The organism is Lentzea sp. DG1S-22 (genome assembly GCF_036321065.1).
In the GTDB taxonomy this organism is placed as follows: Bacteria; Actinomycetota; Actinomycetes; order Mycobacteriales; family Pseudonocardiaceae; genus Lentzea; species Lentzea jiangxiensis.
Map to the genome: position 1 here is coordinate 2,501 of NZ_CP143276.1, position 452,321 is coordinate 454,821.

At 71.0% G+C, this 452,321-nt stretch carries 423 protein-coding genes, 2 rRNA genes, 6 pseudogenes and 1 riboswitch (2 of these 432 running past the window's edge); of the genes and pseudogenes, 234 read left to right on the top strand and 197 right to left on the bottom strand.

Going from position 1 to position 452,321, the window contains the following annotated elements:
• The 4 genes from V1227_RS00010 to V1227_RS00025 all read left to right on the top strand — a co-directional run.
• Window positions 1-2,579: ribosomal RNA gene (locus tag V1227_RS00010) — 23S ribosomal RNA — on the top strand (it extends 506 nt beyond the left edge of the window).
• A 94-nt stretch (window positions 2,580-2,673) separates the two neighbouring features.
• Window positions 2,674-2,790 (top strand): 5S ribosomal RNA (gene rrf, locus V1227_RS00015).
• Window positions 2,791-3,213: 423 nt separating this feature from the next.
• A complete protein-coding gene (locus tag V1227_RS00020) occupies window positions 3,214-4,755 on the top strand; it encodes a deoxyguanosinetriphosphate triphosphohydrolase family protein (protein ID WP_329790327.1) in 1,542 nt (513 codons plus the stop codon).
• Between the two features lie 146 nt (window positions 4,756-4,901).
• Window positions 4,902-7,694 carry a S8 family serine peptidase gene (locus tag V1227_RS00025; RefSeq protein WP_442916430.1) on the top strand — a complete coding sequence of 931 codons (2,793 nt, stop codon included), beginning with the start codon at window positions 4,902-4,904 and terminating at the stop codon, window positions 7,692-7,694.
• A 121-nt stretch (window positions 7,695-7,815) separates the two neighbouring features.
• Here the strand turns inward: V1227_RS00025 and V1227_RS00030 are convergent, their stop codons facing one another.
• Window positions 7,816-8,718: a hypothetical protein gene (locus V1227_RS00030; protein WP_236220139.1), complete on the bottom strand. Its 903-nt coding sequence runs from the start codon at window positions 8,716-8,718 to the stop codon at window positions 7,816-7,818.
• A gap of 334 nt (window positions 8,719-9,052) precedes the next feature.
• Here V1227_RS00030 and V1227_RS00035 point away from each other — a divergent pair, with 334 nt between their 5' ends.
• The 5 genes from V1227_RS00035 to V1227_RS00055 are packed head-to-tail and all read left to right on the top strand — an operon-like array spanning window position 9,053 to window position 11,646.
• Window positions 9,053-9,733, top strand: a complete 681-nt coding sequence (locus tag V1227_RS00035; protein WP_329790329.1) for an acVLRF1 family peptidyl-tRNA hydrolase — start codon at window positions 9,053-9,055, stop codon at window positions 9,731-9,733.
• Window positions 9,720-10,157: a hypothetical protein gene (locus V1227_RS00040; protein ID WP_329794224.1), complete on the top strand. Its 438-nt coding sequence runs from the start codon at window positions 9,720-9,722 to the stop codon at window positions 10,155-10,157. Before V1227_RS00035 ends, V1227_RS00040 begins: the two co-directional genes overlap by 14 nt.
• Before the next feature lie 10 nt (window positions 10,158-10,167).
• On the top strand, window positions 10,168-10,671 hold the full coding sequence (locus tag V1227_RS00045) for a SigE family RNA polymerase sigma factor (RefSeq protein WP_090105519.1): 504 nt from the start codon (window positions 10,168-10,170) through the stop codon (window positions 10,669-10,671).
• Window positions 10,671-11,141: a hypothetical protein gene (locus V1227_RS00050; protein WP_329790330.1), complete on the top strand. Its 471-nt coding sequence runs from the start codon at window positions 10,671-10,673 to the stop codon at window positions 11,139-11,141. Before V1227_RS00045 ends, V1227_RS00050 begins: the two co-directional genes overlap by 1 nt.
• 34 nt (window positions 11,142-11,175) lie before the next feature.
• Window positions 11,176-11,646 (top strand): GNAT family N-acetyltransferase, encoded by a 471-nt coding sequence (locus tag V1227_RS00055; RefSeq protein ID WP_329790331.1) that lies wholly within the window; start codon window positions 11,176-11,178, stop codon window positions 11,644-11,646.
• Here V1227_RS00055 and V1227_RS00060 read toward each other — a convergent pair.
• Window positions 11,618-12,235 (bottom strand): NAD(P)-dependent oxidoreductase, encoded by a 618-nt coding sequence (locus tag V1227_RS00060; protein WP_329790332.1) that lies wholly within the window; start codon window positions 12,233-12,235, stop codon window positions 11,618-11,620. The genes V1227_RS00055 and V1227_RS00060 overlap by 29 nt on opposite strands.
• Complete coding sequence (locus V1227_RS00065; RefSeq protein ID WP_329790333.1) at window positions 12,232-13,113, bottom strand: EamA family transporter; 882 nt, start codon at window positions 13,111-13,113, stop codon at window positions 12,232-12,234. The genes V1227_RS00060 and V1227_RS00065 overlap by 4 nt, the downstream gene beginning before the upstream one ends.
• An 80-nt stretch (window positions 13,114-13,193) precedes the next feature.
• Between V1227_RS00065 and V1227_RS00070 the strand changes: the two genes are divergently transcribed.
• Window positions 13,194-14,069, top strand: coding sequence for a LysR family transcriptional regulator (locus V1227_RS00070; protein WP_329793927.1), 876 nt, complete (start codon window positions 13,194-13,196; stop codon window positions 14,067-14,069).
• Here V1227_RS00070 and V1227_RS00075 read toward each other — a convergent pair.
• A complete protein-coding gene (locus V1227_RS00075; RefSeq protein WP_329790334.1) occupies window positions 14,066-14,830 on the bottom strand; it encodes an SDR family oxidoreductase in 765 nt (254 codons plus the stop codon). The genes V1227_RS00070 and V1227_RS00075 overlap by 4 nt on opposite strands.
• Before the next feature lie 172 nt (window positions 14,831-15,002).
• Between V1227_RS00075 and V1227_RS00080 the strand changes: the two genes are divergently transcribed.
• The 4 genes from V1227_RS00080 to V1227_RS00095 all read left to right on the top strand — a co-directional run bounded on the left by V1227_RS00080 (window position 15,003) and on the right by V1227_RS00095 (window position 19,876).
• Complete coding sequence (locus V1227_RS00080) at window positions 15,003-16,631, top strand: ABC-F family ATP-binding cassette domain-containing protein (RefSeq protein WP_329790335.1); 1,629 nt, start codon at window positions 15,003-15,005, stop codon at window positions 16,629-16,631.
• A gap of 174 nt (window positions 16,632-16,805) precedes the next feature.
• Entirely contained in the window at window positions 16,806-17,015 is a 210-nt protein-coding gene (locus V1227_RS00085; RefSeq protein WP_030473247.1) for a helix-turn-helix domain-containing protein, read from the top strand.
• Window positions 17,016-17,074: 59 nt separating this feature from the next.
• A complete protein-coding gene (locus V1227_RS00090) occupies window positions 17,075-17,887 on the top strand; it encodes an enoyl-CoA hydratase/isomerase family protein (RefSeq protein WP_329790336.1) in 813 nt (270 codons plus the stop codon).
• 90 nt (window positions 17,888-17,977) lie between these two features.
• Window positions 17,978-19,876 carry an ABC transporter ATP-binding protein gene (locus V1227_RS00095; RefSeq protein ID WP_329793928.1) on the top strand — a complete coding sequence of 633 codons (1,899 nt, stop codon included), beginning with the start codon at window positions 17,978-17,980 and terminating at the stop codon, window positions 19,874-19,876.
• Between the two features lie 617 nt (window positions 19,877-20,493).
• Here the strand turns inward: V1227_RS00095 and V1227_RS00100 are convergent.
• The 4 genes from V1227_RS00100 to V1227_RS00115 all read right to left on the bottom strand — a co-directional run bounded on the left by V1227_RS00100 (window position 20,494) and on the right by V1227_RS00115 (window position 24,553).
• Window positions 20,494-22,062, bottom strand: coding sequence for a penicillin-binding transpeptidase domain-containing protein (locus tag V1227_RS00100; RefSeq protein ID WP_329790337.1), 1,569 nt, complete (start codon window positions 22,060-22,062; stop codon window positions 20,494-20,496).
• Window positions 22,063-22,142: 80 nt separating this feature from the next.
• Window positions 22,143-22,883, bottom strand: a complete 741-nt coding sequence (locus tag V1227_RS00105) for an SIS domain-containing protein (RefSeq protein WP_329790339.1) — start codon at window positions 22,881-22,883, stop codon at window positions 22,143-22,145.
• A gap of 187 nt (window positions 22,884-23,070) precedes the next feature.
• Window positions 23,071-23,718 (bottom strand): nucleotidyltransferase family protein, encoded by a 648-nt coding sequence (locus tag V1227_RS00110; protein ID WP_329790340.1) that lies wholly within the window; start codon window positions 23,716-23,718, stop codon window positions 23,071-23,073.
• A gap of 10 nt (window positions 23,719-23,728) precedes the next feature.
• Entirely contained in the window at window positions 23,729-24,553 is an 825-nt protein-coding gene (locus V1227_RS00115; protein WP_236222509.1) for an alpha/beta fold hydrolase, read from the bottom strand.
• A gap of 155 nt (window positions 24,554-24,708) precedes the next feature.
• On the opposite strand from V1227_RS00115, the gene V1227_RS00120 reads away from it, so the two are divergent.
• From V1227_RS00120 to shbA, 3 genes are all read left to right on the top strand, one after another.
• Window positions 24,709-25,380, top strand: coding sequence for an alpha/beta hydrolase (locus V1227_RS00120; RefSeq protein ID WP_329790341.1), 672 nt, complete (start codon window positions 24,709-24,711; stop codon window positions 25,378-25,380).
• The gene (locus V1227_RS40485; RefSeq protein WP_442916431.1) at window positions 25,280-25,624 is read left to right on the top strand and encodes an FAD-dependent oxidoreductase; all 345 of its coding nucleotides are present in this window, start codon (window positions 25,280-25,282) and stop codon (window positions 25,622-25,624) included. Before V1227_RS00120 ends, V1227_RS40485 begins: the two co-directional genes overlap by 101 nt.
• 145 nt (window positions 25,625-25,769) lie before the next feature.
• Window positions 25,770-26,465, top strand: a complete 696-nt coding sequence (gene shbA / locus V1227_RS00130) for an RNA polymerase sigma factor ShbA (protein WP_329790342.1) — start codon at window positions 25,770-25,772, stop codon at window positions 26,463-26,465.
• 3 nt (window positions 26,466-26,468) lie between these two features.
• Here shbA and V1227_RS00135 read toward each other — a convergent pair whose 3' ends face one another.
• A complete protein-coding gene (locus V1227_RS00135; RefSeq protein ID WP_329790343.1) occupies window positions 26,469-27,659 on the bottom strand; it encodes an MFS transporter in 1,191 nt (396 codons plus the stop codon).
• A 51-nt stretch (window positions 27,660-27,710) separates the two neighbouring features.
• Between V1227_RS00135 and V1227_RS00140 the strand changes: the two genes are divergently transcribed.
• From V1227_RS00140 to V1227_RS00185, 10 genes are all read left to right on the top strand, one after another.
• Window positions 27,711-28,751 (top strand): carbohydrate kinase family protein, encoded by a 1,041-nt coding sequence (locus tag V1227_RS00140; RefSeq protein WP_329790344.1) that lies wholly within the window; start codon window positions 27,711-27,713, stop codon window positions 28,749-28,751.
• 232 nt (window positions 28,752-28,983) lie between these two features.
• Window positions 28,984-31,077, top strand: coding sequence for a transglycosylase domain-containing protein (locus V1227_RS00145; RefSeq protein ID WP_329790345.1), 2,094 nt, complete (start codon window positions 28,984-28,986; stop codon window positions 31,075-31,077).
• Window positions 31,078-31,842: 765 nt separating this feature from the next.
• Window positions 31,843-32,610 (top strand): M23 family metallopeptidase, encoded by a 768-nt coding sequence (locus tag V1227_RS00150; RefSeq protein ID WP_442916510.1) that lies wholly within the window; start codon window positions 31,843-31,845, stop codon window positions 32,608-32,610.
• 94 nt (window positions 32,611-32,704) lie between these two features.
• Entirely contained in the window at window positions 32,705-34,132 is a 1,428-nt protein-coding gene (locus V1227_RS00155) for an AMP-binding protein (protein WP_329790347.1), read from the top strand.
• A gap of 275 nt (window positions 34,133-34,407) precedes the next feature.
• A complete protein-coding gene (locus V1227_RS00160) occupies window positions 34,408-35,919 on the top strand; it encodes an HAL/PAL/TAL family ammonia-lyase (RefSeq protein ID WP_329790348.1) in 1,512 nt (503 codons plus the stop codon).
• 50 nt (window positions 35,920-35,969) lie between these two features.
• Entirely contained in the window at window positions 35,970-36,686 is a 717-nt protein-coding gene (locus V1227_RS00165) for an L-tyrosine 3-hydroxylase (RefSeq protein ID WP_329790349.1), read from the top strand.
• Between the two features lie 13 nt (window positions 36,687-36,699).
• On the top strand, window positions 36,700-37,356 hold the full coding sequence (locus V1227_RS00170) for an O-methyltransferase (protein ID WP_236219000.1): 657 nt from the start codon (window positions 36,700-36,702) through the stop codon (window positions 37,354-37,356).
• Window positions 37,357-37,444: 88 nt separating this feature from the next.
• Entirely contained in the window at window positions 37,445-38,395 is a 951-nt protein-coding gene (locus V1227_RS00175) for an LLM class F420-dependent oxidoreductase (protein WP_329790350.1), read from the top strand.
• 2 nt (window positions 38,396-38,397) lie between these two features.
• Window positions 38,398-38,967 (top strand): TetR/AcrR family transcriptional regulator, encoded by a 570-nt coding sequence (locus tag V1227_RS00180; RefSeq protein WP_329790351.1) that lies wholly within the window; start codon window positions 38,398-38,400, stop codon window positions 38,965-38,967.
• Window positions 38,968-39,010: 43 nt separating this feature from the next.
• Window positions 39,011-39,496 carry a hypothetical protein gene (locus V1227_RS00185; RefSeq protein WP_329790352.1) on the top strand — a complete coding sequence of 162 codons (486 nt, stop codon included), beginning with the start codon at window positions 39,011-39,013 and terminating at the stop codon, window positions 39,494-39,496.
• Here the strand turns inward: V1227_RS00185 and V1227_RS00190 are convergent.
• Entirely contained in the window at window positions 39,483-39,932 is a 450-nt protein-coding gene (locus V1227_RS00190; protein ID WP_329790353.1) for a peroxiredoxin, read from the bottom strand. The two genes, V1227_RS00185 and V1227_RS00190, sit on opposite strands and share 14 nt — an antisense overlap.
• Window positions 39,933-39,963: 31 nt before the next feature.
• On the opposite strand from V1227_RS00190, the gene V1227_RS00195 reads away from it, so the two are divergent.
• The 7 genes from V1227_RS00195 to treZ all read left to right on the top strand — a co-directional run bounded on the left by V1227_RS00195 (window position 39,964) and on the right by treZ (window position 50,215).
• Complete coding sequence (locus tag V1227_RS00195; protein ID WP_329793929.1) at window positions 39,964-40,875, top strand: LacI family DNA-binding transcriptional regulator; 912 nt, start codon at window positions 39,964-39,966, stop codon at window positions 40,873-40,875.
• 104 nt (window positions 40,876-40,979) lie between these two features.
• Window positions 40,980-41,405 carry a RidA family protein gene (locus V1227_RS00200; protein WP_329790354.1) on the top strand — a complete coding sequence of 142 codons (426 nt, stop codon included), beginning with the start codon at window positions 40,980-40,982 and terminating at the stop codon, window positions 41,403-41,405.
• A gap of 104 nt (window positions 41,406-41,509) precedes the next feature.
• The gene (locus tag V1227_RS00205; protein WP_329790355.1) at window positions 41,510-43,321 is read left to right on the top strand and encodes a 4-alpha-glucanotransferase; all 1,812 of its coding nucleotides are present in this window, start codon (window positions 41,510-41,512) and stop codon (window positions 43,319-43,321) included.
• Between the two features lie 93 nt (window positions 43,322-43,414).
• Window positions 43,415-43,717: a hypothetical protein gene (locus tag V1227_RS00210; protein WP_329790356.1), complete on the top strand. Its 303-nt coding sequence runs from the start codon at window positions 43,415-43,417 to the stop codon at window positions 43,715-43,717.
• Between the two features lie 635 nt (window positions 43,718-44,352).
• Window positions 44,353-46,458, top strand: a complete 2,106-nt coding sequence (gene glgX / locus V1227_RS00215) for a glycogen debranching protein GlgX (RefSeq protein WP_329790357.1) — start codon at window positions 44,353-44,355, stop codon at window positions 46,456-46,458.
• The gene (gene treY / locus V1227_RS00220; RefSeq protein ID WP_329790358.1) at window positions 46,458-48,536 is read left to right on the top strand and encodes a malto-oligosyltrehalose synthase; all 2,079 of its coding nucleotides are present in this window, start codon (window positions 46,458-46,460) and stop codon (window positions 48,534-48,536) included. Before glgX ends, treY begins: the two co-directional genes overlap by 1 nt.
• A complete protein-coding gene (treZ, locus tag V1227_RS00225; protein ID WP_329790359.1) occupies window positions 48,533-50,215 on the top strand; it encodes a malto-oligosyltrehalose trehalohydrolase in 1,683 nt (560 codons plus the stop codon). Before treY ends, treZ begins: the two co-directional genes overlap by 4 nt.
• Here treZ and V1227_RS00230 read toward each other — a convergent pair.
• Window positions 50,134-50,478 (bottom strand): ANTAR domain-containing protein, encoded by a 345-nt coding sequence (locus V1227_RS00230; protein WP_236218979.1) that lies wholly within the window; start codon window positions 50,476-50,478, stop codon window positions 50,134-50,136. The two genes, treZ and V1227_RS00230, sit on opposite strands and share 82 nt — an antisense overlap.
• 218 nt (window positions 50,479-50,696) lie before the next feature.
• Here V1227_RS00230 and V1227_RS00235 point away from each other — a divergent pair, with 218 nt between their 5' ends.
• The 5 genes from V1227_RS00235 to V1227_RS00255 all read left to right on the top strand — a co-directional run bounded on the left by V1227_RS00235 (window position 50,697) and on the right by V1227_RS00255 (window position 53,921).
• On the top strand, window positions 50,697-50,876 hold the full coding sequence (locus tag V1227_RS00235) for a CsbD family protein (protein WP_329790360.1): 180 nt from the start codon (window positions 50,697-50,699) through the stop codon (window positions 50,874-50,876).
• The gene (locus tag V1227_RS00240; protein WP_329790361.1) at window positions 50,854-51,483 is read left to right on the top strand and encodes a UdgX family uracil-DNA binding protein; all 630 of its coding nucleotides are present in this window, start codon (window positions 50,854-50,856) and stop codon (window positions 51,481-51,483) included. Before V1227_RS00235 ends, V1227_RS00240 begins: the two co-directional genes overlap by 23 nt.
• Before the next feature lie 265 nt (window positions 51,484-51,748).
• Window positions 51,749-52,006, top strand: a complete 258-nt coding sequence (locus tag V1227_RS00245) for a helix-turn-helix domain-containing protein (protein ID WP_090103836.1) — start codon at window positions 51,749-51,751, stop codon at window positions 52,004-52,006.
• A 192-nt stretch (window positions 52,007-52,198) separates the two neighbouring features.
• Window positions 52,199-52,726 carry a hypothetical protein gene (locus tag V1227_RS00250; RefSeq protein WP_329790362.1) on the top strand — a complete coding sequence of 176 codons (528 nt, stop codon included), beginning with the start codon at window positions 52,199-52,201 and terminating at the stop codon, window positions 52,724-52,726.
• Window positions 52,727-52,757: 31 nt separating this feature from the next.
• Window positions 52,758-53,921, top strand: a complete 1,164-nt coding sequence (locus tag V1227_RS00255; protein ID WP_329790363.1) for a glycoside hydrolase family 27 protein — start codon at window positions 52,758-52,760, stop codon at window positions 53,919-53,921.
• Here the strand turns inward: V1227_RS00255 and V1227_RS00260 are convergent.
• The gene (locus V1227_RS00260) at window positions 53,918-55,234 is read right to left on the bottom strand and encodes an amino acid permease (protein ID WP_329790364.1); all 1,317 of its coding nucleotides are present in this window, start codon (window positions 55,232-55,234) and stop codon (window positions 53,918-53,920) included. The genes V1227_RS00255 and V1227_RS00260 overlap by 4 nt on opposite strands.
• A 116-nt stretch (window positions 55,235-55,350) precedes the next feature.
• Between V1227_RS00260 and V1227_RS00265 the strand changes: the two genes are divergently transcribed.
• Entirely contained in the window at window positions 55,351-55,836 is a 486-nt protein-coding gene (locus V1227_RS00265; RefSeq protein ID WP_329790365.1) for a hypothetical protein, read from the top strand.
• Window positions 55,837-56,267: 431 nt separating this feature from the next.
• Here V1227_RS00265 and V1227_RS00270 read toward each other — a convergent pair whose 3' ends face one another.
• From V1227_RS00270 to gabT, 3 genes are read right to left on the bottom strand one after another with little or no spacing between them, the layout of a single operon-like run.
• A complete protein-coding gene (locus tag V1227_RS00270; protein ID WP_329790366.1) occupies window positions 56,268-57,221 on the bottom strand; it encodes a LacI family DNA-binding transcriptional regulator in 954 nt (317 codons plus the stop codon).
• Window positions 57,222-57,266: 45 nt separating this feature from the next.
• Complete coding sequence (locus V1227_RS00275) at window positions 57,267-58,679, bottom strand: aldehyde dehydrogenase family protein (RefSeq protein ID WP_442916432.1); 1,413 nt, start codon at window positions 58,677-58,679, stop codon at window positions 57,267-57,269.
• Window positions 58,574-59,908 carry a 4-aminobutyrate--2-oxoglutarate transaminase gene (gene gabT / locus V1227_RS00280; RefSeq protein WP_442916433.1) on the bottom strand — a complete coding sequence of 445 codons (1,335 nt, stop codon included), beginning with the start codon at window positions 59,906-59,908 and terminating at the stop codon, window positions 58,574-58,576. Before gabT ends, V1227_RS00275 begins: the two co-directional genes overlap by 106 nt.
• A 30-nt stretch (window positions 59,909-59,938) precedes the next feature.
• Between gabT and V1227_RS00285 the strand changes: the two genes are divergently transcribed.
• Window positions 59,939-61,210 (top strand): PucR family transcriptional regulator, encoded by a 1,272-nt coding sequence (locus V1227_RS00285; protein WP_329790368.1) that lies wholly within the window; start codon window positions 59,939-59,941, stop codon window positions 61,208-61,210.
• Here V1227_RS00285 and V1227_RS00290 read toward each other — a convergent pair.
• Window positions 61,184-61,993 (bottom strand): dioxygenase family protein, encoded by an 810-nt coding sequence (locus V1227_RS00290; RefSeq protein ID WP_329790369.1) that lies wholly within the window; start codon window positions 61,991-61,993, stop codon window positions 61,184-61,186. The two genes, V1227_RS00285 and V1227_RS00290, sit on opposite strands and share 27 nt — an antisense overlap.
• Window positions 61,994-62,137: 144 nt before the next feature.
• Entirely contained in the window at window positions 62,138-62,464 is a 327-nt protein-coding gene (locus V1227_RS00295) for a helix-turn-helix transcriptional regulator (protein WP_329790370.1), read from the bottom strand.
• A 253-nt stretch (window positions 62,465-62,717) separates the two neighbouring features.
• On the opposite strand from V1227_RS00295, the gene V1227_RS00300 reads away from it, so the two are divergent.
• The 3 genes from V1227_RS00300 to V1227_RS00310 all read left to right on the top strand — a co-directional run bounded on the left by V1227_RS00300 (window position 62,718) and on the right by V1227_RS00310 (window position 65,137).
• Window positions 62,718-63,125, top strand: coding sequence for a nuclear transport factor 2 family protein (locus V1227_RS00300; RefSeq protein WP_329790371.1), 408 nt, complete (start codon window positions 62,718-62,720; stop codon window positions 63,123-63,125).
• Window positions 63,125-63,742 carry a ScbR family autoregulator-binding transcription factor gene (locus tag V1227_RS00305; protein WP_236218950.1) on the top strand — a complete coding sequence of 206 codons (618 nt, stop codon included), beginning with the start codon at window positions 63,125-63,127 and terminating at the stop codon, window positions 63,740-63,742. Before V1227_RS00300 ends, V1227_RS00305 begins: the two co-directional genes overlap by 1 nt.
• 114 nt (window positions 63,743-63,856) lie before the next feature.
• A complete protein-coding gene (locus tag V1227_RS00310; protein WP_329790372.1) occupies window positions 63,857-65,137 on the top strand; it encodes a serine/threonine-protein kinase in 1,281 nt (426 codons plus the stop codon).
• Window positions 65,138-65,159: 22 nt separating this feature from the next.
• On the opposite strand, the gene V1227_RS00315 is transcribed toward V1227_RS00310, so the two are convergent.
• The 3 genes from V1227_RS00315 to V1227_RS00325 form a co-directional block, all read right to left on the bottom strand.
• Window positions 65,160-65,825: an HAD family hydrolase gene (locus V1227_RS00315; RefSeq protein ID WP_329790373.1), complete on the bottom strand. Its 666-nt coding sequence runs from the start codon at window positions 65,823-65,825 to the stop codon at window positions 65,160-65,162.
• 21 nt (window positions 65,826-65,846) lie between these two features.
• Window positions 65,847-67,145, bottom strand: coding sequence for a wax ester/triacylglycerol synthase family O-acyltransferase (locus V1227_RS00320; RefSeq protein WP_329790374.1), 1,299 nt, complete (start codon window positions 67,143-67,145; stop codon window positions 65,847-65,849).
• 61 nt (window positions 67,146-67,206) lie between these two features.
• The gene (locus V1227_RS00325; RefSeq protein ID WP_329790375.1) at window positions 67,207-68,103 is read right to left on the bottom strand and encodes an anti-sigma factor RsbA family regulatory protein; all 897 of its coding nucleotides are present in this window, start codon (window positions 68,101-68,103) and stop codon (window positions 67,207-67,209) included.
• 241 nt (window positions 68,104-68,344) lie between these two features.
• On the opposite strand from V1227_RS00325, the gene V1227_RS00330 reads away from it, so the two are divergent.
• On the top strand, window positions 68,345-69,133 hold the full coding sequence (locus V1227_RS00330; RefSeq protein WP_329790376.1) for an alpha/beta fold hydrolase: 789 nt from the start codon (window positions 68,345-68,347) through the stop codon (window positions 69,131-69,133).
• Here V1227_RS00330 and V1227_RS00335 read toward each other — a convergent pair.
• Window positions 69,130-69,669 (bottom strand): MOSC domain-containing protein, encoded by a 540-nt coding sequence (locus tag V1227_RS00335; protein ID WP_329790377.1) that lies wholly within the window; start codon window positions 69,667-69,669, stop codon window positions 69,130-69,132. The two genes, V1227_RS00330 and V1227_RS00335, sit on opposite strands and share 4 nt — an antisense overlap.
• Window positions 69,670-69,933: 264 nt before the next feature.
• Between V1227_RS00335 and V1227_RS00340 the strand changes: the two genes are divergently transcribed.
• The 9 genes from V1227_RS00340 to V1227_RS00385 all read left to right on the top strand — a co-directional run bounded on the left by V1227_RS00340 (window position 69,934) and on the right by V1227_RS00385 (window position 79,457).
• The gene (locus tag V1227_RS00340; RefSeq protein ID WP_090103800.1) at window positions 69,934-70,929 is read left to right on the top strand and encodes a LacI family DNA-binding transcriptional regulator; all 996 of its coding nucleotides are present in this window, start codon (window positions 69,934-69,936) and stop codon (window positions 70,927-70,929) included.
• A gap of 112 nt (window positions 70,930-71,041) precedes the next feature.
• Window positions 71,042-72,685: an ABC transporter substrate-binding protein gene (locus V1227_RS00345; protein WP_329790378.1), complete on the top strand. Its 1,644-nt coding sequence runs from the start codon at window positions 71,042-71,044 to the stop codon at window positions 72,683-72,685.
• A complete protein-coding gene (locus tag V1227_RS40490; RefSeq protein WP_442916434.1) occupies window positions 72,686-73,591 on the top strand; it encodes an ABC transporter ATP-binding protein in 906 nt (301 codons plus the stop codon).
• Window positions 73,588-74,568, top strand: a complete 981-nt coding sequence (locus V1227_RS00360; protein WP_329790379.1) for an ABC transporter permease — start codon at window positions 73,588-73,590, stop codon at window positions 74,566-74,568. Before V1227_RS40490 ends, V1227_RS00360 begins: the two co-directional genes overlap by 4 nt.
• A 7-nt stretch (window positions 74,569-74,575) precedes the next feature.
• On the top strand, window positions 74,576-75,394 hold the full coding sequence (locus tag V1227_RS00365; RefSeq protein WP_329790380.1) for an ABC transporter permease: 819 nt from the start codon (window positions 74,576-74,578) through the stop codon (window positions 75,392-75,394).
• Window positions 75,391-76,347, top strand: coding sequence for an ABC transporter ATP-binding protein (locus tag V1227_RS00370; protein WP_329790381.1), 957 nt, complete (start codon window positions 75,391-75,393; stop codon window positions 76,345-76,347). The genes V1227_RS00365 and V1227_RS00370 overlap by 4 nt, the downstream gene beginning before the upstream one ends.
• Window positions 76,340-77,674: a GH1 family beta-glucosidase gene (locus V1227_RS00375; RefSeq protein WP_329790382.1), complete on the top strand. Its 1,335-nt coding sequence runs from the start codon at window positions 76,340-76,342 to the stop codon at window positions 77,672-77,674. Before V1227_RS00370 ends, V1227_RS00375 begins: the two co-directional genes overlap by 8 nt.
• 310 nt (window positions 77,675-77,984) lie before the next feature.
• On the top strand, window positions 77,985-79,241 hold the full coding sequence (locus V1227_RS00380) for a lysine N(6)-hydroxylase/L-ornithine N(5)-oxygenase family protein (protein WP_329790383.1): 1,257 nt from the start codon (window positions 77,985-77,987) through the stop codon (window positions 79,239-79,241).
• 21 nt (window positions 79,242-79,262) lie between these two features.
• Window positions 79,263-79,457: an MbtH family protein gene (locus tag V1227_RS00385; protein WP_090103786.1), complete on the top strand. Its 195-nt coding sequence runs from the start codon at window positions 79,263-79,265 to the stop codon at window positions 79,455-79,457.
• A 54-nt stretch (window positions 79,458-79,511) separates the two neighbouring features.
• On the opposite strand, the gene V1227_RS00390 is transcribed toward V1227_RS00385, so the two are convergent.
• On the bottom strand, window positions 79,512-80,336 hold the full coding sequence (locus tag V1227_RS00390) for a DMT family transporter (protein WP_329790384.1): 825 nt from the start codon (window positions 80,334-80,336) through the stop codon (window positions 79,512-79,514).
• Window positions 80,337-80,400: 64 nt separating this feature from the next.
• Between V1227_RS00390 and V1227_RS00395 the strand changes: the two genes are divergently transcribed.
• Genes V1227_RS00395 through V1227_RS00405 form a run of 3 tightly spaced genes read left to right on the top strand, consistent with a single transcriptional unit; the run spans window position 80,401 to window position 82,300 of the window.
• Window positions 80,401-80,769 (top strand): GntR family transcriptional regulator, encoded by a 369-nt coding sequence (locus tag V1227_RS00395; RefSeq protein ID WP_090103781.1) that lies wholly within the window; start codon window positions 80,401-80,403, stop codon window positions 80,767-80,769.
• Entirely contained in the window at window positions 80,769-81,644 is an 876-nt protein-coding gene (locus tag V1227_RS00400; RefSeq protein WP_329790385.1) for an ABC transporter ATP-binding protein, read from the top strand. The genes V1227_RS00395 and V1227_RS00400 overlap by 1 nt, the downstream gene beginning before the upstream one ends.
• Window positions 81,641-82,300, top strand: coding sequence for a hypothetical protein (locus tag V1227_RS00405; protein ID WP_329790386.1), 660 nt, complete (start codon window positions 81,641-81,643; stop codon window positions 82,298-82,300). Before V1227_RS00400 ends, V1227_RS00405 begins: the two co-directional genes overlap by 4 nt.
• A 1-nt stretch (window position 82,301) precedes the next feature.
• Here V1227_RS00405 and V1227_RS00410 read toward each other — a convergent pair whose 3' ends face one another.
• Genes V1227_RS00410 through V1227_RS00420 form a run of 3 tightly spaced genes read right to left on the bottom strand, consistent with a single transcriptional unit; the run spans window position 82,302 to window position 84,588 of the window.
• Window positions 82,302-83,273, bottom strand: coding sequence for a LacI family DNA-binding transcriptional regulator (locus V1227_RS00410; RefSeq protein ID WP_329790387.1), 972 nt, complete (start codon window positions 83,271-83,273; stop codon window positions 82,302-82,304).
• Between the two features lie 5 nt (window positions 83,274-83,278).
• Window positions 83,279-83,755: a hypothetical protein gene (locus V1227_RS00415; protein WP_329790388.1), complete on the bottom strand. Its 477-nt coding sequence runs from the start codon at window positions 83,753-83,755 to the stop codon at window positions 83,279-83,281.
• The gene (locus V1227_RS00420) at window positions 83,752-84,588 is read right to left on the bottom strand and encodes a DUF1996 domain-containing protein (RefSeq protein ID WP_329790389.1); all 837 of its coding nucleotides are present in this window, start codon (window positions 84,586-84,588) and stop codon (window positions 83,752-83,754) included. The genes V1227_RS00415 and V1227_RS00420 overlap by 4 nt, the downstream gene beginning before the upstream one ends.
• Window positions 84,589-84,803: 215 nt before the next feature.
• On the opposite strand from V1227_RS00420, the gene V1227_RS00425 reads away from it, so the two are divergent.
• Complete coding sequence (locus V1227_RS00425; protein WP_329790390.1) at window positions 84,804-86,513, top strand: discoidin domain-containing protein; 1,710 nt, start codon at window positions 84,804-84,806, stop codon at window positions 86,511-86,513.
• On the opposite strand, the gene V1227_RS00430 is transcribed toward V1227_RS00425, so the two are convergent.
• Window positions 86,497-88,422, bottom strand: a complete 1,926-nt coding sequence (locus tag V1227_RS00430) for an endo-beta-N-acetylglucosaminidase (RefSeq protein ID WP_329790391.1) — start codon at window positions 88,420-88,422, stop codon at window positions 86,497-86,499. The genes V1227_RS00425 and V1227_RS00430 overlap by 17 nt on opposite strands.
• A 240-nt stretch (window positions 88,423-88,662) precedes the next feature.
• Between V1227_RS00430 and V1227_RS00435 the strand changes: the two genes are divergently transcribed.
• The gene (locus tag V1227_RS00435; protein WP_329790392.1) at window positions 88,663-89,502 is read left to right on the top strand and encodes a dienelactone hydrolase family protein; all 840 of its coding nucleotides are present in this window, start codon (window positions 88,663-88,665) and stop codon (window positions 89,500-89,502) included.
• Between the two features lie 55 nt (window positions 89,503-89,557).
• Here the strand turns inward: V1227_RS00435 and V1227_RS00440 are convergent, their stop codons facing one another.
• The 4 genes from V1227_RS00440 to V1227_RS00455 all read right to left on the bottom strand — a co-directional run bounded on the left by V1227_RS00440 (window position 89,558) and on the right by V1227_RS00455 (window position 94,560).
• Window positions 89,558-92,077 (bottom strand): ABC transporter permease, encoded by a 2,520-nt coding sequence (locus tag V1227_RS00440; RefSeq protein ID WP_329790393.1) that lies wholly within the window; start codon window positions 92,075-92,077, stop codon window positions 89,558-89,560.
• Complete coding sequence (locus V1227_RS00445) at window positions 92,070-92,825, bottom strand: ABC transporter ATP-binding protein (protein WP_236218914.1); 756 nt, start codon at window positions 92,823-92,825, stop codon at window positions 92,070-92,072. The genes V1227_RS00440 and V1227_RS00445 overlap by 8 nt, the downstream gene beginning before the upstream one ends.
• 216 nt (window positions 92,826-93,041) lie before the next feature.
• Window positions 93,042-93,527 (bottom strand): hypothetical protein, encoded by a 486-nt coding sequence (locus V1227_RS00450; protein WP_329790394.1) that lies wholly within the window; start codon window positions 93,525-93,527, stop codon window positions 93,042-93,044.
• A gap of 46 nt (window positions 93,528-93,573) precedes the next feature.
• Window positions 93,574-94,560 carry an LLM class flavin-dependent oxidoreductase gene (locus tag V1227_RS00455; RefSeq protein ID WP_329790395.1) on the bottom strand — a complete coding sequence of 329 codons (987 nt, stop codon included), beginning with the start codon at window positions 94,558-94,560 and terminating at the stop codon, window positions 93,574-93,576.
• A 30-nt stretch (window positions 94,561-94,590) separates the two neighbouring features.
• On the opposite strand from V1227_RS00455, the gene V1227_RS00460 reads away from it, so the two are divergent.
• The 5 genes from V1227_RS00460 (at window position 94,591) to V1227_RS00480 (ending at window position 97,267) form a co-directional block, all read left to right on the top strand.
• Window positions 94,591-94,860, top strand: coding sequence for a GNAT family N-acetyltransferase (locus V1227_RS00460; protein ID WP_442916435.1), 270 nt, complete (start codon window positions 94,591-94,593; stop codon window positions 94,858-94,860).
• 37 nt (window positions 94,861-94,897) lie between these two features.
• Entirely contained in the window at window positions 94,898-95,887 is a 990-nt protein-coding gene (locus tag V1227_RS00465) for an MBL fold metallo-hydrolase (RefSeq protein WP_329790397.1), read from the top strand.
• On the top strand, window positions 95,884-96,609 hold the full coding sequence (locus V1227_RS00470) for a lysophospholipid acyltransferase family protein (protein ID WP_329790398.1): 726 nt from the start codon (window positions 95,884-95,886) through the stop codon (window positions 96,607-96,609). The genes V1227_RS00465 and V1227_RS00470 overlap by 4 nt, the downstream gene beginning before the upstream one ends.
• On the top strand, window positions 96,606-96,755 hold the full coding sequence (locus V1227_RS00475) for a hypothetical protein (protein WP_176960101.1): 150 nt from the start codon (window positions 96,606-96,608) through the stop codon (window positions 96,753-96,755). Before V1227_RS00470 ends, V1227_RS00475 begins: the two co-directional genes overlap by 4 nt.
• 71 nt (window positions 96,756-96,826) lie before the next feature.
• Window positions 96,827-97,267 (top strand): ClpX C4-type zinc finger protein, encoded by a 441-nt coding sequence (locus V1227_RS00480; protein WP_329790399.1) that lies wholly within the window; start codon window positions 96,827-96,829, stop codon window positions 97,265-97,267.
• On the opposite strand, the gene V1227_RS00485 is transcribed toward V1227_RS00480, so the two are convergent.
• The 3 genes from V1227_RS00485 to V1227_RS00495 are packed head-to-tail and all read right to left on the bottom strand — an operon-like array spanning window position 97,242 to window position 100,334.
• Window positions 97,242-97,682 (bottom strand): response regulator, encoded by a 441-nt coding sequence (locus V1227_RS00485; protein ID WP_329790400.1) that lies wholly within the window; start codon window positions 97,680-97,682, stop codon window positions 97,242-97,244. The two genes, V1227_RS00480 and V1227_RS00485, sit on opposite strands and share 26 nt — an antisense overlap.
• Window positions 97,675-99,192 carry a sensor histidine kinase gene (locus V1227_RS00490; RefSeq protein ID WP_329790401.1) on the bottom strand — a complete coding sequence of 506 codons (1,518 nt, stop codon included), beginning with the start codon at window positions 99,190-99,192 and terminating at the stop codon, window positions 97,675-97,677. Before V1227_RS00490 ends, V1227_RS00485 begins: the two co-directional genes overlap by 8 nt.
• A complete protein-coding gene (locus V1227_RS00495; protein WP_329790402.1) occupies window positions 99,189-100,334 on the bottom strand; it encodes a PP2C family protein-serine/threonine phosphatase in 1,146 nt (381 codons plus the stop codon). Before V1227_RS00495 ends, V1227_RS00490 begins: the two co-directional genes overlap by 4 nt.
• 53 nt (window positions 100,335-100,387) lie before the next feature.
• Between V1227_RS00495 and V1227_RS00500 the strand changes: the two genes are divergently transcribed.
• A complete protein-coding gene (locus V1227_RS00500) occupies window positions 100,388-100,879 on the top strand; it encodes a GNAT family N-acetyltransferase (protein WP_329790403.1) in 492 nt (163 codons plus the stop codon).
• Here V1227_RS00500 and V1227_RS00505 read toward each other — a convergent pair.
• The 4 genes from V1227_RS00505 to V1227_RS00520 all read right to left on the bottom strand — a co-directional run bounded on the left by V1227_RS00505 (window position 100,820) and on the right by V1227_RS00520 (window position 103,098).
• A complete protein-coding gene (locus V1227_RS00505; protein WP_329790404.1) occupies window positions 100,820-101,290 on the bottom strand; it encodes a YkvA family protein in 471 nt (156 codons plus the stop codon). The two genes, V1227_RS00500 and V1227_RS00505, sit on opposite strands and share 60 nt — an antisense overlap.
• 14 nt (window positions 101,291-101,304) lie before the next feature.
• Window positions 101,305-101,712 carry a hypothetical protein gene (locus V1227_RS00510; RefSeq protein ID WP_329790405.1) on the bottom strand — a complete coding sequence of 136 codons (408 nt, stop codon included), beginning with the start codon at window positions 101,710-101,712 and terminating at the stop codon, window positions 101,305-101,307.
• 82 nt (window positions 101,713-101,794) lie between these two features.
• A complete protein-coding gene (locus V1227_RS00515) occupies window positions 101,795-102,532 on the bottom strand; it encodes an anti-sigma factor family protein (RefSeq protein WP_329790406.1) in 738 nt (245 codons plus the stop codon).
• Window positions 102,529-103,098 carry a sigma-70 family RNA polymerase sigma factor gene (locus tag V1227_RS00520; RefSeq protein ID WP_030468711.1) on the bottom strand — a complete coding sequence of 190 codons (570 nt, stop codon included), beginning with the start codon at window positions 103,096-103,098 and terminating at the stop codon, window positions 102,529-102,531. The genes V1227_RS00515 and V1227_RS00520 overlap by 4 nt, the downstream gene beginning before the upstream one ends.
• Window positions 103,099-103,212: 114 nt before the next feature.
• Here V1227_RS00520 and V1227_RS00525 point away from each other — a divergent pair, with 114 nt between their 5' ends.
• The 4 genes from V1227_RS00525 to V1227_RS00540 all read left to right on the top strand — a co-directional run bounded on the left by V1227_RS00525 (window position 103,213) and on the right by V1227_RS00540 (window position 106,953).
• Window positions 103,213-103,809 (top strand): hypothetical protein, encoded by a 597-nt coding sequence (locus tag V1227_RS00525; RefSeq protein ID WP_329790407.1) that lies wholly within the window; start codon window positions 103,213-103,215, stop codon window positions 103,807-103,809.
• A gap of 64 nt (window positions 103,810-103,873) precedes the next feature.
• A complete protein-coding gene (locus V1227_RS00530) occupies window positions 103,874-104,584 on the top strand; it encodes a DUF4142 domain-containing protein (RefSeq protein WP_329790408.1) in 711 nt (236 codons plus the stop codon).
• Between the two features lie 165 nt (window positions 104,585-104,749).
• Window positions 104,750-105,577: a 4Fe-4S domain-containing protein gene (locus tag V1227_RS00535; RefSeq protein WP_329790409.1), complete on the top strand. Its 828-nt coding sequence runs from the start codon at window positions 104,750-104,752 to the stop codon at window positions 105,575-105,577.
• Window positions 105,574-106,953, top strand: coding sequence for an NAD(P)/FAD-dependent oxidoreductase (locus V1227_RS00540; protein WP_329790410.1), 1,380 nt, complete (start codon window positions 105,574-105,576; stop codon window positions 106,951-106,953). The genes V1227_RS00535 and V1227_RS00540 overlap by 4 nt, the downstream gene beginning before the upstream one ends.
• A gap of 480 nt (window positions 106,954-107,433) precedes the next feature.
• On the opposite strand, the gene V1227_RS00545 is transcribed toward V1227_RS00540, so the two are convergent.
• Entirely contained in the window at window positions 107,434-108,378 is a 945-nt protein-coding gene (locus V1227_RS00545; protein ID WP_329790411.1) for a beta-ketoacyl-ACP synthase III, read from the bottom strand.
• A gap of 86 nt (window positions 108,379-108,464) precedes the next feature.
• Between V1227_RS00545 and V1227_RS00550 the strand changes: the two genes are divergently transcribed.
• A complete protein-coding gene (locus V1227_RS00550) occupies window positions 108,465-109,064 on the top strand; it encodes a TetR/AcrR family transcriptional regulator (protein WP_329790412.1) in 600 nt (199 codons plus the stop codon).
• Here the strand turns inward: V1227_RS00550 and V1227_RS00555 are convergent.
• Both V1227_RS00555 and V1227_RS00560 read right to left on the bottom strand, forming a co-directional pair.
• Window positions 109,034-109,756, bottom strand: a complete 723-nt coding sequence (locus tag V1227_RS00555; protein ID WP_329790413.1) for an alpha/beta fold hydrolase — start codon at window positions 109,754-109,756, stop codon at window positions 109,034-109,036. The genes V1227_RS00550 and V1227_RS00555 overlap by 31 nt on opposite strands.
• The gene (locus V1227_RS00560) at window positions 109,753-110,217 is read right to left on the bottom strand and encodes a hypothetical protein (RefSeq protein ID WP_329790414.1); all 465 of its coding nucleotides are present in this window, start codon (window positions 110,215-110,217) and stop codon (window positions 109,753-109,755) included. Before V1227_RS00560 ends, V1227_RS00555 begins: the two co-directional genes overlap by 4 nt.
• A 44-nt stretch (window positions 110,218-110,261) precedes the next feature.
• Here V1227_RS00560 and V1227_RS00565 point away from each other — a divergent pair, with 44 nt between their 5' ends.
• Both V1227_RS00565 and V1227_RS00570 read left to right on the top strand, forming a co-directional pair.
• Window positions 110,262-110,534, top strand: coding sequence for a tetratricopeptide repeat protein (locus V1227_RS00565; RefSeq protein ID WP_329790415.1), 273 nt, complete (start codon window positions 110,262-110,264; stop codon window positions 110,532-110,534).
• A 59-nt stretch (window positions 110,535-110,593) separates the two neighbouring features.
• The gene (locus V1227_RS00570; protein WP_329790416.1) at window positions 110,594-110,722 is read left to right on the top strand and encodes a hypothetical protein; all 129 of its coding nucleotides are present in this window, start codon (window positions 110,594-110,596) and stop codon (window positions 110,720-110,722) included.
• Between the two features lie 82 nt (window positions 110,723-110,804).
• Here the strand turns inward: V1227_RS00570 and V1227_RS00575 are convergent, their stop codons facing one another.
• Entirely contained in the window at window positions 110,805-111,770 is a 966-nt protein-coding gene (locus V1227_RS00575; RefSeq protein WP_236218877.1) for an aldo/keto reductase, read from the bottom strand.
• A 177-nt stretch (window positions 111,771-111,947) separates the two neighbouring features.
• Between V1227_RS00575 and V1227_RS00580 the strand changes: the two genes are divergently transcribed.
• The gene (locus V1227_RS00580; protein WP_329790417.1) at window positions 111,948-112,859 is read left to right on the top strand and encodes a polyprenyl synthetase family protein; all 912 of its coding nucleotides are present in this window, start codon (window positions 111,948-111,950) and stop codon (window positions 112,857-112,859) included.
• On the opposite strand, the gene V1227_RS00585 is transcribed toward V1227_RS00580, so the two are convergent.
• Window positions 112,799-113,704: an NADP-dependent oxidoreductase gene (locus V1227_RS00585; protein WP_329790418.1), complete on the bottom strand. Its 906-nt coding sequence runs from the start codon at window positions 113,702-113,704 to the stop codon at window positions 112,799-112,801. The two genes, V1227_RS00580 and V1227_RS00585, sit on opposite strands and share 61 nt — an antisense overlap.
• 139 nt (window positions 113,705-113,843) lie before the next feature.
• On the opposite strand from V1227_RS00585, the gene V1227_RS00590 reads away from it, so the two are divergent.
• Together V1227_RS00590 and icmF are read left to right on the top strand one after the other, a co-directional pair.
• Window positions 113,844-115,100: a helix-turn-helix transcriptional regulator gene (locus V1227_RS00590; RefSeq protein ID WP_329790419.1), complete on the top strand. Its 1,257-nt coding sequence runs from the start codon at window positions 113,844-113,846 to the stop codon at window positions 115,098-115,100.
• A gap of 209 nt (window positions 115,101-115,309) precedes the next feature.
• Window positions 115,310-118,537: a fused isobutyryl-CoA mutase/GTPase IcmF gene (icmF, locus tag V1227_RS00595; RefSeq protein WP_329790420.1), complete on the top strand. Its 3,228-nt coding sequence runs from the start codon at window positions 115,310-115,312 to the stop codon at window positions 118,535-118,537.
• Window positions 118,538-118,562: 25 nt separating this feature from the next.
• Here the strand turns inward: icmF and V1227_RS00600 are convergent, their stop codons facing one another.
• Together V1227_RS00600 and V1227_RS00605 are read right to left on the bottom strand one after the other, a co-directional pair.
• Window positions 118,563-119,333, bottom strand: coding sequence for an MOSC domain-containing protein (locus tag V1227_RS00600; protein ID WP_329790421.1), 771 nt, complete (start codon window positions 119,331-119,333; stop codon window positions 118,563-118,565).
• Between the two features lie 5 nt (window positions 119,334-119,338).
• Window positions 119,339-119,773: a nuclear transport factor 2 family protein gene (locus V1227_RS00605; protein ID WP_329790422.1), complete on the bottom strand. Its 435-nt coding sequence runs from the start codon at window positions 119,771-119,773 to the stop codon at window positions 119,339-119,341.
• Between the two features lie 118 nt (window positions 119,774-119,891).
• Between V1227_RS00605 and V1227_RS00610 the strand changes: the two genes are divergently transcribed.
• Both V1227_RS00610 and V1227_RS00615 read left to right on the top strand, forming a co-directional pair.
• Entirely contained in the window at window positions 119,892-120,419 is a 528-nt protein-coding gene (locus V1227_RS00610; RefSeq protein WP_329790423.1) for a CGNR zinc finger domain-containing protein, read from the top strand.
• Window positions 120,420-120,502: 83 nt separating this feature from the next.
• Window positions 120,503-121,660, top strand: a complete 1,158-nt coding sequence (locus V1227_RS00615; RefSeq protein WP_329790424.1) for a hypothetical protein — start codon at window positions 120,503-120,505, stop codon at window positions 121,658-121,660.
• A 21-nt stretch (window positions 121,661-121,681) separates the two neighbouring features.
• Here V1227_RS00615 and V1227_RS00620 read toward each other — a convergent pair whose 3' ends face one another.
• Window positions 121,682-122,332, bottom strand: a complete 651-nt coding sequence (locus V1227_RS00620; protein WP_329790425.1) for a hypothetical protein — start codon at window positions 122,330-122,332, stop codon at window positions 121,682-121,684.
• A gap of 155 nt (window positions 122,333-122,487) precedes the next feature.
• Between V1227_RS00620 and V1227_RS00625 the strand changes: the two genes are divergently transcribed.
• Complete coding sequence (locus V1227_RS00625; protein WP_329793931.1) at window positions 122,488-124,053, top strand: sensor histidine kinase; 1,566 nt, start codon at window positions 122,488-122,490, stop codon at window positions 124,051-124,053.
• On the opposite strand, the gene V1227_RS00630 is transcribed toward V1227_RS00625, so the two are convergent.
• On the bottom strand, window positions 124,050-124,700 hold the full coding sequence (locus V1227_RS00630; RefSeq protein ID WP_236222537.1) for a response regulator transcription factor: 651 nt from the start codon (window positions 124,698-124,700) through the stop codon (window positions 124,050-124,052). The two genes, V1227_RS00625 and V1227_RS00630, sit on opposite strands and share 4 nt — an antisense overlap.
• Before the next feature lie 150 nt (window positions 124,701-124,850).
• On the bottom strand, window positions 124,851-125,408 hold the full coding sequence (locus tag V1227_RS00635) for a YceI family protein (protein WP_329790426.1): 558 nt from the start codon (window positions 125,406-125,408) through the stop codon (window positions 124,851-124,853).
• A gap of 94 nt (window positions 125,409-125,502) precedes the next feature.
• Here V1227_RS00635 and V1227_RS00640 point away from each other — a divergent pair, with 94 nt between their 5' ends.
• Window positions 125,503-126,036 (top strand): MarR family winged helix-turn-helix transcriptional regulator, encoded by a 534-nt coding sequence (locus V1227_RS00640; protein ID WP_329790427.1) that lies wholly within the window; start codon window positions 125,503-125,505, stop codon window positions 126,034-126,036.
• Here V1227_RS00640 and V1227_RS00645 read toward each other — a convergent pair.
• The gene (locus V1227_RS00645) at window positions 125,941-126,885 is read right to left on the bottom strand and encodes a helix-turn-helix domain-containing protein (protein WP_329790428.1); all 945 of its coding nucleotides are present in this window, start codon (window positions 126,883-126,885) and stop codon (window positions 125,941-125,943) included. The genes V1227_RS00640 and V1227_RS00645 overlap by 96 nt on opposite strands.
• A gap of 71 nt (window positions 126,886-126,956) precedes the next feature.
• On the opposite strand from V1227_RS00645, the gene V1227_RS00650 reads away from it, so the two are divergent.
• A complete protein-coding gene (locus V1227_RS00650) occupies window positions 126,957-127,106 on the top strand; it encodes a hypothetical protein (RefSeq protein WP_329790429.1) in 150 nt (49 codons plus the stop codon).
• 147 nt (window positions 127,107-127,253) lie between these two features.
• Here V1227_RS00650 and V1227_RS00655 read toward each other — a convergent pair whose 3' ends face one another.
• On the bottom strand, window positions 127,254-128,375 hold the full coding sequence (locus tag V1227_RS00655) for a citrate/2-methylcitrate synthase (RefSeq protein WP_329790430.1): 1,122 nt from the start codon (window positions 128,373-128,375) through the stop codon (window positions 127,254-127,256).
• A 42-nt stretch (window positions 128,376-128,417) separates the two neighbouring features.
• Between V1227_RS00655 and V1227_RS00660 the strand changes: the two genes are divergently transcribed.
• Together V1227_RS00660 and V1227_RS00665 are read left to right on the top strand one after the other, a co-directional pair.
• The gene (locus V1227_RS00660; protein WP_329790431.1) at window positions 128,418-129,539 is read left to right on the top strand and encodes a citrate synthase; all 1,122 of its coding nucleotides are present in this window, start codon (window positions 128,418-128,420) and stop codon (window positions 129,537-129,539) included.
• A gap of 370 nt (window positions 129,540-129,909) precedes the next feature.
• Complete coding sequence (locus V1227_RS00665) at window positions 129,910-131,007, top strand: acyltransferase family protein (RefSeq protein WP_329790432.1); 1,098 nt, start codon at window positions 129,910-129,912, stop codon at window positions 131,005-131,007.
• Here V1227_RS00665 and V1227_RS00670 read toward each other — a convergent pair.
• The 9 genes and pseudogenes from V1227_RS00670 to V1227_RS00710 all read right to left on the bottom strand — a co-directional run bounded on the left by V1227_RS00670 (window position 130,970) and on the right by V1227_RS00710 (window position 141,475).
• Complete coding sequence (locus tag V1227_RS00670; RefSeq protein ID WP_329790433.1) at window positions 130,970-132,676, bottom strand: 1-deoxy-D-xylulose-5-phosphate synthase; 1,707 nt, start codon at window positions 132,674-132,676, stop codon at window positions 130,970-130,972. The two genes, V1227_RS00665 and V1227_RS00670, sit on opposite strands and share 38 nt — an antisense overlap.
• Window positions 132,666-133,607 (bottom strand): 4-hydroxy-3-methylbut-2-enyl diphosphate reductase, encoded by a 942-nt coding sequence (gene ispH / locus V1227_RS00675; protein WP_329790434.1) that lies wholly within the window; start codon window positions 133,605-133,607, stop codon window positions 132,666-132,668. The genes V1227_RS00670 and ispH overlap by 11 nt, the downstream gene beginning before the upstream one ends.
• A 21-nt stretch (window positions 133,608-133,628) precedes the next feature.
• Window positions 133,629-134,675, bottom strand: a complete 1,047-nt coding sequence (locus V1227_RS00680) for a family 2 encapsulin nanocompartment cargo protein polyprenyl transferase (RefSeq protein WP_329790435.1) — start codon at window positions 134,673-134,675, stop codon at window positions 133,629-133,631.
• A 2-nt stretch (window positions 134,676-134,677) separates the two neighbouring features.
• A complete protein-coding gene (locus V1227_RS00685; RefSeq protein WP_329790436.1) occupies window positions 134,678-136,078 on the bottom strand; it encodes a family 2B encapsulin nanocompartment shell protein in 1,401 nt (466 codons plus the stop codon).
• 22 nt (window positions 136,079-136,100) lie between these two features.
• Window positions 136,101-137,108 (bottom strand): terpene synthase family protein, encoded by a 1,008-nt coding sequence (locus tag V1227_RS00690; RefSeq protein ID WP_329790437.1) that lies wholly within the window; start codon window positions 137,106-137,108, stop codon window positions 136,101-136,103.
• Between the two features lie 22 nt (window positions 137,109-137,130).
• Window positions 137,131-138,183: pseudogene (locus V1227_RS00695) on the bottom strand (terpene synthase family protein); the annotation flags it as partial.
• A gap of 5 nt (window positions 138,184-138,188) precedes the next feature.
• Window positions 138,189-139,595 (bottom strand): family 2B encapsulin nanocompartment shell protein, encoded by a 1,407-nt coding sequence (locus V1227_RS00700; protein ID WP_329790439.1) that lies wholly within the window; start codon window positions 139,593-139,595, stop codon window positions 138,189-138,191.
• A 402-nt stretch (window positions 139,596-139,997) separates the two neighbouring features.
• Complete coding sequence (locus V1227_RS00705; protein ID WP_329790440.1) at window positions 139,998-140,471, bottom strand: heme-degrading domain-containing protein; 474 nt, start codon at window positions 140,469-140,471, stop codon at window positions 139,998-140,000.
• A complete protein-coding gene (locus V1227_RS00710; protein ID WP_329790441.1) occupies window positions 140,468-141,475 on the bottom strand; it encodes a Gfo/Idh/MocA family protein in 1,008 nt (335 codons plus the stop codon). Before V1227_RS00710 ends, V1227_RS00705 begins: the two co-directional genes overlap by 4 nt.
• 38 nt (window positions 141,476-141,513) lie before the next feature.
• Here V1227_RS00710 and V1227_RS00715 point away from each other — a divergent pair, with 38 nt between their 5' ends.
• The 9 genes from V1227_RS00715 to V1227_RS00755 all read left to right on the top strand — a co-directional run bounded on the left by V1227_RS00715 (window position 141,514) and on the right by V1227_RS00755 (window position 146,733).
• On the top strand, window positions 141,514-142,488 hold the full coding sequence (locus V1227_RS00715) for an ROK family transcriptional regulator (RefSeq protein WP_329790442.1): 975 nt from the start codon (window positions 141,514-141,516) through the stop codon (window positions 142,486-142,488).
• A gap of 10 nt (window positions 142,489-142,498) precedes the next feature.
• The gene (locus V1227_RS00720; protein ID WP_329790443.1) at window positions 142,499-143,299 is read left to right on the top strand and encodes a helix-turn-helix domain-containing protein; all 801 of its coding nucleotides are present in this window, start codon (window positions 142,499-142,501) and stop codon (window positions 143,297-143,299) included.
• On the top strand, window positions 143,296-143,694 hold the full coding sequence (locus V1227_RS00725) for a VOC family protein (RefSeq protein WP_329790444.1): 399 nt from the start codon (window positions 143,296-143,298) through the stop codon (window positions 143,692-143,694). The genes V1227_RS00720 and V1227_RS00725 overlap by 4 nt, the downstream gene beginning before the upstream one ends.
• A 63-nt stretch (window positions 143,695-143,757) precedes the next feature.
• The gene (locus V1227_RS00730) at window positions 143,758-143,937 is read left to right on the top strand and encodes a hypothetical protein (RefSeq protein WP_329790445.1); all 180 of its coding nucleotides are present in this window, start codon (window positions 143,758-143,760) and stop codon (window positions 143,935-143,937) included.
• An 83-nt stretch (window positions 143,938-144,020) separates the two neighbouring features.
• Complete coding sequence (locus V1227_RS00735; RefSeq protein ID WP_329790446.1) at window positions 144,021-144,203, top strand: hypothetical protein; 183 nt, start codon at window positions 144,021-144,023, stop codon at window positions 144,201-144,203.
• A gap of 55 nt (window positions 144,204-144,258) precedes the next feature.
• A complete protein-coding gene (locus V1227_RS00740; protein ID WP_329790447.1) occupies window positions 144,259-144,540 on the top strand; it encodes a hypothetical protein in 282 nt (93 codons plus the stop codon).
• A gap of 148 nt (window positions 144,541-144,688) precedes the next feature.
• Window positions 144,689-144,901, top strand: coding sequence for a hypothetical protein (locus V1227_RS00745; RefSeq protein WP_329790448.1), 213 nt, complete (start codon window positions 144,689-144,691; stop codon window positions 144,899-144,901).
• Entirely contained in the window at window positions 144,901-145,425 is a 525-nt protein-coding gene (locus V1227_RS00750) for a hypothetical protein (protein ID WP_329790449.1), read from the top strand. The genes V1227_RS00745 and V1227_RS00750 overlap by 1 nt, the downstream gene beginning before the upstream one ends.
• 171 nt (window positions 145,426-145,596) lie before the next feature.
• A complete protein-coding gene (locus V1227_RS00755) occupies window positions 145,597-146,733 on the top strand; it encodes an IS30 family transposase (RefSeq protein ID WP_442916379.1) in 1,137 nt (378 codons plus the stop codon).
• Between the two features lie 68 nt (window positions 146,734-146,801).
• Here the strand turns inward: V1227_RS00755 and V1227_RS00760 are convergent, their stop codons facing one another.
• The 4 genes from V1227_RS00760 to V1227_RS00775 form a co-directional block, all read right to left on the bottom strand.
• Complete coding sequence (locus V1227_RS00760) at window positions 146,802-148,463, bottom strand: DEAD/DEAH box helicase (protein ID WP_329790450.1); 1,662 nt, start codon at window positions 148,461-148,463, stop codon at window positions 146,802-146,804.
• Window positions 148,464-148,511: 48 nt separating this feature from the next.
• Window positions 148,512-151,628 (bottom strand): phosphodiester glycosidase family protein, encoded by a 3,117-nt coding sequence (locus tag V1227_RS00765; RefSeq protein WP_329790451.1) that lies wholly within the window; start codon window positions 151,626-151,628, stop codon window positions 148,512-148,514.
• Between the two features lie 174 nt (window positions 151,629-151,802).
• Complete coding sequence (locus V1227_RS00770) at window positions 151,803-152,051, bottom strand: hypothetical protein (RefSeq protein WP_329790452.1); 249 nt, start codon at window positions 152,049-152,051, stop codon at window positions 151,803-151,805.
• Window positions 152,033-152,245, bottom strand: coding sequence for a DUF3039 domain-containing protein (locus V1227_RS00775; RefSeq protein WP_329790453.1), 213 nt, complete (start codon window positions 152,243-152,245; stop codon window positions 152,033-152,035). The genes V1227_RS00770 and V1227_RS00775 overlap by 19 nt, the downstream gene beginning before the upstream one ends.
• A 103-nt stretch (window positions 152,246-152,348) precedes the next feature.
• Here V1227_RS00775 and V1227_RS00780 point away from each other — a divergent pair, with 103 nt between their 5' ends.
• The gene (locus V1227_RS00780; protein WP_329790454.1) at window positions 152,349-153,179 is read left to right on the top strand and encodes a DUF5753 domain-containing protein; all 831 of its coding nucleotides are present in this window, start codon (window positions 152,349-152,351) and stop codon (window positions 153,177-153,179) included.
• Window positions 153,180-153,189: 10 nt separating this feature from the next.
• Window positions 153,190-153,372, top strand: a complete 183-nt coding sequence (locus tag V1227_RS00785; protein WP_329790455.1) for a DUF397 domain-containing protein — start codon at window positions 153,190-153,192, stop codon at window positions 153,370-153,372.
• Here V1227_RS00785 and V1227_RS00790 read toward each other — a convergent pair.
• The 4 genes from V1227_RS00790 to V1227_RS00805 form a co-directional block, all read right to left on the bottom strand.
• Window positions 153,335-156,703 (bottom strand): hypothetical protein, encoded by a 3,369-nt coding sequence (locus V1227_RS00790; protein WP_329790456.1) that lies wholly within the window; start codon window positions 156,701-156,703, stop codon window positions 153,335-153,337. The genes V1227_RS00785 and V1227_RS00790 overlap by 38 nt on opposite strands.
• A 298-nt stretch (window positions 156,704-157,001) precedes the next feature.
• Complete coding sequence (locus V1227_RS00795; RefSeq protein WP_329790457.1) at window positions 157,002-157,934, bottom strand: hypothetical protein; 933 nt, start codon at window positions 157,932-157,934, stop codon at window positions 157,002-157,004.
• Window positions 157,934-158,848 carry an AAA family ATPase gene (locus V1227_RS00800; RefSeq protein ID WP_329790458.1) on the bottom strand — a complete coding sequence of 305 codons (915 nt, stop codon included), beginning with the start codon at window positions 158,846-158,848 and terminating at the stop codon, window positions 157,934-157,936. The genes V1227_RS00795 and V1227_RS00800 overlap by 1 nt, the downstream gene beginning before the upstream one ends.
• A gap of 15 nt (window positions 158,849-158,863) precedes the next feature.
• A complete protein-coding gene (locus V1227_RS00805; RefSeq protein ID WP_329790459.1) occupies window positions 158,864-160,090 on the bottom strand; it encodes a toll/interleukin-1 receptor domain-containing protein in 1,227 nt (408 codons plus the stop codon).
• 68 nt (window positions 160,091-160,158) lie between these two features.
• Here V1227_RS00805 and V1227_RS00810 point away from each other — a divergent pair, with 68 nt between their 5' ends.
• A complete protein-coding gene (locus tag V1227_RS00810; protein WP_329790460.1) occupies window positions 160,159-161,019 on the top strand; it encodes an ornithine cyclodeaminase family protein in 861 nt (286 codons plus the stop codon).
• A 98-nt stretch (window positions 161,020-161,117) separates the two neighbouring features.
• Here the strand turns inward: V1227_RS00810 and V1227_RS00815 are convergent, their stop codons facing one another.
• Complete coding sequence (locus tag V1227_RS00815; RefSeq protein ID WP_090103666.1) at window positions 161,118-162,338, bottom strand: glycoside hydrolase family 16 protein; 1,221 nt, start codon at window positions 162,336-162,338, stop codon at window positions 161,118-161,120.
• A 351-nt stretch (window positions 162,339-162,689) separates the two neighbouring features.
• Between V1227_RS00815 and V1227_RS00820 the strand changes: the two genes are divergently transcribed.
• Both V1227_RS00820 and V1227_RS00825 read left to right on the top strand, forming a co-directional pair.
• Complete coding sequence (locus V1227_RS00820) at window positions 162,690-163,874, top strand: MFS transporter (RefSeq protein ID WP_329790461.1); 1,185 nt, start codon at window positions 162,690-162,692, stop codon at window positions 163,872-163,874.
• Between the two features lie 10 nt (window positions 163,875-163,884).
• Window positions 163,885-164,448 (top strand): TetR/AcrR family transcriptional regulator, encoded by a 564-nt coding sequence (locus V1227_RS00825; protein ID WP_329790462.1) that lies wholly within the window; start codon window positions 163,885-163,887, stop codon window positions 164,446-164,448.
• 25 nt (window positions 164,449-164,473) lie between these two features.
• Here the strand turns inward: V1227_RS00825 and V1227_RS00830 are convergent, their stop codons facing one another.
• A complete protein-coding gene (locus V1227_RS00830) occupies window positions 164,474-164,896 on the bottom strand; it encodes a nitroreductase family deazaflavin-dependent oxidoreductase (RefSeq protein ID WP_329790463.1) in 423 nt (140 codons plus the stop codon).
• Complete coding sequence (locus V1227_RS00835; RefSeq protein ID WP_329790464.1) at window positions 164,897-165,658, bottom strand: LuxR C-terminal-related transcriptional regulator; 762 nt, start codon at window positions 165,656-165,658, stop codon at window positions 164,897-164,899.
• A gap of 115 nt (window positions 165,659-165,773) precedes the next feature.
• On the opposite strand from V1227_RS00835, the gene V1227_RS00840 reads away from it, so the two are divergent.
• Genes V1227_RS00840 through V1227_RS00850 form a run of 3 tightly spaced genes read left to right on the top strand, consistent with a single transcriptional unit; the run spans window position 165,774 to window position 169,466 of the window.
• Complete coding sequence (locus V1227_RS00840) at window positions 165,774-167,429, top strand: AMP-binding protein (RefSeq protein WP_329790465.1); 1,656 nt, start codon at window positions 165,774-165,776, stop codon at window positions 167,427-167,429.
• 36 nt (window positions 167,430-167,465) lie between these two features.
• On the top strand, window positions 167,466-168,281 hold the full coding sequence (locus V1227_RS00845) for an SDR family NAD(P)-dependent oxidoreductase (protein ID WP_329790466.1): 816 nt from the start codon (window positions 167,466-167,468) through the stop codon (window positions 168,279-168,281).
• Window positions 168,282-168,296: 15 nt separating this feature from the next.
• Window positions 168,297-169,466, top strand: coding sequence for a hypothetical protein (locus V1227_RS00850; RefSeq protein ID WP_329790467.1), 1,170 nt, complete (start codon window positions 168,297-168,299; stop codon window positions 169,464-169,466).
• On the opposite strand, the gene V1227_RS00855 is transcribed toward V1227_RS00850, so the two are convergent.
• Together V1227_RS00855 and V1227_RS00860 are read right to left on the bottom strand one after the other, a co-directional pair.
• Window positions 169,444-170,307 carry an AraC family transcriptional regulator gene (locus V1227_RS00855; RefSeq protein ID WP_329790468.1) on the bottom strand — a complete coding sequence of 288 codons (864 nt, stop codon included), beginning with the start codon at window positions 170,305-170,307 and terminating at the stop codon, window positions 169,444-169,446. The two genes, V1227_RS00850 and V1227_RS00855, sit on opposite strands and share 23 nt — an antisense overlap.
• A 29-nt stretch (window positions 170,308-170,336) precedes the next feature.
• Entirely contained in the window at window positions 170,337-171,005 is a 669-nt protein-coding gene (locus V1227_RS00860) for a nitroreductase family protein (RefSeq protein WP_329790469.1), read from the bottom strand.
• 72 nt (window positions 171,006-171,077) lie between these two features.
• Here V1227_RS00860 and V1227_RS00865 point away from each other — a divergent pair, with 72 nt between their 5' ends.
• The 6 genes from V1227_RS00865 (at window position 171,078) to V1227_RS00890 (ending at window position 176,426) form a co-directional block, all read left to right on the top strand.
• Window positions 171,078-171,980: a LysR family transcriptional regulator gene (locus tag V1227_RS00865; RefSeq protein ID WP_329790470.1), complete on the top strand. Its 903-nt coding sequence runs from the start codon at window positions 171,078-171,080 to the stop codon at window positions 171,978-171,980.
• Between the two features lie 206 nt (window positions 171,981-172,186).
• Window positions 172,187-173,500 (top strand): LuxR C-terminal-related transcriptional regulator, encoded by a 1,314-nt coding sequence (locus V1227_RS00870; protein WP_329790471.1) that lies wholly within the window; start codon window positions 172,187-172,189, stop codon window positions 173,498-173,500.
• Window positions 173,497-174,684: a response regulator transcription factor gene (locus V1227_RS00875; protein WP_329790472.1), complete on the top strand. Its 1,188-nt coding sequence runs from the start codon at window positions 173,497-173,499 to the stop codon at window positions 174,682-174,684. Before V1227_RS00870 ends, V1227_RS00875 begins: the two co-directional genes overlap by 4 nt.
• Window positions 174,685-174,769: 85 nt before the next feature.
• Entirely contained in the window at window positions 174,770-175,528 is a 759-nt protein-coding gene (locus tag V1227_RS00880; protein WP_329790473.1) for a thaumatin family protein, read from the top strand.
• 20 nt (window positions 175,529-175,548) lie between these two features.
• Window positions 175,549-175,926, top strand: coding sequence for a cysteine/serine endopeptidase inhibitor (locus tag V1227_RS00885; protein WP_329790474.1), 378 nt, complete (start codon window positions 175,549-175,551; stop codon window positions 175,924-175,926).
• Between the two features lie 35 nt (window positions 175,927-175,961).
• On the top strand, window positions 175,962-176,426 hold the full coding sequence (locus V1227_RS00890) for a CAP domain-containing protein (protein ID WP_329790475.1): 465 nt from the start codon (window positions 175,962-175,964) through the stop codon (window positions 176,424-176,426).
• Window positions 176,427-176,503: 77 nt separating this feature from the next.
• On the opposite strand, the gene V1227_RS00895 is transcribed toward V1227_RS00890, so the two are convergent.
• Window positions 176,504-177,976, bottom strand: coding sequence for an FAD-dependent oxidoreductase (locus tag V1227_RS00895; RefSeq protein ID WP_329790476.1), 1,473 nt, complete (start codon window positions 177,974-177,976; stop codon window positions 176,504-176,506).
• Between the two features lie 79 nt (window positions 177,977-178,055).
• Here V1227_RS00895 and V1227_RS00900 point away from each other — a divergent pair, with 79 nt between their 5' ends.
• The 3 genes from V1227_RS00900 to V1227_RS00910 all read left to right on the top strand — a co-directional run bounded on the left by V1227_RS00900 (window position 178,056) and on the right by V1227_RS00910 (window position 181,206).
• The gene (locus tag V1227_RS00900; protein WP_329790477.1) at window positions 178,056-179,318 is read left to right on the top strand and encodes an NAD(P)/FAD-dependent oxidoreductase; all 1,263 of its coding nucleotides are present in this window, start codon (window positions 178,056-178,058) and stop codon (window positions 179,316-179,318) included.
• Window positions 179,319-179,348: 30 nt separating this feature from the next.
• A complete protein-coding gene (locus tag V1227_RS00905; RefSeq protein ID WP_329790478.1) occupies window positions 179,349-180,251 on the top strand; it encodes an SRPBCC family protein in 903 nt (300 codons plus the stop codon).
• A gap of 130 nt (window positions 180,252-180,381) precedes the next feature.
• Window positions 180,382-181,206 (top strand): extensin family protein, encoded by an 825-nt coding sequence (locus V1227_RS00910; protein WP_090103641.1) that lies wholly within the window; start codon window positions 180,382-180,384, stop codon window positions 181,204-181,206.
• A 389-nt stretch (window positions 181,207-181,595) separates the two neighbouring features.
• On the opposite strand, the gene V1227_RS00915 is transcribed toward V1227_RS00910, so the two are convergent.
• The 3 genes from V1227_RS00915 to V1227_RS00925 form a co-directional block, all read right to left on the bottom strand.
• A complete protein-coding gene (locus V1227_RS00915) occupies window positions 181,596-182,108 on the bottom strand; it encodes an ATP-binding protein (protein WP_329790479.1) in 513 nt (170 codons plus the stop codon).
• A gap of 718 nt (window positions 182,109-182,826) precedes the next feature.
• On the bottom strand, window positions 182,827-184,107 hold the full coding sequence (locus V1227_RS00920) for a HAMP domain-containing sensor histidine kinase (protein ID WP_329790480.1): 1,281 nt from the start codon (window positions 184,105-184,107) through the stop codon (window positions 182,827-182,829).
• Entirely contained in the window at window positions 184,104-184,769 is a 666-nt protein-coding gene (locus V1227_RS00925) for a response regulator transcription factor (protein ID WP_329790481.1), read from the bottom strand. The genes V1227_RS00920 and V1227_RS00925 overlap by 4 nt, the downstream gene beginning before the upstream one ends.
• A 25-nt stretch (window positions 184,770-184,794) precedes the next feature.
• Between V1227_RS00925 and V1227_RS00930 the strand changes: the two genes are divergently transcribed.
• Window positions 184,795-185,346: a hypothetical protein gene (locus tag V1227_RS00930; RefSeq protein ID WP_329790482.1), complete on the top strand. Its 552-nt coding sequence runs from the start codon at window positions 184,795-184,797 to the stop codon at window positions 185,344-185,346.
• A gap of 103 nt (window positions 185,347-185,449) precedes the next feature.
• Here the strand turns inward: V1227_RS00930 and V1227_RS00935 are convergent, their stop codons facing one another.
• Both V1227_RS00935 and V1227_RS00940 read right to left on the bottom strand, forming a co-directional pair.
• Entirely contained in the window at window positions 185,450-186,655 is a 1,206-nt protein-coding gene (locus V1227_RS00935; RefSeq protein ID WP_329790483.1) for a glycoside hydrolase family 88 protein, read from the bottom strand.
• A gap of 297 nt (window positions 186,656-186,952) precedes the next feature.
• Entirely contained in the window at window positions 186,953-187,936 is a 984-nt protein-coding gene (locus V1227_RS00940; RefSeq protein WP_329790484.1) for an alkaline phosphatase family protein, read from the bottom strand.
• A 109-nt stretch (window positions 187,937-188,045) separates the two neighbouring features.
• Between V1227_RS00940 and V1227_RS00945 the strand changes: the two genes are divergently transcribed.
• Complete coding sequence (locus V1227_RS00945; protein ID WP_329790485.1) at window positions 188,046-188,930, top strand: Ppx/GppA phosphatase family protein; 885 nt, start codon at window positions 188,046-188,048, stop codon at window positions 188,928-188,930.
• Window positions 188,931-188,937: 7 nt separating this feature from the next.
• Here V1227_RS00945 and V1227_RS00950 read toward each other — a convergent pair whose 3' ends face one another.
• From V1227_RS00950 to V1227_RS00955, 3 genes and pseudogenes are all read right to left on the bottom strand, one after another.
• On the bottom strand, window positions 188,938-189,288 hold the full coding sequence (locus tag V1227_RS00950; RefSeq protein WP_329790486.1) for an STAS domain-containing protein: 351 nt from the start codon (window positions 189,286-189,288) through the stop codon (window positions 188,938-188,940).
• Window positions 189,289-189,621: 333 nt separating this feature from the next.
• Window positions 189,622-189,725: pseudogene (locus V1227_RS40495) on the bottom strand (DUF6480 family protein); the annotation flags it as partial.
• Window positions 189,726-189,746: 21 nt separating this feature from the next.
• The gene (locus V1227_RS00955) at window positions 189,747-190,133 is read right to left on the bottom strand and encodes an ATP-binding protein (RefSeq protein WP_442916436.1); all 387 of its coding nucleotides are present in this window, start codon (window positions 190,131-190,133) and stop codon (window positions 189,747-189,749) included.
• 126 nt (window positions 190,134-190,259) lie between these two features.
• On the opposite strand from V1227_RS00955, the gene V1227_RS00960 reads away from it, so the two are divergent.
• Entirely contained in the window at window positions 190,260-190,607 is a 348-nt protein-coding gene (locus V1227_RS00960; protein ID WP_329790488.1) for an STAS domain-containing protein, read from the top strand.
• A gap of 220 nt (window positions 190,608-190,827) precedes the next feature.
• On the opposite strand, the gene V1227_RS00965 is transcribed toward V1227_RS00960, so the two are convergent.
• Complete coding sequence (locus V1227_RS00965) at window positions 190,828-194,973, bottom strand: HAMP domain-containing protein (RefSeq protein WP_329790489.1); 4,146 nt, start codon at window positions 194,971-194,973, stop codon at window positions 190,828-190,830.
• 137 nt (window positions 194,974-195,110) lie between these two features.
• Between V1227_RS00965 and V1227_RS00970 the strand changes: the two genes are divergently transcribed.
• Both V1227_RS00970 and V1227_RS00975 read left to right on the top strand, forming a co-directional pair.
• Window positions 195,111-196,496, top strand: coding sequence for a PP2C family protein-serine/threonine phosphatase (locus tag V1227_RS00970; protein WP_329790490.1), 1,386 nt, complete (start codon window positions 195,111-195,113; stop codon window positions 196,494-196,496).
• Between the two features lie 85 nt (window positions 196,497-196,581).
• On the top strand, window positions 196,582-198,213 hold the full coding sequence (locus V1227_RS00975; protein ID WP_329790491.1) for a PHP domain-containing protein: 1,632 nt from the start codon (window positions 196,582-196,584) through the stop codon (window positions 198,211-198,213).
• Here V1227_RS00975 and V1227_RS00980 read toward each other — a convergent pair.
• Entirely contained in the window at window positions 198,180-199,040 is an 861-nt protein-coding gene (locus V1227_RS00980; protein ID WP_329790492.1) for a helix-turn-helix transcriptional regulator, read from the bottom strand. The genes V1227_RS00975 and V1227_RS00980 overlap by 34 nt on opposite strands.
• Before the next feature lie 134 nt (window positions 199,041-199,174).
• On the opposite strand from V1227_RS00980, the gene V1227_RS00985 reads away from it, so the two are divergent.
• Window positions 199,175-200,125: an SDR family oxidoreductase gene (locus tag V1227_RS00985; RefSeq protein WP_329790493.1), complete on the top strand. Its 951-nt coding sequence runs from the start codon at window positions 199,175-199,177 to the stop codon at window positions 200,123-200,125.
• On the opposite strand, the gene V1227_RS00990 is transcribed toward V1227_RS00985, so the two are convergent.
• Together V1227_RS00990 and V1227_RS00995 are read right to left on the bottom strand one after the other, a co-directional pair.
• Window positions 200,091-200,699, bottom strand: a complete 609-nt coding sequence (locus V1227_RS00990) for an alpha-ketoglutarate-dependent dioxygenase AlkB (RefSeq protein WP_329790494.1) — start codon at window positions 200,697-200,699, stop codon at window positions 200,091-200,093. The two genes, V1227_RS00985 and V1227_RS00990, sit on opposite strands and share 35 nt — an antisense overlap.
• Window positions 200,700-200,726: 27 nt before the next feature.
• A complete protein-coding gene (locus tag V1227_RS00995; RefSeq protein ID WP_329790495.1) occupies window positions 200,727-201,278 on the bottom strand; it encodes a TetR/AcrR family transcriptional regulator in 552 nt (183 codons plus the stop codon).
• 51 nt (window positions 201,279-201,329) lie between these two features.
• On the opposite strand from V1227_RS00995, the gene V1227_RS01000 reads away from it, so the two are divergent.
• Window positions 201,330-202,928: an AMP-dependent synthetase/ligase gene (locus V1227_RS01000; protein ID WP_329790496.1), complete on the top strand. Its 1,599-nt coding sequence runs from the start codon at window positions 201,330-201,332 to the stop codon at window positions 202,926-202,928.
• 49 nt (window positions 202,929-202,977) lie between these two features.
• Here the strand turns inward: V1227_RS01000 and V1227_RS01005 are convergent, their stop codons facing one another.
• Both V1227_RS01005 and V1227_RS01010 read right to left on the bottom strand, forming a co-directional pair.
• The gene (locus V1227_RS01005) at window positions 202,978-203,748 is read right to left on the bottom strand and encodes a PRC and DUF2382 domain-containing protein (RefSeq protein ID WP_329790497.1); all 771 of its coding nucleotides are present in this window, start codon (window positions 203,746-203,748) and stop codon (window positions 202,978-202,980) included.
• 130 nt (window positions 203,749-203,878) lie between these two features.
• Window positions 203,879-204,604 carry an SDR family oxidoreductase gene (locus tag V1227_RS01010; protein ID WP_329790498.1) on the bottom strand — a complete coding sequence of 242 codons (726 nt, stop codon included), beginning with the start codon at window positions 204,602-204,604 and terminating at the stop codon, window positions 203,879-203,881.
• A 77-nt stretch (window positions 204,605-204,681) separates the two neighbouring features.
• Between V1227_RS01010 and V1227_RS01015 the strand changes: the two genes are divergently transcribed.
• Entirely contained in the window at window positions 204,682-205,560 is an 879-nt protein-coding gene (locus tag V1227_RS01015; RefSeq protein ID WP_329790499.1) for a LysR family transcriptional regulator, read from the top strand.
• Here the strand turns inward: V1227_RS01015 and ilvD are convergent.
• The 4 genes from ilvD to V1227_RS01035 all read right to left on the bottom strand — a co-directional run bounded on the left by ilvD (window position 205,537) and on the right by V1227_RS01035 (window position 211,510).
• Window positions 205,537-207,225 (bottom strand): dihydroxy-acid dehydratase, encoded by a 1,689-nt coding sequence (ilvD, locus tag V1227_RS01020; protein ID WP_236224938.1) that lies wholly within the window; start codon window positions 207,223-207,225, stop codon window positions 205,537-205,539. The two genes, V1227_RS01015 and ilvD, sit on opposite strands and share 24 nt — an antisense overlap.
• 19 nt (window positions 207,226-207,244) lie before the next feature.
• The gene (locus V1227_RS01025; RefSeq protein WP_329790500.1) at window positions 207,245-208,414 is read right to left on the bottom strand and encodes an alginate lyase family protein; all 1,170 of its coding nucleotides are present in this window, start codon (window positions 208,412-208,414) and stop codon (window positions 207,245-207,247) included.
• A 628-nt stretch (window positions 208,415-209,042) separates the two neighbouring features.
• On the bottom strand, window positions 209,043-210,512 hold the full coding sequence (locus tag V1227_RS01030) for a DUF1996 domain-containing protein (protein WP_442916437.1): 1,470 nt from the start codon (window positions 210,510-210,512) through the stop codon (window positions 209,043-209,045).
• A gap of 92 nt (window positions 210,513-210,604) precedes the next feature.
• Window positions 210,605-211,510: a DUF4142 domain-containing protein gene (locus tag V1227_RS01035; RefSeq protein WP_329790501.1), complete on the bottom strand. Its 906-nt coding sequence runs from the start codon at window positions 211,508-211,510 to the stop codon at window positions 210,605-210,607.
• 137 nt (window positions 211,511-211,647) lie between these two features.
• Here V1227_RS01035 and V1227_RS01040 point away from each other — a divergent pair, with 137 nt between their 5' ends.
• The 3 genes from V1227_RS01040 (at window position 211,648) to V1227_RS01050 (ending at window position 215,365) form a co-directional block, all read left to right on the top strand.
• A complete protein-coding gene (locus tag V1227_RS01040) occupies window positions 211,648-212,409 on the top strand; it encodes an SGNH/GDSL hydrolase family protein (protein WP_329790502.1) in 762 nt (253 codons plus the stop codon).
• A 436-nt stretch (window positions 212,410-212,845) separates the two neighbouring features.
• Complete coding sequence (locus V1227_RS01045) at window positions 212,846-214,177, top strand: cellulose binding domain-containing protein (RefSeq protein ID WP_329790503.1); 1,332 nt, start codon at window positions 212,846-212,848, stop codon at window positions 214,175-214,177.
• 171 nt (window positions 214,178-214,348) lie between these two features.
• Window positions 214,349-215,365 carry an MFS transporter gene (locus tag V1227_RS01050; protein WP_329790504.1) on the top strand — a complete coding sequence of 339 codons (1,017 nt, stop codon included), beginning with the start codon at window positions 214,349-214,351 and terminating at the stop codon, window positions 215,363-215,365.
• Here V1227_RS01050 and V1227_RS01055 read toward each other — a convergent pair.
• The 3 genes and pseudogenes from V1227_RS01055 to V1227_RS01070 all read right to left on the bottom strand — a co-directional run bounded on the left by V1227_RS01055 (window position 215,359) and on the right by V1227_RS01070 (window position 216,936).
• Entirely contained in the window at window positions 215,359-215,487 is a 129-nt protein-coding gene (locus V1227_RS01055; protein WP_329790505.1) for a hypothetical protein, read from the bottom strand. The genes V1227_RS01050 and V1227_RS01055 overlap by 7 nt on opposite strands.
• Before the next feature lie 62 nt (window positions 215,488-215,549).
• Window positions 215,550-216,110: pseudogene (locus V1227_RS40500) on the bottom strand (DUF1152 domain-containing protein); the annotation flags it as partial.
• Between the two features lie 130 nt (window positions 216,111-216,240).
• Complete coding sequence (locus V1227_RS01070) at window positions 216,241-216,936, bottom strand: LLM class flavin-dependent oxidoreductase (RefSeq protein WP_329790508.1); 696 nt, start codon at window positions 216,934-216,936, stop codon at window positions 216,241-216,243.
• Window positions 216,937-217,071: 135 nt separating this feature from the next.
• On the opposite strand from V1227_RS01070, the gene V1227_RS01075 reads away from it, so the two are divergent.
• From V1227_RS01075 to V1227_RS01085, 3 genes are all read left to right on the top strand, one after another.
• Window positions 217,072-217,926 (top strand): bile acid:sodium symporter family protein, encoded by an 855-nt coding sequence (locus V1227_RS01075; RefSeq protein WP_329790509.1) that lies wholly within the window; start codon window positions 217,072-217,074, stop codon window positions 217,924-217,926.
• A 72-nt stretch (window positions 217,927-217,998) separates the two neighbouring features.
• Window positions 217,999-219,384, top strand: coding sequence for a carboxylesterase/lipase family protein (locus V1227_RS01080; RefSeq protein ID WP_329790510.1), 1,386 nt, complete (start codon window positions 217,999-218,001; stop codon window positions 219,382-219,384).
• 149 nt (window positions 219,385-219,533) lie between these two features.
• Window positions 219,534-220,289, top strand: a complete 756-nt coding sequence (locus V1227_RS01085) for a lipopolysaccharide kinase InaA family protein (RefSeq protein WP_329790511.1) — start codon at window positions 219,534-219,536, stop codon at window positions 220,287-220,289.
• Here the strand turns inward: V1227_RS01085 and V1227_RS01090 are convergent.
• A complete protein-coding gene (locus V1227_RS01090) occupies window positions 220,206-220,994 on the bottom strand; it encodes an ABC transporter permease (protein WP_236224928.1) in 789 nt (262 codons plus the stop codon). The two genes, V1227_RS01085 and V1227_RS01090, sit on opposite strands and share 84 nt — an antisense overlap.
• The gene (locus V1227_RS01095) at window positions 220,991-221,929 is read right to left on the bottom strand and encodes an ATP-binding cassette domain-containing protein (RefSeq protein ID WP_329790512.1); all 939 of its coding nucleotides are present in this window, start codon (window positions 221,927-221,929) and stop codon (window positions 220,991-220,993) included. Before V1227_RS01095 ends, V1227_RS01090 begins: the two co-directional genes overlap by 4 nt.
• Before the next feature lie 99 nt (window positions 221,930-222,028).
• On the opposite strand from V1227_RS01095, the gene V1227_RS01100 reads away from it, so the two are divergent.
• Both V1227_RS01100 and V1227_RS01105 read left to right on the top strand, forming a co-directional pair.
• On the top strand, window positions 222,029-222,778 hold the full coding sequence (locus tag V1227_RS01100) for a TetR/AcrR family transcriptional regulator (protein ID WP_329790513.1): 750 nt from the start codon (window positions 222,029-222,031) through the stop codon (window positions 222,776-222,778).
• Between the two features lie 206 nt (window positions 222,779-222,984).
• The gene (locus tag V1227_RS01105; protein ID WP_329790514.1) at window positions 222,985-223,740 is read left to right on the top strand and encodes an anti-sigma factor family protein; all 756 of its coding nucleotides are present in this window, start codon (window positions 222,985-222,987) and stop codon (window positions 223,738-223,740) included.
• Window positions 223,741-223,806: 66 nt separating this feature from the next.
• On the opposite strand, the gene V1227_RS01110 is transcribed toward V1227_RS01105, so the two are convergent.
• Genes V1227_RS01110 through V1227_RS01120 form a run of 3 tightly spaced genes read right to left on the bottom strand, consistent with a single transcriptional unit; the run spans window position 223,807 to window position 229,261 of the window.
• Complete coding sequence (locus V1227_RS01110; RefSeq protein ID WP_329790515.1) at window positions 223,807-225,186, bottom strand: nickel/cobalt transporter; 1,380 nt, start codon at window positions 225,184-225,186, stop codon at window positions 223,807-223,809.
• The gene (locus V1227_RS01115; protein WP_329790516.1) at window positions 225,183-226,475 is read right to left on the bottom strand and encodes a tetratricopeptide repeat protein; all 1,293 of its coding nucleotides are present in this window, start codon (window positions 226,473-226,475) and stop codon (window positions 225,183-225,185) included. The genes V1227_RS01110 and V1227_RS01115 overlap by 4 nt, the downstream gene beginning before the upstream one ends.
• Entirely contained in the window at window positions 226,472-229,261 is a 2,790-nt protein-coding gene (locus tag V1227_RS01120) for an aminotransferase class I/II-fold pyridoxal phosphate-dependent enzyme (RefSeq protein WP_329790517.1), read from the bottom strand. The genes V1227_RS01115 and V1227_RS01120 overlap by 4 nt, the downstream gene beginning before the upstream one ends.
• A 573-nt stretch (window positions 229,262-229,834) precedes the next feature.
• Between V1227_RS01120 and V1227_RS01125 the strand changes: the two genes are divergently transcribed.
• Both V1227_RS01125 and V1227_RS01130 read left to right on the top strand, forming a co-directional pair.
• Entirely contained in the window at window positions 229,835-231,886 is a 2,052-nt protein-coding gene (locus tag V1227_RS01125; RefSeq protein ID WP_329790518.1) for a DNA gyrase/topoisomerase IV subunit B, read from the top strand.
• A gap of 31 nt (window positions 231,887-231,917) precedes the next feature.
• Window positions 231,918-235,694, top strand: a complete 3,777-nt coding sequence (locus tag V1227_RS01130; protein WP_329790519.1) for a DNA topoisomerase (ATP-hydrolyzing) — start codon at window positions 231,918-231,920, stop codon at window positions 235,692-235,694.
• A gap of 45 nt (window positions 235,695-235,739) precedes the next feature.
• On the opposite strand, the gene V1227_RS01135 is transcribed toward V1227_RS01130, so the two are convergent.
• From V1227_RS01135 to V1227_RS01145, 3 genes are read right to left on the bottom strand one after another with little or no spacing between them, the layout of a single operon-like run.
• Complete coding sequence (locus tag V1227_RS01135) at window positions 235,740-236,849, bottom strand: alanine racemase (protein WP_329790520.1); 1,110 nt, start codon at window positions 236,847-236,849, stop codon at window positions 235,740-235,742.
• Window positions 236,846-237,778, bottom strand: coding sequence for an ornithine cyclodeaminase family protein (locus tag V1227_RS01140; protein ID WP_329790521.1), 933 nt, complete (start codon window positions 237,776-237,778; stop codon window positions 236,846-236,848). The genes V1227_RS01135 and V1227_RS01140 overlap by 4 nt, the downstream gene beginning before the upstream one ends.
• Window positions 237,775-238,440 (bottom strand): helix-turn-helix transcriptional regulator, encoded by a 666-nt coding sequence (locus V1227_RS01145; RefSeq protein WP_329790522.1) that lies wholly within the window; start codon window positions 238,438-238,440, stop codon window positions 237,775-237,777. Before V1227_RS01145 ends, V1227_RS01140 begins: the two co-directional genes overlap by 4 nt.
• Window positions 238,441-238,601: 161 nt before the next feature.
• Here V1227_RS01145 and V1227_RS01150 point away from each other — a divergent pair, with 161 nt between their 5' ends.
• Window positions 238,602-239,171, top strand: coding sequence for a TetR/AcrR family transcriptional regulator (locus V1227_RS01150; protein ID WP_329790523.1), 570 nt, complete (start codon window positions 238,602-238,604; stop codon window positions 239,169-239,171).
• 42 nt (window positions 239,172-239,213) lie between these two features.
• Here the strand turns inward: V1227_RS01150 and trpA are convergent, their stop codons facing one another.
• The 3 genes from trpA to trpM are packed head-to-tail and all read right to left on the bottom strand — an operon-like array spanning window position 239,214 to window position 241,642.
• Window positions 239,214-240,017 carry a tryptophan synthase subunit alpha gene (trpA, locus tag V1227_RS01155; protein ID WP_329790524.1) on the bottom strand — a complete coding sequence of 268 codons (804 nt, stop codon included), beginning with the start codon at window positions 240,015-240,017 and terminating at the stop codon, window positions 239,214-239,216.
• Window positions 240,014-241,240, bottom strand: a complete 1,227-nt coding sequence (gene trpB / locus V1227_RS01160; RefSeq protein ID WP_329790525.1) for a tryptophan synthase subunit beta — start codon at window positions 241,238-241,240, stop codon at window positions 240,014-240,016. Before trpB ends, trpA begins: the two co-directional genes overlap by 4 nt.
• A gap of 60 nt (window positions 241,241-241,300) precedes the next feature.
• Window positions 241,301-241,642, bottom strand: coding sequence for a tryptophan biosynthesis modulator TrpM (gene trpM, locus V1227_RS40505; protein ID WP_442916438.1), 342 nt, complete (start codon window positions 241,640-241,642; stop codon window positions 241,301-241,303).
• Between the two features lie 20 nt (window positions 241,643-241,662).
• Between trpM and V1227_RS01165 the strand changes: the two genes are divergently transcribed.
• The gene (locus V1227_RS01165; RefSeq protein ID WP_329790526.1) at window positions 241,663-242,226 is read left to right on the top strand and encodes a DUF308 domain-containing protein; all 564 of its coding nucleotides are present in this window, start codon (window positions 241,663-241,665) and stop codon (window positions 242,224-242,226) included.
• A 74-nt stretch (window positions 242,227-242,300) separates the two neighbouring features.
• Window positions 242,301-242,696 carry a MerR family transcriptional regulator gene (locus tag V1227_RS01170; protein WP_329790527.1) on the top strand — a complete coding sequence of 132 codons (396 nt, stop codon included), beginning with the start codon at window positions 242,301-242,303 and terminating at the stop codon, window positions 242,694-242,696.
• Between the two features lie 7 nt (window positions 242,697-242,703).
• On the opposite strand, the gene V1227_RS01175 is transcribed toward V1227_RS01170, so the two are convergent.
• The gene (locus V1227_RS01175) at window positions 242,704-243,621 is read right to left on the bottom strand and encodes an NADP-dependent oxidoreductase (protein ID WP_329790528.1); all 918 of its coding nucleotides are present in this window, start codon (window positions 243,619-243,621) and stop codon (window positions 242,704-242,706) included.
• Window positions 243,622-243,711: 90 nt separating this feature from the next.
• Window positions 243,712-244,149 (bottom strand): Lrp/AsnC family transcriptional regulator, encoded by a 438-nt coding sequence (locus tag V1227_RS01180; protein ID WP_090104294.1) that lies wholly within the window; start codon window positions 244,147-244,149, stop codon window positions 243,712-243,714.
• 160 nt (window positions 244,150-244,309) lie between these two features.
• On the opposite strand from V1227_RS01180, the gene pdhA reads away from it, so the two are divergent.
• The 5 genes from pdhA (at window position 244,310) to V1227_RS01205 (ending at window position 249,273) form a co-directional block, all read left to right on the top strand.
• Window positions 244,310-245,386 (top strand): pyruvate dehydrogenase (acetyl-transferring) E1 component subunit alpha, encoded by a 1,077-nt coding sequence (pdhA, locus tag V1227_RS01185; RefSeq protein WP_329793934.1) that lies wholly within the window; start codon window positions 244,310-244,312, stop codon window positions 245,384-245,386.
• The gene (locus V1227_RS01190) at window positions 245,386-246,375 is read left to right on the top strand and encodes an alpha-ketoacid dehydrogenase subunit beta (RefSeq protein ID WP_329790529.1); all 990 of its coding nucleotides are present in this window, start codon (window positions 245,386-245,388) and stop codon (window positions 246,373-246,375) included. Before pdhA ends, V1227_RS01190 begins: the two co-directional genes overlap by 1 nt.
• Window positions 246,372-247,634: a dihydrolipoamide acetyltransferase family protein gene (locus V1227_RS01195; RefSeq protein ID WP_329790530.1), complete on the top strand. Its 1,263-nt coding sequence runs from the start codon at window positions 246,372-246,374 to the stop codon at window positions 247,632-247,634. Before V1227_RS01190 ends, V1227_RS01195 begins: the two co-directional genes overlap by 4 nt.
• Window positions 247,635-247,726: 92 nt before the next feature.
• Window positions 247,727-249,025, top strand: coding sequence for a phenylacetate--CoA ligase PaaK (gene paaK / locus V1227_RS01200; protein WP_329790531.1), 1,299 nt, complete (start codon window positions 247,727-247,729; stop codon window positions 249,023-249,025).
• A gap of 77 nt (window positions 249,026-249,102) precedes the next feature.
• Window positions 249,103-249,273: a hypothetical protein gene (locus V1227_RS01205; protein ID WP_329790532.1), complete on the top strand. Its 171-nt coding sequence runs from the start codon at window positions 249,103-249,105 to the stop codon at window positions 249,271-249,273.
• A gap of 132 nt (window positions 249,274-249,405) precedes the next feature.
• Here V1227_RS01205 and paaZ read toward each other — a convergent pair whose 3' ends face one another.
• The gene (gene paaZ, locus V1227_RS01210) at window positions 249,406-251,433 is read right to left on the bottom strand and encodes a phenylacetic acid degradation bifunctional protein PaaZ (RefSeq protein ID WP_329790533.1); all 2,028 of its coding nucleotides are present in this window, start codon (window positions 251,431-251,433) and stop codon (window positions 249,406-249,408) included.
• 107 nt (window positions 251,434-251,540) lie between these two features.
• On the opposite strand from paaZ, the gene V1227_RS01215 reads away from it, so the two are divergent.
• Window positions 251,541-252,155, top strand: coding sequence for a TetR/AcrR family transcriptional regulator (locus V1227_RS01215; RefSeq protein WP_329790534.1), 615 nt, complete (start codon window positions 251,541-251,543; stop codon window positions 252,153-252,155).
• Here V1227_RS01215 and V1227_RS01220 read toward each other — a convergent pair.
• A complete protein-coding gene (locus tag V1227_RS01220) occupies window positions 252,135-253,013 on the bottom strand; it encodes a DMT family transporter (RefSeq protein ID WP_329790535.1) in 879 nt (292 codons plus the stop codon). The two genes, V1227_RS01215 and V1227_RS01220, sit on opposite strands and share 21 nt — an antisense overlap.
• A gap of 64 nt (window positions 253,014-253,077) precedes the next feature.
• Between V1227_RS01220 and V1227_RS01225 the strand changes: the two genes are divergently transcribed.
• The 3 genes from V1227_RS01225 to V1227_RS01235 all read left to right on the top strand — a co-directional run bounded on the left by V1227_RS01225 (window position 253,078) and on the right by V1227_RS01235 (window position 256,396).
• Window positions 253,078-253,668 (top strand): TetR/AcrR family transcriptional regulator, encoded by a 591-nt coding sequence (locus tag V1227_RS01225; RefSeq protein ID WP_329790536.1) that lies wholly within the window; start codon window positions 253,078-253,080, stop codon window positions 253,666-253,668.
• Between the two features lie 409 nt (window positions 253,669-254,077).
• Window positions 254,078-254,674: a transglycosylase family protein gene (locus V1227_RS01230; protein WP_329790537.1), complete on the top strand. Its 597-nt coding sequence runs from the start codon at window positions 254,078-254,080 to the stop codon at window positions 254,672-254,674.
• A gap of 231 nt (window positions 254,675-254,905) precedes the next feature.
• Window positions 254,906-256,396 (top strand): sensor histidine kinase, encoded by a 1,491-nt coding sequence (locus V1227_RS01235; RefSeq protein WP_329790538.1) that lies wholly within the window; start codon window positions 254,906-254,908, stop codon window positions 256,394-256,396.
• 44 nt (window positions 256,397-256,440) lie between these two features.
• Here V1227_RS01235 and V1227_RS01240 read toward each other — a convergent pair whose 3' ends face one another.
• Both V1227_RS01240 and V1227_RS01245 read right to left on the bottom strand, forming a co-directional pair.
• Window positions 256,441-257,190: an SDR family NAD(P)-dependent oxidoreductase gene (locus tag V1227_RS01240; protein WP_329790539.1), complete on the bottom strand. Its 750-nt coding sequence runs from the start codon at window positions 257,188-257,190 to the stop codon at window positions 256,441-256,443.
• 104 nt (window positions 257,191-257,294) lie between these two features.
• The gene (locus tag V1227_RS01245) at window positions 257,295-257,711 is read right to left on the bottom strand and encodes a MarR family winged helix-turn-helix transcriptional regulator (RefSeq protein ID WP_329790540.1); all 417 of its coding nucleotides are present in this window, start codon (window positions 257,709-257,711) and stop codon (window positions 257,295-257,297) included.
• A 69-nt stretch (window positions 257,712-257,780) separates the two neighbouring features.
• Here V1227_RS01245 and V1227_RS01250 point away from each other — a divergent pair, with 69 nt between their 5' ends.
• Window positions 257,781-258,620 carry an SDR family NAD(P)-dependent oxidoreductase gene (locus tag V1227_RS01250; RefSeq protein ID WP_329790541.1) on the top strand — a complete coding sequence of 280 codons (840 nt, stop codon included), beginning with the start codon at window positions 257,781-257,783 and terminating at the stop codon, window positions 258,618-258,620.
• Here the strand turns inward: V1227_RS01250 and V1227_RS01255 are convergent.
• Window positions 258,604-260,940, bottom strand: coding sequence for a transketolase-like TK C-terminal-containing protein (locus V1227_RS01255; protein WP_329790542.1), 2,337 nt, complete (start codon window positions 260,938-260,940; stop codon window positions 258,604-258,606). The genes V1227_RS01250 and V1227_RS01255 overlap by 17 nt on opposite strands.
• 130 nt (window positions 260,941-261,070) lie before the next feature.
• Here V1227_RS01255 and V1227_RS01260 point away from each other — a divergent pair, with 130 nt between their 5' ends.
• Window positions 261,071-261,535 (top strand): Lrp/AsnC family transcriptional regulator, encoded by a 465-nt coding sequence (locus tag V1227_RS01260; RefSeq protein ID WP_329790543.1) that lies wholly within the window; start codon window positions 261,071-261,073, stop codon window positions 261,533-261,535.
• Between the two features lie 412 nt (window positions 261,536-261,947).
• On the opposite strand, the gene V1227_RS01265 is transcribed toward V1227_RS01260, so the two are convergent.
• Window positions 261,948-262,499, bottom strand: coding sequence for a DivIVA domain-containing protein (locus V1227_RS01265; RefSeq protein WP_329790544.1), 552 nt, complete (start codon window positions 262,497-262,499; stop codon window positions 261,948-261,950).
• A 96-nt stretch (window positions 262,500-262,595) separates the two neighbouring features.
• On the opposite strand from V1227_RS01265, the gene V1227_RS01270 reads away from it, so the two are divergent.
• The 4 genes from V1227_RS01270 to V1227_RS01285 all read left to right on the top strand — a co-directional run bounded on the left by V1227_RS01270 (window position 262,596) and on the right by V1227_RS01285 (window position 267,033).
• Complete coding sequence (locus tag V1227_RS01270) at window positions 262,596-262,964, top strand: YchJ family protein (protein WP_329790545.1); 369 nt, start codon at window positions 262,596-262,598, stop codon at window positions 262,962-262,964.
• On the top strand, window positions 262,961-263,638 hold the full coding sequence (locus tag V1227_RS01275) for a hypothetical protein (RefSeq protein WP_329790546.1): 678 nt from the start codon (window positions 262,961-262,963) through the stop codon (window positions 263,636-263,638). Before V1227_RS01270 ends, V1227_RS01275 begins: the two co-directional genes overlap by 4 nt.
• A gap of 120 nt (window positions 263,639-263,758) precedes the next feature.
• Window positions 263,759-266,182, top strand: coding sequence for a hypothetical protein (locus tag V1227_RS01280; protein ID WP_329790547.1), 2,424 nt, complete (start codon window positions 263,759-263,761; stop codon window positions 266,180-266,182).
• A gap of 44 nt (window positions 266,183-266,226) precedes the next feature.
• The gene (locus V1227_RS01285) at window positions 266,227-267,033 is read left to right on the top strand and encodes a carboxylesterase family protein (RefSeq protein WP_329790548.1); all 807 of its coding nucleotides are present in this window, start codon (window positions 266,227-266,229) and stop codon (window positions 267,031-267,033) included.
• Here V1227_RS01285 and V1227_RS01290 read toward each other — a convergent pair.
• A complete protein-coding gene (locus V1227_RS01290; RefSeq protein WP_329790549.1) occupies window positions 267,030-268,034 on the bottom strand; it encodes a GDSL-type esterase/lipase family protein in 1,005 nt (334 codons plus the stop codon). The two genes, V1227_RS01285 and V1227_RS01290, sit on opposite strands and share 4 nt — an antisense overlap.
• A 163-nt stretch (window positions 268,035-268,197) precedes the next feature.
• Between V1227_RS01290 and V1227_RS01295 the strand changes: the two genes are divergently transcribed.
• Window positions 268,198-269,160 carry a GlxA family transcriptional regulator gene (locus tag V1227_RS01295; RefSeq protein ID WP_329790550.1) on the top strand — a complete coding sequence of 321 codons (963 nt, stop codon included), beginning with the start codon at window positions 268,198-268,200 and terminating at the stop codon, window positions 269,158-269,160.
• The gene (locus tag V1227_RS01300; protein ID WP_329790551.1) at window positions 269,160-269,780 is read left to right on the top strand and encodes a DJ-1/PfpI family protein; all 621 of its coding nucleotides are present in this window, start codon (window positions 269,160-269,162) and stop codon (window positions 269,778-269,780) included. Before V1227_RS01295 ends, V1227_RS01300 begins: the two co-directional genes overlap by 1 nt.
• Here V1227_RS01300 and V1227_RS01305 read toward each other — a convergent pair.
• A complete protein-coding gene (locus tag V1227_RS01305; RefSeq protein WP_236221211.1) occupies window positions 269,766-270,410 on the bottom strand; it encodes a response regulator in 645 nt (214 codons plus the stop codon). The two genes, V1227_RS01300 and V1227_RS01305, sit on opposite strands and share 15 nt — an antisense overlap.
• Window positions 270,407-271,456 carry a sensor histidine kinase gene (locus V1227_RS01310; RefSeq protein ID WP_329790552.1) on the bottom strand — a complete coding sequence of 350 codons (1,050 nt, stop codon included), beginning with the start codon at window positions 271,454-271,456 and terminating at the stop codon, window positions 270,407-270,409. Before V1227_RS01310 ends, V1227_RS01305 begins: the two co-directional genes overlap by 4 nt.
• Window positions 271,457-271,555: 99 nt before the next feature.
• Here V1227_RS01310 and V1227_RS01315 point away from each other — a divergent pair, with 99 nt between their 5' ends.
• Window positions 271,556-272,416: an ABC transporter ATP-binding protein gene (locus V1227_RS01315; protein ID WP_329790553.1), complete on the top strand. Its 861-nt coding sequence runs from the start codon at window positions 271,556-271,558 to the stop codon at window positions 272,414-272,416.
• Window positions 272,416-273,231, top strand: a complete 816-nt coding sequence (locus V1227_RS01320) for a hypothetical protein (RefSeq protein WP_329790554.1) — start codon at window positions 272,416-272,418, stop codon at window positions 273,229-273,231. Before V1227_RS01315 ends, V1227_RS01320 begins: the two co-directional genes overlap by 1 nt.
• A 61-nt stretch (window positions 273,232-273,292) precedes the next feature.
• Here the strand turns inward: V1227_RS01320 and V1227_RS01325 are convergent.
• From V1227_RS01325 to V1227_RS01340, 4 genes and pseudogenes are all read right to left on the bottom strand, one after another.
• Window positions 273,293-273,480: pseudogene (locus V1227_RS01325) on the bottom strand (NAD-dependent epimerase/dehydratase family protein); the annotation flags it as partial.
• 46 nt (window positions 273,481-273,526) lie between these two features.
• On the bottom strand, window positions 273,527-274,825 hold the full coding sequence (locus V1227_RS01330) for a HAMP domain-containing sensor histidine kinase (RefSeq protein ID WP_329790555.1): 1,299 nt from the start codon (window positions 274,823-274,825) through the stop codon (window positions 273,527-273,529).
• Window positions 274,822-275,493, bottom strand: a complete 672-nt coding sequence (locus V1227_RS01335) for a response regulator transcription factor (protein ID WP_329790556.1) — start codon at window positions 275,491-275,493, stop codon at window positions 274,822-274,824. Before V1227_RS01335 ends, V1227_RS01330 begins: the two co-directional genes overlap by 4 nt.
• Window positions 275,494-275,575: 82 nt before the next feature.
• The gene (locus V1227_RS01340) at window positions 275,576-276,742 is read right to left on the bottom strand and encodes a beta-1,3-glucanase family protein (protein WP_329790557.1); all 1,167 of its coding nucleotides are present in this window, start codon (window positions 276,740-276,742) and stop codon (window positions 275,576-275,578) included.
• Window positions 276,743-276,826: 84 nt separating this feature from the next.
• On the opposite strand from V1227_RS01340, the gene V1227_RS01345 reads away from it, so the two are divergent.
• The 4 genes and pseudogenes from V1227_RS01345 (at window position 276,827) to V1227_RS01360 (ending at window position 279,638) form a co-directional block, all read left to right on the top strand.
• The gene (locus V1227_RS01345; protein ID WP_329790558.1) at window positions 276,827-277,798 is read left to right on the top strand and encodes an alcohol dehydrogenase catalytic domain-containing protein; all 972 of its coding nucleotides are present in this window, start codon (window positions 276,827-276,829) and stop codon (window positions 277,796-277,798) included.
• Window positions 277,799-277,838: 40 nt separating this feature from the next.
• Window positions 277,839-278,771 (top strand): LysR family transcriptional regulator, encoded by a 933-nt coding sequence (locus V1227_RS01350; RefSeq protein WP_329790559.1) that lies wholly within the window; start codon window positions 277,839-277,841, stop codon window positions 278,769-278,771.
• A gap of 109 nt (window positions 278,772-278,880) precedes the next feature.
• Window positions 278,881-279,063, top strand: a pseudogene (locus V1227_RS01355) (SDR family NAD(P)-dependent oxidoreductase); the annotation flags it as partial.
• Between the two features lie 146 nt (window positions 279,064-279,209).
• The gene (locus V1227_RS01360; protein ID WP_329794225.1) at window positions 279,210-279,638 is read left to right on the top strand and encodes a YybH family protein; all 429 of its coding nucleotides are present in this window, start codon (window positions 279,210-279,212) and stop codon (window positions 279,636-279,638) included.
• Here V1227_RS01360 and V1227_RS01365 read toward each other — a convergent pair.
• From V1227_RS01365 to V1227_RS01380, 4 genes are read right to left on the bottom strand one after another with little or no spacing between them, the layout of a single operon-like run.
• Window positions 279,544-281,877 (bottom strand): glycoside hydrolase family 65 protein, encoded by a 2,334-nt coding sequence (locus tag V1227_RS01365; protein ID WP_329790560.1) that lies wholly within the window; start codon window positions 281,875-281,877, stop codon window positions 279,544-279,546. The two genes, V1227_RS01360 and V1227_RS01365, sit on opposite strands and share 95 nt — an antisense overlap.
• Complete coding sequence (locus tag V1227_RS01370; protein ID WP_329790561.1) at window positions 281,874-282,551, bottom strand: HAD family hydrolase; 678 nt, start codon at window positions 282,549-282,551, stop codon at window positions 281,874-281,876. The genes V1227_RS01365 and V1227_RS01370 overlap by 4 nt, the downstream gene beginning before the upstream one ends.
• Window positions 282,552-282,558: 7 nt before the next feature.
• A complete protein-coding gene (locus V1227_RS01375) occupies window positions 282,559-282,783 on the bottom strand; it encodes a hypothetical protein (protein WP_329790562.1) in 225 nt (74 codons plus the stop codon).
• 25 nt (window positions 282,784-282,808) lie between these two features.
• A complete protein-coding gene (locus V1227_RS01380; protein ID WP_329790563.1) occupies window positions 282,809-283,510 on the bottom strand; it encodes a VIT1/CCC1 transporter family protein in 702 nt (233 codons plus the stop codon).
• 188 nt (window positions 283,511-283,698) lie between these two features.
• On the opposite strand from V1227_RS01380, the gene V1227_RS01385 reads away from it, so the two are divergent.
• Window positions 283,699-284,343 (top strand): hypothetical protein, encoded by a 645-nt coding sequence (locus V1227_RS01385; protein ID WP_329790564.1) that lies wholly within the window; start codon window positions 283,699-283,701, stop codon window positions 284,341-284,343.
• A gap of 402 nt (window positions 284,344-284,745) precedes the next feature.
• The gene (locus V1227_RS01390; protein ID WP_329790565.1) at window positions 284,746-285,054 is read left to right on the top strand and encodes an iron-sulfur cluster biosynthesis protein; all 309 of its coding nucleotides are present in this window, start codon (window positions 284,746-284,748) and stop codon (window positions 285,052-285,054) included.
• Between the two features lie 102 nt (window positions 285,055-285,156).
• Here the strand turns inward: V1227_RS01390 and V1227_RS01395 are convergent, their stop codons facing one another.
• From V1227_RS01395 to V1227_RS01410, 4 genes are all read right to left on the bottom strand, one after another.
• On the bottom strand, window positions 285,157-285,540 hold the full coding sequence (locus tag V1227_RS01395) for a LysM peptidoglycan-binding domain-containing protein (RefSeq protein ID WP_329790566.1): 384 nt from the start codon (window positions 285,538-285,540) through the stop codon (window positions 285,157-285,159).
• A 168-nt stretch (window positions 285,541-285,708) separates the two neighbouring features.
• Window positions 285,709-286,656, bottom strand: coding sequence for a C40 family peptidase (locus V1227_RS01400; RefSeq protein ID WP_329790567.1), 948 nt, complete (start codon window positions 286,654-286,656; stop codon window positions 285,709-285,711).
• 263 nt (window positions 286,657-286,919) lie between these two features.
• Entirely contained in the window at window positions 286,920-287,888 is a 969-nt protein-coding gene (locus tag V1227_RS01405) for a C40 family peptidase (protein ID WP_329790568.1), read from the bottom strand.
• A 293-nt stretch (window positions 287,889-288,181) separates the two neighbouring features.
• Window positions 288,182-288,421, bottom strand: coding sequence for a hypothetical protein (locus tag V1227_RS01410; protein ID WP_329790569.1), 240 nt, complete (start codon window positions 288,419-288,421; stop codon window positions 288,182-288,184).
• A 181-nt stretch (window positions 288,422-288,602) separates the two neighbouring features.
• Between V1227_RS01410 and V1227_RS01415 the strand changes: the two genes are divergently transcribed.
• The 4 genes from V1227_RS01415 to V1227_RS01430 are packed head-to-tail and all read left to right on the top strand — an operon-like array spanning window position 288,603 to window position 292,162.
• Window positions 288,603-289,598 carry an ABC transporter substrate-binding protein gene (locus V1227_RS01415; RefSeq protein ID WP_329790570.1) on the top strand — a complete coding sequence of 332 codons (996 nt, stop codon included), beginning with the start codon at window positions 288,603-288,605 and terminating at the stop codon, window positions 289,596-289,598.
• Window positions 289,599-289,602: 4 nt separating this feature from the next.
• The gene (locus V1227_RS01420) at window positions 289,603-290,802 is read left to right on the top strand and encodes an MFS transporter (RefSeq protein WP_329790571.1); all 1,200 of its coding nucleotides are present in this window, start codon (window positions 289,603-289,605) and stop codon (window positions 290,800-290,802) included.
• Window positions 290,803-290,843: 41 nt separating this feature from the next.
• Window positions 290,844-291,758, top strand: coding sequence for a prolyl aminopeptidase (gene pip / locus V1227_RS01425; protein ID WP_329790572.1), 915 nt, complete (start codon window positions 290,844-290,846; stop codon window positions 291,756-291,758).
• Window positions 291,755-292,162, top strand: coding sequence for a J-domain-containing protein (locus tag V1227_RS01430; protein WP_329790573.1), 408 nt, complete (start codon window positions 291,755-291,757; stop codon window positions 292,160-292,162). Before pip ends, V1227_RS01430 begins: the two co-directional genes overlap by 4 nt.
• On the opposite strand, the gene V1227_RS01435 is transcribed toward V1227_RS01430, so the two are convergent.
• From V1227_RS01435 to V1227_RS01445, 3 genes are all read right to left on the bottom strand, one after another.
• Entirely contained in the window at window positions 292,163-292,681 is a 519-nt protein-coding gene (locus V1227_RS01435; protein WP_329790574.1) for a lytic polysaccharide monooxygenase auxiliary activity family 9 protein, read from the bottom strand.
• 207 nt (window positions 292,682-292,888) lie between these two features.
• Entirely contained in the window at window positions 292,889-293,158 is a 270-nt protein-coding gene (locus tag V1227_RS01440; protein WP_329790575.1) for a hypothetical protein, read from the bottom strand.
• Window positions 293,159-293,200: 42 nt separating this feature from the next.
• Window positions 293,201-293,737, bottom strand: coding sequence for a hypothetical protein (locus tag V1227_RS01445; RefSeq protein WP_329790576.1), 537 nt, complete (start codon window positions 293,735-293,737; stop codon window positions 293,201-293,203).
• A 365-nt stretch (window positions 293,738-294,102) separates the two neighbouring features.
• On the opposite strand from V1227_RS01445, the gene V1227_RS01450 reads away from it, so the two are divergent.
• The 3 genes from V1227_RS01450 to V1227_RS01460 all read left to right on the top strand — a co-directional run bounded on the left by V1227_RS01450 (window position 294,103) and on the right by V1227_RS01460 (window position 296,175).
• A complete protein-coding gene (locus V1227_RS01450) occupies window positions 294,103-294,393 on the top strand; it encodes an HPF/RaiA family ribosome-associated protein (RefSeq protein WP_236221246.1) in 291 nt (96 codons plus the stop codon).
• A 247-nt stretch (window positions 294,394-294,640) separates the two neighbouring features.
• On the top strand, window positions 294,641-294,988 hold the full coding sequence (locus tag V1227_RS01455; RefSeq protein ID WP_329790577.1) for a YciI family protein: 348 nt from the start codon (window positions 294,641-294,643) through the stop codon (window positions 294,986-294,988).
• Window positions 294,988-296,175 (top strand): RNA polymerase sigma factor, encoded by a 1,188-nt coding sequence (locus tag V1227_RS01460; RefSeq protein WP_329790578.1) that lies wholly within the window; start codon window positions 294,988-294,990, stop codon window positions 296,173-296,175. The genes V1227_RS01455 and V1227_RS01460 overlap by 1 nt, the downstream gene beginning before the upstream one ends.
• Here the strand turns inward: V1227_RS01460 and V1227_RS01465 are convergent.
• Both V1227_RS01465 and V1227_RS01470 read right to left on the bottom strand, forming a co-directional pair.
• A complete protein-coding gene (locus tag V1227_RS01465; RefSeq protein ID WP_329790579.1) occupies window positions 296,125-296,676 on the bottom strand; it encodes a copper resistance CopC family protein in 552 nt (183 codons plus the stop codon). The two genes, V1227_RS01460 and V1227_RS01465, sit on opposite strands and share 51 nt — an antisense overlap.
• 25 nt (window positions 296,677-296,701) lie before the next feature.
• The gene (locus tag V1227_RS01470) at window positions 296,702-297,868 is read right to left on the bottom strand and encodes an MFS transporter (protein WP_329790580.1); all 1,167 of its coding nucleotides are present in this window, start codon (window positions 297,866-297,868) and stop codon (window positions 296,702-296,704) included.
• A gap of 120 nt (window positions 297,869-297,988) precedes the next feature.
• On the opposite strand from V1227_RS01470, the gene V1227_RS01475 reads away from it, so the two are divergent.
• Together V1227_RS01475 and V1227_RS01480 are read left to right on the top strand one after the other, a co-directional pair.
• A complete protein-coding gene (locus tag V1227_RS01475; protein WP_329790581.1) occupies window positions 297,989-298,384 on the top strand; it encodes an ATP-binding protein in 396 nt (131 codons plus the stop codon).
• Window positions 298,385-298,466: 82 nt separating this feature from the next.
• A complete protein-coding gene (locus tag V1227_RS01480) occupies window positions 298,467-298,868 on the top strand; it encodes an ATP-binding protein (RefSeq protein ID WP_329790582.1) in 402 nt (133 codons plus the stop codon).
• Here the strand turns inward: V1227_RS01480 and bla are convergent.
• Genes bla through V1227_RS01495 form a run of 3 tightly spaced genes read right to left on the bottom strand, consistent with a single transcriptional unit; the run spans window position 298,861 to window position 303,963 of the window.
• Complete coding sequence (bla, locus tag V1227_RS01485) at window positions 298,861-299,769, bottom strand: class A beta-lactamase (RefSeq protein ID WP_329790583.1); 909 nt, start codon at window positions 299,767-299,769, stop codon at window positions 298,861-298,863. The two genes, V1227_RS01480 and bla, sit on opposite strands and share 8 nt — an antisense overlap.
• Window positions 299,766-300,419, bottom strand: coding sequence for a GntR family transcriptional regulator (locus V1227_RS01490; RefSeq protein ID WP_329790584.1), 654 nt, complete (start codon window positions 300,417-300,419; stop codon window positions 299,766-299,768). Before V1227_RS01490 ends, bla begins: the two co-directional genes overlap by 4 nt.
• A 34-nt stretch (window positions 300,420-300,453) precedes the next feature.
• Entirely contained in the window at window positions 300,454-303,963 is a 3,510-nt protein-coding gene (locus V1227_RS01495) for a BTAD domain-containing putative transcriptional regulator (RefSeq protein ID WP_329790585.1), read from the bottom strand.
• A gap of 132 nt (window positions 303,964-304,095) precedes the next feature.
• Between V1227_RS01495 and V1227_RS01500 the strand changes: the two genes are divergently transcribed.
• The 5 genes from V1227_RS01500 to V1227_RS01520 all read left to right on the top strand — a co-directional run bounded on the left by V1227_RS01500 (window position 304,096) and on the right by V1227_RS01520 (window position 308,827).
• Window positions 304,096-305,469, top strand: coding sequence for an extracellular solute-binding protein (locus tag V1227_RS01500; RefSeq protein ID WP_329790586.1), 1,374 nt, complete (start codon window positions 304,096-304,098; stop codon window positions 305,467-305,469).
• On the top strand, window positions 305,462-306,328 hold the full coding sequence (locus V1227_RS01505; protein ID WP_329790587.1) for a carbohydrate ABC transporter permease: 867 nt from the start codon (window positions 305,462-305,464) through the stop codon (window positions 306,326-306,328). Before V1227_RS01500 ends, V1227_RS01505 begins: the two co-directional genes overlap by 8 nt.
• Window positions 306,325-307,038 (top strand): ABC transporter permease subunit, encoded by a 714-nt coding sequence (locus V1227_RS01510; protein WP_329790588.1) that lies wholly within the window; start codon window positions 306,325-306,327, stop codon window positions 307,036-307,038. Before V1227_RS01505 ends, V1227_RS01510 begins: the two co-directional genes overlap by 4 nt.
• 106 nt (window positions 307,039-307,144) lie before the next feature.
• Complete coding sequence (locus tag V1227_RS01515; RefSeq protein WP_329790589.1) at window positions 307,145-308,128, top strand: ABC transporter ATP-binding protein; 984 nt, start codon at window positions 307,145-307,147, stop codon at window positions 308,126-308,128.
• Window positions 308,129-308,134: 6 nt separating this feature from the next.
• A complete protein-coding gene (locus V1227_RS01520) occupies window positions 308,135-308,827 on the top strand; it encodes a phytanoyl-CoA dioxygenase family protein (protein WP_329790590.1) in 693 nt (230 codons plus the stop codon).
• Window positions 308,828-308,886: 59 nt separating this feature from the next.
• On the opposite strand, the gene V1227_RS01525 is transcribed toward V1227_RS01520, so the two are convergent.
• Both V1227_RS01525 and V1227_RS01530 read right to left on the bottom strand, forming a co-directional pair.
• A complete protein-coding gene (locus V1227_RS01525) occupies window positions 308,887-309,441 on the bottom strand; it encodes a DUF4232 domain-containing protein (protein ID WP_329790591.1) in 555 nt (184 codons plus the stop codon).
• Between the two features lie 92 nt (window positions 309,442-309,533).
• A complete protein-coding gene (locus tag V1227_RS01530) occupies window positions 309,534-310,709 on the bottom strand; it encodes an SGNH/GDSL hydrolase family protein (RefSeq protein WP_329790592.1) in 1,176 nt (391 codons plus the stop codon).
• 67 nt (window positions 310,710-310,776) lie between these two features.
• Here V1227_RS01530 and V1227_RS01535 point away from each other — a divergent pair, with 67 nt between their 5' ends.
• On the top strand, window positions 310,777-311,322 hold the full coding sequence (locus V1227_RS01535; RefSeq protein WP_329790593.1) for a class I SAM-dependent DNA methyltransferase: 546 nt from the start codon (window positions 310,777-310,779) through the stop codon (window positions 311,320-311,322).
• Here the strand turns inward: V1227_RS01535 and V1227_RS01540 are convergent.
• Window positions 311,319-312,146 carry a LysR family transcriptional regulator gene (locus tag V1227_RS01540; protein ID WP_329790594.1) on the bottom strand — a complete coding sequence of 276 codons (828 nt, stop codon included), beginning with the start codon at window positions 312,144-312,146 and terminating at the stop codon, window positions 311,319-311,321. The genes V1227_RS01535 and V1227_RS01540 overlap by 4 nt on opposite strands.
• An 82-nt stretch (window positions 312,147-312,228) precedes the next feature.
• Here V1227_RS01540 and V1227_RS01545 point away from each other — a divergent pair, with 82 nt between their 5' ends.
• Entirely contained in the window at window positions 312,229-313,104 is an 876-nt protein-coding gene (locus V1227_RS01545) for an MBL fold metallo-hydrolase (RefSeq protein ID WP_329790595.1), read from the top strand.
• 15 nt (window positions 313,105-313,119) lie between these two features.
• Here V1227_RS01545 and V1227_RS01550 read toward each other — a convergent pair whose 3' ends face one another.
• Window positions 313,120-313,500, bottom strand: a complete 381-nt coding sequence (locus V1227_RS01550; protein ID WP_442916439.1) for an MmcQ/YjbR family DNA-binding protein — start codon at window positions 313,498-313,500, stop codon at window positions 313,120-313,122.
• A 311-nt stretch (window positions 313,501-313,811) separates the two neighbouring features.
• On the opposite strand from V1227_RS01550, the gene V1227_RS01555 reads away from it, so the two are divergent.
• The gene (locus V1227_RS01555) at window positions 313,812-314,546 is read left to right on the top strand and encodes a carbonic anhydrase family protein (protein WP_329790596.1); all 735 of its coding nucleotides are present in this window, start codon (window positions 313,812-313,814) and stop codon (window positions 314,544-314,546) included.
• A gap of 359 nt (window positions 314,547-314,905) precedes the next feature.
• Window positions 314,906-316,132: an MFS transporter gene (locus tag V1227_RS01560; RefSeq protein ID WP_329790597.1), complete on the top strand. Its 1,227-nt coding sequence runs from the start codon at window positions 314,906-314,908 to the stop codon at window positions 316,130-316,132.
• On the opposite strand, the gene V1227_RS01565 is transcribed toward V1227_RS01560, so the two are convergent.
• On the bottom strand, window positions 316,039-316,632 hold the full coding sequence (locus V1227_RS01565) for a DedA family protein (RefSeq protein ID WP_329790598.1): 594 nt from the start codon (window positions 316,630-316,632) through the stop codon (window positions 316,039-316,041). The genes V1227_RS01560 and V1227_RS01565 overlap by 94 nt on opposite strands.
• Window positions 316,633-316,762: 130 nt before the next feature.
• On the opposite strand from V1227_RS01565, the gene V1227_RS01570 reads away from it, so the two are divergent.
• Both V1227_RS01570 and V1227_RS01575 read left to right on the top strand, forming a co-directional pair.
• The gene (locus V1227_RS01570) at window positions 316,763-318,115 is read left to right on the top strand and encodes a gamma-glutamyltransferase (protein ID WP_329790599.1); all 1,353 of its coding nucleotides are present in this window, start codon (window positions 316,763-316,765) and stop codon (window positions 318,113-318,115) included.
• Between the two features lie 64 nt (window positions 318,116-318,179).
• Window positions 318,180-319,361 carry an MFS transporter gene (locus V1227_RS01575; RefSeq protein ID WP_329790600.1) on the top strand — a complete coding sequence of 394 codons (1,182 nt, stop codon included), beginning with the start codon at window positions 318,180-318,182 and terminating at the stop codon, window positions 319,359-319,361.
• Here the strand turns inward: V1227_RS01575 and V1227_RS01580 are convergent.
• Window positions 319,339-320,454 carry a hypothetical protein gene (locus V1227_RS01580; RefSeq protein ID WP_329790601.1) on the bottom strand — a complete coding sequence of 372 codons (1,116 nt, stop codon included), beginning with the start codon at window positions 320,452-320,454 and terminating at the stop codon, window positions 319,339-319,341. The genes V1227_RS01575 and V1227_RS01580 overlap by 23 nt on opposite strands.
• Window positions 320,455-320,704: 250 nt before the next feature.
• Between V1227_RS01580 and V1227_RS01585 the strand changes: the two genes are divergently transcribed.
• Both V1227_RS01585 and V1227_RS01590 read left to right on the top strand, forming a co-directional pair.
• The gene (locus V1227_RS01585; RefSeq protein WP_329790602.1) at window positions 320,705-321,586 is read left to right on the top strand and encodes a hypothetical protein; all 882 of its coding nucleotides are present in this window, start codon (window positions 320,705-320,707) and stop codon (window positions 321,584-321,586) included.
• Window positions 321,583-322,113 (top strand): histidine phosphatase family protein, encoded by a 531-nt coding sequence (locus tag V1227_RS01590; RefSeq protein WP_329790603.1) that lies wholly within the window; start codon window positions 321,583-321,585, stop codon window positions 322,111-322,113. Before V1227_RS01585 ends, V1227_RS01590 begins: the two co-directional genes overlap by 4 nt.
• Here V1227_RS01590 and V1227_RS01595 read toward each other — a convergent pair.
• The gene (locus V1227_RS01595; RefSeq protein ID WP_329790604.1) at window positions 322,100-323,254 is read right to left on the bottom strand and encodes a metallophosphoesterase; all 1,155 of its coding nucleotides are present in this window, start codon (window positions 323,252-323,254) and stop codon (window positions 322,100-322,102) included. The genes V1227_RS01590 and V1227_RS01595 overlap by 14 nt on opposite strands.
• Window positions 323,255-323,428: 174 nt before the next feature.
• Between V1227_RS01595 and V1227_RS01600 the strand changes: the two genes are divergently transcribed.
• From V1227_RS01600 to V1227_RS01610, 3 genes are all read left to right on the top strand, one after another.
• Window positions 323,429-323,818, top strand: coding sequence for a hypothetical protein (locus V1227_RS01600; RefSeq protein WP_329790605.1), 390 nt, complete (start codon window positions 323,429-323,431; stop codon window positions 323,816-323,818).
• A 139-nt stretch (window positions 323,819-323,957) separates the two neighbouring features.
• Complete coding sequence (locus tag V1227_RS01605) at window positions 323,958-326,963, top strand: amidohydrolase family protein (protein WP_329790606.1); 3,006 nt, start codon at window positions 323,958-323,960, stop codon at window positions 326,961-326,963.
• Window positions 326,964-327,100: 137 nt separating this feature from the next.
• The gene (locus V1227_RS01610) at window positions 327,101-328,036 is read left to right on the top strand and encodes a phosphotransferase (RefSeq protein WP_329790607.1); all 936 of its coding nucleotides are present in this window, start codon (window positions 327,101-327,103) and stop codon (window positions 328,034-328,036) included.
• On the opposite strand, the gene V1227_RS01615 is transcribed toward V1227_RS01610, so the two are convergent.
• From V1227_RS01615 to metH, 3 genes are all read right to left on the bottom strand, one after another.
• The gene (locus V1227_RS01615) at window positions 328,027-329,949 is read right to left on the bottom strand and encodes a putative bifunctional diguanylate cyclase/phosphodiesterase (protein WP_329790608.1); all 1,923 of its coding nucleotides are present in this window, start codon (window positions 329,947-329,949) and stop codon (window positions 328,027-328,029) included. The genes V1227_RS01610 and V1227_RS01615 overlap by 10 nt on opposite strands.
• Window positions 329,946-330,980, bottom strand: a complete 1,035-nt coding sequence (locus V1227_RS01620) for a sugar ABC transporter substrate-binding protein (protein WP_329790609.1) — start codon at window positions 330,978-330,980, stop codon at window positions 329,946-329,948. The genes V1227_RS01615 and V1227_RS01620 overlap by 4 nt, the downstream gene beginning before the upstream one ends.
• Window positions 330,981-331,104: 124 nt before the next feature.
• Window positions 331,105-334,677: a methionine synthase gene (metH, locus tag V1227_RS01625; protein WP_329790610.1), complete on the bottom strand. Its 3,573-nt coding sequence runs from the start codon at window positions 334,675-334,677 to the stop codon at window positions 331,105-331,107.
• A gap of 13 nt (window positions 334,678-334,690) precedes the next feature.
• Window positions 334,691-334,772: riboswitch (S-adenosyl-L-homocysteine riboswitch) on the bottom strand.
• A 64-nt stretch (window positions 334,773-334,836) separates the two neighbouring features.
• On the opposite strand from metH, the gene V1227_RS01630 reads away from it, so the two are divergent.
• The 3 genes from V1227_RS01630 to V1227_RS01640 all read left to right on the top strand — a co-directional run bounded on the left by V1227_RS01630 (window position 334,837) and on the right by V1227_RS01640 (window position 338,694).
• Window positions 334,837-335,670: a patatin-like phospholipase family protein gene (locus V1227_RS01630; RefSeq protein ID WP_329790611.1), complete on the top strand. Its 834-nt coding sequence runs from the start codon at window positions 334,837-334,839 to the stop codon at window positions 335,668-335,670.
• Window positions 335,671-335,762: 92 nt separating this feature from the next.
• Window positions 335,763-337,400 (top strand): glycosyl hydrolase family 8, encoded by a 1,638-nt coding sequence (locus tag V1227_RS01635; RefSeq protein ID WP_329790612.1) that lies wholly within the window; start codon window positions 335,763-335,765, stop codon window positions 337,398-337,400.
• A gap of 409 nt (window positions 337,401-337,809) precedes the next feature.
• Window positions 337,810-338,694, top strand: a complete 885-nt coding sequence (locus V1227_RS01640; protein WP_329790613.1) for a DUF5829 family protein — start codon at window positions 337,810-337,812, stop codon at window positions 338,692-338,694.
• A 49-nt stretch (window positions 338,695-338,743) separates the two neighbouring features.
• Here V1227_RS01640 and V1227_RS01645 read toward each other — a convergent pair whose 3' ends face one another.
• Window positions 338,744-340,168 carry an amidohydrolase family protein gene (locus tag V1227_RS01645; RefSeq protein ID WP_329790614.1) on the bottom strand — a complete coding sequence of 475 codons (1,425 nt, stop codon included), beginning with the start codon at window positions 340,166-340,168 and terminating at the stop codon, window positions 338,744-338,746.
• Window positions 340,169-340,255: 87 nt separating this feature from the next.
• Complete coding sequence (locus tag V1227_RS01650; RefSeq protein WP_329790615.1) at window positions 340,256-341,311, bottom strand: sugar ABC transporter substrate-binding protein; 1,056 nt, start codon at window positions 341,309-341,311, stop codon at window positions 340,256-340,258.
• 141 nt (window positions 341,312-341,452) lie between these two features.
• On the opposite strand from V1227_RS01650, the gene V1227_RS01655 reads away from it, so the two are divergent.
• Window positions 341,453-343,417 (top strand): putative bifunctional diguanylate cyclase/phosphodiesterase, encoded by a 1,965-nt coding sequence (locus V1227_RS01655; protein ID WP_329790616.1) that lies wholly within the window; start codon window positions 341,453-341,455, stop codon window positions 343,415-343,417.
• 36 nt (window positions 343,418-343,453) lie between these two features.
• Here V1227_RS01655 and V1227_RS01660 read toward each other — a convergent pair whose 3' ends face one another.
• From V1227_RS01660 to V1227_RS01675, 4 genes are all read right to left on the bottom strand, one after another.
• Complete coding sequence (locus V1227_RS01660; protein ID WP_329790617.1) at window positions 343,454-344,773, bottom strand: M28 family peptidase; 1,320 nt, start codon at window positions 344,771-344,773, stop codon at window positions 343,454-343,456.
• Window positions 344,774-344,837: 64 nt separating this feature from the next.
• Complete coding sequence (locus V1227_RS01665; RefSeq protein WP_329790618.1) at window positions 344,838-345,857, bottom strand: YbaB/EbfC family nucleoid-associated protein; 1,020 nt, start codon at window positions 345,855-345,857, stop codon at window positions 344,838-344,840.
• Between the two features lie 167 nt (window positions 345,858-346,024).
• Window positions 346,025-347,314 (bottom strand): PepSY-associated TM helix domain-containing protein, encoded by a 1,290-nt coding sequence (locus V1227_RS01670; protein ID WP_329790619.1) that lies wholly within the window; start codon window positions 347,312-347,314, stop codon window positions 346,025-346,027.
• A 64-nt stretch (window positions 347,315-347,378) separates the two neighbouring features.
• A complete protein-coding gene (locus V1227_RS01675; protein ID WP_329790620.1) occupies window positions 347,379-347,891 on the bottom strand; it encodes a hypothetical protein in 513 nt (170 codons plus the stop codon).
• 72 nt (window positions 347,892-347,963) lie between these two features.
• On the opposite strand from V1227_RS01675, the gene V1227_RS01680 reads away from it, so the two are divergent.
• Window positions 347,964-348,362: a GNAT family N-acetyltransferase gene (locus V1227_RS01680; protein ID WP_329790621.1), complete on the top strand. Its 399-nt coding sequence runs from the start codon at window positions 347,964-347,966 to the stop codon at window positions 348,360-348,362.
• Here the strand turns inward: V1227_RS01680 and V1227_RS01685 are convergent.
• Window positions 348,359-348,667: a hypothetical protein gene (locus V1227_RS01685; protein WP_329790622.1), complete on the bottom strand. Its 309-nt coding sequence runs from the start codon at window positions 348,665-348,667 to the stop codon at window positions 348,359-348,361. The two genes, V1227_RS01680 and V1227_RS01685, sit on opposite strands and share 4 nt — an antisense overlap.
• A gap of 15 nt (window positions 348,668-348,682) precedes the next feature.
• On the bottom strand, window positions 348,683-349,255 hold the full coding sequence (locus tag V1227_RS01690; protein ID WP_329790623.1) for a PadR family transcriptional regulator: 573 nt from the start codon (window positions 349,253-349,255) through the stop codon (window positions 348,683-348,685).
• Window positions 349,256-349,312: 57 nt separating this feature from the next.
• Here V1227_RS01690 and V1227_RS01695 point away from each other — a divergent pair, with 57 nt between their 5' ends.
• Entirely contained in the window at window positions 349,313-349,708 is a 396-nt protein-coding gene (locus V1227_RS01695) for a nuclear transport factor 2 family protein (protein ID WP_236221292.1), read from the top strand.
• A 78-nt stretch (window positions 349,709-349,786) separates the two neighbouring features.
• On the opposite strand, the gene V1227_RS01700 is transcribed toward V1227_RS01695, so the two are convergent.
• A complete protein-coding gene (locus tag V1227_RS01700) occupies window positions 349,787-350,509 on the bottom strand; it encodes a class I SAM-dependent DNA methyltransferase (protein WP_329790624.1) in 723 nt (240 codons plus the stop codon).
• The gene (locus V1227_RS01705) at window positions 350,506-351,012 is read right to left on the bottom strand and encodes a nucleotidyltransferase domain-containing protein (protein WP_329790625.1); all 507 of its coding nucleotides are present in this window, start codon (window positions 351,010-351,012) and stop codon (window positions 350,506-350,508) included. Before V1227_RS01705 ends, V1227_RS01700 begins: the two co-directional genes overlap by 4 nt.
• A gap of 183 nt (window positions 351,013-351,195) precedes the next feature.
• On the opposite strand from V1227_RS01705, the gene add reads away from it, so the two are divergent.
• The 5 genes from add (at window position 351,196) to V1227_RS01730 (ending at window position 355,519) form a co-directional block, all read left to right on the top strand.
• Window positions 351,196-352,203, top strand: coding sequence for an adenosine deaminase (gene add / locus V1227_RS01710; protein ID WP_329790626.1), 1,008 nt, complete (start codon window positions 351,196-351,198; stop codon window positions 352,201-352,203).
• A 126-nt stretch (window positions 352,204-352,329) separates the two neighbouring features.
• A complete protein-coding gene (locus V1227_RS01715; protein ID WP_329790627.1) occupies window positions 352,330-353,262 on the top strand; it encodes a helix-turn-helix transcriptional regulator in 933 nt (310 codons plus the stop codon).
• A gap of 100 nt (window positions 353,263-353,362) precedes the next feature.
• A complete protein-coding gene (locus V1227_RS01720) occupies window positions 353,363-353,731 on the top strand; it encodes an STAS domain-containing protein (RefSeq protein ID WP_329790628.1) in 369 nt (122 codons plus the stop codon).
• Window positions 353,732-353,742: 11 nt separating this feature from the next.
• Window positions 353,743-355,008 (top strand): tannase/feruloyl esterase family alpha/beta hydrolase, encoded by a 1,266-nt coding sequence (locus V1227_RS01725; protein WP_329790629.1) that lies wholly within the window; start codon window positions 353,743-353,745, stop codon window positions 355,006-355,008.
• 13 nt (window positions 355,009-355,021) lie between these two features.
• Entirely contained in the window at window positions 355,022-355,519 is a 498-nt protein-coding gene (locus V1227_RS01730; protein WP_442916441.1) for an O-acetyl-ADP-ribose deacetylase, read from the top strand.
• 19 nt (window positions 355,520-355,538) lie between these two features.
• On the opposite strand, the gene V1227_RS01735 is transcribed toward V1227_RS01730, so the two are convergent.
• Window positions 355,539-356,531, bottom strand: coding sequence for a LacI family DNA-binding transcriptional regulator (locus V1227_RS01735; RefSeq protein WP_329790630.1), 993 nt, complete (start codon window positions 356,529-356,531; stop codon window positions 355,539-355,541).
• Window positions 356,532-356,655: 124 nt separating this feature from the next.
• On the opposite strand from V1227_RS01735, the gene V1227_RS01740 reads away from it, so the two are divergent.
• From V1227_RS01740 to V1227_RS01760, 5 genes are read left to right on the top strand one after another with little or no spacing between them, the layout of a single operon-like run.
• On the top strand, window positions 356,656-357,696 hold the full coding sequence (locus V1227_RS01740; RefSeq protein WP_329790631.1) for an ABC transporter substrate-binding protein: 1,041 nt from the start codon (window positions 356,656-356,658) through the stop codon (window positions 357,694-357,696).
• Window positions 357,686-359,188: a sugar ABC transporter ATP-binding protein gene (locus V1227_RS01745; RefSeq protein WP_329790632.1), complete on the top strand. Its 1,503-nt coding sequence runs from the start codon at window positions 357,686-357,688 to the stop codon at window positions 359,186-359,188. The genes V1227_RS01740 and V1227_RS01745 overlap by 11 nt, the downstream gene beginning before the upstream one ends.
• On the top strand, window positions 359,169-360,113 hold the full coding sequence (locus tag V1227_RS01750; protein WP_329790633.1) for an ABC transporter permease: 945 nt from the start codon (window positions 359,169-359,171) through the stop codon (window positions 360,111-360,113). The genes V1227_RS01745 and V1227_RS01750 overlap by 20 nt, the downstream gene beginning before the upstream one ends.
• The gene (locus V1227_RS01755) at window positions 360,110-361,090 is read left to right on the top strand and encodes an ABC transporter permease (protein ID WP_329790634.1); all 981 of its coding nucleotides are present in this window, start codon (window positions 360,110-360,112) and stop codon (window positions 361,088-361,090) included. The genes V1227_RS01750 and V1227_RS01755 overlap by 4 nt, the downstream gene beginning before the upstream one ends.
• Before the next feature lie 7 nt (window positions 361,091-361,097).
• Window positions 361,098-363,812, top strand: coding sequence for an AbfB domain-containing protein (locus V1227_RS01760; RefSeq protein ID WP_329790635.1), 2,715 nt, complete (start codon window positions 361,098-361,100; stop codon window positions 363,810-363,812).
• A gap of 44 nt (window positions 363,813-363,856) precedes the next feature.
• Here V1227_RS01760 and V1227_RS01765 read toward each other — a convergent pair whose 3' ends face one another.
• Window positions 363,857-364,888, bottom strand: coding sequence for an NAD(P)/FAD-dependent oxidoreductase (locus V1227_RS01765; protein ID WP_329790636.1), 1,032 nt, complete (start codon window positions 364,886-364,888; stop codon window positions 363,857-363,859).
• Between the two features lie 149 nt (window positions 364,889-365,037).
• Here V1227_RS01765 and V1227_RS01770 point away from each other — a divergent pair, with 149 nt between their 5' ends.
• The 3 genes from V1227_RS01770 (at window position 365,038) to V1227_RS01780 (ending at window position 367,021) form a co-directional block, all read left to right on the top strand.
• Window positions 365,038-365,403: a hypothetical protein gene (locus tag V1227_RS01770; RefSeq protein WP_329790637.1), complete on the top strand. Its 366-nt coding sequence runs from the start codon at window positions 365,038-365,040 to the stop codon at window positions 365,401-365,403.
• A 226-nt stretch (window positions 365,404-365,629) separates the two neighbouring features.
• Complete coding sequence (locus V1227_RS01775) at window positions 365,630-366,568, top strand: hypothetical protein (RefSeq protein ID WP_329790638.1); 939 nt, start codon at window positions 365,630-365,632, stop codon at window positions 366,566-366,568.
• 324 nt (window positions 366,569-366,892) lie between these two features.
• Window positions 366,893-367,021, top strand: a complete 129-nt coding sequence (locus V1227_RS01780; RefSeq protein WP_329790639.1) for a hypothetical protein — start codon at window positions 366,893-366,895, stop codon at window positions 367,019-367,021.
• Here V1227_RS01780 and V1227_RS01785 read toward each other — a convergent pair.
• The 6 genes from V1227_RS01785 to V1227_RS01810 form a co-directional block, all read right to left on the bottom strand.
• Window positions 367,018-367,431 carry a MarR family winged helix-turn-helix transcriptional regulator gene (locus tag V1227_RS01785; RefSeq protein WP_329790640.1) on the bottom strand — a complete coding sequence of 138 codons (414 nt, stop codon included), beginning with the start codon at window positions 367,429-367,431 and terminating at the stop codon, window positions 367,018-367,020. The genes V1227_RS01780 and V1227_RS01785 overlap by 4 nt on opposite strands.
• 78 nt (window positions 367,432-367,509) lie before the next feature.
• Window positions 367,510-367,845, bottom strand: a complete 336-nt coding sequence (locus V1227_RS01790; protein ID WP_329790641.1) for a VOC family protein — start codon at window positions 367,843-367,845, stop codon at window positions 367,510-367,512.
• Window positions 367,846-367,912: 67 nt separating this feature from the next.
• Window positions 367,913-368,704 (bottom strand): hypothetical protein, encoded by a 792-nt coding sequence (locus V1227_RS01795; RefSeq protein WP_329790642.1) that lies wholly within the window; start codon window positions 368,702-368,704, stop codon window positions 367,913-367,915.
• Window positions 368,704-369,900 (bottom strand): RNA polymerase sigma factor, encoded by a 1,197-nt coding sequence (locus V1227_RS01800; protein ID WP_329790644.1) that lies wholly within the window; start codon window positions 369,898-369,900, stop codon window positions 368,704-368,706. Before V1227_RS01800 ends, V1227_RS01795 begins: the two co-directional genes overlap by 1 nt.
• Window positions 369,897-370,268, bottom strand: a complete 372-nt coding sequence (locus tag V1227_RS01805) for a YciI family protein (RefSeq protein WP_329790645.1) — start codon at window positions 370,266-370,268, stop codon at window positions 369,897-369,899. Before V1227_RS01805 ends, V1227_RS01800 begins: the two co-directional genes overlap by 4 nt.
• Window positions 370,269-370,362: 94 nt before the next feature.
• Entirely contained in the window at window positions 370,363-370,650 is a 288-nt protein-coding gene (locus V1227_RS01810; RefSeq protein WP_329790646.1) for a muconolactone Delta-isomerase, read from the bottom strand.
• Window positions 370,651-371,034: 384 nt separating this feature from the next.
• Between V1227_RS01810 and V1227_RS01815 the strand changes: the two genes are divergently transcribed.
• The 3 genes from V1227_RS01815 to V1227_RS01825 are packed head-to-tail and all read left to right on the top strand — an operon-like array spanning window position 371,035 to window position 373,144.
• The gene (locus V1227_RS01815; RefSeq protein WP_236223275.1) at window positions 371,035-371,469 is read left to right on the top strand and encodes an XRE family transcriptional regulator; all 435 of its coding nucleotides are present in this window, start codon (window positions 371,035-371,037) and stop codon (window positions 371,467-371,469) included.
• A complete protein-coding gene (locus V1227_RS01820) occupies window positions 371,466-371,975 on the top strand; it encodes a hypothetical protein (protein WP_329790647.1) in 510 nt (169 codons plus the stop codon). The genes V1227_RS01815 and V1227_RS01820 overlap by 4 nt, the downstream gene beginning before the upstream one ends.
• 17 nt (window positions 371,976-371,992) lie before the next feature.
• Entirely contained in the window at window positions 371,993-373,144 is a 1,152-nt protein-coding gene (locus V1227_RS01825; protein WP_329790648.1) for an MAB_1171c family putative transporter, read from the top strand.
• On the opposite strand, the gene V1227_RS01830 is transcribed toward V1227_RS01825, so the two are convergent.
• Entirely contained in the window at window positions 373,131-373,637 is a 507-nt protein-coding gene (locus tag V1227_RS01830) for a DinB family protein (protein ID WP_329790649.1), read from the bottom strand. The genes V1227_RS01825 and V1227_RS01830 overlap by 14 nt on opposite strands.
• Window positions 373,638-373,762: 125 nt before the next feature.
• On the opposite strand from V1227_RS01830, the gene V1227_RS01835 reads away from it, so the two are divergent.
• The 6 genes and pseudogenes from V1227_RS01835 (at window position 373,763) to V1227_RS01860 (ending at window position 379,271) form a co-directional block, all read left to right on the top strand.
• Window positions 373,763-374,629 carry an RNA polymerase sigma-70 factor gene (locus V1227_RS01835; protein WP_329790650.1) on the top strand — a complete coding sequence of 289 codons (867 nt, stop codon included), beginning with the start codon at window positions 373,763-373,765 and terminating at the stop codon, window positions 374,627-374,629.
• 78 nt (window positions 374,630-374,707) lie between these two features.
• The gene (locus V1227_RS01840) at window positions 374,708-375,454 is read left to right on the top strand and encodes an SDR family oxidoreductase (protein ID WP_329790651.1); all 747 of its coding nucleotides are present in this window, start codon (window positions 374,708-374,710) and stop codon (window positions 375,452-375,454) included.
• Between the two features lie 146 nt (window positions 375,455-375,600).
• Window positions 375,601-376,560 carry a hypothetical protein gene (locus V1227_RS01845; RefSeq protein ID WP_329790652.1) on the top strand — a complete coding sequence of 320 codons (960 nt, stop codon included), beginning with the start codon at window positions 375,601-375,603 and terminating at the stop codon, window positions 376,558-376,560.
• 241 nt (window positions 376,561-376,801) lie between these two features.
• Window positions 376,802-377,770 (top strand): NAD(P)-dependent alcohol dehydrogenase, encoded by a 969-nt coding sequence (locus tag V1227_RS01850; protein WP_329790653.1) that lies wholly within the window; start codon window positions 376,802-376,804, stop codon window positions 377,768-377,770.
• A 42-nt stretch (window positions 377,771-377,812) separates the two neighbouring features.
• Window positions 377,813-378,771, top strand: a pseudogene (locus V1227_RS01855) (carboxylesterase family protein).
• Window positions 378,772-378,824: 53 nt separating this feature from the next.
• On the top strand, window positions 378,825-379,271 hold the full coding sequence (locus V1227_RS01860) for a tetratricopeptide repeat protein (protein WP_329790654.1): 447 nt from the start codon (window positions 378,825-378,827) through the stop codon (window positions 379,269-379,271).
• A gap of 41 nt (window positions 379,272-379,312) precedes the next feature.
• On the opposite strand, the gene V1227_RS01865 is transcribed toward V1227_RS01860, so the two are convergent.
• Entirely contained in the window at window positions 379,313-380,932 is a 1,620-nt protein-coding gene (locus V1227_RS01865; RefSeq protein ID WP_329790655.1) for an SDR family oxidoreductase, read from the bottom strand.
• Window positions 380,933-381,192: 260 nt separating this feature from the next.
• On the opposite strand from V1227_RS01865, the gene V1227_RS01870 reads away from it, so the two are divergent.
• Window positions 381,193-381,804, top strand: a complete 612-nt coding sequence (locus V1227_RS01870) for a TetR/AcrR family transcriptional regulator (protein ID WP_329790656.1) — start codon at window positions 381,193-381,195, stop codon at window positions 381,802-381,804.
• A 6-nt stretch (window positions 381,805-381,810) separates the two neighbouring features.
• Here the strand turns inward: V1227_RS01870 and V1227_RS01875 are convergent, their stop codons facing one another.
• The 4 genes from V1227_RS01875 to V1227_RS01890 form a co-directional block, all read right to left on the bottom strand.
• Window positions 381,811-382,749 (bottom strand): class I SAM-dependent methyltransferase, encoded by a 939-nt coding sequence (locus V1227_RS01875; protein ID WP_329790657.1) that lies wholly within the window; start codon window positions 382,747-382,749, stop codon window positions 381,811-381,813.
• A 141-nt stretch (window positions 382,750-382,890) separates the two neighbouring features.
• Window positions 382,891-383,739 (bottom strand): SGNH/GDSL hydrolase family protein, encoded by an 849-nt coding sequence (locus V1227_RS01880; RefSeq protein WP_329790658.1) that lies wholly within the window; start codon window positions 383,737-383,739, stop codon window positions 382,891-382,893.
• Between the two features lie 62 nt (window positions 383,740-383,801).
• On the bottom strand, window positions 383,802-383,936 hold the full coding sequence (locus V1227_RS01885; protein WP_329790659.1) for a hypothetical protein: 135 nt from the start codon (window positions 383,934-383,936) through the stop codon (window positions 383,802-383,804).
• A gap of 67 nt (window positions 383,937-384,003) precedes the next feature.
• On the bottom strand, window positions 384,004-385,785 hold the full coding sequence (locus V1227_RS01890; protein WP_329790661.1) for an FAD-binding dehydrogenase: 1,782 nt from the start codon (window positions 385,783-385,785) through the stop codon (window positions 384,004-384,006).
• Between the two features lie 161 nt (window positions 385,786-385,946).
• On the opposite strand from V1227_RS01890, the gene V1227_RS01895 reads away from it, so the two are divergent.
• Window positions 385,947-387,077, top strand: coding sequence for a PucR family transcriptional regulator (locus V1227_RS01895; RefSeq protein WP_329790663.1), 1,131 nt, complete (start codon window positions 385,947-385,949; stop codon window positions 387,075-387,077).
• A 4-nt stretch (window positions 387,078-387,081) separates the two neighbouring features.
• Here the strand turns inward: V1227_RS01895 and V1227_RS01900 are convergent, their stop codons facing one another.
• Complete coding sequence (locus V1227_RS01900; RefSeq protein WP_329790664.1) at window positions 387,082-387,492, bottom strand: ribonuclease domain-containing protein; 411 nt, start codon at window positions 387,490-387,492, stop codon at window positions 387,082-387,084.
• Between the two features lie 212 nt (window positions 387,493-387,704).
• Between V1227_RS01900 and V1227_RS01905 the strand changes: the two genes are divergently transcribed.
• The 6 genes from V1227_RS01905 (at window position 387,705) to V1227_RS01930 (ending at window position 392,541) form a co-directional block, all read left to right on the top strand.
• On the top strand, window positions 387,705-388,508 hold the full coding sequence (locus V1227_RS01905; RefSeq protein ID WP_329790665.1) for a cellulose binding domain-containing protein: 804 nt from the start codon (window positions 387,705-387,707) through the stop codon (window positions 388,506-388,508).
• Window positions 388,509-388,683: 175 nt separating this feature from the next.
• Window positions 388,684-389,421 carry a protocatechuate 3,4-dioxygenase subunit beta gene (gene pcaH / locus V1227_RS01910; protein WP_442916442.1) on the top strand — a complete coding sequence of 246 codons (738 nt, stop codon included), beginning with the start codon at window positions 388,684-388,686 and terminating at the stop codon, window positions 389,419-389,421.
• Window positions 389,414-389,908 (top strand): dioxygenase family protein, encoded by a 495-nt coding sequence (locus V1227_RS01915; RefSeq protein WP_329790666.1) that lies wholly within the window; start codon window positions 389,414-389,416, stop codon window positions 389,906-389,908. The genes pcaH and V1227_RS01915 overlap by 8 nt, the downstream gene beginning before the upstream one ends.
• A gap of 2 nt (window positions 389,909-389,910) precedes the next feature.
• Window positions 389,911-391,008 carry a lyase family protein gene (locus V1227_RS01920; RefSeq protein ID WP_329790667.1) on the top strand — a complete coding sequence of 366 codons (1,098 nt, stop codon included), beginning with the start codon at window positions 389,911-389,913 and terminating at the stop codon, window positions 391,006-391,008.
• Between the two features lie 7 nt (window positions 391,009-391,015).
• Window positions 391,016-391,375 carry a 4-carboxymuconolactone decarboxylase gene (gene pcaC, locus V1227_RS01925; RefSeq protein ID WP_329790668.1) on the top strand — a complete coding sequence of 120 codons (360 nt, stop codon included), beginning with the start codon at window positions 391,016-391,018 and terminating at the stop codon, window positions 391,373-391,375.
• Window positions 391,372-392,541, top strand: a complete 1,170-nt coding sequence (locus tag V1227_RS01930) for a 4-hydroxybenzoate 3-monooxygenase (RefSeq protein WP_329790669.1) — start codon at window positions 391,372-391,374, stop codon at window positions 392,539-392,541. The genes pcaC and V1227_RS01930 overlap by 4 nt, the downstream gene beginning before the upstream one ends.
• Window positions 392,542-392,706: 165 nt before the next feature.
• Here V1227_RS01930 and V1227_RS01935 read toward each other — a convergent pair whose 3' ends face one another.
• Window positions 392,707-393,180 carry an NUDIX hydrolase gene (locus V1227_RS01935; protein ID WP_329790670.1) on the bottom strand — a complete coding sequence of 158 codons (474 nt, stop codon included), beginning with the start codon at window positions 393,178-393,180 and terminating at the stop codon, window positions 392,707-392,709.
• 89 nt (window positions 393,181-393,269) lie between these two features.
• On the opposite strand from V1227_RS01935, the gene V1227_RS01940 reads away from it, so the two are divergent.
• From V1227_RS01940 to V1227_RS01955, 4 genes are read left to right on the top strand one after another with little or no spacing between them, the layout of a single operon-like run.
• The gene (locus tag V1227_RS01940) at window positions 393,270-394,139 is read left to right on the top strand and encodes an ABC transporter ATP-binding protein (protein WP_236223237.1); all 870 of its coding nucleotides are present in this window, start codon (window positions 393,270-393,272) and stop codon (window positions 394,137-394,139) included.
• Between the two features lies 1 nt (window position 394,140).
• Window positions 394,141-395,208, top strand: a complete 1,068-nt coding sequence (locus tag V1227_RS01945) for an ABC transporter permease (RefSeq protein WP_329790671.1) — start codon at window positions 394,141-394,143, stop codon at window positions 395,206-395,208.
• Window positions 395,209-395,212: 4 nt separating this feature from the next.
• Window positions 395,213-396,124 carry a Gfo/Idh/MocA family protein gene (locus V1227_RS01950; protein WP_329790672.1) on the top strand — a complete coding sequence of 304 codons (912 nt, stop codon included), beginning with the start codon at window positions 395,213-395,215 and terminating at the stop codon, window positions 396,122-396,124.
• 31 nt (window positions 396,125-396,155) lie between these two features.
• Window positions 396,156-397,259: a macrolide family glycosyltransferase gene (locus tag V1227_RS01955; RefSeq protein WP_329790673.1), complete on the top strand. Its 1,104-nt coding sequence runs from the start codon at window positions 396,156-396,158 to the stop codon at window positions 397,257-397,259.
• Here V1227_RS01955 and V1227_RS01960 read toward each other — a convergent pair.
• The 10 genes from V1227_RS01960 to V1227_RS02005 form a co-directional block, all read right to left on the bottom strand.
• Window positions 397,234-398,073 (bottom strand): alpha/beta fold hydrolase, encoded by an 840-nt coding sequence (locus V1227_RS01960; RefSeq protein ID WP_329790675.1) that lies wholly within the window; start codon window positions 398,071-398,073, stop codon window positions 397,234-397,236. The genes V1227_RS01955 and V1227_RS01960 overlap by 26 nt on opposite strands.
• Before the next feature lie 175 nt (window positions 398,074-398,248).
• Complete coding sequence (locus tag V1227_RS01965; protein WP_329790676.1) at window positions 398,249-398,848, bottom strand: DedA family protein; 600 nt, start codon at window positions 398,846-398,848, stop codon at window positions 398,249-398,251.
• 332 nt (window positions 398,849-399,180) lie between these two features.
• Window positions 399,181-399,906: a GntR family transcriptional regulator gene (locus V1227_RS01970; RefSeq protein WP_329790677.1), complete on the bottom strand. Its 726-nt coding sequence runs from the start codon at window positions 399,904-399,906 to the stop codon at window positions 399,181-399,183.
• 159 nt (window positions 399,907-400,065) lie between these two features.
• Window positions 400,066-400,353, bottom strand: coding sequence for a hypothetical protein (locus V1227_RS01975; protein WP_329790678.1), 288 nt, complete (start codon window positions 400,351-400,353; stop codon window positions 400,066-400,068).
• Window positions 400,354-400,530: 177 nt separating this feature from the next.
• On the bottom strand, window positions 400,531-403,215 hold the full coding sequence (locus tag V1227_RS01980) for an AfsR/SARP family transcriptional regulator (RefSeq protein WP_329790679.1): 2,685 nt from the start codon (window positions 403,213-403,215) through the stop codon (window positions 400,531-400,533).
• Window positions 403,216-403,620: 405 nt separating this feature from the next.
• Window positions 403,621-405,948: a glycoside hydrolase family 3 protein gene (locus V1227_RS01985; protein WP_329790680.1), complete on the bottom strand. Its 2,328-nt coding sequence runs from the start codon at window positions 405,946-405,948 to the stop codon at window positions 403,621-403,623.
• Between the two features lie 131 nt (window positions 405,949-406,079).
• On the bottom strand, window positions 406,080-406,643 hold the full coding sequence (locus V1227_RS01990) for a hypothetical protein (RefSeq protein WP_329790681.1): 564 nt from the start codon (window positions 406,641-406,643) through the stop codon (window positions 406,080-406,082).
• Window positions 406,630-408,231 carry a vWA domain-containing protein gene (locus V1227_RS01995; protein WP_329790682.1) on the bottom strand — a complete coding sequence of 534 codons (1,602 nt, stop codon included), beginning with the start codon at window positions 408,229-408,231 and terminating at the stop codon, window positions 406,630-406,632. Before V1227_RS01995 ends, V1227_RS01990 begins: the two co-directional genes overlap by 14 nt.
• A complete protein-coding gene (locus tag V1227_RS02000; RefSeq protein ID WP_329790683.1) occupies window positions 408,228-409,364 on the bottom strand; it encodes a toxic anion resistance protein in 1,137 nt (378 codons plus the stop codon). Before V1227_RS02000 ends, V1227_RS01995 begins: the two co-directional genes overlap by 4 nt.
• Before the next feature lies 1 nt (window position 409,365).
• The gene (locus tag V1227_RS02005; RefSeq protein ID WP_329790684.1) at window positions 409,366-410,436 is read right to left on the bottom strand and encodes a hypothetical protein; all 1,071 of its coding nucleotides are present in this window, start codon (window positions 410,434-410,436) and stop codon (window positions 409,366-409,368) included.
• Between the two features lie 171 nt (window positions 410,437-410,607).
• Between V1227_RS02005 and V1227_RS02010 the strand changes: the two genes are divergently transcribed.
• Window positions 410,608-410,934, top strand: a complete 327-nt coding sequence (locus V1227_RS02010) for a YciI family protein (protein WP_329790685.1) — start codon at window positions 410,608-410,610, stop codon at window positions 410,932-410,934.
• A gap of 249 nt (window positions 410,935-411,183) precedes the next feature.
• On the opposite strand, the gene V1227_RS02015 is transcribed toward V1227_RS02010, so the two are convergent.
• The 9 genes from V1227_RS02015 to V1227_RS02055 form a co-directional block, all read right to left on the bottom strand.
• Window positions 411,184-412,143 carry an alpha/beta hydrolase-fold protein gene (locus tag V1227_RS02015; RefSeq protein WP_329790686.1) on the bottom strand — a complete coding sequence of 320 codons (960 nt, stop codon included), beginning with the start codon at window positions 412,141-412,143 and terminating at the stop codon, window positions 411,184-411,186.
• Entirely contained in the window at window positions 412,140-413,831 is a 1,692-nt protein-coding gene (locus V1227_RS02020; RefSeq protein ID WP_329790687.1) for an ABC transporter ATP-binding protein, read from the bottom strand. The genes V1227_RS02015 and V1227_RS02020 overlap by 4 nt, the downstream gene beginning before the upstream one ends.
• On the bottom strand, window positions 413,818-424,620 hold the full coding sequence (locus V1227_RS02025) for a non-ribosomal peptide synthetase (protein WP_329790688.1): 10,803 nt from the start codon (window positions 424,618-424,620) through the stop codon (window positions 413,818-413,820). The genes V1227_RS02020 and V1227_RS02025 overlap by 14 nt, the downstream gene beginning before the upstream one ends.
• Window positions 424,621-424,649: 29 nt before the next feature.
• On the bottom strand, window positions 424,650-426,446 hold the full coding sequence (locus V1227_RS02030) for an ABC transporter ATP-binding protein (RefSeq protein WP_329790689.1): 1,797 nt from the start codon (window positions 426,444-426,446) through the stop codon (window positions 424,650-424,652).
• 27 nt (window positions 426,447-426,473) lie between these two features.
• The gene (locus tag V1227_RS02035; RefSeq protein WP_236223202.1) at window positions 426,474-427,502 is read right to left on the bottom strand and encodes an iron-siderophore ABC transporter substrate-binding protein; all 1,029 of its coding nucleotides are present in this window, start codon (window positions 427,500-427,502) and stop codon (window positions 426,474-426,476) included.
• 93 nt (window positions 427,503-427,595) lie between these two features.
• Window positions 427,596-428,429 (bottom strand): ABC transporter ATP-binding protein, encoded by an 834-nt coding sequence (locus V1227_RS02040; protein ID WP_329790690.1) that lies wholly within the window; start codon window positions 428,427-428,429, stop codon window positions 427,596-427,598.
• 29 nt (window positions 428,430-428,458) lie between these two features.
• Window positions 428,459-429,508 (bottom strand): FecCD family ABC transporter permease, encoded by a 1,050-nt coding sequence (locus V1227_RS02045; protein WP_329790691.1) that lies wholly within the window; start codon window positions 429,506-429,508, stop codon window positions 428,459-428,461.
• Complete coding sequence (locus tag V1227_RS02050; RefSeq protein WP_329793938.1) at window positions 429,505-430,563, bottom strand: FecCD family ABC transporter permease; 1,059 nt, start codon at window positions 430,561-430,563, stop codon at window positions 429,505-429,507. The genes V1227_RS02045 and V1227_RS02050 overlap by 4 nt, the downstream gene beginning before the upstream one ends.
• 279 nt (window positions 430,564-430,842) lie before the next feature.
• Window positions 430,843-431,727 (bottom strand): alpha/beta hydrolase, encoded by an 885-nt coding sequence (locus V1227_RS02055; RefSeq protein ID WP_329790692.1) that lies wholly within the window; start codon window positions 431,725-431,727, stop codon window positions 430,843-430,845.
• A gap of 124 nt (window positions 431,728-431,851) precedes the next feature.
• Here V1227_RS02055 and V1227_RS02060 point away from each other — a divergent pair, with 124 nt between their 5' ends.
• Window positions 431,852-432,514, top strand: coding sequence for a lytic polysaccharide monooxygenase auxiliary activity family 9 protein (locus V1227_RS02060; RefSeq protein ID WP_442916512.1), 663 nt, complete (start codon window positions 431,852-431,854; stop codon window positions 432,512-432,514).
• Window positions 432,515-432,556: 42 nt separating this feature from the next.
• Here V1227_RS02060 and V1227_RS02065 read toward each other — a convergent pair whose 3' ends face one another.
• Together V1227_RS02065 and V1227_RS02070 are read right to left on the bottom strand one after the other, a co-directional pair.
• Complete coding sequence (locus V1227_RS02065) at window positions 432,557-433,117, bottom strand: TetR/AcrR family transcriptional regulator (protein WP_329790694.1); 561 nt, start codon at window positions 433,115-433,117, stop codon at window positions 432,557-432,559.
• Window positions 433,110-433,937, bottom strand: coding sequence for an alpha/beta fold hydrolase (locus tag V1227_RS02070; protein WP_329790695.1), 828 nt, complete (start codon window positions 433,935-433,937; stop codon window positions 433,110-433,112). Before V1227_RS02070 ends, V1227_RS02065 begins: the two co-directional genes overlap by 8 nt.
• A 164-nt stretch (window positions 433,938-434,101) precedes the next feature.
• Here V1227_RS02070 and V1227_RS02075 point away from each other — a divergent pair, with 164 nt between their 5' ends.
• Entirely contained in the window at window positions 434,102-436,612 is a 2,511-nt protein-coding gene (locus tag V1227_RS02075) for a glycosyltransferase (protein WP_329790696.1), read from the top strand.
• A complete protein-coding gene (locus tag V1227_RS02080; protein WP_329790697.1) occupies window positions 436,612-437,991 on the top strand; it encodes a radical SAM protein in 1,380 nt (459 codons plus the stop codon). Before V1227_RS02075 ends, V1227_RS02080 begins: the two co-directional genes overlap by 1 nt.
• 31 nt (window positions 437,992-438,022) lie before the next feature.
• On the opposite strand, the gene V1227_RS02085 is transcribed toward V1227_RS02080, so the two are convergent.
• Window positions 438,023-438,877: a catalase gene (locus V1227_RS02085; RefSeq protein ID WP_442916443.1), complete on the bottom strand. Its 855-nt coding sequence runs from the start codon at window positions 438,875-438,877 to the stop codon at window positions 438,023-438,025.
• Window positions 438,805-439,209 (bottom strand): catalase, encoded by a 405-nt coding sequence (locus V1227_RS40510; protein WP_442916444.1) that lies wholly within the window; start codon window positions 439,207-439,209, stop codon window positions 438,805-438,807. Before V1227_RS40510 ends, V1227_RS02085 begins: the two co-directional genes overlap by 73 nt.
• Before the next feature lie 44 nt (window positions 439,210-439,253).
• Here V1227_RS40510 and V1227_RS02090 point away from each other — a divergent pair, with 44 nt between their 5' ends.
• The 4 genes from V1227_RS02090 (at window position 439,254) to V1227_RS02105 (ending at window position 441,900) form a co-directional block, all read left to right on the top strand.
• On the top strand, window positions 439,254-439,538 hold the full coding sequence (locus V1227_RS02090; protein ID WP_329790698.1) for a carboxymuconolactone decarboxylase family protein: 285 nt from the start codon (window positions 439,254-439,256) through the stop codon (window positions 439,536-439,538).
• Between the two features lie 102 nt (window positions 439,539-439,640).
• Window positions 439,641-440,084: a hypothetical protein gene (locus tag V1227_RS02095; RefSeq protein WP_329790699.1), complete on the top strand. Its 444-nt coding sequence runs from the start codon at window positions 439,641-439,643 to the stop codon at window positions 440,082-440,084.
• 14 nt (window positions 440,085-440,098) lie between these two features.
• The gene (locus tag V1227_RS02100; RefSeq protein WP_329790700.1) at window positions 440,099-441,262 is read left to right on the top strand and encodes a sensor histidine kinase; all 1,164 of its coding nucleotides are present in this window, start codon (window positions 440,099-440,101) and stop codon (window positions 441,260-441,262) included.
• On the top strand, window positions 441,262-441,900 hold the full coding sequence (locus V1227_RS02105) for a response regulator transcription factor (RefSeq protein ID WP_329790701.1): 639 nt from the start codon (window positions 441,262-441,264) through the stop codon (window positions 441,898-441,900). Before V1227_RS02100 ends, V1227_RS02105 begins: the two co-directional genes overlap by 1 nt.
• Here the strand turns inward: V1227_RS02105 and V1227_RS02110 are convergent.
• Window positions 441,893-442,342 carry an RDD family protein gene (locus tag V1227_RS02110; RefSeq protein ID WP_329790702.1) on the bottom strand — a complete coding sequence of 150 codons (450 nt, stop codon included), beginning with the start codon at window positions 442,340-442,342 and terminating at the stop codon, window positions 441,893-441,895. The genes V1227_RS02105 and V1227_RS02110 overlap by 8 nt on opposite strands.
• A gap of 471 nt (window positions 442,343-442,813) precedes the next feature.
• On the opposite strand from V1227_RS02110, the gene V1227_RS02115 reads away from it, so the two are divergent.
• The 7 genes from V1227_RS02115 (at window position 442,814) to V1227_RS02145 (ending at window position 450,407) form a co-directional block, all read left to right on the top strand.
• The gene (locus V1227_RS02115; RefSeq protein WP_329790703.1) at window positions 442,814-443,737 is read left to right on the top strand and encodes a carbohydrate ABC transporter permease; all 924 of its coding nucleotides are present in this window, start codon (window positions 442,814-442,816) and stop codon (window positions 443,735-443,737) included.
• Window positions 443,727-444,569 carry a carbohydrate ABC transporter permease gene (locus tag V1227_RS02120; protein ID WP_329790704.1) on the top strand — a complete coding sequence of 281 codons (843 nt, stop codon included), beginning with the start codon at window positions 443,727-443,729 and terminating at the stop codon, window positions 444,567-444,569. The genes V1227_RS02115 and V1227_RS02120 overlap by 11 nt, the downstream gene beginning before the upstream one ends.
• Window positions 444,570-444,584: 15 nt before the next feature.
• Window positions 444,585-445,895, top strand: coding sequence for an ABC transporter substrate-binding protein (locus V1227_RS02125; protein ID WP_329790705.1), 1,311 nt, complete (start codon window positions 444,585-444,587; stop codon window positions 445,893-445,895).
• Window positions 445,892-446,974, top strand: coding sequence for a Gfo/Idh/MocA family protein (locus V1227_RS02130; protein ID WP_329790706.1), 1,083 nt, complete (start codon window positions 445,892-445,894; stop codon window positions 446,972-446,974). Before V1227_RS02125 ends, V1227_RS02130 begins: the two co-directional genes overlap by 4 nt.
• Window positions 446,956-447,837 (top strand): PmoA family protein, encoded by an 882-nt coding sequence (locus tag V1227_RS02135; protein WP_329790708.1) that lies wholly within the window; start codon window positions 446,956-446,958, stop codon window positions 447,835-447,837. The genes V1227_RS02130 and V1227_RS02135 overlap by 19 nt, the downstream gene beginning before the upstream one ends.
• Window positions 447,831-448,541 carry a cupin domain-containing protein gene (locus tag V1227_RS02140; RefSeq protein WP_329790709.1) on the top strand — a complete coding sequence of 237 codons (711 nt, stop codon included), beginning with the start codon at window positions 447,831-447,833 and terminating at the stop codon, window positions 448,539-448,541. Before V1227_RS02135 ends, V1227_RS02140 begins: the two co-directional genes overlap by 7 nt.
• Window positions 448,542-448,616: 75 nt before the next feature.
• The gene (locus V1227_RS02145; protein WP_329790710.1) at window positions 448,617-450,407 is read left to right on the top strand and encodes a rhamnogalacturonan lyase; all 1,791 of its coding nucleotides are present in this window, start codon (window positions 448,617-448,619) and stop codon (window positions 450,405-450,407) included.
• 61 nt (window positions 450,408-450,468) lie between these two features.
• Here the strand turns inward: V1227_RS02145 and V1227_RS02150 are convergent, their stop codons facing one another.
• Together V1227_RS02150 and V1227_RS02155 are read right to left on the bottom strand one after the other, a co-directional pair.
• On the bottom strand, window positions 450,469-451,434 hold the full coding sequence (locus V1227_RS02150) for an acetylxylan esterase (RefSeq protein WP_329790712.1): 966 nt from the start codon (window positions 451,432-451,434) through the stop codon (window positions 450,469-450,471).
• A gap of 43 nt (window positions 451,435-451,477) precedes the next feature.
• Window positions 451,478-452,321: the final stretch of a rhamnogalacturonan lyase gene (locus V1227_RS02155; protein WP_329790714.1), read on the bottom strand. Its footprint extends 1,442 nt past the window's final position; the window shows 844 of its 2,286 coding nt (coding positions 1,443-2,286); the start codon falls outside the window, past its right edge — the gene reads right to left on this strand; it ends in the stop codon at window positions 451,478-451,480.

A 452,321-nucleotide genomic window follows, 5' to 3' on the forward strand; every position in this document is an offset into this window, starting at 1 on the left:
CTAAGCCTAAATACTCCCTGGTGACCGATAGCGGACTAGTACCGTGAGGGAAAGATGAAAAGTACCCCGGGAGGGGAGTGAAATAGTACCTGAAACCGTGTGCCTACAATCCGTCGGAGCCTTTAGGGGTGACGGCGTGCCTTTTGAAGAATGAGCCTGCGAGTTAGTGCTACGTGGCGAGGTTAACCCGTGTGGGGTAGCCGTAGCGAAAGCGAGTCTGAATAGGGCGTTTAGTCGCGTGGTCTAGACCCGAAGCGGTGTGATCTAGCCATGGCCAGGGTGAAGCGCGGGTAAGACCGCGTGGAGGCCCGAACCCACCAGGGTTGAAAACCTGGGGGATGAGCTGTGGTTAGGGGTGAAAGGCCAATCAAACACCGTGATAGCTGGTTCTCCCCGAAATGCATTTAGGTGCAGCGTCGCATGTTTCACCGCGGGGGTAGAGCACTGGATGGTCTAGGGGGCCCACAAGCTTACCGAAATCAACCAAACTCCGAATACCGTGGTGTGAGAGTGCGGCAGTGAGACTGCGGGGGATAAGCTTCGTAGTCGAGAGGGAAACAGCCCAGAACGCCAGCTAAGGCCCCTAAGTGTGTGCTAAGTGGGAAAGGATGTGGGGTCGCACAGACAGCCAGGAGGTTGGCTTAGAAGCAGCCACCCTTTAAAGAGTGCGTAATAGCTCACTGGTCAAGTGGTCCTGCGCCGACAATGTAGCGGGGCTTAAGCACACCGCCGAAGCTGTGTCATTTCGAGCTTGACTCGGGATGGGTAGGGGAGCGTCGTGTAGCGGTTGAAGCGGCGGAGTAATCCAGCCGTGGACGCTATGCGAGTGAGAATGCAGGCATGAGTAGCGAAAGACGAGTGAGAAACTCGTCCGCCGGATGACCAAGGGTTCCTGGGCCAGGCTAATCCGCCCAGGGTAAGTCGGGACCTAAGGCGAGGCCGACAGGCGTAGTCGATGGACAACGGGTTGATATTCCCGTACCCGTGTGAACGCGCCCATGATGAACCTTGTGATACTAACCGCCCAAAGCACCTGCGAAAGTCCTTCGGGACCTAGTGGACTGTGGAGCGCGGGACCTGAACTTGTAGTAGTCAAGCGATGGGGTGACGCAGGAGGGTAGCTCCGCCAGTGAGTGGTAGTACTGGTGCAAGCGTGTAGGGCGAGTTGTAGGCAAATCCGCAACTCATCAAGCCTGAGACGTGATGCGTAGCCGATTGAGGCGAAGTAGAGTGATCCCATGCTGCCGAGAAAAGCCTCTAGCGAGCTTTCACGCGGCCCGTACCCCAAACCGACACAGGTGGTCAGGTAGAGAATACCGAGGCGATCGGGCGAACTGTGGTTAAGGAACTCGGCAAAATGCCCCCGTAACTTCGGGAGAAGGGGGGCCAGAGGACTTGAAGCCCTTCGCGGGCTAGGGTCAGCTGGCCGCAGAGACCAGCGAGAAGCGACTGTTTACTAAAAACACAGGTCCATGCGAAGTCGCAAGACGATGTATATGGACTGACGCCTGCCCGGTGCTGGAACGTTAAGGGGACCGGTTAGTCACTTTGTGGCGAAGCTGAGAACTTAAGCGCCAGTAAACGGCGGTGGTAACTATAACCATCCTAAGGTAGCGAAATTCCTTGTCGGGTAAGTTCCGACCTGCACGAATGGCGTAACGACTTCTCGACTGTCTCAACCGCAGGCCCGGCGAAATTGCATTACGAGTAAAGATGCTCGTTACGCGCGGCAGGACGGAAAGACCCCGGGACCTTTACTATAGCTTGGTATTGGTGTTCGATTCGGCTTGTGTAGGATAGGTGGGAGACTGTGAAGCGCTGACGCCAGTCAGTGTGGAGTCATCGTTGAAATACCACTCTGGTCGTATTGGATGTCTAACCTCGGTCCGTGATCCGGATCAGGGACAGTGCCTGGTGGGTAGTTTAACTGGGGCGGTTGCCTCCCAAAGAGTAACGGAGGCGCTCAAAGGTTCCCTCAGCCTGGTTGGCAATCAGGTGTCGAGTGCAAGTGCACAAGGGAGCTTGACTGTGAGACTGACGGGTCGAGCAGGGACGAAAGTCGGAACTAGTGATCCGGCCATGGCTTGTGGAAGCGTGGTCGCTCAACGGATAAAAGGTACCCCGGGGATAACAGGCTGATCTTCCCCAAGAGTCCATATCGACGGGATGGTTTGGCACCTCGATGTCGGCTCGTCGCATCCTGGGGCTGGAGTAGGTCCCAAGGGTTGGGCTGTTCGCCCATTAAAGCGGTACGCGAGCTGGGTTTAGAACGTCGTGAGACAGTTCGGTCCCTATCCGCCGCGCGCGTAGGATACTTGAGGAAGGCTGTCCCTAGTACGAGAGGACCGGGACGGACGGACCGCTGGTGTGCCAGTTGTTCTGCCAAGAGCATTGCTGGTTGGCTACGTTCGGAAGGGATAACCGCTGAAGGCATCTAAGCGGGAAGCTCGTTCCAAGATGAGGTATCCCACCCTTCGTGGGTTAAGGCCCCCAGCTAGACCACTGGGTTGATAGGCCAGAGGTGGAAGACCGGTAACGGTTGGAGCTGACTGGTACTAATAGGCCGAGGACTTGTTACGAAGACGCTACGCATCCACTGTGCGGTTCTGGAAGAACAACCAGAACCGATCGAGCCCCCGGCTTCGGGGTGCTGGTTGTATATTTCCATAGTGTTTCGGTGGTTATAGCGTTGGGGAAACACCCGGTCCCATTCCGAACCCGGTAGTTAAGCCCTTCTGCGCCGATGGTACTGCACTGGTTACGGTGTGGGAGAGTAGGTCGCCGCCGAACTTCTTTCGACAAAGCCCCTGCGGGTTGAGCGCCACAAGCGCTCCCCGCAGGGGCTTTGTCGTTTCCCAGACAGGTCCAGGACGCGGATCCCAAGCACTTCCCATGCATCACCACTCCACCCATCACCGCGCCGGCAGCGCCGCGCTGGCCGCACCGGCCGCGCCGCCCGCTACCGGGCCGGCCAGCTCTTCGAAGTGCAGCCGGCTCTCGGGAGTAGCGCCAGCGCACAGAACTGACGCCAGCGCTCGGCAAGGCAGCTCTTCCCTCGATCGGGTGAACACTGGCCGGATTCGCGTCCTTCCCCGTCTAGTAGTCATTTCCATCGGCCGGAGAGGTGTCCCAAAACCATGGTCATCTTCGTCGCGCAATGAGGAAGACGCGTGGGGCGCCGGCGGCTCGTGGCTGCCGGGTACCTTCTCTCCCATGCACAACGAGCAACGCGCCGCCCGCCGTTCGGCCGGAGTGGGCAGGACGGCAGACCTCGCCACGAACCCGTTCCGGGTCGACCGGGACAGGGTCGCGAGCTCCCCGTTCTTCGCGAGGCTCGGCGGGGTCACGCAGGTCGTCAGCTCTACCGGCTCCGGCCTGCTCGTGCACAACCGCCTCACCCACAGCCTCAAGGTGGCGCAGGCGGCACGCGCCATCGCCGAACGCCTCACCGCCCGCCCCGAGCTGACCGCGGTCCTGGAGAAGCTCGGCGGCTGCGACCCGGACGTGGTGGAGGCGGCGGCGCTCGCGCACGACCTCGGCCACCCGCCGTTCGGGCACCTCGGCGAGCAGGTGCTGGACCGGCTGGCGCGGCACCGGTTCGGGTTGCCGGACGGGTTCGAGGGCAACGCGCAGTCGTTCCGCATCATCACGACCACCGACGTGCGGGGGCCCAAGGCGCTCGGGCTCGACCTGACGGTCGCGGTGCGGGCGGCGATGTTGAAGTACCCGTGGACGCGACGGCAGTCGCTCGGGCTCGCGGTGGCGCCGCGTGGTGCGTCGGAGCCGGAGGACATGCCGGGCACCGGCAGCTCCAAGTTCTCCGCGTACGTCACGGAGATCAACGACCTGCGGCAGGCGCGCGAGCCCTTCGAGGGGCGGATCGAGTCGTGGCAGCAGACCGTCGAGGCCAGCGTCATGGACACCGCGGACGACATCGCCTACGCGATCCACGACCTTGAGGACTTCCACCGGGTCGGGGTGTTGCAGCACGCGACGGTCGCCGCGGAGCTCGGGACGTGGCAGGCGCAGGCGCTCGACCTCGCCGGGTTGAGCGACGCGGACCTGAGTGCGGAGATCCGGATGCCGGGGCGGTCGTTGGAGACGTTGCGGCGGCGCCTGCACTTCAAGGACTCCTGGGTGATGAGCGACGAGGCGTTCGCGTTGGCGGTGCGCAAGGTCAGCAAGGAGCTCGTCGACGGGTTGCTGGCGGTGCCGTTCGACGGCTCGGTCGAGGCCGAGCAGGCGGTTGCCGGGTTCAGCGCGCGGTGGACGCGCCGGCTCGTGGACGCGGTCGGGGTGATCGAGGAGCCGACGCCGCGGTCCGGGCACGTCGTGCTCGCGGTGCAGCAGTGGCACGAGGTGCAGGTGTTGAAGTTCGTCCACCGGCGGTTCGTGTTGCTGCGGCCCGACCTCGCTCTGCACCAACGTGGACAGGCGCGTTTGCTCTCATCCCTGGTGGACGCTTTGGAGCAGTGGGTGACCGATCGGGCGGAGGCGGACCGGTTGCCGCGCAGGCTGCACGACCTCGTGGAGCTGGCCGAAACGGAGTACGCGGCGCTGGCCCGGACGGAGCCGTCCACATTGGTCGGCGCGACGGGCGAGGTGCCCGCCGGGCCTGACGCGGTCAGGGGATTGGCTCGTGGGCGTGCTGTCGTGGACTTCATCGCGTCGCTCACGGACAACCAGGCGGCCGCTCTGCTGGAAGCCCTTTCCGGGCGAACCGGTCAGTTGTGGACTGACGCGTTTGTTCTGTGAAGTGTGATTGCGTCTGCTCAGTGGGAAGTAGCCCAATCGGATGCTGACTGTGATCAGCCGGGCACCATACGTTGGCGCCTCGACCGGGAATCACCGGTCGCAGGCTGCGTGCTCGGGGGCACGCCAACGTTCGGGGGAGAAGCCCTGTGCGCCGATCGCGAAGAGGCACTTCGTTAGTCACCGCAGGTACAGCAGTTCTTCTGGCCGCACTTACGTCAGTCACGCCCGCGTCCGCTGACCCGGTCAAGGCGTCGAAGTCCATCACCGACCGCACCGCCGCTCAGATCGCGGCGCTGCAGAGCATCAAGAAGTCGCTCACCCCGGCTGAGTCCAAAGTGGACAGCACGTTGGTGGTGGAGGCCCGCAAGCGCGCGTCGGCGGCGACGACGAGCGGCCTTCCGCAGGTGCAGACCGGCGTCGCCGTGACGCCGCAGTCCACGACGCTGGTCGACATCCGCGCCAAGCACTACTCCGAGGACCTGGTCGGCGCTGTCCGCGCGGCGGGCGGACAGATCCGGGCCGTGTCCCCCGAGCACCGCACCGTGCGTGCCGAGGTCCCGGTCGCGAAGATCGCCGAGATCGCCGGGCGTTCCGACGTCGCCCGCGTCGAGCCCGGCAGTGACGCGATGACGCAGGACCTGAAGAACAAGCGGGACGCCAAGGCCCGCAAGCAGGCTCCGTCCAAAGAGGACAAGGCTCGCGAGGTCGAGCGCCGGCTGTCCGAGAAGCAGCTGTCGGTGCAGGCGGCCAAGGTCGCCGAGAGCGACAAGGCGCACGCCGCCGAGGCCGCGCGCGGGACGTACCGCGTCACCGGTGTCGGCGTGAAGCTCTGCGCCCTGTCCGACGGCGTGAACTCGCTGGCCGTGTCGCAGGCCGCGGGTGAGCTGCCGGCCGTCGACATCGTGCCGGGTCAGGCGGGTTCCGGTGACGAGGGCACCGCGATGCTCGAGATCCTGCACGACCTCGCGCCCAACGCCGAGCTCGGCTTCGCCACGGCGTTCAACGGCGACGCGAGCTTCGCGGACAACATCAAGAAGCTGCGCTTCGACCTCGGCTGCGATGTCATCGTTGACGACGTCATCTACTTCAACGAGTCGCCGTTCCAGGACGGCATCATCGCGCGTGCCGTCGACGCGGTCGCCGCGGACGGCGCGGTGTTCTTCTCCAGCGCCGGCAACCAGGGCAACGTCGCGGACGGCACCGCCGGCCACTACGAGGGCCAGTTCGTCGACTCCGGTGCGGGCGTGGGCAAGTTCGCCGGCTCCGCGCACGACTTCAACCCGGACCCCAACGCGAAGCAGCTGTTCAACCCGCTGTCGAACTACTCCGGCGACAGCCCCGTGACGCTGCACTGGGCCGACCCGCTCGGCCAGTCGTTCAACGACTACGACCTGTACCTGGTCAACTCCCAGGGCAACGTTGTCACCTTCTCGCAGAACAACCAGGACGGCGCGCAGGACCCGTTCGAGCGCATCAACACCCCGAGCAGCTCGACGGGCACGCGCCTCGCGGTCGTGAAGTACCGCGGTGAAGACAAGTACTTCGCGTTGTCGTTGTTCGGTGGCCGCTTCGCCAACTCCAACGACGGGCTGAAGAAGTTCGTCACGCCCGGCATGACCCGCGGCCACTCGGCGGCCAAGGGCGCGATCTCCGTCGCGGCCGCTCCCGCCGCCGCGGCACTGCCGTTCGACCTGGAGCCCGGCGACCCCGCCAACCCGAAGGGCCCGTACCCCAACGCCTTCGACGGCACGCAGAAGCCGGAGCGCTTCACCTCCGACGGTCCGCGCAAGACCTTCTTCGCGCCCGACGGCACGCCGCTCGCCGAGACCCGCCAGAAGCCGGACATCACCGCGGCCGACGGTGTGACGACGTCCGTGCCGGGCTTCACGACGTTCTACGGCACGTCCGCCTCCGCGCCGAACGCCGCCGCGATCGCCGGCCTGATCCTGTCCGGCAACCCGACCCTGACGCCCGCCGAGGTCAAGGAAGCCCTTGTCACCACGGCGATCGACATCGTCGAGTCCGGTGTGGACAACCGCACCGGCGCCGGCGTCGTGATGGCCGACAGGGCACTGGAGTACACGGGCGCCTCGCCGCAGGCCCTGGCCCGTGCGCAGAAGCCGACGATCGTCAACGACGCCGACGGCAGCCAGTACCTGAAGCCGGGCACCACCGCCACGGTCACGGTCCCGGTCGCCAACGGCGGTGACGGCTCAGCCGCCTCGACCTCGGTCGTGCTGTCGACGACGACGCCGGGCGTCACCATCGCGCCGCGCTCCAAGTACTACGGCAACATCGACCCGGGCCAGACCGTCAGCAACACCTACAAGGTGTCCGTGCCGGCCTCGGCCGCGCTCGGCTCGGCGGTCAAGCTCGACGCGCGCGTGACCTACGCGGGCTCGACGTCACCGACGGCGGCTTCGTTCACGTTCCGCATCGGTGAGCCGTCGCGCGAGTTCAAGACGTTCGCCTACACCGGTGCGCCGGTGGCCATCCCGGACAACGACCAGACCGGTGTCTCGATCGCGGTGCCCGTCACGGGTGTCGGCGGGGCGTCGAACCTGAAGTTCTCCGTGGACGGCGCGACCTGCTCGTCCACCGAGGGCTCCACGACGGTGGGCATCGACCACACCTTCGTGGGTGACCTGGTGGGCACGCTGACCTCGCCGGCGGGCAAGTCCGTGACGCTGTTCTCGCGCTCCGGCGGCACCGGCAACAACATCTGCCAGGCCGTGTTCGACGACTCGGCCGCGCGCCCGTTCTCCTCGGTCCTGAGCGGCGAGGCGCCGTTCACCGGGTCGTGGCAGGCCGGTGGCCAGCTGTCCTCGCTGCTGGCGGACTCCGCCGACGGCAACTGGACGTTCAAGGTCGCCGACGTGGTGGGCTCGGACCGCGGTTCCGTCCGGTCCGTGACGCTGCACGTGGCCGGCTGGGTGTGACGAGCTAGCTGACCAGTGGGAGGCCCTCGGCTCACGAGCCGGGGGCCTTCCTGTCGTTCCACCGGGCGGAGAAGCGAAAAGGGCGCCTCCCGCGAACGGGAAGCGCCCCTGTCAGGCCTGGCTAGCGGTTCGGCCACTCCCAGCGGATGCCGAACACGCCCGGTCCGAACCCGAGCGCCACGGCGTGCACGCCGCCGCCCGAGTCCAGGGTGAGGTTGCGGCGCCGCGAGGGCGTCTCGTCGCCCGCGGGCACGCTGTACTGCTGCACGCGCGAGGGCAGGTTCGCCTCGTCGAAGCGGACCTCGATCACGTACTCCCGCACCGGCAGGCGGAACTTGCGCGCGAACGTGTTGTTGCCCTTGGGGGCGTGGCCCTCGGGGAACACCAGCTGGTATTCCATGATGAGGGTCTCGCCCCTGGCCAGGGGACGTTCGAACATCATCTCCGCGACCATGATGTTGGCCTCGTGGTCGCGGGCGATGCGGCCTAGGTGGCAGTTGCGCACGTTCACGATCTCGGGGAGCACGTCGGACTCCTCGGTCTCGAACACGAGCGCCCAGCGGTCCGGGCCGTCCTGCTCGGCGCGCAGGATCTGGCGCACCCACACGGACTTCTGCCCGCCGTCGGCAGAGATCTCGATGCGGTCGTGCTGGCTGATCCTGCCGAGCTTCAGGTCGGAGGACGTGTCGACCTTCGAGAGCAGGTTCGCGACCCGCTCACGACGCGCCCAGAGGGCGTCGATCGGCATCATCGTCGTCGGGCGGCAGCGGCGGCCTCGCGGACGAGGTGGGCCGAGCAGCGCCGACAGACCCGACTGGGGCACGCCCAGGACCGACTCGAGGTGCCGCAGCGCCTCCAGCGATTCGGGGCGTTCAGGCCTTCGGCGTCCTGACTGCCAGTAGCTGAGCGTCGCGACGCTGATGGTGACGCCGCGCAGTGCCAACCGGTGCTGGATGCGGTCGAGGCTGAGCCGGCTCGCCTTGATCGCCGCCCTCAACGCCTCCGGGAACGGTCCCGTCGTCAAGAGCTGCGTAAGGCTGCCGTGGCCCGTTGAGTCCGTGTCATCAACGGCCAGTGTTGGTCGACCGGCAGCAGTCGTCATGGTGACTCCCCGCTGTCATAAGATCACGCCCCAGTGACCCTACCCGTCCGTGAACATCGCTGGTCGGAGCCGGATGGAGTCAATGGTTAATCCATACGGTTCATGAGTTCACGCTTTCGAGTCTCATCTGTCAAGCATTACGAACCCATCGGTAACATCCGGATGCTGTTCACGCCCTGTGTCGAGGTGGTTCTACTGTGTGTGCGGTGACCGACCTCACGGCCTTCGACGACCCGCCGCACCTCCCGGTTCCCCGGTGAGCCGCGTCCGGCCGGTTCCCGGCGGGCGGGCGGTCGAAGTCGAGCCCGAGCGGGTGGCGGGGTGGATCCGGCGGTTCGCCGACCGGCACGGTGAGATCGACGTCCACGTGCGCGAGACCGAGGTGGAGATCGTCGCCGAAGACGGCGCGAGGGCCACCTTCACCACGCGCGGTGGAGCCTCTGCGGAAGAGGTGGTTGAAAGGTTGGCGGAACCCCGCCGGATCGGGCTCGTGCTCGTCCGGCTCGGCGGTCACAGCGTCGGCGTGGCGTTCGGTGCGAGGGTCGAGGTCTCCGCCACGGACCGCAAGCAGGTCCACGGGCGCATCAGGGCAGGCGGGTGGTCGCAGCAGCGGTTCGCGCGGCGCCGGGAGGGCCAGGCCCGCGTCGCGCTGCAGGCCGCCGCGGACGACGTGGCGCGCGTCCTCGTGCCGCGGCTCGCCGAACTCGACTCGGTCGTGCTCGGCGGTGACCGGCAGGCGCTGGACGTCCTGCGCGACGACCGCAGGCTCTCGGGCGTCTTCGCCAAAGCCGAGGACCGCGTCCTGGACGTGCCGGAACCCCGGCGCTCGGTGCTGGACGAGGCCGCCCGGCGCGCCCGCTGCGTCGAGATCGTGATCCAGGACACACGGGCAACCGGACCGGCGGCCGGCCGCATGGATACGGGTGAGGGTGCCTGAACCGGGCGCCACCGACCTGCTGGAGCTGCAAGTGCGCAAACGAATGGTGATCGTGGCCGGAGCGGTCGCGCTGGGTGCCGTCGGCATCGCGGTGCCCGCGCTGGCGTTGAGCGGTGGCGACGACGCGCCCCAGCCCACGACCTCGGCCCCGCCGGCGCCGTCGACCACGCCCGCCGTGCCGTCGACCTCGCCGGACGCGCTGCCGCCGTCCTCCTCCGTCCTGCCGACGCCGCTGCCGACCACCCCGCAGCACCCGCCGACGTCCCAGCCCCCGGCGCCGACCTCCTCGATCCTGCCGACGCCGCTGCCGACCACGTCGGCCCGGCCCGCGGTGCCCACCACGCCGTCCGCGACCCGGCCCGGGCCGACCACCTGGACCCCTCCCGCGACGACGCCCCCGGTGTCGTCGACCCCGGCCGGGTGAGGAGCACCCGCTGAACTGGGAGACCGAGTTCACCGACTGCTTCGACCGGTGCGCCGACTCGATGCGCTTCACGGCGTACCTGCTGTGCGGCAACTGGCACGAGGCGGAGGACGTCATGCAGTCGGCGTTCTTGAAGCTGTACCTGGCCGGTCCGAAGATGAGCGACCGGTCGGGGCTCGAACCGTACCTGCGCCAGATCGTCGTGCGGACGTTCCTCGCCGAACGCCGCAAAGTGCGGTGGCGCAGGGAGAAGCTGACTGACACACCTCCCGAGGGCCTGTCCTCCGTCGCGGGGGCGGAGGACAGGCTCGTGGTGTGGCAGGCGCTCACCGCCGTGCCCGCACGGCAGCGCGCTGTCCTCGTGCTGCGCTTTTGGCACGATCTCGGCGTCGAGGACACCGCCGCCGCGCTGAACTGCTCCACGGGCACGGTGAAGTCGCAGACCAGCAAGGGCCTGGAGACGCTGCGGCGCAAGCTCGGGCCGGAGTTCGACCACCTGAGGCTGGAGGTGTGATGGTTCGCGAAGACGACCTGAGGGCGACTTTCTCCGCTCTGCACCAGGACGCGGAGGCGCCGCCGCGTGCCGTCACGGCTGCCGACCTCATCCGGCGCGGCCAGGCCGTGCGCTCGCGCCGCCGCACCGTCGCCGTCGTGGGCACCGGGCTCGCCACCGCGGGCGTCGTGGCCGTGGCACTGGCCGTGCTGCCGGCCGCGAAGCCCTCCGAACCCGCGACGCCGCCGCTGCCGTCCACGACGTCCGCGCCGCCGACGCCCTCCCCGGTGTCGCCGACGCCGGCGCCGGGCTCGGTCGGGGCGACGCCGACGACGGTCCGGTCCCCGGACCCGACCGGCCCGCCGCGGTCGACGAGGGTGCCGGACCCGCCGTCCAGCCCGCAGGCGCCGCCCATGAGCAACCCGCAGACGTCCGTTCCGCCGGCCAACTCGTCGGGCCTGCTCTCCACGCGACCTTCGCCGACCGGCTGAGGAGCCGGCCGGCGGGGCGGCACAATCCGGCGCCATGAGCGCTCAGATCCGCCTGGTCGAGATCACCGACGCCAACCGCGACGCCGTGGTCGCCGTGCGCGTGCATCCGGCACAGGACCGCTTCGTCGCGTCCGTCGAGAAGTCGTTCCGCGACGCCGAGGAGAACCCCGACGCCAACCCGTGGTTCCGCGCCGTCTACGACGGCGAGGAGCCCGTCGGGTTCGTCATGCTCAGCTGGGACGTGACGCCGGGGCCGGGGCTCATCGGGCCGTACTACCTGTGGCGCCTGCTCGTGGGCGCCGGGCACCAGGGTCGCGGCTACGGCACCGCGATCCTGCGCGAGGTCGTGGCGCTGCTGCGGGCCGGGGACGTTCCCGAACTGCTGACCAGCTGCGTACCCGGGGAGGGCTCGCCCGAACCGTTCTACCGCGGCTTCGGTTTCGTGCCGACCGGGGAGACCGACGAGGACGGCGAGGTCATCCTGCGGCTGGACCTGCGACGGTGAAGTGCCGGTCGGTGCCGGGGGCCTCCAGCTCGTCGACGACCGCCACCGCCATGTCCTCCGCCGAGATCGACGACGGGCAGGTGAGCATCTCGGTCGTGCCGCGGCGGTAGGTGCCGGTGCGCGCACCGGGTTCCAGGAGCGCGGGCGGGCTCAGGTAGACCCAGTCGGCCCCGTGCGCCCGGCACGCTTCGAGCTGGCGCAGGCTCGCCTCCGCGATCGGGCGGATGTGCGGTGGCACGTAACGGTCGTCGTCGAGCACGAGACCCGTTCCGCCGGGCGTGCGCAGCGGAGCGGCGCCACCGACGACCAGCACCCGTGCGCCGGTCGTGCGTGCCGCGTCGAGGAGCGCCGTCGTGGTGGGCCCGGTCGTGGCCTCCTGTCCCGGCCGCGGTCTGGTCGCCAGCACCACACCGTCCACTCCGGACAGGATGCCGGCCATCAGTTCCCTGTCGGCGGCGTCGCCGCGGACGACGTGCGCGCCGGGAGCCGCGGTGCGGTGCACCGCTGTCACGTCGTGCCCGCGCCTGAGCGCCTCCGCGACGACCCGCGATCCGACCATGCCGGACGCGCCGACGACTGCGATCTTCACCGGAGAGCTCCTTCGACGAGAACGGGTGCCGGTCGCTGGCCGGCGACGATCGCGGCGAGGGCGAGGGCGAAACCGGTGAGCTGCACCGGGTCCAGGGTCTCGCCGAGGACGACGACGCCGAGCAGCGCGGCGGACATGGGGGAGAGCAGGCCGAGCATCGAGACGGACGTGACCGGCAGCGTGGTGACGGCGCGGAACCACAGCACGTAGGCGAGCAGCCCGCCGACGCCGCCGAGCCACAGGTAGCCGATCAGCGCCTGCGGGCCGATCGCGGGCGGCGGGCCCTCGAAGAGGAACGTCACCGGCAGCAGGAACACACCGCCCGCGGTGAGCTGCCAGCCCGCGAACGCCGTCGGTCCCACGCCGGCGGGCCTGCCCCACTTCTTCGTCAGCGTCACGCCGAGCGCCATCGTCGCGGCGCCGGCCAGCCCGGCCAGCACGCCGACGAGGTCCAACCCGGCCGCCGGCCCGAGCACCACGAGCCCGACGCCGACCAGCCCCACGACGCCCCAGGCGAACCGCCAGGCCGACGGGCTCTCCCTGAGCACCCCGACCGCCAGCAACGCCACCACGAGCGGCTGAGCGGCCCCCAGGGTGGCCGCGACGCCACCGGGCAGGCGTTCGGCCGCGACGAACAGGAACGGGAAGAACATCCCGATGTTGAGCACGCCCAGCGCCGCCGCCCGCGCCCACCACGCGCCGTGCGGCAGCGTCCGGGTCAGCGCCACGGCGATCAGCCCCGCCGGGAGCGCGCGGAGCAGGCCCGCGAACAACGGGTGTCCCGCCGGCAGCAGTTCGGTCGTGACCACGTAGGTCGAACCCCAGACCACCGGCGCGAACGCCGCCAGTGCGAGCCGGGGTAGGTCGGTGTTTCTCACGCTTTCCAGTGTTGTTTTCCTGCGTCGATGAGTCCAACACATGCTTTTCATCCGATCCATCGTGATTGAAGATGGATGTCGTGGAGCTCCAGCAGATGCGGTACGTGGTGGCGGTGGCCGAGACGGGCAGCTTCACGAAGGCGGCCCGGCGGTGCCTCGTCGTCCAGTCGGCCCTGAGCCACCAGATCGCGCGCCTCGAACGTTCGCTGGGCGCGCGGCTGTTCGAGCGCACCAGCCGCAGCGTCCGGCTGACCCCGGCCGGAGCGGCGTTCCTGCCGGCCGCGCGGCAGTGCCTCGACTTCGCCGAGCGGGCCGTCGCCGAGGTCGCCGCGGCGGTGGGGGAGGTGCGCGGCCGGGTCGTGGTGGGGGTGATCCCCACGGTCGCCGCGGTGGACCTGCCCGCCGCGCTGAAGGTGTTCCGCGAGCGCTATCCGCAGGTGCGGGTGGCGTTGCGGATGCTGCCCAGCCACGAGCTCGTCGAGCAGGTGCGGCAGGGGGCGCTGGACCTCGCGTTCCTCGGGCTGCCGCCCGGCGTGCGGCCGGAGGGGGTGCGGGGGCGGGAGCTGGCGCGCGACGAGCACGTGGCCGTGGTGGCGCCCGGTCACCCGTTCGCGTCCCGGGAGTCGGTGACGCTGGAGGTGATGGCGTCCGAGCTGTTCGCGGACTTCCCGGTGGCGTCTCCCGGGCGGTCGCAGTCGGACCAGGCCTTCGCTTCGGCCGGGGTGGACCGCGAGGTGGCGTTCGAGGTGACGACCGCGGAGCTGATGGCCGGGCTGATCCGGGAGGGGCTGGCGGTGGCGGTGCTGCCGTCGAAGTACGCGCCGCGGTTGAACGGGGTGGTGACCCTGCCGGTGGTGGACGGGCCGTCCCGGGTGGAGCACCTGGTGTGGAGCGCGGCCGGGCCGACCCCGGCCGCGGCCGCGTTCCTCGAGGTGCTGGGAGTGGAGCCGGGCTAGCCCGCGGTACCCGTCGACAGCAGGCCGCCGTCGACCCGCACGGTCTCCCCGGTGATCCAAGAAGCCGCGTCGGAGCACAGGAAAGCCACAAGAGAGGCGACGTCCTCAGGCGTTCCGAGACGCTTCATCGGGTACTGCTGCGCCGCCTCCTCCTCGCGGCCCACGTACAGCGCCTCGGCGAACTTCGTCTTCACGACGGCCGGCGCGACGGCGTTCACGCGCACCTTCGGGCCGAGCTGCCACGCCAGCTCCTCGGTGAGGCGGATCAGGGCGGCCTTCGAGGCGCCGTACGCGCCGATGACGCCCGTGGAGCGGATGCCGCCGATCGAGGCGACGTTCACGACCGCGCCGCCGTGCTCGCCCATCCACGCCTTCCACGCCAGCTGGATGAAGCCGAGCGTGGCCACGACGTTGACGTCGAAGATCTTCCGGACGGCGTTGAGGTCGGCCTCCATCAGGAAGCCGAACTGCGGGTTGATGCCCGTGTTGTTGACGAGCACGTCGAGGCGGCCGAACTCCTCGACGGTGCGCGTGACGGCCTCCTCGCGGGACGCGTCGTCACCGGCGTTGCCCTGGACCGCGAGGACGCGGCCGCCGGTGCCGGCCGCGAGCTGCCCGGCCGCCTCGGCGAGCTGGTCGGCCTTGCGGCCGGTGATGGTGACGGAGGCGCCGCGGGAGAGGAGCTCGCGTGCGATGCCGTAGCCGATGCCGCGGGACGCTCCGGTGACCAGCGCCGCCTTGCCCGAGAAGTCTTCGCTCATGCGCGGCAATCTATGCGTCCGGCCACAGGCGGGAAATTCGATGGTCGCGATCCCGTAGACTGGTTCGCGTGATCCTCCTGGAGTAGGCCGAACCGGACGTGCCATCCCTTTGCCGTGCCCGGCTGTGCCGATTTCCCAGACGCACAGAAACGTATGCCTCCCGGAGTTCCTCTTGATCACCGCAACCGACATGGAGTTGCGCGCGGGCTCACGCATTCTCGTGAGCGGCGCCAACCTGCGCGTCCAGCCCGGCGACCGCATCGGCCTCGTGGGCCGCAACGGCGCCGGCAAGACCACCTCGCTGCGCGTTCTCGCCGGTGAGGGCGAGCCGTACGCCGGCACCATCATGCGCAAGGGCGCGCTCGGCTACCTGCCGCAGGACCCGCGCGAGGGCGACCTGTCCGTCATCGCGAAGGACCGGGTGCTGTCCGCACGCGGTCTCGACCAGCTCCTGCGCGACATGGAGAAGGCCCAGACGAAGATGGCCGAGCTCGTCGACCCGGCCGAGCTCGACGTCGCCGTCACGAGGTACGGCAAGCTCGAGGAGCGCTTCGCCGCGCTCGGCGGGTACGCGGCCGAGTCCGAGGCCGCCCGCATCTGCTCGAACCTCGGCCTGCCCGACCGCGTTCTCGCCCAGCCGCTCAGCACGCTGTCCGGTGGTCAGCGCCGCCGCGTCGAGCTGGCGCGCATCCTGTTCGCCGCCTCCGAGGCCGGTGTCGGCGCGAAGTCGAGCACGATCCTGCTGATCGACGAGCCCACGAACCACCTCGACGCCGACTCGATCACGTGGCTGCGCGGCTTCCTGAAGTCCCACGACGGCGGTCTCGTCGTGATCTCGCACGACGTCGAACTGCTCGACGACGTCGTGAACAAGGTGTGGTTCCTCGACGCGATCCGCGGTGAGGTCGACATCTACAACCTCGGCTGGAAGAAGTACCTCGAAGCCCGTGCGACGGACGAGAAGCGCCGTCGCCGCGAGCGCGCCAACGCCGAGAAGAAGGCCGGCGCGCTGATGACGCAGGCCGCCAAGATGGGCGCGAAGGCCACGAAGGCCGTCGCGGCGCAGAACATGGCGAAGCGCGCGCAGAAGCTGCTCGACGGTCTCGACGACGTGCGCCAGAGCGACAAGGTCGCGAAGATCAGCTTCCCGGCGCCCGCGCCGTGCGGCAAGACCCCTTTGATGGCAGAGGGTCTGAGCAAGTCCTACGGGTCGCTGGAGATCTTCACCGGTGTCGACCTCGCGATCGACAAGGGCTCCCGCGTCGTCGTGCTCGGCTTCAACGGTGCCGGCAAGACGACGCTGCTGCGGTTGCTCGGCGGCAGCGAGAACATGGACGCGGGCAAGGTCGTCCCCGGCCACGGCCTGAAGATCGGCTACTTCGCCCAGGAGCACGAGACGCTCGACCACAACGCGTCGGTGTGGGAGAACATCCGCCACATGGCGCCGGATGAGCAGGAGCAGCGGCTGCGGTCGCTGCTCGGCACGTTCCTGTTCAGCGGTGAGCAGCTCGACCAGCCCGCGGGCACGCTGTCCGGTGGCGAGAAGACGCGACTGGCGCTCGCCGGCCTGGTGTCGTCGGCCGCGAACGTGCTGCTGCTCGACGAGCCCACGAACAACCTCGACCCGGCTTCGCGCGAGCAGGTGCTCGACGCGTTGCGGCGCTACGAGGGCGCGGTCGTCCTCGTGACGCACGACCCCGGAGCGGTCGAGGCGCTGGAACCCGAGCGGGTGATCCTGCTGCCCGACGGCACCGAGGACCACTGGTCCGAGGACTACCTCGAGCTCGTCCAGCTCGCGTGATCTCCACCCGTCAAAGGACTACCGAGCGCGTTCTGTGATCAACTGAGCGTGATCGATTCGACCGTTCGGCGATCTCTTTGCTTGATCACCTGGCGTTCTGCCGGTTCCTGTTCGATCATTGCGACGACAGGGGCCGTAGAACGGCCCACCTGCTCGTACGGAAGGCGGGACAAGGTGGCTGACCTGAAGAAGGGTGCCCGGATCACCGGCGCCACGCGGGACAAGCTGGCCGCTGACCTGAAGAAGAAGTACGAAAAGGGCGCGAGCATCCGGGCTTTGGCGGAGAGCACCGGGCGTTCCTACGGCTTCGTGCACCGGGTTCTGTCGGAATCCGGGGTCACGCTGCGCGGTCGCGGTGGCGCCACCCGGACGAAGAAGAAGTAGCGACGACCCAGACTGCTACTCTCCGGTAACTAGCTTCTAGTTCGCCGGAGGTAACCACCATGCCAGTGCCTTCCATCGACGCTGGTGTGCTCGAGCGCGGTGGCGTTCGGCTCGCGATCTCGGGGCCGCGCGCGACCATCACGCTCGATCGTCCCGACGTGCTCAACGCGCAGACGCCCGCCACGTGGCAGGCGTTGCGGCACATCGGCGAACAGCTGGACCCGGACGTCCGCGTCGTGGTCGTCCGGGGCTCCGGCCGCGCCTTCTCGGCGGGGTTGGACCGGCGCATGTTCACCGGTGAGCCCGTCGACGGCGAACCCGGTGGTCTCGGAGCGATCCTGGCGCTGTCTCCGGAGGAGGCCGACGCCCGCATCGCGTCGTACCAGGCCGGGTTCAGCTGGCTGCGCGACCCGGCACGCGTGACGATCGCCGCGGTGCACGGGCACGCCATCGGCGCGGGTTTCCAGCTGGCGCTGGCGTGCGACTTCCGCGTGCTCGCCGAGGACGCGCAGTTCTGCATGGCCGAGACCGGGCTGGGTCTGGTGCCCGACCTCGGCGGCACGCTGCCGTTGGTGCGACTCGTGGGGTACTCGCGCGCGGCCGAGATGTGCGTGACGTCCCGCCGGGTGCCGGCGGAGGAGTCGCTGCGCATCGGCCTCGCGAACTCCGTCGTGCCCGCCGGCGAGCTCGACGGCGCCGTCGACGCGCTCGTGACCGCCGTGCTGAAGTCGCCCGCGGGTGCCGTCGCGGAGACGCTCGGGCTGATCGCGTCCGCGGCGTCCGGTGTCGACGCCGAGGCGCAGCTCGCGCTGGAACGCGCCGCCCAGCTGCGCCGGCTGCGGTCGTTCGCGGCCCTGTCCGCTCAAAGCTGAAACTTTCCGGCGCTCTGGCAGCGCTCGACGGAATTGTCGGACCGCTGTGCTGTTCTAGTCAGCGTGGACGGCTACAGCTCCTGGCGATTCATGATGGGGGTCACCTCCGACGCACCCGCGAAGGTGCGCCGGGGAACCTTCCGGCGCGTGCTGGCCTTCGCCCGGCCCCACCGGGCGAAGCTGGTGGTGTTCCTCCTGCTGACGGTGGTGTCGGCGGCCCTCGCGGTGACGACGCCGCTGCTGGCGGGCCGCGTGGTCGACGCGATCGTGCGCGGGTCGAACCCCTCCGTCGTGGTGTGGCTCGCCGTGGTGATCGCGGTGATCGCCCTGACCGACGCCGGTCTGGGCGTCGTCGAGCGCTGGCAGTCGACCCGCATCGGTGAAGGCCTGATCTACGACCTGCGCCGAGCCGTGTTCGGCCACGTGCAGAAGATGCCCGTCGCGTTCTTCACCCGCACGCGCACCGGTGCGCTCGTGTCACGCCTGAACAACGACGTGATCGGCGCCCAGCGCGCGTTCACGTCCACGCTGTCCGGGTTCGTCACGAACATCATCCAGCTGGTACTGGCGCTGGGCGTCATGTTCGCGCTGTCGTGGCAGGTCACCGCCCTGGCGCTGGTGCTGCTGCCGGTGTTCGTGCTGCCCGCCAAGCGCATGGGCAAGCGGATGGCGGAGATGCAGCGCGAGGCGTCGAGCCTGAACGCTTCGATGGTCACGCAGTCGACGGAGCGCTTCTCCGCTCCCGGCGCGACCCTGGTGAAGCTGTTCGGCCGCCCCGACCGCGAGGAGCGGGAGTTCGGCGAGAAGGCGGCGAAGGTCCGCGACATCGGCATCCGGACCGCGATGGCCACCCGCTGGTTCATGACCGGTCTGACGCTGGTGTCGTCGCTGGCCCAAGCCCTGGTCTACGGCCTGGGCGGGTACCTGGCGCTGACCGGGCACCTCGCCGCCGGCGCCGTGGTGTCGCTGGCGCTGCTGCTCACGCGCCTGTACGCGCCGCTGACCGCGCTCGCGAACGCCCGCGTCGACCTGATGACGGCGCTGGTGTCGTTCGAACGCGTCTTCGAGGTGCTCGACCTCGACCCGATGATCAAGGAAAGCGAGAACCCGCGCACGGTGCCCGACGGCCCGGTGTCGGTCGAGTTCTCCGACGTCCGCTTCGCCTACCCGTCCGCGGACAAGGTGTCGCTCGCCTCGCTGGAGTCGGTGGCCACCCTGGACACCCGCGGCGGCGAGGAGGTGCTGCACGGCGTCAGCTTCGAGGCCCTCGCGGGCCAGCTCGTCGCCGTGGTCGGCTCGTCCGGCGCCGGCAAGTCGACGCTGGCGTCCCTCGTACCACGCCTGTACGACGTCGACTCCGGTGCCGTGCGGCTGTCCGGAGTGGACGTCCGCGACCTGTCGTTCGACTCGCTGCGCGCCACCGTCGGCGTGGTGACGCAGGACGGCCACCTGTTCCACGACACGATCCGCGCGAACCTCGAGTACGCCTCACCCGGCGCGTCCGACGAGGAGCTGTGGGACTCGCTGCGCCGCGCCCGCCTGCTCGGCCTGGTCGCCTCGCTGCCCGACCAGCTGGACACCGTCGTCGGCGAACGCGGCTACCGCCTCTCCGGCGGCGAACGCCAACGCCTGACCATCGCCCGCCTGCTCCTCGCCAAGCCGCGCGTCGTGATCCTCGACGAGGCCACCGCCCACCTCGACTCGGAGTCGGAGGCGGCGGTGCAGGAAGCGCTGACCGAGGCCCTGCACGGCCGCACCGCCCTGGTGATCGCGCACCGGCTGTCGACCATCCGTAACGCCGACCAGATCCTGGTGCTCGAGCACGGCGAGATCGTCGAGCGCGGCACGCACACCGAGCTGATGGCGGCCGAGGGCCGCTACGCGGACCTCTACAACACGCAGTTCGCGCAGCCGCCGGTGGTCGGGGTGTTCCCGACGCCGAAGTTCAGCGAGCGGGCCGGGGTGGCGGAGGTGGCGCAGAGGCCTTGACGGGGCGGACGCGCTGACGGCGCGGACGCCCTGACGGGGCGGACGCCTTGGCGGCGCGGACGCCTTGGCGGCGCGGACGCCTTGGCGGCGCGGACGGGCTGGCGGCGCGGACGGGCTGGCGGCGCGGACGCCCTGACGGGCGGGCGGCTCGCGTCGCGGGCCGGGCTGTGGGCTGGGCGGACTGTGGGACTGGCTGGGGACTGACCACAGGGGCGGCTCGGCGGGCTGGCCTGGCTGGCCGGGCTGCGCGGGGTGTGGAGCTGGGCTGGCTGGGACTGGCCGCGGGTGAGGCTCGGCGGGCACGGCCATGCGGCTGGCCCGGCTGCGCGGGCTGGCCGCGCTGTGGAGCTGGCCGCGCTGTGGAGCTGGCCGCGCTGTGGAGCTGGGCGGGCGCGAGCTGCGGGGCTGGCTGGTGCTGGCTGCGGCTGAAGCCCGGCGGGCACTGCCATGAGGGCTGGCAGAGGCTCTGCGCGCGTCAGGCGCGGTTGTCGGCGTGGTGAAGTGCGCCGCTGCCGCCTCCGTCGTCGCTGCCGCTGCGCCCGCCGCTCCGCCTCCGCCCCCTGCTCTGCCGACCCGTGCCCTGCCCGGCTTTCCGCCCCGGCCCTCTCCGCCGCCGGTCAGCCCTTGAGGAACGCCGCCGTCGCGGTCAGCGCGCTCTGCGACGAACCGGCGTTCTCGACGAAGACCGCGAACGCCACGTTGCCCTGGTAGCCGACGAACCAGCCGTGCTCGGTGCCGCCGCCCGCCTCCGCGGTGCCCGTTTTCCCCGCCAGGCCGGGAATTCCGGCCAGCTGCTTGGCCGTGCCGCCGGTGACGACCTCGCGCATCATCGCGCGCAACGGCTGCAGGACCGCCGGGGGAGGAGCGGCCGCCACGTCGTTCGGTGTCGAGGGCTTGCCGCGCATCAGCGTGGGCTTGGGCTGCTTGCCGGAGACGACGGTCGCGGCGACGAGCGCCATGCCGAACGGGCTCGCGACCACGTTGCCCTGGCCGAAGCTGTTCTCCACCTGCTGGTCGCCGGTCGCGGGCGGCACCTTGCCGGTGTTCGTGTCGGCGCCGGAGATCGTCCAGTCGGCTCCCAGTCCGAAGCGCTTCGCCATGTCCGGCAACGCGTTCGGCCCCAGTTTCAGGCCCAGCTCGCCGAAGGTCGTGTTGCAGGACAGCGCGAACGCCGTGTGGAACGGCAGGCTGTCGTGGCCGAAGCCCGCGTTGCTGATCGTGCGCGTGCCGACGGTGTCGGTGGCGGGGCAGGGGAGCGCGGTGTTCGCCTGGACCAGGCCCGCGTTCAGGGCCGCCGCCGCGGTGACGATCTTCAACGTCGATCCGGGGGCGTAGCGGCCGACGAACGGGTTGGTGCCGCTCAGAGCCTTGTTCTGCGCCACGGCGAGGATCTCGCTCGTCGAGGCCTCGATCGCCACGATCGCCGCGCCCTTCGGCAGGGCGTCGACGGCGGCCTGGGCGGCTGCCTGGCGGGCCGGGTCGAGGGTGACGGTGATCTTCTGGCCGCCCTCGGGCTTCTTGCCGTCCAGCGCGGTGAAGGTCGCGCCGGAGCTGATGCCGACCTCCCAGCCGTCGGTGCCCTGCACGTCGCCGACCGAGCCGGTGATCGACTTGTAGAGGCCGTCCGGGATCGCGTTCTGGACGAGCGGCTTGCCGTCACGGCCCAGCAGGGCGCCGTCGGCCAGCGCCTTGCGGAAGACGAGCGAGGCGCCCTCGGTCAGCTGCGGGTGGATCAGCGCCGGGGTCCAGTGGACCTTCCAGGTGCCGCCCGCACGCGTCATCGGGACCTTGACGTCGTACTTGAGCCGGCTGGAGTTCGGCATCGTCCACGTGACGGCCGCGGTGAGCTCGGTGGTGGTGGCGTCCGCCGCCGGCGGTTCGGCCGCGGCCAGCTGTGCCTGGTAGACGGAGGTGCTCATGCCGGCCTTCGTGGCCTCCAGGGCCGGTACCGCCGCGTCCGGCGCGTCGATGAACGGCGCGGCGCTGGCCGGACCGGAGAACGCCCTGGTCAAGAACGACTGGGCCACCTGCGACGGCGTCTCCGGGGTCTTCACCTGCGACCCCCCGCCCGGTGCGTCCGCGGCCGTCGTGCCGCCGGACCACAGCAGCGCGCCCCCCACGCCGACAATGGTCGCCGTGGCGAGCGCGCCGCCGATCAGGATCCATCTGCGCGTTCTCTGCTCCACCGGTGAAGTCCCCCCCATGTCAGTGCTTTCCCCGGTGGGAGACTAACGGCGGACCGTTCGGGAGAACCGCGTATTTCCACTCATCCGAGCTGCGGGATGCGGGTCTGGTAGTGCCTGAGCAGGTCGGCGTTGGCCGCGTCGCCGCCCTCCACGTTCGCGCTGCGCCACAGCGGCAGTTGCACACCGCTCGCGGTGGCCTTGTCGACGAGGCGCACCATCAGCAGGTTCCACAGGAACGTGGTGGCGAGGGTCGAGATGGCCGCGGTGACCGGCGCCTGCTCCGGGTAGGTGGAGTCCCCGGGCGGGACCAGGTTGTCGAGCACCACGGTCGCGACCTCGGCCAGCGTCACGCCCGCGCGGCGCGGGGCCTTGGCGCTCGACGCCACCGACGTGACGGCGACGACCGGGCAGCCCTTGCCGGCGGCCTCCTGGGCCAGCTCGACCGGGTAGGGGTTGACCCCCGAGGTGGAGAAGACGAACAGGACGTCGTGCGGCGCCAGACCCGACTCGCGCAGGACCTCGCCCGCGAGACCGGAACGGCGTTCGGCGGACGTGCTGCTGATCGCGCCGTGCATCGGGAGCAGCTCGGGGTGGTAGACCGGGCGGACGCAGGCCAGGCCGCCCGCGCGGTAGAAGGTCTCGGCGACCGCCGCCAGCGAGTGCCCCGCGCCCGCGGTGAGGAGGAGTCCGTCGGCCTGCACTGCGGCGAGCACGAGCTCGGCCACGTCGTCCAGTGCGGCCGCGTTGTGCTGTTCCACGCGCGTCAGGTGCGTGCGCACGAGGTTGCCGTAGTCGGAGCCGGTCACGGTGTCGGTCGTCATGCGGCCCAGTAGTACCTGATTGCGGAAGACCCCACCAGTAACCCGAGCACCACGAACCCCGATACGCGCGGCAACGGGACCGCTGCGGGCAGGAGGTGGGGTGGATCAGACGGCACTTCAGCTTCTGGGTGGTGCTCGCGGCGGTCTTCACGTCCGCCGGGGCCGCGCACCTCGCGCTGGCGGTCACCTACTCCGAGCTCTGGCCGGTGTGGGTGGCGCTGGCGTCGCTCGCCGTCGCCGGTGGGTGCGCGCGGGCGGCGGTGCGCGCACGCCCCTGACCCGGCAGGTCCTCCGGCCGGTCGACGTCCGCGCCGTCCGCGACGTCGGCGCACTCGACGAGACGCACGGTGCTCGCCCTGAGGTAGTCCCGCGCGCCCTGGTCGCCCGCCGCGGAGGCCACGACGCCCGCGAAGTGGTCCGAGCCGATCAGCACCGGGTGCCCGATCTCGCCGTCGTAGGTGGCGCGGGCCAGGGCTCCCGGTCCGGCCAGGCCGATCAGGCGGTGCAGGGCGTCCACCGTCACTCCCGGGGTGTCCACGGGGAGGACGACGACGGCGTCCGCGACACCGACGGCGCGCAGGCCGGTGCGCAACGACGAGCCCATGCCGGTGTCCCAGTGGGGGTTGTCGACGACGGTCACGCCGTCCAGCGCAGCACGTCGGCGCACTTCTGCGGCCTGCGCGCCGAGCACGACCACGACCGGGTCGCAGCCGGCGGACAGCAGCAGCTCCGCCGCCGACTCGACGAAGAGCTTGCCGTCCAGCGGGACGAGGGCCTTGGGAGAGCCGAACCGGCGGCCGGCTCCCGCGGCGAGCAGGAGACCGGCCACGCGCATGACGTCGAATCTAGTTCAGGTGCTCCAGGATCAGCGAGGACACGGCCTCCGGGATCTCCTCGGGGATCCAGTGGCTCACGTCCTCGACCATCTCGAACCGGTACGGCCCGGTGCACCACTTCTCGGTCTCGAACGCCGCCACCGACCCGAAGGCGACGTCCTCGGTGCTCCACACGTACATGGTCTTGACGCTGACCTTGTCCGCGGCACCGTGCGGCTTGCCGGCGCGGTACCAGTTCAACGCCGCCGTCAGCGCGCCCGGTTCCGACAGCCGCTGGACGTACTCGTCGACGTGCGAGGGGCGCACCCGCCACTCGAACATCGAGCGCAGCGCGTGGGCGTTGTTGTCGAGCATGCGCTTCTCGGTGCTGCGTTCGCGCCAGTCGAGCATGTACCGCGACCGCATCGCCTGCTCCTCGTCGGTCTGCAGCGCGGTCTTCAACGCACCGGGGTGCGGGGTGGAGAAGACGCTGAGCGTGCGGACGCGTCCGGGGTGCTCGATCGCGGTCCACCAGGCGACGGCGCCGCCCCAGTCGTGGCCGACCAGGTCGAACGTGTCCCAGCCCAGCGCGTCGGCCATCGCGATCACGTCACCGACGAGGTGCGTGACGGTGTACTCGGAGGCCTGCTCCGGGCGCACGCCGGGGGAGTAGCCGCGCTGGTCGGGCGCGACGGCGCGGAAGCCGTTCACGCCGAGCACCGCTACCTGGTGCTCCCACTCGATGGCGGCCTCGGGGAACCCGTGCAGGAGCAGCACCGGCCGGCCGTCCTCGGGGCCGGACGCGATGGCGTCGAAGGTGCCTGCGCCGGTGGGGATGCTGAGGTGGTCGATCACGGCTGCGAACCCTACTGCGTGGGCGCGGCGGAGGCGTCCCGCAGGCGACGCACCCCGGCGGCGTCGCAGCCCGCGCGTTCGGTGTGACCTGGCTCTCATTGTCCGAGCCGGAAGACGTGGCGTCCCGAACATCAACTGTGCAACCGCATGTAGACGTGGCGAGACCGCTCGCCGGTACGAAGGCCGTGGTGCTCGTGCTGCACGGCGGCCGCGAACACGGCCAGGAACCGGTCAGGCGGCACAACCTCGCCTACCTGAGGATGGTGCCGCTGGCCAGGGCCCTGCGCGCGCCCGGTGTCGAGGTCTGGACCCTGCGCTACCGGGTCCGCGGCTGGAACGCGCCGAGCCTCGACCCCGTCAAGGACGCTCGGTGGGCCCTCGACCGGATCAGCGAGCTGCACCCCGGCGCCCCGGTCGTGGTCGTCGGCCACTCGATGGGCGGCCGGGCGGCGTTGCGCGTCGCGGGACATCCGAACGTGATCGCGGTGTGCGCGCTCGCGCCGTGGATCGTGCCCGGTGAGCCGTACGAACAGCTGCGCGGCAAGTCGCTGTTGATCGCACACGGCGACCAGGAACGGATGACGGACCCCGCGAAGTCGTTGTGGTTCGCGCGGCAGGCCAAGACGGTCACCGACCGGGTCGCGCGGTTCAGCGTCGTCGGCGACGGCCACGCGATGCTCAAGAGGGCGAAGGACTGGACCCGGCTCGTCGTGTCGTTCGTCCACGGTGAACTCGGGCTCGAACCGGTGGCGCCCGACATCGCGAACGCGATGCGGGAGGCCTCGCCGCGAGGCCTCGACGTGCCGTTGGGAGGTTCGCGTGGCTGAGGTCGCCGTCATCGGAGCGGGGGTGGCCGGACTCACGGCCGCTCACGTGCTGCAGCGCAAGCACGAGGTCACGCTGTTCGAGGCCGACGACCGGCTGGGTGGGCACGCGCACACGCACGACCTGGGCTTCGACGACACGTTCCGCCGGATGTGTGAGTTCTACCTCGCCTACTCGGAGGCGGGCTTCCGCGTCGGCTACCTCGGGGTGCAGCAATTCGGCATGGCCGGAAGACTGGGCCATTAGGACCACGTTCTACCCCAGTCGGGTGCTGCTCACCCCACCCGACTGGACTTCGTGGTCCTCTTGGAAGCAGCCGGTATCAAACGCCACGCTGCGGACTCTTCTTCAGTGAAGCCCCAGTGTCGCTGTAGTGGAGGAGGTCGCCGGGATGGTCATTCCCACAGCCGTGCGTACCGGTGGCGGTGTCGCGGTCCTCGCGCCCTCGGAAGGTCCGGGGGCTTGGAACCAGCCCGCGGTGCCCACGCGCCGTCGGGTGCGCCCGGCGCCGGTCTCCACCCGGTGGCTCGCCGAAGCCGAGTTCACCGATCTCGTCGACGCCGCCCTCGACGGGGACAGACGGGCGGTCGAGCACCTGCTCGGCCGCATCCAGCCGCTGATCGTGCGCTACTGCCGCGCCCGCGTCGGCGGCCGTGAGCGCACGCTCGTCTCAGCCGAGGACATCGCGCAGGAGGTCTGCGTGGCGGTGCTCGGCGCCCTGTCCAAGTACCGCTACGAGCCCGGCTCGTTCCTCGCCTTCGTGTACGGCATCGCCGCGCACAAGGTCGCCGACGCCCGCCGCCGCGCCGTCCGCAACCGCGCCGAGGTCGTGCCGGAGCTGCCCGACTGCCCGTCCCTCGACGCGGGCCCGGAGCAGCACGCGGTCAACGGCGAGATGATGGCCCAGGTCACGCGCCTGCTGCACAAGCTGCCGCCGCGCCAGCGCGAGATCCTCGTGCTGCGGGTGGCCGTCGGGCTGTCCGCCGAGGAGGTCGCGCTGGCCGTCGAGTCGACGCCGGGCGCCGTGCGGGTGGCGCAGCACCGGGCGCTCGCCCGGATGCGGGAGATGATCGCCGAAGAGGGCTGACGCCTACCGCGGCACGGTGGTCCGGAGGTCGGTGAACGCCGCCACCACGGCGGTGACCAGGATCAGCGCGCCGAACAGCGCCAGCGCCACCCCGGCACCCGCGACCCCCGCGACGAACGCCCCGAGCACCGGGGCCGCGGGGGTGACCGCGCGGGTGAAGAAGGTCAGGACGGCGTCCATCCGCCCCATCAGCTCGTCGGGCACCATGGCGGTGAAGACGGAGTTCACCGAGACGTTGAGCAGCGGTGTGCCGATCGCGGTGAGCATGAGCGGCACGAACGGCCACCACGCGCCGAACGGCAGCACCATTGCGACGTTGCACGCGCCGAACAGGGTGAGCACGGCGACCAGGAGCCGGCCCGGTGCCGCGGTGACCCCGGGCGAGAGCACGGCGCCGAGCACACCGCCCACGCCGATGCCGGTGAGCACGAGGCCGACCAGCCAGTCGGCGCCGCCGCGTTCCTTGACGAGCGCCATCACCGGCAGCAGCCCGGCCGACCCGAGCAGGTTCAGAGCGAGGAAGACCGCCACGAGGTTGCGCAGCCCGCGCCGGCGCCACAGCCAGCGCCAGGCGTCGCGCAGGTCGTGGTGCATGCGCTGACGTGGCCGCTCGCCGGCCCGCGGCGGGATCTTCGCGCACCACGCGCAGACGGCCGCGACCAGGAACGACAGCGCGTCGGCGAGGAACGGCACCGCGCGGCCGAGGCCGAAGAGCAGGGCGCCGAGCGGCGGGCCGGCCAGCCACGCGACGTGACCCCGCGCCTCTTCCTGCGCGTACGCGGTCTTGAGCTGCTCGGGCGGCACGACCGCTTTGACCGCCGCGGTGCGCGCGGGGCCAGTGAACGCCGTGCAGGCGCCGTCCACGGCGGCCAGCACCACGAACACCAGGACCGAGTTCGCGCCGGTCACGACGTTGACCGCCATCGCGGCGACGGCGACGGCCTGAGTGGTCTGGCTGAGGACGAGGACCTTGCCGCGGTCCCAGCGGTCCACCCACACCCCGGCGGGCATCTGGGTGAGCACCAGCGCCGCCGTGCGCACACCGGCGACCACCCCGGCCCAGAAGATCGACCCGGTCACCGCGTAGAGCAGCAACGGCACGGCGACCGCCGTGAGCTGCGTGCCGAGCTGCGAGACGGCGCCACCGAACCAGAGCAGCTGGAACTGGACGTTTTTTCCGAGCGGAACCCCCATGTGCGCCGTTTCCAACGCATCGGTCCCGGCGACGGGTGGCAAGGTCTACCCATGGCTGATCCCGCGGCTGCCCCCGACTACGACGTGCTGCTGACCGGCACCGTGTTCCTCGACATCATCTTCACCGGCCTGCCCCGCCCGCCGGAGCCGGGCACCGAGGTGTGGTCCGAAGGGCTCGGGTCGTGCCCGGGCGGCATCGCGAACCTCGCGGTCGCCCTGCGCCGGCTCGAGCTGAAGACCGCGCTCGCCGCGGCGTTCGGAGAGGACGCGTACGGCGACTTCTGCTGGGACGTGCTCGCCGACCAGGAAGGCGTCGACCTCTCCTACTGCCGCCGTTTTTACGGGTGGCACTCGCCGGTGACCGTGAGCATGGCGATGGAGCGCGACCGTTCGATGGTCACGCACGGGCACAAGGCGCCCATCGTGGCCGACGACCTCTTCAACCCGCCGCCGCCCGCGCGTGCGTGCTTCGTGCACATCCAGGCCGAGGACGAGCAATGGGTCCGCACGGCGAAGGAGAACGGCGCGAAGCTCTTCGCCGACATCGGCTGGGACCGCACCGGCGCGTGGTCACCCGAACTGCTGCGGCGGCTCGACGGCTACGACGTCTTCCTGCCGAACCACGTCGAGGCCCAGGGCTACACCCGCACCGACACGCCCGAGGCCGCCGCCCGCGCGCTGGCCGAGCACGTGCCCGTGGTGGTCGTCACACGCGGTGGTGCCGGGGCGGTCGCCGTCGACAGCGCGACCGGTGAGTGCGTCGACGTGCCGGGCCTCAACGTCGCGCAGCTCGACGCGACAGGCGCGGGCGACGTGTTCGGCGCCGGGTTCGTGATGGGCACCCTGGCCGGGTGGCCGCTTGAACACCGGGTGCGGTTCGCGAACCTGTGCGCCGCGTTGTCCGTGCAGCACTTCGGCGGTTCGCTGTCGGCACCCGGCTGGGGGGACATCGCGGTGTGGTGGCGGACGGTGAGCCGGCGGCCCGACGAAGAGCTGTCGCGCTACGGGTTCCTCGACGACCTCCTGCCCGACCACGCGGGGGTCGAGGTGCGCAGGGCCAGCCCGACGATCGGCCTGCGGCTGCTGCGGTAGAGCCACCCGCCGGCCGCTCGTGCCGTGTCCCGGTGGCGTCGATCACCACCGGGCCTTTCGGTGTCAAGTCCCGGCCGGTGGGGAACCCTGCGACAATCACATCGAGTCATCCGGTTGAAACAGTCGATCAGCGGACGCAACCTCCTGGGCCTCTCGCGCGACTTAGTACACAGAGATCTCTGGGGTTTTGTTCGGAAGGAGTCGCGGGTTGTTCGCCGCACGCGCGTCAGGCTTGGTCAAGTTGCTGGGGTTGTGCCTGACGGCGGGTGTGCTCCTCGCCGCGATGGTGTTCCCGTTCGTCGGAGGTCTCGGTCTCGCGTCCAACCGCGCGGCCGACACCGTCGACCAGACGTCGGGGGATCTCGCGAAGGGTGAGCTGCCGCTCGTCACCACCATCCAGGACATGAACGGCGACCCGATCGCCTACCTGTACGACCAGTACCGCATCCCGCTGGAGTCCAAGGACATCGCGGACACCATGAAGGGCGCGATCCTCGCGATCGAGGACAAGCGCTTCTTCGACCACCAGGGCGTCGACTGGCAGGGCATCGCCCGTGCCGCCGCCAAGGCCGGTGTGGACGGTGGCGCGACGCAGGGCGCGTCGACGCTGACGCAGCAGTACGTGAAGAACTACATGGCGTTCGTGCTCGGCGCCGACAACGAGCAGGAGGCCTGGGAGAAGGCCACCGAGGCCACCATCGGCCGCAAGATGCGCGAGGCGCGCGTCGCGTTGCAGCTCGAGCAGCAGATGAGCAAGGAAGAGATCCTCACCGGCTACCTCAACATCGTGCCGCTGGGCAACCAGACCTACGGCGTGGGCGCGGCGGCCAAGGCGTACTTCAACACGACGGCCGACAAGCTGACCGTCCCGCAGGCCGCGCTGCTGGCCGCGATCGCGAACCGCCCGTCGTCGCTGAACCCCGGCGCGTCCCCGGACAAGGCGCTGGAGCGCCGCAACATCGTCATCGACAAGATGCGCGAGAACGGCGCGTTCGGCGCCGACGAGACCGAGGCGAAGAAGAAGGCCGACGAGTTCAAGGCCGCGCCGCTGGGCGTCGTCGAGGACCTGCAGATCCTGCCGAAGGGCTGCGTCGGTGCCGGTGACGGTCCGATCTACGGCTTCTTCTGCTCCTACCTGCTCGACTACCTGCGCGAAGCCGGCATCACGAACAAGGAGCTGCAGCGCGGCGGCCTCACCATCAAGACGACGATGGACCCGAAGGCCACCAAGGCCGCGAAGCAGTCGGCCGAGCAGCAGGTGCCGAAGACCCAGAACGGCATCGCGAACGTCATGTCCGTCGTGCAGCCGGGCACCGACAAGCACCGCGTGCGCGCCCTCGTCGCCTCCCGCGACTACGGCAACAAGGCCGAGCTGGGCCAGGTCGCCCGCCCCGTGCCCGCCGAGGTCCTGCCCTTCGGCCCCGGCTCGGTGAACAAGGTCTTCACCGCCGCCGCGGCCATGGAGCGCAACATCATCGGCATCGACAAGCAGATGGACGTGCCGAAGGTCTACTACTCGAAGGTCTACCCCAACGGCGGCGCGCCGTGGAAGGTCGAGAACGCGGGCAACTACGGCGAGAAGATGACGCTGACCCAGGCCCTCGCGCAGTCGCCGAACACCGGCTTCGTGATGCTGCAGGAGAAGGCGGGCCTGGGCAACGTCGTCGACATGGCCTACCGCCTCGGCATGCGCGAGACCCTCCAGGGCGCGAACCGCGCGGGCGAGCCCCTGAAGGAGGACAAGTCGAACGGCCCGTCCCAGGGCGACTGGACGAAGCAGAACAACGCGGGCTCCTACACCCTCGGCCCGGGCGCCACGAGCGTCCTGGAACTGGCGAACGTCGCCGCCACCATCGTCTCCGGCGGCACCTGGTGCCCGCCGAGCCCGGTGGAGCAGGTCCTCGACCGCTACGGCAAGCCGATGCCGCTCAAGGAACTGCCCTGCGAGCAGGCCGTGAACACCGAACTGGCCAACTCCCTGGCCCAGGGCATGTCCCAGGACACCGCGGCCGGTGGCACGGCCGCCGAGGCGGCCCGCAGCACCGGCTGGAACCGCCCGGTCATCGGCAAGACGGGCACCACCGAGGAGCACAAGTCGGTCGCCTTCATGGCCGCGACCCCGCAGTACGCGGGGGCCGTCATGACCTACGCCGACGGCAACCGCCCCGAGGTGATCTGCGCGAACCCGATCCGCCTCTGCGGCGGCAGCAACGCGGGCGTCTTCGGTGGCCAGGTGGCGGCACCCACGTGGTTCAACGCCATGAAGGCGATCCACGACGGTCTGCCGGTGGTCCCGCTGCCCCCGGCCGCCGACCGCTACAAGTAACCCGCCAGCCCGGCTCGGGGCCGTCGGACGCCAGGTGCGTCCGGCGGCCCTTTGCGTTGCGCGTGGGGGAGGGCTGGAGAAGACGGGGCGAGGGCGGTGGGTGGCCGCTTTGATCAGCGGTGATGACGCAACCACGACGGCCCCGATCGCGATCGTCGGGGAGCGACGATGACGCGAGCACGCGCGATGCGGTCACCCCGAACCGGCCCATCCGGCCGCCGAAGCCTCTTCAGCCGAGACCGACTCCCCGAACCACCCCGGACACGCTCCAAACCACCCCGAACGACTTTCTCGATAAAGCGACTGACCAGTACAAACACAGAAGACCGGCATTGGTCTACTGCGCGTTGGCCAACACCTGAACCACTCGGCTACGCAAAGTAATCGTCAGTGGGCCTAATCACGTGAATGCCCTAGACGCTTGCTTCCTGTGGTGACGCGAGGTTACGTTCTGCGCCGCATGTCACGGTTCGATAACCGCAAGGACACGGATCACCCCCGAAGCGGTCCAGTCCACCACCGGGCCCCCGAAGCCCGCAGCCAGGCCTCCCGAAGCCAGGCGAAGCGCGGTCAGACGAACTCCCCCCGAGTGCATGGAGGCAAGGTTTGGCACGGCATCGTGCGAAGGGCCCTCTGGAATCAGAGGCCCCGACGCGGCCGGAGACCGAGGAGCGGACTTCCCCGATCCGCACCAAGGTCCTGCGGCGTGCGAAGGCCCCGTTGGTGGACGTCATCGCCAAGGTGGACCTCGACCGCAAGAAGGCAGTGGCGGCCGTTGTGGCCGCGGGCGCTCTGGCCGGCGCCGGGTTCACCCAGGCGATGGCCACCGTCGGTCCCGCGAACGGCATCGTGCCCGTCGCGGCGACCAGGGACCTGGCCGCGGCCATGACCGGGCAGAAGCAGGCTCCGCAGGTCCTGGACGTCCAGACGATCCACTCGGTCGACACCGGCGCCGAGACGCGCAAGCTGTTGCAGGCCGAGCAGATCCAGGCGCAGTTCCACGTTCGTGAGGCGCTCAAGTCCGCCGAGGGCGCCTACGTGAAGCGCCAGGAGGCCGCCAAGGCCGAGGCCGAGCGCGTCGCGGCCGAGTCTGCGCGCGTCGCGGCCGAGACCGCGCGCGCCGCGGCCGCGGAGGAGGCGAAGCGGCCCCGGTGCGTCAGGCCGGCGCAGGGTTCGTTCACGTCCGGGTTCGGTGCCCGCTGGGGCACGAGCCACAACGGCATCGACATCGCGAACGCCATCGGCACGCCGATCGTCTCCGTCATGGACGGCACGGTGGTCGAGGCCGGGCCCGCGTCCGGGTTCGGGCTGTGGGTTCGCGTTCAGCACGAGGACGGCACCATCACCGTCTACGGGCACATGAACACCATCGACGTCCCGCAGGGTGCGAAGGTCAAGGCCGGGCAGCAGATCGCGACGATCGGCAACCGCGGTCAGTCGACCGGGCCGCACCTGCACTTCGAGGTGTGGGTCGAGGGTGGCCAGAAGGTCAACCCCGTGGGCTGGCTCGCCGCGCGTGGCGTGAGCATCTGAGCTGATTCACCCGCACGGCCGCGAAAAGTGCGGATAGTCTCCGGCCACGTCGCCGGGCAGCAGGCCCGGCGACGTGGAACCCGGAGCCGAGCCTGTGATCTACCGCAGCCCCCTGCCGGCGGTGGCCGTTCCCGAGCGCACGGTCCCCGAGCACGTCCTGCACCGCGGTCGCCACAACGACAAGATCGCGCTCGTCGACGCCGTCACGGACGAGTCGCTCACGTACGCCGAGCTCGCCGAGCAGGTCCAAGCGGTGGCGCGAGGCCTTGTGCGCACAGGGATTCGGCCCGGTGACACGGTCGCGATCACGAGCCCGAACCGGCCGCGGTTCGCCGTCGGGCTGCACGCGGTCATGGCGGCGGGTGCGACGGCCGCGCTGATCAACCCGATGCTCACGCCGCGGGAGATCGCGCGGCTGGGCAAGCTCGCGAACGTCAGCCGGACGCTCGACCTCGACGACCTCCCCTGGGGCGGCAACGATTCCCTGCCGCCGGGAAATCCGCGCGCGCGTGCCGTGGTCCTGTTCTCCAGCGGTACCACCGGAGTCGCGAAAGCCGTCGGCCTGAGCCACCGCGCGATCGTCGCGAACCTGGAGCAGCACCGCCCCGGCTGGCGCATCGGCGAGACCGACGTCCTCGCCGCGAACCTGCCGTTCTTCCACGTCTACGGCTTCACGATCATCCTCAACTCCGGCCTCCTCGGCGGCGCCACGCTCGTGACGATGCCCCGCGGCGACGCCGGCACCTACCTGCGGCGCCTGGCGGACCACCGCGTCACGCGGGCCTACCTGGTGCCCCCGCTCGCCGCCGCCATCGCGGACCACGCCGGGCCGGTGCCGCACCTGCGCCTCGAACACGTCCTCTGCGGTGCGGCCCCGCTCGACGACGCCGTCCGCCGGGAGGCCGAGCGCAAGCTCGGGGCGCCCGTGCGGCAGGGCTACGGGCTCACCGAAGCCGGTGGCACGCACCAGACCTTCGACGACGACGTGGACTCCGACCCCGCGAGCATCGGGGTGCTCTGCCCCGGAACGGAGGCGCGCGTCGTCGAGCCGGGCACCACGATCGACGCGCCCGAGGGCGAGATGCTCCTGCGCGGTCCCCAGCTCATGGACGGCTACGTCGGTGACGAGGAGGGCACCGCGCAGGCGTTCGCGGACGGCTGGCTGCGCACCGGAGACCTCGTGCGGGTGCGCGACGGGCGCTTCCACGTCGTCGACCGCGTCAAGGAAATGATCAAGTACAAGGGCTACCAGGTGGCGCCGGCCGAGCTGGAAGCGGTGCTGCGCCGACATCCCGCCGTGCGGGACGCCGCCGTCGTCGGTGCGCCCGATCGGGTCAACGGTGAGGTGCCGAAGGCCTTCGTGGTGACGCAAGGCGACGTCACGGCGGAGGAGCTCATGGCGTTCGTGGCCGCGGAGGTGGCGCCCTACAAGAAGGTGCGCCAAGTTGTCTTCGTGCGAGAGATACCGAGGTCCGTGTCGGGCAAGATCCTCCGCAGACCGCTGAAGGAAGCGGATCGGTGAAGTGCCCGAGGTGCAAGGGGTTCGGCCGGTCGGCGGCCGCGGACCCGGCGCCGTGGTCAACATCTCACGGCGCGCACCGCGGTTCACCCCGGTGGAGCAGTCCGGTGATCATTCGGCCCGAACCGTGCACGGAGCGTTCGGGCACCTCGGTATCGGCGTGAACGCGCCACGGCACAGTTGAGAATTGCTCCTCGTTCACCTACACAAGGCCCTTCCTCGCCGACTGGTCAACGGGGATCGTCGCGAGTGGCTCCCCACAGTCCTCAGGAGGCGTCGTGCCTGTCGGAACATCCCCTGCCGCCGTGAACCTGGCCTCGGCACTCGAACCCGCGCACCTCGAACTCGCCCGTTCCCCGCTGCACGTCGAACTTCCCGGCGACGTGCGCGAGCGGGTGGCGCGCTGCCGCGAGTTCGTGCTCGAGGTCAGCGGGTCCGGCCGCGCTGTCTACGGCGTCACAACGGGTTTCGGTCCGCTCGTCGAGTTCGAGGGCCGCGCGGACGGCGCCGGCCAGAGCGACAACACGATCCTGCACCACATCGTCGGGCACGGCGAGCTGCTGCCGCCGGCGGTCGCCAGAGCGGCGGTCCTCGCGCGCCTGTTCTCGTTGGCGCAGGGGCGGTCCGGCGTGTCCGAGCTGGTCGTGGACTCGCTGACCGCCATGCTGGACAGCGAGTTCGCCCCCGCGGTGCCACGGCTGGGCTCCGTCGGCGCGAGCGGCGACCTCCAGCCGCTCGCCTACGTGGCGCATGCGTTGCGCGGCAACGGCAACGCCTTCTTCCGAGGTCAGCTGCTCCCGGCGGGAGAAGCGCTGGCCCGTGCCGGCCTGGAGGAGCTGACCCTCGACGGCCGGGACGCGCTGGCGCTGGTGAACGGCATCTCGGTGACCGCCGCGGCACTCGGGCTCGCCGTGGCACAGGCGGTTCGCGCGCGCCGCACGGCGGAGCTGCTGTCCGCCCTGATGACCGACGTCCTGGGCTGCGGCACGGAGTTCACGTCGGTGCGGCTGCTGGCCGCGTTCGGGCACCCCGACGTGGCGGACACCGGCGCGGCGATCAGGACGTGGCTCGAGGGCAGCACGCCGTCCGGTGAGCGCCCGCTGCAGGAGGCCTACAGCATCCGGTGCACGCCACAGCTGATCGGCGCGGTCGCCACGAGCGTGCGGCACGCGGACGAGGTGGTGCGCCGCGACCTCAACGGCGTGAGCGACAACCCGCTGTTCTTCCCGGAGACCGGCGAGGTGGTGCACGGCGGCAACTTCTTCGGCCAGCCCAGCGCCTTCGCGGCCGACCAGCTCAACGTCGCGCTGGTGCAGCTGGGCAACCTGGCCGAGCGCCAGCTCGACCTCCTGGTGGATCCCCGGCGCACCGGCGGGTTGCCACCGATGCTCAGCCCGCTGCCCGGTCAGCACCACGCGCTGCAGGGCGTGCAGATCTCCGCGACGGCGACGGTGGCCGCGATGCGCCGCGCCGCCACACCCGCCTCGGTGCAGAGCCTGCCCACGAACCTGCACAACCAGGACGTCGTCCCCTTCGGCACCCAGGCCGCGTTCACCGCGCTCGACCAGACGCGGCTGCTGCGCCACCTGCACGCGGGCCTCGCGGTCGCGCTGCGCCAGGCGGTGCACGTCGGGGCGCGCCGTCCGCAGGCACCGCGGCTCGCCGAGGTCCTCGACCGGATCGCGGACGAGGTGCCGCCGGTCGTGGAGGACCGGCCGCTCGACACGGCGCTCGGCAGGGTCGCCGATCTCCTCGACACCGTTGCGTCCGAAGTGGAGGGTGCGCGATGAGTGCTCCTGTCCGCCTGTCCACCTGGGGCCACACCTGGGTCGACCTGCCCGTGCTGCGCCTGCCGATGCCGGGGGAGGAGCTGATCCCGTGCGCGAACGGCTGCTACCAGCTGCCCATCGCGATCACCGCGCCGGAGGACCCCGTCGACCGCGCGGTGCACCGGTGGTTCCTCGGTCACCACGGCGCCTTCCTGGTCTGGAGGTTTCTTTCGGCTTCACTCGATCGGCTGACACGCGAGCCTGATTCGCAGCTGGTCCGCCTCACTGCGCTTGGATACGACGCGTACTCGGCGATGCTCGCCTATTCGGGCAGTTGTTCCCGTGAGGTGTACGAGGACGTCATCAGGCCGATGATGGTGGCGTTCGACCCGGCGTTCAGCGGGCGGTGGGCGCGTGACCACGAACCACTGCCCGGCCTGCTGCGCCGGGCGCGCGCCGCACTGGGGCCCGTGGCGGCCGCACCGCTCACCTCCGCGAGCAAGGCGAACCTGTTGGCACATCAGGAGGTCATGCGCAAACTCGTGCCCGACGGCCATTCGCTGCTGCGCGAGTCGGGCCGTGCGCGCGTGCCCACCACCGACGCCGAGCGCGCCCGGTTCGACGAGTTCTTCCTCGTGAGCCGGGAAAACGTCTGCGTGAGCCGCTATCGCGCGCACCGCGCCGCCGTTCTGTCCGCTATCGGTCACGACCTCGCGAAACACCCGCTCGAGCCCGAGTGCGGAGCCACACTCGGGAGCAAGCTCAGGACTTTCGCCTCCCGACTATGAGAGAAGGCCGCGCGTGAACGACTTCAAGGCCGTGGTCATGACACCGCAGATCTACCGGTACGTGCGCGAACAGGCAGGTCAGCCGAGCGCGGTGCAGGAGAAGCTGATCGCCCGCACCGCCGAGCTCGGCGACTCGGCGGAGATGCAGATCCCGCACGAGCAGGCGGTCCTGCTGTCCCTGCTGGTCAAGCTCACCGGCGCGCAGACCGTGGTCGAGGTCGGCACCTACACCGGGTACTCCACGCTGGCGTTCGCGCAGGCGCTCCCGCCGCACGGCAGGGTCATCACGTGCGACCTCTCGGCCGAGTGGACGACGATCGCGGAGGAGGCGTGGCAGGCGGCGGGCGTGCGCGACCGGATCGACCTCCGGCTCGGCGCGGCCGCCAGGACGCTGGCGGAACTGCCGGAGGAACCGGTCATCGACCTGGTGTTCATCGACGCGGACAAGGTCGGGTACGTGCACTACTGGGACCTGCTGGTGCCGCGCGTGCGGCAGGGCGGGCTGCTGCTCGCGGACAACACGCTCTACTACGGCGACGCCGCGGCGGAGCAGCCGGAGGGCAACGCGGCCGCGATCGACGCGTTCAACCGGTTCGTGCGCAGGGACCCGCGGGTGGAGTCGGTGCTGGTGCCCATCGCGGACGGCCTGACGATGGCCAGGAAGAGGTAGGCCGTCGCGCTGTTGTGGGCATACCGACCGGTCGGTAGGGTGGTCTCGAAGTCAGAGACACTCCTAGAAGCTTGGGCTGGTGACGTTCATGGCTCGTTGGGGAATCACGCTGCCGCTGATCGGCGTGCCGGTGCTGGAGCACCGCGCGCTGGTGTCCGAGCTCGCCGGGCTCGGCTACACGGACGTGTGGTCGGCCGAGACGACCGGCACCGACGCGTTCACGCCGCTCGCGCTGGCCGCGCAGTGGTCCTCCGAGCTGCGCTTCGGCCCGGCGATCGCACCGGTCTACACGCGCGGCCCCGCGACACTGGCGATGACCGCCGCGACGCTCGCCGAGGTGACCGGCGGGCGGTTCGTGCTGGGCATCGGCTCGTCGTCGCCCGCGATCGTGCAGCGCTGGAACGCGATCCCGTTCGAGGAGCCGTTCAAGCGCACCCGCGACACCCTGCGCTTCCTCAAGGCCGCGCTGGCGGGGGAGAAGGTCAGCGCCGACTACGACACGTTCTCGGTGAAGGGCTTCAAGCTGGAGCGCCCGCCGGCCGGGAAGGTCCCGATCATGCTCGCCGCGCTGCGCCCGAACATGCTGCGCCTCGCCGGTCGCGAGGCCGACGGCGCGATCACCAACTGGCTCGCCGCCACCGACGTCGCGAAGGTGCGCGCGGAGCTGGGCGAGGCCGAGCTCGCCGCCCGGATCTTCGTCTGCCCGACCGAGGACGCCGACGCCGCGCGGGCGCTCGGGCGCATGCTCATCAGCACCTACCTGACCGTGCCCGCCTACGCGGCGTTCCACGACTGGCTGGGCCGCGGCGAGGCGCTGCGCCCGATGCACGAGGCGTGGGCGGCGGGCGACCGCAAGGCCGCGTCCAAGGCCATCCCGGACGAGGTCGTGGACGCGCTGGTCGTGCACGGCTCGACCGACGAGTGCCGCTCCCGCGTCGCCGAGTACCAGGCGGCCGGCGTCGACACCCCGATCATCGCGCTGCTCCCGACCGGCGGCGACCAGGTCGAGCAGGTGCGCGCGCTGGCACCGAAGGGGTAGCGGTGCCCAGCGCGACCGAGCAGAAGATCATCGACGCGGCCGTGCGCCTGTTCGCGTCGCAGGGCTACGACGCGACGTCGGTGCAGGAGATCGTCAACGCCGCCGGGATCACCAAGGGCGCGCTGTACCACTACTTCCGCTCGAAGGACGACCTGCTCTTCGAGATCTACCGGCTGCTGATCACGGCCCAGTCCGCCGACATGGACCGGATCATCGGCCTCGGCCTGCCCGCGGCCGAGACGGTGCGCGAGATCCTCGTGTCGCTCGTCGTCTCGACCGCCGGGCGGGTGGACGAGACCGCGGTGTTCGTCCGGGAGATGCCGCGGCTCGGCGAGGAGCGGATGGCCGACTTCCGCGCCGAACGCCGCCGCTACCACGAGACGTTCCTCGCGGTCGTGGAGAAGGGGCAGGCGGACGGCGAGTTCAGCTCCGCCGTCCCCGCGGACACGGTCGTGCGGATCGCGCTCGGCGTCGTGAACCAGTTGCCCGTGTGGTACCGGCCGGACGGGCCGAAGACACCCGGCCAGCTCGCCGGCGAGATCGCCGACTTCGTGCTGGCGGGCCTGCGGTGACGGCGGGTGGTGCATGATCGACCTCCCAGGTGAGGGGGGTCCCATGTCGAACACACCCGCGGAGTACGGCGTCGCGCCACCGCTGCACGAGGTTCCCCGGTCACCCAGGTGGCCGTGGGTGCTGATGCTCGTCGTCGCCCTTCTCGCCGTGGGCGGGGTGGTGTACGGACCCCAGGTCGTGGACTCGGTGCGCGCCGCCGTGCGGCCGGGCGGGGCGGAGCCACCGCCGCCGGTCGAGCCGCCGCCCGTTCCGGCGATGCGGTCCGTGGTGTTCGAGGTGACGGGGCTCGGCAAGGCCTTCAACGTCACCGCGACGGCGGGCACGTCCGTCAAGAACGAGGCGGGCGTGACGCTGCCGTGGAGGCATGTCGTCCAGGTGCCGGCCGACGCGCCGAAGACGGTGATGCTCGTCGTGGTCGCGGGCCCGGACGGCGCCGAGGTGCACGGCAGGTACACCGTCGACGGAGTGGTCGTCCGGACGGGCAGCGCGTCCGGGCCCTACGGCGTCCTGACGATCACCGACTCCTGAGCACCGCCAGCGCCTTGTCGGCGTGGGCGTTCATCGAGAACTCGCTCTTGACCACTTCGACGACCACGCGGTCCGTGCCGATGACGAACGTGTGCCGCTTGACCGGGATCGGCCCGAACCGGCGCTTGACGCCGAACTGCTCCGCGACCTCGCCGTCCACGTCGGCGAGCAGCGGGTAGTCGAAGCCGTTGAGCTCGGCGAACTCCTTCTGCGTCGCCACGTCGTCGCGCGAGATCCCGACGCGCTGGGCGCCCACCTCCGCGAACTCGGCGGCGAGGTCGCGGAAGTGGCAGCTCTGCGCCGTGCAGCCGGAGGTCATGGCGGCGGGGTAGAAGAACAGCACGACCGGGCCGTTCTCGAGCAGGGCGGACAGCTTGCGCTCGGTGCCGTCCTGGTCGGGCAGGGAGAAGTCGGGGGCGACGTCGCCGGGCTTCATGGATCTCCAATACGCTCGGGCCGTGACCAGCATGTCCGACGTGGCCAAGGCCGCAGGGGTGTCCGCTGCGACCGTATCGCGCGCCCTGCGGGGCGAACCGGGCGTGTCCGAGGCGACCAGGCAGCACGTGAGCGAGGTCGCGCGGCAGATGAAGTACGCCATCGCGCGGGACGCCTCGTCCTTGGCCGGCGGGCGCCGGTACGCGATCGCGGTGCTCACGTCCGAGGTCAGCCCGGTGCTCGCGGGCGCGGAGGGAGCGCTGCGGCAGGCCGGGTACGACGTGCTGCTCTACGTCCTCGGCGACACCGCCGCCCGCGCGAAGTTCTTCGGCGAGCTGCCGCTGGGCCGCCGCGTGGACGGCGTGCTGCTGCTGTCGATGTCGCTGTCCGCCGCCGAACAGGCCGCGCTGGAGTCGCTGGAGGTCCCGCACGTCGCGGTCGACGACGCGGACCTGCGGCACGCGCTGCGGACCGCCGTCGCGCACCTCGTGGCCCTCGGGCACCACGACGTCGCCCTGGTCCTGCCCGACGGCGTCGACGAGACCTACGACGAGATCCTGGTCGCGGCCGGGCTCACCGTCCGTCCGGAGTGGACGGTGTGGTGCTCGCCGACCGTCGACGGCGGCGAGCAGGTGGTCGACGTGCTGCTCGACGGCGAACGCCTGCCCACGGCGGTCATCAGCTCGAACGGCGCCGCGGCGGTGGGGATCTTCCTGCGCATGCAGCGCGACGGGCGCGCGGTGCCGGACGAGGTGTCGATCGTGTCGCTCGACGGGCAGGAGCTCACCCGCGTGGTCGGGCTGACCGCCGTCGAGGGGGCGGCGAAGGAGCAGGGGGAGCGGGCGGTCGCGGATCTGTTCACCCTGATCAGGGGTGGGGAGGTCGAGCCGGCCGAGCACCCGGTGCGACTGGTGGTGCGCAACTCCAGCGGGCCGGTGGGCTGACGGGGCTCCCGCCCGAGGGCGAGCCGTTCGCGCGGTGCGTGCCGGCGAGCCCGGCCGTTCGCGTTCCGCGACGCTCGCGCCGGTCCGGACCGTAGGGTGGCGCCATGCCCGCCGAAGAGCGCCTCACCGACGTGCCCGAGCTCCCCGCGACCCCCGGCTACGCCCACGCCGTGACGGTCTCCGGCACGCTCGCGTTCGTCTCCGGGCAGGTGGCCGTCGACGCCGCGGGCTGCGTGGTCGGGGTGGACGACCTGGCCGCCCAGACGCGGCAGGCGCTGAGCAATCTTCATCACGTCATTTCCAGGTTTGGAGCTGACTGGTCGGATGTCGTGAAGTTCACGTGGTACGTGCTCGACGCCTCGGAGGTTCAGACCATTCGGGACGTTCGCGACGAGATCCTGCGCCCCGCACTGGGAGACGTGCACAACCCGGCCAGCACGTTGGTTCAGGTTGCGGCGTTGTTCGGGCCCGACTTCCTCGTCGAGGTCGAGGCGGTCGTCGCTGTTCCCCGCCAAGCATCGGATGTTTGATGAGATACACCGGGAGTGTGCCTCCCGACCGGCCTGCACCCATCGGGTGACCAGGGACCATTTGCTCTGGTAATGCTCGCCGAGCTGTGACATAGCTTGTACTCGTGGAGCAGTTGGCGCGGCTGGCGGACGCTTGGGGCGTCGCCACTCGGTACGAGAATGCGGACCAGCAAGAGGTCGTCGTCGACACCGAGGTCGTCGTCAAGGTCTTGGCGCAGTTCGGCGTGGACGCGTCCACTGAGGACTCCATCGCCCGCGAGCTGGCTCGCGTGGACCGGCGTCGTGCCGAGCGCAAGCTGCCGCCGACGATCGTCGTCCGCGAGTACGAGACGTACGACCTCCACGGCCCCGCGACGATCGAGCTGGAGGACGGCACGTCGCTCGCCGTCGAGCGGCACCTGCCGGACAGCCTGCCGCTCGGGTGGCACCGCGTCGTCACCGCCGAGCAGACCGTCACGCTCGCCGTCGCGCCCAGGACGTTGCCGGAGGTGCCGCACACCTGGGGCTGGATGCTGCAGCTCTACGCCGCGCGCTCGAAGGACTCGTGGGGGATGGGCGACTTCGCCGACCTCGCCACGATCGCCCGCCGCAGCAGCCTCGAGCTCGACGCCGGCGTCGTGCTGGTCAACCCCGTGCAGGCGCCGAGCCCGACCCACCCGGTCGAGCGCTCGCCCTACTCGCCCGCGACCCGGCGGTTCGCGAACCCGCTCTACCTGCGCGTGACCGAGACGGCCGAGTTCCTGCAGGCCTGCCCGCGCACCCGGCAGCTCGTGCGGGACCTGCGGCCGCCGAACCAGGACCTGATCGACTACGACGCGATCTGGGACGCCAAGAAGCAGGCCCTCGAGCTGCTCTTCCCCGGCGGCGACGTCGAGATGGACGCCGAGCTGGAGAAGTTCGCGACCTACTGCGCGCTCGCCGAGGTCCACGGCGCGGACTGGCGCGAGTGGCCGCAAGACCGCGAGGAACCGTCACGCGAACGGGTGGCGTTCTACGCCTGGGTCCAGCACCTGTGCACCCGGCAGCTGCAGGACGTGCGGCTGGCCGCGCACGAGGCGGGCATGGCCGTCGGCGTCATCCACGACCTCCCGGTGGGCGTCGCCCCCGGCGGCGCGGACACCTTCGCCGACCCCGACGCGTTCGCCATCGACGTGACGGTCGGCGCGCCGCCCGACGCGTTCAGCGCGGACGGCCAGGGCTGGGGGCTGCCGCCGTGGCGCCCGGACCGGCTCGCCGAGACCGGCTACCGGCCGTTCCGGCAGGTGCTGCGCAGCGTCCTGCAGCACGCGGACGGCATCCGCATCGACCACGTCGCCGGGCTCTGGCGGCTCTGGTGGATCCCGCCGGGCGAGCCGCCGTCGCGCGGCACGTACGTCTACTACGACGCCGACGCGATGCTCGGCGTGCTCGCGCTCGAGGCCTACCGGGCCGGCGCCGTCGTCGTCGGCGAGGACCTCGGCACGGTCGAGCCCGTCGTCACGAAGACGTTGCAGGAGAACGGCATGCTCACGAGCGCCGTCCTCTACTTCCAGCGCGACTACTACGCGGAGGGGCACCCCCTGATCCCGCCGTCGCAGTGGAACCCGAACCAGATGGCCAGCATCTCCACGCACGACCTCCCGACCGCGGCGACGTTCTTCGCGGGCGAGGACGGTCCGGACTTCGACGAGCTGATGCGCCAGGAAGGCGTGAAGACCGCGGACAGGGTCGAGGGCGCCCACGAGCTGCTCGCGCAGGCACCCTGCGCGTTGGTCCTGACTTCACCTCAGGACGCTCTGCGGGAAACCCGGCAGCCGAACGTGCCGGGCACGATCGACGAGCACCCCAACTGGAGGATCCCGCTCCCGGTGCCCCTGGAAGAGTTCTTCCCGCGCGTCCGGGAGATCACCAGGCCCCTCCGCAACCGCGAAAGATGACACTTTCGCGTAACGGCAGGTCACACACCTGCGGAGTACTGTAGGGCCGTCACCCGACGGCGGACGACGAACGTTTTGGAGGTGGCGTACCAGATGAGCTCAGCCGTGGGCACGCGGACATCGACCGGCGTGCTCGAACTGGCCGTCGAGCAGGTCCTCGCTTCGGTGCGGCCGACCGCGCTCGGCGACCCGGTGGCCGGGGCACGGCGCGCGGAGGAGTCGCTGCGCGACGCACTGCGGGACGCCGGTCCCGTCGAGGACAACGTCGCCCTGCAGCACGCGCTGGCTTGCGCGGAAGCTGCTTGTGAACACCTGAAGTACGTGGAGATCCAGGAAGCCCGCACCCTCTTGACCGCCGCCCGCGGCCAACTGGTGCTGGCGCACGAAGGAGTGTGACTGCGCCCGGTAGTCGCCTGACGGTGAGGATCACACGATCGAATAAAGCCGCGCCCACTCCTGTGAGAACCCTCCTGTGGCGGGCCGAAAATGTCGGTGCCCGCTCGTAGGGTTCGAAGTGTGATCGTCCACCAGGCCTACCGGCGCGCACCGGACCCGGCACCGGCGCGGACCCCGTCCGCGCCCCGCGGTGCCGCGCGGTCCGCGACCACCCTCGCGCGGGCGTCGACCTGCCGGTCCGCCTCCCCGAGCGGTGAGCGCGCGGGACGGGGCCGTCCCGCGCACGGAAACCTCCCGGAGTTTCGTCACCCGCACGCGTACGAAGCGCCCCGGCTGGGTAGTCGTCTGGGCGTGGCCGACCGCTCGTTCCCGTCGTCGAAGTCCCGCCCCGTCCGCGGCCCGGCGAAAGCCGGCTTACCGCCGCACGTCCGGGTGCCCGGACGTGCGCACCGGGGGCCGGCGGGGGCAGCGCCCAGCCGCCGGGGAGGAACACCCGAACAGCACCACCAGGCCCGGTGAACCCCACCGGAACACCGGACCAGCAGAGGACCCGGACCCCCGGAATCGGCGTGGTGCAAGCACCTCACCGCCCGGATAAGGTCTGTCAGCAGCCGCAGTTTGTGACGAGGAGCATCGTGCGACCCTGGCCTGGAAGGCCCTACCCGCTTGGCGCCGGATACGACGGCGTGGGCACCAATTTCGCCCTGTTCTCCGAGGTCGCGGAGTACGTCGAGCTCTGCCTCTTCGACGAGGACGGCACGGAGACGCGTGTGAGGCTCCCGGAAGTGGACGGCTTCGTCCACCACGGCTACCTGCTGGGCGTCGGCCCCGGGCAGCTGTACGGGTACCGAGTGCACGGCCCGCACGACCCCGCGAGGGGCCTGCGGTGCAACCCCAACAAGCTCCTGATCGACCCGTACGCCAAGGCGATCTCCGGCGGCCTCACGTGGGACGAGGCGCTGTACGGGTACAAGTTCGGCTCGCCCGACGAGCGCAACGACGCCGACTCGGCGCCGCACGTGCCGAAGTCGGTCGTGGTGAACCCGTTCTTCGACTGGTCGAACGACAGGCAGCCGCGGACGCCGTACAACGAGAGCGTCATCTACGAGGCGCACGTCCGCGGCCTCACCATCGACCACCCGGAGATCCCGCCGCGCCTGCGGGGCACCTACGCGGGCCTCGCGCACCCGGTGATGATCGACCACCTGACGAAGCTCGGGGTCACCGCGGTCGAGCTGATGCCGGTGCACCAGTTCGTCAGCGACCACACCCTGATCGAGCGGCGCCTCAGCAACTACTGGGGCTACAACACGATCGGGTTCTTCGCTCCGCACGACGCCTACGCGGCGATGCCGCTCAACCAGGTGCAGGAGTTCAAGGGCATGGTCCGCGCCCTGCACCAGGCGAACATCGAGGTCATCCTCGACGTCGTCTACAACCACACGGCCGAGGGCAACCACCTGGGCCCGACGCTGTCCATGCGCGGCATCGACAACGAGGCGTACTACCGCCTGGTCGAGGACGACCCGAAGTTCTACATGGACTACACGGGCACCGGGAACTCGCTGAACGTGCGCACGCCGCACACGCTGCAGCTGATCATGGACTCGCTGCGGTACTGGGTCACCGAGATGCACGTCGACGGCTTCCGGTTCGACCTCGCCGCCACCCTGGCCCGCGAGTTCTACGACGTGGACCGGCTGGCGACGTTCTTCGAGGTGGTGCAGCAGGACCCGGTGGTGTCGCAGGTCAAGCTGATCGCGGAGCCGTGGGACGTCGGTCCCGGTGGCTACCAGGTCGGCAACTTCCCTCCACTGTGGACGGAGTGGAACGGCAAGTTCCGCGACACGGTCCGCGACTTCTGGCGCGGTGAGCCCGCCACGCTCGGTGAGTTCGCCTCGCGCATCACCGGCTCGTCCGACCTCTACCAGGACGACGGCCGCCGTCCCTACGCGTCGATCAACTTCGTCACGGCGCACGACGGCTTCACGATGAACGACCTGGTGTCGTACAACGAGAAGCACAACGAGGCCAACGGCGAGGACAACAAGGACGGCGAGAGCCACAACCGGTCCTGGAACTGCGGCGTCGAGGGCCCGACGGACGACCCGGAGGTCCTCGCACTGCGGCAGCGGCAGCGGCGCAACCTGATGGCGACGATGCTGCTCGCGCAGGGCGTGCCCATGATCGTGAACGGCGACGAGTTCGGCCGCACGCAGCACGGCAACAACAACGCGTACTGCCAGGACAACGAGGTCTCCTGGGTCGACTGGTCGCTGCTCGAGGCCAACTCCGAGCTGATGGAGTTCACCTCGGCGATCACGGCGTTCCGCAAGGCGCACCCGGTGTTCCGGCGCCGGCGCTTCTTCGCGGGCAGGCCCATCCGCAAGGGCGAGGAGCTGCGCGACATCGCGTGGTTCACGCCGTCGGGCGAGGAGATGACCGAGCAGAACTGGGAGGACGACTTCGGCAAGTGCATCGTCGTCTTCTTCAACGGCGAGGGCATCCCCGACCTCGACTCGCGCGGCATGCGGGTGGTCGACGACTCGTTCCTGATGGCGTTCAACGCGCACTACGAGGACATCGAGGTGACGCTGCCCGAGGCCGAGTACGGCCCCGAGTGGAGGGTCGTGGTCGACACGGCGACCGGGATGGTCGGCAACGGCGAGAAGCCGATCGCCGCGTCCGGTTCGCTGAACCTCACGGCGCGCTCGCTCGTCGTGCTGCAGAGGGTGGGCTGATGGCCGCGCCGACTTCCACGTACCGCGTTCAATTCACCCCGTCCTTCACGTTCGCCGACGCCGCCGGTGTCGCGGACTACCTGGCCCGCCTCGGCGTCGGCGCGCTCTACGCCTCACCGATGCTCGACGCGCGGGAGGGGTCGACGCACGGCTACGACGTCGTCGACCCGACCAGGGCGAGGCCCGAGCTCGGCGGCGACGCCGGGCGCGCGGCGCTGCAGGACGAGCTGAAGTCGCACGGGCTCGGCCTCGTGGTCGACATCGTGCCGAACCACATGGTCGTGCCGAACCCGTGGTGGGAGGACGTCCTCGAGCACGGGCAGGCCTCGCGCTACGCGCGGTACTTCGACATCGACTGGTCGTCGGGCAAGGTGCTGCTGCCGGTGCTCGCGGAGGACGCCGAGGACGAGGTCCACGAGCACTACCTCAAGGCGAACTGGCGGCGCGGCAACACCGAGCTCAACTACCGCCGCTTCTTCGACATCACCGAGCTCGCGGCCATCCGCGTCGAGGACCCGGAGGTGTTCGAGGCGACCCACCGCGAGGTGCTGTCGTGGGGCGTCACGGGACTGCGCATCGACCACCCGGACGGCCTCGCCGACCCCGGCGGCTACTTCCGGCGGCTGCGCGAGCACTTCGACGGCTGGCTGGTCGTCGAGAAGATCCTCGGCCCGGACGAGGCGCTGCCGCAGAGCTGGCCCGTCGACGGCACCACGGGCTACGACGCGCTGCGCGAGGTCTGCGGTGTCTTCATCGCGCTGACCGACTCGTTCTCGGGTGACTTCCACGAGGTCGAGCACGCCTCGCGGCAGCAGGTCGCCGACTCGATCCTGGTGGCGGAGGTGCGGAGGATCGCGCGGCTCGTGCAGGGCGTCGAGTTCGAGGACGCCTGCCGGGCGGTCGCCGAGGTCATGGTCAACTTCCCGGTGTACCGGTCGTACCTGCCGGAGGGCCGGCGGTACTGGGAGACCGCGGTCAGGCTGAGCAGGTCGCCCGCCGTGCAGGCGCTCGACGAGCAGGTCCGCGCCGACCCGCACGGCGAGCTGGCGACGAGGATCCAGCAGACCTCCGGGATGGTCGTCGCGAAGGGCACCGAGGACACCGCGTTCTACCGGTACACCAACTTCGTGGCGCTCAACGAGGTCGGCGGTTCCCCCGACCGCTTCGGGATGTCGGTCGACGAGTTCCACCAGCGGGCGGCCCGGCGCGAGTCCGCCGAGCCGGCCGCGATGACCGCGCTGTCGACGCACGACACCAAGCGGTCGGAGGACGTGCGGGCCAGGCTCGCGGTGCTGGCCGAGATCCCGGACGAGTACCTGGCGTTCGAGACCGCGATGACCGGCAGGTTCGGCCTGTCCGAGCCGACGCTGAACCGCCTGGCGTGGCAGTCGGTCGTCGGCGCGTGGCCGCTCACCGAGGAGCGCCTGGGCCAGTACCTGGAGAAGGCGTCGCGGGAAGCGAAGATCAAGACGTCGTGGGTCGACCGGGACGCCGAGTTCGACGCCGAGGTGGCCGCGTGGCCCGCCAAGGCGCTGAACTCGCCGGAGGTCGCCGCCTTCGCCGAGCGGATCAAGGTGCCCGGCTGGTCGAACTCGCTGGGGCAGAAGCTGGTCCAGCTCACGGCACCGGGCGTGCCGGACGTCTACCAGGGCACGGAGCTGTGGGACTTCTCGCTGGTCGACCCGGACAACCGCCGTCCGGTCGACTACGAGGTGCGCCGCCAGCTGCTCGACCGCATCGAGTCCGGCTGGCTGCCGGAGGTCGACGACTCGGGCGCGGCCAAGCTCCTCGTCGTGCAGAAGGCGTTGCACGTGCGCAAGCGCGGTCTGCGCGGCTACCGGCCGTTGCAGGCCGAGGGCCCGGCCGCCGAGCACGTGCTGGCGTTCGAGCGGTCCGGCGTGATCACGGTGGCGACCAGGCTGCCCGTCGGCCTGGAGCGCAAGGGCTGGCAGGGAACGGTTCTGCCGCTGCCGGCCGGCACGTGGACGGACGCGCTGACCGGGCGTCCGGCGACGGAGGACCTGGCGTCGTTGCTCGACACCTATCCGGTGGCACTGCTGGTGCGGGGGGATCTGTGAGCTTTTCCGTCTGGGCGCCGACGCCCGAGTCGGTGCAGGTGAGGGTCGGCGGCGTCGACCACGGGATGAAGCGCGAAGGCGACTGGTGGCACTCGGAGGCCGAGTCGCCGGCGGGCACGGACTACGCGTTCGTCATCGAGGGCGAGGCGTACCCGGACCCCCGGTCGCTGTGGCAGCCGAACGGCGTCCACGAGGCCTCGCGCGTCTACGCGCACGACTTCGAGTGGACCGACGCGGCGTGGACGGGCAGGGCGTTGCCGGGCGGGGTGATCTACGAGCTCCACATCGGCACGTTCACGCCCGAGGGCACGTTCGACGCGGCCATCGGCAAGCTCGACCACCTGGTCGAGCTCGGCATCACGTTCGTCGAGGTCATGCCGGTCAACAGCTTCGACGGTGTGGAGGGCTGGGGCTACGACGGCGTCCTGTGGGGTGCCGTGCACGAGCCCTACGGCGGGCCGGACGGGTTCAAGCGGTTCGTCGACGCCTGCCACGCGCGGGGCCTCGCCGTGCTGCTCGACGTCGTCTACAACCACCTCGGGCCCTCCGGCGCGTACCTCGACAAGTTCGGGCCGTACTTCGCGGGCCGCAACGACTGGGGTCCCGGCCTCAACCTCGACGGGCCGGGTTCCGACGAGGTGCGCCGGTACGTCATCGGCAACGCGCTGCAGTGGTTGCGCGACTTCCACGTCGACGGCCTGCGCCTGGACGCCGTGCACGCCCTGGCGGACTCGCGCGCGGTGCACGTCCTCGAGGAGATGGCCGTCGCGGTGGACGCGCTGTCCGCGTCGGTGGGCCGCCCGCTCACCCTGATCGCGGAGTCCGACCTCAACGACGCGAAGCTCGTGACCGCTCGTGAAGGTGGTGGGTACGGGCTGCACGCGCAGTGGTCGGACGACCTGCACCACTGCCTGCACGTGGCGCTGACGGGCGAGACCTTCGGCTACTACGAGGACTTCGCCGCGCCGGGAGCGTTGAAGACCACGCTGGAGAAGGTGTTCTTCCACGCCGGCACCTGGTCGTCGTTCCGGGGAAGGCACCACGGCAAGCCCGTCGACACCGCGCTGATCCCGGGGCACCGGTTCCTCGCGTACACGCAGAACCACGACCAGATCGGCAACCGCGCCGCGGGCGACCGCCTGACCGCGACCGTACCGACGTCGAAGTTGTTGTGCGCGGCGGCAATCGTGCTGTGCTCGCCGTACACGCCCATGATCTTCATGGGGGAGGAGTGGGCGGCGTCCACGCCCTGGCAGTTCTTCGCGTCCTTCCCGGACGAGGGGCTCGCGGAGGCGGTCAGGACGGGCCGCCGGCGTGAGTTCTCGCGGCACGGGTGGGGGGAGTCGGACGTCCCGGACCCGATGTCGCCGCAGACGGTCGAGAACTCGCGGCTGCGCTGGGACGAGCTGCGTGAAGGTGGTCACGCGGAGGTGTTCGAGACGTACCGCGCGCTGATCGCGTTGCGCCGCTCCCGCCCGGAGCTGGCCGATCCGCGGTTGGACAGGTTCGTGGTCGAGCAGGACGGGGAGTGCCTGGTGCTGCACCGCGGTACTACCCGCGTGGTGGTCAACCTCGGCACGACCCCCGTCCCGCTGCCTCAGGGAGACGTGCTGCTGACCTCCTCGGCGAACCCGTCGTCGCTCTCACCGGAGTCGTTCGCGGTGGTCGCGTCGACGTGATCCCACAGCATCTGGTCGGCCACCTTGACGGTCCGGCCGAGGTGCGCGTGCACGAACGCCGCCACCAACCGGTCGGCGGCGACGTGCAGCTTGATGTTGTGGTGCTGGGAGATGTGCACCAGCAGCTGGAACGCCTGCTGGGGTGTGCAGGGCTTGCGTGCGGCGATCAGGCCCGTGGCCTGCCCAATGACTGTCCGGGACACCAGAGCTTTGCGCAGCCCCGCCACCTCGGCCTCGAGGGCGGTGATTCTCGCGGACGACACCGCCTTCTCCTTTCGCGTCGTCATGGTCACAGCGGCATGCCGGTGTGACGACGACTGCTCTGGAGCGCAGTGCGAAGGGCGGGCACACCCAGGGCAAGCCGTCACATCGGCTTGCGGCTGGGTTCTCAACCGCGAGTGATCACCTTATCAACTGTTTCAGACCGTGCTCGCCGGGTAACCGATCGATGTAGCTGACCGCCGACGAAGGAGCCTGATCCATGGGTGCCGACGAGAAGTTCAGCAACAAGGCCGAGGAGCTCAAGGGCCGCGCCAAGGAGGCAGTCGGCGACGCCACGGGCAACGAGCAGTGGCAGGCCGAGGGCCACGCCGAGCGCGCCAAGGGCTCTCTCAAGCAGGCGGGCGAGAAGGTCAAAGATGCCTTCAAGTCCGACAGGTAGGACCAAGAACGCCGGCGCCGCCCAGTTCGTCCCCGAGGGGGAGGACTGGGCGGCGCTGCGTGCTGCCTCGGCCGGGTGCCGCGGGTGCGAGCTCTACCGGGACGCCACGCAGACCGTGTTCGGCGAGGGGCCGGTGCCGGCGCGGCTGATGCTCGTGGGGGAGTGCCCCGGTGATCGGGAGGACACCGAGGGGCACGTGTTCGTCGGACCCGCCGGGCGGCTGCTCGACAAGGCGCTCGCGGACGCGGGTGTCGAGCGCGACAAGACCTACCTCACCAACGCGGTCAAGCACTTCCGCTTCACCGCGCGGGGCAAGCGCCGGATCCACGAGACACCTCGGCGGGGCGAGGTCGTGGCGTGCTTCCCGTGGCTGCGCGAGGAAATCAGGGTCGTGCGGCCGGAACTGGTCATCGCCCTGGGGGCGGTGGCGGCGAAGGCCCTGCTGGGACCGTCGTTCAAGCTCACCGAGCACCGCGGTGAGGTGCTGGAGCACGACGGCCTGCGCGTCGGGGTGACGGTGCACCCGTCCTCGGTGGTGCGAGCGGAGAACTTCACCGAGGCCTACGAGAAGTTCGTGGCCGATCTGGTGGCGCTGAAGAAGTCCTGAAACGGGACAACCCCCGGACGACTCCTGCGCGAGCAGGCCGAGCGGGACCAGCGCTCGAAGTCCGGGGGTCGGGTGGCTGCCTTGGTTTGCGCTAGGCGTCACCAAAGGCGGTCCTAGCGGACAGCCACCTCACGAGTCCTGTAGCTATACAACTTCGGACCACCTCCTCTCTTGTGTACTTCGAACCTATGTCGCGATCGGCGCGCTTCGCAACGGACTTTTCTCACGTCACCCACCGCGCCCGGTTCGCGTAGAATCCGCAGGCATGGTGCGCATCCCACTGACGTCGCTGGAACGGGAGCGCGGCAGGCGGCTCGGTCAGTTGCTGAGGGACGCCCGCGGCGAGGAGAGCATGGTCGAGATCGCGGCCCGCGCCGGGTTGTCCGCGGAGACCGTGCGCAAGATCGAGACGGGCCGCGCGCCCACCCCGTCGTTCTTCACCATCGCCGCCCTCGCGGGTGCGCTGGGCATCTCGCTCGACACGATCAACGAGCTGCTGGCACCGCAGAGCCGGTCGGCCTAGGCGCCGACGAGCTCGGAGCCCCGGCCGCGACGCTCCCCGGACGGTGCCACGGCGATTCCCACTGTCGTGTGGATTCGCCGGCGGAACCGGACCGCCTACTACCCCGCGCTCGCCCGGACAAACTTTTGACTTCGTTTCCACCCCGTGTTCCCGTGAAGTCCGAAATAGGCTCTTCGCGGAACGGGTGGAATGATGAAACTCATTTCAGCGGTGGTCGCCGCATTCCTGGCGTTCGCACTCGTCGGCGTGCCCACGGCGGCCGCGGTGCAGGTGGAGCAGGTCACCAGGGCCGAGCTCCTGTCACGTGCCTCGACTTGGCTGACCGCGAACAACGGCGACCGTGTGCCGTACAGCATGGAGAAGTACTGGACCGACGGTTATCGGCAGGACTGCTCGGGTTTCGTCTCGATGGCCGCGGAACTGGGCAAGGAAGACCCCCGCGGCGGACCGAACACCGAACTCCTCGCCACCGACAGGTACACGACGCCGGTCGCGATCGCCGATCTGCTGCCCGGTGACCTGTTCATCGACCCGGTGGACGAGCCCGGCGAGGACTTCCGGCACGTCGTGATCTTCGAGCGGTGGACCAAGCCCGACAGGTCGGAGTACCTGGCCTTCGAGCAGCGCGGTGGTGTCGGCACCGACCACCGCCCGCTCACCTACGGCCTGGAGCCGAACAGCAAGTACCGGCCGGTGCGGCTGAAGAACGTCGTGGGCTGACCCCCGCCCACCGAACCTCCCGGGAGCTGAAGTGCGCTCACTGCTCACCACTCTCGCGCTCGTCGGGGCGTCCCTGGTCGCCCCCGCCGCGCCCGCCTCCGCCGCCGACCCCGCGCTGGCGCCGACGCCGCCGATGGGGTTCAACAACTGGAACTCCACGGCCTGCGACATCAACGAGCAGATGATCCGCGACATCGCGGACCTCTTCGTCGCCAAGAAGCTCAAGGACGTCGGCTACCAGTACGTCAACGTCGACGACTGCTGGGCCGACGCCACGCGCGACCCCGCCACCGGCCGCCTGCGCCACCACCCCGTGCGGTTCCCGAGCGGCATGAAGGCGCTCGCCGACCACGTCCACGCGCGCGGCCTCAAGTTCGGCATCTACTCCAGTGCCGGCACGCTGACGTGCACGGGAACGATGCCGGGGTCGCTGGACCACGAGGAGATCGACGCGCAGACGTTCGCCGACTGGGGCGTCGACTACCTCAAGTACGACAACTGCCACCACGCGGGCCGCCCCGCGCTGGAGCGGTACACGAAGATGCGCGACGCCCTGAAGAAGACCGGCCGCCCGATCGTCCACTCGATCTGCGAGTGGGGCCAGAACAAGCCGTGGGAGTGGGGCAAGGGCGTCGGACACCTGTGGCGGACCACCGGCGACATCGTCGACACCTGGGCCAGGACCGTCGAGATCGTCAAGGAGAACGCGCCGCTGCACGCCCACGCCGGACCGGGGCACTGGAACGACCCCGACATGCTGGAGGTCGGCAACGGCGGGCAGACCACGACCGAGTACCGCAGCCAGTTCGCGCTCTGGGCGGTCATGGCGGCGCCGCTGCTGATCGGCGCCGACCTGCGCAAGATCTCGCAGGAACACCTGGACGTCCTGCTGAACGAGGAGATCATCGACGTCAACCAGGACCGCCTGGGCGTCCAGGCCACCGCGGTGCGGCAGCAGAACGGGCACTGGGTCTTCGTCAAGGCGCTGTCCGGCGGGGACAGGGCGGTGGCGCTGTTCAACGAGTCCGAGGCGACCGCCACGATCTCCACGACGGCGCAGGAGGCGGGGTTGCCGCCGAGTGCCGGCTACACCGTGCGGGACCTGTGGGAGGGCAAGGACGCGCAGTCGAGCGGCGCGATCTCGGCCGCCGTGCCGCCGCACGGCACCGCGATCTTCCGCGTGAAGGCGGCCTAGGCCCGGGCTCGGCGGCGCAGCGCCGACCTGGCGAACGCCACCGCCGCGATGGCGGCGACGAGCGCTCCCGTCGACAGGATCTGGCCGCGTGCCCGGTCGTCGCTCAGCATCAGCACGACCACCGCGACGATCCCGGCCAGCGCCAGCCAGGACAGGTACGGGTAGCCCCACATCGGCACCGCCGGCTCGGCGATCGTGCGGCGCATCCGGATCTGCGACACGGCGACGAAGCCCCAGACGACCAGCAGTGCCGAACCGACGGCGTTGAGCAGGAGCAGGAAGACCGTGTCCGGCCACAGGTAGTTCAGCAGCACGGAGAAGAAGCCGAACGCCGTCGACGCCAGCACTGCCTTGCGCGGGACGCTGTTCTGCTTGCCCAGCAGCGCTTTCGGCGCTTCGCCGCGTTCGGCCAGCGAGCTGAGCATGCGCGCGGCGCCGTACAGGGTGGCGTTGATCGCGCTGAGCAGCGCCACGAAGATGACGGCGTTCATGATCTGCCCGGCCGCCGGGATGCCGAGCTTGCCGAGCACCGCCACGTACGGGCTGGCGCCGACCTCGGAGTCGTTCCACGGCAACAGGGTGACGACGACGGCCATCGAGCCGAGGTAGAAGACGAGCAGCCGCGTCATCGAGGTGCGGACGGCTTTCCTGACGGCGTGCCGCGGGTCTTCGGCGTCGGCCGCGGCGATCGTGACGACCTCCAGGCCGCCGAACGCGAACACGACCGCCATGAACCCGGCGACGACGCCCGCCCAGCCGTGCGGCAGGAAGTCGGTGAGGTTGCCGGTGCCGGGGGAGTCGACGCCGGGGACGAGTCCCGCGATGGCCGCGACGCCGAGGACGAGGAAGACGACGATCGCGGCGACCTTGAGGCCCGCGAACCAGAACTCGAACTCGCCGAAGTTGCGGACGTTGCCCAGGTTCACGGCCGTGAGCACCGTCATGAAGAGCAGCACCCACGCCCACTGCGGCACCGCGGGGACCCAGCCCGCCGCGATCCCGGCGGCTCCGGTGGCCTCGACGGCGAGCACGACGCCGACCGCCGCCCAGTAGGTCCAGCCGACCGTGAAACCCGCCCACGGGCCGATCGCCTTTTCCGCGTGCACCGAGAACGCGCCACCGCTCGGGTGTTCCGCGGCCATTTCCGCGAGCATGCGCATCACGAGCAGCGCGAGAACCCCCGCCAGTGCGAACGACAGGAGCACCGCCGGTCCGGCGAGCGCGATGCCGGCGCCCGTTCCGACGAACAGGCCCGCCCCGATCACCCCTCCCAGCGCGATCATGGTGACGTGCCGTTCCCGCAGGTGAGTCACTCTCTCCAGCCCCGTTCGAGTGTGCCGATGGCGGGCCGATAGTGAGTTCATGGCGGCGGGGAGTCAAATCGTGTGATCGGAGTTACACCGCACTGAGCGAAGTGAGGGTGAGATCGATGAACTCGCCTGAGGGAGTCCTGCCGTCCGGAGTTCTGCCGCAGCTCGACACGTTCGCCGCCGCCGTCGAGCGCTGTTCGAGCTGGGGCTGGCTCGTCCTGCGTTCGGAGAACCGGTTGCTGCTGACGACCGACCGGTCCGTGTCCGCCGTGGAGATGGCGGCCGGGATCGGCGAGGAGGTGCGGCACTACCTGTCCGTGCGGATGCTCGGCGGCCCGGTGGTGGTGCTGCCCGGCGCTCCGGGGCGGTGGCTCGTCCTCACCGGGTCGGCGGACGAGGCCTCCCAGGTCAACCTGATCCGGCTGCGGGCCCGCGGCGCCCTGACCCACCGGCTGGGCACCCTGGTGCCGCTGCCGCCGTCCCGCATCGGCGGGGGCGGGGTGCGCTGGCTCGGCGAAGTGCCGTCCGGGAAACCGTTCCTGCCGCCGTTCTCGGCGGTCGTGGCGGCGGTGCGCGCGGTGACGGAGACCGCCGGGTCGCGGTGATGGAGAACGCCGTCGTGATAGGCGCGTGATGGACCGTTGAATCGTCCTCAGCCGCAGGGCGATTACATTCGGAATCGATCTCGTGACTAGTTCAGCACTCGAACAGTGCATGGCTGACACGGTCAGGACACATCTCCGTCACGCCCTTCGCGTAGCGTCGACTACCCCGGTGGCGGTGCGAATTCACTCCACAGGACGCGCCCGACGCTCTACGGTTTGTGAGGTCGGACACCAACGAAAGGAGCGCGTGATGGACGGGTACGACATTCTCGCGGACGAGGACGGCCACGTCCGCGGGTACGACTAGAAGCCACTCGCCGGCCGCGCGAGGGAGTCGTCCGAAGAGATTCCCTCGCGGCCCGAGTGGGTCCGTCGTTTTTCGCGACGAGGAATGCGTTGCCGGGAGGCGTTCCCGGTTCCCGTGCCCGGCGTCAGATCGGTGCCGCGGTGCTCGCGCGGACCACGAGGTTCGTCGGAAGATCCCGACGTTCCGCGGGGCCGCCGTCGAGCAGGGCGGCGAGGAGGTCCACCGCCACCTCGCCCGCGTCCTCGGTCGGCATGTGGACGGTCGTCAGCGCCGGTGAGCACATCGCCGCGTACAGGATGTCGTCGAAGCCGGTCACGCTGATCTGCTCCGGCACCCGGACGCCGCGCGCCGCCAGACAGCTCAGCGCACCCAGCGCCATGAGGTCGTTGTAGGCGATGAACGCCGTCGCGCCGGTCTCGAGAGCCCGCCCGGCCGCCTCGTGGCCGCCGCCGAAGTTCGGGTCGGAGGAGCCGAGGACCTCGGCACGACCGGCCAGGCCCTGCAGCCTGCGGTCGTTCGACCACGCCGCCGCCGGGCCGCCGAGGTAGGCGAAGTGCCTGTGGCCCAACGACTCCAGATGTGCCACGACCTGGTCCGTGCCGGAGGCGCTGTCCATCAGCACCGACGAGACGCCGGGCACGATCCGGTTGATGAGCACCAGCGGCGTGAGAGCGGCGAGCTCGACGATCATCTCGTCGGACAGCAGCGACGCGCACAGCACCACGCCGTCGACCTGCGCCGCCATCGTCCGCACGAGCTCGGCCTCGGTCGCGGGGTCCTCCCTGCTGTCGCAGAAGAACACCGAGGCGTCCGCCTCGCCCGCCCGCGTCTGCACCCCTCGCAGCACCGAGGGGAAGAACGGGTTGGTGAGGTCGGGCACCACGATGCCGAGGTTGCCGGTGCGGCCGGTGATGAGGCTGCGCGCCGCCCGGTTCGGCTGGTAGCCGAGCCCGGCGACGACGTCCAGCACGCGTTGCCGGGTGGCGTCCTTGACCAAGCCCGGCGCGCTCAGCGCGCGCGAGACCGTCGAGACGGAGACCTGAGCCTGGCGAGCGACATCCCTGATCGTGACGGCCACCCGCAGATCATGGCAGCCGAGGTCTGCAGGACCCAGGTCCTCAGGTCACAGTTCCAGGCCGGTCAGCACCAGGACGCGGGGCTCGGTGAGGTCCTCCATCGCCGCGCGCAGGCCCTCGCGGCCGATGCCGGACTCCTTCACACCGCCGTAGGGCATCTGGTCCGCGCGGTAGCTCGGCACGTCGCCGACGACCACGCCACCGACCTGGAGTCGTTGCGCGGCGCGGAAAGCCAGCCGCACGTCCGTGGTGAACACGCCCGCCTGCAGGCCGTACCGGGAGGCGTTGACGCGGTCGAACGCCTCCTCGACGGTGTCCACCCTGGTCAGGGTCACCACCGGTCCGAACACCTCCTCGGCGTTGACCTTCGAGTCCTCGGGCACGTCGGTCAGCACGGTCGGCGCGTAGGTGCGACCGTCCCGCGTGCCGCCGGTCAGGACGGTCGCGCCGGCCTCGGAGACCCACGCCTCGACGCGGTCGGCGGCGGCGTCGTTGATCAGCGGGCCGACGTCGCCCGCCACGTCCAGCTTGCCCACGTGCCGCACCACGGCCTCCGAGACCGCGTCGTACACGTCGGTGTGCACGTAGACGCGCTGAACCGAGATGCACGACTGACCTGCCTGGTACATCGCGAAGGTGGCGATGCGCTGCGCCGCGAACTCGACGTCCTGCCAGTCCGGCGCGACGATCGCGGCCGCGTTGCCCCCGAGCTCCAGCGTCACGTGCTTGCGCGGCACGCGGTCCTTGATGCCCCAGCCGACCGGGCCGGAGCCGGTGAACGAGACCACCGGCAGGCGCGGGTCCTCGACCAGCGCGGCGGTGTCCTCGTTGGACAGGTGCAGGATCGAGAAGGCACCCCGCGGCAGGTCGGTCTCGGCCAGCAGGTCGCCGAGCAGGAACGCCACCTTCGGCGTGGCGGGCGCGGGCTTCAGCACGATCGGCGCACCGACGGCCAGCGCGGGGGCGACCTTGTGCGCCACCAGGTTCAGCGGGAAGTTGAACGGCGCGATGCCCAGCACCGGCCCGCGCGGCACGCGGCGGACCAGCGCGAGGCGGCCCTCGGCGGCCGGGTCGGTGTCGAGGCGCTGCAGCTCGCCGGAGAACCGGCGGGCCTCCTCGGCGGCCCAGCGGAACGTGGAGATCGCGCGCGTCACCTCGACGCGCGCCCACTTCATCGGCTTGCCGGAGTCGTCGTTGATGGCCAGGGCGAACTCCTCGGCGCGCTCGGCCAGGCGCCGGGAGACGTGGTCCAGCGCGGACGCGCGGCGGTGCGCGGGCAGTGCGGCCAGTTCGGGAGCGACGGCCGCCGCCGCGGCGACGGCGTCCTCGACGTCCGCGGGGGTGTGGAAAGCGATCATGCGAGCAGGGCTCCTTCGAGAACGTCCAGTCCTTCGGCGAGCAGGTCGTCCGGGATGACCAGCGGGGGCAGCAAGCGGATCACGTTGCCGTAGGTGCCGCACGTCAGCACGACGACACCCCGTTCATGGCACGCCTTCGCGACGCGAGCGGCGACGTCGGGCGTGCGTTCGGTGAACTCGACGGCGATCATCGCGCCACGGCCGCGGACCTCCGCGATCGCGTCCGTCTTCCCGGCGACGGCCCTGAGCCGGCCGAGCACGGTCTCCCCGATGCGGCGCGCGGCGGCGTTGAGGTCGCGCTCGCGCATCGTGCGGATCGCGCCGAGCGCCGCCGCGCACGCGACCGGGTTGCCGCCGTAGGTGCCGCCGAGTCCGCCGACGTGCACGGCGTCCATGATCTCGGCGCGACCCGTGACGGCGGCGAGCGGCAAGCCGCCCGCGATGCCCTTGGCGGTGGTGACCAGGTCCGGCACCACGCCCTCGTGGTCGAGCGCGAACCACGAGCCGGTGCGGCAGAAGCCGGTCTGGATCTCGTCGGCGACGAACAGGACGCCGTGCTCACGGCACCACTGCGCGAGGGCCGGCAGGAAACCCGGCGCCGGCTCGATGAACCCGCCCTCGCCCTGGACCGGCTCGATCACGACGGCGGCGGTGCTGCCCGCGCCGACCTGCTTCTCGATCGCGGAGATCGCCCGCCGGGCCGCCTCCGGGCCGGTCAGGCCGTCGTGCAGCGGGTAGGAGGCCGGAACCCGGTACACCTCGGGCGCGAACGGCCCGAACCGGTGCTTGTACGGCATGTTCTTGGCGGTCAATGCCATCGTGAGGTTCGTGCGGCCGTGGTAGCCGTGGTCGAACACGACGACGGCCTGCCTGCCGGTGACGTGCCGGGCGATCTTGACCGCGTTCTCCACCGCCTCGGCGCCGGAGTTGAACAGCACCGACCGCTTCTCGTGCCCGCCCGGCGTGAGCTCGTTGAGCGCCTCGCACACCTCGAGGTAGCTCTCGTACGGCGTGACCATGAAGCAGGTGTGGCTGAACCTGTCGATCTGCGCGTGCACCGCCTCGGCGACGGCGGGCGCCGGGTTGCCGGCGTTCGTGACGGCGATGCCGGAGCCGAGGTCGATGAGCTGGTTGCCGTCGACGTCGACCAGCAGGCCGTCGCCGGCGGAGTCGACGTAGACGGGCAGGGTCGAGCCCACCCCGGCGGCGACGGCACCCCTGCGCCGCGCCTGGAGCTCCAGCGACTTCGGGCCGGGGGTCGCGGTGCGCAGTCGGGTCATGTGCCCAGCATGGTCCTGGCCGACCGGCTGCGCAGTGTCTGAAATGGCCATCCGCGTACCTGAAGTTGTACAAACTGGCACATGCCCATCACGTTGCGGGACCTGGCACGAACGCTGGCGCTGCCGGTGCTGGCCGGGGACGTGTCGAAGCCCGTCGGGTGGGTGCACGGCACCGAGCTCGCCGACCCCACGCCGTTCCTGGAGGGCGGTGAGCTGCTGCTGACCACCGGACTCCCCGCCGTCGGCGACGACTACGTGCGGCGGCTCGTCGGCGCCGGCGTGGTGGGGCTGGGCTTCGGCACCGGGCTCGGGCACGACTCGGTGCCTCCCGCGCTGGTCGCCGCCGCCGACCACGCCGGGCTCGGGCTGGTCGAGGTGCCGCGCGAGGTGCCGTTCATCGCGATCAGCAAGGCGGTGTCGAAGGCGCTGGCCGCGGACGAGTACGCCGCGCTGACGAAGACGAGCGAGGCGCAGCGGGCGCTCACCCGTGCCGCGGTGAGGACGGGCGTGGCCGGGGTCGTGCGCCGGCTCGGCCAGCGGGTCGACGGCTGGGTCGTCCTGCTCGACGCGGCGGGACTGCCCGTGCACGAGCACGACTCGCGCCAGGTCCCCGACCTGTCGGCCGGGCTCGCCCGGCTCCGGACGGCGGGGGGCCTCGCCAGCGCCGCGTTCGAGACCGGCGGCCGGCACGTGTTCCTGCAAGCACTGGGGAGCAGGGCCGGGGGAGTGCTCGCGGTCGGCACGCGGGGCCCGCTCGACGCCGCCGGCCTGAGCGTCGTCAACACCGCCGCCTCGCTGCTGACCCTGGCCCTCGCCCGCAACGACGCCGTCGACGCCGCGCACCGGGAGCTGAGGTCGGGCCAGTTGCTGTTGCTGCTCAACGGGATCCCCGTCGAGGGACTGCCCGAGCGCTTCCGGGTGTTCCTCGCGGACGAACCACCCGGCAGCGGCTTCTGGGCCGAGCACGACGGCCGGATCGTCGTCCTGGCACAGGACTTCGACGGGGTCGCGTCGTCCGAAGTGGACGTCCGGAGCGTCGCCAGGGGCTACCGGGAGGCCCGGCAGGCGTGGAAGGCGGGGGTGCGGACGTTCGAGGACCTCGCCGGTCGCCTCCCGGTGCCGGAGGAGTTCGCGCGGGCGCTGCTGCGGCCGCTCGACGCCGAGACCCGCGAGACGGTGCGGGTCTGGCTGGCGCACCACGGTTCCTGGGACCCCGCGGCGGCGGAGCTGGGGATCCACCGCCACACGCTGCGCAACCGGATCCGCCGGGCCGAGCAGGCACTCGGCCGCTCGCTCGACTCGCCGGGCGTGCGCGCGGAGCTGTGGCTAGCCCTGCACCGCGAAGGTCAGTGAGGCGGTGTAGCCGGACGTGACGCCACCCGACATCGTCGCCATCTGGTGGTCGGTGCCGTCGCGGAACACCGTGTCCTGCCGCAACGACGTCCGCGCCATGTTCCGCACGCTCTGCGTGTACCCGGTCGTGCCGTAGACCTCCTTGCACGTGGTCTCGGGCAACGCGAGCTGCGACGTCGTGATCTTGCTGCCGGCCCGGGTCGCCTCGGCCAGGCTCGGGTAGACCTCGAAGTGGACGTGCGGCCAGCGCCCGGAGTACGCGCCGGGGAAGACGCTGACGAAGCGGAGCTTCCCGGACGCGTCGGCCTCCTGGACCCCGCGCAGGAAGTTCTCGTCCTTCACGCGGTCGGAGTACATCGAGTAGTCGCCGTTGATGTCGCAGTGCCACAGGTAGACGGCGGCGCCCTGGAACGGCTCGCCGCCGGGCTTCCGCACGGTCAGGTCGACGGTGAGCCGCACGCCCTCGGCCGTGCGGGTCGAGGAGCCGAAGCTCGACCTGATGTCCGAGCGCACGATGCCGCTCCGCGTCAGGGCGTTCGGGCCGTTGGACCCGTCGTCCGGGAACGGCCCGGCGGTCTCCTCGGGGATCGGCTGCAGAGGCGAGCCCGCCGCCGCGGACGACGTGGTGCCCGCCGAGGGGGTCGTGGCGGGGGAGGTCGTGGTGGTCGGCGGGGCGCAGGCCACGAGCGTGAGGCCTGCGCCGCCGAGCAGCGACAACGCCCGCCGCCGTCCGATCAGCGTGGCGAGGTCGTACTGGAGACCGCGGTCGTGGTTGTCCGTCATGCGGACCAGGTTGCGGCTGGTTCCTGTGAGGCGCCTGTGGAGGAGCTGTCCTCTGCCTGGCGGCGTCGCAAGCGCTCCCGCGCCGTGGTCCGCGACCGCGTTCCGCGCGATTCGGGGACATTTCTCACCGCGGCCCGCCGACTATCACCAAGTATTCACCCGGTCGTCGGTGCGGTCGCCCGACTTGGCGCGGCGGTATTCGCGCTCGACGACCGCGGCCCGGTCGACTTCGGCGTGCGGCACGTGCAGTGCCGCGCTGATCCAGGCTCGCCAGTAGGGGCCGGGAATGCGTTTTCCGCGTTCCCACCTCGACACTTCTTCACGGGTGACGCTGTCGTTCTGTGAGATCTCGCACAACAGGTCGGCGAGTTCGCGCTGCGTGAGCCCCTGTTCCCGCCTTGCCTGGGGAATCAAGGCGGTGATCGGTGGCGTGTCCTGGTGCTCGCGGGCTCGCTGGACTGCCTTGAGCACGGTTCTGCTCCGTTTCGCTGAGATGACGGGGTGTGGCTTCCACCCTGCACCAAACTCGCGGGCTTCGGTCCGTGCATTGCGGTGATACCGGCGGTCGTTGAAAGTTCAGATAACTATGGAAACACTTGATCGGATGTTCGGAGGAAAAACAACTGGTCCAATGGGGCGCTGGTGCTCGCTTTTCGGCAGTCTCGCTACTGTGATCATCCCGGGCTCGTTGCCGCAGCAATGCCCGGAGCGGAAGGTGAGGAAAATGTTTTCGACGGTCGAAGTCGTGCAGGTGTTCCTCGCGCGGCTCGCGGCGCAGGACGCACCCGGCATCGCGCGGTTGTGCGCCCCCTCGGTCGAGTGGGAGTCCCCGGAACCGGCGGGGACGCGGTGGACGGCGGGCACCCGCACCCGCCGGGAGGTCGAGGCCTGGTTCCTGACCCTGTTCTCCGCGTACTCCCTGGACCGGCTGTCGGCGCGCCAGGTGGTCGTGGACGGGGGAGACGCGGCGGTGATCGGCTCCGCGCGCTGGCGGCTGCGTTCCACCGGCGACCCGGTGGAGACGCGCTTCACCTCGGTGCTCTCGGTGCACCTCGGCGAGATCGAGCAGTACTGGCACCTGCCGGACACCCTGGCCGTGGCCGTGTCGACCGGTGTGGCGCGGGTGGGGTGATGAGCGCGAAACGGGAACGAGCCACGCACACGCGGACGCGACTGCTGCAGGCCGCGGCGGAGGTGTTCGACCGCGAAGGCTTCGCCGGTTCCAGCCTCACCGCTGTGTGCGCACGGGCCGACGTGTCGAAAGGCGCGCTGTATTGCCACTTCCGCTCGAAGGAGGCCCTCGGCGTCGCGATCATCGAGGAGCAGTCCCTGCTCTGGCACCGGTTGCGCGACGAGGTGCTCGAGGTCGAGGCGTCACCGGTGCAGGCGTTGATCACCATGTCGTTCGAGTTCGTCCGCAGGCTGGAGACCGACCTCACCGTGCGGGTGAGCGCGAAGCTGCTGCGGGAGGCGGTGTTCTTCGACGTCGTGGCGGCCGCGCAGGTGATCGGCTGGGTCACCGTGGTGCGGGACCTGCTCACGCTCGCCCGGGACCGCGGCGAGCTCCGGCCGGAGGTGAACCTGCGGCACGCCGCCGAGCAGATCGTGGCGGAGCTGCTCGGGCTGCAGTTCGTGGCGCAGGCGCTGAGCGGCGGCACCGACCTGCGCGTGCGGCTCGGCCGGGTGTGGCGGGCCACGTCCGGCTGCCTCGTGACCGACGCCGTCCGGGAGAAGCTGAGCTTCGGGTGACCGGCGTTCGCCCGGGAGGCCGAAGCCCTGTCCGGTCGTGGTGATCTTCGGACCGGGCCGGGTAGCCGGAGGTCCGCGCGACCGGTTAGGTTGCAGCGCGACGAGCGGAGGCCCATGAGCGCAGCCTGGGACGGCGACCTGACAGGCGCGGTGATCGACGACCGGTTCGTGGTCGGCACACTCCTCGGATCCGGTGGGATGGCCGAGGTCTACCGCGCGTACGACAGATCGACGACGTCCTCGGTGGCCATCAAGATCTTCACCGGTCCCGGCCTGCCCGACGACGAGCTGCGCCTGCAGCGCGAGGCCTCGATGCTGGCCTCGCTCGACTGCCCCGGCATCATCCCGGTGTACGCGTCCGGCAGCGTGTCGCGCCGCCCGTACTTCGTGATGCGCGAGATCACCGGCGGCACCCTGCGCCAGCGCATGCGCGAACCGCTGCCGCCCCGGTTCGTGGCGCGCATCGGCGGTCAGATCGCGTCGGTGCTCGACCACGTGCACGGCCTGGGCGTCGTGCACCGCGACATCAAGCCGTCCAACATCCTGATCGACGACGAGGAGAAGCAGGCCTACCTCGCGGACTTCGGCCTCGCGCTCGTGGCCGAGGTGACGCGGGTGACGACGTCCGGCATCCTCGTCGGCACCGCCGGCTACCTGTCGCCGGAGCAGGTGCGCGGGGGCGACGTGGGTCCGGCCGCGGACATCTACTCGCTCGGTCTGGTGCTGCTGGAGTGCCTGACCGGGCGGACCGAGTACCCCGGTGGCGACGCCGAGGCGGCCCTGGCCCGGCTGGCCCGCGCGCCGCGGATCCCCGTCGACCTGCCGCTGGCCTGGGTGTCGCTGCTGTCCGCGATGACGGACTCGGACCCGCAGCGCCGCCCGACGGCCGCCCAGTGCGAGCGGTCGCTGAGCGCCGCGCACGAGGCGAGCCGCGGACTGCCCGCGTTGCTGCCGGACGCGGAGGTCGCGCCCGCCCCGGAGGTGCCGAAGCCGCGCAGGGGCAAGCGCCTCGCGATCACCGCGGCGGCCGCGGTCGCGATGACGGCGGTGGCCGTGGCGGTCGCGAACCTCGGTGGCGGCGGCTCGGAGGCCCCGGCGGCGGACCGTCCGGTCGCGCCGGACACCCAGACCCGCGTGGTGACGGTGACGCCGTCGACGGTGACCGTCGTGCACTCGCCGGACGGGTCCTCCCCGGACGGGTCCTCCACCGCGCCCGGTGCGCCGCAGCCCGGCGCCGAGCTGACCACGACGGTGGTGCCGCCCGGCGCGGCCCCTCCGGAGAACACCCCCGCCGAGACGCCGCAGAACACGACGACCAAGACCAGCAGGGAGAAGGAGAGGAGCACGGGCAAGCCGTCGGAGCTGCCGCGCCCGTCGACCGGTCCTCGCACCTAGGAGCGGCTCGCCCTCGAACGGCTCAGGCGTTCGGTTCCTCGACGGTGGCGAAGGGCAGGTCGGACAGCTCGGCCCGCAGCGTGTCCAGGTCGGCGTACACCGCGGAGGCGCCGCGGTCGACCAGTTCGCTCTCGCCGAACCCGCCGGTCAGCAGCCCGATGGACGGCAGTCCCACCCGTGCGGCGGCCTCGCAGTCCCACACCGAGTCGCCGACGACGACGGCGCGCTCGCCCTTCACCTCGCGCAGCGCCACCTGGATCAGGTCGGGCGCCGGCTTGCTGTCCTCGACGTCGTCGGAGGTGGTCCAGGCGACGTCGCCGGGGTCGATCAGCTTCAGGTAGTGCTCGACGTGCTTGCGCTTGCCCGAGCTGGCGAGCACGACGGAGAGGCCCAGGTCGGCGGCCGCGCGGACCAGGCGGTGGGCGCCCTCGACCGGCTGGATCTCGTCGATCATCTCGTCGAAGTGCCGTTCCCACGCCTCGCGCAGGGTGTCGCCGTGGTCGCGTTCGACGTTGTCGCCCGCCACAGCCGCCACCAGCTTGTCGCCGCCCATGCCGATCGCGCGGTGCACCCGCCACGCGGGCACGGTGATGTCGACGCCGCGGAACGCCCGCAGCCACGCCACCGTGTGGTGGTAGTTGGTGTCGACCAGCGTGCCGTCCACGTCGAGGACCAGGGTGTTGCTCATGGGCCAGGTGTGCCCGGGGACCTACCTGGGCAAACCCACCAGCTCGCGGGTCTGGTGCAACGCCGCCAGCTCCCGGCGCAGCACGCCGTCGAGCCACTGCGCGTCCGACATCCACGACTGGTTGGTGTTCAGGCAGACGTGGACGGACGACCGGTAGACCGACAGCGCGACGCCCACGGCGTGACCGGGCGCGACGGGCGCCACCGGGTACATCTCGCACAGGTCCGCGCCGTCCAGGGCGAGCGGGACGGACGGCAGCGGCACCGACGTGACCAGCGTGTCGAACAGCAGGGGAGCGCAGCGGCCCATCACCGGCGCGGCCAGGCGGTGCACCAGGGCCGGCACCCTGTCGGCGAGCAGCGGCAGCGCGCCCGCGCCCCGGTCCGACCCGGCGGCCTTGGCCGACTCCATCTGCGCGCGGATGTCGCGCAGCCGTTCCACCGGGTCGGCGGTGCCGACGGGCAGGGACACGAGGAAGCCGGAGATCTGGTTGCCCGACGTGCCGTCGCCGGAACGTGAGCGCTGGTTGACCGGGATCAGCGCGCGCACGACCGAGTCCGGTCCGGCGCTGTCGTGCGCGGAAAGCCAGTGGCGCAACGCACCCGTGACGAGAGCGAGCAGCACGTCGTTCACCGTGCCGCCGTGCGCGCGCCGGATCCGGTGCACGTCCGAGAGGTCCAGACGCGACATCACGACGCGGCGTGGGCGGGTGGACGCGGTGAGCACCGGCGAGTTCAGCGTCGGCGGGCGGGTGCTCATCAGCACCGAGGACGCGATGTCGATCGTGTCCCTGATCCCGCGCAGCGACGGCAGCGAGGGGATGAGCGACTTCGCGGCCGGCACCGGAGTGTCCGGAATGGACAACCGGGAGGCGTCGAAGAGCCGCAGCCCCAGACCCACGGCCTTCATGCCGTCGCACAGCGAGTGGTGCAGCTTCGCGACGACGGCGAACCTGCCCGCCGCCAGCCCGGTGATGACGTGCAGCTCCCACGGCGGGCGCGCGAGGTCGAGCGGCTGCGCCATGAGGTGGGAGACCAAGGTGGCGAACCGTTCCCTGCCGCGCACGTGGTGCGTGAAGACGTGGTCCTCGGGCGCGAAACCGGGGTCCTCGACCCAGCGCGCGCCGCCCAGCAACGAGGTGCGGGCGCGGTGGCGCAGGCGGGGAACCTCCTGCGCGCGTTCGCACAGCACGGCGGCGATGCGGGCCGGGTGCACCGGAGTGGACGGTGCGAAGGTCGCGACCGCGCCGAGGTGCAACGGGTTGGCGTCACCCTCCATGGCGAGGAAGGCGATGTCGAGGGGGGAGAGGTGGTCTGCCATAGCTGTGCAAGGAAAACAGGTTCGCGTGACACGCGCATTGCGATGAGATGGCGGCGACCCGCTACCGCCCCAAGTGCACCCGAACGGTGGTACCGCTGTGACTCGTGTGGGTGCGAACCAGGTCACACAACAGGTTGACCATCACGATCCCGAAGCCGGACAGGCCGGTGAACGAGGGTGGGAAGCCCGTTCCGGAGTCGCTCACCTCGCAGACGACGGTGCCGTCCTCGCGCCACATCCGCAGCACCCCGCGGCCCGACGCGTGCAGGATGCTGTTCGTCGCCAGCTCGTTCACGGCGAGCACCAGGTCCTCGACCTGCTCGCGGCGCAGCGTGTGCGCGAACGCGGCGACGAGCTTGCGCACGTGGGCCAGCGTGCCGACGGTGAAGGGGTGCTCCTCGGCGCCCAGCGGTGGCGGCGGCAGCGGCACGTTGTAGAGGTCGGCGAGAGCGACCGGGTCGGTGTACCACTCGCTCGCGAAGCGCCGTTCGCCGTCGATCACCACCGGGTGCGTGCGCTTCGCGTCGTCCAGCACGTGGCCGGGCAACGCCCCCGCGTCGTACGGGCACAGGATGACGCCCCGCCGGCCCTCGAACGCCGTGTTGATCAACGCCTCGTGCTGCACGCACGCCGGGTACTCGAGCTCGGTGCGGCCGGGCCAGATCGGCTCGCCGACCATCCGGAAGCGCCGTTGCGTGCTCGCGCTGAACGCCATCAGCACACCCGGGATGATCCGGCCGGGGTTGCGCCCGGCCTCGGTCATGTCGATGAAGTGGACCTGGTCCGCCGCGCCGCCCAGCCGTGCGCGCAGGGGAGCGATGCTCACCTCCGGCACCGCCACGAGCACGGGCTCACCGGCCTCGACGCCGTCCGCCACGAATCTGGCCGTACCGGTGAGGAAGTCGTCCTCATCCCGGTAGAACAGGGCTTCGTGCGCGAACGGGGCAACGGGGTTCATCGGATTCCCGGCGGGCTCGGTGGCTGCGTCAGCCCTCCATTCTGCTACCCGTAACAGTGTTTCGGCGGGGGCCGGGCCGGTGGTTGTCGGCGGGCGTCCAGGTGTCACGCGGTGCCGTGGCGGGTACCTCACGCTCCCGGCCGAGCCCGTCGGAGTGCCGTCCGGGGAGAACTCGTCGTGCGGACGGGGAAAAGCCCAGGCAGACTGCCCTGGAGTCGGGGTCTTGCGAGGAGGTGACGCCGTGATCGCGCACCACACGCTGACCGGGCCGGAGGACGCGCCGGTGCTGGTGCTCGGCAACGCGCTCGGCACGACGACCGAACTGTGGAACGACTTCTCACTGCCGTTCCGCCTGCTGCGGTTCGACCACCGCGGCCACGGCGGCAGCGCGCCCGTGCCCGGTCCGTGCGAGATCGAAGACCTGGCCCGCGATGTCGTGGAACTGTTGGACCACCTGGGATTGCGCCAGGTCCACTACTGCGGTGTGTCCCTCGGGGGAATGGTCGGCATGTGGCTCGCCGCGCACACCGACCGCATCTCCCGGCTCGCACTGGTGTCCACGACCGCGTGGCTGCCGGACAAGAAGCGGCTGGACGACCGGATCGCACTGCTGCGCTCGCGGGGGATGGAGCCCGCCGCGGACGCGATCGTCGAGCGGTGGTTCACGCCGGGGTGCGCGCCGGACGTCGTCGCCCGCTTCCGCGCCGGCCTGCTGGAGGTCGACCTGCCGTCGTACCTAGCGTGCGCCGAGGCCGTGCGGCGCATGGACCTGCGGCCGGACCTGGCGAAGATCGACGTGCCGACGGTGGTGATCGCGGCGGCGCAGGACCGCGCCACACCGACGGAGCTCGTGCGGCACACCGCGGAGGAGCTGCCCGACTCGGAGCTCTACGTGGTCGGCGACGCGGCGCACCTGGCGGTCGTCGAGGCACCGCGGACGATCTCGGTGATCCTCGACGACCACTTCGGCAACGACCAGGCCTGGTGCCGCGCCACGAGCCGGGCACTCCCGCTCCCGGATCGGGGCTAGACCTTTTCGAGCGGCCGGTGCGGCTGCGCCGGGAGCTCGACCCGGATCTCGTCGCCCGGCCGCACGACGCCGCCGGCGAGCACGATCGACATGATCCCGGCGCGGCGCACCAGCTCGCCGTCCGGGCCCTTGAACACGACCTCCTTCAGCAGGCCGGAGGAGAACCGGTCGATCTGCACGCACGGGTTGCGCAGACCGGTCACCTCCACGACGGCTTCGGGGCCCAGGTGCAGGCGGGTTCCGGTGGGCAGGCCCAGCAGGTCGACGCCGCGCGTGGTGACGTTCTCACCGATCTGGCCCGGCTCGACGGCGAAGCCCTTGCCGCGCAGCTCGTCGAGGAGTTCCTCGTGCATCAGGTGCACCTGGCGCAGGTTCGGCTGGGTGGGGTCTTGGGCCACCCTCGACCGGTGCTTGACCGTGACGCCCTGGTGGACGTCGCCCTCGACACCGAGACCGGCGAGCAACGTGATGCTCTCGCGCACGGGCTTGGTGAACGTGTACTCCTCGCTGCGGCTGACCGCCGTCACAACCCCCATGACCACGATTGTGCACGATCGGCTGAGACGCGGAACGTGCTCCGTTCGGCCCAGTGGGCGAAGGGTCGCGAACCGGGCCCGGACATCCCGGTCCAAGGCGTCCGGCGGTGTCCTACCTGCGGTGATGGGGCGAGTTGTGGAAACGCTCTCACGAACTTCCGGCAAGAGTCTTGACTGGGGCTGAGGTCAGGCTGTTGACTCCGTCACACCTCGTCGGAACCGGTTACGGAACCGGTTCCAGGAGGCGGCGGAAGGAAGATCGGCATGCGTGTCACGATCGCAGAGGTCGCCCAACGCGCCCAGGTGTCCAAAGCGACCGTGTCACGTGTGCTGAACGGCAAGCCGGACGTGGACGCCTCGACCGCACAGCGCGTGCGCAAGGTCATCGACGAGATCGGGTACGTGCCCAGCGCCCGCGCCGTCGGCCTGGCGAGGGGACGCACCCGGACCGTCGCGATGCTCGCGCCGTCGCTCACCTGGCCGTGGATGGGCGAGGTGCTGCAGGGCATCGTCGACACGCTGGAGGCCGACGGGTACGGCCTGCTGCTCTACACGCTGAACCGCGGCCCCGACTCGCTCAACCAGTTCGCGAACCACGTGTCCGCCAACGCCTTCGACGGCCTGCTGGTCGTCGAGCCGCCGGACGCCCTGCACTACATCTCCACGCTCTACCGGGCGGGCCTGCCGGTCGTCATGATCGACGACCGCGGCTCGCACCCGGAGTTCCCCTCGGTGACGACGACGAACCGGCAGGGAGGCGCGGACGTCGCACGGCACCTCGTCGCGGCGGGCCGCCGCAGGTTCGCCGTCGTCACCGGACCTCCGCACTTCGGGTGCACCCAGGCGCGGCTGGACGGGTTCCGGCTCGCTCTGGCCGAAGCGGGCCTGACGCTGCACCCGGACCTCGTGGTCGACGGCGACTTCACCACGGAAGGTGGTGAAGTCGCCGTGGACAAGCTCGTCGCGAGCGGGATCCCGTTCGACGCCGTGTTCGCGCAGAACGACCTCTCTGCGGTCGGGGTGCTGCGGGCGCTGCGGGAGTCCGGCCGGAGCGTCCCCGACGACGTGTCCGTGGTCGGCTTCGACGACGTCCCGGTCGCGGGACACACCGAACCCCGGCTGACGACGATCCGCCAGCCGCTGCAGGAGATGGGTGCCGCCGCCGCGCGGATGCTGCTCTCCACGCTCGAGGGACAGCCCATGCCCGACCACCCGCTGGTGCTGCCGACCTCGTTGATCGTGCGCGAATCCGCGCCCTGACCCACCCGCCCCACCACAACTGAAGAACCCGCCGGGCCGGACCACGGCCCGGCTGGTTCGCCGTACGCATGAGAGAGCGCTCTCATGCTCCGTCGTATCGGGAGATTCCCCCATGCGCAGAACAATCATCGTCGCGTTGGCACTGGCGCTCGCGGCGACAGGTTGCTCCTCCGGCGGCGCCTCCAAGGCCTCCGGCGTGTTGACCGTGGGCATGCCCAACGGGCCCCTGACCGAGAACCACAACCCGTTCCTGCCCACGTCGGCGGCGGGGTCGCTCGGCTACCGCTACCAGATCTACGAGCCGCTGGCGTTCGTGAACAACACGCGCCCGGCCCAGGACCCGGTGCCGTGGCTCGCGACCAAGTGGGACTGGTCGGACAACTACAGGAAGGTCACCTTCACGATCCGGGAGAACGTGAAGTGGTCCGACGGCAAGCCGCTCACGGCCGCCGACGTCGCCTTCTCGTACGAGATCCTCAAGAAGTGGCCGGCGCTCAACAACCGCGACTCGCTCAAGGTGGAGACCGCGACGGCGACGCCCGACGGCAAGGTCGAGGTCACCTTCCCCTCGCCGCAGTTCGTGAACCGCAACAAGGTCATCAGCGCGATGGTGGTGCCCCAGCACATCTGGAGCACCGTCGGGGACCCCACGACCTACACGAACCCGAACCCGGTCGGCACGGGCCCGTTCCAGCTCAAGTCCTTCACGTCGCAGACCGTCACGATCGCGCGGCGCGCCGAGTACTGGCAGGAGCTGCCCAAGGTCCCGGAGATCCAGTACACCTCGTACAACGACAACACGGCGCAGACCACCGCGCTGGCGTCGGGCGCGAGCCAGTGGTCGTACGTCTTCATCCCGGACTACCAGAAGCTGTACGTGGACAAGGACCCGGCGCACCACAAGCTCTGGTTCCCGGCCGGCCTCGGCATCCACGGCCTGTGGCTGAACACGACGATCGCGCCCTTCGACAACCCCGCGCTGCGTGCGGCCATGAGCGACGTGATCGACCGCGAGGCGATCTTCGTCCGCGGTGAGGCCCGCCTGTTCCCGAAGCTCGAGTCGAAGACCGGCATGCCGCTGCCCGCCGGTGAGTCGTTCCTCGCGCCGGAGTACAGGGACGCGAAGTTCAAGATCGACGTCGACGGCGCCAAGCAGAGGCTGGCGGCGGCCGGGTTCAAGCTGGAGGGCGACGTGCTCAAGGCGCCCGACGGCAAGCCGGTCACGATCGAGCTCACCAACCCGTCCGGCTGGTCGGACTACCTGACGGTGCTCGACATCATCAAGAGCGACCTGAAGAAGATCGGCATCGAGGCGACCGTGCGCACGCAGACCGCGGACGCGTGGACCACCGACTTCGCGAACGGCGCGTTCCAGGGCTCGCTGCGCTGGACCAACACCGGTGCGACGCCGTACGAGATGTACCAGAACATCATGGACGCGGCGGAGATCAAGCCGATCGGGCAGACCGCGGCGGTGAACTTCGGCCGCTACAACAACCCGGAGGCCACCGCGGCGCTGGCGGAGTACGCGAACGCCGCCGACGACGCCTCGCGGGCCAAGAGCCTCGCGGTCCTGCAGAAGATCATGGTCGAGCAGGTGCCGATGATCCCGACGTCCGCGGGGCCGATCGGTGCGGAGTACAGCACGAAGAGCTGGGTGGGCTGGCCGACCGAGGAGGACCCGTACGGTCCGCCGCAGGCCACCCTGCCGAACGCCCTGCAGATCGTCATGAAGCTGAAGCCCGCGGGGTCTTAAATGAACGAAGTCGCGCTTGAAGCGAAAGGTCTGGTCAAGACCTACAAGCGCGTGCGCGCGGTGCAGGACGTCTCCATCGTCCTGCGCCGTGGGCGCGTGACCGCCCTCGTCGGCGAGTCCGGCTCCGGCAAGTCGACGGTGGCGAAGCTGCTCGCGCGGCTCGTGGAACCCACCTCCGGCGAGATCCTGCTGGACGGCGAGAAGGTGCGAGGGGTGCGGGCGTACCGGCGCAAGGTCCAGATGGTGTTCCAGGACCCCTTCGCCTCGCTCAACCCGGTCCACACGATCCGCTACCACCTGACCCGGCCGCTGAAGATCCACCAGCGGCCGGAGACGGTGGAGGAGCTGCTGCGGCGGGTGAACCTGCCCGCCGACTTCGCCTCGCGGTACCCGCACGAGCTCTCGGGCGGCCAGCGGCAGCGCGTCGCTATCGCCCGCGCGCTCGCCGCGCACCCCGAGGTGCTGCTCGCCGACGAGCCGGTGTCCATGCTGGACGTCTCCATCCGGCTCGGCGTGCTGAACCTGTTGCTGGACCTCAAGGAACGGCTCAAGCTCGCGGTCCTCTACATCACGCACGACATCGCGTCCGCGCGCTACTTCGCGGACGAGACGTTCGTGATGTACGGCGGGCAGATCGTCGAGGGCGGCGACAGCGAGACCGTGACGCAGAAGCCGGCCCACCCCTACACGCAGCTGCTGATCGAGTCCGCGCCCGACCCGGAGCGGTCGGTGGTCGCGCTGGACGCGCCACCGGAGGAGACCACCCAGGTCTCGACCGGCTGCCGGTTCGCGCCGCGCTGCCCGAAGGCGCAGTCGCGGTGCTGGACCGAGGCGCCCCCGCGCACGGAGGTCGACCCCTCCGGGCACTGGGCGGCCTGCTGGCTCTACGTGGAGGCGGCGGCATGACGTTCCTGCTGCGCCGTGCGCTGTTCTACCTGGTGACGCTGTGGGCGGCCATCACGGTGAACTTCCTGCTGCCGCGCCTGCTGCCGGGCGACCCGGTGCAGGCGATGATCACCAAGCTCGGCGGCCGCCTGAACAGCGACGCGATGGCCTCGCTGTACGTGCTGTTCGGGCTCGACGAGCAGAAGTCGATCTGGGAGCAGTACCTCGACTACTGGGGCGCGCTGTTCCAGGGCGACCTCGGGCTGTCGTTCACGTTCTTCCCGACGCCGGTCGCCGACGTGCTCTCGCAGTCGCTGCCGTGGACGCTCGGCCTGGTCGGCGTCACGACGGTCATCGCGTTCCTGCTGGGCACCCTGATGGGCGTCTACGCGGGGTGGAAGCGCGGGTCGTGGATGGACAACCTCATCCCGTTGACGACGTTCCTGTCGTCGATCCCGTACTTCTGGCTCGGGCTGATCGCGATCTCGCTGTTCTCGGTGACGTGGCCGCTGCTACCGGCGTCCGGCGGCTACGCGGCCGGGCTCGTGCCGGAGTTCTCCGGCGAGTTCATCGGCAGCGTCCTGGAGCACGCGGTGCTGCCGGGTGTCACGATCGTCGTGAGCTCGGTGGCCGGCTGGATCCTCGGCATGCGCAACATGATGGTGACCGTGACGGCCGAGGACTACGTGCTCGTGGCGCGGGCCAAGGGACTCACGCAGAAGCGGATCATGTTCGCCTACGCGGCCCGCAACGCCGTGCTGCCGTCGATCTCGGGTTTCGCGCTGTCGCTGGGTTTCATCGTCGGCGGCGCCCTGCTGGTCGAGATGGTGTTCTCCTACCCGGGCCTCGGCTACGTGCTGTTCCAGGGCATCGGAGCGAAGGACTACCCGTTGATGCAGGGCGTGTTCCTGGTGATCACACTGACCGTGCTGGTGGCGAACCTGCTCGCGGACATCGGCTACCTGCTGCTGGACCCGCGCACCCGGCGGGAGGGCTGAGACCGCGATGAACTCCAAGACCAAGCTGGGCCTGGGCATCCTGGCCTTCTTCACGCTGATCGCCGTGGTCGGCGAGTGGATCGCGCCGTACGACCCGTCCGCGATGGGCGACGACCTGCTGTCGCCGCCTTCCGCCGCGCACTGGTTCGGCACGACCATGACCGGGCAGGACATCTTCTCCCAGGTGCTCGTCGGCACCAGGGGCGTGATGGTCGTCGGGCTGGTCTGCGGTGTGCTCGCGACCTTCCTGTCGATCCTGGTCGGCGTGACCGCCGGGTTCGTCGGCGGCGCGGCCGACGAGGCCCTGTCCATGCTGTCCAACGTCTTCCTGGTCATCCCGGCGCTGCCGCTGATCATCATCGTGGCGTCGATGCTGCCGTCGGCGGACACCGTGCTGATCGCGGTGGTGATCTCGCTGACCGCGTGGGCGTGGGGCGCGCGGGTGCTGCGGGCGCAGACGATGTCGTTGCGGCGCAGGGACTTCGTGGAGGCCGCGCGGGCGTCCGGCGAGTCGACCTGGCGCATCATCGTGTTCGAGGTGCTGCCGAACCTGATGGCGGTGATCGCGTCCGGCTTCGTCGGAACGGTGATCTTCGCGGTCATGCTGCAGATCACGCTGTCGTTCGTCGGCGTCATCTCGCTGTCGACCTGGAACTGGGGAACGATCCTGTTCTGGGCGCAGAGCAACCAGGCGCTCGGCCTGGGCGCGTGGTGGTGGTTCGTCCCCGCCGGCGTGTGCATCGCGTTGCTGGGCACGGCGCTGGCACTGATCAACTTCGGGATCGACGAGTACGCGAATCCCCGGCTGCGGAAGGTGCGCGCATGAGCCCGGTGCTGGAGATCCGCGATCTCTCGGTGGACTACGGCAAGCTGCGCGCCGTGCACAACGTCTCGCTCTCGCTGAACAAGGGCGAGGTCCTCGGCCTCGCGGGGGAGAGCGGCAGCGGCAAGTCCACCCTGGCCTACGCCGCGACCCGGCTGCTGCAGCCGCCGGGCCACGTGCCGTCGGGCGAGGTGTTCTTCAAGGGCAGGGACCTGCTGTCGCTGAGCGAGAAGGAGCTGCAGGTCCTGCGCTGGAGCGAGATCTCCATCGTGTTCCAGGGCGCGATGAACGCCCTGAACCCGGTGATCTCGGTCGGCACGCAGATCGACGACGTGCTGCGCACCCACCGGCCGCGGATGAAGCGGCCGGAGCGCGCCGCCCGCGCCCGCGAGCTGCTGTCGTTGGTGGGCATCCCGACCGACCGGCTCGGCGCGTACCCGCACCAGCTCTCCGGCGGCATGCGGCAGCGCGTGATGATCGCGATGGCGCTCGCGCTGGAGCCCGAGATCGTCATCATGGACGAGCCCACCACCGCGCTCGACGTGGTGGTGCAGCGGCAGATCCTCGGCCAGATGATGAGGCTGCGCGAGACGCTCGGCTTCTCGATCGTCTTCATCACCCACGACATCTCGCTGCTGGTCGAGTTCTCCGACCGCATCGCGATCATGTACGGGGGCCGCGTGGTCGAGGAGGCGCCCGCCTCGGAGATCTACCGAGCCGCCAGGCACCCGTACAGCCAGGGCCTGCTGTCGTCGTTCCCGGCGCTGCGCGGGCCTCGCCGCGAGCTGAAGGGCATCCCGGGCTCGCCGCCGGACCTGCGCTCGATGCCGGCGGGCTGCCCGTTCCACCCGCGCTGCCCGTCCGCGATGGACGTCTGCGGCGAGCGGATGCCGTCCCTGGAGCCCGTCGAGGAACGCCGCCGCGTGGCCTGCTGGCTGGAGGACGTGCGTGTCTGACGTGACCACGGGCCTGCCGGCGGACTTCTTCTGGGGCGTCGCGACTTCGGCGTACCAGATCGAGGGCGCGCACGACGAGGACGGCAGGACACCGTCCATCTGGGACACGTTCTGCCGCCGTCCGGGTGCCGTCGCCAACGGTGAGAACGGTGACGTGGCCTGCGACCACTACCACCGCATGCCCGCCGACGTGGCGATGATCGCGGGTCTCGGCGTCGACAAGTACCGCTTCTCCGTGTCGTGGCCGCGCATCCAGCCCGGCGGCCGCGGCCCGGTGAACCCGAAGGGCGTGGACTTCTACTCCCGGCTCGTCGACGAGCTGCTGGCCAGGGGCGTCGACCCGTGGCTCACGCTCTACCACTGGGACCTGCCGCAGGAGCTGGAGGACGCGGGCGGCTGGCCGCACCGCGACACCGCGTACCGGTTCGCCGAGTTCGCGGGCCTGGTGCACGACGCCCTGGGTGATCGCGTGCCGACGTGGACGACGCTGAACGAGCCGTGGTGCTCGGCGGTGCTCGGCTACGACACCGGCCGCCACGCGCCGGGCCGCACCGACTTCGGCGACGCCGTGCGGGCCACGCACCACCTGCTCCTGGCGCACGGCCTCGCGGCGCGGGAGCTCCGCGGCCGCGGTGTGGAGTCCCTGGGCATCACGCTGAACATGGGCACGCACTCGGCGGCGTCGGACGACCCGCGGGACGTGGACGCGGCCCGCCGCGCCGACGGCCTCGGCACGCGCGTCTACATGGATCCACTGGTGCACGGGCGCTATCCGGAGGACGTGCTCGCCGACATCGCCGCGCGCGGTGCCGAGCTCCCGGTCCGCCCCGGCGACCTGGAGGTCATCTCGACGCCGCTGGACGTGTTCGGCGTCAACTACTACACCTCGCACGTCCACAGGGCGACCGCCGACCCGGCCGTGTCCGAGGTGGTGCCGCAGGGCCGTCCGGTCACCGCGATGGGCTGGGAGATCGTGCCGGAGGGCTTCACGTCGTTGCTCGTCCGGCTGCACGAGGACTACGGCGTGCCTATGGTGATCACCGAGAACGGCGCGGCCTTCGACGACCTCGACGTCGTGGACGGCCGGGTCGCCGACGCCGACCGCGTCGAGTACCTGCGGTCGCACATCGCGGCCGTGGCCGAGGCCGTGCGGGCCGGTGCGGACGTGCGCGGCTACCTGGCGTGGTCGTTGATGGACAACTTCGAGTGGGGCTACGGCTACGCCAAGCGGTTCGGCATCGTCCGCGTCGACTACGAGACCCAGCGGCGCACGCCGAAGCAGAGCGCGCTGTGGTTCCGCGACCTGGTCACCCGGCAGCGCGGGTAGGTCCCGATCCCCGGTCCGGTCGTCGTGGCACTTCCGCGCCCCCGCGACGACCGGACCGGTCCCACGTCACGGCGGACGGCGGCACGGCCGTGACCGCCTCCGCGTCGAAGCGGACCCGGCGGGGTGGGACCCCGGCGTCTGCGGGCTGACCGAGAGCACGCTGAGCGCGTGAAACGCCCGAATCGTCCTTGGCCTGGGGGTCGTGCGGCACTCCAGCGGCGTAGATCACGCCCAAATGCACTAGCTAAGGTATGCCTTAGTTAAGTTAGGGTCGCTTTACGCTGCGGTGGAGTGCCAGGAGAGGATCGCGATGGAACCGGTGTTAGACCTGGCCGGAATCGGCTTCGGGCCGTCCAACCTCGCTCTCGCGATCGCCGTGGAGGAACACGAGCTGCCCGTCCGGGCGCGGTTCTTCGAGCGGCAGCCCCGCTTCGGGTGGCACCGGGGCATGCTGCTCGAGGACGCCACGATGCAGGTGTCCTTCCTCAAGGACCTCGTGACGCTGCGCAACCCCACCAGCGGCTTCAGCTTCCTCTGCTACCTGCGCGACCGCGGGCGGCTGATCGACTTCGTCAACCACAAGAACCTCTTCCCGCTGCGCAAGGAGTTCCACGACTACTTCGAGTGGGCCGCCGAACGGGTCGGGCACCACGTGTCCTACGGCACGGAGGTCTCCGAGGTCCGCGCGCACGACGACGGCTTCGAGCTCACCGCGGGCGACCAGCGGGTCAGGACGCGCAACCTCGTGCTCGCGACCGGCCTCGAGGCCAACCTGCCGGACGGCATCGAGACCGGCGAGCGGATCTGGCACAACAAGGACCTGCTGACCCGCGTCGGCACGCTCACCGACCCGCGCCAGGTCGTCGTGGTCGGCGCCGGGCAGAGCGCCGCCGAGGCCGTGGCGTTCTTCCACGACCGGTTCCCCGGTGCCGAGGTGCACGGCGTCTTCGCGCGCTACGGCTACAGCCCCGCCGACGACAGCTCGTTCGCGAACCGGATCTTCGACCCCGCCGCGGTGGACGACTTCTACGCCGCGCCGGAGGAGGTCAAGCGCAAGCTGATGGGCTACCACGCCAACACGAACTACGGCGTGGTCGACGGTGACCTGATCGAGGAGCTCTACCGCCGGGTGTACCGCGAGAAGGTCCTCGGGCGGCAGAGGTTGTTGCTGCACAACACTTCCAAGCTCACCGACGTGACGCCCGACGGCAGGTGCGCCGTCGAGTCGCTGGCCGGTGGCGGCCGGCTGCCGATCGACGCCGACGTGATCGTCTACGCGACCGGCTACCGCCCGGCCAACCCGTCGCGGCTGCTCGGCGGCCTCGCCGACGAGTGCGAACGCGACGAGCAGGGCCGGTTGAAGGTGACGCGCGACTACCGCGTCGTCACCGGGGAAGGCATCCGCGGCGGCATCTACCTGCAGGGTGGCACCGAGCACACGCACGGCATCACGTCGTCGTTGTTGTCGAACACGGCCGTGCGTGTCGGCGAGATCCTCGACTCGGTCCTGCGGCGCGTGCAGCAGCAGGTCGCCGAGTCGGCCCCGAAGCTCCAGACAGTCAAGTAGCTCCATGAGGAAGGACCCGTCATGACCAACCCGTTCGAGGACCCGCAGGGCCGTTTCTTCGTGCTGGTCAACGAAGAAGAGCAGCACTCGCTGTGGCCGACCTTCGCGGAGGTGCCCGCCGGGTGGACCAAGGTGTTCGGCGAGGACAGCCGCGAGGCGTGCCTGGCCTACGTCGAGGAGAACTGGACGGACCTGCGCCCCGCGTCGATCCGCTAGTCCGCACGCCCGATCGCGCGGCGGGGATCCCGGTCCTGCCGCGCGCCAGTTCCTTCACGGCAGGGTGTCCTGCCTGACGTGGTGGTAGTGGGCCAGCGCCACGGTGCCGGCCACCGCGGCGACCGCGCTGACCACCAGGCCGGCCTGCGCCACGGCGCTCATGCCCGTCCCCTCGCCGAGCAGCTCGATCCCGATCCACGCCGCGACGATCGGGTTCACGACGGTCTGCCCGGCCACGACGAGGTCCGGCGGCCCGGCCGCGTACCCGAGCTGGATGAACCAGGCCCCGGACAGGAACGCCACCACCAGCCCGCCGAGCGAGACCCACTCGACCACCGGCAGCGCGGTCGTGACGTCCCGGACCAGCACGGCCACGAGCCCGTACGCGATTCCGGCACCCACGGCCAGCGCCAGCGCGCGCACCGCGCCCGCGGTGAAGGTCGCCGCGACGACGCACACCAGCACGCCCGCGACCACGAGCTGCGCGGCCTGCAGCGCCACCTTCGGCGAGACCTGGGTCGGCACCGCCGCGCCCGCCGTGATGGTCACGAACACCGCGATCCCCGCCGTCGCCACCAGCGCCGCGACCGCCGGCACGCCGGTGGGGCGCCGGGCGCGGGCCACCGCGATGATCGGGATGGCCAGCGCGTTCAGCGGCGCGACCACCGAGACCGGGGCCAGTGCCAGCGCGACGACCTGCAGCACCGCGCACGCGAACAGCACGAGGAACCCGTGGACCCAGCGGCGTGACCGCACGAGCCGCAACGCCGAGGTGAGCTTCAGGTCCGTCGTCTCGCGGACCCCGGCGTGCTGCCACATCGCGCCGAGCGCACCGCACCCGGCCGCGAGCACAGCGCACAGGATCGCGACCCCGACCACCTGGCCGATCGTACGCCGCCGGTGCTATGGTTCATTACATGAGTAACGAACCAGGGAAGTAGTCGTGTTCGACGACCGGAGCCCGATCTACCGGCAGATCGCAGACCGGATCAAGGCCGACGTGCTCAGCGGGGCGTTGAAGGCGGACGAGCAGGTCATGTCGACCAACCAGTACGCCGCCTACTACCGGATCAACCCGGCGACCGCCGCGAAGGCGTTCCAGCAGCTCGTGGACGAGCAGGTGCTCTACAAGAAGAGGGGGATCGGGATGTTCGTGAGCACGCAGGCTCGCGACATGCTGCGGGCACAGGGGAGGGAGACCTTCTTCGGCGAGGTGGTGGACCCGATGGTCGCGGAGGCGCGCGCCATCGGCATCCCGCTCTCCGAGGTCATCCGCCGGATCGAACAGCACGAGAAGAACGGGGGCGTGTGATGCGAGTCGACGTGCAGGGCTTAACGGTTCGCTACGGGGACGTGACGGCCGTGGACGACATGAGCTTCTCCTTGCAGGGCAACAAGATCTACGGACTTCTCGGCCGCAACGGCTCCGGCAAGACCAGCCTGATGTCGGCGCTGGCGGGCTACCGCAGGCCCGTGGGATCCGTTCGGCTCGACGGTGCGCCGGTCTTCGAGAACGCCGCCGCCATGCGCCAGGTCTGCCTCGTGAGGCACAGCGCGGACGCCGCGGACAGGGGCGACAAGGTCTCGCACGTCCTGGAGTACGGCGCCGCGTGGCGGGACACCTGGGACAACGGGTACGCGCTGGAGCTGGCGGAGCTCTTCGGGATCCCGCTCGGGACCAAGGTCGGCGAGCTGTCGCTGGGCCGGCGGTCCGCGCTCGGCGTCGTGATCGGGCTCGCCAGCCGCTCGCCGCTGACGATGCTCGACGAGTCGCACCTCGGCATGGACACGCCGACGAGGTACGCGTTCTACGACACGCTGCTGCACGACTTCATGGAGCACCCGCGCACGATCATCATCTCCACGCACCTCATCGAGGAGCTCGCCTCGCTGCTGGAGGAGGTGCTGATCATCGACGCCGGCCGCCTGGTGCTGCAGGAGGAGGCGGACGTGCTGCGCTCGCGCGGCACCGAGGTCACCGGCAACGCCCCGGACGTCGACGAGTTCACCGCCGGGCTGACCGTGCTCGGCAGCAGGTCGCTGGGGCGCACCAAGGCCGCGATGGTCTACGGCGCGCTCGACGACGACCAGCTGGTCCGCGCGCGGCAGCTGGGCCTGGAGCTCGGCCCGATCGCGTTGCAGGACCTGTTCGTCCACCTCACCGAACCTGTCGGGGGCAAGCGGTGAAGGTCTTCCGCCACCTGACCACGTCGCTCGTCGCGTTCTGCGCGCTGGTCGCGGGCGGCGCGTTCGCGTTCGCCGTGGCGCTGACGTTCGCCGTCTCGCTCTTCCGCGATGTCGAGATCAGCGCGTGGAACGTCGCCGCGTCCCAGATCGGCCCCTGGTTCCTGCTGTTCATCGGTGTCTACGCGATCCACAACATGTTGCCGATCGCCGTCGCGCACGGCCGCACACGTCGTGAGTTCCTCGTTGCGGCGTCGGTGTTCTCGGTCGTGCTGGCGGTTCTGATGACGGCGGTCGAGTGGCTCGGCTTCCTCGTCGAGGGCGGGATCTACTCGCTGATGGACTGGAGCGCGGACGAGCACGCCGCCCAGCCGGCGTACTTCCTGATGTACCTGGTGTGGTTCGCGGTCGGCATGCTCTGCGCGGCGGCGTTCGACAGGTACGGCCCGGGCGGGGTCTTCGTGCTGCCGGTGGCGTTCGCGCTCGTCGTCGTGACGCGGGTGCAGATGCCGGGGTCGGGCAACCTGCCGTTCGTGGAGGACATCCCCGTGCTGCTCGGCCCGGGGTGGACCGCGGCGCTGGCGGCGTCGTTCGTGGTCGCGCTGGCCGGGACGTGGGCGATCGCGCGGGACATGCCGATCCGGACCCGGTCGGTGTGACTCAGCCGCTGTCCCGGACCACCAGGGAGGGTTCGAAGACCACCGACGTGACGGGTGAGCGCGGCTCGGTGATCTGCCGCAGCAGCTGACGGGCCATCTCCGCGGCCATGTCGCTGATCGGCTGCCGGACGGTCGTGAGCTCGGGTTCGGACGTCAGCGCGGCGGTGCTGTCGTCGAACCCGACGACCGCCACGTCGTCCGGCACCTTGCGGCCACCGCGGTGCAGCACGGGGATGGCGCCGTTCGCCATGAGGTCCGAGGCGATGAAGACGCCGTCGACGTCCGGGCAGCAGCGCAGCAGCTGCTCCATCGCGGCGGCGCCGGACTGCCGGGTGAAGTCCCCGTGCACGACCACGGCGTCCGGCACCTCGGCGAGGAACCCGGTGAGCCGGTCCTGGCCCGCCGGGGTGTCCTGCGGTCCGGTGATCGTCGCGATCTTGCCGCACCGCGACGACTTCAGCCTTCGCGCGGCCAGGGCGGCACCGGCCGTCTGGTTCACGTCCACGTACGTGATCGGCATCGGGTCGAGCGGGCGGCCGGCCAGCACGACCGGCAGCCCTTCCGCGATCAGCTGCCGCGGCACCGGGTCGGACGGGTAGGTGTGCACGAGGATCACGCCGTCGAGCCGCCCGCACCGCAGGTCGCTCAGCGCCTGCTCGCGCGTGCCGGGCCCGGTCATCATCAGCACCAGGTGCACGCCCAGCGGCCGCACGACCCTGGTGACACCGCTGACGACACTCGCGAGGTGCGGGTCGCCGAGCATCCGGCGTTCGTCGGGCAGCAGGAGCCCGATCGCGTCGGCCCGGCGCGTGACCAGCGAGCGCGCCGCGATGTTCGGCAGGTAGCCGGTGCTGGAGATGGCTTTCTCGACCGCGTGCCGCAGCGTCTCGTCGACCGTCGAGGCGCCGTTGACGACCCTCGACGCCGTCGCGCGCGACACCCCGGCGACGCGGGCGACCTCCTCCAGCGTCACGCGCTTCACCCGGCCGCCAGTTCCGCCGTGCGGTGGCGTTCCATCAGGGCGACCACCTCGGCGGTCGGCGGGTGGGTGATGGCCTGCCTGGCCGACCGGATGACCTCGAGCGACTCGGTGAGGTGGGCGCGCACGAACTGCTCCCGCGCGTCCGGGTCGGTCGACGCGAGCCGGATCTCGGCGTCGGTCGGCATCCCGGGCATGTCGTGCCCGGCGTGGTGGTTCACGTACGGCGCGTCGAGCAGCTTGCGCAGCGCGGTGAGCTCGGTGTTCCGGTTCTCCCTGAGCTCCGCCCTGCCGGTGGGGCCGAGCAGCCTGAGCGCCTGCTCGTCGGTGGCGATGGCCAGCTCGACGAACGCCCGTTCCGTTGCGCCGTAACCGTTCTGCGTGCTCGACGGAGCTGGTGGCGGCGGAGGAGGAGCCGCCGGGGGCGGAGCCTGCCGGCAGGCCGCGAGAAGGCCTGCCAGCAGGAGCACTGTCATCCGTGGTTGCCGTTGTGGTCGCACTTGATCACCACGTTGATGCAGTTGCGGACGCGGCGTTCCATCTCGGCGCGCGGCCACACGTTGAAGAAGTCGCCGTGCATCGTCTGCCCCGTGCCCGAGGACAACCGGAGACCGGCGGTGGTGCCGTTGACCGGGTACCGCAGCACCATGCGGAGCTTCGGCACCGGCACCGGGTGGCTCGACGGGCAGCCGCCCGCGACCGGGTAGGACATGTGGGACTTGTGGTCGGACGAGTCGAGGTTGCGGCCGTCCCAGCACTGCGGGAAGTCCAGGTAGGTCTCGAGCATCGTGCCGGCCGGGCACTGCACGAAGTTCTTCGACGGGTTGACGTGCCCGGCGTGCAGGCAGGACCAGCGCGCGATGCTGTCGGCGTCGCCCGTGGCCTTCGCGTTGCCCGCCACGATCTTGAGCCCGTACGGCGTGGGCTGGATCGCCGCCGGGTTGTTCACGCCCTCACCGAGGTAGTAGAAGGTGACGCCGGTGGGGGCGATCGCGGTGTTGTCGCGGTACAGCGTCGGCACCCAGTACGACGAGATGTCGGAGACCGGGTTGCAGTTGCCCGTCGCGCCTTCGAGGGTCTGCTGGTTCGAGCGGGCGTTGGTCGAGCGGTTGCCGAAGAAGTCGTGCGAGTGCGACGCGCCCGGCAGGTTCGGCAGCACGATCGGGTCGTCCGGCAGGCGGTGGCTGATCGGGCATTCCGCGAGGAACTCGGCGACGCGCACCGGTTCCCCCTGCGCCGCAACGGGAACGCTGAGGGCCGTGGCCACCAGTCCGATGGCGGCGGCTATGTGGAACAGAGGCTTCCTCATTGAAGCTTTCCTCTCCGCAGCAGGATTGGGAGAGCGCTCTCACGCCCTTCGAGCATGGCGCAGCCCGCAATCGGGCGTCAATCCGCAAGAAACGTTCAGAAGTCCCGGTTTTCTTGACACGGCGTGGGCGGTGCCCCGACTCTCGGCTCTGAACTCCTGTCGCAAGAGAGCGCTCTCTCGCCTTCACCTCCCGTTCTCCGGCACCAGGAGCACCCATGTCAGGAAGGCTTCACCGCGGAAGACTCCCCCTGTTCGCCGCGGCGGTGGTCGCGGCGGCACTGGTCGTGCCCGTCCAGGCGTCCGCCGCCGGTCCGCTGATCTCCCAGAACCGCCCGGTCACCGCGTCGAGCAGCGAGAACGCCGCCTTCGCCGCGACCGCCGCGGTCGACGGCGACGCGGGCACCCGGTGGTCGAGCACGTTCAGCGACCCCCAGTGGATCCAGATCGACCTGGGCTCGTCCGCCCGTGTGGACCAGGTGGTCCTCGCCTGGGAGACGGCGAGCGCGCGGGCCTACACGCTCAGCATCTCGCCCGATGGCACGAACTGGCGGGAACTTCGTCGAACGACGACCGGTCCCGGCGGCACCGAGACGCTCGCGGTCACCGGCACCGGCCGGTACGTGCGCCTCGACCTCACCCAGCGCGCCACCCAGTGGGGGTACTCGCTGTGGGAGTTCCAGGTGTTCGGCACCCGTGACGGCGGCAGCGCGGAAACCCTGCTCTCGTACGGCAAAACCGGTGCCGCGTCGACGTTCCAGGACGACCCGAACTGCGGTCGGTGCACGCCCGCCAAGGCGTTCGACCGCGATCCCGCCACGCGCTGGGCGACGAGCCCGACGAACGGCTGGGTCGACCCCGGCTGGATCTCCGTCGACCTCGGCGCTCCCGCGCAGATCTCGAAGGTCGTGCTGCAGTGGGACCCGGCGTTCGCGACGGCGTACCGGCTGGAGGTCTCCGACGACAACGTCAACTGGCGGCAGATCTACTCGACCACCACCGGCCGCGGGTTCAAGGAGACGCTGACGGTCAGCGGCACCGGCCGGTACGTGCGGATGTACGGCACGGCCAGGTCGAACGGCTACGGCTACTCGTTGTGGGAGTTCCAGGTCCACGGCACGGGCGGCGCGCCGGTCACGCCGCCCCCGCTGCCGCCGAACCCGTCGTTCCCGGGCCGGCTGGTGTGGTCGGACGAGTTCAACGCCCCCGCGGGCACCGGGCCGGACGCCTCGAAGTGGCAGCCGGAGGTCGGGCCGGGCGTGAACAACGAGCTGCAGTACTACACGAACAACAACAACGCCCGGCACGACGGCAACGGCAACCTGGTGCTGCAGGCCCGCCGTGAGGTCACGCCCGGCAGCGCGTGCCCGGTGGACCCGGTGAGCGGCAGCACGACCTGCCAGTACACGTCGGCGCGGCTCAACACCTACGGCAAGTTCACCTTCACCTACGGCCGGGTCGAGGCGCGCATCAAGGTGTCGTCGACGCAGGGGCTCTGGCCCGCGTTCTGGATGCTCGGCGCGGACTTCTTCGACCAGCGCAGGCCGTGGCCCTACACCGGCGAGATCGACATCATGGAACACGTCGGCAAGGAGCCGAACCGGGTCTACTCGACGCTGCACGCCCCGCAGTACTTCGGCGCGGGCGGCTACGGCTCACCGCTCGACCTCGGCCAGCCCGCGTCGTCGGCGTTCCGGACCTTCGCGGTCGAGTGGGACTCCAGCCACATGACGTTCTCCGTGGACGGCACCAGGTTCTTCACCGTCGACCGGGACGTGCTGGAGACGACGCGCGGACCGTGGGTCTACGACCACCCGTTCTTCATCATCATCAACAACGCGGTGGGTGGGGACTGGCCCGGCCCGCCGGGGGCCGGGACGCAGCTGCCGCAGGACATGGTGCTGGACTACGTCAGGGTGTACCAGTGAGCGAGATCCGTGCCGGTGCCGAGACGTCGAACGCCTCGCTGACGGCTTCCACCTCGATCTGCGCGGTCTCGCCGTCCGCCAGCGGGATCGCGGGCACGAAGTACGCGTCGTTCGGCGTGCCGCCGAGGAAGACCCGGCCGGAGCCCGTCCCCCGGTAGACCCGGTACTGCCGGACCGTGCCGGGGGAGCGGGTCCAGGTGAGCCGTGCCGACACCGTGGTGGCGTCGACACGGCTCACCTGCTCGACCCGGACGTGCGACGGGGCAGCAGGTGGTGTCATGACCGGGTTCGTGACCCCGATCCGGCCGATGAGGGCGGTGACCGCGGCACCGGGCAGCACCCGCAGCGAGATCTCCGTCAGCGTCGAGCCGGAGTGCTCGCCGAGCGGGAACGCGCTGCGCCGCCACGCGCCGCCGGCCCCGCCGAGGTCGAGGACGCGCTCGGTCGTCCCGAACCGCAGGACCGCCTGCAGCCGGGACGGGCCGGCGCCGGTGCGGTGGACGACCTCGAACCAGGTGGAGCCGGTGATCCCGAGCGACGTCGCGAACAGGCGGACGTCGCCGGCGGACTGCGCGGTGCCCGTGATCTTCAGCGCGGTGCCGCCGTCGAAGGGGTCGTCCCAGTCGAGCGACGGCGTGACCGGCGTGGTGGTGCCGGTGACGCTCCACCGCCACGTCGGCAGGACGTCCTGCAGCGACAGGTTGTTCCACGCCTGCGTCGAGCGGACCGTCCCGTTCACGGCGAACTTCCTGCCGTGGCCGGTGTTGAAGTTCGTGACGAACGGCAGCGACGTGATCGGCGTCAGCTCGGTGACGTGGTGCGCGATGCCCTTCCAGTTCGCCGTCGTCGTGGTGTTCGACGGATCGCCGTTCTGGCCGACCCAGAACCTGTTGTCGCGGGCGTAGAAGTCCGCGGGGCTCGACGCGGACTTGAAAGTCCACTCGGGACGGTACAGGCCGAGCGACGTCACGTGCGGCTTCCCCTCGGGGAAGACCGAGGCCCAGCCGACGCTCGTGTTGTAGCCGTTCGCCTCCACGTCCACACCGGACGCCAGGTCGTACGGGCTGCGGCCCATCTGCCGCGCGAGCGCCGCCGAGTTCGCGAGGCCCTGCGCGCTCCACCAGAAGTTGAGGAACATCTCGTCGGACTGCTCGAAGAAGGTCCGGTTGCGCGCGGTCAGGGCGTTCTGCCAGCTGACGCCGCCGGTGTCGGTCATGGCGTCGTACCAGATGACCCGCAGGCCGGACTTCTTCAGGTAGACGATGAAGTCGCGCATGTCACCGGCCAGCTGGGCGTCGCCGCCGGCGGTCTCCTGGTTGAGGAACCAGCCGTCGAAGCCGTGGTGGCGCGCGACCTGGATCATCTTGTCCGCCACGGGGAACCTGTCGCCCTCGCGCCGCACGAGGTCGCGGACCCACTGGAGCTGACCGCCGTACGCGGTCGGCGGGAGGAACACGTTGCCGATCACCCGCACGCCGTTGCGGTGCGCGGCGTCGGTGACGGTCGGGTTCGGGGCGAGGATCAGGCCCTCGGAGGCGGACCCGCCCCAGAACACCAGCTCGTCGATGTACTGCCAGTAGTTCGTGGCGTAGTAGTTCATGTCGAGTGAGCCCTGCGCGGGGTTGCCGCTCGTCGGCGCGTACGCCACGAGCGCCTGCACCCTGGCTTCGCCCGGGCGGGCGTGCGCGTTGGCCGGTCTGGCCGGGACGACGCGCTTCGCGAGCGGCACCGTGCTGCGGTTGTACTTCGCGTCCCGGTCCGTCGACGGGTCCCAGTCCAGGATCGTCGAGGGGTGCCAACAGGACGCGTACGGCTGCGCGGTCTGCGCCGCGGACGCCGGAGTCTCGGACAGCAGACCGGTGAGTGCCGCCGTGGAGCTCAGGACGAGGAACTGTCTGCGGGTGGGCATAGGTCACCCTCGTGCTCCGTCCGAGCCGTCGCATACCGCTTCCACGGTGACCGGACAGGACGACAACGTCCCGGTCCGCTGCGCTGGGTGACGGAGGTCGATTTCGCGAACACCCGTCGAACACCGTCGAAATGTCCCGGTAACCATCCGAGTGGCCGAATCCGTTCCGGGCTACCGGGCGGTAGCGTGAGCCCCGCCGTCGCTTTTGGTTACCCTGCAACCAATAGAGGTGTCTTCGTCGTGCGCGTCAAAACTGTGCTTGCGGCGCTGGTCCTGGCGCTGATCCCAGCCACCGCCCCCGCCGTCGCCACCGCGGCGGCCAACCCCCACGAACGCGGCCCCGCACCCACGGCCGCCTCGGTCGAGGCCTCCCGGGGCACGTTCGCCGTGACGTCCGCGGCCGTCGCCCGCCAGTCGAACTTCGGCGGCGGCACCGTCTACACCCCGACCAGCGACCTCAAGTTCGGCGCGGTCGCCGTGTCCCCCGGCTTCACCGCCACCCAGTCGTCGGTCGCGCACTTCGGCCCGCGCCTCGCGTCCTACGGCTTCGTGGTGATCACCATCAACACCCTGTCGGGCTTCGACGACCCGGACAGCCGGGGCCGTCAGCTGCTCGCGGCGCTGGACTACGTCGTCCGCACCAACCCCCGCGTCGACGCCTCGCGGCTCGCCGTGATGGGCCACTCGATGGGCGGCGGGGGAGCGCTGCGCGCCTCCGCGACGCGCCCGGCGCTGCAGGCCTCGATCCCGATGGCCGGCTGGCACACGACCAAGAACTGGTCGACGGTCCAGGTCCCGACCCTGGTGCTCGGCGGTCAGAACGACCCCACGGCGCCCAACTCGCAGCACTCGACGCCGTTCTACAACTCGATCACGGCCGCACCGGACAAGGCGTTCCTCGAACTGCGCGGCGGTGACCACTCGGCACCGCGCAGCGACAACGTGACGGTGCGCAAGTACACGCTGTCGTGGCTCAAGCGGTTCGTCGACGACGACCTGCGGTACGACCAGTTCCTGTGCCCGGCCCCCGCGCCGAACACGCTCATCAGCGCCTACCGGGACACCTGCCCCCACGCGTGAGGAAAGGGGCTGTGCCGGACAGCGCGACGGCCCGGCACAGCCCCTCCCCACCGGCTCACTCGTAGGCGATCGCGTCCAGCACGTTGAGGCGCGCGGCCCGGATGGCCGGCAGGATCGCGGCGACCACGCCGACGAACGCCGCCACCACCAGGTACTGGACCATCGTCATCCACGGGAAGCCGATCTCCGAGATGCCCTGGTCCTTCAGCGCCTGCACGGTGCCGACGCCGAGCGCGAGACCGACCGCGAGGCCGAGCACCGCACCGAACACCGAGATCACCACCGACTCGACGGTGATCATCCGCATCACCTGCGCCCGCCGCATGCCGATGGCGCGCAGCAGGCCCAGCTCGCGGGTCCGCTCGATCACCGACAGCGCGAGCGTGTTGATGACGCCGAGGACGGCGATCAGGATCGCCAGCGCCAGCAGGATCTGGATCATCAGCAGGACCGTGTCGAACTGCGAGGTCGTCTGCTTCACGAACCCGCTGCGGTCCTGGACGGTGATCTCCGGGTTGTCCGCGAACAACGGCTCGACCCGCTTCTGCACGTCCGCCACGTCCGTCCCCGGCTGCACCCGGGCGAAGGCCTGGCTGATCTGGTCGGACCGGAACTCCCGGGCCGCCGACTCCGGCAGCACCAGCGCGCCCTGCAGCACCTGCGACTTGGCCCAGATGAACGCCACCGTGTACGTGCGGGGCTCGCCCTTGGCCAGTTGCAGCGTGACGGTGCTGCCGACCGCCCAGTTCTTCTCGGTCGCGAGGTCCTCCGGCAGGCCGATCTGGTCGTCCCGCAGCGGTGCGATGTCACCGGACTTCGGCTTGAGGGCGAACATCTCCTCCAGCGCGGTCACGTCGGTCACGGCGACCGCGAAGCGCTGGTCCTCGCCCTGCAGCACGCCGTCCTGCGACCAGCCGAACGCCGACTTCACGCCGTCGGTCTTCTCGACCTTCGCCAGCACGTCGCGCCGGAACGTCGCCGGCTGGCCCTCCACCTGGCCCTCGCCGGAGATGATCAGGTCGGTCTGCAGCTGCCCGGAGGCCAGCTTCTCGATCGACTTGGTCGCCGACGTCAGCACCACGCTCACGCCGGTGATCAGCGAGATGCCGACCATCAGCGCGGCCGCGGTGATCGCGGTGCGCCGCGGGTTGCGCGCGGAGTTGCGGCGACCCAGCAGCCCCGGCATCGACCACGACAGCAGTCGGCCGATCAGCGACACCATCGGCTTCGACAGGATCGGCGTCAGCAGTGCGACACCGACGAACGCCACCAGGATGCCGCCGAAGATCAACGGCAGCGAGGCCTGGTTGAAGCCGAACGCGAGCGACGTGCCACCCGCGGCGGCCACCAGCGCACCGGTGATCGTGATCTTGGTGAGCGGCCGGTCCGGCGTCGCCGCCTCGCGCATCGCCGCCACCGGCGCGATCCGCGACGCCCGCAGCGCCGGCATGACCGCGGCGACCACGGTGACGATCATGCCCACCGCGAACGACGAGATGATCGCCGACATCGGCACGCCGATCCCCGCGAGCTGCAGGCTGGTGCCACCCACCGAGCTGAAGATCTTCGCCAGCAACGCGCCGATGCCGACGCCCGCCGCGAGACCGACGACCGAGGCGATCAGGCCGATCACCAACGCCTCCAGCACCACGGACCCGATGACCTGGCCGCGCGAGGCGCCCATCGACCGCAGCAGCGCCAGCTCCCGCGTGCGCTGCGCGACGATGATGGAGAACGTGTTCAGGATGATGAAGATGCCGACGAACAACGCGATGCCGGCGAACCCGAGCAGCACGTAGTTGAAGAACTTCAGGCCCTCGTTGATCTGGTCGGCCTGCTCCTTCGCGAGCACCGCACCGGTCTTGACGTCGTAGCCGGAGCCGAGCTCGGCGGCGACGGCGTCCCGCAGCGCGTCGTCGGACGTGCCCTGCGCCGCCGTGACGGTGATGCCGGAGAACACGTCCTTCTTGCCCAGCAACAGCTGCTGCGCGACGGGCTCGGTGAACGCCACCGACAGCTCGCCGCCGAGCGAGTCGCGGCCGCCCGCGTACTCGTAGACGCCCGTGATCTTGAACGTCTTCTTGGGCTCCAGCGTCAGCAGCGCGATGTCGTCACCGACCCGGAAACCGCCGGTCGTCGCGAGGAACCCGCCGACGGCGACCTCGTTCTCGGCCTGCGGCGCCCTGCCGTCGCGGATCTTCTCCTGACCCGTGCCGGTCCAGTTGAAGCCGAACCGCGGCGAGCCCGACGTCGTGATGACCTTGCCGTCCTTGCCGATCGGCCGCGCGGACCCCTGCACGTCACCGACGGCCGACGCCACGCCCGGCACCGACTTCACGTCCGCGATCGCCTGCGGCGTCAGCGGTTCGGGCTGCTTGCCCTTCTCCTGCTTCGGCGACACCGACACGTCCACGCCTGCGAAGGCCGACGAGAACAGGTCGGTGAACGACCTCTGCAGCGTGTCCGTCAGGACGAACGAACCGGACACGAACATCACGCCCAGCACGACGGCGAGCGCGGACAGCACAAGTCTGAGCTTGCGCGACAGCAAGCTCTTGATGGTCGCCTTAAACATGCGGCACCACGACGCCGTCGAGGTGCTTCATGGTGTCGAGGACCTCTTCCGCGGACGGCGACAGCAGCTCTCGGACGATGTTGCCGTCCTTGAGGAAGATGACGCGGTCGGCGTACGAAGCGGCGTTCGGGTCGTGCGTGACCATCACGATCGTCTGCCCGAACTCACGGGCGGACCGCTGCAGGAACGCGAGCACCTCGGCGCCGGACTGCGAGTCCAGGTTGCCGGTCGGCTCGTCGGCGAACACGACCTCGGGCCGTGACACCAACGCGCGCGCACACGCCACGCGCTGCTGCTGACCGCCCGACAGCTGCGTCGGCCGGTGGGTCAGCCTGTCCCTCAGACCCACCGTGTCGACGACGACGTCGAACCAGTCCCTGTCGACCTTCCTGCCGCCGATCGCGAGCGGCAGCGTGATGTTCTCCTCCGCGGTCAGCGTCGGCAGCAGGTTGAACTGCTGGAAGATGAAACCGACCTTGTCGCGCCGCAGCTCCGTCAGCCCGCGGTCCTTCAAGCCGGTCACCTTCGTGCCACCGACCCACACCTCGCCCCGCGTCACGTCGTCCAGGCCTGCCAGGCAGTGCATCAGCGTGGACTTGCCCGACCCCGACGGGCCCATGATCGCGGTGAACCTGGACTTCTCCAGGTCGACGCTCACCCCCGCGAGCGCGGTCACGGCGGCATCGCCGGACCCGTAGGACTTCCAAACGTCGACGGCTCTGGCCGCGACTCCATCGGACGCGCTCACCCTTTGTTCCCCTCTGTGGGTCTCTTGTGCGCACCATCATCGGCGACGCCGTCGCACGCGGGATCGGGTTCTCCCCTGAGAAGAACCCTGAACCAGTGTGCCCCCACCCCGGGCAGAACACGCTGAGAGAACTCTCAGCTCCGGTGCGTACGCGTCGCGTGGCCGCGAGAGGAACGTTATTTCACCGGCGGTGCACTGTCTTCCGCCTTCGGATGACTAAGCCGTCAACTTCCGTCGCAAGGGGACGGTCGGTTCCATCCGCCATGAAACCAGTTCGACCCGGAGACCTTCCCTCAACGCGTTGGCGGCGAGCCAGTGGTCCACGTCGCCGTGGTAGGCGTTCGCCGGCCGGGGCCAGCGGTCCAGCCACTCGAGGAACGCCGCGTTGCACGCGATCGGCCCGCCGGGCGGACGCACCCCCAGCACGAGCACGGGGTCCTCCCCGGTGGTGAAGGAGGCGGCGGTGTCGTGCGCACCACCGAAGAGGACCCGATCCGCGCCCAGTTCACGTGCTTTGTCCGCCACCCCGAAGAACGCCGAACCACGTCCGAACGACCGCACCACCAGCTGGTGCGCACCGTGGTCCGCTTCGAGGAACTCGTCGGCGAACGTGCCGTCATCGGCCAGCACCAGCACGTTCGTGCCGCCGGGGAGCGCCCCGACCTGCCCTGGATGCGTGATGCCGATGACCGTGACGCCCACGACTCCCATACTGCCGAACCCGTGTTAACCCTTGGCACCGAGCGCGTTAAACAAGTTTCGGGAGCACCTCGGCGCCGAAGAGGCGGATCGTCTCGACGACCGACTCGTGCGGCATGCCACCGATGTCCACCATCACCAGGTGCGTGTCGATGGACAGCAGCTCCGCCAGCGCGTTGAGCCGCCGCGCCACCTCGTCCGGCGTCCCGCACACCGCCGCACCGTCCATGAGCGCGTCGACATCGATGTCGCCATCCCCGCGCCACGGGTCCGCGAACCGCGCGTACTCGGCGAGGTGCGGCCGCCACCGCTCCCGCGCGTCCTCGTTCGCCACGAACACGTGGCTGGGCACGCCCACCCGTCCACCGGGGAAGCGCTCGCGGTAGCGCTGCACCACCTCGCGGTAGATCGACGGGTCCCGCAACGTCGACGGCAGCATCAGCGGCATCCCGAGCTCCGCGCCCAGGTCCGCCGACACCGCCGACCCCGACCCGATCCACACCGCCGGCCGCGGCGTCTGCACCGGCCGCGGCGTCGTCGTCACCTCGCTGAGCTGCCCCCGGAACTTGCCGTCCCAGCTCACCTCCGGCTCCTCGAGGAGCTTGAGCAGCAACCGCAGGTGCTCCTCGAACCGCGCCCGCAGCTCACCGGGCTGCACGCCGAACGCCGCGTCGGTCTGCTGGTCCACCCCGCGCGCCACGATCAGCTCCGCACGGCCCCGCGACAGCACGTCGAGCGTCGCCAGCGCCTCCGCCACCAGCACCGGGTCGCGGTGGGCGAGCAGCGTCACCCCGGTCGAGAGCTTCAGCGTGGACGTCCGCGCCGCCACGGACGCCAGCAGCAGCTCCGGCGCCGACACGATGTAGCGCGTGAAGTGGTGCTCGCCGATCGCGACGCCCGCGAAGCCCGCCTCCTCGGCCACCACGGCCTGCTCGACCATCGCGCGCAGCCGGTCGGCCTGCGACACCTCCTCGCCCGTGCACGGGTTGGGCAGGTGGTCACCCAGGATCAGCAGGTAGACGTCCATGCTCGTCATTTTCCATCCGTCCGGTGCAAGATGGTTGACGTGGTCATCAAAAATGAAGCCGAGAGCCGCTACGAGGTCCACGTCGACGGCAAGCTCGCCGGTTTCCTGGAGTACCGAGACGTCGCCGGCGTCCTGGCGCTCGTGCACACCGAGGTCGACGACGCCTACGCCGGTCAGGGCCTCGGGGGACAGCTCGCGAAGTTCGCCCTGGACGACGTCCTGGCCCGTGGTGTCAAGATCTCCCCGCTGTGCCCGTTCGTGGCGAAGTACATCGACAAGCACCCCGAATACAGGGTTACCATCCGGTAAGAATTAGTTGCTGTCGCTAACGACGAGGTGGGCGAGCGTGTGGAGTGGGCCGGGCGCGTTCGAGGTGGCACCAGGTGTGCACCGCATTCCGCTGCCGCTGCCGAACGACGGGCTGCGCGCGGTCAACGTCTACGCGATCGAGGACGGCGACGGGCTCGTCATGATCGACTCGGGCTGGGCGCTCGACGAGGCGAGGGACCAGCTCGAAGCGGCGCTCGGCACGCTCGGCAAGGGCTTCGAGGACATCCGGCGGTTCCTCGTCACGCACGTCCACCGCGACCACTTCACGATGGCGGTGTCGCTGCGCCGCCTGTTCGGCAGCAGGATCGGGCTGGGCTTGGGCGAGCAGCCGTCGTTGCGGCACATGCTGCACGGCCAGGACGACCAGCACGTGTCGGACTTGCGCAAATGGGGTGCGGCGGAGCTGGCGGAGACGTGGGTGAAGATCATGCACCACGTCGACCGCGGTGAGGCGCTGCGCGACTACGAGGAGCCCGACGAGTGGCTCGTCCGCAGCACCGTCGGCCTCGAGCACCGCGAGCTGGAGGTCGTCCCGACGCCCGGTCACACGCGTGGCCACGTCGTGTTCGTCGACCACGCCGCGAAGGTGCTGTTCTCCGGCGACCACGTGCTGCCGCACATCACGCCGTCGATCGGCTTCGAGCCGTTGCGGCCGGAGCTGCCGCTCGGCGACTACATGACCTCGCTGCGCCTGACCCGTGAGCTGCCGGACCTGCGGCTGCTGCCCGCGCACGGCCCGGTGACCGACAGCTCGCACGCGCGCGTCGACGAGCTGCTGCGGTTCCACGAGCAGCGCCTGGAGGAGATCGGCAAGGCCGTGGCGGGCAGCGCGTTCGAGACCGCCCGCAAGATCGGCTGGACCCGCCGCCAGCGCCGGTTCGACGACCTCGACATGTTCAACCAGGTGCTGGCCGTCGGCGAGACGGCCGCTCACCTCGACGTTCTCGTCGAACGTGGCGAATTGACCCGAACCGAGAACGCCGGCGTGCTCGAATACACCGCGTGACACCGCTGCAGCTGGCCGCCTGGACCTGGAAGATCCCCCGCAGGGGCAGGGGGTTCTGGTTCTCGTTGGCGATCGACGTCCTGTGGCCCGTGGTCGTGCTGTTCGTGCGGCTGCGGGTGCGGGGCAGGCACCACGTCCCCGGCGACGGCGGCGTGGTGCTCGCGTTCAACCACCTGTCGAACGCGGACGCCGTCGCGGCCGTCGTGTTCGCGCTCCTGTCGAACCGGGTGCCGCGGGTGCTCGCCAAGGCCTCCCTGTGGCGCCTGCCGCTCGTCGGCCGGGTCATGCGGTCCGGTGGGCACATCCCCGTCGAACGCGGCACCGTGAAGGCCGCGGAGGCGCTCAAGCCCGCCGTGGAGGCGCTGCGTGAGGGCAGGTGCGTGATGGCGTTCCCGGAGGGCACCTTCACGAACGACCCGGACGGCTGGCCGATGAAGGGCAAGTCGGGGGTCGCGCGGATGGCCCTCGAGGCCCGCGTGCCGGTCGTGCCGGTCGCCGAGTGGGGCACGCAGGACCTGCTGCCCCGGGGCTCGGTCCTGCCGAGGCTGTTGCCCCGCAAGAGGATCGAGGTCGTCGCGGGCGCCCCTGTGGACCTGTCCGACCTCTACGACCGCGAGCTGACGGCGGAGGTGCTGGACGAGGCCACGTCGCGGGTCATGGACGCCATCACGACGATGCTGTCGGGCATACGTTCCGCTCGATCGGGTAGCCGAGGTGCATGACCACGCGAGAAGAGTTCGAGTTGCGCAAGGGACGCCGTCCCGGTGGCACGGGAATCTGGGCGCCGGTCTTCCCCGAACCCCGCGAACCCCAGGAATGGGTCGTGCAGGCCGATGACGAACCGGTGATCGTCCGGAGCGTCGACTGAACGTCCACGTCCGCCCAGTTCACCCGGACAGCGTCTAGGGGACATAGACGCGTCTAGCTACCGTAGACGCCATGACCCTCGATGAAGCGCTGCTGGCAACGGCACGGAAGGCGGGTACCGCCTCCTCCGCTGCCCAGGAGCAGGCCGACGTCGCGAAGGCCGTCTACCACCACACCGTGCTGCGGCTGCACCGCGCGGGCGGGTCCCTGCGCGAGATCGCCGAAGCGCTGGGCATGAGCCACCAGCGCGTGCACCAGATCGTGGAGCAGTCCAAGCGGACCGAACGCTGCTGGTTCTGCGGGCGCGTCGCCGCGGACGTGGACAAGATGATGGCGGGACCTGCCGCCGTGATCTGCGACGTCTGCGTCGCCGAGGCTCAGGTGGGGGAGCTCGGCGACTGCTCCTTCTGCAGCGGGACCGCAGCTGTCTTCTCCGGTGCGCAAGCGCGGATCTGCCGGTCGTGCCTGGACTTCAGCGCCGCCGTGATCAGCGGGGCAGCTTCACCACGGTGACGAAGAAGTCGTCGATCTGGCGGACGACCTCGATGAACCGGTCGAAGTCCACCGGCTTGGTGACGTAGGCGTTCGCGTACAGGCTGTAGCTGCGCAGGATGTCCTCCTCGGCCTCCGAGGTGGTCAGCACCACGACGGGGATGGAGCGCAGCTCGGCGTCCGCCTTGACCTCGCTCAGCACCTCGCGGCCGTCCTTGCGCGGCAGGTTCAGGTCCAGCAGGATCAGGCCCGGCCGCGGCGCGTTGGCGTACTGGCCCTCGCGGCGCAGGAACTCGAGCGCCTCCACGCCGTCCTTCACCACGTGCAGCGTGTTGCGGATCTTGTGGTGCTCGAACGCCTCCTGGGTCATGAGGGCGTCGCCGGGGTCGTCCTCGACGAGCAGGACGTCGATCACGTTCAGCGGTGAGTCAGACATGTACTTCCTCGGGTTGGGCGACGAGCTCGGGTACCACGGGCAGCGTGAACTCAAAAGTGGTTCCGGAGTCCACGTCGGTCTTCAGCCAGATGGTTCCGCCGTGGTACTCGACGATCTTCCGGCACATCGCCAGTCCGATGCCCGTGCCCGGGTAGGCGTCCTTGGGGTGCAGGCGCTGGAAGATGACGAAGATCCGGTCAGCGTACTCCGGCTCGATGCCGATGCCGTTGTCCCTGACCGTGAACTTCCACATCTCGTCGTCGCGTTCGACGCCGATCGTGATCACCGGCGCCTCGGCGCCCTTGAACTTCAGCGCGTTGCTGATGAGGTTCTGGAAGACCGCGCTGAGCAGGGACGCCTCACCGCGCACGGAGGGCAGGTCCGCGACCTCCACGCGGGCACCGGTCTCCTCGACGCGGTCGGAGTAGCTGTCCAGGACCTGCTGCACGAGGACGTTGAGGTCGACCAGGGTCTGCTCGCGGGTCATCCGGCCGACGCGGGAGAACGCCAGCAGGTCGTTGATCAGCACCTGCATGCGCTTGGCACCGTCCACCGCGAAGCCGATGTACTGGTCGGCCCGCTCGTCGAGCTGGCCGCCGTAGCGCCGTTGCAGCAGCTGGCAGAACGACGCCACCTTGCGCAACGGCTCCTGAAGGTCGTGCGAGGCGACGTAGGCGAACTGCTCCAGCTCGGAGTTGGACCGCTGCAGCTCGGTCTTCGCCGTTTCGAGCGTCGCGAGCTCCTGCACGATCCGCCGGCGCATGGCGTTGACGTCCTCGCCGAGCTGCACGGTCTCGCGCGGACCGTCCACGTCGATCTCGTGCTCGAAGTCGCCGGACGCCACCTGCCGGGTGTGGTCGGCGAGCTCCGCCAGGGGCGCGATCAGCAGCCGGTACAGCAGCAGCGAGAGCCCGCCGATCACCGCCACGAGCAGCACACCCATGCCGATGACCAGCCACAACACCACGCTCGCCGCGTGCTGGAGCTCGTCGCGGGTCTGCCGGCCCAGCTCCTGGATGTCGCCCCGCAGGCCGGTCAGCTCGGCGCGGATCCGGTCGAACAGGACCTTGCCGCGCTCGATGTCACCACCGGGACCGGGGGTGAGGCCTGGCCGGGCGGCGGTGACCGTGAGCGTCGCGTACTCCGCGCGCCACTGCCGGGCCAGGTCCTCGATGAGGGCCACCCGGCCCCCGGGGTCGCCGATCAGGGCGCGCACGTCCCTGGCGGCCTCCTCCTCGGCCTTCTGGCCCTCGAGGTACGGCGTCAGGAAGTCGTCCTGCGTGGTGAGGACGAAGCCCCGCACGCCGGTCTCCTGGTCGAGCAGTGCGCGGTTCAGGTCGTTCGCGCGCCGGGCGGCGGGTTCGATCCGGTCGACCTGCCGCGCCCTCGCGCCACCGAGCGAGTCGAGCGCGATGACGGTGGACGAGATCACCACCGCGGTCATCACCAGCAGGACCGCCACGATCCCGGCCAGCAGCCGGCTCGCCGGCACCGTTTGTGGCAGCTTCACTTTCCGTCCTTCAGCAGCAGGATGGCCACGTCGTCGTCGAGCGGCCCGCCGTTGAGCTCCGTCACCTCCGCGATGACGGGGTCCACCCAGGCGGGACCGTTGCGCAGATGTCTGGCGAGGATCTCGCAGAGGCGCTCGACGCCGAGCCGGTCGACGTCGTCGGGCACGCGGCCCTCGATCAGGCCGTCGGTGTAGCAGGCGAGCGACCAGCCGGCCGGCAGCGGCACGTCCACGCCGGTCCACGCGTAGTCGGGCAGCACGCCCAGCGGGACGCCGACCTTCGACCGGGGCAGTTCGACGATCTCCTCGCCGATGACCAGCAGCGGTTCGGGGTGCCCGGCGAGGAAGTAGCGCGCCGAACGCCGGTCCGGCGCCACCGAGACCATGCACGCCGTGGTGAAGATGCCGTCGCCGTGGCGTTCGGCGACGAGCACCTGGTCGAGCGTCTTGAGCACCTTCTCGGCCGGCTCACCGGCGAGCACGAGCGCGCGCCACGCGATCCGCAGGCAGACACCCAGCGCGGCCTCGTCCGGGCCGTGGCCGCAGACGTCGCCGATGATGGCGTGCACGGTGCCGTCCGGCATGCCGACCGCGTCGTAGAAGTCGCCGCCGAGCAGCATCCGCTGGCCACCGGGCTGGTAGCGCACTTCGAGGCCCACGTCCGAGTTCTGCAGCAGCGCGGGAGGGAGCAGGCCGCGTTCGAGGCGCGACCGCTCGGAGGCCAGCAGCTCGACCTCGCGCAGCTTGCGCTGGGCGTCCTCGGCGCGGCGGCGTTCGACCGCGTAGCGGACGCCGCGCAGCAGCAGCTCGCCGTCGACCTTGCCCTTGATGAGGTAGTCCTCGGCGCCCGCCGCGACCGCGTCGATGCCCTCGCGCTCGTCGTCGAGACCCGTCAGCACCAGGATCGCCGGTGCGTTCGGCTTGGCCAGCAGGCGGTGCAGTCCGGCGAGGCCCTGCGAGTCGGGCAGGCCGAGGTCGAGCAGCACGCACTCGGCGTCGGAGAGCATCCGCTCGGCCTCCGCCAGCGTTTCCGCGCGTGACAGCACGAACGGCGCGCTCGCCTCTTCGAGCAGCGCCTCGACGAGGACGGCGTCCCCGTCGTCGTCCTCGACCAGGAGGACCCGCACGGTCTTATTTCGCATCACGTCGGACTTTAACGTTATCGGGCTGCGGGGTCCGCGTCCGACCTACCAGGATGACGGGCGTGTTGATCCGTCTCGCCCAACCAGACGAACTGCCGTACGTCCGGCAGATCGAACAAGCCTCCGGTGAACCCTTCCGCGACGTGGGCATGCCCGACATCGCCGACAGCGCCCCGATGCCCCTGGAAGACCTGGCCGGACACGAGGTCTGGGTGGCCATCGGCGCCGAGGGCGTGCCTGTGGCGTTCATCGCGGTCGGCGACGTCGACGGTGCGACGCACATCCACCAGGTGAGCGTGCACCCCTCGCACGCGCGTCAGGGGATCGGTGCGGCGCTCATCGAACACGTCACCCGTCCCGGTCGCGCTGTGACGCTCACGACGTTCCGGGACGTGCCGTGGAACCAGCCCTACTACGAGCGCCTGGGGTTCCGGGTCGTGACGGAGGTCTCGCCGGGGCTCGCGGAGATCGTGCGCCGGGAGGCCTCAGCCGGCCTCGATCCCGCGAGCAGGGTCGTCATGGTTCTTCTCCCAGCGCAGGTATGACCCCGACGCCACCGAGAGGCTGCTGAGCAGCCACACGAGGACACCCGCGTCGTCGGTCACACCGATCAGGGGGAGGAACTCCGGCAGGACGTCGATCGGCGACACCAGGTAGACCAGCGCCACCGCCCACATCACGACCTGGCTGCGCGGCAGCTCCGGGTACTTCCCGCTCCGCCAGGTCCTCCACAGCCGCGGCAGCGCCTTGAGCCGCTGCACGGGGTTGCCGACCGGGCCGGGAGCCCCCTGCGCGCGCTTGCGGCGGTGGCGCAGGACGCCCAGCACGACGAACACCAGGCCGAGCGGGATCATCACCCAGCCGGCCACGGCGGGGCTCAGCCCGCCCAGCGGTGCGTCGCGCAGCAGCAGGATCAGCAGACCTGACAACGAGATGAGCGATCCGAAGACGACCATCTGGCTGGGCGCTCCTAACTGGGCTCCTGGAAGAGCATGGTCGGAATGGCCTTGTGGGGTTGCTTCTGCCGCGGCTCGGGCTCCCGCAGGTCGATCACCGGTTCGGGTTCCTCGGCGGGAGCTCGGTCAACCACCGGTTTGCGCGCGACCTTGACCGGGGCCGGAGTGGTCTGGTCCAAGGCGGCGCGCGCGTTGGAGATCCAGACCTTCTGCATGGCCTCGTCCTTGCTGCCGGCCGCCGTGGCCGCGAGTCCGGAGAGGACGCCGCGGATGCGGGGGACCAGTGCTGGATGACGCCGGATCGCCTGCCACACAGCGTGATCACCCGGTAGCCGGGCGGACACCAGCCGCGAGACCTGAGCGCGCAGCTCCTCTGTGGACAGATCGAGCCAGCGCTCGACCGCTGACGGGCCAATTGCCACGTAGACAGCCTTCCCCGAAAACGACAACTGCCCCCAGGATCTCACGGATCCGGCGGGGGCAGCGGTCTGGTGCCGGGATCGGTCAGGAGGCGACGGCTTCGAGCAGCGTCTTGCCGTTCTCGTCGACGATCCGGAAGGTCGCGATCTCGTGCCAGCGCATGGCGACGTTCGCCTGCAGCTTGATGGTCTTCGAGTCACCCGCCACCGGCTCGGGGGCGAACCACGACGTGACCTGCGCGACACGGCCCGTGCGCCCGACGGCGACGAGCGAGCCCCTCCCGGGGCCGGTCATCCCGCTCACCTCGATGTCCATCGCCGTCCCCGACGGCGTGTCCTCCGCGGCGATCTTGGTGAAGACACCGCTGTTGGGGTCCTGCTGCTGGACCTTCATCGAAGCTTCGTTGCGGTTGTTCGCCACCGGCGTCTGGGACGTCGGTGTGGTGTTCTTGGGCGCGGCCTGGTTCGAGCCGTCGCCGCCACCCACGACGAGCGTCGTCACGACAGCCGTCACCGCCACGATGCCGGCGGCGGCGGCCGCGACACCCTGGGCGACGAACCACCGCCGGCGCTTCCTGCGCGCCGCGACGGCGTCGAGCATCACCCGCACCGACTTGCCGTCGGGGCGTTCCGGAGCTGTCCCGCGCAGCATCCCGCCCGCGTCGGCCTCGTCGATGAGGTCCGGCACCACCGCGAAGTCGCGCAGGTCAAGAGCGCACCGCCGACATTCGGTCAGGTGGTTCTCGAACGCCTCCACCTCATCGGCATCGAGGATGCCGAGCACGTAGGCGGCTACGTCGAGGTGATCTGGTGCCGTTGTCACCGCGTCTCTCCCCGATCGTGCAACGCACGCCGCAACGCACGGAGCGCGTAGTACACCCTCGACTTGACCGTCCCCGGAGGCACACCCAGTGCCGCCGCGGCCTCACCGACGGTGCGGTCCCGCAGATATGTTTCGAGAATAGCCTCCCTGTGTTCCTCGGAGAGACCGTTCATCGCCTCCGCCACGACGATCGCCGCGAGGGTGCGGTCCTCTTCGCCGCCGGAGGGAGACTCGTCCGAAGGGGTCAGTTCGAACTCCTGCGGGCGGACGCTTCTCTTACGCCTGTCGTCAATGACCAACCGCCTTGCCACCGTGAACAACCACGACCGCAGGAGCACGGGGTCACGTTCGAGCTTCTCGGCGTTGCGCCATGCCCTGACCAGGGTTTCCTGCACGATGTCCTCGGCCCACTGTCGATCGTGGCCCGTCAACCTCATGCAGTGTCCCAGCAGGGCGCTGCCGAATTCCTCGTACAGCCGACGGATCAACTCTTCTTCGAGAGACCCCGGTCTTGGTGATTGTTCGTCTAACTCGCGTTGACGTCTATGCCGCGCCACGGGGGACATCCTTGCCCTACCAACCGTCTCAAGTCGAGAGGCAAATATTCCTCACGAAGTTCGTGAACCGTTGCCGGATCGTGTCCGTACTCCTCGGTACCCAAGCCGAGAAAGGACCTGCCGATGCGACGTGGTCAAGCCATCACCGCTCTCGCGGCACTGGCGGTGAGCCTCACGGCGTGCGGTAGCACCCAGACCCCTCCCGGAGGGGCCGCGACGGGCGGCTTGCAGGCGAAACCCGCTGATCTGGGCGGCATGAACATGTACTTCATCGCGAACACCGACCAGATGGGCTGGTTCGTCACCGACGCCGACGGACTGCCCCTGTACCGCTACGACAAGGACGTTCCCAAGCCGTCCAAGTCGAACTGCGAGGGCGAGTGCGCGAAGGCGTGGAAGCCGGTGCTCGCGGACAAGACGCCGATGGCGACCGGTGTGGACCCCATCTCCATGGGTGTTCTGACCAGGCCCGACGGCACCAAGCAGCTCACCATCCAGGGCTGGCCGCAGTACACCTACGCCGAGGACAGGACGGCCGGTGACATGAAGGGGCAGGGGAAGGGCGGCGTGTGGTGGGTCACCGCCCCGAACGGCGCCAAGATCACCGGCGGCAAGGCGCAGAACAACAGCAGGAGCAGCAGTCAGCCGAGCACGCCCCCCGGTTCGGGGACCGCGCGGACGCCGCAGTCCGCGCCACCTCCGTCGGCGCCCGGCTACTGAGCCCGCTGCTCAGGCGAACACGTCCCCCCATCGACCTCCTTTGAACGACGAGGACCACAAGACGATGACCAGAGCCCTCGCCACCGTCTTCGCGCTGCTGTTCCTCTTCTCCGGCCTGACCGCCACGGCTGCGGCGCAGCCCGCGGACACCGGGGGAGTGATGGACACCCCGTCAGGGCCGTTGACCGCGAACGACCGCGAACTGCTGAACAAGGTGCGTCAGGCGGGCCTGTGGGAAATGCCCATGGGCGAGCTCACCGCCACGAAGGCGTCCAACGCCAGGGTCAAGCAGATCGGCAAGATGATCATGCTCGACCACATGATGCTGGACACGCTGACGAAGAAGACGGCCGCCCAGTTCGGGCTCACCACCCCGGACGTGCCGAACCCGGCGCAGCAGTCGTGGATGGAGGAGATCAACGCGCTCGACGGGGACGCGTTCGACCAGGCGTTCGTCGCCCGGTTGCGCGCCGCCCACGGCCAGGTCTTTACCTTCATCGCGAAGGTCCGCTCGGCGACGCGCAACGACGTGATCCGCGGCTTCGCCCAGGCCGGCATCGACGTCGTGATGAAGCACATGACGTTGCTGGAGAGCACCGGCATCGCCGGTGACCCGGCCTTCGCCGAGCCCGTGCCCGCCGGCGGCATCGTCAACGCGACCCTGGCCTCGAACGAGGGGCCGAACATGTGGGTGATCCTCACGGTCACCGCGGCGGGAGCCGTGCTCACGGTCCTCCTGCTCCGAGTGCTCCGCCCGCGACGACCGGTGCGGTGATGTGCGCAACACCCCTGTGGACAACGGGAAACGGAGGTGGTGTCCCCAAGGTCAGAGGCACTCCAACGCGGACCTGTTCCCACCCGCCCGGCCCTGATGTGTCCACTCCTGCACCGCGGGGCCGGGCGGGTTCCCGCGAGGAAGTTCTTTCCGGAGGAAGAGTTGTTGTCGAGCCAGATTCCGCTCCTGGTGGCCCAGTCGTCGGAGTTCGACGCGGGCGTCAAGAAGATGGCGCAGCTGTCTGCCAGGCTGGCTTACGTCCTGATGTGCGCGACCTTGTCCTGGGGCGTGCTGATCGCGACCGGGTGGGCCGAGAAGCTCACCGGCCGTGAAGGGCTGAAGAACGGGCACATGGTGCTCGCCTCGCTGGCGATCGCGTTCGGCTGCATCCACGCGTTCGCCTTCACGCTGATCCAGACCGGTACCTTCGGCTTCGTCAAGCTCGTCCTGCCGTTCGTCGACGGCGGCCTGTTCCGGCACGCGCTGGGCATCCTCGGCCTGGAGGTCATGCTCGCGATCGCCGTGCTCGCCTCGATGAGGCACAAAGTCTTCTACCGCAAGTGGTTGCGGTTCCACCAAACCGCCTACATCGCGGTGACCATCACCGTGGTGCACTCCTGGTTCGGCGCCATCGCGAACGGCAACCTGTCCGTCCTCTGGCTCGCCGGCCTCACCGTGCTCGTCCCGACCGCCACCCTGGCCCTGGCCCGGTTCCTGCCGCCCGAGGTGCTCGTCCGCATCGGCATGCTCGACGCCGAGCGCGGCCAGGAGCCCGGTGTCGGCGAGGGCGACGCGATGGACGTGAGCGTCAACAACGAGAAATGCCACCGCTACGGCACCTGCCAGGCGGAGGCCCCGGACGTCTTCCAGCTGATCGAGGACAACCGCCTGACCTACAACCGCCGGCCGCCCGAGGAGCACTTCGCCCAGGCCCGTGCGGCACAGCGCGCGTGTCCCATGCGCGCGATCGAGATCAGGGAGCGAGTGAAGTGAGCGAACGGATCGTGGTCGTCGGCGGCGGACTCGGAGGAGTCCGTTCCGCGGAACGGCTGCGGGAGATGGGCTTCGACGGGCAGATCACGATCCTGTCCGCCGAGCGGCACCTCCCGTACCACCGCCCGTGCCTGTCGAAGCAGATCATCACCGGGGAGTGGACCCCGGACGACGCCTTGCTGTCGTTCTCGGGGGACCTCGACGCCGAGTGGCGCCTGAACTCCCCGGCCCTGCACCTGGACCCGAAGAAGCAGTCGGTCTGGGTGCCGGGCGGCGAGGAGATCAAGTACGACGGCATGATCATCGCCACCGGCGTCGACGCCAGGGCGATGGGCGGCGCTCCGCGCCACGACCCGCGGGTGCACGTGCTGCGGACCCTGGACGACGCGGTCGCGATCCGCAGGAACATCCGCCAGTCGCAGGGCCTCGTCGCCGTCATCGGCGGCGGGTTCATCGGCTGCGAGCTCGCCTGCTCGGTCCGCCACATGGGCCGCGACGTGGCGCTCATCGTGCGCTCGCCCGCGTTGCTGGGCGGCGTCGTCGGCGACGACATCGGCAAGAAGATCACCGAGGCGCACGTCGAGCACGGGGTGAGGCTCGCCACCGGCGTGGGCATCAAGCACTGGGTGCGCCAGCCGGGCGGCATCGGCATCCACCTGTCCGACGGCCAGGTCTTCTTCGCCTCTTGCGTCGTGCTGGCGGTCGGCGCGTCCCCGGCCGTCGACTGGCTGCGCGGCTCCGGCCTCGACATCTCCGACGGAGTCCTCTGCGACTCGACGAACCACGTCGTGGGTGCCGAGAACCTGGTCGCCTGCGGCGACGTGGCCCGCTGGCCGAACATGCGCTTCAACGGCGTCGTCCGCCGCGTCGAGCACTGGCTCAACGCCGTGGAGGGAGGCCGCGCCGCCGCCGAGAACCTGCTGGTGGGCCGCAAGCACGCCCGGACCTACACGCCGGTCCCGCGCTTCTGGACCGAGCAGTACGGCATGCGCGTGCAGGGCGCCGGCCTGCCCGTCCTCGGCACCGACACCACCGACGTCAACGGCCTCACCGGCTTCATCGCCAACGGCAAGCTCGTGGGCATCGTGGGCCTCGAGTCGCCCGGCAAGATCATCACCGAGACCCCGGAACTCTTCCGCCAGAACGAGGTCGAGACGAACGTTCCGGTGTGGACGCAGCCGGAGGAACCCGCTGCCGCCGCCGCGCCGGAAGTCCTCCCGACCACCATGATCCCGGTTCCCGAACCGGTCGCCGCCCACGCATCATCCGTTCCCCCGTCCGTCTCGTCGTCGATGTCCCCGCCTTTGCAGCGGCGGCGGCATTCGCGCTCGAGGCCGGAGATGGTGCGCTCGGGCGGAGGACGCGCGAGGCCCTGACCAGGTCGAGGAGGTACCGGTTGCCGGCACAGGGCAAGCGGGGACGGCGAACTCCGACGTCGCACGCGTGGCCAGGTGGCGGACCGATGACGTCACGCGGCGATGCGCTCGTTCCCGCGCCGGCAGTCCGGAACCTCCCTTTCGCGCGTCACCGGCGGTGTGGCGGCTCGGCGGGCTCCCGAGTCGCCACACCGGCCCCGGTTGTGAGGTTCGGGTGTGAAGGTCGCTTGGGTGTCGAGAGCGGCTCGCTTCGGCCGAAGCTGTCAGACCCTCTGAGTACGTTGGGTCGCGGGGGAGCCGAAATCGAAGGGGACCCCTGCGCGAGCCTGCCCCAGGGCCACTTCGCCCGGCCCGCCACGCTTGCCGTCATGCGTCATGCGTCGTGCTGCCTCGCTCGGTGCCGGTTCAGCTGGCGTGCCCTTGCGCCGGGCGCCACCCCGGACGGCCCGCCCCCGCCCTCGGTGCACCGAGCCCCAGGCCTCAAGGCGCCGTGACGACCTGCCCCGACCACGAAAGCCCGCCCCCGAAAGCGAAGAGGAGAACGGGCCGGCCGGACGGGAGCTCCCCGCGCTCGGCCATCTTCGAGAGGGCGAGCGGGACCGAGGCCGCGGAGGTGTTGCCGGACTCGACCACGTCGCGGCCGATCACGACGTCGGGCGGAAGGCCGAGGCGCAGGGTCATCGCCTCGACGATGCGCAGGTTGGCCTGGTGCGTCACGACGGCGCCCAGGTCGGTGACGGCGATGCCCGCTCGTTCGCAGGCCTGGGCGGCCACCGCGGGGAGTTCGCTGGTGGCCCAGCGGAACACGGCCTGGCCCTCCTGGGCGAAGCGCGGTTGCCAGGCGTCGACGAGGCGGACGGCGTTGCCCCGGGTCGGGTCGGAGCCCCAGACGACGGGGCCGATGAGAGCGTCCGGGGAGGTGCTCACGACGGCGGCGCCGGCTCCGTCGCCCAGCAGGATGCAGGAGGAGCGGTCGGTCCAGTCGACGAGGTCGGACATCTTCTCGGCGCCGATGACCAGGGCGTGCCGGGCCGCGCCCGCTCGGATGGTGTGGTCGGCGGTGGCGAGGGCCGTGCAGAAGCCGGCGCAGGCGTTGTTCAGGTCGAAGCAGACGGCGGACGGGATCGACAGGCGGGCCGCCACCTGGGCCGCGGTCGACGGGCTGCGGTCGATGGCCGAGCAGGTGGCGACGATGACCTGGCCGATGTCGGACGGGGACAGGCCCGAGGAGGCGAGGGCCTTCGCGCCCGCTTCGGAGGCCATGTCGGCGACGGTCTCGTCCGGGGCGGCGATGCGGCGGGTGGCGATGCCGGTGCGCTGCAGGATCCACTCGTCGCTGGTGTCGACCACCTTCTCCAGGTCGGCGTTGGTCAGCACCCGTTCCGGCTGGTAGTGGCCTAGCGCTGCGACACGGGATCCGGACACGGTGTGCTCCTTGGGCGGGGCCGGGCGACGACGCGGCGAATATAGCAACCGATCGGTCGGTAGCTGAAGAGACGTAAACTACAGGGGTGAGCCCGCGCAGATCTGTCGCCGACACCCTCGAGACGCGGCAGCGCATCCTCGACCGGAGTCTCGCCATCGCGTCGGCGGAGGGGCTGGAGGGGCTCACGATCGGGCGGCTGGCCGCGGAGCTCGGGATGAGCAAGGCCGGGCTGCTCGGGCACTTCGGCACCAAGGAGGCCCTGCAGCTCGCGGTGGTCGACCAGGCCGCCGAGGTCTTCCTGCGCGAGGTGCCCGGCAAGGTCGAGCAGATGCCGTCGGGGTTGCCGCGGCTGATCGACGTCTGCGAGGCGTGGGTGTCCTACCTCGAACGCGAGGTGCTGCCCGGCGGGTGCTTCTTCACGGCGGCGACGGCCGAGTTCGACGGGCGCAGCGGGCGGGTGCGGGATGCGCTGGCCGGCATGAACGCGTTGTGGCGCAGGGACTTGCGCATCCACATCCGGCGCGCGGTGAACGACGGCGACCTCGGGCCGGACACGGACGCCGACCAGCTGATCTACGAGATCCTCGGGGTCATGCTGGCGCTCAACCACTTCCTGCAGCTCGAACACGACAGCACGGCGCCGCGCCGGGCCCGTCAGGCGTTGAAGCGGTTGCTCACGAAGTGATCGACGACGGCCGCGACCTCCCGCGGTCGCTCGACCACCATGCCGTGCGTGGCGTCGAGTTCGTGCACCCGCACGTTCGGCGGCAGGTCGCGGCGCAGTCCGGCGCGGTGGGCGTCCATCAGCGGCACGAGCTCCGGCGGCACGGGCAGGTTCCGGGTGGCGAGCACGAGCAGGAACGGGCTCCTCACCGCCGCGAAGACCGGGAGCGCGTCCAGGAACTCCGGCGCCGTGCGCAGCGCCGAGGTGATCGAGCGCGACGGACGCGTGACCGTCTCCAATTGGGCGTCGAAAAGGGCGTTCAGCGTGGCCAGGCCCTTCTCCACCTCCTCGGGCGGCAGTCCCGCGTAGTTCGCCGGATGCGTTGCCGCGGAACGGTGTCCGTCCAGGCTCACGGCGGGACGCCCCGGGTGCCGCGACGCCCACATCCCGGCGAGGATGCCGCCCAGCGAGTGCCCGACGACCACGGGATCGTCGAGTCCGAAGTGGACAGCTGTGTCCTCGAGGTCGTCGAGCACGGCGTCCCAGTCCCATTCGCCGTCGGGCGACTCGCCGTGCCCGCGCAGGTCGACAGCCACCGCGCGCCCGTCCAGCCGTGGCGCAAAAGTTTCCCACACCGACCGGTCGCCGCCCAGTCCGTGCAGCAGCAGGAAGGGCGTGCCGGAGCCGCCGAAGTCCGTCGCCGCGAGCTTCACGCGTCTCTCCTCAGGCCGAGGCGGGCACGGATCGAGTCGACGGTCACGCCGCCGTCCGGGTGTCGCAGCAACTTGTTGCGGTTCACGAGGTCGTGCACGCCCTGGCGCGTGATGCCGAGCATCGCGCCGGCCACGCCGAGCGACACGTGGTCCTTGCTCGGGTGACCGGCGCGGCGTGCGGTGACGCGGCCCAGCGGCGTCGCCCACCAGCCCTCGGGCGGGTCGAACGGCGCGTCGCCGGGGTGGAGCACGGTCAGCAGCCTGATGGCCACTCGCCGGGCCACCGCGTCGTCCGGGCCGAGCAGCTGGGCCGCCCACATGTCGGCGTCGGCGCGGACGGAGGTCCGCAGGCCGGCCAGGTCGGCCTCCGGCAGCAGGATCTCCAGCGGGTCGAGCAGCCGGCTCGTCACGAGCCGGATCAGGTCGTTCCGCAGGTCCACGTGTTCCGAAAGGGTCGGCACTTGACAGACGGTATCAAGTACTTGACCTCTACTGTCAAGTAGAGATGTCGTTGGTGAACAGGGCCGACACCCACCGCCAGCTCGGGTCGCTCGACCGGGCGCTGGAGCTGGCGGAGGCGCTGCTGCTCGCGCGGTCGGTGGGGGACCGGCAGATCGAGGCGGGCGTGCTGCTCGACCGCGGCACCGTGCACGAGCTCGCCGGACGGGGGGAGCCCGCGCGGGCCTCCTACACCGAGGCCGCGGAGCTGGCGCGGCGCATCGGCTTCCGGTGGGGCGAGTCGGAGGCGGCGCGCAAGCTGGCCGGGCTGGACGGCTGATCCGAACGGCCTGGTCCGGACCGGGCCGCGCCGCCGCGCTGGGCCTGGCGAACAGGGTCGTGCCGAACGACGAGGCCGCCGCGGTCGCACAGCGGCCGGCCGAGCGGATCGCCGCGAACGCCCGGTTGATGACCACCGCGGACGTCGGCGAGGGCATGACCGCCTTCGCCGGAGGCCGTGCTCCATAATGGACAGGAAGTGACCATGCTCGGCATCACGCCGTGGAGGGGTCACACCGCGTTTCCCGCGGTGTGACCCCTCCCCACGTACTCAGGCGTGCCCGGCGATCCGGTGCGGCTCGTAGGAGCCTTCCAGCAGCAGCACCTCGGCGTCGGTCAGCTCGAAGTCCAGCGCCCCCACCGCGTCGTCGAGCTGCGCCGGCTTCGTGACGCCGACGATCGGCGCCGTGACGACGGGGTTGCGCAGCAACCACGCCAGCGCGACCTGGGCCCGGGACACGCCGCGCGCCTCGGCCACCGCCGCCACCTGCTCGACGGTCGCGCGGTCCGAGTCGGTGTAGAGCGTGGCGCCGAACTCGTCGGTCTCGGTGCGCGCGGTCGTGGCGTCCCAGTCGCGGACCAGGCGACCGCGCGCGAGAGGGCTCCACGGGATCACCGCGACGCCCTGGTCCGCGCACAACGGCAGCATCTCGCGCTCTTCCTCGCGGTAGATGAGGTTGTAGTGGTTCTGCATCGACACGAACCGCGTCCAGCCGTTCTGCCGTTGCGTGAACAACGCCTTCGCGAACTGCCACGCGTACATGGACGACGCACCGATGTAGCGCGCCTTGCCGGACTTCACGACGTCGTGCAGCGCCTCGAGCGTCTCCTCCAGCGGCACGGTCTTGTCGAAGCGGTGGATCTGGTAGAGGTCGACGTAGTCCGTGCCGAGGCGGCGAAGCGAGTTGTCGATCTCGGCGAAGATGGCCTTGCGGGACAGCCCGGCGCCGTTCCGGCCGTCGTGCATGCGCCCGTTGACCTTGGTGGCGAGGACGATCTCGTCGCGGCGCGCGAAGTCCCTCAGCGCGCGGCCGGTGATCTCCTCCGAAGAGCCCGCGGAGTAGACGTTCGCGGTGTCGAAGAAGTTGATGCCGGCCTCGATCGCCGCCTTGATGAACGGCCGGGACTCCTCCTCCGGCAGCGACCACGGGTGGCCGCCCCGAGCCGGGTCCCCGTAGCTCATCATGCCGAGGCAGATCTCGGACACGTCCATGCCGGCGAGCTTGGTGTAGCGCATGGTCAGCCCCTCAGGAAACGGTGATCACGGTCGGGTGATGGCAGCCACGATCCGTTCAACATCAACCTAGTCCGCCTCGCCGGATCGTGCCCGGATCAGACACGACGGTGGAAACCCGCCTCCAGCATCTGACCAGCGGGTTTAGCGTCGGGATTCCGGTGTCTGAGAGGAACGCGGATGACGAGCATCGAGGCGGTCGCGCCGCCGAGGACCGCGCTGGAGCGGGCGCGTGCCACCGTCGGGCCGCTGCTGGCGGCCGCGCTGGCGGAGCTCCCCGGCGAAACACGCGAAGTGGTCGAGTCCGGCCTGTCCCGGCAGGACTTCTCGACGGCGGCGCTCGTGCTGCTCTGCGCGGAGGCGTTCGGTGACGCGGACGTGGCGCCGGTCGCCCTCGCGATGGAGTTCGCGCACCTGCACGAGCAGCTGCACGCGGACCTGATGGCGCACACGGGTGCTCGGGTGGAGTTCGGTGCGGACAGGGTCGTCTCGGCGGCCGACGCGCTGCTGTCCCTCGCGTGCGGACGGCTCGGCAGCACCGGGGTGATGATCCTCAACATCGCGCTGATGTCCGTTGTGGACGGTTACGTCCAGGAGATCGGGATGGCCGAGGAGGACGAGGCCGACATGTCCCGGCACCTCGGCGTGGCGGCGGCGAAGCACAGCTCGCTCACGGCCGCCGCGTGCGAGCTCGGCGCGCTGGCCGCCGGGGCGAACGCGCGCCAGGCGGGCCACCTCAGGCAGTTCGGCGACGACCTCGGCCTCGCGCGCAAGCACGTGGACGACGTCCTCGCCGTCCGCGACGACCGCCGGACGCTCCCGGTCGTGGCGGCGATCAACGCGAAGATCACCGTCGAGGGCGGGCGCAGGTGGTGCGAGCAGCAGGCCGGGCTGCTGCTCGCCCGCGCGCTGGAGCACCTGGAGCGGTGCGGTCCCAGGGCGGGGGCGGCGGACGAGCTGGCGGGGCTCGCCAGGCAGGTCACGACCGGCAGGTGCGCGCCGGCCGTGCCCGCCCAGGCGAGCCGGGAACCTCACTCCGACGGGCGCAGCACGACCTTGCCCGCGGCGTGCCCGGTCGCGACCAGTTCCTGAGCCTCGGCCGCGTCGGCCAGCGGGAAGCTCCGCGCGACGCGCACCGCGAGCTCGCCGTCGGCCACGAGCTGGGCGTACTCGCGCAGCCGCGGGCCGAACGGGGCACCGCCGCCGGAGAACTCGACGCCCAGCCGGGCCGCGTCGCCGGGATCGACGATCGTGACGACGCGGTCCGTGGCGCCGCGCACCTCGACCAGCACGTCCAGGTCGTGACCGGCCGCGTCGAACACGGCGTCGACGCCTTGCGGTGCGGCGGCGCGGACCCGGTCGGCCAGCCCGCCCCCGTAGGCGACCGGCGTGGCGCCGAGCGACCGCAGGTAGTCGTGGTTGCCGGCCGAGGCGGTGCCGACGACGGTGGCGCCGCGGGCCACCGCGAGCTGTACCGCGACGGCGCCCACGACCCCCGCGGCGCCGTTGAGGAGCAGCGTGTCGCCCTCCGCGACCGCGAGGAGGTCGAGCACGCGGACCGCGGTCTCCACGGCCACGGGCAGCGCGGCGGCGACGTCCCAGTCGAGTCCGGCGGGCTTCGGCGCGTAGTCGGTGGCCAGCGCGTGCTCGGCGTAGGCGCCGGTGGTGGTGAAGCCGAGGACCTCGTCGCCCACCGAGACCCCGGTGACGCCCTCGCCGACCTCGTCCACCACACCGGCGGCCTCCAGGCCGGGCGTGACGGGGAACGGGGGAGTCATGGGCGGCATCCAGCCGTTGCGGATCTTGTGGTCGAGCGGGTTGACGGCCGCCGCCACGACCTTCAGCCGGATCTCACCCGGTCCCGCGTGCGGCTCCTCGACCTCGTCCAGGCCCAGGACCTCCGGGCCGCCGAACGTGGTGTAGGTGATCGCCTTCATCTCTGTCTCCGGTGTGGTCGCCGTGTGGTTGGTACACCAGCCTTGGGCCTGTGATCGTTCTCGCGCGCCGGTACTTCGGCTAGCACCACCTGTCCGAACGGCCAGTCGGCCACCTGACGGTGAGAGCTACGCTCGGTTCATGGACCTGGTGACGGCCGCTCGGGTGATCCAGGCACCGCAGAGCGAGACGCTGGTGCACCTGTCGGCGGCGGTGGAGCAGGCGATTCCCCACCGCGCGATCGCCGAGCTGTCGAACTGCTCGTTCGCGCCGTTCAAGTTCCGCGGCGAGTCGCCGGGGCCGTCCGTCACGATCGCCGACCTCGCCGCGCTGCGGTCGCCGGTCGGCGACGGGGGCGCCTGGCAGGGACGGGCGCTCCTGGCGGGCGCCGAGGTCCCGGTGGTGGTGCTCGTCAGCGCCTTCTCCGAGCCGAACGCGCTGCTGGTGCTCCTGCGCACGGAGGACTCCCCGGTTCCGCGGGAGGTCCTGGCTTCCGCCAACGCGCTGTGGGACGTCGTGACCGCGCACATGGAGGGCCTGCGCAACGAGGCCGTGCCCGCGACGATCGCCGTCTCACGGGCGGCCGCGGCGGCGCGTGCCGTGGCGATCTCCGACCTGGGCGACGCCTACGGGGCGTCGTTGACGGCGTTGCTGGGCGTGCTGCGCGACCGCGACGTCACGGACGCGACCGCCCGCTCGCGTGCCACCGACCTCGCGGTGAGCGCGCTCGTCGAACTCCGGGCGCGCGCGGACCTCGACCGGGCGCAGACGGAGGAACGCGCGGGCGACGCCTTCGAACGGCTCGCCGAGTCGCTGCGCCGCGCGCTGCGCGGCCGGGACGTCCGGCTGGACCTGGGCACGCCCGGTGCGGAGGAGGGCGCGGACCGCGTCCTGCCGAGCGACATCGCCGCCACGGCCGCCGCGGTGGTCCGCTCGAGCGTGCACGCGATGCTCGACGACCAGCGGGGCGTGCACCGCGTCCACCTCGGCTGGAAGATCGCCGGAGCCGTGCTGAGGGCGACCGTGCGCGACGACGGCCCCGGCACGTTGTCGTGCGGCAGCCTGGACCTGCGCCGGGTTCCGGAACGGCTCGGGCCGCTCGGCGGCGTGGTCGAGGTCGACGCCGTCCCCGGCTGGGGCACGACCGTGACGATCGAGGTGCCGCTCGGCCCGCCGGAGACTCCGCGCGAGGACCCGCTGACCGTGCTGGGCGCGCGGGAGCTCGAGGTGCTGGGGCAGCTCGCCCGCGGCCGGCGCAACCGCGAGATCGCCGGGAACCTGCACATCAGCGAGTCCACGGTGAAGTTCCACGTGGCGAAGATCCTGGAGAAGCTGGGTGTCGGGTCGCGCGGCGAGGCGGCCGCGCTCGCGCACGAGTGGGGTGCCGCGGCGCGTTAGGCCGTGCCTGTGCCGGGACCACGTCGTCCGGCGGGGAACGGCCGCCGATCGTGCCCGTCGAACCTCAGCGCGGTCGCCACCTGCGCGAAGTCTTCCGCGAGCGAACCTGTGGCCACCGGCGCGAAGATGGCGTCTCCTGCTCGATACAGAGACGTGGACCACCCCTGGTTGCACGTCCAATAGTAGGAAGTCAAACTATTCTCATGACGATGCCGTCTTCTGGGACGTCCCCCGCGCCCGCGTTGCACAAGCCGGTCAACCCGGTGCGCTTCGTGACCGCGTCGAGCCTCTTCGACGGCCACGACGCGGCGATCAACATCATGCGCCGCATCCTGCAGTCGCAGGGTGCGGAGGTCATCCACCTCGGCCACAACCGGTCGGTGGCGGAGGTCGTGAACGCGGCGATCCAGGAGGACGCGCAGGGCATCGCCATCAGCGCGTACCAGGGCGGGCACGTCGAGTACTTCTCGTACCTCGTCGAGCTGCTGGGCGAGCGCGGCGCCGGGCACATCCGGGTCTACGGCGGCGGTGGCGGCGTCATCGTTCCCGAGGAGATCGAGCTGCTGCACTCGCGGGGGGTCGCGCGGATCTTCTCGCCGCAGGACGGGCAGACGCTCGGCCTCGCGCGGATGATCAACCTGATGATCGAGGAGTGCGACCACGCGCTCACCGCGCCGTTCAGCCACGACGCGCTGCTGACGGGGGCCGACGAGGCCCTGGCGCGCGCGATCACGCACATCGAGGCCGGTACCGCGCAGCCGTTGGAGACCACGCGCAAGGTGCCGGTGCTGGGCATCACGGGCACCGGTGGCTCGGGCAAGTCGTCGCTCACCGACGAGCTGGTGCGCCGCTTCCGGCTCGACCAGCAGGACAAGCTGCGCATCGCCGTGCTCGCCGTCGACCCGACGCGTCGCCGTGGTGGTGGCGCGCTCCTCGGCGACCGCATCCGCATGAACTGCCTCGACGGCGACCGCGTGTTCTTCCGTTCGCTGGCCACTCGCCGTGCGGGCAGCGAGATCCCGGACGGCTTGGAGCAGGCCATCGTGGCGTGCAAGGCGTCCGGTGCGGACCTCGTCATCGTCGAGACGCCCGGTATCGGTCAGGGTGACGCGGCCATCGTGCCGTTCGTCGACTTCTCGCTGTACGTGATGACGCCGGAGTTCGGTGCCGCGTCGCAGCTCGAGAAGATCGACATGCTCGACTACGCGGACGCCGTGGCGATCAACAAGTTCGAGCGCCGCGGTGCCGAGGACGCACGGCGCGACGTGGCGCGGCAGATGGTGCGCAACCGCGAGGCGTTCGGCGCGAAGTGGGAGGACATGCCGGTCTTCGGCACGTCCGCCGCGACGTTCAACGACGACGGTGTGACCGCGCTGTACCAGTTCCTGCGCGACGGACTCGTGGAACACGGCCTGAGCGTGGAAGAAGGCGCGCTGGCCACCGTTTCCGGCAAGACGTCGACCTCGGCGTCCACCGTCGTGCCGGCTTCCCGTGCGCGGTACCTGTCCGACATCTCCGACACCGTGCGCAACTACCACCGCAAGACCGAGGAGCAGGTCGCCGCGATCCGCGCGCACACCCAGCTCACGGCGGCGCAGAAGGCGCTGGAGGCCGCGGGCAAGGGCGTCGCGGACATCGCGGACCTGGCCTCCGACGCGGAGCGCAGGGTCGACCGCGACACCACCGACCTGCTCCGGGCGTGGCCCGCGACGGTCGAGCAGTACTCCGGCGACGAGCTCGTGTTCAAGGTCCGCGACAAGGAGATCCGCACCCGGCTCACGCGGGAGACGTTGTCGGGCAACCAGGTCCGCCGGGTGAGCCTGCCCCGGTACGACGACGAGGGCTCGCTGCTGCGGTTCCTGCGCAAGGAGAACCTGCCGGGCTTCTTCCCGTTCACCGCGGGGGTCTTCCCGTTCAAGCGCGAGGGCGAGGACCCGGCGCGCATGTTCGCGGGCGAGGGCGACGCGTTCCGCACCAACCGCCGCTTCAAGTACCTGTCGCAGGGCAACCCGGCGACGCGCCTGTCGACCGCGTTCGACTCGGTGACGCTCTACGGCCGCGACCCCGACACCCCGCCGGACGTCTACGGCAAGATCGGCACCTCCGGCGTCTCCATCGCGTCGCTCGACGACATGAAGGCGCTCTACGACGGCTTCGACCTCGTGGCGCCGACGACGTCCGTGTCGATGACGATCAACGGCCCGGCGCCGACGATCCTCGCGTACTTCCTGAACACGGTGATCGACCAGCAGGTCGACAAGTTCAAGGCCTCCGAAGGCCGCGACCCCTCCGCCGAGGAGTACGAGGAGCTGCGCGCGTTCGCGCTGGCCAACGTCCGCGGCACCGTGCAGGCCGACATCCTCAAGGAGGACCAGGGCCAGAACACCTGCATCTTCTCCACGGAGTTCTCGCTGCGCATGATGGCGGACATCCAGGAGTGGTTCATCCAGCAGCAGGTGCGCAACTTCTACTCGGTGTCGATCTCGGGCTACCACATCGCCGAGGCCGGGGCGAACCCCATCAGCCAGCTCGCCTTCACGCTCGCCAACGGCTTCACCTACGTCGAGTCGTACCTGGCGCGCGGCATGAACATCGACGACTTCGCGCCGAACCTGTCGTTCTTCTTCTCCAACGGCATGGACGCCGAGTACAGCGTCATCGGCCGCGTGGCGCGCCGCATCTGGGCCGTGGCCATGCGCGACCGCTACGGCGCCGCGGAACGTTCGCAGAAGTTCAAGTACCACGTGCAGACGTCCGGCCGTTCGCTGCACGCGCAGGAGATGGACTTCAACGACATCCGCACCACGCTGCAGGCGCTCTGCGCGCTGTACGACAACTGCAACTCCCTGCACACCAACGCCTACGACGAGGCGATCACCACGCCCACGGAGTCGTCCGTCCGCCGCGCGATGGCCATCCAGATGATCATCAACAAGGAGTGGGGCCTCTCCGCGAACGAGAACCCGCTGCAGGGCTCGTTCGTCATCGACGAGCTGACCGACCTCGTCGAAGAGGCCGTGCTGATGGAGTTCGACCGCATCTCCGAACGCGGCGGCGTGCTCGGCGCGATGGAGACCGGCTACCAGCGCGGCCGCATCCAGGACGAGTCGATGCTCTACGAACAGCGCAAGCACGACGGCTCCCTGCCGCTGATCGGCGTCAACACCTTCCTGCCCGAGGGCGGCGAGCGCGAGGTCGTGAAGATCGAGCTCGCCCGCGCCACCGAGGAGGAGAAGGAGTCGCAGGTCCAGCGCACCCGCGCCTACCAGGCGGCGCACCGCGACGAGGCCCAGAAGGCGCTCGCCCGGCTGCGCGAGGTGGCGCACACGAACGAGAACGTGTTCGCGGTGCTGATGGACGCGGCTCGCGTGTGCACGCTGGGGCAGATCACGGAGGCGTTCTTCGAGGTGGGTGGGCAGTACCGCCGCAACATCTAGGCGGACCGAAGAGCAATGGCGCCCGTCAACAGCTGTTGACGGGCGCCATTGCTGTTGAACCTGCCGGCTGCGCGACCGAGCAGGTGGCTTCGGGGCACACGGCCGACGTCCACTTCCAAACCGCGTAGGGCCGGCCGACGATCCACCCGCCGACACGCTCGGGAAGCTCGTCGGTCGGCACCACCTCCACCGGGTCACCGACGTTCACCACGCCCGCCCGCACCACCCAGCTGTCCAGGCACAGCACCCCGCCGAACTCCCGCCGGATCCGCCGGTGCACGTCCAGGTCCTGTGCCCCGGTGTCCGGGTCGATCGTCGTCACGACGCACCGCGCCCGCTTCCGGTACATCCCGATCACCACGTCACCCACCACCAGGGCGTGCCCCGCCCACGAGTCCTCCTCGCCCGCCTCGACGCCGCCGATCAGGATGTTGGGTCGCAGCCTCCGCACGTCGACCCCCGCGGCCGCGACCTGGCCGTCCGTCGCCACCAGGACGTTGAGCACGTCGAAGCGCTCCGGGCCGGTGTAGCGGGTGAGCCTGCCGCCGAACGGCAGCACCCGCTCGTGGGCCTGCCGGCTGTCCCACGGGTGGCCGTCGACCAGAGGTCCGCCGGGGCCGGTGGAGGCCGGGATCGTGAGCAGGCCGTAACGGGTGCGGCCGGTCAGCACGCCGCGCGGGCCCTGCACGTGCACCAAGCGGTCGCCCGCCACGCCGTCGGGCGTGAACTCCGCCGACTCGAGCGGTTCGCCGCCCAGCGACTTCACGGGATAGCGCCACAGGGCTTCGACGTGCATCGCGGTCACTCCGCCGGGATCTCGTAGGTCGACGCGGGATCGATCCGCCTGTCCTCGAAGGCGATCCGCACGTCGTTGATGCTCGCCTCGCGCCGCGCCATCAGGCCGGAGGCGGCGAACTCCCAGTTCTCGTTGCCGTAGCTGCGCCACCAGCGGCCCTCGTCGTCGTGCCACTCGTACTGGAAGCGCACGGCGATGCGGTTGTCGTCGAACGCCCACAGCGACTTGCGCAGCACGTACTCGTGCTCGCGCTCCCACTTCCTCGTCAGGAACGCGACGATCTCGCCGGTGCCGCGGAGGAATTCGGACCTGTTGCGCCACGCGGAGTCCGGTGTGTAGGCGCCGGCGACGCGCACCGGGTCCCTCGTGTTCCAGGCGTCCTGGGCAGCCCGCACCTTCAGGCGGGCGGTCTCCGCGTCGAACGGGGGCAGAAGTGCCACGAGCGGTCCTTCCAACGGTTGAGCGACGTTCTGAACGTTAGAGCGAGCGGCTAACGGATGCAAGCCTGTGTTACCGTTAGGCGTGCTGACGCCCGACGAGCCCCGTCCGGTCCTGCTGATGAACACCATCTGGGCCAGCCGGTCGCAGGTGCACGACGACCTGACGACTGCCGGTGGGCTTCGCGACTTCCTGGGCGTGCCGGTGGACCGGGCCGACCTGGAGGCGTTCCGCGCGCTGCGGCAGGCGTTGCGGGACCTCGCGGGCGTGCTCACCGAGGACACGCGTGCGGTCGCGCAGGATCGTGACCTGGAGCGGGCCGTGGCCGAGGTCAACCGTGCGGCGCGGAGCGCGCGCAAGTGGCCGCAGCTCGCTGTGCGCGACGGAGAGTTGTTGCGCCACAACGAAAGTGAAGGCTCGCCCGCGGACAGGGAGCGCGCGTCGATCGCCGCGGAGGCCGTGGAGCTGTTCACCGGTGAGTCCCGGCTGCTGTTGCGCGCCTGTTATGCGCCGGGCTGCGTGCTGTACTTCGTGAAGGACCACCCGCGCCGGGAATGGTGCTCGCCCTCGTGCGGCAACCGGGTGCGCGCCGCGAGACACTACCGGCGCAATCGGAGTGAATCCCCTGGTCCGAACGGGTTTTCCTGATCGCCGGGCCTACACGTGAGCCGCGTTCGTTCCGATGAAACGGACAACAGTTGGGCGCGTTTTGTGTGTGGTGGTGATCCGCGATGTCCCGAGAATCCGTGCCAGGTCACGACATCGGCTATCACCTCGTCTGCTTCGACGAGACCGGCAACGAGCGGGGGCGCGACAGCGCGGACGTCCTGTACGACGCCCGCCGCGGTGTCACCGACGTCTTCTTCTTCATCCACGGGTGGAACGGCGACGTGCCGGCCGCCCGTCACCAGTACGGGCAGTGGGTCGCGACGATGGCCGGCTGCCGCGCCGAACGCGATGCGGCGCACCGGCTCCCGGGCGGCTTCAAGTCCCTGCTCGTCGGCCTGCACTGGCCGTCGAAGGCCTGGGGCGACGAGGACACCCGGTCCGACGAGTTCATCAAGGCGCAGGCGCAGCGGCTCGGCGGCGGTGCCGGGCGGACGGCCGCGGTGCGCACGATCGTGCAAGCGGCGCGGCAGCACCCGTGCCGGATGTCGGCCGCCGTCAAGCAGGCGTACGACTACCTGGAGAGCTCCGTGCCGGACCTGCCGGGCGAGGACGGGATGGCGTTCGACGCCGAGCAGCTCTACCGGGCGTGCCTGGAGGACCCGGCGCTGGGCGGGATCCTGTCACCGCTGCGGATCCTGACGTTCTGGAAGATGAAGCGGCGCGCCAAGGTGTTCGGTGAGAGCGGGGCCGCTCGGATCGCCCGCGAGGTCGCGCAGGCCGCCCCGGACGCGCGCATCCACCTGATGGGCCACAGCTTCGGCTGCATCACCGCCACGGCGATGGCGAACGTCGTGCCGGCCGCGACGCTCACCCTGGTGCAGGGGGCGATGTCGCTGTGGTCGTTCGCGGAACGGCTGCCCGGCGAACCCGGCTCCGGCTACTTCCGCGGCGTGCTCGGCCGCGTGCCCGGCCCGATCATCGTCACGACGTCCGCCCACGACCACGCCATCGGCCGGTTCTACCCGCTGGCCGCGCGTTCGGGCCGCCAGGTCGACCTCGACTCGTACCCGAAGTACGGCGCCATCGGCTCGCACGGCGTGCAGGGCACGTACGCGCACGGCCACACGATCGGTTCGCCCGGCGAGCTGGTCAGGGGCCAGGTGCACAACGTCGACTGCACGTCGGTGATCCGCCGCATCGACGGGATCGCGGGCGCGCACAACGACATCTGCCACCCGGAGCTCGCCCGGCTGCTGTGGAAGGCGGTGCTGTCGCGCTAGCCGCCGGTCCGATGTGGACGGCTAGCCCGCGCCCAGCCGCATGACCACCTGCGGCACCAGCGTGTTGCCGAGGCACGGGCGGAGGTCCGCGCGCAAGGCGGACGGGCTCGCGGGGTCGAGCGCGGGGGAGACGGCGAAACCGGCCGTCGCCGCGGTCAGCACGACGCGCTGCACCGCCTGGCCGGCGCGGATCTCCGCGGCGGCGCCCTGGTTGAACGTGCACAGGACCAGCTCGACGCCGGTGCGCACGTGCAGCCACGCCCGCTCCACCTCGGCCGCGCGCGACAGCAGGCCGCGCCAGGAGGCCGGCTCGGGGAACGTCGTCCACGTCCGACGGGCCGAGCGCAACGCGTGCAGCAGCGCCAGCACGTCCGGGCCGGGTTCCCGGTACCCGCCGAGCCGCACGGCCGCCGCCGCGTCACCGGCGCTCGGGCCCGGCAGCAGCGTCACCAGTGGCCGGATGCCGTGCGCCTGCAGCGCCAGCCGGACGTTGAGCAGCGCGACACCGCACGCGAGGCGCGCCTCCCGGTTGTGCGGTCCCGGGGTGTGGAGCTCGATCTGGTCGGGGCGCACCTCGAACCGCACCCCGGACACCGAGGCCCTCGCGAGCGCCAGGACGCCGCGCACGGCCTCACCGGCCAGTCCGAGCGAGCCGGGCAGGGCGATCGTCATGTGCCCACTGTCCGGCGGGGGCGACGAACCGGACACGGTCGAAGGTCCTTTCTTGCGAGGACCTGTTACACCGGAAGTGTGCGAATCTTGTCATCGTGTCCGACGCGCACAGCCGCCGAGACCTCGACGAGCTGCTCGCCGAGGTGCGGGACCGCATGGACGAGATCGTCACCACCCGCGACCACGTGCAGGAGCTCCTCGGCGCCGTGCTCGCCGTCGCGTCCGGCCTGGAGCTCCAGTCGACCCTGCTGCGCATCGTCCAGGCCGCCGTCGACCTGGTGGGCGCCCGCTACGGCGCCCTCGGCGTGCTCGGCACCCGCGACGACCTGTCCGAGTTCCTGCACGTCGGCGTGGACGAGGTCACGCGGAGCAGGATGGGGCACCTCCCGGAGGGCAAGGGCCTGCTCGGGCTGCTCATCAAGGACCCGACGCCGCTGCGGCTGCACGACCTGTCCCAGCACGAGATGTCGGTCGGCTTCCCACCGAACCACCCGCCGATGCACAGCTTCCTGGGCGTGCCCGTGCGCGTGCGCGACGAGGTGTTCGGCAACCTCTACATGACCGAGAAGATCGACGCCGCCGAGTTCACCGCCGACGACGAGGCGGTGCTGCAGGCCCTCGCGGCAGCCGCCGGCATCGCGATCGAGAACGCCCGCCTGTTCGAACGCTCCCGCATGCGCGAACGGTGGCTGGAGGCGATCGGCGAGATCAACTCGGAGCTGCTCGGGGGCGCATCCGGCGAGTACGCGCTGCGCTTGATCACCCAACGCACCGTCGAGCTGGCGGGCGCCGACTCCGCCCTGGTCGTGCTGGGCGACGGCGGGCACGTACCGCTGTCGGTGGCGGCGAGCGCGGGCGTGGAGGTCGACGACTTCGACGCCGCCGACCACGCCGTGGACGAGGTGGTCCGCTCCGGCGTCCCGCTGCTGGTCGACGACCTGGGCACGGCGTTCGGCCCGGCGCTGGCCGTCCCGCTGCGGTCGGGTCCGGTCGTCACGGGCGCGCTCGTGGTGCTGCGCCGCGGCGGTGAGTCGCGCTTCCTGCCCGACCAGGTGCCGGTGCTGGCGTCGTTCGCGGACCAGGCGGCGGTCGCGCTGGAGTTCGCCGAGCAGCAGCGCTCCCAGCGGTTGCTCGACGTGCTGGAGGACCGCGACCGCATCGCCCGAGACCTGCACGACCACGTCATCCAGCGGCTGTTCGTGACAGGCCTGACGCTGCAGGCGACCATGCGCCGCATCGCCGACCCGGACGTCGCCGCCCGGCTGCAGACCGCCGTCGAACAGCTCGACGAGACCGTGCGCGAGATCCGCACGTCCATCTTCGACCTGCACTCGGCGGACAACACCTCGCTGCGGCGCCGCCTGCTCGACCTCGTCGCCGGCCTGACCGAGGACACGCACCTCTCGCCCGCGGTGCGGATGTCCGGCACCGTCGACAACTCGGTGCCGCCCGAGCTCGCCGAGCACGTCGAGGCCGTCGTGCGCGAGGCCGTGACGAACTGCGTCCGGCACGCGTCCGCGACCGAGCTGACGGTGCTGATCGACGCCGGGGACGACGTCGTGATCACGGTGCAGGACAACGGGGTGGGCATCAAGGCCGACGCCGCGCGCAGCGGGCTGCGCAACCTGGCCCACCGCGCGTCGAAGTTCGGCGGATCGCTGCAGGTGCGCCCCGCCGACGGAGGCGGCGCCCGCGTGGTCTGGCGCGTCCCGCTGGGTTAGCGGGGCTTCTCGCCGTCCTTGCGGAACTGCGAGGCGAACACGGCCGCCTGCGTGCGGCGCTGCATGCCGAGCTTCGCCAGCAGGTGCGAGACGTAGTTCTTGACCGTCTTCTCCGCGAGGAACATGCGCTCGGCGATCTGGCGGTTCGTGAGACCCTCGCCGATCAGGTCGAGCACCGTGCGCTCCTGCTCGCTGAGCATGCGCAGCGGGTCGCCCTCCTCGCGTTCACGGCGAATGCGGTTGAGCAGCGCCGACGTCGTGCGGGCGTCCAGAAGGGACTGTCCCGCCGCTACGGTCCGGACGGCGTTGACCAGGTCGGCGCCCAGGATCTGCTTGAGCACGAACCCGGACGCGCCCGCCATGATCGCGTCGAACAGGGCCTCGTCGTCCGCGAAGCTCGTCAGCATCAGGCACTGCAGACCGGGGAGGCGGCTGCGCAGCTCGCGGCACAGCTCGATGCCGTTGCCGTCGGGCAGCCTGATGTCGAGCACGGCCACGTCGGCGCCGGCGCCCGGCAGCTTGGCCAGGGCCTCCGCGACCGAGGCCGCGTCACCGACCACGTCGAGATCGGACTCCTCACCGAGCAGGTCCGCGATGCCGCGGCGGACGATCTCGTGGTCGTCGACGAGGAACACACGCGTCGCCATGGAGGTCACGGTAGCCCAAGGACACGGGCGCGAGGGGCCTGACGGCACTCGCCGCACTAGCCCGATCGGGCGTCGTTCGGGACCGCTGGAAACGCGGAAGTCCGGGTCGCTGGGAAAGCGCCCGGACCTCCGCGGTGTGACCGGTTCCGGTCAGCCCTGCTTGATCGCCGAGATCTCGAACTCGAGGACGACCTTCTCGCTCACCAGCACGCCGCCGGTCTCGAGCGCCGCGTTCCACGTGACGCCGTAGTCCTTGCGGTTGATGGTGTGCGAGCCCTCGAAGCCCACGCGGGTGTTGCCGAACGGGTCGACGGCCACACCCTCGAAGGCGAAGGGGATGGTGATGCTCTTGGTGACGTCCTTGATGGTCAGGTCACCGGTGATCTCGAAGTTGTCGTCGTCGATCTGCTTCGCGGAGGTCGAGACGAACTTGATCTCCGGGTAGGTCTCGACGTCGAGGAAGTCGTTGGTGGTCAGGTGACCGTCGCGCTGGGCGTTGCGCGTGTCGATCGTGGCGACCTTGACGGTCACCTCGGCGGTGGTGTTCTCCGGCTTGTCACCGTCGATCTTGATCTTGCCGTCGAACTCGTTGAACGCACCACGAACCTTGGTGACCATCGCGTGGCGCGCGACGAAACCGATGCGGGAGTGCGAGGCGTCGATGACGTAGTCGCCGGTCAGTTCGGAGAGGTTGGTGGCGGTGGTCATGGTGGTCAGTCCTTCGGTAGTTCGATTTGGTTGAAGTGTCATCCACTTTGCACGAACCTGGATGATGTGTCAACTATTCCCGTATGCTGAACGAGTGACACGATGGTTGGAACCTGAGCAGCAGCGGGCGTGGCGTGCCTACGTCCGCATGCAGGGGGAGCTCAATGCGCACTTGAGCAGGCAGATGTCAGCCGACTCGGACATCTCGATGGCTGACTTCGCCGTGCTGGTGCAGCTCACCGACACGCCTGACGAACGTGTACGCGTGTTGGAGCTCGCACGGTCGTTGCACTGGGAGAAGAGCCGCATCTCGCATCACGTCGCAAGGATGGAGAAGCGCGGCCTGGTGCGCAGGGAGAGCTGTGGCAGCGACGGGCGCGGGTCGTTCGTCGTGCTGACGGACCTCGGCAGGTCCGCGATCGAGGCGGCGGCGCCCTCGCACGCCGAGATGGTGCAGAAACTGGTGTTCGACCAGATCACGCCCGCCGAGGTGGAGGCGTTGCGGGAGATCTCGGAGAAGATCTTCGCGCGCCTAACGACAGGCGAATGTGCGGCGGTAGTCGCTGGGTGCGACGCCGACGACGCGGTGGAAGTGGTGCCGCAGCAGGGCGGCTGTCCCGAAGCCTGACCGGGTCGCGACCAGGTCGACGTCCAGGTCGGTCTCCTCGAGCAGCCTGCGCGCGTGGAGCACCCGTTGCAGTGACAGCCACTTGTTCGGCGTCGTGCCGGTCTCCGCGACGAACCTGCGCGCGAACGTCCGCTCGGACATGACGGCGAGCTTCGCCATCGAGGCCACCGTGTGGTTGTCCGCGATCGTCTCCAGCACGTGCTCGAGCACCGGTTCGAGGCTGTCCGCGCTGCAGTCGGGGATCGGCAGCTCCACGAACTGCCGCTGACCGCCGTCGCGCTGCGGCGCCACGACCATCCGGCGCGCGATGGTGTTGGCGACCTTCGTCCCCAGCTCCCGCCGCACCAGGTGCAGGCAGGCGTCGATGCCGGCGGCCGTGCCGGCGCTCGTGATGATGTCGCCGTCGTCGACGAACAGCACGTCCGGGTCCATCTGGGCCTTCGGGAAGCGCTCCTGGAACTGCCGCGCCTCGTGCCAGTGCGTCGTGCAGCGCCGGTCGTCGAGCAGCCCGGCCGCGCCGAGGATGAACGCCCCGCTGCACACGCTGAGCAGCGTCGCACCGGTCTCCCGCAGCGCCTTCACCAGCTTCTCCGGGTACTCGTCCCGGACCCGCGCGGCGGGCAGCGCGACGAGGTCGACGCTCTGCAGCGCGTCGAACCCGTGCGCCGGCGTGATGCTCACGCCTCGGACGCTCGTGGCCACCGGCACGTTCGGGATCTCCCCGCACACCCGGAAGTCGACCAGCGGCACGCCCTCCTCGGTCCGGTCGACGCCGAACACCTCGCAGAGCAGGCCGAACTCGAACGGCGCGACGCCGTCGATGAGGGGAACCGCCACCGATCGCAGCATGGCAGGATATTAGCGCGGGGCGTCAGATCTGCCACTGTTGGCGGGATATTGCTGGTCGCAAAATTCTAGACATGACTCTTGCAGTGATCGTCCTCGCAGTGGCAGCCCTCTCCGTCTGGCTCGACCGGCACCGCGACCGCACCGCCGGCCTGGCGGGCTCGACCGACGTCCACGACCGCGACCGCGTCCGCGTTCGCGACGAACTGCGGTACCTCACCTGATCGGTGGGCGCTTGATGAGTGGCTCGCTGGCCGGGTGGTTGGCTGGCCGGGCGTTCGCTGGCCTTGCTGGCGTTTCGCCTGACGATGTCTTAGCTGCAAGGCGGATCGCTCGGTGGCGTGCCGCCCGGTCGACGCAGCGCCGTCGTGTCACCCGGTAGGCGACCCGATTCGGGGTGCCGGGCCGGTGTAGCGGGCGGCCGGGCGGATGATCTTCGTGTCCTCGCTCTGCTCGAGCGCGTTGGCGCACCACCCGATGACCCGGCTGCACGCGAACGTCGGCGTGAACATCTCGCGCGGGATGCCGCACTGCTCCATCACCACTCCGGCGTAGAACTCCACGTTCGCGTACAGCTGCCGTCCGGGCTTGAGCTCGGCCAGCAGTTCCGTGACCCTGCGCTCGACGGTGACGGCGAAGGTCGTGAGCGGGGTCGGCTCCTCCAGGGCGATCTCCCTCAGCAGGCGCGCCCGCGGGTCCTCCGTGCGGTAGACGGCGTGGCCGAAACCCATGATGCGGTCGCCCTGCTCGATGCGCTGCCGCACCCAGGCGTCGATGTTGTCCGGCGACCCGATGAGGTCGAGGGCCTCCAGCGCGCGGTCCGGCGCGCCGCCGTGCAGGGGACCGGAGAACGTGCCGATCGCCGCCGTCACCGCCGACACGACGTCCGCGCCCGCCGAGGCGACCACGCGTGCGGTGAAGGTGGACGCGTTGAAGCCGTGGTCGATCGTGGCGATCAAGTACTGCTCGACCGCACGGCTCGTCCACGTCGACGGCTCGTGTCCAGTCAACATGTAAAGCCAGTTGGACGAGGTGGACAAATCAACCCTGGGGCCGACGGGATCAAGTCCGTGCTGGAGGCGGTGCAGTGCGGCCAGGATCGTCGGCGTCATCGCGCTGACCTTGAGCGCGTCGGCCTTCCTGTCGCTCATCGGCGCGTCCCACATCGGCCGGCTCGGCAGCATCGACAACGCGGTCCTGAGCCCCGCCAGTGCCGTGCAGCCGGACTTCGCGACAGACGGCAGCACCTCGCGGATCGCGTCCGGTAGCTCGCGCAGCTCGGCGGTGCGGCGGGCGAACTCCGCCGCCTCGGTCTCGTCCGGCAGCCTGCCCTCGGCGAAGAGGAACCACACGTCCTCGAACGACCGCGTCCTGGCCAGCTCGATCGCGTCGTGCTCGCGGTAGTGGTAGTAGCCCGCGGCACCGTTCACGTCCCCGATCAGGGTCGTGGTGACGACGACGTCCTTCAACCCTTTGGGTGCATCAATCAACATGGACAACAGGCTCCGTCAAGCCGTGTTGTACAGTCAACGTTGATGGAATCAATGCTGACGACGACGCAAACCGCCCGCCGCCTGGGCGTGAAACCGGCGACGGTCTACTCGTACGTCAGCCGTGGCCTCCTGACCAGCACGAAGGTCAACCGCGCGAGCATGTTCGACGTCGCCCAGGTGGAGGCACTGGCGCGCCGCACCGGGGCCCGCGGAGCGGCGTCTTCTGTGACGGATTGCATCCGCACGCGCATCTCGTTGCTGGAGAACGACCAGCTCCACTACCGCGGCCGCTCCGTCCCCGGTCTGTCGAGCACCAAGCGCTTCGAGGACGTGGCGTACTGGCTGTGGACCGAGATCGACTCCGCAGGGGTGCAGTTCCCCGAGGGCCAGGAGATCTGGATGGCCCTCCCGGAGAGCGCCACCCTGACCGACCGCGTCCGCGTGGCCATCGCCCTCGCCAGCGTCGGCGACCCCCTCCGCTACGACCTGGACAGGGCCGTCACCACGGCCCAGTCCCTGATCGCCGACGTCGTGGAGTCGCTGCCGCTCGTCGGACGGCCTCAGGGCACCGACATCGCCGAACGCCTGTGGGCGCGCCTCTCACCCGAGCCCGCGAGGCCGGACCTGCTCAACGCCGCCCTGATCCTGCTGGCCGACCACGACCTGGCCATCTCGACCATGGCCGCCAGGGTCGCCGCCTCCGCCCACGCCAACCCCTACGCCGTCGTGTCCGCCGGAATGGGCGCCATGGAGGGCCAGAAGCACGGCGCCGCCACGACGATCGCGTACCGCTTCCTGCGGCAGGCGGAGTCCGACCCGATGGGCGCCGTCGCCGAACAGCTGCGCTCCGGCCAGCCCATCCCGGGCTTCGGCCACGCCGTCTACCGCTCCCGCGACCCGCGCGCCGACCACCTGCTCGCGTTGCTGCGCGGTGAGGGCGACCTGGTGGTGGACAAGGTGATCGCGACCCAGAGGGGGACGTTCCCGAACGTCGACCTGGCGCTCGCCCAGTTCGCGCTGATGTTCAAGATGCCGCCGGACGCGGGGGAGGCGATCTTCGCGATCGCGCGGATCGTGGGGTGGATCGCTCACGCGATGGAGGAGTACCGGGAGCCCGGTCTGAGGTTCCGGACGCTGGGTGTCTACACGGGGGACCGGCCGTAGGTCGCCGGGCGCGGCGGGGTGAGGCCGGCCGCGCGGGGACCGGCAGTGAGCGTGGACCGGCGCGGGGCGCGGGAGGAGGCTTCGGCGGCCGTCGCGCACGCCCGAACCGGCGGAGTGAGGCCGGGGACGGAAGTGAGCGTGGACCGGTCCGGGGTGCGGGAGGAGGCTTCGGCGCCCGTCGCGCACGCCCGAACCGGCGGGTTGCGCTGGGGTGAGGCCGGCCGCGCGGGGACTGGCAGTGAGCGTGGACCGGCCCGGGGCGCGGGAGCAGGCTTCGGCGGCCGTCGCGCACGCCCGAACCGCCGGGGAACAGCCCCCGACCACCCACGGGTGCTGGTGTGGACGCTCCCCGGAGCGGACCATCGAGAGCATGAGATTGTCCGCAGTGGACAACTTGAAGGTGGTCCTGGTGGCGTGGGTCATCGGCGGTCACGCGCTGCTGGGCTACGCCGCGATCGGTGGGTGGCCCTACGACGAGGTCAACGAGGTCACGTTCCACCCCGGTGTCGAAACGGCGCTGGCCGCGGTGATCGGGCCCTCCGGGTTGTTCTTCATGGGGACCTTCTACTTCATGGCCGGCATCTTCACGCCCGGCTCGATCGAGCGCAAAGGGCGGCAGCGGTTCATCGCCGACCGGCTGGTCAGGCTCGGTGTGCCGTGGGTGGTCAGCGCCCTGGTGGTGTGGCCGACGTTCGTGTGGATCGCCCACACCGGGGCCGGGCGGGACGTGTCGTGGTGGCAGGCGTTCACGAACCGCGATCCGTTCCTGGACAGCGGGTCGCTGTGGTTCGTGGGGGTCCTGGCTCTCTTCAGCACCGGGATCGCGTTGGCGCCGCCGATCAGGGAGCGCTCCATCACCGCGCGAACCGTGGTGGGCATGGCGGTGGTGGTGGCGGGGGCGACGTTCCTGACGCGGCTGGTGTTCCCGGCGCGCAGCGGGCAGGTCGGCGATCTGCACCTGTGGTGGTGGCCGCAGTGCCTGGGAATGGTGCTGCTCGGGGCGATCAGTGGGCGCAGGCTCGCCGAACGGGTGCCGGACGAGCTCTACCGGATGACGCGGAACGTCGTCGTCGGCACGATCGCCGTCCTCCCGGTCGCGGCGGCGTTCCTCGGGGTGCTGGACCTCGCGAGGAGCGCGGGGCCGTTCCTCGGCGGATTCACCTGGCAGGCCGCGACGCTCGCACTGGTCGAGGGGGTTCTCGTGGTGGCCGGGAGCTTGTGGCTCATCGGGCTCGCGCAGCGCAGGCTGGCGCGCCAGGGGCCCTTCGCCGAGGGGCTGGCGCGGTCCGCCTACGTCGCGTTCGTGGTGCAGGGACCGGTTCTGCTGACGCTGGCGACCGGTCTGCGTCCGCTGGACCTCCCCGCCGAGGTGAAGGCGCCGGTGGTGGGGGCGGGGGCGATCGCGTTGTCGTTCGCGATCGGCTGGTGCGTCACTTCACGCCGAGGCGCTTCAGCACGCTCGTCGTGATGCCGGCGGCGTCCAGGCCGTGGGCGCGCAGGATGCGGGCCCTGGAGTCGTGCGGCAGGAAGCGCGGCGGCAGGGCGAAAGTCGCCACGCACGCCGCGGACCCGGCCAGCGCCTGACCCAGGCGTGCGCCCAGGGCACCGGTCGACGTCGTGTCCTCCACGGCGAGCACCAGGCGGTGCTGGCCGCTGTACTTGACCAGGTGCGGGTCCAGGGGAGCGGTCCAGCGCGGGTCGACCACGCTCACGCGGACGTCGTGCGCCTCCAGCTCCTCCGCCGCCGCCAGGCACGGACCGGCCATCGGCCCCACGGCGACCAGCAGCACCTCGGCGTCGGGCACCTCGCGCAGCACGTCGAAGTGGCTCACCCGGCGCACCGCGGGGATGTCCGCACCCGCGGCCGCCTTGGGATAACGCACCACCGACGGCCCGTCCGACACCCGCACCGCCTCGCGCAGCAGGGACGCCAGCGACGCCGGGTCGCGCGGGGCGGCCAGCCTCAGACCCGGCACCACGGGCAGGACGGAGGCGTCCCACATGCCGTGGTGCGAGGCACCGTCCGGACCCGTCACGCCGGCGCGGTCCAGCACGAACGTCACCGGCAGCCGGTGCAGGGCCACGTCCATCAGCAGCTGGTCGAAGGCGCGGGACAGGAACGTCGCGTAGACGGCGACCACCGGGTGCAGGCCACCCATCGCCATGCCGGCGGCGGACGTCACGGCGTGCTGCTCGGCGATCCCGACGTCGAAGACCCGCTCGGGGAAGCGTTCCGAGAACGGCCGCAGCCCCACCGGTTCCAGCATCGCGGCGGTCAGGCAGACGACGTCCGGACGTTCGGCACCGATGGCGACGATCTCCTCGGAGAACGCGTCGGTCCACGTCCTGCCGCCCGCGGCGCCGGAGGCCCCGACGGCGTGCATGCGGTCGGCCTCGTCGGTCTCCGCGGCCTCGTAACCCTTGCCCTTCACGGTCTTGCAGTGCACGACGACGGGGCGGCCGAGCGCTTTGGCCTCCCACAACGCGTTCTCGACGGCGTGCACGTCGTGGCCGTCGACCTCGCCGATGTACGCGAGGCCGAGCGCCTCGAACAGCCCGCGCGCCGAGCCGTTCAGCAACGACGCCGCGAAACCACCGGCCGTCGGGTCGTACGAGCGGCCGTTGTCGTTCAGCAGCACCACGACCGGGCGAGTGGAACCGCCGATGTTGTTCAGCGCCTCCCAGCACATCCCGCCGGTCAGCGCTCCATCGCCGACGATCGCGACGACCCGGCGGTCGGCGCCGGCGAGCTCGAACGCCTTGGCCAGACCGTCCGCATAGGACAGTGCGGTGGAGGCGTGCGAGTTCTCGACGACGTCGTGCGCCGACTCGGCCGCGGACGGGTAACCGGACATGCCCCCGGCCTGCCGCAACGAGTCGAAGTCCGAACACCGGCCCGTCAGCATCTTGTGCACGTACGACTGGTGCCCGGTGTCGAACAGCACGACGTCGACGGGCGAGGAGAAGACGCGGTGCACGGCGATGGTCAGCTCGACGGCACCGAGGTTGGGCCCGAGGTGACCGCCGGTCCTGTGCACCTTCGAGATCAGGAACGAGCGGATCTCCGAAGCCAGGTCGAGCAGTTCGGAGGACGAAAGCGCCCGGACGTCCGCGGGCGAGGTGATGTCAGCCAGCACGGCGCACCGCCAGGGGCAGCGTGAAGGCGATCGTCTCGGTCGCCGTCGTGTGCGTCGACACCGTCACCGTTCCCAGCGCCTCCAGCGCCCGGACCACCTCGTCCACGAGCTCGGGAGGCGCCGACGCCCCCGCGGACAGGCCCACCGACGTCACGCCGGTCAGCCAGGCCGGGTCGATCTCCGAGGCGTCGTCGACCAGGTACGCCGGGGTGCCGCCGCGGGAGGCCAATTCGACCATCCGCACCGAGTTCGACGAGTTCTTCGACCCCACCACCAGCACCAGGTCGGACCGCGCCGCCACTTCCCGGACGGCGATCTGCCGGTTCGTGGTGGCGTAGCAGATGTCGTCGGAGCCCGGTCCGCGCAGCTGCGGGAACTTCCGCCGCAGCGCCTCGACCACCTCGGCCGTCTCGTCCACGGCCAGCGTCGTCTGCGTCAGGTACGACACCGGCCCGGTGATCTCCAGGGCCTCGACGTCGGCGACGGTCTCCACCAGCACCATCCGGTCGGCTGCCTCGCCGAGGGTGCCCTCGACCTCCTCGTGCCCCGCGTGCCCGATCAGCACGATGGTGTCGCCACGTTGAGCGAACCGCCGCGCCTCCGAGTGCACCTTCGCGACGAGCGGACACGTCGCGTCCAGCACCTCGAGATCCCGCAACCGGGCCTCCGCGCGCACGGCGGGAGCGACGCCGTGCGCGGAGAACACCGCCGTGGCACCGAAAGGCACCTCGGCCAGCTCTTCCACGAACACGGCGCCCCGCGCCTCCAGAGAGCGCACGACGTGGATGTTGTGCACGATCTGCTTGCGCACGTAGACGGGGCCGCCGCGCTGGTCGAGAAGTCGTTCCACGATCTCGATGGCCCGCTCCACCCCGGCGCAGAACGACCGGGGTGAGGCGAGCAGCACCGAACGCGGCGGGTGTTCCGTCATCGAGCGCCTCTCACGAAGGGTTCAGTGGTCTCGGTGGGTGACCAGCTGGGCGAGCGTGCCGAGCTCCACCGCCGCACGCGCGGTCGGCGACGCCTCGCCGAGGTGGACCAGTGCCCGCGTGTGCAGCTCGTCGGCCTGCGTCCGGCTCCACGCCCGGCCACCGGCCGCGTCGACCAGGGACGCCGCCCGCGCAAGCGTTTCCGGGTCCATCTCCTGCGAGCCGGCGTACAACGAGGCCAGCTCGGCGGAGGCGGCGGTACCGGCCGTCAGCGCGTGCACGACCGGCAGTGACTTCTTGCGGTTCGCCAGGTCCGAGTGCACGGCCTTGCCGGTCACCGCCGGGTCGCCCCAGATGCCGAGCAGGTCGTCCACGTGCTGGAACGCCAGGCCCAGCTCCGCGCCGAAGCCCCGCATCGCCTCGACCTGGAGGTCCGTGCCGTCGCCGTACAACGCGCCCAACGCCGTGGAAGCGCCGAGCAGAGCGCCGGTCTTGCCGCGCGCCATCCGCTCGACCTCGGCCACCGCGACGTCCGACCGCCTCTCGAAGTCCAGGTCGTACGCCTGCCCGTCGAGCAACGCCACGGTCGCGTCACCCAGCGTCCGGACCGCCTCCAGGGCACGCGGATGCCCCGATCCCGCGAGGACGTCCACGGCCAGTGCCTGCAGCGCGTCCCCGGCCAGGATCGCCCCGCTGACGCCGAACACGGTCCACGCCGTGGCGCGGTGGCGCCGGGTCGTGTCGCCGTCCATCACGTCGTCGTGCAGCAGTGAGAAGTTGTGGATCAGCTCCACCGCTACGGCCGCGGGCACGGCGTCATCGGTGGCACCGCCGACGGCCTCCGCTGCCAGCAGCACCAGCGCGGGGCGGATCGCCTTGCCGCCGTTCTCCAGCACCGGGTTGCCGTACTCGTCGCGCCACCCGTGGTGGTACTCCGCGATCGTGCGCATCGACGCCGGCAGCTGGTCCACGGCCTTGCGCAGAGCCGGCAGCACGAGGCCCCGGCTCCACGCGAGCACCTCGTCCGCGGGCCTGCCCGCGGCGAGTGGTTCGGTCCTCTCCGCTGTCATGACTAGAGACCGATCTCCACGTTCTCGAGCACGCCCAGCGCGTCCGGCACCAGCACGGCGGCCGAGTAGTACGTCGACACCAGGTACTTGAGCACCGCGTGCTCGTCGATGCCCATGAACCGGACGTTGAGGCCCGGCTCGTACTCGTCGGGGATGCCGGTCTGGCGCAGGCCGACGACGCCCTGCTTCTCCTCGCCGAGCCGCATCGCGATGATCGACGTGGTGCCGTTCTCGTTGACCGGGATCTTGTCGCACGGCGCGATCGGGATGCCGCGCCACGACTGCAGGTGCTTGCCCTCGACCTCGACGGTCGGCACGTACAGGCCGCGGTTGTTGAGCTGGCGGCCGAACGCCGCGATCGCCTTGGGGTGCGCGAGGATCAGCCTGGTGTTGCGCCGCCGAGAGATCAGCTCGTCCATGTCGTCCGGCGTCACCGGGCCCGAGCGGGTGCTGACCCGCTGCTTGAGGTCGGCGTTGGCGAGCAGGCCGAACTCCCTGTTGTTGACCAGCTCGAACTCCTGCCGCTCGCGCAGGGCCTCGATGGTGAGCCGCAGCTGGTGCTCGACCTGGTCCATCGGCTGGCTGTAGAGGTCCGCCACACGCGTGTGGACGCGCAGGATCGTCTGCGCCACCGAGAGCTCGTACTCGCGCGGCCTCAGCTCGTAGTCGACGAACGTGTGCGGCAGCGGCGGCTCGCCCTCGTGGCCGGACGCGATGTGGATCTCGGCCTCGCCGTGCTTGTTGGCCGGGTTCGTCGGGTGCGCCAGCTGCTGCGCGATGTGCTCGCGCAGCGGGTCCACCTGGTCGGCGAGCTGCCGGAACGCCGCCCTGCTCAGCACGACGGCCGTCGTCGGCGTGAGGGCGCGCGCGGTGAAGGTCCACTTCTTGTCGGTGCCGGACAGCACGGGCTCGTCGCCCAGGTACTCGCCGTCCGCCATCGTGCTGAGGACCACTTCGTCGCCGTACTCACCACGGCCGGTCCTGGTGACCTTGCCGTGCGCGATGACGATGACCTCGTCGACCGGTGTGCCCCGTTCGGCGATCACGTCGCCCGGCTCGTACTCGCGCTGCTCGAAGTGGTTCGCGACGGCCGTCAGCGCCGCCTCGTCCTCGAACCCGCGCAGCAGCTTGAACTCCGCCAGCTCCTGCGGCACGATCCGCACCTCGGACCCGACGCTCGTGAACGTGACGCGGCCGTCGCCGATCGCGAAGCTCAGCCGCCGGTTCACCCGGAAGGCGCCGCCCTTGGCCTCGACCCACGGCAGCATGCGCAGCAGCCAGCGGGGCGAGATCCCCTGCATCTGCGGTGCGGACTTGGTGGTCGTGGCGAGGTTCCGCGCCGCCGCCCTGGAAAGGCTGAGCTGCTGGTCCTCGACCCCAAGGCCCGGATCGGTAACTGTCACTGCGTGTCCTGCCAATCTGGTTTCAGCGAACCAGGACCGCGGCGGTGCCGAGTCCTGACGGGGAGTGGAACGACGTGCGGGCGGGAGTGGGGGAGGAGCTGAACCGGCCGGACCTCTGCGTCCACAGCAGTTCGCCGGCGAGCCACGACTTCAGCGCCTCGGCGTAGCGGCGCAGCCCGGCCTTCGCCTCCGCGTCGAGGCCGTACTCGTCCGCGAGGGACGGCAGCTCGCCGAGGATTGTGCCGATCTGCCGCAGCCGGGCCGCGATCAGGTCGGCCACCAGCGACACGGCCTGCCGCAGCTCGCAGCCGAAGAACTGCCGCACCGCGAGCACCGCGCTGGTGGTGCTCGCACCGGCGCCGTAGATGTGGTCGAACCCGACGATCTCCTGCCGCAACGCGGGCACGTCGCCGAACGAGTCGACCAAGGCCCTCATCGTGCTGTTGCGCAGCAGCTCTTCCGGCAGCTCGGCGCCGACGGACGCGCGGGCCAGCTTCGCGGAGAGCTCCGCGGCGACCGACCGGCGCCGCATCTCGACCAGGTCGATCGGGTCCGGCACCCGGCCCTGCGCGGTGTTGTGCAGCTCCCACAGCAACGCGTCCAGGAACTCGTCCAGGTGATGACGGTCCTCCTCGTCTAAAGTGGACCGCGCGACGAGATCGGCCAGGCCCTTCCCAGCAGGGTGCATCGGCGAGCCGGCGCCGGTCAGCACCGACTTGAGATCCGCGACGAAGCCCTTGCCTCCCACGACGTTGCGCGGCCGCAGGAACCCCTCGCGGAACGCGTCTGTCACGTAGAAGCCCCACGTGTGCCAGTCGTTGATGTGCTTCAGGTCTTCGAACGACGCCGTCGGGTGCGTCAGCGGGCCGAACCCGCCGAAGTCGGCCGCGTCGTAGAACGCCTCGGTCCACGGCACGCCACCGAGCATCCCCATGTCCCGCACCCACGACCTCGTGTGCTGGCGGACTCGGTCGACGTGCGGTGAGAGCCGTGCGGCGAAGGGCATGTCGAACTGCGGGACCTCAACCACGGCCCACCCCCGGCCACGCCGCGGACGTGCCCAGACCGGTCGGCCCGCGCAGGATCGTGCGGAAGAACGCCGAGTTGCCCGCCCCGCCGCCGTCGGCCTTCGTGTAGCGACCGGCGTGCAGGTGCCACTCGTGACCGCCGGACTGCCAGTCCTGCAGGCCCTTCACGTACCGGAGCACGCGAGCCTGCTCCTCCGGGCCGAGGGCCTTCTCGGCGAACAACTGCGGCAGTTCGGTGAAGACGGTGTTCTCGAACTGGTGCAGCCGTGAGGTCAGAAGCGCGTTCACGGCTTCGACCGCGGTCTGCGTGTCGTGGCCGAAGAACTTCTCGAACACGAGCACCCCGTTGGAGTTCTCGCCCTCCCGCAGCACTTCCCGTTCGTACGAGAAGATGTCGTTGCGCAGGTGGATCGCGTCGGAGAACGTGTCGGAGAGGACCCGCAGCGGGCGGGTGCCCGCGACGGACGCGGGCACCTCGGCTGCCTCGGAGACCTCCACCAGGTTCGCCGACCACGGCGCGCCGCCGACCTTGCGGCGCATCTCGACGTACTCGATCGGGTTGGCGACCGTGCCGCTCTCGATGTTCTTGATCTCCCACATGCACTCGAGCAGCAGGTTGTGCGTGCTCGTGGTGAACCGGCGCCGCCAGTCCCGCGACATCAGCGGGATGGTCCGCTGCCACAGGTCGACGAGACCGCGTTCGGTCGGGTTCCGGGGCTCCGGCCACGGTTGGGTGCCGTCCGGCGGCATGAACGCGGGCAACCGGTCGAGGTAGGCCTTCGCCCCCGGCACGTCCTTGCTCTGCTTGAACTCCGCGAAGAACTCGTCGTCGAAGTAGAAGACCCAGACGTACCAGTCGGTGATGAGGTCGAGGACCTCCGCGGGCGCGTCCGGATGGGTCCACGCGCACATGTGCCCGTAGTCGTCACCCGCGAGGATCTCGTCGGTCCACACCCCGGTGTCGAGCATCCCCATCTCCCGCGCCCACCGCGTGGAGTGGGCGCGGGCGCGTTCGAGGTGGGGGTTCATCCGTGCCGGGTGCGGCACGTAGAACTCCGGCATGGTGAAGGAGGCCAACGCTGCTAGCCCTCGCGGCCGAGCTCGACGTGCTCCAGCACGCCGATCGCGTCCGGCACCATGATCGCGGCGGAGTAGTAGGCGCTGACCAGGTAGTTGATGATCGCCTGGTCGTTGATGCCCATGAACCGCACCGACAGGCCCGGCTGGTACTCGTCCGGGATGCCGGTCTGGTGCAGGCCGATGACGCCCTGGTTCTGCTCGCCGGTGCGGATCAGCATCACCGACGACGTGCGCGTGTCGGAGATCGGGATCTTGTTGCACGGCAGCACGGGGATGCCGCGCCACGCCGGCACCTGCTGGCCGTGGAAGTCGATGTGCTGCGGGTAGAGGCCCCGCTTGTTGAGCTCGCGGCCGAACGCGGCGATCGTGCGCGGGTGGGCGACGAAGTAGCCGGGGTCCTTCCACACGATCGACAGCAGCTCGTCGAAGTCGTCCGGCGTGGGCGGGCCGGAGCGGGTGTGGATGCGCTGCTTGAGGTCCGCGTTGTGCAGCAGGCCGAAGGAGCGGTTGTTGACGATCTCGTGCTCCTGGCGTTCGCGCAGGGCCTCGATCGTGAGCCGCAGCTGCTGCTCGACCTGGTCCATCGGGTTGTTGTAGAGGTCCGCGACACGGCTGTGGACCTGCAGCACGGTCTGGGCGACGCTCAGCTCGTACTCGCGCGGCGAGAGCTCGTAGTCGACGAACGTGCCGGGCAGCACGGGCTCTCCGTCGTGACCGGACGCCAGGTCGATCTCGGCCTCGCCGTGCTCGTCCTGGGGCTTGTTGCGGTTGTTGAACGTCTGCTGGATGTGCGCGCGCAGGCCGCCGGCCTCGCCGTTGAGCGCCTGGAAGTCCTCCCAGGACAGCGTGAGGACGGTGACCGGGGTGACGGCCTTGGCCGAGAACTCCCACTCGCCCTGCGGGCCCGCGAGCACGGTCTCGCCGAAGTACTCGCCGTCCGCGAGGTTGCCGAGCACGGTCTGCCCGCCGTACTCGCCGGTGCCGACCTTGTCGACCTTGCCGTGCGCGATGAGGACGATCTTGTCCTTCGGGCGGCCCTTCTCGACGATGAGCTCGCCGATGCCGTACTCGTGCTGCGTGAAGCGGCCGGCCAGCGCGGTGAGCACGGCCTCGTCGTCGAAGCCCTTGAGCAGGGACAGCTCGGTGAGCTCCATCGGGATGACGCGGACCTCGGCGCCGGTGTTGCTGAACGAGACCCGGCCGTCCCCCAGCGTGTAGGTGAGGCGCCGGTTGACGCGGTACGCACCGCCCGAGGCCTGGACCCAGGGCAGCACCTTGAGCAGCCAGCGGGAGCTGATTCCCTGCATCTGCGGCACGGACTTGGTGGTCGTGGCCAGATTACGAGCGGCGGCCGTACCCAAACTCAGCTGCTGACGGCCCTCATGGAGGTCAGAATCCGTCACAGTCACAACCTGCACCCACCCATCTCAATGCGCTAATGGACCAATCCGACAAGGCCGCAGAGGACGTTAGTTCTCGCAAATGAGGGCTGTGAAGGGGCCAAGAAGGCGACATTCGGGTGGGTGTCTTGCGCCTGATGGTGCTACAGAGCGTGCAACTGCTGCCGTAATCAAGCAGTGTTGTATCTACAGGCGAGTGACCGATGACTATTCGCCCGATTGTGGAATAGCACACTCGTTTGGCTCAATGGGACCACTCGATCGTGCACATTTTCGCGCGGCAATCCACTGCTATGCACCACCACTCCGAGTGGATCGAAATCCACTCGGAGTGGTGTGCGCCATTACCGGTTCGTGCGGATGGGAACAGATCGGAACGGTGGTTCGATTTTGTGTCGAAGGCTATTCGTGCTATTGCGCTTCGCGGGTGTTCAGGAACGATTCCAGCTGGGTGACGACGAACTCGTGGTCCTCGGCCTGGGGCAGCCCGGACACGCCGACCGTGCCCACGGGCCCGGTGCCGCGGACGATCACCGGGAAGACGCCGCCGTGCGCCGCGTACAGGTCCGGGTCGAGGCGCGACTGCGCCTCGAACGTGGTGCCCTTCTCGCGGAACTGCGTGCCGACGTAGAACGAGCTGTGGCCGAACAGCTCGACCACGCGGGCCTTGCGCTCCAGCCACCGGTCGTTGTTCGGCGCGGTGCCGAGCAGCGAGGCGTGGAAGAGGCGGTGCCCGTTGCGCTGCACCGAGATCGCGATCGGCAGGCCCTGCTCGCGGGCGGCGCCGAGCAGGTGCAGCCCGAGGTCGATCGCGACGTCGTTGCCGAAGCGGCTGAACTGCAGTCGTCGTTCCTGGGCGAGGAGCTCTTCGCTCGTGGGGCTCACAGGGTCACCACCCGGTTCTCGTGTGCGGACAGGAAAGCGGCCTCGATGACCCGCAGCGCGTCCACCGCGGACCTCGGGTCGACGGGGACGCGGCCGGCCTGGACCTCGGCGTAGAAGCTCTGGTACGCACCGGGTTCCACGGCGACCTCGGCCGACTCGTCCAGGACGCCGAGTCGTCCGGTGCGGTCCTCCCGGCCCCAGTCGGCGTCGGTCGGGCGGCGGCCCGCGTCCAGCGCGTCCTCCTGCCCGTCCAGGCCGCTGATCTCGAACGCGCCCTCGCTGCCGAGCAGGCGGAACCGGGGTCCGTGGTGCGCCGCGTGCGCGTTGGCCCACAGGTGGGAGCGGACGCCGTTCTCGTGCGTGAGCGCCACGAACACGTCGTCGTCCACCTGCGCACCGGGACGGCGCCGGTCCAGTTCCGCGTAAACGCTCTTCACCGGTCCGAAGAGCTGCAGGGCCTGGTCCACGAGGTGCGCGCCGAGGTCGTAGAGCAGGCCGCCCGCCTCCCCGGGATCGCCGAACTCGCGCCAGTTGTCCCAGATCTCCGGGATCCAGCGCTCGAAGCGGGACTCGAACCGCCGGACCTCGCCGAGCTTGCCGAGGACCTCGCGCACGGTGAGGAAGTCGCTGTCCCAGCGGCGGTTCTGGAACACCGTCAACGGCACCCCGGCGGCCTCCGCCGCGGCCACCAGCTCCCCGGCCTGCGCGGAGGTCGGCGCGAACGGCTTGTCGACGACGACCGCGACGCCCTTCTCGATCGCCCTGCGCGCGTACTCGACGTGCGTCCTGTTCGGGGTGGCGACGACGACCAGGTCGAGGTCCAGCTCGAACAGCTCGTCGGCGGTGACGATCGCGGCGTCCGGGTGGGCGGCGCGGGCCTGCGCCTGCCGCCCGGGGTCCGCCGTGGCGATGGCGACGAGGTCCATGCCCTCGGTCGAGGAGATGAGCGGGGCGTGGAAGACCCGCCCCGCTATGCCGTAGCCCAGGAGTCCGACTCGAGTCATGCTTCCGATTAAAGCAACGCTGTTGAATAATTGCGAGCGTGGACCTCACCTCGCTGCGCTCGCACAACGACCGGACGGTGCTCGGCTTGGTCCGTTCAGGGGCCTTGAGCAGGGCTTCCCTCGCCGAGAGGACGGGGCTCACCCCGCAGGCGGTCTCGAAGATCGTGGCGAGGCTCGTGGCCGCGGGCCTGCTGGAGGAGACCGGTGCAGTGCGGGACGGCGGCCGGGGCAAGCCCCGGATGTCCCTGCGGCTCGTGCCGGACGGCGCGCACGCGTACGGCGCCTACGTCGACCGCGACGAGCTGCGGGTGGTGGAGCTCGACCTCACCGGCGAGGTGGTGTCGGCGTCGGCCGTGCCGCTCGCGCCGATGTTCTCGCCGGCCGACGTCCTGGACGCGCTGGAGCCGCTGGTCTCCGGCGGGGAGCAGGTGCTCGGGCTCGGCATCGGCATCGCCGGCCCGCTCGACCACCGCGACGGCGTGGTGTCGCCGAACGGCCTGCCCGGCTGGGACGCCGTCCCGCTGAAGGCGCTCGCCGAGCACCGGCTCGGGCTGCCGGTCGTCATCGACAAGGACACCAACGCGGCCGTGCTCGCCGAGGCGTGGCGGCGGCCCCTGCGGGACGCGGCGCTGGTGTTCGTCGGCACCGGCCTGGGCGTCGGGTTGCTGCTCGGCGGCGAGGTCCACCGCGGTGCCCGGTCGGGGGCGGGCGAGTTCGGGCACACCACGATCCAGCTCGACGGGCCGCTGTGCGTGTGCGGGCGGCGCGGGTGCGTCGAGGCGGTCCACGCGGCCGCCACGGGGGTCGAGGCGGCGCGGGTGCTCGGCGCCGCCGTGGCGAACCTGGTGCAGCTGCTGGACCTCGACCAGATCGTCCTGAGTGGACGGAAGGTGCTCGGGTCGCCGGAGCTGTACCTGGGGGCGATGCCCGATGTGGACGTGAGCGTCACGTCGTACGGACCGGACCTGGTACCCGTGGGCGCGGGGCTGCTCGTGCTGGGAGAGCTGTTCTAACATCGGGAACGTGGACGTCCAGCACGTCGTCGGCCTGCCGCACCCGCGGCTGCGGCCGTTCGTGACGCGGTACTCCGGGTATCGGATGCGCACCGAGCCCGGCGTCCACCGCGGCCTGCCGTCGGGCTCGCTCACCCTCGTCGTGACGCTGGACGGCACGGTCGACCTCGCCGGCGGCCGGTTCGCCGCGCTCTGCGGCGGGCTGCACGACGAGGCCGTGATCATCAGCCACGACGGGTTCCAGCACGGCGTCCAGTGCGACCTCACGCCGCTCGGGATGCGGGCGTTCTTCGGCATGCCCGCCGGTGAGCTGTCGGGCGTGGCGGTCGCTCTCGACGCGCTCGACGCCCCGGCCGCCGAGCTGCGCGAACGGCTGCAGGGCGCAGCGACGTGGACGGACCGGTTCGCGTTGCTGGACCTGCTGCTCGGCGGGCTCGTGCGGCCGGTCGAGCAGCGGGTCGAGGTGGCGTGGGCGTGGCAGCGGCTCGCGGCGGGGGCCGGGGTGGGCGAGATCGCGGCCGAGGTCGGGTGGAGCCGGCAGCACCTCAGCGCGCGGTTCGCGGCCGAGTACGGGCTGACGCCCAAGGTCCTGAGCCGGGTCCTGCGGTTCGAGCGGGCGAACCGGATGCTGCGCGGAGAGCGGCGCCCCACGCTCACCGAGGTGGCCGCTGCCTGCGGCTACACCGACCAGGCGCACTTCAACCGCGACTGGCGGGCGTTGTGCGGAGCGACCCCGACGGAGTGGATCGCGACCGAGCTTCCATTCGTACAAGGCAGCGAGGGTGGTCGGGGCGCAGAGTTGCTCCCATGAGCACACCCGCACCCACCTGCTGGCCCTGTCTGTCCTACCAGGACGCTCCCGCCGCCGTCCGCTTCCTCGTGGAGGCGTTCGGCTTCACCGAACACCTCGTCGTGCCCGGCGAGGCCGACGGCGAGGTCGTGCACTGCGAGATGGTCTGGCCCGAGGGCGGCGGCGTCATGCTGGGGTCCGCCGTGCGGTCCGCCGGCGAGGTCGAGGCGACGAAGCCGGGCGCCGGCTCCGTCTACGTCGTGACCGACCGGCCCGACGAGCTGCACGCCCGGTCCCTGGCCCGTGGTGCCGTGGAGGTCCGCGGCCTGCGCGACGAGGAGTACGGCTCGCGCGGCTTCACGGTCGCCGACCCCGAGGGCAACCGCTGGAGCTTCGGCACCTATCGCGGAGCGTGATACAACCTCCACACCGCGTCCGGAGTCTCCTGGGGGAGAGGTTCACACCCCAGGGGAGGACATGTGCGCCTTGCGCGCTGTTCGGTGATCACCGCTCTCGCCGCCGGGCTGCTCAGCCCGGTGGCGTCGGCGCAGGCGGAACCTTCTGAACGGCCGAAGACGACGACCATCACGCTCATCAGCGGGGACAAGGTGGTCGTCGACGAGCGAGGGGAACTCCTCGGCGTCGAGGGGCGGCCATGACGCCCGCGAAGCTCACGTTGCGCGCCATCGCGGGGTCGCCGGTCTCGTAGACCTTGTTCCTGCGCGACAAGGGTGCGCTGCCGTTGGGCACCAGGAAGATCCGGCACGCGGAGAACTGGCGCCGCGGCGGTGGCGGCTGGCTGGAACTGCGCCACAACGACGTGGTCCAGGGGTGCTCCGACGTGCGGCAGGGTTCGTTCCACGCCCCCGCCCGCGACGGCCGGTACAAGCTGCTGCTGGACGCCTCGCGGGACGGACTGGCGTAGTCGACGTCGGTGCGCACCTCGTGGGAGTTCACGCCGCCGCGACGGCCGGCTGCCCTTGCTGGAGGTCGACTACTCGCTGCCGGTCGACCTGCGCAACAGCCGGAAGGCCGGTGTGCCGATGCCGGTGAAGTTCACCGCGTCGCGTCAGTCGGGCACTGTGCGTGAGCTCCAGGCCTACGCGTCGTTCGACGACGGCCTCGACCGGGTGCCCGTGAAGTCGCTCGTTCCCCCTGGCGGGAAGGCCGGCGGTCACGTGTCGCTACGGGTGGCCGCCCGTGACACCGACGGCAACTCGGTGGACCAAACGGTCCTGCGGGCCTACCGCCTCCGGGCGTAACCAAGCGGCCGTTCGGTCGTTGTAATTCCCTGCGGCACCCGCTCTGTTGCGCGCGAGACGAACCAGGGACGCGGCGTCTCTGCGCGCCGGAGCGGGTGCCGCCATTCTCGGTGGCCGCCCCCGGCGCACCTGTGGTGGCATGTCGGCCATGGGGACTTTCGAGGAGCTGGTGGCCGAGGGGGCCGCGGTGCCGCTGGAGGGCTGGGACTTCTCCTGGTTCGAGGGCCGCGCCACCGAGGAACGCCCGCCGTGGGGATACGCGTCCCTGATCGCCGTGCGGCTGCGTGACGTGACGTCCGCGCTGGACCTGCAGACCGGCGGGGGAGAGGTACGGCGTCCGCGCCGGTCCTGCCGCCGGTGATGGCCGCCACCGAGTCTTGGCCGCCCGACGCCGCCGTCGCTGCCCGGCGTCTGCCTCTCGTGGTGCAGGCGCCGGACGCCGGTCCGCTGCCGTTCCGGTCCTCGTCGTTCGACCTCGTGATCAGCCGGCACCCCGTGGTGACGCCCTGGGCCGAGGTCGCGCGGGTCCTCCGGTCCGGCGGGACCTACTTCTCGCAGCAGATCGAGGCCGGGACCAATCGTGAGCTGACGGACTTCATGATGGGACCGCAGCCGGTGGGTGAGGCTCGCGGTGTCGCCGTTGCTCGTGCGGAGGCGGAGGCCGCCGGGCTGGAGGTGCTGCGGTTGGAGCCGGCGTCGTCGCGGGTGGCGTTCTTCGGCGTCGGCGCGGTGGTGCACTTCCTGCGGAAGGTGTTGTGGACGGTGCCGGGGTTCACCGTGGAGGGGTATCGGGAGCGGTTGCTGGAGATGCACCGGCACATCGAGGAGCACGGCGAGTTCGTGTGCACTTCGACGCGGTTCCTGGTCGAGGCGCGCAAGGCCTGAGGCTCGAAGCGCGCTCGTTCCCGGAAAGCACGAAGGGCCCCTCCGCTTGGGTTCTAGGGATCGTTGCAACACCTGAGTTGTTCAGGGGTTGCAGTGTTCGAGATCCGTGAGGACCGGTCGCCGCAGGGACGTAGGAAGTTGGTGGCGGAGCGCCGCCAATATCTTGATCTTGTGGCGAAGGGTGTGGGCACCGCGCAGGCGTGCCGGATTGTCGGGATCAACCGGCGGACCGGGCATCGGTGGCGGTATGGACGCAAGAGCCAGGCCGGACGGAAGGCGGACCAGCCGCCCGCCGTCCGGCCTGCGCCGTCGACGGGCCGGTTCCTGTCTCTCGACGAGCGGATCGTGATCGCCGACCTGCTGCGGGCGGGGCGAGGGGTGCGGTCGATCGCCGCCGAGCTGGGCCGCCCGCCGTCCACCGTCAGCCGGGAGATCACGCGTAACCGTCATCCCGGCTCGGGTGACTATCGGCCGCACGCGGCCCAGGACCGGGCCGACCGGCGCCGGCCGCGCCCGAAGACGCGCAAGATCACGGCCTGCCCCGAGTTGCGGGAGCGGGTGCAGGGCATGCTGGACGACCGGTTCAGCCCCGAGCAGATCAGCCGCCGGCTGCGCCGCGACCATCCCGACCGGCCGGAGCTGCACGTGACCCACGAGACGATCTACCAGACGCTCTACCTGCAAGGCCGCGGCGAACTACGCCGCGAGCTGGCCCGCGCGCTGCGCACCGGCCGCACCGTCCGCAAACCCCGCCGCACCGGCGAAGCCCGCCAGCCCCGCTTCACCCACCCGATGATCATGATCAGCGATCGGCCCGCCGAGGCCGAGGACCGCGCCGTCCCAGGCCACTGGGAAGGCGATCTGATCATCGGCGGCGGCGGCACCTCCGCGATCGGCACCCTGGTCGAACGCGCCACCCGCTACGTGATGCTCGTGCATCTGCCCGCACGCCATGACGCCGAGACCGTCCGCGACGGCCTGATCACCACGATCGGCACCCTGCCCGCACATCTGCGCCAGTCACTGACCTGGGACCAAGGCTCGGAAATGGGCCGTCACCACGAGTTCAGCGTCGCCACCGGCACGCCCGTCTACTTCTGCGACCCGCACAGCCCCTGGCAACGCGGCTCCAACGAGAACACCAACGGCCTGCTACGCCAGTACTTCCCCAAAGGCAGCGACCTGTCCGTCCACAGCGCCGAGGACCTCGCCGCCGTCGCCGCACAACTCAACCGCCGCCCACGCAAAACGCTCGGCTGGGACACCCCAGCCGAGCGCTTGACCAAGCTCCTGGCCCAAGCCAGTTGATCACCTGTGTTGCAACGACCCCTCGAATTCGCCCCGAACGCGTCCGGAGGGGCCCTTCGCACACGGCACTAGCGCGGCTGGCGCTCGCGGCGGATCGTCACGCGCTTGCCCTTGATCGTGGCGTCGCGCAACTGCTCGATCACGTCGTTCGCGGACGGTCCCGGCACCTCGACGAGCGAGAACCGGTCGGCGATCTCGATCGCGCCGATGTCGCGGCCCTTCAGGTTCGTCTCGCCGGTGATGGCGCCGACGATGTCCTGCGGCCGGATGCCCGACGAGCGGCCGGCGCCCAGGAACAGCCTGGTCATGCCCTCGGACGGGCCCCGGCGCTCGCGGCGCGGGCCGGCCGGGGCGCCGTCGCGGCGCGGGCGGTCCTCGCGCGGGCGGACCTCCGGGATCTCCTCCTCGTCGGCGGCGGCACCGGAGGCCTCGTGGGCGAGCTTCACGGCGGCGAGGGCGATGTCCATGACGTCGAACTCGTCGGCCAGGGTCTCGACGACGACGCGGAACCGCGACAGGTCGTCCTCCATCAGCGACTCCTGCAGCGACGAGCGGGTGAGCTCCAGCTGCCGGGCGCGCAGGTCGGCGACCGTCGGGACCTTCTCCATCGGGATCTTGGTCTTGGTGACGCGCTCGATGGTCTTGAGCAGCGAGTTCTCGCGCGGCTCGACCAGGGTGATCGCGACGCCCTCACGGCCGGCGCGGCCCACGCGGCCGATGCGGTGCGTGTACGCCTCGGGGGCGGACGGGACGTTGTAGTTCACGACGTGCGTGAGCTGCTCGATGTCGAGGCCGCGGGCGGCGACGTCGGTGGCCACCAGCAGGTCGGCGGTGCCGGAGCGCAGGCGGGACATGACGCGGTCGCGCTGCTCCTGGCTGATGCCGCCGTGCAGCGACTCGGCGCGGTAGCCGCGGCCGTTGAGCGTCTCGGTGAGCTGGTCGACCTCGTCGCGGGTGCGGCAGAAGACGACGGCGGCGGTCGGAGACTCGACGTCGAGCACGCGGCCGAGGGCGGCGGGCTTGTGCTCGCGGCGCACCAGGTACGCGGTCTGCCGCACGCGCGGGGCCTCGCCCGGCTCGGTCTTCTCGCGCTCGATCTGGATCAGCACCGGCTCGCGCAGGTGGCTCTTGGCCATGCGGTCGATGCGCGGCGGCATCGTGGCGGAGAACAGCACGGTCTGCCGGTCGGCCGGGGTCTCGGTGAGGATCGCGTCGATGTCCTCGGCGAAGCCCATGTCGAGCATCTCGTCGGCCTCGTCGAGCACGACGACCTGCAGGTCGCTCAGCTGCAGCGTGCCGCGCTGCAGGTGGTCGATCGCGCGGCCCGGGGTGGCGACCACCACGTCGACGCCGCGGGACAGCTCGCGCAGCTGGCGGCCGATCGGCTGGCCGCCGTAGATCGGGAGGACGCGCGTGCCCAGGTGGCGGCCGTAGCGGTGGACCGCCTCGGACACCTGCACGGCGAGCTCGCGGGTCGGCGCGAGGACGAGAGCCAGCGGCTTCTCGCCCTTGCCGATCCGGTCGGCGACGCGCTCGAGCAGCGGCAGCGCGAACGCCGCCGTCTTGCCCGTGCCGGTGGCCGCCTGGCCCAGCAGGTCGTTGCCCGCGAGCAGGGGCGGGATCGCTTCGCTCTGGATCGGCGTCGGCTCCTCGTAGCCCAGCGTGGTGAGTGCGTTGAGGATGTCGGGCCGCAGCCCCAGGTCGGCGAAACCGTTGTCGGCGGTGGTCATGGGGAGTATCTTCCCCCACCGCCTCACACCGCACTCACCCAGACCGGCTCAGGCGGCCTCCCGCGGCCCGACGCGGACGTCCGCCGCGGCCGCCACCCCGTTGAGGCGAACCGAGACCGTGACCTGACCAGGCCTTATCCCGGTGAGCACGCCGGTGTCCGGGTCGAGCCGCGCGACGTGCCACGGCCTGATGCCGTCCCGTCCGCCGACGTGCAGCTCGCGTGACCCTTCCCACACCGCGCCCATCGGATAACCCACCGGAACGGTCCGCGCTCCCTGTTTCACCGTCGCCGCAAGCGGTTTCGCCTCACCGGGGCGCAGGCTCGCGGGAGCGTCGAGCCGCAGCGCGTCCACGTGGGGCCGGACCTCGGCCCTCACGCCGCTGTCCGAGACGCCGACGAGCGTCCAGCCGGTGAACCCGTCCGCCTCCGCGGGTGCCTTGCCGGAGTTGCCGTTGATCACGTGCGGAACACCGTCCACAGTAGAGGCGAAGAACCCTCCCACGTGGCCGCCGATGAACGCCGTCGGTCCGTCGCGTTCGGACAGCAGGCGCTCGAAGTAGTCCGCCTCCATCCGGTCGGCGAGCTGGCTGGTGCGCGCGGGCGTGGGGTCGCGCGGCGGGTGGTGCATCATCACGACCACCTGGCCCTGAGCGGTGTCCAGTGCGTTCCGGAGCATCCGCACCTGTTCGAAGCCGCCGCCCCGCAGCGTCCCGGTCGACGAGTCGAGCAGCACGAACCGGGTGCCCCGGTGGTCGAACGTGCGGTGGGTGAGACCGAACTCGCGGCGGAAGTTGTCGATCGTGCCGGTACCCATGACCTCGTGGTTGCCCGGCACGTAGTACCAGGGGAAGTCGCCGAGCTCCTCGGTCAGCACCCTGCGCGCCAGCCGCAGGTCGGCGGGGGACGCCTCGTCGACGAAGTCGCCGTTGACCACCACGAACTCCGCGCCGGACGCCCTGACCTCGCGCAACGTGCGGCGGGCCGCCCTGACCAGCTCGCTGTCCGGGTCGCGCGCGACGAACTGGGCGTCCGACACGACCGCGAACTTCCAGCCCTCCGCCGGGCCGATCACGTCCTCGCGCAGGTCCGGGACGGGAGGCAGGGTGACCGGCGGCGGCACCCGCGCGACGATGTCGTCCACGAGCACCTCGCCGGTGTACGAGCGGTCCGCCTTGGTCTCGATCGTGGTGAACCTCGTGACCCGCACGGGGAACTCGAGCTCCGGGGGCACCGCGACCTCGATCCGCTGCCAGCCGTGCCAGGTGATGTGCGGGCCGTAGAGCGGCCGCGACCGCCCTGTCGAGTCCACGACGGTGAACGCCGTCCACTCGCCCTTGCCGCTGCCGTGCACCTGCGCGGAGAGTGAGAGCGGTTGTCCGGGGACCTGCAACGGCTTCGGCGGGACCGCGTACGCCGTGCGCGTGCCGGTCGACCGCGTGAAGTCGTAGCTCAGCCTCAGCCCCTGCCCGGTGTGGCCGTCCGGCGCCGGTGCCACGCCGCCGGTGGCGCGGACGGAGCCGAACGTCCACTGTGGAGCGTCGTCGAAGGTGGCGATCGGCTCGTCGGTGGCGCCGACCGTGACGGCGACCAGGGTCTCCGCGCCCCGCACCCGCGCCCTGACCGTGGTCGCGCCGGGCTTGAGCGCCCTGATCCGCAGGTCCGGCGTCACCTCGACGACCTCGCGGTCGTAGCGGAGGTCGAGGTCGGCGCGCTCCAGCGGCGCGCTGAACCCCCTGGCGTCGACACCGTTGATCCGCAACGGCTTGCTCTCGCCCTCGGCCAGGCTGACCCGCGGGCTCTCCGGCGCGAGCCGCCGCAGCTCGCCCAGCACGGTCAGCTCGGTGGTCGCGCTCGTGCGGCCGCGGGAGACGGTGAACGACGCACGTCCCGGGTGCGGCGCCGCGTGGAAGGTGTCGCCGACCGCCCATCCACCCGTTGCGCGCGTGACGTGCCGGTTGTCGTCGGCCGGGCCGAACGTCTCGTCGTGGCCGCGCACGGTCAGCCTGCGGGACAGGCCGGGGAAGACGCGCTTGCTCACGGTCCGCACGTCGAACCCGGTGAGCTTGCCGGACCCGGCCGGCGCGTAGAGCGCGAGGCCGTTCGCGACCGGGCGCTCGCCGCCGTCCGACGGCGTGTTGACCACCTCGAGCACCGTGGTGCCGGGCGCGCGGGCGAGCATCGTCGACGAGCCGCCGCCGTCGAGGTTCAGGGCGTTGTGCGCGCCGAGCTCGACCATGGCGTCGGCGAGGTCGCGGAGGTCGAGGCCGGGGAGGTGCTCGCTCTGCCGCCCGTCGACGGTCAGCAGGATCATCTTCCTGCCGTCCTGCGAGAACCCGACCGCCGTGCGCGGGTGCACCGCGTCGGCCGGTGCGACGTTCCTGCCACCGTCCACCAGCAGCTGCCGGCCGCCGATGGCCGTCCTGGGCTCGCTGCCGTCGCTCGTGCGGCTGCGGTAGTCCACGGTGACCCTGTCCCCGGGCTCGAACGCCCGGAGCACGTCCGCGCCCCTGTCGCGGCCCACCAGCGCGTACCCCTCGACGGGCTCCGCGCTCGGGCTCTGGACCTTCTGGACGACGTCGTCCTTGACGATCACCTCGGCCGTGTTCGCCGAACCCCGCGTGGCGCGCGCTCTGCTGTACGTGCCCCACAACGGGTTGAAGACACCGATGCCGTCCGGGTCGATCCGCGCGCTGTTGAGCTGCGTCAGCTTGTGCGTGCCGTTGAGCGTGCCTTCGAAGAAGGTCTCCATCACGCTTCCGACGCCCGCCGCGTCGATCCCGACCGCCCGTCCGGTGCCGGACTTCCGGAGGCGGCCGTCCTGGATGCCGACACCCTCGGGCGCGTTGGAGTTGTCGATGTCGAAGAAGTCCCCGTTGACCGCCGCGACGGCGCGCGGGGTCTGCCGGGACAGGGGAGCGGCCTGCGCGACGGTGCCGGGGTCGACGTACCCGACCCGCGTCTGCGTGAGGTCGACCGCGAGAGCGTCACCGCGGACCCAGCCATCGGGCTCGTAGAAGTCGAAGGAGCTGAGCGTGACGCCCGGCGCGACCGGTCTCTCGACGTGGTCGGTCACGATGCGCCTGTCGCCGGCCCGTGCGTGGGAAGGGGGAACGGGCGCGATCAGGACAGCGGCGATGATCACGGCAAGTGCACGTCTCGTCACGCCCTGGAACCTAGACCGGCCTGGTGCGGATCCGCCCGACGGTCCGCGCCCCGCCCCTCGTCACCCCGCCCGGCGCTCCCCGCGGGACCGCCCCGGCCGCCGGTGGGCAGGGCCCGGCGACACCGGCTCACGGGTCCGGCACCAGCGGCCGCGCGGTCGTGACGACACCGGACTTCAAGCAGGCGGCGCCTGCACCGTGGACAGCTCCTCGGCCTCGGCGAGGTACAGCCGGCCGAGGTCGATGAGAAGTGTGCCCAACTCCCTATAGTGCGCTGCGCGCTCGAGGTCGGGAATCAGTCCGCATGTGCGCAACATATTTTGTGCGAGCATCTCGCCAAACTGTGGATAAGTCTTCACCACCTCACGCGAGAGGCGTTGAAGAGATACGCGCAGAAGGTCTTCCGTCAGGATTTCCGCGGCCATGGCAGGATCCCCTCGCTCTCGCGCCAGATGCCGTCGCAGTCCGGGCAGGTCGGCCACACGTTCTTGTCGCGCCACAGGCCTATCTGCTGCGGGATGAACGGATCGCCGCACAGCGTCTCGACGGCCTGTCCCCAGGTCAGGTCGTCCGGGATGGCGTGACGCAGCCCCCCGTGGGGCGTCCAACGAAATCTCACCAGGTCATTGTGCGACTTGGAAGTGGTCCAAGCTAACGCCCTTTTGGGTTGTGTTGCGGTCACACGTTCTGGAATGGTGGTGGACGGGTCTACGGTCTTCGCCATGCCGAAAAGATTCTCCACTGTGAGAGGCCGTGAGTTCGGGGACGGCCTCCGCGCGGCCATCGCCGCCACGGGAATGACTTCACGCGCTGTCGCCGATCTCCTCGGGTGGCAGGAAGCGAAGCTTTCCGACCTCGTAAACGGCAAGGGCGGCTCGTCCGAACTGGAGCTGGCGCTGCTTCTGGGCGTCTGCCGGACACCGCAGGCGGAACGCGACCACCTGATGTCGCTCTTCCCCGGCACCGGCGTGAAGGGCTGGTGGCAGGACCACGGCGTGTGCGCGCCGATCAGCCCCAGGACGCTGGTCGAGCACGAGCGCCTCGCGGAGAAGCTGGTCAGCTGGCAGACGATGTTGCTGCACGGCATGTTGCAGACCTCGGACTACACCCGCGCTGTGCTGGCCGCCTGCGCGAACGTGCCCGCCGACGAGCGGGACGCGCGGGTGGCGGCGCGGGCTTTGCGGCAGGAGGCGTTCCGCAGCGGGTTGCAGGCGCGCTTCTTCATCCCCGAACCGGTGTTGCTGAACGAGGTCGGCGGGCCGGGGGTGATGCGCGAGCAGCTGCTGCACCTGGACAAGCTGGCCGCCAGGCCGAGCATCGATCTCAGGGTCGTGCCGCTCGGGGTCGGAGCGCACGCGGGCATGGCCGGGTCGTTCGACATGCTGACCTTCGACAGGTACGACGACGCCGTGTTCCTGGAGAGCGAGAACTCCAGCCTGATCATCGAGTCCCCCGGCGCCGTCAAGGCGTACCGGCGGATCGTCGAAGGGCTCGAACTCGTCGCCCTGGATGCGGAACAATCGAGGGAGCTGATCAAGAAGCTGCTGACGTGAGGAGACCTCGATGGCCGCGTGGCACAAGAGCACCTACAGCGCGAACGCCAGCGCCTGCGTCGAAGTCGCCACCGGCGTCGGCATCCGCGACAGTAAGGCACCCACCGCCCACGTCGAGGTGGGGGTCAACGGGTGGGCCTGTTTCCTGCTGTCGGTCAAACGCCACCGGCGATGTCACCGGACCGACGTGTGACCGGCGCGACCGGTGCGGCCTTGAGGAGCTTTGCGAGTGCTGCGAGCACCTCCGGGTCGCGGTGCAGCAGTTCATGTGTGGCCTGTACCCGAGCCACCGGGTCCACGCCGGGGTGTCTGGCGGCGAACTCGGGGACGTGGGAGTCGCCGGCGCCGCCCTGCGGCCCGGATTCGTCGTGCACCTCGATCCTGTCATCCGCGATCCTTGCCGTGGTCGGGGTGTCGAGCCGGACTCCGACCACGGCGTGAGAGGTGCTCAGACTCTCCGGCCGGGCGTTCTCCGCGGCGATCAGGTCGTTGAGGAACTCGACGCCGTCCGCCACCCGGCCGGGGTCGAGGCCTGGCACAGCGGCGTCGGCGAGGGGCACCAAGCCGCCGTCCTCGTGGACACAGTCGTAGACGGGCAGGGCCTGGTAGCTCGACGGGAGGCTGCGCCAGAAGTCGGCGGTGCCGCGCTGCCAGGTGCCGTTCACCAGTTTCTCCAGCGCGCGAACCGAACCCTGGACAGGGGTGCCGATGGTGATGACGCCGTTGGTGATGCGGGCGCCACCACAGCGTTCGACGTACCAGCGCACGGGTAGGCCACCTGTGGTCACGCAGATGAACACGACTCCGGCGAACATGTTGCCGCGGTACTTCCGGCGCCAGACCGACAGGGCGTCCTCGACTCGTTCACCCAGCAGTTCGCCGATGCGGCGGTGGGAGAGACGCCAGTCGTAGGGCAGTGGAAGGAGGTTGCCGCGGCGCTCGGTGTAGCCGAGGCCGCGCAGCAGGTCGAGCATCGGGAAGTAGCCGTCGGGGTCCAGCTCGGCGTCAGCGGGGCCACCGCGAGGACTGTCGTCGCCGAGGTCGTCCGGCAGCGGCGTCCAACGCCGCAGACGCAGGTTGTTGTCCTTCACACCCGGAACGAGGACGACGAGGTCGTTCGGCTTGATTCCCCGCGGCTTGGGCGTCGGCGGCAGGTTCGTGCGTCGTTCGAGCAGGGCGGCGACATTGGCCGGAAGCTTGTCGAGCGTCTCACTCCAGACCATCTCGGCCGCCTCGTGCTGACCGTTCTCGCGGAGACTCTCCTCCAGGAGGTCGAGTGCCGTGCGGAGTTCGGTGGTGGCCTTGCGATCGGTGTTGACGATCTCCGTGTACACCTCGACCGCGGTTCGGGCGAGGGCGATGCGGTCGGCGCCGGTGGTCCGGTTCACGAGCGCGGCAGCGACGAAACCGACGTCGGCTCGCCACGCGGAGTTCCACTCCGCCAGCTCGCGGAGCTTGGGCAGGCTTGCCGCGCCCACCTCGATCGCGTGGTCGCGCAACCGGTGCCGCAGGTAGTTGTCCGGTGTTCCCCAGGTCGGTACGAGGCCGGCGAGAGCTTGGAAGATCCGCTGAGCTGCCTCGTGGTCCGCCGACGACTTGAGATAGGTGGCGAGACTCTGGTTTGCGAGCCGGTGCCCTCTGATGTTGCTCGACGCGTAGTGGCCGAAGTCGCGCAGCGCGGCCCTTGCGTCTTTCTCGGTGACGGAAATTCCGCTGTTTGGATGAACCGCGTGTGCGCATGCCAGCCATTCGGCCATGGGCATTCCTGTGCCGTGCGCCCAGGCCAGCGCGCTCAGCAGCAAACGCGCTGTGCCGTCGTCACGCAGGTCCTTGTCGAAAGCCGAGTACAGCACACCTAGCACCTCTCGCTGCCAGTCGCTGTCGGGACGAGTCGACACGGGGTGCTCGCGAAGCTCTCTCGTCGTGCGTCGCACCAGGGCCGGGGACATGGCTTCCGTGTCGACGAGGAAGGTGGCGATCTCCTCCGCGGACATGTGGGGGGTGACCCCGAACAGCCGGCGAACCACGTGCGCACGCAGGTCGTCCAAGTCGATGACGGTAACCGAGGCAGAGGCGGTCAACTGATCGATCAACGACGAATGGCGGCGCAACGTCACGATGAAACGCACACCTCCGCGACTGTGGCGGATGATCTCCTCCGGCCACCGAGGATCTTCGCGCGCGTCGAGGTCGTCGATCATCACCTGTTCCCCGGGCGAGGGGGTGTATCCGGCCAACGAGTCGAGGGCGCTGTCGGTCGCGAGTGTGAAGGACGTCTCCCGTCCGACGACGTCGAGGATCGTGGTCTTGCCGCTGTTGCGACCGCCGGTTATCACCAGCACGCGGCCCGTTCGACTCCGTGCCCACCGGACCACCTCGTCGATCTCGGCACTGATGTCGAACCACGGCGTGACTGTGGCTTCCGGTGCGGTCCGCCCGTGCAGCGGGTTGTGGAACATCGGCAGGGGCTGCCCCGCGTTCTCGGCGATGGCGGGTTCGGGATCGCCTGCCTCCACCACCAGTGCGGTCAGCACATCCCGACCGGAGAGGCGCTCGTTCCTCTCTGGCCACCGGCGTCGTCCCACCGCGGTCGACGGTCCGCTGCCGAGCAGTCTGATCAGCGCGAGGGCGAGCGGTTCCCCGGCGTCCACCGGCTTGACCACCACAGCGGTCCAGGCACCGTCGGGGGTGCTACCGCACAACTCCTCGGGGAGAGTGGGCCACGAGAGGCTCGGGGTCTGGAGCAACAGGAGCAACTGGGTGCCGCCGGCGTCGTGGTAGGCGCGCATCAGGTCCAGCGTGGAAAGACCCTGTTCCGGCTCCTCCGGTCCCTGCCAGCAGATCACCAGTGGCCCGCCGTTCGCGCCGGTGGTTGCGAGATCATCGAGCACACCGGCCCTGTCGTCCTCCGGTACCGGAGTCAGCACCTTCCGCGTCTCGTACCCGCCGCCGGGCATGGTGAGGTTCGGGTCGGTGCTGTTACCCGCCACCAGGAACAGCCCGCGGGCGGGAGGAGGCGCGGCGATCTCGTAGACCACGCCACGTGCCGTGGTCACCTGCAGTGCGCCGGGGTCGACCGTGATCCGAGCGCTGGTCCCCCGCCGCACGGATACGGTCTTCGAGCCGATGGTCAGCAGCCGTGGATCAGTGTCGGGCACCAAGATCCCCACGGTGCCGGCGACAGCCTCGAAGTCGCCGATCTCCAGCGTGTTCATGGTGCGGTGCACCAACAAACGGGAATCGGGGAGCATGGACAGGATGTCGGCGAGATCGAGGTCGCTCGGGTCGTGCAGCAGACTGAGCGGAGGTGCGGAGCTGTGCAGGTCAGGCCGGGCAACCTGGGCGAGCTTCCACGCGGTGACGGTCTGACGGGCGTTCTGCGGCAAGCGGTGCCAGGCCGCGACGAACCAGTCGGCGACGCCGGTCCGGTTCTCCCGCACCAGGGCCTTCAGCGCGGGCTGGAGCTCGGCGTCGATGCTGTCTTCGCGGCCGGTGACCGCGAGCCAGGTGACGCGTTCCTCCAACGCGAGTGCAGGGGAAAGTCGCTCGTGGACGGAAGAGATGATGTCGCCGAGACGGTGCACGGGATCGTCTGGAGGGGCGGTACGCAGCCATGATGCCAGGGCGGCGCGAAGACGCGCGGAGGCGTCGTGATCGAAGACGATGCCATGCGGGCCGCGTGACTGCACCAGAGGGCTGAACCAGAGATCAGCCTCGGCGGACACGTCGAACCGTGGGAACAGCGCGACCCGCACAGCCCGGATGAGTTCCGGTTCGATGCGCACCGCCACACTCAGCGCCGTCGCGAGGCTCTCATACGGCTCAACCACGGCGCACCGCCACTGAGGCGCGGCTGACAGTGGTGCTTCGATCCCACAAGAGCAACGGCAACGACGAGGCGAGCCAGGCGGGCCAGCGAGAAGGTGGGTACGGCACCAGACCGATCGGTGAGCAGCCCGCGCGGCGCACCGCCGCGAGGAACGCCCGCCATTCGGCCGTTGTGCTGCGGCGGTGGTGGAACCGCGGGCCGCCGATGCCGAAATCCGAGATCAGCAGAACACGGCTGCCGGTGCTGGGCGGTTCGTACAGGCGCCACGTACGACGGCCCCCTGAGCCCGCACCGCGGCTCGGCACGTCGGAGAAGTACAGCAGGCGAACGTTCTCGGCTCCCGCGACTGAGCGGATGCGAGCCACGAGGTCACGTTGGTCGCTCGCGAAGAGCTGCATTCCTTCACCCGTGTCCACGAGCACCTGCACGCCGAAACGCAATGTGGCGCGGGGCTTCACCGGCAACGTTCGCAGTGGTTTCGCCTGTGCCCATGACCGGGTGATGGCCTCGACATCGGGGTCGCCATCTGCGGCGAAAGTGGCGAGCACGGCATGCAGCACTGCCGCAGCGGTCCTGGGCGCCAGCAGCGGTGTCGGTCTCGGGGACTGGTCGTCCTCCGGCAACCGCAGCGACGGCAACGGTGACCAGTCGGTCTCGCGCAGGGGCAGAGTCGACGACTCCGGGAGCATCGGAATGGCCTGGGGCGGCGGTTCCTCGTCGGCTGGGGGAGGCTCGGCCCTCGGCTTCGCCACCGGGTCCGGGGGCAGCGGCGGAGTCGCCTGCGGTTGTTCGGCGGCGACGAGCTCGGCGACCGCAGGCGCGGGCGCCGCCTCCGGAACCAAACCGAGCAGTTCTGCGGCACGACGCGGTGGCGCACCCGCCGCGACAGCGCGCAGCAGGTCACCGAGCCACACCTGGGGCGCCATCAGTTCGGTTGCTGTTTGACGAGGGCCATGTCGCGAAGTTCCTGCCATTCCGGGCTGTTCGTCGTGATGCCGAGCCTGCGGCATGCCCGCAACGCGTCGAGGAACTCCGCCGTGCTCGGTGGGCGGGACGCCTCCCGCGCCATCTCCGCGCGCAGCTCCACCACCGCGGTCGCCAGTTCGAAGGCCAGGTCCTCGTCGGCCTTGCTCATTCCACCCTCATAGGTGTCGAGGTGGGACCTGGCGATGGCGACGAGGCCGTCGGCGTCAGGATGATCCAGCCACACCACCACGCAGCGACGCAGGAACGCCTGTGGAAGCTCGCGTTCCTCGTTCGTGGTGATGACGATCAGGTTCCTGCTGTCCGGCGAGCTGGACGGCGCATGGTCGATCTCCACGACCGTGCCGGTCTCCGTCACCCTGAAGCGGTTCGACCCCAGCGGCACCAGGAGGCCGTTCGGCAGGTCCGGGTCGGCCTTGTCGATCTCATCGATCAGGACGACGGCGTGCGAGGACGAGCGTTCTGCGTTGGTTTCGAACTCCGGCTCCACACCGAGCGCCAGCTCCAAGGCGGAATCGCGCGCAAACGCCCACCACAGCACACCGGGCTCGACGTAGCTCCGGTCGTCCACGTCGTTTCGCAGCTGGGCGTCGGCGAGACGGCGGACCGAGTCGAACGTCCACAGCAGATCCTGAGCCTGCGTCCGCGACGTCACGACCATTTCGTAGTAGCGCGCGCCGCGCATCAACGCGATGTGGGCCGCAAGCGACGACTTGCCCGAGCCGGGATCACCGCGCAGCAACAACGGACGCCCGGTCGCGTAGGCGATGTCGACCGCGAGCTCGAGCTTCCTCGACATCACGTACGCCTCGCCGTCGCGGCGATCCGGCACGTCCAGCCGGGACAGGTCAGGCATCAGCCGCACTCCTCCTCAACTCGTCACCTCGTCGAGCAACTTCTGCAACCGGCGGCCTGTGCGCCGTGCCAGCATCTCCTCGCCCGCCTCCAGGGCAGGCAGCACGATCGCCTTCCGACGCCACCGCTGGTCGGCGGGGTCGACTGCCTTCCCGGTCAGCACGACCACGTTCAACCACGCGAACCTGTCCTGCAGCCGCAGCACGACCCGTGCGACCGCGGTCAAGACCGCGTCGTTGAGGTGCACCAGCAGAAAGCAGACCTGGCTGTCGAGTGGTTCGATGTCGTCGGTCAGGTCGTCATCCGGCAGCAGGTCGGCCAGGTCGCGCACCGCGCGCTCGCAGTCACGCAGCAGCTCTGCCTCCAGGTTCTCCCCGGTGACCACGCCGACCTGCGCGGTGCGGTAGTTGAGCGCGCAGCAGGCCGCTCGTCGCACGTACTGCTCCGCCGTTTCGGTGTATTCCGCGTTGAGCACGGCGTAGGTCTGGCGGTGCTCCGGCAGCAACGCGCGGGCCGCTTCGCCGTCCACCCACGTTGGCGTGACCAGTCCGATGAGCTGCCGCAGCCTGGACGACGCTGGTCGGGCGACGTGCTCGACCGCTGTGTGGATGCGGCCGGCGCTGGTCCGGCCGAGCAGCAGGTGCGCCAGGAACCGCTGGCCCTCCCGGATGGAGGGGAAGTGCCACTCCTCCTCGTGAGCGTCCAGTGCCTGTGCCGCCGCGCGCAGCGGTTCGGTCTCCGTGACGTCGCGCAGGCACGCCGCGACGTCGGCGAGCCAGAGCCGCATCCGGTCCGAGGGGGCCAGGGCGGGCTCGGCCACGTCGGGGAGCCGGGCCGCGATGGCGGTGGCGAACGAGGCGGGCGCGAGGTCGCCCCGCCGCACGAACTGGAGTTCGCGCAGGTCGTTGAGCTCTGGTGCGCCCGTATCGGCGGTGGGGGAGAGTTCGACCGGCACGATGGTCAAGGGTGAGCCGAGAGCTCTGCGCCACAGCAGCAGGTTGATCTCGCGCCTGACCCACGGGGAGTTCAACGCCTTGTCGCTCATCAGCACGACGGCGGCGTCGCAGTCGGCGATCCAGTGGTAGAGGACGCTGCGCCATTCCTCGCCACCGCGCAGGCCGTCCTCGTCGACCAGCACGTGCCAGCCACGGGCCTGGAGTTCGGATTCCAAGTGGCGACGCATAGTGGCGGCATCGTCGTCCCCCTTGGTGCTGTGGCTCAGGAACACCTTGGGCGCTGACACCGCGTGCCGTTCTCACTCTCTGCGACGTGGACGGAGATCGTAACCTGAAGGTCGTTACGATCCGAACCATGACGATGCCCGCAGCGATCGAAGCCGTCCGCGCCGCGTTCGCCGGGCTCGCCGCGGAGGAGTTCGACCTGCCGCCGCGGCAGGCGTTCGGCGACAGCCGGTCGCTCGTCATGGCGGTGCACCACCGGCCCACGCGGTCGACCGCCGTGAAGGTGGTCAGCATCGATGTCGAGCGCGATCCGGTCATCACCGGCACGGTCGTGTACTCGCACCCGGCCGGGCAGTTCGTGACGGACGCGGTGCCGCTCACGACGTTGCGGACCGGCGCGGTGGTCGGGGTGGCCACGGACCTGCTGGCGGACGAGGACGCCTCGCACCTCGCGTTGCTGGGAGCCGGTGCTCAGGCGGCGGACCAGATCAGGGCCGTGCACGCGGTGCGGCCGTTGAAGAAGCTCGTCGTGTTCAACCGGCACGCCCGCAAGGCGGAGGCGTTGCTGGAGGGCCTGGCGGACGAGTTGCCGGACACGGTCGTGGACGTGGCCGCCGACGCCGAGAGCGCGGTGGAGGGCGCGGACGTCGTGTGCTGTGCGACGGCGTCGACGGTGCCGTTGTTCCGGTGTGAGGCTTTGAAGGAACGGGTGCACGTCAACGCGATCGGGTCGTACCGGCCGGTGATGCGGGAGCTGCCGCAGGAGCTGCTGGCGACCGCGGGTGTCGTCGTGGTGGACCAGGTCGAGGCGGCGCTGAGCGAGGCCGGCGAGATCATCCGGGCGGTGCGGAGCGGGGTGCTGCGGCTCGAGTCGCTCGTCGAGCTCGGTGCGGCGCTGGGGAACCCGCCGCTGCGGGAGGGGCGGACCGTGTTCAAGTCGGTCGGCGTCGCGGTGCAGGACTGGGCCGTCGCCAGGCTCCTGGCGCGGTGACGGGAAAGCGCTGGACGTGAACCCATCCGCCGCGAGGGCTCACGTCCAGCGCCGTTGTTCTCCCCGTCAGGCCATGCGCAACCCGGCGGGGAGAGAACTCAGACCTGCCACTTCTGGCTGGCAACGCCGAGGCACTGCCAGATGTGGGTTCTCGTGCCGTCCGCCGAGGAGCCTCCCACGGTGTCCAGGCACTTGTTCGCCTGCGGGTTCACGATGTCCTGCGCCCCGCTGACGGCCCATTGCTGCGCGGCCGACCCGTTGCAGTCCCAGAGCTGGACCACCGTGCCGTTGGCGGTGCCGCCACCGGACACGTCGAGGCACTTGCCCAGCGCGCGGATCGTGCCGTCACCGGGACGGCTCCACTTCTGGGCGACGTTGCCGTTGCAGCCGACGACCTGGATGGGCGTGCCGTTGGCGGTGTTCGCCCAGGGCACGTCGAGGCACTTGCCGCCGATGCCGCGGATCTCCGAGCCACCGCCGGCGGGCGGGCTGTCGTTGGAGACGCGGACCCAGTCGATCACGAGCTGCTGCGGGAACGTCGTGCTGGCGTCGGGGTAGCCCGGCCACTCACCACCGACCGCGAGGTTGATGATGATGAAGAACGGCTTGTTGAACACCCACTCGCGGCCACCGAGATCGGCGGGCGTCTTGCGGCCGTAGACCTGGCCGTCGACGGACCAGACGATCTCACCCGGACGCCAGTCGACGGCGAAGTTGTGGAAGCCGTCGGAGAAGTTCGGGCCGTTGTACTGGTGCAGCAGGCCACCGGAACCGGAGTAGCCGGGGCCGTGGATCGTGCCGTACACGGTGTTCGTCTGGTGGCCCAGGAACTCCATGATGTCGATCTCGCCGGAGCCCGGCCACGGGTTGCCGGTGTTGATGTCGGCACCCAGCATCCAGAACGCGGGCCAGATCCCCTTGCCGCGCGGCATCTTCATCCGCGCTTCGAACCGGCCGTAGGTCTGGGTGAACTTGCCCGCGGTGTTGATGCGGGCGGAGGTGTACTGACACCTGCCGTACCAGCAGTTGTAGTTGCCGGGGTTCTCACGCTTGGCCGTGATGACCAGGTTGCCCTGGCCGTCGTGCGCCGCGTTCGAGGTACCCGCCTGGTACCACTGGTGTTCCCTGTTGTTGCCGTTGTTGTTGCCCACTTCCATTTGCCACTTGCCACCGTCGACACCGGTGCCGGCGGGAGCGTTGAACTCGTCGGCCCAGGTCACCGCCGCGTTGGCAGGGGGAGCTTGGCTGGTGGTGGCGACGGTGATCCCCGCGGCGACCATCAAGGCCGCGGCGAGGGCCGTCCCGATGCGTCGCTGCATCGAACCGACCTTTCGGGGTGTTTAGTTGTGCGCCCAGTGGTTCGGAAGTGTTGTCATGCCGTGACTCTCGGTCAACGTGTAAAGGTTTTCAGGAATTTGTCAGATGAGAGCGCTCTCAGGGAGCGTTCCCGCGAATGCGGCCGCGGGAGCGATCAGTCCTACTGGGACAGCGGACCGGGCGAAGCGGTGTCGCCCGTCCTGTTTGGACGGAAACTGTCCCGCCGTCGTTCGGCGCACGTCACCCACGTCGCGTCCGGTGGGGTGAGATCCGTCCCCCGATGGGCTCAGCGACCTGGGCCCGAAGGGCAAATTCGATTGCGCCGGGTGGTGGCGCCCGACAGCGTTCGGGTCATGACTCGGGGGATGACGTGGCTGCTCGCGGTCGCGTGCGGTGTGGCGGTCGGCAACGTGTACTTCCCGCAGGCGCTCACGCCGCTGGTCGCCGCCGGGCTCGGCATCCCGGCGGGCGGTGCCGCGCTGGTCGTCACGGCCGCGCAGATCGGGTACGCGTGCGGGATCTTCCTGCTGGTGCCGCTGGGCGACCGGGTGCCGTACCGGCCGTTGATCGCCGCGCTGTTCACCGCCACGGGGCTGGGGCTGGCCGTCGCGGGGTTCGCGCCGTCGTTCGGGCCGCTGTTCGCCGCGGGGGTGGCCGTGGGGGTCGCGACGGTGATCGCCCCGATCATCGGGCCGATGGTGGCCGGGATGGTGTCCCCGGAGAACCGGGGCGTGACCAGCGGGACGATGCTCGCCGGGTCGATCGGCGGGATGCTGCTCGCGCGCACCGCCGGCGGCGTGCTCGGGGAGTGGCTGGACTGGCGGGCGCCGTACCTCGTGGCCTCCGGGCTCGCGTTCGTGATGGCCGTGGCGCTGTGGCGGGCGCTGCCGGCGACCGAGCCGCACACGCGGCAGCCGTACCCCTCGCTGCTGCTGGAACCGTTGCGGCTGCTGCGGGACGAACCCGAACTGCGCCGGTCGTGCGGCTACCAGGCGATGGTCTTCGGGGCGTTCAGCGCGGTCTGGGGGAGTGCCGCGCTGCTGCTGACCGGTCCGCGGTACGGCTACGGCGCGCAGGCCGTCGGGCTGCTGGCGCTGGTCAACCTCGTGACGATGGCCGCGACACCGATCGCCGGGCGGATCGTGGACCGGCGCGGACCGGATCCGGTGAACCTGGTCTGCATGCTCGCGGTGGCCGGGTCGGCCGGAGTGCTCGCGTTCGGCGGTGCCGGTGGCGTCGCCGGGCTGGTCGCCCTGGTGCTCGGCACGCTGGTGCTCGACGTGGCGATGCAGTGCGGTTCGGTGGCCAACTCCATCCGCATGTACGACCTGAGCGACACCCATCGCGGACGCCTGAACACCGCCTACATGACGTGCGCGTACATCGGCGGTGCGGTCGGATCGTGGCTGGGCGTGCAGGCGTTCGTACGGTTCGGGTGGTACGGCGTCTGTGGCCTCGTCGCCCTTATGGCCACTATCGCCCTCGTGGGTCACATCGTCAGGAAGGCGCCCTTGACGACGCCAGGCTATTGTAATTAGCTTTGAGGCTATGGCTGTTCGAGCAGGTCTCACCACCGCCAAGGTCGTGGACGCCGCGCTGGAGCTGGTCGACGAGCAGGGCGTCGGAGGACTGACGCTCGCCGCCGTCGCCGCCCGCACCGGGGTCGCCACGCCGTCGCTCTACAAGCACGTCGCGAGCCTCGCGGAGCTGCGCGGCCACCTCGGCGCGCGGGTGCTGGAGGACATGACGTCCCACTTCACCGGCGCTGTCCTCGGCCGGTCGGGGGACGACGCCGTCCGCGCGCTCATGCACGCGTACCGGGCGTACGTCCGGCAGCACCCGAAGCGCTACGCGGCCGCTCCGATGAACCCGCTGCACGACGACCTGCAGAAGGCGGCGGGGCAGAAGCTCGTCGAGGTCATGTACGCGACCCTGCGGGGCTACGGCCTGGAGGGCTCGGACGCCGTCCACGCCACGCGGCGGCTGCGGGTGATCGTGCACGGCTTCGCGTCGATCGAGTCGGGTGGCGGCTTCGGCCTGCCGGAGGAGCTCGACGACACCTACGAGCAGCTGGTCCGCCTGTACCTGGACGACCTCGGTGGAAAACCGTGAGGTGGACGCCTGGCCGGCGTGGGGCTCAGCGCGCGGTGAGGCGGAAGACCCGCAGCTCGCGACCGCCCGAGCGCTTCACGTAGTCCTGGAACGCGGGCCAGGCCTGCACCATCCTCGCCCAGGCCTCCTCGCGTTCGGCGCCCTGGAGCAGCGTCGCCCGCACGTCGCGGACGTCGCCGCGCACGTTCACCCTGACGTCCGGGTTCTTCAGCAGGTTCGCCGTCCACGCCGGGTGGTGCGGCTTGCCCCAGTTCGACCCGACGACCAGCATCGAGTCGCCGTCGGCCACGTACTGGACCTGGTTCTCGCGCCGCTCACCGGTCTTGGCGCCGGTGGTGATGAGTGTGAGGCCCTTCTGGCCGCTGAACGACACGAGCCCGACCTTGCCGCCGGTCAGCTTGTACAGCAGGCGGTCCGTGCCGGTGACGGCCTTCTGCAGCAACGACATTCAGAGCGCTCCCGTCGACCTCGCCGCGTGGACCGCGGCGGTTCTGTTGTGCACCCCCAGCTTGCGCATCGAGCTGCGGAGGTAGGCCTTGACGGTTTCGGTGCTCAACCCGAGCTCGGCGGCTATCTCCCGGTTCGAGGCACCGACCGCGGCCAGCCGGAGCGTATCGAGTTCCCGGGGCGTCAGACCCGTCGGGACGGAGACGGGAGCCTCGCCGCCGAGGTTCCGGTGGACCTTGCGGAGCCGTTCGCGCAGCACCGGATCACCGACGAGCTTGGTGACCTCGGCCAGTTCGCGGAGTGCGGCTTGTGTGTGCAGTGAAGGCATGTCCAGGTCCTGTGCGAAGCCCTGCGCGATGGCGCCGGCCATCCTGATCGCCCGGTCGCCGACGGTCGCCTGCCCGCGCACGGCCCCGTACAGGACGCCGTGCACGGTGCCGCGCACCGTCACCGGGTAGGCGAACACCGAGGTGAGCCGTTCCTCCACGACCACCATCTGGTCGAACTCGTGGGTGATCGCCCGGGTGGAGGCGTAGTCGTTGACGCGGACCGCCGTGCCCATCGCGATCGCGGTGCCGCCGAGGCCGCGGCCGGTGCCGATGCGCAGTCCCCGCAACGACGTGCCGTGCGTGCCGAAGAAGCTGCTCAGCACCAGGTCGTGGCCGGGCGTGACGGCACCGCCGAACACGACGGGCAGCCCGGTGGCTCGGCGGAGCATGTCCAGCCGTTGCGGCAGCAACGCCTGGAAGCGGTCTGGCGGCACGTCCAGCAGTTTCGCTGACGACGGCACCCTCGAAAAGGGGGGCACCCCCGGACGGGGGTATCCCGATCGGCCGAGCCCTCCCCACCCTCTGTGCCGGCGGAACAGGAGGCCAACGATGACCAGTCACGACACCTACCGCGCGGCCCGCGACCTCGTGCTCAGCGACCCGGAAGCGTTCACGTGGCCGAGCTTCGGCACGAGCTTCAACTGGGCGCACGACTGGTTCGACGTGATCGCCGACGGCAACACCACCACCGCGCTGCACATCGTCGAGGAGGACGGCTCCGAGCGCGCCTACTCGTTCGACGAGATGCGCCGCCGCTCGAACCGCGTCGCGCGCTGGCTCGCGCGGCACGGCGTCGGCAAGGGCGACAGCGTGATGATCATGCTCGGCAACCAGGTCGAGCTGTGGGAGTCGATGCTCGCGGTGATGAAGCTCGGCGCCGTGGTCATGCCGACCACCACCGCCCTCGGACCGGCGGACCTCGCCGACCGCCTGCGGCGCGGCGCCGTCCGGCACGTCGTCGCCCGCGTGGAGGACGCCGGCAAGTTCGAGGACGGCCCCGTGCTGATCGGCGTCGGCGGTGCCACGCCGGGGTGGCTCGACTTCGCGGAGGCAGCCGAGGCGTCCGACAGCCCGGTGCCGCACCCGAGGACCAGGGCGGACGACCGGCTGCTGCTGTACTTCACCTCGGGCACGACCAGCCGCCCGAAGCTCGTCGAGCACACCCAGACCTCGTACCCGGTCGGGCACCTCACCACCCTGCGCTGGATCGGCATCCGCCCCGGAGACGTGCACCTCAACATCAGCTCGCCCGGCTGGGCCAAGCACGCCTGGAGCTGCTTCTTCGCGCCGTGGATCGCCGAGGCGACGATCTTCGTGCACAACTACGCGCGGTTCGACGCCGCCGTGTTGCTCGGCCAGATCCGCGCCAAGGGCGTCACCACGTTCTGCGCGCCGCCGACGGTCTGGCGGATGCTGATCAAGGCCGACCTGAGCGGCGGTCCCGGCGCGCTGCGGGAGGTCGTCGCCGCCGGCGAGCCGCTCAACCCCGAGGTGGTCGAGCAGGTCCGCGCGCAGTGGGGTCTCACGATCCGCGACGGCTTCGGGCAGACCGAGACCACGCTGTCCGTCGGCAACGTGCCGGGCGCGGAGGTGAAGCCCGGCTCGATGGGACGGCCGCTGCCCGGCGTCCCGGTCGTGCTCGTCGACCCGATCACCGGCGAGCTCGCGGACGAGGGGGAGATCTGCATCGACCTGGCGCAACGGCCGATGTCGCTCATGGTCGGCTACCACGGCGACGAGGAGCGCAACGCCGAGGCGATGGCCGGCGGTTTCTACCACACCGGGGACGTCGCGAGCCGCGACGAGGACGGCTACCTGTTCTACATCGGGCGCACGGACGACGTGTTCAAGGCGTCGGACTACAAGATCTCGCCGTTCGAGCTGGAGAGCGTGCTGATCGAGCACCCCGCCGTCACGGAGGCCGCGGTCGTGCCGTCACCGGACCCGCTGCGGCTCGCCGTGCCCAAGGCGTACGTGGCGCTGAGCGCGGGCTGGGAGCCGACCCGCGAGACCGCGTTGCAGATCCTGCGGCATGCGCGCGAGAACCTGGCCCCGTTCCAGCGGATCCGGCGGCTGGAGTTCTCCGAGCTGCCGAAGACCGTGTCGGGCAAGATCCGCCGCGTCGACCTGCGCACGCGGGAGGAGGCGGGCGTCGAGGCGTCCGGGGAGTGGAGGGACGACCAGTTCCCCGAACTGCGCCGCTAACGTGGGGGCCCCGCCGTCCCGACGACAGGAGCAGACATGGTCCGCAGGATCTCAGGGCGTCCGGCGGTGATCACCGGGGCGGCCTCGGGGATCGGCCGCAGCCTCGCGCGGCGGTTGTCCCGCAACGGTTGTCCGGTGGCCATCGCCGACGTCGACGAGGTCGAGCTGGAGAAGACCGCGGCCTCGCTCACCGGCCCGGTCCTCACGCGGGTGCTCGACGTGCGCGACGCGGGTGACGTCCGCGAGTTCGCGCGGGAGGTCCGGGACTGGCTGGACCTCCCGCTGGCCGCGGTGTTCAACAACGCGGGCGTCGCCACCTCGACGAGCGTGCTGGACTCCGTGCCGGAGGACGACACCTGGCTGTTCGACATCAACTACTGGGGAGTCGTGCACGGCACGCGGGCGTTCCTGCCGCAGCTCGTGGAGCAGAACCACGGCGTCGTCGTGAACACCTCCAGCGTGTTCGGGCTCGTCGGCATGCCGAACCAGAGCGCCTACTGCGCCGCGAAGTTCGCCGTCCGCGGCTTCACCGACTCGCTGCGCCAGGAGCTGCGCGGCACGGGCGTCTCCGCCGTCACCGTGCACCCCGGCGGCATCAAGACCAACATCATCCGCAACGCGCGCGTCTACAGCGAGCTCGACGTGCGCGGCCGGTCGCGGGAGCAGATGGCGGCGGACTTCGACAAGATGGCCCTGACGACCCCGGACAAGGCGGCCGAGATCATCCACCGCGGTGTCGAGAAGGGGAAGTCGCGGGTGCTGGTCGGGCCGGACGCCTACGTGTTCGACGCGCTCGCCCGCATCATGCCGACCCACTACTTCAGCGTGATGGCGAAGCTCTACGACCGCTGAGGGATGATCTCCGGCATGGTTTCGGAGGACGTCCTGCTGCGGCGGACCGAGCAGTGGTTCGTGCGGCAGGGCGCGCCGACCATGATCGAGGGCTACGGCTTCCGGTCGCACGTGCTGCCGCGGATGACGCCCGCGCTGACGTTCGTCGCCGTCGGCAGCCTCGCGTGGCTGGTGCTGCAGCAGTCCTCCGGGCTGTCGCGGTGGCTGCTGCTCGGGCTGATCGTCGCGACGACGGTGTCGGCGTGGGTCCTGCTGTCGCTGTTCGTGCGGCGGATGCCGAGCTTCTCGCCGCGCACGACGGTGCTGGTGCTGGTCGCGTACGCGGTGATCCCGGTGGTCACGCCGCTGGTGCAGTCCGCGATCGACATCAAGTTCACCGCGCCGGACGGCGACCGCGGGACCGACTCGGTGTGGGTCGCGCTGGTGTGGTTCGTCGTCGTGTTCGGGTTCGCGTTCGTGGCGACGATGCTCGCCACCACCTACGGGCTCGGGGCGTTGCTCAAAGCCGCGATCCGGCACGTGATCGCCGACCTGCGCAACAGCGTGCACCTGCTCGGGCGGGCGTTGCCGCCGATGCTGTTCGTGACGCTGTTCCTGTTCTTCACCGGTGAGCTGTGGCAGGCGATGAACCAGCTGCGCTGGCCCCGCGTCAGCCTCGTCGTGCTGCTGTTCGCCGCGATCACCGTGCTGGCGGCCGCGGCCCGGCTGCGCGACGAGATCGGCCGGGTGGAGCAGGACCTGCGGCCGGAGGTCCTGCGGGTCGCCTGCGAGGGCACGCCGCTGTCCGGCGTCGACATCGCCGCACCGCTGCCGCCCAGGCGGTTGACCGGCCGGCAGCTGCGCAACCTGCTGGTGATGCTCGCGATCCGCCAGCTCGTGCAGGCCGCCGTCGTCGGGCTCGCGCTGTTCGCGTTCTTCGTGCTGCTGGGGCTGATCGTCGTCACGCCGGAGATCGCCGAGCAGTGGATCGGGTCGCCGCCCGCCCTCTCGTGGCTCGGGGTGCCGCAGGCGATGCTGCGCAACGCCACGCTGTTCGCGGCGTTCGGCAGCATGTACTTCTCGGTGATCTCGATGAGCGACGCCGAGCACCGGCGCCAGTTCTTCGCCCCGGTGCTCGAGAAGGTCGAGCGGACGCTGGAGGTCCGCGCGGTCTACCTGGACGTCAGGGAGCGGGCTGCGGCCTGAGGCGGGCGTCGCGGCTCGGCGGCGTGCCGAACCGGCGGCGGTACTCGCGGCTGAACTGCGACGGGCTGTCGTAGCCGACGCGGTGGCTCACGCTCGTCACGTCCCGGTTCGTCGCCAGCAGCAACCTGGCCTCCTGCAAGCGGATCTGCTTCTGGAACTGGATCGGGCTCATGCCCGTGACGGCCTGGAAGTTGCGGTAGAACGCCGACTCGCTCATGCCCGCGATCCGCGCGACGTTCCCGACCTGGAACGACTCGGCGAAGTTCTCGCGGATCCACGTGACGGCCCGGGAGATGTGGCTGAGGCTGCTGTCCTGCGAGCCGAGCTGGCGCACCGCCGCGCCCTGCTCGCCGGTCATCACCCGCCAGAGGATCTCCTGCTTGACGAGCGGGGCCAGCGCCCGCGCGTCGCGGGGCTGCTCCAGCAGGCGCGCGAGCCTCGTCACGGCGTCGAGGAGCTCGGGGCTCGCGTCGCTGACGGCCAGGCCCTCCGGGGTGCCGGTGGGTGCCGGGAGGTCCTGGGACAGCAGGAGGTGGGCGACCTCGCCGGGCCGCAGGACCAGACCGAGGCCGAGCGCGGGTTCCGACGGGCTGATGTCCACGTAGCCGCCGGTGATCGGCAGGTCGACCGAGGCGACCAGGTACTGACCGGCCCGGTAGTCGTAGACGCGGTCGCCCGACACGATGCGTTTGCGGCCTTGAGCGATGAACGCGAGGATCGTGCCGGTCATCGACGGCGCGGGCGGCCCGGCGACCGCGGTCTTCGAGACCAGCACGTCCGGGATCGACGTGGTCAGGTCGGGCCTGGCGTGCTTGGCGAGCAACGCTCGCAGTTCGTCCACGCACCCGATGCTCCTCGCCGGCGGGATGATCAGGCAAGCCCGCCCGCGAACGTGAGCGCCTCGCCGAGCGGTTTGCGGCGCAGGTCCGGGACCTCGCAGTCGTCGGCCGGGTAGCCGACCGGGAAGAGGATGTACGGCCGCTCGCCCTCCCGGCCCAGCAGGTCGCTGAGGAACGTCATCGGGTTCGGTGTGTGCGTCAGCGTCGCCAGGCCCATGGTGTGCAGCGCGGCGATGAAGAAGCCGCAGGCGATGCCGACGCTTTCGTTCGTGTAGTAGGTCTTCTTGCCGTCCTGCTGCTTCTGCGCGAACGCGACCACCAGCCACGGGGCGACTTCGAGGAACTCCTTGGTCGCGTCGGTCTCCAGGCGGGCCAGGGCCGCGTGCCAGTCGGGGATCTCGCGCTTGTGGTAGAAGCGGCGTTCTTCCTCCTCGGCCGCCGAACGGATGCGGTGCTTGAGGCCGGGGTCCCGCGTGGCGACGAACCGCCACGGCTGCTGGTGCGCTCCGCTCGGGGCGGTGTTCGCGGCTCGCACGGCGAGTTCGACCGCTTCCGCCGGCACGGGGTCGGGCGAGAACCAGCGCACGGACCGCCGTTCGTCCAGCAGGCGGAGGAACGCGCGGCCGCGGCCGAGTCCTTCGCCGATCGGCACTCGCGGCGGGGTGTACGGGCGGAACGGGTGGCGGTGCGGTCGGGTCACGACTGGGACAGTGCCGGTAGTGCGACTGTTTTGGCCAGCTCAAGTTCCTGAACCCAGCTATAAGCTCCGCTCATGAATTTGCCGAACGTGACGGTGCGGCAGCTGGAATACCTGATCGCGGTGGCGGAAACGGGGTCGATGACCGGCGCCGCCGCCCGGTGCCACGTCACGCAAGGTGCGATCTCGCTGGCGTTGAGCGAACTGGAACGCGCGCTCGACCTGCGGCTCGTCATCCGGTCACCCCGGCGCGGTGCCGCACTGACGGCGGCGGGCGCGCGGGTGCTCGCGGACGCCCGCCGCGTGGTCGGTGCGATGGGTGACCTCGGCGTCGAGGCGCGCGGGCTCAGCCAGAAGATCAGCGGCGTGCTCACGGTCGGCTGCTACACGCCGATCGCGCCGTTCCACCTGCCCGCCTCGATCGCCACGTTCGAGCGCGCGCACCCGGAGGTGTCGGTCCGGTTCGTCGAGGGGAGCCTGCCGGAGATCGGGGAGGACGTGGTGTCCGGGCGGTGCGAGATCGCGTTCCTCTACGACCAGGACCTGGTGCCGGGCATCACGACCCGGACGCTGTACGACCAGCCCCCGAAGGTGCTCCTGCCCGCGGACCACCGGCTGCGCCGCCGTCGTGCGGTGGCGCTGCGAGAGCTGGCCGAGGATCCGTTCGTGCTGCTCGACGTTCCGCCGAGCGAGCGCTACTTCCGCTCGGTGTTCGCGGCAGCCGGGGTGGAGATGGTCGTGACGCACCGGGCGCGCGGCTTCGAGCTCGCGCGGTCGCTGGTGGCGCGGGGGATCGGTTACTCGATCACCGTGCAGCAGCCCGCGCTGGGCCGGTCGTACGAGGGGCTGGAGGTGGTCGCCGTGCCGTTGCGCGACGAGGTGCCCACGACGCCCGTGGTGCTGGGCTGGGCGAACGGGCCGTTGACGCGCCGCGCGCAAGCGTTCGCCGACCACTGCGCCGCGTTGTTCGCTCAGTAGGATCTTGGCCCGGACATCCCTCGAATGCTCTTCCCGGCCCGGTTCGCCCAGCGGTGAAAAGGCGCGAACTCGCGGTTCACGCGCGGTGTGTTCTTCGGTAAGGTCCAGACCATGTGATCGTCCATATGAGACGGTCTCGGCCGCCGCGTATCAATTGGTGACAGTGATTCTGGTGTGATCCGAGCAGGAAGGACACCGCCGGAGTGATGAACTGCGACACGGTCGACGAGGTTCGCCGCGCGCGAACCGACTTGATCCGCAACGGACGCTGGACCGAGGCCGATCGGCTCGTCGAGGCCGCCGTGGCCCGCGCACTCGACTCGGGGGCGGCGTCGGCCGAGCCCGATGTGAGCGCTCTCATCTACGTGCCCGGTCGCCTCGCCGAGCGGAGACCCGGAGCCGGGCGGGCGCTCGCGTTCCGAGCCGTGCAGGCGGCCAACCGCGGTACCGGCCGGGCCGGCGCCACCGGGGCCGCGCTGCGGGTGCTGGACTCGGAGGAACCGCTGGACGCCGGTACCTTCTGGCAGGCGCTGCTGGTCCTGACCCACGCGGACGAGATCGGTCAGGCGCACCGGCACTGGGCGAGCGCCACCGGCGTGCGCGGTGACGTCCACGCGTTGCTCGGTGGCCGGATCCTGCTGCGGCGCGGCGATCCCCGTGCGGCGGTCCGGCTGGTGGAAAGCGCTCCCACCGGCGACGCCCGGCTGCGGGTCGTCGCGGTGGCGTGGCTCGTCCTGGCGCTGACCGAGGCCGGTGATCCCGGCAGGGCGCGTGCCGTGCTGGAGGCCGAGCGCCTGGCCGGCGCACCGGCCGGGCACCCGGACGACGCCGAGCTGCACTTCGCGCGCGGACGGCTGCTGCTGGCCGAGGAGCGGCACGCGCCGGCGTTGGACGAGTTCCTCGAATGCGGGCGTCTGCTCGAGTCCCGGGGTGTCGTCAACCCGGCGGTGCTGCCCTGGAGGTCCTCGGCCGCGCTGGCCGCCGCCGGCTCCGGAGACCTCGTGCTCGCTCGGATCTGCGCCGACAAGGACCTGGTCGCGGCGCGGCGGTGGGGCGGGCCGCGGGCGATCGGGCTCGGCCTGCACGCCTCCGCGCTGGCGCGGGGCGGTGACGACGTGCTGCTCGAAGAGGCGATCACGTACCTGGGGCGGTCCTCGACGGCGGGAGAGGCGTTGCGGGCGCGGCACGACCTGGCGCAGCTCCTGCTCGCCCGAGGCGAGGTCGAGCGTGCCAGGAAGCACACGCGGTGCCTGCGCGAGGCGACCGCTTCCTGTCCTCAGTGGACAGAAGCGGTGAAGGCGCTGGAGCACCGGCTGCTGCGCCAGGACGGCGAGTCCGCGCTGAGCGGTCAGGAACGCAGGGTCGCCCTGCTGGCCAGGGCGGGCCGGTCGAACCGCGAGATCGCCGCCGAGCTGGACCTGACGGTGCGCACCGTCGAGTTCCACCTCACCGCCGTCTACCGCAAGATGGGGGTCGCGGGAAGGCCGGGGCTGCGCCGGGCGTTCGTCCCGACGGCGTGAGCGGGCCCGTCGTGGACTGGTCGGCTGATCCGGGCCACGAGTGCTCCGCGGCCGTCGCCGCCGGGCTGCTCGCGGCGGGGGAGCACTGGGCGGACGCGGTCGAGGCGGCCGAACGGGCGCTGGCGCGTGCTGTCTGCCGTGAGACGGCGTTGTGCGTCTCACGGGCGTTGGCGACGCTGGTCTGCGCCGGTGAGCTGGTCGCCGCCGACGCGCACAGCCTCGCCCTGGTCGAGGCGAGTCCCACCGGTCCGGTGGCGGAGCAGGCGTTGCTCGCGCGGGCCTGCGTCGCCCGCCGCACCGGTGACCTCGCGAGGTGCTCTTCCCTGCTGGAGTCGTTGCGGCGCAGCGGTGAGGAGATCCGTCCCGTCGTGCTGGCGTGGACGGCGGAGCTGCTGGTCGTCCGCGGCGATCCCGGCGGCGCCCGAGCCGTGCTGCGGGGCCGCGAGGCCGGCCATCCGCTGCTGACCGAGGCCGAGGCGGTGGTGGCCCTGGCTTCAGGACGCCCTCGCGACGCCCTGGAGGGCTTTCTCGCGTGCGGCCGGGCGCTGGCCGAGGCCGGGGTCGTCAACCCGGCCGTGGTGCCGTGGCGGTACCGGGCTTCGCGCGCCGCCCTGGCGTGCGGTGACACCGAGAACGCCCTGCGCCTCGCGGTGGAGGAGCACACGGCCGCGGCGCGGTGGGGCGAGCCCAGGACGCTCGGCCTGAGCCTCGCGGCGGTCGCGGCGGCGAGCCCACCCCGCGGCGAAGACCTGATGACCTGGGAACGGTCCGTGCGCCTGCTGGAAATGGCGCACGCCAGGACGGAGCTCGCGGAGGTGCTGTGCGAGTACGGGGACCGCCTTGTCGCGCACGGCAAGCAGGTGGCGGCACGAGAGGTTTACGCACAGGCCCGTGCCACGGCACCTGACGCCGTTCTTGTGCGACGTGCTGAGGAGGCCCTGGACGCCGTGGCCGCGTCGCTCGGCGCCGAACCGGTGCTGACCCCCGTCGAGGCCGAGGTCGCCCGGCTGGCGCGCACGGGCCTGAACAACAGGGGGATCGCGTCGGAGCTCGCGTTGTCGACGCGGACCGTCGAGCTCCACCTGACGAGGGTGTACCGCAAGCTCGGGCTTTCGGGGCGCCGGGAGCTGCAGGTCATCAGGTGGTGCCCCACATCTCCCGGAAACCTTGCGGACCCACCGTGAAGCGCCGGACGGCCGCGCCGGGTGATCGTGGACCCCTGACGACACCCGGCGCACCCGCGCCGGTCTCGCAGGAGGGAGCTCCCGGATGCTCACGCGATTGCTCGGCCGCCGGGCCACGGCGCTGTTCGCCCTCACCTTCGCGCTCGCCGGTGTCAGCGCACCGGTGGCGAACGCGGCGATCGACCACACGGTCACCTTCGTCAACAGGACCGGCCAGACGATCTGGATCGGTGCCACCGTCAACGCGGACGGCTCGCGCGGCCTGACCGGACTGCCCACGCTGGCCCACGGCCAGTCCGCGACCATCACGATCCCGGAGACGGCCTCGCCCGGTCACTGGCGCGGCAAGTTCTTCGCCCGGCAGGGCTGCACCGGCACCTCCGGCGTGAACTTCCGGTGCGCCGTGGGCGACTGCGGCGTCCACGCCGACCGCTGCGTCCTCGGCGACCAGCCGGCCAGCCTCGCGGAGTTCAACTTCGACTCCCGCGACCGCCTGGCCCCCTGGTACAACGTCAGCTACGTCAACGCGTTCTCCGCACCGGTCACGATCACCCCGGTCAACGCGGTCGTACCACCGGGTTCCACGTCGTGCGGCACCGCCGGGTGCACCGAGAACCTGCTGCCGCTGTGCAACCCCGCGTACGTCAAGTACGGCGCCAACGGGCAGCGCGTCAACTGCGTCAACCCGAACCGCGACGCGCCGACCGACTACAGCACCACCATCAAGTCCCGTTGCCCCAAGGCCTACGCCTGGTCCAAACAGGACACCGAGCCGGGCAACCAGACCGTGTTCCAGTGCGGTGACTGCACCGGTTTCACCGTCACGTTCCACTCCGTCGCCTGAAGGCACCAGAAAGGAGAGCCATGAGGTCCAAGGTGTTCGGCGCCCTCGCGTCGGCCGCGGTTCTGTCGTTCGTCTTCACCGGCACCGCCTCCGCCGTCAGCGGCACCGCCAGCTACTACAACGACGCCGGCTACGGCGCCTGCGGCACGCAGATCAACGCGGCCACCGAGATGCTGGTCGCCGCCCCCGCCGCGCTGTGGACGAGCCCCAACCCGAACAACGACCCGCTGTGCCGCAAGTCCATCCGCGTGACGCACAACGGCCGCACGATCACCGTGCCCATCAAGGACAAGTGCCCCAGCTGCCCCAGCAACAAGATCGACCTCAGCCAGCCCGCGTTCGCCTCGCTGGCCAACACCTCGCTCGGCATCATCTCCGTGACCTGGGAGATCGTCTGAGCTTCCCGCCCTTCCCGGCCGCTAAAGGAACAACGATGTTTCGCACCTCCCTGACGGCCGCCGTGATCGCGACCGCGGCCGCAGTACTGACACCCCCTGCCACAGCAGCCACCGTGCAGGAGGACGTCATCGCCCGCACGAACGCCGAACGGGCCAAGGCAGGCTGCCCGGCCCTGCGCCAGAACGCGGCGCTGGGCACCGCGGCACAACGCCACTCCGACGACATGGCGGCCCGCAACTTCACGGGTCACACCGGTTCCGACGGCAGCACGGTCGTCGTCAGGATCGAACGGGCCGGCTACACCCGCTGGACCAGGGCCGCCGAGAACGTCGCGGCGGGCCAGCAGACCGCGGCCGACGTGGTGCGGTCGTGGATGAACAGCGCCGGGCACCGCGCCAACATCCTCAACTGCGCCTTGAAGGACATCGGCGTCGGGTACAGGTACCGGCAGGGCACCACCTACGGGCACTACTGGACGCAGGACTTCGGCACCCGCTGAGCCTTCGGCGGGCGGCTGACAACGTTGTCAGCCGCCCGCCGTTCACGGCGTGCCGACGCCCGCGCCGAAGAGCCGGCCTACCTCGGGTCGCGCTTCGGGAGGGGCCGGGTCGCCGGTCCCTCCAGCACGGAACCGTCGACGTCGAACCGCGAGCCGTGGCACGGGCAGTCCCAGCTGCGTTCGGCGGCGTTGAACCGCACCAGGCAGCCGAGGTGGGTGCAGCGCATCGACACGCCGTGCAGCTTGCCGTCGTCGTCGCGGTAGACGCCCATCTTGCCCAGGCCGTCGCGGACCACGTGGGCGTGGCCGGGCGGCAGGTCCTCGCTCGAGGTGGCGTCGGCGGGGGTGACCCTGTCGCCGATCATCTCCGCCGCGACCTCGGCGTTCTTCCTCACGAGGGTCGGCAGCGACTTGAGCGACAGCCGGTGCGGGCTGAAGCGCTCGGCCAGCTCGTTCGGCTTGTCCGTCACGAGGTCCGCCAGCAGGGTCGCCGCGAACGTGCCGCTGGTCAGGCCCCACTTCATGTAGCCGGTCGCGGTGAACAGCGTGGTGTTGCCGGGCGTGTAGCTGCCGATCATCGGCAGGTGGTCGTAGGCCGTCGGGTCCTGCGCCGACCAGCGGTGCGTGATCTCCTGCACCTGCCAGTGCTCGCGGGCGAAGTCCTCGAGCCGCCGGAACGGCTCCACCACGGGCTTGCCGGTCGAGTGGCTCTGGCCCGCGATGATCACCTTGTCCTCGTGCGCGGAGATCGACCAGGACGGGCTGCCCGTGCTGATCGCGAGCGCCTCCGGGGGGCTGCTCACGCGGGCCGCGATGCAGTAGGCGCGGGTGAGCTCCATGCGGGCGAAGTAGAGGCCGCGGTCGAGCGTCGGGTAGTGCGTCGCGATCACGATCTTGTCCGCGGTGACGGCGCCGTCCGCCGTGCAGACGCGGTTGCCGCTGACGTCGAGCACGCGGCTGTGTTCGAAGATCCGGCTCCCGTCGCCGTCGACCTCCTCGGCGAGGCCCTGCAGGTACTTCACCGGGTGCAGCTTGAGCTGGTCGTCCAGCCGCACCGCCGCGTGCACCTCGAACGGCAGGTCGACGTCCGTGGTGCCGCGCACCGGCAGGCCCACCTGGCGTGCGGCGATCAGCTCGTGGTCGACGTCGCGCATCTCGGACTCGGTGTAGGCGTAGGTCACGGCGGGTGAGCGGCGCAGGTCGCAGTCGATGTCCCTGGCCAGCTCCGCGACCTGGGCGACGGCGGCGAGCGAGGCGGTGGCGTAGTCGGTCGCGGCGGCGAGGCCGTGCCTGGAGCGGATCTGCGAGTACACAGTGGACTGCAGGGCGGTCACCTTGGCGGTGTTGTTGCCGGACACCCCCGACGCCACCCGGCCCGCCTCCAGCACGGCGACGCTCAGGCCGCGCCGCTTGAGCAGCAGCGCGGTGGTGAGGCCGGTGATGCCGCCGCCGACCACGGCGACGTCGAAGGCGTGCTCGCCGGTCAGCGGCGGACGGGTCTCCGGCGAGAGCGCGGCGAGCCAGAGCGACTGGTCAGCGGTGGTGGTCATGAGCAGGTGGTACCCGGATGGAGGAGCCCTATGCGGCGTCGTCCGGATACCTCGCCCCGGAAGCGGGTATGCGACCCCCATGAGCAAGCACCGCGTAGTCGTTGTCGGAGGCGGGTTCGGTGGGCTGGGCGTCGTGCGCGGGCTGAAGCGCGCGGACGCCGAGGTCACGCTGATCGACCGCACGAACCACCACCTGTTCCAGCCGCTGCTCTACCAGGTGGCGACCGCCCTGCTGCCCGCGGGCGACATCGCCCCGGCGTTCCGCGCGATCCTGCGCAAGCAGCGCAACGCCCACGTCCTGCTGGGCGAGGTGACCGGCTTCGACACCGCCGCGCGGCGCGTCCACGTCGACCTGCCCGACGGGCGGTCGAGCACCGTCGAGTACGACACGCTGGTCGTGGCCGCGGGCTCGCAGGACAGCTACTTCGGCCACGACGAGTGGGCCGAGTCCGCGCCGCCCATGAAGACCCTCGAACAGGCCGTCGACCTGCGCTCGAAGCTGCTCCGCGCGTTCGAGACGGCGGTGTCGGCGGACGACCCGAAGCAGTGGCTGTCTTTCGCGGTCGTCGGTGCCGGACCGACCGGCGTCGAGCTGGCGGGCCAGCTCGCGGACCTCGCGCGCCGGGCGTTGAAGGGCCAGTTCCGCGGGATCGACCCGCGCGACATCCGGATCACGCTGATGGACGCCGTGCCGCACGTGTTGCCGCCGTTCTCCCCGCCGCTGCGCGACCACGCCCGGCTGAAGCTGGAGCGCATGGGCGTGACGGTCATGACCGGCGCCATGGTCGCGTCCATCGACGACCGGGGCCTCACGACCAAGGACGGCGACCGGGTCGAGGCGCGGACGATCATCTGGGCGGCCGGCGTGCAGGCCTCGCCGCTCGCGCGCAAGCTCGCCGAGGCGACCGGGGCCGAGGTCGACCGCCGGGGCCGCATCAAGGTCAACCCCGTCGACTGCTCCGTCACGGACGAGATCTTCGCGATCGGCGACATGGTCAACCTGAACGACCTGCCCGGCATCGCCGAGCCCGCGCTGCAGGAGGGCCACCACGTCGCCCGCGTGATCAAGGCGCGGCTGCAGGGACGCCGGCACAAGCCGTTCCGCTACCTCGACCTCGGCACGATGGCCACGATTTCGCCCGGTGACGCCGTCGCGGACATCAAGAAGGTGCGGCTCAAGGGTCTGATCGGCAAGGCGGCGTGGGCGGGCGTGCACATCGCGTTCCTCGTCGGGTGGCGCAACCGGGCCGCTGTGCTCGCGCAGTGGGGCTGGAACCTGCTCACCGGCCGCCGCGCGCAGCCGATCATCCTCGAGCCGATGAAGGCCGTGGAACGCACCTGAGGCAGGTTTGGCCAGGGGTAACCGACCGGCGTGAACACGCAGCTGCTGGGCATCTACCTCAACGACCACCTGGCCGCGATGACGGCGGGCACCGAGCTCGGCCGCCGCGTCAGCCGCACCCACCCCGAGCTGCGCGTGCTCGCCGACGACATCGAGGCCGACCGCGAGGAGCTGCTCGACTTCATGCGCGAGGTCGGCGTCGAGTCGCGCCCGCACAAGGCGGCGATCGGCTGGCTGAGCGAGAAGGCCGGCAGGCTCAAGCTCAACGGCAAGGTGCTCGGCCGCTCACCGCTCAGCGACGTCCTCGAGCTGGAGGGCCTGCGGATCGGCATCGAGGGCAAGACCGCTCTGTGGCGGACGCTGCGCAAGCTGAAGAGCTTCGACGACGACCGCCTGGAGCGGCTGTCGGCGCGGGCCGCGAGCCAGGCGGAGCTCGTCGACCAGTACCGGCTGCGCCACGCGCCGCAGGCGTTCAACGCGCCCTCGACGTCCGGTGTGGACGTCGAGCGCACGTTCACGGTCGCGTCCTCGCCCGAGGGAGTGGTCGAGTACCTGCGCGACTTCGCCCGCGCCGAGCAGTGGGATCCGGGCACCGTGTCGTGCACGCGCCTCGACGACGGCCCGGTCGAGGTCGGCGCGCGCTGGCGCAACGTCTCGACGTTCCTCGGCCGCAAGACGGAGCTGGTCTACGAGCTGACCCGCGACGAGCCGAACGGCCTGCAGTTCGTCGGGCGCAACGACACGGCCACCGCCACCGACGACATCACGATCACGGCCGGCGCCACCCCCGGCACCACCAGGATCGCCTACCACGCGCACCTGGAGTTCACCGGAGTGGCGAAGATCGGCGCCCCGGTCGCGAAGATCGCGCTCGAGAAACTGGGCAGCGAGACCGAGAAGAGCTTGATCCGCGTGCTCGGCGACGTGCGGTAAAGGCTGAGGAAAACCGCAGGTCAGACGCGATTCCGCGGCGCGGAGGCGATCCCTAGACTCCCTCGGGCCGGTTGGTGAGACAGGTCCTTCCCCCTGCCCCCGCCGGCTTGGACGCAGAGGGAGTACTGGGGTGTTCGAGAACAACGTCACCAGACGCGGCTTCGTCACGGGTGCGGCGGCGGTCGCCGGTCTCGCCGGCCTGTCCACCATCGCTCCGGGCCTGGCGAGCGCCGCCCCCGAGACCAACGACCAGCACCGCGAGTCCGAGTTCACGCCCGAGGTCGGCGCTCTCGCGATGATGACGTTCCAGAAGATCGACGGCACGCCCGTCTACTACTGGCGTTCCAACCGCGGCAACACGACCGCGCGCAACTGGCAGGCCACCGACGCGTTCTACAACGCGCTGGTCGCCTGGATCCGCGACCTGCGCTCGCTCTCGTCGAGCTACGGCTCGATCAGCTACATCGTCTCCGCGGGCTTCTACGTCAACAAGGCGGGCCAGCACGGCGCAGGCACCGCGATGGACCTCGACCACGTGCGCTGGTCCGGCGGCAACACCATCTCGCCGCTCGACCAGGCCCACGCGTCCGGCACCGCCTCGGTCCGCAAGCGCTACCTCGCGACGGAAGCCGTGTGCCGCCGCCGGTTCCGCTACGTGCTCGACGGCTGGTACAACGCCGACCACGCCGACCACATCCACGCCGACTTCGGCGGCATGCCGGTCCGCGCGGTCAAGGACTCCGAGTCCGACACCAAGTTCGTGCAGGCCGTCTGCAACAACTTCCGCGCGTCCGGCCTCGCCATCGACGGCATCTGGGGGCCCGCGACGACGAGCGCGTTCAACGGCCTCAAGTCGGCGCTGGGCGTGACCGGCGACCCGCACACCAGCTCGTCGGTGTGGCAGGGGATGCTGTCGAAGATCGCGACGAAGGGTTTCGCGAACCAGAACATCTGAGTTCGCCGGGAAGCGGCGAGGCCGGAGCCCATGCCTCCTGGGCTCCGGCCTCGCCGTGCCGGTGCGGCACCCGGACCCGTGGTGACAGGGCCGGTCCGGCCGTGGCCGGCGTGCTGGTCATCGCGGGACACACGTTTCCGAATGTGCGGGGACAGTTCGGTCGGCGTGGCACGAAACCGCCTCGGAAAGGCTGATGGCGAACTGTCCGCCAACCAGAGCAACATTTGTTCGGGTGATGGAAAACCGGCCCGTGAACGGCCGAGCCGGTCGGTGGTGAACCAGTTGTTCAGGGGTTCCGGAACAAACAGGTCGAGCGTGCATCCATGAGAGCGCGCTCACGACAAAGGCGCACCCACTCGGTGGATGCGCCTTCCTGGAACCCGGAGGGGTCAGCGGGGGCCTCCGCCGCCCATCGAGCCGCCGAGGCCGAACAGGATGCGCTGGATGAGCTCGGGATCGACGTCCGGCTCGTCGCCCAGCGCCTCGGCGGCGGGGGAACGGCGCTTCTCCCGCCGGGGAAGAGGCACCGCCGTGGCGTTCACGCCCGTCGGCAGCGGGAGCTCGCACCAGATCAGCTTGACGCCGCCGGCGAGCTGCAGTTCGCCGGTGCGCAGGTCGGGCGCGGTCGGCGGCATGGTGAACCGCGCCGCCTCGAGCTCGACGACGAGGTACTCGCCGGTCAGCCTGAGGCGCAGCGTGATCAGCCGCGACGTCTTGGGGTCTGCTGACTCGACAGCGGCTTCGACCAGCGCGCAGGCGACGGCCGAGCACTCCGCGGTCATGTTCCTGAGCCGCCACTCACCAAGTGTGAAGCGCACGAACAGATCCGCGCAGTTCACCGCGGTGGGCAGCGCGATGAGTGTCAGGTCGTCGACCTGGGCGGTCTGGGCGTTCGCCTGCATCCTGCCTCCGTTTCGCGTGCGGCGCGCGAGCCGCGACCAGTCACCCGAATGGCCGTCGCGGTGAGCGGGAATCTACATGGGTATACGCGGGAAGCAATGGCCCGGTTGACTCACCCGTCAAAAGTCACGTCCGGGTCACGCCGGGAGGGCCCGACGCTAACTGTGAGTATAGCGCCGGGTGCATGCCGTGATCATTTCGGGTCGGCTCCACCCGCGGGCGAACTGGTGGCGGGGTGTCCACGCCGTCGTCCGCAGGGACGGCGGCCGTCGCTCGTGGGTGTCGTTCCGTCGTGTGCGCTCGTGCCTGTCGACGAGGTCATGCCCGTGCGTCGCAAAGGGGGCGATGGCAGCGTGCGGCGGACTTTCTTGAATTTACTTGACCAAGGCAAGGCATCGCGACTTAAATATATTTAAGGCGGATTAATCGTCTGAACGGTGGATTGGCGGCGATCCGCGGTCGGCTAACTTCATGCCAGATCGCACAGACCCCCTTGAATACGCCGGTCCCGCGCCGGGCGCCGAGAGCCCCGGCTGATCCACCTCGTTCCACCGGTGTGGGAAAGGCAAGCGCGCACCGCTCATCGGGTTCCTCCCTCCTGCTCGGAACCCGGTGGTGCGGCAGCGGTGCCGCGCGGCCGGCCGGTGCCCGCCGGCGGCTCCGGACCCGTCCCACGGTCCGGACGCCGCCGGCGGTGTTCTTCCCGCCCCGCCTCGGGCCCTAGATCCTCCGGAGCCTCAATTGCACGCGTGCACCGCCCAGCGGACCGCGGTCGACGTGGAGAGACCCTCCCGTGCGTTCCGCGGCCCGGCGGGCGATGTCGAGCCCCAGACCGGTGGAACCGCCACCGCTGGCGCCGCGGCGGACCGCCCGTTCGGAGTCCGCGATGCCCGGCCCGGCGTCCTCGACCACCAGCGCCACCAGGTCGGCCTGGTGCACCAGCGCCACGGCGAACCGCGTGCCCTCCGGCGTGTAGCGGAAGACGTTGCCCAGCAACGCGTCCAGCGCGGCCGCGAGGTCGTTGCGGCCCAGCGGCACGGGAGCGGGCCGGTCGGCGCCGCGCACGGTCCACGGCCGTTCCTGGTCGTCGGCGAGCGCGGACCAGAACACCAGCCGGTCGCGGACGACGGCCGACGCGTCCGTGCCGCCGTCGTCGGCCTGCAAGCCGGAGCGGGCGGCTTTGATGATCTCGTCCACCTCCCTCTCGAGGCCCTGGACGGCCTCCCGGACGCGGTCCGCCCCCGGCCCCTGCCCGAGGGTGTCCGCGTCCAGGAGAAGGGCTGTGAGAGGCGTTCGCAGCCGGTGCGAGAGATCGGCGACCACCTCGCGTTCGGCGGCGAGCAGCAGCCGGACGCGCTCCGCCATGGCGTTGAAGGCCTTCCCCGCCTCGGCGACCTCGGGCGGCCCCTTGACCGGAACGCGCGCGGAGAGGTCCCCCTGTCCCATTCTCCGCGCGCCTTCCGCCAGTGCCCGCGTCGCCTTCACGGCGCGGGCCCCCAGCCTGTCGGCGACCAGCACCGACCCGGCGACCAGCCCGACGGCGACGCCCGCCAGCACCCACCACGTCCCGACGACGCCGCGGGTGAGCTGCTCGTGCGGCACGAACGCCTCGACGATCGCGAGGCCGTTCGAGCTGGTCGCCAGCGGTTGCAGGTAGGCGACGCCGTCGGGCCGTTCGACCGTCGACGCCGTCGCGAGCTTCTGCGCCTCCTCCAGGTCCTCCGCCGTGATGTGGGAGGTGCCGTAGGTGCCCGCGGGAGCGCTGAGGTGCACGGCGAGCCGTTGCTGCCCGCCGTAGCGGGTGCTCCTGATCGCCTGGCGGATCTCCTGCGGCTTGCGGGTGATCAGCAGGGCGGGCGTCAGCGCGTTCGCCTGCTTCTCGGCCTCGTTGAGCGCGCGGTTGTACGCGGAGCTCTTGACCACGATCGCGAGCGGGATCAGGAAGGCCAGCGCCACCATGCTGGTCGCCGCGAGAGCGACCAGCACGAGTGACCGCCTCACCGCGGCGCGACCAGACGCACGCCGACCCCGCGCACCGTGTGCAGGTAGCGCGGCTGCGCGGCCCGTTCACCGAGCTTGCGGCGCAACCACGACAGGTGCACGTCGAGCGTCTGGTCGTCGCGGTGGGACGGCCACAGGCTCGCGAGGATCTCGGCGCGCGGCACCACCTCGCCCTGCCGTGCCGCGAGGAACGACAGCAGCTCGAACTCCTTGTGCGTCAGGGAGAGCTCGGTGCCGTCCACGGCGGCCCTGCGCAGGGTGACGTCGATCTCGAGCCCGCCGATCACGAGCTGCTTGCTGTCGCGGGCCCTGCGCAGCACGGCCTGCAGCCGTGCCCCCAGGTGCTCGCTGGAGAACGGTTTGACGAGGTAGTCGTCCGCGCCGGCGTTGAGCAGCCGGACGATCTCGCCCTCGTCGTCGCGCGCGGTCGCGATGACCACCGGCGTGTTCGTGACGCCCCGGATCATCCGCAGCGCGTCCCCGCCGTCGAGGTCGGGGAGCCCCAGGTCGAGCACCACGACGTCGTAGTCGTGGGCGGTGACTTCGCGCAAGGCCTCGATCGCGAGCGCCACACCGTGCACGATGTGCCCCTGGCCGGTGAGAGCGCGCACGACCGCCGCCCGCACCACCGGGTCGTCTTCGACCAGCAGTACTGATGCCATGAGCCGCTACAGGAGGATTGCCGCAGTGAGACGGTCCGTCGGATACCTGGTCGCCTGGGCAGTGGTGACCGCGGTCGCCGTCGGCCTGTCCTGGTTCGGCATCCGATCGGTGATGGAACCCGCGCCGGTCGCCGTCGTCGACCCCACGCCGGGCTCGGCGGTGCTCCCGATGCCGACCATCACCTCGCTGGCGGTCCCGGTGCCCGAACCGGGCCCCTCCGCCGGTGTACCGCCCGTCACGCCCACGTCCACCAGGCCTCCTGCAGTCAGCTCGTCCGTTCCGGTTCCTCCCCGTACTACGGATGCGCGCCCCACCCCGGCTCAACTCCCCGAGGGGGAGTGGCAGGCGGACGGTTCCTACGTGCACGCGTTCCACCTGCGGGGCGGGGACGTCGTGGTGCGGTACCGGCCGTCCGGGGTGGAGGCGCTGTCCGCCACGCCCGCGGACGGGTGGTCGGTGGCGGTCGAGCAGCCAGGAGGACCTCTGGTGGTGAACTTCCGGACTGCTTCGGGGAGGTTGTCGCGGTTGGAGGCTACGTGGAACGACGGGCCCAGGGCGAAGGTGGTTGAGCAGTAGGGGACTTCGGGAGCGGGGCGTCCGACGGTGCGTTGTGGACCCGCTCCGCGACCGGGCGGCTGCTCGGACCCGGGGCCCGCACAGCCGCCCGGCCGGACACGGCCTACAGGCCGATGGCCTTCGAGATCCGCGCGGGCTCGAGCACCCGCAGGATCGCCTCGAACAGGTAGTAGTCGCCGTACGGCAGCGAGACCTCCACGCCGTCCTCGGCCGGCCGGTTGCGGGTGCCGCGCGCCATGACCGCCTCCGCGCGCGCCGACCGGGTGGTGAGGCAGGTGGTCACCAGGCCGTCGAGGATCTTCAGCGCCCGGTCGCGGTAGCGGTCGGTGCCGGTGGCCTTGGCTAGGTCGAGCAGGCCGCACGCCATGATCGCGCCCGCCGAGGAGTCCTTGACGTCGTTGGCGCCCAACGGGGAGCGGTAGTCCCACACCGGCACGTGGTCCGGGGTGAGGACGGACAGGGCGTAGTCGGCCATCCTGCGGGCGGTGTCGCGGAACTCGTGCAGGCCCGTGCGGCGGTACATGGTCGTGAAGCCGTAGATGCCCCACGCCTGGCCACGTGACCAGCAGGAGGCCGGGCTGTAGCCCTGGACGGTGCCCGGGCCGATCGGTGCGCCGGTGTCCGGGTCGAAGTCGAACACGTGCGGGGTCGAGCCGTCGGCGCGCAGGAAGTGGGTCCGGGTGGTCCTGGCGTGGGCGATCGCGATGTTGAGGAACCTGCGGTCACCGGTCTGCTCGGTCGCGAACGCGAGCAGGTCCAGGTTCATCATCGTGTCGACGATGACGCGGCCCGCGTTGCCCGGCGTGCCGAGGCGGCCCCAGGCGCGGATGAACTTCCCGGTGGCGTTCCAGCGCTGGGTCAGCGTGGCGGCGGCGTCGATCGCGCCGTCACGCCACTTCGTGTCGCCGGTGAGGCGGTACGCGGTGACCCAGGACGGGTAGAAGAGGAAGCCGAGGTCGTGGTCGCGGGGGTCGAGCCGGCGCGGTGCCAGCCGGTCGTTCGCGGCCTCGGCCAGCGCCCGGAACCGCGCGTCGCCGCTGCAGAGGTGCGCGAGCCACAGGGTGCCCGGCCAGAAGCCGCCGACCCAGCCGCCGTCGGCGACGTAGGTCCACTTCTCGAACCGGGTGATCTCCGGGAACGACGTGATGCCCGGCGCCACGGTCGTCAGCCTGGCCAGGCCGTGGTCGAGGGCTTCGCGGAGCCGGGCGGGTGCGGCGGCGGCTTCCCCCGCGCCGAGGGCGACCCCTGCTCCGGTGAGCAGGGGAGTGGCCGCCGCTGATGCCAGAAGGGTGCGTCGAGACAGATTCACGAGACCGTCCAGTCCCTTTCTTCGTCTTGCGCCCGGCGACACCCTGCCAGAGGGGATCAAGGTCTGTAAAGGTGCTTCGAAAATTGGGTCGAAGAGCTGGTGTCAGGCCGCTGAACAGCGTAAAGCCCGGTTCTCGTACATGAACTCGCACGATTCCGACGTTGTAAAAGTCATTGTTCACGGTGATGAACAAATGCGCGGATCGGGACGGCGTCGAGAGGGTGCGGCGTCAAGCCGTGGTCCCGGTCGGCAGCACCGGCTATCACCGCGGAGTGCGGATTTTCGGTCCGCACGCGCTTACTGCCCGGCGTTCCAGACGGCGAACGGCACATCGATCTCGTCGCGGCTCAGGCCACCGTGCCCGTACTTAGCCGAGGGGTCCGCGACGGGGAACCGCGGGGACGCCGCCACCGCGACGACCGGGCCCGCCTCCGGCTGCGGCAGACCGAGGTCCGTGGCGTGGTGCACCGTCGCCGCGTCACCCAGAGTCGTTGCCACGCGGTCGAAAACGGCCTCCAGCCGGTCCTGCCTCGGGTAGAGCCACCGCAGGCGGCCCGCACCGCCGGAGGGGATCACGCACTCCTCGCGCACGATCGCGTCCCAGGCCTCGACCAGCTCCGGGTCGGGGTCGACGGCCACCATGCCGTGGTCGGAGTGCGCCACGACGGTCCAACCCTGTGCCGCCCAACGGGAAGCGTGCGCGTCCAGGCGCAGCATCGCCTCGTGCACCGATTCGTCGTAACCGTTGCGGTGCACGTGGTCGTCGATGTTGACGTACGTCCAGAGGAACCTGGCGTCCGGCAGCGCCTTGTCGAGGTCGGCCACGACGTTCGCGACGAGCAGGGGCGGGTCCTCGGCCTGCGCGGTGAGTTTGTGCCGAGGGGGCGCGGGTACCCGTGTGCACCCTCGTAGGAGGGCCTGCGCCCACGTCCCTTCCATCAGGTCGAGCTCGCGGGCCAGAACGGTCGCGCCGTGCCGCTCGAGCACGGTCGGCAGGTGCGGGACGGCGGGTGTGCCGTTGATGGCGTGCACGAGCCCGGATCCGTTGCGGTACACCGTTCCCGGCACCCGGTGGACGTCGGCGGGAACGCCGGTGAGAGCGGTCAGCAGGGCCGTCGCGGACGTGGAGGGCACGGTGGAGGAGAGCGTGGAGACGGAGGCGGACAACCACGACTGCTTGGCCACGTCGGAGGAGAGGCCGTCCACCGCTACGACGATCAGCCCTCGATCCGCCTCGCCGAGGGCGCGTTCGAGCCGGGAAGGTACCTCCGCCAGTGACATCGGGTGACTGTAACGCATCTCATCGGGTCAACATTCGCTGTTCGGGGGCGAAGTTCCGGAGAATGGCCGCCGATGCGGTAAAGAAGTCCTGGTGAAGAGGAGGTGGCGGATGCCGGTCGGAGTCCTGGACGTCGGGTGCTTCAGCGCGCACCTGGTCGTCGTGGAACGAGACCTGATGCGTCCGCTGGTGTCCCACAAGGTGCGGCTGCGGCTCGACCGGGAGCTCGATGAGAGCGGTGCCATCACCAGGGCCGGCGTCGACTCGCTGTGCGCCGCGGTGCTCGCGGCCCGCAAGAAGGCGGGTGAGGTCCGCTTCCTGCCGTTCGCCACGTCGTCGGTGCGGGACAGCTCGAACGCCGACGAGGTGATGCGCAAGGTCGCGCGCCGCACCGGCGTCGAGCTGAAGGTGTTGTCCGGCAAGGAAGAAGCTCGCCTGTCCTACACCGCCGCCCGCCACTGGTTCGGCTGGAGCGCGGGCCCGATGATCGTGCTGGACGTCGGCGGCGGCACCGTGGAGCTCGCCACCGGGTCCGGGGCCGAACCGGAGCGCGCGGTCTCCTTGCCTTTGGGAGCAAGGACTTTGACGCGCACCGGCCTGACCGTGGAGGAGATGAGGTCCGAGGTGCGGGACCGCCTCTCGACCGCGTTCCCGTGGGACGAGAACGCTCGCGCGGTCGGGTGCTCGAAGGTGTTCGAGCAGCTGGCGCGGCTCGCCGGAGCGCGGAGCGACGTCTACGCACCGCGTCAGCTGCGGCTCAAGGACCTGGAGAAGTGGATCCCGCGTCTCGCGAAGCTGTCGGTGCGCGAACGTGCGGCGCTGCCGGGGATTTCCCGTCACCGGGCCCGGCAGTCGCTGGCGGGCGCGGTGGTCGCGGAGGCGTTGATGAAGGTCTCGGGTCACGACGTCGTGGACATCTCGCCCTGGTCCACCAAGGAAGGTCTGCTCCTGGACCTGGTGGAGCGGGCTCGCGGCGGGCGTTCGTCCGCCGCCTGAAAGCGGCTCAGGCCGCGCTGAACGCCGTCACGGCGTCGTCGACGTCGGCGAAGAGGAGCAGGATCTTGTCCACGGCCGTCATCTGCAGCGGCCGCAACACGACCTTGCTGTCGCTGACGACGCCGAACTTGATGCCGAGCTCGTCGGCCTGGGCCTGTGCCTCGACCAGCGCGCGGATTCCCTCGGAGCCGAAGAAGCGGACTTCCCTGAGGTCGACGACCAGCGCGGGCGGCTTGCGGTCGAGCAACGCGGTGAGCCTGCTGGTCACCGGTGCCGAGGACATCATGTCGATCTCACCCGCCAGGGCGATGATCGGAATGGACTGGACATAGGTGGTTCGGTGTCGAAGTTCGTTCATGAGAAGACTCCCGTCCGAAGCGACCGTACGCGCCTTCGTGCGGCGATCACAACCCGAGGCGGTTTCGCCGGGTGCGAGCCGCACGAACGGGAAATCCCGTGGTGGACGAGGAAATCTTGGCACGCCTCCATGCTTTCGCAGGGCGGAGGTGGAGGCGTGGGACGGACACGCCGTTTCGCGGCGAGCCCGGCGCGGACGGACGCGGTCTGGACCAGCAGCAACACTTCGTGAGCAGCATCGCCGCCACGGGCGCGGCCGGCAGCGGGATGAGACCGATCGCGACGGCGGCGGTGCTCCTCCCGGTCGGCGTTCGCTCCCGACGGGACAGTCGGACGTCGTCCGCCCGGAGTCCGGTGGCGCGTCACCCGGTTGCACGCCGCCACCCGGTTCGAGACCGGGGTGCGCTGCGGGTCGGGATCAGGCGGCAGGGCGGTCATGCGGGCTCAGGTGCCCCGTTTTCAGCCCTCCAGTTGCGACCAGACGATTTTTCCCGTGCCGCGGGGTGTCGTGCCCCAGCGAACGCTCAGGGCCTGCACGAGCTGCATACCGCGCCCGCGCGCGCTGTTCGGGTCCACCGGTCTGAGCTGAGGCAGCTTCGGCGACTGGTCGTGCACCTCGATCAGCATCCCGGCGGCCCGCTTGCAGATCGTGAGTGTGAGCGGCGCCTCACCGTGGTCGATGCCGTTCGACACGAGCTCCGTGACGACGAGCTGCGCGTCGTCCGCGAGGTCGTCGGGCAGCCCCCACGAGGCCGCCACCTCGCGCACCAGCCGGCGTGCACGGGCGCACGACCCTCCCTCGGCGGTCAGGGTCGCCCGCACCTCGGCCAGTGGGTCGTTCAGCACAGGGCGCATCGTCGCACATCCGGCGGCCCGTCCGGATCTTTCAGCCCCCCGGTGGTCGCGTGCTCGGACGTCGTACTGCACGATTTGGGTCGCACGAGTCGGGCGTGGCGGGAAGGAACGGCGACGATGGAGCTCAACGTCGGCAGCGAGGTCCAGCGGGGGTGGCGTGTGCTCGCCGTCGCCGGTGAGCTGGACATCGACACCGTGCCCGTGCTGTCGGCGCGGCTGGATGCGGATGTGACCGGGTCCCACGCCGTGCTCGACCTGGCCGGCCTCGCGTTCATGGACTCGACCGGGCTGGCGCTCGTGCTGGACTGGCACCGGCGGTTGGCCGAGCAGGGAGGGCAGCTGCGGATCGCCGCCGCTCAAGGGCCGGTTCGGCGGTTGTTCGAGCTGGCTGACGTCGCTCAGGTGCTGAGCTTGCACGCTTCGGTGGACGAGGCCGTCCAGGAGGCTGTGGACTCGGCTCGCTGAATCGGCCGTGGTCCGGTTTGTGCGGGGCGGTTCGCGTTCGTTCGGTTCCTGTTCCGGCGGGTGGTCACCTCCGGGTGAAATCACTTTCGGACTGCGGTCGCCTTGAGGCGTGTATTGCGCATGCTCGTTTGACCGCCGTTTCGCGACAACAGCGATCGCGGTTTCGCCTTCGCGGTTGACCTGGGGCTCGCCTTCGGCTTCGCGGCCCCGCTCACCCTGGTCAGACGTCTCCCGACACGCCCAGGTAATAGGCGATCAGGCGAATGAGGTGTTCCGTGTCCACCGGTTTGGTGACGTAGTCGGTGGCACCCGAAGCCAGTGACTTCTCGCGGTCGCCCTTCATCGCTTTGGCGGTCACCGCGATCACCGGCAGATCGGCATAGCGTTCCATTGCGCGGATCGCGGAAATGGTCGCGTTGCCGTCCAATTCCGGCATCATGATGTCCATCAGGACGATGGCCACGTCGTCGTACTGTTCGAGTGCGCGGACGCCTGTGATGCCGTTGTCGGCGTAGATCGCTTCCAGGCCGTGCAGCTCGAGGACGCTCGTCAGGGCGAAGACGTTGCGCAGGTCGTCGTCGACGACCAGGACCTTTTCGCCGTGGAAGCGCATCGAGGTCGAAGTGGCCATGGGCGGGGCCGGGGTGACGATCGGGGTGGGTTCCGGGGAGACGACGGCCTCCGAGACGACCTTGCCCAAGGGGAGGCAGAGGGTGAAGGTCGAGCCGATTCCTGGTTCGGAGCGGACCCGCAGCGCGCCGTTCAGGAGCTGGGCCAGCTCGCGGCTGATGGACAGGCCGAGGCCCGTGCCGCCGTACTTGCGGGACGTGGTGCCGTCGGCTTGCTGGAAGGCTTCGAAGATCACGGCCAGCTTGTCGGCGGGGATGCCGATGCCCGTGTCGTGCACGTCGAAGGCGACGGTGGACGGGTCGTCCATGCGCACGTGCAGCCGGATGCCACCGTCGTGGGTGAACTTCACGGCGTTCGAGAGCAGGTTGCGCAGGATCTGCTGGAGGCGGTGCTCGTCGGTGCGGAGGGTCTCCGGGACGTCCGGGTCGACCCGGACGGAGAACTCGAGGTCCTTCTCCGCGGTGAGGGGCAGGCAGAGCGTCTCGACGTAGCGGACCAGCTCGTCCAGGCGGACCGGGTCCTCGTGCAGGGTCATGTGGCCCGCCTCGACCTTGGTGAGGTCGAGGATGTCGTTGATGAGCTGCAGGAGGTCGGAGCCCGAGGAGTGGATCGTGCGGGCGAACTCGACCTGCTTGGCGTTGAGGTTGCCGTCGAGGTTGTCCGCGAGCAGCTTGGCCAGGATGAGCAGCGAGTTCAGCGGCGTGCGGAGCTCGTGGGACATGTTGGCCATGAACTCGGACTTGTACTTCGACGCCGTCTGGAGCTGGCGTGCGCGGTCCTCCAGCTCCTCCGAACCTGCCCTGAGCTCGGTGGTCAGGCGCTGGGACTCGACCAGGAGGGCGTCGGTGCGGGAGTTGGCCAGCAGCGTGTTCACGTTGACGCCGATGGCTTCCTTGAGCTGGTCCAGGAGGTCGAGGTGGACGTCGGAGAACTCGTTGAGCGACGCCAGCTCGATCACGCCCAGGGTCTCGCCCTGGAACAGGATCGGCAGGATCACCAGGTTGACCGGGGCCGAGGAGCCGAGGGCCGAGGAGACCGTCAGGTAGCCGCCGGGGACCTGGGTGACCAGGATCGTCTTCTTCTCCAGCGCCGCCTGGCCGACGAGGGTCTCGCCCATGGCGACGCGGGTGGCGCGGGCGGAGTCCAGGCGGAAGCCGTAGGTCGCGGTCAGTTCGAGGGTGTGCTTGGAGTCGTCCTCCTCGATCTGGAAGAACGCGCCGTGGTGGGCGCTGACCAGCGGCGTCAGCTCGCTCATGATCAGCGACGCCAGTGCCCTGAGGTCGCGGTGGCCCTGCATGAGGCCCGAGAGGCGGGCCAGGTTCGTCTTGAGCCAGTACTGCTCGCGGTTGGCCCTCGTCGTCTCCTTGAGGTTCGCGATCATCTGGTTGACGTTGTCCTTGAGCTCCGCGAGCTCGCCGGACGCGTCGACGGTGATCTGCCTGGTCAGGTCGCCCGCGGTCACGGCGGTGGCGACGGCGGCGATCGCGCGGACCTGGGTCGTGAGGTTCGAGGCGAGCTGGTTCACGTTGTCGGTCAGCTTCGACCACGTGCCGGCGACGCCGTCGACCTCGGCCTGGCCGCCCAGCTTGCCCTCGGTGCCGACCTCGCGGGCGACGCGGGTGACCTCGTCGGCGAACGACGAGAGCTGGTCGACCATCGTGTTGATCGTGGTCTTGAGCTCCAGGATCTCGCCGCGGGCCGAGACGTCGATCTTCTTCGTCAGGTCGCCCTGGGCCACGGCCGTCGTGACCTGGGCGATGTTGCGGACCTGGTTGGTCAGGTTGTCCGCCATGAAGTTCACCGAGTCGGTGAGGTCCTTCCACGTGCCCGCCACGCCGGACACGCGCGCCTGGCCGCCCAGGATGCCCTCGGTGCCGACCTCGCGGGCGACGCGCGTGACCTCGTCGCCGAACGCGCGCAGCGTGTCGACCATGCCGTTCAGGGTCTCGGCCAGTGCCGCGACCTCGCCCTTCGCCTCGACGGTGATCTTCTTCGAGAGGTCGCCGTTCGCGACGGCGGTGGCGACGGCGGCGATGTTGCGGACCTGGTTGGTCAGGTTGTCCGCCATCAGGTTGACGTTGTCGGTCAGGTCCTTCCACGTGCCGGCGACGCCCTGCACGCGGGCCTGGCCGCCCAGGCGGCCGTCGGTGCCGACCTCGCGGGCGACGCGGGTGACCTCCTCGGCGAACGACGAGAGCTGGTCCACCATCGTGTTCAGGGTCGACTTCAGCTCGAGGATCTCGCCGCGGGCGTCGACGGTGATCTTCTGCGACAGGTCGCCGTTCGCCACCGCGGTGGCGACGTGGGCGATGTTGCGGACCTGGTTGGTCAGGTTGTTCGCCATGAAGTTGACGTTGTCGGTCAGGTCGCGCCAGGTACCGGCGACGCCGGGGACCTGGGCCTGACCGCCGAGACGGCCCTCGGTGCCGACCTCGCGGGCGACGCGGGTGGCCTCGTCGGCGAAGCTCGAGAGCTGGTCGACCATCGTGTTGATCGTGGTCTTGAGCTCGAGGATCTCGCCGCGGGCGTCGGCCGTGATCTTCTGGGTCAGGTCGCCGCGCGCGATGGCGGTGGTGACCGAGGCGATGTTGCGGACCTGGGTCGTCAGGTTGTTCGCCATGACGTTCACCGACTCGGTGAGGTCGCGCCACGTGCCCGCGACGCCGGGCACCTGCGCCTGACCGCCGAGGCGGCCGTCCGAGCCGACCTCGCGGGCGACGCGGGTGACCTCGTCGGCGAAGCTCGAGAGCTGGTCGACCATCGTGTTGATCGTCGACTTGAGCTCGAGGATCTCGCCGCGGGCGTCGACGGTGATCTTCTGGGTCAGGTCGCCCTGCGCGACGGCCGTCGTGACCTGGGCGATGTTGCGGACCTGGGTCGTCAGGTTCTCCGCCATGAAGTTCACGTTGTCGGTGAGGTCGCGCCACGTGCCGGCGACACCGGGGACCTTCGCCTGACCGCCGAGCTTGCCGTCCGTGCCGACCTCGCGGGCGACGCGGGTGACCTCGTCCGCGAACGACGACAGCTGGTCGACCATCGTGTTCAGCGTGTTCTTCAGCTCCAGCATCTCGCCGGAGACGTCGACGGTGATCTTCTGCGTCAGGTCGCCGTTCGCCACCGCGGTGGCGACGTGGGCGATGTTGCGGACCTGGTTGGTCAGGTTGTTCGCCATCGAGTTGACGTTGTCGGTGAGGTCGCGCCACGTGCCGGCGACACCGGGGACCTTCGCCTGACCGCCCAGGCGGCCCTCGGTGCCGACCTCGCGGGCGACGCGGGTGACCTCGTCCGCGAACGACGACAGCTGGTCGACCAGGCCGTTCACCGTCGAGCCGAGCGTCGCGAACTCACCGCGCAGCGTCTGGTCCGACATGCGCTTGGTCAGGTCGCCCTCGGCGACGGCGGCGAGCACGCGGCTCAGCTCGCTCGTCGGCCGCACCAGGTCCTCGACCAGGCCGTTCACCGAGTCGGCCATGAGCGACCAGCCACCGGCGGTGCCCACGGGCGCCACCCGTTCGGTCAGCCTGCCCTCCTGGCCGACCGCCTGCCGGACGCGGCCGAGCTCGCCCGCGAGCCACTGGTTGCGCTCGGCGATCTCGTTGAACACGTCGGCGAGCGCGGAGACGGGTCCGTTCCCCGGCACCACGAGCCTGCGGCGGAAGTTGCCGTCACGCAGGTCTCTCATGGCGGAGAGAACCCGTTCGAGGGTCGCGTCCGTCTCTTCGTTGGCCGTGGTCACTCCAAGCCTCCGTGCCTCGGTGGTCACGGACAAGCCTGCCACGTTAGGTTGGGAGCGAGGTAACTTGATGCCGCGATGCACGCCAACTACCCGCAGGAGGCCGTGATGATTCGGCCGGCTGCACTGGACAACAGCGGATGAGCAGCGCCGTGGGCATCGACCTGGACGGCTGGCAACGCCTGGTGGACGGGCTGCGCGAAGCCGTCCTCGTCGTGGACCCGGCCGGGGTGGTGCGCGCGCGCAACGCCGCGGCGGCCGACCGGTTCCCCCGCCTGGGGCTCGGCGGCCACTTCGACGTGCACGTCGCCGGTCGTCAGCACGACCTCGGCGACGGCTGGAGCGCCTGGTACTTCTCCGACTCCACACTGGACCACGCCCACCTCCGGCTCGCCGGCGGCACGTCGCGGGAAGCCACGCTCAAGACGATCGTGCAGCTGGCCGCGGAGCTGCTGGGCGAGCACTGCGTCGCTGTGGTTCCCGCCACACGTGATCGCCTGGAGTGGTGGCGTTGCGGCGGCGGCGAACCGACGGTCACGCGCACGCCGCGCCGGGCGTCGCAGATCTCCGAGGTGCTGACCGGCACGTCCACCCTGACCAGGATCACCTCTTTGGGTGAAGGTAGCTGGGGCGTGCCGGAGGACTACGGCTGCGCGCTGGCCGTGCCGCTCGGGGTCGGCGGCGCGCTGGTCGTCGTGCGGCAGGGCGACTTCGCGCCGAACGACGTCGAACGCATCAAGCTGTTCGGCAAGCACGCCGCCGTGGCGCTGGAGTCGTCGTCGAAGCTGACCGAGCAGCAGCGGACGATCGAGATCCTGCGGTCGGCGCTGCTGCCGTCGCCGCTGCCCGAGGTGCGGGGCGTCTCGCTCGCGTCGGTGTTCATCCCGGCCCACCAGCGGGCGCTGGTCGGCGGCGACTTCTACGACGTGCACCCGCGCACGGACGGCTCGGCGACGTTCGCGCTCGGCGACGTGTGCGGCCACGGACTGGAGGCGGCGGTCCACAGTGGACGCGTCCGGCAGTCGCTGCAGGCGCTGTCGCTGGTCGAGACGAACCCGGTGCGGCTGCTGCACCTGCTGAACACGTCGTTGCGCGCGACCGGGTCGAAGCTCTTCACCACGCTCGTGGTCGGCGAGCTCGTGCCGCTGGCCACCGGGGGAGTGAGGCTGTCGCTCGCGTCCGGCGGTCACCCGGCGCCGCTGGTGCTGCGGGCGGACGGCAGCGTGCACGAGGTGAGCGCGACCGGGGCGATCGTCGGCATCCTGGCCGACGTCCGGTTCTCCGGCGAACAGGTCACGCTCGCACCGGGCGACACGCTGGTGCTGTACTCGGACGGCTTCACCGAGGCCCGCGCGCACACCGACCGCACCGAGCTGTTCGGCGAGAAGCGGCTGCGGGCCGTGCTGCAGGAGTGCCAGGGCCTGCCGGCGGAGGAGATCGCGCGGCACTGCGAGGAGGCCGTGCTGAAGTGGCTCGACCGCGACGACCACGACGACCTGGCGCTGCTGGCCGTCCAGGCCGTGTGAACGGCCGGGTGTGAACGAACTTCCCGGTCCAAGGGTTCATCCGCCGTTCGTTTGCCTGGACAGCTCGACCGGCTGAGATCGGCGCATGTCCCACTCACACGGTCATCCGCACGGTGATCACACGCACCACCACCACGAGGCCGAGCCGGTCGAGGGCAGCTGGCTCGACCCCGAGGACGACCGGCCGTCGTCGGTCGAGCGCCGGAAGTTCCTGGCCGGCATGGGGATCGCGGCCGGTGCCGTCGGTGCCCTGGCCGCCGGCACCGGTACGGCCGCGGCGCACGTTCCCGTCAACCCGTGGGGCGGCGGCGAGCGCTGGTACGCGGGCGACCACCACGTCCACACGCACTACTCCGACGACGGCCAGTACACGATCGAGCAGCAGGTCGCGAAGGCGCGCCAGTTCGGCCTCGACTGGGTCGTGATCACCGACCACGGCGGTCCCGCGCACCAGAAGTTCTCGATCGACCAGGTGACGCCGGACGTCGAACGCGCCCGCCGCAACCAGCGCGCCGTGCTGGTCTACCAGGGCCTCGAGTGGAACATCCCCGGCGCCGAGCACGCCACCGTCTTCCTGCCGCCCGGCAAGCACACCGCCGACATCCTCAAGGCGTTCGAGCTGTCCTACGACGGCCGCATCGCGGGTGGCTCCGAGCCGCTCGCCCTGGCGGCCCTGCGGTACCTGGAGGCGCAGGTCCTCTCGGGACGGACCGAGATCGCGCTGATGTTCGCGAACCACCCGTCGCGGCGCGGCGTCGACAGCCCGCACGAGATCCGCGGCTGGCGCGACGCGGCCCCCGGTGTCGCGGTCGGCATGGAGGGCGCTCCCGGCCACCAGGCCGCCGGCATCCCGAAGTCCGCGGGCGGCCCCGGTCGTGCGCGCGGCTACTACGACACGGCCGCCCCGCTGCCCGAGTCGTTCCCCGGCTACCCGGCCGAGTCCTACCGCACCCACGGCGGCTTCGACTGGATGACCGCGAAGGTCGGCGGCCTGTGGGACTCGATGCTCGCCGAGGGCCGCCCGTGGTGGATCACCGCGAACTCCGACGTGCACCAGGTCTTCGCCGACACGTTCACGCCGGGCAGGCAGGACTACGCCACGACCGGCTCGAAGGGCGCGCCGATCGACTCGGGCGTCCGGCAGACCGGGTACGGCGACTTCTTCCCCGGCCAGTACGGCGCGAACGTGGTCGGCGCCCGCTCGCGGTCCTATGTGGACGTCATGAGGGGCTTGCAGGCCGGCAAGGTGCTGACGGTGCACGGCCGCCTGGTCGACGGCCTGCGGTTGCGCGTGCGCTCCCGCGACGACCTGCGCGGTGTGACGCTGGGCGGGCGGACGTTCGTGCGCCGCGGCGGTGACGTCGAGGTGACGATCGAGATCGACCGCACGACCTCGCCGAACTGGTCGGGCTCCGTCCCCGTGCTCGCCAAGGTCGACCTGATCTCCGGCCCGGTCACCGGCCCCTGCGGCGACCGGGACGTGTTCACGGCGCCGGAGACGTCGGTCGTGAAGACGTTCGAGGCGCCGCGCAAGGGCAGGATCCGGTTCACCCACACCTTCTCCGGCGTCGAGCGCTCGTTCTACCTGCGGCTGCGCGGAAGCGACGGCAAGCGGCTCACCTCGTCCGGTGACCCGGTGGTCGACGAGATCGCGAACTCCGACCCGTGGGAGGACCTCTGGTTCTACGCCAACCCGGTGTTCGTCGACGTCATCTGAGTGCCGACGACCGACAGCAGCCGGAGCTTCTCGTAGCTCTCGCTGCCCGGTGTCGCGGTGTAGACGAGCAGGAAGTGGTGCTGGTCGGGGTCGAGCAACGTCTGGCAGTGCAGTTCGAGCGCGCCGACGCTCGGGTGGACGTACCGCTTGACCTCGCGCGGGCGCAGGCCGACCTCCTGCCGGTCCCAGGCGGTCCGGAACTCCTCGCTGGAAGCCAGCAGGAGGTCGGCGTGGTGCGCGGCGCGGGAACGGGGGCCGCGTCGCGCCACGGCCTCGCGCAGCCCCGAGGCGAACATGCGGCCCAGGAACTCGTGGTCGGCGGGCTCGTACAGCGCCCGCGAGGGCGGGTTGCTGAACCACCGGAAGCCGAGGCTGCGCTCCGGGCCGGTGTAGGCGGTCGAGTCCCCGGTGAGCGCGACGCCGAGCGGGGTCTGCCGCAGGGTTTCACCCAGTTCGGTGACGACCTCGGCCGGGGTGTCGTGCAGGCGGTCGAAGATCCGGGCGAGGCCGGGGCTCACGTGGTCGCCGATGCCGCCGCGGCCCGGCGGGGTGTGGCCCGCGAGGCGGAACAGGTGGTCGCGCTCGTCGAGGGACAGGTGCAGGCCCTGCGCGATCGCCGCGATCATCTGCTCGGACGGGTGCGGGCCGCGTTCCTGCTCCAGCCGCGCGTAGTAGTCCGCCGACATGGTGCACCGCGCCGCGACCTCTTCGCGCCGCAACCCGCTGGTCCGGCGCCTCGGCCCGCGCGGCAGGCCGATGTCCTCCGGCTGCAGCGCCTCCCTGCGGTGCCGCAGGAACGTGGCCAGCCCGGCCCGGTCGATCGCCATGTGCGGCTCCTCTCCCCGGTCCTTTCTAACGCCACCGGGCCGCCGTAGCCACGGATCGTCAGGTCCTGGATGAGCTTCCGGGTGGTCGGCCACCGTGGAGGAACACCACGGTCGACGAACAAGGGAGTGCGCTCATGGCCGGCAAGAACTTCGACGTCGAGGTCCCGGACCTGACCGGGAGGCGGGCGGTCGTCACCGGCGCCAGCGACGGCGTCGGCCTCGGGATCGCCGCACGGCTGGCGGCCGCCGGTGCCGAGGTCGTCATGCCCGTCCGCGACGAGCGCAAGGGCGCGGCGGCCGTGGCGGAGATCCGCCGGCGCACGCCCGGTGCCCGGGTCTCGTTGCGCGCCCTGGACCTCTCGTCGTTGCGGTCGGTCGCCGAGCTGGGCTCCGTCCTGCTGCGGGAGGGGGCGCCGATCCACGTCCTCGTGAACAACGCCGGCGTGATGACCCCGCCCGAACGGCAGACGACCGCCGACGGGTTCGAGCTGCAGTGGGGGACGAACCACCTGGGGCACTTCGCCCTGGTGCAGCACCTGCTGCCGTTGCTGAAGGCCGGACGGGCTCGGGTGACCTCGCAGGTCAGCATCGCCGCCAACCAGAACTCGATCAACTGGGACGACCTGAACTGGGAGCGGTCGTACAGCGGCGGCAAGGCCTACAGCCAGTCGAAGATCGCCTTCGGCCTGTTCGGACTGGAGCTCGCGCGGCGCAGCGCCGCCGGCGGGTGGGGGATCACCAGCAACCTCTGCCACCCCGGGGTGGCTCCCACGAGCCTGCTGGCCGCCCGCCCCGAGATCGGGCGGTCCGCGGACACGCCGGGAGTGCGGCTGATCCGGGCGCTGTCCTCGCGGGGGATCGTCGTCGGCACCGTCGAGACCGCCCCGCTGCCGGCTCTGCTCGCCGCCACCTCGCCCGTGGCCGGGACGTTCTACGGGCCCAGCGGGTTCGGGCACCTCGGCGGGCCGCCCGCCGAGCAGGAGCTCTACAGCCGCCTGCGGTCCGCCGACGAGGCCAGGCGCGTCTGGGAGGTGTCGGAGGAGCTCGTGGCTAGCGGACTCCGTGCGGGCGGAACTGGACGCTGATCCGCGGCCCCACGACCTTCGACGTCTTCGGCACGGCGTGCTCCCAGGTGCGCTGGCACGACCCGCCCATCACCAGGAGGTCGCCGTGGCCCAGCGCGTACCTGTGCGTCTCGCCACCCCCGCGCGGCCGCAGCAGCAGAGCCCGTGGCGTGCCGACGCTCAGGATGGCGACCATCGTGTCCTCGGTCTGCCCGCGCCCGATCGTGTCGCCGTGCCACGCCACGCTGTCCCGGCCGTCGCGGTAGTAGCAGAGGCCGGCGGTGGTGAACGGCTCGTGCAGCTCGGGCCGGTAGTGGGCGCTCAGCGCGTCGCGGGCCGTGGTGAGGACGTCGAACGGCAGTGTGCCGCTGTAGAAGCAGAGCAGGCGCGGCACGTCGACCACGGTGTCGTACATCTGGCGGCGCTCGGCGCGCCACGGCACCTCGGTGACCAGCCGGTCGAACAGCGCGTCGGCGCCCGAGAGCCAGCCCGGCTGGACGTCGATCCACGCGCCGTGGCCCAGTTCGGTGCGGCGCGGGGCGAGCGGGGCCACGGCCGGCTCCGCCTCCAGGTCGAACAGTGATCCCTGGCGCATGGACCGCAGCATAATCGAACACCTGTTCTACTGCGAGGCTAGGGGTTTCAGGACGGCCCAGACGGCGTCGGCGATGATCTCGCGGGCTTCGGCCAGGTCGAACACGCCCAGCAGGAAGCGGCGCACCGACTCGTGGGCCGGGCCCATCGCCACCGGTTCCAGCGCCCACGGGGGCACGGCGCGCAGCTCGCCGGACGCCGTGCGGTCCGCGAACCACGCCAGGACCGGCGCGAACTCCGCCGTCTTCGCCGCCGGGTCGGCGTGGTCGGGAGCGGCGTAGAGGAAGCGGGCGCGGCTCGGGTTCGCGATGACCCAGTCGAGGTAGCTCAGCGCCAGCCCGCGCACGGCCGCCTCGGTGTCCGGCGCGTCCAGGGCGGGCAGCATCGAGGCCACGCAGCGCGCGTAGCTGTCGGCGTAGAGCTGCGCGAAGACGCCCGCGCGGCTGCCGAAGTGGTGGTAGATGCTGCCGTTCGACATGCCGGAGCGCTCGGTCAGCGCGGCGATCGTCACGGCCTCCAGGCCGCCTTCCTCGACGAGCTTCAGCGCTGAGTCGAGGAGAGACTGTCGTCGGTCGGCCACGGGGGTTAGAGTACCGCTCTGGAGCGACGCTCTAGACGAAGGTGGAGGGCAATGGCGCTGTCGATTCCCGGCCTGCTGCGCGAGCGTGTCGCGCGCACGCCCGACGCCGAGGCGATGCGGTACCGCGACGGCGGTGGCTGGGTCTCGCTGAGCTGGGCCGAGCTGCAGCACCGCGTCGCCGCGGAGGCGTTCGGCCTGGTGGGCCGGGGACTGCGCAGGGGTGACCGCGTCGCGCTCATGGGCGGGACCAGCGTCGAGTGGATCGTCACCGACCTCGCCGTGCTGGCCGCGGGGGGCGCCACCACCACGATCTACCCGAACAGCACCGCGGCGGAGGTCGCGCACGTCGTCGGCGACTCCGGCAGCCGGATCGTCGTCGTGGAGACCGACGACCACGCCGCGTCGATGCCCGGCGGCGTCGAGGTGCTGCGGTTCGGCGCGATCCCGCGCGGTGAGGGCGACTACGACGCGTTGGTCGACGGGCTGTCGAAGGACGACCTGGCGACGTTGATCTACACCTCCGGCACGACCGGCACGCCCAAGGGCGTCGAGCTCACGCACGAGAACTGGCTGACGACCGCGGAAGCCATCGCGTCCCTGGGGATCCTCGAGGAATCCGACCTGCACTTCCTGTGGCTGCCGCTGTCGCACGCGTTCGGCAAGGTGCTGACGATGGCGATGATCGCCGCGGGCGTGCCGACGGCGGTCGACGGCAGCGTGGAGCGGATCGTCGACAACCTCGGGGAGCTGCGGCCGTCCATCGTGGCCGCCGCGCCGCGCATCTTCGAGAAGATCCACGGCCGGATCGTCGCGGGCGCGCGGGAGAAGGGCGGGCTCACCGAGAAGATCTTCCGGTGGGCCGACCGCGAGCACGGCCCGGTGACGCGCCGGCTCGCGGACCGGCTGGTGTACCGCAAGCTGCGCGACCGGGTCGGCGGGCGGATCCGCTACTTCGTGTCGGGCTCGGCACCGCTCGCGCCCGAGATCGCGGAGTTCTTCGCCCGCGCCGGCATCACGATCCTGGAGGGCTACGGGCTCACCGAGTCGTCCGCGGCCACGTTCTTCAACCGGCCGGGCATGATCGCGATCGGCACGGTCGGGCCGCCGATCCCCGGCATGGAGGTCAAGATCGCCGAGGACGGCGAGGTCCTGCTGCGGGGCCCCGGCGTCATGCGCGGCTACCACAACCGGCCGGACGCGACCGCCGAGACGCTGGTCGACGGCTGGCTGCACACCGGGGACATCGGCGAGCTCGACGACGCGGGCCGGTTGACGATCACCGACCGCAAGAAGGAGCTCATCAAGACCTCCAGCGGCAAGTACGTGGCGCCGGCCCGGATCGAGAGCATGATCAACGCGGCCTCGCCGTACATCAGCAACGTCATCGTGCACGGCGACCGGCGCAAGTACTGCGTGGCGCTCGTGACGCTCGACCCGGACACCGCGAAGGGCCTCGCGAACGCCGAGGAAGAGGTCGGCGGCGCGATCGAGACCGTCAACGCCCAGCTCGCGCGGCACGAGACGATCAAGCGGTTCGCGGTGCTGGACAACGACTTCAGCGTCGAGGAGGGGTTGCTGACCGCCTCGCTGAAGCCTCGTCGCCGGGAGATCGAGAAGCGCTACCGGGACGTCCTCGACAGCCTGTACTAGCGAACCGCCCACCGGCGGAAGTGGTGGGCGGTTCGCTGGGGTGCTTCGATCAGCGGCGGCCGCGCGACTCGTCGTCGCGCTCGACCTCGACGCGCTCCTTGCGGACCTCGCCCTTGACGTCCTTCTGCTCGGTGACGGCGTTCTTCTCCAGCCGGACCCGTTCGGTGGCCTCGGTGCGCTTCTGCACCACCGGCTCTTCGCGGTGCAGCGCCACCTCGGCCTGCTCGTCGGCGAACGCCCTGCCCGCGCCGCCCTGCGCCGGCTCGCGGACGACCCGGACCTCCTCGTGCGTCACCGGCACCGTCACGTTGCGCTGCTCGGTGACCGTGTGCTTGACCAGCCGCACCCGGCCCGACTCGACCCTGCGGGTGCCGACGTCGAGCCTCTCCTCCGCCAGCGTGACCTCGGCCGCGTCACCGGCCCTGTCCCCGGCGGCGTGCCGCCCGTCGCGCCGGCCGGTGGCCCGGCGGTCGTCGAGCCGGTCGTGCTCGCCGGTCTTGGCCTGCGGGATCATCCCGTAGTGCCGGTAGAGCGCCTCCTGCTCCTCGTCGGACATGTGGTCCTCCGAGGTGTCCAGGCTGGGGGCGTCCTTCACCTGCTGCTTGCTGACGGGGACGGTGATCGCGCCGCCCGCGACGGTGCCCTGCTGGATCGGCACGAAGCTCTCCCCCATGCCGAACAGTCCGGTCTGGACCTCGGCCCACATGGGCTTGCCGGTGCCGTCCTCGAGCCACACCCGCTTGACCGAACCGATCTTCTCGCCCCTGTTGTCGATCACGTCGCAGTCGTACAGAGCCTCAACGTGCGTCTGATCGATCATCGCGTCGTCCCTCCGAGTTGGCTTCCGGCTTGCGAACGCGAAGTACCCAGCTCGAACGTGCCGGCCGCGGGTGCCGTCCGACCGGGTGACCGCACGAGCGTGGCGGTTCAACCGACCGGGGGACACGGTCTCACCAGGGGACGACGCCCTCGTCGTCGAAGAAGCCGCCGCGCGGCCCGTCGTCGGGGAGAGTGGCGAGCCGGACCGCGATCGCCGCGCCCTGCTCGGGCGTGCGGTCGGGGAGGAAGCCGGTGAAGTCCGTGGCGACGTAACCGGGACAGCAGGCGTTGATGATGACGTTCGTGTCGGCCAGTACGCGCGCGTACTGGGCCGTGATGCTGTTCAGCATCGACTTCGACGGCGCGTACGCGGCCATGACCGGACCGGTCTGCAGCGTCAGCGAGCCCATGTTGCTCGACACGTTCACGATGCGGGGCGACGTGGCCCGGCGGAGCAGGGGGAGCACCGCGTTGGTCACCCGCACGACGCCGAAGACGTTCGTGTCGAGGACCGTGCGGATGACGTCGAGGTCGAGCGTCGTCGGGTCCTGCGCCCCGGCGTCCACCCGCCCGGCGATGCCCGCGTTGTTGACCAGCACGTCGAGCCGCCCGGTCGTCTGCTCGACGGTCGCCGCCGCGGCCGCGGCGCTCTCGTCGGAGGTGACGTCGAGCGCGACCCCGAACGCGTCCGCTCCGGCTGCCCGCAGGCGGTCGACGGCCTCCTTGCGCCTCACGTCGTCACGGGCGCCCACGGCGACCGTGAAACCGGCCGCTGCGAGGCCCTGGGCGATGGCGAAACCGATTCCCTTGTTCGCGCCGGTGACCAGCGCGGTCTTCTTGTCGTTCACGGGATCCATGCTCGTCGGGGCCGCGCACCGCTGTCCAAGATCGATTCAGTAAGGTCTGATACCCGCCGGGTATTAGGCTCGGAAGCGTGGACGACCTCGAGACCCGCGAGCTCCGGTACTTCGTCGCCGTCGCGGAGGAGCTCCACTTCGGACGCGCCGCCGAACGCCTCGGGATCGCGCAGCCACCTCTCTCGCGGGCGATCGTGCGGCTGGAACGGCGGCTCGGCGTCCGGCTGCTCGACCGGGACCGCCGCGGCGCCGCGCTCACCGAGGCGGGCCACGTGCTGCTGCGCGAGGCGCGGACGGCCCTCGACGCCGTCTCCGCCGCCGTGCGCCGGACGCGGCGGGCCGCGGACCCGGACCGGCCGCTCGTCCTCGTGACGAAGGCCGGAGCGTCCCACGAGCTGCTGCGGGCGCTGCTGGACGCGGTGGCGGCCGATCCCGGAGGGCCGCAGGTCGAGGTGCTGCTGTGCGAGGTGGGGGAGCAGGCGCGGCGGCTGCGCGACGGGCAGGCGGACGTGGCGGTCATGCACCACCCGTACGACGACCTCGCGGGGTTCGACACCGTGGACGTGCACGTCGAGAGCCAGGTCGCGATCGTCCCCGCCACCCACCCGCTCGCGGTCCGCGAGAGCGTGACGCTCGCGGAGGTCAGCGCCGTGCCGGACCTGCCGATCGCGCGCTGGCCGCGGCTCGACGGCACCTACCCGGACGGACCGGGACCCGAGGTGCGCACCCAGTCGCAGCTCGCCCAGCTCGTGGCGCTCGGCAGGACCCTGCTCGTCATCCCCGCCTCCAGCCGCGCCTGGCAGTGGCCGGAGCACGTCGCGGTGCCCGTCACCGACGCGCCGGAGGTCACCACGCTCCTCGCCTGGCCGCCGCACGGCCACTCGCCGGCGGTCGCCGCGCTCGTGCGTTCGGCGGCCAGGCTGCGCGGAGGGTCAGTCGCAGACCGCCCCGCGTGAGGCCGAGCCGACGAGCTTCGCGTACTTGGCGAGCACGCCGCGTTCGTAGCGCGGGGGCAGCGGAGCCCAGCCGTCGCGGCGGCTGTCCAGGTCGGCCTCGACGTCGAGCGTGCCCTCGGCGACGTTCAGCGTGATGCGGTCACCGTCCTGCACGAACGCGATGGGCCCGCCGTCGACCGCCTCCGGGGCGACGTGGCCGACGCAGAGTCCCGTGGTGCCACCGGAGAACCGGCCGTCGGTGAGCAGCAGGACGTCCTTGCCGAGACCGGCGCCCTTGATCGCCGCGGTGATGGCGAGCATCTCGCGCATCCCCGGCCCGCCCTTCGGGCCCTCGTAGCGGATCACCACGACGTCGCCCGCCGTGATCGTGCCGTCCTCCAGCGCGTCCATCGCGGCGCGCTCGCGGTCGAACACGCGGGCGGTGCCGGTGAAGACGTCCGAGTCGAAGCCCGCGGACTTCACGACGGCGCCCTCCGGCGCGAGCGAACCCTTGAGGATCGTGATGCCGCCGGTGCGGTGGATGGGCTTGTCGAGCGCCCGCAGCACCAGGCCGTCCGGGTCGGGCGGGGCGATGTCGGCGAGGTTCTCGGCGACCGTGCGGCCGGTGACGGTGAGGCAGTCGCCGTGCAGCAGGCCGGCGTCCAGCAGCGCCTTCATCACCACGGGCACGCCGCCGATGCGGTCGACGTCGGTCATCACGTGCCGCCCGAACGGCTTCACGTCCGCCAGGTGCGGCACGTTCGCGCCGATGCGGCTGAAGTCGTCCAGGCTCAGCTCGACGCCGGCCTCGTGCGCGATGGCGAGCAGGTGCAGCACGGCGTTGGTGGAGCCGCCGAACGCCATCACGACGGCGATGGCGTTCTCGAACGCCTCGCGGGTCATGATCTGCCGCGCGGTGATCCCCTTGCGGAGCATCTCCACCACGGCCTGACCGGACCGGCGCGCGAACCCGTCGCGGCGGCGGTCGGTGGCCGGGGGAGCGGCGCTGCCGGGCAGCGACATGCCGAGGGCCTCGGCCGCGCTCGCCATGGTGTTCGCCGTGTACATGCCTCCGCAGGCGCCCTCACCGGGGCAGATCGCGCGTTCGATCCGGTCGACGTCCTCGCGGCTCATCAAACCGCGGGAGCACGCGCCGACGGCCTCGAACGCGTCGATGATCGTGACCTCCTTCTCCGTGCCGTCGGAGAGGGTGACGCGGCCCGGCAGGATCGACCCGGCGTAGAGGAACACGCTCGCGAGGTCGAGCCGCGCCGCCGCCATCAGCATGCCGGGCAACGACTTGTCGCAGCCTGCGAGCAGCACCGAGCCGTCCAGTCGCTCGGCCTGCATCACCGTCTCGACGCTGTCGGCGATCACCTCGCGCGACACCAGCGAGAAGTGCATGCCCTCGTGGCCCATGGAGATGCCGTCCGACACCGAGATCGTGCCGAACTCGAGCGGGTACCCGCCCGCCGCGTGCACCCCGTCCTTCGACGCCTTCGCGAGGCGGTCGAGCGACAGGTTGCACGGTGTGATCTCGTTCCAGGACGAGGCGACGCCGACCTGCGGCTTCTCCCAGTCCTCGTCCCCCATGCCGACGGCCCGGAGCATTCCGCGCGCGGCGGTGCGCTCCAGGCCGTCGGTCACGTCGCGGCTGCGTGGCTTCACGTCCGGTGTCTCGGTCATGAGCGCACGCTAGTACGACTCAGGAGGGGTTGGCCGCGTGAGTCAGCGTCTCCCAGGCGATGAACAGGTTGTCCGTCCCCTGTGGACGCTGGGCCTCGGTGTAGCGCTGGGTGTTCGTCATCCCGATGCCCAGCCGGGTGTTCAGGGCGTTGAAGCTGACCTCGGAGGTCGGCCCGAGCTCGCGGGAGTAGCTGCCGCCGCACAGCCACGACGGCACCGGCTCACCGTTCTCGTACCTGGTGTGCAGGCCCCACGCGTGGCGCATCCGGTCCTTGATCTCGCCCCAGATGTCCTGGCCCTGGTGCCGCGCCGTCTCGGCGAAGTGCGAGGCCGCGCTGAGCCCGTAGGCGGTGTGCGCGAAGTCCCGGCACGTCTCCTGGGTGAGCCCGTCGACGAAGGTGGACTGGCCGTGCCAGTACGAGATGATCTCGGCCCGCGTGTCGATGCCGCTGCCCGGCGGCGTCTTCGGCAGGGCGCCGTCGCCGGTGAGGTAGATGAACGCCTGGATGCGCGTCCGGAAGATGCCGACGGCCTTGTCGTAGGCCGCCCGGTCCTCCAGGAACACCGCGATGCCGAGGCTCGCCTCCATCATGCTGAGCTCCCAGTTGCCGTTGGTGTTCGCACGGCCGTTCTGGATCTCGGGCAGGTAGACCTCGCGCAGCATCGTGCCGAACCTCGCGCTGTTCGGCCAGTTGCCGTGCACGTGCTTGATGATCTCCGCCGCCTTCGGCCAGCTGCTCGCCGACCACGCCGTTTGCAGCGGGGCGTTGGAGTTGGTGTGGTCGCGGATCGTCGCCGACCAGGCGTCCATGATCTGGATCGCCTTGGCCGCGTACCGGTTGTCGCGCGTCACGTACCAGATGAGGGACAAGGTGTAGGCCGCGATGGCGTCTTCGCGCTCGTCGGTGCAGCCGAGGTTGGGGTTGGAGTAGGACCCGCACTCGACGACGGCGCGGGGCTTCGGCGTGCGGTTGAGGTCGGCGTACTTCGAGGCGAGCATGCGGTCGTAGGCGAGCTTCCAGGGTTGTGCGCCCGCCAGGACCTTGGTGCGCATGAAGTCCAGCTGTGGCCGGGAGACGACGACTCCCGGGTGGACGAACGTCGCGGGCGCAGCCTGGGCTGAGCCGGTGACCGGGGCCAGCAGGGATGCCAGCAGGGCGATCAGTGCCGCGCAGGAACGGGTGACCATGCGGCTCAGTGTTGGTGGTCTATACCTTTGAGGTCAATCATTCCGGAACAAGGTTCACGGTGGTGAATTCGGGTGGGTCTGTTCGGGTGGTCGATGCCGGTTCCAGCGGGGTGGGTGCGCTAGCGCGGCCGGGTCACCTTGCGAGGGTGGTTCCTCAGGTCGGGACGAAACGCCGGGGTGGCGATTGGGGCTTGACCTCGAGCCTCTGGCGGGATGCTGGGACGGCCGGAAAGCCCGGGGCGAAAAGAGCCCCGGCCGTGCCCTGCGAGGGAGGCATCCCGCCCCCTCGAGGTAAAGCCCCAATCGCCTTCGTCGGTGCCGACCGCTACCCGGCGGCGCATAGTTCAGACGGCTCGCTTCGCATCGCCACGCCAGGCTGCGTGCGTGGCCGGGTTGCGATTGCGGCTGTCCGGTTGGGTGCGCGCGCCGGACTTGGGTGCGTGGTCGCCTTGCGTTGGCGACTGCGGCTGGTGCGCACCTGAACTGGGTGTGCGCCTGGCCCGGGTGCGTGATCGCGTTGCGTTGGCGAGTGGGTTGGGTGCCCGCACCTGTTGTGGCGCATGAGAAGTCCCCGGTGCGCGGGAGGTGCACCGGGGACTTCGCCTGGGTGAACTGCGTGGTCAGAGCGTCACTCGCGGCACTTCTTGCCCGAGTTCACGCAGTTGACCAGGCGGTTCATGATCTTCTGCGACATCACGTTCGCGAAGTCGTCGTGGTCGGTGAGCGGGTTGTGCTCCTCCTCCGGGAAGGAGTCGACCAGGTAGCGGCCGTCCTTCTGGACGTCCAGCGGGATGTTGTAGGTCAGCGAGATGCGCAGCTGCGGCACGGCCTTGAAGCCCTGCTTGCACTTGCCGTTCTGGTCGGGGAACACGATGTGGTCGCGGTGGTTCGCGGAGTCGATGTTCTTGCCGTCCCAGCAGCTCGGGAAGTCGTGCACGCGCTTGACCTTCGAGCCCTGCGGGCAGATCGGGTACTTGTCCATCAGGACCTTGTCCTCGAAGCCCGTGCAGGTCCAGGACGCTTTGGCGTTCTTCGGGCCGTTCTGGCCGGCCTTGGCGTCGCCGTAGAGGACGCGGAGGAACTTGGGCATCGCGACGACCTTGCCGGTCGGGCTGCCGCGGAAGGTGAGGTCGACGACGGCCGGGCGCTGGATCTCGCCCTCGTTGCCCTCGAGCTCGTTGTTGCCGTTCTCCTCGGCGTTGTTCTGGTTCTTCTTGTCCTCGGTGCCCTCGGCCTGGGCGTCGTCGCTGTTCTCGCCGCCGTTGTCGAGGCCCTGTTCGCCCTGGGCGGGGTCCTTGACGGCGCAGGCGGCGGCCGGGTTCAGGTCGGGGGCCTGCTGGCCCTGGCGGCTGAACGCCAGCATCATGCGGTTCAGGATGGCGGCGCGCTTCTCCCGCGTCGGGCCGACGATCACGTTGTCGCGGTCCTGGGCCTTGGTCGAGGCGACCTTCTTCTCCGCCTCCGCGGTCACCTTCTCGATGTTCTCGAGCTCGCGGTCGATCTCGGCCTGGGCCGCGTCCGGCACGTTCCCGGGGAGCAGCGAGGCGACGTCCGGGCACTCGAGCTGCGGCGCGTCCTTGGCGGCCTTGTCCTTGTCCTGCTGGGCCTTGTCGTCCTTCTTCGGCGGTGCCTGCTCCGCGGGCGGCGCGGCCTCGTCCGGCTCCTCGTCGATGATGCGCACGACGGGCCAGAAGTAGGCGGACTTGTCGCCGTTCTTGCAGGTCGTGCCCGCCGCCTGGAGTGAGGCGTTGTTGGAGTCCGCGTTCGTGGACAGGTTGCCGACGTAGTCGTGCAGGTGCTGGGCGCCGTTGCGGACGCCGGGCTGCGCGATGAAGTTGTCGGGGTTGAAGTGGCCGTTCTCGTTGCGGCCGCAGTCGACCGTGAACGTGCCTGTGGTGGCATCGTTTTCCGGTTTGGGTTTCTTGACGTTCGGCTTCACCTCGGTGATGTCGACGAACAAGCTCTTGTCCGCCCCGTCGGCGAGCGCGGAGCCATCAGAAGAACTGATGGCCACCACCGCGGCACTGCCCGCGACCACGGCCATCGCCGCAGCGGCGGCGGTGAGCCAGATCGTGGATTTCCTCCGGTGAATAGCCATGTGCCACCTCGTGGTAGTCCGATAAAACGGCATGCTGAAGCTGACGGCGGTAGGGCCGCTATCTTCGTGAAGAACCTGGGTGTGCTGTTTTCCTAGAACGAACGGGATTTCCGCCGGGATTTCTTGGAACGCGAGATGAACCGCATCCCCACCAGGGCGAGCGCGAGCACCGCTATCGCTCCGAAGAAGACGCCGTTGTTCTCACCGAAAACGCCCTGCTCGGCGGTGCGGGTGAACCTGGTGCCCTCGGGCACGGTGGGGATCACGCCGTCGGTGGGGTTCGCGGTCGCGTCCGCCGCCTGGTCGCCCGTCGCGTCCGGCGCCGCGGAGCTGTCCACGGGCGGAGGAGGCGCGAGCGGCTGCGGCGACTCGAGTCCCGCGAAGTCCACGCGACCGGTGTCCTCGAGCACCTTGATGTGGTCGAAGACGGTGATCATCGCCTGGGTGGAGAGGATGCGGATGAGCTCGTTCTTGGTGCCCGCCCGGATCTGGGCCGCGTAGGCGTACACCTTGCCGTGCGCCGCGCGGAGGCGGTTCGCGAAGACGGCGTCGAACTCGTCGCCGCTCGCCGCGTCCATCTCGGCGAGCCAGCCCTTCTGCTCGTCGGAGGCCTCGGTGGGCAACGTGTGGCCGAGCAGGACGCCCGCCCTGTTCACCACGTTGTCGAGGAGCGTGTGCCCCTCGATGAGGTGCTTGCAGGCCTCCAGGATCTTGGGCTGGTCGGGCCGCTTGGCCCTGCCCTTGTCGCCCGCCGGCTTCTCCCACAGCCCGGCCTGCTTGACGCGGTTCATGAAGTCCCGGTCGGCGGGTCCGAGCGGTCCCCACTGCGTCTGCACGACCTCGTCGCCCGTGCCGGCACTGCCGGGTGGCGGGGTGGAGATGGGGGTGGTGGGCGTCGTCGTGGCGGGCTGTCCGAGTGCGCTCCCGGTGTTGAGCAGCACGGCCAGCGCACAGCCGGCCAGCGCGACCACCAGTCGCGTCGGCCTTGCCAAGTCCATGGGGAGTCGCACGAACGGGGATACGGCCGGGAATGGTCCGGTGCCTCAGTTCGAGACTCTGCCGTTATCGAAACGTTATACACGACCTCGCAACCCCGGGAGAAGTAGCAGGAAAAGACCGACATAGGGTCCTGAGCATGAGCAAGCGTTTTGTGGCGTTGGGGGACTCGTTCACCGAAGGTGTGGGCGATGACGACGCCAGTCGTCCGAACGGGGTGCGCGGCTGGGCTGACCGCGTCGCCGACGTCCTGGGGGCCACCGACCCCGAGTTCGCCTATGCCAACCTGGCCGTGCGCGGCCGGCTGCTGCCGCAGGTGCTGGGGGAGCAGCTCGAACGCGCCCTCGACATGAAGCCCGACCTCGTCTCGCTCTACGCGGGCGGCAACGACCTCATGCGTCCCAAGGTGGACATCGACGGCCTGATGCGCCGCTACCGGGCGGCTGTGGCGCGCCTCGTGTCCGCGGGCGCGCGCGTGATCCTCTTCACCGGCGTCGACGGTGCCGACGACCCGGTGTTCCGCAGGATGCGCGGCCGCGTGGCCATCTACAACGAACACGTGCGCTCGATCGCCGCCGAGCACGCGTGCGTCCTCGTCGACATGTGGAACATGCGCCAGCTGCGCGACCGTCGCATGTGGTCGGCCGACCGCCTGCACCTCAACTCGCTCGGGCACACCGAGGTCGCCATCTCGGTCCTGGAGGGGCTCGGCGTGCCGCACGCGCTGGAGCGGACCCTGCTCGGCGTGGCCCCGCTCGTCGACCGCCGAGTCCGGCGCGCCGAGGACTGGAAGTGGGCCCGCGAGCACGTCGTGCCGTGGGTGGTGCGCCGGGTGCGCGGTGAGTCCTCCGGGGACGTCATCCGCCCGCGCCGCCCCGACCTGCTGCCGCCGTCGCGGTAGAACGTGTTCCTCGACGGCATCGTCTGGCGAGCTTGAATGCGGAGCAGGCTCGGCCTCGCGGGCACGATGCTGATGACCGCGGGCATCGCCGCGATCCTCTTCGCGTAGTGGGGCGTCGCGCACACCGGGTGCACGTTCGAGCAGGCCTCGTACGTCGTTTCGGGCGGAATCCCCGCGGGAACGGGAACGGGTACGGGCTGTCGAGGGCTGCGGAGCGCACCGGCGTGACGTGGGCGGCCCCGGTACCGGTTCCGCCCACGTCACCGGCTTCCATCGGTGGCCATCCGGCGACCATGTCGAGTGGACCGATCGTGAGAGCGTTCTCATGACCCACCCCGATGTGGTGAGATGATGTCCGCTTCCTCCTCTTGAACGAGTGGTTTAGACCAGTTAACGTGCCTGCCATCACGTACCCCCTGCACGTGAATGGAGCACCATGAAGAAGTTCCGCTGGCAAATCCTGACCGCAGGTCTGGCGATAGCCACCGTGGTCGGTGGCCTCCTCGCCGCGCCCGCGAGTGGCGCGACGGGCGTGACCGCGGCGTTCACCAAGACGTCGGACTGGGGCAGCGGCTACGAGGCCAAGTACACGATCTCCAACAGCGGCGGGGCCGCGCTCTCGTCGTGGACCGTCGAGTTCACGCTGCCGAGCGGGCAGTCGATCGCGTCGCTGTGGGACGGCAGCTACGCCGCCAACGGCCAGAACATCACCGTGCGCAACACCTGGAACGGCAACGTCCCGGTCGGTGGCAGCGTCAGCTTCGGCTTCACCGTGAAGGGTTCCGGCGCGAACCCCTCCAACTGCAAGGTCAACGGCGGTTCGTGCGACGGCGGCTCGCAGCCGACCACCACCACGACCACCACCACGACGACCACGTCGACCCCGCCGGTGCCCGGCACCGGGCGCGGCGCTCCCTACCTGTACCTGGGCTGGGGCAACCCGCAGAGCGCGACGCAGGTCATGAGCGCGACCGGCGTCAAGTGGTTCACGCTCGCGTTCGTGCTCTCCGGCGGCGGCTGCACCCCCTCGTGGGACAGCTCGCGTCCGCTGACCGGTGGCGTCGACCAGCAGACGATCAACGCCATCCGCTCCGCCGGTGGTGACATCGTGCCGTCGTTCGGTGGCTGGAGCGGCAACAAGCTGGGCCCGAACTGCGCGACCGCCGAGGCACTGGCCGGCGCGTACCAGCAGGTCATCAACGCCTACAACCTCAAGGCGATCGACATCGACATCGAGAACTCCGACGAGTTCGAGAACACCACGGTCCAGGACCGGATCCTGACCGCGCTGAAGATCGTCAAGCAGAACAACCCCGGCATCCAGACGATCGTCACGTTCGGCACCGGCACCACCGGCCCGAACTTCTACGGCGCTCGCCTGATCGACCAGGCCAAGGCCCTGAACGCGAACATCGACGTGTTCACGATCATGCCGTTCGACTTCAACAGCTCCAACATCCGCAACGACACGATCGGCGCGGCCACGGGGCTGAAGAACAAGCTCAAGTCGACCTTCGGCTGGAGCGACGCCGAGGCGTTCAGGCACGTCGGCATCTCGGGCATGAACGGCCTGTCCGACCACCGCGAGCTGACCACCGTCGACGACTGGACCGCGATCCGCGACTGGTCGAAGGCGAACGGCCTCGGGCGACTGGCCTTCTGGTCGGTCAACCGCGACCGCGGTGGCTGCGACGGTCAGATCGCCGCCCACTGCTCCGGCATCCAGCAGGCCGACCTGGCGTTCACGAAGATCACCGCCGGGTTCTGATCACACGCGGTTCCCGGACGACCACGAGCCGTCAGCGCCATTTATCCGGTGGCGCTGGCGGCTTATCCTTGTGCCATGCGTCGACGACATTGATCTTCAACCGATCTCTCCCGAACCGCGACGGCGTGGGCGTGGTGCTCGCACCTCATCCCGATCTACGCGCTGTACGCGTTGCTCTTCGCCGACAGCGGGCTGTCGGACTCCCAGATCTCGGTGCTGCTCGCCGTCTGGTCGCTCACCGCGGTGGTCTTCGAGGTGCCCTCCGGTGCCGTCGCGGACCGGTTCTCGCGGCGCAGTTCCCTCGTGGCTTCCGGTGTGCTGCAGGCGCTCGGGTACGCGGCCTGGGTGGTGTTCCCGTCGTTCTGGGGCTTCGCCGCCGGCTTCGTGCTGTGGGGGCTGGGCGGCACGCTGCAGTCGGGCGCGTTCGAGGCCCTGCTGTACGACGGGCTGGCGGCCAACGGTGACGAGGAGCAGTACGGGCGGCTCAACGCCCGTGTCGGCACCATCGAGCTGATCGCCCAGGTGCCGGTCGCCGTCGTGGCCACCGCGCTGTTCTCCCTCGGCGGCTACCGGCTGGCCGGCTGGATCTCGGTCGCGATGTGCCTCGCCTCGTCGGTGATCGCGCTGCGGTTCCCCGAACCCGAACGCGGCTCGGAGGACGACGACGAGCCCGGCTACTTCGCGACCTTGATGACCGGGCTCCGCGCGTCCGTGCCGATCAAACGCGCTGTCATCGCGGTGGCGCTGGTGTACGCCATCGACGCGTTCGAGGAGTACTTCACGCTGCTGGCCCAGGACTGGCACGTGCCGACGGTGTGGGTGCCGATGGCGACGATCGGCGTGCCGTTGACCGGCGCGGCCGGTGCCCACCTGGCGGGGAGGCTGCCGTTCCGCGGCTGGGTCCTGTTCGCCTCGGGCGTGCTGCTGGTCGTGGCGGCGTGGCTGGCCGTGCCGTTCGCGATCATCCTGTTGGGACTGTTCTACGGGCTGTACCGGTTCGTGCTGGTGCACGTGGAAACCGAGCTGCAGCACCGCATAGCGACCGACGCCCGTGCGACCGTGACGTCCGTGGCCGCGATCGGCTCGGAGTTCGTGGCGTTCGCGGTCTACGGCATGTGGGTGCTCGGCACGGCCTTCGCCGTCGCGGTGCTGGTCCTCGCCATCGCGGTGGTGGTGCGGCGTCAGTGAGGAAGTGCGCGCCTGGGACGGCGTTCCTCGAAGCTCTCGCGGTACTCCTCGATCGCGAGAGCGACGTCGAACGCCGTCCGCGTGTTCTCCAGCAACGGCAGGTAGTGCACGCCGCGGGCCAACGCGTGAGGTCGACGCTGAAGTACACGCCCATCAACGGGGTCACGAACAGCTCGCTGCCCTCGGTACGGGTCGTGAACCGCACGTCGCCGAACTCGCCCCGCAGGGAAGCCGCGATTTGGCCGTTGACGATGCTCGGTGACAACGGCGTCGCGTCCTGAGCCTGCTGCACGGCGGTCGTGTACGCGCGGGCCTCGTGGCTGTCCGACGGGATGGACAGGGCGCCGAGGTAGGCGCCCTGCCTGTCGAGCGCGGCGAGGTTCTCCAGCACGTGCGCGTGGCACACGCCGTGGTGCGCGTCGATGCCGAACCCGAGGCTGGTCACGATCTTCACGACGTCGTCGACACCGGCGACGGCGGCGAGGCTCGTCATGTCCTCCGTGGGAGTGCCGAGGTGCTGTTCGTCGCCGCGCAGAAGGATGTCCGTGCCGCCGTCGACGAGCACGATCGCGTCGATGGAGTGCTTTTCACGAGAGTGCGGTATGCCCTGCGCAACGGCCGCACACCCATGCGCGGGAACGCGTAGACGGTGTCGTTGAGGAACCGCGCGAGCTCGCGTTCGGGGAAGTAGGCGTCCTCGCCCGAGGTCTCCGGCTCGACGGCGGCGAGCCCGCGCTCCAGCCAGGCGTCGAGGTCGAGGCGTTCGAGGTCGCTGAAGCTCGGGCTGGCGTAGTGGACGTTCTTGCCCTGCTGGCGCAGCGCGACGCCGAGCGGGATGCCGGCGAACACGTCGAACCCGCCGCCCGCCCCGGCGATCAGGACGGTGCGTGCCGCGCGGAGCCGTGCGAAGAGCGGCGGTGTGGCAAGGCTGACCACACGTCCGACCCTGGCTTTTCCACGTCCGCGGGGCTGCTGACTTCGACCAGCAGGCGGTCCGGGGCGTGGGCGAGGCCGTCGTCGAGGTGCTTCGCCAGCACGCCGATCCTGGGGCGGGCGGCCCGGTCGCGGTACCGGGTGACGTGCTCGGTCCGGCCGGCGAACACGAACAGGCCGTCGTCGTTCTCCGCGGCCAGGTCGGCGATCTCGGGCGAACGCGTGCAGGCGTGCCAGACGTACGTGCCGCGCCACAGGGCTTTGAACGCCGCGTAGTGCTCGATCGTCAGCGGCAGGCCGTACTCGATCTCCTTGCCGAACCAGCCGAACACCTTGACCGTGTTGCCCCGTCCGAGCACCAGGTCCGTGCGGTCCGGGGCGAGGAGGGCGAGCCTGGCGTACTCGGCGGCGAGGCGTGCCGGGTCGTTCGTCGTGATCAGCGTGGTCGCCGTGGACAGTCGCAAGGTCGTCTTCGCCGCGATGTGGGCGAGCAGGACCGTGGGGGAGGACGAGGTGTACGGCGGGTTGTGGTGCTCGCCGACCGCGAAGACGTCGAAGCCCGCCTCGTCGGCCGCGATCGCCAGGGAGACGATCTCCGACGGCGGGAGGTCACCCGCCGTGAACACGCCGATCTGCACGGCGTCCAGTGTCCTGCACGAACACCGTGGAACAGGCCCGGTGCCGCCACCTGGCCTATTCCATCGGCGCGGACGTAACGCCAGGATCGTCCGAACAGATCGAACTGCACAAGCCGGACATCCGCGGAGGCCGCCGTGCCAGTCGTACAGATCTTCCTGCCACTGGCACTGGGCCTGGTCATGTTCGGCCTCGGCCTCACGCTCACCACCGAGGACTTCGCGAGGGTCGCCAAGTACCCCAAGGCCGCCGTCATCGCGCTCGTCTGCCAGGTCGTCGTGCTGCCCGCGATCTGCCTCGGGCTGGTGCTCGCGTTCGGGCTCGAGGGCGTGCTCGCGGTCGGCATGATGCTGCTCGTCGCGTCGCCGGGCGGCACGTCGGCGAACCTCTTCAGCCACCTCGCGGGCGGCGACGTCGCGCTCAACATCACCCTGACGGCGATCAACTCGGTGCTGGCGGTGTTCACGCTGCCGCTGGTGGTCGGGCTGAGCATGGCGCACTTCATGGCGGACAACGCCGAGGTCGGGCTGCAGCCGGCGAAGTTCGTGCAGGTCTTCGCGATCGTGCTGGTGCCGGTGGCGATCGGCATGCTGGTGCGCCGCAGGTTCGAGGCGTGGTCGCTGAGGATGAACGACCCGGTGCGCATCGCGTCCGTCGTGGTGCTGGTGCTCGTCATCATCGCGGCGATCGCGCAGGCGTACCGGCAGCTGATCGACAACATCGCGACGCTCGGGCCGGTGGCGTTGCTGCTGAGCGTCTTCAGCCTGCTGATCGGGTACTACGTGCCCAAGGCGTTCCGCGTCGACCGCAAGCAGGCCATCGCGAGCTCCATGGAGATCGGCATCCACAACGCCACGATCGCGATCACGCTGGCGCTCACGGTGCTCGACGACGAGACGATGGCGATCCCGCCCGCGGTCTACGGCGTGCTCATGTACCTGCCCGCGGCGGTGGCGGCGCGGTTGTTGTCCCGAACCAGGGCGACCGTCTAAAGCGGTTGCGGCCGTGGCTAGGTTGGGCGTGACATGCGTTCAACCACAACCACAACCACAACCACATCCACATTGCTGGCGGCCGTACTCCTGGCCGCGACCGCTGTTCCCGCCCACGCCGCGGGAACCGTCCGCACCGACACCGGATTCGTGTCGGGAACGACCACCGACGCCCGGCGCTCGTTCCAGGGCATCCCGTACGCCGCGCCGCCCGTCGGCGAGAACCGCTGGTGCGATCCGCAGCCGCCCAGGGCGTGGCAGGGCGTTCTGAAGGCGGAGAAGCCCGGTCCCCGCTGCGACCAGGCCGAGGACTGCCTGTACCTCAACGTCACCACGCCGCGGAAAGCCGTGAACCGGCCGGTGCTGGTCTGGATCCACGGCGGCGGCTTCACCAGCGGCGCCGGGGCCGACTACGGCGTGGACCGGCTGGTGGACGGCGGCTCCGTCGTCGTCACGATCAACTACCGCCTCGGCGCCTCCGGGTACTTCGGCTTCCCCGGGCTCGACGGGTCCGGCGCGTTCGGCCTGCGCGACCAGCAGGCCGCGCTCGAGTGGGTCCAGCGCAACGTCCGGCGCTTCGGCGGCGACCCGCGCACCGTCACGCTGTTCGGGGCGTCGGCGGGCGGGCTGTCGACCTGCGCGCAGCTGACCTCGCCCAGGACGCGCGGGCTGTTCCACCGGGCGATCATCCAAAGCGGACCGTGCCAGTTCGGCACCCCGGCGGGGGAGGGACGGGTCCAGCACCCGTGGGCCGACCGCGAGGACGTCGAACGGGCAGGAGCCCTGGCGACGGGGTGCCCGGACGTGACCTGCCTGCGCGGCCTCACGTTCGAGCAGGTGCAGGCGTTGACGCCGCAGTTCTCGTCACCCGCCCACGGAACGGAGGCGTTGCCGGAGAACCCGGTCACGGCGTTGCGGGAGGGGCGTTTCCACCGCGTCCCTGTGCTGGCCGGCACCGCTCGCGACGAGTTCTCGGTGTTCGCCGCGATGTTCTACGCGCCGCTGGACGCCGCCGGCTACGAGCAGGCGCTGACCGAGGGGTTCGGTGCCGCCGGGGCGAAGCGGGTCCTCGCCGCCTACCCGCCCCGCGGTGGTGACGAACGGGTGGCGCTCTCCGCGGCGCTCTCGGACATGACCTCGGCCTGCCCGACGGCCGAGCTGCGCGCGCAGACGCACGCGTTCGGCTACGAGTTCGCCGAACCGGACCCGCCGATGATCTTCCCGGGCATGCCGGAGTTCCCCTACGGCGCCTACCACGGCTCGGAGCTGCCGTTCCTGTTCGGGTACGGCGGCGTCGAGCTCACCGCCGGGCAGCGGGAGCTGGCGGACGAGATGGTGGGTGCGTGGACGAGGTTCGCGCGCACCGGGCGTCCCGGCTGGGCACGCCAGGACGTCCGGATCTTCGCGACCGGACAGGTCGCACCGGTCGACCACCGGTGCGACGTCTGGACCGGCTGAGCGACCCGAGCGGCGCGCGCCCGTGCGGCCTGCGGGCGCGCACGCCGTTCAACGGCACCTGGTATCCAGGACGCCGTCGAGGGTGACGGCTCCGGCGAGCTTCGCCGGGAGTCGCCGGTGGGAGCACCGCTGCTGCTGGAGGTGGGTGTTTGTTCCGCTTGCTGGAGACCGCCGTCCGCGTCGAACCCCTGGAGGGGGAGGGGCTCACCAACGTCCTGCACCTGGTGACGCTCGCCGACGGCCGCAAAGCCGTGCTGCGGCAACCGAAGGTCGCCCGCGACCTGCCGAAGTTCGTCGTGCCCGGCGCGCCGGAGGTCCTCGCGCACAACGGCCGCGGCGACGTGCTGGTCGAGTACGTCGAGGGGCGGACGCTCGCGGACGCGTTGCCGGTGTCCGCCGAGGTCTGGCGCAGCATCGGCCTGGCGTTCCGCAGGATCCACCGCGTCGGCCTGCTGCACAACGACGTGAACCTGCACAACATCATCGTGGGCGGCGGGAAGGCCACGCTGATCGACTGGGACAACCCGGGGCAGGGCAACCCGCTCGACGAGCTCGCGGCGTTCGAGGAACACCTCTACCTGCACGGAACCGAACTGCCGCAAGCGTTCTGGATCGGTTACGGCCACCAGCCCGACCCGGAGTTGCTGCGGGCGCACCGGATCGCGGGCTGCATCGGCTGGCTCGCGAGCGACGACTGGCGGCGGTGGGAGCACGACAGGGCTCTCCGGCCCGAGCAGCTGGCCAGGGTCCGGAACTGGCGGCGGCTCCTCGCGAGGTGGCTCGCCGGCCAGTTCCGGACGACCTGGCTCGAAAGCGACCGTCTAGCGGCTGAGGTTGCGGTACTTCAGCACCGACAGCGGCCAGAAGATCGCCACGAACACCGCCGGCCACAGCACGGCCAGTAGCAGCGAGTGCTGCGCGGCCCACGAGTCCCCGCCCACGCCGGGGTTGCCGAAGAGCTCCCGCGCCGCCGCGACCGTGGACGACAGCGGGTTCCACTCCGCGACCACCCGCAGCCAGCCCGGCATCAGCTCCGGCGAGACGAACGTGTTCGCGAACATCGTCAGCGGGAACAGGAACATCCACGACGCCTGGGCCGCCTCCGGCTTCACCAGCAGGCCGAGGTAGATGCCGATCCACACCAGCGCGAACCGCAACCACAGCAGCAGTGCGAACGCCAGCAGCGCGTTGAGCAGCCCGTCGTGGAACGACCAGCCGATCACCAGGCCGCACAGGGCGAGCACGAGCAGCTCCAGCGACGAGTTCACGAGGTCCGCGATGCTGCGCCCGGCCACCACGCCGGTCTGCGACATCGGCGACGCGCGGAACCGGTCCGTGACACCGCGGTCGGCGTCCATCGACACCATCATCAGCGTGGTGCCGACACCGAACGCGACGGTCTGCCCGAACATGCCCGGCAGCAGGAACTCGATGTAGTCACCGCCGCCGAAGACGTTCATCGCGCTGCCGAACACCAGGCCGAAGATCAGCACCGAGATGACCGGGTAGGCGAGGTTCGCGAACACCCTGACCGGCTCGCGCACCCAGTGGATCAGGTCCCTCCTGGCGACGACCCACGAGTCGACCGCCGCGAACTTGACCGCGTTCACGCCCGTGCCTCCGCCCTGTGCCCGGTGATCGCCAGGAAGACCTCGTCGAGGGTGGGCCGCCGCAGCGCGATGTCCTCGGCCTCCACGCCCTTCGCGGCCAGGGTCGACGCCACCCGCGTCAGCGCCGCGACCCGGTCGGTCACCGCCGCGCTCACCCGGAACGCGTCCGGGTCCACCTCGGCGTCCGGCCCGAGCACGTCCGCCACCAGCGGCAGCTCGTCGGCGTCGCGGACCACGACCTCGATCCGGTCGCCGCCGAGCTTCGACTTCAGCTCGTCCGGCGTGCCCTGCGCGGCCACGCGGCCGGTGTCGAGCACCACGACCTGGTCGGCGAGCTGGTCGGCCTCGTCGAGGTACTGGGTGGTGAGCAGGACCGTCGTCCCCTCCGCGACGACCCGCTTCACCTCCCGCCACACCTCGCCGCGGTTGCGCGGGTCGAGGCCGGTCGTCGGCTCGTCGAGGAACAGCACCGACGGCCGCATGATGAAGCTCGACGCCAGGTCCAAGCGCCGCCGCATGCCGCCCGAGTAGTGCTTGGCCCGCTTGTCCGCCGCGCCGGTGAGCCCGAACTGCTCCAGCAGCTCGTCGGCACGGGCCTCGGCCTGGCGCCGGGTGAGGTGGTAGAGCCGTCCCCACATGACCAGGTTCTCCCTGCCGGTCAGCACGTCGTCGACCGTCGACTGCTGGCCGTTCAGCGCCACCTGGCGGCGCACGGCGGGCGCCTCCCGTGCCACGTCGTGCCCGGCGACCTCCGCGCGGCCGCCGTCCAGGCGCAGCAGCGTCGCCAGGATGCGCACCGCCGTCGTCTTCCCGGCGCCGTTCGGGCCGAGCAGCCCGCACACCGTCCCCGCCGGGACGGCGAGGTCGAACCCGTCGAGCGCCCACTTCCCGCCGAACCTCTTGCGCAGGTCTTCCGCGACCACCGCGTGCCCCACGACTTCACCCCCGTGACTTGACTGCTTACGCTGTACGCTGAGTGTACGTTGTACACGGTTCTCAGGATTCACAGGCAAGGGCTTTGTGAAGGGGGCTGGGTGAAGAGCGATCGTGACCGGAGCGTGCGGCTGCTGTGGGAGCCGCCGGCGGAGGCGACGAGAGGGCCGAAGGCCGCGCTGAGCCAGTCGCGGGTGGTCGAGGCGGCCATCAAGGTGGCCGACGCCGAGGGCGTCGACGCGCTCACGATGCGGCGGGTCGCCGAGACGCTCGGCAACACCGCGATGTCGCTCTACCGGCACGTGCCCGGCAAGTCGGAGCTGCTCGACCTGATGGTCGACGCGGTCTGGGGCGAGACCCAGCACACGCCGAAGGGGCCGTGGCGGGAAGGCCTCGAGTTCTTCGCCCGTCAGATGTGGGCGATGTACCGCGCACACCCGTGGATGCTGCAGCTGACGACCTCGCGCCGCACGCCGGGTCCGCAGGCCATGACCCGCCAGGACGCGGCCTACGCCGTCGTGTCGGAGCTGGGCCTCGCGTCCGAGGAGGTCGTGGCGGTCGTGACGGCCGTGGCGCACTTCGTCGACGGCGTCGGCCGCACGATGGCGGACCGCGTCCAGGCCGAACGCGAGACCGGCGTGTCCGAGGAGGACTGGTGGAACGGCAGGGAGGCGCTCTGGGAGCACTTCACGCCCGACCGCCTGCCGATGATGACGCACATCTGGAACTCCGGCGGCTTCGAACGGCCGCTCGACGAGTTCGAGTTCGGTCTCGCGCGCGTCCTCGACGGTCTCGCGGTGTTCATCGAGTCGTCGGAGCGACCGGCAGTTCGTCCATCTACGTGCCTGTAGTCATTCGAGACTCCTTGAGTCGTCCGATCGAGTGAAAAGCGCAGCTCAGGCATGGCCGGAACCGTAGTTGCGCGGTCACGTAATGCCATTGTTATGCGATATCGGAATGAACTCGTTCGCGAGCTGAACCGACCACTCCTATCTGCCCGTTTTCCTTGTGACACCGTTTCGCCGCGGGGGTCGAATCGGGACGACGAGGAGGTCGTATGACAGCTGGCGCGCACGACGCGGTCACCCTTGGCTGCTACGCGCTCGGCGTTCTGGACGCGCACGAGAGTTTCGGCGTGGAGCAGCACCTGAGGGGTTGTCCGCCCTGCCGTGCGCAGGTCGCCGACTTCCACCGGATCCGCACAGCGCTCGACGACGTGCCTCGCGAGGCGTTTCTGCACGAGCTCGAGGACGACCTGCCCCAGCCTTCGGACCTGGTGCTGCAACGCACGTTGCGGCAGATCAGGCAGGAGTCGGCCATTCCCTCGCCGAGGGCGGCCGACCCGCGCCCGAGAGCCAGTCCGGTGCCGGTGGAGGAGCTCCCCGAACCGCAGCACGCCAAGGCCCGGCGCTGGCCGGGATATCTCGCCGCCGCGGCGATCGCCGCGGTGGTCGCGTTCGGGGGCGCCGCCGTGTTCGTGCAGAACCAGGCGCCGGGCACCAGCATCGCCTCCACCCGCACGGGCGAGGGGACGGCGGGCGGGGTCAGGCTGGTGGCGGAGATCGCGCCCTCATCGCAGGACCGGTACCTGGTGACGGCGGACGTGGACGGCCTGCCGGCCGCCCAGAAGTGCAAGCTCGTCGTCATCGGCACGGACGGCACGAAGACCGAGGCGTTCGCGTGGACCACGACCGAGAAGCAGCGGGTCGAGGGTTCCACCGTGCGGGGCATGGTCAGCGTCTCGCCCGACGAGGTGAAGTCGATCTCGATCGAGAACACCGAGGGCAAGGCGTTCGTGGTGGCGAACCTGTAAGGGCGGAAACAGCCGAAGGGCCCGGATTCAGATCGAATCCGGGCCCTTCGACTCACCACCGTGCAATTAAAGCGCCTGCGAAGTGAGCCAGCCACCGACCACGATCACCATCGCGGCTGTGCCGACGGGTGCGTAATGGGACAGAGCGCGGGTGGCACGGCCGTCCAGGATTTTCTCGACGCGTTCCCGCGCTTTCACGAGCAGCAGGCCGACCGCGGTGAGCGTGGCCGCCATGCCGACCCCGTAGCCGACGACGAGCAGCACGCCGAACCAGGTCCGGCCGAGCGCCATCGCCCCCAGCAGGACGACGAGCGCGGACGGGGAGGGGACCAGGCCGTTGGCCGCGCCCATGCCGATCAGGCTCCCGCGGCTGTACCCGTGACCGTGGCCATGCCCATGCCCGTGCCCATGACCGTGTGCCGTCGAGGCGCCGGCGAGCGCGGGTTCGCGGGTCGTGGACAGGGCCGAGCGCAGCAGCACCACGCCGATCAACGCGATCAGCACGCCGCTGACGAGCCCGAGCCAGCGCAGGACCTGCTCGCCGGCCAGCGCGCTGGACGCGCTGATGACGAGGCCGAGGACCAGCACGCCGCCGGTGTGCGTCGCCGTGACCGACGCGCCGACGACGAAAGCGTCCTTCGGCGTACCCCGGCGCCCGGCGAGGTAGGCGGCGATGAGCGTCTTGCCGTGACCGGGCAACGCGGCGTGCGAGGCACCCAGGACCAGGGAGAGCAGCACGGCCAGGAACCCGAGCCACGGGGTGAGGTCGTCGCTGCCCAGGATGTCGTTGAGGCGGGCCGCCGTGGCGCTGAACGACCCCACGGGGGAGCCGGTGGCCCTCTTCGGCTCGGACCCGGTGCCGGGTTCGGCGGTGAACGCGGCCGAACGCACGTCCACCGGGTCGCTGAGCAGGTCTTCCGGGTAGGTGCGCAGCTCGTCGCTGATGCTCTCGGTGGGCACGTCCGCGCCCGCGAGCCGGACGCCGGTGCCGGCGGCGGTGATCTCGCGCCAGCCGACCCGGTCGGCGTTCGACTCGTCGCGGAACTCGAGCCTGGCCGGGCGGGTGAGGTCGACCCGGGCGGTGAACTCGCACACCAGCCGCGTCGTGGGCAGGTCGGCCTGGCCCGCCGGGTGGTCCTTGGTGGAGCTCGACAGCGTCCAGCCGATCCGCCGTCCGTCCACGGTGGACACACCGGTCCGGGAGACCTCCTCGCACCACTGCCGGGCGTCGCGGGTCTTCAGGTTCTCCTGCAGCGTCGGGATCTCCGCGACGTCGACCACGGACCGGAGGTCGACGCGGTCCGGGTGCAGGTGCAGGCCGTGGTAGTGGTTGACGCTGAAGTTGCCGAGCGGGTGGGCCGACGCCTCGCCGGTGATGAGGAAGATCCCGGCGAGCAGCAGGGCGACCACCAGGACCGGTCGCACCACCCAGCTCGACAGGCTCACCTGCCGCCCCGGAGCTCCGCGAGCTTGCGGCCCGCCTTCAGAGCCTGCAACGGGGAGAAGTTCGGATTCAGCGTCAGCGCCCGCACCAGTGCCTCCTGGGCCTCGGCCACCCGGCCGAGCGCGGCGAGGATCATGCCGCGGTGGTAGGAGAACGTGGCGTTCTGCCAGCCAGGGGCGATGGCGCGGTCGGAGTAGCTCAACGCCTCCGCGTCCCGGCCGTTCACGTGCAACGCCCAGGCCATCGCGTCGGCCACGAAGACGCTCTGCCGGCGGCCCCACTCGGCTTCCGCACGGCGCAACGCCTGCACGCCGTCACCGCGGTCGGCGGCGACGAGGGCAGCGGCCAGGTCGTCGGAAGCACCCTGCGACTCCATCAGCCGTTGTTGCTCGGTCAGCACGCCGTACTGCCTGGCGGCCTCGTCGGTCTTCCCGGCGGCCTCCAGCAGCTCCGCGTACTCCTGCAGGTACTGGGGCAGGGGAGCGCGGGCCACCAGCCTGCGGTAGTCCTCGAGCGCCACCGGGACGTCACCCCGCGCCGCCGCCACCTTGGCCATGCCTTGGGTGAGAGTCATGTCGTCTCCTCTCGCCGCCAGTCCCTGCTCGTAGTGCTGCGCGGCTTCGTCGAGCCGGTTGTGGTCGAACGCGAGTTCGCCCAGCCGGTAACGGCAGAACGCGATCTCCTCGGGCGTCGAGGCGGCCTTCAGCGCGCGGTGCATCGCGGCGCGGGCGCCCTCGACGTCGCCGTGGAGCTCGAGGTGGAAGGACGCACGGGCGAACGACGCGGTGTTCGGCTTGAGGTCGAGCATCCTCTGCACCGCGGCCTGCGCGCCCGCGTCGTCGCCGAGCTGCGTCAACGCGTCCGCGAGCACGCCGTGCGCCTCCGCGGAGGACGGCAGCGCGGTGATGGCCCTGAGGGCCCAGTCGCGGGCCGCGTGGAAGTCGTGGCGGGCGTTGGCGAGCGTGCCCATGCCGATGGCGGCGGGACCCGTGTCGCCCGCGTTCTTCAACGCGCCCTCGGCCTTCGCGTAGTACGAGGGGTCGGCCGTGACGCGCGCCAGCTCCACATAGGACGATCCCAGCTGCGCCCAGGAAGCCTGGTCCTGCGGAAGCGCGTGCAGCCGCTGCTGCAGTTGGTGCACCACCCGGTGCATCTGGTTCTGCCGCGCCACGGCCGGAACGGGAGGCTCGCCCCCGGCCCTGCTGCCGGCAGGACCGGAGGCGGCGAGGTGGGCAAGCGCCGCGGTGACCAGGAGACCCACCGCGACGGCCCGCCGCTGCTGGTACCTCACTTCGAGTGCGACCCGTACTTGCGGATCGACTGCTGGCGCTTGCGCCAGAGGAAGAAACCGGCGCCGAACACGGCCGCCGAACCCACCGCGGTGGTCATCGCCATCGGGTCGATCGTGCCGATCTTGCCGACCGGGTTGACCGCGACCTCGGCGGTGGTGCCCGAGGCGTTGACCGCGGTGCCGTTCCGGGGCAGGCCCACGTACGGGAAGGCCGCCTCGAACGGCTGGTCGTTCGCGTCGACCTTGTCCCCCGCGGCGAGCGCCTCGACGATCTTGCCCGACGCCGCGGCGCCCTCCATCGCCTGCACGGCGATGTCCACCACGTCGTCGGTCAGCCGCCGGCCGTTCGGGAAGCCCTGCGTGTCCCCGGCCAGCAGGCCCAGCCGGTTCGGGTTCGCGTTCGGCTCGATCATCATGTTCAGCCGCAGCATCTCGCTGGGGCGGAAGCGGTTCTTGTCGACGTCGGCGTTGTCGACCTGCGAGTTCAGGTCGGCGTTGATCTGCCCGCCGAGCTTCTTCGTGATGCCCGTCAGGAAGATCTCCGCCAGGTCGTCGCGCTGGCCCTGCGGCGCCGGGATCTTGTAGATCTGCTCGACCAGCTTCGGCAGCTCCGGGTTCACGACCCGGTCGACGAGCTCCTTCACGCCGGCGTCCTGGTCGGGGCGCAGGCCGTTGAACGCGTCCTTGAGGCCCGCGGGCGCCACGACCTCGTTCACCAGCGGGTTGCCCAGCCGCGAGACCTGCACGAAGTCGCCGACCGCCTCGGCCTTGCCGGGCGAGAGCTTCATCGTGCGGCGCTGCGTGGTGCTCCACACGCCGATGTTCGGGTTGCGGTGCATGTCGTTCTTCAGCGCCAGCGCGTTCCTGGGCAGCTGGACCGCGATCGTGTTGACGTTGTAGCCGCGCAGCGTGTCCTGGCCGACCTCGCTCAGGTTGCCGCCGTAGAGCAGGTCGAACACCCGCAGGTCGGCGAAGAACGCGTCCTCGGACGGGCCCACGTAGACCTTGCCGCCACCGGGGATCTGCACGACGGCCTGGTCGCGCAGCTTCTTGAAGTCCGGCATCGACGCGGGGCCGTTCGGCGACGGCGCGACCGGGGCGTTGGCGACCAGCTTGACCTTCTGGCCGCTCTCGTAGACCGCCTCGAGGTCGTAGCGCTGCCGGAACAGCAGGTTCTCGTCGTCGAGCGAGTCCACGACACCGTTGGTGTAGAGGAACGTGTTGTTCTTGCGCCGGTCGTCGTCGCGGAACTGCCAGCGCAGCGTGATGTCCGGCTTCGCGTCACCGTCGTTGTCGATGTTGAAGTCGTACTGGGCGTCCTCGGCCCACGGGAAGAAGTTGGGGCCGCCGTTGGGTTCCTGGAACCCGGACCAGTTGCCGACCAGCGTGACGGTGTCCTTGTGGTCAGGGCTGACGAACGCGTACAGGTCCGTGTTGTCGACGGCCGGGTCACCCGCGATCAGCGGAGCCTCGCGGTGCGACGACGCCGTGGCGTCCGTGCCGCCGAACAGGGCCGCGTTGAGCAGTGTGGCGCCCACCAGCGCGGCCGCGGCCACCTGGCCGCGCCGACCGCTGAGGACGTGCGGTGATGACATCTCTGGTCTGCCTTTCAAGGGGTTCAGGCGCTGTGCATGAGGAGCGACGGTTCGCTCGAATGGCTCGCGTGGTCTGTCGTCCACCTCGGTTGCGTGAAGTCGCGGATGCCCTCGACGAGCCGGTCGACGTCGTGCTCCGGCCGCACCACCAGGCGCGCGAACCGGCTGCTCATGCCGAGCTTGTTGCCGCACTCGCGGATGAAGACCTGGTGGCGGGACAGCAGGTGGTCGCGCAGCTCGCGGCCGTCCACCCCGCCGCCGAGCTTGACCAGCAGGAAGTCGGCCTGCGAGGAGTAGACGGTGAGGTCGGGGACGCGCGAGAGCTCCACGCCCCATCCGGTACCTGTCGCGCGACAGCAGGCGCAGGCTCTCGGCGTACTCCGCCTCGTGCTCGGCCAGCATGAACACGGCGGTCTCCGCCAGGGAGTCGAGGTTCCACTTCGGCAGGGTCCGGCGCATCTTCCCGGCCAGCCCCGGGTTCGCGACCAGGTAGCCGAACCGGACGCCGTGCAGGCCGAAGTTCTTGCCGAGGCTCTTCAGCACGACCACGTTGGGCCGGATGGACGCCTCGGCGGCGACCGACGGGTTGCGCTCGACCTCGACGAAGTCGACGAACGACTCGTCGACCACGACCAGGTCCAGGTCGGCGAGCTCGTCCAGGAACCGGACGATCTCCCGGCGCGGCAGGTAGCCGCCGTCGGGGTTGTTCGGGTTGCAGATCACGGCGACCCGGCTGCCGCGGGCCCTGATGAACTCGATGTACTCGTCGACGTCCAGCTCGAAGTTGTCGCTCTCCTGCAGCGGGAACATGTCGACGCGCTTGTCGCTCTCCATCGGCTGGTCGGTCCAGCGGCCGAACGCCGGGATCGGGACGGCGACGCTCTCGTGGATCCACAGGTGGTCCGTCCACGTGATGAGCTCGGTGCTGCCGTTCGACATCGCGATCGTGGCCGGGTTCAGACCGAGGACGGTGCAGAGCTGCTGCGCGATCTTCGACGAGTCGCTCGGGTAGAACTCGAGGACCGCCTCGAGGTTCTTCGACAGCTCCTCGAACATCTGCGGCGTCGGGAAGTACGGGTTGCACGGGATGCAGAAGTCCACGAGCTCGCCCGCACCCGTCCGCGACAGCTCGAAGTAGGACGGGCTGTGCGCGGTCTGCCGGAACAGACCCGAGTCCACACCATGCCGCACGCGATCACTCCGTCCCCCGGTCCGTCTCCGACACCGGGGCATACGTGCCGTTGCCGATCCCGGTTCACGGCTCCGTCTCGGGAAGGTCTCGGAACGGTCTCGCGTGCAACCCGACCCCGTCCGGGGTCTCGGGAGCGGGGAACGGCACTTCGCCCGGTTCTGCCGGTGCCGCGACCGGTCCGCTTCCAGTCCGGTGTGGACAGACGGCTCGGCGGGCCTTCCGCAGGGGTCGAACGGGCCCATCCGACCTTCCTCAAGGCCTCGTGGAGGAGGTGGTCGCCACGCTCGGTCACCGACCGTGACGCCGCGAGCCGCTCGCCTCGGGGCGTGACCTGCCGACCCACCGCTGAACTGCCCCGGGCCGCCGCTCACCGATGTGAGGGCTCCCGCCGGGCGGTAAGGCTCTGAAATGCGGGTACTCCCCGGCTGCGCCTGATGCGAAGACCGTGGTCACGGCGCTGTGACGCAGCACCCGCCGCCCGTTCCGTGGTCATCACGGGCGTCGTGCAAAAAATTGTCAGAGGGTCCGGATACCCTGCTGGCAGTCCGCACACGATCCAGGGAGCAGTACCCGTGACCGCAGAGACCCTGTACGGGGCCGACGACCTGACGCACCTCGAAGGACTCGAGGCCGTCCGCAAGCGGCCCGGCATGTACATCGGGTCGACCGACAGCCGGGGCATCAACCACCTCTTCAGCGAGATCGTCGACAACTCGACGGACGAGGGCGTGGCGGGCCACGCGTCGAAGATCGTGGTCACGCTGCACGCCGACGGCAGCGTCCAGGTCGACGACGACGGCCGCGGCATCCCCACCGACGTGCACGCCAAGTCCGGGCTGTCCGGTGTGGAACTGGTGCTGACCAAGCTGCACGCCGGCGGCAAGTTCGGCGGCTCCGGCTACAAGACCTCCGGCGGCCTGCACGGCGTCGGCGCCTCGGCCGTCAACGCCCTCTCGCACCGCTTCGACGTGACGGTCCGCCGCGGCGGCAAGGTCCACGAGATGTCGTTCGCCCACGGCGTTCCCGGCGTCTTCGACGGCCCCGGCCCCAAGGCGAAGTTCACCCGCCAGAACGGCCTGAACGTCGTCGGCAAGATGAAGCGCAACGAGTCGACCGGCACCTCCATCCGCTACTGGTACGACGCCCGCTACTTCGAGAACGGCGCCTCGCTCGACGTGGACACCGTCCGCACGAAGCTCCGCAACACGGCGTTCCTCGTGCCCGGCGTGACCTACGTGCTGCGGTCGGCACTGGAAGACGCGATCTCCGAAGAGGTCTTCCACTACCCGAACGGCCTGACCGACATGGTCGAGTTCCTGGCCCCCACCGGCGACCGCGCGGTCTCCGGCACCCTGGTGATCACCGGCACCGGCACCTACTTCGAGAACGCCGCCGACGAGAACGGCGTGATGCGGTCCAAAGTGGAGCGCCAGGCCGAGGTCGAGGTCGCCCTGCGCTGGGGCACCGGCTACGAGCGCACCGTCGAGTGCTTCACCAACACCATCCGCAACGTGCACGGCGGCACCCACCGCCGCGGCTTCGACCGAGCGGTGCTCAAGTCGGTCCAGGACGCCATCTCCAAGACCCGCGGCCTCCTCAAGCCCAAGGAGGAGATGCCGACCCTGGACGACGTGCTGGAGGGCATGACCGCCGTCGTCCACGTCCGCATCCCCGAGCCGCAGTTCACCTCGCAGACCAAGGACGAGCTCTCCACCGCCGGCATCACCAAGGTGCTGCAGGGCATCGTCGACGCCCAGGTCCGCGCGTGGACCGAGGACCGCAAGACCAAGGTCGAGGCCAAGACCGTGCTGCAGAAGGTCGTCGACGCCTCGCGCGTGCGGCTCACGCAGAAGCAGCAGAAGGACGCGGCTCGGCGGAAGACGGCGCTCGAGGGCGCGGCGATGCCCGCCAAGCTCGTCGACTGCCGGACCACAGGTGTTTCGCGTAGCGAACTTTTTCTCGTGGAAGGCGACAGCGCTCTCGGCTCAGCGCGCATGGCGCGCGTCTCCGAGTACCAGGCGCTCCTCCCGTTGCGCGGCAAGATCCTCAACGTCCAGAAGGCCTCCCTGGCCGACACGCTGCGCAACGCCGAGATCGCCTCGATCGTCCAGGTCCTCGGCGCGGGCACCGGCCGCACGTTCGACCTCTCCCAGATGCGCTACGGCCGCGTGATCCTGATGGCCGACGCGGACGTCGACGGCAGCCACATCCGCACGCTGCTGATCACGTTGTTCGCCAAGTACATGCGCCCGGTGATCGAGGACGGCCGCCTGTACGCCGCCATGCCGCCGTTGCACAAGGTGATGACGCGCGGCCGCAACCCCGAAACGCACTTCACCTTCACCCAGCGGCAGATGGAGCAGACGGTCGCGCGGCTGGAGAAGGCGGGCAAGCAGGTCGTCACGCCGGTGCCGCGGTTCAAGGGTCTGGGCGAGATGGACGCGGACGAGCTGTGGGAGACCACGATGAACCCGGCCAGCCGCTCCGTCCGCCGCATCACCATGGACGACGCCGAGGCCGCCGAGGAAGCCCTCGAGCTGCTGATGGGCGAGAAGGTCGAGCCGCGCCGCAACTGGCTCGTCGAGTCCGCCGCCAGGGTCGACCAGTCGGCCATCGACCTCTAAGCCTTCAAGACACAGACGGAGTTACGAAGTCATGGCACGCCGCAAGGGACCCACGACCAAGGTCGACCCCGCCGCGTTCGACCGGGCCGGTGCGAAGGTTCTCGACAACTCGCTGAAGACCGAGATCGAGGACTCGTACCTCGAGTACGCGTACTCGGTCATCCACTCGCGGGCTCTGCCGGACGCGCGGGACGGGCTGAAGCCGGTGCACCGCCGCATCCTGTTCTCGATGCACGAGAACGGGTACCGGCCCAACCACGCATACGTGAAGTCGTCGCGAGTCGTCGGCGACTGCTTCGTCCGAGGTGCGCTGGTGTCGACGCCCGAGGGGCTGCGGCCGATCGAGGAGATCGAGATCGGTGATCTCGTCCTCGACGGCCGCGGCTCACCCGTGCGGGTGGATGAGGTGTACGAGAACCCGGTCTCCGACCTCGTGCGCATCACCTGGTCGAACGGCCGCACGATGCTCGTCACGCCGGGGCAGCTGTTCCGGACCGTCGAGCCCGACCTGTCCATCGGCTGGACCGCTGCGACGGACCTGGTCGGCCGGCAGACGATCGCCTACGGAGCGGACCGGCAGGCAGGCCTCGCGTCGGACGCTGGTGACCTGGGCGCCTACGTGCGAGGTCTCCTCGTGGCCGAGGGTTTCGCCGTCGACCGCAAGCGCGCCGCTGACGGGCGCGTCCGCATCCACATGGTCGACTCCGAACCTCTTGACGTCGCCCACGGCTGGGCGATCCTGAACGGTGTCAACGTGACGCGGGGCAAGCGCGTCGCGAAGAACCCAGCGCACAAGGACCAGTACATCCTCACCTTCGCGCGCCACGAAGCATTGCTGGAGGTCGCGACGCCGCTCAGCGACCAGAAGGTCGTTCCGCCGACCGTGCTGGCCGACAGGTCGTCGTGGGCGCCGTTCATCGCCGGGTTCTTCGACGGCGACGGCTACGTGCGCAAGACGAACCGCGAGATCGTGCTGGTCAGTACGAGCCAGCGACTCGTCGACCAGTTGCACGGCATGTTGGCGGACGCCGGCATCCACGGACACCACTGGTCACGCGTCAGCACCACCGGGCACAAGACGTTGCTGGGCCTGTCCATCTCCGGCCGCGACGCCGCGGCTCTCGCGTTGGCGCTGCTGCCCTGGACGAAGATCGGCTACAAGCAGGACGGCCTGCGTCAGATTTTGTCCATCGCTTACCGCTATGGCGGCAAGCAGGGCAACGACAGGGTGCCGTGCGCGCCGGTCATGGCGGAGTTCTCCGCTGCTCATCAGGGTGGTGGCTGGTTCCGCGACACCGACGGTGTGGCGTTCCGGGCGTCGTTGGGTGAGGACGTCCGGTACGGCAAGAACCGGCACGGCAAGACGCTTGCGGAGCGTTCCTTCTCGCTGGGAAGGGCCAGGGAGAACGGCTGGATCGACAAGCTGCACCGGATCGGCTCACCACTCGCGAAGAACCTGGAGGCGTTGTCCGGGTTCAGCTTCCTCGAAGTGACGTCGGTCGAGCCGGTCGCTCCGGACACGACCTACGACATCCAGGTCGCGACCGAGGAACACGCTTTCGTGGTCGACGGCCAGGTCGTGCACAACTGCATGGGCAAGTACCACCCTCACGGTGACACGGCGATCTACGACGCGTTGGTCCGCCTCGCCCAGGACTTCAGCCTCAACGAGCCGTTGATCGACGGACACGGAAATTTCGGTAGTCCAGACGACGGACCGGCTGCGAGCCGCTATACAGAGTGCCGCATGTCCCCGGTCGCCATGCAGCTGGTCGGCGAGCTGAACGAGGAGACGGTCGACTTCCGGCCCAACTACGACGGCTCGCTCGAAGAGCCGAGCGTCCTGCCGGCGGCGTTCCCGAACCTGCTGGTCAACGGCACGTCGGGCATCGCGGTCGGCATGGCCACGAACATGATCCCGCACAACCTGCGCGAGGTGGTCGGGGCGGCGCGGTGGCTGATCACGCACCCGGACGCCGACCTCGACAAGCTCATGGAGTTCGTGCCGGGGCCGGACCTGCCGACCGGCGGCATCCTGCTGGGCCTCGACGAGGTGCGGAAGGCCTACGAGACCGGTCGCGGTGTCGTCCGCATGCGCGCCAAGGTGGAGATCGGTCCGCTGGAGGGTTCGCGGGGCAGGCAGGCGATCACGGTCACCGAGCTGCCGTACGGCGTCGGGTCGGAGCGGATCGTCGAGAAGATCACCGACGAGGTGAACAAGTCCAAGCGGCTCACGGGCATCGCGGACGTCAAGGACCTGACCGACCGCGAGAACGGCATCCGGCTCGTCATCGAGTGCAAGGTGGGCGTGAACCCGCAGGCGCTGCTCGCGGACCTGTACCGGCTGACGCCGATGGAGCAGTCGTTCGGCATCAACAACCTGGTGCTGGTCGACGGGCAGCCGCAGACGCTCGGCCTCAAGCAGCTGCTGGAGGTCTTCCTGGGGCACCGCTACGAGGTCGTCACGCGGCGCACGAAGTTCCGGCGCCGCAAGCGCGAGGAGCGGTTGCACCTGGTCGAGGGTCTGCTGAAGGCCCTGCTCGACATCGACAAGGTCATCAAGCTGATCCGGGGCAGCGAGAACGCCGCCGCCGCCAAGGACGGCCTGATGAAGCGGTTCAAGCTGTCGGAGATCCAGGCCTCCTACATCCTCGACACGCCGCTGCGCCGCCTCACCAGGTACGACAAGATCGAGCTCGAGAGCGAGCAGGACAAGCTCACCAAGGAGATCGCCGAGCTGTCGGCGATCCTCGACGACGAGACCGTGCTGAAGAAGCTCGTGTCGTCGGAGCTGGCGGCCGTGGCCAAGGAGCTGGGCGGCGAGCGGCGGACGAGCCTCATCGACGGTGACCTCAAGGAGGTGCTGGCGGCGTCGAAGCCCGCCGGGCCGCTGGAGGTCGCGGACGACCCGTGCCAGGTCGTCCTCAGCGCCACCGGGCTGGTCGCGCGGACCGCGGCGGAGTCGGAGGAGGCGTCGGAGGGCAAGCGGCGGGCGGGCCGGGTGAAGCACGACGCGGTGCTCGCGGTCGTGCACTCGACGGCTCGCGGGCAGGTCGTGCTGATCACGAACAAGGGCCGCGCGTTCAAGACCGACGTGCTGCCGCTGCCGGTGCTGCCCGAGCAGAGCGGGACGGTGAGCCTTCGCGGCGGTATGGCGGCGAGCGAGCTCGTGCCGCTGGAGAAGGGCGAGAAGGTCGTCGGCATCGCGCCGGTCGACCCGAAGGACTCGCCCGGTCTCGCGCTCGGCACCCGGCAGGGCACCGTGAAGGTGTGCGTGCCGGAGTGGCCGGTGCGGTCGGACGAGTTCGAGGTCATCACGCTCAAGGACGGTGACGAGGTCGTCGGCTGCACGTGGCTCACGGACGGCAGCGAGACGCTTGCGTTCGTCAGCTCCGATTCGTCGTTGCTGCGCTACGACGCGAAGCTGGTGCGGCCGCAGGGGCTCAAGGGTGGCGGTATGGCCGGCATCAACCTCAGCGGTGACGCGCGCGTGGTGTTCTTCGGGGCGATCCGCACGGACGACGACGAGCACGGCGAGCCGATGGTCGTCACGTCGTCGGGGCAGAGCGTCAAGGTCACGCCGTTCAGCGAGTACCCGGCCAAGGGGCGCGCGACGGGGGGTGTGCGGTCGCAGCGGTTCCTCAAGGGCGAGACGCACCTGGTGCTGGCGTGGATCGGCAGCAGGCCCGCCGGCGCGGACGAGAAGGGCTCGCCGGTCGAGCTGCCGGACGTCGACCCGCGGCGTGACGGTTCCGGTCACGCGCATCCCGGCCCGGCCGTGGTCGGGCACCTGGTCGAGAGGGACTAGCCGGGTCCGGCGAGGCGGCTGGTGGCCGCCTCGCCGGTCGGGTGGTCACCAGCCGCGCAGGCGGGACCAGGTCGCTTCGACGGTCGTGCCGCGGACGACGTGGTAGCGGTCGTGCTGCGCGGCGGTGGCGCAGGCGTGGTTGGGCAGGATCCGCAGGCGGGTGCCGATCGGCAGGTCGGGCACCGGCTGGCCGTCGCGCGTGCTGAGGACGCCGTGTTCCTGGCTCGCCCCGGTCATGAGCAGGCCGGGGACGAGGGTGCCGTGCACGTCGGTGACGAGGCCGTAGCCCTGGTCGACGGCCTGGGCCTGGGTGCCGCGGTCCCGTGAGGTGGCCATCCAGCCGCCGTCGGTGAGGATCCAGTTCCTGTCGTGCTGGTGGCCGATGACGGTGACGACGACGGAGAGGGCGAGGTCGTCGGTGGTGCAGACGCCGATGCCGGCCATGACGAGGTCGAAGAAGACGTAGTTGCCCGCGCGGACCTCGGTGACGCCGGTCAGGTCCGTTGCCGCGTGGGCGGTGGGGGTCGAGCCGACGCTGACGATCGGGCACGGCAGGCCCGCGGCGCGCAGGGTGCCGGCGGCGGTGACGGCGACGTCCCGTTCGTCCTGCGCTGCTCGGCGCAGGGCCTCGGGGGTGTGGGCGAAGTACGACTCGCCCGCGTGGGTGAGCACGCCGGCGAGGTTGTCGCCGAGGGCGCGGCCGATCTCCACGAGTGCCGGATCGCTGGGTGCGACACCGCCGCGGTGGCCGTCGCAGTCGACCTCGACCAGCGCCGGGACGCGGAGGTCCTCGTCGCGTGCGAACCGGGTTACCGCCTCGGCCTGGGCGAGGGAGTCGAGCAGGACGGTGAGGGTCACGCCGCGGCGGAGCAGAGTGGCGGCGCGGGGCAGTTTGTACGGGTCGATGCCGACGGCGTAGAGGATGTCGCGGTAGCCCGCGCCGGCGAAGTGCTCGGCTTCGGCGAGGGTGGAGACCGTGATCGGTCCGCCCGCGTGGACCCGGTCGGCGACCTCGACGGACTTGGCGGTCTTGACGTGCAGGCGCAGCGGTACGCCCAGCGCGTGGAGGTGCTCACGCAGCCGCAGGGCGTTGCGGTCCAGGCGGTCGGCGTCGACCGCGGCGAACGGCGTGCCCGGTGTGTCCACAGTGGTCATTCGGTGTCTCCTGCGAGGGCGGCGCGGCGCAGCAGCGCGGCGGCGAGGGTGAGGTCCTGGAGGGCGAAGCCGGAACTGTCGAACACCGTTGTGTCCTCAGGTGAGGTCCGGCCTTCGGAGGCGCCGGTCAGCACCGCGCCGAGTGCCACCGGCACGACTGCGGAAGCGTGCTGGAACTCGCCGATCGCACGGGACTGGTCCGGCAGGTCGCAGAAGAGCTTGGCGGAGCCGTGGATCTCGGCGGGGAGCTCCTGCTTGCCCGGTCCGTCGGCGCCCATGGCGGAGATGTGCGTGCCCGGCCTGACCCAGGTGGCGTCGAACAGGGGTTCGCGGGCCGTCGTGGCGGTGACGAGCACGTCCGCGGCGCTCACGCCGGTCCGGGCGTCGGCGGGGGCCGCGGGCAGGCCGGTCACGGCGGTCACCCGCGCGGCGAACGCCTGTGCCGCGTCGGCACGCCGGCCGACGACGAGGACCCGGTCGATCGGCCGCACCCGGCTGACCGCGCGGACCTCGTGCAGGGCTTGGTGTCCTGTGCCGATCACGGTCAGCGTGCGCGCGTCGGGGCGGGCGAGCGTGGCGACGGCGAGCGCGTCGGCGGCGGCCGTGCGGTAGGCGTTGGCGGCCGCCGCCTCGACCACGGCGCGCAGCCTGCCGGTGGCGGGGTCGAGCAGGACGATCGTGGAGCTGTGGCGGGGGAGTGCGGTGTTGTCCGGCCAGAAGCTGCCGATCTTCACGCCGACGAGGTCGCCCGCGGACCCGGACTTGAGCGTGAACCTGGTGTGCGGCAGGGAGGAATGCCCGATCACGACAGGGAACGTCGAGCCGTCCGCGGTGGCCAGGAACGCCTCCCGGGCGGCGGCCAGTGCGAGGTCGTCGTCGACGAGCGCGGCCGACTCGGACTCGCTGAGGAAGACGGGGCTGTAGGTCACGGCGTGTCCTTCTTCAGTTCGGCGAGGTCGTTGTAGAGGCCGGTGCGGGAGATGCCGAGCCGCGCGGCGACGCGTCCCGGGGCACCGCGCAGCGCGAACACGCCGGCGTCGTTCAGCGAGCGGACGAGCGCCAGTCGCTCTTCACGTCCCAGTGCCGCCACGGGCACCGCGTGAGCGCGCTCGGCGCGTTCGACGAGCGACTCCACGACCTGGTCCAGGTCGCCGGAGAAGTTCGTCGACGTGGCGGGGACCTGCTCCCGCAGCGCGGACAGGCCGAGCAGGTCGGAGAGCACGCCGGTGGCGCGGTTGATGGCCGAGACGTCGATGTTCACGCACAGCGCGCCGATCAGCGTCCCGTCGACGTCGCGCAGCGGCAGCGTCGTGCACTTGAGCACCCGGCCGTCCTGCGCGCGGGTGAGGTAGCCGACCTCGTTGCGGGCGTTGTCCCCGGCGGCGAGGACGCGCAGGCCGATCTCGCTCATCGCGTCGCCGGCCACCCGGCCGGTCACGGAGCCCGCGACCGCGACGACCGACCGCTCCCGGTCGCGGTAGTCGTGCAGCACCACCTCGCAGCTGCGTCCGAAGGTGGCCGCGATGCCCTCGACCACGGGGGTCAGCGCGGCGAACACCGCGTCCGCGGTGCTGGAAGGGACGTCTGGCACGCCCGGCTCCTCCCGTTGTGAACAAACTGTCATTCACTGGACAAAGTGTCACACGCGAACGAGCCGCTGTGTCTGTGGTGCTCGCCACGGCGCCGAAACCGAGACCCGTCGCGAAGTCCGGCAAGGCGAGACTGACCGTTCTGTCCAGTACCATCGGCCCAATGGTGCACAACGGTCAGGTCTCCGAAGCGCGGTCGCGCCTGCTCGCCACGGCGTCCCGGATCTTCTACTCGGAGGGTCTGCACTCCGTCGGGATCGACCGGATCGTCGCGGAGTCGAAGGTGACCCGGGCGACGCTGTACCGGCACTTCGCGGGCAAGGACGACCTCGTCGTCGCGTATCTGCGGACCGTCGCGCGGATGGAGCGCGACCAGGTCGAGGACGCGGCCGGCAGCGGCGGCACCGCGGACGAGTCGCTGCGGGCCGTGGCGCGGGCCATCGCCGCGGGGATCGAGTCGGCCGGGTTCCGCGGGTGCGCCTTCCTCAACGCCGCGGCGGAGTTCCCGGACCCCGCGCACCCCGTGCTCCGGACCGTCCTCGAGCACCGCGAGTGGTTCCTGCGCACCATCACCGGCCTGTTCGAGCGGAGCGACGCGAAGTCGCCCGCGGCCGCGGGCCGGCACTTCGTCATGCTCCGCGACGGGGCCATGGCGGCGGGGTGCCTGACCGACGCCGCCGAGGTCGGCGCGACCTTCCTCGCCGGTGTCGACGGGTTGCTGCGCTTCAAGTAGGACCGCGGCGCCGGGCCCGCGGCGCGAGCCCGGCGCCGTGCCTCAGCCCGCGCGGACCCCGGCCGCCAGCTCCGCGGTGAGCTCCGCGAGTGCGGCCTCGCCGCCGCCCGCGTCCAGGAGCGTCGCCACCAGAGCGGATCCGACGATCACGCCGTCGGCGAACCCGGCGACGTGGGCGGCCTGTGCGGCGTCCGAGACCCCCATGCCGACGCACACCGGCAGGCCGGTGATCGCACGCAGCCTGCGGACCAGGACCGCCGCGGCCTCGTCCACCGCGCCGCGCGCTCCGGTGACGCCCATCAGCGCGGACGCGTAGACGAACCCGGTTCCGGCCGCGACGGTCTCGGCCAGCTGGGCGTCGGTGCTGCTCGGCGCGACCACGAACACCGTGGCGAGGCCGTGCTCCGCGGCGTGGTGCCGCCACTGCGCCGACTCGGCCACCGGCAGGTCCGGCAGCACGCAGCCCGCGCCGCCCGCCTCGGCCAGTTCGCGTGCGAACCGCTCGACGCCGTAGCGCGACACCGGGTTCCAGTACGACATCACCAGGACCGGTTTGCCCGTGGCGGTGTGGGCCTCCCGCACCGTGCGCAGGACGTCCGCGATCCGCACCCCGCCGCGCAGCGCGATGTCGTCCGCGGTCTGGATCACCGGCCCGTCCAGCACCGGATCGCTGTGCGGCAGGCCGACCTCGACGACGTCCGCGCCGGCGTCGAGCGTCGCGAGGACCGAGGCGATCCCGTCGTCGACCGTCGGGAAGCCGGCCGGCAGGTAGGAGATGAGCGCGGCGCGGCCTTCCCGCTCCGCCCTCGCGAGCGCGTCCGTGAGGAGCTGGAGGTTTCCGCTCATCGCGCACCCGCCAGTCCGAAGTGGGCGGAGGCCGTGTCGAGGTCCTTGTCGCCGCGGCCGGACAGGTTCACGAGCACCAGGCCGTCCGGGCCGAGCTCGGCGCCGACCTGGAGGGCACCGGCCAGTGCGTGCGCGCTCTCGATCGCCGGGACGATGCCCTCGGTCGTGGCGAGCAGCCGGAACGCGTGCATCGCCTCGTCGTCGGTCACCGGGCGGTACTCGGCCCGGCCGCTGGAGTGCAGGTGCGCGTGCTCCGGACCGACGCCGGGGTAGTCGAGCCCGGCCGAGATCGACCAGGCCTCGGCGATCTGGCCCTCGTCGTCCTGCAGCACGTAGGAACGGGAGCCGTGCAGGACTCCCGGTTCGCCGGCCGTCAGGGACGCGGCGTGTTCACCGCTCTGCACACCGTGCCCGGCGGCCTCGCACCCGACCAGGCGGACGGGGTCGTCGAGGAACGCGTGGAACAGGCCGATCGCGTTGGAACCGCCGCCCACGCAGGCGATCGCGGCGTCGGGCAGCCGCCCGGTCCGTTCGAGGAGCTGGCGGCGGGCCTCGACGCCGATGACGCGCTGGAAGTCGCGGATCATGGCGGGGAACGGGTGCGGCCCGGCGACCGTGCCGAAGAGGTAGTGGGTGTCGTGCGTGCGGGCGACCCAGTCCCGGAACGTCTCGTTGATCGCGTCCTTGAGCGTGCGCGACCCCGACGTCACCGGGACGACCTCGGCGCCCAGCAGCTCCATCCGCGCCACGTTGACCGCCTGGCGCCGCATGTCGGTCTCTCCCATGTAGACGGTGCAGGAGAGGCCGATCAGCGCGCACGCGGTCGCGGTCGCCACGCCGTGCGACCCGGCACCGGTCTCGGCGATGACGCGGGTCTTGCCCATCCGCCGCGCCAGAAGTGCTTGGCCGAGCGCGTTGTTCACCTTGTGCGAGCCGGTGTGGTTGAGGTCCTCGCGCTTGAGGAAGACCCGTGCGCCGCCCGCGCGCCCGGCGAAGCGCGGCACCTCGGTGAGCGCACTCGGCCTGCCGACGTAGTGGGCGAGGAGTTCCTCGAACGCCGCGATGAACGCGGGGTCGGCCTTCGCCCGTTCGTACTCCTCTGCGACCTGGTCGACGGCCGCGACGAGGGCCTGGGGGACGAACCGGCCGCCGAACGCGCCGAAGTAGCCGTCGGCGCCGGGAAGGCTTCCGGGCGCGGCGGGGAAGAAGAAGTCGTGCTCCATGGCGATGTGCTCCTGACCCGGGACGTCCGGTCCCGGGTGGTGTCGTGAGTGGTCTGGGAGTCAGCGATCCCGCGCGATGCGCGGCGCACGACGCCATCGCATCCCGTTGACCTGGCCCGCCTCGGAGCCGATCACGTACCGCACCCTGCGTCCCAGCACGCGCCGGGCGGGCGCGCGGCAGCCACGCGGCCGACGGCCACGGGCGAGACGGACGGTGAGGGGCACGCTCCCAGGTCTACCCGCAGTCACGGGGTTTCGGCAAGCGGGTTGGTCGTGGCCCACCTGAAGTAGGTAGAACGTTCGGTCTTGACACGGGCGCGACGCCGCCCTCAGGATGGAATGAGATAGAACGTTCGGTCTCGTGTCGTCGGGTAACGACGAGCCACGGGTCCCGCCGTCCACGCCGAACCGAAGGAAGTCCTGTGACCAGCACCAGTTCCGCCGCGTCGTCCCTGCGGCGGCTGTACTTCGTCCGCGCCGCGTTCGCCCTCGCCTGGGCCGTTCTGGTGGCTCTGACCGGGGCCGGGCTCGGGCCGGTCGTCCTCGCGCTCGTCGTGCTCTACCCGCTGTTCGACGTGGCCGCCGCGATCGCCGACGCGCGTGCTTCCCGGCAGTCGGAGAACGTGCTGGGCCTGTACGTGAACATCGCCGTCAGCCTGCTGGCGGCCGGGGGCGTCGCGGCCGCCGGTGCCACGTCCGGCACCCCCGGCATCCTCCAGGTGTGGGGTGCCTGGGCGATCGTCTCGGGCGTCGTGCAACTGGTCGTCGGCGTCCGCCGACGCCGCATGGGCGGTCAGTGGCCCATGATCCTCAGCGGTGGTCTGTCCGTGGGCGCCGGCACGTCGTTCATCCTGATGGCCTCCCAGCCCGGCGCCGCGCTCACCTCCGTGGCGGGCTACGCCGCGGTCGGCGGGATCTTCTTCCTGGTGTCGGCGATCCGGCTCGGTTCGGCGGTGAGGAAGGCCCCAGCGACCGCCGCGGCCTGAGCCGGGCCCGCGACCGGAGTCGCATGTGGACGGTGACGCCGGGGTCACGGCGCCGGCGGGGTTACGCTGGACCCGTGACCGCGACGTCTCCCGCCCCGACGATGAAGATCGGCGAGCTGGCCCGGCTGACGGGCGTCAGCGCCCGTTCCCTGCGGTACTACGAGCAGCAGGGGCTGATGCACAGCACGCGGTCCGTCGGCGGTCAGCGGCACTACGCGGCGACGGAGGTGGCCCGCGTCGAGGTCATCCGCCGGCTGTTCGACGCGGGACTGGGCAGCAAGGTGATCGCCCGGCTGCTGCCGTGCGTGGACAGCGACGACAGGGGGATCGCCGAGGACGCGTTCACCGCCATGGTCGGCGAACGCGACCGGCTGACCGCCGACATCACCCGGCTCGTCGAGGCCAGGGCCGCGCTCGACGCGCTGATCGAGGGCAACACCCGCTACCGGCAGGGGGCCGACGCCGGCTGAGCCCCGGTCAGAGGCCCATGTCGATGACGACCTTGCCCCGGGCGTGCAGCGACTCGACCAGCGCCAGCGCCTCGTTCGCCCGTGTCAGCGAGTACGTCCCGGTGATGTGCGGGTCGAGCTTCCCGGCGACCATCAGCTCCGCGACGCGTTCGAGACCCGCCCGGTCGACCCGGCGCTCGACCGCCACCCCGCCGACCTCGGTGACGGACGGGTCGCCGACGGAGATGACCGTCCTGCCCAGAGGGGCGATCTCGCGCAGCGAGTCTCCGCCGACGTTGTCGACCACGGCGTCGAAACCGTCCGGGGCCTGCGCCCGCAACCGTTGCGCCACATCGCCTTCGGTGTAGTCGACGAAGGTCGCGCCGGTCGCCTCGACGAGGTCGCGCTTCGCCGTGCCGGCCGTGCCCGTGACCACCAGGCCGCGGTCGCGCGCGAGCTGGGCCAGCGCGATGCCGACGCCGCCACCGATCCCGTTCACGAGCAACGACGCCCCGGCGAGCAGGCCGAGCTGGTCGAGCACGTCCAGCGCGGTGGTGCCGGCGACGGGGATGGTGGCCGCCCAGGTGGCGGGCAGCGCGTCGGGGATGCGGGCCGTGGAGGTGCCGAGCAGCAGCGTCGTCTCCGCGTAGGTGCCGGCACCGGTCAGCGCGAAGCCGGTGACCCGGTCGCCGACGGCCAGGCCCGTCACGTCCTCGCCGACCGCGAGCACGGTCCCGGCGGCCTCCATGCCGAGCACCTGGGGGAACGGCAGGTGGCCGTTCATCGCGGAGACGTGCCCCGCCCGCAGCTTGTGGTCGAGCGGGTTGACCCCGGCGGCCTCGACGCGCACGAGGACCTCGGCAGGGCCGGGCACGGGGTCCGGCCGATCGAAGAACTCCTGCACGCTCGCGTCGCCGAAAGCCTTGTACCCCAACGCCTTGCTCATCGTGGATCACTCCTGCGCCGTCGAACTGCGGACGCTTTCGACGCTATTCGTTGACACCGGTGTCAACTTCCACCCGATGTGACGTGAAGCTCAGTTCTCGGCGTCCTCGAAGATGAGGAACGTCTTGGTGGACAGCACTCCGGGGATCGTCTGCAGCTCCTCCAGGACCACGCGCCGCAACGCGTTGTTGTCCTGCGCCCTGACCAACAGCATCACGTCGAACTCGCCGCCCATGAGCGCCATGTGCCGCACCTCGGGGATGGCCCGCAACCGGACCTGCAGATCCCGCCAGTTGTTCTGCCGCACCGTCATCGCCACGTACGCCGACGTGGTCAGCCCGACCTTCACCGGGTCGACCCGCGCGGTGAAGCCGGTGATCACCCCGTCCGCGACGAGGCGTTCGAACCGGGCGTAGGCGTTGGCGCGCGAGATCGTCACGCGTTCGGCCAGCGCGCGGCCGGACAGCCGGCCGTCCGCCTCCAGTTCGCCGAGGATCCGGCGGTCGATCTCGTCCAGTTCCGCGTCCACGTGTCTCACTCCCGAGGTGCAAAGCGCCGTCAACCGGTCCAAGTGGACCGGCTGAATCGACGCACGAAGTCAATCGTCTCGCACTGTCGCGCGGATCTAGCCGATTGGCCACTGATCTTGTCAGCATTCGGGCCTGGTGGAACTGCTCGCGGAGGTGCGGATGAGTGCCGGTCAGCTCAAGGCGGCCATCACCCCGGCCCGGTTGCTCGACGAGACCGGCCGGCTGGTCAGGGGAGCGCCGAAACCGGACGCCGGGGCGCTGGCCGAGGGGTACCGCAAGCTCGTGTTCGCCCGTCGCCTGAACGAGCAGTGCGGCGCGCTGGTCCGGCAGGGACGGCTGGCGGTGTACCCGTCCTCGCGGGGGCAGGAGGCCTGCCAGGTCGCGTGCGCGTCGGTGCTCTCCGACGGCGACTGGCTGTTCCCGACCTACCGCGACACGGCCGCTATCGCCGCCCGCGGGGTGGACCCGGTCGAGGTGCTCACGTTGCTGAGCGGCGACTGGCACTGCGGCTACGACCCGAACGAGCACAAGGTGGCGCCCCAGGCCACGCCGCTCGCCACGCAGCTGCTGCACGCGGTCGGCGTCGGCCACGCGGCACGGCTCAAGGGCGAGGACACGGTCGTGATGGCGCTGTGCGGTGACGGCGCCACGAGCGAGGGCGACTTCCACGAGGCCTGCAACTTCGCCGCCGTGTTCCGCGCACCGGTCGTCTTCTTCGTGCAGAACAACAAGTACGCGATCTCCGTGCCGCTCGCGCGCCAGTCCGTCGCGCCGTCGCTCGCCGCCAAGGCGATCGGGTACGGCATGCCCGGTGTGCGCGTGGACGGCAACGACCTGCCCGCGCTCGAGAAGGTGCTCGGCGAGGCCGTCGCCCGTGCCCGCGCGGGAGAGGGGCCGACGCTCGTCGAGGCGGACACCTACCGCGTCGAGTCGCACACCAACGCCGACGACGCCAGCCGCTACCGCACCGACGACGAGGTCACCGAGTGGCTCCCGCGCGACCCGCTGCTGCGGGTGAAGACCTACCTGACGGCGGTCGGCGCGCTCGACGACGCACGCGACCGGGAGATCCACGCGGCGGCCGAGGAGATGGCGGCGGCGGTCCGCGCCGGAGTCGGCGCCGGGTCGCCCGCCGACCCCGAGGAGATCTTCGCCCACGTCTACTCCACCCCCACGCCCCAGCTGGCGCGGCAGCGCGCGGCTCTGCGGGCCGAGCTCGACGCCGAGGAGGCCTGATGAGCGCCGGGAAGCTCACGATGGCGCAGGCGATCAACGCCGCGTTGCGCGACGCCCTCGCCGAGGACAGCTCCGTCGTCGTGTTCGGCGAGGACGTGGCCCAGCTGGGCGGCGTCTTCCGCGTGACCGACGGGCTGCACCGCGAGTTCGGCGAGAGCCGGGTCTTCGACACCCCGCTGGCCGAGTCCGGGATCGTCGGCATGGCGGTCGGCATGGCCATGAACGGCCTGCGCCCGGTCGTCGAGATGCAGTTCGACGCCTTCGCGTACCCCGCGTTCGAGCAGATCGTCAGCCACGTCGCGAAGCTCGGCAACCGCACGCGCGGCAAGGTGCGGCTGCCGATCGTCATCCGGATCCCCTACGCGGGCGGAATCGGGGGCGTGGAGCACCACTGCGACTCCTCCGAGGCCTACTACGCCCACACCCCGGGCCTCACCGTCGTCGCCCCGGCCACCAACGCCGACGCCTACGGCCTGCTGCGCGCGGCCATCGCGGGCTTCGACCCCGTGATCTTCCTGGAGCCCAAGAAGCACTACTTCTCCAAGGAGGAGGTCGACGTCGCGGTCCCGGTGCCGCCCATCGGCCGCGCCGTCGTCCGGCGCCGCGGGAAGGACGCCACGCTGATCGCCTACGGCCCCTCCGTGCCGGTGGCGCTGGCCGCCGCCGCGCAGGCCGCGACCGAGGGCCGCGACCTGGGCGTGGTCGACCTGCGCTCGATCGTGCCGTTCGACGACGAGACCGTCTGCGCCGAGGTCCGCCGGACCGGCCGCGCGGTCGTCGTCGCCGAAGCACCCGGTTTCGCCTCGGTGGCCTCGGAGATCGCGGCACGGGTGGGGGAGCAGTGCTTCCACCACCTCGAGGCGCCGGTCCGCCGGGTCACCGGGTTCGACGTCCCCTACCCCGCGCCGAAGCTGGAGCACCACTTCCTGCCCGGCGTGGACCGGATCCTCGACGCCGTCGACACGCTGCAGTGGGAGGACGCCGCATGAGCACGCAGGTGTTCGACCTGCCCGACCTCGGCGAGGGGCTGACCGAGGCCGTGCTGGTCCGGTGGCTCGTCGAGACCGGTGACCCGATCGCCGTGGACGAGCCCGTGGCCGAGGTCGAGACGGCCAAGGCGGTGGTCGAGGTGCCGTCGCCGTTCGGCGGCGTCGTCGCGCGGCTGCACGGCGAGGAGGGCGCCACCCTGCGGGTCGGATCGCCCCTGATCTCGGTCGACGCCCGGCACTCCGCCGCCGAGACCTACGTCGAGGAGGAACGCGCCGGGTCCGGCAACGTCCTGATCGGCTACGGGACCTCGCAGGGCGGCACCTCGCGGCGCCGCAGGAGGAAGGTGGCGCCGGCGGACCGGTCCGCCGCGCCCGCGCGCGGTGGAGAACGCCCCGCCGTGCAGTCGCCGATCGTGCGCCGCCTCGCCCGGGACAACGGCGTCGACCTCGGCGCGCTCACCGGCACCGGCCCCGGCGGGCTCATCACCCGGCGCGACGTCCAAGCCGCGCTCGAACCCGTGGCGGCCGTGAGCGAGCCGGTCGGCGACGTCGACCGGCGCACCGGTCTGCCGATCCGCACCCGCGTGCCGCTCACGGGCGTGCGCAAGGCCGTCACCACCACGCTGTCCCGCAGCCGCACCGAGATCCCCGAGGCGACGACCTGGGTGGACGTCGACGCGACCGCGTTGGTCGAGCTCCGCGACGAGCTGAAGGGAACCGGTGCGGCACCGGGGATCCTCGCTGTGGTCGCCCGGTTCGTCGTGGCCGGACTCGCCCGCTTCCCCGAGCTCAACTCCCGCGTGGACACCGACCGCGACGAGATCACCCACCTCGACGGCGTCAACCTCGGTCTCGCCGCGCAGACCGACCGCGGCCTCGTCGTCCCGGCGGTCCGGGACGCGCACCGCCTGAGCATGCGCGGCCTCGACGCCGAGATCCGCAGGCTCACCGCCGCCGCCCGCGCGGGCACCGCCACGGCCGCCGAGCTCAGCTCGGGCTCGTTCACCCTGAACAACTACGGGGTGCTCGGCGTCGACGGCAGCGCCGCGATCATCAACCACCCGGAGGTCGCGATCCTCGGCATGGGCCGGATCCTGCCCCGGCCGTGGGTGGTCGACGGGGAGATCGCCGTGCGGCACGTCGTGCAGCTGTCGCTCGTGTTCGACCACCGGGTCTGCGACGGCGGCACGGCGGGCGGGTTCCTCCGGTTCGTCGCGGACTGCCTGGAGAACCCGAAGTCGGCGATGGCGGACCTGTAGCGGCGAGGTGGCGCATCGCCTGGCAGCGCTCGGCATCGGCGGGCAGTTCGTCAACTATCCTGCCGTCGCCGGCGGCAACGGAGGAGGACGCGATGCTGGACCTGAGCCCCCGGCCGGGGGACCTGGAGCCGATCGAGACCGCGTCGGTGGACGAGCTCCGGGCGTTGCAGCTCGAACGGCTGAAGTGGTCCGTCCGGCACGCGTACGACAACGTGCCGCACTACCGTTCCGCCTTCGCCGCGGCGGGCGTGCACCCCGACGACGTGAAGACGCTGGCAGACCTCGCGAAGCTGCCGTTCACCACGAAGGCCGACCTGCGCGACAACTACCCGTTCGGCATGTTCGCGGTGCCGCGCGAGGAAGTCGTGCGCGTGCACGCCTCCTCGGGCACCACCGGCAGGCCCACCGTCGTCGGCTACACCCGCGACGACCTCGACACGTGGGCCACGGTGATGGCGCGCAGCATCCGTGCCGCCGGAGGACGCCGGGGCCACGTCCTGCACAACGCCTACGGCTACGGCCTCTTCACCGGTGGCCTCGGCGCGCACGCGGGCGCGGAGAAGCTCGGGTGCACCGTCGTGCCGGTGTCCGGCGGCATGACCGAACGCCAGGTCCAGCTGATCCGCGACTTCGAGCCCGACATCATCATGGTCACGCCGTCCTACATGCTCTCGATCATCGACGAGATGGAGCGCCAGGGCGTCGACCCGCGCTCGACGTCGCTGAAGGTCGGCATCTTCGGCGCCGAGCCGTGGACCAACGACATGCGCGCCGAGATGGAGCGACGCCTCGACATGCACGCCGTGGACATCTACGGCCTGTCCGAGGTGATCGGGCCGGGTGTGGCGAGCGAGTGCGTCGAGACCAAGGACGGCCTGCACGTCTGGGAGGACCACTTCTACCCGGAGGTCATCGACCCGGTCACCGGCGAGGTCCTGCCCGACGGCGAGGAGGGCGAGCTCGTGTTCACCTCCCTGACCAAGCAGGCGATGCCGGTCATCCGCTACCGCACCCGGGACCTGACCCGGCTGCTGCCCGGCACCGCGCGGTCGACGCGCCGGATCGAGAAGATCACCGGCCGCACCGACGACATGATCATCTTGCGCGGCGTGAACCTCTTCCCGACGCAGATCGAGGAGCTGGTCCTCAAGGTCCCCGCGCTGTCCCCGCACTTCCAGTGCGTGCTGAGCCGCACCGGCAACCTCGACGACCTGACCGTCGTGGTCGAGCACCGCGAGGACGCCGTCGCGGGCGACACGGCGGCACAGCTCGAAAAGCTCGTGAAGAACTCCATCGGCGTCACGATCGCCGTGGACGTGGTCGCGCCGGGCGGGATCGAGCGGTCGGTCGGCAAGATGAAACGGATTGTGGACCGTCGCCCACCCAGGTGAATCCGGATGTCACCCCATCCAGCGATTTAGGCTGTTTGTGACGTGTTCCGTTATCTCGTCTGCTCACCATGCACTGCATGAGCGGAACACCGATCTTCGACGAGCTCTACGCCGAGTACGTGAGTGGCGTGTCCGCGGCGCACGCGGCGGCGCCGTCGGTACCCGTGACCGCCCCCCGCGAGCCGAGGTGCGACCAGCTCGTGCCGCAGTACGCGGCCACCGCCGAGATGCCGGAGTGGCCCAGCTGAGCTGCCGGGCGGCCGTGCGCGCGTCGGGGGAGCGAAGTCCGTTGTGGACGGACGACCGCGCGGCGCCGGGATCACCGGTCGCCGTCGCGCCGGTGCCGGGAGGGAGCCGCTTCCCGCGGCTCCCTCCGGCGTTCAGCTCTTGGCCACCAGCGTCAGGACGTCGTAGGTGGCGACCGGCTCGGAGTCCTGGTTGGACACCACGGCGTCCCAGCGCACCTCGCCGTACTCGGCGTTGGTGCGCGGCGTGATCTGCTTGACCGTCAACGTGACCGCGATCGTGTCGCCCGCCTTGACCGGCGTGAGGAACCGCAGGTTGTCCACGCCGAAGTTGGCGAGCACCGGGCCGGGGTTCGGTTCGACGAACAGCCCCGCCGCGAGCGACACCACCAGGTAGCCGTGCGCCACGATGCCGCCGAACAACGGGTTCGCCGCGGCCGCCTCGGGATCGGTGTGGGCGTAGAACGTGTCGCCGGTGAACTCGGCGAAGTGGTCGATGTCGGCGAGCGTCACCTGCCGCGTCCCGGACTCGACCGTGTCACCGATCTTCAGCTCCGCCAGCGACTTGCGGAACGGGTGCACCTCGTCGGCGACGCGCTTCGACCCGGTCGTCCAGCGGCCGGTGATCGCCGTGAGCATGTCCGGTGACGCCTGCACGGCGGTGCGCTGCATGTGGTGCAGCACGCCGCGAACGCCACCGAGCTCCTCGCCGCCACCCGCGCGGCCGGGGCCGCCGTGCACGAGCATCGGCAGCGGGCTGCCGTGCCCCGTCGACTCCTTGGCGTCGTCGCGGTCCAGCACCAGGATCCGGCCGTGCCACGGCGCCACGCCGAGCACGACCTGCCGGGCCACGGCGGGGTCGTGCGTGACGACCGACCCGACGAGGCTGCCCCTGCCGCGTGCGGCGAGCTCGACGGCCTCCGCGGTGGTGCGGTAGGTGATCACCGTGCTGACCGGGCCGAACGGCTCGACGTCGTGGGGTTCGGAGGCATCGGCGCGCGCCCGCAGCAGGACGGGGGAGAGGAACGCCCCCCGTTCGGGGTCCGCGCCGACGACGTCCACCCGGTCAGGGTCGCCGAAGACGATCTCCGCCGAGTTCCGCAGCGACTCGACGGCCTTGCGCACCTCGTCCCGCTGCCCGAGCGACGCCAGCGCGCCCATCCGCACGCTCTCGTCGGCCGGGTGGCCCACGGTGATCTTCGCCAGCCGCGCGGCGATCGCCTCCGTCACCTCGCCGGCGATCTGCTCCGGCACGATCGCGCGCCGGATCGCCGTGCACTTCTGGCCGGCCTTCACGGTCATCTCGGTGACGACGCCCTTGACGAAGAGGTCGAACTCGGGGTCGCCGGGCCGCACGTCGGGGCCGAGGATCGAGCAGTTCAGCGAGTCCGCCTCGACCTGCAGGCGCACGCCGCCGTGCTGGACGTTCGGGTGGTTGCGCAGGATTCCCGCCGTGTGCGCGGATCCGGTGAACGCCACCGAGTCCTGCTCGTCGAGCACGTCGAGCAGGCCGCGCGGGCTGCCGGACAGCAGCTGCAGCGACCCCTCCGGGAGGATGCCGGACTCGATGATCCGGCGGACCACGGCCTCGGTGAGGTAGGCCGTCTGGGACGCGGGCTTCACGATGCTCGGCAGGCCGGCGAGGAACGCCGGCGCGAGCTTCTCGAGCATGCCCCACACGGGGAAGTTGAAGGCGTTGATCTGCACCGCCACACCGGGGCGCGAGGTGTAGATGTGCTGGCCCAGGAACGTTCCCTCGCGGCCGAGTCGTTCGAGGCCGCCGTCCAGCACGACGATGTCGTTGGGGAGCTCGCGCACGCCTTTGCCGGCGAAGCTGAACAGCGTGCCGAAGCCGCCGTCGACGTCGACGAGCGAGTCGCGCTTCGTCGCACCCGTGCGGTACGACAGCTCGTACAGCGAGTCCTTCTCGGCGCTGAGGTGCTTGGCCAGCTCCTTGATGAGCAGCGCGCGCTGGTGGAACGTCAGCTCGCGGATCGCCGGGCCGCCGACGCGCCTGGCGTGCTCGGTCATCTGGCGCAGGTCGAGGCCTTCACTCGACAGCCGCGCGACCTCCTCGCCGGTCACCGCGTCGAGCAGCGGCTCTCCCGCGGCGCCGGCGCGGAACCAGCGGCCCGCGGCGTAGCTCTCCAGCAGTGCAGTCACAGTGCGGGTTCCCTTCGCAGACCGTTGCCCTTCACGGCTCTCCGTGCCACGGTATAACAGAACGTTCGGTCAGTAAATCGGTCGGAAGGTGGGGGAGACTGGGCGGCATGACCACGACGCAGAACGGCGGGACGAGGCGCCGCGGCCGGCCGGGCTACGACCTGGAGACGCTGCTCGAGGCCGCCGCGGAGCTGTTCTACGAGCGCGGCTACGACAGCACCAGCATCCAGGACCTCGCGCACCGCCTGGGAGTCACGAAGTCCGCCCTCTACCACCACGTCCCCGGCAAGGAGGCGCTGCTGCGGCTGGCGGTCGACCGCGCGCTGGACGGCCTGTTCGCCGAGGTGGCGAAGCTCGACGCCGTGGGTGGTCGCGCGGTCGACCGCCTGGAGCACCTCGTCCGCGGCAGCGTCGCGGTCCTGGTCGAGCGGCTGCCGTTCGTGACGCTCCTGCTGCGGGTGCGGGGGAACAGCGAGACCGAACGCGACGCTCTGGCCCGCCGCCGCGAGTTCGACCAGGTCGTCACCGCGCTGGTGGCCGACGCGGCGGCCGAAGGCGACCTGCGGGCGGACGTCGACCCCGCGACGACGACCAGGCTGCTGTTCGGCATGGTCAACTCGGTCATCGAGTGGTACCGGCCGCAGGGCGGGCTCGGCGCCGCCGAGCTCGCGGACGCGGTGGTGCGCGTGGCGTTCGACGGCCTACGCGTGCGCGGGAGTTGACGACCGGTCGCGCTGCACGACGACGACCGCCGCGAGGCCGAGCGCGAGACCGAAAGCGGTGTGCGGGCCGAAGGGTTCGCCGAACGCCAGGGCGCCCCACACGGCCGTGACCGGAGCCATGAGGAACATCAGGGTGTTCACCTTCGTGATCCCCGAACGCCTCAGGATGACCCAGTAGAGCCCGTACCCGCCGAAGGTGGGCAGGACCACGAGCCACGCGATCGCGCCCCAGAACGCGGGGTCCGCGGGCGGGGCCGCGGTGCCGGTGCCTAGGGCGAGCGCGGTGAACACGACGGCGCTCGTGAGGCAGTGGGTGGTCATGGCCACCGCGGGCGCCACCTCCGTGCGCGACCGGCCTTCGAGCAGCGTGGCCGCCACCAGCGAGAGCATGCCGAGGAACGGGACGAGGTAGGCCCACCGGTCCACCCCGGTGCCGGCCGCCGCGTCGGCCCCGGTGACGACCACGACGCCGCCCACGCCCAGGCACAGGCCGAGCCACTGCCCGCGCGAGACGTGCTGGTGCAGCAGCGGCCCTGCCAGCGCTCCGGCGACGAGCGGCTGCACGCCGTCGATCAGAGCCGTCGTGCCGCTGGAGACCCCGAGCTCGATCGCGTGGTAGACCGTCAGCAGGTACCCGCTCTGCGACAGGACGCCGATCACCGCCTGCCGGCCCACGTCCCGCGCGGTGAGGCCCCGCCACCACCTCCTGGCGACCGCCACCGCGAGGAGGAGGACGGCGAGCGGCAGGAAACGCCACAGCAGCACCGTGACGGCGGGCGCGCTCCCCGCCCCGAGCTTCGCCCCGATGAACCCGGAGCTCCAGCAGAGCACGAAAGCGGTCGAGAGCAGGAAGTTCACCCGCCACACCTCCCTATACCGATCTGTATACCCACCGACTATACAGATCGGTATAATCGACGTCGTGGAGAAGCCGCGACGGATCACCCTGACCCCGGCCGCCCAGCGCGCCCTGGAGGCCGCCGGGAGGTTGTTCTACGAGCGCGGGATCCACGCCGTGGGCGTCGACCTGATCGCCGCCGAGGCCGGGGTCACGAAGAAGACGCTCTACGACCGGTTCGGCTCGAAGGAGCAGATCGTCGTCGAGTACCTGGCCGGCCGCGACGAACGCTGGCGCGCCTTCCTGGACCGGTACCTGGAGTCCGCGGGCCAGGACCCGGTGGCGCGCGTCCTGGCCGTCTTCGACGCGTCCCGCGACTGGTCGTCCGAGCACAGCCGCAAGGGGTGCGCCATGGTCAACGCCCACGCGGAGATCAGCGACCCCGCGCACCCCGCGCACCCGATCGTCGTGGGGCAGAAGGAGTGGATGCTCGCCCTGTTCACCGACCTGGTCCGGGAGATCGCCCCGGAGCGGGCGGACGGGCTCGGCCGGACGCTCCTGCTGCTGCACGAGGGCGCGCTCGTCGCCCACGGCTTCGGCACGTTCCCCGATGCCGTCGGCCTGGCTCGCGACCAGGCGGCGGAGCTGCTCCGGAACGCCCGTTCACGCAGCTAGGGCCCGTCCCGCGGGTCTCGTCCGCGACAGGCGCGGCCGAGGCTCCGGAGACGGCACCGCCGCGGCGCCCGAACACGCCTGGTGTGAAGGCGCCGCCTCCGGGGTCTCACGCCCGTTCATGCAGCCAGGAAGGCTTTCGCAGCGACCTGTGGACGTGTCCCGCGCGGTCGGAGGCCCGCGAAACCTCGTTGCCCGCCATCATCACCTATTGAGTGATCTTGCCCGCGTACGGCGCTGCGAACCCGGCGAACCGTTCTTACGTTCGCTGCCAGCGACCGCGAGGTCGCGGCACCACCAGGGCAAGCCGGCCGCTCACCTGTCCACCGGCTCACCCTGTCCCACACGCAGGACAAACCCCCGCCGGACAGGCGCTGCTGCAGGCGAGAGCGAGGCGGGGTTCGAAAGAGCCATGCGCCATCTCCGTGGTACCACCACCGCTCGCGCCCTGTTCGTCGCCGTCTCGGCGGCGGCTCTCGTCACGACGGGCGCGGCGGTCGCCGCCGCCTCCCCGTCGGTCGACTGGGACCGGATCGCGCAGTGCGAGAGCGGCAACAACTGGTCGACCAACACAGGCAACGGCTACTACGGCGGACTGCAGTTCAGCCAGTCCACCTGGCAGTCGCACGGCGGCACCGGCAGCGCGCACCAGGCGTCGCGCGAGGAGCAGATCCGCGTGGCCGAACGGGTTCTGCGCACCCAGGGACTGGGGGCGTGGGGCGTGTGCGGGCGGCGCGGCGGGACAGCCGTGAAGCAGCAGCCCACCCGCCAGGGCCAGCGTGCGGCCGTCGGCAGGACCGCGCCGCGCGCGGTGCCCGTGGTTCCGGTGGCCGCGCCGTCGACCAGCAACCCGGACGGTGACTACGAGATCAAGGCGGGCGACACCCTCAGCGGGATCGCCGAGGCGCTGCGCATCGAGGGCGGCTGGCAGGCGCTGGTCGCCAAGAACAGCCGCTTCCTGACCAACCCCGACCTGATCAAGCCGGGGGACAAGATCGCCACGAAGTGACGCCGGACGGCAGCGCCGTCCGGAAGTGAGCGCGGGGCCCGCACGCCGGGTCCCGCGCTTTTCTTCGCGTTGCGAGGGTGGGGCTCGGAGCGTCCGCACGGCGAACCTAGGATTGCGCGACTCGACGCGGGTCGGGGTTCGGCGCCTGCGCGCCGTGGTCGGGGAGGGGTCGTGCACGCGGAACCGGATTCTGTTGGCGCACCAGGTGGTCCGTCGTTGCGGCGGTGGTCCGTGTGGATCTCGGTGGCGCTCGTCGCGGTGTTGCTGGCGGCGACCGTGGCGGTGCTGCTGGCCATCGGCGAGCTCTCCCGCGCGCGGTCGCGGCTGCTGGACGTGATCGGCCCCGCGGTGGTCAGCTCCCAGCAGCTCGGCGCCGACCTCGTCGACCAGGAGAACGGCGTCCGCGGCTACCGGCTCAGCGGCCAGGCGGAATTCCTGAAGCCGTACGAGAACGGGCTCGACCGGCAGGCGGCGGCACGTGCGACCGTCATGGTCCTGAACACCCCGGAGGTCACCGCGCACGTCGCGGCCGTCGACACCGCGCTCGCCGCGTGGCGCAGCGACTACGCCGACCCCGCGATCGCCGCGGTCCGCGCGGGCAGCCCGGTGCCGGACGAGGCGCTCGGCAAGCAGAGGTTCGACGCGGTCCGCACCGCGCTCTCGACGTTGCAGACCGAGCTGGCCGTGCAGCGGGCGGAGGGGCGTGCTGCGCTCAACGACTCCGCGACCCGGATGGCGGTCACGTGCATCGTCGCGCTGGCGGTGCTGCTGGTCGCGGTGCTGGCCTGCGTCGCCGCGATGCTGGTGCACGTCGTGAGGCCGTTGAGCAGGCTGCGCCGGCAGGTCGGTCTGGTCGCGGGCGGCGAGTTCTCGCGCACGGTGACCGCCACCGGCCCGCAGGAGCTCCGCGCGCTGGGCCGCGACGTCGACACCATGCGCACGCGGGTCGTCGAGGACCTGCACCGGACGCGGGAGCACAACGCGGCCCTCGACGCCGCGACGGCGGAGCTGCGCCGGTCCAACGCGGAGCTGGAGCAGTTCGCCTACGTCGCGTCCCACGACCTCCAGGAGCCGCTGCGCAAGGTGGCGAGCTTCTGCCAGCTGCTCGAACGGCGCTACCGCGACCAGCTCGACGAGCGCGCCGTCCAGTACATCGACTTCGCCGTCGACGGCGCCAAGCGCATGCAGTCGCTGATCAACGACCTGCTCGCCTTCAGCCGCGTCGGCCGGCACCGCGACAAGCACGTGGTCGTGCCCGCCGCCGACCTCGTCGACGAGGCGTGCCGCGACCTCTCCGAGGCGCTGGAGGAGTCCGGTGCCGTGGTCGAGGTGGGCACCCTGCCCGAGGTCGAGGGCGAGGCGCGGCTGCTGACGGCGGTGTTCCGGAACCTGATCGGCAACGCGGTCAAGTTCCGCGGCGACGAGGCCCCGCGCGTGCGGGTCGACGCCGAGCCGGGCGAGGACGACCAGTGGGTGTTCTCGGTGCGGGACAACGGGATCGGCATCGAGGAGCAGTACGCCGAGCGGATCTTCGTGATCTTCCAGCGGCTGCACCCCAAGGACCTCTACGCGGGCACCGGCATCGGGCTGGCGATGTGCCGCAAGATCGTCGAGTACCACGGCGGCCGCATCTGGCTCGGCACCGGCGCCGGTACCGGCACCACGATCCGCTTCACGCTGCCGCGGGTCGGGTCGGCCGTCCCCGCGCCGGTCGCCGGCTGAGAGGTCACCGCACGCGACGGCGACCTCGTTGCCGGCGAACGGTGTCAGAGCCCGAAGCCGCCGGACACCTCGACGTCCTGCGCGGTGATCCACCGGCCGTCCTCACCCGCGAGCGCGGCGATCGCCACGGCCACGTCTTCGGGCTCGCCCATGCGCCCGAGCGCGGTCCTGGCGGCGATCACGGGCACGACCTCCGGGAACCGCTCGACGGCGTCGCCGCCGAGGCGCGTGCGGGTGGCGCCGGGGGAGACGGAGTTGACGCGGATGCCGCGCGGGCTGAGCTCCTTGGCGAGGTAGCGGGTGAGCACGACCAGCGCGCCCTTCATGGAGGCGTAGCCGGAGTAGCCCGGTTCGGCGAGCTGGGTGGAGCTGCTCGTCGTGTTGATCACCGCGGCGCCGTCGGAGAGGAGTGGCAGCAGCGTCTGGGTGAGGAAGAACGGGCCTTTGAGCAGTACGCGGTAGAAGCGGTCGAACAGCTCCTCGGACAGGTCCGGGAACAGCGCCGTCTCGGCGAAGCCCGCGTTGTTGACCAGCACGTCGACCGTCTCGCGGCCCCAGTCGCCGAGCACCTCGGCGACCCGGTCGCGGAAGGCCCCGAAGGTCTCGCTGCGGCCGACGTCCAGCGGCAGGGCCACCGCGGTGCCGCCGTCCCGCTCGACGGCCGCGACCGCGTTCCTCGCCCCCGCCTCGTTGGAGCTGTAGGTGAGGATCACGGAGGCGCCCCGCCGCGCCAGTTCCACGGCCGTGCTCCAGCCGATGCCGGAGCTGCCGCCGGTCACGATGGCCACTGTCATTTTCCTACCGCCTGTCCGGTCTGCTTGGTTTCGGTAGAACCAATAAGACCGGCTCAGGCGGTGGAATCCGAGATCAAAGCTCCCGGCTGCTTGCCTGATCCTCCCTAGGTGCTCAGGGCGCGGTTCAGCAGGGCGGTGAGCTGCCGCAGCTCGTCGGCGGTCAGCGCCCCCAGCGGTGTGTTCTCCAGCGCCGCGCGCATCACCTCGTCGCGCACCCTGCGGCCCTTCGCGGTCAGCACCAGCACGCGCGAGCGGCGGTCGGCCGGGTCGACGGCGCGCTCCACCAGGCCTCGGTCCACGAGCTGGTTGCTCATGAACGTGAGGTTCGGGGCGTTGCAGTACAGGCGCTCGGCCATGACCTTCATCGACGGCGGCTGCTCGGCCGGGTCGATCGCCCACAGGGCCTGGAACGTCGCCGTGGTCAGGCGGTGTTCGGTCAGCACCGGGGTGATCAGGTCGACGGTCCGCATCCAGGACTCGTGGACCGCGGCGACCGCCGCGGTGAGGTCGGACGCGGTCATGTCACCATCCTACCGGTGTTTCGAGTCTCGAAGTATCGTGCTAGCGTCGATGCTTCGAGACTCGAAACAATGGAGGAACCTGTGAGCTACCGGGGTGTGACCTCGCTCGTCACCGGCGCGTCGAAGGGGCTGGGCCGGGCGTACGCGCTGGAGCTGGCGCGGCGGGGAGCACGGGTGGTGGTGCTGGCGCGGTCGGAGGCCGGCCTGCGCGCGCTGGCGGCCGAGGTCCGGGAGCGGCACGGCGTGGAGGTGGAGGTGGTCGTCGCCGACCTCACGGCGCCGGACGGGCCCGATCGGGTGCTGGAGGAGCTGCGCGAGCGCGGGCTGAGCGTCGACCTGCTGGTCAACAACGCCGGCGCGGGCAGCGCGGGCCCGTTCCTCGAGCGCCCGCTGGGTCCGCAGCTGACGTCCGTGGCGCTCAACGTGGACGGCCTGCTCGCGCTGACCCACGCGATCGGCGGAGAGCTGGTCTCACGCGGGTCCGGCGGCATCATCAACGTGTCGTCCATCGCGGCGTTCCAGCCGATGCCGTACCAGGCGACCTACGCGGCGACGAAGGCGTTCGTGCTGTCGTTCACCGAGGCGCTGGCCGAAGAGCTGCGCGGCACCGGGGTGCACGTCATGGCCGTGCACCCCGGGGCGGTCGCGACCGGGTTCTTCGACGGCACGACCGCCACGATCCACCCGATCGCGGACACGCCGGAGACCGTCGCCGCCCGCTCCCTCGACGACTACGAGCGGCGGCGTGCGGCCTCCTACCCGGGCCGGGCGCTGACCAAGGTGGTGAACCGGGCCATGACCTGGCCCTCCCGCGTGCTGCCGCGCACCGCGGCGACCCGCGCCGCCCGTGCGCTGAACCGCAAGCTGGGCCTGCACGAGGTGGTGGACGTGGTCACGCCCTCCCGGTGACGTCGAGCGCCGCGCCGACGATGCTGCCGGTGTCGATGCCGTGGGCGCGGTAGGTGCTGTCCAGGTCGCCGGACTGGCCGAACGCGGTGACGCCCAGGTGCACCGCGCCGCGCCCGGTCACGCCCGCGAGGAACGCGAGCGTGTGCGGGTGGCCGTCGAGCACGGTGACCAGCGGCGCCGCGCGGCCGGCAGGGAACAGCGAGTCGAGGATCCACGTCGGCGCGTCGCCACGGCCGGCGCGGGCCTGGACGGCGCGGAACAGCAGGTCCGGGCTCGTCAGGCAGAGGACGTCCGCGGCCAGGCCGAGAGCTTCGAGCCGTTCCGCCGCCTTGAGCGCTTCCGGCACGAGAGCGCCCATCGTGACGATGGTGACGTCGGGTGTGTTCGCGGTGCGGCGCAAGGCATAGCCGCCCGCGACGACCTGGCGCCGGCGGCGTTCGCGGGCGGCGGGGTCGGCCGGCACCGCCGCGAGCGTCTGGTCGACCGGGCGGGTCGACAGCCGCAGGTAGGCCGAGGAGCCGCCGGGACGTCCCAGCCGGCCCAGCGCGGCCAGGAGGCACCACTCGGTGTCGAGCGCGAACGCCGGTTCCCACGTGGTGCAACCCGGTTGCTCGATGCCGATGGACGGCGTGGTGATCGACTGGTGCGCACCGCCCTCGGGCGCCAGCGTGACGCCGGACGGCGTGCCGACCAGGATCGACTGCCCGCCCGCGTAGAGGCCGAACGACCACGGCTCCAGCGCGCGGGTCACGAACGGGTCGTAGAGCACGCCGATCGGCAGGAGTGGCTGGCCCCAACGGCTCCAGGTCGCGCCGAGCTCACCCAGGAGCCCGACGAGGTTGGTCTCCGCGATGCCGAGCTCGACGTGCCGCCCGGTCGGCCGTTCCCGCCAGTGCAGGATCGTCTCCGCGTCGTCCTCGAACCAGTCGACGCCCTCGTCGGTCGACCAGATGCCGACCTTGTTGACCCAGCCGCCGAGGTTGGTGCTGGAGCTGACGTCCGGCGACACGGTGACGACCCGCGCGCCGGCCTCGGGGGCGGCGCGGTTCAGGTCGAGCAGCGTGCGGCCCAGAGCCGACTGCGTGGTGGCGGTGCCGGACGGCGTGCGGCCCAGATCGGCGGGCACGGCGGGGGGTTCCGCGATCTCGACGGGGGCGCGGCGCAGCCGCCCGGCGGCCCGTTCGCAGGCGAGGTGTTCGGCACTTCCGGCGGGGAACCGTTGCCACGGCTGGGAAGCGGACGTCCCGCAGCGCGCCGCCAGCTCCTCGAACTGCGCTCCGGTCAGCAGCGCCGAGTGGTTCTGCGGGTGCCCGGCGGTCGGCAGCCCGTGGCCCTTCACCGTGTAGGCGATGATCACCGTGGGCCGGGTGTCGTCGATCGCGTGGAACGCGGCCCGCAGCGCCTCGTGGTCGTGCCCGCCGAGCCCGCGCACCGCGCCGGTGAGCTGCTCGTCGTCGAGGTCTCCCAGCAAAGCGGCGATGCTCGCGGCGTCGGAACCCTTGCCGGGCAACAGCGAACGCAGCTTGTCCGGCGTGTGCCGCAGCAGGCGCTGGTACTCCGCGTTGGTCATGGTGTCGATCCGCTCGCGCAACGCCGCCCCGCCGGGACGCGTGAACAGCTCCTCCAGCGCGGCGCCGTACTTGACCGTGATCACCTGCCAGCCCGCCGCGGTGAACAGCGCCCGCGACCGGTCCGCGCCGAGCACGGGCGTGACGCGGTCGAGCGACTGGCGGTTGAAGTCCACGATCCAGACGATCTCGCCGAGGTGCTGGACCATCGGGTCGAGGACCGCCTCCCAGCACGCGCCCTCGTCCAGCTCGGCGTCCCCGACCAGCGAGTACTGCCGGCCGAGCGGCTGCTCGGCGAAGTGCGCGCCCACGTACCGCCGCGACAGCGCGCCCCAGATCGGCGCCGTCGCCCCGATGCCGACCGAGCCCGTGGAGTAGTCGGCGGGCGCCGGGTCCTTCGTGCGCGACGGGTAGGCCTGCAGCCCGCCGAACTCGCGCAGCGTCGTCAGCTGCCGCTCGTCGAGCTGCCCGAGCAGGAACTCGATGGCGTGCAGCACGGGGGAGGCGTGCGGTTTGACCGACACCCGGTCCTCCGGCCGCAGGTGCTCGAACCACAGCGCGGTCATGATGCTCGTGATCGAGGCGCTCGACGCCTGGTGCCCGCCGACCTTGAGCCCGCTCGTGTTGCGCCGCACGCGGTTCGCGTGGTCCACGATCGCCGTCGACAGCCACAACACCCGCTGCTCCACGGCCCGCAGCACGTCCAGGCCGGTCGTCGGGGCCGCGCTCGCGGCGGTGCTCAGCGTCGTCATGCGACGAAGTGGAACCAGCGGCTCGTTTTCGCCGCAAGTATCACGCGCGGTTTGGCTCGTTTCGAGCACTTTTCCGTCGTCCGAGGCCCGCTGCGCGAGGGAAAAGAGCGCGGCGGACTACAGTTCCGGCGTGGCCGACTCCGGGACGCTCGACGACCTCGACCGCGCGATCCTCGCGTTGCTGATCGAGGACGGTCGCCGCTCCCTCGTGGACATCGCCGAGCGCGTCAGCCTGTCGCCCGCCCCGGTGAAGCGGCGCGTCGAACGCCTGGAACGGCTCGGCGTGATCACCGGCTACACCGCGCTCGTCGACCACGGCAAGCTCGGCGCGGGCCTCGAGGCGTTCGTGGAGCTGCGGTTCGCGGGCGACACCAGCGTCGAGGAGGTCACCGACGCCCTGATGCGCATCCCCGAGGTGCAGGAGATCGTCACCGTCGCGGGCGACCCGGACGCGCTGGCGCGGGTGCGGCTCGACAACGTGGCGCACCTGCGCGAGGTCATCGACCGGATGCGCGAGGGTGGCCGGGTGATAGGCACCAAGACGCTGATGGTGGTGGGGCGCAAGCGGCGGGGGTCGGGCGGCGGCTGGCGCTGAGCGCACCGCGGCGGCTCGCAGCTGCGTGGAGCGCACCATCACCGGACTTCGGCGCGACGCACGCTCCCGGACGGCGATGGCGTGGACCGAATCCGCTGCGGCTGGGGTGGCCGACCGGCTCAGCGCGAGCGGCGGGGGCGGGCGGCGGCTCGCGCTGAGCGCACCGCGGCGGCCGGCGCTGAGTGCACTGCGTGGCCCGCGGCTGTCCGAAGCGCACCACCACCTGGCTTCGGCGCGACGCGTCTGCCGCACGCTCCCGGACGGCGTGGGGCGCGACCGAACCCGTTGTGGCCGACCGGCTCACGCGAGCGGCGGGGGCCGGGTGGCGGCTCGCGCTGAGCGCACCACCCGGCCCCTGGCGGCCGGCCCGGCGCAGCCACCTCACGTGGCCCGCCGGGCTCGTCGTGGGTGACTACTCGATGTGCAGGTTCCGCACCTTGGCCTCGGCGACGATGCGTTCCGCCTCGTCCCGGGCGACGCTGCGCAGCTCGGCCAGGGCGCGCATCGCCTCGGCCCGGCGGGCCGACATCGCGAGGCGGAAGTCCTCGCGGACGCTCTCCCGCTTCGCGGCGGCCTCCTCGTCGAGCCTGCGGGCGCGCTGCTCCGCCTCGCCCACGATCATCAGGGCCTTGAGCTGGGCGTCCCTGATGACGTCCCGGCGTTCCTCCTCGGCCAGGGCGACCATGCGGGCGAGCCGCTCGGGCAGGCCCTTCGGGTCGATCGGCGTGAGGCAGATCCGGTGCAGGCCGTCCTGCAGGGCGGCGTTCTCCTCCTGGACCGCCGTCAACCTGGTGGCCAGGGCGTCCGCCCGTGCCTCCGACGCGTCGCGGTCGGCGGTGACCAGGCGCAGCTCGGCCTCCAGTTCGGCGACGTAGTCGTCCACCTCGTCGCGGTCGTAGCCGCGCCAGCGCAGCCCGAACCACGTGCGCAGCGGTATGAGCTCAGTCCTGCTGTCGACACCCACCAGCCGTCTCCTCCGCCTCCCGCGAGTCAGTCCTGCCAAGGGGTACGTATGAGGCACGCCATCGGTTCTAACGGGTTCACCAGGCATGATGGGCACGTGAACACCAAACTGTGCCCGTGCGGCACCGGCCGGTCCTATGTGGACTGCTGCGGTGCGCTGCACTCCGGAGCCCGCAAGGCGGCCACCGCCGAGCAGCTGATGCGGTCGCGCTACAGCGCTTTCGCCGTGTCCGACGAGGACTACCTGCTGCGCACGTGGGCCGCGAAGCACCGCCCCTCCAGCGCCGGGATCGACTCGACCGACCGCTGGCTCAAGCTCGAGATCCTGGCCACCGAGAACGGCGGGCTGCTGCAGAACGAGGGCGTCGTGGAGTTCCGGGCGCACTACGTCGGAGGCGTGGTGCACGAGCGGAGCAGGTTCGTCCGGGAGAACGGCCAGTGGGTGTACGCGGAGGGCCTCGAATGAGCACGGTGACGGTCGCGGGCAGGTTCAACGGGCCGCCCGGGATGGGCAACGGCGGCTACTCGGCGGGTCTGCTCGCCGCGCACGTCGCGGCCCCGGCCGTGAGCGTCCGCCTGCGCAAGCCGGTGCCGCTCGACCGCGAGCTGCGGGTCCGCGACGGGCAGCTGCTCGACGGCGAGACCGTGATCGCGTCGGCCGAGCCCGCCACGCTCGCCCTCGAGGTGCCCGCCGCGCCGGCGATCGACGAGGCCCTCAAGGCGTCCGCGAAGGTGCCGTGGCGCGACAAGCACCCGTTCCCGACGTGCTTCGGCTGCGGTCCCGGCCGCGAGGACGGCATCGCGGCGCTGCTCGGGCCGCTCGACGGCCGCGACGAGTGGGCCGGGGTGTGGCGGCCCTCCGACGCGCTGCCGAACGACGGCGAGCACGTGCTGCCCGAGATCGTCTGGGCGGCGCTCGACTGCCCGTCCGCCCAGCCCGTCGCCCCGGACGGGGGACCGGCGTTCGTGCTCGGCACGTTCGTGGCGCAGGTGGAGAAGCCCGTCGCGCTCGGCGTCGACCACGTGCTCCTTGCGTGGGAACTCGGCCGGGAGGGGCGCAAGGCGTACTCCGCGTCCGCCATCATCGGTCCCGACGGGGTGTGTGGCAGGGCGCACGCCGTCTGGGTGTCGATCGGATGACCCCAAATAACCCGACTGGGTGAGAAGGGGTGCGGCGCGTCTTGATAGCGTGCACCCCCGTTGCCCGATTGAGCCGAAAGGGCGAGTGACCGGGATGGCACGGAGGTGATCAGGCGCTTGATGGGCCGACGTGCCGCCGCCCATGGCGACCAGCAAACACAGACCCAGGCTTCTGGCCAGAGCAGTTTCGGGGTTCAGACCATCACGAGCACCGACCAGGACCTGGACCTGTACCCCGTCGAGCAGCCCCCGGCAGCGGCAGCACCAGCGGCGCCGCAGCCGGAGCCGGTACCCCAGAGGACGCCGTTCGCGGCGAACTTCGTCGGGGCGACGCTCGTCGTTTCCGCTCAGGAGGGCCCGAGCCAGGGCGCCACGGGCCTCGCCCGCGCGCTGCCCGCCGACCGCGGCAGGACCGTGGTCGTGGTCGACTTCCCCGGCGGGGACCAAAGCACCTTCTGGCCGCACGTCGTGACCGCGCTCAGCGGCCGCGGGCCCATCCGGCTCGCGGTGTCGCACGCGGGCACGATGCGCCCGACCGCGCCCGCGCAGTGGCTCGCCGAGCAGCTGCAGACCGAGGTCGTCGCGCCGGACGGCGTGCTGACCACGGTGCCCGGTGCCGCGTTCGTCGTGGGCACCCAGGGCTACGGCAGCTGGGTGCGGTTCCAGCCGAACGCGTCACCGATGCCGTTCGGCCGCCGTTTCCCGGTGCCGCAGTGGGAGGCGATGGACCCGAACTCGCCGTGGCCCACGGGGGAGGTCGGCATCTCCGAGCCCATCCCGTCCGGGCTGTGGCTGCGCGCGCAGCAGCCGCCGTTCGACCCCACCGCCCAGGACTCGCGGCCGATCGTGGCGCTGCCGTGCCGCGACAACGTGCTGACGGTCGTCGTCGGCGGTCCCGGCCAGTCCGCGATCCCGGTCGACGAGGTGTGCCGCCTCATGACCGCGCTGCCCCAGGCGGCCCGGTCACGCGTGCGGCTCGTGCCGTACGGCATCGACGCCGGTCTGGGCAGCCTCGTCGCCGACCAGCTCGGCGAGCCGATCGCGATGTTCACCGGCCTGCCGGTCGGCAACCTGCGCGGCGGCGGTCCCGCCGTCATCGCGGTCGACCCGCGCGGCCAGCAGACGTGGCGGCCGTTCGTGACCGAGGTGCTGTGCGTGCCGAACGAGTCCGTGCCCGTCGTGTCGGGCTACCGGACCCCCGTACCGGGCCTGTCCGAGGTCTCGCCGGGCGTGTTCGCGCTCGGCGACGGCGTCGTGCTGGAGGTCGTGCCCTCGGGCCTGTGGGTGCGCGAGCAGGACGAGCCGTACAACGCGGCCGAGGTGCGCTCTCAGCCCGTTGACCCCGAGTGGGCACGTCTGACCGTCGGCACGCCTGGGCGCACGACGCCCGGCGCGGTTGCGGTGCACGGCGCTGCTCTCGTGGAACGCCTCGAGCCCGAAGTGCGCAAGCTGCTGCGTTTGGTGTTCTGCGACTCCAAGGTCTCACCGCCGCCTCCGCCCGCTCCTCCGCCCGCTCCGGCGCAGATCGCCTCGTCGACCAGCACCGCGGCGCACGCGTTGTCGACCCGTGACTCGTCGGACAACGGCACCGGCTTCTTCACCGCCGTGACGCCCGTCGAGCCCGAACCGGACCGCCCCGCGTACGCGAGCATGGACGCCGGCCCGGCGATCGCGACCGTGACGTCGCACGCGCTGGACGACCCGGACGAGGCCGCCTTCCCGTCCGACGACCCGGACTACGCCCCCGTGCGCTTCCGCGTCGACGGCCCGCTGCCGCTGCAACCGCTGGCGCTGTGGGAATCGTTCGCGGAGGTCTCCGCCGACCGCGAGACGGTCGACCCGGACCACAGCAGCTCCGACGCCGAACGCGACACGGTCCGCCGCGCCCTGGGCGAACGCTACGGCGTGCACGCGGCCACGGTCTGCCGCCTGCTCGCCCAGCGCCCGGACGCCGAGGAGGACCCGGCCGCGTTCGAAGCGATGGTCACCGACCTCACGGCACTCCTCGCGTGCGTGTCGCAAGACGAAGAAATGGTCGTCGACACGCTCCGAATGGGCCGCCTCGGCCGGTTGCGCCCGTACGTCGCCTGCATCATCTCGGGCCTGAACCGCCTGCCCGTGCACAACGGCGTGGTGACCGTGTGGGGCATGAGCGGCCAAACCGGCCCGCGCCGCTACCGCCACGGCGAGGTCGTGGTCGAACACGGCCTGCTGGACGCCATCGCCAATCCGACCTCGCGCATAGAGGGCGCCACGGAGTACCTGCTGTGGTCGGTCACCGGCCGCCGCGTCGAGGTGTCCGACCGCGTCGCCGTCGCCACCGAGGAACGCGTGGTCTTCGCACCCGGCACCCCGTTCCGCGTGCTGGCGGTGGCCGCGGCGGAGGGCGACCACCCGCAGCAGGTGCTGCTGCAGGAGGTGGCCGGAGCCGCGGCGGAGCAGGAGATCGCGGGGATGCGGCCGAGCGTGCTGTCGCAGCTGGAGCGGGCGGCGGCGAACCTGCGCGTCCTGCCGGTGTCGCACCAGGTGACGGTGGAGGCCTGACCGCCCACCTGGGCATCCGCTACGCCGAACCGCCCGTCGGCCCGTTGCGCGTCCACCCGCCGGTGGACCGCGACGGCGAGCCGACCGGCGGGTTCGGCGACGCCCACACCCTGAACGTCTGGTCCACGGCGGACCGGGACGCCCCGGTCCTGCTGTGGGTCCACGGCGGCGCGAACACCGTCGGCTCCTCCTCCCAGCCGGAGTACGCGGGCGACCACCTGGCCTCGCTGGGCGTCGTCTTCGTCAGCTGCAACTACCGGCTGGCCGAAGACGGCTACGGCGCCCTCGACGGCGTCCGGCACAACCGCGGCCTGCTCGACGTCGTCTCCGCACTGCGGTGGATCCGGCGCAACATCAGGGCCTACGGCGGCAACCCCGGCAACGTCACCGTCGCCGGCCAGTCCTCGGGAGCCCAGACGGTCGCCGCCCTCATGGTGATGCCGGCGGCGCGAGGCCTGTTCCACAAAGCCGTCGTCCACAGCCTCGCCGGCAGGTTCTTCACCCCGGAGGAAGCACGGGAAACCCAGCGCCGGGCCGACCCGGGAGTCGTGCTCTACCAACCGGTCGTGGACGGCGACACCCTCCCGCGCAGCCCGCTGGAGGGCCCCTACGGGGTCGAGCTGATGGTCTGCCACACGGCGGACGAGGACGAAGAGCTGTTCCGGGAACCCACGAGGAGGCTGGCCGAGGAGCACGGCCACGCCTTCAGGTCGGTTTACGCGCGCACTCCGGCCCACCACGGCGCCGACGTGCCGGACATGTTCCGCGGCGACATCGCCGAGGCCTGGGCGAGGTTCGCCCGCGACGGAAACCCGGGCTGGCCGCGAGAAGACCTGAAGACCTGGACCTAGCTCTCCGTCGAGAGTCCGAGCGACCCGTCGAGCCGAGGCACGCAGGCACCGGCGCGCTCGTCCGCCGCCAGGAACTCCGTCAGGCACCGGGCGATCTGCTCGTGGCCGCGGGCGTTGGGGTGGAACGACTCCTGCAGCGCGTGCGAGGAGCGCCGCTGGTCGGTCAGGCCCTCCCAGTCGACCGACAGGCGGGTGAACCACTCGGTGCCCGGGTCGTCGCCGCCCGCGCACGCCTCGTGGCCCTCGCCGGCGCGGGAGAGGTCGAGGAAGCGGGCGCCCACCTCCGACGCGGCGGTGCGCAGGCCGTTCGACAGTTCCGGCACGGCCTCCTCGACGACCCACTCCAGGTCCGTGGTGCGCAGCGGGCAGCCGGAGAGGTTCTGCAGGGAGCGCGGCATCTTCGGGGACACCGGGGCGGCGTACGACTGCACGACGAGCTGGTACTCCGAGTCGAGGTAGCCCGAGTCGCGCATGGTCTGGCGGACGGCGCTGAGGGTGTTCTCGACCTTGGGGACCATCCGCTTCACGCGCTTGGTCCACTCCGGGGCGACGGCGGACGTGCAGTCGCTGCGCTTGCCCCACGCCTCGAAGCACTTGTTCAGGATCTCGGAGAAGCGCGGGTCGTCGTTCGCGCCGATGGCCACGACGATCGCGACGACGCGGTGCGAGCCCGCTACCTCGCGCAGGCGGGGGAGCTGTTCGTTGCGCAGCTTGTCGGAGTTCGCGCCCGAGCAGGCGAGGTTGAACCGCCGGTCGGCCTCGACGCCGGCCTTCATGATCTCGGCCCCGCGCGAGCGGTGGCACCAGTTGCCGCCGTCCTCGCCGTCGGTGCCCGGCTCGTAGTCGCCGGCGCCCTCGCCGGACATCGTGCTGTCGCCGAGCGCCACGACCGCGGTCCTCGTCTCGCGGTCGGGGGCGGACGGCGGCGGGAACGGGTGGTCGCTCACGACCAGCACGATCGCGAGCAGGCCGATGGCGGCAAGGGTGAGCACTTTGCGCATCGCGGACCAGTTTACCGGGAATGCGAGCCCCGGCCCGCTGGTCCGGCCACGTCCTCTGTGGACGACCGGGTGGGCGGTGGGCGGGCTCGGTGCAGGCGTACGTGGCCGAATGCGAGGGCGAGAGGGCGTTGCCGCCTCAGCGGGGGATGAGGAAAGTGGAGGTGTGGGGAATCTGAGGGAGATAGTCGTGGTCGGCTACGACCACACGGCGTTGCTGGACCTCGCGGGGCCCGTCGAGGTCTTCCAGGCCGCGAACCACGGCGAGCGGCGCTACGAGGTCACGGTCGCCACGCTCGGGGGAAGACCGTTCACCGCGACGGCGGGGGTGCGCGTCGAGGCGGGCGCGGACCTGCTGACGCTGGACCGCCCGATCGACACGCTGCTGGTCGTCGGCGGCTGGGGCTACGACGACGCGGCGTCCGACGCGGTGCTCACGTCGCACCTGCGGCGGCTCGCGCTGAGATCGCGCCGGGTCGCGGGCGTCTGCACGGGGGCCGTGGTCCTGGCCGGCGCCGGGCTGCTCGAGGGCAAGAAGGCGACCACGCACTGGGCGTTCACCGGGGAGCTGGAGAACCGCGGGGTCGAGGTGGAACCGGACGCGATCTTCGTCTGCGACGGGCAGGTGGCCACGTCGGCGGGGGTGACGGCGGGCATCGACCTCGCGCTCGCCATGGTGGAGCAGGACCACGGGCCCGCCCTGGCCCGCCGGATCGCGCAGTACCTGGTCGTCTTCCTGCAGCGCTCGGGCGGCCAGTCGCAGTTCAGCGTGCACACCCGCGCGAAACCGGTGCGGGACGGCTCGCTGCGCGCGTTGCTCGACGACATCCACGCCGACCCGGCCAGGGAGTGGACGGTGCCGGTCATGGCGCGCAAGGCCATGATGAGCGTGCGGCACTTCGCCCGCGTCTTCTCCCGCAACGTGGGCGTCTCGCCCGCCCAGTACGTCGAACGGGCCAGGGTGGAGGCCGCCGCCGACCGGCTGGCCAGCACCGCCGACCCGCTCGACCTCGTCGCCCGCCAGTCGGGGTTCGGCTCGGCCGAGACCCTGCGCCGGGCCTTCCTGCGCGTGCTCGGCGTGTCGCCGGGCAGCTACCGCGCCCGCTTCCGGACCACCGGGGTTGCCTGATGGACGCCACTTTCGTGCTCTACCCGAACATGACCGCGCTCGACTTCGTCGGCCCGTACGAGGTGATCGCCAGTGTGCCGGTGGTCACCGCCCGGTTCGTCGCCGCGACGCTCGACCCGGTGAAGTCCGACAACGGCCTCGTCGTGACGCCCACCGACACGTTCGACTCGCTCAAGGCGACCGACATCGTCGTGGTGCCCGGCTCCGGGCACTGGAAGGAGGTGCTGGCGGACTCCGGCGGCGTCGTCGAGTGGCTGCGGGAGGTCCACCCGACGACGAAGTGGACGACGTCGGTGTGCACCGGCTCGACGCTGCTCGCCGAAGCGGGCCTGGTGTCGAGGGCGACGACGCACTGGGCCGCGCGCGAGGACCTCGAGGTGCGCGGGGTGGAGGTCAGCACCGACCGGGTCGTGTTCGACGGCAAGGTCGTGAGCGGCGCGGGCGTCTCCGCGGGCATCGACATGGCGTTGCGGCTGGTCGAGGCCGAGTTCGGCGAGGTGGTCTCGCAGGCGGTGCAGGTCGGCATCGAGTACGACCCGCAGCCGCCGCGGTCCTACGACTCGATCCCGCCCGAGATCGCGCAGGGCCTCAGGACCGCGTTCGAGTCACGTCAGGCCTGACTGCACGGCGAAGACGACGAGCTGGGCGCGGTCGCGCGCGCCCAGCTTCACCATCGCCCGCGACACGTGCGTGCGCACCGTCGCGGGCGAGATCACCAGCGTGGCCGCGATCTCGTCGTTGGACGCGCCGGACGCCACGTGCCGCATGATCTCCCGCTCGCGTTCGGTCAGCCTGTCGAGGTGCGGCACGGGCCGCGCCGACGCGCCGGACGCGAACCGGTCGATCACCCGGCGCGTGACGGACGGCGAGAGCAACGACCCGCCGTCGGCCACCACGTGCACGGCGCGCAGCAGGTCGGCGGGGTCGGAGTCCTTCACCAGGAACCCGGACGCGCCCGTCCGCAGCGCCTCGAACACGTACTCGTCGAGGTCGAACGTCGTGAGCACGACGATCTTGACGCCGGCGCAGGCGGGATCGGCGGAGACGCGGCGCAGCACCTCCAGGCCGTCCATCAGCGGCATGCGGATGTCGAGGAACACCACGTCCGGCTTCACCGACCGGATCAGCGCCAGCGCCTCGCGCCCGTCGGCGGCCTCGCCCGCGAACCGCACGCCGTCCTCGGTCTCGATCAACGTCCGCAGCCCCATCCGGACCAGCGGCTGGTCGTCGGCCACCACCACGCGAATCATGACGGCAACGGTATCCGTGCGATGACCGAGAAACCGTGCGCTCCGTCGACCTCCAGCGTGCCGCCGAGGGCCTCCGCCCGCGAGCGCATGCCCGTGATGCCGTGGCCCTCGACGACCGTTCCCGGTGTGCCGGTGTCGGTCACGTGCACGACGACCTCGCCCCGCACGGCGTAGACGCGCACGGACGCCGTGACGCCGGGAGCGGAGTGCCGCAGCACGTTCGTCAGCGACTCCTGCACGATCCGGTACACGGCCAGCTGGTGGCCCTCCGGCAGGTCGAGCGGGTCGACCTCCACCGACACGTCGAGCCCTGCCTCGCGCATCCGGGAGGCCAGCGCCGGGACGTCGGCCGGCGTGATCGTCGGCGTCAGCGGCGCCGAGCCGCGCAGGGTGTCCAGTTCGGACCGCAGGCCGTCCAGGGCCTCCTTCGCCGTGCCGCGGATGGCCTCCAGCGACGCGCGGGCCTTCACGGGGTCCCTGTCCAGCACGTACAGCGCCACGCCCGCCTGCATCGCGATCACCGAGAGGCCGTGGCCGACGACGTCGTGGACCTCCTGGGCGAGCCGCAGCCGTTCGGAGATCACCACGCGTTCCCGGACGTCCACAGCGGACTTCCGGCGCAGCTTCACCAGCACACCGGCGGCGCCGGGCAGCAGGATCCAGCCCGCGCACCAGGTGATCCACGAGGTCACGGAGTCGTTCCACCACGGCAGGATCGCGAGTGCGTAGACCAGCGCCGAGGCGGCGGCGAGCTCGACGCGGGAGTACACCGCGACCGCGTACACCGCCGCCACGCCGCTCACGAGGATCGGGCCGAACGGGTAGCCCTGCGCGAGGTAGACCGCGATGGAGAGGACCGAGATCCCGACAGTCCACAACGGACGGACCGAGCGGAGCAGCAGTCCGGCGGCCGCGGTGGTGATGAGCACGTGGGCGAGGACGTCGAGCGGCTCCGCGCCCTGCAGCCGCGCGGCGAACCGCGTCCCGGCGAGGCCGAAGACCAGCAGCGCCACCGTCAGCGCCACGTCCTGCCACCTGATCCGCATGCCACCGACCCTACGACCGGGACCGTACGCAGATGTGCGTATCTTCGTGACGCTCCCGTGCGGACGACCCGGCGCGCTCGCGGGCCCACCGTTGAGCCCATGATCGTGACAACGGAGAAGCTGACGAAGCGCTACGGCGGCCGCGCCGTGGTGGACGAGGTCAGTCTGTCCGTGCGGCGGGGCGAGGTCTACGGGTTCCTCGGTCCCAACGGCGCGGGCAAGACGACCACGATCCGCATGCTGCTGGGGCTCGTGAAGCCGACCGGCGGCACCGCTCGCGTGCTGGGCGAGGCACCGGGCACCCCGAAGGCGTTGCTGCAGGTCGGGTCGCTCATCGAAGGACCCGGCTTCTACCCGTACCTGTCCGGCCGCGACAACCTGCGGGTGCACGCGGCCCGCCGCGGCCTCGCCGGGACCCACGTCGAGGCCGCGCTGGAACAGGTCGACCTGGTGGGCGCCGCGGGGCAGAGGTTCCGCCGGTACTCGCTCGGCATGAAGCAACGGCTCGGCGTCGCCGCCGCCCTGCTCGGCCGGCCGGAGCTGTTGATCCTCGACGAGCCGACCAACGGCCTCGACCCGGCGGGCATGGCCGACATGCGCGACCTCGTGCGGGCGCTGGCGGCGCAGGGGCAGACGGTGCTGCTGTCGAGCCACCTGCTCGGCGAGGTCGAGGAGATCTGCGACCGCGTCGGCGTGATCGCGAACGGCAGGCTCGTCGCGGAGAGCACCGTCGAGCAGTTGCGCGGCGACACCGTGCTGCTGGTCCGCGCCGACCCGGTCGAGAAGGCGCACGTGCTGATCGAGGGCAGCTCTCTGCACGGTGACGTGCTGCACGTGCGGGAGGCCGACGCGGCCTCGCTGGTGCGGACGCTGGTGCACGCCGACGTGGACGTGCGGGAGGTCCGGCCCCTGCGCCGGACGCTGGAAGAGGTCTTCTTCGAGATGACGGGGGCAGCCTGATGGGCACCGTGAAGGCGGAGCTGCTGCGGTTGTGGAAGTGGCCGGCCACGTGGGTGCTGATCGGAGTCTGGCTGGTGATGACGCTGACGTTCGGCTACGTGTTCAACTACCTCGCGTTGAACGGCGGCACGAACACCCGCGACCTCTCGCAGCAGCAGCTGATCAGCTCGATGCAGCCGGAGAACGTCGGCGCGGCGGTCGTGCGCGGCCTGCCGATGTTCGGCGGCGCGATCGTCCTGGTGCTCGCGGCGCTGGCGGTCGGCAGCGGCTACGGCTGGGGCACCTGGAAGACCACGCTGACCGCCGGCCCGCGCCGGGTGTCGGCGATGGCGGGCACCCTGGGGGCGCTGGCGGTCGTCGTGGTCGTCCTGGTGGCGCTGACCTTCGTGGCCGACCTCGGCGCGGCGATCACGGTGGCCTCGCTGCAGGGCTGGGACTGGAGCCTGCCGGGCTGGTCCGCGGTGGAGGCCCTCGGCGCCTCACTGCTGATCGCCGCGATGTGGACGGCGTTCGGCGTCTTCCTCGGCGTCGCCACCAAGGGGCCCGCGCTGGCCGTCGGTCTCGGGCTGATGTGGGCGATCGTGACCGAGAACCTCCTGCGGGGCGTGGGTTCCCTGCTCGGACCGGTCGAGTCGCTGACCGGGGCCCTGCCCGGTGGCTCCGCCGGCAACCTCGCCGGCGCCGTCGGCGGATCGGGTGCTCCCGGCGTGCTGAACGACCTGAGCGGCACGACCGCGGCGCTGTTCCTCGTGGGGTACGTGGTGTTCTTCGCGGGCGCGGCGACGCTGCTGAAGGTGCGCCGCGATCTCGTGTAGGGCCACGGCGGCCCAGATCACACCGAGCACGACCGCGACTCCGGTGGGGTGGTCGCGGTCGTGCGGTCCCGGGGTCGACGCCGTGCCCGACCATCGCCGCCTGGTGGCAGACGGCGTCCACTGTGAACAGAAGTGGCCGCAGGACCTCGGGGGAGGTCACGTCGCCGACGACCGTGGCCCCTGGGAGGTCAGCTCGTCCGCGACGTGCGACCCGATGAACCCGGCCCCGCCGGTGATCAGTACTCGCATGCACCGACCGCAGGGCCGCCGCACGCGGCGGTGCGCGGTCGAGAGGTCAGCCGTCAGAACTCCGTAAGACCATCTCCACCACGAACCGGCTGCCGCACGGCGAGCGGTCCTCCACCCACACCCGCCCGCCCAGCCGGCGAACGTGCTCGCGCACCAGCGCCAGCCCGAGACCGCTGCCCGAGGCGTCACCGGCCCTACCGCGCGCGAACCGTTCGAAGATCTCCTCCCGCAACGGTTCCGGCACACCGGGCCCGGCGTCCTCGACCACCAGCCGCACCGACGAGCCCCGAGGCCGCACGGACACCAGCACCGCGCCGTCCGCGTGCCGCTCGGCGTTGTCCAGCAGGTTCGTCAGCACCCGGTCGAGCCGGCGCCGGTCGCCGAGCACGACCGCGGGCTCCAGGTCCAGCGCGACCGGCGCGCGGGTCGCAACGACGTTGCGCACCAACGCGTCCAGCGCGACCCGGCCGGGCGGGTCGTCGACCTGGTCGGCGCGCGAGATCTCCAGCAGGTCCGCGACCATCCGCGCGAACCGGTCGACCTCCGAGGCCAGCAGCTCCAGCGCGGTTCCCGCGGTGCCGGGCAGGCGGTGGCAGCGGCGGCGCAGCACCGCGGCCGCGTTCACCATCGTCGTCAACGGCGACCGCAGCTCGTGCGAGACGTCCGAGACGAACCTGGCGTCCCGCAACGCCCTGCGCTCCAGCGCCTCGGCAGCCGCGTTCACCCGCGCCGCCAGCGCCGCGAGGTCCGGGTCGTCCTGGCGGGGCAGGCGGGCGCGGAGATCACCGTCCGCGATCCTGCCCGCCGCGGAGCTCAGCTCCGCCAGCGGTGTCAGCGCCCGCCTCGCCGCCCACGAGCCCAGCGCGGCACCGAGCAGCGCGGAGCCGGCCGTGCCGGCGACCAGCGCGGCCCGCAGCACGGCGAGCGTCCCGTCGAGCTGCCGCAGCCCGGACACCTCGACGTAGACACCGCCCGCCAGCGGTCGAGCGACGGCGAGCACGGGCAGGCCGTCCACGGTGATCCACGCGCTGCCCGGCGGGTGGCGCAGCAGTCGTGGTGGCAGCGCGGACGGCTCCACCGCGCGGCCCGCCGTCACCACGCCCGCCGGGCCCACCACGAGGATCGACGAGTCGGGGCCGGCGAGGAGCTCGGCGAGGGCGGAGGAGGTCGGCGACCCGCCGGCCAGCCGGGCGTGGGCCTCGGCCTCGCGCAGCGCACCCGCCTCCCGTTGTCGCAGCAGGGAACCGGAGACGAGGGTCCAGGTGGTGAACGCCAGCACGCCCGTGACGAGCAGCAGGCCGAGACCGGACAGGAGGGTGACGCGACGGCGCAGCGTGAGCCTCACGAGCCGATCCGGTAGCCCGCGCCGCGCACGGTCAGCAACAGCGAGGGGTCGTCCGGATCGGCCTCGACCTTGCGGCGCAGCCTTCTCATGTGCACGTCGAGCAACCGCGTGTCACCGAAGTAGTCGTATCCCCAGACCTTCCGCAGCAACTGCTCCCTGGTGACGATTCGGCCGCCCGCACCAGCGAGTTCCAGCAACAGCCGGAATTCCGTTCTGGTGAGGTGAACGCGTTCGCCCGCACGGTGCACGAGACCTTCCTGCGGACGGATTTCCAGCTCTCCGACCCGAACGGCTTCGCGGTTCGGTCCGCGTCGGCGCAACAACGCGCGAACCCGTGCCGCGAGAACGTTCGCCAACAACGGTTTCGTGACGTAGTCGTCCGCCCCCGACTCCAGTCCGGCGATCACGTCCCCGGGGTCGGTGCGCGCCGTGACGACGATTATCGGCAGGTCACCGCGGGTGCGGAGGATCCGCACGACCTCCAGCCCGCCGATGCCCGGCAGGGTGAGGTCGACCAGCACCACGTCGAACGACCCCTCTTCCGAGCGCAGCACCCCCTCTTCACCCGAACTCGCCTCGTCGACGGTGAAACCCTCGTCGGACAAGGCGAGGCTCAGCGCCTGCCGGATTCGCTCGTCGTCTTCGACCAGCAGGACCCGTACGCACACGACGACTCCACTGTGTGAGAGCCGCGGCGACGGCGCCTCACACAGTGGAGTGAAAGTCGATCAAAAGCAAGAATACTTCGGCCTAAAATCCGGTCAGCGTGATTTTCGCCGAACGGGGGTTCGGTTCGTGGACAAGTGACTCGAATCCGCCGACGTCGTCGAATGCGAACCCGTAGGCGCGCCCGTCGGCCATGTTGGCGTGCACGATCTTCGAGAAGTGGTTCGTCGTCGCGCGGGTGTAGAACTCGCTCGCGTTGTACGTCGGCTGGGTGTGCAGGAAGCCGAGCGTCGACCGGTTGAGCGCCGCGCACAGCGAGCGCGAGATCGCACCGAGCTCGTTGTTCGGCGCCGCGAGCCTGCCGTCGCAGTTCAGCACGTCACGCGTGGACGGCTGCTGGAACTCCGCGACCACCTGGCCGGAGGTGTTGGTGAACCGCAGGACGCCGCCGCTCACGCGCCCGGTGAACCTGCGGTTCGGCTCCGCCTGGTACGGCACGACGGTGAGCGGGGTGTTCTGGTAGGTCGACCACACGCTGCTGACGTAGCTCTGGAAGTACGAGCTGGAGAACAGGCCCGCGTCGAGGCCCTTGCTCGGGTTCAGCACGCGCAGCCGCGTGCCGTCCGAACGCGAGTACGCGAGCTTCGCCCAGTCGCCGCCGAGCTGCCGGTGCTGGTCGAAGATGCGGGTGCGCCCGCCGGAGACCAGCTGGCCCGCCCGCTTCGTGGCGCCGCCCTGGGACGTCGCCTCGACCGCGTGCGGGACCGCGAACATGTCCACCTGCGAGCTGTTGAGCCACAGACCGCCGCCGTCGTAGCTGAACTCGCTCCAGTCGAACAGGATGTCGCGGTTCGGGTCGCCGGCGGCCCACGGCGCCGGCTGCACGAGACCGTTGGGGACCAGGCTGAACTTCAGCTTGTCCCGGAACGACATGTAGATCCGGCCACCGGCCAGGTTGAGCGGGATCTGCACGGTCCTGCTGGTCCCGTTGGCCGGGCCGGGGATCGAGAAGTCCGGCGCGGGCACCGGCGGGATCGCTCCGCCGGACCACGGCGTGAACTGGCCGCTGCCGTTCACGTAGCCGAGCCGGCCGTTGTGGATGCCGGTGATGTAGAGGTGGACCGCGTCACCGCGCCCCGAGTTGTTGGTGACGGTGAGCGGGAGCAGGCTCGGGGGAGCCGCTTGCACCGGTGCGGACATCGTTGTCAGCCCTAGCAGGGCCGATGTCGCGAGCAGCAGGAGCTTGCGCATCGACTATCTCCTCACTGAAGACAGGGTTCGTGAGAGCGCTCTCATAGTCAGCGCGTTCGTGTTCATGTGTCAAGAATGGTCTTCATGCGCGCGTTGACTGTGGATCTTGCACGAGCCGGGTCGCTGGGCCTGGCCGACCTGCCCGATCCCGTGCCGGGACCGGAGGAGCTGCTCGTCGAAGGGCTGGCCATCGGGATCTGCGGCACGGACCGCGAGATCGTGCGCGGGGAGTTCGGCGTCGGCGGGACCCTCGTGATCGGGCACGAGTCCCTCGGCCGGGTGATCAGCGGGCCGGGTTTCGCGCCGGGGACCCTGGTGGCGGGAGTGGTCCGCAGGCCGGACCCGGTGCCGTGCGTCGCGTGCGCGCGAGGCGAGTTCGACATGTGCAGGAACGGGCGGTACACCGAGCGCGGGATCACCGGGCTCGACGGCTACGGCTCCACCCTGTGGACGGTCCCGGCCTCGTACGCCGTCGCGGTCAGCTCCGGGACGGGTGTCCTCGTCGAGCCGGCGTCCGTGGTGGTCAAGGCCTGGGAGCGGCTCGACCGGCTGGCGTTGTTCCCGTTCGACAGCGTGCTGGTCACCGGCGCGGGGCCGATCGGGCTGCTGGCGGCGTTGGTCGGGGTGCAGCGCGGGCTCGACGTGCACGTGTACGACCTCGCCGAGGACGGGCCGAAGCCCGCGCTCGTCGAGTCGCTGGGCGCCACGTACCACCGCACGCTGCCGGACCACCAGGTCGTGATCGAGGCGACCGGCGCGCCGTCGCTCGTCGCCCGGCTGCTCGGGCGCGACCTGGTGTGCCTGACCGGCGTGCCCTCCACCGAGGTGCTGCCGGCGGACGTCGGCCGGATCAACCGCGACCTGGTGCTGCGCAACGGGATCACGTTCGGGACCGTCAACGCGAACGTGCGGCACTACCGGGAGGCGTCCGCCGTGCTCGACCGCGCCGACGACGAGTGGCTGTCCGCGATGATCACCCGGCGGGTGCCGCTCGAGGAGTTCGCGTCGGCGTTCGAGCACCGGCCGGGTGACGTGAAAGTGGTGCTGGAGCTGTGAACCCCGCTTCCTCCCTGCCGGGAGGCACGAGCCTCCTGGGATGCGGGGCGTGGAACTGCGCCAACTCCGGTACTTCCTCGCGGTCGCGGAGGAGCTGCACTTCGGCCGGGCCGCGGCACGCCTGCTGATCGCGGGACCGTCGTTGTCGCAGCAGATCAAGGCGCTCGAACGGGACCTCGGTGTGCCGCTGTTCGCCCGCGACCGCCGCACGGTCGCCCTGACGTCCACCGGAGCCGCGCTGGTCCCCGAGGTGCGGGCGCTGCTCGACCGCGCCGGCGAGCTGCGGCGGCACGCGCGCCAGCTCTCCGGATCGCGGCCGGTGCGGATCGGGTACGTGAACTGGCTGCCGCCGGATCTCACGAAGCGCACCGCCGGGATCGCCCAGCTGTACGTGGACGCGTGGGTCGTGCCGTCGCACCAGCAGGCGGCCAGGGTGGCCGACGGCAGCCTCGACCTGGCCGTGTGCTGGATCCGCGCGGCGGACGCGGCGCGGCTCGGCCTGCGTGCCGACCTGCTCGGTGCCGACCGGCTCTACGCGGTCGCCGTGGGCACCGGCACGACCCCGGTGCGGGCCGCGGACATCGCGGTGCTGGTGGACGACGACGTCACGTCGTGGCAGTCGTGGAACGACTACGCCGAGGAGTTCGCCCGGGACACCGGGGCCGTGGTGCGGCGCATCCACAACGGCGCGATCACCGGGCCGGCGTTCTTCGACCACGTGCGGGTGTGCACGACGCCGGTGCTCAACTCGCCGAAGGGCCAGACCGCGCCACTGCCACCGGACCTCGTGCAACGGCCCGTCGTGGACCCCGAGGTGCTCTGGACGTGGTCGCTGGTGCGCCGGGCGGACGAGGACCGCGCCGACGTGGTCGCCGCCGCGGAGGCGACCGTGCGGGAGGTGGGGGACCTGGGACTGCGCCGTGGAGGCGTGTGGCTGCCCGCCGAAGACCCCCACCGCGCGCTGGGAGGCTGAGCCTCCCACGAAGGAGGAAACGGGTCGCGATTGTTCGAAGTGAACTCGCGGGCGCTCGCCGTTGTGGCTGTCAGTCCCACTTCACCTCCTTCGGAAAGCGAGCAGGAAAATGACCGGCAAGGTGGTCATCGTCACGGGAGCGTCGCAGGGAATCGGTGCGGCACTCGTCCCGGCCTGTCGCAAGCTCGGCTATTCGGTCGTCGCGGTGTCGCGGTCCATCGGCGCCTCCGACGACCCCGAGGTGCTCACGATCCGAGCCGACCTCGCCCGGCTCGGTGAGGGCGCACGGGTGGTCCGCGAGGCGCTCGCGCGGTTCGGCCGGGTCGACTCGCTCGTGAACGATCAAGGTGGTCGACGCGGTCACGTTCCTCGAACAGGCCGGCTTCGTGACGGGCGAGGTCCTGCACGTCGACGGCGGCCAGAGCGCGGGGCACTGACATGGCGCTCGAAGACGTCCTGGACCGGTGGAAGAGAGCCGTGGACGCGCACGACCCCGAGGGCGTCGCCGCGAACTTCACCGAAGACGCGATTTTCCAGAGCTTGCAGCCCTACGGGGTGGGAAAGGCCGCTGTCACCGCCTATTACGATTCCCAGCCCCTCGGGATGAAAGCCGAGTACGAGGTGTTGGAAACGCGCCGGCTGGCCGATGACCTCGTTCTCGGGTATGTGAACGTCGATTTCTCGTTCGCCGACCGGCCGGCGCGCAACGTGCGCCTCGGCGTGCTGGTGAGGGGAGACCTGATAGCGCACCACCAGGTCTCCCCTCACCAGTTCAGTGCCTGCGGGGCTCCCGCCCGAATGGTGCCTTCGGCCGTTCGAGGTCGGGGGCCTTCGGGATGGGCATGGTCACCGGCGCGTCCGCGGTGATCGTGATCGGCTCGCCGTGGTGCCGGGTCTCGAGCCGCGTGCCGTCCACGATCCGGTAGGTGGCCTCGTTCCCGGACACCTCCACGGAGATCCTCGTGCCCCGGAAGCACATCCGGAACGAGTAGCGGCTCAGGGCGTCCGGGATCCGCGGGGCGAACGTGAGCTCGCCGCCGTGGTCCCGCATGCCGCCGAACCCGGCCACCAGCGCCGTCCACGCGCCCGCGAGCGACGCCATGTGCAGGCCGTTGGTGACGTTCCCGTGCAGGTCGTGCAGGTCGGTGAACGCCGCCTCGGCCAGGTAGTCGAACGCGAGCCCCAGGTGCCCGACCTCCGCCGCCAGAACGGCCTGCGTGCCCGCCGACAACGACGAGTCCCGCACCGTGCGGGCCTCGTAGTAGGCGAAGTTGCGGGCCTTCTCCTCGTCGGTGAACGCGTCACCGCGCACGTGCATCGCGAGGACCAGGTCGGCCTGCTTGATGACCTGTTTGCGGTAGAGGTCGAAGTACGGGTAGTGCAGCAGCAGCGGGTACTTGTCCTGCGGGGTGTTCTCGAAGTCCCACTCCGCGTGCTTGGTGAAGTTGTCCGCCTGCGGGTGCACCTGCAGCATCTCGTCGTACGGGATGGACATCGCGTCCGCCGCACGGCGCCAGGCCATGATCTCCTCCTCCGTGGCGCTGCCGGGGTTGCGTTCGGCGGCGTCCGCGGCGGCCCGCAGGTTCTTCTGGGCGATCAGGTTGGTGTAGACGTTGTTGTCGACGATCGCCGAGTACTCGTCCGGGCCCGTCACGCCGTCGATGCGGAACCCGTCGTGCGGGTCGTGGTGGCCGAGCGACGTCCACAGCCGCGCGGTCTCCACGAGGATCTCGGTGGCCGCCGCGCGGTCGAAGTCCTCGTCGCCCGTGGCGTTGAGGTACTGCTGGGTCGCGTAGGCGACGTCGCCGGACACGTGGAACGCGGCCGTGCCCGCCGGCCAGTACGCGCTGCACTCGGCACCGTTGATCGAACGCCAAGGGAACGCGGCGCCCTCGAGCCCCAGCACCTCCGCGCGTTCGCGGGCCTTGTCCAGGGTGGAGTGACGCCACCGCAGCGCGTCGCGGGTGGCGTCCGGCACGGTGTAGGTGAGCACCGGGAGCACGAACATCTCCGTGTCCCAGAACGCGTGGCCGTCGTAGCCCGGCCCGGTCAGCCCCTTGCCGGGGATGGCGCGGGTCTCCCCGCGGGCTCCGGCCTGCAGGACGTGGAACAGCGCGAACCTGATCGCCTGCTGCAGCGCGTCGTCGCCCTCGACCTCGATGTCGGCGACGTCCCAGAAGTCGTCGAGGAACGCCCGCTGCTCCTTGAGCAGCCCGTCCCAGCCCGTCTGGCACGCACCGGCCAGCGCGGCCTCGACCTGCGCCCGCAGCGCCGGGGTCGACCGCTGGCCGGACCAGCCGTATGCGAGGTACTTGGTCAGCTGCAGGCGTCCGCCCGCCGGCACGTCGACCGCCGCGGTGAACCGGGCCAGGTCGTCCTCGGCGCGGATCTCCGTGCGCGGCTCGTCGTGCAGGTCGTTGGCGGAGCGGGTGACCTGGACCTCGTGGTCCATCGCGGCGGCCATCCGCAGACCGGACTCCTTGGTGTGGTGGCACAGCACCGCCCGCGACTTCTCCGCCATCGTGAAGTCGTTGACCAGCGGGCAGTCCAGCGCGGCGGCGACGCGCGGGTCGTTGCTGCGGCTCTTGATCGGCTCGTTGGCGAGCAGGTCCGACTGCACGACCAGCTGCAGGTCGTCCTCCGGCTCGACCTCGTAGCGGATGGCCGCCACCGCGCGCTGGGTGAACGACACGAGCCGCTCGCTGCGCACCGTCACCCGGCGGCCGGTCGGGGACTCCCAGACCGTGCGGCGGCGCAGCGTTCCCGAGCGGAAGTCGAGCGTGCGCTCGTGCTCGACCGCGGTGCCGTAGCGCATGTCCAGCGGCTCGTCCTCGACCAGCAACCGGATGATCTTGCCGTCGGTGACGTTGACGACGGTCTGCCCGGCCTCGGGGTAGCCGTAGCCGCCCTCGCCGTACGGCAGCTGGTGCTCCTCGTAGAAGCCGTTGAGGTACGTGCCGGGCAGTCCGCGCGGCTCGCCCTCGTCGAGCGTGCCGCGCATGCCGATGTGCCCGTTCGACAGGGCGAACGTCGACTCGGTCTGGTGCAGGTGGTCCACGGACAGGCCCTGCCACCGCAGCTGCCACGGTTCGACGGCGTAGCTCATGACAGCAGCTCGTCGAGCTCGTCGACGACCACGTCGGCGCCGTGGGCCTTGAGGGCGTCCGCCTGGTGGCCGCGGTCGACGCCGACGACGAAGCCGAAGCCGCCGTCGCGCCCCGCCTTGACCCCCGCGAGCGCGTCCTCGTAGACGGCGGCGTTCTCCGGTGCCGTCTTCAGCCGCCGGGCGCCCTCGACGAACGAGTCCGGCGCCGGTTTGCCGCGCAGGTTCGACGCGATGATCACGTTGCCGTCGACCAGCGCGTCGACGTAGTCGAGCAGGTTGCCCGCGCGCAGGACGCGCAGGGCGTTGGCGGAGGACGTGACGACGCCGATGGGGAGGCCGGCCGCCCTGGCCGCTTCGAGGTAGCTCACCGACGCGGGGTACGGCGTGATGCCCTGTTCGTCGATGATCGCGTTCACCAGGTCGTTCTTCTGGTCGCCGATGCGGCGGACCTCGTCCTCGGACGGCGTGAGGCCGCGCGAGGCCAGGAAGCTGCGAACGCCGTCGTAGCGCGGCTTTCCGTCCACGTGCGCGAGGTAGTCCTGCTCGCTGAACGGCTGGCCCATCGCTTCGAACGTCTGCCGCCACGCCTGGCGGTGCAGCACGGCGGTGCTCGTGAGCACGCCGTCGAGGTCGAACAGCAACGCCGTGATCTTCTCCGGGATGCCGAGGCTCATATCGCGATCATGCACCCGTCTCGTCGATGTCGCCGCGCTCTTCCCGGAGCCGTTCGTCGAGAGGACGCGGGTGTGCCTGCTCGTACTCGGTCATCCCGTACTTGGTGGACCCCGACCAGTCCTCCGGCGGGTCCACGGCCTCCTCGAGCGGGTCCTGCTGGAGGTTGTCCTCGTCGAGCCCCTCGAAGCTCTCGGTGTCCTGCGGGACGTAGGCGCCGCGTTCTTCGCTCATGCCCGCCTCTGTACCCAGTCCGGTCCTATCCGATGCTTTGGCCGACGAGCGAGCCGATGGCGTAGGTGACGCCCATGGCGATCAGGCCGCCCGCGATGTTGCGGACGACCGCGCGCCGCTTGTCCGCCCCGCTCAGCCGCGCGCTGACGAAACCGGTGAGCGCGAGGGCGAGGATCGCGGCGACGACCGTCACCGGCACCCGCAGGCTCGTGGGCGTGAAGGTGATCGCGGCGAGGGGGAGCAACGCGCCGATGGTGAAGGCGATGAAGCTCGCGATGGCCGCACCCCACGGGTTCGTCAGCTCGTCCGGGTCGATGTGCAGCTCGGCGTCGGCGTGGGCGCCCAGCGCGTCGTGTTCGGTGAGCTGCTTGGCGACCTCCCGCGCCGTCGGTTCGTCGAGCCCCTTCTCCTCGTAGATCCCCTTGAGCTCCTCCAGCTCCTCCTCGGGCATGTCGCGGAGCTCCTGCCGCTCCTTGGCGAGCAGGGCGCGTTCGGCGTCGCGCTGGCTGCTGACGGACACGTACTCGCCGCTCGCCATCGACATCGCGCCCGCGAAGAGCCCGGCGAGCCCCGCCACGAGGATCTGGTTCCTGTCGGTGGTGGCACCGGCGACACCCACCACGAGGCTGGCGGTCGAGACGATGCCGTCGTTCGCGCCGAGGACACCCGCGCGCAGCCAGTTCATCCGGTCGCCGGTGACCTCGGCGTGGGCCTCTGGGTGGGTCATTTCCGCAGGCTAGCGTTGCCGTCGCGCGGCTCTCGGGCGGCCACGCCATCGTCGGTGTTCACACCGCTGCCGCTCTGCTGTTCGGGTGAGTTTCGCCTGGTCAGACATTGGGTGTTCATTTTTTGTCAGACCCGCGTGGCAGCATGTCGAACAGGTGTTCGTGTGCGTGCTCAAGGAGGTCAGTCCCGATGCAGATCGAACCCCGTCGCTGGCCAGGCCGCGTGGTGCCGTCCACCACCGCCGACGTGGACGTCGCCGTCGAGTCCCTGTGCGTGCGCGCCTCCTGGCCGGACGCCGACCGCCGCTGGGTCCGCCGCCTGCTCGAGCCGTGGTTCACCGCGGGCTGGAGCGTCGACGCCCTCCTGATCGCCGTCGACAAGAAGCCCGACGGCACCCGCCAGGGCGCCCCGCGCTCCCGCACGCAGGTGGCCCACGAGTTCCTCAGAGCCCGCCTCCGCACCTGGACGGCGGACGGCGCAGGCCTCGCCAGCCCACCGCTGAAGGGCGTCAGCCTCGGCGAGTGGTACCGCGTGAACCGCCGCAACGCCGCCCTGCACGCCCCGCGCCGGAGCTCCGGCCTGACCTCGGAGGGCGAACGAGCCCGCGCGGAGTCCCGCGCCCTGGCCCACCGCCGCGACCCGGTCGAGCGCAGCCGCGAGAAGGGCCGGCGCCGGCAGGAGGTGCTGGACAGCCTGCTCGTGCCGGGGCAGGAGGTGCCGTCGTTCGCCGACTCCTGGCGCCTGGTCGCCGAGTTGGTGCCGGTGCCCCGGGTCTGCTCGGCCTGCGGGCACGTGCGGAACGAGGTGGCGCAGCCGGCGCACCGGGTGGCCTGAGGGCCTGCGGGCTTTGAGTGAGGCCGTGCCGGGAGGGGGCGGTAGGAGCGTGGAGGCGGCACGCCTGCTGTGCTTCGCCCGACACGAGCCGCGGCTCCCTGCTTCCCGTCGCCCGGTGTGGCCTGGGAGCCCGCATTCCGCGTCACTGGCGCCGACCCTTCGCCCACACTGTCGGCCGCAGGCCGTGGCTCCACGCTTCCCGCCGTCCGGTGTGACCCGCGGACCCGCACTCCGCGTCGCCGGCGCCGAACCCTCCACCCACCCCGTCGACCACAAGCCGCGAATCCCCGCTCGCCGTTCCCCGATCAGGCCATCTGCCTACGACTTCGGTGAGCGGTGGTTGAACCCGCCGCCCGCCGGGAACACCGGACGAGTTTCTTGTTTCCGATGTAAGGGGCCGACATGCTCGAAGTGACGCCGATGGCCGCGGAGGTCATCAACGAGTTGACGTCACAGTCCGAGGGCGCCAACGACGACATCGGCCTGCGTTTCGCCCTGGCCACCGAGCAGGACCAGGCGGCTCTGGAACTGTCGCTGAGCGAGGCCGTCGACGGCGACGAGGTGGTGGCGGCCCCGGCGGGCGCCAGGGTCATGATGGAACCGGCGGCGGCCCAGTACCTCGACGACAAGGTCCTCGACGTGCGCCAGGACGAGCAGGGCAACCCCGCCTTCGCGATCGCGCGCCAGGACCCCCAGAACCCCCAGGTCTGAGAAGGCCGGCAGAGCCTGGGCGTCCGCCGACGCCGGACGTGCGACCGGGCCGGTCCCCACGACGAGGGGCCGGTCCGTTCCGTTCTCCCGCGGTCCCCGCGATCAGGGAATGGTCAGCACCTGACCGGGGTGGATGAGGTCGGGGTTCGCGATGCCGTTGGCCGCCGCGATCTCCCCGTAGCGGTTGCCGTCGCCGTAGTGGTTCTGCGCGATCGCCCACATCGAGTCGCCGCTCTGCACCTCGTAGGTCCGCGCGGCGGGGGCCGCCGGGGCTTCCTCGACCGGAGTCGGAGCCGGAGCGGCGGTGGCCGGTGCCTCGGGAGCGGCCTGGGGCGAGTCGGTGTTGGTGTTCGTGGCCCACTTCGGGCTGCCGTCGCCGCCGATGACGACCAGGTTCCTGTCGTCCTGCAGCGTCAGCGTGTAGCCGTTGGCGGTGACGAGTTGCTGGCCACGGGTGAGTTCCTGACCGGCTTGCAAGGTGTCCACTGAACGCTCCACTTCGGACGTCGACGACCGCCGGACCGGCGGTGCCGAAGCGGAAACCTGGCCAAGCGGCAGGCACCCCGCCGGGTCACGAGGGCACGTGCACCCACTGGGGTGACAGCAGAACGCCTCCCGCCCGTCGGGCAGGAGGCGTTCGCGCGAAGCGGAGGATCAGCCCTCGATGCGGCGGATCGCGGTGACCGGGCCGATCGAGTCGATGTCGGCGACCTTCACCGGCACGCCCTCGGTGGACGCGTGCACGGCGCGGATGCCGTCGATGGCCATGGCCACGTGGGACTGGCTGGAGTAGTACACCAGGATGTCGCCGGCCTTGACCTCGCTGCGGCTGACCGGACGGCCCGCGGCCGCCTGCGCGTAGCTGGTGCGGCCGATGGAGACGCCCGCGAAGCGGTACGCGGCCTGGATCAGCGAGGAGCAGTCCCACGAGTCCGGGCCGTTGGAGCCGTAGACGTAGGGCTTGCCGCGCTGGTTGAGGGCGAACTGCAGCGCACGGCCCGCGGTGCCCGCCGGCACCGAGATGTTCGACATGTCGCCGGACTGCGCGAGCTGGTTCTTCACCGTCGTGCTGAGCGAGCGGTAGTGCGCCTGCGCCTCGGAGAGCTGCTTGTCGAGGTCCGCCTTCTTCTGGTCCATCTCGGCCAGGAGCTTCTTCGACGCCTCGGTGGCCTCGTTCGCCGACTTCGTCGCCGCGTCGGCCGCGTTGACGGCGTCGGTCAGCTTCTGCAGGGCCTCGGCGTTGTCGGCCGCGAGGATGTTGATGGCCGACATGCGGTTGAGGAAGTCCTGCTGCGAGTCGCTCACCAGCAGCGCGGAGATCTGGCTGAAGTTGGCGCCGGAGTTCGTGGCCTCGGTGAGGAGGTCCACCTGGCCGCGGAGGGTCTCCTCGGCCTTCTGCGCGTTGGCCAAGTCGCCCTTGGCCTTGTCCAGTTCACCCTGCTTGGCCTTGAGGTCGTCCTGGGCCTTCAGGTGGTCCTGGTTGAGCTTGGAAGCCTGCTCGGACAGCTCGTTGTACTTCTTGAGCGCGTCCGCCGCGTTGTTCGGCTGTGCGGTGGCCGGGGCCGTGGGGAGGGATGCTGCGACGACCGCTGCGGTCGCCACGAGTGCTCCACGCACGGTACGGCGTGAGGGTTGCGACACCACGTCGCGGGTCCTCCTTTTTCCGGCAGCCGCCCCCGCGAGAACTACTCCGCGTAAGGCAGCAACCTTGGCGTGTGCCCCGAGTGGGTTAACTGCTGGGCCGAAGGTCTCGGACAGGTTACGGAATGACCTTGTTCCCGTCCAGCACCGGTTCCTCAGCGGTTCCCGGTCAGCACGCTCTCACAGCCGTCTACGTCGGCTTATCGCGGGGTGGGAGAGACGCGTCACCCGACTACGCGACGAATCACCGAAATGGGTCCGATGGAGTCGATGTTCGCGATCTTCACCGGCACGCCCTCGGTCGACGCGTGCACCGCGCGCGTGGCGTCCACGACCATCGCGACGTGGGACTGACCCGAGTAGTAGATGACGAGGTCGCCGGGCGCGACCGCGCCCCGGGTCACCGCGCGGCCGACCTTCGCCTGGTCGTACGTCGTGCGCGGGATCGACACCCCGGCGGCCCGGTAGGCGGCCTGCATCAGCGACGAGCAGTCCCACGAGTTCGGCCCGTTCGACCCGAAGACGTACGGCTTGCCCTGCTCGCCCAGCGCGAAGTTGAGCGCCAAGCCGGCGGCCCCCGCGGGCACCGGCACGGAGACCTTGGGCGTGGGCGCCGCGAGGGTCTGCTTCTGCGGCGCGCTCAGCGACCGGTACTTGGCCCGCGCGGTGGAGACCTGCTGGTCCATCGCGACCTTGCGGGTGGACACGTCGGCGGCGAACTTCTCGGCGGCCGAGGCGGCGTTCGTGGCGTCGGTCCGCGCCTTCTGCGCCGCGGACAGGGTGGCGTCGAGGCGCACCACGGCCTCGTTCTGGTCGGCGGCGATGATCTGCATCGCCTGCATCCGCTCCAGGAAGTCCTGCTGCGACGACGACGTGAGCATCGCCGACAGGTTGGTGAGGCGGGCGCCCTCGAACGACGCCTCGGTCAGCGTGTCGACCTGGCCGCGGAACTGCTCGGACTCGGCGAGCGCCTTCTTCTCCGCCTCGGTGGCGGTGGCGACGGCCGCGTTCGCCGCGGCGAGGTCGCTCTGGGCCTTGAGGTGGTCCTGGCTCAGCTTCTCGGCCTCGCGGGTGAGGTCCGTGTAGACCTTCAGCGCGTCGTCAGCGGGCTGGGCGTGCGCCGAAGGCATCGACACCACCGTCGCGGCGATCACGGCGGCCAGGGCAGTGGTCCTTGCAGCACGGCCGGGCACGCGGCCTCCTCAGGAGTCGGAATCGGCTTCTGAGGAGGCGTACGGCCGAACGGCCGTCCCGGTTCAGCTCCCGGAGTGGTCGATCACGTTGCCGTTGGAGCAGTTGTTCACGTGGTCGCCGACCCGATCGCCGAGAACGGGCACGACGGCGGCTCCTCGACCACGAGGCCGGGCCTGTCGAACTCGACGTCCACCACCTCGTCGGCCGGAGCCGGGGCCTGCGCCGATCGGTGCGGTCCCCGTCGTGGATCAGGCCGCCCGGTGCGCCTCGATCGAGGCGCGGCACGCGGCGATCAGGCGGGCCGTGGCATCGAGACGTCGCCGGCGAGCTCGTCGACCACGACACCGAGCGGCGTGTCGCAGCCGCGGCACCAGCGGTGCCGCGTGACCGGGTTGACGTGCACGGGCGACGACACGCACTGGTGGATCCACCGGCCGTGCACGGGGCAGGTCAGCCGGTCGTCGGGCGCGAGCACGCCGTCGTCCTCGGCGTGGTCTTCCTCGGCCAGTGCGGCGATGAGCGTGGCGATCATGTCGACCCTCCGATCCGGAACCTGCTCCTGCCAGGACGTCGAAGGGAGGTGTCCGAAATCGACACAGGACCGCCGGAACTTCCTGTCACCGCATGGTTCCGCATGGTGACAACCGCGCCTCGATTCCCGTTTTGCCGGGTCTCCTTGATAGGTTAGGCATGCCTAATCAGGAGGTGGACAGGTGCGCAGGACAATCGCCGCGGTTCTGTTGCTCGGCCTAGTGGCCGGGTGTGGTGGAACCGCTCCCGCGGAGCAGCAGCAGAGTGGCCAGTGGTCCTTCAAGGACGATCGTGGCAAGGAGGTCACCGCGGAGAAGCGTCCGGAGCGCGTCGTCGCGCAGGTGTCCGCCGCGGGTGCCCTCAAGGACTACGGGATCAACGTCGTCGGCACGTTCGGCCCGCTCAAGCGCGCGGACGGCACGACGGACCCCGAGGCGGGCAGCATCGACCCGAGCCAGGTCACCGACGTCACGGGACCCGGCTACGGCGAGATCGACTTCGAGAAGTTCGCCGCGCTGAACGCCGACCTGGTCGTCGCCGGCCACTACCCCGAGGTCAGCGGTCTCTGGCACCTCACGGCCGAGTTCGAGGAGAAGGTCCTCAAGGTCGCCCCGACCGTCGGCATCGGCCAGTCGAAGATCCAGCTGCCGGACGGCGTCAAGCGCTTCCGCGAGCTCGCCAAGGCGCTCGGCGCCGACACCGGGTCCGCGAAGGTGAAGGCCGACGAGGCGGCCTTCGACAAGGCCGCGGCGCGGCTCAAGGACATCGGCGCGAAGATGACGGCCGCGAACCAGAAGATCCAGGTCGTCGGTGCCGACCCGAAGCTCTTCTACGTCGCCGTCCCGGCCCGCAACCCCGACCTCGACTGGTACGCCGAAGAGCTGGGCCTGCCGCTGCTCACCCCGGACAAGCCCGACGCCGAGGGGGGCGGCTACTTCCAGTCGCTGTCGTGGGAGAACTCCGGCACGTACAAGGAACACGTGATCATGTGGGACACCCGCCAGCACGTGCTCGACCCGGAGAAGATGAAGGAGGGCCACCCGGTCTTCCAGGCCCTGCCCGCCGTGCAGGCCAACCGGTTCGTGGAGTGGAACGCGGTCGCGCCGCTGAGCTACGCGTCCTACGCCGCGATCATGAACAAATTGGCTGACCAACTGGACCAGGTGTTGGCAAAGTAGCCGTGTGCTGACGCTTCTGAAGGAAAACGGCCCGTTGCGCGTGCTCAGCACCGCACGGGTCGTTTCCGTTGTGGGGGACGCGCTCAGCCTCGTCACGCTGATGGTGCACGTGCAGTCCGTGCTGGGGAAAGCCGTCGCGGTGGCGGCGCTGCTGCTCGTGGGCGACTTCGCGCCGTCGTTGCTCAGCCCGCTGACCGGCCTGATCAGCGACCGGTTCGACCGCCGCACGGTCATGATCGCCTGCGAGGTCGCGCAGGGCGTGCTGCTCGCGGTCATCGCGTTCACCCTGCCGCCCCTGCCGGTCCTGCTCGCGCTCGTCGGCGTGCGGGCCTTGATCGGGCAGATCTTCGTCCCGGCCTCGCGCGCGGCGGTGCCGAGCCTCGTCGCCGAGAAGGACCTCGGGCAGGCGAACACCGCGCTGGGCCTGGGGTCCAACAGCGCCGACGTGATCGGGCCGTTCCTCGCCGCCGTGCTCCTGACGTTCCTGGACGTCCGCGGGGTGCTGCTCGTCGACGCGGTCTCGTTCGGACTGTCGGCGTTGTTGTTGCTGCGCCTGCCGAAGCTCGTCGTGCCGGCCGGACCGGAGGAGTCGGTGCTCGCCGACGTGAGGGCCGGCGTGGGCGAGATCCGGCGCAACCGGCCGCTGCGGATCCTCTTCCTCGGCTTCTGCGGTGTCGTCGCGTGCACCGCCATCGACGACGTCGCGGTGCTGCAGCTGACGATGGGCGTGTTCGGCGAGCCGGACAGCGTCGCCGGCGTCGTGCTCGGCGCCGTCGGCGTCGGCCTGCTGCTGGGGTACGCGCTGCTGGCCAGGGGATCCGCCCGGTGGGGCATGGTGGCGCTGCTCGTCACCGGGTTCCTGATCAGCAGCGCCGGCAACCTGTTCACCGGCCTCGCGTGGGGCGTGGCGTCGGCGTTCGCGCTGCAGGCCGTGCGCGGGCTCGGCATCGCGGCCATGGACGTCGCGCACAGCACGCTGATCCAGCGGCTCGTGCCCGCCGATCGGACCGGCCGGGTGTTCGGCAACTTCTACGGCGGGATCGGGGTGGCGGCGGCGGTCTCGTACGTCGCCGGTGGCCTCGTCATCGACGTGATCGGTCCGCGGCTGACGCTGGTCGTCGCCGGTGGTGCGGGAGTTGTGGTGGCGCTGTGGGTGTTCGCCGCTTCACGGCCGAGAGGTGTCGACTGGGGGCGGGCCTCCTGAAGGGGGCACCGCTGTCGGTGCCGCTCGGTACGCTCGATCCCGTGGAGCCCTACGAACACGGCATGCTCGACGTCGGCGACGGCAACCAGGTCTACTGGGAGACCGTCGGCGATCCCGGCGGCAAGCCCGCGGTGTTCCTGCACGGCGGCCCCGGCGCTCCGTCGCAGGGCGCCCGCAAGGCCCTCGGGCCGGGGTTCCGGCTGGTGGTCTTCCACCAGCGCGGGTGCGGCCGCAGCACCCCGCACGTGAGCGACCCGGCCGCGGACATGAGCGTCAACACGACCGAGCACCTGATCGCGGACCTGGAGAAGCTCCGCGAGCACCTGGGCATCGAGAAGTGGTTGGTGTACGGCGGTTCCTGGGGCACGACGCTCGCGGTCGCCTACGCGCAGCGCCACCCCGGACGCGTCTCCGAGATGGTCCTGATCGCGGTCACGCTCGCGTCGGAGCGCGAGCTGGACTGGCTCTACGGGGGCGTTTCCCGCTTCTTCCCGGAGGCGTGGGCGAGGTTCAGCGCGCACGTCGGCGACGCGCCGGACGTGGTGCGCGCGTACTCGGACCTGATGGAGAGCCCGGACCGGGAGGTGCGCGAGCAGGCCGCCGCCGAGTGGTGCCGCTGGGAGGACACGGTGCTGTCACTGGAGGACTTCGGCCAGCCGGACGTGTTCTCGGGCAGGCCGGACGACGACGTGATCGCGCTCGTGCGGATCATCACGCACTACTACGCCCGCAAGGGCTTCGTCGGCGACCTGCTGGGAGGCGCGGGCAAGCTCGCCGGCATCCCCGCGGCGCTGATCCACGGCCGGCGCGACCTGAGCTGCCCGGCCGACACCGCCTACGCGTTGGCGCAGGCGTGGCCGGACGCCGAGCTGACCCTCGTGGACGACAGCGGCCACAAGGGCAGCCCCGCCTTCCGGGAGGCGATCGAGGCCGCGGTCAGGAGGTTCTCCCCATGACACAGCGGAAACCGCACGGCACGGACTTCGAGACGTGGGTCGACCGCCAGATCCGCGAGGCCCAGGAGCGCGGCGAGTTCGAGAACCTGCCGAGCGCCGGGAAACCGTTGCCGGGCGCGGGCGAACCGCTCGAAGAGGACTGGTGGATCAGGAGGAAGGTCCGGGAGGAAGAGGGCACGACAGGGTTGCCCCCTTCCCTGGTCCTGCGCAAGCGGGCCGAGACCGCCAGGGCGCGTGCCCTGGCGGCCCGGACCGACGACGAGGCGCGCGCGATCATCGGCGAGGTGAACGCGGAGATCCTCGAAGCGCTGCGAAAACCGTTGTCCGGCCCGCCTTTGGCGCTGATGCCGTTCGACGTCGACGAGCTGCTGCGTGAGAGGAAGGGGACCTCACGCGGCGCGTGATCAGCTCGCGTTGATGTCGATGCAGGAGTAGAAGGCCATCGGCGTGTCAGCGATGTTCCACACGGCCAGGACCTTGTGCCTGCCGGGGGAGCCCACGTTGACGGTGTGCGACACGGTGGCCGGCGGCTGCTGGTTGTTGCCGCTGAACGTCGCGACCTTGCGGCCGTCCACGAAGTAGTCGTAGTCGCGCGTGCGGTGGCGGGCGGTGAACGTCCAGTTGAACGTCACCGAACGACCGGTGTTGTGGACCCTCCAGCCCTTGTTGTCGTTGCTCAGCACGGAGAACTGCGACAGGTTGGCGTGGCAGCTCTGCAGGCCCTTCGGACCTTCGACCGACTGCGGCTCCCACTGGATCGCCCCGCAGTCCTTCACGACGCCGCTGGCGCACTGCGCCTGACGGCTGGCGGGGGCGGACACGTAGCCGTGCGCGTTCGCGGTACCGGTCGGGAGAGCCACGACGATCAACGGAGCGGCGAGAACGCCGGCCATGGCAGCAGTAACCCTGCGTCCACTCTTCATGTGACTTCCTTTGCCTTGATGTCTGAGTTGCTCCCGTTACATCGCGGCGGCGATTGAAGGTCTAGACCATACCGCGCGTAATCGCGGTGCCACAAGGTGTGCTGGTGGATCGGCGGGAAAGGATGCCGGGCAGCTTCGTACAACGCCGATGCTGAGAGCGTCGATCGCCGAAGCGGTTGTGCCGTGCCGAGTCCTGGGGTGCCGCGCTCAGCGGCGGGCTTCGTCGCGCAGGTTCGCGGGCAGCCGCGGGAACGGTCCGCGCCGGATGTAGCGCCAGTGCGAGACGAACACGACGAGGGTCATGACGAGGTTGACCAGGCCCCAGAACAGGTAGGCCGTCCAGTCGTCGTACACGTGCACGCCCAGGGCGATCGAGGCGGCCAGGAACGCGCTGTTCCACAGCAGTCCGCGCACCGTGAAGCGCTTGACCTCGCGCATCCGCTCGCGCTGCTCGTCGTCCATCTCGCGCTTCCCCACACACCGACTGTCCCACGCCGGGCGGCCGCGGGACGACGCTTTTCAGAGCATCGGCAGCCGGTCGCCCGCGACGGGGTAGCGCCCGTGCTCGAGCCGGAACAGGTAGGCGCGGAGGTCGGTCTCCAGATCGCCCGCCAGGTAGGCGAGGAAGTCACGCGCACCCCCGGCCGCGTCGAGGTCGTGGGGGTCGGCTCCGTCGGCCTCCCACCTCCGGGCGAGCGCGGTCACGTGCTCGACGACCTCGTTCCGCCCGCGCCACCACTCGCGGACGGCGTCCGGTGTCCAGCGGGAGTCGCCGTCGCAGGCGTAGCCGTCGAGGGGGTCGTCCCAGGCGGCGTCCACCAGGCAGTCGACCTCCTCGGGGGTCTTGGGCTGGCGGTAGACGAACTCCGCGAGGCGGGGGCCGCCGTAGAGCACGTGGCGCGGCGCCGACAGCCGGCCGGTCCAGCAGGTGTCGGTCTCACCGGTGTAGAACGGGCCGGGCACGTTCAGCCACAGCCTCTCCGCCCACTTCGTGCCGTCCTCGGTCCTCGGGAACTCCTCGGGGACGTGGTCGAGCGGGTCCCACGGCTCCGTCATGCCGGCGTGGCCTCCTCTTCGGCCTTCTTCGCCACGCGGGCGGGCCTGCGCTTCACGACGAAGGCGTGTTCGAGTGGTGCTTTTCGAAGCGCCGGGATCCCAAGCGCACCGCGAATGTAGTCCAGCGCCGCGAACGAGCGGGCGGCCCGACAGCGCCTGTGCCGGCCTCGGTGGAGCTGCTCACCGGGGCGCCGACCCGGGAACAGCTCGACCGGCGGGTCTCCGCCCTGACGCCGGAGAACTGGCACCGGGACGAAGTCCCCGCGCTGTCGGGACCAACGCCCGGTTCGGCGGTGCGGCGGAGCTCGTACCGTCGGGAGCAGGCCGCGTGGCGCTGCCGCGCGCCCCGGAGGAGGCAGGTGTCGATGGACTACATCCAGGTCTCGCTCGCGACGTCCATCCCCGAGCAGGCCAGGGACTACGCGTCCGCGCGCATCGGGTCGCTCGACCGCTACGCGCCGGACCGGATCGACTTCGCGTGGGTCAACCTGACCTCGGACAGGTCGGTGATCCACGCGCACGCCCGGCTCGACCTCAAGTGGGTCGAGGTGCAGGCGTACGCGGAGGCGGGCACGGTCACCGAGGTGATCGACCTGGTGCGCGAGCGCGTGCGGCGGCAGCTCGTCTCGATGAGCGGCGTGCTCGCGCACCACTGACCCGGTGAGCCGACCCCACCACCCGGCGGCGGACGGGGGTGGGACCGCTGCACCCTCGCCGCGGCGCCACGGTCCGCCGGTTGCGCGGAACACCTCCAGCGGGTCCTCCGTCGACCGCTCGCGGGACGCGCCCTTGCCACCGGCCGTCGCCAGGACCGCGCGCGGGTCGTCGAGCGGCGGGATCATGGCCGCCGAGGTTGTCGAATCCGGGCCGCCGCGTTCGTACAAAGGGGGAAAGGAGACCACGATGACCCAGACGTACCTGCTCGGCATCTACCAGCCCGACGGGGAGGCTCCTCCGCCCGAGGTGCTCGACCCGATCATGGAGAACCTGGCCGCGCTGAACGAGGAGATGCGGGCCAAGGGGGCGTGGGTGTTCGCCGTCGGCCTGCACCCGCCGTCGACCGCCACCGTGCTGCGGGCCAAGGGCGACGACGTGCTGATGACCGACGGCCCGTTCACCGAGGGCAAGGAGCACATCGGCGGCTTCACGGTGATCCGGGCGGAGGACCTCGACGAGGCGCTCGAGTGGGGCCGCCGGCTCGCCGGGGTGCTCAGCCCGCTGGCGGTCGAGGTCAGGCCGATCGCGTTCTGATGGTCGAGGAGGTCTTCCGCGCCGAGTACGGCCGAGCGGTGTCCGTCCTGACCCGCGTCCTCGGGGACATCGACCTCGCCGAGGACGCGGTGCAGGACGCCTTCGCCACGGCCGTGAGGAGGTGGCCGGTGGACGGCGTACCCCCGTCCCCGGCGGGCTGGATCATCACGACCGCCCGCAACCGCGCCGTCGACGGGCTGCGCCGCGCGGCCAAGGGCGCGGAGAAGCACGCGCAGGCGGCGCTGCTGGCGCACGAACCGGAAGAGGAGGAGGTGGGAGACGTGCCCGACGACAGGCTCCGGCTGATCTTCACGTGCTGCCACCCCTCGCTGGCGCCGCAGGCCAGGGTCGCGCTGACGCTGAAGCTGCTCGGCGGCCTGAGCACGGCGGAGATCGCCAGGGCGTTCCTGGTTCCGGAGACCACGATGGCGCAACGGATCGTGCGCGCGAAGGGCAAGATCCGGGCGGCCCGCATCCCGTACCGGGTGCCGCGCGACGCCGACCTGCCCGCGCGCCTCGAAGCCGTTCTCGCCGTCGTCTACCTGATCTTCAACGAGGGCTGGCTCGACAGGGCGGACCTCGCGGACGAGGCGATCCGGCTCGGCCGGGTGCTCGCCGAGCTCATGCCGGACGAACCCGAGGTGTGGGGGCTGCTCGCGCTGATGCTGCTCGTCGCGTCACGCCGGGAGGCACGGCTGCGCGACGGCGAGATCGTGCTGCTGCGGGACCAGGACAGGTCGCTGTGGAACGCCGCGCTGGTCGCGGAGGGCCAGGACCTCGTGCGCCGCTGCCTGCGCTGGAACCGGCCAGGGCCCTACCAGCTCCAGGCCGCCGTCAACGCCGTGCACAGCGACCCGCCGACCGACTGGCACCAGGTCGTCGCCCTCTACGACCAGTTGATGGCGATCGCGCCCAGCCCGGTCGTCGCACTGCACCGCGCCGTGGCCGTCGCCGAGGTGGAGGGACCCGCGGCCGCGTTGCCCGAGGTCGACGCCCTCGACCTCGACCGCTACCACCTCTTCCACGCCGTGCGCGCAGACCTGCTGCAACGCCTGGGGAAGAACCCCGTGCCGGCGCTGGAGGCCGCGCTCGAGCGGGCGGAACACCCGGCCGAGCGCGACCTGCTGCGCAAGAGGCTAGGCCTGGCGGCGGCGGACCAGCAGGATCGCGCCGACGACGACCACTAGCGCGACCACGATCCACACCCAGACCGGCACGCCGCCGGACTCCGGCGGCGTGGCCGCCGAGGGCGAGTTCGGCACCGGCGCGCTCGGCGTCACCGACGACGGCGGCGGCGCGGCGGACGACGACGGCTGCCCCGCGACGTTCATGGTGAAGGCGATCGTGCCGGAGATGGTGTCCCCGTCGTCGGCCTTGGCCTGCCAGGCGATCGTGTGCGGGCCCGCCTTCGCCGCGGACGGGTCGATCGTCGCGGTGATGGTGTTGTCGAGCGCGTGCACCTGCGTGACCGGCCACGAGGTGCCTTCCGGTCCCGTGATGGTGACCGGTGTGCCGTCGGGCAGGCTGACCGCGCCGGTGAACACCAGCTCGACGTTGCGGGGGAGGGCGTCGAGGGCCGCGCCGGACGCCGGGTTGCTGCTCTTGAGCTCGGCGTGGGCCTGCGCGGGGACGGCCACGGCCGTCGCGGCGAGCAGTGCCAGCACGAGCGCGCTGAAGTAACGCCTCACGTGCGCAGCGTAATGGCTTCGTCGATCAGTGCGGCAGGTCCGCGGGACCGGTTCGCGGCACGGGTGACGCCGCGACGGGCAGGAACGACAGCGCCACGGCGAGCGCGGCCGCCGCACCGGCGGCGATCACCGGCACGACCGGACCCACCTCGTGGAGCACGGTGCCGAGCACCGGCCCGGCCACGAACGTCAGCCCGCTCGTCATCGTCACCAGCCCGGCGACGATCCCCTGGTGCCGCGGCGCGACCCCGAGCGACGCCGTCGCCGCGAACCCGGTGAGGGCGAAGCCGGCACCGATCGAGACCACCAGGAACGCCAGGGCCGTCAGCGACGGCACGGCCGCGACGACCGCGTACCCGGCCAGTGCGATCGCCGTGCCGGCCTTCATCAGCCGCGCGGGGGACCACTTCAGCAACGGCACGAGCAGACCCTGCGCCAGCACGAGCCCGGCGCCCCCCGCGAGCACCAAGCCCTCGACGGCACCCGGCCCCGCCTCCCGGTAGAGGGCGGCGACCTGCACCAGGCCCAGGGACAGGTTCACCAGCAGGCCGATGCCGAAGGCGGGTAGCAGCTCCCAGCTCCGCGACGGCGCGACGTCGTGCGGACGGTCACCGGGCTTGTACGAGGTGAGCACCAGAGCCATGACCAGCAGGACGAGCACGGGTGCGAGGTAGAGCGGCACCTGCAACGACGCCACGACGAGAGCGCCGCCGACGACAGGGCCGAGCAGGCTGGCCAGTCCCTGGGCCGCACCGACGAGACCGACAGCGGTCGTGCGCGCGGTGACCCCGGGGGCCGAGGTGCCGGCGACGGCCAGCGCGACGACCGGCAGGGCGGCGAGTCCCGCGCCGAACAGGAAGCCGCGGAACACCAGCAGGAAGACGAACGCCACCTCGGGCGCCAGGGTCTCGTCGGCGGCGAACGTGACCGCGGCGGCGTGGCCCACCAGACCGAACAGACCCAGGCCGAGACCCGCGACCAGCACGGGACGGGGTCCGGCGGCGTCGAGCAGCAGGCCCCAGAGCGGGGAGGCGAGGGTGATCGCCACGGACGACACCGCGAAGACGAGTCCCAGCTGGGACGCGCTGAGCCCGAGGTCGATCGAGACGGGGCCGAGGAGCGAGGTGAGCATCTGGTGCACCGACTGCACGACCAGCAGTGCGATCAGCGGCAGCGTCAGCGTTCTGGGCACGCGGTTCCCCCTGGAGTGCGGCGGAGTCGTGAGAGTAGTTCAGTTCGGTGAACAGTTGGTTTGGAAGTCGATGTAGTGGGGTAACCGCCCGCGAAACTGATCAACTGACCGAGGAGCGGTTTGGCTCGCGACCAGGCAGCGTGGACGGGTGAGGCGGCGGACCTGCCCCTGGGCAGGCAACGGCCGTCGCTCGCGGCCGTCCGGCGCTGGGTGCGCCTGGAACTGATGCGGGAGGACGCCGACGCGGTCGCGGACGTGCTGCTGGTGGTGAACGAGCTCGTCAGCAACGCGTACCGGTACACGTCGGAACCGTCGTTCCTGCGCGTCGTCGTGGAGACGTCCAGGATCCGCGTCGAGATCGCGCACGACGCGCGCGCCCACCCGCCGCTGCGCAAGGTGTCCCGGCCGCAGCGCGGGTACGGTCTGGTCCTGGTGGCCCGGCTGTCCGACCGCTGGGGCGTCGACAGGGCCCACGGCGGCACCGTGGTCTGGGCGGACCTGCCGAGGGTGCCGTGAGTGAAGTTCGCCGTGTTTCGATTTGCGCGTCTGTGGGTATGGAACCTCCTGCCCTGCACGAAGAGGGCGCGGGGAGAGGCTGATGGGAATCGCAGGACGGTCCGGCGAACGACTGGACCTGGTCCTACCGGAGGGGGGCTTGCCGCTCGCCGACGTGCGGGCGGAGGTTCGTCGACTCCTGCGGGGGATGCACGAGAACGTCGTGGTCGACGTGATGGTCGTGGCCACGGAGCTCGTGAGCAACGCGTACCACCACGCCGCCCCGCCGCGGCGCGCCCGGATCCTCTGCCTGCCGGAGCGCGAGGTCGTGCGCGTGGAGGTCGACGACGGCACGCCCGGCCGGTTCCCGCAGCTCGGGCGGATCGGGTTCCTGGGGCGGCGGCAGCGGGGTCTGCTGCTGGTCAACGGCCTGGCGCAGGTGTGGGGGCACAACCGGTTCCCCGACCTCAAGACCGTGTGGGCGGACGTCTCCTCGGTCAGGTGAGGGTTTTGACCACGTAGGCGGCGGCTTCGGCGACGAGGGCCTCGTCGTACTTCGCGTCCGCTGCCTGCTTGCTGGACATGACCGCGATCAGCAGCGGTTCCCGGCCGGGCGGCCACACGACGGCGATGTCGTTGACGGTGCCGTACGAGCCGGTGCCGGTCTTGCTCGCGACCCTGCTCCCCGCGGGCACGCCGGCCCGGACGCGCTTGGCGCCGGTGACGGATCGTTCCAGCAGGTCGTTGAGGAAGTCGCGCTTGTCGCGGGGCAGGGCGTCGCCGAGCACGAGCCGCCGGTAGTCGGTGCCGAGCGAGCGCGGGGTGGCGGTGTCGCGCGGGTCGCCGGGCACGGCCGAGGTGATGTCCGGCTCGACCCGGTCCATGCGGGTCTCGGTGTCGCCGAGTTCGCGCAGGTACCTCGTCAGCTCCGCGGGACCGCCGAGGTCGCGCAGCAGCAGGTTGCCCGCGGTGCCGTCGCTGTAGCGGACCGCCGCGTCGCACAGGTCGCGCAGCTTCATGCCCGTCCCGACGTTCTGCCGGGTGATCGCCGAGCTCTTCATGAGGTCGGCCTCGGTGTAGGTGACGACGGTGTCGAGGTGCGCCATCGGGTTGCGGTGCAGGACGGCCGCGGCGGCGAGGCCCTTGAACGTGGAGCAGAACGCGAACCGCTCGTCGGCCCTGTGCTCGATCGTCCTGCCGGTGTCGCTCATCGCGTACACGCCCAGGCGCGCGTCGAACTTCTTCTCCAGTTCGACCAGCGCGTCGTGCCGCACGGGCGCCGGGCTGGTCGTGGCGGCCGTGCTGGCGGGCGTGGTCGGCGCCGCGGTCCGGGGTGCCGGTGGGGTGGCGCAGCCGGCGAGCGGGAGGAGGGCGAGGGTTTTCAGGACTGTGCGTCGATCCGTCACCCGTCCACCGTATTTGATCTCGGCAGCGCGAGGTGCGCGCGGTCGCTGCGCAGGAAGACCGCCGACCGGGCGACCGCCTGGCCGCGCGGGTCGTGGCTCAGCCACGTGACGGACAGGAGCGGGGTGGCCGCGCGGACCTCCAGCCGGGCGGCGACGTGAGGTGTGGCCAGAGCGGTCGCGCACTGCGGTTGTGCGGCGCTCTCGAAGCCGTAGTTGTCCCTGAGGAACTTCGGCAGCGGGGTGGTGCGGTCGTAGAGCCGGGCGAGGCCGGGGAACCGGGAGGCGCGCAGGGACTCCGACCGCACGCCGATGGGCTCGTCGCCGTGCACCAGCACCGATTCGACGACGACCAGGTCCTGCGCGGCCGGCCGGACCGTGGTCGACTCGCGGGAGGCCAGGTCGCGGACCAGGGCGTCGAGGCCCAGCCGGTGCACGGGCCTGCGCGGTGCGACGGCGGTGCCCCGGCGGCCCGCCCCGCGCACGAGCCTGCCCTCCAGCACGAGCTCGTCCAGCGCCTTGCGGATGGTGGCGCGGGACATGCCGAAGAGGTCGGACAGCACCCGCTCCGGCGGGAACGGCGTGTTGTCCTGCCGTTCGTTCAGCAGGTCGAGGAGCTTGGCCTTGGCCTGGTAGTAGCGCGGGACGGGCACGCCCCGACGCTAGGGCCGGGCGATAACCGGCGACTCATCGTGCTTCTCGCGCGTCCGGCGCGGAGCCGATCTCCTCGTAGATCCGGACGGCCTGCGCCCTGTCGCCCGCCAGGTACGCGGTGGCGGCGTCACGCCAGCGCGACCACGACACCCCCGCGAGGCTTTCCGGGCCGTGCCCGGCGCCGGCGAGCACGATCGGCAGGCCCGCCCCGACGAGCCCGGTGATCTGGCGGCCGGGCAGCGACGTCAGCAGTGCGCCGACCTCCGGCCGTTCCCCCTGGTGGAGCGCGATGCGGGCCTGGAGCACGAGCGGGTGCTGCAGTTCGCCGGGATGGCCCTTGGCCCTGGCGAGGCGCAGCGCCGTGCGGGCGTCCTCGGTGGCGCCGGCGAGGTCACCGGCCAGCAGCCGGACGCGGCCGCGGTCGGCGTGGAGGTGGGACTGGCCGGGGGAGCGGGCGATCGACCCGTCGAGGTTCGCCAGCGCTTCGGTGAGGCGGCCGTCCCAGAACAGCTCGGCGTACTGCGACGAGTCGAGCCACGAGAGCGTGTAGCTGTCGCCGCGGCGCAACGCGTCCACCCTGGCCCCGGTCCTCGTGGCGAGCCGCTCGCCGAGGTCGCCCAGCACGGAGTGGGCGGTGCTCAGGTTGAACAGGCACAGGCTGGGGGAGACCCCGGCCGCGCGGCGTTCCGCCACGGCCTGCCGCAGGTCGTCGAGACCGCCGCGGTCGCCCTGCTCGACCCTGGCCAGTCCCCGCGCCTCCAGGGCGATGGCGCGGTCCTCTCCCGTCGCCGCCGCGAGGGCCGCCTCCGCGGCGGTGACCGCCTCGTCCGGCCTGCCCGCCAGCGCCAGGGAGTGGGCGAGGTGGGCCTGGACGCCGGACACGCGGTCACCGGGGCCGCCCCGCGCGAGGAACTCGATGGTCCGGTCGAGGTGCCGTCCGGCCGCCGCGTGGTCGCCGCGGTGCCACGCGGCTTTCCAGGACGCCCGGGACGCCTCCGCCGCGCCGGCGAAGTCCCCCGCGTCGAGGTGGAGCGCGATGGCCTCGGCCAGCTCGTCGAGGCCGCCGCCGTTCCAGGCGAGGCTCGAGCCCAGCAGCGCCAGCAGCTCGACCCGGTCGGGCAGGCCCGGCGGGCAGACCGCGAGGGCGGCGCGGTAGCAGCGGATCGCGGTGTCCCTCGCGGCCAGCGCACTCGCCCGGCGGCCCGCGTCCGTGAGAGCTGTTCGCGCCGCTCGTCCCATGATGTCGCACGGGCGTCCGGAAGCTTCCGCGAGCCACACGGCTTCCTGGAAGTGGTGCGCCAGCAGGGGAACGTGCTCCAGCGGCAGCGCCCGCACCCACTCCGCGGCGCGGTAGTGCTTCATCGCCTTGGTGCCGCGCGGCACCCGGTCGTAGGCGACGTCGCGCACCAGCACGTGGCTGAACGCGTACTCGGCCTCGCCGACGACGTTGCTGGTGGTCCGGCGCCGCAGGAAGTCGCGCTGCCGCAACACCTCCAGGCAGCGCGAGACCTCGGCGACGTCGCGTTCCGCGACCATCGCGACCGCGCCGGGCCAGACCGTCGAGCCGATGACCGCCGCGTCCTGCAGCACGGCCTTCTCCCGCGGCGGCAACGAATCCAGCCGCGCGCCGATGACGCTCCGCACGGTGTCCGGGAGGGCGTCCGGCGCGCCGTCGCGGAGCATGCGGACGTACTCGCCGGCGAACAGCGGGTTGCCCGCCGATCGCCGCAGGAGCGCCGGCAGGTCGGCGGTCACGTCGTGCCGGCTCAGCAACGCTTCCAGCAGCAGTGTCGTGTCCTCTTCGGACAGTGCGTCGACCACCAGGGTGCCGCGCCAGTCCGGGCGGCGGTGCAGGAGCTCCGGCCGTGCGGTCATGAGCACCAGCAACGGCACGTCGTCGGTGCTGTCCGTGAGATCGTGCAGGAAGTCCAGCAACAGGTCGCCGGCCCAGTGGACGTCCTCGACGACCACGACGAGCGGTTCCGCGGCGAGGTGCTCGACGAACCTCCGCCACGCCAGCAGCACGTCGCCACCCCGCGGGCTCACCCCGACCAGCGCGGACAGCTGCGTGACCAGCCAGGGGTCGTCGGTGACCGCCTCGATCTTCGCGACGACCACGTCGGCCGGGTCGGTGTCGAAGATCCGGGCGTGGGCCCGCACGATCTCGGCGAGCGGGGCGAAGGCGTCGTTGCGGGCGAACGGCGGGGTGCGGCCCGTGAGCGTTCTCCTGCCGGTCGCGAACTCCTTGACGAGCCTGCTCTTGCCCGCTCCCGGTTCGCCGACCAGCGTGATCGCGCTGGGGCGGCTCGCGGTGACCGTTCGGTGGTGGACCTCGGTCAGGTGGGCTGTGTGCCTTGCGCGGCCCACGAACGGCGTGTCGTCGTCCACCGGGGCGAGCAGCCGTTCCGTCACCGGGCAGGTCTTCACCTCGTTCGGGCTCGTGCCCGCGAGCAGGCGCAGGGCGGCGTCCAGCACGGTGCCGCCGACCTCGACGTGGTCGCCGGACGTCACGAGCGCCGGGCCGGTGGACACGGCGGCCGCGGCGGGGTGCCCGCCGGTGATCTCCCCAGCGGCGCGGACCGCCCGTGCGGCGTCGTCTTCCCGGTTGACCGGGGCACCGAACGCCGCGCAGATCGTCGAGCCGAGCGTGGTGACCGTGGTCCCGCCCATCGCCTCGATCCGCTCCTTGACCCGGGCGACGGCGGTTTCGAGTCGTTCGTCGGCGGCTTCGCCCTCTCCCCGCTGGTGCAGGCGGACCACCAGGACGCTGACCTTCTTGCGTTCCAGCAGGGGTGGTGCCGCCGACGTGGTGATCGTCAGCGCCGGGTCCCTGGTGAGGATCGCCCGGTGCAGGTCGGCGAGTTCGCGGCTCGGGGCGATGCCGAGTTCTTCGATGAACCTGTTGTGCGCGTTGCGGTACACCGCCAGCGCGTCCGCTTGTCTGCCGGATCTGCAGAGAGCCAGCATGAGGTGGGCTTGCAGGCGTTCGCGCAGCGGGTGGTCGCGGGTCAGCGCTCGCAGCTCCGGGATGATCTCGTGGTGGCGGCCCGCCGCCAGCTCCGCTTCGAACCTGTTCTCGACGGCCTGGTCGTGCAGGCTGGTGATCTCGGTCAGGGCCGGCCAGGTGACGCCCTCGGCGGCCAGGTCCGCGAGGACCGGGCCCCTCCAGAGGGCCAGGGCCGCGCGGAGGGTGGTGGCGGCCTGGTCCGGGGTCGGGGACCCGGCGGCGTGGCGCAGGGCGGTCCGGAACCGGTGCAGATCGACGGCGGCCGGGTCCGTGTTCAGCTGGTAGCCCGGTTTGCGGGTGGTGATGTCCAGGCCGGCCTTGCGGAGCGCGGAGATCGCGTTGAGCAGGATCCCCCTGGCTGTCGGGGGTTGTTCGTGCGGCCAGATCGCCGTGGTCAGGTCGGTGGTCGGGACCGTGCGGTTCGCGTTGAGCAGGAGGTAGGCGAGGGCCGCCCGGCGGGTGAAGCCGCCGATGTGCTGGTCTCTGCCGTCGAGGTGGACCCGCAGGGGGCCCAGGACGGCGAACTCCGCGGACATTGGTTCGGACCATACCGGGGATCCGCGGTGTGCGGGGTTGCCGCCTTCGGGTTCGCGGGCTTGTGGGCTCGGTGAACCGGTGCCATGTTGGGGGTGACGTACCGGCTGGTCCTCTGGGTGGGGAGATCACGGATGCGGCGAACGGCGGGGCTGCTGGCGGTGTGCGGGTTGCTGGCGGGGTGCCTGGGGCAGACGCGGAGCGGTGATCAGGCGCGCAACGCCGACGCCAGGGAGATCACGCTGACGATCGTGGCCAACGCGGTGTCGGGCGGGAAGAACGCCCGTGGGGCTGGGTGGTTGCAGAACTGGGTGATCCCGCGGTTCACCGAGCTGCAGAAGGCCAAGGGGGTGACGGCCACCGTGCGGTTCGAGCAGAACGGGGCCGGGGACGAGGACTACCGGACCAAGGTCGCGCTCGACCTCAAGACCGGTGGCGGGGGCGACGTCGTCGAGATCGACGGCATCTGGCTCGGGGAGTTCGCGCAGGCCGGGCAGATCAAGCCGCTGGACGAGGTCGTCGGCGACGTGGACTGGGACGGCTGGGAGCAGATCCCCGACGCCGTGCAGGGGCTGGGGGAGTTCGACGGCAAGCGGTACGGGGTGCCGATGGGCACGGACGGGCGCGTGCTGTTCTTCAACAAGAAGCTGTTCGCGCAGGCCGGGTTGCCGGTGGAGTGGCAGCCGCGGTCGTGGCAGGACGTGCTCGACGCCGGGGCGAAGCTGAAGGGGCTGCCGGGGGTCACGCCGATCCAGCTCAACGCCGGGACAGCGATGGGCGAGGCGACGACCATGCAGGGCGTCCTTCCCGCGCTGGTGGGCGCGGGGCGGCCGATCTACGAGAACGGGAAGTGGCAGGGGGATTCCACTCAGCTGAAGGACGTTCTCGAGCTGTACCGGAAGGTGTACGGGGGTGGGCTCGGGGATCCCGTGCTGCAGCAGGAGGCCAAGGGGCGGGACCGGTCGTTCCAGCTGTTCAGCGAGAACAGGATCGGGATCCTGCTGGAGAGCGACTACTTCTGGCGGTCCGTGGTGGAGCCGCGCAACGGCGTGGCCAGGATGGCGGACCGCGACACCGCGGTCGGGTGGGCGCTCATCCCGGCCAGGCAGGCCGGAGCCGGTGTGGGTGGGCAGGACTTCGTGAGCATGTCCGGGGGCGGGGTGCGGGTGATCAACCCGAACACGAGGTACCCGAAGCAGGCCTGGGAGTTCCTGCAGTTCCTCAACTCCGCGGAGGCCGTGAAGGAGTCGCTGGCCGGTACGGCGCAGCTCACCCAGCGGCAGGACGTCAACGACGAGGTGCTCGAGGGCGACCCGATGCTGACGTTCGTCTCGGAGAGGGTCCTGCCCATCACGCGCTACCGGCCCGGATTGGCGGACTACCCGAAGGTGTCCGCGGCGTTGCAGCAGGCCACGGCGGACGTGGTCGCCGGGAGGAGTCCCGACGAGGCGGCCGGTGCGTACCGGGCGGCGCTGGTGAAGGCCGTCGGCGAGGGCAACGTTGGATAGCTCCGGGCTGGGCGTCCGGCGCGCCGCCGCGTTCGTGGCGCCCGCGCTGCTGCTGATCGGGGTCTTCCTGGTCTTCCCGGCGCTGTGGACGTTGTACATCGGCATCACCGACTACCGGCTCACCGGGCCGGCCGCGGCGAACCCGCGGGTGGTCGGGGTGGACAACCTCGTCGAGGCCGTGCGGGACCCGCTGTTCACGAACTCGGTGTGGCTCACGGCGGTGTTCGTGCTGGGATCCGCGGTCGTCGGGCAGAACGTGCTCGGGTTCGGGCTGGCCTGGCTGCTGCGGACCGTGCGACCCGGGGTGCGGCGGCTCGTCGAGGGGCTGGTGCTGCTGTCGTGGATCCTGCCGGGCACGGTGGTGGCGTACCTGTGGTTCGCGGTGCTGAGCCGCGACACCGGGACGCTCGGGGTGCTGCTCGGGTCGCCGGAGACGGCGTGGCTGGTGCAGTACCCGATGACCAGCCTGATCATCTTCAACGTGTGGCGCGGGACGGCGTTCTCGATGCTGCTCTACACCTCGGCGCTGGCCGCGGTGCCGCCGTCGCAGCTGGAGACCGCGCGGCTGGCGGGCGCGTCGGGGTGGCAGACCGTGCGGGACGTGGTGTTCCCGCACATCCGCGGGCACGTGCTGACGAACACGCTCCTGATCAGCCTGTGGACGGCCAACGACTTCACGCCGTTCCTGCTGACCGCGGGCGGGCCGAACCACCGGTCCGAGGTGCTGCCGGTGCTCATCTACCGGCAGGCGCTGGAGAGCGGGCAGCTCGGGTACGCGTCGGCGCTGTCGATCCTGCTGCTGGTGGGCAACCTGGCCATCGCGCTCGTGTACCTGCGGTTGCTGCGGAGGCGCGCGTGAGTCCACTGTGGATCGTCCGCCGGATCGGTTTCTACGTGCTGGTCTCGGTGGTGCTGGCGTTCTTCGCGGTGCCGATGCTGTGGCTCGCCTCGGCGCCGTTCGACGCCAAGCCGGGGCTGGGGCTGCGCTGGCCGGACTGGACCTTCTCGAACGTCGTGGCGACCTTCGAGCACCCGTACGCGCTGACGTCGCTGGGGAACTCCCTGGTGTTGTGCGTCGTCGCCACCGTGGTGACGACGGTGCTCGCCGCGCTGGCGGCCTACGCGCTGTCGCGGGTGCGGATCCCCGGCCGGGACCTGCTGCTGTACCTGCTGTTGCTGCTGTCGAGCGTGGTCACGGGCACGGCGGCGATGGTGCCGATCTTCGTGATGATGCTGCAGCTCGGGCTGATCAACTCGCAGTTCGGCACGGCGCTCGTGATCGCGGGCGGCCTGCTGCCCGCGGCCATCTTCATCCTCAAGGACTTCATGGACGCCGTGCCGCGCTCGTACGAGGAGTCGGCGCGGGTGTTCGGCGCCTCGCCGCGGCAGGTGCTGGCCCACGTGGTGCTGCCGGTGGCGCGGCCGGGGGTGGCGACGATCTTCGTGTGGGCGTTCGTCAACGCCTGGGCAACTTCCTGCTGCCGTTCCTGCTGCTGCGCGACGTCGGCCGGCAGCCGGCGGCGGTGCTGTTGCGGACGCTCTACGACGAGGGCGGGAGTGCCGACCTGACGGTGATCCCGGTGTTCTCGCTGCTGTACTCGATCCCGGTGGTCGTGCTGTACCTGTTCGTGAACAAGCGGTACGGGTTCCGATTCCACGGAGGCATCAAGAGCTGATGGCGAGCATCACTGCCGAGGGCCTGTCGACCGTCTACCCCGGCGGGGTGCGGGCGGTGGACGACCTGGACCTCGAGATCGCCGACGGCGAGCTGTTCGCCCTGCTCGGACCCTCCGGCTGCGGCAAGACCACGCTGCTGCGCACCATCGCGGGACTGCAGGCGGCGACCGGCGGTGCCGTGGCGATCGGCTCGCGGGACATCACCCGGCTGCAGCCCGGTGACCGCCGGGTGGCGATGGTGTTCCAGGACTACGCGCTGTTCCCGCACATGACGGTCGCCGAGAACATCGCCTACCCGTTGAGGGTCCGGGGCGCGGCGAAGTCCGTGCAGCGGGAGACGGCCGCCAGGACCGCCGCCGGGCTGAGCCTCGACGGGCTGCTCGGACGCCGGCCGGGACAGCTGTCGGGAGGCCAGCAGCAACGGGCGGCGCTCGCCCGCGCGGTCGCCGCGTCGGCCGAGGTGCTGCTGCTCGACGAGCCGCTGTCCAACCTGGACGCCCGGCTGCGGCTGGAGGCGCGGACGTTCCTCAAGAAGCTGCAACGGGAGCTGGCGCTGACGACGGTGTTCGTCACGCACGACCAAGCGGAGGCGCTGGCGCTGGCCGACCGGATCGCCGTGATGGACGCCGGGCGGATCCGCCAGCTCGGCACACCGCGCGAGGTGTTCCAGCGACCCGCGGACACGTTCGTGGCGAACTTCATCGGCTCCACGCCCATGAACCTCGTGCCGCGCGGCTCGGAGATCATCGGTGTGCGGCCGGAATACCTGGCACCGGCGGAGGAAGGGCTGTTCACCGGTGTGGTGTCCATTGTGGAGAACCTCGGCGTGACGTCGCTGGTGACGCTGGACTGCGGCGACGACCGGATCGGCTACGTCGTGCCGGAGGACGGCGAACCGCCGGTCGGTACCACGGTGACGGTGAACGCCCCGCCGACGCGTGTTCTGAGCTACGACAGGGAGACCGGCCTACTCGTGAGGTGACGCCCGATGTTCCAGACCGACGGCTACGAGACGTACGAGAGCGTGCTCGCCCCAGACCGGTTCGAGGCGCTGGCGGCGCACTTCGAGGCCAAGCTGGCGGCTCTGCCGCGAGGACGGCGCCCCGAGCACATGGACGTGCCGCACCTGACCGATCCGGCGCTGTTCGAGTGGCTGCTGGACCCGGACGTGCTGGACCTCGTCGAGTCGCTGATCGGGCCCGACATCGCGCTGTTCTCGTCGCACTTCATCTGCAAGCCCGCCGGTGACGGCCGGCCCGTGCCGTGGCACCAGGACGCGCACTTCTGGCGCGACAGCCTGGACCCGGCCGGTGACGCCATCACCGTCTGGCTCGCGATCGACCCGTCGACCACGGAGAACGGCTGCCTGCGGGTGATCCCCGGCAGCCACCTCGCCGCCGCCGAGCACACGGGCAGCGCCGACTCGTTCTTCAACCGGGAGACGGCGGTCGACGAGTCGCTCGCCGTCGACGTGGAACTGGAGCGCGGGGCGTGCAGCGTCCACTCGGCGATGCTCGTGCACGGGAGCCCGCCGAACCGCAGCACTTCGAGGCGGTGCGGCTACACGATGCGGTACGTGCCGACGACCGTGCGGTTCCTGCGGGCGGACAGCCACCGGATCTACCTCGCCCGCGGGCGCGACCACGCCGGCAACACCTACAGCTCGCCCGGGAGTCCCTGAGAACAGTCGAGCTGGAGCTCGTCGCCTTCGGGTGCGGCACCGCCCGATGACCGGCTGGGTCAGCCGAAGGTGAGCACGCCCTGGGCGGCCGGCTGCAGCGTCCCGACCTCGGCCTCGCTGACCTCGAGCGAGCTGGTGTCGGCGATGGGCCGGCCGTCCGTGCCGATGAAGGTGACCTCGGCGGGCGTCGCGCCGGGCAGCTCGGCGGTCATCGACCCGATGGCGACCGAGCCGGCCTCGTCGCCGACGTCGAGCTGCACGCCGGCGAACGCGGTCCCGCCCGGCTCCAGGGTGATCGACGGGCCCTCGCCGGGCACGAGCTTCTGCTCGACCGGGATGGCGGCGAGCTCGTCCGCGGGGGTGGTGAACGAGAGCTTCGGCCAGCCCTGGAACGTGAGCGGCGTCGTGCCCTCGTTCGTCACGGTGAGCAGGCCCAGGCCGGGCTTGCCCTGCAGGGTCAGCTCGGCCTCGAGCGTCGGTTCGCGCTTGTCGGACGCCGTGGCGGACGTCGACGCCGGGGACCGCGGGGTCTGCTGGGCCGCCGGGCCGGGCGTCGACGTCGCGCAGGCCGTGGCGGTGATCGCGAGAACAACGGCGAGAACGGTGACACGCATTGGCTTACCCCTTGGCCGGCCGGTGACTGATGTTGATCATCGCCGAGTAACCGGCCCGTCACGGGGCAAACCGCCGTCGCCCGATCGTGTGGTCAGAGGGTGGCGGTCCGCACCGCCTTCGCCATCGCCTCGAAACCCCTGTCACCGGGGTGCAGGTGGTCGCCCTCGTCGTAGTCCGGCCTGATCCGCTGCGGGTCCGCCGGGTCGCGGACGACCTGGTCGAAGTCGACGACCGCGTCGAAGTCGGGACTGGTGCGGATGAACGCGTTCACGGCCTGCCGCACCGACTCGAGCTCCTCGGTGTAGCTGTTCCAGCCCTTGAACGGTGTGATGGTCGCGCCGACGACCCGCAGGCCGCGGTCGTGCGAGCGCTGGGCGATCTGCTTCAACGCCGCGATGATCCGGGCCGGGTCGGTCTGGTGCGGCGTCTGCTGGATGTCGTTGATGCCCTCGAACACGATCACCGAGCGGACGCCGGACTGGGTGAGCACGTCGCGGTTCAGCCTCGCCGGTGCGCTGGGGCCGGACGAGCCGCCGTCGAGCAGGAGCCGGTTGCCGCTGATGCCCGCGTTCAGCACGCCCAGCCGGGTGTGGACGCGATCGGCGAGCTGGTCGGGCCAGCGCAGGTTCGCGCCCCACGTCGAGTTCGCGCCGTCGGTGATCGAGTCGCCGAGGGCCACCACGCTGCCCTTCAACGTCGACGAGCGCACGTCCACGCCCGAGACGTAGTGCCAGCTCGTCGTGCGTTCGCGGTAGGCGGCCGCGGACTCGTCGGCCGTGTGGTTGCCCTCGCGGGTGAAGTACGAGTTCTGCATGGCCAGCTGGTGGTGCGTGACGGGGCCGCCGGGCTCGGGCGTGTGGACGCTCACGAGCAGGTCGGAGTCCGCCGGGACGGTCAGCGCCACGCCGTCGCTCACCACGTCGGCACCGGGTGGAGCCGTGACGGACCGGGAACCGCCGAACGTGAGCGTGCGCATCGTGCCGGGCAGCGCCAGCGGAGTGTCCGGGCCCGCCGCGCGCGCCACCGTGACCTGGCCGAACACGACGGGCGTGCGGCCGTAGGCGTTGGAGAGGCGGACGCGGATCTCCTTGCCGCCCGCGCTGACGTGCACGATGTTGCGGATCGAGTGGTCGACGTAGCCGTTGTCGGTTCCCGGCACGGCCGAGGACGGCGCTGCCGCCCAGGTGCCGACCCACCGGGGCGGTGCGGCCTGCGCGGGGGAGGCCGCGGCCACGAGCAACGCCACCGCCAGCAGAAGACGCGTCATGTCCTCGACCTTGGCAGCGCTCTCAGGCGTCCGGTAGCCGCCGATCTCCGGATCTATGCTGTGCTGCGTGTGGAACGGGGCGGAGTACCAGCGCAGGTTCGACTCGCTCGCCGAGTCGGGGATGGACGTGCACGGCGAGGCGACGTTCGTGCGCGCGTACGAACCGAAGACCGTGCTGGACGCGGGCTGCGGCACCGGGCGCGTCGGGATCGAGCTCGCGCGGCACGGCATCGAGGTCGTCGGCGCGGACCTCGACGCCTCGATGCTCGACTACGCGCGCGAGCAGGCACCGCACATCACCTGGGTGCGGTCCGACCTGGCCGAGCTCGACCTCGGGCGCACGTTCGACGCGGTCGTCATGGCGGGCAACGTGCCGCTGTTCACCGCACCCGGCACGCAGGACGCGCTCGTCGCGGGCGTCGCGCGGCACGTGGGCGGCGTGCTGGTCGCCGGGTTCAGCCTGGACCGCGGATACACCGCCGAGCAGTACGACGAGCACTGCGCGCGAGCGGGCCTGCGGCTGGTCGAGCGGTTCGCGACGTGGGACCGCACACCGTTCGAGGGCCACGATTACGCGGTGTCCGTCCACCGTCTCGACAGGACAGAGCGCTAGCGGAGCGCGTACGCCTGCGTTGCCGCTTCGACGAAGTCCCTGGTGAGCGGGTCGTCCTCGCGCCACGCGATCAGGACGGGGCTGGGCGGCAGGTCGGCCAGCGGGACGACGACCAGCTCGTCGCCGAGGTCGTGGCCGAGCGGCGCGAGACCGACGGATCCGTTCCACAGCACGGATTGCACGCACTCCTGCACGGCGCGGACGGTCGGGCCACCGCGGGGTGCGCCACCGTTCCAGTAGTCCCGCCAGACCGGGTCCGTGCCCTCCGGGAACCGGAACCAGTCGCGGTCGGCGAGGTCGGCGGTGGTCAGGTGGCGCGACGAGGCGAGCGGGTCGTCGGCCCGCAGCACCGCTCCGACCGGGTCGTGGCGCAGGATCCGGGTGCGCAGACCGCTTTCGTCGAACGGGCCGCGCGTCAGGGCCACGTCGACCTGCCCGGTGCGCAGGCCGCAGGTCGGGTCCGTCAGGTCGGTCTCGCGGACGCGGACCTCGACGTCCGGGCGCCTGCGCCGGAACGCGGCGGCGACCCGCGCCGCGCCGTGGTCGCCGAGCACGCCGACGGTGATCGTCGTCCGGGCGATCTTGGCCCGGATGCGGCCGGCGTGGTCGAGCAACGCCCTCGCTTCGTGCAGCAGCAGGTGGCCCGCGTCCGTGAGCGCGACGCCGGCGGGGGAGCGGTGCAGGAGCGCCGTGCCGAGGTCGTTCTCGAGCTGCTTGATCGCCCGGCTGAGCGGCGGCTGGCTCAGGTGCAGGCGGCGCGCGGCGCGGCCGAAGTGCAGCTCCTCGGCGACCGCGACGAAGTACCGCAGCGTGCGCAGCTCCATGACCAGGCACGATACCCGTCCGGTAGCGGGCGTGCGCAGACGGTCTTGGACGCCCGCCGGGCGGCGCCGGTGAAGTGGGGGCATGAACCTCCCCGACCCCGCCGTCCACGTCTCCGCCGCCGTCGAGGTGGCCGCGGACGTGCTGGTGATCCCCAACGAGCACGTCGGCCTGGTGCCCAACATCGGGATCATCGGCGGCTCCGAGGCCGTGCTCGTCGTCGACACCGGACTCGGCCTCGCCAACGCCTCCGAGGTGCTCGCGTTCGCGTCCGAGGTGGCGCGCGGCCGGCGCGTCCACCTCACGACGACCCACTTCCACCCCGAACACGCCTTCGGCGCCTCCGCGTTCGGCTCCTACCTGGTCAACCGCGCGCAGGCGGACGACCTGCGCCGCAAGGGACCCGGCTACCTGGAGATGTTCCGCGGCTTCGGTGGCGCGGTCGCCGAACGGCTGGCCGGCGTCGAGGTGCCGGTGCCGGACCTCGTGTTCGACGGCGTCCACGCGCTCGACCTCGGCGGCCGGACGGTGCTGCTGAGGCCGACCGGCCGCGGCCACACGCTGGGGGACCAGGTCGTCGAGGTGCCGGACGCGGCCGTCCTGTTCACCGGCGACCTGGCCGAGACCGGGCAGTTCGCGATCTTCCCGTGGTTCCCGCCGCACGACACGGACGTCTCGGGCCTCGGCTGGATCGACGTCCTGGAGCGGTTGATCGCCTCGGAGCCGCGGATCGTCGTACCGGGCCACGGGTCGGTCGGTGGTCTCGCGGTGCTGGAGGACGTCCGGGACTACCTGCGGGAGCTGCGCGACGAGACGTGGCGGCGGCGCTCCGCCCCTGACCTCGCCGAGGTCGTGGCGGAGGTGCGGGCCGTGCTGGTCGAGCGGCACCCGGAGTGGGCGGGGCGGGAGTGGATCGAGCCCGGGGTGGGCTGCCTCTGCTCGGAGCATCTGTCCGCTTGATAACTTCAGTGTTGACTAAAGAAAGTCCTCACCGAGGTGGGCACGGATGACCTTCTTGGGCACGCACATCGTCCAAGCGCCTGTGACGAGCTCCGTCATCTCCTCGACGTCCAGCTCGGCCATGCAGGCGTGCACCCACTGGAAGCGCATGTCGGACCGGCTCGGGAACGCGAACTTGACCGGGTCGCTCGCGACGAGCGCCTCCCGTTCCTCGCGCGGGTGGCCGAAGCCGAGCACCGTCTCGTCGCGGGACAGCGCCGCGTAGACGATCTGGCCGACGCGGAACTTCACCCGGTCGCGGATCAGGTGCTCGGTGGTGCGGGGCAGCGTCAGCGCGACGGCGCGGACGTCGGCGGTGGTGACCATGCCGGAATCCTCCTCGTCGCGCTGTCCCATGTCTCGCTACTTTCAGTGACCGATGCAATTGCAAGCCGTTGGCATTTCCGAATTCGGCAACGGGAACGAATCGGACAATAGCGATCTGGAACTTCGTGGTTCACCATTTCCGTGTCCGGCTCCGGTTGTTGTGGTGACGACTTTTGTTGCTGTTATTGGCGCTGTGAGCTGCGATGATGTTCCGAATTGCACGTTTTGTCTCACTGCTGTCGGAGGTGTTGTTCCAATCGAGACGAGGGAGTTAATTCCCACGTGAGAGCGCGAACACACTTCACTTCCCCATTTCACTCGATCGGGTGAAAAGTGGTGCGATGAACCTCAAGCGTTCCCTTCCGGGGCTTCTTCCGCTCGTGCTCACCGCGTCGTTCTTCGTCGTCGGCTCCGCCGAGTCGGCCACCCCGACGCAGAGCCCGATCAACGTCACACCCCGCGCGATCCGGCTCGACCCGCACGCGGCGAAGCTCGACGTGACCTACGGCCACTCCGCCCTGGAGTTGAAGTACGTCCGCAAGGACGTGGCCAAGACCGACGGCTGCACCACCCGCGACCACGAGGAGACGGAGGAAGCGGAGGTCGGGCCGGGCGCGGGTCACGTCACCGCGGCCGGCACCCGCTACGACCTGGTGCAGTTCCACTTCCACACGCCGTCCGAGCACCAGTTCGGCGGCCGCGACACCCCGCTCGAGATGCACCTCGTGCACCGCAGCGCCGCCGGCAAGCTGCTGGTGGTCGGCGTCCCGCTCGTCGTCGGCTCCCACTCGGTCGTGGACGACGTGCTGGCGACGCTGTCGCCCGAGTGCGGCGAGCCGGTCGAGATCGAGCCCGTCGACCTCAACCGCCTGCTGCCCCCGGGACACCACACGCTGCACTACACGGGCTCGCTGACCACGGCGCCGTTCACCGAGGGCGTCGAGTGGTACCTGACCGGCCCGCAGCACGTGACGGCGGCGACGATCGCCCGCTTCCAGGGGCTGTTCACCACCGGCAACGCCCGTGAGCCGCAGCCGCTCAACGGTCGGACGATCGTCGAGGTGCCGCGGATCTGACGCCGGGTGCTGGGTGGGCCGGTCCCGGATTCGGGGCCGGCCCTTTGGCTTGTGGGGCTTGGTTGGGGAGTGGTGGGGCTTGGGTTCGGGAGTGGTGGAGCCGGCGGTGATGTCCGGCCGGGGCTCTGCGGGGTGGTGGTGGCGCGACTGGGGCGGCGCGGGGTGGTGGTGGCGCGACTGGGGCGGCGCGCGAGGGTGGGGTCGTGCACTGGGGCGGGTTCACGGTGGCGCTGGTGCCGGTATTCCGCGACCGGCGTGTGAGCATCGGCACCGCGCCGGAGGCTTCTGAAGCGCGTCAGAACGACCGTAGGATCGATGCAGTAGCTAACTAATCTGCCCACCACCTGTCTGGGGAAGCCTTGAACACCACCCGCGCCATGACCGCGCTCGCGCTCGGCGGGTTCGGCATCGGAACGACCGAGTTCGCGACGATGGGTCTGCTGCCGCAGATCGCGGAGACGTTCGGCATTCCCGACTACGAGGCGGGCCACGCGATCAGCCTGTACGCCGCCGGTGTCGTCGTCGGTGCGCCGTTGATCGCGGTCTTGGGCGCCAAGCTGCCGCGCAAGGGCATGCTGATCGGCCTGATGATCGCGGTCGCGCTCGGCAACGGGCTCTCCGCGGCCGCCCAGGACAAGACGCTTCTGCTCATCGCGCGGTTTGTCGCGGGGCTGCCGCACGGTGCGTTCTTCGGCATTGCGGCGGTCGTCGCCGCGGCGCTCGTTGCTCCCGAACGGCGTGGCACGGCTGTTGCGCGTGTGATGGTCGGTCTCACCGTGGCGAACCTTGTCGGCGTACCGCTTGCCACGGCGGCGGGGCAGCAGATCGGCTGGCGCACGGCCTACCTCGCGGTCGCGGTGATCGCCGTGATCACCGCGTTGGCGATCGCGGCCTGGGTGCCGCGGGTGCCCAAGGTCGAGGGCGCGTCGATGAAGGCCGAGGTGCGGGCGTTCGGCCGGCCGACGGTGTGGTTCGCGATCTTCACCGGCATGATCGGCTTCGGCGGCATGTTCGCCGTCTACTCCTACGTCGCGCCGCTCACGACCGAGGTCGGCGGGCTGCCGGCGGGCGCGGTGCCGTGGGTGCTCGCGGTGTTCGGCCTCGGCATGACGCTCGGCGCGACGTTCGGCGGCCGGTTCGTGGACCGGTCGGTGACGGGCTCGGTGTTCGGCGGGCTGGTCGCGGTCTGCGTGATCCTCGTGCTGTTCGGGCTCACCGCGACCGTTCCGGTGCTGCTGTTCGCGTTCCTGTTCCTGCTGGGCTTCACCATCCAGATCCTCGCGGCGGCGCTGCAGATCAGGCTGATGGACGCCTCACCCGACGCGCCGTCGCTCGCGGCCTCGTCGAACCACTCGTCGCTCAACGTCGCGAACGGCGCGGGCGCGTGGCTCGGCGGCCTGGCCATCGCGGCGGGCTGGGGCTACACCTCGACGGCGTGGGTCGGCGTGGCCCTGTCGCTGGCGGGCCTCGCGATCGCGGTGGTGTCGGTGTTCTACGAGCGGCGGGCCTTGGACCGCGAGACGACGAACCAGACGATGGCGATGGCCAGCCCGGCGAGCACGACGATGGAGACCCAGCCCAGGTAGCGGTCGACGAGCTCGTAGTTCTCGCCGAGCGCGTACCCGGCGAGGATCAGCGCGGTGTTCCACACGAGGCTGCCGGCCGCGGTGTAGATCGTGAACTTCAGGATCGGCATCCCGGACACCCCGGCGGGGATGGAGATCAGGCTCCGCACCACCGGCACCATGCGCCCGAAGAACACGGCCTTGTTGCCGTGCTTGTCGAACCACTCGTCGGCTTTGTCCACATCGGACGCCGTGACGAACGGGATCTTGTCCGCCGCCTTGCGCAGCCGGTCGACCCCGAGCCACGCGCCGAGCCCGTACAGCAGCAGGGCGCCGACGACGGAGCCCGCTGTCGTCCACAGGATCGCGGCGATCAGCGAGATCTTGCCCTGACCGGCGGTGAACCCGGCGAGCGGCAGGATCACCTCGCTCGGCACCGGGGGGAACACGTTCTCCAACGCGACGGCGATGCCCGCGCCGGGCGAGCCCAGCGCCTCCATCAGGCGGGTGATCCAGTCCATGGTCGTCGAATTACCCGTTTCGCCCGGTGATCCAACCTCCGGCCGGTCGCGCGACCCCGACGAGGCCCGGCCGGCCCGCTGATCGCGCACGGGTCTACCGTTGTTCGCCTTCCCTTCCTGGAGGTAGACCGTGCGAGGCGCGATCGCGGCGGGCCACCCGCTCACCGCACAGGCGGGCGCGGCGATGCTGCGCGCCGGCGGGAACGCCGTGGACGCCGCCGTCGCGGCGATGCTGACGTCGTGCGTCACCGAACCGCTGCTGACCGGCCTCGGTGCCGCCGGGTACATGATGATCGCGCCGGCCGGTGGGGCTCCGGTGCTGCTCGACTTCTCCGCCGAGGCGCCGGGCCGCGGGAAGGCGGGGGACAGGGCGCCGCTCGACCCCATCACCGTCCACTTCGGCGACGCGCAGCAGGAGTTCCACGTCGGGCCGTCCTCGGTCGCCGCGTACGGCATGCCGGCGGGTGCCGCGAAAGCCGCCACGTACGGGCGGGCGCCGTTGAGAGAGCTCGTCGCCACGGCGGCGATGCACGCCCGCGAAGGCCACCGGGTGAACCGGTACCAGGCCTACGTGACGTCGTTGCTGCTGCCGCTCGCCCACAGCGCGGGCCTGAACGCCTTCGAGGAAGGCGAACTGCTCGTGCAGCCCGAACTCGCCGAAGCCCTCGACCGGCTCGGCAGCGACGGCGCCGCGCCGTTCTACACCGGCGACGTCGCGGCCGCGATCGCGGACTGGATCACCTCGCAGGGCGGTGACCTCACGCGCGCCGACCTCGCGGCGTACGAGGCCGTCGAGCGCGAGCCGTTGCACGTGCGGCACCGCGGCCGAGACATCCACACGAACCCGCCACCCGCGGCGGGAGGTGCGCTGCTCACGCAGATGCTGGAGGCGTTGCCGGACAGCCCTTCGCAGCAGGACCTCCTGCGCGCGCTCGCCACCCCGAAGGCGCACCTGAACCGCCTCGGCTCCACCACGCACATCTCCGTGCTCGACGCCGACGGCACCGCCTGCAGCGTCACGACCACGAACGGCGCCGGCTCGGGCATCTCGATCGCGGGGGTGCACCTGAACAACATGATGGGCGAGGAGGACCTGTCCCCGGACGGGTTCTTCAGCCACGCGCCCGGCGACCGCCTGCCGTCGATGATGGCGCCGACCGTCGTCACGCACCGCGGCGGGACCGAGCTCGTGCTCGGCAGCGCGGGCTCGAGCCGGATCTGCGGCGCGATCCTGCAGGTGCTCGTGAACGTGCTCGACCGCGGCATGCCCGCCCAGGGGGCCGTCGACGCGCCCCGGATGCACCTGAGCGGGGACCACCTCCACGTCGAACCGGGAATCCGGCCGGAAAGCGAGCTGCCGGTGACGCGCTTCCGGGCCCCGAACATGTTCTTCGGTGGTTGCCAGGTGGTCGAAATGACCGGATCGGGCCAGCTCAGGGGTGGTGCAGATCACCGCAGGGACGGCGCGATCGTCGTTGTGTGAGATGTTGCCCGCATAATGGGATATTTGGTTTCCTGATTCACCGCTCGACGCGCACGATGGGCGGGTGACGGCACTCAGCGACAGAAGATCCTCGCCGCTCCTGTCCCGTACGTTCCTCCAACTCTCCGTCATCAGCGTCGTGTCCGGCGTGTCGATGGCGTTCGCCCTGCCGTTCAACTCGCTCTTCCTCACGAGCGAGATCAAGGTGACGCCGTTCCAGCTCGGCTTCTTCCTGATCGCGAGCCCGCTCGCGTCGGTCGTCGCCAGCACGATCATGGGCAAGCTGTCCGACGGCCGCGTGCAGCGCCGGTACATGCTCGCCGCGGGCGGTGTCGCCGGTGCCGTCGGCTACGGCCTGTTCGCCGTCCTGCGCGACTACTGGTTCCTGCTCGGCACGTCCGTCGTCTTCATCGCGATCACCGGATCGTTGCTGCCGCAGCTCTTCGCGTACGGCCGCCAGGTCTCCCGGGGACCGTCGATGGTCGTCAGCGTCCTGCGCACGCTGCTGTCGGTCGCCTGGGTCGCCGGACCGCCGGTGGCCGCGCTGCTCGTCGCGAAGACCGGGTGGGTCGGCCTGTTCGCCTCCACGGCCGTGCTGCAGCTCGGCGTCGCGGTCCTCGCGCTCACCCTCCCCGTGCCGCCCGCTCGGGACGAGGAGGCGGAGGCGGTCGAGGAGGTCGCGGGACCGACGCGCGGCAACATGACCGTCGTCTCCGCCGCGTTCCTGTTCCTGCAGGGCGCCGTGGCACTCGCGGTGAGCGGCCTGCCGTTGTTCGTCACGACCGAGCTGAACGGCACGGCCGGCGACGCCGGGATCGCGATGGGTCTGTGCGCGGCGCTGGAGATCCCGATGATGCTGTGGTTCGGCTCGCTGGCGAACCGGATGTCGCAGCACAAACTCGTGCTCATCGGCGCCGTGATCGCGTTGGGCTACCACGGACTGATGGTGTTCACCGACGCCATTTGGCAGGTGATGGCCGCGCAGCTGCTGCACGCCACCGTCATCTCGTTGATCATGGGTGTGGGCATCACGTACTTCCAGAGCCTCGACCCCGGCCGCCCCGGCCACGCCACGACGATGTTCAGCAACACCCAGATCGTCGGCGGCATGGTCGCGGGCGCGTTGCTCGGCGTCTCCCAGGGGCTGGGCTTCCGCTGGGTCTACGGCTTCAGCCTCGCGATGAGCGTGCTCGGACTGTCGCTGCTGCTGGTCGCGGGCAGGCTCACCGCACCGTCGAGGCGGTGACCCGCGGCTTCTCGCCGACGCCGAGGTAGAAGATCCCCTTGATCGTCTCGAAGCCGAGGCTGGGGTTGCGGCGCAACGTCGAGCCGCCCTCCACCGACAGGGAGCCCGTCCTGTCGTTGCTGACGAAGAAGATCGCGCCGCCGCCCTCGTTGGCCTGGTTGTCCTCGATCAGCGTGCCGGCGATCCGCAGTGTGAACGTGTTGCCGTCGTTGTAGATCGCGCCACCGCTGCCGCCACCCGGTGTGCCCGCGCGCGCCGGGTTGGCGCCGCGGCCGATGGCCTTGTTGCCCTTCATCAGGCTGTTGAGCACGACCCACGACGCGCCGATGCTGCTGAGCGCGCCGCCGTTGGAGCACACGCCGCCCTCGAACGTGCTGCCGGTGATGTGGACCGGCTTCTTCTCGGCCCAGTCGGTCACGCGGATCGCGGCGCCGCCGAGGTCGGGACCGGCCGCGTCGCAGCGGTTGTTCGCGAAGCGCGAGTTCACGACCTTGAGCTGGCCGCCGAGCACCAGGACGGCGCCGCCGCCCCCGCCCTCGGCCGTGTCCCCGGTCGAGTTGCCGTCGGCGAGGGTGATGTTCTGGACGACCAGCCGGGGACCGTTCTGCTCGAGCAGCCGGCGTTGTCCCCGGCCGCTCAGCGTGATCCGGCCGCCGCCGTCGAGCACCGTCCTCGCGCGGACCTCCGCGGTCGCGGTCATCGGGATGGTGTGCGCCTGCGGACCGCAGTCGAACGTGACGACCCCGCCCGCGGCGACCGCGGCGACCACGGCCTGCGACGTGCAGCTCGCGGGCGTGCCGGTGCCGATCACGCGGGTGGGCTTCGAGGTGTCCTCGGCGGCGGCCTCGGCCGGGACTGCGGCGGTGCCGGCCGGGTTGCCGAACTTCGCGGCGGGAGCGGGAGGAGCCGGGGACGGTGGGGCAGACGGGGGAGCGGCGCTGCTCGGCGGTGGTGTCGTCGGCACGATCGTGACGGTCTGCGAGGTCGGCGTCAGGGGTAACCGCGGTCCTGCGACGGGGGAACCGGGGATCGCCGTGCCGCACCCCGCCACGAGGGCGGCGAGCAGCACGACGGCCCGTCTACCTGAGGGCATGGCGGGCACCCTAAACGGGCTGCGAGGGCTTGGCCAGCACCTCGCCGGCCGAGGCGGGACCAAGGCGTTCCGCGGGGTGTTCCCCGACCGTGATCGGCCTTGCCGGAACCCGCTCCGGTCCGGTCGTCGTGACGGTGCGCAGACGAACATCGCAACGACCGGCACGGCGTGCGGTGCATTGAGCACGAACGACCATTCGTGAAAGAACCACACGTTCGGGTGGTCCTGCCTCCCTGGCACACTGCGCTCCGTGCCGACCCAGTTCCCCGACGAACCACCGACCGAGCGCCACGTGGCGCCCGACCCGGCGTTGATGGAGGCTGCCCGCGCCAGGGGAGCCGCTCGCTGGGCCGCGGCCGGTGACCGGGCGGCGCGGGAGCAGGAGCCGCCGGCGGACGGCCCGCTCAAGCCGCGCGCCGCCGCGATCGCCGCCATCGTCGCGCTGCTCGTGCTCGGCGGGATCGCGGTCGCGACGTTCGACGGTGACCCCGGCGGCGGCGGGACCGACCTCGCGCAGCCCTCGCACAGCTACATCCCCGGCCTGATCACCCCGCCGGAGGAGCTGCCGGAGGAGTCCGCGCCGAGCCTGGTGCCGACGCAGAACGCCGTGCCGCCCCCCGCCCCTGCCCCGGACACGGGCAGGGCACCCGCGGGCGTCAGGTCGTTCACCACCGGCCCCGGCTGCGGCGGGTTCAGCGGCGTCGGCTCGTACCGCGACGGCCGCAAGGGCTGGGTCGACCACGGCGACGGCCGGTGCGGCTCGACGTTCGTGTCGATCCCGATGTCCGGGGACGCCCGCCGCGACGACAGCTCCGCGTACGGCATGTGGACGTTCGCGGTTTCCGGCACGTGCGAGCTCTCCGTGCACATCCCGAACGGCAACCTCGAACAGGTCGGAGGTAACCCGACCGTGTACTACGTGTTCGACCGCAACGGCGTCGGCGGCACGCCGATGGCGTCGTTCGCGATCAAGCAGGTCGACAAGCGCGGCCAGTGGGTCGTCGCCGGGAGGTTCAAGGCCAGCGGAAACCTGACCGTGCAGCTGCTCACCCGAGGTCAGGACTGGAACGGCGCCGGACCCACCCACGCCCATCACGCCGCCGGTGCCGTCAGGGCAGACTGCACGGCGTGACAAGAGATCTGCACCTGGTCCGGCACGGCGAAGCGACGAAGGACGGGTCCCGGCTGACGGCACGGGGCCGCAAGCAGGCCGAGGCGCTCGCGGAACGGTTGCGGGGCACGGGTTTCGCCGCCGTGCACCACGGTCCGGCCGCCCGCACGGCGGAGACCGCGTCGATCATCGCCGGTGTGCTGCGCGTGCCCTGCCGCGTCGAGGCGGCCGCCGACGACTACGTGCCGCACTTCGTCCCGGACCACGACGAGTTCTTCGACCGGTTCCCCGAGTCCGAGCGCACCCGCGGCCCCGCCCTGGCGCACGAGGCCGAGACCCGGTTCGCACGCCCCGGCGACGGCCCGGTGCTGGTCGTGACGCACGCGTTCCTGATCGGCTGGCTCGTGCGGGACGCCCTGGACGCCCCGCCCGAGCGGTGGCTGGCGCTGAACCACGACCACGCCGCGCTGACCGTGATCCGCTACACGACCGGCGAGTCACCCCGCCTGGTGCGGTTCAACGACGGCGGGCACCTCACCTCGCCTTGAGCGTGAGCAGCGTGATCTCGCTGGGCGCGAAGACGCGCATCGGCGGGCCCCAGAAGCCGGAGCCGCGGCTGGTGTAGAGCTGGGTGCGGTCGCCGTGCCTGCTCAGGCCGGCGACCACCGGCTGCTGCAGCCGCACCAGGTAGTGGAACGGCCAGATCTGACCGCCGTGCGTGTGCCCGGACAGCTGCAGGTCCACGCCCGCCGCGGCGGACTTCCTGACCTCCGAAGGCTGGTGCGCCAGCAGCACGACCGGTGCGCCGGGGTCGGCACCGCGCAGCGCCGTGGCGAGGTCGGCGGCGTGGCCGGGCTCGCCGGAGTGGCTCGCCGTGACGTCGTCGATCCCGGCGAACACGAGCTCGGCGCCGCCGCGCTCCAGCACCACGTGCTCGTTGCGCAGCGCCTTCCAGCCCAGGCGGGTCATGAGGTCGACCCAGCCCTGGCCGTTCGAGTAGTACTCGTGGTTGCCGGTGATGTAGAAGCGGTGCCCGGTGTTGACGTCGCCGAGCGGCTCGGCCTGCTCCAGGCGCTGCTCGGCGGTGCCGTCCGCGATGTCGCCGACGTGCACGGCGATGTCCGCGCCGAGCCCGTTGACCGCGTCGACCACGCCCCGGGACCACTTCGCGCGGTTGATGGCGCCGTAGTGCGTGTCGGTGATGACCGCGATGGTCAGGCCGTCGAACGCGGGGTCGAGCCGGGGAATCGTCACGGCTTGCCGCTTGATCCGGGGCACGCGCATCGCCTCGTACACGCCGTACACCGTCACGGTGACGATGAGGACGGCCAGCAGCACCGCGATGAACCGGGAGCGGAACGGGTTCTCGACCCCCGCCACCGCCAGGCCGATCCGCACCACGTCGGAGATCAGCGTCCAGACGAACGCGATCCAGACGAAGCCGAGCAGGAACTGCGAAATGCGCGCCGCCCGGTCACTGCCGCGCTGCGTGAACAGCACGATCATCGTGATGGCCGCCGCGGCGAACACGACCGCGGCGATCGGGCGGACCGGGTCCGGCCACTCGGCGCTCGCCGCGAACAGCCCCTCGAAGGGCACCCAGAACAGCAGCGTCGTCACGGTGAAGAGGACGAGCGTGAACACCACCCGCCGAACCGTGACGCGGGGCCGGGCAGCGGTGGTCGTCATGCTTCCATCCTCCTGAAAAGGGCTTGGAACTCGTTCAACGCACAACGGCCGCCGTTTGTTCGCTTCCGTCGGCGTAGACGTCCGTCACAGGCGTTCGCGCTGTTCGCGACGCAACCGGCGGAAGCTTCAGGAGTCCTGTAATCAACACCGAACAACGACCTTGGAGTGGGTCACATGATCTTCTACACCGACGAGGAGAGCCGCACCCTGCGCACCGCGGTGTACGGCGCGATGCTGCTGGTCTCGCACGCCGACCCCGGTCCCGTGCTGGAGGAGCGCTTCGCCGGCCTGCGTGCCCTGCGCAACCTCTCGCCGGACCTGCGCACCGTCCTGGGCGGCGCGCGCCCGTCGGTGCCGGCGGGGACCGACGAGGAGATCGAGCCGATCATCCTCGAGGCGCTGCGCTCGTCGATGAAGACGCTGGCCGCCAAGTCGCCGGAGGACGCCGTCGACTTCCCCCGCGGTGTGCTCGCGATCTGCCGTGAGGTCGCCGAGGCGGATGGTGACGTGGTGGACACCGAGGACGCGATGGTGGCGCGGATCGAGGGCGCGCTGGCTCTGTGAGCCCCGGGCCGTTCCGGTGAACGGCCCTGCCGCGGACTCCGCGTCCCACCTGGTGGGCGCTGCTCCGAAAGGTCGATGGCGCGGTGGCGGTGCGGTGCCAGGGTGGATCTCCAGGGGATCGACACCGGGGAGTGCCGCCGTGGAACTGTCGCGTCGCGAACTGCTGACCCGCACCGGCCAGGCGGCCGCCGCCGCCACCGCCGCCTCCGCGCTCACGACCGGCGCCGCGCGGGCGGAACCGGGATCGCGGGTGAAGCTGACGCAGGGCACCAACATCTCGGTCGCGCGATCACGGGACGGCCGTTGGCTCGCCATCGACCTCGTCACCGCCATCTGGGTGCTGCCGGCCTCGGGCGGGAAGGCGCGCAAGCTCACCGACGAGCTGCAGGACGCCACGCTGCCCTCTTTCGGGCCCGGCAACCGGATCGCGTTCCAGTCCTACCGGGACGGCAACTACCACCTGTACGTCATCGGGTTCGACGGTCGCGGGCTGGAGCAGCTCACGTCCGGCCGGTACGACCACCGCGAGCCCGCCTTCTCGCCGGACGGCAAGCGCATCGCGTTCGTCAGCGACCGGGCCGGCAGCTACGGCGTGCACGTGCTCGACCTGGCCACGCACCGGATCACGCAGCTCACCGGTGTGCCGGACGAGGCCGCGGCACCGCAGTGGTCCGCCGACGGCACGCGGATCATCTTCACCGTCGGCAACGCGGCGGTCGACACCGTGACGCTGGACGGCAAGCGTGAACGGCTCGTCACTGCGCCCGCGGGCACGCAGTTGTTCGGCGCGGCGTTCGGGCCCGGCGGTCAGCCCAGCTACACGCGGATGCGGCCCGGTCAGGCAGACCTCGTGCTCGGCACGACCGCGGTCGTGAGCGGGCAGGACGTCTTCGGGTTCGCGCCGATCTGGGACGGTGACAGCGTTCTCTACACGGCGGACGGCGAGATCCGCAGCCTCACCCGCGGGGCCACGAAGAAAATCCCGTTCGAGGCGACGGTTCCGGTGCGGGAGCACCGCGGCCAGCACCGGGCCGGGAACCTCACCGGTGGCGCGGTGAAGGGCATCGCGAGCCCGGTCGTGTCGAGCGACGGGAAGATCGCCTTCCGGGCGTTGAACGCGCTGTACCTGCTCGGCGACGGCAAGGCCGTGAAGCTGACCGACGGCCGGTACTTCGACTCCGACCCGGACTTCTCGCCCGACGGCGGGAAGCTCGTCTACGCGAGCGACCGGACCGGGGTCGCGCAGCTCCGGGTCCGCGACCTGGCCTCGGGCGAGGACGAGCTGTTCGCGCCCGCACCGCACGCGCAGACCACGCCCCGCTTCTCGCCGGACGGGACGCAGGTCGCGTACCTCGACCAGGACGGCCAGGTGTGGATCACGGACCGGCAGGCGCGCAGGCAGGTCACGCCCGCGTTGTTCCAGCCGGGCCGGCCGACTTGGTCGAAGGACGGCGGCACGATCGCGTTGGCGGCGGTCAAGCCGTTCTCGCGGCGGTTCCGCGAGGGCACCAGCCAGGTCCTGAGCGTGGACCTCGCGAGCGGTGAGCTGACGTACACCGAGCCGATGCCCTTCCGCTCCATCGCGACCCGCGGCGACGACGGCCCCGTGTGGTCGCCGGACGGCAGGCACCTCGCGTTCGTCGTGGAGAGCGTCGCGTGGGTCGTGCCGGTCGACGCCAGGGGCACGTTCCAGGGCGAGCCGCGCAGGGTGACGAACGAGGTCACCGACTCGCTGGCGTGGCACGGCGACGATGCGCTGGTGTACCTGAACAACGGCCGGCTTAGGAAGTCCACATTGGACGGTAGGGTCACGATGATCCGCCACGGCCTGACGTGGCGCAGGCCGAAGTCCCCTGAGCGCAGGGTGATCCGCGTCGGCGCCTACTGGGACGGCGAGGCGCACCGGCTCCAGCGCGACGTCGACATCGTCGTGGCGAACGGCAAGGTCGAGGAGGTCCGGCCGCAGCGGGGACGGGCCGACGTCGACGCGTCGGGCCTGACCGCCATCCCGGGCCTGATCGACGCGCACAACCACTGGCACCTGCGCGGCCGCCAGTGGGGCGCGCGGCAGGGCAACGTCTGGCTCGCGTACGGCGTCACGACCGTCCGCTCGCCCGGCGACCCGGTCTACCAGATGGTCGAGACCAGGGAGGCGCTCGCCGCGGGAACCCTGACGGGGCCGCGGTTCTACGCGACCGGCGAGGCGGTCGACGGCTCCCGCGTCTACTACAACTTCATGCGGCCGACGCTCAGCAGGGCGCAGCTCGACCTCGAACTGCGCCGCGCCCACGAGCTCGGCTACGACCTGATCAAGACCTACGTCCGCCTGCCGGTGGAGCTGCAACGCGCCGCCGTCCAGCGGTCACGCGTGCCGCTCTCCAGCCACTACCTCTACCCGGCCGCGAACATCGGCATGCACGGCATGGAGCACGTCGGCGCCACCAACCGCCTCGGCTACTCCCACACGATCACCCGCCAGGGCAAGGCGTACCAGGACGTGGTGGCCCTGTTCACCCGCTCCGGCATGTCCATCACGCCCACGCTCTTCCAGTCGCGAGCCCTCTACGACACCGACAAGTCGCTCGTCACCGACGAACGCACCCGCGTGCTCTACCCGCCGTGGGAGTACGAGCGCTACGTCGCCGACGCCAACGGCCAGGGCACCCCGTCCGGCACGTCGTCGCGCGCGGTCCTGCGCGGCTGGGTCGAGCTGGCGCTCGAGGTCCACCGCGGCGGCGGATTCGTCATCACCGGCACCGACGCACCGCTCGACAGCCCCGCCACCGCGACGCACATGAACCTGCGCGCCCTCGTCGAATACGGCTTCACACCACGGGAAGCGCTCATCACCGCGACCCGCAACCCGGCGAGGTGGCTGGGCCTGCCGCTCGGCGCGATCAAGCCCGGCGCGCCCGCCGACATCGCTTTCGTCGAGGGTGATCCGCTGGCGGACATCAAGGCCGCGGCCGACGTGCGGCAGGTGATGGTGGGTGGGCGGCTCCACAGCGTGCCCGACCTGCTCGAGCCGTACCGGCGGACGGCGGCTCTCGCGATGTCGGCGGCGCTGGACCCGTTGCCTTCGGCGGAGAAGAAGCACTGGTGGCACGAGCCGGAGTGGGCCGAGCGGGTCTGCTGCGACCACTGAGCCGGCACGATGCCGAAGGGAGCGCCCCCGTCCCGTCCGAGATGACCCGTGGCCAGGCGCACGCCACGAAGCCGTCGCCGGTGCGGGCCGCCGTAAATGATCTGCGGCCGCCCGCGCCGTCGTGACACGATCGCGCCATGACAGCCTTCGCGACCCCCGAAGAGATCGCCCGCCGCACCGCCGCGGCCCGCGACGCCGCCGTGGCCGCGGGTCGCGAGCTCGGCCTGGAGATCACCGAGGGCAAGGTGCTCTACGAGCTGTTCTCCGTAGTCGTCCACCTCGCCCCGTCCCCCGTCGTGGCACGGGTCCCGACCGTCCTGCCGCACACCACGACGCCCGAGAGCCTCGCGCAGCGGCAGCAGCAGGAGCTCGACGTGGCGCAGTGGCTGCACGACCGGGGCACACCGGTGATCCCGCCGAGCCCGCTGGTCGAGCGCAAGCCCGTGCGGCGAGACGGGTTCTCCATCACGTTCTGGCCGTTCACCGACGAGGACAGGTCGTCCGAGCCCGACTACGTCAAGAACTCCGAGCTCAGCGCCGACCTGCACAAGGCGCTGCGGGACTACCCCGGCGAGCTGGAGTTCCTGTTGTCGGCGGAACCGCGGTTCGTCCGGGAAGGCCTGCGACGGCTCGAAGGCGGGGACCTCGTCACGCCGGCCGACCTGCTGCGGGCCAGGGCCGAGTGGGAGGTGCTGGAGCCCCTCGCCAGCGACGAGGCGGCGTTCCGGGCGAAGTTCCCGCAGGTGGACCTGCAGCCGATCCACGGCGACTCGCCGCCCGCGAACATCTTCGCGAGCACGGACGGGCCGCTGTTCTCCGACTTCGAGCTCATCACGTACGGGCCGGTCGAGTGGGACCTCGCCGGCCTCGGGCCGGAGTTGACCGCCGCCTACGACCGGGGCGCGCGGAAGAACGGGCTGCGCGAGCTAGACCCGGAGGTGCTCCGGTTCGTCAACGCCGTCGGCGCGATCCGGGTGCTCGCCTACCTGTCGTGCGCGGACCAGCTGCCCGCCATGGTCGAGTTCATGCGGCCGTTCATCGACCAGTGGCGGGACACCGACCCCTACGCGTGAGCCGCCTCCCGGTCACCGAGCCAGGACACGACCTCCTCGGCGGGCAGCGGCTCGCTGAGGAAGTACCCCTGCACCACGTCGCAGCCGGCCTCGGCCAGCGCGGTCCAGGTGTCCTGGTCCTCCACGCCCTCCGCGACGGCCTGCAGCCCGAAGTTGCGGGCGAGAGCCACCAGGGCGTGCACGATCGCCGAATCACCCGCGTCGGTGCACATGTGCGTCACGAACGACCGGTCGAGCTTCATCTCGTGCACCCGCATGCTGCGCAGGTACGAGATCGACGAGTAGCCGGTGCCGAAGTCGTCGATCGAGAGCCGCACGCCGAGCTCGGTCAGGCCGCGCAGCACCTCCACCGCGCGGTCCGGGTCGGAGATGATCGCCGACTCGGTGATCTCCAGGGTCAGCAGGCGCGCGGGCAGGCCGTGGCGCTTGATCAGGTCGGCCACGTCGCCGGGGAACTCGGTGTGGTGCAGGCAGGCGGCGCCCACGTTCACCGACACCGGCACCTCCCAGCCCGCGTCGGACCAGGCGCGGCACTGGCGCAGCGCCGCGTCGATCACGTAGCGGGTCAGCGGCTCGATGAGGCCGTTCTCCTCGGCGACCGGGATGAACTCGTCCGGGCGCACCAGGCCGCGCGTCGGGTGCTGCCAGCGGGCCAGGGCCTCGACACCGCACACCACGCCCGTGTTGGCGAGGGCCTTCGGCTGGTACTGCAGGAACAGCTCGCCGCGGTCGATGGCGTGCCGCAGCTCCGTCACGGCGGTCAGGTGGGCGGCGCCGCGTTCGTGCAGGCGTGCGTCGTACACGGCGACGCCGGACTTCTCGCGCTTGGCCGCGTACATCGCTATGTCCGCGTGCCGCAGCAGTTCGTGGCCGTCACCGGAGTCCGCCGGGCACAGCGCCACGCCGACGCTGCCCGCTATCTCGAGCTCCAGGCCCTCCAGCGTCACCGGCATGGCCAGCGCCTGCAGGATCTTCTCCGCCACCATGCCGGCGTTCTCGGCCGAGCCGACGCCCGGCAGCAGGACGGCGAACTCGTCGCCGCCCAGGCGCGCCACCAGGTCCGTGTCGCGCACCGCCCACGAGAGGCGGTTCGCCACCTGGCGCAGCAGCAGGTCGCCGATGTGGTGGCCGAGCGAGTCGTTGACCTCCTTGAACCTGTCCAGGTCCACGATCAGCAACGCCAGCGGCTCGTCCTTCTTGCGCGCCTTGTCGACGGCGGTCTCCATCCGGCGCGCGAGCAGCGTGCGGTTCGCGAGACCGGTCAGGGCGTCGTGGTGGGCCTCGTGCTCGTTCTTGGCGGCCTGGCGCAGGATCTTGCGGCGGTGCCCGAGCAGCACCATGCCGAACAGCGCCACCAGGAGCCCGTCGACCACGAACGCCACGACCTGCGCGATCCGCAGCCGCGCGTTCTTCTCGTCGGCCGCGCGCAGGTACTCGGTGGTGTCGAGGCGCTTCGCCCCGATCTGCGCGGAGATCTGGCGCCGCAGCGACGAGTGCGCGAGCCCTGCCTGGTCGACCTGCAGCGGGTCGTCCCCGGCGACGACCTTGCGCAGGATCTCCGTCGTCTGGTCGTAGAACGGCAGCAGCCGTGCGGCGACGCCGGCGTCGGACGGCATGCCGCTGGTGCGCAACCACTCCAGCTCGCCGCGCGCCGAACCCGCCGAGCTCTGCAACGGCTCGATCGTCTGCGGCGTCCGCTTGAGCCGCAGGTCGCGCAGCGCGTCGTCGGCGACGTTGACGTGTTCCAGCACGCGGGCCCACCGCTCGCTGGTCTCGTTGAGCTGCCGCACGTGCGCGGTCGTGGCCTGCGCGCTGACGCTGCTCCACAGCGCCAGCCCCGCGAGGGCCAGCAGCCCGACCGTCAGCCCCGCCGTCGCCACCCGTGCGGTGGCGCGGCCCTCCCCAAAGCTCACCGTGCCTGCTCCAACGGTCGCACCCAGCTCGCCGGATCCTCGACGAAGCTGTCGATCTGAGGCTGGAAGAACTCCCTGCGCGCCTTCTCGGACTCCTGCCTGTGCAGCACCGTGCCGAGGTTCGCGGTGGTCACCGTGAGCCCCGGGGTCTCGATCCAGCCCTGCGGCAGCACCTCTCCGCCTTTCGCGTGCCTGGCGAGCAACCAGCCTGCCACAGCGCCCTTGAGGTAGTGCTCGGGTGAGATCGTCGCCACCATGGCGCCGTCCCGCACCGCCTGCAACGTTCTCGGGTCGACCCCGAACCCGCCCACCAGCCACCTCGCCGACTTCTCGGTCTTCAGCGCGGCGAGGCTCACCCCGTCGCAGTCGCCCGTTCCCACGAACGCGAGCGCGTCCGGGTTCGCCGAGACCAGTCTTCGCCACGCGTCGCGGTTCGCTTCGTCGTCACGTTGCGTGTCGAACGGCCCCAGCACCACTACCCCCGGTAGCTTTTCGGCGAAACGGCCTCGGATCCCGTCGGCCCGGTCGTCGAAACCGGCGAGTCCGGGAGCGGTGTTGCCGACCACCACGGTGCCGGTCGCGTCCGCGGGCAATCGGCGCATCAGCTCGTCAGCCAGCTTTTCGCCGAGTTCGTAGTTGTCGTTACCGATGTGCAGCCTGACCCCGGAGCTCGCGGTGAGGCGCATGTCCACGCCGATGACGGACACGTGCTGGGCCAGCGCCTCACCGATCGACGGCGCCATCAGCGCCGGTTCGGACGTGGCGACGGCGATTCCGCCTTTCGCCGCCATCGTCAAATCGCGGAACAACTCGACTTCCTTGTGCCCGTCCTGCCCGGGAGGACCCGTCACGGTCGCGCTCACCCCGCCGACCCGCCCGACACCCTCGTGGAAACCGCTGGTCATCTCCTGGGCGAACGAACCACCTGTGCGCTTGACGACGAAACCGACGTGCGGCAGCGCCTCGGAGCGGGCGGCGCCACCGCAGCCCGCCAGCAGCACCAGGCCCAGCACCAGTGCCGCAGCTCGCATGGATGACCTCGGGCTCGCTCGACCTTCAGGTGACTGATCTCCGGAGCGGCCGATGCTACATCGCTTGGTGCCAAATCGGGACAACGCCTCCCATGCCGGGAAGCGCTTTCACGTTCCGCGGGTGTCAGGCGGGTTCATATCCCAGGTTGGGGCGCAGCCACTGCTCGACTTCCGCGAGAGGCTTGCCGTATCGGCGTGCGTAATCCTCGACCTGGTCGCGGCCAAGGCGTCCCACGGTGAAGTACTTCGACTCCGGGTGCTGGAAGATCAGCCCGCTCACGCTCGCCGCCGGCGTCATCGCAAACGATTCAGTCAGACCCACCCCGATTTCCTCGGCACCGAGGAGGTCGAACAGTTCGCGCTTCACCGCGTGGTCCGGGCAGGCCGGGTAACCGAGAGCGGGGCGGATGCCGCGGAACTTCTCGGCGTGCAGGTCGGCGAGCCGCGGCTGCGCGTCCGGCTCGAACCAGTCGCGGCGGGCCCGCAGGTGGATCCACTCGGCGAACGCCTCGGCCAGCCGGTCTGCCAGCGCCTTCACCATGATGGCGCGGTAGTCGTCCTGCTCGGCCTCGTAGTGCGCGGCCAGCTTCTCGGCGCCGAGGATCGTCACCGCGAAACCGCCGATGTGGTCGCCTTCCGGTGCCACGTAGTCCGCGAGGCACCGGTTCGGGCGCGAGAGCGGCTTTTTCGTCTGCTGGCGCAGCATCGGAATGAGCACGCCGTTGTCGAGGCGGATGTCGTCACCGTCGGAATGCGCGGGCCAGTAGCCGTAGACGCCCTTTGCGGTGAACAGGTCTTTCTCGACGATTTCGTCGAGCAACGCCGTCGCGTCGTCGTACAGTTCGCGCGCCACGGGCTGTTCGAGGATCGCGGGGAACTTGCCTTTGAGTTCCCACGCGAGGAACAGGAACGTCCAGTCGATGAACTCGCGCAGTTCCGCGAGCGACGGCGTGATCGTGCGGGTTCCGGTGAACGCGGGAGTGGGCAGTTCGGAGAAATCGACCTTTTCCCGATTCGCGCGCGCGGCCTCGAGTTCGAGCAGCGCGACCTTCCTGCGGTTCTCGTGCTGTTCGCGCAGCCGTGCCTGTTCGGCGCGGTTCGCGAGGTTGAGCTCGTGGGCGCGGCGGTCGTCGAGCAGGTCGGAGACGACGCCGACGACCCGCGAGGCGTCGAGGACGTGCACGACCGGCTCGTCGTAGACGGGGGCGATCTTCACGGCCGTGTGCTGGCGGGACGTGGTGGCGCCGCCGATCAGCAGCGGCAGCTTCATGCCGCGCCGCTGCATCTCCTCGGCGACCGAGACCATCTCGTCCAGCGACGGCGTGATCAGCCCGGACAGGCCGATGACGTCGGCGTGCTCCCTGATCGCCGTGTCGAGGATCTTCGCGGCGGGGACCATCACGCCGAGGTCGACCACCTCGTAGTTGTTGCAGCCCAGCACGACGCCGACGATGTTCTTGCCGATGTCGTGGACGTCGCCCTTGACCGTGGCGAGCACGACCTTGCCGTTGCCGCCGGCCGTCGCCTTCGGCTCGGCGTCCATGAACGGCTCCAGGTACGCGACCGCGCGCTTCATCACGCGGGCGCTCTTCACGACCTGGGGCAGGAACATCTTGCCCGCGCCGAACAGGTCGCCGACGACCTTCATGCCGTCCATCAGCGGGCCCTCGATGACGTCGAGTGGCCGGGGGAGCTGCTGACGCGCCTCCTCGGTGTCGGACTCGATGAAGTCGACGACACCGTGCAGGATCGCGTGCTCGAGCCGCTTCGCGACCGGGGCCTCGCGCCACGACAGGTCGACGACGCGCTTCTGGCCGGGGCCCTTGACGGTCTCGGCGTGCGCGACGAGGCGGTCCGTCGCGTCCTCGCGCCGGTTGAAGATGACGTCCTCGACCAGCTCCAGCAGCTCCGGCTGGATGTCCTGGTAGACGACGAGCTGGCCCGCGTTGACGATGCCCATGTCCAGGCCGGCCTTGACGGCGTGGAAGAGGAACGCCGAGTGCATGGCCTCGCGGACGACGTCGTTGCCGCGGAACGAGAACGACAGGTTCGAGATGCCGCCGCTGGTGCGCGCGCCCGGACAGCGCTGCTTGATCAGCGGCAACGCGTCGATGAACGCCTTGGCGTAGCCGTTGTGCTCCTCGATGCCGGTCGCCACCGCGAGCACGTTCGGGTCGAAGATGATGTCCTCGGCGGGGAACCCCGCCTGCTGGGTGAGCAGGTCGTACGCGCGGGCGCAGATCTCGACCTTGCGCTCGGTCGTGTCCGCCTGGCCCTGTTCGTCGAACGCCATCACGACGACACCGGCGCCGTAGTCGCGGATCGTGCGGGCCTGCCGCAGGAACGGCTCCTCGCCCTCCTTGAGGCTGATCGAGTTGACCACGCCCTTGCCCTGCACGCAGCGCAGGCCGGCCTCCAGCACGCCCCAGCGCGAGCTGTCGACCATCACCGGGATGCGGGCGATCTCCGGCTCGGTCGCGATCAGGTTCAGGAACGTCGTCATCGCCTGCTCGCCGTCGAGCAGGTCGGCGTCCATGTTGACGTCCAGCAGGTTCGCGCCACCGCGCACCTGCTCCAGCGCCACGGCGAGCGCCGCCTGGTGGTCGTCGGCCTCGATGAGCCTGCGGAACTTGGCCGAGCCGGTGACGTTGGTGCGCTCGCCGATCATGACGAACCCGGTGTCGGGGCCGATCTCGAACGTCTCCAGGCCGCTGAACCGGGTGGAGCGGCGGGAGGCCGCGACCTCGCGCGGTGCCCTCCCGCGCACGGCGTCGGCGATGGCCCTGATGTGCGCGGGGGAGGTGCCGCAGCAGCCGCCGACGACGTTGACGATGCCGTTGCCCGCGAAGTCCTCCAGCAGCGCGGCCGTCTCGTCCGGGGTCTGGTCGTAGCCGCCGAACGCGTTGGGCAGGCCCGCGTTCGGGTGGCAGGCGACGTAGGTGTCCGCGAGCCGCGCCAGTTCCGTGACGTGCGGGCGCATCTCCTCGGCGCCCAGCGAGCAGTTCACGCCGACGACGAGCGGCTCGGCGTGCGCGATCGAGTCCCAGAACGCCTCGACGGTCTGGCCGGAGAGGGTGCGGCCGGACAGGTCGACGATCGTCACCGAGATCCACAGCGGCAGGTCGGGCGCGACCTCGCGGGCCGCGGCGATGGCGGCCTTGCAGTTCAGGGTGTCGAAGATCGTCTCGATCAGCAGCAGGTCCACGCCGCCCTCGTGCAGCGCCGAGATCTGCTCCGCGTAGGAGGCCTTCACCTGGTCGAACGTCACCGCGCGGAACGCCGGGTCCTCGACCTTGGGCGACAGCGACAGCGTGACGTTGAGCGGCCCGACCGACCCGGCGACGAACCGGCCGCCGAACTCGTCCGCGGCCTGGCGGGCGAGCCGCGCGCCGGCGATGTTCATGTCGCGGACGCGGTGCTCCAGCCCGTAGTCGGCCTGGCCGATCGAGGTGGCGGTGAACGTGTTGGTGGTCGTGATGTCCGCGCCCGCCGCGAGGTACTGCCGGTGCACGTCGAGCACCAGGTCCGGCCGGGTGAGGTTCAGCAGGTCCGGGTCGCCCGCGACGTCGAGGTGGTGGTCGCCGAACTCGGTGCCGTAGTAGTCGGCCGGGGACAGTCCCGCCTGCTGGAACATCGTGCCCCAGGCGCCGTCGAGCACGGCGATCCGCTGGTTCAGCAGGGACTTCAAACCGGCCACGCGCGCTCCCGAAAAGTCGGAAGCGCCCTTGTTCCGTGGTGGTGCAAAGCCGAGCGTGGCAGGCCCGCGGGCCCGTTGCAGCGCTTCTCGGCTTCGCCGCCAAGGCTACCAACACCGACCATGGACCAGGAACCCGTCCCACTCCATAGGATGGCGGGCGTGACCGGACAACGCGCATTGGTGCTGGGTGGCGGTGGTGTCACCGGAATCGCCTGGGAGACAGGGCTTCTGCACGGACTCGCCGAACAGGGCGTCGACCTCGCGGAGGCCGACCTGTTCGTGGGCACGTCGGCGGGGTCGGTGGTGGCCACCGAGCTGGCGGGCGGCTCCGCGCTCGCCGACCTCTACGCGGGCCAGCTGCTGCCGCCGGACGGGGAGGTCCCGGCCCGGCTGACCCCGTGGATGCTGGCGAGGTACGCGCTCTCCTACGTGATGCCCGGCAAACCCGCGGCGAAGCGCGCCCGGCTCGGCCGCGCCGCGCTGAAGGCCCGCACGCCGTCCGAGGAGTCGCGGCTCGCGGTGTTCGACAGCCGGCTGTCCACCAGGGACTGGCCGGACCGCGCGCTCAAGGTGACCGCCGTGGACGCCACGACCGGGAAGTTCGTCGCGTTCGACCGGGACAGCGGGGTGCCGCTCGTGAAGGCGGTGGCGTCGAGCTGCGCGGTGCCGCTGGTGTGGCCGCCGGTCACCATCGGCGGCAGCCGGTACATGGACGGCGGCATGCGGTCGGTCGCGAACGTCGACCTGGCGGCGGGCTACGAGCGCGTGGTGGTCGTGGCGCCGTTGACGCGCGCGGCCAGTGCCGCCGCGACGCCGCAGGCGCAGGCCGCGAAGCTCGGGGTGCCGTCGATCGTGGTCAGTCCCGACGAGCGGGCGCTGGCCGCCATCGGCACGAACCTGCTGGACCCGGCCCGGCGCAAGCCCGCGGCCGAGGCGGGCCGGGCACAGGCCGCCTCGATCGCCGACGCCGTCCGGGAGGTCTGGGACAGGTAACCGGACAAGTGGGGCGCACCTCTTGTCCGGAGGTGGCGAACCGGCCTACTGTCGCGCCGACCGCGATCAGGCAGGTTTGTTAACCAATAGGCATGAGGTGGTTCGTGGCCAGGAAATGGCTGTTGGGGACGCTCGTGCTCGGGCTCCTCGCGACAGGGACGACCAGCGCGACGGCGGCGGATCCGCTGGTCTCCCGCGGCAAGGCGGTGACGGCCTCCTCGGTCGAGGCCGCCGGGCTCGAGGCGGACAAGGCGGTCGACGGCAGCACGTCGACCCGCTGGGCCTCGGTGGAGGGACGCGATCCCGAGTGGATCCGGGTCGACCTGGGCTCGGCGCACTCGGTGAGCCGGGTGCGCCTGCACTGGGAGACCGCGCACGCCAGGGCGTACCAGGTGCAGACGTCGGCGGACGGTGTCGTGTGGACGGACGTCTACTCGACCGGCAGCGGTGACGGCGGAGTCGACGACCTGACCGTCTCCGGCACCGGCCGGTACGTGCGGGTGCACGGCACGGCCCGTGCCACGGAGTGGGGCTACTCGCTCTGGGAGTTCGAGGTCTACGGCACCCCGCCGCCCACCGGGGTCGCGGTGCCGTTCGGCAGCAGGCAGCAGCCGTACGCGGCAGGGATCCTCCGCCCGTCCGGCAGCACGGCCACCCTGGACGCGCAGGTGGTCGACCACTACCGGCGCTGGAAGTCCGCGTTCGTGCGGCAGAACTGCGGCAACGGCTGGTACCAGGTGATCTCGCCCGACGCGGACCACCCGTACGTCGCCGAGGCGCAGGGCTACGGCATGGTCGTCGTCGCCACGATGGCGGGCGCGGACCCGGACGCCCGCACGATCTTCGACGGCCTGGTGAAGTGGAAGATCGACCACCCGTCGTCGATCAACCCGGACCTGCTCGCAGCCGAGCAGGACGTGAACTGCCGCAGCGTCAACGGCGGTGACGCCGCCACGGACGGCGATCTCGACGTGGCCTACGGGTTGCTGCTCGCCGACCGGCAGTGGGGCAGTTCCGGTGCTCATGACTACAAGCGGCTGGCGATCCGGCACATCAACGCGATCAAGGCCAGCGAGGTCAACCCGTCGACGAACCTGCTCAAGCTCGGCGACTGGGCGAGCGCGGGCAGCCAGTACCACTACCTCTCGCGGTCGTCGGACTGGATGGCCGACCACTTCCGGGCGTTCCGCAAGGCCACCGGTGACCCGGCGTGGGACACGATCCGCACCGCGCACCAGAACCTGGTCGCGCGGCTCCAGCGGGACTACGCGCCGAACACCGGGCTGCTGCCGGACTTCGTGGAGAACACGAACTCCACGCCGCGCCCTCCTGCCGGGCAGGTGCTCGAGAGCGCCAACGACGGCAGGTACTACTGGAACGCGTGCCGCGTGCCGTGGCGGATCGGCGCGGACGCGGTGACCAGCGGCGACCCGGCGTCGCTGGCGGCGGCCCGCAAGCTCAACACCTGGGTGAGGACGAAGACCGGCGGCGACCCGAACGGCATCGCCACGGGCTACCACCTCGACGGCACGCAGCTCTCCGGCGGCAGCGCGGCGGCGTTCTTCGCACCGTTCGCCGTCGTGGCCGCGACCGACCCGGGCAGCCAGGCGTGGCTGGACGCGTTGTGGGGCAAGATGCTCCAGACGCCGATCGACTCCAGCAGCTACTTCTCGGCGAGCATCCAGCTCCAGGTGATGATCACGGTGACCGGCAACCACTGGGTGCCCTGATCCGTTCCGCACCGTCCCGGCAGGCCGTCCCGGCCGCCGGGGCGGTGTTGGTGGGGTGGCGTGGCTTTCCGCGTGGTCGGGTGTGTTGGGCGGCTTGCTGTTGCGTCGGTGGGGTCACCACACCCGGGAGTGTCTTGGAAAGACTGCTCGGCTCCGCCTTCGCTCGGGCTCGCCTTCGACATCGCGTCGCCTCGCCTGGGTCAGGTCGTGGTGGTCGCCGATCTCCCGCAGGAGCTCGGCGGTGACCGCCGCCGGGGTGAGCCTGCGGATCGTGTCGGTCAGCAGGTCCCGGCCTGCCGTCGCTGCCTGCGGCAACGGGGCCAGGACCGTCCACCGGGCGGTGTCGGTACGAGTTCCCCTCCACCTGACTTGAGTCTGGCTTGAGCGGGTGCGTCCTACGATCGAATCCATGGGGATCCGACGGGTGGTGTGCATGATCTTGACCGGTCTGCTGGTCGTGTCCGGCGCGGGTCCCGTGTGGGCCGCGGAGCGGCAGTTGCTGTTCTACAACCACGTCTGGGGCACTTTCGACCGCGCCACCGCGGACGCCGTGGAGCGGTCGGCGTACCTCAGGGACTTCGCCGACTTCGAGGTGCGCACCACCACGGGAGCCGACGGCAAGGTGTGGACGGGGCGCTACCTCCGCGGCCGGGAGACGTACCTCGAGGTCTTCGGGCGCGGCGACGTTCCCGGGCAGGACGGTGAGCCCGGGGCCGCGGGGCTGGGGCTCTCGACCGAGCGGGACGGCGACGTCGAGGCGCTCAAGGTCCGGTTGCGCGGGGCCGGGGCCGAGCCGATCGACTTCACGCAGACCCGCGACTTCGGGGACGGCAAGCCCGTGCCGTGGTTCGACTCCGTGTACCTCGTCCACAAGTACCAGCGGTTCGGGGCGTGGGCGATGGAGTACCGGCAGGAGTACCTCGACGACCCGCGCAGCGAGGTCGAGCCCGCTCGGTTCCCCGGTGACGTGACCCGCGAGCGGTACCTGCCGGACGTGTACCGGGACAAGCTGATGCGGGACGTCACGTTCATCCGCCTCGCCGTCACCGAGCGGGACCTGGCCGACACCGTGCCGCTGCTGCGCGCGGGCGGGTTCGCACTCCGGGTCGGGCCCGAGTCCGTCGTCGCCACGCGCGGGGGGACGACGATGCGGTTCGACGAGGCGCCGCCCGGGAGGACGGGGCTCAAGCGGGTCGACTTCGAGCTGAACCGCGCGGTGGCGCGGCACGTCGAGCAGCTGGGCACGTCCACGCTGGTCGTCGGCCCGGGCACGCGCGCGGTCTGGACGTTCTGACACGCCCGTCCGGAGCTCGGCTCCCACGGCGCCGGACACCGCGAGCGGGTCAGCTCGGCGGCGTGAGGATGCCGCCGGCGGACGTGCGGATGCGCAGCGAGGAAGTGCGCGCGTCCCGCACGATCCGGTCGACGTCGTAGGCCACCAGCCGCCCGCCGCGCTTGACGATCCGGCCGTCCGAGAAGACGGTGTCGACGTTGGCGGGGTTCGCCGCCTGCACCAGTGTCGTCTCGACCAGCCCGCCCGGAGCGAGGTTGACGTCGTTCGTGCGCACGAGGACGACGTCCGCCCGCTTGCCGGCGGTGATCGACCCGGTGACGTCGCCGAGGCCGAGCGCGCGGGCGCCGTTCAGCGTCGCCATCCGCAGGACCTCCCGGAAGCCGACCTCCGGTAAAACCGCGGACGGCGTGCCCTGCCAAGGGATCCCGGTGTTCCAGACGAGCCGCATCGCCTCGAACATGTCCGACGGCGCGATGGACGTGGCGTCCGAGGACAGCGACACCGTCACCCCGGCCCTGCGGAACCGCAGCAGCGCGTCACGCGGGTCGCCCGCCGTGCCGAGCCGGAACTCCGAGTGCGGGGACCAGCTCAGCGGCGTGCCGGTGCGGGCCATGACCTCCATGTCGTCGTCCAGCGCCGTCACGTAGTGCGTCAGCAACGTCCGCGGGCCCAGCCAGCCGCGTCGCTCGTAGTCCGCGGCGTCCACGATCCGCGGCGGCGCCTGTCCGGCGTGGATCGCGATCGGAAGGCCGCGCCGCACCGCGGCGTCCATGTCCGCGAAGAACGCCGGCTCCGCGCTCTGGGAGAGCCCGCGGACCGCGACGCCCAGGTGCACCAGCCCGTCGAACGCGCTGCCCGCGGAGAAGTACTGCTGCCGCACGCGGTCCACGTCCGTGAAGTCCATCGGCACGTCACGCGGCATCTGGTCCACGTGTCCATACGAGAACCGTGCGCGCAGCAGACCGTCTCGGTGCGCCCGCAACTCTGCGTCGGCGTGCGCGGGGGAGCGTGTGTTGTTGGACCAGTTGTGCACGGTCGTCACACCCGCGTTCGCCAGTTCGGCCAGTCCGAGCAGGACGCTGCGGTGGACGTCTTCGGCGTCGTACAACGTGGACGTCGCCCGCTTCGCCGCGAAGTAGGGGAACCCGTCGGCCACGAAGTTGCGGCCGAGCGCGCTCCACATGTGGAAGTGGGTGTTGACGAAGCCGGGCAGGACGATCATGTCGGTGGCGTCCACGACCTTCGCGTCACGGGCGTCCAGGTCGCGGCCGACTCCGGCGATCACGCCGTCGTCGATCAGGACGTCCGCGCGCGGGAGCACTCCCAGCGCGGGGTCGACGGTGACGACGGCGCCACCGCGGACGAGGTAGCGGCGGCGCTGCGGGTCCTCGCCCTCCGCGCTCGCGACGCCGGTCGTGGCGGTCGCGGCCAGTGCCACGCCGAGTGTCTTGGTGAGGGTCCGGCGGTTGATCATGCGGCCTCCAAAGGCAGGGATCGCCGCCATGCTCGCCGACGCCTCCGCCGCCTGTCACCGCGTGGACGTGCCGCTGCGCCGGCTGGCTCAGCGAGCCTGGTCCAGTGGGCGGAGGTGCTCGAGCGGGTTCGCGGTCAGCTCGTCGATCCGCGGCCGCGCCGCCTCCATCCGGGTCGCCTCGCTGGACTGGCGGCGGATGATCTCGTCCACGTTGGACGCCCGCACCAGCAGACCCGGCGCGACGAACCAGCCCTCCGGCAGCTTGCGACCGCTCTTGGCGTGCTGGGCGAGCATCCAGCCGGACACCGCGCCCTTGAGGAAGTGCTCGGCGGAGATCGTCGCGAACAGGTGACCGTCCTTGACGCCCTGCAACGCCTTCGCGTCGATGCTGAACGCCGCGGCCAGCCACTTCGCGTTCTTCTCCGCGTGCACGGCCGCGAGGTTGATCGCGTCCACGTCCCCCGCGCCCAGCAGCACGAGGGCGTCGGGGTTCGCGTCGGCCAGCCGCCGCCACGTGGCGAGGTTCGTCGTCAGGTCGCGCCCGGTGTCGAGCGGGCCGAGCACCTGCAGCTTCGGCAACCGTTCGGCCAGCCGGGACCTCATCCCGAGCGCCCGCTGGTCGAGCGCGGGCATGCCGGGGGAGTTGCTGCCGATCACGACCTTGCCGGCGGCGTCGGGCGGCAGCCGGTCGGCCGTGGCGTCCGCGAGCATCGCGCCGAGCTCGAAGCTGTCGTTCTCGATCATGAGCTTGACCCTGCTGCCGGGCGCGACCTGCCCGCCCGCGACCGCCATCACCGGAATGCCCTGCTCCACGACCTGCGCCACCGGCTCGGCGACCAGCTCCGGCGCCACCGCGGACACGCCGATGCCGCCCTTGGCGCGCGCGGCCAGGCCCTCGAGGAGCTCGACCTGCTTGAGGCCGTCGTGCGTGTCCGGCCCGGTGATCTCGGCGTTGACGCCGCCCGCGATCCGCACGCCCGCCCGGAAGCCCTCGCTAATCTCCCGGGAGAAGTCGCGGCTGTTGTTCTGCGCCAGGAACCCGATTGTGGGCGGGTCATCGGACGTCTGTGCGGGACCGCATCCGCCCACCCCCGTCACCGCGAGCAAAACCGCAGGCAGGACGACGTGGGCGACACGGGTCATCGAGAAGGCCCCATCAGTTGGTCCCGGAAAGCCGTTGAGGTTAGTGCACGGCCGACGGCTGTGTCGGCTTGCGTGCACTCCTTTGGCTGCGTACCAATAGCACCTTCGTCGGAAAGCGATGTCCGAGTGAGGCGCCGATAGATGCTGTCCAACTGGGTCGAGTCCCGCACCACCGTGCAGACGACCGTCATCAGCCTGACGATCGGTCTCGCCGCGCTGGCGGGTCTCGCGCTGTGGACGAGCCTGAGCATGCAGCGCGCCGCCAGACACCTGCACGAGCTCAACGAGATCAGCGACCGGTGGGGTCTGGTGGTGCAGAACGTCGACGTCGCCGACCACGCCCTCGTCGACTACCTGCGCTCCGGCACACCCGTGATGCGCCAGCCCGTGGCGAACGCCGCCGGCGCCGCGGAGGAGAGCCTGCGGTGGCTCGAGGACCACGGCGGCACGGCCGACGTGCGGGCCGCGGCGATCGTCGGCGACCTCTACGGCGACTACTCGGCCCTGCTGCGCGAGACGGTCGCCGCGGGCGACCGCGGGGACACGACCACCGCGTTCCAGAAGGCCGACCAGGCCGAGCTCACGCTCGTGTCGTTGCGCAAGCAGCTCTCCGCGGTCGTGCAGCTCAAGCGCCTGGAGACCACCGACTACCTGCGGTCCGCGGAAGGCCAGAACGGGCGGCTGCGGTTCGCCGCGGTCATCGCGTTCATCGTCGACCTGGGCCTGGTGGGGTTGTGCGGGGTGGTGTTGCTCGGGCACCGGCGGCAGATCCTGCGGCAAGCGGCCAGGAGCGAGCACGAGGCGATGCACGACGCGCTGACCGGCCTCGCGAACCGCACGCTGCTCGTGCAGCGCGCCCAGCAGGCCATCGGGCGCTCCGACCGGACGGGCGACCCGCTCGGCCTGTTCCTCATCGACCTGAACCGCTTCAAGCCGATCAACGACACCCTCGGCCACGCGTTCGGCGACCGGCTGCTCCAGCACGTCGCGAACCGCCTGACCGCGGCCGTCCGGGACGTCGACACGGTGGCGCGCCTGGGCGGCGACGAGTTCGCGGTGCTGCTGCCGATGGTGAGCTCACCGGTGAACGCCCTGGTGGTCGCCGAACGCGTGCACCGGGCGCTGGAGGACGCCTTCGACCTGGACGGGCTGTCGGTCGACGTCGGCTGCAGCATCGGCGTCGCGATGTACCCGGCCGACTCGGCGGACGTCCACGAGCTGCTCAAGCACGCCGACATCGCCATGTACGCGGCCAAGCGCGCCCGGCTCGGCACGTCGGTCTACGAACCGGGCCTCGACGTGCACGGCACCGCCCAGCTCACCGTGATCAGCGACCTGCGCCGCGCCATCGACCAGGCCGAGCTCGTCCTGCACTACCAGCCCAAGGCCGACGCGCGCACCGGCGCTGTCTGCGGCGCCGAGGTCCTGTGCCGCTGGCAGCACCCGCGCTTCGGCCTGCTCGGCCCCGACCGGTTCATCCCCGCCGCCGAGGAGACCGGCCTGATCGAGCCGCTCACCCGGTACGTGCTCGACCACGCGCTCGCGCAGTGCCACGCCTGGCACCTCACCGGCTGGGACGTGCCCGTCTCGGTCAACGTCGGGGCCCAGTGCCTGCACGACACGACGTTCCCCGACCAGGTCGCGGGCCTGCTCGCCCGCCACGGCCGCCCCGCCTCCGCGCTGACCCTGGAGATCACCGAAAGCGCGATCATCGCCGACCCGATCCGCGCGAGCGACGTGCTGACGAAGCTGCGGGAGCTGGGCGTGCGGCTGTCGATCGACGACTTCGGCACCGGCTACTCGTCCATCGCCTACCTGCGCACGATGCCCGTGCACGAGATGAAGATCGACCGGTCGTTCACCACGAACATGCGCACGGACCCGTCCAGCGGCGCGATCACCCGCTCGTTGCTCGGGCTCGCGCAGAACCTCGAGCTGGAGGTCGTGGCCGAGGGCGTCGAGGACGAGGAGACGTGGAGCGCCCTCGCCGCCCTGGGCTGCGACATCGTGCAGGGGTACTGCCTGAGCAGGCCGCTGCCGCCCGACGATTTCGCCGCGTGGCTGCGGGACCGCGTGCTCGACGAGCTGACGGCCCCGACCTCCTAGGCCGCGGCTGCCGCGGACGAGACCTGCGGGACGGGCCTACCGCCGGCTGGCCAGCCGGTAGGCCGCCGCGCCGATCAGCTCCAGCGACACCTGCAGCCGCTCCAGGCTGATGTTGTCGCGGATCGTGTCCTCCGGCGTGTGGTAGATCGGTTCGAGCTGCGCCGGCCCGCCCTCACCGCGCCAGCTGAAGTTCGCCGACGCCAGGCCCTTCTCGTGGAACGGCACGTGGTCGCTCGACCCGCGCGCCACCGGCCCGTGCACCCGCGGGTCGTAGCCGAGGCGTTGAGCGGCGGCGCGCACCGCCGCCGTGGTCGCGTTGTCGGCGCCGTCGACGGACAGCAACCAGTACGCCGTCGCCGGGTCGTGGCTGGTGGCGACCATGTCGTTCTGGAACACGCCCTTGATCCGCGCGATCTCCTCGGGCGGGAGCTGCGAGACGTAGTGCCGCGACCCGAGCAGGCCCTGTTCCTCCGAGCCCCACAACGCGAACCGCAACGCCTTGTTCGTCGGCAGATGACGCAGCACGCGCGCGAGTTCCAGGCACAGCACGGTGCCGCTGCCGTCGTCGTTGGCGCCCGGTGAGCCCGGCACGCTGTCGTAGTGCGCCGTCACCATCACGACCCCGTTGTCCCGCCACGGGAACGTCGGCGGCCGGTCGGCGATCACGTTGTAGGAGGTCAGGTTCGGGTGGTGCGTCGTGGTGATCGTCAGCTCGCCGGAACCCTGGGCGCGCAGCTTCTCCGTGTGCACCTGGGCGAGTCCGATCACCGGAACCGCGACGTTGCGGTCGAGGGTGGGGGAGAAGGCGCTGGACTTGATCGCGGTCGCGGAGATCCTGCCGAGGACCACCGCCACGGCACCGCGTTCGATCGCCGCGTGCGTGGGGCCGGAGCCGGCGGGGGCGTTGACGTAGAAGGCGATCTTGCCGGTCAGGTCCGGCAGCCGGCCGTCCACCACCTCGACGAACGGGGCCTTGACGGTCACCCCGAGCGCGCCGAACCGCGAGGCGCCCGACTGCCACCGGCCGTTGATCTCGGCGAGGTACTTGTCCGGCACGGTGAACGGCTGCGTCGTCACCTGGTACCGCAACGCCTCGAGCTCGCGGACGAGGTAGTCGCGGGCCCGGTGCTCGGACTCGGTGCCGCCGATGCGCGGCCCGATCCGGTCGCTCAGCACCTCGAGGTGTTCGAGCGCCCTGCGCGCCCGAACCCTCGCCACGACCGGGAAGTCGCCGAGGTCGAGGTCCGGTGCCTGCGAGGCGCCCGGTCGTCGTCCCGTCGCCGCGAGCGCGCTCGCGGGGCTGGCCACGACAGCGGCGACCCCGGCCGCCGCGGCGAAGAAGTCACGTCTGCGCAAGTCGTTCCCCCATCTCCGAAGGTCCAGCAGAACGTAGGCAGGCGGACCGGGACGGGACAACCGACTAGTGGCTGGCTTTCGACATCTCGGTGTCGGCGTGGGCGAGCACCAGGTCCTGCACCTGTCTGCGCGCGTCGGCCCGTGCCTTCTGCACGCACGCCATGAGTTGCGCCGAGAGCACCTGCGGGTCGAGGTCGCGGACGGCGGGGCTCAGTTCGATGCCGGTGGTGAGGCCGTTCGAGTCGACGGTCACGCTGATGCCGCCCCGTGCCGCGGCACCGCTGACGGCCGCGAGCGACTGCACCAGGTCGAGGTAGCGGCGCTGCTCGCGCTCGGCGGCGGCGTCGCGGCGCTCCTCCCACCACGCGATCCGGCGGCGCAGCAACGCCTGCGCGGTCAGCGGGTCGGACACGGGAACCGTCCACGAACCGGAGGCGGTGTGCAGCACGATCGCGTGCGAGTGCGCCGTCACGCGCTGGACGCGGGCGAACGAGACCCCGGCGTTGACCCGGCCGCCGTGGCGCGTGGTCCAGTCGGCGCGGTCGGTGCCGATCACGAGTCGCGTGCCGTCCCCCGCCAGCACGAGCGGGAACGCCGTCGAGCCCAGTTCGAGCACCGGCGCCGAGAGCAACGAGCGGTGGGCCAGCCGGGCCAGCGCGCTCGCGGATCCCGCGCCGAGCACCCCGGCCGCGCACAGCGCCTTCACCGCGATCGCCGCACCGGGGCTCAGCCGCAACGCGATGCCGGAACCGGGCAGGACGCCGAGCACGAGCTGCGCCGACGTCATCAGGGTCGTGGCGGGCAGCCACGAGTGCGGGTCGCTCAACCCGTTGCGGCGCAACCACGAGAGCAACGCGCACGCGCACGCCGCCGCGGCGACGGCCGGGATGGCCGACCACCACGGCATGATCTGCTGCCCGGCCGACGTCATGCCGGCCAGCACGATGCAGACGATGCCGATCGCGACGGGCAGCACGCCGGCGGAGAGCAGCAACAACGTCCTGGCGCGGCGCCAGCGCGCGGCCAGCGCGTGCACGACCTCGGGATCGTTGATCGCGGGGATGGCGCGGGGAATGAGAGTCATCAGGACACCCCTCGTCGGCTCTCCGCCGCCACCTGCGTGTGACGTGCGGGCCGACCAGGCTTCCCGGCTCACCTGGCCATCACTATGCCGCAAATGTCCAGTTCAGGCAAGGTTTGTCCACTGTGGATGGTGGTGGCGCGGGGTCGCGCCACCACCGTTGCGTTGTGTCAGGCCGTTTTCGCGCGCCGGCCGAGCAGGACGTCGACGACGAGGAAGACGACGAGGCTGATCCCGAGCAGCGGCGCGAACCACCCGACGAGCAGCGCGCCGAGGCCCAGACCGGCCAGCGCGCCGCGCGGGGCCCTGCGCCACTGGCCGCGCGGGGTCGGGCGGCCGAAGCCGCTCGTCGGCCTGCGCTTCCACCACATCCGGTAGCCGAGCACGACCAGCGCCACCAGGCCGCCGCCGACGAGCAGCAACAGCAGCTGGTTGGGCCAGCCGAACAGCACGCCCATGTGCGCGTCGATCCCCCACTTGGTGAGCTTCGCGCCGAGCGGGAAGTCGTCGAACCTCACCGACGCCACGACCGCGTCGCCTTGAACGGCCACGGAGTCGCCCTGGGTGGGCAGGCCCTTCTCGATCTCGACGACCTTCCAGGCGCCGTCGGGCGTGGCGGGCAGGCCGATCTCGACCAGCTCCGCGTCGACACCCCACGACCGCGCCGAGCCCAGCACCGCGTCGATGTCGCCGTGCCCACCTCCGGTCGAGGTGTGCTCGGTGTGGTCACCGTGACCGCCGCTGCCGCCGGGGATCTGCAGCGTCGGCGTGGACCACCCCACGGCCTCGCGGAGCACGCCGACGTTCTCGCCCGCGTAGGCCGACCACGTGAGACCGGTGGCGGACAGGAACAACGCTCCGGCGAGCACCCACACGCCGATCAGACCGTGCGTCCGGACGCGTTTGCTGTTGCGCGCACGGGAGATCCACAGGACGAGACCGCCCAGGGCGACGACCCACAGCCACGACGCGGCGAGCTCGCTGTAGAGACGACCGGGCTCGCCGAGCATCAGGTTGCGGTGCAACTGGTCGAGCGTCGTGCGCAGCGGTAGGACGCCACTGCTCCCGTAGACGACGAGATCACCGGTGACGCGGCCGGTGCCGGGGTCGACGAAGACCGCACGGCGTTCCGACTCGCCGAGGCCCTCCTCGGCGAACAGGACCCGCGTGGTGGCACCGGGTTCGGGCGCGGGGCGCACCGCGACGAGCGAGCCCCGCGGTGACGTCGCCACCGCGGCGTCGACCTGCTGGGACAGCGGGAGCTGCTGGGAGGTGGCGGGAACGCGGAGCTGGTCGGAGTAGACCCACGACTCCAGCTGCGGGGTCAGGGCGTACAGGACGCCGGTCAGCGAGGCGATCAGGATGAACGGTCCGACGAGCACACCGGCGTAGAAGTGCAGGCGCAGGAAGAGCCCCCGCCACGCGAACGACGCGCGCGGCGGAGTGGATGTGGTGGTCATGGAACTCCAAGAGGCGTGAACAGGGGCAGGACCGCTGCGCGAGCGGCTCTGTGCGAGGGGGGTTTCAGGCCTGTTCAGCCGGAGGACCGCGCCACGACAGCACGGCGGGCAGGACGGTCGTGGCCGGCACGCGTGCGGGAGTGGCGACGACCAGGGGAGCGCTGGCGGGCAGCGGGACGGGCCTGCGCGGCAACACGGAGGCGACGGCACGGGCCAGTGCGAGCACGGTGCGTTCCGCGAAGGCCAGCAGGGCCACGGCCAGAGCGGTGGCCAGGACGTGCGACGCGATCATGTGCGCCGGGTTCGCGGGGTGCTCGTGCCGCGACACGGCGAGGGACACCAGGACGTGCATCGCGGCCTGTCCGCCGCCGATCAGCAGGAGCAGCCTCGTCCACGTCAGCTCGTGCCTCGCGAACCCGCTCGTCGCCCACGCGAGCAGTCCGACGAGCGAGAACACCAGCCCGGCGTCGGGCAGCTCGCCGTCCGCGTCCGAGTGGGCGAGCACGGCCAGAGTCCCGTTGACCACGCCGACAGCCGCACAGCGCGCACGGCGCAACGGAGCGGTCGGCAGGGCCATGACCAGGAGCCTAGCGTCGAACGCCGGCGAAACCAGCCCACGTGAGTTCGACGAAGTTGGTTCAATTCGACGGTGATCACTTACGCCACCGATGTCAGCGACCTCACCGAGGACGACCTCACCGGGTTCTTCGTCGGCTGGCCCCAGCCGCCGTCACCCGCCCAGCACCTCGCCGTCCTGCGCGGGAGCTACCGCGTGGTGGTCGCACGCTCCGGCGGCACCGTCGTCGGTTTCGTCACCATGATCAGCGACGGTGTGCTGACGGCGTTCGTCCCGTGGCTCGAGGTGCTGCCGGAGTTCCAGGGGCAGGGCGTCGGCACCGAGCTGATGCGCCGGGTGGTGGCCGAGGCGGCGCACCTGTACTCGGTGGACCTCGTGTGCGACGACGACCTGCGGCCGTACTACGAGCGGCTCGGCATGACCGCGCTGACCGGCATGATCCTGCGCAACCACGACGCCTGCGGGGGTTAGATGCCTTCGAGGTCCAGCGTCTGCTGGTGCGGGCCCCCGGTGAACGAGCTGGTGAGCAGTCCGGCGCTGCGGCACCGGCCGCACGTCACCGGTGAGGTCGTGGCCTTGAAGCGGGTGAAGTCCCAGCTGCCCGTGCCGACGTGGCAGCCGGGGCCGGGCACCTCGAGGCCGAGCCAGCCCTGCAGCCGCACGGCGTGCACGACGTCCGACCCCTCCAGGTAGCCGTTGAGCCGCCCCGCGAACCGTTCGCGCGCCTCCGCCGCGGGCGCGCTGAGTGCCTCCTGCAACACCGAAATGCCGTTCATGGGCCCGATTCAACCTCACGTCGCCGCGTCGAGCCGGGCACCACGCCGCTCCAGCACGGTGAGGCTCCGGGCACACCACCGCACGTTGTCCCGCTCGAACGACAGGCCGCGCAACAAAGTCAGGTAGGGCCCGACCCGCTCGGCCGTGGCCAGGAACTCCTGCTCGGTCCGGCCGCCGAGCAGCTTGGCCCGCAGCCGTTCGTACCGCTCGACCTTCGCCTCCGCCCACCGCCGGCGTCGCGTGATCGACGCCTTCACCGCCTCGACGTCGCCGCGGTCCGCCGCCATCACGGCGACCAGCAGCTCGTCGCGGATCGCGGTGGGCTTGTGCTGTGCGGCCGTGAACCTCGTCAGCTCCTCGGCCCCTTTGCCGGTGAGGGAGAACAGGCGCTTGTTCGGCCGGCGCTCCTGCTCGACCACGCGGGCGGCGATGAGCCCGTCCGCCTCCATGCGGTCGAGCTCCCGGTAGAGCTGCTGCGGTGTGCACATCCAGAAGTTCGCCACGGACGCGTCGAACGCCTTGGCCAGGTCGTAGCCGGACGACTCCCCGTCGAGCAGGGCGGCCATCACGGCGTTGCGCAGTGACATACCCGCAGGTTACGGTGCCTCTACCTAGTCAACAAGTTGAGTATGCGAGGAACCGGCGTGGACGCATTCCGCACAGCGGTCGAAGCACGCGACACCGACGCGATGGCGGCCTGCCTGGCCGACGACGTCGTGTTCACCAGTCCCGTCGCGTTCAAGCCGTACCCCGGCAAGCCCATCACCGCGGCGATCCTGCGCGGCGTCATGCGGGTCTTCGAGAACTTCCGCTACGAGCGCGTGATCACCGACGGCCCGAACCACGCGCTGGTGTTCCGGACCGAGGTCGGCGGCAAGGAGGTCCAGGGCTGCGACTTCCTGCACCTGAACGCCGACGGGCTGATCGACGAGTTCACCGTGATGGTGCGGCCGTTGTCCGGCGCTCAGGCGCTGTCGGAGGCGATGGCGGCCCAGTTCGAGCAGATCCAGGCCGAAGCTCTGGAAGCGTTCAACTCCTAGAGCTGTCAAGGCCCGCGGACGGAGAAGCTGACCTCGTTCGACGCGACCTGCGAGGAACTCGCTTGCCGTACAAGGGCGTCACGCGGCTCTTTCGTAGACGCTCACGTGCCGCGTGCTGTCGGCTGTGAACGGCTCACCGTTCCACCCACCCCACCGGTCGCGCAGCCGCAGCCCCGCGATCCTCGCCATGAGGTCGAACTCGCCGGGGTAGGTCAGGCGTTGCCGGATCGGGCCGAACCGGATGCCGTCGACGCCGATGTGCACGTGGTTCTCGTCGAGCACCTGGGTGACGGGGTCGTAGCGGTTGACGTCCAGGCGCACGTGGTCGACCTCGACGGCCTCCACGTCGACGAACTGGTGGCGGTCCCGCGCGGCCCAGCCGGGCAGGCCGCACTCGACCACGAACACGCCGTCCGGCGTGAGGTGGCGCTCCGCGTTCTCGAAGCAGCGGACCTGGTCGTCCTGGGTGAGGAGGTTCGTGATCGTGTTGAAGACCAGGTACACCAGCGGGTACGTGCGGCCGGTGCCGGCGGTGGACATGTCGCCCAGCACCACCTCGACCGCCTCGCCGCCGGGTTTCTCCCGCATCCGGGCGACCATGTCCGGCGAGAGCTCGACGCCGTCCACCTCGACGCCGCTTTCCCGCAGCGGCAACGCGATGCGGCCGGTGCCGATCGCGAACTCCAGCGCTCTGCCGCCGAACCCCGCGAGGAAGCGGACGGTCTCCGCCTCGTCGCCGCGGGGCGAGTTGTCGTAGTTCCTGGCCGTTTCGGGACCGAAGCTCGGGTTGAAACCCTTCACGACTGCCACGGTAGCCCCGGCCGCCACCGAGTTTTCCGGCCGAGCGCCCGCAGCAGCGCGAGGTCGTGCAGATCCCGCTCGCGCGGCTCGTAGCCCTGGTGGAAGCGCAACTGCTGCTCGACGGACAGGCACGGCACGGTGGTGCCGAGGATCGTGCCCGTGACGAAGCACCCGGCCGGGTACCGGAACGGCTCACCGGGCGTGAGCGAGGACTGCTCGGCGCCGCCGTCCTCCGCGAACCGCAACGGGTGCAGGTCGATCTCGCGTCCCCGGCCGTCGGTGACCACGAACCGCACCGGCCGCCACGACAGCGTTTCGGTGAACCCCAGCGCGGCCAGGGCCGCCACGACCCGCGGCTCCTGCTCCTCGCGGTGCATCAGGTCCAGGTCGTCGTGCGGGCGCGTCTGCTCGCCGGCCGGCGCGTCGACACCCCAGCCACCTCCGACGTGGACGTCGAAGGCCCGCAGAGCGCCCAAGACCTCGAGCACGTCGTCGCCGGTCACGTGCCACAGCGTGCAACCGGGGCGCGAACGCCGCCACCGCTTTCGCCCGGCGCTGCTACGTTGGGCCCGTGACGGACTTCAAGCTGCCGCTCTACGGCGCTGACACCGAACGCGGCGACCTCGCTCCCTGAGCCGCTCCCGTTCCTCCGCCACCTCACCTCCGCCCCACCAGGGAGCTTCGCCATGCGTTCGTTCGTCCACGCCCTGCCCAAAGTCGAGCTGCACGTCCACCTCGTCGGCTCCGCCGGCCTCGACACCGTCCTGGAACTCGCCCGGCGCCACCCGGAGGCCGGGGTGCCGGCGGACCGCGCCGAGCTGGAGCGCTTCTACGCGTTCCGGGACTTCGACCACTTCCTGCGGGTGTTCTGGGCCGTCCAGTCGATGCTGAAGGGCCGCGACGACGTCCACACCCTCGTCGTGGGCCTCGCCCGTGAGCTGGCCGCGCAGAACGTGCGGTACGCCGAGGTCACCGTGACGCCGTACAACCACCTGGTGGACGGCCTGTCCGGCGACGAGGTGCTGGCGGGCCTGCAGACCGGTCGCGCCGAGGCGTCGGCGCTCGGGGTCGAGCTGGCGTGGTGCTTCGACATCCCGGGCGAGAAGGGCCTGGCCGCCGGACGGGAGACGCTCGCGTTCGCGCTGTCCGAACGTCCGGAGGGCCTGGTCTCCTTCGGGCTCGGCGGACCGGAGGCCGGTGTCGGCCGGGCCCAGTTCGCGCCCTTCTTCGACGCGGCGCGGGAAGCCGGTCTGCACAGCGTGCCGCACGCGGGGGAGACCACCGGCCCGGAGACCGTCTGGTCGGCGGTGCGGGACCTGCGAGCCGAGCGGATCGGCCACGGCACGAGCTGCGTCGAGGATCCGGCGCTGGTGGAACACCTGGTGCACAAGGGGATCGCGCTGGAGGTGTGCCCGACGTCGAACGTCCGGACGCGGCAGGTGGCGTCGATCGAGGCGCACCCCGTGCGGCGGATGCTCGACGCCGGAGTGGTGGTCACGCTGAACACCGACGACCCGCCGTTCTTCGGCGCCACGCTGGAGGGCGAGTACGTCGCCGTGGCCGAGGCATTCGGACTCGGCCACGCGGACGTGGCCCGGCTGGCCGAGAACGCTGTGCTGGCCTCGTTCCTGCCGAACAGCCGCAAGACCGTGCTGCTGGAGGAGATCGCGGGCGTGCTCGCGTCGGTCCGGTAGCAGCCGCCGGGAGTCCACTTCGGATGGACCTCGGCGCGCCGCCCGGATCTGAGGGGCCAGACGGCGCCGGCGGGGTGTCACCGTCCGTACCGGTGGAACCGTCCGTCTTGGCGATGGACACCGCCGGTGCGGGCGAGGATCGTGCTGGGCGTGGAGCAGGTCGTCGAGGTGACGGACTTGGACGCGGCCAACGAGGTGTTGAACGCCGCTTACGGCCAGATGCGGCTCAACCGCGGCATCGAGCACCCGCACATGTGGATGTCGTCGCGGATACACGGGCAGATGAGGTTCGACGAGCTGCACGGGAGCATCAGACTCGAGGTCAGCGTCGACCCGATGCAGAACTACGTCTTCGGGCACACGGGCGCGGGGATGGTCTACTACGGCTCGGGCGGCGAGGACCGCTACTGGCTGCCCGGTGAGTCGTTCCTGACGGCACCACCCGACAGCGGGTTCATCGGGGCGGTCTTCGACCCGCGGCTGTCGACGGTCACGCTGCCCCGGCCGGTCGTCGACGAGGTGGCCGACGACGTCCGGTTCGCGGGCTTCCGGCCCCTCTCGCCCGAGGCCGGTGCCGCGTGGTGGTCCACCTGCGCGCACCTGCGCGACGAGGTGCTGCCGCTGTTCGGGGACCACCCGCTGGTGTCGGCCAACGCGACCCGCCTGCTGGTGTCGGCGACGCTCGCCGCGTTCCCGAACAACTCGCTCGGCGGCCCGGCGCCGTCCGATCGGCGCGACGCGCACCCTCGGACCGTGCGTCGCGCCATCGCGTTCATCGAGGCCAACGCCGCGAACGACATCACCGCCGCCGACATCGCCCGCGCCGCACGGGTGTCGATCCGGGCGGTCCAGCTCGCGTTCCGCCACCACCTCGACATGACACCGATGGCCTACCTCCGGCGCGTGCGCCTCTCCTGCGCGCACGCCGACCTGCGCGCGACGAACGGCACCGTCACCGCGATCGCCGCACGCTGGGGCTACGCCCGTCCGAGTGTCTTCGCGGCCCACTACCGCGCCGCGTACGGGGTTGCGCCGTCGAAGACGCTGCGGTCGGGCTGAGGCACTTCGTTTTCCCGGTCGCCGCTTCGTTCCCGCTGCTATCGACCGGGCCCCCCGGTGCGGTGAAGTGGTGGTGTCCCGTCCAGGGAGGCGAGGTCCGATGACCACCTGTGACACCACCCCGTTCGCCGTGCGGGCGCAACGCTCCGGCACCCGATTCGTGGTCACGTGCCAAGGCGAGATGGACATGACGACCTGCGAGGTGTTCTTCGCCGCCGTGCTGCCCGGCATCACGGACACCGCGACCGACCGCGTGCAGGTCGACCTCGCCGAGGTGACGTTCCTGTCCGCGAGCGGCTTGCGCACCCTGCTGCTCCTGCTCTGCGCCGCGCACCGCAACGGCAAGTCGTTCGACCTGCACCACCTGCGGCCCCCGGTGCGCCGGGTGCTCGACCTGTTCGGCTACACCACTTTCAAAGCGGGCCTTGTGTGGGAGGCAACCATGTCGCCGGAAGGCCGCCGTCACTAGCTTGACCAGCTATGTTGCTGCCCCTGGTCCTGGTGCTCGCGCTGACCCCGCCGACGTCCGCGATGACGGTGCCCGGCGCCGAGCACCAGCAGCTCACCCACCTCGCCGACCTCACGACCACGGGCCTGGTCGCCACCGGCCACACCGACCCGGCCGACTGGGCGGGCCTCACGAGCGCCGCCCTGCCCGTGCCCGGCGCCGTCCCGGGGATCCAGATCGACGGCTACTTCCCGGACACCTCCCGCACCAACACCAACCACGGCTGGCACGACTCCCAGTTCGTGGTCAGGCTCCCGGACCGCTGGAACGGCGGCCTGGTCGTCACCGGCGCACCGGGCGTCCGTGAGCAGTACGCCAACGACCGCGCCATCTCCGACTGGGTCCTCTCCCGCGGTTACGCCTTCGCCTCCACCGACAAGGGCAACACCGGCGCCCAGTTCTACCGCGACGGCCGGGCGATCGAGGAGTGGAACCACCGCTTCACCCAGCTGACCCTCGCCGCGAAGAAAGTCGTGTCCCAGCGCTACGGCCGCGCCCCGCGCCGCACCATCGCCACCGGCATCTCCAACGGCGGCTACCTCGTCCGCTGGCAGTTGGAGAACCGCCCGCACCTCTACGACGGCGGCGTGGACTGGGAAGGGACGCTGTGGACGGTCGCGGGCCCGAACCCGCTGACGTTCCTGCCTCCCGTGCTCCGCGCCTACCCGGCCTACCTGGCGGGCGAACCGGGCGCGCACGAGGCGATGGTGGCGGCGGGCTTCCCGGCCGGCACGGAGTTCCTGTGGGACTACCACCACCGCTACTACTGGGACCTGACGCAACGCATCTACCGCGAGGAGTTCGACCCCGGTTTCGACGGGGCCCTGGAGGCGGGGGTGCCGTTCTGCGCTTCCGGGACGCCCGCCTGCGATGCGGACTACTCGTACTCGGATCGCCGCCGGGTCGCGGGGCCGGCGGTGTCGCGGGTCGCGTTGACGGGGAAGGTGAAGCGGCCTCTGCTGACCGTGCACGGGACCTATGACGTGCTGCTGCCGATCAGTCAGGACTCGGACGTCTACGCGGAGATGACGCCCGACCGGTTGCACCGGTACTACCGGGTCGAGCAGGGGACCCACGTCGACGGGCTCGTGGACGCCCACCCGGATCGGTTGAGGCCGCTGGCGCCCTGCCACCGGGCGGCTTTCGTGGCGTTGGAGCGGTGGCTGGACGGGGTGCGGCCGCCGGCCTCGGCGACGCTGCCGAGGCCCGCTGACGTGGCCACCTGCCCGTTGTCGTGATCCAATCGGGGACGTGGCCACCATCGAGTACGTCCTCGGCGACATCACCGAGCAGGAAGTCGACGTGATCGTCAACGCCGCCAACTCCTCCCTCCTGGGAGGCGGCGGCGTGGACGGCGCGATCCACCGCAAGGGCGGCCCGGAGATCCTCGCCGAGTGCCGCGAGCTCCGGGCGGGGCACTACGGCGGTGGGCTCGAAACCGGCCAAGCCGTCGCCACCACCGCGGGCAGGCTCCGGGCGCGCTGGGTCGTGCACACCGTGGGTCCCGTGTACTCACCCACCGAGGACCGCTCCGCTCTCCTGGCCGCCTGCCACCGCAACTCCCTGCGGGTGGCGGCGGACCTCGGCGCGCGCACCATCGCGTTCCCCGCCATCTCCACCGGCATCTACCGGTGGCCGGTCGAACACGCCGCCGAAACCGCCCACGAGGCAACGAAAGACGCCCCGCTGGACCTGATCAGGTTCGTGCTGTTCGACCAGGCCGCCTACGACGCCTACGCGCGCCGGTAGTCGTGGTCCGGGCCGGACGTCAGCGGGCCACGGTGCTTTCCCTGACCAGCAGGGAGAACGGGGTCTGGACGTCCTCCAGGGCGTCGTCACGGGCCTCGACGCGGCGGTGCAGCAGGTCGACCGCGGCGCGGGCGATGGCGGTCTTGTCGGGGGCCACGGACGTCAGGGACGGGGAGCTGTAGGCGCTTTCCTCGTTGTTGTCGAAGCCGACGACGGCGAGGTCTGAGGGCACCCGCACGAAGCGTTCGGCGGCGGCTCGCATGGCACCGATGGCGAGGAGGTCGTTGAAGCAGAACACGGCGTCCGGTGGGGTGCGGAGGTCCAGCAACGACTTCATCGCGGCGGCGCCGTCGGCCCGGTGGTAGTTCAGGGCCGGCACGACGAGCTCGTCGACGAACGGCAGGGAGGCCTCCTCCAGGGCGGTGCGGTAGCCCTCCAGGCGCAGGGCGGCGGTGCCCCGGTGGGGGTGGGCGCCGATCGCGGCGATGCGCGTGCGGCCCAGGGAGATCAGGTGCTTCACGGCGGCCTGGGCGGCGGCCACGTTGTCGATGCCGACCCGGTCGATCGGGACGTCGACGGCGTGCTCGCCGAGCAGGACCGCGGGGACCGACAGCTGGAAGTCGTCGTCCTGCAGCGCCTCCGGGCTGAGGATCGCGGCGTCCACGAGGTGCGGGCCCAGGGACGCGAGCGCCGAGCGTTCGCCCGCGAGGGTGCCGAAGGTCTGCTCGATGAGCACGTTCCACTCGTGCTCCTGGGCCGCGGCGATGACGAGGCCGGCCAGCTCCGCGAAGTAGGGGATCGAGAGCTCGGGCAGGACGAGGGCGATGAAGCCGGTGCGGCCGCGGCGCAGGTTGCGGGCGCCGAGGTTGGGGCGGTAGCCGGTCGCCTCCAGCGCCTCCTCGACGCGGCGGCGGTTGTCCGGTTTCACGAACGAGTAGCCGTTGACCACGTTCGACACGGTCTTCACCGAGACGCCCGCCAGGCGAGCGACGTCCTTCAGCGTGGCCAACACAGCCTCCTGGAAAAAGGTACCGGGAAGAGTACCGGGAAGTCCTCAGTCTTTACATCGTTGGAACAACGATGCAAATCTAGCGCCTGAGAGCGCGTCCACGCATAGCCCGGTGTAGGAGCCAAAGATGTCTCGCTTACTGCTCGTCGCTGTCGCCGCCCTGCTCGTGACCGGTTGCACCGCGAGGGAGAACCCGCAGACCACGACCAGTGGCGGGCCCGCCGCCAGTGCCGCGGAGAACCAGGCGTCCGGTCCGGGCTGCTCGCGCGCCAGGTCCGGGTACCCGCAGGTGGACCTCAAGGGCGCCGTCGTCGGCTTCTCCCAGTCGGAGAAGGAGGCCAACCCGTTCCGCACGGCCGAGACGCAGTCGATCCGGGACGAGGCCGCCAAGCGCGGAGCCGAGCTGCTCTACACCAACGCGCAGAGCGACCTGAACAAGCAGATCAGCGACATCAAGTCGTTGATCGACCGCGGCGCGAAGCTGCTGATCGTGGCGCCGCTCAACTCCGACGGCCTGCAGCCCGCGTTCGACGCGGCCAAGGCCAAGCAGGTGCCGGTCGTGACGATCGACCGCAAGGTGACCTCGCAGCCCTGCACTGACTACCTGACGTTCATCGGCTCGGACTTCGTCGAGCAGGGCAAGCGCGCCGCCCAGCAGATGATCAAGGCGACCGGCGGCACCGGCAAGGTCGCGATCCTGCTCGGCGCGTCGGGCAACAACGTCACGGTCGACCGCACCAAGGGCTTCAAGGACGGCATCGCGGGCACCCCCGGCCTCACCGTGGTCGCCGAGCAGACCGGTGAGTTCGACCGGTCGAAGGGCCAGGCCGTGATGGAGCAGCTCATCCAGAGCAACCCGGACATCACCGCCGTCTACGCCGAGAACGACGAGATGGGCGTCGGCGCCGTCACCGCCCTCAAGGCCGCGGGCAAGCAGCCGGGCAAGGACGTCAAGATCGTTTCCGTCGACGGCACGCGCAACGCCGTGCAGCTCGTCGCGGACGGCAGCTACACCGCGGTCGTCGAGTCCAACCCGCGCTTCGGCCCGCTCGCGTTCGACACGCTGGAGAAGTTCGGCAAGGGCGACGAGATCCCGAACACCATCGTGATCTCCGACGACGAGTACGACACCACCAACGCCGCGCAGAAGCTCGCCAATGCCTACTGACACGCCCACCGGCCCCGTCATCGAGGTCGCCGGCGTCACGAAGACCTTCGCCGGCGTCCGCGCCCTCGGCGACGTGGACTTCACCCTCGCGCGGGGTGAGATCCACGCGCTGGTGGGGGAGAACGGCGCCGGCAAGTCGACGCTGATCAAGGTCCTGACCGGCATCCACACCCCGGATGCCGGCCGGGTCACCCGGAACGGGCGGATCTCCACGATCTACCAGGAGGTCAACCTCGTCCCGCTGATGAGCGTGTCCGCCAACCTGTTCCTCGGCAGGGAGCCGCGCACCCGGTTCGGCCTGATCGACCGTGCCCGCCGGGACGCCGACGCCGCGGAGCTGTTGCGGGGCTACGGCATCACGGCGGACGTGAGCAGCCCGCTCGGGACGCTCGCGGTCGGCGAGCAGCAGATGGTCGCGCTCGCCAGGGCGGTCGAGGCCGACGCGGACGTCGTGATCATGGACGAGCCCACGTCGTCGCTGGAACCGCGCGAGGTGGAGACGCTGCTCGGCGTCGTGCGCACGCTGCACGAGGCCGGCATCGCGATCATCTACGTGAGCCACCGGATGGACGAGCTGTACCGGATCTGCGACACGGTCACGGTCCTGCGCGACGGGCGGAACGTGCACAGCGGCCCGTTGCGGGACCTCCCGCGCATCGAGCTGGTCTCGCTGATGCTCGGCAGGTCGGTGAAGGAGATCGAGAGCCAGGGCACCACGGCGTTCGGCGAGAGCCACCACGCCGACGCGCAACCGGTGCTCGAGGCGCGGAACCTCACCAGCAAGCCGCGCATCAACGGGGTCAGCGTCTCGATCCGGCCCGGTGAGGTCGTCGGCCTCGCCGGCCTGCTCGGGTCCGGCCGCACGGAGACCGCGAAGGCGATCCTCGGCGCGCTTCCGATCGACGGCGGCACCGTTGTCGTCGCCGGCGCACCGGTGGCGCGCGGCGTCAAGGCGGCCACCAGGGCGGGCATCAGCATGCTCGCCGAGGACCGCAAGACCGAGGGGATCATCCCGAACCTCTCCGTGCGCGAGAACATCGTCCTCGCGGCGCTGCCGAGGCTCAGCCGGTTCGGCGTCGTCAGCAGGGCGAGGCAGGACAGGATCGTCGACACCTTCGTGCAGCGCCTGCGCATCAAGGTGTCGAGCCCCGAGCAGAAGGTCTCGGAGCTCTCCGGCGGCAACCAGCAGAAGGTGCTGCTGGCCCGGTGGCTGTGCACCGAACCGAAGATCCTGCTCCTCGACGAACCGACGCGCGGCATCGACGTCGGCGCCAAGGCCGAGGTGCAGGCCCTGGTCGACGAGCTCGCGCGGGAGGGCCTGGCGGTGCTGCTGATCAGCTCCGAGCTCGACGAGCTGCTCGACGGCGCGGACCGGCTCGTCGTGCTGAGGGACGGCACCGTCGCCGGGGAACTGGAAGGGGACCGGCTCACCCGTGAGCACGTGCTCGAGGCCATCGCGGCGGAGGTGACCGATGACGCTGACAGCCACTAGAACGGCCGCGCGAACGCGGTGGTTGCAGGACAACGGTGTCTACGTCGCCGTTGGCGTGCTGCTGCTGTTCAACGCCCTGTTCACGGCCAACTTCCTGACGCCGGGCAACTTCACCACCCAGCTCGTGCAGGCGGCACCCGTGCTGATCGTCGCGCTCGGCATGGCGCTGGTGATCGGCACCGAGGGCGTCGACCTGAGCGTCGGCGCGGTCATGGCGCTGGCCGCCGCGATCATCCCGCTGTACCTGGGCGCCGGACCGCTCGTCGCGATCACGATGGCCCTGGTGGCGGGCGTGCTCGCCGGGGTGGTGAACGGCGTCCTCGTCGCCGGGGTCGGCATCCAGCCGATCGTCGCGACCCTGGCGCTCCTGGTGGGCGGGCGCGGCCTGGCGCTGGTCATCGCGGACGGCCAGCTCGTCCAGCTGCACGACCCGGCGTTCCTCGCGCTCGGCACCGGTGACGTGCTCGGCGTCCCGATCAGCGTGCTGGTCGCGGGCGTGCTGGCGGTCGCGGTGGCGGCGCTGACGAACCGCACCACGTTCGGCCGCCAGCTCGTCGCGATCGGCGGCAACCGCAAGGCGGCCACCCTGGCGGGGCTCCCGGTCAACCGGGTGCTGATCGGCGTCTACGCGATCTGCGGCGTGCTCGCCGCGGTCGCGGGCGTGCTGGCCACGTCGAGGCTGTCCGCCAGCGACCCGGCCGACATGGGCCTGCTGATGGAGCTGTCCGCGATCACCGCGGTGGTCGTCGGGGGGACCCCGCTCACCGGGGGCAGGGTCCGGGTTCTCGGCACGGTGTTCGGCGTGGTCCTGATGCAGCTCGTCAGGGCGACGCTGATCAAGCACAACCTGCCGGACTCGATCGCGCAGATGATCCAGGCCGCGATCATCATCGCCGCCGTCTACGTGGCACGGGAGCGCCGATGACCACCACCGCCACACCGGCGAACACCGCCGCGGTCCCGGCCGGGGCGTCGCGGGCGAAGGTCCTGCAACGCCAGGGCCCCGCCGTCGCGCTCGCGCTGGTGGTCGCGGTGTCCTGGCTGGTCTTCCCGCGCTTCGGCAGCCTCGACAACGTGCGCGACCTCGCGCTGCAGGGCGCGTTCCTCGCGGTGATCGCGCTCGGCATGACGTTCGTGATCATCACCGGCGGCATCGACCTGTCCGTGGGCTCGGTCTACGCCCTGGGCGGTGTGCTCGCGGCCTGGGGCTCGCAGCACGGGTTCCTGGTCGCGTTGCTTCTGCCGCTGGTGGTGTGCGGGCTCATCGGGCTGGTCAACGGGCTGCTGATCGCCCGCACGAACATGGCGCCGTTCATCGTCACGCTGGCGTCCCTGCTGTTCGCGCGCGGCCTGCTGCTCGTCATCACCGACGAGGGCGCCACCACCTACCAGATCCCGCCGGACAGCGCGTTCGTCGAACTGGGGCGCGGCACCGTCTTCGGCTTCGGCTACCCGATCTTCGTCGCGGCCGTGCTGTGCCTGCTGGGCGGGATCGTGCTGAACCGCACCGGCTTCGGGCAGAACGTGTTCGCCACCGGGGGAGCCGAGCAGTCGGCCGTCCTCATGGGCGTGCCGATCGCCAGGACGAAGGTCCTCGTCTACACGATGAGCGGCACGCTGGCGGGCCTCGCCGGCGCCCTGACGGCCGCCTACCTGCAGTCCGGCGTCACGGTCATCGGCGTCGGCCTAGAACTCGACGCGATCGCCGTCGTCGTCATCGGCGGCACCCTGCTGACCGGCGGCATGGGCACGGTGCTCGGCACCGTGATCGGCGTCGGCCTGATCAAGGTCATCCAGAACGTCATCAACCAGATCGGCACGCTCGACAGCAACTACCAGTCGGTGGTCAGCGGCGCGTTCCTCCTCATCGTCGTCGTCCTGCAACGAATACTCCGGAGATAGGAGCACCATGACCAGACGCGTCCTGGGCGTGTTGGTCGGCATCCTGATCACGTCCACCTCCCTCACCCCCGCAGCGCACGCGGTGGAGTGGGTCCCCAAGACCCCTCCGCTGTCGACGCCCTGGACCTCCCAGGTGTCGCCGGCGAATGCGCTGCCCGAGTACCCGCGTCCGCAGCTCCAGCGCCCCGAGTGGCAGAACCTCAACGGAGTGTGGGAGTTCGCGGGCGCACCGGACCTCGGCAACCCGCCGATCGGCAGGCCACTGGCCGAAGGCGTCCTCGTGCCGTACCCGATCGAGTCCGCCCTGTCGGGCATCAAGCGGCACGAGGACAACATGTTCTACCGCCGCACCTTCACCATTCCGCCCACCTGGAACGGTCGCAACGTCAAGCTCAACTTCGGCGCGGTGACCTGGGAGACGCGCGTCTGGGTCAACGGCCGGCAGGTCGGCACGCACACCGGCGGCTTCGACGCGTTCTCGTTCGACATCACCTCCGCGCTCCGGGCGGGCACGAACGAGATCGTCGTCGGCGTGCACTCGCCGGTCGACGGCAGCCGGTACCCGGTCGGCAAGCAGCGCCGCAGCCCGAGCGGCATCTTCTACACCGCCGCGTCGGGGATCTGGCAGACGGTGTGGCTCGAACCGGTGCGCAGCGCGCACATCACGCGGCTCGACACCACGCCGAACGTCGCCGCGGGCGCTCTCGACCTCGTCGTGCAGGGCACCGCGGGGCAGTCCGCCACCGCCGAGGTGCTCAGCGGCGGGCAGGTCGTCGGCAGGCAGACCGGCACGACCGGCACCCCGCTGCGGGTGCCGGTGCCGAACGCCCGGCTGTGGTCGCCCGACGACCCGTTCCTCTACGACCTGCGCGTGACCCTGGGCAGCGGTGACTCCGCCACCGGCTACTTCGGCATGCGCTCGCTCGGCAAGGCGGTGGTCGGCGGCGTCATGCGGCCGTTGCTCAACGGGAAGTTCGTCTTCCAGAGCGGCACGCTCGACCAGGGCTACTGGCCGGACGGCATCTACACCGCGCCGACCGACGCGGCCCTGCGGTGGGACCTCGAACGCCAGAAGGCGCTGGGGTTCAACATGGTCCGCAAGCACATCAAGGTCGAACCGGCGCGCTGGTTCTACCACGCCGATCGGCTGGGCCTGCTGGTGTGGCAGGACATGCCGTCGCTCGACGCGGTCGACGAGGTGCCGAACGGGCGCGCGAACCACGAGTCCGAGCTGCGCCGGATGATCGACCAGCTCAAGGGCATCACGTCGATCGTGCAGTGGGTGCCGTTCAACGAGGGCTGGGGCGAGTACGACGCCGGCCGGATCGTCGACCTGGTCCGCTCGATCGACAACACCCGCCTGGTCAACCACAACTCGGGGTCCAACTGCTGCGTCTCGGACCCCGATCCCGGCAACGGCGACGTCGTCGACGACCACCACTACCAGGTCTCGGCGAACACCCGGCAGCCCGACGCCAACCGGGTGGCGGTGCTCGGCGAGTTCGGTGGCCTGGGCCGCAGGATCGCCGGCCACGAGTACCAGCCGGGTGCCGGATTCGCCTACGGAGCCCTGTACCCGGACGAAGCGTCGCTGACCAAGCGCTACGAGGAGGTCATCAAGCAGGTCCAGCGGCTCGTCCACACGCGCGGGTTGTCCGCCATGGTCTACACCGAACCCTACGACGTGGAAAACGAGGTCAACGGCTTCTACACCTACGACCGGCGCGTGCTGAAGATGACCGAGTCGCGGGTGCGGGCCGTCAACCTCGGGGTGCTCGCCGTCGCGCGCGGCACGGCGGTGAGCCCCGACGACGTGGTGTCGTTGCGCGTCACCACTTCCGGCTACACGAACCGGTACCTGCGCCACCAGGACTCGCTGGCCCGCACCGACGTGATCAGCACCGACCTCGGCAGGCTCGACGCCACGTTCCACCCGCGTCCCGGACTCGCCGACGCGGCCTGCCTGTCGTTCGAGTCGCGGAACTTCCCCGGCCGGTTCCTCAGGCACAGCAACGGTCGCATCCGGACCGACGTGAACAACGGCACGATCGCGGCGGACGCCACGTTCTGCGCGCGGGAAGGCTCGGGCGGCACCGCGCTGGAGTCCTACAACGTGCGCGGTTCGTTCGTGCGGCACCACAACGAGGGCGTGTACCTGGCGCGCTCCGGTGGCCCGAACCCCTGGGACACCGCGAGCTCGTTCGCCGCGGACACCACGTGGGCGATCGGCACGGGCCTGTGGCGCAGCGGCGCGGACCTGCCGCTCGACCAGGCGCGGTCGTTCCGGGTGACCACGCCCGGTTTCGCGGACCGCTACCTGCGGCACCGGGAGTCGTTGGCGCGCACGGACGTCGTGACCGGCACGAGTGACGCGCTGACGAAGGGCGACGCGACGTTCGTGGTGCGCCGCGGGCTCGCCGACCCGACCTGCTACTCGCTCGAGTCGCGCAACATCCCCGGCCAGTTCCTGCGGCACGCGGACTTCCGCGTCCGCCTCGGCACCAACGACAACACCGACCTGTTCCGGCGCGACGCGACGTTCTGCGCGCAGCAGGGCAATGGAGGCGTTCGACTGGAGTCGGTCAACGAGCTGGGCACGAACATCCGGCACTACCAGGAGGAGGTCTGGGTCGCCTCGAACGGCGGCGCGCACGTGTACGACAACCCCGTCTCGTACGACCAGGACGTGAGCTGGGCCGTCAGCTCGCCCTGGACGCCGTAGGGGAGATGGCTGCTGCCCGGGGACGTGCGCGTCCCCGGGCGGTGTCAGGTGAACAGGATCCGCTTCGCCACGGCCTTTCCCGGCGGGGTGCGCAGTGCGCTGAAGGCGAGCTCGGCGAGACCCGGCCCGCGCACGAGCGACAACCCGCGCCGCATCAGGGACCTGCTGCGGTACCGGCGCCGCAGGGCCGCCGCGTCGTAGTGCTCCAGCACGTACCTGTTGCCGCTGCGCAGGTAGTCGAACGTCACCGACGCGGCGAGCTCGGACATCCGCATGCACGGGTCGAGTCCGCCCGCCGTGAGCGGCGAGACCGCTCCGGCCGCGTCCCCGACCAGAAGGCCCCGCGGCGACACGATCCTGCGCAGCAGCCCGCCGACCGGGATCGGCCCGCCCCGGCGCTTGACCGGGCCGGCGGGCTCCGGTGCCGGGAAGCTGTCGCGGAAGCGCCGCAGCAGCTGGGGAAGCGGTGCGCCGAACCGGTCGGCGCGGCCCGCCAGCCCGACGTGCGCGTGTTCGCCGTCGTCGATGACCCAGGCGATGTAGCCGGGTGCGAGCCGGGGGTCGACCACGCAGTGGAACGTCGGCACCGACCCGGCCCTGACCGGGTAGACCTCCTCGATGCCGGTGATCAGCCGCCGGTTGACGTCGAGGCCGAGGGTCTTCGCCACGGTGGACCGCGCGCCGTCCGCGCCGATCGTGAAGCGCGCCTTCGTGGACCTCGCCGGGTAGCTCGCGTTGAGGCGGACCCGCGCGCCCGCGCGTTCGGCGTCGCGCACCGCGGCGGCGTAGATCCCCTCCATGTCACCGACGCGGAACTCGTCACGGGCGCTCACGAACTCGACCGGCTCCCGCAGGGAAGGCGGGTAGAGGAGTACGCGCCGCACCGCCGGCCCGAGGTGCGGCAGCTCGTAGTCGTCGAGCGTGCGCCGGACGAAGATGCCGGTGGTGCGGATGCCGGTCTCGAGGCTCGTCCTGCGCTCGCACACGGCCACGTCGAGCCCCGCGCCGGCGAGCAGCCGCGCGGTGTTGAGGCCGGCCAGCCCGGCGCCGACCACGAGCACGTCCACGGTGTCCATACCGCACGACGCTAGGTCCGCGCACGGCTGGATTTTTCGCCGACGGCCACACCTTCACCGGATCTGCACCGGATCTCCACAAGTGCGGCGAGGTACCGGAACGAACAGGGGGTGTTCCAGAAGGCCTTCCACAGGCGAGAATTACCCGTGTGGGGGATGTACACGGACGAACTGTCGAAAGCAGGGCCGGTGTAGCCGCCTTCCTGGCCGGGGTGTGGCTGGTCGCCGCGCCACCGGTGCTGCACTTCGGTGCTTCGCTGCACGCCTTCCGGCCGTACTGGTGGTCGATGGGCCTGGCCGTCGTCATCATGCTGCTCGGCATGGTGCGGGCGATGGCGCCGCTGGACGTGCCGTTCATCCAGCCGCTGACGATCGCGCTGGCCGGGTGGTTGATCGTCGTGGCGCTGCGACCGGCGGAAGGCGGCGTGTGGGCCGTTTGGCTCAACCAGCTCGTCGTGGCGGGCGTCATCGCGCTGTCCGCCGGAATCGCGTTGTTGATCAGCCTGCGCCGATGAGGTCGTGGTGCGGTCCGCGGTGCTCGTCGCCGTGTCGACCGGCCGCGGTCAGGCTTCGCGGACAGCACCGTGTAGGAGTCGGGTGGGGGTAGGCCTGATACACCCATCTTTTTCGCAGCCGAAGGTGAGGGATCGACCCTCATGCCATCGACGTCTGCGCAGGTCAAGCTTCTCCTACCGAAGGGGGCCGCGGGAGGTGGCCCCCTCCACAGGAGGCAGGAACCCCATGTTGCGCAAGGTCGTCATCGCCACCATCGCCACCGCCGCCGTCAGCTCCGTCGCCCTGCCCGGCCTCGCCGCCGCCGACCCGATCATCGGCACGCCGCCGCCGTGCGTGAAGATCGCCGACATCACCGGCCCCGACTTCGAGGTCAAGCAGTGCGCCGTCAGCGACGTCGACCAGTACCGCGCCGGCTTCGCGGCCAACGGCGGCACCCACTGCGGTCCGTCATCGCTCTACAACGTGCTGCACTACTGGGGGCACGAGAAGCAGGCACCGGTCGGCTGGCTCACCACCAAGGTCCGCGACCTCGACCCCAGGAACCCGGCCGACTACGGCATCGTCACCAACTCGATCGGTCGGATCGCCACGGATTCCAAGTGGAGCGTCGAGGACGGCACCTACTCGGGCAACCTGCGCACCGCGTGGAACATCGCCACCAAGCCCGCCCGGGACGCCGGGTGGTCCACGGCGACCGGCGGGATCAGTACCACCGCAGGCCCGGACTTCGCGGGTGACCTGGCCAAGAAGCTCAGCCAGGGCCCGGTGCAGATGTGGTACGGCCGCTACGTCGCCGGTCCGCAGAACAGCCTGAAGCGCGACGGCGGGCACCTCGTCACGGTGGTGTCGGCCAAGGGTTCGTTCGGCGGTGACTTCGTGCAGCTGCGGCTGGCCGACCCGGCCGAGGCGGCCGACCACGGCAAGCCGGGCTACCTCGACACGCAGTCCGCCTACGAGACCTTGGCCGTGACGTTGACGCGCCGGTCGGTCTACGAGTACCTGCCCGTGAAGGACGACGAGGCGACGCCGGTCGACGAGAGCCTGCAGCCCGGCACGTACCGCTCGGTCGAGCGCTGGGAGCTGTCCGGCACGGCGTACGCCGACCAGAACAAGCCTCTGGTCGAGGGCTTCAACTGGTTCACGATGTCCCCGCCGGTCGGCTGAGGCCTCGGATGCGCAGGCCCCGCTCGCCGAGCGGGGCCTCTCGCTGTCCCGGTGGGGTTCGGCCGAACAGCCAAGCCCTTGTTGCGGCGCTACCCGACCGAAGTGGAGCCGGATCTCCGCTCGGAACTCGAACCGGCCCGGCGACGGTCGTGGAGCTTGTTTCGCAACTTGGCGGCCGCTTCGGGGTCGAGCCTGCCCTCCGAGTCCTCGGGTTCGCCTCCTTCACCTGTTGCGGCTGTGTCCAGCGCCAGGCAGACCCACCACCGCGGCAGCACCAGGACGAGGAGTTGGCGGCCGAGATCGCGGATGTCCACACGACCTCCGGTGGCACCTACGGCTGCCGGCGGGTGCACGCGACTCTGCGCCACCGCCGAGACCCGGGAGCTCGTGCGGCAGTGGCTGACGCTCAAGGACTTCCTCGCCGCGCACCGCGACGAGATCGTGCTCGGCTAGTACGTGCGGGCGATCTCGTCGAACACGGCCTTGAACTCCGCGAACCGCTCGGCGCCGACGAGCTCGGCGAACCGCCGCTCGATCTCGCCGACGATCCTCTTGGCCAGCACCATCTCCTCGCGGCCCCGCGCGGTGGGCACGACGAGCTTCGCCCGGCGGTCCGCCGGATCCGGCTGGCGGACGACGTAACCGAGGGCCTCCAGCTCGTCGATCAGCGTGCCGATGACCTGCTTGTGCTGCCCGGAGCGTTCGGACAGCTCGCTCGCCCGGCTGCCGTCCACGCCGAGGTGGGCCATGACGGCGCCGTGCCGCGGGCGGAGCTGTCCGTGGCCCGACTCGGAGAGACGGGTGAAGAGCTCCTTCTGGAACCCGGAGAGCAGGTGCGCGGAAAGGACGCCGACGTCTGGCATGGCGACGATGGTAACGCGGCAGACGGGTCGTCCGATGAGGACGGACGGGTGGCCCGCCTCGCGGCGGGCCACCGGATGTCAGCCCTGCGGCTCGTACAGGCTGAACGGCGTGCCCTGGTCGTCGGTGCAGTGGGCGATGCGGCCGACCTCCGGCACCGCCTGGACGTCCTCGGCCTTGCCGCCCAGCTCGGCGACCCTGAGCACGGACGCGTCGATGTCCGCGGTGTGGAAGTAGATCCGCGGCTGGGTCAGCTGGGCGTCCCCGGCCGCGATGGCGCCGGCCGCGCCGTTGGTGATCACGTGGTAGTCCTCGCCCATCGGGCTGGTGTCCCAGCCGAACACCCCGGCGTAGAAGGCCCGCGCCCGCCCGGTGTCGTCGGCGGGCAGTTCGAACCAGTTGACCTGTCCGGACATCTCGATCGCTCCTTCGGCTCGGTCGGTGTTGTGAGCGGAGGACGAGCGGGGAGCCCGGAACTCGACATCAGGTCCGAAGATTTCTCCCGCCCTGGTCGAAGTGGTCGAGGGCGGCACCCACGGCGGCGGCGACGGTCACCTCGAAGACCTCGTCCTCGGTGTGCTCCCGTGCGAGCCGCGCCACGTCCTCGTCGGTGATCCGGTGGGAGGCCGACCGGACCGTTGCCGCGTAGGAACCCCACGCATCTCCGGCGGCCGCCGCACGGCGCAGTGCGACGGGCGTGCGGGCGGGGGTGTCCAGCACGGCACGGCGCAGCTCTTCGGGACCACCGGCGCCCGGACCGGTGAGAAGGCGCGGGAACCGGTAGCCGAACCTGTGCAGCGACCGGGTGCCCGACTCGAGCTGGCCCGGCCGCAGCGCGAACCCGAAAGCGTTCGCGAGCCGGTTCACCACGTGGAAGACCAGGCTGACGTCCAGCGCGTCCGCCAGAGCGGTCCGGGACACACCTCCGGGAGGGGACAGGGTCTCCAGGAACCGCGAGGCCGCGACGAGCTCGGGACGCGGCGGCGACGGGTCTCCGGCGATCTTCAGCAGCTCGGCGTGCGTGGCCGCGCAGAAGGGGCACCGCAGGCGCTCGGACGTGCTCCGCGCCAGGTACTCCCGTTCGCCCGCCGTCCAGGACGACGGCCCGCGCATCGTCCTGGCCGTGAGGTCGAGGAACACCGCGCCGAAGAACTCCGGGCGGTACAGCAGCGCCTTCGGCACGTCCGACATCGGAACGCCCGACACCAGCCTGCTGAAACCGAAGAACAACCGCACCGCCGGCCGGTGACCGCGGTCGAGCACGTCCAGCCTCATCAGGACACCTCCAGCGAACGCAGACGCCCGGTCAGAAAACGACGATCCGCCGCGTTCACCGCCAGCTCCAGCGCGGTCCGGTACGCCGCGGCGGCCTCGTCCCGCCGCCTCAGGCGCCGCAGCAGGTCGGCCCGGGCGGAGTGCAGCAGGTGGTACTCGGCGAGGCCGGTGATCCCGTCGATCAGCTCGAGCCCGGTGGCGGGACCGGCGGTCATCGCGACGGCGACCGCGTGGTTGAGCCGCACCACCGGAGTCGGTGCCACCACGAGGAGTTCGGCGTAGAGGGCGGCCACGCGGTCCCAGTCGACCGGGTCCTGCACGTGCAGGGCGGCGATCACGGCGTGCAGCACGTACGGGCCCGGCGAGCCGAACCGCAGCGCGCGGTCCAGCAGCGCCATGCCCTCGGCGATCTCGTCGGTGTTCCACAACGTGCGGTCCTGGTCCTCCAGCAGCACCACGTCACCGTCGGCGGACAGGCGGGCGGCGCTGCGCGAGTTGTGCAGCAGCATCAACGCCACCAGGCCGTGCGCCTCCGGTTCGTCGGGCATCAGGGTCGCCAGCAGCTTGGCCAGCCGCAGCGCTTCGAGCCGGAGCGAGGCGTCCGCGGTCGTGTAGCCGCGCGTGAAGACGAGGTACAGCACCGCGAGCACGCCCCGCAGGCGCTCGGGCAGCAGGTGGTCGGCGGGCACCTCGAACGTGATGCCGGCGTCGCGGATCTTGCGCTTGGCCCTGACCAGGCGCTGCGCCAGCGCGGGTTCGGCGACGAGGAACGTCCGGGCGATCTGCGCCGCCGTGAAGCCCGCCACCGCCTGCAGGGTCAGCGCCACCCGCGACTCCTCGGCGAGCGCGGGGTGGCAGCACGTGAAGATCAGGCTCAGCCGTTCGTCGCCGAGCGACACCAGCTGCTTCTCGCTCATCGTGACCGCCTCGGGTGCGGGAGCGGGCAGCTTCGCGCGCGCCATCCTGGCGTGGCGCAGGCGGTCGAGGGCGTGGTTGCGCGCGACGGTGAGCAGCCACGCGAACGGGTCGTCCGGCACCTGCGAGCGCGGCCACCTCCGCAGCGCCTGCGAGCACGCCTCCTGCAGCGCGTCCTCGGCCAGTTCGAAGTCGCCGAGGGCCCGCACGAGCGCCGCGAGCATCCTGGTCCGGTGCTCGCGGTACACGCGTTCGACCGCGGCCGACGCGAGGTCGCTCATGCCACCCCGTGGTTCAGCCCGGGGATGCGCTCGACGGGCCGCACCTCGACGGTGGCGCCGAACTGGGCCTGAGGCATCATCTCGGCGAGTTCCAGGGCCTCGTCGAGGTCGCGGCAGTCGAGCAGGTAGTACCCGCCGAGGTGTTCGTGCGTCTCGGCGAACGGCCCGTCGGTGAGCATCGCCCTGCCCTCCCGCACCCGCACGGTGGTCGCCGTGGTGACGGGTTTGAGCGGGTCGCCGGCCACGAACGCGCCCCGGCGGCGGCACTCGTCGGCGAACGCGTTGACGCGGGTCAGGATCTCCTCGAACCCCGGCTCACCGGGCTTCGGGCGGTCCTCGCAGTTGTAGATGAGGAAGATGTAGTGCATGCCGTGTCCTCCAGTCGTCGCTCCGAGGACGAACGAGGTCCAAGGAAGTCGACATTCGAGCACGCGGTCTTTCTCACGGCACGCCGAGCAGTGGTCAGGGCTGGGTCGCGAGGTCGGAGGGGTGCGTCGCGAGCGGGGTCACCTCGACCCGCATGAACTCCCACAGCGGTAACGACGACAGCAACGCGTGCAGCTCGTCGTGGGTGGGCACGTCGAAGATGCCGATGTCGCCGTACTGCCCGACCACGCGCCAGAGGTGGAGCCACACGCCCATCTTCTGCAGCTCCAGTGCGCGGTCCTTCTCGGCGCGCACCAGCTCGGCGCGGCGGTTCGGGTCCAGGTCGTGGGGCAGGGAGACGTCCATCCGCACGTGGAAGAGCACGATCACCTCCGGGTCTGGCCGCCGTCGTGGCGGCGATGCGGGTCGGCGGCCCTCTCGCACGGGCTGCGCCGTGATCAGGAATACCCTCCACGACCTCGATCGAAGCGACGGACGGCGGAGGTGAGCGCTGCGCAGCCGTGCGGTTCCACCGCGCAGTCGGCGCGGGGGCGGAGAAGTCGCTGACCCATGACGCCCGGCGCCGCGGCCGGGCGCTGACGAGCCGGTGGAGGGTGGACGCCAGGGAACGTCCGCCCTCCACACCCCCAGTTTCGGCGCCGTTGACGCCTGCTCATGATCATAAATCTGAGTTGACGCCACTCTCGCACGCGCCGGAAAGCGCGGTCAAGCGGATGCCGTGTGATCGCGGTCAACTAGGATGGGCGGGTGGTAGCCCAGGGGGAGCAGCCCGGCTCGCTGGCCGGGCGGCTGGATCGGCTGTTCAAGGCGGTGCGCCCGGCGGGTCAGCGCGAGTACACCTACGAAGAGGTGGCCGCCGCCATCCGCGAGGCCGGCATCTCGATCTCGCACACCTACGTCTGGCAGCTGCGCAAGGGTCTGCGCGACAACCCGACCAAGCGCCACCTCGAAGGTCTCGCGCACTTCTTCGGCGTGCCGACGTCGTACTTCCTCGACGACGACACCAGCGGCATCGAGGACCAGCTGGAGCTGCTGGTCGCGCTGCGCGACAGCGATGTGCGTTCACTGGCGTTGCGCGCGAACGGACTCTCGCCGGCGAGCATCAAGGCCGTGCTCGGGATGATCCAGCACGCCCGCTCGATCGAGGGCCTGCCGCCCGCCGGGGACGACGACGAGCCGTGACGGGGTGGGGCCGGCTGCGCAGGCGGGCGCGGGAGCGGCTCGCCGGGTTCGAGGTGCCCAGGCCGTTCTCGATCGAGGCCCTGCGCGCGCAGGTCGCCGCGAGTCGCGGGCGTGAGCTCCACCTGCACCCGCTGCCCCACACGGGCGCCGCGGACCTGCCGTGCGGGCTGTGGGTGTCGACGGCCGCGGCCGACCACGTCTTCCACGCGCGCGGCGCGTCCGCGCTGCACCAGCAGAACATCATCCTGCACGAGATCGGGCACATGCTCTGCGACCACACGCTCGCCCACGACGACAGCGGGCTCACCGCGCTGCTCGGTGACCTCGACCCGGCCGTCGTGCGGCGCGTGCTGCTGCGCACCCGCTACTCCACGCCCGAGGAGCAGGAGGCCGAGATGGTCGCCGCGCTCATCCGCGAGCAGGCGGGCTGGGGTGCCGCGCCGGTCCGCCCGGACGGGGCGCTGGGCGTGATCAACGACGTGTTCGGCCCATCGGGAGACGGCTAGTGCTCAGGTTTCCGTCCGTGGAGCTGCCCGCTCCGGTGTTCGCCGTGCTGGTGGTCGTCTGGGGCTTCGTCGTCTTCCGGCTGCGCACGATCAGCCGGTCCCCGCAGGACCGGGTGGTGGCGCTCGCGTTCCTGTGCTTCGCCGTGTCCGCCACGACCGTCGTGCGCGAGCTGCGGTACGCGATCGACCAGGTCACCGGCGTGCCGGATCTCGCGATCATGATCGGGCACCTCGCGGCGCTCGCGGGCGTCGCGTCCGTGCTGCGGTTCGGGCTGATGGTGACGGGCAGGCGCACCCGGCTGGTCACGGCGGGCCTGTGCGTCCTCGCCGGCGCCGCCGTGGTGATGACCGCGATGTTCCTGGTCGTGCCGCGGTCCCTGGAGGAACCGGACTTCGCCTACTGGCACCCGACGCACCCGGCGACGATCGTCTACCACCTGACGAACATCGCCGTCACGAGCGCGGGCATGGTCGCCGGAGCGGTGCTGCTGTTCCCGCTGTGGCGCCGCGAGGCCCGCGGACCTCTGCGGGTGGCGTTGTTCCTGCTGTGGCTGGCCTGCCTGGCGAACCTCGCCTACTCGGGCCTGCGGTGCTGGTACGTGGTGGCGTACGGCTTCGGGTTCGTGCCGCGCGGCACCCGGTACGTGACGTACGGGCAGATCACGGAGCTGACGCTGTTCCTGGGAATCCTGCTCGCCGTCACGGCCGGGCTGGTCCAGGTGGGCCTGAACGTCGCACGTTGGGTGCGGCGGCTGCGCGGGTACCGCCGACTGGGTCCGTTGTGGACGGAGCTGGTCGAGGCGGTGCCCTCGGTGGTGCTCGGAGCGCCGCCGCGCTGGTTCGCCGGGTCACTGGAGCTGCGGCTGTACCGGCGGACCGTGGAGATCCGCGACGCCCAGCTGGAGCTGTCCGGCCGGGTCTCGCCGGACACGCGGGCCTTCGCCGGGGTGGAGCTGGAGGAGGCGGGCGTCGTCGAACCGCTGGCACTGGACGCGTGCGTGCTGCGGATCGGCCTGCTGTCTCCGCCGGCGCTGCACCCGGCGGAGACCTCCGCGTGGTCGGCGGCGTCCGATGTGGACGCCGAGGTGGCCGATCTGCTGGCACTGCAACGGCATCTGCGCGACCCGGCCGTCGTGGCGGCGGCGGGGCGCAGCCTCACGCCCCGGTGACGCCGTCGATCCCCTCGCGCAGGAAGTCCGCGTGGCCGTTGTGCCGCGCGTACTCGTGGCACAGGTGGTTCATCACGAGCCGCAACGACACCTCCTCGCCCCACCGCGGCTGGTAGCCCGTCACGTCGAGCGACTCGGCCTCGCGTTCGATGCGGCGCGAGTGCTCGACCTCGGCCTGCCACGCGGCGAACGCCTCGGACCTCGTCGACCCCGAGGCGTCGTAGGCCACCTGGTAGTCGCCCTCGTCCGACCACACCAGCGGGAGGTCCTCGCCGTTGATGACCTTGCGGAACCACGTCCGCTCGACCTCGGCCATGTGGCGGACCAGCCCGAGCAGCGTGAGCGTGGACGGCGGCATGGAGCGGCGGCGCAGGTCGTCGTCGGACAGGCCGTCGCACTTCATCGCGAGAGTGGCGCGGTGGAAGTCGAGGAACCCGCGCAGGGTCTCGCGTTCGCCCGCCCGGAGCGGAGGACTGGGACGATCGGTGATCATCGAGCCAGTCTGCGCACGAAAGGGGTCACGCGCATCCGGATTCGGTGCGTGCCGTCCGTGCGAGGCGCCACAGCACACCTCTCTCCGAACGGCGCTAACGTTGCCGCGGAGAGAGGGGCGTGCTGATGTCGCAGCAGCTGGACCGGGCCGAGTCGGCGTTCGCGGCGGCGAGGCCCAGGCTGTTCGGCATCGCGTACCGCATGACCGGCAGCGTGACCGACGCCGAGGACCTGGTGCAGGAGGTGTGGCTGCGCTGGCAGCTCGCCGACCGCTCGGCCGTGCGCAACCCCGAGGCGTACCTGGCCACCGCCATCACCCGGCTCGCGATCAACGAGTCGCAGACCGCGCGGGCCCGCCGCGAGACCTACGTCGGCCCGTGGCTGCCCGAGCCGGTGGACACCTCGGCGGACCCGCAGGTCGGGGCCGAGCAGGGCGCGGTGCTGGAGCTCGTGGTGCTGATGCTGCTGGAGAAGCTCACCCCGACCGAACGCGCCGCATACGTGCTGCGCGAGGCCTTCGACTACCCGTACGGGGAGATCGCCGAGATCGTGCGGACCAGCGAGGCCGCCGCGCGGCAGCTGGTCAGCCGGGCGCGCAAGCACCTCGCGGCCGGGCGGCGCGCGCCCGTCGACCGGGCGGACCAGCGCAGGCTGCTGGAGGCGTTCGTCGCCGCCGCGCAGGCCGGTGACCTGGCGGCGCTCGAGGAGCTGTTCGCCAAGGACGTCGTGAGCTACTCCGACAGCAACGGCGCCATCAGGGCGGCCGGGCGCCCGCTGGTCGGCGCTGCCTCGCTGGCCAAGATCGTGCCCGGCTGGGCGCCGTCGTTCTGGGCGGGCGCGGAGGCGTCGTTCGTCGAGGTGAACGGCCTCGCCGCGATCCGGCTGCGCAACGAGAGCGGCACCTACGCCGTGATCACCGTGACGGCCTCGCGAGAGGGCATCGACCAGGTGTTGTGGCTGGTCAACCCCGAGAAGCTGAAGGCGTTCCGGTAAGCCTGTCACAACCGCGGGGGCTGTCCTGTCTCAGCTCGTGAACACCCGCACGGGGCGGGCTCACGAGAGGGACGGACCATGAGGATCGTAGTCATCGGCGGCACGGGCTTGATCGGCAGCCAGGTCGTGAAGAGGCTCGCCGAGCACGGCCCCGACGCCGTGCCCGCGTCCCCGGACAGCGGCGTGAACACGCTCGCCGGAGAGGGCGTCGAGGAGGTGCTGAAGGGCGCCGACGTGCTGGTCGACGTGTCGAACTCGCCGTCGTTCGCCGACGACGACGTCATGGACTTCTTCACCACCGCCACGACCAACCTCACCAAGGCGGCCACCGAGGCGGGGGTGGGCCACTACGTCGCGCTGTCGATCGTCGGCGCGGACGAGCTGCCCGAGTCCGGCTACCTGCGCGCGAAGGTGGCGCAGGAGGAGCTGGTCCGCGAGTCGGGCCTCACGTTCTCGATCATCCGCGCCACCCAGTTCTTCGAGTTCGCGGGCGCCATCGCGAACTCCGCCGAGGTCGACGGCACCGTGCACCTCCCGCACGGTGGCGTGCAACCGGTCGCGGCCTCCGACGTCGCCGCGGTGGTGGCCCGGACCGCCGCCACCGAGCCGGTCGCCGGCGTGCTGGAGATCGGCGGGCCGGAGGAGTTCACAATGGACGGTTGGATCCGCACCGTGCTGACGCACCGCGGTGACGAGCGCGAGGTCGTGGGTGACCTGCGGGCCGAGTACTTCGGGACGTCGCTGACGGGCAGGCAGCTGGTTCCGGGCGAGGGTGCGCAACTGCAGCCGACCAGTCTGGCGGAGTGGCTGGCCGCCGGGAACTGAGCCTCGTGCGAAGGGCGCGGCTCCTGGTCGCGCCCAGGGCTCCGTCCACATCGGACTTGCTGCGGAACGTGGGTGGAAGCCCTGGTCACGACGATCTCCCCGCTGGTAGGGTCGACCCCGTTGACTCACAGATCTGGGGGGATGAGATGAGTCGTGTTCTCGGCATTGCGCTGTCCACAGCGTTGTTCGTGTCAGTCGCGTCGGCACCGGCACACGCGGCCACCACCGTGACGGAGCTCGACAGGCTTCCCGGCGCCACGGCGCACCAGGCGGAGGCGGTCAACGACGCGGGCGTCGCGGTCGGCACCGCGACGGTCGGCGGTCAGATCCGCGCGGTGAGGTGGGAGGCGGACGGCGGGATCAGGGACCTCGGCGGCCCCGCGGGCGCGCCGGACATCAGGGCGAAGGCGGTCAACAACGCCGGCGTCGTCGCCGGTCAGGTGGGGACCAAGGCCGCGCTGCGGTTCGACCTCGACGGGACGCACACGGTCCTGAGCACACCTCCCGAGCGCTACACCGCGGTCACCGGGATCGACGACACCGGCGTGGTCTACGGCTACTACCTCGACTCGGTGAAGCTGACCGAGTGGGTCGCGGTCCGCTGGGACGTCCACGGCGTGCCGAGCCCGTTGGCGGTGCCGGCGGGCACCCGCTTCAGCCAGGTGAACTCGGTGTCGGCCAACGGTTTCGCGACCGGCTGGATCGACGACGGAGCGACCAGGGCGGTTCGCTGGAACCCCGACGGCTCGTACACCCTTCTCGACTCGTCGTGGAGCCGTTCCTCCAAGGGGACGGGCGTGAACAAGCACGGCGACGTCGTCGGGGAGTCGGAGGGGCGCTCGGTGCGCTGGAACCGCAACGGTTCCACCGCCGAGTTCAGCGGCAACGGCCGCGCCGCGTGGATCGACGACAGCGGTTCCGTCGTCAGCACGGTGAACTCCAAGCCCTACCGGTGGAATGCCGCCGGTGAGCGGAGCGCCCTGCCGTTGCCCGCGGACACCTACATCGGCAGGGTGACGGCGGTCAACGGCGGTGGTGTCGCCGTCGGCTCCGCCGGGGACGCGGACGAGATCGCCAGGACCGCGGTCAGGTGGACCGCGGGCTGAGCCGGGTGGCTGGAACTTCGCGTCGCGCAACTGCCGGCGCGAAGTCACCCCGACCTTGCCGACGAGAACTGGCCCGAGTGGTATGCCGAGTACCTGGTGAAGGAGCAGACGGGCGACCAGCTGCCGCTGTAGTCCCCGCGCTCCTGTGTCCGGAGGAGATCCGGGCTCGCCGTAGGGGTCGTCCCCGATGTGGCCGGGACCCTTCGCCGCTTACCTTTCTGCGCAAGCGAGGGAGGCCGCGATGAAGGCGATCGTCCAGGACAGGTACGGCTCCGCGGACGTGTTGGAGCTCAGGGAGGTCGAACGGCCGGTGCCCGGCGACGGCGAGGTCCTGGTGCGGGTGCGGGCGTCGTCGGTCAACGCCGCGGACTGGCACATCATGCGCGGTGACCCGTACTTCGCGCGGCTGTTCCTCGGGTTGAAAGCGCCGAAGACGCGCATCCGGGGGATGGACTTCGCGGGGGTGGTCGCGGAGGTCGGGCCCGGTGTCAGCGGGATGCTGCAGGTGGGGGACGAGGTGTTCGGCGAGGTCGAGGGATCCTTCGCCGAGTACGTCCGCGTGCCGGCGCACCTGGTGGAGCACAAGCCGTCGAACCTGACGTTCGAGCAGGCGGCGACGCTGCCGTTGGCGGGCAACACCGCGTGGACCGGCCTGCGCGAGGTGCGGGCCGGGCAGAAGGTGCTGATCAACGGCGCGTCGGGCGGAGTGGGGCTGATGGCGGTGCAGATCGCCAAGGCGCGCAAGGCGGTCGTGACCGGCGTGTGCAGCACGCGCAACGTCGAGCAGGTGCGGTCGGTCGGGGCCGACCACGTCGTCGACTACCGGAGCACCGACTTCACCCGCACCGGCGAGCGCTACGACGTCGTCTTCGACCTGGTGGGGAACCGGTCGATGCGCGAGCTGCGGGGGCTGCTCGCGCCCGACGGCACGCTGGTGCTCTCGGGTGGGGGCAGCTTCACCGGCGGGGTGCTGTTCGGGCCGTACCGGCTCATCATCGGGGGCAAGCTGCTCGGCTCGTTCACCCGGCAGCGGCTCGTGGTGCTGGAAGCCAAGCCCAGCAAGGAGAACCTCGCGGCGCTGCGGGACCTCGCCGAGTCGGGACGGCTCGTGCCGGTGATCGAGCGGATCTACCCGCTCACCGACGCCCCGGCCGCGATCCGGCACGTCGAGTCGGAGCACGCGCGGGCCAAGGTCGTCGTGACGGCCTGATCGGCCGGAACTGTTCGTGGTGCGGTCGAAGCGGGCACGGCGGTGTTCCGCGGCATCCCGTTCGCGACGCTGCCGGTGCGGTTCGGCGCACCTGCAGCGGTCGAGGCGTGGGGCGGTGTGCGGGACGCGCTCGCGTTCGGTCCGCCGCCACCGCAGCCCTCGGTGTTCGGCATGGACGAGCTCGGCGGCAGCGGCGACGACTGGCTCACGGTGAACGTGTGGCCGCCGGACGTCACGCCTCGTTGCCGGTCATGGTGTGGATCCAGGGTGGCGCCTACCTCTTCGGCACGTCCGGTCTGCCCGAGTACGACGGCGCGCGGCTCGCGTCCGGCGGCGTCGTGGTGGTGACGTTCCACTACCGCGTCGGCATCGAGGGTTTCGCGCAGCTGGAGGGCGCCCCGCCGAACCGCGGCCTGCTGGACCAGGTGGCGGCGCTGGGGTGGGTGCGCGCGAACGTCCGCGCGTTCGGCGGCGACCCGGACCGCGTGACGGTCTTCGGGCCGTCGGCCGGCGGCGGATCGGTCGCCGCGCTGCTCGCGATGCCCCGCGCGCGGGGCCTGTTCCACCGGGCGGTCGCGAGCAGCGTGCCGGGCACGTTCTTCACGCCCGAACTCGCTTCCGACATCGCCGGGGTGTGCGCCGCCGAACTGGGCCTGCGTCCCACCGCAGGGGATCTGTCCACTGTGGATCCGGAGCTGCTGCCGGCCGTGTGCGACGAGGTCATGTCCAAGATGGACCGATTCACCGGGCGGTGGGGACAGGCCGCCCACAAGATGATCCCGTTCGCCCCGGTGGTCGACGGCGAGGTCCTGCCGGTGACGCTGTCGGACCGCATGCGGTCCGCGTGGACGGCGTTCGCGCGCACCGGCGACCCGGGCTGGCCGGCCTACGGCGCCGACCGGCTCACGCGGGTGTTCGACGCGCGGGACGAGGTGCGCGCCTACCCGGAGGAGGTCTCGCGGCGGATCTGGCGGCACCACACCTTCCGCGCGCTGCGGTGAGGGAATACCTGCCGGTGCGCGGCGTTGTACGCGTCCGGAAGGGAGGTTCTGCAATGGGGAACGAATTCGCGGTGCACGACAGCACGGGTTACGACTTCAACGCGTACCACCGCAACGGTGAGGTGGCGGCGGATCGCTGGGTGACGGCGACGCGCCTGTTCGACGCGGACCACGTCGAGACGCCGGCCGAGAAGTGGGAGCGCGCACAGCTGCTGTTCGAGGCGCGCGACTACATCGGGGCCGCGCGGCTGCTCGCGTCGGTGGCCGGGGAGGTGCCGTTCCAGACGGACCTCCACCTGCTGCTGGCCCGCGCCTACTACCACTCGGCGCAGCTGGGCAAGGCCGAGGCGACGCTCCGCGTGGTCGTGGACCGCGACCCGGTCGAGCACTACGCCCACCTGCTGCTCGGGCGGACGCTGGAGCGGCAGGGACGGCCGGAGGAAGCCGCGCCCTGGCTGCGGCTCGCCGCCGCGTTCGGCGGGGAGCTGCCCGAGGTCTGACCTGGCGGTGTGGCTCGGCGACGTGCCGGGCCACACCACGACTAGCCGAGGTCGAGCTTGGCGAACGTCCGCAACAGCCCCGGCGCCACCCGGCCGGCGATCCGCGCGGCCTTCGCCTCGACCGTCACCGGCACCACCGGGCGGTTGCGGCGCACCGCCCGCACGATCTCGGCGGCCACGCCCTCGGGACCGAAGCCGCGCCGGGCGTAGAGCCGGGACGCGCGGTCCTGCGCGCGGCGTTCCTCCTCGGCGCTGACGCCGGAGAACGTCGTGGTGGCGGTGATGTTCGTGTTCACCACGCCGGGGCAGATCGCGCTGACGCCGATGGCGTGCGGGGCGAGTTCGGCGCGCAGGCACTCCGAGAGCATGAACACCGCAGCCTTGCTCGTGGCGTACGCGGAGAGGTTCTTCGACGGCAGGTAGGCCGCCGCCGAGGACAGGTTCACGATGTGGCCGCCCTCTCCGCGTTCCACCATCAGCTCGCCGAACGCCCGGCAGCCGTGCACGACGCCCCAGAGGTTGACGTCCAGCACCCGCCGCCACTGCTCCGTGGACGTCGACAGGAACGACCCGGAGTGGCCGATGCCGGCGTTGTTCACGACGACGTCCGGCACGCCGTGCTCGTCCGCGACCTGCCGCGCCCACGCCCGCACGGCCTCTTCGGAGCGGACGTCGACCTCGTAGGCGTGGCCGTCGACCATGCCCGCGGTCTCCTCCGCCGCGGCGATGTCCACATCGGACACGACCACGCGGGCGCCCGTGGCCGCGAACGCCACGGCCGTCGCCCGGCCGATCCCGCTGCCACCGCCGGTGATCACGACCAGCCGCCGCGGGGGAGTGGCGTCCTCGACGAACTCGGAGATCATGCGAGCGAGCTGGTCCGGGTGGGTGAGCGGTGCCCAGTGCCCGGCCACGATCCTGCGCCGCCGCAGGGACGGCACCCAGCGTTCGAGGTCGAGCGGCTCGGTGCGGATGTAGCGGTCGCGGGTCGGCTGGACCACCTGCACCGGCATCGGTGCGCGGCGCTGCCGCGGTGAGCGCATCACGGGGCGGATGTTCGCGCGGTACAACGAGAGCCCGTTCACCGCGTCCGAGGCGATGGTCGGGGCGGGGTCGGTGCGGACGCCCTCCAGCCGCCGCAGCACGTCTCCCCAGCGGCGCGCGAGGTACAGGCGCCAGAACAGCGGCGCGAGCACCGGCACGTGGAACGCGCCGATGTACCAGGAACGGAGGAACTGCCTCAGGTGGGCGAGCGACAGGGCTCCGCGCGACCAGTGGCCCATGTGGTCGAGGCACGGCCCGGAGATCGAGGTGAACGTCGCGATCCGCGCGCCGGGGGTGGTGACGGCCTCCCACGACTGGATCGAGCCCCAGTCGTGCCCGACCAGGTGCACCGGTTCGTCGGGGCTGACCGCGTCGATCACGGCGAACAGGTCCGCGGCGAGCTGTCCGAGGCGGTAACCGTCCTGTGTGGATGGTGCGGTCGAGGCCCCCGCGCCGCGCACGTCGTAGGTGACGACGCGGAAGTCCCGCTCCAGCACGGCGGCGACGCGGTCCCAGACGGCGTGGGTGTCCGGATACCCGTGCACCAGCACCACCGTCGGCCCGGACGTGCCGCGCACCTGCACGGCGAGGTCGACTTCCCCGGAACGCACCTTCACGGTTCCTCCATCACGAGCCGGTCACCGGTGGGCCTGTCCACGTCGCACGTGCCGCGGAACCCCTGGCGGAGCCGACCGGTCGGCGGGCACGTCGAGGGATACCCCGCTGCGGCGCGGTTCGACCGTGAACGGGTGGACGTCCACCGGGAGCCGCGCCCGAGGGGCCCGAGGATTTGCCGGAACACGTGCACCGCCTCCTGCCCGCATTGCTACGCGCCCGTAGCTTTGTGAAAGCTACGCCACCGTAGCAATATGGCCCGGTGAGCACAACGCGCCGGAAGTACGCCCGCCGCCTGCCGCCGGGGGAGCGCCGCGAGCAGCTGCTGGACGCCGCCCTGCGCCTGATCCCGGCGGGCTTCGGCACCGTCACGATGGAGGCGGTCGCGAAGGAGGCGCAGGTCACCAAGCCCGTGCTCTACGACCTGTTCGCGAACAGGGGAGAGCTCATCAGCGCGCTGCTGGAGCGCGAGGCGGGCAGGGCGACGGACCAGGTCCTCGCCGCCCTGCCCACGGACTTCGCCACGCGCTCGCCGGACGACGCCTTCGCCGACGCCGTCCGCGCCTTCGTGCACGCGGTCGTGGAGGCGCCCGACCGGTGGCGTCTCGTGCTGCTGCCGCCCGAGGGCACGCCGGCGGAGTTCCGCGCCCAGGTCGAGCTGGTGCGCGCGGGGGTCGTCGCCCAGGTCGAGGACCTCGCCGCCCTGGGCCTCGAGGAGCTCGGCGGCCTGGACGACCTCGACTCGGCGTTGCTCGGGCACGCGATGCTGGCGCTCGCGGAGATGTCCGGGCGGCTCGTGCTGACCGACCCGGGCAGGTTCACACCGGACCGGCTGGTGGCCTTCGTGACCCGGATCGCGCACGGACTCCGTTGAGCGGCGTCAGCGCACCCGTGCGTGCGTGAGCAGCGCGAGCCCGGTCGGGTCTTGGGTCACCGACACGTCGCACCTCGGCAGCAGCGCGCGCACGGCCTGCTCGTCGCGCTCGATCACCTGCCAGTCCATCAGGTACTCCAGCGGCCACCGGAATTCGTTGCCGGGAACCGTGCCGGCGAAGTAGACCGTGCTGCCGGGCCGGGTCAGCTTGGTCAGCACGGCCTCGGTCAGCCGCACGGCCGCGCGGTCGTTGAGGTAGCCGTACAGGCCGTTGGCGAGCACGAGGTCGTACGGTCCCTGCTCGGCGAGCTTGGGGATCGCGCGGAAGATGTTGCCGGGGACCGCGGTCGTGAACTCGTTGAGCGGGCCGAGCCGCTGCTGCGCCAGCTCCAGCGCGTCCGGGTCGACGTCGGTGAGCACGAACCGGTCGCCGGGCCGCACGATGCCGGGCGGGAGGGTGCGCAGGTCGGGCGCGGCACCGGAGTCGATCACCAGGATCCTCCGCGGGCCGGAGCGCGGCGCGGTGAGGCAGTCGCCGATCAGCCGGGCCTGGTGCACCACCCGGTTGCGCAGCTGCTGGGCCAGCGCCGAGCGCTGCAGCTGGGCCTCGACGTGCCAGCCGAGCGTGCCCGGCGCGCCGCCGTTGGCCTGGGCGAGGACGTGCTCGACGAGCCGGAAGTCGCTCGGGTAGCCGCGCGCCCACTCGTTCTCGTCGCGCATGAACGGCGAGCGCGCACACGCCGACTTCGCGGGCTGGACGATCGCGGCGACGTCCTCCTCGGGCACGCCCGCGAGGACGGTGGCGCCGATCTGGTCGCCCAGCGCGCGGAAACGGCCGCCGACCAGGCCGTTGGCGGCGGGATCGGTGAGGTCGAACTCCTTCTCACTGCGCAGGAAGCCGTCCACGGTGTCGCTGAGGCGGTGCAGGACATCGGTGCTGTGCATCGTCACTTCCTCGCTGCGGCAACGGTTCCGAAGCCTGTCAGCTGCGGCGGCCGCACGACAGGGTCTTTCGGGTAGTACGGGCAAGATCCTGCACCGGTTCGGGTGAAGATCACCAACTGGACGCGCCGGACCTGCGCGTCCTCATCGGCTCGCGGCCGTGACGGCGTCCGCGATGGCCTGGTGGCCCGCGGGCGTCGGGTGCACGTCGGTGCGGTCGCAGAAGTAGGTGAGCGAGCACACCTTGGCGACCGAGCCCGGGATCTGGCCGTACTTCGGGTCCGGGGTCAGCTCGGTCAGCGCGCCGTAACCGCCGGTCGCGGTCGTGACGTCGGCGAACCGGGCCCCGAACTTCCCGTACTGGGCCGCGATCCGCGAGTTGAAGTCCTGGAACATCGTGACCGACAGCCGGGCGAGGTTCTTGCCGTTGGGGAACGACGGGTTCACCCACGCGCCGAGGAAGACGTCCGGGTAGGTCAGGCCGACGATCTTCACGTCCGGCGCGGCCGCCCGCAGCTCGGTGAGCACGCCGGCGACGTTGGTCTGGATGCCGGCGACGGTCCTGGTCGCGCACTCGACGGGGTCCTGGACGATCGCGCACGGCGTCAGGTCGTTGCCGCCGATCACGATGGTGACGAGGTCGACGTTCCCGCCCTTCAGCGTCTCGGTCGCGGCGTCGAGCTGGGTCTTGCCGCCGGCGTCCGGCCCGCAGGCCGTCCTGGTGGCGAGGTCGGCGGACGTGGCGCCGTCGCAGGCCAGGTTGACGAGCCGCAGCCCGGCCGTCTCGGCGACGATCTGGGCGAAGCTCGTGTTCTTGCCGCCCGGCGCGAAGCCGGTGGCGTAGGAGTCGCCGATCGAGAGGTGGATCTTCTTCTCCTGCGCGGGCGCCGGCGCGCTGCCGTCCGGCGCCGGTGGGGAGGCGGGCGGTGGCGGGGTCGAGGTGCACGCCGCCAGCGCTGTCAGCAACGCCACGACCAGGGTGAACCTCGGCACAACCGCTCCTTCGCATCGGAAGCTGATGTGCCGAGGTTACGAGATCGCCCGTGAGGGTCGTGTCAGCGGAGGCCCCGCAGCCGGCCGAGCGCGGCCGGTGGCAGTGCGGCGACGGTGAAGGCGAACACCCGAAGCAGGTCGCCCCTGTTCGTGGCGAGCGTGGGCCGCGACAGCCGGATCACGTCCGCCGCGGCCATCGGGTCGCGGGTGGTGCGGGGCCTGCGGCCGGCAGGGGAGGGCCGCAGACCCCGGAGAACCTGCGCGTCAGGCGCTTTCCGCGGCGGCTGCCCTGCCCGCGACCCGCCCGGAGAACAGGCAGCCGCCGAGGAACGTGCCCTCGAGCGCCCGGTACCCGTGCACGCCACCGCCGCCGAACCCGGACACCTCGCCCGCCGCGTAGAGGCCGGGGATCGGCTGCGCGTTCGCGCCGAGGACGCGTCCCCGCAGGTCGGTCTGCAGGCCGCCCAGCGTCTTGCGGGTCAGGATGTTCATCCTGATCGCGATCAGCGGGCCGGCGGCGGGGTCGAGGATCTTGTGCAACGAGGCCGTGCGGGCGAGGCTGTCGCCGCTGTAGGCCAGCGAGTTGCGGATCCCCATCACCTGGAGGTCCTTGGTGAACGGGTTGTCGACCTGCTGGTCGCGCGCGACGATCTGGCGCCGCAGCTCGTCGAGGTTGACGAGGTTCTGCCCGGTCAGCGCGTTCATGCCGGCCACCAGGTCCGGGAGGTTGTTCCTGATGACGAAGTCGACGCCCTTGTCCATGAACGCCTTCACCGGCGGCGGCGTGCTGGTCAGCAGTCGCATCGCGAGGTAGGCGACCAGGTTCTTGGCGGTGATCTCCGGGTTCTGCTCGGAGCCGGAGAGCACGAACTCCTTGTCGATGATCTTCTTGTTGAGGATGAACCACGAGTAGTCGTAGCCCGACCTGCCGATCAGCTCCAGCGTTCCGAGCGTGTCGAGCGACGGGATGCCCGGGTTCGCGAACCGGCGGCCCCGCGCGTCGAACCACAGCGACGACGGCGCGGCCAGCACGCGGATGCCGTGGTCGGGCCAGATCGGCGTGTGGTTGATCATCCCCTCGGTGTAGTGCCACATGCGGTCGCGGTTGACCAGCCGCGCGCCCGCGAGCTCCGCGATCGCGAGCATGCGGCCGTCGACGTGCGCGGGGACACCGGTGACGAGCCGCTGCGGGGCCGGGCCGAGGCGGGCGGGCCAGTTGCGGCGCACCAGGTCCTTGTTGCCGCCGATGCCGCCGGAGGTCACCACGACCATCGGCGCGTGCAGCTCGAAGTCGCCGACCTTGGTGCGGGAGCTGGGCTTGCCGCGCTGGGCGGTGCTGGGCTCGAGGACGCTGCCGCGCACGCCGGTCACAGCGCCGTTGGTGACGATGAGCCCGTCGACCTGGTGGCGGAACCGGAAGGTGACCTTGCCGTCGCGGACCGCGTCGCGCACCTTCTTCTCGAACGGCTCCAGCACGCCGGGGCCGGTGCCGAGCGTCATGTGGAAGCGCGGCACCGAGTTGCCGGGACCGTCGGCGAACTGGCCGCCGCGCTCGGCCCAGCCGACGATCGGCACCCAGCGCACGCCGAGCCCGTGGAGCCACTCGCGCTTCTCCCCGGCGGCGAAGTCCAGGTAGGCCTCCGCCCACTTCGCGGCCCAGTGGTCCTCGCCGCGGGGGTCGTTCACGCCGCGGTCGAACCCGGCGGTGTTGAACCAGTCGGCGCGGGCCAGCTCCAGGGAGTCCTTGATGCCCGCGGTCCGCTGCTCGGAGGAGTTGACGAAGAAGAGACCGCCGAGCGACCAGAACGCCTGCCCACCCAGGCCGGCCTCGGGTTCCTGGTCCAGCAGCAGGACCTTGCGGCCCGCCGCGGCCAGCTCGGACGTGGCGACGAGCCCGGCTAGGCCGTGCCCGATGACGATCACGTCCGCGTCGACCCGCGGCGCCGCCCCGGCGACGGCCTGTCCCAGCGTCCCGCTCGTGGCGATCGCGCCGATCGCCCCGCCGGCGGCCAGGAGGGTGCGACGGCTGATGTTCCGGTCCGACATCCCAGGGCCTTCCTCGTTGAAGGGTGGTGCCAACGCGAATTACTCTCGCGTAAAGCAACTAACCAGCAACCGGAGAGCCGGGGATAGGGTCCCGCCACCAAACGGCGACGGCCGTGTTGTGGCCGTCGCACAACCTGTGCCGCGGAGGTGTCGTGCCGGGGATGTCCGAGATGGTCCGGCAGGTCCTCGAAGCCGTCGCCGCCGACGACGAGGTGGTCGAGCGGGTCGTCGGCGCGGCGCGCGGCCACTCGCCGGAGGTCGCCCGGCTGCCCGCGGAGGAGAACCGCCGGCACATCGCGTTCCTGCTGGCCGAGGGCATCGCGCACCTCGAACGGGGCGGGACGCCCGACGACGGCGACTTCTCCGCCGCCCTGGCGCTGGGAGCCGACCGCGCCGCCCAGGGCGTGTCGATGGCGGGACTGCTGCGCGGCGTGCACGCCGGCCGGACCGAGCTGATCAGGGCCGCGGTGGAGCTGGCGCGGTCGCTCGGCGTCGACGACGGCACGATCCTGAACTTCATGATCGACCTCGACCAGTACGTCGGCGCGGTCGAACGGCACGTCGTGAGCGGCTACCACACCGCCGAGCTCCAGCTCTCCCGCACGGCCCGCGACCTGAACGCCCAGGTGCTGAGGCGGCTGCTGGTCTCCGGTGAGCTCCCCGACGCGTCCGAGCTCGCGCGTGCCGGTCTGCGCCCCGACGGCCGGTACCACTGCGTCGTCTCCGGGGTGACCGACCCGAGCCACGCGCGGGCGCTCGAACAGCGGCTGCACGCGTCCGGCGGCGTGTACGGGCTGGTCGAGGGAAGACTGGTGGGACTCGCGCCCGTGCCGCCGACGTGGTCGGACGACCTGCTCGTGGTGTCACCGGCGACCGCGTTGAAGTCGTTGCGCGGCATGTACTCGATGTGCGCGCAGGCGCTGGTGGCCGCAGGTGCGTCGCTGGGGGTGCGGCGCCTGGTCGACCTCGCCGCCGAGACCGCTCTCGCCGCGTTCCCGGCACTGGCGGAGACGCTGGCGGACTCGGTGCTCGGCCGGCTCGACCCCAAGAGCACGTTCCACCACGAGATCGTGGCGACGGCGTTGTGCTACCTGGACAACGGCAGCCGGCTCAGCGCGACGGCCGCGGCGTTGCACATCCACGCGAACACCGTGCGGTACCGGCTGGACCGGCTCGTGGAGCTGACGGACGCCGACCTCGGCGAGAACCCCGACGCGGGGCGCTCGCACGTGCTGACGACGCTGCACACCTGGTGGGCGCTGCGGTCGTGGATCGACCGCAGCGCCAGGTGATCCTCTAAAGGCGGTAGAAGTTCGCGTAGTGGTCGGGCGAGAAGTACACGTAGCCCGTCGTGCGGTCGACGACGATCCGGTACGCGTCACGGGACGCGTTGCAGGCGCGCGGGTAGACGTCGAACTCCTGGTAGCTGTGGCCGGACGGCAGCTGCCCCTCGCGGTTCTGGAACGTGCCGCCGGCGAAGTTGCACTGGCCGTTCGGCCAGCTGTACCAGCCGCGCGAGCCGGGGTAGCCCTTCGACCTCCACGTCGAGTTGGCCGAACTGGCGGCGGAACAGCGCGTCTGCGTGCAGGAGGTGTAGACGGCGGCGTCGGCGGTGGGGGCGACCACCGTGGTCACGGCGAACACGGACGCGACGACGGCGAGGGCGGCGAGCAGTCGACGTGTCCAGTGCGGTTGCAGGGTGTGCACTTCAGACCTCCATCGGCGGGGAACGAGGAACGTCGTGATCATTTCGGTCGAGCACCACGAGCCGGTGAACGGCGGGGAACCATCCGGGCAACTGTGGCCGCCCCGCACCCGCACACCCCGCGCCGTCCGGCCGCGCGACGACTCCGAAAGCCAGCGTTGATCAACTCCGAACAGCCGATTGCGGATGCTGCCTCCGGCGATAGATTTGTCCAATGGCAGCACGGAAGCACGTGGTGGTGCTGTTGACCTTGCTCGTGGCCGGGTGCACGGCCGGGCACAGCGGCGCGCCCCGTCCCGCACCGCGAGCCCCTTCCTCCTCTGTGGAGCAGCAGCCGTCCACAAAGGTGCGCACCGTTGTGGACGCTCGCACCGTCGAGTTGGCCGACGGCACGCGGGCGCGCGTCTCCCTGCTGGCGGAACCGCCGTCGTGCGCCGCCGCCGCCGCTCTGGACTTCGCCACGAAGGCGTTGCTGGACCAAGAGGTCCGCGTCAGCAGCATCACGCCGGGCGAGGTCTCGCTGGCGCTGCCCGACGGTACGGACTACGCGACGCTGGCCGTGCAGTACGGCTTCCTGCGTACCACAGGCGTCGACGGCGGGCCGCTGTTCGAGGCGGAGACCAAGGCCTCGCAGGCGAAGCTCGGCCTGTGGGCGCAGGACTGCTCCACCTCGACGCCGTCGCCACCGCCTCCCGCGCCGACCTGCGTCGTGGTCTACCGGGTCACCGGCGAGTGGAGCGGCGCGTTCCAGGCCGAGGTGACCGTCCGCAACGCCAGCGGCGCGCTGGTCAACGGCTGGTCGTTGGGCTGGAGGTTCACCGACGGCCAGACGGTGTCGCAGGCGTGGAACGCCACCGTGTCGCAGCCGTCCGGGGACGTGAAGGTGACCGACGCGGGCTACAACGCGCTGATCGTCGTGGACGGCTCGGTCTCGTTCGGCTTCAACGGCACGGTGTCCGGGGCGAACTCCGCGCCCGGCTCGTTCACCATGAACGGAGCGCCCTGCGCGGCGGGCTAGGTCCTGTGCCGAAGTCCCGTTCGACGGGAGTCGCGCCTGAGGTGGTTCCCGGCCGTGCACCCGGGGGCTGCCGATGTGAGCGGTCGTCTCGATGGCGTCAAATCGAGGAGCACCTTTCCGTTCAGCGGAAGTGTGCTGTCGACTCCGGCGCGGTCGGTCCCTAGGGTTGCACCGCGTGACGACCAGCCAGCACGAGATCAGCGACGAGATCGCGAAGATCCAGGCCGACTCACCGGAGGGTGCGCCGCTGCTGGACTTCCCGCCCTACCGCAGCACCCTGCTGCGCCACCCCACCAAGGAACCCCGCCACGTCGACCCCGAGGGCGCGGAGCTGCTGGCGCCGGTCTTCGGCCACTCCGACGTCGCCCCGGTCGAGGCCGACCTGACCGTGCAGCGCGGCGGCGAGCCCATCGGCGAACGCATCCGGGTGCACGGCCGCGTGCTCGACGGCGACGGCCGCCCGGTGCGCGGTCAGCTCGTCGAGATCTGGCAGGCCAACGCCGCCGGCCGCTACTCCCACCAGGGCGACCAGCACCCGGCGCCGCTCGACCCCCACTTCACCGGCGTCGGCCGCTGCCTCACCGACGACGACGGCTGGTACTCGTTCACGTCGATCAAGCCCGGCCCGTACCCGTGGCGCAACCACCACAACGCCTGGCGGCCCGCGCACATCCACTTCTCGTTGTTCGGCACCGACTTCACGCAGCGGCTGATCACGCAGATGTACTTCCCCGGCGACCAGCTGCTGGCGCTCGACCCCATCGCGCAGTCGATCACCGACCCCGCGGCGCTGAACCGGCTCATCGCGGCGTACGACCACTCGCGGTCGGAGCACGAGTGGCTGCTCGGCTACCGCTGGGACATCGTGTTGACCGGGAGCCACGCCACCTACCTGGAGCCGTCCGATGACTGAGGCGACACCGGGCCAGACCATCGGCCCGTTCTTCCACCACGCGCTCGCGTTCCCGGGCGACTGCGAGCTCGTGCCGTTCGGCTCGGCCGGGTCCGTGGTGCTGCACGGGTACGTCCGCGACGGAGCCGGTGACCCGGTGCCCGACGCGATGATCGAGATCCGCCAGTCCGACGCCGCCGGTGTCGTGCCGCGCGCGGGCGGGTCCCTGCGGCGCAGGGGAGCCGAGTTCACGGGGTGGGGCCGCTGCTGCACCGACGCCGCCGGGCGCTACTGGTTCAGCACCGTCGAGCCCGGCCTGCCGTTCTTCGCGGTCATGATCTTCGCGCGTGGACTGCTCGACCGGCTGTTCACGCGCATCTACCTGCCCGGTGCCGCCGACGCCGTGGACGGGCTCGTGGCCGAGCGCGAGGCGGACGGGCGGCTGCGGTTCGACCTGCACCTCCAGGGACCGTCCGAGACGGTCTTCCTGACCTACCCGCGGACGTGATCGTGCTGCCCGGCTCCCACCGCGCCGCCGGCCTCGTCGACGACACCGCCCTCGTCCGGGCGATGCTCCAGGTCGAGGTCGCCTGGGCCCGCGTGCTCGGCAACCCGATCTCGGTGGACGGCTGGGTCCCGGTGCTCGACCCGGTCGAGGTCGAGGCCGCGGGCAACCCGGTGCTACCCCTGGTGACGGCCCTGCGGGCAAGGGTTCCCGGTCCCGTCCACACGGGACTGACGAGCCAGGACGTGCTCGACTCGGCGTTCATGCTGCTGGCGCGCGGGGCGGTGGAACGGGCCTCTGCCGACCTCGCACGGGTCGCCGGCGCGCTGGCCCGGCTGGCCGGGGAGCACCGGTCCAGCGTGATGGCGGGACGGACGCTGACGCAGCACGCCGTGCCGATCACGTTCGGGCTCAAGGCCGCGCGGTGGCTGGTGGGCGTGCTGGACGCGGCCGGCGAGCTGGAGGCCGTGCCGCTGCCGGTGCAGTGCGGGGGCGCCGCCGGGACGTTGTCGCGCGCGGACGACCCGATCGCGTCCGCCACGGCGTTCGCGGGGCACCTCGGCCTCGTGTGGCCCGGCATGCCCTGGCACACCTACCGCGCGCCGGTCACCCGCCTCGGCGACGCGCTGGTGCGGACCTGCGACGCGCTCGGCGTGGTGGCCGCGGACCTGCTGACGCTCGGACGGCCGGAGATCGGCGAGGTGAGCGAGGGCGCCGTGGCCGGGCGCGGCGGGTCGTCGACCATGCCTCACAAGCGCAACCCGGTGCTGTCGGTGCTGGTGAACAGCGCGGCCCTGCAGGCTCCGGGCCTGGGCGCGCGGCTGCACCTGTGCGCGGCGCGGGCGGTCGACGAACGGCCGGACGGCGCCTGGCACGCGGAGTGGCCCGCGCTGCGGGCGTTGCTGGAGCTGGTGGTCGTGGCGGCCTCGCAGGCCGCCGAACTGGTCGAGGGCCTCGAGGTGCACGCGGACGTGATGGCCCGGCGTGCCCGGGAAGCCGCCGCGGACCTGCTGGCGGAGCGCGGCGGCGGCACGGATCCCGGCGCGTACCTCGGCGCGGCGGAGGCTTTCGTGGACGAGGCGCTGAAGCGGTGGAAGGGGTGAGGACGCGGTGTCGTACGACGACGGGATGAAGGTCCGGCGCGAGGTGCTCGGGGACGCGCACGTGGACAGGGCCGTACCGGACGAGTTCACCGCCGACTTCCAGGACCTCATCACGCGGTACGCGTGGGGTGAGATCTGGACGCGGCCCGGCCTCGACCGGCGCACGCGCAGCGCGATCACGCTCACGGCGCTGATCGCCCGGGGGCACTGGGAAGAGTTCGGGCTGCACGTCGCCGCGGCGGTGCGCAACGGGTTGAGCCAGGACGAGATCGGCGAGGTGATCCTGCAGAGCGCCGTCTACTGCGGGGTGCCCGCCGCCAACCACGCGTTCTCCGTGGCGCGTCAGGTCTTGAAGGAGAGCTCGTGACGCGCACCCGGGTCGGGATCGTCGGCGGGGGCCCCGCCGGCCTGATGCTGTCGCACCTGTTGTCCCTCAACGGGATCGACAGCGTCGTGGTCGACAACAGGACCAGGGCGGAGATCGAGAACACGGTCCGCGCGGGCATCCTGGAGGCCGACAGCGCCCGGCTGCTCGTCGACACGGGCGTGTCCGACCGGGTGCTGCGCGACGGGCACCCGCACGAGGGCATCGACCTGCGGTTCGGCGGCGAGAGCCACCGCGTCGACTTCCGGGCGCTGGTGGGCGAGTCGGTCTGGCTGTACCCGCAGACCGACGTGTTCGTGGACCTCGCGAACGCCCGCGCCCGCGACGGCGGCGACGTGCGGTTCGGCGTCAGCGACACCTCGGTCGACCTCACCGGGCCCGCGATCCGCTTCACCGACAGCGAAGGCGTGCGCCAGGAGGTGCGCTGCGACCTGCTCGTCGGCGCCGACGGCTCCCGCTCGATCTGCCGCGCCGAGATCCCGGAAGCCGTGCGCACGCACAGCTTCCGCGAGTACCCGTTCGCCTGGTTCGGCATCATCACCGAGGCCCCGCGCAGCGCCGACGAGCTGGTCTACGCGCACTCGCCGCGCGGGTTCGCGCTGATCAGCCAGCGCACCGAGACCCACCAGCGCATGTACTTCCAGTGCGACCCGTCGGCCGACGTGGCGCAGTGGTCCGACGACCGGATCTGGGAGGAGCTGCAGGCGCGTGTCGCCGGACCGGACGGGTTCACGCTGAAGGAAGGCCCGATCACCGAGAAGACGGTGCTGCGGTTCCGGTCGTTCGTCGCGGAACCCCTGCGCCACGACACGTTGCTGCTCGCCGGCGACGCCGCGCACACCGTGCCGCCGACCGGTGCCAAGGGCCTGAACCTGGCGCTGCAGGACGTCCGCGTCCTCGCCGAGGTGGTCGAACGCGCGTTGCGCAAGGACGACCTCGACGCGCTGGACGAGTACGGCCCGCGCGCCCTCGGCCGGGTGTGGAAGGCGCAGCACTTCTCGTACTGGATGACGACGATGCTGCACGCGCTGCCCGGGGCCACCGAGTTCGACGTGCGCAGGCAGCTCGGCGAGCTGGCGTCGGTGGTCGGTTCGGAGGCGGGGTCGAGGTTCCTGGCGGAGGGGTACACGGGCTGCTGGCCCGCTTGAGCGGGGCCTGTGGGACTGGCCTCATGGACATCGCGGCGCTGTGCACCGGCCGTGTCGTCCGCACATGGCTGCTGCACGGCACGATCCACTGAGTCCTGGCCGAGGAGGTCCGCTGGATGCTGTGGCGGCGCGTGCTGGAGACCTCCGTGGACGCGCAAGTAGCCGTCAGTGGAGGACGAGGCCGCCGACCGGGACCGCGGGGACGTGACCGGTCGGCGGCCTCGACCGCGCCAGCTCCAGGCCCACGTCGACCAACGACGCCCGGCGCAGGTCGCCGACCTCGGCGAGCGGTGTCCACAGAGGATCGAAGGTCGCGCCGTTCAGCTCCGGCCGCGGTGCGCCGGTGATGCGGACGAGGTAGAAGACACCGACGTTCTGGTGCGCGCCCTTCTCCGGCTGGTGGCGCTCGGCCGCGGGAACGACCCGCGAGTCCACCCCCAGCAGGCGCTCGACCTCCGCGGCGCACCCGGTCTCCTCGGCCACCTCCCGGACCACGGCGTCGATCGGGTCCTCGCCGTGCTCCACCGCGCCGCCGGGCAACGTCCAGTGGCCGTCGTCGAACTCCGACGCGCAGCGGACGAGCAGCACGCGGTCGTTCTCGATGCCGACGGCGTAGGCCGCCAGCCGGAAGGTCGTCATGAGGCCACGTTAGTCCGGAAGGCGTCCTCCGCGAGGAGGATGCCGCGCGGCGGACGCGATCTTGAACGCGCCGCTCTACCGTTCCGGGCATGTTGACTGTGAGGGGGATCAGCCGGAGCTTCGGCGATCACAAGGTCCTCGACGAGGTGAGCTTCGACGTGCGGCCCGGCCGCATGACGGGGTTCCTGGGCGCGAACGGGTCGGGCAAGACGACCACGATGCGCATCGTCCTGGGGGTGCTCGCCGCGCACGGCGGGACGGTGAGCTGGAAGGGGACCGAGGTCGGGCCGCAGAACCGGCCGGACTTCGGGTACATGCCGGAGGAGCGCGGGCTCTACCCCAAGATGAAGGTGCGCGAGCAGATCACGTGGCTGGGGCGCCTGCACGGCGTCGACCGCGTCACGGCGGAGCGCAACACCGACGAGCTGCTCGAGGACCTGGAGCTGACCGACCGGGCCGGTGACCGCCTGGAGGCGTTGTCGCTCGGCAACCAGCAGCGGGTGCAGATCGCCGCCGCGCTGGTGCACGACCCGGACGTGCTGATCCTCGACGAGCCGTTCTCCGGCCTCGACCCGATCGCCGTCGAGACTGTGCTGGACGTGCTGCGCAAGCGCGCCGCGAACGGCGTGCCCGTGCTGTTCTCGAGCCACCAGCTCGCGATCGTGGAACGGCTCTGCGACGACGTCGTGATCATCTCGAAGGGGCGGATCGCGGCGAACGGGTCGCGCGAGGAGCTGCGCGCCCAGCACGCCGGCGAGCGCTACGAGATCGTCGTCGCCCAGGACGCGGGCTGGGTCCGCGACGTGCCCGGCGTGACGATCCTGGAGCTCGACGGCCCGCGCGCGGTGTTCGAGGCGGAACCCCAGCAGGTGCTCAGGACGGCGCTGGACCGCGGCGAGGTCCGCTCGTTCACGCCCGTCGTGCCCACGCTGGACGAGATCTTCAAGGAAGTGGTCTGACATGGCGCGCGCGTCCTTCAGCCAGGCGACGTGGCTCGTCGCCGAACGCGAGATGAAGACCCTGGTCACCACCAAGGGTTTCTGGATCGGCTTCGCCTTCACGATCATCGGCCTGTTCGCGCTGACGGTGCTGCCGACGGTGTTCGGCGGTGACGACCCCAAGGTCGCCGCGGTCGGGGCCGCCGTGCAGGCGGTGCAGGGCAAGGCGCTCGACGTCCAGGAGGTCGGCAGCGTCCAGGAGGCCGCGGACCTCGTCCGCGCCGACGACGTCGAGGCCGCGATCGTGCCCGACGGCGCCGGCATCAAGGTCCTCGCGCTCAACAGCCCGCCGAACGACGTGGTCCGCGAGCTCGTCGAGTCGCCCCCGGTGGAGCTGCTGGCGGCGTCGGCGGTCACCTCGGGCCAGCGGTCCGTCACGGTCATCGTGTTCGGGCTGGTGTTCCTCATGTTCGGCATGGGCGGCGCGGCGATCGCGCAGAGCACCGTGACCGAGAAGCAGACGCGGATCGTCGAGATCCTCGTGTCCACGGTGCCGGTGCGGGCGCTGCTCGCGGGCAAGATCCTCGGGCACACGATCCTGACGCTCGGGCAGGTGGTCGTGCTCGCGCTCACGGCTCCGATCGCGTTGCGGGTCGCCGACCTCGGCACGCTGCTGGGGGTGGTGGCGCCCGCGCTGGGCTGGTTCATCCCGTTCCTGATGTTCGGGTTCGTGCTGATCTCGTCGATGTGGGCGGTCGCCGGCGCGCTGGTCAGCCGCCAGGAGGACCTCGGCTCCACGATGGGCCTGGTCATGCTCGCGGTGATGGGCCCGTACTTCGGCGTGCAGTTCTTCTACGAGAACCCCGCGGTGCTCAAGGTGATGTCGTTCGTGCCGTTCACCGCCGGTGTCGCGATGCCGGTGCGGTTGTTCGCCGAGCAGGCGCAGGCGTGGGAGGCGTTGCTCTCCCTCGGCATCCTCGCCGTGACCGTGGTCGTGATCCTGCTGGTCGCGTCGCGGCTCTACACCGGCTCGCTGCTGCAGACCGGTGGGCGGGTGAAGCTCGCCAAGGCGTGGGCACCGGCAGAATAGGCCCATGACCGCTGATCCGATCCGCCTCGCCGTCGTCGGCCTGGGAGCCATGGGCACCCGGATGCTGACGGCGGCGCGGGCACATCCCGGCTACACCGTGGTCGCGGGTGTCGACGTCGCACCCAGGACCCTCGACCTCCCCGTCGTCACGTCGCTCGACGACGTGCTGTCCGAAGTGGACGCGGTGTACGTCTCGACGCCACCCGCCTCGCACGCCGGGCTCGTGCTGAAGGCCTTCGCGGCGGGCAAGGCGGTGTTCTGCGAGAAACCGCTCGCCGTCGACCTCGGCGAGGCCCGCGCGATGGCCGAGGCCGCGCAGGGTCGTCCCAACGCGGTCAACTTCGCGCTGTCGGACATGGTGGCCACCATCGAGATCGAGCGGCTGCTGCCGGAACTGGGCGCGCTGCGCGGTGTGGAGGTCCGGTTGCAGTTCCCGCGCTGGCCCAGGGCGTTCCAGGCGGAGGCGACCTGGCTCTCGCACCGCGAGCAGGGCGGGTTCGTCCGCGAGGTGCTGTCGCACTTCGTCTACCTCACCGACCGGCTGCTCGGCCCGCTCACCGTCGAGTCGGTGTCGTCGGACTTCCCCGAGCCGGGCGCGGCCGAGGTGGCAGCCCGCGGCGTGCTGCGCGGCAGCGGGGTGCCCGTGCACGTGTCGGCGTTCTCCGGACTGGCCGGTCCCGAGGTCTACGAGTGGACCGCGTGGGGCACCGAACGGTCGCTGCGCCTCGACCAGTGGGCGCTGCTGTCCACCTCGGACGGCGGCCCGTGGGAACAGGTGCCGCTGGAGCAGACCGGGTCCGACTACTCGCGGCTCACCCTGTTCGCGGAGGCGGTCCGGGGAGAGCACCCGCGCGACCTGGCGGACTTCGCGAGCGGCCTGCGGGTGGCCGAGGTCGTCGAGGCGTTCCTGCGGTAAAACCCTTGACCCGGTTCGGCAGGATCGGTGGATGGGCATCCTGTTCGTCACGCTCGCCGGGCACGGCCACGTCACGCCGACGCTGGGGGTGGTCGAGGAACTCGTCGGACGCGGCGCCGACGTCGAGTACGCGACCGGCGCCGAGCACGCCGAGGCGGTGAGGAGCGCGGGCGCGCGGTGGGTGGAACTCCCCGCGCTGCCCGAGTTCCGGCCCGTCACCGCCAACCCGGTCGACGAGTGGTTCCCGCACTACTTCGCCGCGATGAGCGCCGCCTACCCGGTCCTTCTCGACCACTGCCGGACCGCGAGACCCGACCTGATCTGCTACGACGCGACGAACTGGCCGGCGCGGCTGGTGGCGCGCAAGCTCGGCGTCCCGGCGGTGCGCACGGTGCCGCACATCGCGTCCAACGAGCACCACCGGGTCATGGACGTCGACCTCGACCGGTACCTCACCGGGCACACCTCGCGGTTCGCCGCCGAGCACGACGTCGAGCTCGACCCGTGGAGCACCGTCGAGGCGCCGGAAGCGTGCAGCATCGTGTTCGTGCCGCGCGAGTTCCAGCCGTGCGGGGAGACGTTCGACGAGTCGTTCCACTTCGTCGGGCCCGTGCTCGGGCGCCGGGCCGACGAGCGGTGGGCACCGCGCCGTGACGACCGGCCGCTGCTCTACGTCTCGCTCGGTTCGATCATGAGCGACCCGGCGTTCTACCGGGCGTGCGCCGACCAGTTCTCCGACGGCGTCTGGCAGGTGGCCATGAGTGCGCGCGGTGTCGGCGGGACGGACGACATCGAGGTGCGGCCGTGGTTCCCGCAGCCCGCGGTCCTGCGGCACGCCAAGGCGTTCATCAGCCACGGCGGCATGAACTCGACGATGGAGGCGCTGCACGGGGGAGTGCCGCTGGTCGTCGTCCCGCAGACGCCGGAACAGGAGCAGAACGCCGACCGCGTCGCCGAACTGGGCCTGGGCGAACGGGTCGACGACCACGCGGAGCTGCGCGCGGCCGTCGACCGGGTCGCGGCGGACGGCACGATCCGGCGCACCCTCGACCGGATGCGTGCCGCCATCGCGAGCAGCGGCGGCGCCGCGAGGGCCGCCGACGTCGTCCTCAGCCGAGCACCTCGCGGAGCTTGACCGCGAACTCCTCGGGCTTGCCCGCGTAGCCGAACTCGCCACCGAGGAACCCGCCGTGGTGGCTCGGGAACACGACGGGCTCCTGGCCGAGCAGCCGTGCCGTGTGGATGGCCGTGCGCGCCGTGAACGTGTCACCGGTCTCCTCGCCCACGGCGATCACGACACGGGTGGGGGCGGCGGCCAGCGCGTCCACCCGCACCGCGTAGTCGGTGATGGCGAGCGAGGAGGTGCCCAGCAGCGGGTCGTCGCGCCTGCCGTCGTCCTCGGACGGCATGCCGAACTGGGCGGGGTCCGGTGCGGGCTGGGCGAAGTACTCGTCGGTGTACTCGCCGGGCCACGAGCTCATCTGGATGAACGCGGCCATGCCGGCACCACCGCCCTTGGCCTGGTACACGTCCATGAACGCGTCACGGGCGCGTCGGGCGGCGGCCGCGTCGGGCAGCACGTCGATGATCGGCGGCTCGTGCGCGACGAGCGTGACGACGTCGTCCGGGTAGGCCGCGACGAGTTCGAGGGCCGTCACGGCACCGCCGCTGGACGCGAACAGGTCGACCGGGCCGCCGACGGCCTCGATCACCGCGTGCACGTCCGCGGCCTGGGTCTGCGGCGTGTTGTCGGTGCGGCCGTCCGACCGGGTGCTCCTGCCGAGACCGCGCGGGTCGTAGGTGATCACCTTGCGGTCCGGGAACTGCGCGCGCAGGGCGGTGAAGCCGCTGGCGTCCATCGGCTGGCCGATCATCATCAGCGGGCGGCCCTCGCCGCTCACGTCGTAGGCGATGCAGGCGCCGTCGGTGTCCAGGAAATGGGTTTCCATGCGGGTTCTCCCCAGTGGAGTCGGGTCTGGACAGCCTAGTCGCAGCACAGCGCGACGGACCTCGAATCGGTGCGGGCGCTGAGCGACCTGCCGTCGCGAGTGGACGTTCTGGTGACCGGCGACGTGGCTCGCGGTTCTGCGGCGAACGGCCGCGCGGACATGTCACCGCCTGAGGTCACCGGCGTGAACGGCGGAGCCGGGCTCGGACGCCGAGCGCGATCACCACCACCAGCACGAGGAGCAGCGCGACCCACGAGAACTCCGCGAGGTAGTGCTCGGCGGCCTCTCCGACGAAGTAGACGGCCGCCGTCGTGCCGCCGGCCCACACGATGCCGCCCGCGGCGTTGGCCAGCAGGAACTTCCCGTAGTGCATACCCATCGTGGCCGCGAGCGGACCGGAGAGGATCCGCAGCAGCGCCACGAACCGGCCGGAGAAGACCGCCCCGGCGCCGAACCTCTCGAACACCGCCCTGGCGCGGCCGATCCTGTCCTCGCTGAAGTGGCGGGGGAACTTCTCACCCGCCCACTCGAAGACCCGCGGCCCGAACCGCTTGCCCAGCGCGTACCCGGCACTGTCGCCGACGATCGCTCCCGCGGCCGCCGCGACGCCCACGAACAGCGGCGAGACCCCGTCGTGGTGCGAGGCCATCAGCGCCGCCGCGACGAGCACGACCTCGCCCGGCAGCGGGATGCCCGTGCTCTCCAAGCCGACGACCAGGCCCACGACGAGGTAGACGAGCAGCGGTGGAACGGTGTGGAGCCACTCGGTCAGCACAGCGGTGATCTTCCTCCGACCGGATCGGTTCGGCCACGGGACACGGCGGTCTCGGCACGCTGATGACCACCGGGACGAGAGGGCGGTTGTGGCGGGCCCGTTCGGCTTGCTGCTGCGTCGGTGGCGGCAGCGGGCCGGGGCCCTCGCCCAGCGCGCCACCGTGCGGGCGCCGGACCTCACCGGGCCGAGCGCGCCGAGCTGGTCGCCGCCGGGCGCGACGAACCCGTGGTCGTGGAACCAGCGCGGGTCGACCCGCTGGCCGGGCGCGACCCGTGCCGATGGAGCGGGACAGGGGGTTCTTCGCTCGACGTCGGTGGTGACTCGCCAGGAGATCAGTCGCTGCCGACGGTCCCCTCGGACGTCTTGTGGTCGTGGTAGGTCCGGCGGGTCTGCTCCGCGTGGTGGTGCATGACCTCGCCGGCCCGCTCGGCGTCGCCGTCGGCGATGGCCGCGACCAGCTCGGCGTGCTCGTTCCACGAGTCGCGGCTGCGGGGGCGGGCGATCGGCGTGTAGTACCAGCGCACCCGGCGGTCGACCAGGCCGATCATCTCGGACAGGACCCTGTTGCGGCCGATCGTCGCGACGGCCGCGTGCAGGTCGGTGTTCGCCTTGACCAGGCGGTCGACGTTCGCGGAGGCGAGGGCTTCCTCGCCGGCCTTCTGCAGCTTCCTGAGGAGCTTCACGTCGGTCGCGGTGGCGTGCTCGGCGGCGAGCTTCGCGGAGTAGGTCTCCAGCACGCCGCGCACGGCGAGCAGCTGGTCGGCTTCTTCCTCGGTCGGCGTGTGCACGAAGGCGCCCTGGGCGGGCCGCAGGTCGACCCAGCCGTCGGTCTGCAGGCGTTGCAGCGCCTCGCGCACCGGCTGCCTGCTCACGCCGAGGTACTCGGCCAGCTCGGCCTCGACCAGGTGCCGGCCGGGGGCGAGGGTGCGGTTGACGATGAGCTCGAGCAGTGCGTCGTAGACGGCCTGGCGCAGCGGAGCGGGTCGTTCGACCCGGCGCGTCGCAGCGGCGCTGAGGGAGCCGCGGGGAGCCCGGCGCCGACCCGACGGGGAGGTCATGCCGCGAGACTACAGCTTTTCGTATGCAAAAAGCCCTTCCGGAGTGCAGGCGGGGTGTCCGGAGCGATCGGTGCCCACGTCGGCGCGGCGGTGCACCGCGCGGGCGTGGAAGTCATGCGTGGAGGGGGCGCTCGCCGCCGCGTTGCCCCGAGCCGACGGTCATCCGGCCCTCCGGTAGGTCTCCGCGACGACCTCGAGCACCTGGCCGGACGGCACCGGCAGCGCCTCGGTGAGGCGGAGGTGACCGGGGTGGCGGGACAGCAGGCGGGGCAGCCGGAGCTCGTCGTGCTCCTGGTCGTGGAAGAGCTCCAGGGCGTCCGGCGTGTGGCCGGCCCAGCGCGGGTCCTCACCGATCTCGGCGCGGCCGAGCAGCGGGTGCAGGTTCGGGTTGAAGCCCCGCACCACGAGTGCGTACGGCGCTGCTTCTCCCCGCACGCGGACGCTCACGCGTTCCGGGCGGACGGACCGGCCGCGAGGTCGCCCGGCTCCAGGTCGTCGAGGTCGAACGAGAGGCCCCTCATGCCGTGTCCTTGCTCTTCAGGTGTCACCACCCGGCCCGCGGCCGTCCAGCCAGACTGGAGGAGCGCGACACGGCACGGATCGCGCTCCGCTTGATCGCACCCGCTACAGGCGCCCGCGGACCTCGTCGGCCTTGGGTTCGCCCAGCTCCTCGAACAGGGCGACCGACTCGAGCCAGCACTTCTCCGCTCCCCGGCGGTCGCCGAGGCCGTCCAGCGCCAGCCCGAGGTTGTCGAGCGACTCGGCCTGCCCGTACAGGTCGCCGATCTCGCGGAACACCTCCAGCGCGCGGTCGACCACCGAGGCGGCCTCGGCGAAGTCGAGCAGGCCCCGGTGCGCCTCGCCGATGTTGTTGAGCAGGATGGCCTCGCTGTACGGGTCCTTGATCTCCTGCCGGATCTCGAGCGCCCGCAGGTACCGCGCCAGGGCGACGTCGAACCGGCCCGCGTCGGCGTGCAGCAGGCCGATGTTGTTCAGCAGCACCGCCTCGGTGTGCGCGTTGCCCAGCTCACGGGCGATCTCGGCGGACTGCTCGTAGCACGCCAGCGCCTCGTCGACCCGCCCCTGGACCATGTAGGCGATGCCCAGGTTGTTGAGCGCCGGTTCCTGCCGCGACCTGTCCCCGGTCGCGCGGAAGATCGCCAGGGCCCGCTGGGTGTGCTCGATCGCCTCGTCGTGCCGCCGGACCTCGCGCAGCGCGATGCCGAGCGTGATCAGCATCCTGCCCTCGGCGGCCCGGTCGCCGACCGACCGCGCGGCGGCCAGCGCGATGCCGTGCGTGTCGATCCAGTCCGCCCAGTGCTTGCGCAGGTTGAAGAAGTCCCACAGGCACTGGGCGAGGCTCCAGGAGTGCTCCGGCAGGTCGTGCTCCGCTGCCTCGCGCACGGCGGCGACGAGGTTCGCGCGTTCGGTGTCGCACCACAGCAGGGCGGCGTCCCGGTCGGCGAACGAACGCGGGTGCACGGCCGGGTCCGGTGCCGCGATCTCCAGCTTGCGCTGCGGGTTCAGCCGCTGGGCGCTCCGCCACGCGGTGTTGACGTACCAGTCGAGCACCCGCCGCCGCGCCAACGCCCTGGCCGGCGGCGGTTCGGCGGCCGCCACCTGTTCGGCGGCGTACGCGCGCAGCAGGTCGTGCAGGCTGTAGCGGCCCGGGGTGTGCTGCTGCAGCAGGTGTTCGTCGAGCAACGTCTCCAGCAGGTCGCCCGCCTCGAACGCGGTCAGACCGGCGAGGGCGGCGGCGGACTCGGCGGTGACGTCCTCTCCGGGGTGGAGCCCGAGGAGGCGAAACAGACGCCTCTGGTTTTCGGGCAACGCCTGGTACGAGAGGTCGAACACGCCCCGCGCACCGAGACCGCCCCCTCGCTCCAGCTGGGACAGGAGGTCCCGCATAGTCCACTGTGGACGGCGGGCGAGGCGTTTCGCGGCCAGTGCCACGGCGATCGGCAGGTGCCCGCACAGCTCGGCGATCCGCTCCGCCGCCTCGCGGTCGGCCTGCACGCGGTCCTCGCCCGCGATCCGGGAGAGCAGTGCCAGGGCCTCGGCGGCGGTGAAGACGTCGAGGAAGAGCGACCGCACGCCGTCGAGGCGCAGCAGCGTGCGGCGGCTCGTGATCAGCACCATGCAGGTCGCGCCGCCCGGCAGCAGCGGCAGCACCTGGTCCTCGCCGGCGGCGTTGTCCAGCAGCACCAACGCGCGCTTGCCCGCCAGCCGGTCGCGGTAGAGCGCCGCGCGTTCCTCGAGCGACTCCGGGATCTGCGCGCCGGACACGCCCAGCAGGCGCAGGAAGCTCTCCAGCACGGCGGACGGGTCCGCGGGCAGCTCGTCGGCGTCGAAGCCGTGCAGGTCCGCCCACAGCTGCACGTCCGGGTACCGCTGCACCAGTTGATGCGCGGCCCTCACGGCGAGCTTGGTCTTGCCGACCCCGGCCATGCCCTCGATCGCGGAGATCACGACCGTGGTCTGCGGTCCCGGTGCGCACAGCTGCCGCAGCTCCGACTCGCGGCCGGTGAACTCGGCGATGTCCATCGGCAGCTGGCGGTGCGCGTTCAAGGCCGCGGGTGAGGGCGCCCGGCTCTCCAGGACCACCTGCTGCAACTGGCGCAACCGCGCGCCCGGTTCGACACCGACCTGCTCGACCACGTGCCGGCGGGCCGCGGCGTAGGCCTCCAGCGCCTCACCGCGGCGGCCGGCGCGGTCCAGGGCGATCATCAGCTGCGCCCAGAGCTCCTCGCGCAGCGGGTGCAGCGCCGTCTCCAGCCGCAACCGGTCGATCACGTCGTCGAACCGGCCGAGCTCCAGCGACGCCTTGGCGAACCGTTCGACCGCCGTCAGCCTGCGCTCCTGGATCCGGGTCAGCTCCGCGCGCAGCAACGGTCCCGCGTTGAGCTCGGCGGTCGGGACACCGCGCCAGAGGGCGAGCGCCCGTCCGAGGTGGTCCGCCGCCGTGTCGGCGTCGCCCTCGATGAGAGCGCTCTCAGCCACTCGGACCAGGTCCTCGAACGCGTCCAGGTCGAACTCGCCCGGTTCGACGACGAGCTCGTAGCCGTGGCCCGGTCTGGTTCTCAACCGGTCCCCGAGGACCTTGCGCAACCCTGCGACGTACGTGCGCAGGTTCGACTCGGGGGAAACGGGCGGTGCGTCCCAGACGGCGTCTGTCAGCTGTGCGACGCTGACAGCCTCGTTGGCGTGCAGCAGCAGCATGGTGAGCACCGCGCGCCGCCTCGGTCCGCCCAGCTCCAGCAGTGCGCCCGCCCGCCGTACCTCCAGCGAACCGAGCAGCAGGAACTCCACAGGTGCATCTCTCCTCGATGATCCGGGCACCGGGGTGCACAGCCATCCTCGCGCACTTCCGGACCACCTGTGCGCGGCCTGGGCGAAATCTGTGCGCGCCTCCTGGCACCTTTGTACCCAGATCCGGAACCTGCGCCGCCAGGCCCGGTCAACCTCCCGGGAGTGGGGGTCGGCGCAGTTCCCGGGTCCGGTTCCCCCAGAACCCGGCCGGCGTGTGAAAGTCACCGCGCACGTCGGCCACCTATCCGCAAGACCGGTGGCCCGGACGGGTCCCCCAGACTGAATCCGGGCCACCACCTTGCGGGAGCCGTGCCAGGCGTTCGAGCGGTTCACGACGTCGCGGCAGCCGCCACCGCCTTCGCTCCGGACTCCTCACCCGGCAGGTCCACCCGCGACCGGGCGCGGTCACCCGTTCCCGGCCGGCAGGACGACCCGGACGTCACCGAGCCCGCGGGCGACCAGCACCTCGCCGCCGGTCAGCGGGTGCCAGCCGTCCGCCCACACCCGTTGCACGCGCGCCGAACACGGCACCTCGACCCGCACGGTCTCGCCGGCGCCGACGTCCGCGACCGCGAAACCGATGAGGCGCACCGGTTCTTCCCGTGGCCGCAGGTAGACCTGCACGACCTCCCGGCCGTCCCGTTCGCCGGAGTTGGTGAGCTGCACCTCCACGCGGGCGATCGTCCCGTCCGCCGGGGACGTGGCGACCTCGCCGTACTCCCAGGTCGTGTAGCCGAGGCCGTGGCCGAACCAGAACAACGGGTCGGTCGCCGCCCGGTAGCCGATCGCGGTGCCCTCCGAGTAGGGCAGCTCGCCGTCGGACGGAACGAGCGGCAACGCGTCCTCGTCGCCGCGGGGGAACGTGGTGACCAGGCGTCCGGCCGGCTCGACGTGGCCGAGGAGCGCGGCGGCGACGGCGTCGCCGGCTTCCTGGCCGGGCAGTCCCGCCCACAGCACCGCGTCGACCTCGGCGAGCCACGGCATCAGCACCGGTGTCGCGGCGTTCACCACGACGACCGTGCGCTTCGCGGCCGCCGCCACCGCCGTGACCAGCGCGTCCTGGCCGCCGGGCAACGCGAGCGTGGTCTTGTCGAAGCCCTCGGTCTCCTGCTCCTCGGTGAGGCCGACGACCACGACCGCCACGTCCGCCTCGCGCGCGGCCCGCACGGCGGCACCGATCGCGTCGGCGGGAGCGCGGGGGACGGGCCGGGCGATGAGGCCGACCAGCGCGCTGGCCCCGCGGACGCGCGCGGTGATCCGGTCTCCTGGGGCCGTCAGGACCTCGGTCGTCCAGTGCGGCGGCTTGAGCAGCGCTTCCTCGACGATGCCGTCCGCCCAGGCCAGGCGCTCGGAGTACGTCGATCCGCCGACCTCGACCGTCCACTCGCCGAACCCGCGGACCCCGACGAGCATCCGCGCGGGCACGGTCGCCGCGAACTCGCCGGACAGCTCGATCGACGCGGCGCCCTGCGCCCAGCCGCCGTACGCGGCGAGCTCCGCGATCTCCATCTCGCGCGATGCCAGCACCTCGCCGTTCGCGTCGAACGTCGTGGCGCGGACGTTCCGCAGCACCCCGGTGGGAGGGGCGGCGTGGCGCAGGCGGACCTCCACGCCGTCCACGACGGACACCCGGTCGCCGAGCAGCGAGGTCAGGCCGTCCGCGATGCTGATGACGTGGGGCGGCCGCACCCCGGCCGAGCCACCGCCCTGCGCGACGGTGTCGGTGGCGTGCCGGCCGATCAACGCGATCGCGGGCTCGGCCAGCGGCAGCACACCGGAGTTCTTCAGCACGGCCATGCCGCCCGCGGCGAACCTCCTCAGCTGGTCGCGGCGTCCCGGGCTGTCCGGTGCGGGCAGGTCCCGCGGCCACGACCGCGGCACGCCGAACGCGCCGGTCCGCGACGCCAGGAGCAGCAGCCGGCGCACGTGGTCGTCGACGACCGCCTCGGCGACCTCGCCCGCCTCGACGGCCGCGACGAGCCGGTCCTCCCAGGGGCCGCCGGGACCGGGCATGACGAGGTCGAGGCCGCCGTTGGCGCTCGCCGCCGTGGACTTGGTGGCGAACCAGTCGGACATCAGCAGGCCGTCGAACCCCCACTCGCCCTTCAGCACACCCTCCACCAGTTCGGTGTGCTCGGTCGCGGGAACGCCGTTGACGTTGTTGTAGGCCGCCATGACCGCCCACGGCGCGGAGTCCTCGACGACGATCTCGAAAGGCAACAGGTACACCTCGCGCAACGTCTTGTCGTCGAGCACCATGCTCGCCGTGCGCCGCTCGGTCTCGGACTCGTTGGCCACGTAGTGCTTCGGCGTCGCCGCGGTGCCCTTTCCCTGCAGGCCCCGGACGTAGGCGGCCGCCAGGGCTCCCGTGAGCAGCGGGTCCTCGCTGTAGGCCTCGAACAGGCGGCCGCCGAGCGGGGTGCGGTGCAGGTTGATCGTCGGCCCGAGCACGACGTGCACCTGCTGCGCCTGCGCCTCGTCCGCGAGCACCTCGCCGACCTCGTGGACCAGCGCCGTGTCCCAGTGCTGGGCGAGCAAGGTGGCGTTCGGCAGCACGCACGCGATCGTGCCGCCCCGGAGCTCCGCGCCGCGGACACCGGTCGGCCCGTCGGACAGCTTGAGCGACGCCAGCCCGATCCCGGCCTCGTCGTGCAGCGCGAAGAGCGCGGAGCCCGTCAGCAGCCGCACCTTCCCGGGCAGGTCCAGGGCCGCGATCGCCTTCTCGATGTCCATGGTCCGAGCACACCAGCCCGGTCGGCCGGGCGATTGGTCGGGATGTCCCGCCGTTACCATCCGGTTACTTCTCGGTGATGTGCCGTGCTGCGACTCCGGCGCCGGTCTGCGCCCTCGAGTCCGCAGAGGACTCAGCGATCCTCCAGGTAGCGGGTGTGGTCGGCCTGCCGTTGCGCGTCGGCCGCGTGGAACCGCTCCGCCACGCTGATCGCGTCGGCGTGCAGCAGGTCCAGCTGCCGGAGCAGTTCCGCGCCCGAACCGCGTGCGGCGGCGTACCACCACGGCAGGTTCAGGTACGACTGCACGGACAGCGGCAGGTCCGTGCCGACGAGCCGGGTGACGGCGTGCAGGGCGTCCGGGTCCGCGCGCAGCTCGCGCGGGCGGTCCAGCATGCCGCGCAGCACCTCGGCGACCTCCGCGAGCCTCGGCACGGCCTCGGCGGGCACGCGCAGGCCTGCCACCCGGTCCACCAGCGCGTCCAGTTCCGACCGCAGCGCGCCGGCTTCCTCCTCCGGGTCGGTCACGAGGGTGATCCGCTCGGGTGGCGCGGCCAGGGCGCCCACGCCGTACAGGCCCGCCACCACGAGCAGCCAGTAGGAGCCGGCCAGCCCGGCGAGGTGCAGCCCCAGGCCGATCAGGCCGCCGGCGCAGCCCGCGAGGTTCTTCCAGGAGGCGAGGTACCTACTGATAGCCACGGATTTCCTTGAAGGCGGAGGAGAGCGAGCGGCTGCGGGCGTCGAACACCTTGCCGCCGCTCATCTTCGCCACCTGCTCCATCTCGGCGGTCGCGCTCTCGCCGAACAGCACCGGGAAGATCGGGACACCCTTGAGGTCGTTCGGCAGGGCCTGGTGGAACAGCCGGAAGTCGCCGACGTCCTCACTGCCGGTGTTCTCGCCGTCGGTCATGAGCACGATCGACGTGAACCTGTCCGGATCGGCGTCGACCTGCCGGCGCAGCACGTCGTAACCGCCGCGCAGGCTGCTGTAGATCGCCGTGCCGCCGGCCGCGTCGAGCGAGGTCGCCGTCGAGCGAATCCGGTCGAGGACCGGCCGCGGGTCGTCCTGCGGCACCTCGTAGGTCAGCGGCGACCGCGCGGTGCTGCTGAACGGCAGCAGGGTCACCTGCTCGCGGCCGTGGAACCGGCTGAACCTGCCTGCCAGCGACTCGTCGGCCCCGGTCAGGCCGGTCAACGCCTGGCGCAGGCCCTCGATGCGGTCGCCCTGCATCGACCCGGAGGTGTCGAGCACGTAGAGCGTGCGGGACGGGCGGCGCAACTGGTCGAAGTACGTGGTGATCAGACCGTCCACAGCGGACTGGCTGCCCGGGAACGGGAGCTCCACCAGGTCCCTGACGGCGAACTCGTCACCGAGCCGCACCTGCGGCACGGCGGGTCGGCGGTGGGTGGTCTCCACGATCCTGCGCTGGACGTCGGCGCCGCGGAGGTGGTCCGACAGCTTCCGGTGCGCCTCACGGGCTTCCGCCGACGCCGAGGTGAGCAGCGTCAGCGGGTAGTCCGCGGTCACCACCCCGTCGCTCGGGTAGACCAGGGTCAACGGCTCGGGCAGCGACAGCAGCACCGACTCGTAGTTGATCAGACCGTCCACGCCGGCACCGGGGTCCTCGCCCCTGGCGCGCCTCGTGTAGGCCTCGGACAGCCAGCCCGACGAGCCCGCCGACAGCGTCTGCGCCGAGAAGAACTGCTTGAGCTGCGGCGCGACCGCGTCGATCCGCGCCGCGTCCAGTGCCGAACCCGATCCCGACAACGCGGCCGCGACGCCGACCAGCGCGGAGAACCCGGAGTTGGAGGCGGACGGGTCGGTCATGCCGTAGGTGAACTTCCGCGCCCCGGCCGCCTCGGCGATCTCGGCCCAGCCGACGCGCCTGCCGTCCCAGCCGAGCTCCTTGACCTTCGCGGCGGGCAGTCCGAGCACGACGGGGGACGACATGACCTTGGTCGGCGTGCCGAGCCGCTTCTGGGCGTCCGGCACGAGTTCGAGGTAGCGGTTGGAGGAGAACCAGACGGCGTCGAAGCCCTGCTCGGCCGCGCCGCTCGCGACCTTCTCGGCGCCCTCGACCGTGCCGGTGAAGCTGAACTTCACGCTGACGCCGGTGGCCCTGGCGGCCTCGTCGAGGACCGGCTGGAGGTCGGCCAGCTCGCTGCCGGCGAGGACGCGCAGCGTGCCGGGTTCGGCGTCGCCGACGGGTTTCGCCGGGTCGGGGGAGTCGGAACACCCCGCCAGCAGCGCCACGACGGCGGCCGCGGGGAGGAGATGGCGGATCATGCTTGCTCCTCGGCGCCGCGCACGCGGCTCAGGTGGTCGTGGGCGCGGCGGATCTCGGCGTCGAGCGCGGTGACCGTGCTCGACAGGGAGTCGGCCGCGCGGGCCTTGAAGGTGTCGATCGCGTCGATCGCGGCGTAGATCTGGTCGAACGACGTCCGCACCGCCTCGACACCGACGGCGGGGGTGGCGGCGATGCGCTGGACGTCCTGCCCCTGAGAGGACAGCAGGGCCGCGTTGGACTTCAGGATCGAGTCGGTGAGCCCGCGCACGGCGTCGACCTGGTCGACCACCTCGCGCTGCCCGGCCAGTGCCGCCGCGACCGCGACACCGATCCGCAGCGCCGTCACCGTCGTGGTGACGGCTCGTTCGACGCCCTTGACCAGTTCGTCGTTGTTGCGCCGCACGACGTCCAGCGCCAGGTACCCCTGTGCGCACACGGCGAGCTGGGTCAGCAGGTCCTGACGTCGTTGCCGCAGTCCGAAGAGGACGTCCGCGCGCAACGCCTCGGCGCGCTCGGGTTCGGCGAGGTCGAGGATCGCTGCCTGGCGTTCGACGGCCTCGTCCATCTCGGCGGCCAGGGCGGAGGCCCGGGACAGCTCGGTCATCAGGTCCCACAACCGCTGCCGCTCGCCCTTGATGGCCGCGTTGTCGCGTTTGAGGGCGTCCTGGCTCGACCTCAGCCTCAGCACGATCCGGTTGACCGGCTCGTCCGCCGCCCGCAGCCGTGCCAGCAGCCCCTTCGCCGCGTTGCCGCCGGGGAGGAACCCCAGGACCTTGCGGCCGGTGAGCTTGCCCAGGTCCCGCGGGTCGAGCTCGCGCACCGAGCGGCGCAGCTCGGCGAGGCTCGTCGAGACCTGTGCGCCGAGCGGTGACGAGACGGACGCCAGCGTGCGGTCGAGCATCCTGCCCGCGATCTGCGCCGCCACGCGCATCTCCGCCTCGCCGAGGACCAGCGCCTCGTCCACGATCCGGCCGAAGTCGGGGGACCGCGGGTCGACGGCACCCAGCGCGGCGACGAACGCCTCGGCGCGCGAGGACAGCTCGGCGGAGCCGACGACGGGGATCAGCCCGGCGACGCGGTCGGCGGGCACGGGTTCGGCGGGTTCCGGTGGGGTCAGGACGAAGTCGGCCACGTCAGTACTGCTTCGCGATCGCCTCGAGCATCCGCTCGAGCGTCTCGTGCGCGGGCGGCTCGACCACGTCCACGATCGTCCGCGGCACGGTCAGCTGCTTCTCCCGCACGACGTCGTCGAAGTGCTTCGGGTCGGCCGTGCGGAACCCGAACGCCGCCGCGAGCCGTCCCAGCTCGGCGTCGGTCTGGAGCAGCTGCCCGACCCGGTCACCGGCCTCGCGCAGCGGCACGAGCGTGTGCTTGGACAACACCGTCGGCGCCGGGTAGAGCAGCTCCATCTCCGGCCGGACCGTCGAGTCGCCGCGCACCACCCGGTCGACGAACTGCGCCTCGTACGCGAGCACGAGCGGCGTCTTGCCCATCCCCGCGGACAGGTAGTCCTCGAACGGCCCCTCGGTGCTGCTCTGCGTGTACCCCTGCTCCAGGAACAGCCTCGACACCGCCGGCAGCACCTTCGCCTCGGCGTCCGGGCTGCTCACGACACCGCCGTTGGCGACGAACGACGTGATCGCGAGGTACATCGCCGCCGAGTTCGAGTCGCGCGGGTCGGTCGTGGTGACGAGCAGGTTCTTCCGCGCGGGGTAGGAGCTGTTGCCGGGCAGCTGGTCCCACCGCGTCCCGGTCGCCGCGATCGCCAGGTAGGCCTGCACGTCGAACGTCCGGTAGCCCGGCCCGGACTTCACCACGCCCGCCCGGTCGAGCAGGTCGACGATCGGGGCGAACGTCGCGACCACCATCGGCGAGGAGAACGGCGCGTACGTCCGCGCGGCCTTGCGGTCGCGCTGGATCTTCTCGGCCGCCGGCGCGCTCGACGGGAACGCGAAGTCGTACGGGCCGAGGTCGGTCGCCGTCGCGATCTGCCGCGACCCGGCCGGGTCCACCTCGACCACCAGCCCGTGCCTCGCGAACACGTCCCTGACCCGCTGGTCGGCGAAGAACGCGAGCTTCTCCGAGCCGATCACCCCGCGCACGGTCCGGAGGCCGGCGGCCCCGTCGCCCTGACCGAGGACGATCGCGGTCACCACACCCGCGAGCAGCACGACCGCGAGGCCGATGCCGAGCGTTCTCTTCACTTCCCACCCCTGCGGAAAACCCTGTCGGAGAACAGATCTTTCGCCACTTCGACGCCGTCGCGAGGGGGGTGGTGGCAGCCGTGGGGTGAACAGTCGGTGAACGTGCCGATGAGTTCCGCGCGGCCGGGGAGTCGGTACCGGTGAAGGGTTCCGGACGAAGGAGGTTCAGCGGTGAAGTTCGTGACGATCGGCTACGGGGAGCGCTCGGACCACGACCGGACCGACCCGGCGGTCCGCGATGCCGCGCACGCGCACGACGACCGGCTGCGGGCGGCGGGAGCGCAGATGGGCATCGCCGGGGCGCCCGTGCAGGTGCGCAACCCCGGTGGGGCGGGCGTGGCGGTGGTGGAAGGGGCGTTCCTGAGGTCGGACCTGCCCGTCGCGGGGTTCGCGATCATCGAGGCCGACTCGGTGGAGGAGGCGGTCCGGATGGTGTCCGGGACTCCGTGCGCGGTCGCGCACGGGGTCGTCGAGGTGTGGCCGCTGACGCAGGGGTGACCTCGGCCGCGCCCGACTGATCGTCCACTGAGGACAAAGCCAGTCGTTGACAACCCGACCAGGTCAACGTGCACGGCTACCTCAACGTTGGCTGATCAGAACTCCCACGTCCTCGAAGTCGACGTCATCAGGTCGGTGCTGCTCCAGGCCACGACCTCCCCAGGTCGCCCTGGACGCGTTCGCCAGCCGGTGGGTGGTCGGTGTGCCGGCCCTGAGCGAGCAGGGGGCGGTCTCCCGACAGGCTCCTGCTCAGCTCAGCAACCAGGCCACGTCGCGCACCAGCGCGTGCCGCCAGCCCGCCCGGTCGTGCCCGGACGGCGACCGGTTCACCCGCACCGCCGCACCCGCCTGCGCCGCGAGCTCCTCCACGGCCGAGCAGTGCCGGTGCATGCGAGGCTCGTGCTCGCCGACGTCGAACGCCACCCGCAGCCCCGACAGGTCCGGCAGGGCGCTCAGGCGTTCGGCGGTGTCCCCACCGGCGGGCCCGTCCAGGGACAGGCCCCGGTCCGGCAGGTCGCGGGCCCACCAGAACGACCCCGACTGGCACGCCACCCGTGTCACGAGGTCCGGGAAGTCCAGCGCCGCCCGGAAGGCGCTGAGACCGCCCAGGCTCTGCCCGGCGACCACGAACCGCGAGAGGTCGACCGCCACGTCGTTGCGCGCCAGCAGCGGCAGCAACTCGTCCCGGATCGCCTGCCACAGCTCGGGTGAGCTGTACTCGGCGGCGCGATCACGGGGTGTGGGGAGGAAAACCAGCGTCGCCGGCGGCATCTCGCCGTTCTTCACCGCGGACTCGAAGGCGGCGAGAGCGGGGTGCGCGTACATCCAGTCGTCGCCGTCGAGCAGCAGCACGACCGGCTCGCCGCCCTGGTGCACGCGCACCGTCTTGCGCCCCAACGCCCCGGTCCACCGGATGCGCAGCGACGGAACGTCCAGCACCTCGTCGGGTCCGACGACGGGCCAGTGCGGCTGCGGCTCGAGGTCCGGGGTCGTGAAGATCGACCGGTTCGGACCCGCTCCCGCCGGGTTCGACGGGTCGGCGTGCTCCTCGCCGTCGGCGTCGGCGAAGTGGTACGTCACGCGCAGCCGGGGTGGCATCTCGACCTCGGCGGCGAAGAGGTCGCCTTCCTCGTGCCGCAGCTCGACCGGGGCAAGCACGTCCTCGAACCTGAGCTCCGCGGGCCCTCCGCGCCACTCGAACCTCGTCATCGGGCCACCGCCAGCTGGTAGGAGGAGTCGCGGCCGAGCAGGTCGCGGTGCGTGCCCTCGGAGGTCACCGTGCCGCCGTCGAGGACGACCACCCGGTCGGCGGCGTCGAGCAGCGCGGGGCTGCTCGTGATCACGACCGTCGTGCGGCCGCGGCGCAGCTCGGCGAGGTTGCGGGCGATGAGCTGCTCGGTCACCGCGTCGACGGCCGTCGTCGGGTCGTGCAGCACCAGGATCCGCGGGTCCGCGGCCAGCGCGCGGGCCAGGGACAGGCGCTGGCGCTGGCCGCCGGACAGGTTCGCTCCGCGGTCGCGGACGGCGTAGTCGAGGCCTTCGGAGTGCAGCGCCACCACGTCGGTCAGCATCGCGGCGGACACCGCCTCCTCCACCGACGTGCTGGTGCCGGACGGGTCGACGTTCTCGCGCAGGGTGCCCGCGAACACCTCGTGGTGCGACGGGTTCACCAGCAGGTGGGTGCGCAGGCTCTCGATCGACAGCGACGCGACCTCGTGCTTGCCCACCCGCACGACACCCTCGTACGACGACGGCGGCACGTCGGCGGACAGCACCGACACCAGCTCGGCCGCGGCCTGCGGCTGGTAGGCCGCGATCGCCACGAACTCACCGGGCTCGACCGAGAACGTCAAGTCCCGCAACGTCCCGTGGGTGACCGACGAGAGTTCGAGGCCGCTGTCCGGGTCCGGTTCCTCGACGCCCGGCGTCATGCGGGCCGGCGCGGCCAGGACCAGCGCCATCCGTTCCGCCGACGCCCGCGCGATCATCACGTACTTGGGCATCTCGGAGAACAGCTTCAGCGGCTCGATCAGGAACTGCGCGAGCCCGACGACCATCACGAGCTGACCGATGGTGATGTCGCCCCGGAACGTCAGCAGGCCCGCCCACAGCGTGACCGCCGCCGCCAGCACCGAGTTCAGCGCCAGCGACACACCGGCGTAGACGCCGTTCACGCGCGCCACGACGATCGACTGCTCCTTGGCCTCGGTGCTCACCTTCCGGTACGCCTGGAAGGCCGCGTAGCTGCCGCCGAAACCGTGCAGCGGCCGCAGACCCGCGATCAGGTCGGACACCTTGGCCCCGGCCCGCGCCACCTTCGCCTGCTGCACCTGCGTCTTCGCGCCGATCCGCCGGGACAGGACGCCCAGCACGCTCAGGATGCCCACCGTGCCGGCGAAGACCAGCACGCCGAGCGGCACGCTGATGACCGCCAGCACGACGCCGGTGATCACCACCGAGACCAGCGAGCTGATCAGCAGCGGCACCACCTCGATGATGTCCGCCGTCTGGTCGGCGTCCTCGGTGGCGACGGTGAGGACCTCACCGGACTTCAGGTCGATCTCGCGGGCGACCGGCTGCAGACCGCGGTCGGCGACCGCGACCCGCCACCGGTGCGCCTCCGTGGTGTTCGCCTTCTGCAGGATGCGCATGCCGAACCGCCACGAGTACGACACCGTCGCCATGACGAGCCCGAGCGCCAGCAGCGCGAGGCCGAGCGAGCTGAGCCGGCCGCCGCGCAGCGCGTACTCGACGATCACGCCGAGCAGGATCGGCACGGCGGTCTCGGCTGCCTGGTAGGACCCCATGAGCAGGGTCCCGGCCGTCATGGCGCCGCGGTTGCGGCGCAGGGCGATCCGCAGGATCTCCCTGCCGGTGCGGACTTCAGTGTTCGTCAACGTGGCGCGCAATCGCTTCGGGGGTGGAGAGGGACAGCAGGTCTCGGATCGTGACGACGGGGCCGAACTCGCGGCGCAGCAGGCCGATGAGCCGCACGGCGAGCATCGAGTGCCCGCCCAGCTCGGTGAAACCGCTCGCCATGCCCACCTCGTCCTCGTCGAGGTCGAGCGCCTCCGCGAACATCTCGCGGACGAGCGTCTCGGTCTCGGTCAGCTCCCGGTCCTCGGCCTTGGTCATCAGCGTGCCGAGCGGACGGGCCTCGGGCAAGGCCGACGTGTCCGCCTTGCCGTTGACCGTGAGCGGGATCGCCTCCACCGCGGCGTAGTGCGTGGGCCGCAGGTAGTCCGGCATGCCCGCGCCCACCTCGGTGGCGATTCGCGGGATGTCCGCCCCGTCGGCCAGGACCAGGTAGGCCGCGAGCCGGTGGGCGCCGTCGACCTGCGGGTCGGCCTGCGCGACGGCGGCGACGAACCGGACGTCCGGGTGCGCGGCGAACCGCGCCTCGACCTCGCCCAGCTCGACGCGGTGGCCGCGGATCTTGACCTGCTTGTCGGTGCGCCCGAGGTAGAGCAGGTTGCCGTCGGGGCGCCGGATCACGAGGTCGCCCGTCCGGTACATCCTCTGGCCGGGCGCCCACGGGCACGCCACGAACCGTTCCGCGGACTGCCCCGGCTGGCCGAGGTAGCCGCGCGCGATGCCCACACCGCTCACGTACAGCTCGCCCGCGACCCCGTCCGGCACGTGCCGCAGCCACGGGTCGAGGACGTGGACGTCGGTGTTGTCGATCGCCACGCCGACCACCGGGTCGACGCAGTCGAACGTGCCGACGCCGAGCGTGTTGATCGTGTACTCCGTCGGCCCGTAGAGGTTGTAGCCGACCACGCCGGGGGTGTCGGCGAGCAGCTGCCACAGCGTCGGCGTGACCGCCTCACCGCCCAGCAGCACCAGCGCCGGCTTGTGCTCGCCGTCGAGGAGCCCCTCGGCCACCAGTTGCTGCGCGTAGGTCGGCGTCACGTTGATGACGTCGATCTCGTGCTCCTGGCAGTACTCGACCAGCCCGGTGGCGTCGCGTCGCAGTTCCTCGTCGCAGATGTGCACCTCGTGGCCGTCGGCGAGCCAGAGCAGCTCCTCCCACGACATGTCGAAGGCGAACGACACGGTGTGCGCGATCCGGAACGTCCGGTGCCCGTGCTCGGCCAGCACCGGCTCGAAGATCCGCCGCTGGTGGTTCACCAGCATGTTGGTCAGGCCCGCGTACTCGGTCACCACGCCCTTGGGCTTGCCGGTCGAGCCGGACGTGTAGATCGTGTAGGCCGCGTGCCGGAGCCGGTTCGGGTTCTCCGGTTCGAACGTGGTCACCGGCTCGGCGTCCGGCCACGGCTCGTCGAGCTCGAACACGGGCCCCGAGATCCGGGGCGCCACCGCGCTCGTCGTGATCACCAGTGACGGCCGGGCGTCCTCGATGATCGCGGCGATCCGCTCGTCCGGGTGGTCGAGCTCCAACGGCACGTAGGCCGCGCCGCAGCGCAGGATGCCGAACAGCGCGACGACCCAGTCCAGCGACCGGGGCACCGCGATGGCGACCGACGTCTCTACGCCGATCCCCTTGGCGGACAACACCCCGGCCAGGTGGCGGCTGCGGTCCCTGAGCTCCGCGAACGTCATCGACCGGCCGTGCGCCACGAGAGCGACCCGGTCGGGGTCGCGGTCGGCCGCCTCGTCGAACAGGTCGACCACCGTGAGGGTGCCGAAGTCGTTGGCCGGGTTGAGCTCCGGCTGCGGACCGGTGCCCGCGATCGCGCCCAGCGGCCCGTCGGCGGTGAGGTCCCGCAGGATCCGCAGGTACTCGTCGAACAGGCGCTCGGCCCGCGCGGGAGCGGTGACCTCCGGCCGGTACTCAAGCTTGACCGTCAGCCGGCGGCCCGGCGTCACGACCCAGGTGAACGGGTAGTGCGTCGAGTCCTCCGACTCGTGGCCGACGATGCCGTTGGCGCGGTTGAGCTCGTCGAACGTGCTGTCGTCCAGGAAGTTCTGCAGCACGAACAGGGTGTCGAAGAGCTGGTCGTGGCCGCTGGCCCGCTGGATCTCGCCCAGCCCGACGTGCTCGTGCTCCATCGCGTCGACCCGCGACGCCTGCACGCTCGCGAGGAACTCGGCCACGGTGTCGTGCGGACGGGCGGACACGCGCATCGGCACGGTGTTGAGCAGCACGCCGACGATGTCCTCGGTGCCCTCCTCCTCGCGCCCGGAGACCGTGACGCCGAAGACCGCGTCACCCCGCCCGGTCTCGCTGCCGAGCAGCAGGCCGAGAGCGCCCGTGACGACGGAGTTCAGCGTGACGCCGTACCTGCCGGCCGTCTTGCGCACGAGGTCGGAGTCCTCTTCGGACAACGTGCGCACGATCTTCGTCGGCAGCGAGTCCGAAGTGGACCCGTCGCTCAGCAGCGTCGGCCCCGGCAGGTCCGCGAGGTACCCCGCCCAGAACCGTTCCGCGGCCTGCTGGTCCTTGGCCGTGAGCGCGTGGCAGTAGTTCTCGAAGCTCGGCGCCGGCGTGGTGTCGGGCTGGTCGCCGTTCAGGAACGCCCGGTAGGCGCCGAACAGGTCGCGCAGCACGATCTCGCGCGACCACCCGTCCCACAGCAGCAGGTGGTAGCTGAGCAGCAACGCGTCCGTGCCGTCCGGCAGCCGCAGCACGGTGAGCCGCACGAGCGGAGGCCGTTCGAGGTCGAAGCCCCGGGCGCGGTCCTCGGTCCGCATCGCCTCGACGGTGTCGTGGTTCAGGACGTCGACCACGCGGACCTCCGCCTCGCCGCCGGGCGTGATGACCTGGACCGGCGTGCCGTCCTCGTCCGCGAACCCGGCACCCACGACGGGGTGCTTGGCGATGACGTGCCGCACGGCCTTCGCCAGGGCGTCGGTGTCGAGCCGCCGGTCGAACGCGAAGTAGCTCTGCGCGACGTAATGGCCGCCGCTGCTGCTGAGGGCCTGGAAGTACAGACCTCGCTGCAACGGTGACAACGGCGCGGTGCGGGTAGTCGTGACCGAGGTGTCCGCGATCCGTTCGAGCGCCAGCAGCCACCGCGCCGCGATCTCGTCCGACACGTCCTCGGAGAGCGCGAACGTGGCCTTGAGGCTCCCGGTCGTCGTGTCGGCCCAGCAGTTCACCTCGACCGCGTACGGGCTCGGCTGAGAACCCGTGTCGAGGTGCAGGGCCTGCGACTCGCTGCCGCGCCCGAGGTAGTTGAACAGCACCTGCGGCCGCGGCAGCGCGGCCAGCACCGGCGCGGTCTGCGGGTTGAGGTACCGCAACCGCCCGAACCCGACGTGCCGCTCCTCGTCCGGCTGCCGCGCCACGAGCTCCCGTGCGGCCTCGATCGGGTCGGTGTGCGGGCTGAGCTTCACCGGCGCGATGGAGGTGAACCAGCCGACTGTGCGCGTGTAGTCGTGGTGGTCCAGAACCGGCACACGGCCGTGGCGTTCGAGCTCGACCACGAGGTCCGTGGGCGTGCCCTGGATCTCGGTCAGCGCGGTGCGCAGCGCGCCGCACAGCAGCTCCGTCAGACCGACGCCGAGGGCCTGCGGAGCGGTGCGCACCACCCGGTCGGTGATGTCGGCCGACAGGGTGACGGTGACTTCGCGCTGGGCGCCGATCCGCGGGGTCAGCGGCGGGGTGTCCAGCACCTCGACCCAGTGGCGCAGGTCGGTGCCGGACTGCGCCTGGAGGGTCAGGGCGCTCGCGTAGGCGCTGAACGGGGTGGTGGTCGGGGCGAGGTCTTCGCCCCGCACGGCCGCGGCGATGTCGTCGAGGAGGATCAGCCAGGAGACGGCGTCCACGGCCAGGTGGTGCACGACGACGACCAGGGTCTTCGAGTCTTCCAGCCAGGTGAAGGCGGTCAGGACGCCGGACTCGGGGTCGAGGCGGCGGGCTGCCTGGTCGGCGGCGGTGCCGAGGTCCCCGGTGGCGGTGACGACGGACCCCGCCCGCGCGTCCGGATCGATGCCCAACGACCACACGCCGTGCTCGACCGTGAGCCGCATCCGCAGCGCCGCGTGCGTCTTCACCACGGCCCGTGCGGCCCGTTCGGCGTCGGCGAGGCTCGCGCACGGCAGTTGCCGCGCCTGCGCGAACAACCGGAGGTCCCCGCCCAGCTCCCGCTGCCGCAGCACGATCGGCGTCGCGACCACGGGCCCGTCCGCGACCTCGGGGACAGCGGCCACCGGAGCATCCGCGGCAGCCGGGGCCACGGCGGCGGCCAGGGCGCGCGGGGTCTTGTGCAGGAACAGATCGCGAGGCGTGAGCCGCAACCCGGCCGCACGCGCCCTGTTCACCACGCCGATCGCGATGATGCTGTCCCCGCCTGCCACGAAGAAGTCCGTGTCCGCGTCGACCGGCACCCCGGGCAGCACGTCGGCGAAGATGCCGACCAGGGAGTCCAGCGCGGGCGAAGCGACCGGCACCGCGGCCGGTTCGTCCGCGACCCTGGCCCGCTCCTGCAGGGCCTTGCGGTCCAGCTTCCCGTTCACCGTCAGCGGCAGCGCGACAAGCGGGAGGAACCGCTGCGGCACCATGTGCGCGGGCAGCTTCGACGAGAGCACAGTCGCGACGTCGGAAGCAGGCGATCCCACGACGTGCGCGACGAGGTGGTCGAGGGAGTCCGCCACCGTCACGGCCGCGTCGACGACACCGGGGACGGCGCGCAGGGCCGACTCGACCTCGCCGAGCTCGATGCGGAAACCCTTGAGCTGCACCTGGTCGTCGGCGCGGCCGACGAACTCCAGCGAGCCGTCCAGCGCGCGCCGGGCCAGGTCGCCCGAGTTGTACATGCGCGAGCCGTCGCCCGCGAACGGGTCCGCCACGAAACGCGCCGACGTCAGCGACGGCTTGCCGTGGTAGCCGAGCGACAGCTGCGGGCCGGACACGTAGATCGCGCCGACCTGGCCCGGGGCGACCGGGCGCAGCGACGGGTCCAGCAGGTACGTGCGCAGGCCCGGGATGGGGCCGCCGATCGGGCTGACCTCGCGGCCGGACGTGAAGTCCGCCGGCTCCAGCACGCGGTGCGTCACGTGGACCGTGGTCTCGGTGATGCCGTACATGTTCACGAGCTCGGGCCGAGAGGTGCCGTAGCGCTCGACCCAGCCGGAGATGCGCGACAGCTCCAGCGCCTCACCGCCGAAGATCACGCGGCGCAGCGCGGTCAGCGGCTCGCCGAGCCTGTCCGCCTCGACGAACTGGTAGAACGCCGACGGCGTCTGGTTCAGCACGGTGACCCCGCGCGCACGGACCAGGGCGTGGAAGTCGACCGGGGAGCGGGTCAGGGCGTGGTCGGGGACGAGCAGCTCGCCGCCGTGGACCAGGGCGCCCCACAGCTCCCAGACCGCGAAGTCGAACGAGTACGAGTGGAACTGCGTCCACACGTCGTCCGGGCCGAAGTCCATGTCCGGCTGGGTGTTCGCGAGCAGCGCCACGACGTTGGCGTGCGACACGACGACGCCCTTGGGCTTGCCGGTCGAGCCGGACGTGTAGATCACGTACGCCGGGGTGCGCCAGTCGAACGAAGGCAGCGGCGCGTCTCCTGGGACCTCCTCGCCGTGCACCAGCACCCGTGCCGCCACGCCGGCCGCCGCGAGCAGGCGCTCGAAGCGCTCCCGGTGCTCGGCCTCGACCAGCACGACCTGCGGTGCCGAGTCGGCGAGGACGTACCGCAGGCGCTCGTCGGGGTACGCGAGGTCCAGCGGCAAGTACGCGCCGCCGGCCGACACGATGCCGACCAGCGCGACGACCTGCTCCAGCGAACGCCCGATGGCGACCGCGACCCGGTGGCGCGGCCCGACCCCGGCGTTGACCAGGGTCCGGGCGAGCCGGTTCTTGGCGTCGGCCAGCATCCCGTACGACAGGCCCTCGGCACTGCCGTCGAGGTGGCACATCGTCACGGCCCGCGCGGACGGGTCGCGCGAAGCCGCCGCGTCGAACAGCTCCGCCAGCGTGGCCGGCTCGACCTCGGCCGCGGCCCGCGCCGTGCCGAAGGACGGCGTGGGAACGCTTTCCCCGTGCAGCAACGAGTCCAGCGTGTTCGAGAACGCCCGCACGATCGCGCGGGCACCCTCGCCGCGCACGACGGTCGTGTCGTGGATCAGGTTGAAGCGCAGCGCGCCGTCCAGCGACCGCTCGACCACCAGCGTCAGCGGGTAGTGCGACGCGCCCTCGTTGACGATCTCCTCGATCGTGAACGGCCCCTTCAGCGCGGTCACGTCCGTGGCGACGTCGAACACCACGAGCGTGTCGAACGCCCCGCCGTGCTCGGCCAGCCGTCCGATGCGGGTCAGCGACACGTGCTGGTGCGGCAGCACCGCGGTCTGGTGGTCGCGCACCGACTCCAGCAACGAGCGCGCGGTCGACGACGCGGACCACCCGACGCGCACGGGGACGGTGTTGATGAACAGGCCGACCATCTCGTCGATGCCCGGCACGTCGGCGTCGCGCCCGGACACCGTCGACCCGAACACGACGTCCCGGCTGCCCAGCAGCGCGCCCAGCGTCACGCCCCAGGCGCTGTGCACGGCGGCGCTCAGCGGTACACCGGCGGCACGCGCCGCGGCGTCCAGGTCCGGGGCCGCGTCGACCACCATGTCGGCGAACGACTCCGACGCCGTGTGCCCCTCCGCCACGAACGACGGCGAGGTGAGCCCGGCGAGCTCCGACGCCCAGACCCGGTCGCTCTCCTCGGCGTCAGCGTCGGCCAGCCAGCGCACGTAGTCGGCGTAGGCGCCACGCGGGTGCACCGAACCGGGGGTCTCGTACTCGGCCAGCAGCGCGCGCAGCATCGGCGGCACCGACCAGCCGTCCGCGATGATGTGGTGCACTGTCTGGATCAGCACGAACCGCTGCGGTGCCGTGCGGATCAGCGTGTAGCGCATCAGCGGACCGGTCGCGAGGTCGAACCCGGCGACGCGGTCGCGTTCGGCGTGCTCCCGGATCTCCTCCCCGGTCATGCCCTGACCGTCCACAGTGGAGAAGCTCGGCCGGACACCGGACTCCAGCACCGACACGACCCGGCCGTCGGCGAGACCGGTGAAGCGGGCGGCGAGGTTCGGGAACAGCTCCAGCAGGCGGGTCGCGGCCGCTTCGAGCCTGCGGGCGTCCACGGCGCCGGTCAGGGTCAGCAGCTGCTGCTCGACGTAGCGGTGCGCCGACTCGCCGTCGAAGATCGAGTGGAAGTAGAGGCCCTCCTGCAACGGCGTCAGCGGCAGGACGTCCCGCAGCGCGGGGGAGTCCAGCGCGTCGACGTCGGCCTGCGTGAGCGGCACCAGGTCGAAGTCGCTGGGGGAGTGGCCGCCCTCGCTCAGCGACGCCAGGCCCTCCAGCGCCTCGACGAAGTACGAGCCGATCTTCTCGGTGTCGGCGTCGGTGAAGATGCCCGAGGGCCACGAGATCACCGTGACCAGTTCCAGCTCGCCGTCCGCACCGGGTTCGGCGGAGGCGTTGAACTCGAGCGCCCGCGGCAGCCGCATCGCCGGGTCGCGCTTCTCGCCGAGCTGGCCCGCGTTCTCCGCGAGCCGCCAGTCGCCGGTGGTGCCGCCGCCGAACCGGCCCAGGTAGTTGAACAGCACCTGCGGCCGCGGGGCGTCGAAGTCGTGGCGTCCCAGGTACTTCAGCGTCCCGTACGAGACGCCGTTGCTCGGCACGCGGGCCAGGTCCTCCTTGACCCGCTTCAGCGCCGACGGCAGGTCGTCGACGTCGACGGGGTCGACGACCACCGGGAACAGCGTCGTGAACCAGCCGACCGTGCGGGACAGGTCGGGGTCGAGCGGTACGAACCGGCCCTCGCGGCCGTGGCCCTCCAGCTCGACGTGCGCGAAGGTCTGGTCCTGCCCGTTGCCGCGCCGCCACTTCGCCAGCGCGACCGTCAGACCGGTCAGCAGCACGTCGTTGACCTTGGCGTGGAACAGCGCGGGCACGTCGCCCAGCAACGCCGCGGTGGTCGCCGGACCGACCTTGACCGTGCGGACCCGCTCGTGGGCGACGACGTCGGTCTCGCGCAGCTCGCGCCGGCCCAGCAGCTGGTCGGTGTCGGGCAGCGGGCGTTCGTAGTACGCGCGGTCCGCCTCGAAGTCCGCCTGCTCCAGCAGCTGCGTCCAGCGCCGGAACGACGTGCCGGTCGGACGCAGCTCGATCGCGGCACCGGACGAGACCTGCTGCCACGCCAGCGCGAGGTCGTCGAACAGGATGCGCCACGAGACGCCGTCGACCACGACGTGGTGGATCACGATCACGAGCTGCCGGGCCTCGGACCGCCACACCGCGCGCAGCATGACGCCCGCGTCGGGGTCCAGTCCCCGGGTCGCCGCGGCGACGCACTCCTCCAGCGGTGCGGTGCTCTCCTCCCACAGCGCCCGTCCGTCCTGCGGGATGTCGAACGACCAGCGTTCGCCGCGGACCAGCTTGGCGCGCAACATGTCGTGCCGCTCGACCAGGGCGTCGAGGATCCGCGTCAGGGCGTCGGCGGTCAGCGCTTCGGGCGTGTTGAGCACGACCGACTGCACGAACCCGTCGACCGCGTCCGTGGTCTCGCCGAGCCACTGCACGATCGGCAGACCTGCCACCGGGCCGGTCGGGACGTCGTCGTGGTCCACGGTGGACGCGCCGTCACGCGACGCCACGGCGGCCAGCGCGCGAGGCGTGCGGTGGACGAAGATCTGGGTGGCCGTGACGAAGACGCCCTCGGCCCGCAGCGCGGACAGCAGCGAGATCGCGAGGATGCTGTCGCCGCCCAGCTCGAAGAAGTCCTGGTCGGCGCCGACCTGCTCGACCCGCAGCACCGACGCGGCGGCGGCGCAGATCGCCGCCTCGACGTCGTTCTCGGCCGCGGTCACCGGACCGGTCTCGGCCGCCGGCTCCGGCAGCGCACGGCGGTCGAGCTTCCCGTTGGGCGTCAACGGGAACTCGCTCATCACCACGACGTGCGCCGGCACCATGTACTCGACGAGGTGCTCGGTCGCCCACTGCTTCACGGCGTCCGCGGTCAGCTCGTCGTCCGACGGGACGACGTAGCCGACGAGGTAGTTGCCGCCGGCCGAGTTCTTCCTGACCACGACACAGGTGTGGCGCACCCGCGGGTGCTCGGCCAGGGCGACCTCGACGTCCTCCAGCTCGAGCCGCATGCCGCGGATCTTGACCTGGTTGTCGACGCGGCCGAGGAAGTCGAGGGAGCCGTCCGGGGCGAACCGCGCCAGGTCGCCGGTCCGGTAGAGGCGCGATCCGTCGGAGGCGAACGGGTTCGCGACGAACCGCGACGCCGTCAGGCCCGGTGCGTTCACGTAACCGCGGCCCAGCAGGAAACCACCGATGTAGAGCTCGCCGCCGACGCCGACGGGGCACGGCCGCAGCTCGTCGTCGAGCACGTACAGGTCGGTGTTCGGGTTCGCCTTGCCGATGGACGTCGACAGCCGCTCGGCCTCGCCGCGGTAGATCACGTGCGAGACGCCGATCGTGGCCTCCGCGGGGCCGTAGCCGTGGTACATCGGGATGTCGAGCTGCGTGCGGAACCGGTCGTACAGCTCGGGCGTGAGCACCTCGCCGCCGCACCACACGTGCCGCAGGCTGGAGAGCTCCCCGTCGCCCGCGATGTTCAGCAGCACGTCCAGCATCGACGACACCAGGTACACGAACGTCACGCGGTGGCGGGCGATCGTGTGCAGCAGGTGGTGCGGGTCGCGCTCGCCGCCGGACCGCACGACGACGGTCCGCCCGCCGCACACCAGCGGCAGGAAGATCTCGTTGATCGAGATGTCGAACGACAGCGGCGCCTTGAACAGCGAGGCGTCGGAGTGTCCGAAGTGGAGGATCTGGTCCACCTGCCACAGCAGGCGTTCGCTGATGGCCTCGTGCCGGATCATCGCGCCCTTGGGGCGGCCGGTCGAGCCGGAGGTGAACATGACGTACGCGAGCTGTGCGCCCTTGACCGCGATGTCCGCGGGCTCACCGGAGTAGCCGGAGAAGTCCCACCGGGCGAGGTCGACCGCGATCGCGGGAGGCTCGCCCTCCTGGCCGGTGCCGAGGAGCAGCACCACCTGAGCGTCGGTGATCACGGACTCGCGGCGCGACGCCGGCCACTGCGGGTCGAGCGGCACGAAAGCGCCCCCGGCCTGCAGCACGGCCAGCAGGCTGATCACCATCTCGGCCGAGCGGTCCAGCGAGATGCCGACCACCTGCTCGGTGGCCAGACCGCGCTCGAGCAGGTGGCGGGCGAGCTGGCTGGACCGGGCCAGCGCCTCGCCGTAGGTCACCTCGCGGTCGCCGTCGTTGATCGCGACGGCGTCGGGGCGCTGCCGGGCCTGCTCGCGGAACAGCTCGACGATGGACGGCCGGTCGCGCGGGAACTCGTTGTCGTTCCAGCGGGCCAGGTCCGCGAGCCGCTCCTGCGCGGTCTGCGACGTCAGCGTGCCGATGGCGCGGTTGGGGAACTCCGCGAGGTCGTCGAGCACCCGTTGCGCCTCGGCGGCGTCCACGCCGTCCGGGAGCGGGATCGTCCAGCCGTCCGGGGTCTCCGCGACGTCGGACCGCTGTCCCTTGTCGGCCCACACGAGCAGGTCGCCGAACGGCGTGGCGGGCGTGAGCTCGAAGCCGTCGACCCCGAACGCCGGATCGGCCCAGTGGTGCAGCGCGACGGCGCTCGCGACGGCGATGGTCCGCTGCGGGTACTCACCCGCCCGGCGCCGAACGGAGGCGATCCGGGCGGTCGGAAGAAGTACGTCACGCTCGGCCATCTGTTCCATCGACGACTCAGCCATCCCTTCACGATCGGTGAAGGTAGCCTAACCTAAGTATTTGAGGTTCCGAATCGCCAAGCGGCCCAAAGTGCCGCGTAACGCCCGTCACGCGCCACCAGTTCTTCGTGCGTGCCGTACTCCAGAACGCGTCCCGCGTCGAGGACGGCGACGCGGTCGGCGGCGATCGCCTGCGTCAGGCGGTGCGCGACCAGGAGCGTGGTGCGGCCGCGGCAGGCCGCGAGCGCCGCCCGTTCCAGCGCGGCGGCACCCTGGCTGCCCGCCTCGGCCGTCGACTCGTCCAGCACGACGACGGGGGAGCGGCCGAGCACGAGCCGGGCCAGCGCGATCTGGGCGACCTTGGTCGCGTCGAGGCGTTCGCCGCCCTCGCCGACATCGGTCCGCAGTCCCTGCGGCAGCGCTGAGACCCACGTGTCCGCGCCGACGGTCCGCAGCGCGTCCACCAGTTCGTCGTCGGTCGCGTCGGGAGCGGCCAGCCGCAGGTCCTCGGCGAGCGGGCCGGCGAAGACGTGGGCCTCCTGGGTCAGGATGCTGACCAGCGCGCGGGCGCCCGCCTCGTCGAGGTCGGCGAGGTTCGAGTCGCCGATGTGCACGGATCCGGTCAACGGCGTGCCGGTGCCCGCGACGAGCGCGGCCAGCGTCGTCTTGCCGGCTCCCGTGGCGCCGACGAGCGCGAGCGACGTCCCGGCGGGGATCTCGAGGTCGACGTCCCGCAGCACGTCGTGCTCGGATTCGGGGTAGCGGAAGGAAAGCCCGCGCACCGACACCGGCAGGGGCCGGGCGTCCGCGTCGACGGCCACCGCGCTGCGCACGAGGTCGTCGCCGTCGGACTCGGAGAGGACACCGACCAGGCGCGTCAGACCGGCGCCGGACTTCTGCGCCTCGTCGAAGAACGCCATGATCAGGCCGAGCGGCACGAAGAGCTTGTGGAACAGCAGAGCCGCGACGGACACCTGGCCGAGCGAGGACTGCCCGTTCGTCACCAGGAGGTAGCCGACGACGATGATCAGGCCGAGCCCGATGAACTCCGCGCGGTTCTCCCGGCCGATGAACCGCCCGAAGAACCGGAAGACCTCGATGCCGATGTTGCGCACCCGCCACGACTCGGCGGTCACCTTGTCCCGGAACGCGTCTTCCAGGCGATAGGCCCGCACGGTCGCGATTCCGTCGAGGCCGCTGATCAACGCCTGGGCGCGGTCGGCCTGGGCTTCGGAACGGGCGCGGTAGAGCGGTTGCGAGCGGGGCAGGTACCAGCGCAGCGCCAGCCAGTAGGCGGGCAGCGCGCAGGCGCCCGCGAGACCGAGCCGCCAGTCGAGGCCGAACATGCCGGCCGTGGCGATGACGACCAGCACGGTCGCCGAGAAGATCGTCGGGATCGCCGTGCGGAAGCCCTTGGAGATGACGGCGACGTCGTCACCGACGCGCGAGAGCACGTCGCCGCGGCCGACCTCCTCGATCCGCGCGCTCGGCATCCCGAGCACGGCGCGGACGGCGCCTTCCCTCAGGCGCGCCAGCATCTCCGCGCCGACGCGGCCGACGAGGTAGGTCGAGACCGCGGTCATGACCGCGCCGGCCAGCGCCGCCACGACCGTCGCGACGCCGATCGCCCAGAGGATCGACGCGTCACGCCCGCCGACGACACCGTCCACCACGGTGCCCAGCAGGAAGACGGGGACGATCTGCAGCACCGCACCCACCACCGTCGCCACCGCGGTGGCGATCGGCAGGGCGGGGGCGGAGCGGCAGTGGTCGAGGATCCACCGGGAGGCCTCCCGCCCGGACGCCGTGCGCAGGATCTTCGACGGCGCCGCGGACAGGATTGTGCTCACGGGGTTCCTCTCGTGGTGCAGGGTGGGTCAGCCGGCGGACTTGGCGGCCTTGACCAGCTCGTCCACCGCGTACGGCATGGAGGCGAGGGTCGCCTGCGAGATCGCGGCACCGACGGCGGGGCCCTCGCTGTCGAGGATCCAGTGGACCTTGCCGGCCTTGACCGCGGGCAGGTTGTTGAACAGCTCGAAGCCCTTGAGCGACTTCTGGTCCGCCTCGTCGGCGATCACGAAGATGCGGTCGACGTTCATCACGTCGATGCGCTCGGGCGACAGCTGGACGTAGAACTTGCCGGCGGCGAGCTCGTCGATCTTCGTGTTGCCCTTGAAGCCGATGCCGGTGACGACCTGGCCGCGCACGTCGGTCGTCGCGAACGGCGCGACGGCGTCCTTGTACCAGGAGGTCACGACCGCGGTCTCGTTCGCCCAGGCGGGGTTCGCCTTCTTGGCCTCGGCGATCTTGTCGTCGATCGCCTTGATGGCCTTGGCACCCTCGTCGCCCTTGCCGACCGCCTTGGCGACCTGCAGCGCGTTGTCCTGCCACTTGGCGGAGAAGGGCTCCTTCTCCGCCTTGGTGCGGCCGACGGTCGGCGCGATCTTGCTGAGCTTGTCGTACCAGGCCTGGTCGGCCTCGGAGTAGACCGCGACGATCAGGTCGGGGCGCAGCTGCGCGATCTTCTCGTAGTTCGGCTCGGTGTCACCGTTCTTCATGATGACCTCGGGCGTGGTCGAACCCCACTTGTCCTTCACCCAGGGCCACTGGGTGTTGATGTCGGGCTTCTTGCCCTCGGGGTTCGGGTACTGGTCGACCATGCCGACCGGGACCACGCCGAGCGCGAGCAGCGTCTGGTCGTCGGTGTAGCCGAGGGAGACGACGCGCTTGGGCGCTTCCTTGATCTCCGTCGTGCCGAAGAAGTGCTCGACCTTGGTCGGGAACGTGCCACCGGAGGCGTTGCCCGTGCCGTTCGTCGTCTCAGGCGTGGAAGAACCGCACCCGGCGAGGACGCTGGCACCGACCACCGCGGCCGCGGCCACTGCGGTCAGTCGCTTCCAGGTCATGGTCGTTCTCTGGCCCATTCGGCACCTCGTTCTTCGCTGCCCAGCGGCGGGGGAAATTAGGACAGGCGAACCTTATCACCCAGTTAGGGCAGCCTAACCAAGGTCTTGGTCACTCTTCGGTACCACGTGGGTCCGGCCGATCGGCACGATCAACGGCCGCTCGCTGACGGGGTCGTCGATCACCCTCGCCTGCAGCCCGAACGTGTCCAGCAGCAGTTCGCTCGTGATCACTTCGCTCGGATGCCCCTGTGCGACGATCGACCCCGACTTCATCACGATCAGGTTGTCGCTGTAGCGAACGGCCAGGTTCAGGTCGTGCAGCACCATCACGACCGTGCAGCCGCCCTCGTGCAGATCGTCGACCAGGTCGATCACGTCGATCGCGTGCGCGAGGTCGAGGTAGGTCGTGGGTTCGTCCAGCAGCAGCAGATCGGTGCCCTGGGCGAGCGTCATGGAGATCCACACCCGCTGCCGCTGCCCGCCCGAGAGCGTGTCGACGGGCCGGTGCGCCAGGTCGGCCACCCCGGTCATCCGCAGCGCCTCGGCGACCACGTCCGCGTCGTCGCTCGACCACTGCCGCACCCAGCTCTGGTGCGGGTGGCGCCCGCGCGCGACCAGGTCGGCGACCGTGAGCCCCTCCGGCGCGATCGGCGTCTGCGGGAGCAGGCCCATCCGCTTCGCGACGTCCTTGGTCTTGAGCCGCGCGATGTCGTGGCCGTCGAGCAGCACCGTGCCCCGGCGCGGTTTGAGCAGCCTCGACAGCGTCCGCAGCAGCGTCGACTTGCCGCAGCCGTTGGGCCCGATGACCGTCGTGATCACCCCTGTCGGGATGGTGACGTCGAGGTTGTCGAGCACGACCCGGTCGGCGTACCCGACCGTGACGCCCTCGGCGCCCAAGCGGGCGGCATCGTTGCGCAGCGCGGTCATAGGGCAACCTTACTTAATGCAGGCTTGCCTCAGGCGGCGCGCTTCACGTTCGCGCGCACCAGGAGGTAGACGAGGAACGGGCCGCCGATGATCGCGGTGACGATGCCGACGGGCAGGTCGTTGGGCAGCACGACCCTGGCGATCAGGTCCGAGCCGATCAGCAGCAGCGCGCCGAACACCCCGGACGCGAGGAGCGGCGGCACGGGGGAGCGCACCAGCCGCATGGCGATCTGCGGCGCCACCAGTGCCACGAACGGCACCGGGCCCGCCGCCGACACCGCGACGCCGGCCAGCAGCACCGCGCACAGCAGGAGGACCGCGCGCACGGCGCCGTAGCGGACCCCGAGGCCGGCGGCGACGTCGTCACCGAAGTGCATGGGCTGCAACTGGAACGACACCACCACGACCACCAAGACCAGCGCCGCGGTGACCCACAGCGTCGTCCAGACCTCGTTCCACGACCGCGAGTCGAGCGAGCCGACGAGCCACGCCTGCGCGCGGGCGACGTCGCGGATGTCCGCGAGCGCCAGCAGCCACGTCGTGACCGCCTGCATCGCCGCGCTGACCGAGACGCCGATGAGGATCAGCCGGAACCCGTCGATGCCCTTCTTCCACGCGAGGAAGTAGACGAGCAACCCGGTCAGCAGCCCGCCGGCGAGCGCCGCCGCGGGCAGGCCGATCGCGCTGGACACCGCCGCGCCGCCGCTCGCCGTCACGACGAAGACCGCCGTGGCGCTGGCGCCGAAGGTGATGCCGAGGACGTCGGGACTCGCCAGTGCGTTGCGCGCGATCGACTGCGTGAGCGCGCCGGAGATCCCGAGCGCGAGGCCCACGACCAGGCCGACGAGCGCACGCGGCATCCGCAGGTCCATGATCACGAACTCGTCGACCCGCTCGCCCTGCCCGATCAGCGTCCTGAACACCGCGGGCAGCTCGATCGTGAAGTCGCCGACCGCGATCGACACGCAGAACACCAGGAAGGTCGCCGCGGCGAGGACGACCGTGACGAGCACGGCCCACGGCCGCCAGACCCGGGACCAGCCGCCGACGCGGACACCGGGGTGCATCTGAGCGCTCATGCCTGCCTGAACTTCCCGAGCCAGACCAGCGCCGCGAAGAACGGGGCGCCGATCAGGGCGATGACGATGCCCGCCTGGAGTTCGGCGGGACGCACGACGAGCCGTCCGACGACGTCTCCCAGCAGCAGCACGACCGAGCCGAGCAGGCCGGCGTACGGCACCATCCAGCGGTAGTCCGGCCCGGTGATCCACCGGGCGACGTGCGCGACCATCAGCCCGAGGAAGGCGATCGGTCCGCACGCCGCCGTTGCCGCTCCGGCGAGCAGCGTGACGGCGACGACGCCGACGGTCCGCCCCGCGAGGATGTTCACGCCGAGACCGCGCGCGACGTCGTCACCGAGGTTGAGCAGGTTGAGCACGGGGAGGTTGGCCAGCGCCAGCACGATCCCGACGGCGATGAACGCCGAGGCGGTCCCGATCACGTCGTACCCGACGCCCTGCACCGACCCCGCGTTCCAGAACCGCAGCACGTCGAGCGACTGCGTGTTGCCCAGCGCGACCGCGGTGGTCATGGCGGCGAGGAAGATCGTGACGCCCTGACCCGCGAGCACGAGCGTCAGCGGGTTGCCCGCACCACGGCCGAGGCTCGACAACCCGAACACGACCACCCCGGCCGCCGCCGCGCCGAGCAAGGCGAACCACACGTACTGGAGGGGGCTCTGCAGGCCGAACAGGGCGATCGAGAGCACCACCGCGAACGACGCCCCGGAGTTGACGCCGAGCAGCCCGGTGTCCGCGATCGGGTTGCGGGTGTGGCCCTGGATCAGCGCGCCGGCCATGCCGAGCGCGAGCCCGGCCACGATCGCGAGCACCGTCCGCGGGATGCGCAGCGTGTGCACGATCAACGTGATCTCGGTGAGCTGCTGGTCGGTGCCGGGGTCGCCGAACAGTCCCCGCCACACCTCGGCCGGCGTGAGCGACCGGGCGCCGATCACGAGCGACAGCACCGCCACGACGGCGAGGCCCGCGACCAGGAGTGCCAGCCCGAGGAGCCGCCTGCGCTGCGGGCTGCGCCCCGGTGGTGCGGACTGCGGTCCGCGTCGCTCCACGACCATGCTCACGACGGGCTACGTTAGCTTCCGCCGGTCGGCCGACCCAGGGCACCCTTACCTAACCGGCTCGGCTGGAGGGGCGCCGGTGTGCCGTGCCGGGCGACAGGTGGCCGCCGAGACGGTGATCGGGCACCGGGCAGCGTCTCGGCGGGTGCGCCACCCCCCGTCGGCCTGCCGCGTGAACGTGCGGGTGTAGCCGGACCGCCCCACGAGGTGGAGTCGACGGTCCGGGCCACGACGCGGCCGACGTGCCCACTCAGGGGGTGGCTCGGCGCCCGTCGATCACTCCCGGGCCCTGAGCCGGCGCGTGAGCCACTGCCGGATGTCGTGGCGTGCCGCGCGCGCCATGCCCGTCTCGCGGTTGGTGAAGCCGTGCAACGACTCCGGGTAGACCCGCAGGTCGGCCTCGCCGCCCGCCGCCCACACGCGGGCGGCCATGGCCAGGTTGTCCTCCAGCAGCACGTCGAGCTCGCCCACGACCACCAGCAGCGGGGGAAGGCCGCGCAGGTCTCCGTAGACCGGGGAGATGTCCGGCAGCGTGCGGTCGGGCACGTGTCCCGCGTAGGCATCGAGGAAGAACTCGTCGGCGATCCGCCGGCCCGCCGGGGTCAGGCCGCTCAGGTCGTACGTGCCGAACTGCAGTGCGGCCCCGGAGAAGCGGCCGCCCAGGCCGCGGTCCCTCAGCCGCAGCAACGTCGTCACGGCGAGGGTGGCGCCCGCCGAGAAGCCACCGATGACGAACCGGTCCGTGCCGAAGCGGTTCTCCTCGAGCAGCCACAACGCCGCGGTCTCGCAGTCGTCGGGTGCGGCGGGCCACGGGTTCTCCGGGGCGAGCCGGTGGTCGACACCCACCACGACGACCCCGAGGGAGTCCGCGAGCCGTTGGTTCCGTTCGCCGTCCTGTGCCGTCGGGCCCAGGTAGAAGCCGCCGCCGTGGATGTTCAGGTGCACGCCGCGGGGTGCGGCTCCCGTGGGGGAGAAGACCCTGATCGGCACTCGCCGCCCGCCGGCCTCGACCACCGTCGCTCCCGGAGGCGTCCGGGGCCTGATCGCCCGCAACTCGTCGAGGGTCCTCGGTCCGCGTCTGGTTCCCCGCGCCGCGTTCACCGCCCGCGACTCTTCGGCGAACCCGGCGAGCTTCGGGTCGACGAACCTGGCCAAATCCATGCGTTGACCTGCTGTCACTCGTCGTGTCCTTGTGATCTCTGAGAGTTATCGGTACGGTTAATGGTCTGGGAGCGTTCCCAATCCGCCGCCGCCGTTCGATCATCCCAGAATGGAGGGCTCGTTCATGCGCACGCGCGGCACCTTTGGATCACTCACCAGAAGGCGTGGCCTCGTCACGCTGATCATCGGCGTGCTGCTGTGCACGTTCGTCTGGGCACCGCCGGCTTCGGCGCACGGCACGATCGCCAGTCCTGCCACCCGCGCCTACCAGTGCTGGCAGACCTGGGGCAGCCAGCACACCAACCCGGCTATGCAGCAGCAGGACCCCATGTGCTGGCAGGCCTTCCAGGCCAACGCCGACACCATGTGGAACTGGATGAGCGCGCTGCGAGACGGGCTGCGCGGGAACTTCCAGGGGTCCACTCCGGACGGACAGCTCTGCAGCAACGCCCTGGCCCGCAACAACGCGCTGAACACGCCGGGCCGGTGGAAGACCACCAACCTCGGCAGCAGCTTCACGATGCACCTGTACGACCAGGCCAGCCACGGCGCGGACTACTTCCGGGTCTACGTCAGCAAGAACGGCTTCGACCCGACCACGCAGCGCCTCGGCTGGGGCAACCTGGACCTCGTCACGCAAACCGGCAGGTTCGCGCCTGCCAAGGACATCCGGTTCAACGTCCAGACCAACGGTTCCTACCGCGGTCACCACATCGTCTTCACCATCTGGCAGGCCTCGCACCTCGACCAGACCTACATGTGGTGCAGTGACGTGAACTTCGGCTAGGCGTCCGCGATCGTGGTGCGTGCCCCGGGGCGCGCACCACGATCATGCCGCTCGCAGACCCTCGACGAGGGTCTCCACCAGGAAGCGGTAGCTGCGGGCGACCTCGCGGGGCAACCCGAAACCGCCCGCGCATTCCAGTGAGACGAACCCGTGCAACGCCGAGCGCAGCACCCGTGCGGCGTCGACCGCCTGCGTGCCGTTCAGCCCGAAACCGTTGAGGGCGTTCAAGAAGACCTGCATGGCTTCACCGACCACACGCCGGCCTTCCTCGTCGTCGGTGGCCGGTGCGCGCACGGTGGCGGCGTGCCGTCCCGGGTGGTCGAGCGCCCAGCGGCGGTGGGCACCGGCGATCGCGCGGACCGCGTCCGGTCCGGACCGCCCGGACACCGCTCCGGCGACCGCGTCCCGCAACTCGCGCATCGCCTGGACGGAGATGTCGTGCCGCAGGGCGTCCAAGGACTCGACGTGCTTGTAGAGCGACGGAGTTCGCACCCCGACCCGCTCGGCCAGCAGGCCCATGGTCACGTTCGGGAAGCCGATCTCGTCGGCGAGCGCGGCACCGGCGGAGATCACCGCTGCGCGGTTCAGACCCGGCCTAGGCACTGACCTCGCCCAGGAACGCGAGGGTCAGCGCGACCACCTGCTCCGGGAACTGGACGTGCGGGTAGTGGCCCGCCCCGGGGATCACCTCGAGGCGCCCGAGGCCGGCGGGCAGCGCCGCGACGACGGCTTCGCCCTCGGCCTGGGGCGAAACCCAGTCGGGGTCGAGCGCGCCCTCGACGACCAGCACCGGGCACCGCACGTCGCCCAGGCGCGCACCGGCGTCCGCGGGACTCGTCAGACCCATCTTCCGCAGCGCCTTCATCCGCCCCGGTTCGCGCAGGCTCGCCTCGATCCGCGCGAGGCGCTCGTCCCAGTCGGCCGGCTTCGGTCCGGGGTAGGCGAGGTCCAGGTACTCCTTCCAGAGCCGGGTGCTGCCGAACAGGGCGGTGCCGAGCAGCCGCAGCGTGCCGCGGCGGTACCGGGTGACCCGCAGGTCGCCGATGCTCTGGGCGCGGGTGAACGGCGCCAGTTCGACGACGGCGGTGACGAGCTCGGGGGCGTCGGCCGCCGCGATGGTCACGGCGCCGCCCGAGATCGAGTGGCCGACGAGCACCGCCGGGCCGCCGAGGTGCTTCACCAGGGCGAGCAGGTCGCCCGCGATGTCCGTGCGGGAGAAGGAACTCCAGTCGACGCTCGACTCACCGCACCCGCGCAGGTCGACCGCGGCCACCCGGTACCCGGCCCCGGCCAGCAGCGGCGCCATGAACCGGTACGCCTCCCGGCTGTCCCCGATGCCGTGGGCGAGCACGACGAGCGGTCCGGCGTCCCCGGTCAGTTCGTAGGCGAGCGTGCCGCCCTCGACGGTCAGCAGTTCCGGCATGACGACCTCCACGTTGGCTAATAGTGTTAGCTAAAGGCTAATGGTATTAGCCAAGCGCGTCAACCGACCTTCCGGTCACTCGCACCGATTGAGACGCAAACATCGAGAGAGCGCTTTCAGTGCTACGTTCGGTGAGGAGTGGACCACTCGGAGTGGAGCGGCCTGTGACCGTCCTGTGGGGTGTCTCGTTCGACGCCACGGCGATGTCCGGCGTGGTGGTGGAGTTCATCAAGATCGCCAGAACCTTCGTGGACCGGGGGTACCGGGTCCACCTCGACCTCGGTTACGACATCAAGGCCGACAAGGGGCGGTTCTTCCAGTCCTACAAGGAAGAACGGGTACCGGACTGGATCGCGCTGGACCGGGTGGACGGTGTCGCGGGGATCCCCGGCTACGACGAGGAGTTCGTCGCGCGGACGCTGGAAGCCGTGCGCCGGGACCGGATCCCGGACACCGGCGGCGTCACGGCCCTGCTCGCCGACGCGATCGTGCGGACCTGGGAGGACCGCGGCGTCACGCTCGTGATGGTGGAGAACGGCACGCTGCCGGAGAACGTCGCGTACACGAAGGCGCTCTACCGGGCGATCGCCATTTACGGAGCCAGACACGACCTCGGCAGGTACGTCCTGTGGCGCGACCACGACCTGATGTGGCAGAGCGAACCGGACAAGTACGGCAGTTTTCCCTACCCGGCAACGCCTCCGATGGTCGACTCGCCGCACATCCACTACTTCGCGCTGCACGAGGAGGCGAAGCGGCGCACGCTCGAGTGGATGCCGCACCTGCGCAACCTCGACGTGCTGCCGAACACCTTCCTCCCGCCCAGCCGCCCGGGACGGCCGGACTTCCGCTCCCACCACGGCATCGGGCCGCACGAGAAGATCATCGCCCGGTTCACGAGGATCATCCCGCAGAAGCGCGTCGACCGGGACCTGCACCTGGCCGCCCAGCTCGCGGGAACGTGCCTGTTCGTCGCCGGGGACACCGAGGAGAACCCGGACGAGACCAGGAGGCTCCGCCTGCTCGCGGAAGAGCTGGGGGTCCGGGTCGTGTTCGGAGGGGTGCTCGAACCGTGCGAGTCGACGGGTGACGGGTTCTCGGTGCGCGACCTCCTGGCGCACGCCGACGTCGTCTCGTTCCTGACGTCCTACGACTACGAGAGTTACGGAAACCCGATCGGCGAGGCGATCGCGGCCGGTGTGCCGTACATCGCGAGCCGCTACGCCCTGTACGACACGGTGTACGCGGGCTTCGAGGCGCCGCTGCTGGACATCTCCGAGCACGACCTGCCGACGCCGGAGTTCGCGCGCCAGGTCTCGGAGCTCATGACGAACGCGGAGAGGCGGGCGGAAGTGGTGGAGCACAACCGGAAGCTGGGCACGCACAACCGCGAGGCCGCGACCGCGCTGGTGGAGGACCTGTTCCCGCCCGCGATGGGCGAGAACGTGCGGCTCAGCGTCGTGCTGCCGGTCTACAACGAGGCCGCGAACATCCACGACGTGCTGACGTCCCTGCTCGACCAGGAGGACATCGGCCCCGAGGCGTACGAGATCGTGCTGGTGGACAACAACTCCACCGATGACACGGTCGCGATCGCACGCCGGTTCGCCGAGAGCTCCGCGGTCGCGCTGCACGTGATCAGCGAACGCGAGCAGGGCGTCGCACCGGCGCGCAGGACGGGCATGGAGTTCGCCGTGCGGCGCAGCCGTGATCGCAAGGATCCCGGCGAGCGCTTCTACCTCGTCTCCGCCGACGCGGACTGCCGGGTGGACCGCCGGTGGCTCGTCGAGCTCTTCGCGGCGATGGAGGAGGACAAGGCCGCGATCGGCGTGTGCGACTACTACTACAACGCCGACCACTTCGTGGGAAGGCCGCGGCTCTGGGACGCGATCCAGCGCACGTTGCGCTGCCGCGCGGTGACGTTCTCGCTGTTCGGCGGCTTCCCGGACGGCAAGGGCTTCGCGGTGGAACGCGAGGCCTACGAGAGCGTCGGCGGCATCGAGATCTTCTACCAGCTGCGGAACGGGCGGTTCGTCAACCACCTCTCCGACGACTGGGACTTCGGCATCAAGGTCCGCGGCGCCGGCCACGACATCACCTACGCGCCGCGGTCGCGGGTCGAGATCAACCCCCGGCGCGTCAACCACGCCATCGACGAGGTGATCACCGGGCGCGCCTACGGCACCGACGGCATCATCGTCATGCGCGACATCAGGCCCGAGGCACCGGAACGGGCCGTCGACCTCACCGAGGCGGAAGCGCTGCAGGCGTGGGAGTTCTCCATCAAGGACTTCACGCCGAAGAACGTCGTCCTGCCGATCCTGCTCACGCCGTCCTTCCTGGACTCCGACGCCGTGGTGGCGTTCCTCGGCGAGGACCTGGCGGACCGGCTGGGCCGGCGCGTCGCGGAGGTCAAAGCCGAGATGAGCGTCGTGGACTTCCTCCCGATCCACTCCTACAAGACGCCGTCGTACCGGCTCTACCTGGAGTTCCGGGACGAGATCTTCGCGTGCCTGCGCGCCGCCGTCGGTGAGGACGTCGGGTACCCGCCGCCGCTGCCGGAGTGCTTCGACGACGTGCCGCCGGAGCGGTTCGCGGAGTTCGTGAAGTACTACTGCGAGGACCGTGAGTCCGGGGAGGCGCACAACTACTTCGGCAACGGCGGGGTGTTCTGATGGAACCCAAGGTCTGGGCCGCGCTGCAGGACCCCGCCAACAGGCACCTGCTGGACTACGTCACCGAGGACCCGTTCGGCGCGCACGTCTTCCCCGGCAACGTTCCCGGCTACGGCGTCGAGGACTTCCTGGACGACCTGAGCGACCAGCTCACCCGCACCAACCCGATCCACCTGTGGTCGTACATCCCGACGTGCGCCTACAAGTGCCGCTTCTGCCAGTACCCGGTCGTGCTCGTCAAGGGTGGCCGCAACGAGGAGAAGCTGTCGCAGTGGGTGGACTGGAACATCCGGGAGGCCGAGCTGTGGCTGCGGCGGGTCCCGGAGCTGGCGACCGCCCCGGTGGGGGAGTTCAACGTCTTCGGCGGCACGCCGTCGTTGCTGCCGGAGAAGGACATCCGGCGACTGCTCGGCTTCTACCGGGAGAACTTCGGGTTCACCGCGGACACGACGATCCGCTTCGAGGGCGACCCCAGCACGTTCACCCCGGCGAAGCTCGAGGTGCTGCGGGAACTGGGCTGCACCAAGCTGTCCAGCGGCGTGCAGTCGTTCGACGACCACGTGCTGCGCGAGTGCGGCCGCGAGCACTCCTCGCGGATGTGCGTCGACTTCGTGCGCAACGCCCAGGCCGCCGGGTTCGACTGGATCAGCATCGACCTGATGTACGGGCTGCTGGACCAGACCGTCGACAGCGTCCGGCGCGACCTCGACGTGGTGCTGGAGAACGAGGTCACCGCCGTGGTGTGCACCAAGCTGCACCTCAAGTCCTACGCCGAGACCAGGACCGGTGTGGCGGGGGAGCAGCCGGCGCCGTGGCAGCTGCCGCAGTACCGCGACAAGCTCGTGCGCGACGGGCACTTCTGGCCGGAGCTGCGGGACCAGTACCTGATGCGCGAGGTGCTGACCGACGGCCTGCGCGCCGCCGGCTACACCGAGCACCCCACGATGTACTTCGCGCGCGACGGCCTCGGCCCGGAGAAGTGGAAGTCCATCATGGTGGACCAGGACAAGCAGGAGGCAGAGGTCGCGATCGGCCTCGGCGGCAGTTCGAGCTGCCGGGTCTCCGAGGCGATCACCGACGTGAACTGGAAGAACTACGCGGCGGCCGTCGAGGAGGGCCGCGTGCCGCTGGGGTCGGCGACCGGGTTCGATGCCGACGCCCGGGAGGCCAGGGCGGTGAAGATGGCCCTGTCGACGCTGCAGCCGGTGCGGGAGGACCTGCACCGCGCCACCTACGGCCGTTCGTTGCACGACTCGCCGTGGCGGGAGAAGTTCGAGTCCCTGGCCGAACGCGGACTTCTCGTGGTCGACGCCGGGGGAGTGGCGCTGACCGAGGACGGCGAGGTGCTGGTCGAGGCGATCATCAACACGGAGCTGTGACGGCCGGCGCGCCGGCCGTCACAGCCGTTCGTCAGAGCGCGCCGATCGCCTCGCAGGCCTTGCACACGCCCTCGCCGCAGGCCGGATCAGCCTTGGCGCAGTTGCCGACGTGCCGCTCGACGGTCTCCCTGCGAGCACCCTTGATCGCTCGTGCGGTGTTGTCGAACAACGTTTGCTGCTGGTCGCCGGTCATCAGCCGGAAGAGGTTTCCCGGCTGCTCGTAGTAGTTGCTGTCGTCCTCGCGGAAGTCGAACCGGTCGGCGGTGGCGCCGACGGCCTGCGCGGGCTCGGCGTAGGCGGGTTGCTCGGTCCAGCGGCCGAAGTTGTTCGGCTGCACACCGGGCACCCCGCCCTGGTTGCCGTCGACCCGCATGGCGCCGTCGCGGTGGTAGCTGTTGACCAGCCGCGCGCCGTGGGGGTGGTTGACCGGGATCCGGTGGTGGTTGACGCCCAGGCGGTAGCGGGCGGCGTCGCCGTAGGAGAAGAGGCGTCCCTGCAGCATCTTGTCCGGGCTGAACGAGATGCCGGGCACGACGTCGGCCGGCGTGAAGGCGGCCTGCTCGACGTCGGCGAAGTAGTTCTCCGGGTTGCGGTCGAGCGTGAGCACGCCCGCCTCGACCTGCGGGTAGTCCGCCTTGCTCCACACCTTGGTGAGGTCGAAGGGGTGGAACCGGTAGCCGGCGGCGTCGGCCTCGGGCATGACCTGGACGAAGAGCTTCCAGGACGGGAACTCGCCCCGCTCGGTCGCCTCGTAGAGGTCGCGCTGGTGCGACTCGCGGTCACCGCTGATCAGCCCGCCCGCCTGGTCGTCGGTCAGGTTCTCGACACCCTGCTCGGTGCGCAGGTGGAACTTGACCCAGTGCCGCACACCGGCGGCGTTGACCATGCTGAAGGTGTGCGAGCCGAAAACCGTGCATGTGCCGGTACGAGCGCGGGATTCCCCCGGTCGCTCATCACGATCGTGACCTGGTGCAGCGCCTCGGGCAGGTTCGTCCAGAAGCCCCAGGTGTTCTCCGGGTCGCGGAGGTTGGTGCGGGGATCGCGTTTCACGGCGTGCGCGAGGTCGGGGAACTTCAACGGGTCGCGGAAGAAGACCGGCGTGTTGTTGCCGACCAGGTCCCAGTTGCCCTCGGTGGTGTAGAAGCGGGTCGAGAAGCCGCGGAGGTCGCGTTCGGCGTCCGCGGCACCGCGCTCGCCCGCCACCGTCGAGAAGCGCACGAACGTCTCGCACTCGTTGCGACTACTGCCTTTCCGCGCACACCATGCTCGGCAAGAAGGCCGGTGCCACCGCCGAGGAGATGAGCAACGCGCAGGGCGGCAGGTCCGACGACCCGCGCACGGCCGCCGTGCTGGCGCTGGCCACCGCGCTGATCGAGCACCGCGGCCAGATCTCCGACGCCGACGTGCAGGCCGCGCGTGACGCCGGGCTGAGCCAGGAGGAGATCGTCGAGACGGTGGCGCACGTCGCGCTGAACGTGTTCACCCACTACATCAACGTGGCTCTCGACGTCCCGGTCGACTTCACCCGCGTGGCGCTCACCCGCTGAGGACACGGGGAGCCCGGTCTCGCAACCGGGCTCTCGTCCGAAAGTACTAGAGGACAACTCGCTGTGGTGCAACGGCTCCAGGTGCGTCCTACGGTCGTGATCATGACTACTGCAACGGGTAGGACCACGCCGCCGAGCACCGTCATCGCCGCGTTCGTGGGGTTCCTCGTGTCCTGCGTCTTCGCCGTGACCTCGGCCGGTGTCCTGGTGGGCACCCACGACGACATCGTCGAGGCGCTGAGGTCGTCGGGGACGTCGATGACCGAGGAGCAGCTGCAGAGCGCGGCCACCTTCACCCAGGTCCTGGTGGCGAGCATCGCCGTCGTGATCGCACTGGTCCAGCTGTGGCTCGCGTTCAAGCTCCGGTCGGGGCGCAACTGGGCGCGGATCCTGCTGACGGTGTTCACGGTGTTCCAGATCGGCAGCCTGTTCATCGGGCAGGGAGCGGCGACGCTGCCCGCGTACGGGGGCGCGCTCGTGGCCGCGTTGGCGGTGGTGGCGAGTTACCTGCCGGCGTCCAACGCGTACTTCGGCAAGCGGGCATAGCGGAGAATGCCGGCATGACCGCAGGGGGAGCGCCGGCGCCGCGGCGCAGCGTGTTCGTGGCCGAGGTCGTCGCGCTGGTCGTGGCCGTGGTGGTCGACGGGGTGCTGGCCGCCGGTGGCGACGCTCCCACGGGCGTCCTCGGGCCGCTGCTCACGATGGTCGTGCCGTACGCCGGTGAGGCCGCGGCGGTCCTCGCGGTGCTGCGGCGCCGGTTCCCCCGGCGGCTCGAGTTGCTGGCCGGTGCGGTCGTCGCACTGTCCCTGCTGGGCACGGCCGCGGCCGGACTCGTGGACCGGGTACCGGCCCAGCCGCCGGTGACGGAGGTGCTGGCGGTGCTGGTGCTGGCCGCCGCCGGATGCCGCCGGCTCCCTCCGGCGCGGGCGGCGGTGCTCGCCATCGCCGCCTGCGTCACCGTCGTGCTCGCCCCGCTCGTGCGCTACGGCCTCGACCACGCGGCCCCGGTGGCCGCGGCGCTCGCGTGGGGAGCCGCGGTGGCGCTGGGACTGATCCTGCGCGACGCGGACGCCCGGCACCGCAGCGAGCTCGAGCGCATCCGCACCGAGGACCGCCTCCAGGTGGCACGGGACCTGCACGACCTGGTGGCGCACCACGTGACCGGCATCGTGGTCCGGACCCGCGCGGCGCAGGCGCTGGCCGCGAACCCGGCGGCACCGGTCCAGGACCCCGCCGAGGTCTACGACCAGATCGAGCACGCGGCGGCCGAGGCGCTGACCGCGACGCGCGGGCTGGTCGGTGTGCTGCGCAGCGACGAGCCGCTGCCGTCACCGAGCCTCGTGCTGGGCGACGTGGTGCGAGCCGCGGTGGGCGACGGGGCTTCCGTCCACATCGCGCACGACGTCGAGGCCACCCCGTTGCCGCCACAGGTGTCCGTCGCGCTGCACCGGGTGTTGCTGGAGGCGTTGACGAACGTCCGCCGGCACGCGCGGGCCACCGCGACCAGGGTCGAGGCCCGTTCCGACGACGGCGGCCTCGTGCTGGAGGTCGACAACGACGGCGTTTCCGCGCCACCACGGGAAGGCGGGCACGGCATCATCGGGATGACCGAACGGGTGGAGGCGTTGGGCGGCGAGCTCACCGCGGGCCCGCGGGACGGCGGCTGGCGGGTCACCGCGCGGCTGCCGCTGGGCGACGACCACACCGGGCCGAGGGGGATCTGATGACCATCCGGGTGCTGATCGCCGACGACCAGACCCTCGTCCGCACCGGTTTCCGGCTGGTCCTCGACGCCGAGCCGGGCATCAAGGTGATCAGCGAGGCCGCGGACGGCGAGTCGGCGGTGCGGATGGCGCGGCAGCTGCGCCCGGACGTGACGCTGATGGACATCCGCATGCCGAAGCTCGACGGCCTGCGCGCGACCGAGCTGCTGGCGGGCCCCGGCGTCGAGGACCCGTTGAAGGTGCTGGTCGTGACGACCTACGACGTCGACGAGAACGTCTACGCCGCGCTGCTCGCCGGCGCCTGCGGGTTCCTGCTCAAGGACGCCCGGCCGCGGTTGCTGGTCGAGGCGGTGCACGCCGCGCACCGGGGAGAGGCGATGGTCTCGCCCGCGGTCACCGTGCGGCTGCTCTCGCACTTCACCAGCGGCGCCGAGCAGCGGGGCGCGCCGCTGACCGGCCGGGAGCTCGACGTCGTGCTGGCCGTGGGCCGCGGCTTCACCAACGCCGAGATCGCGGAACGGCTGACCGTCTCGCTCTCGACGGTGAAGTCGCACCTCACGAACGTCCAGGGCAAGCTCGGCGTCCGCAACCGCACCGAGATCGCCATCTGGGCTTGGCGCAACGGACTGCTCAGGTAGCGCGCACCACGACCGTGCCGGCCACCATGTCGCCGAGCCGCTGGTGCCGGGGCGTCACGGCGATCAGCACGGCGCCGACCAGGCCCATCAGCAACCCGTCCACGGCCATCAGCAGCCACCGCACGAAGTACGCCCGCAACGGCGGCTCACCGCCGCGCAGCGTCGTGATCCGCAGACCGAGCCACCGCATCGCCGGTGTCGCCCCGCCGTGCCGGAACGGGTACCAGATCTCCATCCACAGCACGCCGAGCAGCGACACCGCCACCACCGCCGCCATGGGCAGGACCCGGAACAGCTCGGCCGGCAGCCCGAGCTTGATCAGGGGCAACGACAGCAGGACGCCGAGGACGAGGCTCAGGACGGCGGCGACGCACAGCAGGACGAACTCGACGACGTGCTGGCAGTACCGGCGGAGCACGACGGAACGGGCATCGGTGGCCACCCGCCCATCATGCCAAGGGGGCGCGCGGTGGTGTCGCGCGGCCGGTACTTCGCCGTCGGTGACCGGCGCGGCGTGACCGGACCGCCGGGGGTGCCCGAGGACCTGGCTGCCGGGAGGGCGCCGACTTTCCGCGAGTTCGGTGGGCGCCGGTTCCAGTGGGGCGGGTCGCACCGGCTCGGCTGCCTTGCGGGGGGTGTTCGCGCGAGTCGGGACGAAGTCGTGCTGAAATGCGTTGTCGCCTTGCGTCGGCGAGTGCGGTTGCGTGCGCGCGCCCGGCTTGTGTTGCGAGTCGGCTCGTGGCTGTCGCCCCCGACTCTTCGCAGACCCACTTCTGTCCACAAAGGACCAGAATCGAAACACGCCGACGGCGTTCGACGAAGGGTTCGACGGCGTTCGACACCTCCCTTGACGCTGGTGGTGCACCGATGCAGACTCCGGAAAGCGTTTTCCCGACGACGGGGTCAGGAGTTCATGAGCGCCCTCGACGAACTGCGGCAGCTGCGCCGGGGTGGTGTGCAGGTCCGCAAACGCGACAACAAGGCGGCGTTCTGGTTCTTGGCGCCGTGGTTCGCCGGGCTGGTCTTCATCACGGTCGGACCCGTGCTGGCCTCGTTCGCGCTCGGGTTCACGAAGTACAACCTCATCCAGCCCCCTCGGTTCATCGGGCTGGACAACTTCGCGCGGGTTCTCGGTGACGAGCGGTTGCACAACGCGCTGCGGGTGACGTTCACGTACGTGCTCGTGTCCGTGCCGTTGCAGTTGGCGTGTGCGCTCGGCGTCGCGCTTTTGCTCGACAAGGGGTTGCGCGGGCTCGCGTTCTACCGGTCGGCGTTCTACCTGCCTTCGCTGCTCGGGTCGAGCGTGGCGATCGCGGTGCTGTGGACGCAGGTGTTCGGCACCGACGGGTTGGTCAACCGGGTGCTGGGGTTCTTCGGGGTCGAGGGCAAGGGGTGGATCTCGGACCCCGACACGGCGTTGTCGACGCTCATCGTGTTGAACGTGTGGACGTTCGGGTCGCCGATGATCATCTTTCTGGCCGGGTTGCGGCAGATCCCGGTGGTGTACTACGAGGCCGCCGCCATCGACGGGGCCGGGTGGTGGTCGCGCTTCCGGCGGATCACGATGCCCCTGCTGTCGCCGATCCTGTTCTTCAACCTCGTGTTGCAGATCATCCACGCGTTCCAGTCGTTCACGCAGGCGTTCGTGGTGTCCGGGGGGACGGGAGGGCCGTCGGACTCGACGATGTTCTACACGCTCTACCTCTACCAGCAGGGGTTCAGCCGGTTCGACATGGGCTACGCGTCGGCGCTGGCGTGGTTCCTGCTCCTGATCATCGCGGCCTTCACCGCGGTCAACTTCTGGGCGGCGAAGTACTGGGTGTTCTATGACGACTGACGTCCGCAGAAGGATCTCGGTGCCGCTCAAGCACGCCGGGCTCGTGCTGATCGGGTTCGTGATGCTGTACCCGGTGCTGTGGATGGTCGTGAGCTCGTTGCGGCCCGGTGACGAGATCTTCCGCAGCCCGGGGCTGATCCTCGACAGCTTCCAGACCGAGAACTACGTCGAGGGGTGGAACGCGCTCACGCCGTCGTTCGGGACGTACCTGCTGAACTCGGCGGTCCTGGTGCTCGGGTGCATCGTGGGGAACCTGGTGTCCTGCTCGATGGCGGCGTACGCGTTCGCGCGGTTGCAGTTCACCGGGAAGCGGTGGTGGTTCGGGATCATGCTCGGCACGATCATGCTGCCGATCCACGTGATCATCGTGCCGCAGTACGTGCTGTTCTCGCAGATCGGGTGGGTCAACACGTTCCTGCCGATCATCGTGCCGAAGATCCTCGCCACCGACGCGTTCTTCGTGTTCCTGATGGTGCAGTTCATCCGGGGCCTGCCGCGCGAGCTCGACGAGGCGGCGCGGATCGACGGGTGCGGGCACCCGCGGATCTTCCTGCGGATCGTGCTGCCGCTGATGACGCCGGCGCTCGCCACCACCACGATCTTCACGTTCATCTGGACGTGGAACGACTTCTTCAGCCAGTTGATCTACCTGACGGACCCGGAGATGTACACGGTTCCCGTCGCCCTGCGGTCGTTCGTCGACTCGACGGTCGCGACGTCGTGGGGCTCGCAGTTCGCGATGAGCGTCGTGTCGCTCGTCCCGATCTTCCTCGCGTTCCTCGTCGGCCAGCGGTACCTCGTCAAGGGGATCGCGACGACCGGGGGCAAGTAGCCGGAGGGAAAGCCCATGCTCAGAGGTGTTCGCCGCGGGACCGCGTGGGCGGTCCTGCTGTCGGTGACCGCGTCCCTGCTCGCGGCCTGCGGATCCGGGTCCGAGGCCGGTGGTGACCTGACGACGGAGAAGGTCACGCTGCGCTTCACGTGGTGGGGCGCGGACGACCGGCACAAGCGCACCCAGCAGGTCATCGACATGTTCCAGCGCAAGCACCCGAACATCACCGTCAAGGGTGAGTTCAAGGAGTGGAACGGCTACTGGGACAGCCTCGCCACCACGATGGCGGCCAACGACGCCCCGGACGTCATGCAGATGGACGAGCTCTACATCGCCTCCTACGCCGAGCGCGGTGCGCTGCTCGACCTCAACGAGGCCAAGAAGCACCTCGACACGTCGAACTTCGACCAGAAGGCGCTCGCCACGGGCACGATCGCCGGCAAGCGGTACGGGCTGCCGGTCGGTCTCGGCATGTACTCGATGATGGTCAACACCGACCTGCTCGCGAAGTACGGCATCCCGGTGCCGGACGACACCAAGTGGTCGTGGGACGACCTCAAGACCATCGGCGAGCAGGTCTCCAAGGCCGGTGGCGGCGCGGTGTTCGGCGTCCAGTCGCCCGGCATCAACGACGCGGCCGGGCTGAGCATCCGGGCGCGGCAGCAGGGCCACGCGATGTTCGACGCCGACGCCAAGGTCGTGCTGCCGCAGGAGATCGCGCGCGACTACTGGCAGTACATCCTCGACCTGTCGAAGTCGGGTGCCGCGATGTCGCCGTCCGCGACGATCGAGAAGGCCTCCGCGGGCCTCAACCAGTCGGCTACGGCGACGAACACGGCGGCGTTCGGCCTGTGGTGGAACACGCAGCTGACGGCGTTGACGGCCGCCAGCGGTGCCAAGCTCAAGCTGCTGCGGCTGCCCGGTGAGACGCAGGGCAAGGCGCCCGGCGCCTACTACAAGTCGTCGATGTTCTGGTCGGTCTCCGCGCGGTCGAAGTACCCGGCCGAGGCGGCGGCGTTCGTGAACTTCCTCGCCAACGACGAGGAGGCGGCCAAGGTGCTGCTGACCGAGCGCGGTGTGCCCGCGAACCAGAAGATCCGCGAGACGATCTCGGGACAGCTCAAGGACACGGACAAGGCCGCCAAGGAGTACCTCGACACGGTGCCCGTGAGCGACCCGCCGCGGATCACGCCGAACGGCGCCAGCACGCTCGACACGATCCTCAAGCGGCACACCGAGGACGTCCTGTTCGGCCGGACGACACCGGACCAGGCCGCCGCGTCGTTCATCAGGGAAGTGCAGTCCGAAGTGGACGCGGCGCGGTGAGGCGCGCCGCCGTCGTCGGCACCGGTTCGATCGCCGCCGCCCACGCCGAGGCGCTGCGGGCCGCGGGAGAGCGCGTCGAGCTCGTGGCTGTCGTGGACGTGGACGCCGATCGGGCGACGGCGTTCGCCCGGGAGTGGGGTGTGCCGCGGACGCACCCCACTCCCGCCGCGCTCCTCGACGCGGAGGACCTCGACCTGGTGCACGTGTGCACGCCACCGCGCCACCACGTGCCGCTCGCGCTCGACTGCCTCGCCGCCGGGGTGAACGTGCTGGTGGAGAAGCCCCCGGCGATGTCGCTGAGCGAGGTCGACGCGCTGATCGCGGCCGAACGGCGCTCGGCGGGTCGGGTCGCGACGGTGTTCCAGCACCGCTTCGGCCCCGCCGCGCTCCGGTTGCGGCGCCTGGTCGCCGAGGGCGTGCTCGGGCGGTCGTTCGTCGCGAAGTGCGACACCCTCTGGTACCGCGGCGACGCCTACTTCGAGGTGCCGTGGCGCGGGACGTGGGACAGCGAGGGCGGTGGCCCGACGATGGGCCACGGCATCCACCAGTTCGACCTGCTGCTGTCGGTGCTGGGACCGTGGCGGGAGATCCGGGCGGTCGCGGCACGGCAGGCGCGCGACGTGCAGACCGAGGACGTCTCGATGGCCCTGGTGACCTTCGCCGACGGCACTGTCGCCTCGGTGGTGAACTCCCTGCTCTCGCCGCGGGAGACCTCCGAGCTGAGGTTCGACTTCGAACGCGCCACGGTCGAGGTCGAGCACCTGTACGGCTACACCGACGCGCACTGGACGATCACCCCGGCTCCCGGCCACGAGGACGTCGCCGTGCGCTGGCGCGAGGGGCGGTCGGGGATCGTCAGCGGTCACCGGTGCCAGGTCGAGGCGCTCCTCGACGCCCTGGACGAGGGCGCACCGCCACCGGTGGCGCTGGCGGACACGCGGATCACGATGGAGTTCATCGCCGCGCTGTACGCCTCCGCGTTCACCGGGACCGTGGTGAAGGCCGGCCAGATCGGCCCCGGCAGCCCGTTCTACGCGACGATGGAAGGGATCGGTGCCCCGTGGGCGACCGCTCGGTGACTTTGCGGCACGACGACGAGGAGCTCGTCGCATCCGCCGGTGACGTCGAGATCTTCCGGTACGTGCACCGGCCGTCGACGCCGGCGTTCGAGGGCCCGAAGCCCTACCTGCACCCCGCGCGCACGCTCGCCGGCGATGTCGTGACGGCGTTCCGGCCGCACGACCACCGGTGGCACAAGGGCGTGCAGATGACCGCGACGGACGTGTCGGGGGAGAACTTCTGGGGCGGCGTCACCTACGTGCGCGACCAGGGCTACGTGGTGCTGCCCAACGTCGGCACCATGCGGCACGACGGGTTCGCGGTCGACGGGCCGCACGTCGAGGAGCTGCTGTCGTGGTTCACCGAGGCGGGCGAGCACTGGGTCGGTGAGCGGCGCTCGTTCGCCGTGCGCGACGTCGAGGACGACTCGTGGACGCTCGAGTTCGCGACGGCGCTCACGAACCTCCGGTCGGAGACCCTGGTCTTCGGCAGCCCGACGACGAACGGCCGTGAGCTCGCGGGCTACACCGGCTTCTTCTGGCGCGGACCGCGCTCCTTCACCGGCGGCGAGGTGATCGCCGCCGGTGGGGGAGCGGGGCAGGAGATGATGGGCGAGGCCGCGCCGTGGCTCGCGTTCGTCGGGCGGCACGACGAGGTGGACCGGTCGTCGACCCTGCTGTTCCTCGACCACCCGGACAACAAGAGCACGCACTGGTTCGTGCGCAGCACACCGTTCGCGGCGGTCAACCCGTCCTTCGCCTTCCACGACACGGTCGAGCTGCCTCCCGGTGCGGTGCTGGAGCTGCGGTACCGGCTCGTCGTCGCCACCGGGGAGTGGGACCGGGAACGGCTGGAGTCCTACGTGGAGGCGCACCCGTGGTGACCCCCTTCCCCGGCGGCATCGGCATCTCCGGCCTGCGGGTGTACGACTGGCCCGCTGTGGACGGAGTGTGCGGCGGGTCGCCGCACGTGCACCTGGCCTGCGCGGAGTGCTACTACGTGATCGGCGGGCGGGGCAGCGTCCAGACGCTGACCCGGCGCGGGTTCGCCGAAACCGCGCTGCACGAGGGGGTCGTCGCCTGGTTCACGCCCGGCACGGTCCACCGCCTGGTCAACGACGGCGACCTGCGGATCATCGTCGTGATGCAGAACAGCGGCCTGCCGGAGGCGGGCGACGCGGTGTTCCCGTTCCCCGCCGAGGTGCTCGCCGACGAGGAGAGCTATCTCGCCCATGCCGGGGCGGGAGACGAGAAGGCTGCTCGACGACGCCGGGACCTGGCCCTGGAGGGGTTCCTGGAGCTGCGACGGCGGGTCGAGTCCGGAGAGGACGCGGCGCTCGACGACTTCTACCGCGCCGCCGTCCGCCTCAAGCGGGGTGTGCTGGACGACTGGGAGGAGCGGTGGCGTGGCGGGGCGCTGGCCTCCGCCGAACGCACCGGGGAGCACGTGACCCTGTTGCGGGACGGGGAGATCGCGCATCTCGCCGAGGCGGACATCCACGTGGTGCGGGCGCCGGGACCGCAACGCCTCGGAATGTGCGGCAGGCTCGACGCCCACGACCCGTCCGAGGGCGAATCTCCCTACTGATCAACGGTTTCGTCGATTCGAGTCGAAGAATTTCGGCGCGGTCCTTTCGACCTGTTCGACGCTACCGTCACCGGTATGAAACGTTTCAATTCGGCGAGACTCAGCGTGCTGCTCGCGGTGGCGCTGACCGCGGCCGGCGTTCCCGCCCTCGCGGACGAGGTGCAGGAGCGCGGGCTGGTCAGCACCAGGTCGGTGCACGGCAACGGGAACTTCGTGTCGTGGCGGTTGCTCGGCTCGGACGCGGCGGACGTGGCGTTCAACGTCTACCGCGACGGCGTGCGGGTCAACCGGGCTCCGGTGACCACGGCGACGAGCTACCTCGACGCGGGTGCGCCCGCGACCGCGTCCTACTCGGTGCGCCCGGTGGTCGGAGGTGTGGAACCGGCGGCGGTCACGCGGTCCGTCGGGACGCTCGCGACCAGCAGGGACGTCCCCCTGCAGATCCCTCCCGGCGCAACGACCCCGTCGGGCGAGGCGTACACCTACGTGGCGAACGACGTGTCGGTGGGCGACCTCGACGGCGACGGCGAGCAGGACCTGGTGCTGAAGTGGGATCCCACGAACGCCAAGGACAACTCGCAGTCCGGCTACACGGGCAACGTGTACCTGGACGCGTACCGGTTGAACGGCACCAGGTTGTGGCGGATCGACCTCGGCCGCAACATCCGGGCAGGCGCGCACTACACGCAGTTCCAGGTGTTCGACTACGACGGCGACGGTCGCGCCGAGGTGGCCGTGAAGACCGCCGACGGCACGCGGTCGGGCACGGGCCAGGTGATCGGCAACTCGGGCGCGGACCACCGCAACAGCAGCGGCTACGTCCTCGCCGGACCCGAGTACCTGTCGGTGTTCCGCGGCACGGACGGCGCGGTGCTCGACACCGAGAGCTACGTGCCGCCGCGCGGCAACGTCTCGTCGTGGGGCGACAACTACGGCAACCGGGTCGACAGGTTCCTCGCCGGAACGGCCTATGTGGACGGATCACGGCCGAGCATCGTCATGGCGCGCGGCTACTACACCCGCAGCGTGATTTCCGCGTGGGACTTCCGGGGCGGCCAGCTCACCCAGCGCTGGACGTTCGACTCGGCCGCGCAGCCGAACCGCGCGGCCTGGGAGGGCAAGGGCAACCACCAGCTTTCGGTGGCCGACGTCGACGCCGACGGCCGCGACGAGATCGTCTACGGCTCGATGGCGATCGACGACAACGGCCGGGGCCTGTGGCAGAACGGCACCCGCCACGGCGACGCGCTGCACGTCGGCGACTTCATCCCGTCCCGCGCGGGCCTCGAGGTCTTCAAGCCGTCGGAGTCGACCACCGACCTCACGCACTGGATGGGCGACGCGCGGACCGGCCAGATCATCTGGAGCGCGCCGTCGTGCGGCTGCGACAACGGCAGGGCGGTGGCCGCCGACATCTGGGCGGGCAACCCCGGCGCGGAGGCGTGGTCGTCGTCGGTCGCCGGCCTGCGCAGCGCCACCACGGGCGCCCAGGTCTCGGCCCGCAAGCCGGGTTCCACGAACTTCGTGATCTGGTGGGACGGCGACGCCCAGCGCGAACTGCTGAACGGCACCACGATCGACAAGTACGGCCCCAACGGCGACACGAGGCTGCTCACCGGGTCCGGTGTCGCGTCGAACAACGGCACCAAGTCCACGCCGGCGCTGTCCGCGGACATCCTCGGTGACTGGCGCGAGGAGGTCGTCTGGCGCACCTCGGACAACCGGGCGCTGCGGATCTACTCGACCACCGAGCCGACGGACATCCGGCGGGTGTCGCTGATGCAGGACCGGCAGTACCGAGTGGCGGTGGCGTTCCAGAACACCGCCTACAACCAGCCGCCGCACCCGAGCTTCGCCACGCCCTGAGGGCGGGGGAGGTGGTGGCGCGGCACGAGCACGGCGGGCCGGTCGCGCCACCGGGAACGGCCTACAGGTGCTGACGCAGGTGCCGCAGCTGCGTCTCCAGGTGGCTGGTGGGCGTGGTGTGCTTGCCGAACGGCGACACCGTGATCTCCTTGGGCGCGCGGACCTCGTGGTACGCCGCGTACACGGTGGACGGCGGGCACGTCTCGTCCATCAGCCCGACGCTGAACAACGTCGGCGCGGTGATCCGCCGGGCGAGCAGGGCGCAGTCGACGTACCGCAGGGTGTTCAGGGCGGTGGGCACGAGAGCGTCGTGCTGCGCCAGGAAGTCGCTGATCTCCGTGTAGGGCGGCGTGGTGCCGATGCGGACCGCGCGGTGCAGGTCGCACAGGAACGGCACGTCGGAGTGGCAGACCTTCACGCGGTCCGCGCGCAACGCGGCGGCGGCCAGCGCGAGCGCGCCACCCTGGCTGCCCCCGGTCACGGCGATGCGGCCGGGGTCCACGCCCGGTAGTTCGGCGACGACGTCCACGGCCCGTGCGGCGTCGAGGAACAGCCGCGTGTAGTAGTAGCCCTCCGGGCTGGAGATGCCCCTGGTCATCACGCCGGGGTGCTCGGGACCCGTGCCCGGTCCCGCGTCGGCGGTGGCGCCCACGGACCAGCGGCCGCCCTGGGCCCTGCTGTCCATCACGAACTGCGCGAAACCGAGGCTCGGCAGCAGCGTGTGCTGGGCGGGGACACCACGGCCGCCGCCGTAGCCGATGTACGTCACGACCACCGGCAACGGGTCGTCGCCCGCGGGGCGCAGGTACCAGCCGCGGACGGGGTGGCCGTGGGCGCCGGAGAACTCCACGTCGTGCACCACCAGCGGCCGGTACAGGTCCGGTTCGTGCGGCGTCAGCACGGGCGGGCTCGCGGCGGCCGACGTCTCGGCCAGCCGGGCCGCCCACCACTCGTCGAGGTCGTCCGGTTCCGGGGTGGTGACGCGGTGCCGGAGCAGGTCTTCCTCGGGCATGTCGACGACGGGCACGCAGATCTCCTCACTCGAGCGGTCACTGCGATCTTCACACGGGTCAGCGGCGCGGCGGCAGGGGAACGCGCGACCAATCGGTGTCCGAGGCGAGGTGGAAGCCCGGGTGGGGCGGCTGGTTGTAGGCGGTCTGCTGGCGGGCGACCTCGACGCGGTACTGGCGGTCGTGCATCAGCGTGTACATCTTGTGGTTCGTCGGCTCGGTGCTGAGGTGGAAGCGCAGCGCCGAGCTGTCGTGGGTGCGCACGAGGAGTTCCTCGCGCCAGTCGCCGAGGACGTCGGCCACCAGCGACGGGGTGCCCTTGGTGCCGTTGTTGGTCCGCGTGCCGGTGGCCGTCAACAGCGTGCCGCGCCGCCAGTCGTCGACGGTCGGGGTGGCGTCCTGGGCGCCGTTCACGATCTGCGTGGTCAGGTCGCCCGCCCAGCGGATGCTCATGTTCGTCCCCGGAGAGCGGGTGTCCAGCCGGCGGCCGTCCGCGCTCCAGAGGCCCGAGGAGTCCGAGCCGCTCGGCATCGACGCCCACGTCTCGATGCCGCGCACGTCCGGCCGGACGTCGCCGATCATGCCGCGGCCCGTGTCCATCCCGGAGTAGCCGCCGTAGAGCACTTCCCCGGTTCGCGCGTCGCGCAGCGTGTAGCCGTACGGCGCCGAACGCGCTCCCTCGTGCACCATGTGGATCTCCAGACCAGGGCGGTCCGGGTCGACGTCGGTGACGTGCAGGGCGTCGCCGTGACCGATCCGCGCCACCGCACCGGGATCGGCGCTGCCCGGTGGCAGCACGCCCGTGGAGCTGTACTCCAGCGAGCCGTCGTCGTCGAGCGTCGCGCCGCCGTAGACGATCTCGTGGCGGCCGTCCCCGTCGACGTCGGCGACGCTCAGCGAGTGC

What these genes read in the sequence shown, in the direction of transcription:
- V1227_RS00020 (WP_329790327.1), top strand. Translation starts at nt 3,214, where the DNA reads ATGCACAACGAGCAACGCGCCGCCCGCCGTTCGGCCGGAGTGGGCAGG.
- V1227_RS00050 (WP_329790330.1), top strand. Translation starts at nt 10,671, where the DNA reads ATGGTTCGCGAAGACGACCTGAGGGCGACTTTCTCCGCTCTGCACCAG.
- V1227_RS00055 (WP_329790331.1), top strand. Translation starts at nt 11,176, where the DNA reads ATGAGCGCTCAGATCCGCCTGGTCGAGATCACCGACGCCAACCGCGAC.
- V1227_RS00075 (WP_329790334.1), bottom strand. Translation starts at nt 14,830, where the DNA reads ATGAGCGAAGACTTCTCGGGCAAGGCGGCGCTGGTCACCGGAGCGTCC.
- V1227_RS00090 (WP_329790336.1), top strand. Translation starts at nt 17,075, where the DNA reads ATGCCAGTGCCTTCCATCGACGCTGGTGTGCTCGAGCGCGGTGGCGTT.
- V1227_RS00095 (WP_329793928.1), top strand. Translation starts at nt 17,978, where the DNA reads ATGATGGGGGTCACCTCCGACGCACCCGCGAAGGTGCGCCGGGGAACC.
- V1227_RS00105 (WP_329790339.1), bottom strand. Translation starts at nt 22,883, where the DNA reads ATGACGACCGACACCGTGACCGGCTCCGACTACGGCAACCTCGTGCGC.
- V1227_RS00110 (WP_329790340.1), bottom strand. Translation starts at nt 23,718, where the DNA reads ATGCGCGTGGCCGGTCTCCTGCTCGCCGCGGGAGCCGGCCGCCGGTTC.
- shbA (WP_329790342.1), top strand. Translation starts at nt 25,770, where the DNA reads ATGGTCATTCCCACAGCCGTGCGTACCGGTGGCGGTGTCGCGGTCCTC.
- V1227_RS00135 (WP_329790343.1), bottom strand. Translation starts at nt 27,659, where the DNA reads ATGGGGGTTCCGCTCGGAAAAAACGTCCAGTTCCAGCTGCTCTGGTTC.
- V1227_RS00140 (WP_329790344.1), top strand. Translation starts at nt 27,711, where the DNA reads ATGGCTGATCCCGCGGCTGCCCCCGACTACGACGTGCTGCTGACCGGC.
- V1227_RS00175 (WP_329790350.1), top strand. Translation starts at nt 37,445, where the DNA reads ATGGCTCGTTGGGGAATCACGCTGCCGCTGATCGGCGTGCCGGTGCTG.
- V1227_RS00185 (WP_329790352.1), top strand. Translation starts at nt 39,011, where the DNA reads ATGTCGAACACACCCGCGGAGTACGGCGTCGCGCCACCGCTGCACGAG.
- V1227_RS00190 (WP_329790353.1), bottom strand. Translation starts at nt 39,932, where the DNA reads ATGAAGCCCGGCGACGTCGCCCCCGACTTCTCCCTGCCCGACCAGGAC.
- V1227_RS00195 (WP_329793929.1), top strand. Translation starts at nt 39,964, where the DNA reads ATGTCCGACGTGGCCAAGGCCGCAGGGGTGTCCGCTGCGACCGTATCG.
- V1227_RS00200 (WP_329790354.1), top strand. Translation starts at nt 40,980, where the DNA reads ATGCCCGCCGAAGAGCGCCTCACCGACGTGCCCGAGCTCCCCGCGACC.
- V1227_RS00210 (WP_329790356.1), top strand. Translation starts at nt 43,415, where the DNA reads ATGAGCTCAGCCGTGGGCACGCGGACATCGACCGGCGTGCTCGAACTG.
- treY (WP_329790358.1), top strand. Translation starts at nt 46,458, where the DNA reads ATGGCCGCGCCGACTTCCACGTACCGCGTTCAATTCACCCCGTCCTTC.
- V1227_RS00235 (WP_329790360.1), top strand. Translation starts at nt 50,697, where the DNA reads ATGGGTGCCGACGAGAAGTTCAGCAACAAGGCCGAGGAGCTCAAGGGC.
- V1227_RS00240 (WP_329790361.1), top strand. Translation starts at nt 50,854, where the DNA reads ATGCCTTCAAGTCCGACAGGTAGGACCAAGAACGCCGGCGCCGCCCAG.
- V1227_RS00245 (WP_090103836.1), top strand. Translation starts at nt 51,749, where the DNA reads ATGGTGCGCATCCCACTGACGTCGCTGGAACGGGAGCGCGGCAGGCGG.
- V1227_RS00250 (WP_329790362.1), top strand. Translation starts at nt 52,199, where the DNA reads ATGAAACTCATTTCAGCGGTGGTCGCCGCATTCCTGGCGTTCGCACTC.
- V1227_RS00265 (WP_329790365.1), top strand. Translation starts at nt 55,351, where the DNA reads ATGAACTCGCCTGAGGGAGTCCTGCCGTCCGGAGTTCTGCCGCAGCTC.
- gabT (WP_442916433.1), bottom strand. Translation starts at nt 59,908, where the DNA reads ATGGCCATTTCAGACACTGCGCAGCCGGTCGGCCAGGACCATGCTGGG.
- V1227_RS00285 (WP_329790368.1), top strand. Translation starts at nt 59,939, where the DNA reads ATGCCCATCACGTTGCGGGACCTGGCACGAACGCTGGCGCTGCCGGTG.
- V1227_RS00290 (WP_329790369.1), bottom strand. Translation starts at nt 61,993, where the DNA reads ATGACGGACAACCACGACCGCGGTCTCCAGTACGACCTCGCCACGCTG.
- V1227_RS00300 (WP_329790371.1), top strand. Translation starts at nt 62,718, where the DNA reads ATGTTTTCGACGGTCGAAGTCGTGCAGGTGTTCCTCGCGCGGCTCGCG.
- V1227_RS00305 (WP_236218950.1), top strand. Translation starts at nt 63,125, where the DNA reads ATGAGCGCGAAACGGGAACGAGCCACGCACACGCGGACGCGACTGCTG.
- V1227_RS00310 (WP_329790372.1), top strand. Translation starts at nt 63,857, where the DNA reads ATGAGCGCAGCCTGGGACGGCGACCTGACAGGCGCGGTGATCGACGAC.
- V1227_RS00315 (WP_329790373.1), bottom strand. Translation starts at nt 65,825, where the DNA reads ATGAGCAACACCCTGGTCCTCGACGTGGACGGCACGCTGGTCGACACC.
- V1227_RS00320 (WP_329790374.1), bottom strand. Translation starts at nt 67,145, where the DNA reads ATGGCAGACCACCTCTCCCCCCTCGACATCGCCTTCCTCGCCATGGAG.
- V1227_RS00325 (WP_329790375.1), bottom strand. Translation starts at nt 68,103, where the DNA reads ATGAACCCCGTTGCCCCGTTCGCGCACGAAGCCCTGTTCTACCGGGAT.
- V1227_RS00335 (WP_329790377.1), bottom strand. Translation starts at nt 69,669, where the DNA reads ATGGGGGTTGTGACGGCGGTCAGCCGCAGCGAGGAGTACACGTTCACC.
- V1227_RS00340 (WP_090103800.1), top strand. Translation starts at nt 69,934, where the DNA reads ATGCGTGTCACGATCGCAGAGGTCGCCCAACGCGCCCAGGTGTCCAAA.
- V1227_RS00345 (WP_329790378.1), top strand. Translation starts at nt 71,042, where the DNA reads ATGCGCAGAACAATCATCGTCGCGTTGGCACTGGCGCTCGCGGCGACA.
- V1227_RS40490 (WP_442916434.1), top strand. Translation starts at nt 72,686, where the DNA reads ATGAACGAAGTCGCGCTTGAAGCGAAAGGTCTGGTCAAGACCTACAAG.
- V1227_RS00360 (WP_329790379.1), top strand. Translation starts at nt 73,588, where the DNA reads ATGACGTTCCTGCTGCGCCGTGCGCTGTTCTACCTGGTGACGCTGTGG.
- V1227_RS00365 (WP_329790380.1), top strand. Translation starts at nt 74,576, where the DNA reads ATGAACTCCAAGACCAAGCTGGGCCTGGGCATCCTGGCCTTCTTCACG.
- V1227_RS00370 (WP_329790381.1), top strand. Translation starts at nt 75,391, where the DNA reads ATGAGCCCGGTGCTGGAGATCCGCGATCTCTCGGTGGACTACGGCAAG.
- V1227_RS00380 (WP_329790383.1), top strand. Translation starts at nt 77,985, where the DNA reads ATGGAACCGGTGTTAGACCTGGCCGGAATCGGCTTCGGGCCGTCCAAC.
- V1227_RS00385 (WP_090103786.1), top strand. Translation starts at nt 79,263, where the DNA reads ATGACCAACCCGTTCGAGGACCCGCAGGGCCGTTTCTTCGTGCTGGTC.
- V1227_RS00400 (WP_329790385.1), top strand. Translation starts at nt 80,769, where the DNA reads ATGCGAGTCGACGTGCAGGGCTTAACGGTTCGCTACGGGGACGTGACG.
- V1227_RS00415 (WP_329790388.1), bottom strand. Translation starts at nt 83,755, where the DNA reads ATGACAGTGCTCCTGCTGGCAGGCCTTCTCGCGGCCTGCCGGCAGGCT.
- V1227_RS00420 (WP_329790389.1), bottom strand. Translation starts at nt 84,588, where the DNA reads ATGAGGAAGCCTCTGTTCCACATAGCCGCCGCCATCGGACTGGTGGCC.
- V1227_RS00425 (WP_329790390.1), top strand. Translation starts at nt 84,804, where the DNA reads ATGTCAGGAAGGCTTCACCGCGGAAGACTCCCCCTGTTCGCCGCGGCG.
- V1227_RS00430 (WP_329790391.1), bottom strand. Translation starts at nt 88,422, where the DNA reads ATGCCCACCCGCAGACAGTTCCTCGTCCTGAGCTCCACGGCGGCACTC.
- V1227_RS00440 (WP_329790393.1), bottom strand. Translation starts at nt 92,077, where the DNA reads ATGTTTAAGGCGACCATCAAGAGCTTGCTGTCGCGCAAGCTCAGACTT.
- V1227_RS00455 (WP_329790395.1), bottom strand. Translation starts at nt 94,560, where the DNA reads ATGACGAGCATGGACGTCTACCTGCTGATCCTGGGTGACCACCTGCCC.
- V1227_RS00475 (WP_176960101.1), top strand. Translation starts at nt 96,606, where the DNA reads ATGACCACGCGAGAAGAGTTCGAGTTGCGCAAGGGACGCCGTCCCGGT.
- V1227_RS00480 (WP_329790399.1), top strand. Translation starts at nt 96,827, where the DNA reads ATGACCCTCGATGAAGCGCTGCTGGCAACGGCACGGAAGGCGGGTACC.
- V1227_RS00485 (WP_329790400.1), bottom strand. Translation starts at nt 97,682, where the DNA reads ATGTCTGACTCACCGCTGAACGTGATCGACGTCCTGCTCGTCGAGGAC.
- V1227_RS00495 (WP_329790402.1), bottom strand. Translation starts at nt 100,334, where the DNA reads ATGCGAAATAAGACCGTGCGGGTCCTCCTGGTCGAGGACGACGACGGG.
- V1227_RS00500 (WP_329790403.1), top strand. Translation starts at nt 100,388, where the DNA reads ATGACGGGCGTGTTGATCCGTCTCGCCCAACCAGACGAACTGCCGTAC.
- V1227_RS00505 (WP_329790404.1), bottom strand. Translation starts at nt 101,290, where the DNA reads ATGGTCGTCTTCGGATCGCTCATCTCGTTGTCAGGTCTGCTGATCCTG.
- V1227_RS00520 (WP_030468711.1), bottom strand. Translation starts at nt 103,098, where the DNA reads ATGTCCCCCGTGGCGCGGCATAGACGTCAACGCGAGTTAGACGAACAA.
- V1227_RS00525 (WP_329790407.1), top strand. Translation starts at nt 103,213, where the DNA reads ATGCGACGTGGTCAAGCCATCACCGCTCTCGCGGCACTGGCGGTGAGC.
- V1227_RS00530 (WP_329790408.1), top strand. Translation starts at nt 103,874, where the DNA reads ATGACCAGAGCCCTCGCCACCGTCTTCGCGCTGCTGTTCCTCTTCTCC.
- V1227_RS00565 (WP_329790415.1), top strand. Translation starts at nt 110,262, where the DNA reads ATGTCGTTGGTGAACAGGGCCGACACCCACCGCCAGCTCGGGTCGCTC.
- V1227_RS00575 (WP_236218877.1), bottom strand. Translation starts at nt 111,770, where the DNA reads ATGCGCTACACCAAGCTCGCCGGCATGGACGTGTCCGAGATCTGCCTC.
- V1227_RS00580 (WP_329790417.1), top strand. Translation starts at nt 111,948, where the DNA reads ATGACGAGCATCGAGGCGGTCGCGCCGCCGAGGACCGCGCTGGAGCGG.
- V1227_RS00585 (WP_329790418.1), bottom strand. Translation starts at nt 113,704, where the DNA reads ATGAAGGCGATCACCTACACCACGTTCGGCGGCCCGGAGGTCCTGGGC.
- V1227_RS00590 (WP_329790419.1), top strand. Translation starts at nt 113,844, where the DNA reads ATGGACCTGGTGACGGCCGCTCGGGTGATCCAGGCACCGCAGAGCGAG.
- icmF (WP_329790420.1), top strand. Translation starts at nt 115,310, where the DNA reads ATGCCGTCTTCTGGGACGTCCCCCGCGCCCGCGTTGCACAAGCCGGTC.
- V1227_RS00600 (WP_329790421.1), bottom strand. Translation starts at nt 119,333, where the DNA reads ATGCACGTCGAAGCCCTGTGGCGCTATCCCGTGAAGTCGCTGGGCGGC.
- V1227_RS00610 (WP_329790423.1), top strand. Translation starts at nt 119,892, where the DNA reads ATGAACACCATCTGGGCCAGCCGGTCGCAGGTGCACGACGACCTGACG.
- V1227_RS00615 (WP_329790424.1), top strand. Translation starts at nt 120,503, where the DNA reads ATGTCCCGAGAATCCGTGCCAGGTCACGACATCGGCTATCACCTCGTC.
- V1227_RS00620 (WP_329790425.1), bottom strand. Translation starts at nt 122,332, where the DNA reads ATGACGATCGCCCTGCCCGGCTCGCTCGGACTGGCCGGTGAGGCCGTG.
- V1227_RS00625 (WP_329793931.1), top strand. Translation starts at nt 122,488, where the DNA reads ATGGACGAGATCGTCACCACCCGCGACCACGTGCAGGAGCTCCTCGGC.
- V1227_RS00630 (WP_236222537.1), bottom strand. Translation starts at nt 124,700, where the DNA reads ATGGCGACGCGTGTGTTCCTCGTCGACGACCACGAGATCGTCCGCCGC.
- V1227_RS00635 (WP_329790426.1), bottom strand. Translation starts at nt 125,408, where the DNA reads ATGACCACCGCCACCAACCTCTCCGAACTGACCGGCGACTACGTCATC.
- V1227_RS00645 (WP_329790428.1), bottom strand. Translation starts at nt 126,885, where the DNA reads ATGCTGCGATCGGTGGCGGTTCCCCTCATCGACGGCGTCGCGCCGTTC.
- V1227_RS00650 (WP_329790429.1), top strand. Translation starts at nt 126,957, where the DNA reads ATGACTCTTGCAGTGATCGTCCTCGCAGTGGCAGCCCTCTCCGTCTGG.
- V1227_RS00655 (WP_329790430.1), bottom strand. Translation starts at nt 128,375, where the DNA reads ATGTTGATTGATGCACCCAAAGGGTTGAAGGACGTCGTCGTCACCACG.
- V1227_RS00660 (WP_329790431.1), top strand. Translation starts at nt 128,418, where the DNA reads ATGGAATCAATGCTGACGACGACGCAAACCGCCCGCCGCCTGGGCGTG.
- V1227_RS00665 (WP_329790432.1), top strand. Translation starts at nt 129,910, where the DNA reads ATGAGATTGTCCGCAGTGGACAACTTGAAGGTGGTCCTGGTGGCGTGG.
- ispH (WP_329790434.1), bottom strand. Translation starts at nt 133,607, where the DNA reads ATGACGGAACACCCGCCGCGTTCGGTGCTGCTCGCCTCACCCCGGTCG.
- V1227_RS00680 (WP_329790435.1), bottom strand. Translation starts at nt 134,675, where the DNA reads ATGACAGCGGAGAGGACCGAACCACTCGCCGCGGGCAGGCCCGCGGAC.
- V1227_RS00710 (WP_329790441.1), bottom strand. Translation starts at nt 141,475, where the DNA reads ATGACTCGAGTCGGACTCCTGGGCTACGGCATAGCGGGGCGGGTCTTC.
- V1227_RS00725 (WP_329790444.1), top strand. Translation starts at nt 143,296, where the DNA reads ATGAGCACACCCGCACCCACCTGCTGGCCCTGTCTGTCCTACCAGGAC.
- V1227_RS00745 (WP_329790448.1), top strand. Translation starts at nt 144,689, where the DNA reads ATGGGGACTTTCGAGGAGCTGGTGGCCGAGGGGGCCGCGGTGCCGCTG.
- V1227_RS00750 (WP_329790449.1), top strand. Translation starts at nt 144,901, where the DNA reads ATGGCCGCCACCGAGTCTTGGCCGCCCGACGCCGCCGTCGCTGCCCGG.
- V1227_RS00760 (WP_329790450.1), bottom strand. Translation starts at nt 148,463, where the DNA reads ATGACCACCGCCGACAACGGTTTCGCCGACCTGGGGCTGCGGCCCGAC.
- V1227_RS00770 (WP_329790452.1), bottom strand. Translation starts at nt 152,051, where the DNA reads ATGGCCGCGGAAATCCTGACGGAAGACCTTCTGCGCGTATCTCTTCAA.
- V1227_RS00780 (WP_329790454.1), top strand. Translation starts at nt 152,349, where the DNA reads ATGCCGAAAAGATTCTCCACTGTGAGAGGCCGTGAGTTCGGGGACGGC.
- V1227_RS00785 (WP_329790455.1), top strand. Translation starts at nt 153,190, where the DNA reads ATGGCCGCGTGGCACAAGAGCACCTACAGCGCGAACGCCAGCGCCTGC.
- V1227_RS00795 (WP_329790457.1), bottom strand. Translation starts at nt 157,934, where the DNA reads ATGGCGCCCCAGGTGTGGCTCGGTGACCTGCTGCGCGCTGTCGCGGCG.
- V1227_RS00800 (WP_329790458.1), bottom strand. Translation starts at nt 158,848, where the DNA reads ATGCCTGACCTGTCCCGGCTGGACGTGCCGGATCGCCGCGACGGCGAG.
- V1227_RS00810 (WP_329790460.1), top strand. Translation starts at nt 160,159, where the DNA reads ATGACGATGCCCGCAGCGATCGAAGCCGTCCGCGCCGCGTTCGCCGGG.
- V1227_RS00815 (WP_090103666.1), bottom strand. Translation starts at nt 162,338, where the DNA reads ATGCAGCGACGCATCGGGACGGCCCTCGCCGCGGCCTTGATGGTCGCC.
- V1227_RS00820 (WP_329790461.1), top strand. Translation starts at nt 162,690, where the DNA reads ATGACTCGGGGGATGACGTGGCTGCTCGCGGTCGCGTGCGGTGTGGCG.
- V1227_RS00825 (WP_329790462.1), top strand. Translation starts at nt 163,885, where the DNA reads ATGGCTGTTCGAGCAGGTCTCACCACCGCCAAGGTCGTGGACGCCGCG.
- V1227_RS00830 (WP_329790463.1), bottom strand. Translation starts at nt 164,896, where the DNA reads ATGTCGTTGCTGCAGAAGGCCGTCACCGGCACGGACCGCCTGCTGTAC.
- V1227_RS00840 (WP_329790465.1), top strand. Translation starts at nt 165,774, where the DNA reads ATGACCAGTCACGACACCTACCGCGCGGCCCGCGACCTCGTGCTCAGC.
- V1227_RS00845 (WP_329790466.1), top strand. Translation starts at nt 167,466, where the DNA reads ATGGTCCGCAGGATCTCAGGGCGTCCGGCGGTGATCACCGGGGCGGCC.
- V1227_RS00850 (WP_329790467.1), top strand. Translation starts at nt 168,297, where the DNA reads ATGGTTTCGGAGGACGTCCTGCTGCGGCGGACCGAGCAGTGGTTCGTG.
- V1227_RS00865 (WP_329790470.1), top strand. Translation starts at nt 171,078, where the DNA reads ATGAATTTGCCGAACGTGACGGTGCGGCAGCTGGAATACCTGATCGCG.
- V1227_RS00870 (WP_329790471.1), top strand. Translation starts at nt 172,187, where the DNA reads ATGAACTGCGACACGGTCGACGAGGTTCGCCGCGCGCGAACCGACTTG.
- V1227_RS00880 (WP_329790473.1), top strand. Translation starts at nt 174,770, where the DNA reads ATGCTCACGCGATTGCTCGGCCGCCGGGCCACGGCGCTGTTCGCCCTC.
- V1227_RS00885 (WP_329790474.1), top strand. Translation starts at nt 175,549, where the DNA reads ATGAGGTCCAAGGTGTTCGGCGCCCTCGCGTCGGCCGCGGTTCTGTCG.
- V1227_RS00890 (WP_329790475.1), top strand. Translation starts at nt 175,962, where the DNA reads ATGTTTCGCACCTCCCTGACGGCCGCCGTGATCGCGACCGCGGCCGCA.
- V1227_RS00895 (WP_329790476.1), bottom strand. Translation starts at nt 177,976, where the DNA reads ATGACCACCACCGCTGACCAGTCGCTCTGGCTCGCCGCGCTCTCGCCG.
- V1227_RS00900 (WP_329790477.1), top strand. Translation starts at nt 178,056, where the DNA reads ATGAGCAAGCACCGCGTAGTCGTTGTCGGAGGCGGGTTCGGTGGGCTG.
- V1227_RS00915 (WP_329790479.1), bottom strand. Translation starts at nt 182,108, where the DNA reads ATGCAGGCGAACGCCCAGACCGCCCAGGTCGACGACCTGACACTCATC.
- V1227_RS00925 (WP_329790481.1), bottom strand. Translation starts at nt 184,769, where the DNA reads ATGGCATCAGTACTGCTGGTCGAAGACGACCCGGTGGTGCGGGCGGCG.
- V1227_RS00940 (WP_329790484.1), bottom strand. Translation starts at nt 187,936, where the DNA reads ATGTCACTGGCGGAGGTACCTTCCCGGCTCGAACGCGCCCTCGGCGAG.
- V1227_RS00945 (WP_329790485.1), top strand. Translation starts at nt 188,046, where the DNA reads ATGCCGGTCGGAGTCCTGGACGTCGGGTGCTTCAGCGCGCACCTGGTC.
- V1227_RS00950 (WP_329790486.1), bottom strand. Translation starts at nt 189,288, where the DNA reads ATGAACGAACTTCGACACCGAACCACCTATGTCCAGTCCATTCCGATC.
- V1227_RS00960 (WP_329790488.1), top strand. Translation starts at nt 190,260, where the DNA reads ATGGAGCTCAACGTCGGCAGCGAGGTCCAGCGGGGGTGGCGTGTGCTC.
- V1227_RS00970 (WP_329790490.1), top strand. Translation starts at nt 195,111, where the DNA reads ATGAGCAGCGCCGTGGGCATCGACCTGGACGGCTGGCAACGCCTGGTG.
- V1227_RS00975 (WP_329790491.1), top strand. Translation starts at nt 196,582, where the DNA reads ATGTCCCACTCACACGGTCATCCGCACGGTGATCACACGCACCACCAC.
- V1227_RS00980 (WP_329790492.1), bottom strand. Translation starts at nt 199,040, where the DNA reads ATGGCGATCGACCGGGCCGGGCTGGCCACGTTCCTGCGGCACCGCAGG.
- V1227_RS00985 (WP_329790493.1), top strand. Translation starts at nt 199,175, where the DNA reads ATGGCCGGCAAGAACTTCGACGTCGAGGTCCCGGACCTGACCGGGAGG.
- V1227_RS00990 (WP_329790494.1), bottom strand. Translation starts at nt 200,699, where the DNA reads ATGCGCCAGGGATCACTGTTCGACCTGGAGGCGGAGCCGGCCGTGGCC.
- V1227_RS01000 (WP_329790496.1), top strand. Translation starts at nt 201,330, where the DNA reads ATGGCGCTGTCGATTCCCGGCCTGCTGCGCGAGCGTGTCGCGCGCACG.
- V1227_RS01005 (WP_329790497.1), bottom strand. Translation starts at nt 203,748, where the DNA reads ATGATCGATCAGACGCACGTTGAGGCTCTGTACGACTGCGACGTGATC.
- V1227_RS01010 (WP_329790498.1), bottom strand. Translation starts at nt 204,604, where the DNA reads ATGGATCCCGTGAACGACAAGAAGACCGCGCTGGTCACCGGCGCGAAC.
- ilvD (WP_236224938.1), bottom strand. Translation starts at nt 207,225, where the DNA reads ATGACCGAGACACCGGACGTGAAGCCACGCAGCCGCGACGTGACCGAC.
- V1227_RS01025 (WP_329790500.1), bottom strand. Translation starts at nt 208,414, where the DNA reads ATGGTCACCCGTTCCTGCGCGGCACTGATCGCCCTGCTGGCATCCCTG.
- V1227_RS01030 (WP_442916437.1), bottom strand. Translation starts at nt 210,512, where the DNA reads ATGGCTATTCACCGGAGGAAATCCACGATCTGGCTCACCGCCGCCGCT.
- V1227_RS01035 (WP_329790501.1), bottom strand. Translation starts at nt 211,510, where the DNA reads ATGGACTTGGCAAGGCCGACGCGACTGGTGGTCGCGCTGGCCGGCTGT.
- V1227_RS01040 (WP_329790502.1), top strand. Translation starts at nt 211,648, where the DNA reads ATGAGCAAGCGTTTTGTGGCGTTGGGGGACTCGTTCACCGAAGGTGTG.
- V1227_RS01045 (WP_329790503.1), top strand. Translation starts at nt 212,846, where the DNA reads ATGAAGAAGTTCCGCTGGCAAATCCTGACCGCAGGTCTGGCGATAGCC.
- V1227_RS01105 (WP_329790514.1), top strand. Translation starts at nt 222,985, where the DNA reads ATGACAGCTGGCGCGCACGACGCGGTCACCCTTGGCTGCTACGCGCTC.
- V1227_RS01130 (WP_329790519.1), top strand. Translation starts at nt 231,918, where the DNA reads ATGGCACGCCGCAAGGGACCCACGACCAAGGTCGACCCCGCCGCGTTC.
- V1227_RS01135 (WP_329790520.1), bottom strand. Translation starts at nt 236,849, where the DNA reads ATGACCACTGTGGACACACCGGGCACGCCGTTCGCCGCGGTCGACGCC.
- V1227_RS01150 (WP_329790523.1), top strand. Translation starts at nt 238,602, where the DNA reads ATGGTGCACAACGGTCAGGTCTCCGAAGCGCGGTCGCGCCTGCTCGCC.
- trpA (WP_329790524.1), bottom strand. Translation starts at nt 240,017, where the DNA reads ATGAGCGGAAACCTCCAGCTCCTCACGGACGCGCTCGCGAGGGCGGAG.
- trpB (WP_329790525.1), bottom strand. Translation starts at nt 241,240, where the DNA reads ATGGAGCACGACTTCTTCTTCCCCGCCGCGCCCGGAAGCCTTCCCGGC.
- V1227_RS01175 (WP_329790528.1), bottom strand. Translation starts at nt 243,621, where the DNA reads ATGAGCAAGGCGTTGGGGTACAAGGCTTTCGGCGACGCGAGCGTGCAG.
- pdhA (WP_329793934.1), top strand. Translation starts at nt 244,310, where the DNA reads ATGAGTGCCGGTCAGCTCAAGGCGGCCATCACCCCGGCCCGGTTGCTC.
- V1227_RS01190 (WP_329790529.1), top strand. Translation starts at nt 245,386, where the DNA reads ATGAGCGCCGGGAAGCTCACGATGGCGCAGGCGATCAACGCCGCGTTG.
- V1227_RS01195 (WP_329790530.1), top strand. Translation starts at nt 246,372, where the DNA reads ATGAGCACGCAGGTGTTCGACCTGCCCGACCTCGGCGAGGGGCTGACC.
- paaK (WP_329790531.1), top strand. Translation starts at nt 247,727, where the DNA reads ATGCTGGACCTGAGCCCCCGGCCGGGGGACCTGGAGCCGATCGAGACC.
- V1227_RS01205 (WP_329790532.1), top strand. Translation starts at nt 249,103, where the DNA reads ATGAGCGGAACACCGATCTTCGACGAGCTCTACGCCGAGTACGTGAGT.
- V1227_RS01215 (WP_329790534.1), top strand. Translation starts at nt 251,541, where the DNA reads ATGACCACGACGCAGAACGGCGGGACGAGGCGCCGCGGCCGGCCGGGC.
- V1227_RS01230 (WP_329790537.1), top strand. Translation starts at nt 254,078, where the DNA reads ATGCGCCATCTCCGTGGTACCACCACCGCTCGCGCCCTGTTCGTCGCC.
- V1227_RS01240 (WP_329790539.1), bottom strand. Translation starts at nt 257,190, where the DNA reads ATGACAGTGGCCATCGTGACCGGCGGCAGCTCCGGCATCGGCTGGAGC.
- V1227_RS01245 (WP_329790540.1), bottom strand. Translation starts at nt 257,711, where the DNA reads ATGACCGCGTCCGACCTCACCGCGGCGGTCGCCGCGGTCCACGAGTCC.
- V1227_RS01250 (WP_329790541.1), top strand. Translation starts at nt 257,781, where the DNA reads ATGGAGGAACCTGTGAGCTACCGGGGTGTGACCTCGCTCGTCACCGGC.
- V1227_RS01255 (WP_329790542.1), bottom strand. Translation starts at nt 260,940, where the DNA reads ATGACGACGCTGAGCACCGCCGCGAGCGCGGCCCCGACGACCGGCCTG.
- V1227_RS01275 (WP_329790546.1), top strand. Translation starts at nt 262,961, where the DNA reads ATGAGCACGGTGACGGTCGCGGGCAGGTTCAACGGGCCGCCCGGGATG.
- V1227_RS01280 (WP_329790547.1), top strand. Translation starts at nt 263,759, where the DNA reads ATGGGCCGACGTGCCGCCGCCCATGGCGACCAGCAAACACAGACCCAG.
- V1227_RS01290 (WP_329790549.1), bottom strand. Translation starts at nt 268,034, where the DNA reads ATGCGCAAAGTGCTCACCCTTGCCGCCATCGGCCTGCTCGCGATCGTG.
- V1227_RS01300 (WP_329790551.1), top strand. Translation starts at nt 269,160, where the DNA reads ATGGACGCCACTTTCGTGCTCTACCCGAACATGACCGCGCTCGACTTC.
- V1227_RS01305 (WP_236221211.1), bottom strand. Translation starts at nt 270,410, where the DNA reads ATGATTCGCGTGGTGGTGGCCGACGACCAGCCGCTGGTCCGGATGGGG.
- V1227_RS01310 (WP_329790552.1), bottom strand. Translation starts at nt 271,456, where the DNA reads ATGCGGATCAGGTGGCAGGACGTGGCGCTGACGGTGGCGCTGCTGGTC.
- V1227_RS01315 (WP_329790553.1), top strand. Translation starts at nt 271,556, where the DNA reads ATGATCGTGACAACGGAGAAGCTGACGAAGCGCTACGGCGGCCGCGCC.
- V1227_RS01320 (WP_329790554.1), top strand. Translation starts at nt 272,416, where the DNA reads ATGGGCACCGTGAAGGCGGAGCTGCTGCGGTTGTGGAAGTGGCCGGCC.
- V1227_RS01340 (WP_329790557.1), bottom strand. Translation starts at nt 276,742, where the DNA reads ATGCGCAAGCTCCTGCTGCTCGCGACATCGGCCCTGCTAGGGCTGACA.
- V1227_RS01345 (WP_329790558.1), top strand. Translation starts at nt 276,827, where the DNA reads ATGCGCGCGTTGACTGTGGATCTTGCACGAGCCGGGTCGCTGGGCCTG.
- V1227_RS01350 (WP_329790559.1), top strand. Translation starts at nt 277,839, where the DNA reads ATGCGGGGCGTGGAACTGCGCCAACTCCGGTACTTCCTCGCGGTCGCG.
- V1227_RS01360 (WP_329794225.1), top strand. Translation starts at nt 279,210, where the DNA reads ATGGCGCTCGAAGACGTCCTGGACCGGTGGAAGAGAGCCGTGGACGCG.
- V1227_RS01365 (WP_329790560.1), bottom strand. Translation starts at nt 281,877, where the DNA reads ATGAGCTACGCCGTCGAACCGTGGCAGCTGCGGTGGCAGGGCCTGTCC.
- V1227_RS01370 (WP_329790561.1), bottom strand. Translation starts at nt 282,551, where the DNA reads ATGAGCCTCGGCATCCCGGAGAAGATCACGGCGTTGCTGTTCGACCTC.
- V1227_RS01375 (WP_329790562.1), bottom strand. Translation starts at nt 282,783, where the DNA reads ATGAGCGAAGAACGCGGCGCCTACGTCCCGCAGGACACCGAGAGCTTC.
- V1227_RS01380 (WP_329790563.1), bottom strand. Translation starts at nt 283,510, where the DNA reads ATGACCCACCCAGAGGCCCACGCCGAGGTCACCGGCGACCGGATGAAC.
- V1227_RS01385 (WP_329790564.1), top strand. Translation starts at nt 283,699, where the DNA reads ATGCAGATCGAACCCCGTCGCTGGCCAGGCCGCGTGGTGCCGTCCACC.
- V1227_RS01390 (WP_329790565.1), top strand. Translation starts at nt 284,746, where the DNA reads ATGCTCGAAGTGACGCCGATGGCCGCGGAGGTCATCAACGAGTTGACG.
- V1227_RS01410 (WP_329790569.1), bottom strand. Translation starts at nt 288,421, where the DNA reads ATGATCGCCACGCTCATCGCCGCACTGGCCGAGGAAGACCACGCCGAG.
- V1227_RS01430 (WP_329790573.1), top strand. Translation starts at nt 291,755, where the DNA reads ATGACACAGCGGAAACCGCACGGCACGGACTTCGAGACGTGGGTCGAC.
- V1227_RS01435 (WP_329790574.1), bottom strand. Translation starts at nt 292,681, where the DNA reads ATGAAGAGTGGACGCAGGGTTACTGCTGCCATGGCCGGCGTTCTCGCC.
- V1227_RS01445 (WP_329790576.1), bottom strand. Translation starts at nt 293,737, where the DNA reads ATGACGGAGCCGTGGGACCCGCTCGACCACGTCCCCGAGGAGTTCCCG.
- V1227_RS01450 (WP_236221246.1), top strand. Translation starts at nt 294,103, where the DNA reads ATGGACTACATCCAGGTCTCGCTCGCGACGTCCATCCCCGAGCAGGCC.
- V1227_RS01455 (WP_329790577.1), top strand. Translation starts at nt 294,641, where the DNA reads ATGACCCAGACGTACCTGCTCGGCATCTACCAGCCCGACGGGGAGGCT.
- V1227_RS01460 (WP_329790578.1), top strand. Translation starts at nt 294,988, where the DNA reads ATGGTCGAGGAGGTCTTCCGCGCCGAGTACGGCCGAGCGGTGTCCGTC.
- V1227_RS01480 (WP_329790582.1), top strand. Translation starts at nt 298,467, where the DNA reads ATGGGAATCGCAGGACGGTCCGGCGAACGACTGGACCTGGTCCTACCG.
- V1227_RS01495 (WP_329790585.1), bottom strand. Translation starts at nt 303,963, where the DNA reads ATGTCCGCGGAGTTCGCCGTCCTGGGCCCCCTGCGGGTCCACCTCGAC.
- V1227_RS01500 (WP_329790586.1), top strand. Translation starts at nt 304,096, where the DNA reads ATGCGGCGAACGGCGGGGCTGCTGGCGGTGTGCGGGTTGCTGGCGGGG.
- V1227_RS01515 (WP_329790589.1), top strand. Translation starts at nt 307,145, where the DNA reads ATGGCGAGCATCACTGCCGAGGGCCTGTCGACCGTCTACCCCGGCGGG.
- V1227_RS01520 (WP_329790590.1), top strand. Translation starts at nt 308,135, where the DNA reads ATGTTCCAGACCGACGGCTACGAGACGTACGAGAGCGTGCTCGCCCCA.
- V1227_RS01525 (WP_329790591.1), bottom strand. Translation starts at nt 309,441, where the DNA reads ATGCGTGTCACCGTTCTCGCCGTTGTTCTCGCGATCACCGCCACGGCC.
- V1227_RS01530 (WP_329790592.1), bottom strand. Translation starts at nt 310,709, where the DNA reads ATGACGCGTCTTCTGCTGGCGGTGGCGTTGCTCGTGGCCGCGGCCTCC.
- V1227_RS01540 (WP_329790594.1), bottom strand. Translation starts at nt 312,146, where the DNA reads ATGGAGCTGCGCACGCTGCGGTACTTCGTCGCGGTCGCCGAGGAGCTG.
- V1227_RS01545 (WP_329790595.1), top strand. Translation starts at nt 312,229, where the DNA reads ATGAACCTCCCCGACCCCGCCGTCCACGTCTCCGCCGCCGTCGAGGTG.
- V1227_RS01550 (WP_442916439.1), bottom strand. Translation starts at nt 313,500, where the DNA reads ATGGGACAGCGCGACGAGGAGGATTCCGGCATGGTCACCACCGCCGAC.
- V1227_RS01555 (WP_329790596.1), top strand. Translation starts at nt 313,812, where the DNA reads ATGAACCTCAAGCGTTCCCTTCCGGGGCTTCTTCCGCTCGTGCTCACC.
- V1227_RS01565 (WP_329790598.1), bottom strand. Translation starts at nt 316,632, where the DNA reads ATGGACTGGATCACCCGCCTGATGGAGGCGCTGGGCTCGCCCGGCGCG.
- V1227_RS01580 (WP_329790601.1), bottom strand. Translation starts at nt 320,454, where the DNA reads ATGCCCTCAGGTAGACGGGCCGTCGTGCTGCTCGCCGCCCTCGTGGCG.
- V1227_RS01595 (WP_329790604.1), bottom strand. Translation starts at nt 323,254, where the DNA reads ATGACGACCACCGCTGCCCGGCCCCGCGTCACGGTTCGGCGGGTGGTG.
- V1227_RS01600 (WP_329790605.1), top strand. Translation starts at nt 323,429, where the DNA reads ATGATCTTCTACACCGACGAGGAGAGCCGCACCCTGCGCACCGCGGTG.
- V1227_RS01610 (WP_329790607.1), top strand. Translation starts at nt 327,101, where the DNA reads ATGACAGCCTTCGCGACCCCCGAAGAGATCGCCCGCCGCACCGCCGCG.
- V1227_RS01620 (WP_329790609.1), bottom strand. Translation starts at nt 330,980, where the DNA reads ATGCGAGCTGCGGCACTGGTGCTGGGCCTGGTGCTGCTGGCGGGCTGC.
- V1227_RS01635 (WP_329790612.1), top strand. Translation starts at nt 335,763, where the DNA reads ATGAGGTGGTTCGTGGCCAGGAAATGGCTGTTGGGGACGCTCGTGCTC.
- V1227_RS01640 (WP_329790613.1), top strand. Translation starts at nt 337,810, where the DNA reads ATGGGGATCCGACGGGTGGTGTGCATGATCTTGACCGGTCTGCTGGTC.
- V1227_RS01645 (WP_329790614.1), bottom strand. Translation starts at nt 340,168, where the DNA reads ATGATCAACCGCCGGACCCTCACCAAGACACTCGGCGTGGCACTGGCC.
- V1227_RS01650 (WP_329790615.1), bottom strand. Translation starts at nt 341,311, where the DNA reads ATGACCCGTGTCGCCCACGTCGTCCTGCCTGCGGTTTTGCTCGCGGTG.
- V1227_RS01655 (WP_329790616.1), top strand. Translation starts at nt 341,453, where the DNA reads ATGCTGTCCAACTGGGTCGAGTCCCGCACCACCGTGCAGACGACCGTC.
- V1227_RS01665 (WP_329790618.1), bottom strand. Translation starts at nt 345,857, where the DNA reads ATGACTCTCATTCCCCGCGCCATCCCCGCGATCAACGATCCCGAGGTC.
- V1227_RS01670 (WP_329790619.1), bottom strand. Translation starts at nt 347,314, where the DNA reads ATGACCACCACATCCACTCCGCCGCGCGCGTCGTTCGCGTGGCGGGGG.
- V1227_RS01675 (WP_329790620.1), bottom strand. Translation starts at nt 347,891, where the DNA reads ATGGCCCTGCCGACCGCTCCGTTGCGCCGTGCGCGCTGTGCGGCTGTC.
- V1227_RS01685 (WP_329790622.1), bottom strand. Translation starts at nt 348,667, where the DNA reads ATGAACGGCATTTCGGTGTTGCAGGAGGCACTCAGCGCGCCCGCGGCG.
- V1227_RS01690 (WP_329790623.1), bottom strand. Translation starts at nt 349,255, where the DNA reads ATGTCACTGCGCAACGCCGTGATGGCCGCCCTGCTCGACGGGGAGTCG.
- add (WP_329790626.1), top strand. Translation starts at nt 351,196, where the DNA reads ATGCGTTCGTTCGTCCACGCCCTGCCCAAAGTCGAGCTGCACGTCCAC.
- V1227_RS01720 (WP_329790628.1), top strand. Translation starts at nt 353,363, where the DNA reads ATGACCACCTGTGACACCACCCCGTTCGCCGTGCGGGCGCAACGCTCC.
- V1227_RS01725 (WP_329790629.1), top strand. Translation starts at nt 353,743, where the DNA reads ATGTTGCTGCCCCTGGTCCTGGTGCTCGCGCTGACCCCGCCGACGTCC.
- V1227_RS01740 (WP_329790631.1), top strand. Translation starts at nt 356,656, where the DNA reads ATGTCTCGCTTACTGCTCGTCGCTGTCGCCGCCCTGCTCGTGACCGGT.
- V1227_RS01745 (WP_329790632.1), top strand. Translation starts at nt 357,686, where the DNA reads ATGCCTACTGACACGCCCACCGGCCCCGTCATCGAGGTCGCCGGCGTC.
- V1227_RS01750 (WP_329790633.1), top strand. Translation starts at nt 359,169, where the DNA reads ATGACGCTGACAGCCACTAGAACGGCCGCGCGAACGCGGTGGTTGCAG.
- V1227_RS01755 (WP_329790634.1), top strand. Translation starts at nt 360,110, where the DNA reads ATGACCACCACCGCCACACCGGCGAACACCGCCGCGGTCCCGGCCGGG.
- V1227_RS01760 (WP_329790635.1), top strand. Translation starts at nt 361,098, where the DNA reads ATGACCAGACGCGTCCTGGGCGTGTTGGTCGGCATCCTGATCACGTCC.
- V1227_RS01765 (WP_329790636.1), bottom strand. Translation starts at nt 364,888, where the DNA reads ATGGACACCGTGGACGTGCTCGTGGTCGGCGCCGGGCTGGCCGGCCTC.
- V1227_RS01775 (WP_329790638.1), top strand. Translation starts at nt 365,630, where the DNA reads ATGTTGCGCAAGGTCGTCATCGCCACCATCGCCACCGCCGCCGTCAGC.
- V1227_RS01785 (WP_329790640.1), bottom strand. Translation starts at nt 367,431, where the DNA reads ATGCCAGACGTCGGCGTCCTTTCCGCGCACCTGCTCTCCGGGTTCCAG.
- V1227_RS01790 (WP_329790641.1), bottom strand. Translation starts at nt 367,845, where the DNA reads ATGTCCGGACAGGTCAACTGGTTCGAACTGCCCGCCGACGACACCGGG.
- V1227_RS01795 (WP_329790642.1), bottom strand. Translation starts at nt 368,704, where the DNA reads ATGAGGCTGGACGTGCTCGACCGCGGTCACCGGCCGGCGGTGCGGTTG.
- V1227_RS01800 (WP_329790644.1), bottom strand. Translation starts at nt 369,900, where the DNA reads ATGAGCGACCTCGCGTCGGCCGCGGTCGAACGCGTGTACCGCGAGCAC.
- V1227_RS01805 (WP_329790645.1), bottom strand. Translation starts at nt 370,268, where the DNA reads ATGCACTACATCTTCCTCATCTACAACTGCGAGGACCGCCCGAAGCCC.
- V1227_RS01830 (WP_329790649.1), bottom strand. Translation starts at nt 373,637, where the DNA reads ATGATCACCGATCGTCCCAGTCCTCCGCTCCGGGCGGGCGAACGCGAG.
- V1227_RS01835 (WP_329790650.1), top strand. Translation starts at nt 373,763, where the DNA reads ATGTCGCAGCAGCTGGACCGGGCCGAGTCGGCGTTCGCGGCGGCGAGG.
- V1227_RS01840 (WP_329790651.1), top strand. Translation starts at nt 374,708, where the DNA reads ATGAGGATCGTAGTCATCGGCGGCACGGGCTTGATCGGCAGCCAGGTC.
- V1227_RS01845 (WP_329790652.1), top strand. Translation starts at nt 375,601, where the DNA reads ATGAGTCGTGTTCTCGGCATTGCGCTGTCCACAGCGTTGTTCGTGTCA.
- V1227_RS01850 (WP_329790653.1), top strand. Translation starts at nt 376,802, where the DNA reads ATGAAGGCGATCGTCCAGGACAGGTACGGCTCCGCGGACGTGTTGGAG.
- V1227_RS01860 (WP_329790654.1), top strand. Translation starts at nt 378,825, where the DNA reads ATGGGGAACGAATTCGCGGTGCACGACAGCACGGGTTACGACTTCAAC.
- V1227_RS01875 (WP_329790657.1), bottom strand. Translation starts at nt 382,749, where the DNA reads ATGCACAGCACCGATGTCCTGCACCGCCTCAGCGACACCGTGGACGGC.
- V1227_RS01885 (WP_329790659.1), bottom strand. Translation starts at nt 383,936, where the DNA reads ATGGCCGCGGCGGACGTGATCCGGCTGTCGCGGCCCACGCTCGCCACG.
- V1227_RS01890 (WP_329790661.1), bottom strand. Translation starts at nt 385,785, where the DNA reads ATGTCGGACCGGAACATCAGCCGTCGCACCCTCCTGGCCGCCGGCGGG.
- V1227_RS01895 (WP_329790663.1), top strand. Translation starts at nt 385,947, where the DNA reads ATGTCCGAGATGGTCCGGCAGGTCCTCGAAGCCGTCGCCGCCGACGAC.
- V1227_RS01905 (WP_329790665.1), top strand. Translation starts at nt 387,705, where the DNA reads ATGGCAGCACGGAAGCACGTGGTGGTGCTGTTGACCTTGCTCGTGGCC.
- V1227_RS01915 (WP_329790666.1), top strand. Translation starts at nt 389,414, where the DNA reads ATGACTGAGGCGACACCGGGCCAGACCATCGGCCCGTTCTTCCACCAC.
- V1227_RS01935 (WP_329790670.1), bottom strand. Translation starts at nt 393,180, where the DNA reads ATGACGACCTTCCGGCTGGCGGCCTACGCCGTCGGCATCGAGAACGAC.
- V1227_RS01940 (WP_236223237.1), top strand. Translation starts at nt 393,270, where the DNA reads ATGTTGACTGTGAGGGGGATCAGCCGGAGCTTCGGCGATCACAAGGTC.
- V1227_RS01945 (WP_329790671.1), top strand. Translation starts at nt 394,141, where the DNA reads ATGGCGCGCGCGTCCTTCAGCCAGGCGACGTGGCTCGTCGCCGAACGC.
- V1227_RS01950 (WP_329790672.1), top strand. Translation starts at nt 395,213, where the DNA reads ATGACCGCTGATCCGATCCGCCTCGCCGTCGTCGGCCTGGGAGCCATG.
- V1227_RS01955 (WP_329790673.1), top strand. Translation starts at nt 396,156, where the DNA reads ATGGGCATCCTGTTCGTCACGCTCGCCGGGCACGGCCACGTCACGCCG.
- V1227_RS01960 (WP_329790675.1), bottom strand. Translation starts at nt 398,073, where the DNA reads ATGGAAACCCATTTCCTGGACACCGACGGCGCCTGCATCGCCTACGAC.
- V1227_RS01970 (WP_329790677.1), bottom strand. Translation starts at nt 399,906, where the DNA reads ATGACCTCCCCGTCGGGTCGGCGCCGGGCTCCCCGCGGCTCCCTCAGC.
- V1227_RS01985 (WP_329790680.1), bottom strand. Translation starts at nt 405,948, where the DNA reads ATGGACATCGAGAAGGCGATCGCGGCCCTGGACCTGCCCGGGAAGGTG.
- V1227_RS01995 (WP_329790682.1), bottom strand. Translation starts at nt 408,231, where the DNA reads ATGATCCGCCATCTCCTCCCCGCGGCCGCCGTCGTGGCGCTGCTGGCG.
- V1227_RS02015 (WP_329790686.1), bottom strand. Translation starts at nt 412,143, where the DNA reads ATGACGAGGTTCGAGTGGCGCGGAGGGCCCGCGGAGCTCAGGTTCGAG.
- V1227_RS02025 (WP_329790688.1), bottom strand. Translation starts at nt 424,620, where the DNA reads ATGGCTGAGTCGTCGATGGAACAGATGGCCGAGCGTGACGTACTTCTT.
- V1227_RS02035 (WP_236223202.1), bottom strand. Translation starts at nt 427,502, where the DNA reads ATGACCTGGAAGCGACTGACCGCAGTGGCCGCGGCCGCGGTGGTCGGT.
- V1227_RS02040 (WP_329790690.1), bottom strand. Translation starts at nt 428,429, where the DNA reads ATGACCGCGCTGCGCAACGATGCCGCCCGCTTGGGCGCCGAGGGCGTC.
- V1227_RS02045 (WP_329790691.1), bottom strand. Translation starts at nt 429,508, where the DNA reads ATGAGCGCTCAGATGCACCCCGGTGTCCGCGTCGGCGGCTGGTCCCGG.
- V1227_RS02050 (WP_329793938.1), bottom strand. Translation starts at nt 430,563, where the DNA reads ATGGTCGTGGAGCGACGCGGACCGCAGTCCGCACCACCGGGGCGCAGC.
- V1227_RS02055 (WP_329790692.1), bottom strand. Translation starts at nt 431,727, where the DNA reads ATGGATTTGGCCAGGTTCGTCGACCCGAAGCTCGCCGGGTTCGCCGAA.
- V1227_RS02060 (WP_442916512.1), top strand. Translation starts at nt 431,852, where the DNA reads ATGCGCACGCGCGGCACCTTTGGATCACTCACCAGAAGGCGTGGCCTC.
- V1227_RS02070 (WP_329790695.1), bottom strand. Translation starts at nt 433,937, where the DNA reads ATGCCGGAACTGCTGACCGTCGAGGGCGGCACGCTCGCCTACGAACTG.
- V1227_RS02080 (WP_329790697.1), top strand. Translation starts at nt 436,612, where the DNA reads ATGGAACCCAAGGTCTGGGCCGCGCTGCAGGACCCCGCCAACAGGCAC.
- V1227_RS02085 (WP_442916443.1), bottom strand. Translation starts at nt 438,877, where the DNA reads ATGGTCAACGCCGCCGGTGTGCGGCACTGGGTCAAGTTCCACCTGCGC.
- V1227_RS02090 (WP_329790698.1), top strand. Translation starts at nt 439,254, where the DNA reads ATGCTCGGCAAGAAGGCCGGTGCCACCGCCGAGGAGATGAGCAACGCG.
- V1227_RS02095 (WP_329790699.1), top strand. Translation starts at nt 439,641, where the DNA reads ATGACTACTGCAACGGGTAGGACCACGCCGCCGAGCACCGTCATCGCC.
- V1227_RS02100 (WP_329790700.1), top strand. Translation starts at nt 440,099, where the DNA reads ATGACCGCAGGGGGAGCGCCGGCGCCGCGGCGCAGCGTGTTCGTGGCC.
- V1227_RS02105 (WP_329790701.1), top strand. Translation starts at nt 441,262, where the DNA reads ATGACCATCCGGGTGCTGATCGCCGACGACCAGACCCTCGTCCGCACC.
- V1227_RS02115 (WP_329790703.1), top strand. Translation starts at nt 442,814, where the DNA reads ATGAGCGCCCTCGACGAACTGCGGCAGCTGCGCCGGGGTGGTGTGCAG.
- V1227_RS02120 (WP_329790704.1), top strand. Translation starts at nt 443,727, where the DNA reads ATGACGACTGACGTCCGCAGAAGGATCTCGGTGCCGCTCAAGCACGCC.
- V1227_RS02125 (WP_329790705.1), top strand. Translation starts at nt 444,585, where the DNA reads ATGCTCAGAGGTGTTCGCCGCGGGACCGCGTGGGCGGTCCTGCTGTCG.
- V1227_RS02145 (WP_329790710.1), top strand. Translation starts at nt 448,617, where the DNA reads ATGAAACGTTTCAATTCGGCGAGACTCAGCGTGCTGCTCGCGGTGGCG.